329 protein-coding genes, 3 tRNA genes and 1 pseudogene are annotated in these 376,056 nt (G+C 34.3%); 229 read left to right on the top strand and 104 right to left on the bottom strand.

The window, feature by feature from the left end; genetic code table 11:
* The first annotated feature begins 297 nt into the window (after window positions 1-297).
* The 3 genes from QLS97_RS14625 to QLS97_RS14615 are packed head-to-tail and all read left to right on the top strand — an operon-like array spanning window position 298 to window position 7,061.
* On the top strand, window positions 298-4,200 hold the full coding sequence (locus QLS97_RS14625) for a T9SS type B sorting domain-containing protein (protein ID WP_282717659.1): 3,903 nt from the start codon (window positions 298-300) through the stop codon (window positions 4,198-4,200).
* 59 nt (window positions 4,201-4,259) lie between these two features.
* On the top strand, window positions 4,260-5,177 hold the full coding sequence (locus tag QLS97_RS14620) for a PorP/SprF family type IX secretion system membrane protein (protein WP_282717657.1): 918 nt from the start codon (window positions 4,260-4,262) through the stop codon (window positions 5,175-5,177).
* A gap of 18 nt (window positions 5,178-5,195) precedes the next feature.
* Window positions 5,196-7,061 (top strand): OmpA family protein, encoded by a 1,866-nt coding sequence (locus tag QLS97_RS14615; protein WP_282717656.1) that lies wholly within the window; start codon window positions 5,196-5,198, stop codon window positions 7,059-7,061.
* A gap of 76 nt (window positions 7,062-7,137) precedes the next feature.
* Here QLS97_RS14615 and QLS97_RS14610 read toward each other — a convergent pair whose 3' ends face one another.
* Window positions 7,138-7,719: a MiaE family protein gene (locus QLS97_RS14610; RefSeq protein ID WP_282717671.1), complete on the bottom strand. Its 582-nt coding sequence runs from the start codon at window positions 7,717-7,719 to the stop codon at window positions 7,138-7,140.
* Between the two features lie 111 nt (window positions 7,720-7,830).
* Between QLS97_RS14610 and QLS97_RS14605 the strand changes: the two genes are divergently transcribed.
* Window positions 7,831-9,072, top strand: coding sequence for a glycosyltransferase (locus tag QLS97_RS14605; protein WP_282717655.1), 1,242 nt, complete (start codon window positions 7,831-7,833; stop codon window positions 9,070-9,072).
* Window positions 9,073-9,129: 57 nt separating this feature from the next.
* Here QLS97_RS14605 and QLS97_RS14600 read toward each other — a convergent pair whose 3' ends face one another.
* The 5 genes from QLS97_RS14600 to porU form a co-directional block, all read right to left on the bottom strand.
* Window positions 9,130-10,785 (bottom strand): pyruvate dehydrogenase complex dihydrolipoamide acetyltransferase, encoded by a 1,656-nt coding sequence (locus tag QLS97_RS14600; protein ID WP_282717654.1) that lies wholly within the window; start codon window positions 10,783-10,785, stop codon window positions 9,130-9,132.
* A 7-nt stretch (window positions 10,786-10,792) separates the two neighbouring features.
* A complete protein-coding gene (gene pdhA, locus QLS97_RS14595) occupies window positions 10,793-11,791 on the bottom strand; it encodes a pyruvate dehydrogenase (acetyl-transferring) E1 component subunit alpha (protein WP_282717652.1) in 999 nt (332 codons plus the stop codon).
* A gap of 143 nt (window positions 11,792-11,934) precedes the next feature.
* Complete coding sequence (gene cdd, locus QLS97_RS14590) at window positions 11,935-12,417, bottom strand: cytidine deaminase (protein ID WP_282717650.1); 483 nt, start codon at window positions 12,415-12,417, stop codon at window positions 11,935-11,937.
* 74 nt (window positions 12,418-12,491) lie between these two features.
* On the bottom strand, window positions 12,492-13,661 hold the full coding sequence (porV, locus tag QLS97_RS14585; RefSeq protein ID WP_282717649.1) for a type IX secretion system outer membrane channel protein PorV: 1,170 nt from the start codon (window positions 13,659-13,661) through the stop codon (window positions 12,492-12,494).
* A gap of 38 nt (window positions 13,662-13,699) precedes the next feature.
* Complete coding sequence (porU, locus tag QLS97_RS14580) at window positions 13,700-17,536, bottom strand: type IX secretion system sortase PorU (protein ID WP_282717647.1); 3,837 nt, start codon at window positions 17,534-17,536, stop codon at window positions 13,700-13,702.
* A 207-nt stretch (window positions 17,537-17,743) separates the two neighbouring features.
* On the opposite strand from porU, the gene gldJ reads away from it, so the two are divergent.
* Entirely contained in the window at window positions 17,744-19,429 is a 1,686-nt protein-coding gene (gene gldJ / locus QLS97_RS14575) for a gliding motility lipoprotein GldJ (protein ID WP_282717646.1), read from the top strand.
* 64 nt (window positions 19,430-19,493) lie between these two features.
* Complete coding sequence (locus tag QLS97_RS14570) at window positions 19,494-20,777, top strand: UDP-N-acetylmuramoyl-tripeptide--D-alanyl-D-alanine ligase (protein ID WP_282717645.1); 1,284 nt, start codon at window positions 19,494-19,496, stop codon at window positions 20,775-20,777.
* 66 nt (window positions 20,778-20,843) lie between these two features.
* Here QLS97_RS14570 and QLS97_RS14565 read toward each other — a convergent pair whose 3' ends face one another.
* Window positions 20,844-23,714 (bottom strand): triple tyrosine motif-containing protein, encoded by a 2,871-nt coding sequence (locus QLS97_RS14565; RefSeq protein WP_282717643.1) that lies wholly within the window; start codon window positions 23,712-23,714, stop codon window positions 20,844-20,846.
* Window positions 23,715-24,061: 347 nt separating this feature from the next.
* Here QLS97_RS14565 and QLS97_RS14560 point away from each other — a divergent pair, with 347 nt between their 5' ends.
* The 10 genes from QLS97_RS14560 to bglX all read left to right on the top strand — a co-directional run bounded on the left by QLS97_RS14560 (window position 24,062) and on the right by bglX (window position 39,914).
* Window positions 24,062-27,172, top strand: coding sequence for a SusC/RagA family TonB-linked outer membrane protein (locus tag QLS97_RS14560; protein WP_282717642.1), 3,111 nt, complete (start codon window positions 24,062-24,064; stop codon window positions 27,170-27,172).
* A 14-nt stretch (window positions 27,173-27,186) separates the two neighbouring features.
* Window positions 27,187-28,695: a RagB/SusD family nutrient uptake outer membrane protein gene (locus QLS97_RS14555; protein ID WP_282717641.1), complete on the top strand. Its 1,509-nt coding sequence runs from the start codon at window positions 27,187-27,189 to the stop codon at window positions 28,693-28,695.
* Window positions 28,696-28,709: 14 nt separating this feature from the next.
* The gene (locus QLS97_RS14550) at window positions 28,710-29,807 is read left to right on the top strand and encodes a hypothetical protein (RefSeq protein WP_282717639.1); all 1,098 of its coding nucleotides are present in this window, start codon (window positions 28,710-28,712) and stop codon (window positions 29,805-29,807) included.
* 7 nt (window positions 29,808-29,814) lie between these two features.
* Window positions 29,815-30,771: a hypothetical protein gene (locus tag QLS97_RS14545; protein ID WP_282717637.1), complete on the top strand. Its 957-nt coding sequence runs from the start codon at window positions 29,815-29,817 to the stop codon at window positions 30,769-30,771.
* Window positions 30,772-30,851: 80 nt separating this feature from the next.
* Window positions 30,852-31,940, top strand: coding sequence for a family 16 glycosylhydrolase (locus QLS97_RS14540; protein ID WP_282717635.1), 1,089 nt, complete (start codon window positions 30,852-30,854; stop codon window positions 31,938-31,940).
* Window positions 31,941-32,055: 115 nt separating this feature from the next.
* On the top strand, window positions 32,056-32,901 hold the full coding sequence (locus QLS97_RS14535) for an endonuclease/exonuclease/phosphatase family protein (protein WP_282717633.1): 846 nt from the start codon (window positions 32,056-32,058) through the stop codon (window positions 32,899-32,901).
* Window positions 32,902-32,925: 24 nt separating this feature from the next.
* Window positions 32,926-34,362 (top strand): glycoside hydrolase family 30 protein, encoded by a 1,437-nt coding sequence (locus tag QLS97_RS14530; RefSeq protein ID WP_282717632.1) that lies wholly within the window; start codon window positions 32,926-32,928, stop codon window positions 34,360-34,362.
* Between the two features lie 27 nt (window positions 34,363-34,389).
* The gene (locus QLS97_RS14525; protein ID WP_282717631.1) at window positions 34,390-35,847 is read left to right on the top strand and encodes a glycoside hydrolase family 30 protein; all 1,458 of its coding nucleotides are present in this window, start codon (window positions 34,390-34,392) and stop codon (window positions 35,845-35,847) included.
* Between the two features lie 32 nt (window positions 35,848-35,879).
* A complete protein-coding gene (locus QLS97_RS14520) occupies window positions 35,880-37,619 on the top strand; it encodes a cellulase family glycosylhydrolase (RefSeq protein ID WP_282717630.1) in 1,740 nt (579 codons plus the stop codon).
* 69 nt (window positions 37,620-37,688) lie between these two features.
* On the top strand, window positions 37,689-39,914 hold the full coding sequence (bglX, locus tag QLS97_RS14515; RefSeq protein WP_282717629.1) for a beta-glucosidase BglX: 2,226 nt from the start codon (window positions 37,689-37,691) through the stop codon (window positions 39,912-39,914).
* A 217-nt stretch (window positions 39,915-40,131) separates the two neighbouring features.
* Here bglX and QLS97_RS14510 read toward each other — a convergent pair whose 3' ends face one another.
* Window positions 40,132-42,462: a glycoside hydrolase family 3 C-terminal domain-containing protein gene (locus QLS97_RS14510; protein WP_282717627.1), complete on the bottom strand. Its 2,331-nt coding sequence runs from the start codon at window positions 42,460-42,462 to the stop codon at window positions 40,132-40,134.
* Between the two features lie 324 nt (window positions 42,463-42,786).
* On the opposite strand from QLS97_RS14510, the gene QLS97_RS14505 reads away from it, so the two are divergent.
* Window positions 42,787-43,542: an NUDIX hydrolase gene (locus QLS97_RS14505; RefSeq protein ID WP_282717626.1), complete on the top strand. Its 756-nt coding sequence runs from the start codon at window positions 42,787-42,789 to the stop codon at window positions 43,540-43,542.
* 183 nt (window positions 43,543-43,725) lie between these two features.
* Here the strand turns inward: QLS97_RS14505 and QLS97_RS14500 are convergent.
* A tRNA-Val gene (locus tag QLS97_RS14500) sits at window positions 43,726-43,800 on the bottom strand.
* A gap of 85 nt (window positions 43,801-43,885) precedes the next feature.
* Window positions 43,886-45,106 (bottom strand): bifunctional folylpolyglutamate synthase/dihydrofolate synthase, encoded by a 1,221-nt coding sequence (locus QLS97_RS14495; RefSeq protein WP_282717624.1) that lies wholly within the window; start codon window positions 45,104-45,106, stop codon window positions 43,886-43,888.
* 129 nt (window positions 45,107-45,235) lie between these two features.
* On the opposite strand from QLS97_RS14495, the gene QLS97_RS14490 reads away from it, so the two are divergent.
* Window positions 45,236-45,931 (top strand): MotA/TolQ/ExbB proton channel family protein, encoded by a 696-nt coding sequence (locus QLS97_RS14490; protein WP_282717623.1) that lies wholly within the window; start codon window positions 45,236-45,238, stop codon window positions 45,929-45,931.
* A 1-nt stretch (window position 45,932) separates the two neighbouring features.
* Window positions 45,933-46,328 (top strand): ExbD/TolR family protein, encoded by a 396-nt coding sequence (locus QLS97_RS14485; protein WP_282717622.1) that lies wholly within the window; start codon window positions 45,933-45,935, stop codon window positions 46,326-46,328.
* 102 nt (window positions 46,329-46,430) lie between these two features.
* On the opposite strand, the gene QLS97_RS14480 is transcribed toward QLS97_RS14485, so the two are convergent.
* From QLS97_RS14480 to QLS97_RS14470, 3 genes are all read right to left on the bottom strand, one after another.
* Window positions 46,431-47,330: an energy transducer TonB gene (locus QLS97_RS14480; RefSeq protein ID WP_282717621.1), complete on the bottom strand. Its 900-nt coding sequence runs from the start codon at window positions 47,328-47,330 to the stop codon at window positions 46,431-46,433.
* Between the two features lie 194 nt (window positions 47,331-47,524).
* A complete protein-coding gene (locus QLS97_RS14475; RefSeq protein ID WP_099713488.1) occupies window positions 47,525-48,751 on the bottom strand; it encodes a Glu/Leu/Phe/Val dehydrogenase dimerization domain-containing protein in 1,227 nt (408 codons plus the stop codon).
* A 67-nt stretch (window positions 48,752-48,818) separates the two neighbouring features.
* On the bottom strand, window positions 48,819-49,889 hold the full coding sequence (locus tag QLS97_RS14470) for an anhydro-N-acetylmuramic acid kinase (RefSeq protein ID WP_282717619.1): 1,071 nt from the start codon (window positions 49,887-49,889) through the stop codon (window positions 48,819-48,821).
* An 88-nt stretch (window positions 49,890-49,977) separates the two neighbouring features.
* Between QLS97_RS14470 and QLS97_RS14465 the strand changes: the two genes are divergently transcribed.
* The 9 genes from QLS97_RS14465 to QLS97_RS14425 all read left to right on the top strand — a co-directional run bounded on the left by QLS97_RS14465 (window position 49,978) and on the right by QLS97_RS14425 (window position 56,368).
* Window positions 49,978-51,117: an acyl-CoA dehydrogenase family protein gene (locus QLS97_RS14465; RefSeq protein WP_282717617.1), complete on the top strand. Its 1,140-nt coding sequence runs from the start codon at window positions 49,978-49,980 to the stop codon at window positions 51,115-51,117.
* Between the two features lie 138 nt (window positions 51,118-51,255).
* Window positions 51,256-51,933 (top strand): Crp/Fnr family transcriptional regulator, encoded by a 678-nt coding sequence (locus tag QLS97_RS14460; RefSeq protein ID WP_282717615.1) that lies wholly within the window; start codon window positions 51,256-51,258, stop codon window positions 51,931-51,933.
* Between the two features lie 80 nt (window positions 51,934-52,013).
* Window positions 52,014-52,613 (top strand): peroxiredoxin-like family protein, encoded by a 600-nt coding sequence (locus tag QLS97_RS14455; RefSeq protein WP_282717613.1) that lies wholly within the window; start codon window positions 52,014-52,016, stop codon window positions 52,611-52,613.
* Window positions 52,614-52,615: 2 nt separating this feature from the next.
* Window positions 52,616-53,074: a YHS domain-containing (seleno)protein gene (locus tag QLS97_RS14450; RefSeq protein ID WP_282717612.1), complete on the top strand. Its 459-nt coding sequence runs from the start codon at window positions 52,616-52,618 to the stop codon at window positions 53,072-53,074.
* Window positions 53,075-53,088: 14 nt separating this feature from the next.
* Window positions 53,089-53,469: a DoxX family protein gene (locus QLS97_RS14445; RefSeq protein WP_282717611.1), complete on the top strand. Its 381-nt coding sequence runs from the start codon at window positions 53,089-53,091 to the stop codon at window positions 53,467-53,469.
* A 9-nt stretch (window positions 53,470-53,478) separates the two neighbouring features.
* Window positions 53,479-53,967, top strand: coding sequence for a DinB family protein (locus QLS97_RS14440; RefSeq protein WP_282717609.1), 489 nt, complete (start codon window positions 53,479-53,481; stop codon window positions 53,965-53,967).
* On the top strand, window positions 53,955-54,665 hold the full coding sequence (locus tag QLS97_RS14435) for an NRDE family protein (RefSeq protein ID WP_282717608.1): 711 nt from the start codon (window positions 53,955-53,957) through the stop codon (window positions 54,663-54,665). Before QLS97_RS14440 ends, QLS97_RS14435 begins: the two co-directional genes overlap by 13 nt.
* 10 nt (window positions 54,666-54,675) lie before the next feature.
* Window positions 54,676-55,710, top strand: coding sequence for an ATP-grasp domain-containing protein (locus QLS97_RS14430; protein ID WP_282717607.1), 1,035 nt, complete (start codon window positions 54,676-54,678; stop codon window positions 55,708-55,710).
* Window positions 55,711-55,714: 4 nt separating this feature from the next.
* Complete coding sequence (locus QLS97_RS14425) at window positions 55,715-56,368, top strand: hypothetical protein (RefSeq protein WP_282717606.1); 654 nt, start codon at window positions 55,715-55,717, stop codon at window positions 56,366-56,368.
* Between the two features lie 211 nt (window positions 56,369-56,579).
* On the opposite strand, the gene QLS97_RS14420 is transcribed toward QLS97_RS14425, so the two are convergent.
* On the bottom strand, window positions 56,580-57,149 hold the full coding sequence (locus tag QLS97_RS14420) for a GNAT family N-acetyltransferase (RefSeq protein WP_282717605.1): 570 nt from the start codon (window positions 57,147-57,149) through the stop codon (window positions 56,580-56,582).
* A 130-nt stretch (window positions 57,150-57,279) separates the two neighbouring features.
* Between QLS97_RS14420 and QLS97_RS14415 the strand changes: the two genes are divergently transcribed.
* Genes QLS97_RS14415 through QLS97_RS14405 form a run of 3 tightly spaced genes read left to right on the top strand, consistent with a single transcriptional unit; the run spans window position 57,280 to window position 58,971 of the window.
* The gene (locus tag QLS97_RS14415; RefSeq protein ID WP_282717604.1) at window positions 57,280-57,957 is read left to right on the top strand and encodes an SDR family NAD(P)-dependent oxidoreductase; all 678 of its coding nucleotides are present in this window, start codon (window positions 57,280-57,282) and stop codon (window positions 57,955-57,957) included.
* A gap of 23 nt (window positions 57,958-57,980) precedes the next feature.
* A complete protein-coding gene (locus QLS97_RS14410) occupies window positions 57,981-58,334 on the top strand; it encodes a four helix bundle protein (protein ID WP_131995913.1) in 354 nt (117 codons plus the stop codon).
* Window positions 58,335-58,368: 34 nt separating this feature from the next.
* Window positions 58,369-58,971 carry a SprT-like domain-containing protein gene (locus QLS97_RS14405; RefSeq protein WP_282717603.1) on the top strand — a complete coding sequence of 201 codons (603 nt, stop codon included), beginning with the start codon at window positions 58,369-58,371 and terminating at the stop codon, window positions 58,969-58,971.
* A 4-nt stretch (window positions 58,972-58,975) separates the two neighbouring features.
* Here QLS97_RS14405 and QLS97_RS14400 read toward each other — a convergent pair whose 3' ends face one another.
* The 8 genes from QLS97_RS14400 to gcvP all read right to left on the bottom strand — a co-directional run bounded on the left by QLS97_RS14400 (window position 58,976) and on the right by gcvP (window position 69,525).
* Window positions 58,976-59,737, bottom strand: a complete 762-nt coding sequence (locus QLS97_RS14400; protein ID WP_131916971.1) for an ABC transporter ATP-binding protein — start codon at window positions 59,735-59,737, stop codon at window positions 58,976-58,978.
* Window positions 59,734-60,483 (bottom strand): MlaE family ABC transporter permease, encoded by a 750-nt coding sequence (locus tag QLS97_RS14395; protein WP_099713471.1) that lies wholly within the window; start codon window positions 60,481-60,483, stop codon window positions 59,734-59,736. Before QLS97_RS14395 ends, QLS97_RS14400 begins: the two co-directional genes overlap by 4 nt.
* Before the next feature lie 68 nt (window positions 60,484-60,551).
* Complete coding sequence (locus tag QLS97_RS14390; protein ID WP_282717601.1) at window positions 60,552-61,400, bottom strand: glycosyltransferase family 2 protein; 849 nt, start codon at window positions 61,398-61,400, stop codon at window positions 60,552-60,554.
* A 67-nt stretch (window positions 61,401-61,467) separates the two neighbouring features.
* On the bottom strand, window positions 61,468-62,022 hold the full coding sequence (locus QLS97_RS14385) for a class I SAM-dependent methyltransferase (protein ID WP_282717600.1): 555 nt from the start codon (window positions 62,020-62,022) through the stop codon (window positions 61,468-61,470).
* Between the two features lie 235 nt (window positions 62,023-62,257).
* Window positions 62,258-63,316, bottom strand: a complete 1,059-nt coding sequence (locus QLS97_RS14380) for a 3-oxoacyl-ACP synthase III family protein (RefSeq protein WP_282717599.1) — start codon at window positions 63,314-63,316, stop codon at window positions 62,258-62,260.
* Between the two features lie 347 nt (window positions 63,317-63,663).
* The gene (locus QLS97_RS14375) at window positions 63,664-65,211 is read right to left on the bottom strand and encodes a DUF6770 family protein (RefSeq protein WP_282717598.1); all 1,548 of its coding nucleotides are present in this window, start codon (window positions 65,209-65,211) and stop codon (window positions 63,664-63,666) included.
* Window positions 65,212-65,234: 23 nt separating this feature from the next.
* On the bottom strand, window positions 65,235-66,581 hold the full coding sequence (locus tag QLS97_RS14370) for a M48 family metallopeptidase (RefSeq protein ID WP_282717596.1): 1,347 nt from the start codon (window positions 66,579-66,581) through the stop codon (window positions 65,235-65,237).
* A gap of 94 nt (window positions 66,582-66,675) precedes the next feature.
* On the bottom strand, window positions 66,676-69,525 hold the full coding sequence (gcvP, locus tag QLS97_RS14365) for an aminomethyl-transferring glycine dehydrogenase (RefSeq protein WP_282717595.1): 2,850 nt from the start codon (window positions 69,523-69,525) through the stop codon (window positions 66,676-66,678).
* 147 nt (window positions 69,526-69,672) lie between these two features.
* Here gcvP and QLS97_RS14360 point away from each other — a divergent pair, with 147 nt between their 5' ends.
* Window positions 69,673-70,485, top strand: a complete 813-nt coding sequence (locus tag QLS97_RS14360; RefSeq protein WP_282717594.1) for a hypothetical protein — start codon at window positions 69,673-69,675, stop codon at window positions 70,483-70,485.
* On the opposite strand, the gene QLS97_RS14355 is transcribed toward QLS97_RS14360, so the two are convergent.
* Together QLS97_RS14355 and QLS97_RS14350 are read right to left on the bottom strand one after the other, a co-directional pair.
* The gene (locus tag QLS97_RS14355) at window positions 70,465-70,926 is read right to left on the bottom strand and encodes an SRPBCC family protein (protein WP_282717593.1); all 462 of its coding nucleotides are present in this window, start codon (window positions 70,924-70,926) and stop codon (window positions 70,465-70,467) included. The genes QLS97_RS14360 and QLS97_RS14355 overlap by 21 nt on opposite strands.
* Before the next feature lie 250 nt (window positions 70,927-71,176).
* A complete protein-coding gene (locus tag QLS97_RS14350) occupies window positions 71,177-73,204 on the bottom strand; it encodes a M3 family metallopeptidase (protein WP_282717592.1) in 2,028 nt (675 codons plus the stop codon).
* A 226-nt stretch (window positions 73,205-73,430) separates the two neighbouring features.
* On the opposite strand from QLS97_RS14350, the gene QLS97_RS14345 reads away from it, so the two are divergent.
* Complete coding sequence (locus tag QLS97_RS14345; RefSeq protein WP_282717591.1) at window positions 73,431-74,102, top strand: hypothetical protein; 672 nt, start codon at window positions 73,431-73,433, stop codon at window positions 74,100-74,102.
* Window positions 74,103-74,149: 47 nt separating this feature from the next.
* On the opposite strand, the gene purE is transcribed toward QLS97_RS14345, so the two are convergent.
* Window positions 74,150-74,635 (bottom strand): 5-(carboxyamino)imidazole ribonucleotide mutase, encoded by a 486-nt coding sequence (gene purE / locus QLS97_RS14340; RefSeq protein WP_282717589.1) that lies wholly within the window; start codon window positions 74,633-74,635, stop codon window positions 74,150-74,152.
* A gap of 63 nt (window positions 74,636-74,698) precedes the next feature.
* On the bottom strand, window positions 74,699-75,856 hold the full coding sequence (locus QLS97_RS14335) for a 5-(carboxyamino)imidazole ribonucleotide synthase (RefSeq protein WP_282717588.1): 1,158 nt from the start codon (window positions 75,854-75,856) through the stop codon (window positions 74,699-74,701).
* 473 nt (window positions 75,857-76,329) lie between these two features.
* On the opposite strand from QLS97_RS14335, the gene QLS97_RS14330 reads away from it, so the two are divergent.
* The 14 genes from QLS97_RS14330 to QLS97_RS14265 all read left to right on the top strand — a co-directional run bounded on the left by QLS97_RS14330 (window position 76,330) and on the right by QLS97_RS14265 (window position 93,648).
* On the top strand, window positions 76,330-77,388 hold the full coding sequence (locus QLS97_RS14330) for a helix-turn-helix domain-containing protein (RefSeq protein ID WP_282717586.1): 1,059 nt from the start codon (window positions 76,330-76,332) through the stop codon (window positions 77,386-77,388).
* A gap of 125 nt (window positions 77,389-77,513) precedes the next feature.
* On the top strand, window positions 77,514-78,578 hold the full coding sequence (locus QLS97_RS14325; protein WP_282717584.1) for a helix-turn-helix domain-containing protein: 1,065 nt from the start codon (window positions 77,514-77,516) through the stop codon (window positions 78,576-78,578).
* A 577-nt stretch (window positions 78,579-79,155) separates the two neighbouring features.
* On the top strand, window positions 79,156-83,835 hold the full coding sequence (locus tag QLS97_RS14320) for an HYR domain-containing protein (RefSeq protein ID WP_282717583.1): 4,680 nt from the start codon (window positions 79,156-79,158) through the stop codon (window positions 83,833-83,835).
* Entirely contained in the window at window positions 83,825-84,658 is an 834-nt protein-coding gene (locus QLS97_RS14315; RefSeq protein WP_282717582.1) for a hypothetical protein, read from the top strand. The genes QLS97_RS14320 and QLS97_RS14315 overlap by 11 nt, the downstream gene beginning before the upstream one ends.
* 411 nt (window positions 84,659-85,069) lie before the next feature.
* Window positions 85,070-85,600, top strand: a complete 531-nt coding sequence (hpt, locus tag QLS97_RS14310) for a hypoxanthine phosphoribosyltransferase (protein WP_282717580.1) — start codon at window positions 85,070-85,072, stop codon at window positions 85,598-85,600.
* Between the two features lie 12 nt (window positions 85,601-85,612).
* Window positions 85,613-86,185 carry an adenylate kinase gene (locus tag QLS97_RS14305; RefSeq protein ID WP_282717578.1) on the top strand — a complete coding sequence of 191 codons (573 nt, stop codon included), beginning with the start codon at window positions 85,613-85,615 and terminating at the stop codon, window positions 86,183-86,185.
* Window positions 86,186-86,403: 218 nt separating this feature from the next.
* The gene (locus tag QLS97_RS14300; protein WP_282717576.1) at window positions 86,404-87,675 is read left to right on the top strand and encodes a hemolysin family protein; all 1,272 of its coding nucleotides are present in this window, start codon (window positions 86,404-86,406) and stop codon (window positions 87,673-87,675) included.
* Window positions 87,676-87,764: 89 nt separating this feature from the next.
* On the top strand, window positions 87,765-88,766 hold the full coding sequence (obgE, locus tag QLS97_RS14295; protein WP_282717574.1) for a GTPase ObgE: 1,002 nt from the start codon (window positions 87,765-87,767) through the stop codon (window positions 88,764-88,766).
* Between the two features lie 128 nt (window positions 88,767-88,894).
* Window positions 88,895-89,602 carry a tetratricopeptide repeat protein gene (locus tag QLS97_RS14290; RefSeq protein WP_282717573.1) on the top strand — a complete coding sequence of 236 codons (708 nt, stop codon included), beginning with the start codon at window positions 88,895-88,897 and terminating at the stop codon, window positions 89,600-89,602.
* A gap of 38 nt (window positions 89,603-89,640) precedes the next feature.
* On the top strand, window positions 89,641-90,996 hold the full coding sequence (locus tag QLS97_RS14285) for a UDP-N-acetylmuramate--L-alanine ligase (RefSeq protein WP_282717572.1): 1,356 nt from the start codon (window positions 89,641-89,643) through the stop codon (window positions 90,994-90,996).
* Between the two features lie 8 nt (window positions 90,997-91,004).
* Window positions 91,005-91,463, top strand: a complete 459-nt coding sequence (locus tag QLS97_RS14280; protein ID WP_282717570.1) for a GNAT family N-acetyltransferase — start codon at window positions 91,005-91,007, stop codon at window positions 91,461-91,463.
* 12 nt (window positions 91,464-91,475) lie between these two features.
* Window positions 91,476-92,171, top strand: coding sequence for a RadC family protein (gene radC, locus QLS97_RS14275; protein ID WP_282717569.1), 696 nt, complete (start codon window positions 91,476-91,478; stop codon window positions 92,169-92,171).
* A gap of 8 nt (window positions 92,172-92,179) precedes the next feature.
* Entirely contained in the window at window positions 92,180-92,869 is a 690-nt protein-coding gene (locus tag QLS97_RS14270; protein WP_282717568.1) for a YjjG family noncanonical pyrimidine nucleotidase, read from the top strand.
* Between the two features lie 2 nt (window positions 92,870-92,871).
* Window positions 92,872-93,648, top strand: a complete 777-nt coding sequence (locus QLS97_RS14265) for a hypothetical protein (RefSeq protein ID WP_282717566.1) — start codon at window positions 92,872-92,874, stop codon at window positions 93,646-93,648.
* A 75-nt stretch (window positions 93,649-93,723) separates the two neighbouring features.
* Here QLS97_RS14265 and QLS97_RS14260 read toward each other — a convergent pair whose 3' ends face one another.
* Window positions 93,724-95,001, bottom strand: coding sequence for a replication-associated recombination protein A (locus QLS97_RS14260; protein WP_282717564.1), 1,278 nt, complete (start codon window positions 94,999-95,001; stop codon window positions 93,724-93,726).
* A gap of 298 nt (window positions 95,002-95,299) precedes the next feature.
* On the opposite strand from QLS97_RS14260, the gene QLS97_RS14255 reads away from it, so the two are divergent.
* Entirely contained in the window at window positions 95,300-96,088 is a 789-nt protein-coding gene (locus QLS97_RS14255) for a rhomboid family intramembrane serine protease (RefSeq protein WP_282717562.1), read from the top strand.
* 61 nt (window positions 96,089-96,149) lie between these two features.
* Here the strand turns inward: QLS97_RS14255 and rlmB are convergent, their stop codons facing one another.
* The 4 genes from rlmB to QLS97_RS14235 all read right to left on the bottom strand — a co-directional run bounded on the left by rlmB (window position 96,150) and on the right by QLS97_RS14235 (window position 103,385).
* A complete protein-coding gene (gene rlmB / locus QLS97_RS14250; RefSeq protein ID WP_035668140.1) occupies window positions 96,150-96,884 on the bottom strand; it encodes a 23S rRNA (guanosine(2251)-2'-O)-methyltransferase RlmB in 735 nt (244 codons plus the stop codon).
* A gap of 69 nt (window positions 96,885-96,953) precedes the next feature.
* Window positions 96,954-98,405: a SusD/RagB family nutrient-binding outer membrane lipoprotein gene (locus QLS97_RS14245; RefSeq protein ID WP_282717560.1), complete on the bottom strand. Its 1,452-nt coding sequence runs from the start codon at window positions 98,403-98,405 to the stop codon at window positions 96,954-96,956.
* A 3-nt stretch (window positions 98,406-98,408) separates the two neighbouring features.
* Entirely contained in the window at window positions 98,409-101,666 is a 3,258-nt protein-coding gene (locus QLS97_RS14240; RefSeq protein WP_282717558.1) for a SusC/RagA family TonB-linked outer membrane protein, read from the bottom strand.
* 84 nt (window positions 101,667-101,750) lie between these two features.
* A complete protein-coding gene (locus tag QLS97_RS14235; protein WP_282717556.1) occupies window positions 101,751-103,385 on the bottom strand; it encodes a BamA/TamA family outer membrane protein in 1,635 nt (544 codons plus the stop codon).
* A 253-nt stretch (window positions 103,386-103,638) separates the two neighbouring features.
* On the opposite strand from QLS97_RS14235, the gene rpsL reads away from it, so the two are divergent.
* The 33 genes from rpsL to carA all read left to right on the top strand — a co-directional run bounded on the left by rpsL (window position 103,639) and on the right by carA (window position 122,267).
* Window positions 103,639-104,022: a 30S ribosomal protein S12 gene (rpsL, locus tag QLS97_RS14230; protein ID WP_007136570.1), complete on the top strand. Its 384-nt coding sequence runs from the start codon at window positions 103,639-103,641 to the stop codon at window positions 104,020-104,022.
* Window positions 104,023-104,094: 72 nt separating this feature from the next.
* On the top strand, window positions 104,095-104,571 hold the full coding sequence (gene rpsG / locus QLS97_RS14225) for a 30S ribosomal protein S7 (protein WP_035668130.1): 477 nt from the start codon (window positions 104,095-104,097) through the stop codon (window positions 104,569-104,571).
* A 10-nt stretch (window positions 104,572-104,581) separates the two neighbouring features.
* Window positions 104,582-106,738 (top strand): elongation factor G, encoded by a 2,157-nt coding sequence (fusA, locus tag QLS97_RS14220; RefSeq protein ID WP_282717554.1) that lies wholly within the window; start codon window positions 104,582-104,584, stop codon window positions 106,736-106,738.
* An 11-nt stretch (window positions 106,739-106,749) separates the two neighbouring features.
* A complete protein-coding gene (gene rpsJ, locus QLS97_RS14215; RefSeq protein WP_011963470.1) occupies window positions 106,750-107,055 on the top strand; it encodes a 30S ribosomal protein S10 in 306 nt (101 codons plus the stop codon).
* 155 nt (window positions 107,056-107,210) lie between these two features.
* A complete protein-coding gene (gene rplC, locus QLS97_RS14210; RefSeq protein WP_282717552.1) occupies window positions 107,211-107,828 on the top strand; it encodes a 50S ribosomal protein L3 in 618 nt (205 codons plus the stop codon).
* The gene (rplD, locus tag QLS97_RS14205; protein WP_091173690.1) at window positions 107,828-108,457 is read left to right on the top strand and encodes a 50S ribosomal protein L4; all 630 of its coding nucleotides are present in this window, start codon (window positions 107,828-107,830) and stop codon (window positions 108,455-108,457) included. The genes rplC and rplD overlap by 1 nt, the downstream gene beginning before the upstream one ends.
* A gap of 6 nt (window positions 108,458-108,463) precedes the next feature.
* Window positions 108,464-108,754 (top strand): 50S ribosomal protein L23, encoded by a 291-nt coding sequence (gene rplW / locus QLS97_RS14200; RefSeq protein ID WP_035668124.1) that lies wholly within the window; start codon window positions 108,464-108,466, stop codon window positions 108,752-108,754.
* A 6-nt stretch (window positions 108,755-108,760) separates the two neighbouring features.
* Window positions 108,761-109,585 (top strand): 50S ribosomal protein L2, encoded by an 825-nt coding sequence (gene rplB / locus QLS97_RS14195; protein WP_035668122.1) that lies wholly within the window; start codon window positions 108,761-108,763, stop codon window positions 109,583-109,585.
* Window positions 109,586-109,591: 6 nt separating this feature from the next.
* Window positions 109,592-109,870, top strand: a complete 279-nt coding sequence (gene rpsS / locus QLS97_RS14190) for a 30S ribosomal protein S19 (RefSeq protein WP_007136562.1) — start codon at window positions 109,592-109,594, stop codon at window positions 109,868-109,870.
* A 6-nt stretch (window positions 109,871-109,876) separates the two neighbouring features.
* The gene (gene rplV, locus QLS97_RS14185) at window positions 109,877-110,287 is read left to right on the top strand and encodes a 50S ribosomal protein L22 (RefSeq protein ID WP_007136561.1); all 411 of its coding nucleotides are present in this window, start codon (window positions 109,877-109,879) and stop codon (window positions 110,285-110,287) included.
* A 6-nt stretch (window positions 110,288-110,293) separates the two neighbouring features.
* Window positions 110,294-111,052, top strand: a complete 759-nt coding sequence (gene rpsC / locus QLS97_RS14180) for a 30S ribosomal protein S3 (RefSeq protein WP_282717549.1) — start codon at window positions 110,294-110,296, stop codon at window positions 111,050-111,052.
* A gap of 19 nt (window positions 111,053-111,071) precedes the next feature.
* The gene (gene rplP / locus QLS97_RS14175) at window positions 111,072-111,497 is read left to right on the top strand and encodes a 50S ribosomal protein L16 (RefSeq protein WP_007803637.1); all 426 of its coding nucleotides are present in this window, start codon (window positions 111,072-111,074) and stop codon (window positions 111,495-111,497) included.
* Window positions 111,498-111,510: 13 nt separating this feature from the next.
* On the top strand, window positions 111,511-111,702 hold the full coding sequence (rpmC, locus tag QLS97_RS14170) for a 50S ribosomal protein L29 (protein WP_035668115.1): 192 nt from the start codon (window positions 111,511-111,513) through the stop codon (window positions 111,700-111,702).
* 17 nt (window positions 111,703-111,719) lie between these two features.
* Entirely contained in the window at window positions 111,720-111,980 is a 261-nt protein-coding gene (gene rpsQ / locus QLS97_RS14165; protein WP_131917004.1) for a 30S ribosomal protein S17, read from the top strand.
* Between the two features lie 2 nt (window positions 111,981-111,982).
* Window positions 111,983-112,351: a 50S ribosomal protein L14 gene (gene rplN / locus QLS97_RS14160; RefSeq protein WP_026717863.1), complete on the top strand. Its 369-nt coding sequence runs from the start codon at window positions 111,983-111,985 to the stop codon at window positions 112,349-112,351.
* 11 nt (window positions 112,352-112,362) lie between these two features.
* A complete protein-coding gene (gene rplX / locus QLS97_RS14155) occupies window positions 112,363-112,677 on the top strand; it encodes a 50S ribosomal protein L24 (RefSeq protein WP_035668111.1) in 315 nt (104 codons plus the stop codon).
* 2 nt (window positions 112,678-112,679) lie between these two features.
* Window positions 112,680-113,231 (top strand): 50S ribosomal protein L5, encoded by a 552-nt coding sequence (gene rplE / locus QLS97_RS14150; RefSeq protein WP_121366229.1) that lies wholly within the window; start codon window positions 112,680-112,682, stop codon window positions 113,229-113,231.
* Window positions 113,232-113,234: 3 nt separating this feature from the next.
* On the top strand, window positions 113,235-113,504 hold the full coding sequence (gene rpsN / locus QLS97_RS14145; RefSeq protein ID WP_007136553.1) for a 30S ribosomal protein S14: 270 nt from the start codon (window positions 113,235-113,237) through the stop codon (window positions 113,502-113,504).
* Between the two features lie 127 nt (window positions 113,505-113,631).
* Window positions 113,632-114,030 (top strand): 30S ribosomal protein S8, encoded by a 399-nt coding sequence (gene rpsH, locus QLS97_RS14140; protein WP_066081018.1) that lies wholly within the window; start codon window positions 113,632-113,634, stop codon window positions 114,028-114,030.
* Between the two features lie 18 nt (window positions 114,031-114,048).
* Window positions 114,049-114,591: a 50S ribosomal protein L6 gene (gene rplF / locus QLS97_RS14135; protein WP_131995807.1), complete on the top strand. Its 543-nt coding sequence runs from the start codon at window positions 114,049-114,051 to the stop codon at window positions 114,589-114,591.
* A gap of 11 nt (window positions 114,592-114,602) precedes the next feature.
* Window positions 114,603-114,953: a 50S ribosomal protein L18 gene (gene rplR / locus QLS97_RS14130; protein WP_132065674.1), complete on the top strand. Its 351-nt coding sequence runs from the start codon at window positions 114,603-114,605 to the stop codon at window positions 114,951-114,953.
* A 6-nt stretch (window positions 114,954-114,959) separates the two neighbouring features.
* Window positions 114,960-115,487 (top strand): 30S ribosomal protein S5, encoded by a 528-nt coding sequence (gene rpsE, locus QLS97_RS14125; RefSeq protein ID WP_035668102.1) that lies wholly within the window; start codon window positions 114,960-114,962, stop codon window positions 115,485-115,487.
* Between the two features lie 12 nt (window positions 115,488-115,499).
* A complete protein-coding gene (gene rpmD / locus QLS97_RS14120; RefSeq protein ID WP_027310825.1) occupies window positions 115,500-115,682 on the top strand; it encodes a 50S ribosomal protein L30 in 183 nt (60 codons plus the stop codon).
* An 11-nt stretch (window positions 115,683-115,693) separates the two neighbouring features.
* Window positions 115,694-116,146: a 50S ribosomal protein L15 gene (gene rplO, locus QLS97_RS14115; protein ID WP_066081007.1), complete on the top strand. Its 453-nt coding sequence runs from the start codon at window positions 115,694-115,696 to the stop codon at window positions 116,144-116,146.
* Window positions 116,147-116,159: 13 nt separating this feature from the next.
* Complete coding sequence (gene secY, locus QLS97_RS14110; protein WP_282717546.1) at window positions 116,160-117,506, top strand: preprotein translocase subunit SecY; 1,347 nt, start codon at window positions 116,160-116,162, stop codon at window positions 117,504-117,506.
* Between the two features lie 3 nt (window positions 117,507-117,509).
* Complete coding sequence (gene infA / locus QLS97_RS14105; protein ID WP_007136545.1) at window positions 117,510-117,725, top strand: translation initiation factor IF-1; 216 nt, start codon at window positions 117,510-117,512, stop codon at window positions 117,723-117,725.
* 12 nt (window positions 117,726-117,737) lie between these two features.
* A complete protein-coding gene (ykgO, locus tag QLS97_RS14100) occupies window positions 117,738-117,854 on the top strand; it encodes a type B 50S ribosomal protein L36 (RefSeq protein ID WP_008992256.1) in 117 nt (38 codons plus the stop codon).
* Between the two features lie 2 nt (window positions 117,855-117,856).
* Window positions 117,857-118,231: a 30S ribosomal protein S13 gene (rpsM, locus tag QLS97_RS14095; RefSeq protein ID WP_282717544.1), complete on the top strand. Its 375-nt coding sequence runs from the start codon at window positions 117,857-117,859 to the stop codon at window positions 118,229-118,231.
* 8 nt (window positions 118,232-118,239) lie between these two features.
* On the top strand, window positions 118,240-118,623 hold the full coding sequence (rpsK, locus tag QLS97_RS14090; protein ID WP_024981527.1) for a 30S ribosomal protein S11: 384 nt from the start codon (window positions 118,240-118,242) through the stop codon (window positions 118,621-118,623).
* Between the two features lie 90 nt (window positions 118,624-118,713).
* Window positions 118,714-119,319, top strand: a complete 606-nt coding sequence (gene rpsD, locus QLS97_RS14085) for a 30S ribosomal protein S4 (RefSeq protein ID WP_091173719.1) — start codon at window positions 118,714-118,716, stop codon at window positions 119,317-119,319.
* A gap of 21 nt (window positions 119,320-119,340) precedes the next feature.
* Window positions 119,341-120,333, top strand: coding sequence for a DNA-directed RNA polymerase subunit alpha (locus QLS97_RS14080; RefSeq protein WP_039110214.1), 993 nt, complete (start codon window positions 119,341-119,343; stop codon window positions 120,331-120,333).
* A 31-nt stretch (window positions 120,334-120,364) separates the two neighbouring features.
* Window positions 120,365-120,850 (top strand): 50S ribosomal protein L17, encoded by a 486-nt coding sequence (rplQ, locus tag QLS97_RS14075; protein ID WP_131909663.1) that lies wholly within the window; start codon window positions 120,365-120,367, stop codon window positions 120,848-120,850.
* Between the two features lie 316 nt (window positions 120,851-121,166).
* Complete coding sequence (gene carA / locus QLS97_RS14070; RefSeq protein ID WP_282717538.1) at window positions 121,167-122,267, top strand: glutamine-hydrolyzing carbamoyl-phosphate synthase small subunit; 1,101 nt, start codon at window positions 121,167-121,169, stop codon at window positions 122,265-122,267.
* An 83-nt stretch (window positions 122,268-122,350) separates the two neighbouring features.
* Here the strand turns inward: carA and QLS97_RS14065 are convergent, their stop codons facing one another.
* Complete coding sequence (locus tag QLS97_RS14065; RefSeq protein WP_282717536.1) at window positions 122,351-123,688, bottom strand: erythromycin esterase family protein; 1,338 nt, start codon at window positions 123,686-123,688, stop codon at window positions 122,351-122,353.
* Between the two features lie 387 nt (window positions 123,689-124,075).
* On the opposite strand from QLS97_RS14065, the gene eno reads away from it, so the two are divergent.
* The 4 genes from eno to ctlX all read left to right on the top strand — a co-directional run bounded on the left by eno (window position 124,076) and on the right by ctlX (window position 128,788).
* Window positions 124,076-125,368, top strand: coding sequence for a phosphopyruvate hydratase (gene eno / locus QLS97_RS14060; protein ID WP_282717534.1), 1,293 nt, complete (start codon window positions 124,076-124,078; stop codon window positions 125,366-125,368).
* Window positions 125,369-125,523: 155 nt separating this feature from the next.
* On the top strand, window positions 125,524-126,807 hold the full coding sequence (locus QLS97_RS14055) for a citrate synthase (RefSeq protein ID WP_282717532.1): 1,284 nt from the start codon (window positions 125,524-125,526) through the stop codon (window positions 126,805-126,807).
* Window positions 126,808-126,871: 64 nt separating this feature from the next.
* Window positions 126,872-127,786 carry a dimethylarginine dimethylaminohydrolase family protein gene (locus tag QLS97_RS14050; protein WP_282717530.1) on the top strand — a complete coding sequence of 305 codons (915 nt, stop codon included), beginning with the start codon at window positions 126,872-126,874 and terminating at the stop codon, window positions 127,784-127,786.
* Between the two features lie 66 nt (window positions 127,787-127,852).
* The gene (gene ctlX, locus QLS97_RS14045) at window positions 127,853-128,788 is read left to right on the top strand and encodes a citrulline utilization hydrolase CtlX (protein WP_282717528.1); all 936 of its coding nucleotides are present in this window, start codon (window positions 127,853-127,855) and stop codon (window positions 128,786-128,788) included.
* Window positions 128,789-128,838: 50 nt separating this feature from the next.
* Here the strand turns inward: ctlX and QLS97_RS14040 are convergent, their stop codons facing one another.
* Window positions 128,839-129,468 carry a MarC family NAAT transporter gene (locus tag QLS97_RS14040; protein ID WP_282717526.1) on the bottom strand — a complete coding sequence of 210 codons (630 nt, stop codon included), beginning with the start codon at window positions 129,466-129,468 and terminating at the stop codon, window positions 128,839-128,841.
* A gap of 146 nt (window positions 129,469-129,614) precedes the next feature.
* Between QLS97_RS14040 and QLS97_RS14035 the strand changes: the two genes are divergently transcribed.
* Window positions 129,615-129,980, top strand: coding sequence for a CoA-binding protein (locus QLS97_RS14035; RefSeq protein ID WP_282717669.1), 366 nt, complete (start codon window positions 129,615-129,617; stop codon window positions 129,978-129,980).
* Window positions 129,981-130,075: 95 nt separating this feature from the next.
* Here the strand turns inward: QLS97_RS14035 and QLS97_RS14030 are convergent, their stop codons facing one another.
* Window positions 130,076-131,584 (bottom strand): sodium:solute symporter, encoded by a 1,509-nt coding sequence (locus QLS97_RS14030; RefSeq protein WP_282717524.1) that lies wholly within the window; start codon window positions 131,582-131,584, stop codon window positions 130,076-130,078.
* Between the two features lie 99 nt (window positions 131,585-131,683).
* Between QLS97_RS14030 and recR the strand changes: the two genes are divergently transcribed.
* From recR to QLS97_RS13790, 47 genes and pseudogenes are all read left to right on the top strand, one after another.
* Window positions 131,684-132,304: a recombination mediator RecR gene (recR, locus tag QLS97_RS14025; protein WP_282717523.1), complete on the top strand. Its 621-nt coding sequence runs from the start codon at window positions 131,684-131,686 to the stop codon at window positions 132,302-132,304.
* Window positions 132,305-132,375: 71 nt separating this feature from the next.
* Window positions 132,376-133,167 (top strand): polysaccharide biosynthesis/export family protein, encoded by a 792-nt coding sequence (locus QLS97_RS14020; RefSeq protein WP_282717522.1) that lies wholly within the window; start codon window positions 132,376-132,378, stop codon window positions 133,165-133,167.
* 15 nt (window positions 133,168-133,182) lie between these two features.
* Window positions 133,183-135,651 (top strand): polysaccharide biosynthesis tyrosine autokinase, encoded by a 2,469-nt coding sequence (locus QLS97_RS14015; protein ID WP_282717521.1) that lies wholly within the window; start codon window positions 133,183-133,185, stop codon window positions 135,649-135,651.
* Window positions 135,652-135,675: 24 nt separating this feature from the next.
* Window positions 135,676-136,665, top strand: coding sequence for an SDR family oxidoreductase (locus QLS97_RS14010; RefSeq protein ID WP_282717520.1), 990 nt, complete (start codon window positions 135,676-135,678; stop codon window positions 136,663-136,665).
* Between the two features lie 67 nt (window positions 136,666-136,732).
* A complete protein-coding gene (locus QLS97_RS14005) occupies window positions 136,733-138,124 on the top strand; it encodes a UDP-glucose 6-dehydrogenase (protein ID WP_282717518.1) in 1,392 nt (463 codons plus the stop codon).
* Window positions 138,125-138,631: 507 nt separating this feature from the next.
* A complete protein-coding gene (locus QLS97_RS14000) occupies window positions 138,632-139,096 on the top strand; it encodes a UpxY family transcription antiterminator (protein ID WP_282717517.1) in 465 nt (154 codons plus the stop codon).
* 492 nt (window positions 139,097-139,588) lie between these two features.
* Entirely contained in the window at window positions 139,589-140,872 is a 1,284-nt protein-coding gene (locus QLS97_RS13995) for a nucleotide sugar dehydrogenase (RefSeq protein ID WP_282717516.1), read from the top strand.
* A 97-nt stretch (window positions 140,873-140,969) separates the two neighbouring features.
* A pseudogene (locus QLS97_RS16945) lies at window positions 140,970-141,316 on the top strand (four helix bundle protein).
* Window positions 141,317-141,368: 52 nt separating this feature from the next.
* On the top strand, window positions 141,369-142,376 hold the full coding sequence (locus QLS97_RS13980; RefSeq protein WP_282717512.1) for a mannose-1-phosphate guanylyltransferase: 1,008 nt from the start codon (window positions 141,369-141,371) through the stop codon (window positions 142,374-142,376).
* 4 nt (window positions 142,377-142,380) lie between these two features.
* Complete coding sequence (locus QLS97_RS13975) at window positions 142,381-143,313, top strand: GDP-L-fucose synthase family protein (RefSeq protein ID WP_282717510.1); 933 nt, start codon at window positions 142,381-142,383, stop codon at window positions 143,311-143,313.
* Between the two features lie 70 nt (window positions 143,314-143,383).
* The gene (gene gmd / locus QLS97_RS13970; protein ID WP_282717507.1) at window positions 143,384-144,523 is read left to right on the top strand and encodes a GDP-mannose 4,6-dehydratase; all 1,140 of its coding nucleotides are present in this window, start codon (window positions 143,384-143,386) and stop codon (window positions 144,521-144,523) included.
* Window positions 144,524-144,926: 403 nt separating this feature from the next.
* Window positions 144,927-147,359 (top strand): SLBB domain-containing protein, encoded by a 2,433-nt coding sequence (locus QLS97_RS13965; RefSeq protein ID WP_282717505.1) that lies wholly within the window; start codon window positions 144,927-144,929, stop codon window positions 147,357-147,359.
* Between the two features lie 237 nt (window positions 147,360-147,596).
* Window positions 147,597-148,664: a Wzz/FepE/Etk N-terminal domain-containing protein gene (locus tag QLS97_RS13960; RefSeq protein ID WP_282717503.1), complete on the top strand. Its 1,068-nt coding sequence runs from the start codon at window positions 147,597-147,599 to the stop codon at window positions 148,662-148,664.
* A gap of 229 nt (window positions 148,665-148,893) precedes the next feature.
* Entirely contained in the window at window positions 148,894-149,316 is a 423-nt protein-coding gene (locus tag QLS97_RS13955; RefSeq protein WP_282717502.1) for an adenylyltransferase/cytidyltransferase family protein, read from the top strand.
* An 82-nt stretch (window positions 149,317-149,398) separates the two neighbouring features.
* Window positions 149,399-149,803 (top strand): sugar 3,4-ketoisomerase, encoded by a 405-nt coding sequence (locus tag QLS97_RS13950; protein ID WP_282717501.1) that lies wholly within the window; start codon window positions 149,399-149,401, stop codon window positions 149,801-149,803.
* The gene (locus tag QLS97_RS13945; RefSeq protein ID WP_282717499.1) at window positions 149,793-150,224 is read left to right on the top strand and encodes a sugar 3,4-ketoisomerase; all 432 of its coding nucleotides are present in this window, start codon (window positions 149,793-149,795) and stop codon (window positions 150,222-150,224) included. Before QLS97_RS13950 ends, QLS97_RS13945 begins: the two co-directional genes overlap by 11 nt.
* A 73-nt stretch (window positions 150,225-150,297) precedes the next feature.
* On the top strand, window positions 150,298-150,588 hold the full coding sequence (locus tag QLS97_RS13940) for a hypothetical protein (RefSeq protein ID WP_282717497.1): 291 nt from the start codon (window positions 150,298-150,300) through the stop codon (window positions 150,586-150,588).
* Window positions 150,581-151,297 (top strand): SDR family oxidoreductase, encoded by a 717-nt coding sequence (locus QLS97_RS13935; RefSeq protein ID WP_282717495.1) that lies wholly within the window; start codon window positions 150,581-150,583, stop codon window positions 151,295-151,297. Before QLS97_RS13940 ends, QLS97_RS13935 begins: the two co-directional genes overlap by 8 nt.
* Window positions 151,297-151,920: an MBL fold metallo-hydrolase gene (locus QLS97_RS13930; protein WP_282717493.1), complete on the top strand. Its 624-nt coding sequence runs from the start codon at window positions 151,297-151,299 to the stop codon at window positions 151,918-151,920. The genes QLS97_RS13935 and QLS97_RS13930 overlap by 1 nt, the downstream gene beginning before the upstream one ends.
* Entirely contained in the window at window positions 151,920-152,927 is a 1,008-nt protein-coding gene (locus QLS97_RS13925) for a 3-oxoacyl-ACP synthase III family protein (RefSeq protein WP_282717491.1), read from the top strand. Before QLS97_RS13930 ends, QLS97_RS13925 begins: the two co-directional genes overlap by 1 nt.
* Window positions 152,928-152,940: 13 nt before the next feature.
* Window positions 152,941-154,278 (top strand): long-chain fatty acid--CoA ligase, encoded by a 1,338-nt coding sequence (locus QLS97_RS13920; RefSeq protein WP_282717490.1) that lies wholly within the window; start codon window positions 152,941-152,943, stop codon window positions 154,276-154,278.
* Between the two features lie 21 nt (window positions 154,279-154,299).
* Window positions 154,300-154,866: a GNAT family N-acetyltransferase gene (locus tag QLS97_RS13915; RefSeq protein WP_282717489.1), complete on the top strand. Its 567-nt coding sequence runs from the start codon at window positions 154,300-154,302 to the stop codon at window positions 154,864-154,866.
* 14 nt (window positions 154,867-154,880) lie between these two features.
* Window positions 154,881-155,987 (top strand): DegT/DnrJ/EryC1/StrS family aminotransferase, encoded by a 1,107-nt coding sequence (locus QLS97_RS13910; protein ID WP_282717488.1) that lies wholly within the window; start codon window positions 154,881-154,883, stop codon window positions 155,985-155,987.
* Between the two features lie 5 nt (window positions 155,988-155,992).
* Window positions 155,993-157,483, top strand: coding sequence for an O-antigen translocase (locus QLS97_RS13905; protein ID WP_282717487.1), 1,491 nt, complete (start codon window positions 155,993-155,995; stop codon window positions 157,481-157,483).
* 30 nt (window positions 157,484-157,513) lie between these two features.
* A complete protein-coding gene (locus QLS97_RS13900) occupies window positions 157,514-158,746 on the top strand; it encodes a glycosyltransferase (protein ID WP_282717486.1) in 1,233 nt (410 codons plus the stop codon).
* 106 nt (window positions 158,747-158,852) lie between these two features.
* Window positions 158,853-159,974 carry a non-hydrolyzing UDP-N-acetylglucosamine 2-epimerase gene (gene wecB / locus QLS97_RS13895; protein WP_282717484.1) on the top strand — a complete coding sequence of 374 codons (1,122 nt, stop codon included), beginning with the start codon at window positions 158,853-158,855 and terminating at the stop codon, window positions 159,972-159,974.
* Window positions 159,975-161,093: a glycosyltransferase gene (locus QLS97_RS13890; protein ID WP_282717483.1), complete on the top strand. Its 1,119-nt coding sequence runs from the start codon at window positions 159,975-159,977 to the stop codon at window positions 161,091-161,093. It begins immediately after the preceding gene.
* 5 nt (window positions 161,094-161,098) lie between these two features.
* Window positions 161,099-162,229, top strand: coding sequence for an EpsG family protein (locus QLS97_RS13885; protein ID WP_282717482.1), 1,131 nt, complete (start codon window positions 161,099-161,101; stop codon window positions 162,227-162,229).
* A gap of 26 nt (window positions 162,230-162,255) precedes the next feature.
* Window positions 162,256-163,347 (top strand): glycosyltransferase, encoded by a 1,092-nt coding sequence (locus tag QLS97_RS13880; RefSeq protein WP_282717481.1) that lies wholly within the window; start codon window positions 162,256-162,258, stop codon window positions 163,345-163,347.
* Window positions 163,348-163,401: 54 nt separating this feature from the next.
* Entirely contained in the window at window positions 163,402-164,556 is a 1,155-nt protein-coding gene (locus QLS97_RS13875; RefSeq protein WP_282717480.1) for a glycosyltransferase family 4 protein, read from the top strand.
* Window positions 164,549-165,151, top strand: coding sequence for a sugar transferase (locus QLS97_RS13870; protein ID WP_282717478.1), 603 nt, complete (start codon window positions 164,549-164,551; stop codon window positions 165,149-165,151). The genes QLS97_RS13875 and QLS97_RS13870 overlap by 8 nt, the downstream gene beginning before the upstream one ends.
* Before the next feature lies 1 nt (window position 165,152).
* Window positions 165,153-166,157 carry a ketoacyl-ACP synthase III gene (locus QLS97_RS13865; RefSeq protein ID WP_282717477.1) on the top strand — a complete coding sequence of 335 codons (1,005 nt, stop codon included), beginning with the start codon at window positions 165,153-165,155 and terminating at the stop codon, window positions 166,155-166,157.
* A 10-nt stretch (window positions 166,158-166,167) separates the two neighbouring features.
* On the top strand, window positions 166,168-166,398 hold the full coding sequence (locus QLS97_RS13860) for an acyl carrier protein (RefSeq protein WP_282717476.1): 231 nt from the start codon (window positions 166,168-166,170) through the stop codon (window positions 166,396-166,398).
* A gap of 2 nt (window positions 166,399-166,400) precedes the next feature.
* Window positions 166,401-167,456, top strand: coding sequence for a 3-oxoacyl-ACP synthase III family protein (locus QLS97_RS13855; protein WP_282717475.1), 1,056 nt, complete (start codon window positions 166,401-166,403; stop codon window positions 167,454-167,456).
* Window positions 167,457-168,542 (top strand): aromatic ring-hydroxylating oxygenase subunit alpha, encoded by a 1,086-nt coding sequence (locus QLS97_RS13850; protein ID WP_282717474.1) that lies wholly within the window; start codon window positions 167,457-167,459, stop codon window positions 168,540-168,542.
* Entirely contained in the window at window positions 168,532-169,263 is a 732-nt protein-coding gene (locus tag QLS97_RS13845) for an SDR family NAD(P)-dependent oxidoreductase (protein ID WP_282717473.1), read from the top strand. The genes QLS97_RS13850 and QLS97_RS13845 overlap by 11 nt, the downstream gene beginning before the upstream one ends.
* On the top strand, window positions 169,241-169,891 hold the full coding sequence (locus QLS97_RS13840) for a NeuD/PglB/VioB family sugar acetyltransferase (RefSeq protein WP_282717471.1): 651 nt from the start codon (window positions 169,241-169,243) through the stop codon (window positions 169,889-169,891). Before QLS97_RS13845 ends, QLS97_RS13840 begins: the two co-directional genes overlap by 23 nt.
* Before the next feature lie 2 nt (window positions 169,892-169,893).
* Entirely contained in the window at window positions 169,894-171,039 is a 1,146-nt protein-coding gene (locus tag QLS97_RS13835; RefSeq protein WP_282717469.1) for a DegT/DnrJ/EryC1/StrS family aminotransferase, read from the top strand.
* A gap of 51 nt (window positions 171,040-171,090) precedes the next feature.
* The gene (rfbC, locus tag QLS97_RS13830; protein WP_282717467.1) at window positions 171,091-171,639 is read left to right on the top strand and encodes a dTDP-4-dehydrorhamnose 3,5-epimerase; all 549 of its coding nucleotides are present in this window, start codon (window positions 171,091-171,093) and stop codon (window positions 171,637-171,639) included.
* 240 nt (window positions 171,640-171,879) lie between these two features.
* Entirely contained in the window at window positions 171,880-173,076 is a 1,197-nt protein-coding gene (locus QLS97_RS13825; protein ID WP_282717465.1) for an ATP-binding protein, read from the top strand.
* Between the two features lie 352 nt (window positions 173,077-173,428).
* A complete protein-coding gene (gene rfbD / locus QLS97_RS13820) occupies window positions 173,429-174,292 on the top strand; it encodes a dTDP-4-dehydrorhamnose reductase (RefSeq protein ID WP_282717463.1) in 864 nt (287 codons plus the stop codon).
* Between the two features lie 779 nt (window positions 174,293-175,071).
* Complete coding sequence (locus tag QLS97_RS13815) at window positions 175,072-175,464, top strand: endonuclease domain-containing protein (protein WP_282717462.1); 393 nt, start codon at window positions 175,072-175,074, stop codon at window positions 175,462-175,464.
* Between the two features lie 176 nt (window positions 175,465-175,640).
* Window positions 175,641-176,690: a dTDP-glucose 4,6-dehydratase gene (gene rfbB, locus QLS97_RS13810; RefSeq protein WP_282717460.1), complete on the top strand. Its 1,050-nt coding sequence runs from the start codon at window positions 175,641-175,643 to the stop codon at window positions 176,688-176,690.
* 64 nt (window positions 176,691-176,754) lie between these two features.
* Entirely contained in the window at window positions 176,755-177,060 is a 306-nt protein-coding gene (locus QLS97_RS13805) for a GxxExxY protein (RefSeq protein ID WP_282717459.1), read from the top strand.
* Between the two features lie 112 nt (window positions 177,061-177,172).
* Window positions 177,173-178,042: a glucose-1-phosphate thymidylyltransferase RfbA gene (gene rfbA / locus QLS97_RS13800; RefSeq protein WP_282717458.1), complete on the top strand. Its 870-nt coding sequence runs from the start codon at window positions 177,173-177,175 to the stop codon at window positions 178,040-178,042.
* 129 nt (window positions 178,043-178,171) lie between these two features.
* Window positions 178,172-178,321, top strand: a complete 150-nt coding sequence (locus tag QLS97_RS13795; protein WP_282717457.1) for a hypothetical protein — start codon at window positions 178,172-178,174, stop codon at window positions 178,319-178,321.
* Window positions 178,322-178,581: 260 nt separating this feature from the next.
* Complete coding sequence (locus QLS97_RS13790; protein WP_428831794.1) at window positions 178,582-180,486, top strand: polysaccharide biosynthesis protein; 1,905 nt, start codon at window positions 178,582-178,584, stop codon at window positions 180,484-180,486.
* A gap of 76 nt (window positions 180,487-180,562) precedes the next feature.
* On the opposite strand, the gene QLS97_RS13785 is transcribed toward QLS97_RS13790, so the two are convergent.
* Together QLS97_RS13785 and QLS97_RS13780 are read right to left on the bottom strand one after the other, a co-directional pair.
* Window positions 180,563-181,303 (bottom strand): tyrosine-protein phosphatase, encoded by a 741-nt coding sequence (locus tag QLS97_RS13785; protein WP_282717456.1) that lies wholly within the window; start codon window positions 181,301-181,303, stop codon window positions 180,563-180,565.
* Between the two features lie 138 nt (window positions 181,304-181,441).
* Entirely contained in the window at window positions 181,442-182,092 is a 651-nt protein-coding gene (locus tag QLS97_RS13780) for a sugar-binding protein (protein ID WP_282717454.1), read from the bottom strand.
* Window positions 182,093-182,787: 695 nt separating this feature from the next.
* On the opposite strand from QLS97_RS13780, the gene QLS97_RS13775 reads away from it, so the two are divergent.
* The 5 genes from QLS97_RS13775 (at window position 182,788) to QLS97_RS13755 (ending at window position 192,465) form a co-directional block, all read left to right on the top strand.
* Window positions 182,788-185,850 (top strand): SusC/RagA family TonB-linked outer membrane protein, encoded by a 3,063-nt coding sequence (locus QLS97_RS13775; RefSeq protein ID WP_282717453.1) that lies wholly within the window; start codon window positions 182,788-182,790, stop codon window positions 185,848-185,850.
* Between the two features lie 11 nt (window positions 185,851-185,861).
* Window positions 185,862-187,559, top strand: a complete 1,698-nt coding sequence (locus QLS97_RS13770) for a RagB/SusD family nutrient uptake outer membrane protein (RefSeq protein ID WP_282717452.1) — start codon at window positions 185,862-185,864, stop codon at window positions 187,557-187,559.
* A 101-nt stretch (window positions 187,560-187,660) separates the two neighbouring features.
* A complete protein-coding gene (locus QLS97_RS13765) occupies window positions 187,661-189,001 on the top strand; it encodes a DUF3472 domain-containing protein (RefSeq protein WP_282717451.1) in 1,341 nt (446 codons plus the stop codon).
* Between the two features lie 100 nt (window positions 189,002-189,101).
* Window positions 189,102-190,481 carry a Gfo/Idh/MocA family protein gene (locus tag QLS97_RS13760; protein ID WP_282717450.1) on the top strand — a complete coding sequence of 460 codons (1,380 nt, stop codon included), beginning with the start codon at window positions 189,102-189,104 and terminating at the stop codon, window positions 190,479-190,481.
* 346 nt (window positions 190,482-190,827) lie between these two features.
* Complete coding sequence (locus tag QLS97_RS13755) at window positions 190,828-192,465, top strand: beta-N-acetylhexosaminidase (RefSeq protein WP_282717448.1); 1,638 nt, start codon at window positions 190,828-190,830, stop codon at window positions 192,463-192,465.
* A gap of 614 nt (window positions 192,466-193,079) precedes the next feature.
* On the opposite strand, the gene nagB is transcribed toward QLS97_RS13755, so the two are convergent.
* From nagB to QLS97_RS13735, 4 genes are read right to left on the bottom strand one after another with little or no spacing between them, the layout of a single operon-like run.
* Window positions 193,080-195,008 carry a glucosamine-6-phosphate deaminase gene (nagB, locus tag QLS97_RS13750; RefSeq protein WP_282717446.1) on the bottom strand — a complete coding sequence of 643 codons (1,929 nt, stop codon included), beginning with the start codon at window positions 195,006-195,008 and terminating at the stop codon, window positions 193,080-193,082.
* Between the two features lie 43 nt (window positions 195,009-195,051).
* On the bottom strand, window positions 195,052-196,434 hold the full coding sequence (locus QLS97_RS13745; protein WP_282717444.1) for a sugar MFS transporter: 1,383 nt from the start codon (window positions 196,432-196,434) through the stop codon (window positions 195,052-195,054).
* 18 nt (window positions 196,435-196,452) lie between these two features.
* Complete coding sequence (locus tag QLS97_RS13740) at window positions 196,453-197,328, bottom strand: sugar phosphate nucleotidyltransferase (RefSeq protein WP_282717442.1); 876 nt, start codon at window positions 197,326-197,328, stop codon at window positions 196,453-196,455.
* 2 nt (window positions 197,329-197,330) lie between these two features.
* Window positions 197,331-198,431 (bottom strand): mevalonate kinase family protein, encoded by a 1,101-nt coding sequence (locus QLS97_RS13735; protein WP_282717441.1) that lies wholly within the window; start codon window positions 198,429-198,431, stop codon window positions 197,331-197,333.
* 309 nt (window positions 198,432-198,740) lie between these two features.
* On the opposite strand from QLS97_RS13735, the gene QLS97_RS13730 reads away from it, so the two are divergent.
* The 6 genes from QLS97_RS13730 to QLS97_RS13705 all read left to right on the top strand — a co-directional run bounded on the left by QLS97_RS13730 (window position 198,741) and on the right by QLS97_RS13705 (window position 203,982).
* The gene (locus QLS97_RS13730) at window positions 198,741-199,781 is read left to right on the top strand and encodes a LacI family DNA-binding transcriptional regulator (RefSeq protein ID WP_282717439.1); all 1,041 of its coding nucleotides are present in this window, start codon (window positions 198,741-198,743) and stop codon (window positions 199,779-199,781) included.
* A 148-nt stretch (window positions 199,782-199,929) separates the two neighbouring features.
* Entirely contained in the window at window positions 199,930-200,298 is a 369-nt protein-coding gene (locus QLS97_RS13725; RefSeq protein ID WP_282717438.1) for a lipocalin family protein, read from the top strand.
* Between the two features lie 124 nt (window positions 200,299-200,422).
* Window positions 200,423-200,836 (top strand): hypothetical protein, encoded by a 414-nt coding sequence (locus QLS97_RS13720; protein WP_282717437.1) that lies wholly within the window; start codon window positions 200,423-200,425, stop codon window positions 200,834-200,836.
* Between the two features lie 256 nt (window positions 200,837-201,092).
* Complete coding sequence (locus QLS97_RS13715; RefSeq protein ID WP_282717436.1) at window positions 201,093-201,668, top strand: DUF4256 domain-containing protein; 576 nt, start codon at window positions 201,093-201,095, stop codon at window positions 201,666-201,668.
* Between the two features lie 366 nt (window positions 201,669-202,034).
* A complete protein-coding gene (locus QLS97_RS13710; RefSeq protein WP_282717435.1) occupies window positions 202,035-203,201 on the top strand; it encodes an acyl-CoA dehydrogenase family protein in 1,167 nt (388 codons plus the stop codon).
* Between the two features lie 298 nt (window positions 203,202-203,499).
* A complete protein-coding gene (locus QLS97_RS13705) occupies window positions 203,500-203,982 on the top strand; it encodes a hypothetical protein (protein ID WP_282717434.1) in 483 nt (160 codons plus the stop codon).
* 373 nt (window positions 203,983-204,355) lie between these two features.
* Here QLS97_RS13705 and QLS97_RS13700 read toward each other — a convergent pair whose 3' ends face one another.
* Window positions 204,356-204,868 (bottom strand): hypothetical protein, encoded by a 513-nt coding sequence (locus tag QLS97_RS13700; RefSeq protein ID WP_282717433.1) that lies wholly within the window; start codon window positions 204,866-204,868, stop codon window positions 204,356-204,358.
* A gap of 522 nt (window positions 204,869-205,390) precedes the next feature.
* Here QLS97_RS13700 and QLS97_RS13695 point away from each other — a divergent pair.
* The 35 genes from QLS97_RS13695 (at window position 205,391) to QLS97_RS13525 (ending at window position 243,840) form a co-directional block, all read left to right on the top strand.
* On the top strand, window positions 205,391-206,260 hold the full coding sequence (locus QLS97_RS13695; protein WP_282717432.1) for an ABC transporter permease: 870 nt from the start codon (window positions 205,391-205,393) through the stop codon (window positions 206,258-206,260).
* Between the two features lie 86 nt (window positions 206,261-206,346).
* Complete coding sequence (locus QLS97_RS13690) at window positions 206,347-207,231, top strand: FkbM family methyltransferase (RefSeq protein WP_282717431.1); 885 nt, start codon at window positions 206,347-206,349, stop codon at window positions 207,229-207,231.
* A 28-nt stretch (window positions 207,232-207,259) separates the two neighbouring features.
* Window positions 207,260-208,111, top strand: coding sequence for a glycosyltransferase family 2 protein (locus tag QLS97_RS13685; RefSeq protein ID WP_282717430.1), 852 nt, complete (start codon window positions 207,260-207,262; stop codon window positions 208,109-208,111).
* A 137-nt stretch (window positions 208,112-208,248) separates the two neighbouring features.
* Window positions 208,249-209,127, top strand: coding sequence for an FkbM family methyltransferase (locus tag QLS97_RS13680; protein WP_282717429.1), 879 nt, complete (start codon window positions 208,249-208,251; stop codon window positions 209,125-209,127).
* A 109-nt stretch (window positions 209,128-209,236) separates the two neighbouring features.
* Window positions 209,237-210,271 carry a glycosyltransferase family protein gene (locus tag QLS97_RS13675; protein ID WP_282717428.1) on the top strand — a complete coding sequence of 345 codons (1,035 nt, stop codon included), beginning with the start codon at window positions 209,237-209,239 and terminating at the stop codon, window positions 210,269-210,271.
* Window positions 210,272-210,417: 146 nt separating this feature from the next.
* The gene (locus tag QLS97_RS13670) at window positions 210,418-211,707 is read left to right on the top strand and encodes an ABC transporter ATP-binding protein (protein ID WP_282717426.1); all 1,290 of its coding nucleotides are present in this window, start codon (window positions 210,418-210,420) and stop codon (window positions 211,705-211,707) included.
* Between the two features lie 10 nt (window positions 211,708-211,717).
* Window positions 211,718-212,587: an FkbM family methyltransferase gene (locus QLS97_RS13665; RefSeq protein WP_282717425.1), complete on the top strand. Its 870-nt coding sequence runs from the start codon at window positions 211,718-211,720 to the stop codon at window positions 212,585-212,587.
* A 39-nt stretch (window positions 212,588-212,626) separates the two neighbouring features.
* Window positions 212,627-213,409 carry a glycosyltransferase family 2 protein gene (locus tag QLS97_RS13660; protein WP_282717424.1) on the top strand — a complete coding sequence of 261 codons (783 nt, stop codon included), beginning with the start codon at window positions 212,627-212,629 and terminating at the stop codon, window positions 213,407-213,409.
* A gap of 1 nt (window position 213,410) precedes the next feature.
* Window positions 213,411-214,253: a glycosyltransferase family 2 protein gene (locus tag QLS97_RS13655; RefSeq protein WP_282717423.1), complete on the top strand. Its 843-nt coding sequence runs from the start codon at window positions 213,411-213,413 to the stop codon at window positions 214,251-214,253.
* Between the two features lie 42 nt (window positions 214,254-214,295).
* Window positions 214,296-215,198: a glycosyltransferase family 2 protein gene (locus QLS97_RS13650; RefSeq protein WP_282717422.1), complete on the top strand. Its 903-nt coding sequence runs from the start codon at window positions 214,296-214,298 to the stop codon at window positions 215,196-215,198.
* Window positions 215,195-216,106 carry a glycosyltransferase family 2 protein gene (locus QLS97_RS13645; protein WP_282717421.1) on the top strand — a complete coding sequence of 304 codons (912 nt, stop codon included), beginning with the start codon at window positions 215,195-215,197 and terminating at the stop codon, window positions 216,104-216,106. Before QLS97_RS13650 ends, QLS97_RS13645 begins: the two co-directional genes overlap by 4 nt.
* Window positions 216,107-216,119: 13 nt before the next feature.
* Window positions 216,120-217,028 carry a glycosyltransferase family 2 protein gene (locus tag QLS97_RS13640; protein WP_282717419.1) on the top strand — a complete coding sequence of 303 codons (909 nt, stop codon included), beginning with the start codon at window positions 216,120-216,122 and terminating at the stop codon, window positions 217,026-217,028.
* Window positions 217,029-217,030: 2 nt separating this feature from the next.
* A complete protein-coding gene (locus QLS97_RS13635; protein ID WP_282717418.1) occupies window positions 217,031-218,248 on the top strand; it encodes a glycosyltransferase family protein in 1,218 nt (405 codons plus the stop codon).
* 17 nt (window positions 218,249-218,265) lie between these two features.
* Complete coding sequence (locus tag QLS97_RS13630) at window positions 218,266-219,180, top strand: glycosyltransferase family 2 protein (RefSeq protein WP_282717416.1); 915 nt, start codon at window positions 218,266-218,268, stop codon at window positions 219,178-219,180.
* Window positions 219,181-219,233: 53 nt separating this feature from the next.
* The gene (locus QLS97_RS13625; RefSeq protein ID WP_282717414.1) at window positions 219,234-220,247 is read left to right on the top strand and encodes an N-acetylneuraminate synthase family protein; all 1,014 of its coding nucleotides are present in this window, start codon (window positions 219,234-219,236) and stop codon (window positions 220,245-220,247) included.
* A complete protein-coding gene (gene neuC / locus QLS97_RS13620) occupies window positions 220,244-221,404 on the top strand; it encodes a UDP-N-acetylglucosamine 2-epimerase (RefSeq protein WP_282717413.1) in 1,161 nt (386 codons plus the stop codon). Before QLS97_RS13625 ends, neuC begins: the two co-directional genes overlap by 4 nt.
* Window positions 221,404-222,102, top strand: coding sequence for an acylneuraminate cytidylyltransferase family protein (locus tag QLS97_RS13615; RefSeq protein WP_282717411.1), 699 nt, complete (start codon window positions 221,404-221,406; stop codon window positions 222,100-222,102). Before neuC ends, QLS97_RS13615 begins: the two co-directional genes overlap by 1 nt.
* The gene (gene asnB / locus QLS97_RS13610; RefSeq protein ID WP_282717410.1) at window positions 222,102-223,862 is read left to right on the top strand and encodes an asparagine synthase (glutamine-hydrolyzing); all 1,761 of its coding nucleotides are present in this window, start codon (window positions 222,102-222,104) and stop codon (window positions 223,860-223,862) included. The genes QLS97_RS13615 and asnB (QLS97_RS13610) overlap by 1 nt, the downstream gene beginning before the upstream one ends.
* A 64-nt stretch (window positions 223,863-223,926) precedes the next feature.
* Complete coding sequence (locus tag QLS97_RS13605; RefSeq protein WP_282717409.1) at window positions 223,927-225,318, top strand: hypothetical protein; 1,392 nt, start codon at window positions 223,927-223,929, stop codon at window positions 225,316-225,318.
* A complete protein-coding gene (locus QLS97_RS13600; protein ID WP_282717408.1) occupies window positions 225,315-226,385 on the top strand; it encodes a glycosyltransferase family 4 protein in 1,071 nt (356 codons plus the stop codon). The genes QLS97_RS13605 and QLS97_RS13600 overlap by 4 nt, the downstream gene beginning before the upstream one ends.
* A gap of 139 nt (window positions 226,386-226,524) precedes the next feature.
* The gene (locus tag QLS97_RS13595; protein WP_282717407.1) at window positions 226,525-227,958 is read left to right on the top strand and encodes an MBOAT family O-acyltransferase; all 1,434 of its coding nucleotides are present in this window, start codon (window positions 226,525-226,527) and stop codon (window positions 227,956-227,958) included.
* A gap of 63 nt (window positions 227,959-228,021) precedes the next feature.
* Entirely contained in the window at window positions 228,022-228,897 is an 876-nt protein-coding gene (locus QLS97_RS13590; RefSeq protein WP_282717406.1) for a hypothetical protein, read from the top strand.
* 76 nt (window positions 228,898-228,973) lie between these two features.
* The gene (locus tag QLS97_RS13585) at window positions 228,974-230,125 is read left to right on the top strand and encodes a glycosyltransferase family 4 protein (RefSeq protein WP_282717404.1); all 1,152 of its coding nucleotides are present in this window, start codon (window positions 228,974-228,976) and stop codon (window positions 230,123-230,125) included.
* Window positions 230,122-230,931 (top strand): FkbM family methyltransferase, encoded by an 810-nt coding sequence (locus QLS97_RS13580; protein ID WP_282717403.1) that lies wholly within the window; start codon window positions 230,122-230,124, stop codon window positions 230,929-230,931. Before QLS97_RS13585 ends, QLS97_RS13580 begins: the two co-directional genes overlap by 4 nt.
* Before the next feature lie 4 nt (window positions 230,932-230,935).
* Window positions 230,936-232,480 carry a glycosyltransferase family 2 protein gene (locus tag QLS97_RS13575; protein WP_282717402.1) on the top strand — a complete coding sequence of 515 codons (1,545 nt, stop codon included), beginning with the start codon at window positions 230,936-230,938 and terminating at the stop codon, window positions 232,478-232,480.
* Window positions 232,477-233,469: a glycosyltransferase family 2 protein gene (locus QLS97_RS13570; RefSeq protein ID WP_282717401.1), complete on the top strand. Its 993-nt coding sequence runs from the start codon at window positions 232,477-232,479 to the stop codon at window positions 233,467-233,469. Before QLS97_RS13575 ends, QLS97_RS13570 begins: the two co-directional genes overlap by 4 nt.
* 70 nt (window positions 233,470-233,539) lie before the next feature.
* Window positions 233,540-234,901 (top strand): glycosyltransferase family 39 protein, encoded by a 1,362-nt coding sequence (locus tag QLS97_RS13565; RefSeq protein ID WP_282717399.1) that lies wholly within the window; start codon window positions 233,540-233,542, stop codon window positions 234,899-234,901.
* Window positions 234,898-235,857, top strand: a complete 960-nt coding sequence (locus tag QLS97_RS13560) for a glycosyltransferase family 2 protein (RefSeq protein WP_282717397.1) — start codon at window positions 234,898-234,900, stop codon at window positions 235,855-235,857. Before QLS97_RS13565 ends, QLS97_RS13560 begins: the two co-directional genes overlap by 4 nt.
* Window positions 235,858-235,884: 27 nt before the next feature.
* Window positions 235,885-236,616, top strand: coding sequence for a class I SAM-dependent methyltransferase (locus QLS97_RS13555; RefSeq protein WP_282717395.1), 732 nt, complete (start codon window positions 235,885-235,887; stop codon window positions 236,614-236,616).
* A 101-nt stretch (window positions 236,617-236,717) separates the two neighbouring features.
* A complete protein-coding gene (locus tag QLS97_RS13550) occupies window positions 236,718-237,713 on the top strand; it encodes a hypothetical protein (protein WP_282717393.1) in 996 nt (331 codons plus the stop codon).
* Window positions 237,714-237,822: 109 nt separating this feature from the next.
* The gene (locus QLS97_RS13545) at window positions 237,823-238,578 is read left to right on the top strand and encodes an FkbM family methyltransferase (RefSeq protein ID WP_282717392.1); all 756 of its coding nucleotides are present in this window, start codon (window positions 237,823-237,825) and stop codon (window positions 238,576-238,578) included.
* A gap of 35 nt (window positions 238,579-238,613) precedes the next feature.
* A complete protein-coding gene (locus QLS97_RS13540; RefSeq protein WP_282717391.1) occupies window positions 238,614-239,741 on the top strand; it encodes a glycosyltransferase family 4 protein in 1,128 nt (375 codons plus the stop codon).
* 72 nt (window positions 239,742-239,813) lie between these two features.
* Window positions 239,814-240,893, top strand: coding sequence for a glycosyltransferase family 4 protein (locus tag QLS97_RS13535; RefSeq protein ID WP_282717390.1), 1,080 nt, complete (start codon window positions 239,814-239,816; stop codon window positions 240,891-240,893).
* A complete protein-coding gene (locus tag QLS97_RS13530) occupies window positions 240,890-242,233 on the top strand; it encodes an O-antigen ligase family protein (protein WP_282717389.1) in 1,344 nt (447 codons plus the stop codon). The genes QLS97_RS13535 and QLS97_RS13530 overlap by 4 nt, the downstream gene beginning before the upstream one ends.
* A gap of 212 nt (window positions 242,234-242,445) precedes the next feature.
* A complete protein-coding gene (locus tag QLS97_RS13525; RefSeq protein ID WP_282717388.1) occupies window positions 242,446-243,840 on the top strand; it encodes an exopolysaccharide biosynthesis polyprenyl glycosylphosphotransferase in 1,395 nt (464 codons plus the stop codon).
* 37 nt (window positions 243,841-243,877) lie between these two features.
* Here the strand turns inward: QLS97_RS13525 and QLS97_RS13520 are convergent, their stop codons facing one another.
* Both QLS97_RS13520 and QLS97_RS13515 read right to left on the bottom strand, forming a co-directional pair.
* Window positions 243,878-245,014, bottom strand: a complete 1,137-nt coding sequence (locus QLS97_RS13520; protein WP_282717387.1) for a lipoprotein N-acyltransferase Lnb domain-containing protein — start codon at window positions 245,012-245,014, stop codon at window positions 243,878-243,880.
* A 25-nt stretch (window positions 245,015-245,039) separates the two neighbouring features.
* The gene (locus QLS97_RS13515; protein WP_487046837.1) at window positions 245,040-246,110 is read right to left on the bottom strand and encodes a putative type IX sorting system protein PorV2; all 1,071 of its coding nucleotides are present in this window, start codon (window positions 246,108-246,110) and stop codon (window positions 245,040-245,042) included.
* A gap of 193 nt (window positions 246,111-246,303) precedes the next feature.
* Between QLS97_RS13515 and QLS97_RS13510 the strand changes: the two genes are divergently transcribed.
* Complete coding sequence (locus tag QLS97_RS13510) at window positions 246,304-247,020, top strand: CDP-alcohol phosphatidyltransferase family protein (protein ID WP_282717386.1); 717 nt, start codon at window positions 246,304-246,306, stop codon at window positions 247,018-247,020.
* A gap of 10 nt (window positions 247,021-247,030) precedes the next feature.
* Entirely contained in the window at window positions 247,031-247,894 is an 864-nt protein-coding gene (locus tag QLS97_RS13505) for a glycoside hydrolase family 25 protein (protein WP_282717385.1), read from the top strand.
* 60 nt (window positions 247,895-247,954) lie between these two features.
* Here QLS97_RS13505 and lptB read toward each other — a convergent pair whose 3' ends face one another.
* The 4 genes from lptB to QLS97_RS13485 all read right to left on the bottom strand — a co-directional run bounded on the left by lptB (window position 247,955) and on the right by QLS97_RS13485 (window position 250,908).
* On the bottom strand, window positions 247,955-248,695 hold the full coding sequence (lptB, locus tag QLS97_RS13500; protein WP_131915371.1) for an LPS export ABC transporter ATP-binding protein: 741 nt from the start codon (window positions 248,693-248,695) through the stop codon (window positions 247,955-247,957).
* A gap of 86 nt (window positions 248,696-248,781) precedes the next feature.
* The gene (locus tag QLS97_RS13495; RefSeq protein WP_282717384.1) at window positions 248,782-249,135 is read right to left on the bottom strand and encodes a carboxymuconolactone decarboxylase family protein; all 354 of its coding nucleotides are present in this window, start codon (window positions 249,133-249,135) and stop codon (window positions 248,782-248,784) included.
* Window positions 249,128-249,943, bottom strand: a complete 816-nt coding sequence (gene tatC, locus QLS97_RS13490) for a twin-arginine translocase subunit TatC (protein WP_282717383.1) — start codon at window positions 249,941-249,943, stop codon at window positions 249,128-249,130. Before tatC ends, QLS97_RS13495 begins: the two co-directional genes overlap by 8 nt.
* Window positions 249,943-250,908: a KpsF/GutQ family sugar-phosphate isomerase gene (locus QLS97_RS13485; protein ID WP_282717381.1), complete on the bottom strand. Its 966-nt coding sequence runs from the start codon at window positions 250,906-250,908 to the stop codon at window positions 249,943-249,945. Before QLS97_RS13485 ends, tatC begins: the two co-directional genes overlap by 1 nt.
* Before the next feature lie 85 nt (window positions 250,909-250,993).
* Here QLS97_RS13485 and recQ point away from each other — a divergent pair, with 85 nt between their 5' ends.
* Window positions 250,994-253,189, top strand: a complete 2,196-nt coding sequence (gene recQ, locus QLS97_RS13480) for a DNA helicase RecQ (RefSeq protein WP_282717380.1) — start codon at window positions 250,994-250,996, stop codon at window positions 253,187-253,189.
* A 69-nt stretch (window positions 253,190-253,258) separates the two neighbouring features.
* On the opposite strand, the gene QLS97_RS13475 is transcribed toward recQ, so the two are convergent.
* Window positions 253,259-253,501: a hypothetical protein gene (locus QLS97_RS13475; RefSeq protein WP_282717379.1), complete on the bottom strand. Its 243-nt coding sequence runs from the start codon at window positions 253,499-253,501 to the stop codon at window positions 253,259-253,261.
* 199 nt (window positions 253,502-253,700) lie between these two features.
* Between QLS97_RS13475 and QLS97_RS13470 the strand changes: the two genes are divergently transcribed.
* The gene (locus tag QLS97_RS13470; protein WP_282717378.1) at window positions 253,701-255,263 is read left to right on the top strand and encodes an NAD(P)/FAD-dependent oxidoreductase; all 1,563 of its coding nucleotides are present in this window, start codon (window positions 253,701-253,703) and stop codon (window positions 255,261-255,263) included.
* A 79-nt stretch (window positions 255,264-255,342) separates the two neighbouring features.
* On the opposite strand, the gene QLS97_RS13465 is transcribed toward QLS97_RS13470, so the two are convergent.
* The 10 genes from QLS97_RS13465 to QLS97_RS13420 form a co-directional block, all read right to left on the bottom strand.
* Window positions 255,343-255,726, bottom strand: coding sequence for a cupin domain-containing protein (locus QLS97_RS13465; RefSeq protein ID WP_282717376.1), 384 nt, complete (start codon window positions 255,724-255,726; stop codon window positions 255,343-255,345).
* 413 nt (window positions 255,727-256,139) lie between these two features.
* Complete coding sequence (locus tag QLS97_RS13460; RefSeq protein ID WP_282717374.1) at window positions 256,140-256,802, bottom strand: hypothetical protein; 663 nt, start codon at window positions 256,800-256,802, stop codon at window positions 256,140-256,142.
* Between the two features lie 149 nt (window positions 256,803-256,951).
* Window positions 256,952-257,437 carry a nuclear transport factor 2 family protein gene (locus QLS97_RS13455; RefSeq protein WP_282717373.1) on the bottom strand — a complete coding sequence of 162 codons (486 nt, stop codon included), beginning with the start codon at window positions 257,435-257,437 and terminating at the stop codon, window positions 256,952-256,954.
* 66 nt (window positions 257,438-257,503) lie between these two features.
* A complete protein-coding gene (locus QLS97_RS13450) occupies window positions 257,504-258,589 on the bottom strand; it encodes a glycoside hydrolase family 130 protein (RefSeq protein WP_282717371.1) in 1,086 nt (361 codons plus the stop codon).
* An 81-nt stretch (window positions 258,590-258,670) separates the two neighbouring features.
* Window positions 258,671-259,456, bottom strand: coding sequence for a CHAD domain-containing protein (locus QLS97_RS13445; protein WP_282717370.1), 786 nt, complete (start codon window positions 259,454-259,456; stop codon window positions 258,671-258,673).
* 92 nt (window positions 259,457-259,548) lie between these two features.
* Entirely contained in the window at window positions 259,549-259,761 is a 213-nt protein-coding gene (locus tag QLS97_RS13440; RefSeq protein ID WP_282717368.1) for an SHOCT domain-containing protein, read from the bottom strand.
* A 196-nt stretch (window positions 259,762-259,957) separates the two neighbouring features.
* Window positions 259,958-261,271 carry an amidohydrolase gene (locus tag QLS97_RS13435; protein WP_282717663.1) on the bottom strand — a complete coding sequence of 438 codons (1,314 nt, stop codon included), beginning with the start codon at window positions 261,269-261,271 and terminating at the stop codon, window positions 259,958-259,960.
* A 210-nt stretch (window positions 261,272-261,481) separates the two neighbouring features.
* On the bottom strand, window positions 261,482-262,108 hold the full coding sequence (msrA, locus tag QLS97_RS13430) for a peptide-methionine (S)-S-oxide reductase MsrA (RefSeq protein ID WP_282717366.1): 627 nt from the start codon (window positions 262,106-262,108) through the stop codon (window positions 261,482-261,484).
* Window positions 262,109-262,127: 19 nt separating this feature from the next.
* Complete coding sequence (gene msrB, locus QLS97_RS13425; RefSeq protein WP_282717364.1) at window positions 262,128-262,688, bottom strand: peptide-methionine (R)-S-oxide reductase MsrB; 561 nt, start codon at window positions 262,686-262,688, stop codon at window positions 262,128-262,130.
* Window positions 262,689-262,838: 150 nt separating this feature from the next.
* On the bottom strand, window positions 262,839-263,300 hold the full coding sequence (locus tag QLS97_RS13420) for a GNAT family N-acetyltransferase (protein WP_282717363.1): 462 nt from the start codon (window positions 263,298-263,300) through the stop codon (window positions 262,839-262,841).
* A 167-nt stretch (window positions 263,301-263,467) separates the two neighbouring features.
* Here QLS97_RS13420 and idi point away from each other — a divergent pair, with 167 nt between their 5' ends.
* The 7 genes from idi (at window position 263,468) to QLS97_RS13385 (ending at window position 267,138) form a co-directional block, all read left to right on the top strand.
* Window positions 263,468-263,995, top strand: coding sequence for an isopentenyl-diphosphate Delta-isomerase (gene idi, locus QLS97_RS13415; RefSeq protein WP_282717362.1), 528 nt, complete (start codon window positions 263,468-263,470; stop codon window positions 263,993-263,995).
* Window positions 263,996-264,081: 86 nt separating this feature from the next.
* Entirely contained in the window at window positions 264,082-264,492 is a 411-nt protein-coding gene (locus tag QLS97_RS13410; protein ID WP_099713327.1) for a 6-pyruvoyl trahydropterin synthase family protein, read from the top strand.
* Window positions 264,492-264,950, top strand: coding sequence for a peroxiredoxin (locus QLS97_RS13405; RefSeq protein ID WP_282717359.1), 459 nt, complete (start codon window positions 264,492-264,494; stop codon window positions 264,948-264,950). Before QLS97_RS13410 ends, QLS97_RS13405 begins: the two co-directional genes overlap by 1 nt.
* A 145-nt stretch (window positions 264,951-265,095) precedes the next feature.
* On the top strand, window positions 265,096-266,058 hold the full coding sequence (locus QLS97_RS13400; protein ID WP_282717358.1) for a type I phosphomannose isomerase catalytic subunit: 963 nt from the start codon (window positions 265,096-265,098) through the stop codon (window positions 266,056-266,058).
* A gap of 68 nt (window positions 266,059-266,126) precedes the next feature.
* Window positions 266,127-266,393 carry a hypothetical protein gene (locus QLS97_RS13395; RefSeq protein ID WP_099713324.1) on the top strand — a complete coding sequence of 89 codons (267 nt, stop codon included), beginning with the start codon at window positions 266,127-266,129 and terminating at the stop codon, window positions 266,391-266,393.
* 78 nt (window positions 266,394-266,471) lie between these two features.
* A tRNA-Thr gene (locus tag QLS97_RS13390) sits at window positions 266,472-266,545 on the top strand.
* A gap of 128 nt (window positions 266,546-266,673) precedes the next feature.
* Entirely contained in the window at window positions 266,674-267,138 is a 465-nt protein-coding gene (locus tag QLS97_RS13385; protein ID WP_282717356.1) for a hypothetical protein, read from the top strand.
* A 148-nt stretch (window positions 267,139-267,286) separates the two neighbouring features.
* On the opposite strand, the gene QLS97_RS13380 is transcribed toward QLS97_RS13385, so the two are convergent.
* The 9 genes from QLS97_RS13380 to QLS97_RS13340 form a co-directional block, all read right to left on the bottom strand.
* Window positions 267,287-267,997 (bottom strand): DUF4369 domain-containing protein, encoded by a 711-nt coding sequence (locus tag QLS97_RS13380; protein ID WP_282717355.1) that lies wholly within the window; start codon window positions 267,995-267,997, stop codon window positions 267,287-267,289.
* A 212-nt stretch (window positions 267,998-268,209) separates the two neighbouring features.
* The gene (locus tag QLS97_RS13375) at window positions 268,210-270,078 is read right to left on the bottom strand and encodes a M61 family metallopeptidase (protein WP_282717354.1); all 1,869 of its coding nucleotides are present in this window, start codon (window positions 270,076-270,078) and stop codon (window positions 268,210-268,212) included.
* 121 nt (window positions 270,079-270,199) lie between these two features.
* Window positions 270,200-270,541 carry a hypothetical protein gene (locus tag QLS97_RS13370; RefSeq protein ID WP_282717353.1) on the bottom strand — a complete coding sequence of 114 codons (342 nt, stop codon included), beginning with the start codon at window positions 270,539-270,541 and terminating at the stop codon, window positions 270,200-270,202.
* A 65-nt stretch (window positions 270,542-270,606) separates the two neighbouring features.
* A complete protein-coding gene (locus QLS97_RS13365) occupies window positions 270,607-270,885 on the bottom strand; it encodes a DUF2805 domain-containing protein (RefSeq protein WP_282717352.1) in 279 nt (92 codons plus the stop codon).
* Window positions 270,886-271,003: 118 nt separating this feature from the next.
* A complete protein-coding gene (locus QLS97_RS13360; protein ID WP_282717350.1) occupies window positions 271,004-271,831 on the bottom strand; it encodes a sterol desaturase family protein in 828 nt (275 codons plus the stop codon).
* Window positions 271,832-271,876: 45 nt separating this feature from the next.
* Window positions 271,877-272,485, bottom strand: coding sequence for an alpha-ketoglutarate-dependent dioxygenase AlkB family protein (locus QLS97_RS13355; RefSeq protein WP_282717349.1), 609 nt, complete (start codon window positions 272,483-272,485; stop codon window positions 271,877-271,879).
* A gap of 4 nt (window positions 272,486-272,489) precedes the next feature.
* Window positions 272,490-272,843, bottom strand: coding sequence for a DoxX family protein (locus tag QLS97_RS13350; RefSeq protein ID WP_282717348.1), 354 nt, complete (start codon window positions 272,841-272,843; stop codon window positions 272,490-272,492).
* A gap of 68 nt (window positions 272,844-272,911) precedes the next feature.
* Window positions 272,912-273,808 (bottom strand): EamA family transporter, encoded by an 897-nt coding sequence (locus tag QLS97_RS13345; protein WP_282717347.1) that lies wholly within the window; start codon window positions 273,806-273,808, stop codon window positions 272,912-272,914.
* A 158-nt stretch (window positions 273,809-273,966) separates the two neighbouring features.
* Window positions 273,967-274,368 carry a DUF2721 domain-containing protein gene (locus QLS97_RS13340; protein WP_099713315.1) on the bottom strand — a complete coding sequence of 134 codons (402 nt, stop codon included), beginning with the start codon at window positions 274,366-274,368 and terminating at the stop codon, window positions 273,967-273,969.
* Between the two features lie 201 nt (window positions 274,369-274,569).
* On the opposite strand from QLS97_RS13340, the gene QLS97_RS13335 reads away from it, so the two are divergent.
* Window positions 274,570-275,037: a hypothetical protein gene (locus tag QLS97_RS13335; RefSeq protein WP_282717346.1), complete on the top strand. Its 468-nt coding sequence runs from the start codon at window positions 274,570-274,572 to the stop codon at window positions 275,035-275,037.
* A gap of 369 nt (window positions 275,038-275,406) precedes the next feature.
* On the opposite strand, the gene htpG is transcribed toward QLS97_RS13335, so the two are convergent.
* On the bottom strand, window positions 275,407-277,308 hold the full coding sequence (htpG, locus tag QLS97_RS13330) for a molecular chaperone HtpG (RefSeq protein ID WP_282717344.1): 1,902 nt from the start codon (window positions 277,306-277,308) through the stop codon (window positions 275,407-275,409).
* Window positions 277,309-277,488: 180 nt separating this feature from the next.
* On the opposite strand from htpG, the gene QLS97_RS13325 reads away from it, so the two are divergent.
* The 3 genes from QLS97_RS13325 (at window position 277,489) to QLS97_RS13315 (ending at window position 279,727) form a co-directional block, all read left to right on the top strand.
* Window positions 277,489-277,965 (top strand): lipocalin family protein, encoded by a 477-nt coding sequence (locus tag QLS97_RS13325; protein WP_282717342.1) that lies wholly within the window; start codon window positions 277,489-277,491, stop codon window positions 277,963-277,965.
* A gap of 14 nt (window positions 277,966-277,979) precedes the next feature.
* Window positions 277,980-278,675 (top strand): YiaD family glycine zipper/OmpA-like lipoprotein, encoded by a 696-nt coding sequence (locus QLS97_RS13320; protein ID WP_282717340.1) that lies wholly within the window; start codon window positions 277,980-277,982, stop codon window positions 278,673-278,675.
* 104 nt (window positions 278,676-278,779) lie between these two features.
* A complete protein-coding gene (locus tag QLS97_RS13315; protein ID WP_282717338.1) occupies window positions 278,780-279,727 on the top strand; it encodes an ABC transporter ATP-binding protein in 948 nt (315 codons plus the stop codon).
* A gap of 215 nt (window positions 279,728-279,942) precedes the next feature.
* Here the strand turns inward: QLS97_RS13315 and QLS97_RS13310 are convergent, their stop codons facing one another.
* Window positions 279,943-282,354: an alpha/beta hydrolase family protein gene (locus QLS97_RS13310; protein ID WP_282717336.1), complete on the bottom strand. Its 2,412-nt coding sequence runs from the start codon at window positions 282,352-282,354 to the stop codon at window positions 279,943-279,945.
* Window positions 282,355-282,641: 287 nt separating this feature from the next.
* On the opposite strand from QLS97_RS13310, the gene QLS97_RS13305 reads away from it, so the two are divergent.
* The 14 genes from QLS97_RS13305 (at window position 282,642) to QLS97_RS13240 (ending at window position 306,426) form a co-directional block, all read left to right on the top strand.
* On the top strand, window positions 282,642-283,649 hold the full coding sequence (locus tag QLS97_RS13305; protein WP_282717334.1) for a 3-oxoacyl-ACP synthase III family protein: 1,008 nt from the start codon (window positions 282,642-282,644) through the stop codon (window positions 283,647-283,649).
* A 346-nt stretch (window positions 283,650-283,995) separates the two neighbouring features.
* The gene (locus QLS97_RS13300) at window positions 283,996-285,006 is read left to right on the top strand and encodes a LacI family DNA-binding transcriptional regulator (RefSeq protein ID WP_282717332.1); all 1,011 of its coding nucleotides are present in this window, start codon (window positions 283,996-283,998) and stop codon (window positions 285,004-285,006) included.
* A 195-nt stretch (window positions 285,007-285,201) separates the two neighbouring features.
* Entirely contained in the window at window positions 285,202-288,318 is a 3,117-nt protein-coding gene (locus QLS97_RS13295; protein WP_282717330.1) for a SusC/RagA family TonB-linked outer membrane protein, read from the top strand.
* A gap of 20 nt (window positions 288,319-288,338) precedes the next feature.
* Entirely contained in the window at window positions 288,339-290,249 is a 1,911-nt protein-coding gene (locus QLS97_RS13290; RefSeq protein WP_282717328.1) for a SusD/RagB family nutrient-binding outer membrane lipoprotein, read from the top strand.
* A 425-nt stretch (window positions 290,250-290,674) separates the two neighbouring features.
* A complete protein-coding gene (locus QLS97_RS13285; RefSeq protein WP_282717326.1) occupies window positions 290,675-292,672 on the top strand; it encodes a beta-mannosidase in 1,998 nt (665 codons plus the stop codon).
* A 202-nt stretch (window positions 292,673-292,874) separates the two neighbouring features.
* On the top strand, window positions 292,875-295,139 hold the full coding sequence (locus tag QLS97_RS13280) for a GH92 family glycosyl hydrolase (protein WP_282717324.1): 2,265 nt from the start codon (window positions 292,875-292,877) through the stop codon (window positions 295,137-295,139).
* A 70-nt stretch (window positions 295,140-295,209) separates the two neighbouring features.
* Complete coding sequence (locus tag QLS97_RS13275) at window positions 295,210-297,492, top strand: GH92 family glycosyl hydrolase (protein ID WP_282717322.1); 2,283 nt, start codon at window positions 295,210-295,212, stop codon at window positions 297,490-297,492.
* Window positions 297,493-297,496: 4 nt separating this feature from the next.
* Window positions 297,497-298,957, top strand: coding sequence for a glycoside hydrolase family 125 protein (locus QLS97_RS13270; RefSeq protein WP_282717320.1), 1,461 nt, complete (start codon window positions 297,497-297,499; stop codon window positions 298,955-298,957).
* A 62-nt stretch (window positions 298,958-299,019) separates the two neighbouring features.
* Window positions 299,020-300,108 carry a glycoside hydrolase family 18 protein gene (locus QLS97_RS13265; RefSeq protein WP_282717318.1) on the top strand — a complete coding sequence of 363 codons (1,089 nt, stop codon included), beginning with the start codon at window positions 299,020-299,022 and terminating at the stop codon, window positions 300,106-300,108.
* Window positions 300,109-300,229: 121 nt separating this feature from the next.
* Window positions 300,230-301,312, top strand: a complete 1,083-nt coding sequence (locus tag QLS97_RS13260; protein ID WP_282717317.1) for an alkaline phosphatase family protein — start codon at window positions 300,230-300,232, stop codon at window positions 301,310-301,312.
* Between the two features lie 85 nt (window positions 301,313-301,397).
* On the top strand, window positions 301,398-303,719 hold the full coding sequence (locus QLS97_RS13255; protein ID WP_282717316.1) for a glycoside hydrolase family 20 protein: 2,322 nt from the start codon (window positions 301,398-301,400) through the stop codon (window positions 303,717-303,719).
* 82 nt (window positions 303,720-303,801) lie between these two features.
* Window positions 303,802-304,704 carry an ROK family protein gene (locus QLS97_RS13250; protein WP_282717315.1) on the top strand — a complete coding sequence of 301 codons (903 nt, stop codon included), beginning with the start codon at window positions 303,802-303,804 and terminating at the stop codon, window positions 304,702-304,704.
* Window positions 304,705-304,758: 54 nt separating this feature from the next.
* On the top strand, window positions 304,759-305,754 hold the full coding sequence (locus QLS97_RS13245) for an isoaspartyl peptidase/L-asparaginase family protein (RefSeq protein WP_282717313.1): 996 nt from the start codon (window positions 304,759-304,761) through the stop codon (window positions 305,752-305,754).
* A complete protein-coding gene (locus tag QLS97_RS13240; RefSeq protein ID WP_282717312.1) occupies window positions 305,755-306,426 on the top strand; it encodes a copper homeostasis protein CutC in 672 nt (223 codons plus the stop codon).
* A 109-nt stretch (window positions 306,427-306,535) separates the two neighbouring features.
* On the opposite strand, the gene QLS97_RS13235 is transcribed toward QLS97_RS13240, so the two are convergent.
* A complete protein-coding gene (locus QLS97_RS13235) occupies window positions 306,536-308,947 on the bottom strand; it encodes a TonB-dependent receptor (RefSeq protein WP_282717311.1) in 2,412 nt (803 codons plus the stop codon).
* Window positions 308,948-309,240: 293 nt separating this feature from the next.
* On the opposite strand from QLS97_RS13235, the gene argS reads away from it, so the two are divergent.
* The 8 genes from argS (at window position 309,241) to QLS97_RS13195 (ending at window position 317,405) form a co-directional block, all read left to right on the top strand.
* Window positions 309,241-311,019: an arginine--tRNA ligase gene (gene argS / locus QLS97_RS13230; RefSeq protein ID WP_282717661.1), complete on the top strand. Its 1,779-nt coding sequence runs from the start codon at window positions 309,241-309,243 to the stop codon at window positions 311,017-311,019.
* A gap of 140 nt (window positions 311,020-311,159) precedes the next feature.
* A complete protein-coding gene (gene ffh / locus QLS97_RS13225) occupies window positions 311,160-312,521 on the top strand; it encodes a signal recognition particle protein (protein ID WP_282717310.1) in 1,362 nt (453 codons plus the stop codon).
* A gap of 136 nt (window positions 312,522-312,657) precedes the next feature.
* Complete coding sequence (locus QLS97_RS13220; RefSeq protein ID WP_282717309.1) at window positions 312,658-313,539, top strand: bifunctional 5,10-methylenetetrahydrofolate dehydrogenase/5,10-methenyltetrahydrofolate cyclohydrolase; 882 nt, start codon at window positions 312,658-312,660, stop codon at window positions 313,537-313,539.
* 229 nt (window positions 313,540-313,768) lie between these two features.
* Entirely contained in the window at window positions 313,769-314,695 is a 927-nt protein-coding gene (locus QLS97_RS13215) for a magnesium transporter CorA family protein (RefSeq protein ID WP_282717308.1), read from the top strand.
* 88 nt (window positions 314,696-314,783) lie between these two features.
* Window positions 314,784-314,915, top strand: coding sequence for a hypothetical protein (locus QLS97_RS13210; RefSeq protein ID WP_282717307.1), 132 nt, complete (start codon window positions 314,784-314,786; stop codon window positions 314,913-314,915).
* 136 nt (window positions 314,916-315,051) lie between these two features.
* Window positions 315,052-315,666, top strand: coding sequence for a hypothetical protein (locus QLS97_RS13205; RefSeq protein WP_282717306.1), 615 nt, complete (start codon window positions 315,052-315,054; stop codon window positions 315,664-315,666).
* A gap of 2 nt (window positions 315,667-315,668) precedes the next feature.
* Window positions 315,669-315,962 carry a winged helix-turn-helix domain-containing protein gene (locus QLS97_RS13200; protein WP_282717305.1) on the top strand — a complete coding sequence of 98 codons (294 nt, stop codon included), beginning with the start codon at window positions 315,669-315,671 and terminating at the stop codon, window positions 315,960-315,962.
* Window positions 315,963-316,016: 54 nt separating this feature from the next.
* Window positions 316,017-317,405: a DUF4153 domain-containing protein gene (locus QLS97_RS13195; RefSeq protein WP_282717304.1), complete on the top strand. Its 1,389-nt coding sequence runs from the start codon at window positions 316,017-316,019 to the stop codon at window positions 317,403-317,405.
* Between the two features lie 42 nt (window positions 317,406-317,447).
* On the opposite strand, the gene rluF is transcribed toward QLS97_RS13195, so the two are convergent.
* The 4 genes from rluF to QLS97_RS13175 all read right to left on the bottom strand — a co-directional run bounded on the left by rluF (window position 317,448) and on the right by QLS97_RS13175 (window position 321,169).
* Window positions 317,448-318,260 carry a 23S rRNA pseudouridine(2604) synthase RluF gene (gene rluF, locus QLS97_RS13190; RefSeq protein ID WP_282717303.1) on the bottom strand — a complete coding sequence of 271 codons (813 nt, stop codon included), beginning with the start codon at window positions 318,258-318,260 and terminating at the stop codon, window positions 317,448-317,450.
* A 144-nt stretch (window positions 318,261-318,404) separates the two neighbouring features.
* Window positions 318,405-319,253: an alpha/beta fold hydrolase gene (locus tag QLS97_RS13185; protein ID WP_282717302.1), complete on the bottom strand. Its 849-nt coding sequence runs from the start codon at window positions 319,251-319,253 to the stop codon at window positions 318,405-318,407.
* A 38-nt stretch (window positions 319,254-319,291) separates the two neighbouring features.
* Window positions 319,292-320,071 carry a zinc ribbon domain-containing protein gene (locus tag QLS97_RS13180; protein WP_282717301.1) on the bottom strand — a complete coding sequence of 260 codons (780 nt, stop codon included), beginning with the start codon at window positions 320,069-320,071 and terminating at the stop codon, window positions 319,292-319,294.
* A gap of 3 nt (window positions 320,072-320,074) precedes the next feature.
* A complete protein-coding gene (locus QLS97_RS13175) occupies window positions 320,075-321,169 on the bottom strand; it encodes a Nif3-like dinuclear metal center hexameric protein (RefSeq protein ID WP_282717300.1) in 1,095 nt (364 codons plus the stop codon).
* Between the two features lie 97 nt (window positions 321,170-321,266).
* On the opposite strand from QLS97_RS13175, the gene lpxK reads away from it, so the two are divergent.
* The 3 genes from lpxK (at window position 321,267) to QLS97_RS13160 (ending at window position 325,468) form a co-directional block, all read left to right on the top strand.
* Window positions 321,267-322,280 carry a tetraacyldisaccharide 4'-kinase gene (gene lpxK, locus QLS97_RS13170; RefSeq protein ID WP_282717299.1) on the top strand — a complete coding sequence of 338 codons (1,014 nt, stop codon included), beginning with the start codon at window positions 321,267-321,269 and terminating at the stop codon, window positions 322,278-322,280.
* Window positions 322,281-322,583: 303 nt separating this feature from the next.
* A complete protein-coding gene (locus QLS97_RS13165) occupies window positions 322,584-324,476 on the top strand; it encodes an ice-binding family protein (protein ID WP_282717298.1) in 1,893 nt (630 codons plus the stop codon).
* Between the two features lie 179 nt (window positions 324,477-324,655).
* Window positions 324,656-325,468, top strand: coding sequence for a purine-nucleoside phosphorylase (locus QLS97_RS13160; protein WP_282717297.1), 813 nt, complete (start codon window positions 324,656-324,658; stop codon window positions 325,466-325,468).
* A gap of 54 nt (window positions 325,469-325,522) precedes the next feature.
* Here QLS97_RS13160 and QLS97_RS13155 read toward each other — a convergent pair whose 3' ends face one another.
* The 5 genes from QLS97_RS13155 to QLS97_RS13135 all read right to left on the bottom strand — a co-directional run bounded on the left by QLS97_RS13155 (window position 325,523) and on the right by QLS97_RS13135 (window position 334,195).
* The gene (locus QLS97_RS13155; protein ID WP_282717296.1) at window positions 325,523-327,694 is read right to left on the bottom strand and encodes an ATP-binding protein; all 2,172 of its coding nucleotides are present in this window, start codon (window positions 327,692-327,694) and stop codon (window positions 325,523-325,525) included.
* Window positions 327,695-327,723: 29 nt separating this feature from the next.
* Window positions 327,724-328,719 carry a type I glyceraldehyde-3-phosphate dehydrogenase gene (gene gap, locus QLS97_RS13150; protein WP_282717295.1) on the bottom strand — a complete coding sequence of 332 codons (996 nt, stop codon included), beginning with the start codon at window positions 328,717-328,719 and terminating at the stop codon, window positions 327,724-327,726.
* A gap of 67 nt (window positions 328,720-328,786) precedes the next feature.
* Window positions 328,787-329,656 (bottom strand): lipoyl synthase, encoded by an 870-nt coding sequence (gene lipA, locus QLS97_RS13145; protein WP_282717293.1) that lies wholly within the window; start codon window positions 329,654-329,656, stop codon window positions 328,787-328,789.
* Window positions 329,657-329,940: 284 nt separating this feature from the next.
* On the bottom strand, window positions 329,941-330,762 hold the full coding sequence (locus QLS97_RS13140) for an energy transducer TonB (RefSeq protein ID WP_282717292.1): 822 nt from the start codon (window positions 330,760-330,762) through the stop codon (window positions 329,941-329,943).
* 256 nt (window positions 330,763-331,018) lie between these two features.
* Window positions 331,019-334,195 (bottom strand): TonB-dependent receptor, encoded by a 3,177-nt coding sequence (locus QLS97_RS13135; protein ID WP_282717290.1) that lies wholly within the window; start codon window positions 334,193-334,195, stop codon window positions 331,019-331,021.
* Window positions 334,196-334,461: 266 nt separating this feature from the next.
* Here QLS97_RS13135 and QLS97_RS13130 point away from each other — a divergent pair, with 266 nt between their 5' ends.
* Window positions 334,462-335,214, top strand: a complete 753-nt coding sequence (locus QLS97_RS13130; RefSeq protein WP_282717288.1) for a glycerophosphodiester phosphodiesterase — start codon at window positions 334,462-334,464, stop codon at window positions 335,212-335,214.
* 112 nt (window positions 335,215-335,326) lie between these two features.
* On the opposite strand, the gene QLS97_RS13125 is transcribed toward QLS97_RS13130, so the two are convergent.
* The 9 genes from QLS97_RS13125 to recF all read right to left on the bottom strand — a co-directional run bounded on the left by QLS97_RS13125 (window position 335,327) and on the right by recF (window position 344,296).
* Entirely contained in the window at window positions 335,327-335,878 is a 552-nt protein-coding gene (locus tag QLS97_RS13125) for an RNA polymerase sigma factor (protein ID WP_099713290.1), read from the bottom strand.
* Window positions 335,869-336,975, bottom strand: coding sequence for a glycosyltransferase (locus QLS97_RS13120; RefSeq protein ID WP_282717285.1), 1,107 nt, complete (start codon window positions 336,973-336,975; stop codon window positions 335,869-335,871). Before QLS97_RS13120 ends, QLS97_RS13125 begins: the two co-directional genes overlap by 10 nt.
* Window positions 336,976-337,061: 86 nt before the next feature.
* Window positions 337,062-337,676, bottom strand: a complete 615-nt coding sequence (locus QLS97_RS13115) for an FMN-binding negative transcriptional regulator (RefSeq protein ID WP_282717283.1) — start codon at window positions 337,674-337,676, stop codon at window positions 337,062-337,064.
* 89 nt (window positions 337,677-337,765) lie between these two features.
* Complete coding sequence (gene murB, locus QLS97_RS13110; protein ID WP_282717281.1) at window positions 337,766-338,779, bottom strand: UDP-N-acetylmuramate dehydrogenase; 1,014 nt, start codon at window positions 338,777-338,779, stop codon at window positions 337,766-337,768.
* A gap of 48 nt (window positions 338,780-338,827) precedes the next feature.
* Window positions 338,828-340,675, bottom strand: a complete 1,848-nt coding sequence (gene asnB / locus QLS97_RS13105; protein WP_282717279.1) for an asparagine synthase (glutamine-hydrolyzing) — start codon at window positions 340,673-340,675, stop codon at window positions 338,828-338,830.
* 2 nt (window positions 340,676-340,677) lie between these two features.
* On the bottom strand, window positions 340,678-341,745 hold the full coding sequence (locus QLS97_RS13100; protein ID WP_282717278.1) for a glycosyltransferase: 1,068 nt from the start codon (window positions 341,743-341,745) through the stop codon (window positions 340,678-340,680).
* A 15-nt stretch (window positions 341,746-341,760) separates the two neighbouring features.
* Entirely contained in the window at window positions 341,761-342,432 is a 672-nt protein-coding gene (locus QLS97_RS13095; RefSeq protein WP_282717276.1) for a DUF2461 domain-containing protein, read from the bottom strand.
* Window positions 342,433-342,439: 7 nt separating this feature from the next.
* Window positions 342,440-343,138 carry a thioredoxin domain-containing protein gene (locus QLS97_RS13090; RefSeq protein ID WP_282717275.1) on the bottom strand — a complete coding sequence of 233 codons (699 nt, stop codon included), beginning with the start codon at window positions 343,136-343,138 and terminating at the stop codon, window positions 342,440-342,442.
* 78 nt (window positions 343,139-343,216) lie between these two features.
* Window positions 343,217-344,296 carry a DNA replication/repair protein RecF gene (recF, locus tag QLS97_RS13085; protein WP_282717274.1) on the bottom strand — a complete coding sequence of 360 codons (1,080 nt, stop codon included), beginning with the start codon at window positions 344,294-344,296 and terminating at the stop codon, window positions 343,217-343,219.
* A 231-nt stretch (window positions 344,297-344,527) separates the two neighbouring features.
* Here recF and QLS97_RS13080 point away from each other — a divergent pair, with 231 nt between their 5' ends.
* From QLS97_RS13080 to QLS97_RS13055, 6 genes are all read left to right on the top strand, one after another.
* Window positions 344,528-345,301, top strand: coding sequence for a tetratricopeptide repeat protein (locus QLS97_RS13080; RefSeq protein WP_282717273.1), 774 nt, complete (start codon window positions 344,528-344,530; stop codon window positions 345,299-345,301).
* A 106-nt stretch (window positions 345,302-345,407) separates the two neighbouring features.
* A complete protein-coding gene (gene ribH, locus QLS97_RS13075) occupies window positions 345,408-345,983 on the top strand; it encodes a 6,7-dimethyl-8-ribityllumazine synthase (protein ID WP_099713280.1) in 576 nt (191 codons plus the stop codon).
* Between the two features lie 187 nt (window positions 345,984-346,170).
* Window positions 346,171-348,012: a DNA mismatch repair endonuclease MutL gene (mutL, locus tag QLS97_RS13070; RefSeq protein WP_282717272.1), complete on the top strand. Its 1,842-nt coding sequence runs from the start codon at window positions 346,171-346,173 to the stop codon at window positions 348,010-348,012.
* The gene (locus tag QLS97_RS13065) at window positions 348,009-348,755 is read left to right on the top strand and encodes a rhomboid family intramembrane serine protease (RefSeq protein WP_282717270.1); all 747 of its coding nucleotides are present in this window, start codon (window positions 348,009-348,011) and stop codon (window positions 348,753-348,755) included. The genes mutL and QLS97_RS13065 overlap by 4 nt, the downstream gene beginning before the upstream one ends.
* A gap of 60 nt (window positions 348,756-348,815) precedes the next feature.
* Window positions 348,816-349,685 (top strand): rhomboid family intramembrane serine protease, encoded by an 870-nt coding sequence (locus QLS97_RS13060; RefSeq protein ID WP_282717269.1) that lies wholly within the window; start codon window positions 348,816-348,818, stop codon window positions 349,683-349,685.
* Window positions 349,686-349,731: 46 nt separating this feature from the next.
* Complete coding sequence (locus QLS97_RS13055; protein ID WP_282717268.1) at window positions 349,732-350,778, top strand: endonuclease/exonuclease/phosphatase family protein; 1,047 nt, start codon at window positions 349,732-349,734, stop codon at window positions 350,776-350,778.
* Window positions 350,779-350,794: 16 nt separating this feature from the next.
* Here the strand turns inward: QLS97_RS13055 and QLS97_RS13050 are convergent, their stop codons facing one another.
* The 8 genes from QLS97_RS13050 to QLS97_RS13015 all read right to left on the bottom strand — a co-directional run bounded on the left by QLS97_RS13050 (window position 350,795) and on the right by QLS97_RS13015 (window position 356,718).
* Window positions 350,795-351,421 (bottom strand): WbqC family protein, encoded by a 627-nt coding sequence (locus QLS97_RS13050; protein ID WP_282717267.1) that lies wholly within the window; start codon window positions 351,419-351,421, stop codon window positions 350,795-350,797.
* A gap of 90 nt (window positions 351,422-351,511) precedes the next feature.
* Window positions 351,512-353,098 carry a signal peptidase I gene (gene lepB, locus QLS97_RS13045; protein WP_282717266.1) on the bottom strand — a complete coding sequence of 529 codons (1,587 nt, stop codon included), beginning with the start codon at window positions 353,096-353,098 and terminating at the stop codon, window positions 351,512-351,514.
* 99 nt (window positions 353,099-353,197) lie between these two features.
* Window positions 353,198-353,896 (bottom strand): 4-hydroxy-tetrahydrodipicolinate reductase, encoded by a 699-nt coding sequence (gene dapB / locus QLS97_RS13040; RefSeq protein ID WP_282717264.1) that lies wholly within the window; start codon window positions 353,894-353,896, stop codon window positions 353,198-353,200.
* A 4-nt stretch (window positions 353,897-353,900) separates the two neighbouring features.
* Window positions 353,901-354,101, bottom strand: coding sequence for a hypothetical protein (locus tag QLS97_RS13035; protein WP_282717262.1), 201 nt, complete (start codon window positions 354,099-354,101; stop codon window positions 353,901-353,903).
* 36 nt (window positions 354,102-354,137) lie between these two features.
* On the bottom strand, window positions 354,138-354,698 hold the full coding sequence (locus QLS97_RS13030; protein ID WP_282717260.1) for a DUF5683 domain-containing protein: 561 nt from the start codon (window positions 354,696-354,698) through the stop codon (window positions 354,138-354,140).
* Window positions 354,698-355,597 (bottom strand): ParB/RepB/Spo0J family partition protein, encoded by a 900-nt coding sequence (locus QLS97_RS13025; protein WP_282717258.1) that lies wholly within the window; start codon window positions 355,595-355,597, stop codon window positions 354,698-354,700. Before QLS97_RS13025 ends, QLS97_RS13030 begins: the two co-directional genes overlap by 1 nt.
* A gap of 4 nt (window positions 355,598-355,601) precedes the next feature.
* On the bottom strand, window positions 355,602-356,369 hold the full coding sequence (locus QLS97_RS13020; RefSeq protein WP_282717257.1) for a ParA family protein: 768 nt from the start codon (window positions 356,367-356,369) through the stop codon (window positions 355,602-355,604).
* A gap of 91 nt (window positions 356,370-356,460) precedes the next feature.
* Window positions 356,461-356,718 (bottom strand): hypothetical protein, encoded by a 258-nt coding sequence (locus QLS97_RS13015; protein ID WP_282717256.1) that lies wholly within the window; start codon window positions 356,716-356,718, stop codon window positions 356,461-356,463.
* A gap of 324 nt (window positions 356,719-357,042) precedes the next feature.
* On the opposite strand from QLS97_RS13015, the gene QLS97_RS13010 reads away from it, so the two are divergent.
* The gene (locus QLS97_RS13010) at window positions 357,043-357,792 is read left to right on the top strand and encodes a 4-hydroxy-tetrahydrodipicolinate reductase (RefSeq protein WP_282717254.1); all 750 of its coding nucleotides are present in this window, start codon (window positions 357,043-357,045) and stop codon (window positions 357,790-357,792) included.
* 105 nt (window positions 357,793-357,897) lie between these two features.
* On the opposite strand, the gene QLS97_RS13005 is transcribed toward QLS97_RS13010, so the two are convergent.
* Window positions 357,898-357,972: transfer RNA gene (locus QLS97_RS13005), tRNA-Pro, on the bottom strand.
* Window positions 357,973-358,131: 159 nt separating this feature from the next.
* On the opposite strand from QLS97_RS13005, the gene trxB reads away from it, so the two are divergent.
* Entirely contained in the window at window positions 358,132-359,079 is a 948-nt protein-coding gene (gene trxB / locus QLS97_RS13000) for a thioredoxin-disulfide reductase (protein ID WP_282717252.1), read from the top strand.
* A gap of 134 nt (window positions 359,080-359,213) precedes the next feature.
* Here the strand turns inward: trxB and QLS97_RS12995 are convergent, their stop codons facing one another.
* The 5 genes from QLS97_RS12995 to QLS97_RS12975 form a co-directional block, all read right to left on the bottom strand.
* Window positions 359,214-360,047 (bottom strand): GIN domain-containing protein, encoded by an 834-nt coding sequence (locus tag QLS97_RS12995; RefSeq protein WP_282717250.1) that lies wholly within the window; start codon window positions 360,045-360,047, stop codon window positions 359,214-359,216.
* Between the two features lie 84 nt (window positions 360,048-360,131).
* Window positions 360,132-360,872, bottom strand: coding sequence for a head GIN domain-containing protein (locus QLS97_RS12990; RefSeq protein WP_282717248.1), 741 nt, complete (start codon window positions 360,870-360,872; stop codon window positions 360,132-360,134).
* Between the two features lie 4 nt (window positions 360,873-360,876).
* Window positions 360,877-362,637 (bottom strand): PspC domain-containing protein, encoded by a 1,761-nt coding sequence (locus tag QLS97_RS12985; protein ID WP_282717247.1) that lies wholly within the window; start codon window positions 362,635-362,637, stop codon window positions 360,877-360,879.
* Window positions 362,638-362,639: 2 nt separating this feature from the next.
* Window positions 362,640-362,972 (bottom strand): PadR family transcriptional regulator, encoded by a 333-nt coding sequence (locus QLS97_RS12980; protein ID WP_282717246.1) that lies wholly within the window; start codon window positions 362,970-362,972, stop codon window positions 362,640-362,642.
* Window positions 362,973-363,121: 149 nt separating this feature from the next.
* Window positions 363,122-363,577 carry a DUF4870 domain-containing protein gene (locus tag QLS97_RS12975; RefSeq protein WP_282717245.1) on the bottom strand — a complete coding sequence of 152 codons (456 nt, stop codon included), beginning with the start codon at window positions 363,575-363,577 and terminating at the stop codon, window positions 363,122-363,124.
* A 240-nt stretch (window positions 363,578-363,817) separates the two neighbouring features.
* Between QLS97_RS12975 and QLS97_RS12970 the strand changes: the two genes are divergently transcribed.
* Window positions 363,818-364,270, top strand: coding sequence for a DUF4442 domain-containing protein (locus QLS97_RS12970; protein WP_282717244.1), 453 nt, complete (start codon window positions 363,818-363,820; stop codon window positions 364,268-364,270).
* 86 nt (window positions 364,271-364,356) lie between these two features.
* Here QLS97_RS12970 and QLS97_RS12965 read toward each other — a convergent pair whose 3' ends face one another.
* Both QLS97_RS12965 and QLS97_RS12960 read right to left on the bottom strand, forming a co-directional pair.
* On the bottom strand, window positions 364,357-364,590 hold the full coding sequence (locus QLS97_RS12965) for a hypothetical protein (RefSeq protein WP_282717243.1): 234 nt from the start codon (window positions 364,588-364,590) through the stop codon (window positions 364,357-364,359).
* A 146-nt stretch (window positions 364,591-364,736) separates the two neighbouring features.
* Window positions 364,737-375,962, bottom strand: a complete 11,226-nt coding sequence (locus QLS97_RS12960; protein ID WP_282717241.1) for a LamG-like jellyroll fold domain-containing protein — start codon at window positions 375,960-375,962, stop codon at window positions 364,737-364,739.
* Window positions 375,963-376,056: the final 94 nt, after the last annotated feature.

Raw genomic sequence — 376,056 nt, 5'->3', positions numbered from 1 at the left:
TGAGGATTTTTTTGTTTATACGTACTACCTGTGCGGCTAACGCCTCGGCTGGTTGCCTTTCTTTAATCTGTACTTTTTCAGATGCTATTAAAATCTCTATCATGAATTTGATCAGGGTTTTTTTGTATGCGCTAATAACTAGTTGATTATAGAATAATACGCAAACTGCTTGTTTGTTAATTTGTTTGTAATATTGTTAATTATATATTAAAATTTTATTTGCTTTACCAAAATAAAACAATACTTTTATTTAATTAAATATATATCGTCCATTATATTAACAACAAAATTTATTCTATGAAAAATAAATTACTTTTATTTTTATTGTTTTTTTCGTTTTTAGCAAATAAAATTAATGCCAAAAATTTCGAACAAACTTTAAATAATTCTAAAATAAATTTGCAGTTGCCCTTAACGGTTAAATTAACCGATACTATTAAAAAATCTAATAGAACTTCTAAAACTGCGAAATCTACAGCTATTATACCGTCACCGCTGACTACTGCGGGAAGCGCGTGTAAAGAAGAGAGTGATTTGACTGTAAGAGTATTTATGGCTGCCTCCGGAGGTAGTGGAGATGTTATCGAATGGTTTGCGAGCCAGACTTCTACTATAATTTTACATACAGGATCTATATATAGTCCTAGTATAAGTCAAACTACAACCTTTTATGTTCGCACGCACGCTGGAGCTGATTTTAGTGTTAGGGTACCTGTAGTTGCATCCGTTTATTCTGCTCCACCGGCAGTTAATTTGTCCGTTTCACCTACAGACCAAATTATATGTGAAGGAGTTCCACTTGTATTTACTGCAAACGGTGGTGCTGATTTATTTGAATTTTCAATTGACGGAACGGTAGCACAGGCTATGTCAACAAATAGAGAATTCTCAACAACTGCACTAAAAAAAGGTCAAGTAGTTAGTGTTAGAACACGTTATGCAGTTACTTTGGACGGAGCGATGAGTGAAGCTGCTTGGGGAAAAGGTCCGATGGAAGATAATAATCTTTCAGCGGCATTATCGTCAAATGCATCAACCGGCTATATTAATGCTATAAAAATTAGTCCTACAGAAGATAAGATAGTTTTTGGTATTCCAGGAAAATTAGAAAACAATAGAAGTATGCTGTTGTTTCTGGATACAAAGCCTGGAGGTTTTAATTTGGCAAATTATGGAGATGAAGCAAATGTTATTCCCTCTGTAAAGGGATTTAATTATTTTAATAATAACCCAAGTACTTTTGATTCTTATTTTCAAGCAGATTATTGTCTTGCAATTTCGACTGATAACGGTGGAACAAATTATTTCGCGGATATAATCGAATTAAAAACTGGTACTTCTACGAAGCTAAGTATAGGGAATGCGATAATGGGATTCCCTTCTTCTGTGATGGGGGTTAATACTGGCAATTCAGGAATTGCAGATTATAATCTTGGTTTTGAAGTTGAAGTATTGAAATCACTGATAGGCTATGCAATTGGAGATATTAAGTTTTTTGCGTTCACGATGCAAGATGATAGTGAACTTAATTATAATGTTACAAATTCCTTTTTAAGCCCAGAATTAACTAGTTCACTAGATTATGGGATCGGTCCTATTGATTTTAACATAAAAGACCCGAATCCAGTTGTTGTCTCAGCGGATGCTTTAATTCCTTGTTACAAAGAAGATAGTATTTTAGTTAATTTAGATGAAAAGCCAACAGTTGCAACCGTAGGTTCAAATCAATTCAATTGTACATTAACAAGTACTTCACTTGGAGGTAACACTCCTATTGTGGGTTCTGGTGTTTGGTCATTAAAATCAGGGCCAGGTTTAGTAAATTTCAGTGCTGCAAATAATGGGACATCTACAGCTACAGTAAATGTAGAAGGTATATATGTTTTTACATGGACTATCTCAAATGGAATCTGTCCTAGTTCAACTGCAGATATAACAGTAGAATTTCATGTCCCGCCTTTAACTCCAACGGGAGCAAGCCAAACGGTATGTGCTACTTCACCAATTCAAACTTTGACAGCTACAGCTACAGTTGCATCGGGTGAGTCAGTAGTCTGGTATGATGCATTAACCGGAGGAAATGTAGTGCTGGATCCTTCATTAAGTGCATTAGGAAGCATTACGTATTATGCAGAATCGGTAAAAAATGCAACACTATGCATCAGCAACTCCCGAACTGCCGTAACCTTAACTATTAATTCAATACCACTTGTTCCATTAAGTGGCGGAGATCAAACGGTATGTGCTTCATCGCCAATCACACCATTGACAGCCGCTGCTACAGTTCAGCCCGGCGAATCAGTAGTTTGGTATGATGCAGCCACCGGAGGAAATGTGGTGCCGGATCCTTCTTTAGGTGCATTAGGAACTATTACTTATTATGCCGAAGCGGTAAATAGCTTAACGTCTTGTGTAAGCACATCACGTGTGGCAGTTACTTTAACTTTAAATCCAAGGCCAATCGCTCCAATAAGCGGAGGGAATCAAACGGTATGTGCTACTTCACCAATTCAAACTTTGACAGCTACAGCTACAGTTACATCGGGTGAGTCAGTAGTCTGGTATGATGCATTAACCGGAGGAAATGTAGTGCCAGATCCTTCATTAAGTGCGTTAGGAAGCATTACATATTATGCAGAATCGGTAAAAAATGTAACGCTATGTGTCAGCAACTCCCGTACTGCCGTAACCTTAACTATTAATCCAATACCACTTGTTCCGTTAAGCGGAGGAGATCAAACGGTATGTGCTTCATCACCAATCATACCATTGACAGCCGCTGCTACAGTTCAGCCCGGCGAATCAATAGTTTGGTATGATGCACCGACTGGAGGAACTATAGTACCAGATCCTTCTTTAAGTTTAGTAGGAACTATTACTTATTATGCTGAAGCTGTAAGCACAACGTCTTGTGTAAGCACATCACGTGTGGCAGTTACTTTAACTTTAAATCCAAGGCCAGTCGTTCCTGTAAGTGGTGGAGATCAAACAGAATGTACTGATGGAACATTGACACAAATATTAACAGCGACGGCAACAGGTGATTCTGTAACATGGTATACAGCCGCAGTTGGAGGTAGCATAGTGACTACTCCAAGGCAAGTTGGAGTAGGTACAATCACTTATTATGCTGAGTCATCAAACGGAATTTGTCCGAGTCTTACGCGTACTTCTGTTACTTTAACAATTGTTGGAGTGGTGCCAAATCCAGTAGCAACTGACCAGACCGTTTGTTCAAACGGAATAGCTAGTCAAACTATAACTGCAACAGCACTTGGTAATACAATAACTTGGTATACAGATTTAGTGGGTGGAGTTGCAGTGGCTAATCCTACTCAAGTTGGTGTGGGAACAACTACTTATTATGCTGAATCATCAATCGGAAGCTGTTTAAGTGTTTCTAGGACTAGAGTAATATTAACAATAACAGCGATTCCGGCAATACCGACAGCAATAGTTACAAGGCAGCCTACTTGTGCTAATACAACTGGAGAAATAACAATTACATCTCAGTCTGGTGTTGAGTATAGTGTTGGGAATGGATTTCAAGATAGTCCGATTTTTACTTTGCCATCAGGTAACTATACCGTAATTGTGCGTTTTAAAAATAATACTACATGTGAGATTAGTGGAGCTGCGAGAACAATTAATCCAGTTCCTCCAACAATTCAATTTGAAACCATAGGGGATTGTAGCAATAAAGTGTATACTTTAACTGCAAATCCACTGTCAGGATCTTACGACCCAAACAATGTATCGTATGAATGGGAAGATAAAGATGGAAATCCAGTGGGAACAAATTCAAATATCCTAAATGTAACCGATGTGATAGCGTCAACTCCGGGTGCACAAGTAGTATTTCCTGTAGCATATACGCTAACTGTGACTTCTTCAAGTACAGGTTGCACAACAACGGCTAGTTCGACTGTTGAATCCATTTATTGTGATATACAAAAAGGGATTTCACCAGACGGTAACGGATCAAATGACACTTTTGATTTAAGATTAATGGATGTTAAAAACCTGGAGATATTCAATAGATATGGTATTAAAGTCTACAATCAATCCGATTATACAGATCAATGGAATGGTCAATCAAATAAAGGAGATGAACTTCCGAGCGCAACCTATTATTATGTTATAGAATTCAATAATGGACAAACAAAAACAGGTTGGATCTATCTAATCAGAGAAAAATAATAGATTAATGTATTTATGCAGGCCTTCAATCGGTCAGCAGAATAATAAAACAAATAGATATGAATAAAATATTTTTGACTTCTCTTTTAGTTCTTATTGCCTATATAGATGTGAAGGCGCAACAAGATCCTCATTATACACAATACATGTATAATATGAATGTTATAAATCCAGCCTACGCGGGATCCAAAGAAAGTATTTCTTTTGGTCTTTTATTTAGAAAGCAGTGGGTAAATATTGAAGATGCTCCAACCTCTCTTTCTTTTTCCGGACATACTCCGGTGGGAAAGAATGTAGGTGTCGGATTGTCATTAATTTCGGATAAAATTGGTCCGGTTACCGAGCAAAATGTATTTGGAGATTTCTCGTATACATTGAAATTAGGAGGCACACAAAGACTGGCATTTGGTTTGAAAGCAGGAGCGTCTTTTCACAAAGTTGGACTAAGGGATATTCAATCGAGTTTGCCAGATCCTTCAGAAGGTGTTTTTGGGACCGACATTAATGATACTTCTTTGAATTTAGGAACAGGAGTGTTTTATTACACCGATAAATATTACGTGTCTTTTTCAGTTCCCAACATGATAAAATCAGCCCATTTGGATTATAATGGAAGAGAATATGGATCGGATGTATCACACTATTTTTTAACTGCCGGATATGTATTTGATATTAACTATGAATTAAAATTCAAACCGTCCTTTATGTTGAAATCTGCATTTAATGTTTCGCCTTCCGTAGATATTTCCGCTAATTTTTTATATCAGGAAAAATTGGAATTAGGAGCAACTTATCGATTGGAAGACAGTTTTGGAGCAATGGTAAATTTTGCAATTACGCCTGAGTTGCGCATTGGCTATGCTTACGAAGATATAATTTCTGATTTGAAAATAACGTCACCCTCCTCTCATGAACTCATCATTTTATATGATTTATTTGAGTCGAAAAAAGTTTCACGTTCTCCAAGATTTTTCTAATATTAAATTTAATAGTTAATGAAAAAAAATACTCTATTATTGTTTTTTGTGCTGGTTAGTATTTCACTTTCCGCACAAAATAAAGATACTAAGGATGCAGATAAATTATTTGAAAGCTACGATTATGTTGAAGCTGCTAAAGAATATCTGTCATTAGTTGAAAAGGGAAATTCGAATACTTACGTAAGTAAGCAACTTGGTGATAGTTATTATTACATGCGCAATACTATAGAGGCCGAAAAATGGTATGCCAAAGCGGTACAAACCAAGCAAGATCCGGAGACGTATTATAGATATGCCCAGATGTTAAAATCTAATGGAAAATACACCGAAGCCGATTCGCAAATGAAAACATTTGCAGCTTTAGCACCAGACGATCAGAGAGCTAAGCAATTCAATAAAAATCCAGATTATCTTAGTAAATTATTGAAAAGAGATAAGCTTTTTGTTGTTGATAAAATCTCCGTTAATTCAGAAAGGTCTGATTTTGGTGCTATTCTGTATGGAGATATCCTTTATTTTTCAAGTGCAAGAAATGAAAACAACAAAATATACAGTTGGAATAACGAGCCTTTTCTAGATATTTATCAATCTACTTATAGCGGTGGAGGAAACTATTCAGAAGCAGTTCCTGTAACCGAATTAAATAGCAGGTTTCATGAAGGTCCGGTTACAATGACCAAAGATGGCAGTGTTGTTTATTTTTCAAGTGAAAGTTTCAAAGATAAATTATTCGTGAAAGACAAAACGCATAAACTGAAGTTTGGTCAAGTGAATCTTTACAAATCAGTGAAAGAAAATGGTAAATGGGGGGCCAGTACTCCACTGCCTTTCAACAGTAAAAGTTATTCTATGGGGAATCCATCCATAGATGCAGATGGGAAGGTTCTTTATTTTGCTTCCAATATGCCAGGTTCTGTTGGAGGAACTGATATTTGGAAAGTAACAGTGAATAATGATGGAACATATGGTGCGCCAGAAAATTTAGGAAATAAAATTAACACAGCTGGTGACGAGAATTTTCCTTTTGTAACGGATGATGCTGTTTTATATTTTTCTTCAAACGGCTTGACGGGTTTTGGAAGTTTAGACGTTTTTTCTGTAGATTTAAATAAAGATGAGGAACCGTATAATCTTGGAAAACCTGTAAATACGGAAAAAGATGATTTTGCTTTTACATTTAATAAAGAAAAAAATATTGGCTATTTATCTAGTAACCGTAGTGGAGTAGATCATATCTATAGTTCTATTCCGGTATGTAAAGGGCAAATTCTTAGTGTGGTAAAAAATGCCAAAACGGGAGAGCTATTGGCTAATTCCAGAGTTGTTGTTTTAGATGCCACTAACACTGTTTTAGACACTCAAATGTCTAATATGAATGGAGAAGTTCTTTATGACGTAGAATGTCAAAAGCCATATACTATAGAAGTTTTTAAAGATGGTTATATTTCAAAATCTTTTCCAGTAGCTAAAATTAGTCAAGGAAAAGTTACCGTTGATGCAGTAATTGATCCAATTGAAGTGATTGTTACTGAAACAGAAATTATTTTGAATCCTATTTATTTCGAATACAACAAAAGCAATATAACTAAGAAAGGTGCTGCAGAGCTTGATAAATTAGTTTATGTAATGTCTCAAAACGATAAATTGAAAATTTACGTTAAGGCACATACTGATTCCAGAGGCACTGATGAGTTTAACTTAAATCTTTCTGAGAGAAGAGCAAATGCTACTGTAGCTTACATTGTTTCAAAAGGTATTAGTGTAGATAAAATAACCGGAAAAGGGTTTGGAGAATCAGAATTTAAAGTGGATTGTCAGGAAAACTGCACCGAAGAGGAGCATGCCTTAAACAGACGTTCTGAGTTTATGATTGTGAAATAATCTACTTAGATTGCAAATAAAAAAAACAGGATGCTTAACGGTATCCTGTTTTTTTGTTTACTATAAGATTCTTTAATTAACCGTGAATTGTTTCTTGTTTACCATAGTTAGTGATAATCGAAGTTTCAAATTCTATCCATTCCTTCCAGCGTTTGTCTACATCTATATTATCAGCATATTTTCGTGCAAAACCCAAAAAAGTAGTATAATGTCCCGCTTCAGAAATCATGAGGTCTCTGTAAAAAGTAGCCAGTTCAACATCTTTTATATTTTCTGATACAACTTTAAACCGTTCACAACTTCTTGCTTCAATCATTGCTGAAAATAACAATCGATCACAAAGAGCATCTTTTCGGCTGCCATCTTTTTTCATAAATTTAAAAAGTTTATTTACATAATGATCTTTCCTTTCTCGACCTAAAGTCAATCCTTTGCTTTTTATTAAATTATGAACCAATTGCAAATGGTCTAATTCTTCTTTGGCAATAATCAACATCTCAGTTACTAATTCTTCTAATTCAGAGTTGTAAGTAACCAGACTTATTGCATTTGATGCTGCTTTTTGTTCACACCAAGCATGATCTGTCAAGATTTCTTCTATATTCGATTCGACTATATTTACCCAACGCGGGTCTGTAGCTAATTTTAATCCTAACATGGTAATGAAATTTATTTGGTACAAAATTAGTGTTTTATAATCTATTTTTGGTTCAAATGACCGTATTGAAGTCAAAATAGCATTATTTTGCAATTGAAATTTTATAATAATATGAATCAAGTTCAAAAGCTTTTAATTATTGGTTTTGTTTGGCCAGAACCTAATTCGTCTGCAGCGGGAGGAAGGATGATACAGCTGATTTTACTTTTTAAAGCGCAAGGTTTTAGCATTACGTTTGCTAGTCCTGCACAAAACAGTGATTTCATGGTTGATTTACAAGAGTACGAAGTCGAGAAAAAATCAATAGAACTTAATAATTCCAGTTTTGATGTTTTTATAAAAGAACTGAATCCAGACGTGGTTTTGTTTGACCGTTTTATGATGGAAGAACAATTTGGTTGGCGCGTTGCCGAAAATTGTCCTGATGCGTTAAGATTGTTAGATACTGAAGATTTACATTGTCTGCGTTTGTCTCGTCAGAAAGCATTCAAGGAAAATCGTTCTTTTAGTATAGCTGATTTGTTTGTTGAAGAGGTTGCAAAACGAGAAATTGCGAGTATTTTGCGTTGTGATTTGTCTTTGATGATTTCAGAATTTGAAATGGAATTATTAGAATCTGCATTTAAGATAGATAAAGCCTTGTTGCATTATTTGCCTTTTTTATTGGAACCAATTGACGATACTGAAATAAAGAGAATACCTTCTTTCGAAGAACGGAAAGACTTTATTTTCATTGGGAATTTTCTTCATGAGCCCAATTGGAATGCGGTTCAATATTTAAAAGATACAATTTGGCCTTTAATTAAAAAACGTCTGCCAGAAACTGTATTGAATGTGTATGGCGCTTATCCCTCGCAAAAAGTATTGCAATTGCATAATAGTAAAGATGGTTTTTTAATCATGGGACGTGCTAATGATGCGCAAGAAGTAGTGAAGAAAGCGTGTGTTGTTTTGGTACCTTTACGTTTTGGTGCAGGTATTAAAGGTAAATTATTAGAAGCGATGCAATGTGGAACACCAAGCGTAACGACTACTATTGGTTCTGAATCCATGCATGGTGATATGCCTTGGAACGGTTTTATTACGGATGATATAGTTAATTTTGTGGATACGGCAGTACAATTATATCAAGACAAAGAAATTTGGGGTAGAGCCCAACAAAATGGAATTACCATTATTAATCAACGATATTCTAAAGGTTTATTCGAGACTGACTTTAGAACTAAAATAGAATTTTTACGCTCAAATTTGCAGCAACATCGATTGCATAATTTTATGGGAGCTATGTTGCAATATCATACTTTAAAAAGTACCAAATATATGTCGCGCTGGATTGAGGAGAAGAATAAATAAAAAAATCCCGTCAAGTTTTAGAAACAAGACGGGATGACTATTTTAAAATTCGAGTTATTACGCAAGCATCGTAACTGGATTTTCTATAAATTGTTTCAATGTTTGTAAAAATTGAGCTCCAGTTGCGCCATCAATTGTTCTGTGGTCGCAAGCTAAAGATAACATCATTGTGTTTCCTACTACAATCTGACCATTTTTCACTACCGGTTTTTCTACAATTGCTCCTACAGATAGGATAGCAGAGTTTGGTTGGTTAATGATAGAATTGAATTCAGTAATACCAAACATTCCAAGATTAGAAACTGTAAAAGTACTTCCTTCCATTTCTGTAGGTAATAATTTTTTGTTTTTAGCTCTTCCTGCAAGATCTCTAACGTTTCCGCCAATTTGAGATAAACTCATAGCATCTGTAAATCGTAATACAGGAACCACTAATCCGTCTTCAACAGCTACAGCAACTCCAATATTTACATGATGGTTGATAAGAATTGAATCTTCTCTCCATTGAGAATTTATTTTTGGATGTTTTTTCAAAGCCATTGCGCAAGCTTTTATCACCATATCGTTAAAAGATACTTTTGTATCTGGAACGTTGTTGATGATAGCTCTTGATTTCATTGCTTCATCCATAGTTACTTCAATTACTAAGTTGTAATGTGGTGCCGTGAATAAAGATTCTGCTAAACGTTTCGCAATGATTTTTCGCATTTGCGAATTCTTGATTTCTTCTGTGAAAACTTCTCCTGCCGGAACAAATGGTTTTGCAGCAGCTACAGTTTCTGTTTTTGCTGGTGCAGCTGCAGTTGTTTGTGCTGGAGCAGCAGATTTTTGTGGTGTGAAATTTTCGATATCGCTTTTTACAATACGTCCGTTTTCACCAGAACCTTTTACTTGTGTTAATTGAATTCCTTTATCACTTGCAATTTTCTTTGCCAATGGTGATGCTAAAATTCGTTGACCGTCATTTGATGGTTCTTGAACGATTGGTTCTAAAGCTTTTTCTGTTGAAGCAACTTCTTTTTCTTCTGCAACAGCAGGAGCAGCTTGTGGCGCTCCGCCAGTTTTATAGTTTTCAGCAATTCCGCTAATATCCGTTCCTGCAGGTCCAATGATTGCCAAAAGACTATCAACAGGTGCAGTATTGCCTTCTTCGATTCCTACATATAATAAAGTTCCTTCGTTGAAAGATTCGAATTCCATTGTAGCTTTATCGGTTTCGATTTCAGCAAGAATGTCACCCTCAGCAACAGCATCACCTACTTTTTTCAACCAAGTTGCTACAGTTCCTTCAGTCATGGTATCACTTAAACGAGGCATGGTGATCACTACAACTCCTTTTGGTAATGAAGCTGTTGCGGGTGCTGCAGCTTTTGTAACTTCAGGGGTAGTTGCTGTTTCTTCAGTACCTTTTGTTTCTTCTTTAGCTGGAGCTGCATCAGCTGGTTTTCCTGCTAATAATGCCGAAATATCCTCGCCTTCAGTTCCTATAATTGCTAATAAAGAGTCTACCGGTGCAGTTTCACCTGCAGGTATTCCTATATGTAAAAGGGTTCCTTCGTTGAAAGACTCAAATTCCATTGTTGCTTTATCGGTTTCAATTTCTGCAAGGATATCACCTTCGCTTATTTTATCACCTACTTTTTTTAGCCAAGTCGCTACCGTTCCTTCCGTCATCGTATCGCTCAAACGAGGCATTGTAATTATTGTTGCCATAATTGATTTATAGTTTATGAGGTAAAAATGGATAGTTTTCTTGTTCGTATACTACATCGTATAGCTGTTGAATAGGAGGGTATTCAGATTCTTCGGCAAATGTTACACATTCTTCCACTAAATCTTTTACTCTTTGATCAATTGCTTCAATTTCTTCTAGTGTAGCATATTTTTGATCTTTAATTACATCTAAAACTTGAGTAATTGGATCAATTTTTTTGTACTCTTCTACTTCTTCTTTCGAACGGTATAATTGTGCATCCGACATAGAGTGACCTCTATAGCGGTATGTTTTCATTTCCAGGAAAGTTGGTCCGTCTCCACGACGCGCTCTGTCAATTGCTTCAGTCATTGCTTCAGCAACTTTTACAGGGTTCATTCCGTCAACTGGTCCGCAAGGCATTTCGTAGCCTAAACCTAATTTCCAGATATCAGTATGATTGGCTGTTCTTTCTACAGAAGTTCCCATGGCGTAACCATTGTTTTCAACAATAAATACAACTGGAAGTTTCCACAACATAGCCATGTTAAAAGCTTCGTGTAAAGATCCTTGACGTGCCGCACCATCACCAAAATAAGTCATAGTAACACCGCCAGTTTCAAAATATTTGTCTGCAAAAGCTAATCCTGCACCTACAGGAATTTGTCCTCCTACAATTCCGTGACCACCATAAAAACGGTGCTCTTTTGAAAAGATGTGCATAGAACCGCCCATACCTTTTGAAGTTCCGGTAACTTTTCCTAAAAGTTCTGCCATTACGCGTCTAGGATCAACTCCCATACCTATTGGCTGAACGTGATTTCTGTAAGCAGTAATCATTTTGTCTTTTGTCAAGTCCATTGCGTGCAATGCACCAGCTAATACTGCCTCTTGACCATTGTATAAATGTAGAAAACCTCTAACTTTTTGTTGGATGTATAATGCTGCAAGTTTGTCCTCAAACTTTCTCCAAAGCAGCATGTCTTCATACCACTTTAAATATACTTCTTTTGTAACTTCTTTCATCTGAATTTTTCTTTTGCTAAAGTGTTATTGTATTATCAATTTGTACCTATAACGCAAAATAGTTTCCTCCCACAAATTTGCGAAATGCAAAAATAAGACATTCCAAGTAAGAACTAAAATTTAATAGGCAATTTTTGGAATTTTTACAAGAATTTTTTATCGAACATAAATGGAAGCAAGTTTTTCAGGGATTCTGATTTGTAAATTGCACCAATTTCTCCCATAAAATAGATTTCGATAGGGGTCTCTTGTTTGATTTCGTATTCTGCTATAGATTGTCTGCAAGATCCACAAGGAGGAATTGGAGCTGTAGTTTGATTCGAATCCGAAGCAGCTGTAATTGCCATTTTTAAAATTTTGGCTTCTGGATAGACTGCTCCGGCATAAAAAATTGCGACACGTTCCGCACAGAGTCCCGAAGGATAGGCCGCGTTTTCTTGGTTTGAACCTAGTACAGTTTTACCGTTGTCTAAAACAATTGCTACTCCAACTCTAAATTTTGAATAGGGAGCATAAGCATTTTTTCGTACTTCAACGGCTTGCGTCATTAAGTCCTGAATGTCATTTGGTAACTCTTGAAGGGAATCGAATACTTTGAATTGAGTGGTAATTGTTATTTCTTTCATACTTTTTTAAGGAAAAAAAATCCAAACTTCATGGTGTTGAAATTTGGATTATTATTTGTGGATTTTATTTATGTTTAATATTCGTCATATTTATCTCCAAAATTGAAGGTAAGTGAAAAACGAAGGGTGTTTTCTAAAGGGTTTTTTACTTTTGATGCCGAGAATAAATACGAAACATCTACTTTGACAACATTGTATTTGAAACCTGCTCCAAGCGAGAAAAATTGTCGAGCCCCTTTTAAAGGACTTTCGTGAAAATATCCCAAACGCATCGCAAAGGAATCTTGGTACAAATATTCGGCGCCTACAGCATAAGTAACTTCTTTTAATTCCTCGCTAAATCCATCGGGAGCATCACCAAATGATTCGAAAACACCGGAAGTCCAACCAATAGCGCGGTAATTCTGGTTGTTTTGATTGCGTTCTTCAACTGTAACTGTTCCGTCGCCGTTTAAATCTGGGTCTTGTGGTGTTGGAACTAATAATTTATTAAATTCAACATTTACGGCAACCTTATTATAGTCGTCTAAAATAAAATCAAAACCAGTTCCTATTTTTAAATTAGCAGGTATGAAGTTGTTGTTAAAATCATCGTTGTCATAACTGATTTTTGGGCCTAAATTTTGAATATTAAATCCTGCTCTCCATCTTCCGTTGAATTCGTTGTATGCTATTTCTTCAGATTGGTAAAAACCGGCTACATCAACAGCAAACGTACTTGCAGATGAGGCATCGTTATTGTCAGATGCCACTTTTAAATTCGAATTTATAAATCGTCCCGCGATAGCCATAGAGAATTTCTCACTTAACTTCAAAGAATAAGAACCATCAATAGCAAACTCATTTGGAGAAACTATTCTAGGCGATTCGTTAGGATCGCCAGTTTCACGTAATTCAATTTCGCCTAAACCAAAGTAGCGAAGGCTTCCTGCAAATGCACTTCTCTCGTTCAGTTTTTGGTAATAGGTCAATTGTCCTAATGATATATCATTAACCAGGTCAGTAAGGTATGGTGTGTAGCTTATAGAAAATCCTTTTTGGTCAGTTGCAAAAGCATATTTAGCCGGATTCCATTGCTGTGAAAAAGCATCAGCTGATGTTGCAACTCCTACGTCTGCCATACCTGCAGCTCTTGCATCGGCTGCGACTAATAAAAAGGGAACCCCCGGATTTATAACTCTATCTTGTGCTTTTGTAAAAGAAATTACAAATAAAAAGATAAAAAGTAATGTTATTTTTTTCATTATTGTAGGAAGTTATATTAAACAAATATAGTATTTTATTAAAGTATAACAAGTTTTTCAAATTTTTCAGTTTTCTTATTTGTTAAACTTGATTTGACGGTTAGTTTGTAAACATAAACGCCTTTTCCTATTTTATCTCCAAAATCATCTTTGCCATCCCAAGTAATTTCTTTAGATAAAAAACCTTCAGTTGTGATAATTTGATTTTTCGTCCAGACCACTTTTCCGGTTATTGTCATTACTTGAACCTGAACGTCCAATGGTTCAAATGGTCTGTTGTGTGTAAACCAAAATTCAGTATAATTAACGAACGGATTAGGATAATTCAACACATGTGTCAATGTTATCGTTTCGTCACCTACAACAATAAACTGAATCTCGGCGGTTATCGGGTTGTTGTATACATCCCACGCTTTGAGTGTTATAGTGTGTAATCCCGGAGTTAAATTGCGCAACGGAAATCGGAGAGTTCCACTTGTAAAATCGTCTAATGTTGTTTGATAATAATCATTCAGTACAAAGGGATTGCTTACATCTCCATCAAGAATAGCAACAATATCATGACCTATTCCGCTTGCCGTATTTATTCCGTTTTCATCTTCAAGCAGTGCAACAAGAAATGGGGATTCATTAGTTGTTCCGCCAGAAACAAAAGTCTCGTCATTCATATATAACTTAACTCTTGGACTAATATTGTCTACTGTTGCATTTTCATTTATTCCTCCTATTTTTATAGTAGAATCGTACCCGGTTTCGTTCTGTAATAACTGATTTTTTTTGGAATAAAAACTAATTCTTCCGTTTGCCAATGGGACTCTAATGTCTCTGGGCACAACAAAACTAAACTCAAATTGACCATTAGTAACGGATGCATTCCCTCTAAATATTGTTTCGCCTAAAACATTGAAATTAATAGGTGGACTATTGCCATCATTATTATAGGTTGTTCTTGAAACTGTTTTGTCAAAAATAGTTGTGGAAACTTCTCCGTTATAATTCGTCAGCAGGTTGTTGTTCTCATCAGTAACTTCTCCTGTTAGTTTCATTTTTGCCAATGATTTGAAGTCGTCAATGGTTTGGGTGACCGGAATGTCATTTACTTTAGTTAATCTAATTTTGGGTTTTGGTATCGCAAGCATTAATGCGGGATCACCAATGTAAAAAACAACATTGGTAGCTGAGTTTGGGTTACTGTTTTTTGAAATTCTTAGTGCTTCTGCAATTGAAGTATATTGATTTGAATTGTACGATAATAAATTTTTTGTCAGCAGGTCATTGAAATTTTCTGCACTGAATTGCCCAATGGAACGAATGGTAGTTATCATTGCTATTGCTCCGCCTTTTGGGTTCCAATAGGTATATTCTCCAGCAGTTGGTCTTAAAGGATTGTCAAAACGGGAAAATTCACAAGTGATGGTTATAAATAAAGGATACTTATATTGATTACTTAAGTTTTGTCCGTCTGATTTTTCCCAAATTCGTTCGCTTGATAAGCCATCTTCACCGCCATGTCCTAAATAATTAAAGACTAAAGCTCCTTTTTCGAAAGCATTGAAGAAGTCAGTTCTAGCTTTTGGATATCTGGAACCTCCTGCTGATGCTTCTTGAACATAAGAATCTAAAAATATTTTAGTGACATTTAGAAATGGTTTTTCGGAAGCAATAGTATTTGCAAGAATATTTTGCCTGTTTTGTAAACTGGCATCCGATAATATATCTGAATCATCAGAAATTAATGCGAAGTTATTTCTCCAACTTCCATAGGATTTTAGGTCGTGATATTCGATTACTTTATTGACCATTTCGTCGGCCTGTTTGGCATCATTGACTAACATTCTTCCCACTGCAATATCAATTCCTCCAAAATACGATATAATATTTCCTTCTGCAGTATCCATTAATCCGAAAAAATCATCTGAGGCAAAGGATGATTCACCAGTGGTGCTACTGTTTAAGGCGTGATAAATGGGCACGACATTAGTGTTGTTGGTGATTCTATTTTTAAAATCATAAGAGGCATCTCCAAAAAGATTGATAAACTTTACTCTTTTCTCTGGTGCTGAAGCATTTTCGTAGATGTATTTAATGCAATTTCGGATTGCTGCAACATCTTGTTTTCCAGAAGAAAATTCTTGATAGATCAATTCTAAAGGAATCACTTTTACATTTAAATTGGATTGTGTACGATGAAAAGTGGCTAGTTTTTCGGCTTGTGCTACTAAAAAGGCGGGTGTGATAATCATGTAATCAATGTCTTGAAATTGACCTTGTCCGTTTTTAAATAGTGTGCCTTTTAGGTTTTGATTCGTAATTTTTGATTTGGTGCCTTTTAAAGGAGTGTAATAATCCGAAGCATCTAACGCGATATATTTTCTGAGCTCTCCTAAGTTTGCTTTGAAATTTAATGTAGTTTGATTGGAATTTTCGATTTTGGTTACATTATAAAGATCAGTAACATCCCAGACTTGAGGAATAGCAACTGTGTTTGATATGCTGTAATTTACAATCCCAAGATTTGAACTGGATTGGTCGTATTGAAAATGAAACTGTTTTCCGTAGCCTTGCAGTTTTCGCTTGGCGATAAGCCTGATGTTATCAAGAAAACCTTTGGAACCCGGAACACCGTTGTTGTTGTATTTTAGTTTTATTTTTATGTTTTCAGCACCACTGAAATTGGTATTGCTTGGTAAAGAGCCTAAATAAAACTCCGTTTCGGTATTGTTGTTTAAAGCAGGGAAAGAAATAGTTCCGGCTGCGGTTCCGTTTGCAGTCACATTCAAAGAAGTAGGAGTAAATGCAGCTGATGCAGCGGTTAGCAGCAGTTTTACAGGAGTTGCAGAGTCAATATTAGGGAAAGTAAAATCGAATTCCTGTTCGTCTTTGACTTCGAATGATTCACCAAACCATTGACGACCCAATCGTGCTATATTAATAAGGTCTGCTTCGTGGTATTGATGATCATCAAAAGAAGTTACGGTTAATGTAGTGTTTCCGGGAGGTTGAGCCATAGGAGTGATTCTTTTTCCATCGGTACCTTGAACAGTAATGTAATAATAGGATTTTGTATCGTACAAATTAGTAAAGGTCAGACTTTCGAGATTCCAAGTGTCGACTCCTTCGCCATAAAAAAGAATGTAGTCGTCGTTGTTGAAAACTCCGTCAGCTTCGCCATCAATTTGAATGGCGTTTTCAGACAAGTCATTTGGATAAAAAACACTGTTTGATAAAGGAAGCATTCGTCCGCCATTACCATATATTTTTATTTTTCGAGGATCTAATGTGTTTGCGTCTAATCCTAGTTGTTGTAAAAAAGTTTTAGTGATTTTATATACGCCTGATTTTTCAACATAAAATTGATACCAGTTACCTGTTGCTAAAACAGAATTGATGATGCTATTTGTGTTGGCACTTTTGCTGGATTGTGAAATTCTACTAGTGTTATTTTCCACTTCATAAGAAAAAGACGTGATTCGTTTGAATCCGAAGTCGTCCTTAATTATAGGTGACAGCGAAATGAAAGCTTCTTTGGTGTCTCTTGAGATGTTGACTTTCAAGGATGCATTTGCTGTTTTTGGAATGTTTTCAGGAGCTAAATCGCCCAGTTGAGCAGTTGTGATTGTTTCGTAAATCACATTTGTGAGTTTGACTTTTCCTTCGTCAAACGAGACTAGTTCTTTTATTTTTAACGTATAAAGCAATGTTTTTTGGGAAGCGTCATAATGGAAACTTTCCCCTGTAAATTGAGGAATAATAATTTTGAAATCACCATATGCCATTTCTTTTTTGTCTGTCCATTCAATGGTTGTGTCACCTTTAATTTGAGCAAAAGAAACAAAAGGAAGTAGGCTTAAATAAACCAAAAGTATTTTTCTCATCGTTTTTTAACGTGATTAATAGTGAGTTATTATTTATCAGTAAAAATAAATCATTTCATGTGATAGTAAATAATAAATATTATAAATTTGCGTTTTGATATATAATTTATTGTTAAAATTACATTGGCTAAAATTATTGAAAAGTTTGATGTTGATTAATGGTTAATTATTATATTGCGGCACTTAAATTATTACCTACTAAAGAGTATGAAAGCAAACAAAATTATGGGCTTACGATTGTTGATAACAATCATGTTAGTTATTGGTTTTTCCAGTTGCAGTAAAAAGTCGAGCTCCAAAAATACATCAAGAGCAACCGGTTGGAATATGGACAGCAAAAAAGCAGGTTCAAGTAAAAAACAACAAGCAGGGCCAGGTTTGGTTTTTGTTGAAGGGGGTACATTTACTATGGGGAAAGTAGAAGATGACGTTATGCATGATTGGAATAATACTCCAACACAACAACACGTTCAGTCTTTTTACATGGATGAGACTGAAGTTACTAACTCGATGTATTTAGATTACTTAGATTGGTTGAAAAGTGTTTATCCACCCACTGAAGAAAATTATAAAAACATATACGAGGGAGCCTCACCTGATACATTAGTTTGGAGAAATAGATTAGGTTACAATGAAACGATGACTAACAACTATTTAAGACATCCTTCTTACGCAGAATATCCTGTTGTTGGAGTGAATTGGATTCAAGCAGTTGAATTCAGTAACTGGAGAACACAACGTGTAAATGAAGCGCTTTTAGAAAAAAACGGATATCTTAAAAAGAATGCAAAAACTTTAGATGTTACTGCCGATAGTAATTTTGATACAGAAACATATTTGAATTCACCTACTTTGGCTTACGGAGGAAATGAAGAAATTGTATTAAAAGGAAAAAATGGAGGTAAAAAAGCTCCTAAAGCAGGAAAAGACGGTAAAGTTATTGAACCTAAAAATGTTTATGCACAACGCTCTTCAGGTATTCTTCTTCCTGAATACAGACTTCCAACAGAAGCAGAATGGGAATATGCAGCTGCTGCCGATGTAGGACAAAGAGAATACAATATATATAAAGGTCAGAAAAAATACCCTTGGTCTGGTGGTTACACCCGTTCAGGTAAAAGACAAAGTAAAGGAGATCAGTTAGCCAATTTCAAACAAGGTAATGGAGATTACGGTGGAATTGCAGGTTGGTCAGATGATGGTGCAGATATTACAAATGAGGTTAAAAAATATCCTGCAAATGATTTTGGTTTGTATGATATGGCTGGAAATGTTGCCGAATGGGTGCAAGATGTTTACAGACCTATAATCGACAATGAAGCAAATGATTTTAACTATTTTAGAGGAAATCAATACACTAAAAATAAAATTGGTGCAGACGGTAAAGTAGAAATTGTTACTAATGAGAATATGAAATTTGACACTCTAAGTAATGGTAGAATAGTTGCCAGAAGATTCCCGGGTCAAATCGCTCAAGTTCCAGTTGATGAAAAAGAAACATATTTGAGACAGAATTTTGACAAAAGTGATAATACTAATTACAGAGATGGTGATAAACAATCTACAAGATATTATAACTTTGGATCTTCAGAAGCTGACACTGAAAAACAAAAAGATGAGAAAATCATGTACAACTCTCCTAAACACAATGTTACAACAGATAGTTTAGGTAAAATGGTTAGAAAATATGATAAATCAAGCAAGAGAACAACTTTAATAAATGATGAAGTTAGAGTTTATAAAGGTGGTTCTTGGAGAGATAGAGCTTATTGGTTAGATCCTGCACAAAGAAGGTATTTTCCACAGGATATGGCTACTGATTACATCGGTTTTAGATGTGCAATGTCTAGAGTAGGTCCTAAAGCAGACAAGAAAAAATCAGCTAGAAATTAAATTTTTTATAAAATAAAAATAAAAGCCCTTTGATTAGGGCTTTTATTTTTTTAAATCGTTTCAAATGGATATTAATTACATTCATAGTTTATTTTTAAAATGTAAATCGGTTTCGATAGATACCCGCAAGATTGAGTTAAATTCCTTATTTGTTGCCATAAAAGGGGAGCGTTTTGATGCGAATACATTTGCGAAAGAGGCATTAGATAAAGGCGCTTCTTATGTGATAATTGATGACGAATCTTATTTTATTGACCAAAGAACTATCTTAGTCGATGACAGTTTAACGGCACTGCAGAATCTGGCTAAATTTCATCGGGAATATTTGAAACTGCCTATAATAGCGCTTACGGGAAGTAATGGTAAAACAACGACCAAAGAACTGATTCATGTGGTTCTTTCTAAAAAATTCAAAACCAAAGCAACCGTAGGAAACCTAAACAATCACATTGGAGTTCCATTGACATTGCTTTCATTTACTTCGAAAACAGAGATTGGAATAGTTGAGATGGGAGCTAATCACAAAAAAGAAATTGAATTTCTATGTGATTTAGCAAAGCCGGATTATGGCTACATCACTAATTTTGGAAAAGCACACTTAGAAGGTTTTGGTGGTGTTGAGGGAGTGATTGAAGGAAAAAGCGAAATGTATCAGTACCTTTCGGCAAATGATAAACTTGCTTTCATAAACTTAGAAGATCCCATTCAAGTTGAAAAGTCAAGATCGTTAAAGGCCTATTCTTTTGGTGTAAATAAAGCAAATGCGGATGTTAATATAACTTCAGTTAAAGCAAATCCATTTGTAGCGATAGACTATTCTAATTTAACTATTTTAACCCATTTAATAGGCTTGTATAATGCCAATAACATCAATGCGGCTCTGACTATTGGAAAGTATTTTAGAATTGATGATGTTGCAATAAAAGAAGCTTTAGAAAGTTATGTGCCTGAGAATAACAGATCGCAGTTGTTGACAAAAGGAACTAACCAAATTATTCTGGATGCCTATAATGCAAATCCAAGCAGTATGGCTGTAGCTATTGAAAATTTCCTCCAGTTAGAAAGTCAAAATAAGGTAATGATTTTGGGAGATATGTTTGAGTTGGGACAGGAAAGTCAGCAAGAACATAAAGCAATAGTTGACCTGCTTTCGGACGAAGATAAAGTGAAATGTTATTTTATCGGTTCAGCATTTTATGCCAATAAAATGGAAAAAAGCAACTTTTGGTTCTACAATACATTTGAAGAGTTTTCGAATGATTTACCAACGACTGAATTCGATGCTAGTGCTATTTTGATAAAAGGTTCGAGAGGAATGGCATTGGAACGAACTTTAGATTTTCTTTAAACAAGACAAGTTATTTTTATAATAGGAATGCCATCATAATAATCTATGATGGCATTTTTAGTTTTATTAAATGCTCATTAGAAATCCAATCAGATTTTCTTTTTTGTTGAGTCCTAGTTTTTTTCTCAATCGGTAACGTGCAAGTTCTACTCCTCCGTTTGAGATATTCATGATTTCGGCAATCTCTTTCGTTGACATATTCATTAATAAATAGGTCGACAAATCTAATTCTCGGGGAGATATTGTTGGATATTTTTCTTTCAATCTCTTGAGAAAATCAAAATGTACATTCTTAATGTGTTTTTCTAAGTCTTTCCAGCTTTTGTCCGCATTAACTTCTTTGGTGATGCTTTTATTTAATTTTGTAAATTGGAATTTGGTAGAATCATCAAAGGATTCAACATTGATGTCTTTTAATTTATAAATGATGCCATTTAGGATTTTGTTTTTCTTAACTACTTGCAGCGAGTTGTTTACTAGTTCTTTATCCTTTGCTAAAATCTTAATTTGTAGCTTGTCACTTTTTAATTTTTCAATTTCTTTTTCCAGTTCGTATTGTTCCTGTCTTATTTTAGATTCTTTCTCTAAATAAAGCCTTCTTTGTTCAATAGTTTCGTAATATTTGTTTTTTCTGATTTTCATTTTCACTCTGTTTCGAATGAAAAATACTGAGGCAATAACTAGTAGAATATAAAATAAATACGCTAAAAAATGTCTGTACCAAGGTGGCGAAACTGTAAAAGTGGCAACAGCTTCTTCCGATTGAATACCATGACTGTTTCTTACTTTTATCTTCATTTTATAATCACCTTCTCTTAAATTGGTGTATTCTTTAATTGAAATCGAAGACCAAGTACTCCATCTATCATCAAAACCTTCCAGTTGATAAGAGAATTCTACATTTTCCAGATTTTCATAGGTAGGAGACGAGAATGTAAATTTTACTCGATTTGCTGAGTAAGGAATTTTTAGCATCTCAATTTTATTTGGTCCATTTCCTAGGATTATTGTATCTCCTGGATATGAAAAACTTCTTATAAATGCCATTGGTTTTGATGCGGAGTAATTCTGTAGTTTAGAATTATAATGGGCTAAACCATCGGTTAAACCAATTAATATGTTTTCAGGATCAATAGTGTTTACGGATATGTAGTTGTTTACGAGATTACCGGTTAAACTGGAAAAAGGGGCAATTGTATTTTTATAAGCGCCATTTTTCTGCTTCATTAAAACGCCTAATGATTCGCTGAAAATATACCAGATATTGCTATAATTATCTTCGGTTAAAGAATATATTTTTGGAACATCTTTAAATACCGCGCTAATTTTTTTATCTTCAAAAAACAAATCTTGTTCCTGTGAATATTTATAAAAACGATTATCTGTTTGGAAGTATACGTTGTTTTTTATTCGTTGTAAACTCCCTATTCCTTTAACTGAGTTGGATAAATTTTTGTGCGTTTTAATTGATTTAAATCTGTTCAAATCATCTGAGAGCGTCAGTTGGTAAATTAAATTGTCTTTTTTTAGCCATAAATTGTGTTCGTCTATTTCAAATGTATTAGCAGATAGATCAAATCCTCCAACTTGATTTTTATAGGATAATCCGCCGGCTGTTTTTTCAAATATGGTAAATCCATAGTATGTCGATCCTACTAAGTAATTCGGGCGATTAGGAATTGGCTTAAAGCCAAAATGCCCTTTATTATCTAATGTTTTAATAACTTTTCCTCCAGAAATAAGCAATGCGCCTCTATTGTGAGCGCAAATTAGCTGATCGTCTATCACTTGAATATTCCAAGCCTGACCTGTGGTTCCTTCAACAAGTTTAAAAGTGTTTTCTTTAATGCTGTTGCTCCAAGAATGATAAAACAGACCTTGATTAGTAGCTACGTAAAGGTTTCCTTTATAAGCTACAGAAGCATAAACGGTACTTAAATCATAACTGAAACCAAAATAGGTAAATGGAGAATTTTCATTAATAAAGGCAATTCCATTATCTAGTCCCAGCCAAAGATTGTTTTTGTTGTCAATAAATGAAGTCAGTACGGTATTGTTTTGCAATCCCTTTTTATGATTGATGTGCTGAATTATATTTCCGTTTAAGTCGCAGATAATCATCCCGTCTAATACCGAATTCAGAATGATAAATGTATCTTTTATAGTTACGCCTCCAAGGGAGCTATTTTTTTTGATAAAATTATTTGCTTCGGTTTCCCATGGGATAATTTTGTCATTATCATATATAAAAAGTCCTTTGTCTAAAGTTGTAATAAGAATTTTATTTCCCGGCATTGGAAACATTCCCCAGATTTCTGTAGTGTTCAAAACGGCAGTTCCTTTTAACGGGAATAATTTTCCGTTTTTATATTCCAATATTCCTGCAGAAATATCCTGAAAATAGAGTTGGTTTTTTACCTGAAATGAAAACTGAAATCTGTTGGGAGACTCAAGTAGTTTAAGTTTCTGGTTTTTGAAAATATAGGCTCTTGTAAAAGATTGAAATACTACCTCTCCTTTATGAATGTGAATTTTCCAGATAAAGTCAATCGCTTTGATATTCTCATTGTTTATTAGTTTCGAAACTGAAAAATAAACCAGTTTTCCTTTAGAATTGGCTTTGAAATATCCAAATTCATCATATCCTCCCACAAAAATTTTCCCATCGTCATCAATTTTTAAACACCTAATAGCAGATGAATTTGGTAAAGAATACTTTTTCCAAGATGATCCGTCAAATTGAAAAAGACCATTATTGTTAGCAAAATATAAATTACCATTTTTATCTTGATCTATATTCCAGTTCTGGGTGCCTCCTTTATAATCGGTTCTTTTATAATTTCTGATTTCCGGTAAACCAATATTTTTTACCTGACCGATTGTTGTGAAGGATAAGAAAATCAGAAAAATTAGAATATAGGGTTTTGTAAATCTCATAATTGAAGTCTAAGTGTAATGAGTTGATAGTTATTGAAAAAAAGACAATGATTGTATTTATTTAATGATGGATTTTATGTTTTTTTTATAAAAAGCAATAAATAAAAAGCAATATCTCTTTATTTTATAAATGTAGTGGTTTTTATTTAAATTAACATTTAAATAACAATGCAAAAATATATTTAATGTATTTATATATAGTTGTTTGTAATTTTTTTGATGTGTTTTTGTTAAGTATTAAAAAAGTGTTTGATGTGTTTTTGTAGTAAATAATTAAAATGAATATAGAAAAAATAGTGATAATATTGCTTCAAATTACTAATTAATTAACCAAAATTTTTAGAAATATGAAATTTACAAAACTGTTCATTTTTTGTCTTTTATCTATTCTATTTTCAGTTTATGCACAAGCACAAGATGTTACTGTAAGCGGAAAAGTATATGACGAAAACGGGCTGCCTATCCCAGGAGTAAGCGTTTTAATTAAAGGAACTTCCAAAGCTACGGCTACGAATTTTGATGGGAACTATCAAATTAAGGCCGATTCAAAAGGTACTTTAGAGTTTAGCTATTTAGGCTATATCACCTCAAAAGAAGCTATTAATGGAAGAAGCCGAGTTGATGTTAGACTTAAACCTTCAACAGAAAGTTTACAAGAAGTTGTCGTTGTAGGTTACGGAACTCAAAAGAAAAGTGTTGTTACTGGAGCAATATCCAGTGTGAAAGCAAAAGATCTTGAGAAAGTACCGAATGGTCGTATCGAACAAGCTTTACAAGGTAGAGTTTCCGGTGTTACAATTGCTGCCAGTTCTGGTCAGCCGGGTTCTGCATCAACAATTCGTGTCAGAGGGGTAACTACTTTTGGCGATGGCGGTAATAATCCACTTTGGGTTGTTGACGGTGTTGTTGTAGATGGTGGTGGAATAGGATTCCTTAATCAATCAGACATAGAGTCGATTGAGGTACTTAAGGATGCTGCTTCTGCTGCAATTTATGGTACTCGTGCTGCAACAGGAGTAATTTTGGTGACAACCAAAAAAGGAAAATCAGGAAAAATTTCGGTGAACTACAATGGTTTTTCAGGAATTTCATCACCAGAAAAGACTTTAAATTTATTGAACGCCACACAATATGGGGCTTTGTTAAATGAAAAATCAGTTGCTGCCGGCGGACCTGCAATATTCCCTAATTTATCTGCTTTAGGTGTTGGTACAGATTGGCAAAAAGCAATTTTTAACACAAGTGCTTTCCGTTATTCTCATGAATTGAGTATCAGTGGAGGAACTGATGTTTCTAATTTTTATGCGTCTTTTGGACTTCAAGAACAAGAAGGAATAGTTTCAACAGAAATTTCAAATTATAGCAAAAAGAATTTTCGTTTAAACTCGACACATAAAATATCTAAAATATTTACTTTCGGACAGACTTTAGGTTTTTCGAGACAAAAAACAATTGGTATTGGAAATACAAATAGTGAGTTTGGTGGACCGTTAAGTTCAGCAATCAACTTAGATCCAACTACTCCTTTGATAGAAACGGATCCTGTGAAAGCGAATAATGCGCCTTACAGTACTAATCCTGTAATTCGCGATGCAAATGGAAATCCTTATGGAATTTCAAGTTTAGTTGGTCAAGAAATGACGAATCCTTTGGCTTATGCCAAAACAAGATTAGGAAGTTATGGAACTTCAGATGACATTGTTGGTAACGCATACATTGAAGCAGCTGTAACAAGTCATATTAAAGTGAGATCAACTTTTGGTGCAAAATTAGCAACTTGGGGAGGTCAAGGATTTACACCTGTTTTCTATTTAAGCGCCACTTCAAATGTGCTTAAAAATAACTACAATAAATATGAGAATAAAAGTTTTGCGTGGAATATTGAAAACATTTTGACGTACACAAATCAATTTGGAGATCATAACTTAACGGTTTTATTAGGTCAGGGATCTTATGTTGATAATATTGGTGGAGGTCTGGGTGCTACATTATTTGGATTACCAGTTACCAGTTATAAAGATGCTTCTTTTAACTTTGATATCCCACAATCTGACAGAAGCAGCTATACTTACGATTCTACTCATCATAAATTGAATTCTTTATTTTCACGTGTGAATTACGATTATAAAGAGAAATATTTATTTACAGGTATTATTCGTCGTGATGGTTCCTCTCGTTTCGGAGGGAATAATAAATTTGGAATATTTCCATCGTTTAATTTAGGATGGGTTTTAACCAAAGAAGATTTTTGGAAAGAAAGCAAAGTACTTAATACTTTTAAAATAAGAGGTGGATATGGAGTTGTAGGAAATGATGCCATACCAGATTTTAGATATCTTTCTCTAGTTGAAGGAGGTTATAATTATTCTTTTGGAAATTCGGGAGCAATCACTACTGGTTATGCTAACCTTACACTTGATAATCCAGATTTGAGATGGGAGGAAACTTCTCAGGCAAATGTTGGTTTTGAATCGAAACTTTTTAATGATATAAGCCTTACTGTAGATTTATACAAAAAATCAACCAAAGGGATTTTGCGTCCAATAAATATTCCAGGTTATGTAGGTGTTACTGCAAGTCCAATAGGGAATGTAGCCGATATGGATAATAAAGGTATTGAGGTTGAATTAGGGTATAAAAAGACTTTTGGGGACTTTAATTTTTCTGCTAATGGTAACGTTGCTTACTTAGAAAATAAAGTTACTTACGTAGCAACTGATTCCGATTATATTCCTGGAGATGCATCTTTCCAATCTATGGGACAAGTTACAAGAACGCAAGTAGGACAATCCTATAATTCATTTTACGGATTTAGAACAGCAGGTATTTTTCAAAATCAAGCGGAAATTAATGCTTATACGAATTCATCAGGAGGTTTAATTCAGCCAACTGCACGTCCTGGAGATTTCCGTTGGGTTGATACTGACGGTAATGGCTCAATTGGGGATGATGACAAACAATTTTTGGGAAGTAATATTCCAAAATACACTTTTGGTTTGACATTAAATTTAGATTATAAAAACTTCGATTTGATGGCATTTGCTCAGGGAGCAGCAGGAAATAAAATTTTCCAAGGTTTGCGTAGACTGGATGTTGGAAATGCAAACTATCAAACAATTGCTTTGAGCAGATGGACAGGTGAAGGAACTTCAAATAATTATCCTAGACTAACTAATGATGATACTAATGGAAATTTTGGAAAAATGTCAGATTTCTATTTAGAAGACGGAGATTATCTTAGACTGAAATTAGTTCAACTTGGATATTCATTGCCTAGTAGTGTAGTGAGTAAAATTGGAGCCAATAAAGTACGCTTTTATTTAACTGCCGAGAACTTATTGACTATAACTAAATACACAGGTTACGATCCTGAAATCGGGGGAGGTGTATTTGGGATAGACAAAGGGATTTATCCACAAGCAAGAACATTTATGCTTGGAGCTAATTTACAATTTTAATACAATCAAGAATTATGAAAACGATAAAATTTAAATATTTATTTATTGCAGCAGCTGTGGTTTCATTCGGTTCCTGTACTGAAGAATTTGTAGATGTAACACCAAAGGGGTCATTTCTTTCGGATAATTATTATGCGAATCAAGACCAAGCAACTGCAGCTCTGGTAGGAGTTTATGATGCCATTAGAAAGAATACAGGTGGTTTTGAAAATATGGTAGGTATGATGAATGCTGGTTCAGATGACTTCTACGCAGGTGGAGGTGGTTCTACAGATGGAGCAGGAATTCAAGGTTTTTCTACGCATACACTTACAGGTACCATTGTTCCGGGAAGTTTTTGGAATGATCATTACCAAGGAATTTTTAGAGCAAACACTTTGTTGTTGAAATTACCTGGAGTGGCTATGCCAGATAATGTGAAAGCTCGATTTTCCGGAGAATCAAAAGCTTTGAGAGCGATGTATTACTTCAACTTGGTTAGGTTGTTTAAGAATGTTCCATTATTATTGGATCCTTTAACGGCTACTAATATGTATGAAGTTGAGCAAGCAACATCAGAAGTAGTGTATGCTCAAATAGAAAAAGATTTAATTGAAGCAATAGGTACTTTACCAACAACTGTTCCTGCTGATACAGAATCTGGACGTCTTACAAAAGGTGCCGCACAAGCCTTGCTTGGAAAAGTGTATTTACAAGAAGGTAAAAAAACCGAAGCAGCAGCTATTCTAGCTTTGGTAAATGGGACGCCAGGTGGAACAAATCAGTATGGGAATAAATTGTTGACCAATTTTAGTGATTTATGGGTAGTTTCTAATAAGTTTAATACGGAGTCACTTATTGAAGTTTCTCATACCAGTGCCGGTAATTCTGATTGGGGATTCTGGGGTTCAGGTAGAGACGAAGGCAATTCATTGAATGTTATGGTAGGTCCTAGAAGTTATTCAAGACCATCAGGTTCAATAGCACCTGATTTACCATCAGGATGGAGTTTTAATGTTATCACTCAAGATTTATATGACGCCATTAAGTTAGACCCAAGATTTGGTGCTACAATATTGGATTTGAAAGCTTTAAAAGCAGCTGGTAAAGCTGATTATATTGGTGGATATCAAGATACAGGATATTTCTTAAATAAATTCCTTCCTAGAAAAGAAGATGTAAGAACTGGTGGTGGAGCCGCAGAATTGAATTACAGACAAAATTCGTATATCATTAGATTAGCAGATACTTATTTAATGGAAGCCGAAGCATTAGGTTCAGGAGCAAGAGCTCAAGCGTTACTTGATGCAGTTAGATCAAGAGTTGGTTTGCCTTCTGTTCCGGTTACACTTGCAGCCATTAAAAATGAAAGAAGAATGGAACTTGCAGGTGAAGGACACCGATTTTTTGATCTTGTTCGATGGGGTGATGCAGCGTCTAAATTATCAAACAGAGGTTTTGTTGCCGGTAAAGATGAAATTTTTCCTATACCAGTAAGAGAACTTCAAGGTACTAAATTGAAACAAAACCCTGGCTATAATTAATAAAAGATAAAATTATGAAAAAGATAAAATTAATTTTCAGCTTTATACTAGTACTGCTTGTAGCTATAAGTTGTACCGTGGAGGGAATCAACGAAGATACTGCTCTTTTAGGAACAGAATCATCTGCTAATCTCAATAAGATATTTGATATCAGTACTGATAATTCAGGAAAAGTAACAATAACTCCAACAGCTGATGGTGCTGTTTCTTTCAAAGTAGAATATGGTCATGGAACTACATCGTCAGTTACAGTGCAACCCGGAGCCAGTACAACCCATGTTTATCCAGAAGGAAAATATACGGTAAAAATCACTGCGACATCAATTTCTGGAGCGACAACTGAACAAACATTCCCGTTAGATGTTGTGTTTAGAGCACCAGAAAACTTAGCTGTTACTTTAAATAAAAGCATTCACAATTTAAAAGTAAAAGCCAAAGCAGATTATGCAAAATCGTATTTAGTTTATTTTGGTGATGTTCCTAATGAAGTTGGAACGCCATTAGCTACTGATGGGGAAGTTTCTCATGATTATGCAGTTGCCGGAACTTATAATGTAAAAGTTGTTGCTTTAAGCGGTGGTGTAGCCAAAACAGAAAAAACGACAGCAACAATTATTTACAATGCTTACGGGTTGCCAATCACCTATGAATTAGCGACTCAAAATTATGGAATTGGCGGAACTTTTGGCGGAATTTCAACAGCAGTAGTAGCAAATCCTTTTCCAACAGGATTAAACACTAGCGCAACTGTTTGGAAATACACAAAAACGACAGGAGCAGAAACTTGGAGTGGATCCTATTCTCCTTTAGATTCTCCTTTAGATTTTGCTACAGGAAATAAAATCAAATTACTGCTGTATGCAACAGAAGTTGGTAAAAGTCTAAATGTAGAATTAGAATGGGCTGTAGGCGGAACACCTGCTAATGGTGTTGCTGTTTTAAAAGTAGCTAATACAGTAGCCAATTCTTGGCAAGAATTAGTATTTGATTTCAGTACAATTGCAGCAATTCCGGCTAATGCCAAGTTTACTCAACTTGTATTTAGATACGATGATTCAGCAAAAGGATCAGGAGAAGTAATTTATATAGACAATATTAGATTAACTAATTAAAAAAAATATGAAAACAAATATCAAATATATTTTAGGGCTTTTCATAGTAGCACTAACATTTATTAGCTGCAACGAAGAAGAATATAGTTTGGGCGAATTATCGGCACCTGCAAATGTGGTAATAAATACTGTGGTTGTCGGAGTAGATGCAACGCATCCAAACGGTGATGGTTCTGGAAGCGTAAAAATTTCTGTAACAGGTGACAATGCTCTTTCGTATAAGATTGATTACGATGCCAATACTCCATTAGATTTAGTGTATTTACCAACGGGTATGACCACTAAAAAATATACTTCTGTTGGCGTAAACACGTATAGAATAACTGTTGTAGCTTATGGCAAAGGTGGGTCATCTACTAATGTTACTAAAGATGTAACCGTAAGAAGTGATTTTACTGTTGCTCCGGAAATTGTTACTGCATTAACGAATAATGCTTCAAAAAGGTGGGTAGTAGATAAAAGTGTTGCTGGTCATATAGGTGTTGGTCCTTGGAATATAGCCTCTATCAGACCAGAATGGTGGGCTGGTGGTGTTAATGAAAAAGCAGCTTCTGCAAATTGTTTTTACACAGCCACTTTTACTTTTGCTAAAGTTGCAGCTTCGGGAACGTACTCGTTACAAGTAGCTACTCCGGACGGCGCATTTACAAAAACGGGTTCACTAACAACTCTTCCGGGTATTCCGGGTTCAGGAGATGAAGGATGTTATAATTATGGAGGCGGAACTTCTGCTTTTAGTTTTATACCGGCATCATCAGGAGCACCGATAGTAACTACTAATGCTGATAATTCAACTTCTACTCAAACCAGTATTTTATTATCTGGAGTGGATACTTTCATAGGATATGGAGCTGTACAAAAGGAATATGAAATCTTGGTTATTACTTCAACTTACATGTATCTTAGAGTACAAGGAACCGAAACTGGAAATGCTTGGTATCTAAAATTGAAACCGGCACTTTAATAAATCATAAGATATAAGCTCAGAACAATTAAAAGTTCTGAGCTTTATTTTAAGCATTAAACGTAAAAAGCTTTTAAAGGATGAGGAATAATCGGGTACTTCAATTTTCGAAAAATAAGAATTGTATGTTTTTATTGGCTTTGGTTAATTTTTTCCTGTTGTTTTCATGCAGTGTTAGCAATAATAGTGAAGACGGAACAGTAACAGCACCTTCAAATCTTTCGGTTTCAGCGACAGTAGTTGGAACAACGACACAAAATCCAAACGGCGATGGAAGCGGAACAGTAAATTTTAACCTCAGTGCAACTAATGCCACTTCCTATAAAATTTTACTTGGTAATGGAGAAACTAAAGAGTTAACAAATGGAAGTTTTACTTATACCTATACAACAGCGGGTACAAATACCTATGTTATATATGTGTCAGCATATAATTCAGGACAATTTGTTTCTTCCACTATTTCAGTAACGGTTTTCGTAGGTTCTGCTTTAGTTTGGTCAGATGAGTTTAATGTAAATGGTGCTCCCGATAGTTCAAAATGGGGTTATGATTTAGGTGCTGGTGGCTGGGGAAACAATGAATCCCAATATTACACGAACAGACCGGAAAATGTAATTGTTCAGGATGGTTTGTTAAAAATTAAAACGCTGAAAGAAAGTTTCAGCGGAAGCAATTATACTTCGGCTCGAATTCTTTCAAAAGATAAATTTTCGTTCAAATACGGAAGAGTGGAAATTAAGGCAAAACTGGCTTTGGGTGCTGGAACTTGGTCTGCTTTATGGATGTTAGGAAGTAATATAAGCACAACTGCTTGGCCCGCATGTGGAGAAGTTGATATTATGGAACATGTTGGCAACAGCCAAAACAGGGTTCATGGGTCTTTGCATTCTCCCGGACGTTCAGGAAATACTCCTGATACAAGCACGGTTATGGTTCCTAATGCTTCAACAGAGTTTCACATTTATTCTATAGATTGGTCAGCAACATCAATTAAGTTTTACGTTGATAATCAATTGTTTTATACGTTTGCAAACTCGGCTAGTCTTCCTTTTAATCAGAATTTTTTCTTAATCATAAATTGTGCAATGGGAGGGAATTTTGGCGGAGCAATAGATCCTAATTTTACGGCTTCTACTTTTGAGGTCGATTATATTAGGGTTTACAATTAATTATATTTTTGTTTAGTTAGGTCTTCATTGGGAGCTTCTGTTTGTAAGTTGGATAGAAGCTCTAATGAAGTGTTATATTTGATATCAAATATTAATTCATCAAAAAATAGTATACATGAATCAGGTAAAAAAAATAATTGTTTTGGGAGTTTTTCTGCTAATGGGAGCTTTTTCCAATGGGCAAACATTGAAAGTGATGACGTATAATATTCGCTTAGATGTTGCCAGTGACGGAGCCAATGCTTGGAGTCATCGTAAAGATTATTTCATTTCTCAAATTCAATTTTACAATCCTGATATTTTTGGAGTCCAAGAAGCAAGACCCAATCAGGTTGTTGATATTGCTACATCACTTCCGGAATATAATAATGTAGGTATTGGAAGAGACGGAATTGGGCAAGGGGAATCGTCCAATATTTTTTATAAAAAAGACAGATTTACGGTTAAAAAAAGCAATACGTTCTGGCTTTCTGAAACGCCGGATAAAATTTCAAAAGGTTGGGACGCTGCCTACAATAGAGTTTGTACGTATGCGCTGTTCAAGGATTTGAAAACAAAACAACTCTTTTGGGTTTTTAATACACATTTGGATCACATTGGTGAAGAAGCCAGAACCAAAGGAATCCAATTAATTCTTTCGAAAATAAAGGAACTAAATACTAAAAATTATCCTGTAATTCTTATGGGTGATTTAAATTCAGAGCCTAAAGAAGACAGAATGATACTGCTTAAAAAAGCAATGGATGATTGCCGAGAGGTTACACAAGAAAAACCTTTTGGACCTTATGGGACATTCAACAATTTTAAACACAACGAACCTGTAACTAAATTGATAGATTATATTTTTATTTCGAAAAATAGTATTTTGAAAGTAAAAAAATATGCTGTTTTGAGCGATTCAAAAGACTTGAAATATCCATCCGATCATTTGCCGGTTTATGTTGAAATAAACTTTAAATAAAATATGAACACTATAAAAAATACTATGAAATTTTTAGTTGTATTAACCCTCACGCTGCTTATGTCAAAATGTTCTCCGTCTGGAGATCCTGTTGGTCCAGCTCCAACGCCAACTCCGCAGGTAGTCGTAACAAATGAAATGGATTTTTGGTTGACAAAAGGCAATCAAAGTGTGGTGCTTCAAAAGCAAACATCAATTTTAGCATTTGGCGCAACCTATAATACCTATGCTAATATTGAGGTTGACGATTCTAAAACGTTTCAAACCATCGATGGTTTCGGATATACCTTAACGGGAGGAAGCGCTCAGGTTATCAATCAATTAAATACCCAAAAGAGACAAGAATTATTAAAAGAACTGTTTGGTTCCGATGCTAATTCAATTGCCATCAGTTATTTAAGAATCAGTATTGGTGCATCAGATTTGAATGCCGCGCCATTTACGTATGATGATTTAGCAAGCGGGCAAACGGATATGAATCTGGATAATTTTAGTTTGGCACCAGATAAAACGGATTTGATTCCAATGCTGAAAGAAATTGTGGCAATCAATCCAAATATTAAAATAATGGCAACTCCGTGGTCGCCACCAGTTTGGATGAAAGACAATAATGGTTTTATTGGCGGAAGCTTAAAGCCGGAATATTACGCAGTTTATGCAAAATATTTTGTGAAATATATCCAAACAATGAAAGCTGAAGGAATAACCATTGATGCTGTTACGCCTCAAAACGAACCGTTGCATCCGGGCAATAATCCAAGTATGTTGATGATAGCATTGCATCAGGCTGATTTTATAAAAAATCATTTAGGTCCCGCTTTCAAAGCTGCAAATTTGGCAACCAAAATTGTGGCGTATGACCACAATTGCAACAAACCGGAATATCCTATTGCAGTGTTGAATGATCCGGCAGCAAATCCTTATGTTGATGGTTCTGCCTTTCATCTGTACGAAGGAGATATCAGCGCGTTGTCTACAGTTCACAATGCTTTTCCCAATAAAAACATCTATTTCACGGAGCAATACACGTCTTCTACAGGAAGTTTCGATGGTGATTTGAAATGGCATGTAAAAAATGTAATCATCGGTTCTATGCGCAATTGGAGCAAAACAGCATTAGAATGGAACTTAGCGAATAATGCTTCTTTTGGACCAAATACTCCGGGCGGTTGCACTACTTGCAAAGGCGCATTGACGATTAACAGCAGTGATAGTTTTACAAGAAATGTAGGATATTATATCATTGCTCACGCCTCTAAATTTGTTCCTGCAGGTTCGGTGAGAATTTCGAGTAACTTTAGTGGTAATTTGAATAATGTGGCTTTTAAAACGCCTAGTGGAAAAAAAGTTTTAATTGTTGAAAATGATGGAAACACCTCCGAAATTTTTAATATCAAATACAATGGAAATTGGATAACAACTTCACTGGAAGCAGGTTCAGTAGGAACGTATATCTGGTAAAATAACAATAGCATAATAATTTCTATCATGAAAAGAATAACGACAGTAGCCCTTTTAGCAGTGACTTTTTTGGCTTTTTCGCAGCAAAAAAATAAAACAAAACAAGTGTCTTTTTCTACTAAAGAAAAAACGATTACCGTTTATACTACAGCAGAAAACACAAAGTTACGATTGACACAAACCGATAAATTGAGTTTTAGTAGTTCAAAACAACCTTTGGAAACAGAGATTTCTGTTTTTGTGGAGCCTAAAAAAACATTCCAAAATTTCATGGGAATCGGTGGAGCAATCACGGATGCAAGTGCTGAGGTTTTTGCAAAATTGAGCAAAGAGAAACAACAAGAACTTATGAGCGCCTACTATGATAAAGAAAAAGGTATTGGGTATTCGTTATTGAGAACCACCATTCATAGTTCTGATTTTTCGAGCGGAAGCTATACGTACATCAAAGATGGAGACAAGGATTTAAAAACGTTCAATATTGATCACGACAGACAATATCGCATTCCAATGCTTAAAGAAGCCATAAAAACAGCCGGTGGGAAATTATTGCTTTATGTTTCGCCATGGAGTCCTCCCGCTTTTATGAAAAGCAATGGTAACATGCTAAAAGGAGGAACCTTACTTCCGGAATACTATCAATCTTGGGCAAATTATTACACGAAATTCATCAAAGCGTATGAGAAAGAGGGAATGCCAATTTGGGGATTGACCGTTCAAAACGAACCTATGGCAACCCAAACTTGGGAATCATGTGTGTATTCTGCAGAAGCCGAAAGAGATTTCTTGAAGAATTTCCTGGGACCAACAATGAAAAAAGAAGGTTTAGGAAGTAAAAAAATTGTGGTTTGGGATCACAACCGTGATTTGATGAACCAGAGAGCCAATGTTATTTTTTCTGATCCGGAAGCTTCAAAATATGCTTGGGGAATGGGATTTCATTGGTATGAAACTTGGGCAGGAGGTGAACCAATGTTTGATAATGTTCGAAAAATACACGAAGCCTATCCATCTAAAAATTTAATGTTTACCGAAGGTTGCGTCGAAAAATTTGATGCTAAGAAATACCAATTTTGGGCAAACGGAGAACGATATGGAACTTCTATGATTAATGATTTTAATAATGGAACTGTGGGTTGGACGGATTGGAATATTCTTTTGGACCAAAATGGTGGGCCAAATCACGTAGGGAATTTTTGTTTTGCACCCATTCATGCAGATACTAATTCAGGAGAATTAATTTACACACCTTCGTATTATTACATTGGACATTTTTCAAAATTCATTCGACCAGATGCTAAAAGAGTCAGTACAGCAGTAAGCCGAAGCAGTTTGATAAGTACTTCATTCCTGAATAAAGATGGAAAAATGGTTACTGTAGTAATGAATCATAGCGATAAAAGTGTTACGTATAATTTAATTATTGCTACTGAGAAAACGGTTGTTGTAATTCCTGCTCATGGGATTCAAACATTAGTGTATTAAATTTTAAACGGTCTTATTCTAAAACCTACTTTATGAAGAAAATAGTTTTAATGGTCTTTATTTCTTTTTCAATTGCCTCGTTTGGACAGGGATTTTTACATAGAAAAGGACAAGAAATTGTCGATGGAAACGGGAAAAATATTGTGTTGCGCGGTTTGGGATTGGGCGGATGGATGGTTCAAGAAGGATATATGCTTCAAACCGGTTCATTTGCTGGTCCTCAACATGTAATTAAGCAAAAAATAACGGATTTAATTGGTGCCAAAAACACCAAAGAATTTTATGATGCCTATAAAGCAAATGGAATAACAAAGAGAGATATTGATTCATTGGCGGCTTGGGGTTTCAACTCTGTTCGTTTGCCAATGCATTACAATTTATACACATTGCCTCTTGAACAAGAAGCGGTTTCTGGTCAGAATACTTGGCTGGAGGAAGGTTTCAAAATGACCGATGATTTATTAAACTGGTGTGCTGCCAATAAAATATATCTGATTCTGGATTTGCATGCAGCTCCGGGTGGACAAGGAAAAGACGCTAATATCTCTGATTATGATTCTGCAAAACCATCACTTTGGGAAAGTACGGCCAATCAAGATAAAATGGTGGCGCTTTGGGAAAAATTAGCAGAGCGTTACAAAGACAATCCTTGGATAGGAGCTTACGATATTATCAATGAACCCAATTGGAATTTTACCGGGACGAATCAAAATGGTTGTGATGAAACATCGAATGCGCCTTTAAGAGCCTTGCAAGTTAGAGTTACAAATGCCATTCGAGCCATCGATAAAAATCATTTGATTTTCATTGAAGGGAATTGCTGGGGAAATAATTACAACGGATTGTTTCCGCTTTGGGATGAAAATATGGCGTTGAGTTTTCATAAATATTGGAACCAAAATGACACGGCTTCGATACAAAAAATGTTGGATTACAGAACCCAATACAATGTGCCAATTTGGTTGGGAGAAAGTGGTGAAAATTCTAATGTTTGGTTCAAGGAAGCTATCTCTTTAGTAGAGACAAATAATATTGGTTGGGCTTTTTGGCCAATGAAAAAAATTGAAAATTTAGCTGGAGTTACTTCGGTTACAAAAACTCAAGAATACGATCAATTATTGAAATATTGGAATAACGAAAGAGCTAAGCCTACTGTAGATTTTGCCAAAAAAGGATTAATGGATATCGCTGAAAACTTCAAAATGAAAAATCTGACCATCAGATATGATGTGATTGATGCCATGTTCAGACAAGTTCAAACAACCGATACTAAGAAATACAAAAACCATTCTTTGCCAGGGAAAGTATTCGCAACTGAATATGATTTAGGACAAAACGGATACGCTTATTTGGATAAAGATGTCGCTAATTATGACGGTACTAAATTTACTAAATGGAACAAAGGCGGAATGATGCGAAATGATGGAGTTGATATTGAGTCTTGCAATGATACAATGACAAACGGATTTCAGGTTGCTTTTATTGAAGATGGTGAATGGTTGCAATACACCGTTGAGGTGAAAGCGAAAACTACTTTTGATGTTGCTATTCGTTATGCGAGTGAGGCTTCAGGTGGAAAACTTTATTTAGAAGATGAAAACGGGAAAATCTCTGAAACAATAACAATTGCATCTTCAGGCGGAAAAGACAATTGGAAAACGGTGATTTTAAAAAATGTGATTTTAAAACAAGGGACGAATAAAGTTAAAGTACATTTCGAAAAAGGAAATTTCAATTTGAACTTTTTGGAATTTAAAAAAGCAAAAAAATAAAAGCATACAAGACTATAAACTTGTTTCATACTATTCTAAATAGCTAGTGAAACAACAAAGAAATTTGAAATGAAAAAAATAGGAACTACAATTCTTTTATTGGTTTGTTTTCTTGGGTTTTCCCAACAAAAAACAATTGACCAAAAAGTGAATGCTTTGCTAAAGCAAATGACACTCGAAGAAAAAATTGGACAACTCAATCAATATACGGGAAATAATCAGGCCACAGGACCCATAACGATAAATCCAAATAAGGAAGCCGAAATTAAAAAAGGTTTAATTGGTTCGATGTTGAATGTTTTAGGAACTAAATATACCCGTCAGTATCAAGAATTAGCAATGCAATCTCGATTGAAAATCCCATTGTTATTTGGCCAGGATGTGGTGCATGGATACAAGACTACTTTTCCACTTCCTTTGGCGGAAGCTGCAAGTTGGGATTTAGAAGCGATGGAACTTTCAGCAAGAATTGCTGCTGTAGAAGCATCTGCAAGTGGAATTCACTGGACATTTGCGCCCATGGTTGATATTTCTCGTGATCCGCGTTGGGGACGAGTAATGGAAGGTGCTGGAGAAGATACTTATTTAGGTTCAAGAATCGCCTACGCCAGAGTCAAAGGTTTTCAGGGGAATTTAGGTGATGTCAATTCGGTAATGGCTTGCGTGAAACATTTTGCAGCCTATGGAGCAGCTGTTGGCGGGAGAGATTATAACTCAGTAGATATGAGCGAAAGAATGCTTTGGGAAACGTATTTGCCTCCTTTTAAAGCAGCGCTAGATGCAGGAGCCGCCACTTTTATGAATTCTTTTAATGATATTAACGGAATTCCGGCTACAGCAAATAAATACCTGCAAAGAGACATTCTGAAAGGAAAATGGAACTTTCAAGGTTTTATAGTTTCTGATTGGGGTTCGATAGGAGAAATGGTCAATCACGGATATTCAAAAGACAATAAAGAAGCCGCGTTACAAGCCATAACTGCAGGAAGTGATATGGATATGGAAAGCAATGCGTATAGATACCATTTAGCGGAGTTGGTTAAAGAAAATAAAGTACCAATTGCCTTGATTGATGATGCGGTAAAAAGAATTTTACGCAAGAAATTTGAATTAGGACTTTTTGATAATCCTTATAAATACTCGAATCCGGAAAGAGAACAAGCTGCATTGAATAATCCGGAGCACAGAAAAGCAGCAAGGGATATTGCGGCAAAAAGTATCGTGTTATTGAAGAATGAGAAAAATATTTTACCACTTTCCAAAGACACAAAAACAATCGCTTTTATTGGGCCTTTAGTTAAAGAACACAAACAAAATATGGGTTTTTGGGCTGTAGAATTGCCAGAACTGGATTATGACAAACAAGTGGTTTCGCAATGGGAAGGTGTTCAAAATAAAGCAAGTAGTTCAACTAAATTGCTTTACGCCAAAGGGTGTGAAATTGAAGAGGATAACAAAGATGGTTTTGCGGAAGCAATTGCTGTTGCCAATCAAGCCGATGTTGTGATTTTGAGTATTGGTGAAAGAGCAGATATGAGTGGCGAAGCTAAAAGTCGCAGTAATATTCATTTGCCTGGAGTTCAGGAAGAACTGGTAAAAGCGATTCAAGCAACCGGGAAACCTGTCGTGGTTTTGATTAACGCGGGAAGACCTCTTGTTTTTAATTGGACTGCAGATAATGTCCCAGCAATTGCTTACACCTGGTGGTTAGGAAGCGAAGCAGGTAATGCTATTGCTGATGTTTTGTTTGGCGATTACAATCCTTCGGGGAAATTGCCAATGTCTTTTCCAAGGGAAGAAGGACAAATTCCTATTTATTACAATCATTTTAATACAGGAAGACCAGCTCCTAATGAAACGGCTTTCAATTATGTTTCTGCGTATACTGATTTAAAAAATAGTCCTAGATTTCCTTTTGGCTTTGGATTGAGTTATACCACTTTCGAATATTCAGATTTGAAGTTATCCAAAAATAAAATTAAAAATACTGAAAAAATAGAGGTTTCATTAAACGTGAAAAATTCTGGAAAAGTAGCTGGTGAAGAAGTAGTTCAGTTGTATTTGAGAGACAAAGTAGGATCAGTTGTCAGACCAATAATTGAACTGAAAGATTTTCAAAAGATAAAACTGAATGCGGGTGAAACAAAAACCATCAAATTTATCATTGACAAAGAAAAAGTATCTTTTTACAATGCCGCATTACAATGGATTGCTGAGCCAGGAGATTTTGATTTGATGATTGGTTCTTCTTCTTCAGATATTCGTTTGAAAACGACTTTTGAATTAGTAAAATAAAAAAACTCAATCGACAGTATTTCTAAGAATACTGTCGATTGAGTTCTAAAATAAAAAAAAGTATTGACTCTAATCTATTGCCTAACGAACTTGTAGTTATGGTATTTAATTAGGGAAATAGACTTGATGAGAGGGAATTTAATTTAGATGTGCTCTATAGACGATATCCAATTAAATTCTTTTTCAATACTTTTTTAGCAACAATTAATAACAATTTTTAATTTTGGTTGACAGCTTTCAAAATACCATCCAGATTTTCCTCTGTGAATTTTCCTCCTGATAATAAAAGAAATTTATTGATTGGCATATCGGCTAACATTGCTTCTAAAAATGAAGCTGCTTTTTTCTCATCTTCCGTTTCTGGTTTTTTATTGGCACCAGTGAAACTTTGAACCAGTTGTTCGTATATCGCTTGACTGTTTGGAGATTTTTTGAATTCCTTAAATAATGATTCACGTGTGAGCACTATTTTTGCAGCTTTTGTAGATTCAATAGTGATGGTTTGTTTTAAAGGCAAATTACGAGAGGAACTTCCAATAAGAATGTCAAATTTTCCTGATTTTATTGCCCAATCATGAGATTTTGAATTAAAATAAGCAAAGTCACGTGAAGTCAATTGAAATGTAACTGTTTTTTCTTCACCAGCTAGTAATGCTACTTTTTCAAAATGTTTCAATTCATTTTCTGGTCTTGATACTTCGCTTTCTTGTTCATGAACATAAAGTTGAACAACTTCTTTACCTGCAATTTTACCTGTATTTTTTACTTTTACAGAAATGGTGATTGCATCAGAATCTTTGGCTGCTGTAGTATTGGCTTTAATATCAGAATACGAAAAAGAGGTGTAACTCAAGCCGTATCCAAAAGGAAAGTTAGGTTCGATTTTCTTTTTGTCGTAATAACGGTATCCAATAAAAATTCCTTCACCATAATTTGCATTTCCATCTTTTGATGGGAAATCCATTGCAGTTGGAGTGTCTTCCAAACGTGCAGGAAAGGTTTCAGATAATTTTCCGGAAGGGTTTACTCTTCCAGTTAATACGTCAGCAATTGCACCACCACCGGCTTGACCTCCAAGGTAGGCTTCAACGATAGCAGCAACATCATTTTTCCAAGGCATAGATACGGCAGCACCATTCATCAATACCACTACTATGTTTTTGTTAACTTTTGCTACTTCTGAAATCAATTTGTTGTGACCTGCAGGCAAGTCCATGTTGTTTCTGTCAAAACCTTCTGATTCATAACTGTCCGGTAAACCTGCAAAAACAATTACTAATTCTGAATTTTTTGCATTTTGAATTGCTTCAGCAATTTTAGCATCATCTGTTTCTCCAGCAGTATTGTAACCTGTAGAAAAAGAAAATTGAGTTCCTTTTGCCATTTTTTGTAATTCATTCAGCGCGTTTACAATTTGTGTAGGTCGCACTTGTGAACTTCCGGCTCCTTGATAACGTGGGTTTTTTGCAAAATCACCAACAATAGCTATCTTTTTTAAAGCTGATTGCAACGGTAAAATCGCATTGTCGTTTTTCAATAAAACAATACATTCGCCACTTACTTGTCTGGCTAATTCATTGTGTTTTATTTTGTCTACAACGATTCCTTTTTTGTGGCTGTCTTTTGCTTTTAAAGTAATGGCAAGTAAATCTGTTACGATTTCATCCAATCTGGCTTCCGCCAAAGTTCCTTTTTTTACCGCTTCAACAATTTTTTTATCATTGAAACCTCCGCTTGCAGGCATTTCTAAATGCAATCCGGCACCAACACCTAGAGCTCTTTCGTTTACTGCGCCCCAATCAGAAACTACAAAACCTTGTAAGCCCCATTTTCCTTTTAGCATTTGATTCAATAAATAGGAGTTTTCAGAAGCGTATGTTCCATTAAGTTTATTGTATGAACACATTACCGTCCAAGGTTGTGCTTCTTTTACGGCCATTTCAAAGGCTGGAAAATAGATTTCGTTCAAGGTACGTTCGTCAACATTAGAACTATTAGACATACGTTCAGCTTCCTGACTGTTTGCTGCAAAGTGCTTCATGGAAGTTCCCACACCTTGACTTTGAACTCCATTTATAAAACCGATAGCAATTTTTCCGGCTAGAACTGGATCTTCAGAAAAATATTCGAAGTTTCTTCCACCAAGAGGGGAACGCTTCATATTTACTCCTGGGCCTAATAATATTTGAACATCGTTTGCTTGAGATTCGATTCCTAAAGCTTCTCCCATTTTTTGTGCCAAAGCAGGATTCCATGAGGAAGCAAGTGCAGATGCTGTTGGGAAACACGTAGAAGGAACGCTGTTGGTAAAGTCAAAACCTTCCGCTTTACGTAAACCATGTGGCCCGTCAGTCATAAAAATAGAAGGAATTCCTAGTCTGGTTATGGCTTTAGTGGACCAAGCAGTTTCACCGGAACACAAAGAAGCTTTTTCTTCTAAGGTCATTTGTGAAACTAATTTTTTTGCTTTAGCGCGGTAATCTACTGCTTGGGCATACGATTGTGACGACAATGTAAGTCCAATAAGTAGTAAAATGATTTTTTTCATAGTCTTTAATTTGGTTGTTTTTTGGTAACTATTTTAAATAATAATCTTATGTGTTATTTTGACGCAATGTACATCTTTTTTTGATTCACAATGCATTCACTATAAAATTTCACAATTTTTTTTGTAAATGATTTTTTTTTACTATTTTTTTGTGTAAATATGTTTTCTTGTCAAATGGATTTGTTTCTTTGCCGAAATATTTTTTGGGATTAAACTAAAAGCAAGATATGGCGAGTTTTCAAAATTGGGCCTTCTTTTATTTTCTTAAAAAAATGAACTAAATTGCGTCTTTCAAAGGGTGTATTAATTACTAGAATAAATCACATGTTAAAAACCATTTTAGATAACAAGGAAGAATATCAGCCGGGTTTATCAATAGATTGTGTGATTTTCGGATTTCATGACAATCAGCTCAAAGTGTTATTGATAAAAACAAAGTACAGTGATAAATGGGCTTTGCCAGGTGGTTTTGTACCTGTAAATGAAGATATTGATGAGGCCGCTGTCACTGTTTTACATGGTAGAACAGGATTGAAAGGAATTTTTCTGAGGCAGTTTTCTACCTTTGGAGCAGCCAGAAGGTGTAGTGTTGATGTTAGTAATTCTGTTCTGGATTTTTACGGAATACCTTTAGACGAAGGAAAATGGTATGCTAGCCGTTTTGTGACGGTTGGGTATTATGCCTTAGTCGATTTTTTACAAACGGTTCCGCAGCCCGAAGGTAACAATGAAATTGTGGAGTGGATTGACCATAATGCAGTGCCGGAATTGATTTTAGATCACAGACAAATTCTGGACAAAGCATTGGAAACCCTTCGTATGGAATTGAATTTAATGCCGGTAGGATATAATTTACTTCCTGAAAAATTTACTATTCCGGAATTGCAAAAACTATATGAAACTATATTAGGTAGAAAACTCGACCGTAGAAATTTTCTACGTAAAATAACAGCAATCGGTATTTTGACAAAGTTAGACGAGAAGAAAAGTAATGTAGCCCATAAAGCGCCTAATTTATATAGTTTCGATAAAGAAAAATATGAAGAAGTAGTTAAGAACGGATTGACCCAAGGCTGGTAATTTAAAGAAAAGACATAAAAAACTCCATTAGAAATAATGGAGTTTTTTGTGTATCGCTATTTTTTTTCTTGTTCAGTTTATTTAATCTTTTTGTATAACCCCAACTTTTGTACTTAATTCTATTTCAGGACGGGGCAATATTTAGACATAAAAAAACTCCATTATTTCTAATGGAGTTTTTTGTGGGCGATGAGGGGTTCGAACCCCCGACCCCCTCGGTGTAAACGAGGTGCTCTGAACCAGCTGAGCTAATCGCCCTAAACAATTTGGTTACTTTCGTTTCCGTTATTGCGTGTGCAAATATACGCCACTTTTCTAGATTTGCAAGTAAAAAACAAAAAAATTATAAAATTTCTGCAACTACAAAGGTGCTTCCGCCAATGTATATAAAATCGGATTTTACAGCGCTTTCAATTGCTTTTTGATAAGCTTCTGAAACAGAATTATATACTTCGCCTTTTAGGTCGAAGTTAGCCGCTTTTTGTTTTAGAATTAGAACATCCAGCCCGCGAGGAATATTGGGTTTGCAGAAATAATAGATGGCTTTTTTAGGGAATAAAGGCAGGATTTCATCTAAATCTTTGTCATTTACAACTCCTAAAACGATGTGTAAAGTATCAAAATCTTCTTTTTGGATTTGATCCAAAACAATTTCCAGTCCGTTTTTGTTGTGTGCGGTGTCGCAAATCACTTTTGGGAATTCATTTAATTGTTGCCATCTTCCCTGAAGTCCTGTGTTTTTTACCACATTTAGTAAACCGGATTTTGTATTTTCAAGAGTTATTTTAAATTCATTCGGATCATTTAATACTGCAATTGTTTGCAAAACGGTTTTCTTATTATGCAACTGATAATCGCCAATTAAATCAGAAGGATAGGTTTCTGAAATCAAATCAGCAGCAAAATAGATTGCTGAATTACACTCTTTGGCTTTGGCCAAAAAAACAGGTTTTGTTTCGGGAGTGTATTCGCCTATTATTACGGGAATGTAGGGTTTTATGATTCCTGCTTTTTCAAAAGCGACAGCTTCAAGTGTGTTTCCCAAAAATTGCGTGTGATCTAATCCTATATTGGTAATGACCGAAACTAATGGAGTGATAATATTGGTAGCGTCTAATCTTCCGCCCATTCCCACTTCAATAACGGCGATGTCTACTTTTTCTTTTGCAAAATAATCGAAGGCTAATCCAACGGTCATTTCGAAAAAACTCATGTCATTGGATTCGAAAAAATTTTTGTGCTCATTGATGAAATCAGTAACAAATTCTTCTGAGATATCCTTTCCGCTAATTTTTATACGTTCCCGGAAATCCTTTAAATGTGGTGAAGTGTACAATCCAACTTTATAACCAGCCTCTTGAAGTATGGATGCCAACATGTGTGATGTAGAGCCTTTTCCGTTGGTTCCTGCAACATGAATACACTTTATTTTTTCTTGTGGATTATCAAGATGCGCTATAAGTAAATGCGTGTTGGTTAAATCTTTTTTATAGGCGGAAGCACCCTGAAGTTGGTACATCGGGAGTTGGTTAAACATCCAATTTATGGTTTCCTGATAGTTCATTTTTGTAATAAAATAGTAGTTGTTTAAAATATTTTTCGTTTTTTTTAGTTTAATAGTACATCGAAAAGTATCTTTAGTGCAAAATTGAAATAATTTTTAGAATTAATGATTAAAATACAATAATATTATATGTTTAGTTTTATACAATTACAGGCCGACACCATTACCAACGCTGCTTCAAACGTAGTTATTGAAAAAATTGCTCCAAATGCCGAAATATCCACTTTAGGATTTCTTTTAAAAGGTGGTGTGTGGCTTATCCCAATCGGGATTTTATTATTTTACACTTTTTATCGGATTATTGAACGCTATTTGTATATCGGTAAAGCATCAAAAATTGATGCCCTTTTGATGCGTGATGTGCGTGAGAATCTAAATTCAGGAAATCTTGACTTGGCTCGATCTATTGCAGAACGTAACAATACAGCTTCGGGTAATATTGTAAAAGAAGGTATTCTGGTTATTGGAAGACCCATTATTGAGATTGAATCCAATATGGATCGTGCTGCAGATATTGAAATAGGGGAAATGGAAAAGCATTTAGGTCACTTAGGTCTTATTGCCGGAATTGCACCTACATTAGGTTTTGTTGGAACTATTTCTGGAGTAATTAAAATATTTTACAGCATTTCGGTTACTGAAAATATCAGTATTGGTAATATTTCTGGTGGATTGTATGAGAAAATGATCAGTAGCGGTGCTGGATTAATAGTTGGTATTATTGCGTACAGCGGGTATCATATTTTAAATGGCAAGATTGATAATTTTGCGTTAAAAATTCAAAAACAAATATTAGAATTTGTAAATATTATTCAAAGATCCTAACATGTCTATAAAACGAAAAAGAAGATTTCATGCTGAGGTAGCCACTTCGTCATTAAGTGATATTATGTTTTTCCTGTTGTTGTTTTTCTTGATTATATCAACACTGGCGAATCCTAATGTTATCAAAATGACATTGCCAAAAGCTCAGGCGAACGAGAAAACAAACAAGCAATACATCAGTTTATCCGTCACTGAGGATAAGAAATTCTATATCGACAAGCAGCCAGTTTCATTTGAAGAGCTCGAAACGACTTTAATGTCTAAGATGAATTCAGCAAAAGATCAAACTGTTATTGTTCGCATTCCATTCAATTTACAAGTACAAGATTTAGTTGACGTACTACAAATAGGAGTAAAGAACAATCTGAAGTTTGTGATTGCTACGAGTCCAAAGTAAGGCTTTGCTTGTTTTTAAGCAATTGATTAGTTGAGCTGATTTTAAAATAAAAAAATGCCTCGAAATTATCGGGGCATTTTTTTATTTAGCGTTATGTAATTTTTAATTCAAATTGAAATTGTAAACAATCTTACCGACTTGCTTTTCCGGGGCATCGCTGCTGGCGTCCCATTTTGTGTTCATCGCAGCAATTCTTGCTTGATCTAATAAGCATTTTGCGGTATTGGTTGTTCCTTTTACACCGGCAACTGCATTTACAGTCCTTCCGGATCTATCTACTGATACTTCAACAACAACTTTGCCTTGCTCATTACACGTGTATTTTGGTGCTGGTTTAGAAACTGCTTTTCTGTTTCCTAGCGAATATCCAACTCCTCCGCCAGAACCACTTCCGGTTCCGCCACCGCTTCCGGAGCCATAACCGCTACCAGTTCCTATTCCGGTTCCAGTTCCGTTTCCTCCGCCTGTTCCTCCACCGGAACCGCCCGTTCCATAATAACCGTTAGAACTTAAACTTCCGTTGGCTTTTCCTTTGTTTCCGGCTGCTTTGTCATCGCCATCGCCGCCTTTATTAGAACCTTTTAATATGCTGGATAAAGCATCATTTGTATTATTAGAAACTTTAGGTTTTACAACCACTGGTTTTGTTTCTTTTTTTATGACAACTATTGGTTTTTTAGTTTTTTCTTTCGTCGGAATCACAACACTTTCCTCAGTGCTGTTTTCTTGAGATAAAATAGCTTCCTCCGGAGTTGATTTTGCAGGCGTTTGTCTAGTTTGGTTTTTTACTTCCAAAACTTCGTTTTTGTAATTTGCGCCAGAACCGAAATCGCTGTCGCCAAAATTTACAGTAACGCCACCGCCACCGCCACCGCCAGCAAGTTCATCCATGTTTGCAGGTGGCCAAAATCGGATAAAAAATAAAATTAACAACATTGTCGCATACAAAAGAATGGATAGTGCTAAGGATTTCTTTTGATCTGATGAAATGGTGGAACTCATTTGTATTTTAAATTTTAAAAAGTGTATTACTAAAAAACGTTGAAAAGTACTAAAAATTGTCAAGAGTAAAAAGCGACTGCCAGAATATAAATAATATTGCTTTCGCTTAAAACTAGAAATGAGAAAAGGGATTAAATAGATTTTAAAATCTGCTTAATCCCAGTTCCGATAAATAGTAAAAAAACTATTTTATTTTAAGTAAGCTGCTTCAATGCGATTTCAAAAGCAGTGGCACTAATATTTGTTTTACTTGGATTTAAAGCGTGTGCTTTTTCAATTGCTTTTTTGATGATTTCCGAAGTGTCTTGGAAGATCGCTTCATCCGTCATTTGTACTTTCTTTTCCATGAAGTAAGCAAAAACACGCGCCATACCACAATTAGAAATAAAGTCAGGAATTAAACTCACTTTATGATCTACATGTTCCATAATTGGACCAAAAAAGATTGCTGTGTCGGCAAAAGGAACATTCGCACCACACGAAATTACTTCAAGGCCATTGGCAATCAAGCTGTCAATCTGAGATTGAGTTACTAATCTGGAAGCGGCACATGGAGTGAATATTTCAGCGCCAATAGTCCATATTTTTTGATTGATTTCTTCAAAAGGAATCATGTTTTCAGCAACCAGTTTGTTTCCGTCTTTGGCAAGAAATAAAGCTCTTATTTCTTCGAAAGAGAATCCTTCTTCGTTGATTAATCCTCCGTCTCTGTCGATAATACCAATTACTTTAGCGCCCATTTCGGCTAAGTAAAAAGCGGCAGCTGAACCTACATTTCCAAAACCTTGTACGATTGCTTTCTTCCCTTTTACATCTCCACCATAAATAGTGTAGTAATTACGAACGGCTTCGGCAACGCCATAACCGGTAATCATATCGGCAATCGTATATTTTCTGGAAACATCTGGTGAGAATTTTGGATTTTCAATCACTTTCACCACACCTTGACGCAATTGTCCAATTCTGTTGATTTTGTCTGCTTCGGTAGGTTTGAAGTGACCGTTAAAAACGCCTTCTTGCGGATGCCAAACACCACATTCTTCCGTCATAGGGATTACTTCGTGAATTTCATCTACATTTAAATCTCCACCCGTTCCGTAGTAACTTTTCAATAATGGAGAAACTGCTTTATACCAACGTTGTAAAACGCCTTTTTTTCTTGGATCATTCGGATCAAAATTAATTCCAGATTTAGCTCCGCCAATAGCAGGCCCAGAAACCGAAAATTTTACTTCCATGGTTTTTGCCAAAGACAAAACTTCATTCATATCCAACCCTTTTCTCATACGAGTTCCACCACCGGCAGCACCACCACGTAGCGAATTGATGACTGTCCATCCTTCGGCTTCCGTTTCGGCATCTTTCCAATGGAAAACTATTTCAGGTTCTTTATTTTCGAATTTCTTTAATAAATCTTTCATTTGTTGCGATATGTTTAATTTTGGCAAATATAAAAAATAGAATAATGTGAATTATCTATTTTTAATTTTATTTTGGAGAATAAATAACTCCAGAACTGTGATCTGTTTTTGCGCCTGTAACGCTACTCAAAACATTGATTTCTCCGCGTAATTTTAAAACACCGAGTAATGCAAAAATCAGCGCTTCTTTGAATTCCAATATTTTAGCTGACGGAATTATGATTTTTATTTGCGGTAAATGGTACTGAATTCTTTCGATGAGAAAGTCATTGTAAGCGCCACCGCCAGTTATAAAAAGGTTTCCATTTTTATTGGGCAAGGCCAAAGCAATTTGCAACGCCACGTGTTCCGTGAAAGTGTGTAATTTGTCTTCAACGGGAATAGAATGCTTTTCGATAATAGGTAAAACGGTTTCTTTTACAAATTCGAAACCCAACGATTTAGGATGTTTTTTTTGGTAGAAATCCAACGCATTTAATTCATTTAATAAATCTTTGTTGCAGATTCCGGTTCTTGAAATACGGCCTTTGTCATCATAATCCAACCCCAATTGATTAGCATAAAAATTCAAAACAGTGTTTACAGGAGAAATATCAAAAGCGATTCTTTTGTTGTTTTGTTCGAAAGAAACATTAGAAAAACCACCTAAATTCATGCAATACTCATATTCAGAAAATAAAATTTGGTCACCGATAGGAACCAAAGGTGCGCCCTGACCACCAAGTTGTACGTCCTGAACTCTGAAATCACAAACTACAGTTTGGTTGGTTAAAGCCGCGATTTCCGGTAAATTACCAATTTGAAGTGTGAATCCGTTTTGTGGTTGGTGTAAAATAGTATGTCCGTGAGAACAAACGGCGTCAAGATTTTTAATTTCGTATTTTTCGATAAAATCAGAAACAAAAACAGCCAGAAGTTGCGTGTAATCTTGGTTTAATTTTTCGAGAGCAACTTCAGAAAAATCGACTGCTATTTTCAATTTGTTTAACCAATCAATACTATAAGAAACGGTTTCAGATTCAAGAATTTGAAAGCTCCATTTATTGTTTTTGACAGTAAAGACAATATGCGCCAAATCGACTCCGTCGAGAGAAGTGCCTGACATAACACCGATAATTGTATACTTTTCTTTAAACATTGGCTAAATTTACGAAATCGTTTGAAATCTGATTTTTAATAATTACTTTTGTCGACAAATTTAAGAACATTTAATTTACTATAAAAATATGGATTTTAATCTTACTGAAGAGCATTTAATGATTCAACAAGCAGCACGAGATTTTGCAAATGCTGAATTGTTAGCTGGAGTTATAGAAAGAGACGAACATTCAAAGTTTCCTACTGAACAGGTGAAAATGATGGCTGATTTGGGTTTCATGGGAATGATGGTCGATCCTAAATATGGTGGATCCGGTTTAGATAGTATTTCGTATGTTTTGGCTATGACCGAAATTTCAAAAGTTGATGCTTCTGCTGCAGTAATTATGTCTGTGAATAACTCATTAGTTTGTGCGGGTCTTGAAAAATATTGCAATGAAGAGCAAAAAATGAAATATTTGGTTCCGCTTGCAAAAGGAGAAGTGATTGGAGCATTTTGTTTGTCAGAACCAGAAGCGGGTTCAGATGCCACATCTCAAAAAACAACCGCAATAGATAAAGGAGATCATTACTTATTAAATGGTACAAAAAACTGGATAACCAATGGTTCTTCGGCATCTACTTATATTATAATTGCTCAAACGGATATTGAAAAAGGACACAAAGGAATCAATGCTTTTATTGTTGAAAAAGGTTGGGCCGGATTTGATATTGGACCAAAAGAAAAGAAAATGGGAATCCGTGGATCAGATACGCATTCTTTGATGTTCACTGATGTGAAAGTTCCGAAAGAAAACCGAATTGGAGAAGATGGTTTTGGGTTTAATTTTGCTATGGCAGTTTTAAACGGAGGAAGAATAGGGATTGCTTCCCAAGCATTGGGGATAGCAACCGGAGCGTACGAATTGGCATTAAAATATTCACAAGAAAGAAAAGCTTTTGGGAAAGAAATTTTCAAACACCAAGCTATCGCTTTCAAATTAGCTGATATGGCCACTCAAATTATGGCTGCAAAAATGTTAGTTCTTAAAGCAGCTTCTGAAAAAGATGAAGGGAAAGATATTTCACAATCAGGTGCTATGGCTAAGTTATTTGCTTCTCAAACAGCAATGGATACCACAATTGAAGCCGTTCAAATTCACGGTGGAAATGGATACGTAGCCGAATATCATGTGGAACGTATGATGCGTGATGCTAAGATTACTCAAATTTATGAAGGTACTTCTGAAATACAACGAATTGTAATTTCAAGAACTTTGATTTCCTAGTTAATCATTTAGTAAGAATATATTTTCAAACCATTAGGGAATTAAGATAATTAAGGCGTAATCTGTCTTAATGAATCTTAATTTCTTAATGGTTTTTAATTTAAAAAAAATACTACATTTACTAAAAGATTTACTTTTATGTACGAAGATTTAAAATATTGGTATTTGCGCGATCACAAATTGTTTAGAACATTGAGTTTTGGACAAATAAGACAATTGTGCATTATTACCGGTTTTAAAAAAGCAAAGAAAGGCGAAATCATCTATTTTTCTTCTTCGGATTTACCAAGAATTTTTCTGCTTAAAAAAGGAAATATAAAGATTGTTGCGGTTGATGAAGACGGTAATGAAACAATTAAAGATATTATTCAAAAAGGAGATTTATTTGGAGAACTGACTTTGGAAGCTGACAGCCAGTCCAATGAATATGCAAAAGTACTTTCGGATGATGTGGCCATTTGTAGTTTTCTAATGTCGGATTTTGAAGATTTATTGTTGCGAAATCCAAGTCTGGCTTTGTCCTACACAAAGTTCGTAGGTCTAAAAATGAAACGGATTAAGAACAGTTATTCTAATTTGATTTCTAAAGACGCAAAAACCAGATTGTTTCAGTTTCTAAAAGATTGGGCTGAAAAAGAAGGTAAAAAAATAGAAGATAAAGTGGTAATTGAAAATTATTTGACCCAAAACGATATTGCGCAAATTATTTGTACTTCAAGACAAACTGCGACTCAATTACTCAATGAAATGGAAACGAATGGCACCATCATTTACAGTAGGAAAGAAATCATTATAACGGACATCAGTAAATTATAATTATTTTAGTGGAACTGTAACATAGCCGACAAATCTATTCGAAATTGCAAAGTAGTTTTACAACATCAAAATGTAACACTATGAAAAAAATAATTTGTTTGGTTTTATTTGCAATTGGATTATCCGTTCATGCCCAAAATAATTTGCCGAAATTAGCCACAGAAATCGCTCCCTTACTTATTGGAGAAAAAATTCCTAATGTCACTTTAACATCTGTAGAAAATACAGATGTTAATGTAACGGAATTAATCAGTAAGAAAAGAACGGTTTTAGTTTTTTACCGTGGTGGTTGGTGCCCGTATTGTAATGCTCATTTAGCAGCATTAGGGGAAGCCGAAAAAGAATTATTGGATTTGGGATATCAAATTATTGCAATAAGTCCGGATGCTCCTAAAAGCTTGAAAGTTACAGATGATAAAGAAAAATTAAATTATTTGTTATTGTCTGACAGTACAGGCGAATTGTCGAGAGCTGTTGGAATTGCTTTTCAAGCTCCGGAAAATTATAAAGCTATTATCACTAAAGGTTCTGAAGGGGTAAATAGTTCTTTTTTGCCTGTTCCGGCGGTGTTTATTTTAAATACAAATGCTGAAATTGAGTTTGAACACATCACACCTAATTTCAAAAATAGAATTTCAAATGATTTGTTGATTGCCGTTGCAAAATCTTTAAATAAATAATCATGAAAAAGCTACTGTTTCTTCTAATTGTATTGTTTGCTCTTTCTGGCTTTTCGCAAAAGGACAATAAACGACTGACTCATTTTAATCTTGAAAAAAACGTGGCTATTCAAGGATATGATCCTGTGGCTTATTTCAAACAAGGAAAAGCAGTGAAAGGGAAAAAAGAAATAACAGTATCGCATGAAGGTGTGGTTTATTATTTTTCTATGCCAGTAAATAAAGAATATTTTTTGAAAAATCCCTCAAAATTTGAACCACAATATGGAGGTTGGTGTGCTTTTGCGATGGGCGACTCTAATGAAAAAGTGTCTGTAAATCCGGAGACTTTCAAAATAAAGAATGGGAAGTTGTATTTGTTTTACAATGCTTTTTTTAATAATACATTGAAAAGCTGGAACAAGAATGAATCTGGATTGATGATGAAGGCCGATGCAAATTGGAATAAAATAGTTAAATAAAAAAAATAGAAATCATGAAACTATCTCTGTTTTTCTGGTTGCTGAGACTTACTGTAGCAGTAATTTTAGTCCAAACGCTGTACTTTAAATTTACGGCTAGTGAAGAATCGGTTTATATTTTTTCTGCTTTGGGAATAGAACCTTATGGAAGGATTGGTACTGGAATTGCCGAGTTGATTACGGTAATTTTGATTTTAATATCAAGAACTTCGTTGTTTGGTGCTATAATGGGTTGCGGCATCATGGTTGGTGCGATTTTTGCTCATCTGTTTGTGCTCGGGATTGAAGTGAAAAATGATGGTGGTACACTTTTTATTTTGGCACTAATTACCTTTCTTTGTTGTATTACTTTAGTTTTTAAGGATAGAACTAAAGTGATGAATTTGTTGAATTAAAACTTAAATATGCTAATACCTTCTATTAATAATAGTTTAAACGAACTGATTGATTTGCTGAAGCAATTGTCACAAAATGAATATTCAAATTCTTGTGCAGAATTAAGTAATGCAACTATTGGGGAGCATACAAGGCATATTATTGAAATGTTTCAGTGCTTAGAAAATCAATATGATTTAGGCATTGTGAATTATGACAAAAGAGAACGAAATATTCGCATTCAAACGGATACCATTTTTGCTATTGAAAATATTGTGTCGATTCAACAAAATTTAGACAAAAAAAATAAAAACATCAAGTTGTTGCAAATTATTGATGGTGAGGAAATTCGAATTGAAAGCAACTATTTCAGAGAATTACTGTATAATTTAGAGCATTGTATTCACCATCAGGCGCTTATTAAAGTAGCTATTCTACAATGTGAAACAGTTATAATTGACGCTAACTTTGGAGTTGCCCGATCTACAATAGAATATAGGAATCAATGTGCACAGTAAGTTTTGTAGCAACGAATGATAAAATTATCATTACCTCTAATCGGGATGAAAAAACAGTAAGACCGAGTGCAATACCTCCAAGAAATTATACCGTAAACGGAAAAAACCTTATTTTTCCAAAGGATCCAAAAGCAGGAGGAACTTGGTTTGTTGCTAATGCAGATGGAACAATTTTGGTGTTGTTAAACGGTGCCGACGAAAAGCATGAAGTGCAACTTCCGTATCGAAAAAGCCGTGGTTTGATTGTTTTAGATATGATCAGCAGCTTATCGCCAAAGGATTTCTGGAGCGAAATTGATTTGGAAAACATAGAACCTTTTACGTTAGTTTTATTCCAAGACAACGCTCTTTTTCAATTGCGCTGGAACGGAAAAGAAAAAGAAACAACTCCTTTAGATGTTCATCAAAATCATATTTGGTCTTCATCGACTTTGTATTCCTCATCGATTCGTGAAAAACGTGCCGACTGGTTTTATACTTTTATGGATGGAAATCCTGAAATTTCCGAATCAAAAATGCACGATTTTCATCGCTATACCGAAGAAGAAAATGATGAAAATGGGTTGGTTATCAATAGAAATGACGAGATGAAAACGTTGAGCATCACACAATCGGTTATTGAAAAAAATAAAGTAGCTATATTGCATTACGATTTGATTGCGCAACAGGATTTTTCGACCTCATTTATCACCGTTTAAAGAACTTAATTTGAAACTATTTTTTCATAAAATTACGCATTGGGAATATTGGCCTTTCCAGATTGTTTATATTCCAATTTATTTTCTTTGGTCCTATTATTCCATCAAGGCAAAATCTATTTTTTTCTTTAATGCTTCTAATCCAACCATAAAAAATGGCGGTTTTATGATGGAGTCCAAAAAAGAAATCTACAATTTGATTCCACAACACTATTACCCAAAAACGGAATTAATAAAAGAAGGAACTGCTCTTGAAGAAATTTTAAATACTATTCAAGTATCAAAAATAAAATATCCTTTGATTGCAAAACCAGATATTGGACTGCGAGGGTCTGGGGTCAAAAAAATTAACACGGTTCAAGATTTAAAAGAATATGCTGAAAAAGCAAATTTCGATTATGTAGTGCAGGATTTAATTCCGTTTGACAATGAAGTTGGAATTTTTTATGTGCGTTATCCTCATGAAAAAGTGGGCAGAATTACAGGAATAGTTTCCAAAGAATTTCTGATTATTACCGGAAACGGATTCTCTACCGTAGAAGAATTAATCAAAGAAAATCCTCGATACGAACTGCAATTAAAGGTTTTGAAACAGGAATACGGAAGAAAACTACTCGATATTCTTCCAAAAGGAGAAAAATTGAATTTGGTGCCTTATGGGAATCATGCACGAGGTGCAAAATTCATTGATGGAAGTCATTGGATAACACCAAAATTGACGGAAACAATAAACGAAATGTGTCTGCAAATTCCAGGTTTCTATTTTGGCAGATTGGATGTGATGTACCGTACAATTGAAGAATTGGAACAAGGAATACACTTTTCAGTTGTGGAATTGAATGGTGCTGCAAGCGAGCCCACACACATTTATGACCCAAAACATTCTTTGCTTTTTGCATGGAAAGAACTCGCGCGTCACATTACCTATATGTATGAAATAAGTGTGGCAAACCATAAAAATGGTGCTCCGTATTTACTGCATAAAGACGGTATGAAAGAATACAGAATGCATCTGGAACAAAGCAATAGAATTGTAAATTTCTAAAATTATGAAGGCATTAAAGAACATTTTTGTTGGTTTTTTAGTGAGCTTTATCGGTTCGATACCGTTGGGATATTTGAATGTTGTAGGTTTTGAAATCTATTCAAAGCTAGGAATGAACAGCTTGGTATTCTTTTTATTAGGAGTGATTTTCGTGGAGATGTTTGTGATTTATTTCACTTTGATTTTCGCAAAGCAATTAGTCAATAATAAAAAATTAATGAAAATTATTGATTTTTTTGCCGTTTTATTTCTGTTGATTTTAGGGTATTCTTTTTATGCTAATTCCAATCAAACAATGGAAGAACAAGGAATTTTAGAGAAATATGCAATGTATTCTCCTTTCCTTATCGGAGTGTTTTTGAATTGTATCAATTTTCTTCAATTGCCGTTTTGGACCGGTTGGAATCTTTATTTGATGAATGGGAATTATATTTCGATTGTAAAAAAGCTAAAACTGTATTATGTTTCAGGGACTTTGATAGGTACATTTTTTGGGATGTTAACTTTGGTTTTGGTGTTAAACACCTTATCTCAAAACACAACCAGTTTTTCTAAATATGTAATGCCCGTAATAATTCCGTCATTTTTTGTGGTTTTAGCTTTTGTTCAAATGGTTAAAGTCTACAAGAAATATTATCGGAATAAAGCCATATTATAAAAGTTTAGATACCCATTGCTATAAAATATAAACCTCATTTATTATAAAAAAAGCATTTGTATCTTCTTTCTCTGATTTTCTTTAGTTGTCTGCCAACTTCGTCAGTAATTGCTCAAACGACTAGTGATCCACATTTAAAAATTGTTGACGTTGAATATAAAGTGAAAGAAAATGACGTTGCCGACACAAGAAATCATAATGCTTAAATAGTTTAAGAAACTGCCTGATTCATATCGTACGCCAAAATAAAGTACTCGTTATTGTTGAATTGAAAATCTCCAATAATGGTCCATTTTAGTTTTTCGGTATGGGCTTTCGCGGATGGAATATTGATTTTGTTGATGAAAGTCAAACTTAATGGATATTTATGAAGCATGTGTGTTCTCATGAATTCAAACAGTGGCGTTATCAATCCCTTGCCACGATATTCTTTGTGAATGCAAATGGGGCCGTATTGAAAACTATTGTTTGTGGTGATTTCAAAATCTAAAAATGTCAGTTCCGGAAACAATGAACTCATGTAATTGAAAATAGGCCATTGTTTGAAAAAATCCCAACTTCCTGCGAAAATGTAAGCAATGATTTTGTTATTGTCTTTGGCAATAAACAAGTTGTTTTCATGGATAACTTCGGTTAGTTGTGCGACAGTAAATGGTGTAGTAACAAAGCCCGAAGCTTTTTCTTCTTCGGATAAATTAGCTACAAGATACAATTCCTGTAATGCCAATACGCCATCAATGTCATTTATTTTTGCAGTTTCGAATTGTATGCTATCTGTCATTTTTTTTAAATCTGATGTTAATTTGGTTTGCCAAAAATAAGTAAAATTGCTGGAATCTTTAATTTTTATTGTGGCAACAATCCTTTGCGTAAAGCATTATTTTTTTACTGTTTTTGTTTATTTTTGCTATATGAAAAATATCATCATCACAGGAACGAGTAGAGGTATAGGATTTGAATTGGCATTGCAATTTGCCAATGCGGGACACCAAGTGTTAGCCATTTCCAGAAAAATTCCTCAAGCTTTGTTGGGTAACGAAAATATCACGTGTCTTTCAGTTGATTTATCCGCTGAATCTGAATTAGTGAAAGTAAGCGATTTCCTTTCCAAGTCTTGGAAACAAATAGATGCAGTCATTCATAACGCAGGAAGTTTATTGCTAAAACCTTTTTCAGAAACGACTCAGGAAGATTTTGAAAATATCTATAAAGTCAATGTTTTTGGGGTTGCTAATTTGACCCGAATTTGCCTGCCATATTTACAAAAAGGAAGCCACGTAGTAACAATAAGTTCTATGGGCGGAATTCAGGGAAGTTTAAAGTTTGCGGGATTGGCAGCGTATAGTTCGAGTAAAGGAGCTGTTATTACACTATCAGAATTATTAGCAGAAGAATACAAAGAGCGTGGAATTTCTTTCAATGTTTTAGCTTTGGGTTCTGTTCAAACAGAGATGTTGGCAGAGGCTTTTCCTGGCTACCAAGCGCCTATATCAGCAGGGGAAATGGCAAATTATATTTATGATTTCACTTTGACTGGAAATAAATATTTCAACGGCAAAGTGTTGCAAGTTTCTTCTACCAATCCATAACTTAGAGTTATAAATTTTAAATTATGAGTGAAAGTATTGTAAAAACAAAGAGTTTTGAGTTGGCAATTAGAGGTGTGAATTTCTACAAATACTTAGTCGTTGAAAAGAAAGAATATATTATGAGTAAACAATTTTTGCGTTCAGTTACTTCTGTTGGAGCAAATGTCCGTGAAGCAGTAAATGCGCAAAGTAAGCCTGACTTTATTCATAAATTGTCCATAGCTCAGAAAGAATGTGATGAATCTCTTTATTGGTTAGAACTTTTAAAAGAAACCAATTATATTTCTGAGATAGAATTTGAATCGATTTACCAACAGAATAATGAAGTTTTGAAAATTATACGAAGTATTATAATAACCTCTAAGAAAAACTCATAACTCATAATTTATAACTCATAATTCCCAAATTGTTTTGAGCGAAACCTTAGCCAGATACATTCCAGAGCATGCGGTAAAACCCGTTTTCGAACTTATTGTTGCCAATCAAGTGCACCTTAAGATTGTAAACGAGCGTCAGACACGTCATGGTGATTATCGCAAAGGGTTGAATGGAAAGCATGAAATCACGGTAAATTCAAATCTGAATAAATACAAGTTTTTGATTACGTTGATTCATGAGATTTCACATTTGGTTGCTTTCGAAAAATTTGGGAGACATATTAAACCTCATGGAAACGAGTGGAAATATTCTTTTCAACGGTTGATGATTCCTTATATTCGCCCAGAGATTTTCCCGAATCAATTGTTGCCTTTGTTGGCGAGGCATTTCAAAAACCCAACTGCCAGCAGCGATACTGATGCTACTTTGGCTTTGGCACTGAAACAATTTGACCAGCAAAATGATAAAAATTATGTGTTTGAAATTCCTTATGGAAGTGTTTTCCGAATCCAAAATGGAAAGATTTTCAAGAAAATAGCAATAAGAACCAAGCGTTTTGAATGCCTCGAAATGAGTTCCGGAAAGACTTATTTATTCAATCCTAATGCTGAGGTAGAATTGTTGAAATCAAGTTAGCCTTCTATTCTTTCAAATACGCTTCTCGTACTTTTTTGAATAAATTTGAAGAATAAACAAAGGCTACAACAGCCTCATTATCGGTTCTGAAAATTTCTTCTTTGGTTCCTTCCCAAGCTTTTAAACCATCTTTTAAGAATAGAATTTTCTCTCCAATTTCCATCACAGAGTTCATATCATGGGTGTTTATAACCGTTGTGATATTGTATTCTTCGGTAATTTCTTTGATAAGATTATCAATTAAAATAGCTGTATTGGGATCTAAACCAGAGTTTGGTTCATCACAAAATAAGTATTTTGGGTTGTTTACAATAGCTCGTGCAATCGCAACTCTTTTTTGCATTCCTCCTGAAATTTCCGAAGGTAGTTTTTTATGGGCGTCAGTAAGGTTGACTCTTTTTAATACAAAGTCTACACGTTCCTGAATTTTTGAATTATTGTCTTTGGTAAACATTTTTAAAGGGAATCCCACGTTTTCAGCAACTGTCATGGAATCAAACAAGGCACTTCCTTGAAAAACCATTCCTATTTCAGTTCGCAAATCACGTTTTTCATCTGGAGCGAGCTCAGAATATATCCTCCCGTCAAATGAAATAGTTCCAGATTCAGGGGTATGAATTCCTAAAAGACTTTTAAGCATAACTGTTTTCCCGGATCCACTTTGTCCAATAATTAAATTCGTTTTTCCTGTTTCAAAAACAGTGGAAACACCTTTAAGAATTTTGATACCGCCAAATGATTTTTCTATGTTTTTTACTTCTATCATGAGCCAAGTAACAATTGAGTTAATATGTAATTAAAAGTAATTATGGTAACTGATGTCCAAACAAAGGATACCGTACTTGCGCGTCCTACCTCGAGTGCGCCACCTTTCATATAATATCCGTGAAAAGAAGGAATAGTTGCTAATAACATGGCAAAAATCAATGTTTTAAGAAAAGCATAAACGATATGAAATGGAATGAAATCCAATTGCGCACCATTTATAAACTCGTCACTGGAAGTAAAACCGCCATAAACACCAGCCATCCAGCCGCCTAATACTCCTAGAAACATACTGATTCCAATAACAAATGGATAAAGCAGTAAAGCAATTATTTTGGGGAAAACCAAATAGTTTAGCGAGTTAACTCCCATAACTTCCAGAGCGTCAATTTGTTCCGTAACTCGCATGGTTCCAATGCTTGATGTGATAAAAGAGCCCATTTTTCCAGCCATAATCACTGAGATGAACGTAGGCGCAAATTCTAATATTACAGATTGTCTTGTAGCAAACCCAATAAGGTATTTTGGTATTAATGGATTGGTCAAATTTAATGCGGTTTGTATGGCAACAACACCTCCAACAAAGAAAGAAATGAATGCTACAATACCAAGGGAACCAATAATTAAATCGTCTATTTCCTTAAAAATTAGATTTCTCATCACAGACCATTTTGTCTGTTTATTGAAAATTTCTTTTAGCATTAAGAAGTATCTTCCTATCTGCGTTATATATCGAATGAGCATCATAGTTTTGTGATTATGGGCTAAATTACAAAAATAGTTATGAGTTATAAGTTTTGCGTTCGTAGTTTTCGTTAGAAAATTTTTTCTTTCATTTTCTTCAAACGATACTTGCGAATAAATTTAGCTTGTTCCGCGGTTACCAATAATGGTGTTTTAGCTGCTTTAGCTTTCCAAAACCCTTTAATGTAATCTACAAAGAGTAACGGTTTCTTTTTCATCATCGCCAGTTTTGCCGAAGCTATGGAAGTGATTAAAAATCCGTAGCCTAAAGTATAAAACGCTTCTCCTTGTTTATAACGGGCAGTTTTGTTGTAATTAGCTCCAGTTGGTTTCAAATGTTTTACGATCAATGAAGCATCGGTAACGACTTTCCATCCGTAAAATTTTGATAATAATTCATCAACGGTGTCCCAACCCATAGCTGGTTTTAAATTCCCTATTTGTTGGAAACATGCTTTTCTGTAGGCTTTGAATGCACCACGAATATGGTCTTTATCCGTTAGATTTTCCAGGATCCATTCGCCATTTTTTTCAATGTAGGCAAATCCACCAGCCATTCCTATTGTTGCATCTTTTTCGAAAATGTTTAAAATAGTCTCGAAATAATTGTTGGGAAGAATTAAGTCGGCATCCAGTTTTACGATGACATCATATTCTTCGTCCAATATTTCGAATCCTTTATGAAAAGCCTGAATAACTTTACTTCCCGGTAAATGTATCGCGCTGGAAGTTTTGTTTACTAAAGAGATAAACGGATTTTCTTTGGCGTAAGCCGTTACGATTTCAGCAGTTTTATCAGTAGAATTGTCATTGACAATCACTACTTTTTTGGGTAAAACAGTTTGAGAAATCAAAGAATCTAAAGTTAAAGCAATAAAAGCTTCTTCGTTATGAGCCGGAATAACAATATAATAATTCATTTTTCTTGAGGGACTAAGTTTCTAAGATGCTGAGATTCTAAAATTTTAAGTTTAAAAAATTTAGAGTCTAGGCTTCCTTCCCTTCGGGGAGGGTTGGGGTGGGGATTTTTTCAGCGTAAATAATATAATATCTATTGGTAAATTTTCTCAATAAGGGGCGAAGACCAAATTTCTTTACTGGATTTGTCCATTTTTCGCGGTCGATTATTTTCCAACCCGTTTTTTCCAAAAGCCAGTCCAACTGCCAATCTTCAAATTCGTGGTAGTGTCTGTCCCACATATCTGTTTTGCTTCTATAAGCGGGCGAAAACCACAAGCGCATAGGGATAGATATGAAAAGTTTATCCGATTTTATTTCGCTTAAAATCGTGTAAGGATTCAGTAAATGTTCAAAGATTTCGAAAGCGGTTACCACATCTTTTTTTTCTGTTGAAAAGATGGATTGGTCTTTGTCTAGGTCTTCTCCTGTTGTATTTGTAACTGCAAATCCTTCGGATTTCATGATTTTAGAGAAAGGGTTTTCAACGCCTAAATCTAATATGGTCTCTGAAGTTGAGACGTGTTTTTTTAGAAATTCTAAAGTATGTTTGAATCTTTTATTGGGAAACGTTTTTTCGTACATGTTTTTTTGATTTTGCCGCTAGGACACGAAGGCACAAATATAGTAATAAATGTGTTTTTGGGCATTGTTTTTTAGCCCGGATGGGAATGAAAATCCCGGAGCTTCAAAATGTAGTTTTTCAAGGTGCAAAAAGCGACTGAAAGAAGCTTTCTTGCACCTTAGAAAAACAAGTTTTGTAGTGAGGAATTGTAGTGTACAGCCGGATTAGCTCCTTATTGTTATGTCCCTCACAATTTTAATATCTGTAAACAAATGCGTTGATGTTCATTCCTGCTCCAACGGATGCAAAGATTAGAACGTCGCCTTTTTGTATGGATTGGTTTTCTATTTCTCCGCGAATTAACAGGTCAAAAAGAGTAGGGACGGTGGCTACGCTGCTATTTCCCAGTTCATGAATACTCATCGGCATGATGTCTTTTGGAACGGTTCTGTCGTATAGTTTGTAAAAACGTTGAATTATGGCTTCGTCCATTTTTTCATTGGCTTGATGAATAAGAATTTTTTTTACGTCATCAATTCCCAATCCGCTTTTGTCCAAACAACTTTTCATCGCCGCAGGAACTTGGCTTAATGCAAATTCATAAATCTTGCGACCGTACATTTTTATATAACGAATGTCTGGATCTAAATCAGGATTATAGGATTTTCCAAAGAACAAGTAATTAGCTTCATCATTAGCATAAGTGGCACTTTCGTAAGCCAGCATTCCTGTTTCGTCATCAGAAGCTTCAATGATAGAAGCACCGGCGCCATCTGAATAAATCATGGAATCTCTGTCATGCGCATCAACCACTCTGGAAAGTGTTTCAGAACCTATTACCAAACAGCGTTTTGCCATGCCAGATTTGATGAAAGCATTGGCTTGCATAACACCTTCTATCCAGCCCGGGCATCCAAAAAGGATATCGTAGGCCACGCATTTAGGGTTTTTTATTTGTAGTTTGTGTTTGACACGGGTGGCCAAACTAGGAATCATGTCAGATTGATTTGTTCCACATTTTACATCACCAAAATTATGTGCAAAAATGATATAGTCAATTGTTTCCGGATCAATTCGAGCATTTTCTATTGCTTTTTGAGATGCAAAGAAAGCTAAATCAGAAGAGGTGTATTGGTCTTCGGCATAACGTCTGTGTTCTATGCCAGTAATTCCTTTAAATTTATTAATGACTACTTCATTAGGGTAACCAAAAGCTGTTCCGTCTTCATTCAAAAAAACATGTTCACTAAAGTCAGTATTGCTTACTTTTTTCTCAGGAATATAACTTCCTATTCCAGTTATTTTTATTTTCATCGGGTTGTTTTTCCAAAAATTCAGGCTAATTTAATGATAAATAAATTAGTACACTCACAAAGTTTACTATGCATGCATATAATTGTGAAATAATAATTTATTGGCAAAAATATTGATTATTTTATTACGAATAGCAATAAATGATGCGATATTTATTTTCTAATTGTTGCAATTGATAAAATGGATATTTTGAGGATTTGTAATTGAGGATTTGTTTGTGTTTAAATACTATTATGTGATTGTTTCTAAGCTATGACTTTTTTGATAAAAACATTAATTAGAAATTGTAATTAGATTATATGTGTGCAAAAATAAAAAAGAGCCACTAACAAGTGGCTCTTAAGGGACTATTTAATATTTATTTTTTCTAAATGTATATTTATTTCTTTTAATTTTTTATCATATTCCAATAATAAAACATTTCCAACTTTTGCCGGTAAAACTCGAAAATCAGTATTGTTATTATCACTTTTTAAATAGATTTTATCTTCGGATAATTGTCCATTATCACAAATTATAGTTTTAAAAGCACTTTTATTTTTTTCTCCTTTTAATCTTTCATAATCTATGAAACAAGCGTAGAAACGATCATTTGTTTTGTCTAGTTGGGTATATTCATAATCAAATGCTCCATACGCTTTTAATGCGTGTGCGTTTAATTGAGGGCTCCCAAAATCAGATAAACTTGGAGCTCTTGATTTTCCTTTTTCAAATTCTTGAATTCCTGTAAGTTTGAAATCAGAGTTGAACTTAAAGACTACAGAATTTGTAATTGTAAGTTGTGTGACACTTGCGCCACCGCCACCACCGCCTAACAGCGATAATGTTGTTAATGCTATACCTCCAGCACTTGCGGTTCTTTTATAGAATTCTCCAATGGCATAATACTCATTGTTTTTTGTTCTTGCAATATTATGGAAATAGATGTATCCTTTGTCTTCAATGTAATTTCCGCTTACTTTTGCAATTTTAGCAACATCTTCTTTCCAACTAGTAAAGTTTTCTTTTAAAGTTTTCCCAGATAAATCGACAACTTCTGTAAACAGACCTAAACTTTTATCATCTATAATATTATCACCTTCTTTAAAATATTCCCCCATTAAAACAACATTATTGTCTTTATCAAGGAACGCATTATTAATTAATCTGGGTTTACTGTTTTTACTATATTCTTTCTCATACAATAAAACACCTGTATTTACATCAATAATTTTTGTCTTTAAAGTAAGTTTTCTTGATAAAAGACCTGGTTTTGATGTTTCTAGAGCAACAATTACTTTATCATTTACTTCAATAGGATTTATTGCCAACATTTCTTTTGAATCATCGGGAGAGTTATATTCCCATGATTTTCCACCATCAGTTGGATAATATTTTAAAGAGTATCCTATTTTTTTATTGTCTTCAAACTTGTTGAAAATGAATCCTTTATTTTCAACAGGAAATATAATATTAAAATCACCTGTTTGTTGCATGTATTGGATATAACGGATTTCTTTGCTTTCTAAAGGAATGTCAATAGTTGGTAATTGGTTGACTTTTTTATCATAGCTTAATAGGCTGATTTTTTTTTCTTTAAAATTAGCCATTGCAAACATTATTCCTTGATTGTTAAAGCTACTTTTCATCAAAAAAGTATTTTTATTGTCAATGTATGTTTTCTTAGCAACTTCCACTAGATTTTTATCTAAAACTTGAATTGCAAACTCACGGTCACCTTTTTTTAGTTTGTCTAATTCATAGAAAAAATAATAACCATCAACATCTTTCTCTTTGTTTAGGATTGCCCCTGAATTCTTTACTTTAAAAGTATTGACTTCGTTAATTTTTTTTTCTTGTGCAAATGTCAAATTTGCCACAAAGGAGATTAAAAGTAAAGTACTGATTCTTTTCATAATTGGTTTGTATTTGATTTGTATTAATTTTTATTTAAACTCTTGAAAAAAGTATAAGCATCTTGAAATTCAGTATCGTCTTTGGATATCAATTCATTTTTTTGACAAAAATAATAACCAATTTTCCTTAGGTCTTTTAGCTCAAGATTGTTTAAAAATAACCGTATTTCATTGATGTATTTTTCTTCGGAAAAAGAGTTTACCGGACCTACATATTTTCCGAAGACATGTTTTTCTTTTAAAACGTATACTTTTTTTAATAAGTAAGCAACATAACTATTAAAGGCTTTTTTATCCAATTCATTTTTTTTATGAAGAGATAATAATTGGTATAAGGCAAAGTCTAATTTAGAGTCGTCAAAAAAGATTTTAATGCTATTTTCAGATGTTTTTTTTTGGACTAATTCTATTTCGTTTTTAGTTGTATTTGTGGTGGTGATAGTATAATTGTGAATTAGGTTTTCTATACGAAGTGGAATGTTAGGATGTGTTTTTAAGGAATCTTTGTCAAGTTCTAAATCATTTACACTTTCAGTAGTGTCAAACATTTTGTCTTCTTTTTCAATCCATACTTCTTTAAATGGATATTCTTCAAATGTGAAATTTTGTTTTAAATCGGTTAGATTATTAAAAAGTATACCGTCAGTCATATCCAGTTTTTTTAGAATATTTATTGAAGCCTGTTTGTTGTATTTTGTATTATTAAACATAGTGAAACCAAGTGAGTCAGCTCGGGTCTCTGCACTTCTGCTTCGTTTCATGAAATTAAATTTCAAATCCTTTAATAATAAAGTTACAGCTGACCTTCGACCATATTTTTTATTGGAGGCGGTATTTAGTTGTTGTTTGACGTCCTTAGAGTTGAATGTTTCTAGATACTCTTCGAGAGCTTTGTCATTATGTTTTAAGATATAATGTGCTAATTCATGACAGATAATAAAAGCCATTTCATCATTATTTTCAATAAGTGAGAATAGGCCTAAATTAATTGAGAATATTCCGTTCCCATAACATGCAGCATTAGGAATCAGTGATTTGTTAATCAGAAAATAAAAATCTTTCGTGTCAATTTGGGGATTTGAATGGTATACTTCGGTAAGTATTTTTTGAAGAAACCCATTAATGGTTTTGTCAAAAATAAATGTGCTGTCCTCTACATCTTTTAAAAAGGATACTTTTCTCTCTAAAAGTATTTCTTTCGCTTTCTTTCGTTGATTAGTGCCGAACTCGTTTATTTTATTATTCGTTATTTTAGTAAGGTAATTTTCTAGCGAATCAATGCTGTTAGGAGAATAACTAAATTTATAATTTTGGGATTGGCAAGTTCCAAAATACGATAGTAATAGAAATAATAAGAGTTTTGTTTTCAAAATACACTTGTAAGAATTGTTTTGCTAATACAAGTATAATAAAAATGCCCCGATATATCGAGGCATTTTTATTTTTTTTTAAAATATTTAAAAACTAGCTTTCCATATACGCTTCAATTGGCGCGCAAGAACAAACTAAATTTCTGTCGCCATACGCTTCATCTGCTCTACGAACGGTAGGCCAGAATTTATTTTCGGCGATGTATTCTAATGGAAATGCTGCTGCTTCACGAGTGTATGGGAAATTCCAATTATCAGTAGTTACCATCATCAAAGTATGTGGAGCATTTTTCAACACATTATTTGGATTGTCTAAAGTAGCGGCTTCAATTTCTTTTCTAATCGCAATCATGGCATCACAAAAACGATCTAACTCTTCTAAGTTTTCACTTTCAGTAGGTTCAATCATTAAAGTTCCGGCAACTGGGAAAGAAACGGTTGGAGCATGGAAACCATAATCCATCAAACGTTTTGCAATATCAGTTACTTCAATTCCTTTTTCTTTAAATGGACGGCATTCCAAAATCATTTCGTGTGCCGCACGACCCATTTCTCCAGAATACAACGTATCATAGTGACCGTTTAATTTCTCTTTAATATAGTTCGCGTTTAAAATTGCATATTGAGTAGATTGTTTTAAACCTTCAGCGCCAAGCATGCAGATGTAACCATACGATATCAAACAAACTAAAGCAGAACCCCAAGGCGCGGCAGAAATAGCAGTAATAGCGTTTTCTCCACCTGTTGGAATTACTGGATTTGTAGGTAAAAATGGCACTAGTTGTGGTGCAACACAGATTGGTCCTACACCAGGTCCGCCACCTCCGTGAGGAATAGCGAATGTTTTGTGTAAGTTCAAGTGACAAACATCAGCACCAATAGTTGCAGGATTTGTTAATCCAACTTGTGCATTCATATTTGCACCATCCATATATACTTGTCCACCATTATCGTGGATTAATTGTGTGATTTCTTTAATAGCACTTTCAAAAACACCGTGAGTCGATGGGTATGTAACCATCAAACAAGAAAGATTGTCTTTGTGAAGAATTGCTTTTTCACGTAAATCTTCAACGTCAATATTTCCGTTTTCCAATGTTTTAGTAACCACAACTTTCATTCCTGCCATAGCTGCCGAAGCTGGATTTGTTCCGTGCGCTGATGATGGAATTAAAGCAATGTTTCTATGGTGATCTCCTCTTGATTGATGATAGGCACGAATTACCATTAATCCGGCATATTCCCCTTGAGCACCTGAATTAGGTTGTAATGTTGTTCCTGCAAAACCAGTAATAACATTTAACTGTTGTTCTAATTTAGCCAACATTTCCTGGTATCCTTGCGCTTGATCCAATGGTGCAAACGGGTGAATGTTATTCCATTGTGCCATACTTAAAGGCAACATTTCTGAAGCTGCATTTAGTTTCATAGTACAAGAACCCAATGAAATCATGGAGTGATTCAACGCTAAATCTTTTCTTTCCAGCATTTTGATGTAACGCATCAAAGCGGTTTCTGAATGGTGTTTATTGAAAACATCATGTTGTAAGAACGTTGATGTTCTGTTTATCGTTTCTGGGAAATGATTGGTTTCTGATAAACTTTCAATTGTGGTTGCTTGTTTATCATTTGCGGAAGCGAAAATGGTAACAATTTTATTTAAATCAGCAATACTGGTTGTTTCGTTTAAAGAAATTGAAACTGTATTTTCGTCGATGTAATAAAAGTTAACTTCATTTTGTTCGGCAATGGCACGTACTTTTTTGGTGTCAGCTTTAACAACAATTGTATCAAAGAAAGCAGTATTGGTTTGTTGTAACCCTAATTTTTCTAATGCATTTGCCAATGTAGCTGCCGAAGCATGCACTTTATCAGCAATATATTGCAATCCTTTTGGACCATGATAAACGGCATACATTCCTGCCATAACCGACAATAAAACTTGTGCTGTACAAATATTTGAAGTGGCTTTATCACGTTTAATGTGTTGCTCACGTGTTTGTAATGCCATACGCAAGGCACGATTTCCATCAGTATCAACAGTTACACCGATGATTCTTCCCGGCATACTTCTTTTGTATTCATCTTTCGTAGCAAAGTAAGCTGCGTGTGGACCACCGTAACCTAACGGAATTCCGAAACGTTGTGTTGTTCCAAGAACTACAGCAGCACCCATTTCTCCCGGAGGAGTCAATTTTGCCAAACTCAAAATATCAGCAGCAACAGCCACTTTTATTTCGTTTGCGGCTGCTTTAGCGATAAAAGCGGCATAATCATGAACTTGTCCAAATTTTCCTGGATATTGAAGGATTGCTCCAAAATATTCCGATGAAAAATCGAATGTTTCATGGTTCCCTATTACTAATTCAACGCCAATTGGTGTAGAACGTGTTTGTAAAACCGATAAAGTTTGTGGTAATATTTCCTCTGAAACGAAGAATTTATTGATGTTATTTTTCTTTTTGTCGCGAGAACGTACATCAAAAAGTAACGCCATTGCCTCTGCAGCTGCAGTTCCTTCGTCTAATAAAGAGGCATTTGCGATTTCCATTCCGGTCAATTCGATAACCATCGTTTGGAAATTCAAAATTGCTTCTAAACGTCCTTGCGCAATTTCGGCTTGATAGGGTGTGTAAGCTGTGTACCATCCTGGGTTTTCAAATACATTTCGTTGGATTACCGCAGGAATAATGGCTGCATTGTACCCTAAACCAATGTACGATTGAAAAACTTTATTTTTATTCCCTAATTTCTGTATGTGATTTGCAAATTCATATTCAGTCATTGCAGGTTCCAAGTCCAAATCAGATTTTAAACGAATATCACTTGGGATAGTTTCATGGATCAATTGGTCAAGTGTTGCTGCCCCAATTGTCTTCAACATGTGTTCTAAATCATTTTCTCTTGGGCCAATGTGTCTTAATGCAAAAGCGTCTGTTTTCATTATATATAAAATGGGTTGTGTGTTTCTTGTTTTAAAAGGCTGTAAAAATAAATATTAATCTGCTATTAAAAGACTTTTTTAACTTGATTTTCTGTGAATTTTTCAACTAAAAGCCATTCTTGTTAACACTTTGATTAATTTTGTCTAATGGGGTTTTTAAAACTAATATTCAATTTTTACATTAATAGTAGTATTCACGTGGGTTTATCATGTTATGCCTTAGTGAGAATGACGCAACATATGTTCCAAATTTCTGTAGATGAGCCAGTTGCTATCTTTGCTTTTTTTGGAACAATTGTAGGATATAATTTTGTAAAATACGATGCGCTCGCCAGAGTTCAAAGGTTACAAATGCGCAAGGAGTTAAAAACGATTGCTTTATTTAGCTTTTTTGCTCTTTTTTTTGTCGGATATTATTTTTTTCAGCTCCAGAGGATAACTCAAATAGTTGCAGTAGTTTTCTTGAGTATTACATTATTGTACACACTTTCCTTTTTTCCAAATAAGAAGAATGCCAGGAATTGGGCTGGAGTTAAAATTTATATCGTAGCATTGTGTTGGGTAGGAGTGACATTGGCTTTGCCGGTTTTGAATGCCAATATTTCAATTACTTCCGATTTCTATTTAAAATGCATACAGCGCTTTATCTTAATTTTTGTGTTGATTCTTATTTTTGAAATTATTGATTTGGCAAAAGACGATCCGCATTTAAAAACCGTGCCGCAGCAAATAGGAGTGAAGCACACTAAAATATTAGGGTTGTTACTTTTACTTCCGTTTTATTTTTTAGAATTTTTTAAAAGTAATTTTGATAAAAACCAATTGATTATCAACTTGATTTTAGTGATTATCATTTCATTATTTATGCTTTTTGCCAATGAAAAACGGTCTAAATATTACACTTCTTTTTGGGTAGAAAGTGTCCCGATTGTTTGGTGGTTATTGCTTCTCATTTTCTGATAAAGCTTTCAGTGTTTTATTTCTTTCGATAATAAAATTAATCAAATGATTTTTTAAAAATAGTAAATCGAATAATTCTCCAAAAAAACCATAAGGAACTTCGTAATGTAATTTATCCTTCATTATGGTAACTCCGTCTTTTTCATTAAATATATGTTCATGTCGGAATGATTTGAATTTTCCTTCCTCCATTTCATCAACAAAATAATCGTATAAGCTCATTGCTGTGATTCGGCTTTTATGAGTCAAATAAACACCGAAATGTTTGCCTCGCCAAGTGACTGTTTCTTTGTAATTGATTAACCCGGAAGTGATTCCGTCGATTGCAGTTTCTTTTGTGAAATCAGCAGATTGTTGATGTGCATCAACATTTCTGGATAAATCAAAAACAGTTTGTATTGGGGCGTTTATTTTTGTTAAGACCTTAATAGTTGTCATCATATTTAGATTTTTAGTTTGTCTTTAAATGATAATTTTGGAACTGACAGAAAAAGAAGTTGTATTTAAATCCTTATAAAAGCTAATTATTTTTATAGTCTGATTTTAATGTATTTATCATAAAATCAAATAGTTAATTATTCAAAAGTAAATAAAAAAGTATTTTAATTTCAAATTTGCAGACATTTTTTAAAAAAAAACCGAAGCTTTCACTCCGGTTTCTAATTATCTAAAAATCTAATTGTTCAACAATCTAAACCAATCCAGCTCTTCTTAACAAAGCTTCCGGTTTTGGTTCTTGTCCTCTAAAGCGTTTGTACAAAATCATAGGATGTTCTGTTCCGCCTTTAGAAAGTACATTTTCCTTGAATTTGGTTGCCACTTCTTTATTGAAAATCCCTTTTTCCTGGAAATATTCAAAAGCATCTGCATCCAGAACTTCTGCCCATTTATAACTGTAATAACCTGAAGAATAGCCGCCTTGAAAAATATGGGAGAAAGAGGTGCTCATCGCATTTGCTTCCACTTCAGGATACAATTGTGTGGCTGCAAACTGTTCGGTTTCAAAAGCTTTGATGTCTTTGATATAGGAAGGATCTTGCGCATGCCATCCCATATCCAATAATCCAAAACTCAATTGACGCATCGTTGCAATTCCTTCTTGGAAACTGGCGCTTTCTTTAATTTTATGCACTAATTTCATCGGAATCATTTCGCCAGTTTGATAATGATACGCAAACAAAGCCAAAGCTTCCGGCTCGTAACACCAGTTTTCTAAAATCTGGCTTGGTAATTCCACAAAATCCCAATATACACTTGTTCCGGATAAACTTGGGTATGTCGTGTTCGCCAACATTCCGTGTAACGCATGACCAAATTCATGAAACAAAGTCGTTACTTCGTTAAAAGTTAATAATGATGGTTTTGTTTCGGTAGGTTTCGTGAAATTGCAAACAATTGAAATATGCGGTCTTTCGTTGATTTCCTTTTTGATGTATTGCGATTTAAAAGACGTCATCCAGGCTCCGTTTCTTTTGCCTTTTCTTGGAAAGAAATCAGCATAAAAAACAGCAACTAATTGGTCTTCTTCGTCTTTTACTGCGTATGTTTTTACTTCCTCATGGTATTTATCTATTTCGAAAATTTCTTCGAAAGTGATTCCATATAATTTTTGTGCTACAGCAAAAGCACCGTCCAGAACTTTTTCTAATTGAAAATAGGGTTTTAATATTTCATCATCCAAATTGAATAATTGTTGCTTCAGTTTCTCCGAATAATAAGCGCCATCCCATTTTTCCAGTTGTTCAATACCGTCTAGCTCTTTTGCGAAAACAGTCAATTGAGCAAATTCTTTTAAAGCTGCCGGTTTGGCTTTTTCCAACAAATCATTCGAGAATGTTTTCACTTTCTCCGGACTTTCTGCCATTCGTTCTTCAAGTACAAAATGAGCATGAGTTGCATAACCTAAAACTTGTGCTCTGTCAAAACGCAATTTTGCAATTTTAAGCACAATTTCTTGGTTGTCAAATTCATTGTTTTGAAAACCTTTGGCACCAAAAGCAATTGCCATTTTCTTACGTAATTCACGATTGTCAGCATAGGTTACAAACGGAACATAACTGGGGTAATCCAACGTGAAAATCCAACCTTCTTTTTCTTGGCTTTTAGCCAAAGAATGAGCGGCTTCGATAGTTCCTTCCGGTAAGCCGGCTAAATCAGATTCATTTGTAATATGCAATTGATAGGCCTGTGTTTCGGCCAAAACATTTTCGCCAAATTGCAAACTCAATTTCGATAATTCTTTGTCTATTTCTCGCAATTGATTCTTTTTGTCTTCTGGCAAATTAGCTCCGTTTCTGGAGAAGCTTTTGTATTTTTTATCCAAAAGCGTGGTTTGTTCCGGATTTAGATTCAGTTTTTCTCGTTGCTCGTAAACCGTTTTTACTCGGGCGAATAAATCAGGGTTAAGGCGAACATCATTTCCGAATTCAGATAATAAAGGAGAAACTTCCTGAGCTATTTTTTGAATTTCGTCGTTCGTCTCCGCTGAATTCAAATTAAAAAAGATGCTTGAGATTCTATCCAAAACATCGCCGCTGAACGCTAATGCTTCAATCGTATTTTCGAATGTTGGTTGTATAGGATTTCGAACAATAGCATCGATTTCGGCTTTTGCCAATTCGATCCCTTTTTGAAAAGCAGGAAGGAAATCTTCGTTTTTGATTTTCGAAAAAGGTGCAGTGTTATATTTTGTATTGAAATGGTGTGTTAGGATGCTCATTTGTGTTTTTTGATAAAAAAAATTCGATGTTTAAAGATACCAAAGGTACGGATTTAATGAAAAAGATGAAGTTGATAAAGCAATTGATTTACTCCAAAATGGCGCTGTTGATTGTGTTATTTAAATGTTATTTATTTCGTTTCGCAGTAATAAAGCCCTAAATTGTAAAAAAAGATTGGTTTCTGAAGAAACAAATCAAAGTAAGAAATAAATATTCAAAGAAAATATGAACTATCAAATTACAATAAATAGAGCGAATACTGTAGATGAAATTGAAAGCTATTGGACAAATGATGATTACATTAAACTGCTTGAAAAATTTGATTATCCGGATGCTTCAGATGCGGATGCTTCCAGTTTAAGAGAGTTGCTTTTTATGGCAATTTCTGATTTTGAGCCCAAAGAGGCTGCAGTGATCGTATTAGAATATAAATTATCAGAACATTTGAATGAAGGACAAATTCAACAAATTTCTAATGATATGTTCTTGGATAAAGTGTGTGAGGAATATCCTGAGATCGGTTTGCATTCGACTTTATTTCATATCAATCAATTGCTTTTTAAAGCCTATAACGGTAAGTTTCCTAATGCAAAAGCAACAATTGTAACTGCTACAATTGCACCATTAGAAAGTGAAAATGAGATGCAGTTGACAAAAGAGTACGTACTTAAATTATTGAGTAAAGGATTGTCTGACAGTAATCTTATCAAAAGATTGTTTGATCACGCGATGAATGAAAATGCACCTTTTCCAGAAGCAGAGGATGTTTTATGGGATTTAACAACTGCGGATAATCTGAATTATACAATCACTACTTCCGAGTATTGGTTGAATAAAGAAGATATCATTGCTTCGGAATTTGAAGGAGTCTTAGAAATAGTAGTAGATGTTGAATAATTGATTCAAGATTTTAAATAAAAAAAGCTCCATAATGGAGCTTTTTTTTATTTTTTTAAACTTTCTGAAGCGATGTTAACCGCTTCTTTCAATCCTGTTTTATACTTAATTATTTTTTCCATCACACTTTTGTCGTGACTTCCTATGATTTGAGCGGCAAGAATCCCTGCGTTTTTGGAGCCATTTAATGCGACAGTTGCTACGGGAACTCCACCCGGCATTTGAAGAATGGATAAAACGCTGTCCCAGCCATCAATTGAATTGCTTGATTTTACAGGAACCCCAATAACAGGTAATGGTGACATCGAAGCAACCATTCCGGGTAAATGTGCAGCACCGCCAGCGCCGGCAATAATTACCGAAATGCCACGGGTGTGCGCATTTTTGCTGAAATCAAACAATTTTTCGGGTGTTCTGTGTGCCGATACAATATCGACTTCTATTTCTATATCGAATGCTTTTAGGATGTCTATGGCTTCTTGCATTACGGGCATGTCAGAAATGCTTCCCATGATTACGGCTACTTTGCTCATTATGTTTATAGTTTGTAGTTTATTGTTTATAGTTGTAAGCTGCGACTTGATACTGAACACTATTTACTGACCACTGATCACTCTAATGGTGTTTTTTACATCCTCGGCTATTCTTCGAGCTTCGTTGATGTCTTGATTTATTATCGTTACATGTCCCATTTTTCTAAAAGGGCGTGTCTGTTTTTTTCCATAAATGTGAGGTGTAACACCATTCCAACCTAGTATTTTTTCAATATTTTGATACACTACATCTCCGGAATAACCTTCTTCACCCGAGAGATTTACCATAATTCCAGCTACTTTACTATCCGTATTTCCCAAAGGTAAATTAAGAATCGCTCGCAAATGATTTTCAAATTGTGAAGTATAACTGGCTTCAATGGAATAATGACCTGAATTGTGTGGGCGAGGAGCAACTTCGTTTACAAGGATTTCATCATCTTCAGTTTGAAACATTTCAACGGCTAATAAACCAACATGATTGAACTTTTCGGAAACATTCAATGCTATTGCTCTTGCTTTTTCGGCTACTTTATCATCAATACGAGCAGGACAAATCACATATTCCACTTGGTTGGCTTCTGGATGAAATTCCATTTCTACCACAGGATAGGTTTTTATTTCGCCTGATGGATTGCGACAAACGATAACGGCTAATTCATTTTTGAACGGAACCATTTCTTCGGCAATACATTCTACATTGGCTAAGTTGTCTAAATCCGAGATTTGTCGAATGACTTTAACGCCATTTCCGTCATAACCAAATTCCGTACATTTCCATACAAACGGAAGTTTTGTTTTAGAATCCAAGATGTCAACAATTAGACTTTTTAGATTCTCAAATCGCTTGTAATTTGCTGTTGGAATAGCATGTTGAATATAAAAATCTTTCTGAATTCCTTTGTTTTGAATCAATTTCAACGTCTTTGGCGAAGGAAATACTTTTACTCCCTCTTCCTCGAGTTTTAGTAAAGCTTCAAGATTTACCAACTCAATTTCGAAAGTCAAAACATCAACTTTTTTTCCAAAATTGTAAACCGTTTCAAAATCCATTAAATCACCTTTGAAGAATTGATTACAGGCTATTTTACATGGTGCTTCATCACTTGGATCAAGAACATAAGTTTGTATGTCGAATTTTCGGGTGTCAAACAAAAGCATTTTGCCCAGTTGTCCGCCGCCGAGAATTCCCAATTTAAAATCAGAAGAAAAATAATTCATTGTGTAGTAATTTGTGCAAAGATAATTGATAAAAAACAAATGTCAATTTATTGTTTGTTGATTTGAGTTGGTTATGGGTATTTTTCAAATTTGAAGGTAATAATGATATATTCGGATACATTTATGTAATAATGGATAAACAGGTATTTTTACCTGCTTTAGGGTGTTAATTTTTGTTTAGTTTAGCAGTCTGATTTGAGCCAGTTATTGGGTAAAATAAGTCGATTGTTACTTATTGTATTTGTTAAAGCTTGGTTTTAAAACAAATTTAAAATTAGTACCAATTAAAAAAAGAACAGGAAAAGTATTTGTTGCTGCTTTGATCTTGAAAACAGGAAATAAAGACATGTCTAAGGTGGTTTATTTGCTGAATTTTTTGATTTTAGTGTGATTAACCTTTAATGTGTAGGTTTTATATTGATTTCTAATTTTACATTTGATTTGATTTTTAAAATAACTAAAGCGTTATATGCATGACCTTAAATAATTGGCCTAAACACATTCAAAAATATCTATTCCTTCTCAAAGATGGCTTTCTTGAATTACCCTATTTGTCCAATTCTCCTCAAACCATGTTGGATAGTTTAGTGAAATTACCGGTGACCCATCATAAAACTCTACAACAATACATTTATTTGAACAATGCTTTTTGTAAAGGGGTAATGCGTTATCGCGAAATGGAAGACGGTTTTTGGCTTTTGGCAACAGATATAAGTATCAAAGAAAATATCATCGCTAAAGCAGTTTATGATGAAAATCAATTAAGGGATTATTATTTCCTGTCCTTTTCTGTATTTGAATATAAATATCCTTTTAAAAATTCAAATGACATTACACTTCTAAGTACATGTTGGACTTTTTACAAACCTGGAACCGAAGTGGCTACCTATTTTTATAAGGGTACGACAGGTACGTTTTTTAATCTTGCCATTAGTAAAGAATGGGCTGATAAAAATATTTCGTCTAAAAATTTTCCTCAAAAAAAGGCTGTTGAAGATTTTTTCAACACTAAAAAAGGTTTTTATACTTGGTTAGACATCGCTCCAAAAGCGCACGGTTTGGCAAAAAAAATATCAAAAATTTTAGAAACCGAAAGTGAGGATTCGTTTAATACAGTTGATTTAAAAAAACAGTGTATGAAATTGATTGCTGCATTTTTTGATAATTCTTTTGAAGACAACCGTATACTAGATAATGTTTCGCTAAACAATTTAGATTACTATAATGTTGCCAAGGCCGAGAAAATGATTTTGCACCATTTGCATCTTCCGTTCTTAGGTATTGAAAGTATTGCAAAGGATGTGAATACTTCGCCTACAAAATTAAAGTCTGATTTCAAAACGGTCTTTGGGTTTTCTATGTTGCAATATCACAAAGAAAAAAACATGTTGCTGGCGATGCAATTGATCCAAAATTCGGATATTCCAATTCAGGATATAGCAACTGCAACAGGTTATGAAAGTGCCAGTAAATTTACGGCAACATTCAAAGAACGTTTCGGAAAATTGCCATCAGCTTTTAGAAATAATTAAATTGTAAATGCTTTTATCGAATAAAAGATGTTGTAACAGCCTATTTTGTATTTTCATTTAATCTATATTTACATAATAAATTCCTATAATAATTCCTGTTAATTAAAATTTTATACCTATCAAATATGCGTTTAGCAAAGTGGATTAAATTCATAAAAGAGAATATAAATTTTTACAGGGATGGTTTCTTTGAGTTACCTTATTTATCTAATTCTCCTGAAATTTTAATAAAAAGCATTGTCAATTCCCCTTCTTCCCGTCACGTTCGGGATGAACAAGCGGTTTACAGAAACAATCCTTTTTCTAAAGGTGTTATGCGTTATAGAGAGATTGAAGAGGGTTTTTGGATTATTGCAACAAATATTACATTTAAGAAAAATGTGATGCTAAAAGCAATTTATGACGAGGACTTTGTTAGTGATTATTACACACTTACATTTACAGTTTTTGAGAGCGAAGTGAAATTGCAAAACACATTTGCAGATAAGACTCCTTTTTCAAGCAAATATTGGGGTTTCAAAAGACCAGGGACCGAAGTTGGCGCTTATTTTTATAAAGGTTCTGTTTGTGAATTTTACCTCTACGGATTCAGTAAAAAATGGGCAGAAAAAAATTTTTCGTTTGAAACTTTGCCCGAAGACAACCAAATTAAAAGTTTTTTAAATTCAGACCAAGGCTTTATATCTTATCAGGATATTGTGCCTAATGCAGGTGAATTGTCTAAAGAAATTTGGCTGAATTTAAAAACGGTTAAAACCGATCAATTGAATAAATCAATTTTAAAATCTCAAACATTTCATTTAGTTTCCACTTTTTTTAAGAATGCATTTGTCGACCTACGCATCGGTAATTACATACCTGTTAATACAACGGATTATAGGAAAATTGCCAAGGCCGAAAAATTAATTACCGATAATCTAACCGCACCTTTTCAGGGTGTAGATAATATTGCGCAACAGGTGAACTTGTCCCCTACAAAACTAAAATTGACTTTTAAGTCTGTTCATGGGATTTCTATGTTGCAATACCATAAAGAAAAAAACTTGCTTCTCGCTATGCAAATGGTTACAAATACCGATATGCAAATAAAAAATATTGCTTTTGCAACGGGTTATGAAAGCGCGAGTAAATTTACAGCCAATTTTAAAAAACGCTTTGACAAACTCCCGTCAGAAGTACGTTTTTTATAGCCTTGTAAATGGCTTTTGATTGTTTTAACAAATTATTTTATTTTTTTTAGGACTATTTTTCTGATTTTTTTAATTTTATTTCATTTTATATTTTTAATTTAAAAATATAAAATGCTGTTTTTGATTGCTTTAATAAATATATAAGTCGATTTTTTCGATTTAATATTTCAAAAGCAACAACTGGTCTTAATAGGCTATTGATATGTCCTAATGGGCTATTCAATCATTTTTTTTCCTTTTATTTTTGCTTCCAAATAAATCTAAAACAAACTAAAACTATATGAAATTAAAATTACTCTTTTTTATGAGTGTATTGTGTGTGTGTTTTAATACAATATATGCTCAGTCAGAATCCCAAGGGGAGATCATAAAGCAATGTGTTGCTTTACAAGAACTTCAGAAAAAAATCCCAAATGAAATTAAGCAAAGCATGAAAGATATTTTGATCTTAAATAAAAAGGTGAATATTATTTTGGCCTAAATTTTATCTTTTTAACTAACATATACAATTAGTTTCAAAACAATATTTAAAAGTTAGAATTATTAAAATTCTAAAATAAACTTTAATTAATTTTTTATGAAAAAAAAATTACACATTTATTTGACGTTGATTTTCTTGTTAACTTTATCATCTACTGCATTTGCAAGCCATTATAGATCTGGTTCGATAACATGGAGGGAAGTTTCTCCACGAGTTGTTGAATTTACTGTAACTACTTCTTGGAGAAGTGGTGCTGCTGATGTCGTTTATTTAGACTACGGCGCAGCGGTAACAAATGAGCAAGAGACATCAAATCAGATAGTAAGCGACGTAAATGGAGTTGCGACTCGAGTGCAAAAAATTGTTGTAACCTATCCTGATTTAGGACCGTACACCGTTTCATGGAGTAGCTGTTGTAGGATTAATGGTTTGAGTGGTGGAGGTAGTTCTGGAAGTATGGTTTTGTCTACAATTGTTGATCTTACAGGTGGTAATAAGAATAGTCCAGTTTGCTCTTTACCTGCAACTGTTAACCTTCCGATAGGTTTAACCGCAGCAACATTTCAGGTTCCTGCTAACGATTTAGATGGTGATGTATTATCATACCGTCTTGCAACAGTAGCTGAATTAAATGGAAATCAACCTGCAGGTTTTTCTATTGATGCTACAACTGGTTTAGCTACTGTAAATACATCTCTTTCTAATTATATTGCAGGCCAGTTGTATATGGCAGGTATTATTGTATCTGATGGTAAAACATCTGTTTTTGTCGATTTCCTTATCGCTATTACTCAGCCTTCAACTCCTCCAGAATTTCTTTATGGGCCAACACCTGTAAATGCGAGTGTGATAATAGTTTCGCCTGGACAAAATGTAAACTTTCAAGTAAGTGCTCAAGATCTAGATGTTGGAGGGAGCGTATCTAGCTTGTATGCGACTGGAATTCCTGGTGGAGCTAGCTTTACTACTGCTTCAGGTAATCCGGCCATCTCTACTTTTAACTGGACACCGACTTCAAGTGATTTTGGAAGCTATGTTTTGAATTTTGTGGCGCAAGATAATGTAGGTGTTCAAGTGTTTTCTTCTGTTACTATCCAAGTTAGTCTTAAGCCACGTTTTGACGTACCGCCAACGCCGGCTGCTGGAGTTCATAATGTTTACTCACCTGGACAAATAATTTCTTTTCCTGTACAAGTGTCTGATCCAGATCCAGCTGATGTTGTTCGGATTGTAGATGTGAAAGGAAAGGATATGATGGGGCAAGAGATTCCGTTATATTCTACTGCGACTTTTAGTACATTACCTTCGCCAGCAGCTAATCCAACTAATGGTGTTTTTAATTGGGCTACTCAAGGTTCTGATTGGGGACATAAACATATTTATTTTTGGGCTGAGGACAGTTTCGGGGATAGAACGCGTCATGAAGTTAATGTTTTAATAAATACAAACCCATTCTTTATTTCTACTCCACCTACTGCAATAGTTAAAGTAGCTGAGGCCTATAGTTATGATGTAATGGCGAATGATGCTGATATTACATATGGCGACATTTTGGATTTACATGCTATTGGCATGCCTACATGGCTTACCTTTACAGATAACGGTGATGGTTCAGCAAAACTTACTGGTACTCCGACGCTTGCAGATGTTGGTACTTTTACTTTTAAGATAGAGGCTCATGATATTAATCATCATGACAACATTGGTGGTATTCCATTTCAGGTTATTCCAATTACTGTTAGTGCAAATACTCCTCCAACAATATCAATAATTTCTAATCAATCTACTTGTCCTAATACTGCTGTTTCTAACCTTGCTTTTACAATCTCTGATGCGGAAACCGTTGCTGGTAGTTTGACTTTATCGGCTACTTCTTCAAATCAGACTTTATTGCCAGGTGCTAATATTGTTTTTGGAGGTTCAGGAGCAAATAGAACAGTTTCTCTTACCCCAGCTCTAGGCGAAAATGGAACTTCAAGTGTTGTAGTGACGGTTGATGATGGTCAAGGAGGAACGGCAATTTCAACTTTTATATTTACAGTTGAAGACAATATTGCTCCGATATTTACAAGTGTTCCACAAATAAATGTAAATACGGATTTGAACACATGTGGAGCAGTGGTTGAATATCAAACTCCGGCTAACATAACTTTTTCGGAATCATTTGTTCAAAATCAGAGTTCGGCAAGTTGTGGCGCCTGGAATACATTTCAGTCACAATTACTCTCAACCCTTTCCTATAAAAAACTTACTATAAAAGGATCTTTAGGTCTTACGGGTGTTTCAGTAACTGATCCGGCAAAAGTTTTGCAAATTGCAAATGCACTTCGTACAGAAACTTCTGTGTCAATAACTGATGGAGGAAGAACTTGGCTAGTGAGCGAAGGATGTGGTTCAGGAGTTGAGTTAAGTGCTTCTGGAAACTTTTGTGCTTGTGAAACTAATGAATATGTTGTACGCCCATGTATAGGAAATAGTAACTGGGGAGGTGCAGGAACAGCCACTTGTAATGCGGACTCACAAACTATAACCGTTGTATTTGAACTTAACGGAAACGGCGGAGTGTCTGCCACAGATAATTGTGATAACAACCCTACTATTGTTCAAACTGCAGGATTACCAAGTGGAAGCGTTTTTCCTGTGGGGACAACAACAAACACATTTAAAGCGACAGATGCAAGTGGTAACTCTTCAAGTTCTTCATTTGATGTAGTTGTAACGGATAATCAAATCCCGGTAATTACTTCTAACGGCGATAAAAATGTAACTACTGATTTAAATGTTTGCGGAGCAAGCGTAGTTGTTTTGGCAACAGCAGGAGATAATTGTACTGTTGGATTGCCAACTGGCGTTCGTAGTGATGGTTTAGCATTAGATGCGGTTTATCCAGTAGGAACGACAACGATTACTTGGAATGTATCAGATGCTAATAGCAATGACGCTGTAGAAGTAACTCAAACAATAGTTGTAACGGATAATCAACTTCCTGTGATTACTTCCAATGGCAATAAAAATGTAACTACAGATTTGAATGTTTGTGGCGCAACTGTAGTTGTTTCGGCAACAGCAGCAGACAATTGCACTGTTGACGCACCAACTGGAGTAAGAAGCGATGCATTGGCATTGGATGCGGTTTATCCAGTGGGAACGACAACGATTACTTGGAATGTATCAGATGCTAACAGTAATACAGCAGTTGAAGTTGTCCAGACCATTATCGTAACGGATAATCAAATCCCGGTAATTACTTCTAACGGCGATAAAAATGTAAATACAGATTTGAATGTTTGCAGTGCGACAGTAGTTGTTACGGCAACAGCAGTAGATAATTGTACTGTTGGATTGCCAACTGGGGTTCGTAGTGATGGTTTAGTACTAGATGCACTTTACCCGGTGGGGACAACAACAATAGCCTGGAATGCAACAGATGCTAATAACAACAATGCGGTAGCGGTAACTCAAACCATAGTTGTAACTGACATTCAAAAACCAGTAGCTATTACTAAAAACATCACGGTTCAGCTCAATGCTGCAGGAAATGCAACAATATTGGCTGCTGACGTAAATAATGGTTCAACAGATGCTTGTGGAATTGCGACTTTGGTATTAGACAAAACTTCATTTAGTTGTGCGAATTTTGGAGTAAATACAGTGATATTAACCGTTACAGATAATAACGGAAACGTTGCTACTCAAACGGCGATTGTTACAGTTGAAGATAAAGTAGCTCCAGTTGTAATTACTAAAAATAAGACTATTCAATTGAATGCAGTAGGAACAGCTTCGATAGTTGTTGCAGATGTAAACAATGGTTCAACAGATAATTGCGGAATCAGTTTAGTAGAGTTGGATAAAATGGCATTCACATGTGCTAATGTTGGAGCAAACACAGTAACATTGAAAGTTACAGATAATAACGGAAATGTTGCTACTCAAACAGCTGTTATAACTGTTGAAGATAAAATTGCACCGGTAGTATTTACAAAAAACATCACCGTTCAACTTGATGCTTCGTCAAATATATTGATAGCTGCTGCCGATGTTAATAATGGTTCGACTGATAATTGTGGAATCAGTTTATTAGAACTCGATAAAGCATTATTCAGTTGTGCCAATGTAGGTGATAATATCGTTACTCTAAAAGTAACAGATAATAGTGGAAATGTTGCTACTAAAACAGCTATTGTAACAGTTGTAAATACTAGGCCTAATATAATTAGAAAACATTTTGACGATGTTATTTTCTTTGATAACAGTTCTAAAGCCTTCATTGCATACAGCTGGTACAAAAATGGAGTTTTAGTATCTGGTCAAACAGCACAGTATTTCAAAGATAATGGGATTCTCAATGGAAGTTATTACGCTATCGCTAAAAAAACAGACGGTACGTTTGTTACAACATGTCCTTTGACGTTTTCTGTGTCAATAGTAGATGAATATTTAAAGATTGCACCTAATCCGGTTAAGAGTAATGCAAGCTACCAAATCCTTACTAATGTAGATTCAGCTAAGTTGCAAAATGCTCGTATTACAGTTTTTACTATACTTGGAGTACTAGTGAACGATAAAATAGTTGATGGCATAACAACGGATATGATTGCGCCAAATACGGAAGGGATTTATGTGGTAAGGATGACCTTAACAAATGGTAAATACTTTACAAAAAATCTTTTAGTAAAAATTAGAAATCAAATTATTAAGAGTAGGAAATCCTCGTTTAATAGCGACGAGGATGGATTATTCAAATGCAATAAAACAAATAAATATGAAATTTGATGTTAAATATATAGTAGGGTTTGCACTAATTTTATTCTCTCAAGGAATTAAAGCGCAGTTTTATGTAGGCGTACAAACAGGAATAGGGAATATTCAAAGTGATGTAAAAGGGGTGAGGTCAGCCACTGATATTGGCGGAGCATTAAAGGCAGGTTACATATACTCATTGACGGATCACATAGGTATCGGGTCTGGAGTTGAGTTTGCACAATACAAGCAAAAGGTGTTTTTAGAACAACCCTCAGCAACGCTGACTAATTTTGAGGTTGATCAAACTGGCTCGGCATTTTCTTATAGTGTGACTACAGGAAATTACAAAGAATCTCAAATATTACAAGCCATTCAGATTCCGCTTTTTTTACAGTATAAAAAGAATATTAATAAAGGAATTGATTTCAATTTTAGAGCAGGTGTTAAATACTTCTTACCTGTAAATTACAAAATCAAATCATCGGCAACAACAGTTAAAGGAGTTGCTTACTACCCAGATGTTAATTTATTCATTGATAATTTGCCAGAATATGGTTTTGGGAATCAAACAAATTACGCTGCATCAGGAGAGTACAATACAAAAGGCATTTTGATGAGTACGTTTGAGTTAGGTTTTACTTTTGAAATGGGAGAAAAGAGTGCTTTGTACGCCGCTATGTTTCTTGACAGCGGTTATGGAACAATCCTTGATCAAAAACAAAACGAGTCTTATTTAAGCTATAACCCAACATCAAGTACTGACAGAAAAGCAAACGGATTGTACAGTACTGACAAAGATGCGACTATCAAACCCGTTGCATTCGGTTTAACATTGGGTTGGAATTTTGAATAAATTCTGTTGTGGCTAATGTATAATCAAGATGCTATAGGAGACTAAATAGTAAAAAAAAATACACAAATGAACTGAGGGGGTTTTTGCTTTCGTTTTAAAAGTGTTTTAATTTAAAAATAATCAAAGGCTTTCTTTTTTATAAAGGCAGCCTTTTTTTGTTTTTCTGATGATTCAAGTCGACAATAAAGAGAAAGTAAAACAGTAGGCTGAATATTTTTGAATTTCCTCTAAGAACTTTACTGTTGAAAATACTATTTTATTTTTTCGGAATTTATAGTACAAGATTTGTTGTTGTAATTCATTTTTGAGTCGTTTTTTTATGGAATTTACTTAAAATTAGAAATTAATGTCCAAGTGTCAATTGTCAAATCCGAATTCTGTATCTTTGCGCATTATTTTAAACATCAAAAAATGATACAACTTCACGATAAACAATTTGTTCCGTTTATTTCTGCTAAAGAAATTGAATTTGCCATCGCTAAAATGGTGGCGCAAGTTGAAGACGATTTTGCTGATGAAATACCAGTATTTGTTGGGGTATTGAATGGTGCTTTTATGGTGGTTTCTGATTTTATGAAACAATATAAAAAGCCGTGTGAAGTATCTTTCATCAAAATGGCATCATACGAAGGAACTGCTACCACAAACGAAGTAAAACAATTAATAGGTATAAACCAGGATTTAACGGGACGCAGTGTAGTCATAATCGAAGATATAGTTGACACCGGTAATACATTGGTTGAACTGAAAGAATTATTCAAAAAACAAAATGTAAAACATTTTAAAATAGCAACACTTTTTTTTAAACCAGAAGCATACACAAAAGACATCAAAATAGATTACATTGGAATTAGAATTCCAAATAAATTTATTGTGGGGTTTGGCTTAGACTACGATGGATTAGGAAGAAATTTACCTGAAGTATATAAACTAAAAGAATAACGACACAACAACATGACTAACATTGTTTTATTTGGAAAACCAGGAGCTGGTAAAGGAACTCAAGCAGAGTTTTTGAAAGAAAAATACAAATTAACACATATATCAACTGGTGATGTATTTCGTTTTAATTTAAAAAACGATACAGAACTAGGCAAACAAGCAAGAGTATTTATGGATGCTGGAGATTTAGTTCCAGATGAATTGACTACAAAAATGCTTATTGATGAGGTAAATAAACATCCGGATACTAATGGGATATTGTTTGACGGATATCCAAGAACAATTTCACAAGCCGAAGCTTTAGACGCATTTCTTACTTCAATAGGTTCTCAAGTTGCAGCGACAATTGCACTCGAAGCCGATGATGAGATTTTAGTGCAACGCCTATTGGAAAGAGGAAAAACAAGTGGAAGAATTGACGATCAAGATGAAGAAAAAATCAGAAATCGCTACCAGGAATACAATGAAAAAACAGCTCCTTTAATGAATTATTATCAGGAGCAAGGGAAATTTCACGCAGTAAATGGAATAGGTTCTATTGCAGAAATTACAGAAAGAGTAAGTAACGTGATTGATAATTTATAGGAGCAATTCCAGTTGTACATTACAAGTCCTCGTTAAAAAAATCTATCTTTCTAAGTCATAAAAGGAGGTTCCTTTGGTCGCTCTTTTTTGACAAGAAAAATTAGCTTTTTTAACTCCGGGCTTTTCATTACCATCTGGGCTAAAATCCAGATTGCAGATTTCAGAAAGTAAAAATTCAGAAATCAGATTTTTAATAAAAAAACGAATCAACTAAACAATTGGAAATACTAATTATATTCTTTCTAATACTATTAAATGGGGTTTTCTCTATGTCGGAAATTGCATTGATTTCAGCTCGAAAAAACAGATTAGAGACCGCAGCAAAAAAAGGGAATAAAAGTGCTAAAATCGCATTAGATTTGGCCAATTCGCCAAATAAATTTTTATCAACGGTACAAATAGGAATCACACTGATAGGAATTCTTACCGGTATTTATAGTGGTGATAAAATAACTTTAGATGTAGAAACTTTTGTAAGCGGATTTGAATTTATAAAACCCTACGCGCATCCAGTTGCAGTAGGTCTAGTTGTAGTTATTTTGACCTTTTTCTCTTTAGTTCTAGGAGAGTTATTGCCTAAAAGAATTGGATTAAATCATCCGGAAGCAATAGCAAAAGCAGTTGCACTACCCATGAAAATAGTTTCGATAGTTACGGCACCATTTATTTGGTTGTTAACGCATTCAACAGATTTTTTATTGGATATTTTGCAAATAAAACCTACTGCTGATGGTAAAGTAACCGAAGAGGAAATAAAGGCGATTATCAAAGAAGGAACCGAAGGAGGAGAAGTGCAGGAAATAGAACAAGATATTGTAGAACGCGTTTTTCATATTGGAGATAGAAAAATAAACTCATTGATGACGCATAGGAAGTCGGTGGTTTTTTTGCCTTTTCATTCTGATAAAGAACAGGTTAAGGAATTTATGCTTAAGGAATTACATTCTATTTATCCGGTTTACGGTGAAAATTATGATGATATTGTTGGAGTGGTTAACCTAAAAAATATCTTTGCACATTTTGAAAATGAAAACTTCAATTTGGCAGATATAATGACCGAAGCTCCTTTTATGATGGAGCAAACCACGGCATACGTAGCTCTGGAAAATTTTAAAAAATCAGGAATACATTATGCATTTGTCTCTGACGAGTACGGTGTTTTTCAGGGAGTTATTACATTAAATGATATTCTGGAAGCTCTAGTTGGTGATGCTTCTGATTTTTATAAAGATGATTTTCAATTGATTGAAAGAGAAGATGGAACATGGCTTGTTGACGGACATTATTCGTTACATGATTTCTTGACTTACTTTGAATTAGATGAATTGATCAATGATTACGAAGTAACCACGGTGAGTGGTTTAATAATGACGGAACTCTCTCATATTCCTAAACAAGGAGAGAAATTGATTTGGCAAAAATTTGAGTTGGAAGTCATTGATATGGATGGCGTGAAGATTGATAAAGTGATGGTGAAAGCACTTAAATAATTAATAATAAAAATAGAGGACAGGAGACTGATGGCTTTTTGAATTTTTTCAATCTGAAATCCGAAATCTGAAATCTGAAATTTAAAAAAATGACTGAAGGGAATTTTGTAGATTACGTTAAAATATATGTTTCTTCCGGAAAAGGAGGAAAAGGATCTACGCATTTGCATAGAGAAAAATTTATTGAAAAAGGTGGTCCTGATGGTGGTGATGGTGGTCGTGGTGGTCATGTTTTTTTGGTTGGTAACAAAGGTCTTTGGACATTGTTTCATCTCAAATTTGCGCGTCATATTAAAGCGGGTAATGGTGGAGATGGTAGTGGTGACAGAAGCACAGGTGCTGACGGAGACGATAAATTTATTGAAGTTCCATTAGGAACGGTAGTAAAAGATAAAGAAACTGGAGAAATATTATTTGAAATTACTGAAGACGGTGAAAAGCAAATACTTTCTCGTGGTGGAAAAGGTGGTTTAGGAAACTGGCACTTTAGAAGTTCAACCAATCAAACACCTAGATATTCTCAACCAGGTTTGCCAGGTTCAGAAATGGATGTGATTTTAGAACTAAAAGTACTTGCTGATGTAGGTTTGGTAGGTTTTCCTAATGCAGGAAAATCAACTTTATTATCAGTGCTGACTTCAGCTAAGCCAAAAATTGCAGATTATCCTTTTACAACTTTAAAACCAAATCTTGGAATTGTAGCCTACAGAGATTTTCAATCTTTTGTAATTGCAGATATTCCCGGAATTATAGAAGGAGCTGCTGAAGGAAAAGGATTAGGACATTATTTCTTGCGTCATATTGAACGTAATTCAACGTTACTTTTTCTAGTTCCGGTTGATACGCCAGACATTAAAGCCGAATACGATATTTTGGTAAACGAATTGACGAAATACAATCCTGAAATGCTTGATAAAGAGCGTTTATTAGTAATTTCAAAATGCGATATGCTTGATGATGAGCTAAAAGCAGAATTGAAAATAGAATTAGACGTTGCTTTTAAGGATATTCCTTATATGTTTATTTCTTCTGTTGCCCAACAAGGTTTGACTGAGTTGAAAGATAAATTATGGAAAATGTTGAATGACTAATTCTTAATTTTTTAAATAAATTATAAAAACCGCCTCGTATGATATATGAGGCGGTTTTTTTTATAAAAATAGTTAAACCTTTCATATACTTGGAGAATTACAATTATAAATTTCCTTATTTTTGAAGAATGAAACATATTATTTATTTATTTGTATTTCTACCGGTGATAATGTGGGCTCAATCTGATTTTGACAGAGCAGAAAAACTATATAAGGCCAATAAAATGGATCAGGCCGAGTTGGCCTTTGAATCTGTTTTAAAGTCCAGTCCATCGGATTTAAAAACAATTGAATATTTAGGAGATATTGCAGGTCATTATAAATCATGGGATAAAGCGATTGGGTATTATAAAAAACTCAAACAGTTGAAACCTTCTGAAGCCGATTATCATTATAAATATGGTGGAGCTTTAGGCATGAAAGCAAAAGAATCTAATAAATTTAAGGCCCTAGGAATGATTGATGAAGTTAAAGCTTCATTTGAAAAAGCCATAAGCCTCAATCCAAAGCATATTGAATCGCGTTGGGCTTTGATAGAAATATACATTCAGTTGCCAGGAATTGTGGGTGGAAGCGAGTCTAAAGCCATCAAATATTCCAATGAATTATTGCGATTATCACCCATTGACGGTTATTTGTCAAGAGGTCATATTGAGGAATATTTTAAAAGATATAAAGTTGCGGAACAACAGTATAAAAAAGCGATAATTGCAGGAGGTTCTAAAACAAGTTATCAAAAGTTAGCTAGCTTGTACAAGAACAAAATGAGAGAGCCTGAAAAAGCAAAAACGATATTAGAAACCTATAATAGTAAAAAAGTTCAAGATAGATTTTAATCTCTCTGGAATTCAACAACCATAAACCGAAAATTAGAATGCGTACACATTTTATAGCTATCGGAGGAAGTGCTATGCACAATCTGGCTTTAGCACTACACAACAAAGGGTATCAAGTTACTGGAAGTGACGATGCTATTTTTGAACCTTCAAAATCAAGATTAGACAAAAAAGGTATTTTGCCTCCTGAATTGGGATGGTTTCCTGAAAAAATAACGTCAGCAATTGAAGCAGTTATTCTTGGTATGCATGCCAAAGCAGATAATCCGGAATTATTAAAAGCACAAGAATTAGGACTGAAAATATATTCTTATCCTGAATTCCTTTACGAACAATCCAAAAATAAAACACGTGTTGTTATTGGTGGTTCCCATGGAAAAACAACTATAACTTCAATGATTTTGCACGTGATGCATTACCATGATATAGCGGTAGATTATATGGTTGGCGCGCAACTGGAAGGCTTCGATACGATGGTGCATCTTACGGAAGAGAATGATTTTATCGTTTTGGAAGGAGATGAATATTTGTCCTCGCCAATTGACCGAAGACCTAAATTTCATTTGTACCAACCAAATATTGCTCTGATTTCAGGGATTGCGTGGGATCATATTAATGTTTTTCCAACGTATGATAATTACGTAGAACAGTTTGAAATTTTTATTGGTAAAATTACCAATGGAGGGATTTTAGTCTACAATGAAGATGATGCTGAAGTAAAACGAGTTTCCGAAGCCGCTACGAACCCAATTAGAAAACTAGCGTATCATACCCCAAAATATGCCGTAAGTGATGGTGTGACACTGCTGGAAACTCCAGAAGGCGACATGCCAATTGAAGTTTTTGGAGCGCATAATCTTAATAATTTGGCTGGAGCCAAATGGATTTGTCAAAATATGGGAGTCGATGAAGCTGATTTTTATGAAGCTATCGCGAGTTTCAAAGGCGCATCAAAACGATTGGAAAAAATTGCTGAGAGCAAAACAAAAGTTGCCTATAAAGATTTTGCCCATTCACCTAGTAAAGTTGCCGCAACTACAAAAGCGGTCAAAGAACAATATCCAAACAGAACTTTGGTAGCTTGTTTAGAATTGCATACCTATAGTAGTTTGAATGCAGAATTCCTGAAAGAATATGAAGGCGCATTAGAATATGCCGATAAAGCGGTAGTTTTCTATTCGCCCGATGCAGTAAAAATCAAACAGCTTGAAGAAGTGACTTACGACCAAATTGCCAAATCTTTTAATCGTGAAGATTTAATTATTTATACCAATCCAAAAGATTTCAAAGACTATTTATTTAACTTAAATCTTGAAAATTCTGCTTTATTGTTGATGAGTTCCGGTAATTATGGCGGATTAAACTTTGATGAAGTAAAGGAATTAGTAAAATAAATAGTGATATGAAAGATGCTTTAAAAATTTCTAAAACTACAAGTGAAAATCCCGACTTCATTACTCTCATCACAGCATTAGATAAAAGTTTATGGGAGCGTTATCCGGAATTGAAAACAAATTATTGGGGTAATAATATTTTAGAATTAAATCCAAATGTTGTTGTTATTTATTTGGATGACAAACCTGTCGCTTGTGGTTGTTTTAAAAAATACGATAAAAATACAATTGAAATAAAACGTATGTTTGTTTCGCCTGAAGCCAGAGGAATGGGTTTAGCTCAAAATATTTTACGTGAATTAGAACTTTGGGCACATGACTTAGGATATTCATTTTCTGTTTTAGAAACTTTATACAAACAAAAGGAAGCTATTGCTTTGTATCAAAAAACGGGATATAATATTGTTGATAATTACGAGCCTTATGTGGGTTTAGAAAATAGTATTTGCATGCAGAAACAAATTTAAACAACAAGATTAATGGCTGAAAATTCCTTTTTTCCTATAACGAATTGGTCCGAAAATGATAAGCCACGTGAAAAACTTATGCTGAAAGGTAAAAGTGTTTTGAGTGACGCCGAATTAATTGCCATTTTGATTGGATCAGGAAGTAGAAACGAATCTGCAGTTGATTTGAGTAAAAGGATCTTGGCAAGCGTGGAAAATAACTTAAATGCCTTAGGGAAATTATCGTTATCTCAGCTAATGCAATTTAAAGGAATAGGAGAGGCGAAAGCAATTTCGATTATTGCCGCTTTAGAATTAGGAAGACGAAGAAGAGCGGAAGATGCAGTGGAATTAAAGAAAGTTACTTCCAGTAAGATAATTTTCGAAATCATGCAGCCTATTATTGGGGAATTGCCACACGAGGAATTTTGGATCATTTATTTAAATAATTCAAATAAAGTGATTTCGAAATCACAGTTAAGCAAAGGTGGAATAACCGGAACCTTGGTAGATGTTCGAATCGTTTTTAAAACGGCACTCGAAATGGGTGCGACAGGGTTAATCTTGTGTCACAATCATCCTTCGGGAACTTTGATTCCAAGTGATGCGGATAAACAGATTACAAGAAAATTAAAATTAGCAGGCGATAGTTTAGAAATAAAAGTACTAGATCATTTGATTGTTACTGAAAAGAATTATTTTAGTTTTGTTGATGAAGGAATATTTTAAGACAGAAAATGAAACATACTATAATAACTGATGTTTTCTTTGATTTAGATCATACACTTTGGGATTTCGATAAAAATTCAGAGTTGACATTTGAGACTATTTTTAATAAAAATCATCCAGCAATTGAAACCAAGGTCTTTATTGAAAAATATGTTCCGATAAATCAAGAATGTTGGAAGCTTTATCAATATGATAAAATTACGCATGCAGAATTGCGTTACAATAGACTGAAGTATTCTTTTGATGCACTTGATTATTCGATTTCTGATGAAGAAATTGACACTATTGCGAATGATTATATTCGTTTTTTACCCGAAAACAATCATCTTTTTGATGGAACTTTTGAAGTTTTAGAATACTTGAATCAAAAATATAATCTTCATATAATTACAAATGGATTTGCTGACGTTCAATATAAAAAAATAAATAATTCTAATATTGGGAGTTATTTTCAAACTGTCACAAATTCTGAGATGGCAGGAGTGAAAAAACCAAATCCCATTATTTTTGATTATGCTTTAGATTTGGCCAAAGCCAAAAAAGAAAACAGCATCATGATAGGGGATAGCTTAGATGCAGATGTTCAAGGTGCTCTTGACGCTGGATTAGATGCTATTTTTTTTAATGAAAGTAAAATACAAGTAGAGCAGCATATTAAACAAATTAATCATTTATTAGAACTTAAAAAATATTTATAAAGATGAAAAAACAATTTCTATTATTGTTATTATTGGTCGTTAGTTATTCCTACTCCCAATCCCAATCCCAATCTGTGAACGATTACAAAGCTATAATTATTCCTTTAAAATACGATTTCCTTAATGGCGAGAATCAATATCGTTTGAATACATTGACTAAGTTTAATCTTAATAAGTCAGGCTTTGTTTCATTTTATGCAAGTGAAACGATACCTGCTGAATATAATGAAAGATGTAGTTTATTGTATGTTGATGTGGTAAAAGAAAATGGCTTTTTGACGACTAAACTTTTTATAACACTGAAAGATTGTTATGGGAAAATAATTTTCCAATCGATAACTGGAAAAAGTAAAGAAAAGGAGTATCAGGTTGCTTATACCGAAGCGTTGAACGAAGCATTTAAATCTGTTTATGATTTGCAATATAAATACAATGGAAGTTTGGCAGCGAAAGTTGCGTCTGCTATACAACCAGAAGTTGTCAAGGCTACGCAAGCTCCTGTTGCTGTGGTTAAGAATACAGTTAGTGAGCCAGTTGTGGTTAATACTGTACTCGCGAATTCTAATTTGCTGTATGCACAGCCTACAGCTACTGGTTTTCAATTGATAGATAGCACACCAAAGGTTATTATGAAGTTATTTAAAACCTCTCAGCCGAATTCTTTTATCGCAATTAAAGACACGGTTCAAGGGTCATTAATTCTAAAAGACAATCAGTGGTATTTTGAATATTATCAAAACGATAAATTAATGTCTGAAAAAGTAGCCGTTAAGTTTTAGGCTTCAGAAATCTGTTGCCGAAAATAGTTTCATAAAAAAATGTCTTGAGAAATCAAGACATTTTTTTTATGAAATTTAATATCCGTATTTATCTTTCCAACGGTTTTTAAGAAATTCTCGGATACTGTTTTCTCTGGAATTGTTTCCAGGAACATATATTGGAGTTTTGCTTAATGCCTCAGGTAAAAATTCTTGTTCAGCAAAATTATTGGTGTAATCGTGCGAATATTTGTATTCTTCACCATAACCTAATTCTTTCATTAATTTCGTGGGAGCATTACGTAAGTGAATAGGAACCGGTAAATCTCCAGTTTGTTTTACAAGTTGTTGAGCCGTTCCGATGGCTAAATAGGAAGCGTTACTTTTAGGAGAAGTCGCTAGGTAAACGGCGCATTGGCTCAAAATAATTCTGCTTTCAGGATATCCAATTGTAGCAACAGCCTGAAAAGTATTATTAGCCATAATAAAAGCAGTTGGATTAGCATTTCCTATATCTTCACTACTTAAAATGAGCATTCTTCGGGCAATAAATTTTACATCTTCACCGCCTTCAATCATTCGGGCAAGCCAATATACAGCACCATTAGGATCACTTCCTCTAATTGATTTTATAAAAGCAGATACAATGTCATAATGTTGTTCGCCGGTTTTGTCATACAAAACGGTATTTTGTTGCACTAAGGAGAAAACGAGGTCATTTGTGATTAAAATTTCATCTTCATTAGATGCATTTACGACAAGTTCAAATATATTTAATAGTTTGCGTCCGTCTCCACCGGAAAGTCTTAGTAGCGCTTCTGTTTCGCTTAAAATAATATTTTTTGTAGACAAATAGCTGTCTGTTCTCATGGCGCGTTCTAGCAGAGATTCTAAATCTTTTTTGGTAAAAGCATTCAAAATATATACCTGACAACGAGATAGTAATGCAGGAATTACTTCAAAACTCGGGTTTTCTGTAGTGGCGCCAATAAGAGTAATCCAACCTTTTTCTACCGCTGCCAGCAGGGAATCTTGTTGTGATTTGCTAAAACGATGAATCTCATCGATGAATAAAATAGGGTTTTTAGCGGTAAATAAACCACCACTTTGCTTCGCTTTTTCTATCACATCACGTATATCTTTAACACCAGAATTGATAGCGCTTAAAATATAAAAGGGTCGTTTTGATTCTTGTGCAATAATTTGTGCCAAAGTTGTTTTTCCTGTTCCGGGTGGTCCCCAAAAAATTAATGACGGAATAATTCCTTTTGCAATTTGTTGCGTTAATGAGCCATTTGGTCCTACAAGATGGGATTGACTGATGTAGTCTTCTAATTTTTGTGGTCGTATGCGTTCTGCAAGTGGTGCTTCCATTTATTTTTTAAATCTGAAATGCTTCGCCAGTTCGCTGGCGCTCGGGTCTGAATTAGTTAATCTTAAAGCATAAATATAACTCTGGTAAAATTACTATTTTTATTTGGAGCTATTTCCAGCTGTACACTATATCTTTTATATCTCGTTGAAAAAACGAGATATAAAAGGATGCCGTTTCCATCTGGGCTAGGGAGTAGCATTAAAAAATGGTTTTCAGTTTAAATATGACAAAATAGCATTAAATTGCTTTTGGAGAAGTTTTTGAATTATAACAAGAGCATAAAACTTTATAAGATTAATGGAAAAGCATTTTAAATTTACCAATTCAGTTATTGGGTTGCCACTTTTTTTTGTGGTATTCCTGTGGTTTGTTTTTTGGCTCGAAATCCGATTTGATTTTGATTTTGTGCAAAACGGTATTTACCCTAGAACTTTTTCAGGTTTACAAGGTGTTTTGTTTAGTCCATTCATTCATGCTGATATGGAACATCTTTATAATAATTCGATTCCCTTGCTAATTTTATTGGCAGCTTTGCAATTTTTTTATGCGGATCAATCCATAAAAGTTATTGGATACGGAATTTTAATATCGGGATTTATTACTTGGGTTATTGGCAGAGAAAATTATCACATAGGGGCAAGCGGGTTAATTTATGTCCTCTTTAGTTTTGTTTTTTTTAAAGGTATACAAACGAAATATAATCGATTGGTAGCTTTGTCTCTTGCCGTAATAGTTGTGTATGGTGGATTGGTTTGGTATGTTTTTCCTAGCCCTGAGATAACGGGAAATAAATCCATTTCATGGGAAGGTCATTTGGGGGGATTACTTACTGGATTCTTTCTTTCGTTAGTTTATAAAACTCCTGAGTATAAAAAGGTCATTAAGTATGATTGGGAGCACCCAGATTTTGATGCTTCAGAAGATAAATTTATGCAACGTTTCGATGCCAATGGAAATTTTGTAAATATTCCAAAAATTGAAGAAAACGAAGAGCAGCAGGAATTCTCAACGTATTATACTTCCAATTATCCTGTCGGTTATGAGATTGTCTCAAATGAAAAAAATGAATCAAAACCGGAGTCTTGATTCATTTTTCAGTAAAGAGTTTAGAGGTGTAAGATTCTAAAAATCTAAGAAGTCTAACAATCTAAGATCGTTGTCTTACCGCTTCGTATAAAAAAGCACCACAAGCCACTGATACATTCAATGAGCCAATGGTTCCAAACATTGGAAGTTTAGCCTTCTCATCAACAATTTTAAGTACTGATGGGTTTACCCCTCGATCTTCAGATCCCATTATGATTGCTACGGGCTCGTTTAAAGAAATGTCATAAATATTTTGATCTGTTTTCTCGGTAGCTGCTACAGTTTTGATGCCACTGGCTTGCAAAAGAAATATAGCATCCTTAATGTGCTCTACTTTACAAATTGGAATGTTGAAAACTGCTCCAGCTGATGTTTTTACTGTGTCGCCATTAACAGGAGCTGATCCTGCTTTTTGAACAATGATACCATTTACTCCGGTACATTCAGCAGTTCTGATGATAGCACCAAAATTACGCGCATCAGATATTTGATCTAATATTAAAAATAATGGTTTTTTACCATTTTCGATTACTGATTCTATCAAAGATTCTAAGTCAAAAAAGGAAATAGGAGAGATTGTAGCTACGGCGCCTTGATGATTATTAGGTGTCAATCTATTTAACTTCTCAACAGGAACATAAGAGAAGTTAATATTACCGCGCTTCATTACTTTCATTAAGTCTTTCATCAGTTCGCTGCTCGCTTCCTTTTGAATATAGACTTTATCTACAGTTGCACCCGCTTGTATAGCTTCAATTATCGCTCTAATCCCAAATATTTGATGTTCTTTTTCCATGGTGCAAAGATATAAAAAAAAACCACCCCAAAAAATGGGATGGTTTTTAATAATAGAATTAAGTGATAATTAGAATTTATCCCAGAATACTTTTGTTGTTAATAAATCTCCACCACTAATAAGTGCAGATGCAGCAGTAACATTTGTGGCGTTAACTGTTTGCTCTCCAGCAGGGTAAGTGTATCTTGTAGGGACTTTAGTGATGTCGTTGTATGTTGAAGCTGGTGCAACTAAAACTGGGAAGTCTAATCTTCTCCAAGAAATCCATGCTTCAAAACCTCTATTGTACAAACCTATCCAAGCTTGTTCGCCTATACTTTTTTTCCAGTTTGTAGCATTATAGACTACGCTTGGTTGTGCTAAATATGTTGCGATATCTGTAGCATCTACTACACCCCAGCGTTGCATTGATGCAGTAATAGCAGTATTGTAATGTAGAATAGCAGTACCTCCAACAGCTACTCCTCTTGCAGCTGCCTCAGCTAACAAGAATTCTGTCTCTACGAAATCAAATATTGTGCCTGGAAAAGTTGGTTCAACTATAGTTTCATTAATATGAGAAAAATTTGTATAACTGTTAGATGATCCGTAGATACCTCCAATATAGTTAGTAGTTCCTGGAGCAAATGTAAAGTATTTAGCTCTTCTTGGATCTGTAAGTGTGTTTAGTTTGTTTACAAACGTATCAGCAATAACAAAATCGTTTCTACCACTAGCTACAATATCAACATACAATGGATTTGCATTTGGTTCAGCTCCTAAATATACTAGGTTAGCATCGTCAGAGTTGCTAGACATTACACCTGCGCTAACAGCGGCACTAATTTGTGTAGTAGCATAAGCAGCATCTACATCATGCATATTTACTGCAAGTCTTAATCTAAGAGAGTTTGCAAATTTTTTCCATTTTGCAGTATTTCCAGCATAAATTAGGTCAGCAGATCCAAAACTTCCAGCAGAAGCATTCAAAGATGTTGAAGCTACAGTTAATTTGCTGATAAGATCTTTATAGATTGTTTGGGCATCATCATATTTTGGTAAAGGGTTACCTTCAATATCCAAAGCCTCAGAGTAAGGAACATCTCCAAAAGTATCAACTAATACACTGAAAGTATATGCAGACATTATATCAACAATAGCTTTTTTATTGTTTAAGATTGCTGTTTCATCAGTACCTGCTACAACTTGTTTATCTAATGCTGTTTTAGATTCTTTCAAATCTCTTAATACATCTCTGTAAAGAGTTGTAAAATGAGTGTCAGGAATAGGTCTAGTTGTTAAGTTATATTGACTTTCATCTGGATACGTTGTTTCTGCCCAGTATTGAGTAAACAATCTGAAAACATTCCTGTTTACAGACGCATTAACCATCTGATCAACTAAAGTTTTTTGAGCATTTGTAAACAAATACTCTGGCTTTGTGGTAGTTGGGTTTTTTGTATCTGCATTTAATCCTGTAATATCATCAGAACATGATACTGATAGGGTTATAAATGAGATTAATAAAAGTATCTTTTTCATAATTTAAAATTTAAATGTTACGTTACAACCAATATTTCTAGTTGATGGCAATGAACCTATTGAGTATCCTGCTGAATTAGAATTAGCACTTAGTCCACTTTCTGGATCAGCATAAGGAAGGTTTTTGTCGATTATCCATAAATTTGAGCCTACGATACTGAATTTCATATCAGTAAGTTTTAATTTTGAAACGATTGTAGTTGGTAAAGAATAAGTAATGCTTACTTCTCTTAATTTTATAAAAGAAGCGTCATATACAAAAGCTTTGTTTGGTGCTCTTCTGTATCCAGATACGTTTCCGTATTGGTCTGGTGAAGGAGTTCTTACAGTGTTTGCAGAACCATCTGCTTGTACACCAGGAAGGATAACACCACCACCATTTGCGATAGTATTTCTTATAGGATTTCCTAGTTCGTTATTACCTGCAGTTATATCATATAGACCAGTAGCTAAACCGTATGCTTGGTCAAGAGAAAAGATATCTCCTCCTTTTTTCATGTCAATTAAAAAGCCAAATGATAAGTTTTTGTATGTAAATTTATTACGTACTCCACCTAACCAGTCAGGATTAACGTCTCCAATAACATTGTTTGCTGAAGCATTGACAACATATCTTCCGTTTGCTCCAACTACTTTTTCACCATTCAAATAAGTGAAATCAGTACCCCTAAGTACACCATAAGCTTCACCTACAGCAGCGTTAAGAGTTACCCCTTGTCCAAAAGAACTTAATCTAAGGTTATCGATACCATCAATTAATTTGGTAACTTTATTTTTATTGGTTGACCAGTTTACGAAAATATCCCATGCAAAATCTTTTGTTTTTATAGGAGTAGCGTTAAATTGTACTTCAATACCTCTGTTTTCTACAGTTGCTGCATTAATGAATCTTGCGCTGTTACCTGTCGCTGTAGAATAAGGAACTGAAATTGCTTCTCCTTGATTTACATTTTTGTAAGCACTTACTTCAAAACCAACTCTTCTGTTTAAAAATTGCATTTCTAAACCAATTTCTTGGGTGTTAGTTTTTACAGCTTTCAAATCTGGATTATTTTTGGTTGACGCAACAGAATATTGTTGGTTAGTTCCAAATGGATCATTCTTGATATAGGTATCAATTAAAGATTGATTTGGTGTTCCAAGTGGACTTTCAGAATATCCGGCTCTTATTTTACCAAAACTTAACCACGGTTTGTTGATGTGATTTGTGAAAACATAAGATCCAGAAGCTGAATAAGTGTTGATTGCATTTTCATCTTGTGGTAAGCTAGAAAAAGCGTCTCTTCTTATAGTTCCATCTAAGAATAAAAAGTCTTTATATCCAAAAGATGCGGAAGCATAATAACTGTTAACTCCTTGGTTTACTTCTGATTCAATTGGGAAAGGTACTCCTGCAACTGAATTTGATAAACTAAAAAGGTCTGGTACAATAAGTCCTCCTTGAGTTGAGTTTAAAGTAGAAATAATTCTAGTTCTTACAGCTGTTCCTCCGGCTACTCCATTAAAACTAATGTTTTCTGAGATGTCTTTTTTGAAGGTTAAGATGAAATCATAATTTTGTTCAGAGAAAGTTCTGTTATATTTTTGGTATCCTGAAGTTTCTGCTAACCTGTTAATTCCAAAGTCTCCAGCAATAGAACCAAATGCTCTTCTTTCTTCACGTAATTCGCTGTAAGAATCTGTAGATATTTTACCTGAGACTGTTAACCAGTCTGTCAGTTTGTAATCTAATCTACCATAACCTAAGAATCTATTTCTTTCATCAGATTGAAAGTTTTTATTCCTGATAAAGTATGGATTGTCCCAGTAAATTTGAGTTAAGTCTGAAGGATCTGAGTAATTCCAGTTGATGTTTTGCCCGCCTGATCTTTCATAAACTTGTTTCAATTCTTGAACATCAACGTTAGTTTGCCACCATTGACGGAACATAGACATAATGTTTTCATTATATCCAGTTGAGTTTCTACCTACTGTAGATTGCGTGCTAAAATTCGCAAATACACTAGTAGATAATTTATCTGAAAATTGATGATTTATTTTTGCGCTCATGTTATTCTTCTTCATGTCACTATTTGGTAAAATACCAGTTTGTTTAGAATTTGTGAAATTCAAAACAAAATTTGTAGTGTCATTACCGTCTTCTAATGATATAGAGTTGTTAAAAGAAGTAGCTGTGTCGAAAAATGTAGTAGGGTCGTTTTTAGCGGCTACCCAAGGAGTCGCTTTTTGATAGCTATCAGACCACGGTGTGAAAGCATTCCAGTTGTAAACCAGTAAGTTAGGATCAAATGCAGCTCCATAAGAAGCATCTTCAGAAGTTGGTACAACTAAATCTTCAACACCATCTCCATCAATATCTCTTGATAAAAAGTATCCTGATGCGTCTTCGTAATATGGGCCATAACCTGCTCCATATTTATTTTGATACTTAACAAATGTAGATTTGTCTATAGTTCCAGCAACAAATTCACTAGAGATAGTAATTCCTAATCCTTTTTTAGATTTTCCTTTTTTAGTGGTAATCATTACAACGCCATTTCCACCTAAATAACCATATAAAGCTGATGCCGCTGCTCCTTTAAGGATGTTTACACTTTCAATGTCATCAGGGTTGATGTCCATAGCTGCATTACCATAATCGTATGTATTACCTGCTCCTGTATTTTGACTTGCAGTGTTAGAGTTGATGTTGGAGTTGTTGATAGGCATTCCGTCAATAACAATAAGCATTTCATTGTTTCCACTTAAACTTTTGACACCTCTAGATACAATACTTGATGAACCACCAAAGTTATTGTTTCTTTTAATGTTAACACCAGCTACTTTACCAGAAAGTTCGTTGATGAAGTTTCCACTACCAGCACCAGAATTTAAGTCTTCTGCTTTTACTTCTTGAGTAGCGTAACCAAGAGATTTTTTTTCTCTTTTAATTCCCAAAGCTGTTACTACAACACCTTCAAGTTCTAATGCACTACTTGCTAATTTTACATTCACAGTAGATGAACTAGCTGTAACTTCTTGAGTTTTCATCCCAATGTAGCTAAATATCAAGACTTGGCTTGGAGATGCTTTGATAGAGTATTTTCCATCAAAATCAGTTTGTGTTCCAGAATTTGTTCCCTTTACTAATACACTCACGCCTGGTATAGGCAATCCTGCATTATCAGAAACAACACCTGAAACAGATCTTTCTTGCGCAAAAGTTAGTTGCGTCATAAGTACTACTAGTAGTACTAAGATTCCATTGAACTTTAGTTTCATTTTTTAATATTTTGAATTAGTCTCGCAAAAATCTTAATAATTTGTTAACTTTCCTAATTAATGAAACTCTATTTTTTAGTGTAATTAAAATTTAACATTATAACAGATGTGGATGATAGTGTTATAAATTTCAATTTGTTGGTTTTGGCTGCTACCATTTGCTAGGGCAAATTTTAATAAGCCATTTTTTGTTTGTAGTCCAAATCCAAGCCCGATTCCTAGAAGTTTTTCGGTCTTGTCCGTTTGTTGTGTGTCTGATTTGTTCTTGTAAATGCAATAATCTAGTATTGAATGGACGTAGAGATTTGAAGATAGTATGTGTCTGTATTCTGTAAGAATTGAGGTTGTGAAATAAGCTTGTAAGCTATTTTCTGTAAATCCTCTTATGCTGTTTAATCCTCCAAAACGGAAAAGTTCATTTACGATATACCTGTTACTTTGTAAATAATAATTCTGACTATTTATATTTATTGTATTCTTTTTATTTAAGTTAAAGTTGTGTGAGGCTTGAATATTTAAAAAAAACTGATTGCTTTTCGTTGTGTTTTCTAATTGATTGTTGATTTCTCGTTTTCCGGTTCCGGCAGTTATTGAGAAAAATGATTTTATTGGAAAAGTGTAATTAGCTAAGTCTAGTTTTGTGTAATTAAAACTGGATGTTAAAAAAGAATTGCTAAAATCGCTTATTGAAGTGTTGCTTGAATTTTGAATATCACTTGACTCTGTAGTTTGAAATCCTAAATAAAAGCGTTTGTTGTAATTTGAAAAGTAGCTTAAGTCTATTGCTGTTTTTGTGTTTTGAAAAGTGCTGTCTTGTCTGAATAATTGAATTTGTGCTTTTAATCCTATTGGTGTCTTGAGTAAATATGGAAGTTCAATGCTGGCATTAAATGTTTTTTGATCGTTTCCGTCACTTTTCCAGTAAACTGATAATTGTTCTCCAGAGCCTAAAATATTTTCTAGCTTTATGTCTAAGTAGCCATTTAGGGTTATTTTTTTATTTTCATTGTTTGAAAATCCAATAAATCCGTCAAAAGTATTGGATTTTTTTTTCTCAAGATACACATAAACTTTTGTTGTGTCTTTAGTGAATAAAATTTCTGGATATTTTACTTGGCTAATAAATCCAAATTTTTCAAAATCATTGTAAATTTCAGCAACTATTTTTTGATTAAAAATGCTGTTTTTGTATTTTCTGTTGATTTGTGCTAAATGCCCACTAGGAAATTTATTTGATCGGTTGTTTTCTGTGTAATTTATTGTGATGGAGTTTAGTGTTCTTTTCTCGTCTGATTCTAGTTTTAAATCAGCGTAAATTTCAGTATCGACTCTTTTGATATTTATCAGTTTTAGTTTTGCTAATGCAAATCCATTTTGTTCTAATTTTTGAACGGCTTGTTTTAGAAAAGAATCAATTTCTTTGTAAGGTAATACTAAAATGTCCTTTTTTGTATCTTGGTCTGCTGGGTTGTTAAATAGATTATTTGTACCTATATATATATGGATTGATTTTATTTTTTTCCCTAATGCAAAATTCGCTACATAACTTGAGTCCTTTTCAGTGAATTCGAGGTTGGAGTTGTCTATATAGCCTATTTCTGATAATTTTCCTGAAATTCGGTTTATCTCTTCACTTATTGATTTTATGTTTTTGTGTATTGTATTGTATTGTAGGGAGTCTATAGTTTTTGTTTCTAATGAATTACTTCCTGTTATCAATAATCGAAAATTCTGCGCAGAACAGTTAAGGCAAAAATTCAGAAAGAATAGTAAAATAAAAGTGGATTTCAAATGAGTATGTGTTTTTAATAAAAGTAACGCAAATATCTAATGTTTGTGATGAAAATCAAATGATAAAATAATCTTATTGAAAATTAATAGATTAACGTTTGTAGAGTAAAAAATATTTTCTACATTTGCAACCCCGTAAAAAGCGGGAATTTAATATAATAAGAAATTTTTAGTATTAATTATGCCAACAATTCAACAATTAGTAAGAACAGGAAGAACTCAGATAACTAAGAAGAGTAAATCGGTTGCTTTAGATTCTTGTCCTCAAAGAAGAGGGGTTTGTACGCGTGTTTACACTACAACACCAAAAAAACCAAACTCTGCAATGCGTAAAGTAGCGCGTGTACGTTTGACAAATGGTAATGAAGTGAATGCTTACATCCCTGGTGAAGGACACAATTTACAAGAGCACTCGATAGTATTAGTTAGGGGTGGAAGGGTAAAAGATTTACCAGGAGTTAGATATCACATCGTTCGTGGTGCGCTTGATACGTCAGGAGTAGCAGGAAGAACGCAAAGAAGATCTAAGTACGGAGCAAAACGCCCAAAAGAAGCAAAAAAGTAATTTAAAACGTTGCTCTTGTAGGTTGTGATTATTCGCAACGAAGCAAGTGTGGCATTTTATTAAAAAAAAGACATGAGAAAAAGAGCGGCAAAGAAGAGACCACTTTTACCAGATCCAAGGTTTAATGATCAACTGGTAACACGTTTTGTGAACAACTTAATGTGGGATGGAAAAAAATCGACAGCGTTTAAAGTATTTTATGATGCAATTGACATCATTGAGTCTAAAAAACAAGATGCAGAGAAACCATCATTAGAAATTTGGAAAGATGCGTTAACCAATGTTATGCCTCACGTAGAAGTACGTAGTCGTAGAGTAGGTGGAGCTACATTTCAAATTCCAATGCAAATTCGTCCAGATAGAAAAATTTCTATGGCAATGAAGTGGTTGATACTTTATTCTAGAAGAAGAAATGAAAAATCTATGGCTCAAAGGTTGGCTTCAGAATGTTTAGCTGCGGCTAAAGAAGAAGGAGCTGCTGTTAAAAAGAGAATGGATACTCACAAGATGGCAGAAGCTAATAAAGCATTCTCTCACTTTAGATTTTAATTCTTAAGAAATGGCTAGAGAACTTAAATATACAAGAAACATAGGAATTGCTGCTCACATTGATGCTGGTAAAACAACAACAACGGAGCGTATATTATTCTATACTGGAAAATCACATAAAATCGGTGAAGTACACGATGGTGCTGCAACAATGGACTGGATGGCGCAAGAGCAAGAAAGAGGTATTACAATTACTTCTGCTGCTACAACTTGTGAATGGAATTTTCCAACTACTCAGGGTAAAGTTTTACCTGAAACATTACCTTATCACTTTAATATTATCGATACACCGGGACACGTTGACTTTACAGTTGAAGTAAACCGTTCTTTACGTGTGCTTGATGGTTTGGTTTTCTTGTTTAGTGCTGTTGATGGTGTTGAGCCACAATCAGAAACTAACTGGAGATTAGCAGATCAATACAGAGTACCACGTATTGGTTTCGTTAATAAAATGGATAGACAAGGTTCTAACTTTTTGATGGTTTGTCAACAAGTAAGAGATATGTTAAAATCAAATGCAGTTGCGATCACTTTGCCGATTGGTGAAGAAAATGATTTCAAAGGTGTTGTGGATTTAGTAAGAAACCAGGCTATTGTTTGGGATGAAGAAGGTTTGGGAGCAACTTACGAGATTGTGCCTATTCCAGAAGATATGCTTGACGAGGTTAAAGAATACAGATCGATTCTTATTGAGGCAGTTGCTGATTATGATGAGACTTTGCTTGAAAAATTCATGGAAGACGAAAACTCTATTACAGAGGAAGAAATCAACATTGCATTAAGAGCAGCTGTAATGGATATGGCCATCATTCCTATGATTGCGGGTTCTTCTTTTAAAAACAAAGGAGTTCAATTCATGTTAGATGCGGTATGTAAATATTTGCCGTCTCCAATGGATAAAGAAGGTATCGAAGGGATTCATCCTGATGATGCTGAATTATTAGAAGAAGATCAAACTAAAATATTGCGTAAGCCAGATGTTAAAGAGCCTTTTGCTGCTTTAGCGTTTAAAATTGCTACTGACCCATTCGTAGGTCGTTTAGCTTTCTTCCGTGCTTATTCAGGACGCTTGGATGCAGGTTCTTATGTTTTGAACACTCGTTCAGGAAACAAAGAAAGAATTTCTCGTATCTACCAAATGCATGCCAACAAGCAAAACCCAATCGATTATATCGAAGCAGGTGATATTGGAGCGGCGGTTGGATTTAAGGATATTAAAACTGGAGATACATTGTGTGATGAAAAACACCCAATCATTCTTGAGTCAATGAAATTCCCTGCGCCGGTAATTGGTATTGCTATTGAGCCTAAAACTAAGGCTGACGTAGATAAAATGGGTATGGCTTTGGCTAAATTAGCGGAAGAAGATCCTACATTTACTGTTAGAACTGATGAGGCTTCAGGTCAGACTATTATTTCCGGTATGGGTGAGCTTCACTTAGATATCTTGGTTGATAGAATGAAACGTGAGTTTAAAGTTGAAGTAAATCAAGGTGAGCCTCAAGTAGAATATAAAGAAGCTTTTACAAAATCTGCTCAACACAGAGAAACTTACAAGAAACAATCTGGTGGTCGTGGTAAATTCGGTGATATCGTATTTAGACTAGAGCCTGCTGATGAAGTTGATGGTAAAGCTCCTGTAGGATTGCAGTTTGTTAATGCTGTAAAAGGTGGTAACGTTCCTAAAGAATATATCCCATCTGTAGAAAAAGGTTTCAGAGAAGCTATGAAAACTGGTCCTTTAGCAGGATACCAAGTTGATAGTTTGAAAGTAACTTTGTTAGATGGATCTTTTCACCCTGTCGATTCTGATGCGCTTTCTTTTGAGTTAGCAGCTAGAATGGGATACAGAGAAGTGGCTAAAGCTGCTGGAGCTGTAATTCTTGAGCCAATCATGAAAATGGAGGTTATTACACCAGAAGAAAACATGGGGGATATCGTAGGTGATATCAACCGTCGTAGAGGTCAGGTGAATGATATGGGTGACAGAGCTGGTGCAAAAACTATCAAAGCCGATGTGCCATTATCAGAAATGTTTGGTTATGTAACAACGTTGAGAACTTTGTCTTCAGGTCGTGCAACATCAACAATGGAATTTTCACATTACGCTGAAACTCCTTCGAATATTTCGGAAGCAGTTATCAAAAAAGCAAAAGGAAACGCTTAATCTTTAAGAAAATGAGTCAAAAAATCAGAATAAAACTAAAATCTTACGATCACATGTTGGTAGACAAGTCTGCTGAAAAGATTGTAAAAACGGTTAAAAGTACAGGAGCAGTTGTTACAGGACCAATTCCATTACCAACTCACAAAAAACTTTTCACAGTATTACGTTCTCCACACGTTAACAAAAAAGCGAGAGAGCAATTTGAAGTAATGTCATACAAGAGATTAATTGACATTTACTCATCTTCATCAAAAACTATTGATGCCTTGATGAAACTTGAATTGCCTAGCGGTGTTGAAGTAGAGATCAAAGTTTAAATAGCTTACTAGTAAGAAAAGGACGCTGTTTTTAAGCGAAAATTATTTTTTTGGTTTGTGTGTAAATAAGTTATACATTTGCACCCACTAAAAAAATAGGATTCGGTTAAAAGCTGCGTTCTATATTTATATTTAATAATTAATAATTAATAATTATGTCTGGGTTAATTGGTAGAAAAATCGGCATGACTAGCATTTTCGACGAGAACGGGAAGAATATTCCTTGTACAGTAATCGAAGCTGGGCCATGTGTTGTTACCCAAGTCAGAACCAAAGGTGTTGACGGGTATGAAGCGTTGCAACTTGGTTTCGATGACAAAAACGAGAAACATTCCACAAAAGCGGCTTTGGGTCACTTTAAAAAAGCGGGAACTGTAGCTAAGAAAAAAGTCGTTGAATTCCAAGATTTCGCAACTGAACAAAAATTAGGAGATCTTATTGATGTTTCTATTTTTGCTGAAGGAGAATTTGTAGATGTGCAAGGTGTGTCTAAAGGTAAAGGTTTTCAAGGGGTTGTAAAACGTCACGGTTTTGGTGGTGTTGGTCAGGCAACTCACGGTCAACACAACCGTTTAAGAGCGCCGGGTTCTGTAGGAGCTTCTTCTTATCCATCTAGAGTATTCAAAGGAATGCGTATGGCTGGAAGAATGGGAGGAGACAATGTAAAAGTTCAAAACCTTAGAGTTTTAAAAGTAGTGGCTGATAAGAACCTACTTGTTATTAAAGGATGTGTTCCTGGTCATAACAACTCTTATGTAATCATTCAGAAGTAATGGAAGCAAAAGTATTAGATTTCAACGGAAAAGATACTGGAAGAAAAGTTCAACTTTCTGATTCAGTATTTGGTATAGAACCAAACAATCACGCAGTATACCTTGATGTTAAGCAATATCTTGCTAATCAAAGACAAGGAACGCACAAAGCTAAAGAAAGAGCTGAAGTTGCGGGAAGTACACGTAAGATTAAAAAACAAAAAGGAACTGGTACTGCTCGTGCGGGTAGTGCAAAGAATCCATTGTTTAAAGGTGGTGGAACAGTTTTCGGACCAAGACCAAGAAGTTATTCATTCAAATTGAATAAAAGCTTGAAGCGTTTGGCTAGAAAATCTGCTTTCTCAATTAAAGCAAAAGAGTCGAACATTATCGTTCTTGAAGACTTTAATTTTGAAACTCCAAACACTAAAAATTTCATCAACGTTTTGAAAGCTTTAGAGTTAGAGAATAAAAAATCCCTGTTTGTGTTGGGTGATGTAAATAAAAATGTATATTTGTCGTCACGCAATTTAAAAGGCTCTAGTGTAGTAAGTAGCTTAGAATTAAGTACTTACGCTATATTAAACGCTAATAATTTAGTGCTTTTAGAGAGTTCTTTGGAGATAATTGAAGAAAATTTAAGTAAATAATAGGATATGAGCATCATAATTAAGCCTATAGTAACGGAAAAAGTAACCAAAGAAAGTGAAGTTTTAAACCGCTTCGGATTCGTTGTTGATAAAAAAGCAAACAAAGTGCAAATTAAGAAAGCTGTTGAAGCTGCTTACGGAGTAACTATTTTGAGTGTTAACACGATGAACGTAAGGCCGGATAGAACTACTAAATACACTAAAAGTGGTTTAATCAGTGGAAAGACGAATGCAATTAAAAAAGCAATTGTTCAAGTACAAGAAGGAGAAACAATTGATTTTTACAACAATATCTAAGATAAAATGTCAGTAAGAAAATTAAAACCTATTACCCCAGGTCAGCGATTTAGAGTTGTGAATGGTTATGACGCCATTACAACTGATAAGCCGGAACGCTCTTTGATAGCGCCGATAAAAAACTCTGGTGGTAGAAATAGTCAAGGAAAGATGACCATGCGTTATACGGGTGGTGGTCACAAGCAGAGATATCGTATCATTGATTTTAAACGTACAAAAGAAGGAATTCCTGCGACGGTTAAATCAATTGAATATGATCCAAATCGTACTGCATTTATCGCTTTGTTAGCTTACGCTGATGGAGAGAAAACGTATGTTATTGCTCAAAACGGATTGAAAGTTGGTCAGAAATTAGTTTCTGGTCCGGAATCTCAACCTGAAATTGGTAATACTTTACCTTTAAGTAGAGTTCCACTTGGAACTGTAATTTCTTGTATCGAATTGAGACCAGGACAAGGAGCTGTAATTGCTCGTTCTGCTGGAACATTTGCTCAATTAATGGCAAGAGATGGAAAATATGCTACAATTAAAATGCCTTCTGGGGAAACAAGATTAATCTTGTTGACTTGTTCGGCTACAATTGGAGCGGTTTCTAATTCAGACCACCAATTAGTTGTATCTGGTAAAGCAGGTAGAACAAGATGGTTAGGAAGAAGACCTAGAACAAGACCTGTTGCAATGAACCCTGTCGATCACCCAATGGGTGGTGGTGAAGGACGTTCTTCTGGTGGACATCCACGTTCAAGAAATGGAATACCAGCTAAAGGTTATAGAACTCGTTCTAAGAAAAACCCGAGTAACAAGTATATCGTAGAACGTAGAAAGAAATAATAAGATATGGCACGTTCATTAAAAAAAGGACCTTTCGTTCATTATAAGTTAGACAAGAAAGTTCAAGAAAACATCGCAGGTGGAAATAAAGGAGTGGTTAAGACATGGTCTAGAGCTTCTATGATTACTCCAGACTTTGTTGGACAAACTATCGCAGTTCATAACGGTCGTCAATTTGTACCAGTTTACGTAACAGAAAACATGGTAGGTCACAAATTAGGAGAATTTTCACCAACTAGATCTTTTAGAGGTCATGCTGGAGCAAAAAATAAAGGTAAAAAATAAGAAGCAATGGGAGTTCGTAAAAGAGAAACAGCAGATGCGAGAAAAGAGGCTAATAAGTCTATTGCTTTCGCAAAATTGAATAACTGCCCTACTTCACCTAGAAAAATGCGCTTAGTAGCGGACTTGGTAAGAGGTCAGAAGGTAGAAAGAGCACTAAACATCTTAAGATTCAGTTCTAAAGAAGCTTCAAGAAAATTAGAAAAATTGGTTTTATCTGTAATTGCCAACTGGCAAGCAAAAAACCCTGATGCTAATATGGAAGAAGCAGGTTTATTTGTTAAAACGATTACAGTAGATGGTGGAATGATGTTGAAAAGACTTCGTCCAGCTCCACAAGGTCGTGCGCACAGAATAAGAAAACGTTCTAATCACGTAACAATCGTGCTTGGATCTATTAATAACACACAAGCAATTTAATACAAGATGGGACAAAAGACAAATCCAATTGGAAATAGACTTGGTATCATCAGAGGATGGGACTCAAACTGGTATGGTGGAAATGATTACGGTGATAAACTTGCCGAAGATCACAAAATCAGAAAGTATATCCATGCTCGTTTATCAAAAGCTAGTGTATCAAAAGTAATCATCGAGAGAACTTTGAAACTTGTAACCGTTACTATCACTACTGCCAGACCTGGTATTATTATCGGAAAAGGTGGACAAGAGGTAGACAAGTTAAAAGAAGAACTTAAGAAAATTACTGACAAAGAGGTTCAAATCAACATCTTTGAAATAAAAAGACCTGAACTTGACGCGTATCTAGTTGCTACAAGCATCTGTCGTCAAATCGAAAGCAGAATTTCTTACAGACGTGCAATCAAAATGGCTATTGCTGCTTCTATGCGTATGAACGCTGAAGGTATCAAAGTTTTGATTTCTGGTCGTTTGAATGGTGCAGAGATGGCACGTTCAGAAGGTTTCAAAGAAGGTAGAGTTCCTCTATCAACTTTCAGAGCTGATATTGATTATGCTTTGGCTGAAGCGCATACTACTTATGGTAGAATGGGTATCAAAGTGTGGATCATGAAAGGTGAAGTTTATGGAAAGAGAGATCTTTCTCCGCTTGCTGGAATGGACAAAAAACAATCTGGTGCTGGTGGTAAAGGTGGTGATTCTCCTAGAGGAGACAGAAAGCCTTTTAACAAAGGTGGAAAACCAGACGCTCGTAAACGAAAGTAAATTTTTAAACTAAAGAAAAATGTTACAGCCTAAAAGAACAAAATACCGTAAGGTACAAAAAGGTAAAATGAAAGGGAACTCTCAAAGAGGACATGAACTTTCTAATGGAATGTTTGGTATTAAATCTGTACATGAAGATGGAATGTTCTTAACCTCTCGTCAAATTGAAGCTGCACGTATTGCTGCAACTCGTTTTATGAAAAGAGAAGGACAATTATGGATCAAAATATTTCCAGACAAACCTATCACTAAGAAACCTCTTGAGGTACGTATGGGTAAAGGTAAAGGTGCAGTTGAGTATTGGGCTGCCGTTGTTAAACCCGGAAGAATTATGTTTGAAGTTGGAGGAGTACCTTTGTCAGTTGCAAAAGAGGCGTTACGTCTTGCAGCTCAAAAGCTTCCAGTAAAAACTAAATTCGTCGTTGCTAGAGATTTCGAAGCATAATTTATAATATATTATGAAACAATCAGAAATAAAAGATCTTTCTGCAGCGGAGTTGCAAGAAAAACTTAGCCAGACTAAGAAGGCATATGCCGACCTAAAAATGGCTCACGCTATTTCTCCAATTGAGAATCCACTTCAAATTAGAAGTGTAAGAAGAACAGTTGCAAGATTAGCCACGGAACTTACTAAAAGAGAGTTGCAATAATTGTAATCTGCTGAAAGATGGAAGAAAAAAGAAATTTAAGAAAAGAAAGAGTTGGTGTTGTTACTTCAGACAAGATGGATAAATCTATTGTTGTTGCTGAAGTGCGTAAAGTAAAACACCCATTATACGGTAAGTTCGTGTTGAAGACTAAAAAGTATCATGCACACGACGAAAATAACGACTGTAACATTGGAGATACTGTAAAGATTAGCGAAACTCGCCCTTTAAGTAAAACAAAATGTTGGAGATTAGTTGAAATCTTAGAAAGAGCTAAATAATTATGGTACAACAAGAATCAAGACTAAAAGTAGCAGATAACACGGGAGCAAAAGAAGTTTTAACTATCCGTGTTTTAGGAGGTACCAAAAGAAGGTATGCCTCTGTTGGAGACAAGATTGTAGTTTCTATTAAAGATACAGCACCTAACGGAAGCGTTAAAAAAGGAGCTGTTTCAACTGCAGTTGTTGTACGTACCAAAAAAGAAGTAAGAAGAGCCGATGGTTCATACATTAGATTTGATGACAACGCATGTGTGTTATTGAATGCTGCTGGTGAAATGAGAGGAACTCGTGTTTTTGGTCCGGTAGCAAGAGAACTTCGTGAAAAACAATTCATGAAAATTGTATCATTAGCACCAGAAGTGCTTTAATTCGTTTTAAGATGATAAAGCTAAAAATAAAATCAGGTGACATTGTAAGAGTAATTGCTGGAGACCATAAAGGTGCTGAAGGTAAAGTTTTACGTGTGTACCGTGAGAAAAACAAAGCGATTGTTGAAGGTGTAAACATGGTTTCAAAACATACGAAACCTAGTGCAAAAAGCCCTCAAGGTGGTATCGTAAAGAAAGAAGCTTCTATACAAATATCTAATATTTCTTTAATTGATCCTAAAACTAAGGAAACAACTAGAGTTGGTATTAGAGTAGAAGGAGATAAGAAAGTAAGATTTTCAAAAAAATCTAATCAAGTACTATAGTAATGGCGTATATACCTAGACTAAAAGAAGAATATAAGAGCAGAGTAATCGCTGCTCTTAAAGAGGAATTCGGATACGTAAACGTAATGCAAGTTCCAAAATTGGAAAAAATCGTTTTAAGTAAAGGAGTTGGTGCAGCTGTATCTGATAAAAAACTAATTGACTATGCAGTTGATGAGTTAACAAAGATCACTGGACAGAAAGCAGTATCTACTATTTCAAAGAAAGACGTTGCGTCATTCAAATTGAGAAAAGGGATGCCTATTGGAGCAAAAGTTACTTTGCGTGGAGAAAGAATGTATGAGTTTTTAGATAGACTTATTACTTCAGCTTTGCCACGTGTAAGAGATTTCAGTGGTATTAAAGCTACTGGATTTGATGGAAGAGGAAATTACAACCTTGGAGTTTTGGAACAAATCATTTTCCCAGAAATTGATATTGATAAAGTAAACAAAATTTCAGGAATGGATATCTCTTTTGTAACTACTGCAAAAACAGATAAAGAAGCAAAGTCTCTATTGACAGAATTAGGATTACCTTTTAAAAAGAATTAAGACATGGCTAAAGAATCAATGAAAGCCCGCGAGGTTAAGAGAGAAAAAACAGTAGCTAAGTATGCTGAGAAAAGAAAAGCTTTGTTAGAAGCTGGAGATTTCGTAGGTTTGCAAAAGTTACCAAAAAATGCTTCACCAGTTCGTTTGCACAATCGTTGTAAATTAACAGGTAGACCAAGAGGGTATATGCGTCAATTCGGTCTTTCACGTGTTACATTTCGTGAAATGGCTAATAATGGATTGATCCCTGGTGTTAAAAAAGCATCTTGGTAAGACGTAATTTATTACGTCTCTGATACAGACGCAACGTAAGAAGTTTCGTCTGTATCATAAACATTTATAAATTGGTTTCAGGTTCGGCAAATAGTTTGTCGAAAACCAAAACCGCAAATTAATACATATGTATACAGATCCTATTGCCGATTATTTGACAAGAGTTCGTAACGCTGTGGCTGCAAACCACAAAGTTGTTGAAATTCCTGCATCTAATCTAAAAAAAGAAATAACAAAGATCTTATTTGATCAAGGTTATATCTTGAGTTACAAATTTGAAGACAACGCTGTTCAGGGTTCAATCAAAATTGCTTTGAAGTATGATAAAGATACGAAAGAGTCCGTAATTAAAGATATCCAAAGAATTAGTAAACCAGGTTTACGTAAATATTCAAGTTCTTCTACCATTCCTAGAATCCTTAACGGATTAGGAATTGCTATTGTTTCTACTTCTAAAGGTTTAATGACTGGAAAGAAAGCTAAACAATTGAATGTTGGTGGCGAAGTAATTTGTTACGTATACTAATTTTAAAGACTATATAAGATGTCAAGAATAGGTAAAAGCCCAGTAACAATACCAGCTGGAGTGACTGTTTCAGTTGCTGATGGTATTATTACGGTAAAAGGAAAAAATGGTCAACTAACTCAGGAGTTTTCGGACGTAACTGTAACAGTTGAAGGGGATCTAGTTCAAGTAGAAAGATCTTCTGATCACAAAGACCAAAGAGCAAAACACGGTTTGTACCGATCTTTAATCAATAACATGATTATCGGTGTAACAGATGGTTTTACTAAGTCATTAGAATTGGTAGGAGTTGGTTATAGAGCTTCAAATCAAGGGCAAAAATTAGATTTAGCACTTGGTTACTCTCACAATATAGTTTTAGAAATTGCTTCAGAAGTAACTTTAGAAACTATATCTGAAAAAGGTAAAAACCCTATCGTTAAATTAACGTCATTTGACAAACAACTTTTAGGTCAGGTAGCTGCGAAAATCAGAGGTTTCCGTAAGCCTGAGCCGTACAAAGGAAAAGGTGTTAAATTTGTAGGTGAAGTATTAAGAAGAAAAGCAGGTAAATCAGCTTAAAAAATAAGATTATGTCATTAACAAAACCTGAAAGAAGACAACGAATTAGATTCAGAATTAGAAAATCAATTAGTGGTACTGCTACTAATCCAAGACTATCTGTATTTAGAAGTAACAAAGAAATTTACGCTCAACTTATTGATGACGTAAACGGAGTTACTTTATTGGCGGCTTCTTCAAGAGAAAAAGAAATAGGTAACGGTACGAACATTGAAGTTGCTACAGCAGTTGGAAAACTAGTTGCTGAAAAAGCTTTAAAAGCTGGGATAGACGTAGTAACTTTCGATAGAGGAGGTTATTTATATCACGGACGTATTAAATCATTAGCGGAAGGCGCAAGAGCGGCTGGACTTAAATTCTAATATAGTATGTCTAATAGTAAATACAAGAATGTAGAGTTAGTAAAACCAAGTGGTCTTGAATTAAAAGATCGTTTGGTAAGTGTAAATCGTGTTACTAAGGTTACAAAGGGTGGTAGAGCTTTTGGTTTTTCTGCTATTGTAGTTGTAGGTGATGAAAACGGAGTGGTTGGACACGGATTAGGAAAATCTAAAGACGTTTCTGAAGCAATTGCGAAAGCAGTAGAAGATGCTAAGAAAAATCTAGTAAAAATTCCTTTGAATGGTCAATCAGTTCCTCACGAACAAAAAGGTAAATTTGGTGGTGCACGTGTATTCTTAATTCCTGCCTCTCACGGTACAGGAGTTATTGCTGGTGGAGCTGTTCGTTCAGTTCTTGAATCAGTAGGAATTCATGATGTATTATCTAAATCTCAAGGATCTTCAAATCCTCACAACGTGGTAAAAGCAACTTTTGATGCTTTATTACAAATGAGAAGCGCTTATACTGTTGCAAAACAAAGAGGTGTTTCTTTAGAAAAAGTTTTTAAAGGTTAATTCAAGGAAATTATGGCTAAATTATTAGTAAAACAAGTTAGAAGCAAAATCAACTGTCCTCTTACTCAAAAGAGAGGATTAGAAGCTTTAGGTCTACGTAAAATGGGACAAGTTGTAGAGCATGATTCAAACCCTACAATCCTTGGGATGATAAATAAAGTTAAACACTTAGTTTCTGTTGAAGAAGCTAAATAACAAATACTGTTATGAATTTAAGTAACTTACAACCTGCTGAAGGTTCTACACACAATCAAAATAAAAGATTAGGTAGAGGAGAAGGTTCTGGAAAAGGTGGTACTTCTGCAAGAGGTCACAAAGGAGCAAAATCTCGTTCTGGTTATTCTAAAAAGATTGGTTTTGAAGGAGGGCAAATGCCACTTCAAAGACGTGTGCCTAAGTTTGGTTTTACAAACATCAATCGTAAAGATTACGAAGGTGTAAATCTTGATACACTTCAACTTTTAGTTGATAATGGTGTTATTAAAGATACTGTTGATATGACAGTTTATGTTGCTAATCGTTTGGCTACTAAAAATGAAATCGTTAAGATTTTAGGTAGAGGTGAATTGACAGCAAAATTAAAAGTAACCGCTCACAAATTTACTGCTACTGCAAAAGCTGCTATTGAAGCTGCTGGTGGAGAAGCTGTAACAATGTAATTTTTCAATTAATATGAAGAAATTTATTGAATCAATAAGTAATGTTTGGAAAATCGAGGAACTGAAAAATAGAATCCTAATAACATTGGGTTTGCTTTTAGTTTATCGTTTTGGGGCTCAAGTAACCCTGCCAGGTATTGATGCTACGCAGTTAGGTAATTTAGCTGGGCAAACTAAAGAAGGAATTGGTTCAATTCTTGACATGTTTACTGGAGGTGCATTTTCTCAAGCTTCTGTTTTTGCTTTGGGGATTATGCCTTATATTTCTGCTTCTATTGTTGTTCAGTTAATGGGAATTGCGATTCCATATTTGCAAAAACTTCAAAGTGATGGAGAAAGCGGTAGAAAAAAGATTAATCAAATTACTCGTTGGTTGACAATAGGAATTACTTTAGTTCAAGGTCCGACTTACATCTATAATTTATATAGAACATTACCTAGTAATGCATTTTTATTGGGATTCAATTCATTTGAATTCTTATTTTCTTCAGTTATTATTTTAGTTACAGGGACAATTTTTGCCATGTGGTTAGGAGAAAAAATTACTGATAAAGGAATTGGAAATGGTATTTCTTTGTTAATCATGGTTGGAATTTTGGCTAGATTACCTCAGGCTTTTATTCAAGAATTTACAACAAGAGTTACCAATAATAATGGTGGGCCGATGTTGTTGGTTATTGAAATTATCATTTGGTTATTAGTTATCATTTGTTGTGTGCTATTGGTTATGGCGATCAGGAAGATTCCTGTTCAATACGCCCGTCGTACGACATCAGGTGATTTTGAACAAGACATGTTGGGTGGAAACAGACAATGGATTCCTTTGAAGCTTAATGCTTCAGGGGTTATGCCAATAATCTTTGCGCAAGCAATTATGTTTATTCCAGCAGCCTTAGCAGGTTTGTCTAAATCAGATGCATCACAATCAATCGTTGGCGCTTTTAGTAATATGTTCGGATTTTGGTATAATTTTGTATTTGCAACTTTAATAATTGTATTTACTTTCTTTTATACTGCAATCACAGTTCCTACTAATAAAATGTCTGATGATTTAAAGAGAAGTGGTGGTTTTATTCCTGGTATCAGACCAGGGGTTGAAACTTCTGATTATCTTGACAAAGTGATGTCCTTGATAACTTTTCCAGGATCTTTATTTCTTGCTTTGATAGCTGTGTTCCCAGCAATTGTTGTGAGTCTTATGGATGTTCAACAATCTTGGGCAATGTTTTTTGGAGGTACTTCATTAATAATTATGGTTGGAGTTGCCATAGACACGATGCAGCAAATCAATTCATACTTGTTGAATAAGCATTATGATGGTTTGATGAAAAGTGGTAAAAATAGAAAAGCAGTAGCTTAATTTATGGCAAAACAATCAGCAATAGAACAAGACGGATCTATCATTGAAGCATTATCAAATGCTATGTTCCGTGTAGAGTTAGAAAATGGACATATTGTAATCGCCCATATATCTGGAAAAATGCGTATGCATTACATCAAATTATTACCTGGTGATAAAGTGAAACTAGAAATGAGCCCTTACGATTTGTCAAAAGCAAGAATTACTTATAGATATTAAAGGATATTCAAAATGAAAGTTAGAGCTTCAGTAAAAAAGAGAAGTCCCGAGTGCAAAATTGTGCGAAGAAAAGGGAGATTGTACGTAATAAACAAAAAGAATCCTAGATTTAAACAAAGACAAGGATAATTATGGCAAGAATAGCAGGGGTAGATATCCCAAAAAATAAGAGAGGTGTTATAGCACTTACCTATATCTTCGGATTAGGAAAAAGTAGAGCTGTTGAGATTTTAGAGAAAGCTCAAGTTAGCCAAGATAAAAAAGTTCAAGATTGGAATGATGACGAGATCGGAGCAATTCGTGAGGCGGTATCAGCTTTTAAAATTGAAGGAGAATTACGTTCTGAAGTTTCTTTAAACATCAAACGTTTAATGGATATTGGATGTTATAGGGGTATCCGTCATAGAACTGGTCTTCCTTTAAGAGGACAAAGAACTAAAAACAACTCTAGAACAAGAAAAGGTAAGAGAAAAACTGTTGCCAACAAGAAAAAAGCAACTAAATAATAAGTAATATGGCTAAAGCAACTGCAAAAAAACGTAAAGTTATCGTTGAATCAACGGGAGAAGCTCATATTTCTGCTACTTTTAACAATATCATCATTTCTTTGACTAACAAAAAAGGTGAAGTTATTTCTTGGTCTTCAGCTGGAAAAATGGGTTTTAGAGGTTCTAAAAAGAACACTCCATACGCAGCCCAAATGGCAGCAGAAGATTGTAGTAAAGTAGCTCTTGAAGCTGGACTTAAAAAAGTAAAGGTTTATGTAAAAGGACCAGGAAACGGACGTGAGTCTGCTATCCGTTCTTTGCATAACGGTGGAATTGAAGTGACTGAGATTATCGATGTTACTCCAATGCCTCACAATGGATGTCGTCCTCCTAAAAGACGTAGAGTTTAATTATATATTTAAGTATAACTAGGTAGAATATACGATTATCGAAGGATATGACCTGAATTCATAATCTCTACCTTAATTTAATTTTTAGAAATGGCAAGATATACTGGTCCAAAAACTAGAATTGCTCGTAAATTTGGCGAAGCAATCTTCGGAGATGACAAATCTTTCGAAAAAAGAAATTACCCACCTGGACAACACGGGATGGCTAAAAAAAGAGGTAAAAAATCTGAATATGCAATCCAGTTAATGGAAAAGCAAAAAGCTAAATATTCTTACGGAATTTTAGAAAAACAATTCAGAGGTTTATTCAAAAAAGCATCAGCTACTAAAGGTGTTACTGGTGAAGTTCTTTTACAATTGTGTGAAGCAAGATTAGATAACGTAGTTTTTAGAATGGGTATTGCTCCTTCTAGAAGAGGTGCTAGACAATTAGTTTCTCACAGACACGTTACCGTTAACGGTGATGTAGTAAATATTGCTTCTTACCACCTTAAACCTGGTGATAAAGTTGCTGTTCGTGAAAAATCTAAATCATTAGAAGCTATCGAACGTTCTTTATCTAATTCAAGTCATGTTTATGAATGGATTACTTGGAATAATGATATCAAAGAAGGTACTTTCGTTTCTGTACCTGCGAGACTTCAAATCCCAGAAAACATTAAAGAACAATTAATCGTAGAGTTGTACAACAAATAATAATTGACTTAGTCGAAATTTATGGCAATATTTAATTTTCAGAAGCCCGATAAAGTTATCATGATCGATTCAACCGATTTTGAAGGTAAATTTGAGTTTAGACCTTTAGAACCTGGATACGGATTGACCGTTGGTAATGCACTTAGAAGAGTTTTGCTTTCAGCATTAGAAGGTTATGCAATTACATCTGTTCGCATTGAAGGTGTAGATCATGAATTTTCTACTATCTCAGGAGTTGTTGAAGATGTTACCGAAATTATTCTTAATCTAAAACAAGTGCGTTTCAAACGTCAAATTGAAGATATAGATAATGAATCAGTTACTATTTCTGTTTCAGGTAAAGATCAATTAACTGCTGGTGATTTTCAAAAATTTATTTCAGGTTTCCAAGTTTTGAATCCAGAACTTGTTATCTGTAATTTAGACAGTAAAATCAAACTGAATTTCGATTTAACTATCGAAAAAGGTAGAGGATATGTTCCTGCTGAAGAGAACAAAAAACAGAATGCTGCAATTGGAACTATTTTTACTGACTCAATTTTTACTCCGGTAAAAAATGTGAAGTATGCAATTGAAAACTTCCGTGTAGAGCAAAAAACAGATTATGAAAAATTAGTTTTTGAAATAAAAACGGATGGTTCTATTAATCCAAAAGACGCTCTTACTGAAGCTGCCAAAGTTCTTATTCACCATTTCATGTTGTTTTCTGACGAAAGAATTACACTTGAGGCTGACGAAATTGCACAAACAGAATCGTATGATGAAGAGTCATTACATATGAGACAATTGCTTAAAACTAAGCTTGTTGATATGGATTTATCTGTAAGAGCATTAAATTGTTTGAAAGCGGCTGAAGTTGATACACTTGGTGATTTAGTATCGTTCAATAAAAATGACCTAATGAAATTCCGTAATTTTGGTAAAAAATCTTTAACTGAGCTTGATGAACTTGTTGCAGTTAAAAATTTAAACTTCGGAATGGATTTGGCAAAATACAAACTAGATAAAGAATAATCTAAGCCGCAAGGTTTAAATTTACATAGCAATGAGACACGGAAAAAAATTCAATCACTTAAGCAGACAGACTGCACATAGAAAATCTATGTTAGCTAATATGGCTTGTTCTCTTATCGAGCACAAACGTATTAACACTACTGTCGCTAAAGCAAAAGCGCTTAAACAATTCGTTGAGCCGCTTATAACAAAATCTAAAGCTGATACGACTCACAATCGTCGTATCGTTTTTGCTTACTTACGTAGCAAATATGCCGTAACTGACTTGTTCAGAGACGTAGCTGCTAAAGTAGGAGACCGTCCAGGTGGATACACTCGTATCATTAAAGTTGGAAATCGTTTAGGAGATAATGCTGATATGGCAATGATCGAATTAGTAGATTTCAATGAACTTTACAATGGTGGTAAAAAAGAAGTTAAAAAAGCAAAAAGCCGTCGTGGTGGTAAAGCTAAGAAAGATGAAGCTACTGAAGCTCCAGCTGCCGAAACTGAAACAACTACAGAGACTGCTGAGTAATTATGAAAATAATCATTCAATAAAAATCAAGGATAAGCTATTTATAGTTTATCCTTTTTTTTTGATTTTTTCGGAGCAAAAACCTTGGGATTTAATGGCGTATTGTCCTGCTGTTCACCGTATTTTTTGCTTTAAAAGAAAAAGCAAAAGGATGCCGTTTCCATCAAGGCTAGATTAGAATGTTTTTATTTTACAATAAATTTCAAAAACTTGCATCCATTGCTTTAATGAATTAAATTTGCACAATATTTAACTACAAATGAAACGAGCTTTGCGAGTTCCATGAGACTATTAAAAAAATAATAGAAATCAACGAATGAAATATACAACACGACAAAAAGCAATTCTTCTATTAAGTGACGGAACCATATTCCATGGTAAATCTATTGGAATCAGTGGAACTACTTTTGGAGAAGTTTGTTTTAACACAGGAATGACAGGTTACCAAGAAATATTTACTGACCCTTCTTATTTTGGTCAATTAATGGTAGCTACAAATGCCCATATTGGAAATTATGGGGTGAATGAGAAAGAAATTGAATCAGATAGCATTAAAATTGCTGGATTGGTTTGTAAAAATTTTAGCTTCAATTATTCTCGTGAAGACGCTTCAGGGAGTTTAGAAGACTATTTTATTAAACAAAACCTGATCTGCATATCTGACGTAGATACGCGTGCTCTGGTAAGTTACATTCGTGATAACGGAGCGATGAATGCTGTAATTTGTACGGATGAAACTTCAATTGAAGATCTAAAAATTGCATTGGCAAAAGTTCCAGACATGAATGGGTTAGAATTAGCTTCTAAAGTATCAACTAAGGAACCTTATTTCTTTGGTGACGAGAATGCAACCTATAAGATTTCCGCTCTAGATTTGGGAATAAAAATGAATATCCTTCGTAATCTTGCCAAAAGAGATTGCTATATCAAAGTATTTCCTTTTGATTCTTCTTACCAAGATTTAGCTGGTTTTAACCCGGATGGATATTTTTTATCCAATGGACCTGGTGATCCAGAGCCGCTTTCTGGAGCTATTCAAGTTGCAAAAGAAATTCTTGAAAATGACAAGCCTTTATTCGGAATCTGCCTTGGACATCAAGTAATTGGTTTGGCAAACGGAATTTCGACTTATAAAATGTTTAATGGGCACAGAGGAATCAATCATCCTGTAAAAAACATCATTACCGGAAAAGGAGAAATTACTTCTCAAAATCATGGTTTTGCCGTTAACAAAGAAGAATTGGATAATCATCCTGATTTAGAAATTACACATCTTCATCTAAATGATGGAACGGTTGCAGGGATGCGTATGAAAAACAAAAATTGTTTCTCAGTTCAATACCATCCGGAAGCAAGCCCAGGACCACATGATTCTTCTTATTTATTTGATCAATTTATAGAGAACATAAAGGGTTAAAATTGGAGTAACCTCCAAGATTAGATATTTAAAAAAGGGTTTGGCTTAATTTAAAGTCAAACCCTTTTTTTTATAAAGTATACTTACATCCCAAAGGGATAGGTTTCGGGAATTTGGTTTCCATCCGGTTTGATGTGTATGGGGTGTAATGCACTTGTTTCATCTAGAAAAATAAAGGCATCATATCTTTTGGGTAATATTGTTGGGACGTAATTTCCGAATCTTTCATGTTCTGGATTATAAACAACCCCTATTGCACGATGCCCTATGTAGGAAGAAAGGCATTTTTCGTCCTTTACTTTAGTCATTAATAACAATTTATTTTTTCCATTGCTTGCAAGATGAAAAGCATGTTCCCAGCTTCCTTCCACGGCTTCAGGAACTTTTATTTTTCGCATGGAATCTCCCCATTCTCTACCGGCAACTACACTTCCTTTGTAAGAGCCAAATCCTACCGCAACAACTCCTTCGCTTGAATATTGCTCTCTTATTAGTTGTCCTACATTTACCATTCCTTCCGAGGCCATTTCTGTTGCACGTGCGTCACCAATGTGAGTGTTGTGTTCCCAAACTATGATTTTTGCATCCTTTCCATGAAATTTCATAAGACGTTGTATGGTGGAAACCATGTGTTCATCTCTAATATTCCAAGAGGCCGAACCTCTTTTTATCATGGCGCGATAATACTTTTCGGCATTTCTGGTAATGAATGCGTTTTGTTCTGTGCTCAAAACATTTTCAGCATCATGATTGTAATTGGGAACATTTTTTATGATTTCCGTAAGCATGTGCAAGATTTCTTTTTCGCATAATTCCGGAATGTATGAAGAGGCTCTGGCATAAGATTGCCCTTCGTCTTTATTGTAGGGCTCAAAACATTTCATGGCTGTTTTTGCAATAGCGAGTGCTTTTGGATCGTTTTTTTCTAAATATTGAATGATTGAATTCATAGATTCTCTGAAACTGTACACATCTAATCCGTAAAATCCTATTCTTTTATCTGCCGTAAAATTTTCGTTGAAAACCTTCAGCCAATCTATGAATGCTGCTGTTTCCCAATTTGCCCACATCCAAGTAGGCCATCTTTTAAACTCATTCATCACGCTAAAGATGTCTTTCCCGGAATCTAAATATCCTTTTGCATACCGATTTAAACGATAAGAATCAGGCCAATCTCCCTCGACTCCTACAAACGAAAATCCTTTTTCCTGAATGAGCCGTTGTGTTATTTTAGCTCTCCAGGTATAATATTCATGCGTGCCGTGAGAGGCTTCACCTAAAAGAACATATTTTGCATCTCCTATATAGTCAATTAGTGGGTTTAAATCTTCTGTATTTTCCAATGCAGAAGCCGTTTTATTCAATAAAGCTACAATTTCACTAGAATTGATTAAATTGTTAAGGTTTTTTAAAGCATCCATCACATTTTTATTTTTTAATTTAGAAATTGAATTATCAAAATTACTAATAGAGAAAAATATAATATAAAGTGGTTTTTTTGGTTTTTAAAAAGCCATATAAATTTAATTTATATAATTGATAATGAGGTGTTTTTAGATTATTTATTGATCTAATTTAAGATAAAATTAGGATGATTCAGATTTTGTTAATGTAGTATGTATTTCTTGAATTAGATTTTAATGGAATTGAAAAAAATAACCGATAATGTAAAAATAAATTCTTAAAATAGCTTTAATGTTTTGTTTGTCAAAAAATTATAACGTTTTCGTTAATAACATTCATTATTTTCATAAAATCATTCCAAAAGATAGAATATATTTGTATTTTAAAATTTAAATTTTAGTATTATGAGTATAATTATCAAAATTCACGCAAGACAAATTTTCGATTCAAGAGGAAATCCTACAATAGAAGTAGATGTAATTACAGACAATGGTGTTTTAGGTAGAGCGGCAGTACCATCTGGAGCTTCAACTGGAGAACATGAAGCAGTTGAATTACGTGATGGAGGGAAAGCATTTCTTGGAAAAGGGGTTTTGAATGCAGTGAAAAATGTGAATACTATTATTTCTGAAGAACTTTTAGGTGTTTCTGTTTTCGAACAAAATCTAATTGATCAAATGATGATTGATTTAGATGGTACTCCAAATAAATCAAACTTAGGAGCAAATGCAATTTTAGGTGTTTCATTGGCTGTTGCAAAAGCAGCTGCTAATGAATTAGGATTGCCTTTATACAGATACGTAGGCGGTGTTTCTGCAAACACGTTGCCAGTGCCAATGATGAATATCATCAACGGAGGTTCGCATTCTGATGCGCCTATCGCATTTCAAGAATTTATGATTTTCCCTGTGAAAGCAACTTCTTTTTCACATGCAATGCAAATGGGAACTGAAATTTTTCACAGTTTGAAAAAAGTGTTACATGATAGAGGGCTTTCTACAGCAGTAGGTGATGAAGGTGGTTTTGCGCCAAATCTGGCTGGAGGAACTGAAGATGCTTTAGATACTATCAAAAAAGCTGTTGAAACTGCTGGATATACTTTTGGAGATGAAATCATGATAGCTTTAGATTGTGCTTCTGCAGAGTTTTATGTAGATGGAAAATACGATTATTCTAAATTTGAAGGCGAAACAGGTAAGATTAGATCTTCTGCTGAACAAGTAGATTATTTAGCTGAATTAGTAGCGAAATACCCTATTATTTCTATTGAAGATGGAATGGATGAAAATGACTGGGACGGATGGAAATTGCTTACTGAGAAAATTGGAGATAAAGTACAATTAGTAGGTGATGATTTATTTGTTACTAATGTAACACGTTTGTCTACTGGTATCGAAAAAGGAATTGCTAATTCAATCCTTATTAAAGTAAACCAAATAGGTACTTTGACAGAAACTATTGCAGCTGTTAATATGGCTAAAAATGCAGGGTATACTTCAGTAATGTCACACCGTTCAGGAGAGACTGAAGATAATACAATTGCAGATTTAGCAGTAGCTTTAAACTGTGGTCAAATTAAAACAGGTTCAGCTTCTCGTTCGGATCGTATGGCTAAATACAATCAATTATTGAGAATTGAGGAAGAATTAGGGAATTCAGCATATTTCCCTGGTAAGGCCGCTTTTAAAATAAAATAAATTCTTACGATATTTTATCAGAAGCCATTCACCTTGTGTGAGTGGCTTTTTTGTATAATATTTAACAATTTCATTGTGTTATTCTCTTTTTAATTAGTGTTTAATTCCTTAGATTTGAGAAATTATTATTTTAAAAGTTTATTTTCAAATATATTATGTCAAAAACAGCAACATTAGAAATTGATGGGAAGAAAATTGAACTGCCTATAATTGTAGGAAGTGAAAATGAAGTTGCCATCGATATTAACAAATTACGTGATTTATCCGGTATAATTACACTAGATCCAGGCTATAAAAATTCAGGTTCTTGTAAAAGTGATATCACTTTTTTAGATGGGGAATTAGGAATTCTTCGTTACAGAGGATATTCGATTGAGGATTTAGCAGAAAAAGCTGATTTTCTTGAAGTATCTTACCTTTTGATTTTTGGAGAATTGCCAACTACTAAGCAGTTAGCGCAATTTGAAACGGATATCAGAAAATACACTTTGGTCAATGAAGAAATGAAAAACATCATTGATGGTTTTCCTAAAACAGCCCATCCAATGGGGGTTTTAGCCGCTTTGACAAGTGCATTAACAGCATTTAACCCTAAATCGGTGAATGTTGAGAATGAGAAAGAAATGTATGAGGCTGTGTGTAAAACTATGGGTAAATTCCTAGTTATAGCAACTTGGACGTATAGAAAAAGCATGGGCTATCCTTTGAATTATTATGATAATACTAAAGGATATGTAGAAAACTTCATGCGTTTAATGTTTGAATTGCCTACAGAGCCTTACACTGCAAATCCTGTAGTTATAGATGCATTGGATAAATTGTTTATTCTTCATGGAGATCATGAGCAAAACTGTTCTACATCTACAGTGAGAATGGTAGGTTCTTCTCATGCAGGATTATTTGCATCGATTTCTGCTGGAGTTTCTGCACTTTGGGGCCCATTACACGGAGGAGCTAATCAGGCAGTTCTTGAAATGTTAGAGGAAATCCATAGAAATGGTGGAGACGCTGATAAATATATGGCTAAAGCCAAAGATAAAAATGATCCTTTCCGATTAATGGGTTTTGGCCATAGAGTCTACAAGAATTTTGATCCAAGAGCGAAAATTATCAAAAAAGCAGCTAACGAAGTTTTAGCAACTTTAGGAGTTGAAGATCCAATTCTTGCAATTGCTAAGAAACTAGAAGAAGCAGCTTTAGAAGATGAGTATTTCAAATCAAGAAATTTATATCCTAATGTAGATTTCTATTCTGGAATTATTTACAGAGCTTTAGGAATTCCTACAGATATGTTTACGGTAATGTTTGCAATAGGTCGTTTACCGGGTTGGATCGCACAATGGAAAGAAATGCGTGAAAATAAGGAGCCTATCGGAAGGCCAAGACAAGTTTATACGGGGCACCCTTTGAGGGATTTTGTACCAACAGATAAAAGATAAAATCAGTTTAAAAAGCTTCACTAATTAGTGAAGCTTTTTTTATATTTGCCAAAAGCTAAAATACATGTTAGAGTTAAATATAAAGAATGAAACTTCAAGGCTTAGAGCAGTTGTTCTAGGGTCAGCGGTCAATAATGGATCTACGCCAAAGGTTGAAGATGCCTACGATCCAAAATCATTAGAGCATATTTTAGCAGGCACATATCCGCAGGAGAAAGACATGGTAAATGAAATGGAAGCATTTAATACTGTACTGAAAAAATATGATGTGACCGTTTATCGTCCGGAAATGATTGAAAATTACAATCAGATATTTACAAGAGATATTGGTTTTGTTATTAATGACGTTTTTGTTAAATCAAATATTTTGCCGGATAGAGAGCGAGAATTAGATGCCATTCAATATATAATTGACCAAATTGATCCTAAAAAAGTAGTTCGCCCTCCAGAGGAAGTTCACATAGAAGGTGGTGATGTTATGTTGTGGAACGATTATATTTTCATTGGAACTTATAAAGGGAGTGACTACAAAGATTATATTACCGCAAGAACGAATGTGCAAGGAGTGCAATACATTAAAGACTTATTCCCAAATAAAATTGTTAAAGAATTTGATTTGGTAAAATCTAAAATTGAAGCTCGTGACAACGCATTGCATTTAGATTGTTGTTTTCAACCGGTAGGGAACGATAAAGGGATTATCTATAAAAATGGATTCCGTGAAGAAGCAGATTATTTATTTCTGGTGAATCTTTTTGGAAAAGAAAATCTATTTCATATTACCAGAGAAGAAATGTATAATATGAATTCCAATGTTTTTTCTATCGATACTAATGTTGTCGTTTCTGAAAGAAATTTTACGAGACTTAACAATTGGTTGCGTGGAAACGGTTTTGTGGTTGAAGAAATTCCATACGCAGAAATTGCAAAACAAGAAGGATTATTGCGATGTTCTACCTTACCTTTAATAAGAGATTAATCTTGATATAGAGAGGCACTGCAGCCTCTCTTCGGTGCGTCTCTACAATAATAAAAAAATAAAATCATGAAACAAACAACAAATTCCATATTGATGATTCGCCCAGTTGCGTTTAGAATGAACGAACAAACGGCAGTAAATAATTATTATCAAAAAGTAGTAGACGGACTTTTGCCTGCAACCGTAAATGCCAAAGCGCAACAAGAATTTGATGCTTTTGTCGAAAAACTAACAGCAGTTGGTGTTGATGTTACAGTTGTTGATGATACATTGAATCCAGATACACCGGACAGTATTTTTCCGAACAACTGGATTTCTTTTCACGAGAATGGTGATGTAGCTTTATATCCAATGTTTGCTGAAAATCGCCGTCACGAACGTCGTGAAGATATTTTGGATATTTTGGAAGATAAAGGTTTTGTGATTAACAATATCGTTGATTATACATCGGCTGAAGAAGATGGTTTTTTCTTGGAAGGAACAGGAAGTTTGCTTTTGGACAGAGCCAACGCAAAAGCGTATTGCGCATTATCTCCTAGAGCTGATGAAGAATTATTTATAGAATTTTGCGAGGATTTTGATTATGCGCCAGTTATTTTTGAAGCTTTTCAAACTGTTGATTCCGAACGAAAACTGATTTACCACACGAATGTGATGATGTGCTTGGGAGAAACTTTTGCAGTTATTTGCGCAGATTGTATCGATGATAAAAAAGAACGCAAAATGGTTCTGGAGAATCTAAAAGAAAACGGAAAAGAAATCATTTTAATTACCGAGGCCCAAATGAACAATTTTGCGGGGAATATGCTTGAAGTTCGTGGAGCAAATGATAAAAGATATTTAGTTATGAGTGCAGCGGCACATCAAAGCTTGACTCCAAAACAAATAGAACAATTAGAAAAACATGCTGAAATTTTGAGCTCAAGTTTAGATACTATCGAAGCTTGTGGCGGAGGAAGCGCCAGATGTATGATGGCAGAAATTTTCTTGCCTAAAAATTAAAAAAACCGGATAAGATTCTGAATCTTATCCGGCTTTTTTCTTGCTTTAATTTAGGAGAGATTTCCTTTTATAATATTGATAATTGCACTTACGATATATTGTATTCCTATCGCAATTACAATGAAACCTACAATTCTTGATATTGCAACAATTCCAGAAGCTCCAAGTATTTTTGCCAAATAATGAGCGCTTTTAAGAATGATGAAAATGGCTACTGCAATGGCAAGAATAGCAATTGAAGATATAATGATCTCCATAGTTGTATTGTGTTCCTGATAAAATGCAATAAGTAAAGAAATAGATCCAGGACCCGCAAGCATTGGGATTGCAAGCGGAGTCAAAGCGATGTCATTTCTTTGTTGCGCGTCAGTTTCTGCTTTTTTATTAATACCTCTCTTCTTAGTGAATTTTCCGGAAAGTAAAGAAAAACCTGAACTCACAATAATAATCCCTCCCGCTATTCGGAGAGCATCAATACTAATTCCAAAAAAAAGTAATACATATTGTCCAATAAAAAACGAGACGATAAGAATAATAAATACATTTATCGCCGTCCATAAAGAAATTCTGGAACGTTCTTTTTTAGTGTCATTTTGTGTAAGTCCCACAAAAATAGGAACGGTACCAATAGGATTCAATACCGAAAAAAGTGCGACAAACAGATAAATAAATAAATCCATATTTTGTTTTTAAGACTGTAAAAATACTCTTTTTTTACTTTTTAATGTTAGGGTAATGTTTTTTCTTACTTTTATAACTAAACCTAATAATTACTAAACTGATGGACCTTTTTCATTACTTTTGCAAAATATAATTACAGAAAATGATAAAAAATAAAAAAACGCTTGTTCTTGGAGCTTCAACAAAACCAGCCAGATATTCTTTTATGGCGATTGAAAAACTGGTTGAAAAAGGGCATTCTGTTCTTGCGATTGGTCAAAACGCAGGAGAAGTAGCCGGAATAAAAATCCAGACTAAAGCTATTCCATTAAAAAATATCGACACGGTCACTCTTTACCTAAATCCTTTGCGTCAGCGTGATTACTATAATTATATCGTTGAGGCACAGCCAAAACGTGTTATTTTCAATCCAGGAACTGAGAATCCGGAGTTCTATCAATTGTTGAAATTAAATGACATCAAAGTCGAGATAGCGTGTACGCTAGTTATGTTGGCAACAAATCAATATTAGTTTTTTTGTAGCTTCTTCCAGCTGTATGCTATATCTTTTCTTGTTCCGTTAAAAAACGGAACAAGAAAAGGATGCCGCTGCCATCTGGGCTAAAACTAAAATCGTGTTCCAGATGTGGCATTTTTGCTAATCAATAATAATCCAAGAAAAGTGATTAGCCCGTTTACGATAATCAATTCGTTATCGAAAACATATCCAAAAAATAATGCTTTAGAATTTTCGCTGATAAAGTAAGTTACAGCCGGAGATAATAAGCATATAATCGGAACAAATTTGTCTTTGACTGTTTTTGATTTTACAAACAATCCAAAACAATACAATCCCAAAAGCGGACCATACGTATAGGATGCAACCCTAAAAATCATTCCTACCACAGAACTGTCATTGATGGCATTAAAGAAAATAATCACTAGAAACATTAGAAACGAAAAGGTAATATGAACAAAATGTCTGGTTCGTACTACATTTGGTTTGTTTAGATTTTCTGCTTTATCCATTCCTAAAAAATCTATACAAAATGAAGTGGTAAGTGCGGTTAAAGCTGAATCGGTTGTAGCAAATGTAGCTGCCGTTAATCCCAACAAGAAAATAATTGATGGAATTAGTGTCAAATGGTTAAAGGCAATTTCAGGGAATAGTAAATCGGTTCTGGGTTTCCCAGTAACTAAATCAGTTGGAACTTCAATTCCGTTTTTAGTGGCATAGATATAAAGTAAAGCACCCACGCTGAGGAAAAAAATATTGATACCTACAAATATTCCGGTGAACGTGAACATGTTTTTTTGGGCTTCGCCAATGTTTTTGCAACTCAGGTTTTTCTGCATTAAATCCTGATCCAAACCTACCATTGCAATGGTTACAAAAATTCCACCCAGAATTTGTTTTACAAAATGAAACTTACTCGATATGAAATCTTCAAAGAAAAATACTTTAGAATAATTGCTGTTTTTCACTTCTTCAAAAGCTTCAAAAGCATTTAAGTTTAAACTTCTGCAAATAAAGAAAATTGTCAAGAAAACCGAAGTGACCAAGAAAAAGGTTTGTAAAGTATCCGTAATAATAATGGTTTTTAATCCGCCTCGATACGTATACGCAAATATCAAAGCCAGCGAAATTAAAACCGTAACGGCAAATGGGATTCCATAATAGTCAAAAACAAAACGTTGTAAAACAATCACAACAAGATACAATCTGAATGCAGATCCAATTGTTCTGCTAATTAAGAAAATAGTTGCGGCAGTTTTATAAGAGTAAATCCCTAATCGATGTTCGATATAACTATAAATCGAAGTCAGATTCATTCGATAATACAGCGGCAGCAGTACTTTTGCAATAATGACGAAACCAATGGCATTGCCTAAGACAAACTGAAAATATTTGAATTGTTCTCCATTTGGTGAGCCTACTTCTCCCGGGACTGAAATAAAAGTCACCCCAGAAAGCGCCGTTCCAATCATTCCAAAAGCAACCAAGTACCATTTGGAATTTTTATTGGCTTTAAAAAAAGCATCATTTCCGCTGTCTTTTTTGCTTACAGCATGAGATATGTAAAATAAAATTCCAAAATAAACGATTATAAGTATTAGAATGGTGCTGGGAGTCATTTTGTATGAATATTGTTTGGACCAAATTACATAAATAATCTTCAAATTTTCAAATTATCTATCCCGAACGTTCGGGACAAATTAACTACTTTTGCTGTTATGGAATTTTCTTCAAAACTTATAGAAAAAGCAGTTAATGAAATGTCTCAGTTGCCAGGAATTGGTAAACGAACGGCACTGCGATTGGTGTTACATTTGTTAAAACAGCCCAAAGAACAAACGGGTTTTTTATCACAAGCCTTGGTTGCTATGCGTGAGGATATTAAGTATTGCAATAACTGTCATAATATTTCGGATAGTGTGCTGTGTGAAATTTGTGCTAATCAGAGCAGAAACCACCAAATCATTTGTATTGTCGAGGATATTCGCGATGTCATGGCAATTGAAAATACGGGTCAGTTCAGAGGGATTTATCATGTCCTTGGAGGTAAAATTTCTCCTATCGACGGGGTTGGTCCCAGTCAGTTGAATATTACGACTTTAGTCGAAAAAGTAAAATCAGGTAGTGTCAACGAAATAATTTTTGCTTTAAGCTCCACAATGGAAGGCGATACCACTAATTTTTATATCTATAAACAAATCGCTGATTGTGAAATAATCATATCAACAATTGCAAGAGGGATTTCCGTAGGTGATGAGCTGGAATATGCTGATGAAGTCACCTTGGGAAGGAGTATTTTACAAAGAGTTCCTTTTGAAAAGTCGTTTAAAAATAATTAATCCATTTAATGAATAGTGATGTTTTTTAAATAGTAAATGAAAAGCTATATTTGTCGTTAAAAATATTGAAAATGAGCAAGTCCGTACTCTATTTGTTGTTGTTTATTAGTGTGTTATTTTCTTCTTGCATTCCAACTCAAGATTTAATTTACCTTCAGAAAAAGAACAATTCAGATGCTGAAACTATTATTGCTGCTGTAGAATCAAAACCATACCGATTGCAAACTAACGACGTTTTGAGTATCACGATAAAAGCTATCGACCCAAAATTGGTCGCTATTTTTAGTCCTTCCAGTGAAGGTGCTGCAGCAGGTAAATCTGAGTCAGGATTGTATTTTGACGGTTTTACAGTGGATGATCATGGAAATATAAGAATTCCGGTTTTGGGGGAATTGAATGTTATTGGATACACGCTGGACGAAATCAGAGTTAGAGTTGAAAAGCAATTGTTAGCAGAGTATTTTAATAAGGAAGCTAATATTTTTGTGACGGTGAAACTAGCAGGTTTTAGATATGTTATTAATGGAGAAATTGGGAATACAGGAACTAAAACTTTATTTCAAGAGCAGGTAACGATTATGGAAGCTATTGCTAATGCTGGAGATATTACTATTACTGGAGATAGAAAAGCGGTTACTATTATGCGGAAAACTCCAACTGGAGTTCAAATGCACGATTTAGATCTCACGGATATAAATGTGATGCAATCACCTTATTTTTATTTACAGCCAAATGATTATATTTATATAAAACCACTTAAGCAAAAAACTTGGGGAACCGGAAAAACTGGAATAGAATCTTTGGGGACAATCATTACATTGTTGTCTTTAGCTACAACCACTTTTTTACTATTAAAAAATTAAAACAGCGCTCAAAAAATGTTAGATATAAAAGATTTTTCGATTTTTGAAGACCAAGTAAGCTTTGACTTCAAGGGTTTCTTAATAAAAATCGGAAGTTATTGGAAGTGGTTTTTGATAAGTTTATTAATCACTTTCACGATTGCTTATCAGGTGAATATTCGTAAAGAAAAAATTTACGGTATGGAAACACTTATTTCGGTAAAAGAAGAAAGTAATCCTCTTTTTACGTCAAATACTAGTTTAGTCTTTAATTGGGGAGGCACTTCAGATCAAGTTCAGACTATATCAACGACTTTGCAGTCCAGATCTCATAATGAACTGGTTGTGGATAAATTACAATATTATATTAATTACCTAGTACAAGGGGAGTATAATTTGGTAGACGCTTATGGGTCAGTTCCTTTTTATGTTAATATTGATAAGTCAAAAGGACAACTAGCAGGAACTTTAATAGGGATTAAGTTTGTAAGTGAAGATACGTATGAAATTAGAATTCCTTTTGAGAGCCAAAATGTTTCTATAATTACCTATTCTGATAATTCATACAGTAATACAGCAGTAGCAACAGGAGATTTTGTAAAAAGATATAAAGTTGGCGAAAAAGTTTCTTTGCCTTTTTTAAATTGGAAGTTGCAAATAAATGAAAACCCAGGCTTCTATAAAGGAAACGAATATTTTGTACAGTTTAGCGATTTTAATGGAACGGTATCAGGATACAAAGGGATAAACGTAAGGTCAGATGATAAAGGAGGTTCTATAATTACCTTAGGTATGCAAGGAACTAATAAAGCAAGAATGGTTGAATATTTGAATGCAACTGTTAAAATGCTTATCAAGAGGCAATTGGATAGTAAAAACCAGTTTGCGACCAATACAATTGCTTTTATAGACAGCACATTGGTTACGATGGAAGCTCAATTGAAAGAGACAGGAAATGAGTTGAAGTCATTTAGAAAAGATAAAAATATCTATGATATAGAAGAAGGCGGAGCCAAGTTTTCAGATAAGATTTTAGAATTTGATGTCAAAAAAGACGAGGTTAATCGTAAAATGGCGTATTATAATTCATTAAAATCATACTTGAAAAACAGTGTAAACTACGCTAAACTTCCCGCACCTTCAGTTGCAGGAATAGAAGATCCAAATATTGTAGTAAATGTTTCGAAGTTAATAGCATTGTCTACTCAAAGATCTGAAATGGCTTATGCTGTAAAAAGTGATAAAATATTTAAAGATTTTGACAATCAAATGGAGGCTGTTAAAAATGTTTTGTTAGAAAATATAGCAACAGCCAAAGCTTCTCTTCAGTATGATTTGGCTATGGTGAGCAGCAAAATAAGTGAGACTGAAAGTACTATAAAGCAACTGCCAGAGGATCAACAGGAGCTCATTAAAATTAAAAGAAAATACGATTTAAGTGATAATATTTATAGCACCTTTCTTCAAAAAAGAAGCGAAGCTGATATTGTTAAAGCAGCAAACTTATCAGATGTTCATTTTATAGATCCTGCTAAGGATGTTGGCGGAGGGCTTATAGGGCCAAAAACATCAGTTAATTATATTTTAGCTTTGTTTTTGGGAATACTTTTCCCGTTGGTTTTTGTATTTGCGGTTTTCTTTATCAATAACTCGATTCAGAACACAGAGGATATTAGTAAAATGACAAAAATCCCTTTAATAGGTGTTGTAGGGGTTAATAAAGAGAATACGAATTTAGCGGTTTATGACAAACCTAAATCGGCTTTATCTGAATCCTTTAGAGCCATTCGTTCTTCGCTTCAGTTCCTTTATAAACAACAAAATTTAGACGGAGCAAAGACACTTATGATTACATCTTCTGTCAGTGGTGAGGGAAAAACATTTTGTTCTATAAACATCGCTACGGTATTTGCACTTAGCGAGAAAAAAACAGTAGTTATTGGTCTGGATTTAAGAAAGCCAAAGTTATCTACGGAATTTAATTTGTCGAACGAAGTTGGGGTAGTAAATTATCTGATAAAACAAAAAACGATTGACGAAATCATCAATCATACCCATATTCCTTTTCTAGACGTTATTTTGTCAGGACCAATTCCGCCAAATCCTGCTGAAATGATAATGAGTGAAGGAATGGGAGAACTAATAGGAGAGCTAAAGAAAAAATACGATTATATTATTCTGGATACGCCGCCGGTAGGGTTAGTATCAGATGCTTTGGAGTTAGTACAATATTGCGATGTTACCTTATATATAGTAAGACAGAATTTTACTAAAAAAGACATGATTACGCTGTTAAATAACAGAGTGAAACGCGGAGAGTTGAAGAATGCCAGTATTGTTTTAAATGGTTTAGAGAATAAGGCAAAATATGGTACTGGTTACGGGTATGGTTATGGATACGGGTATGGTTATGGCACGTATGCAAATGGATACTATGAAGAGAATAAACCTAAGAGTATTTACCAAAGAATAGCGCAGAAGATTTTGAAAAAACAAACTAAATAATTGATTGTTTTAAAATAAATACAGATGAAAATAGAAACAAAAAGTTCCGTTTTAATAACGGGTGGCGCAGGATTTATAGGTTCTAATCTTTGTGAATATTTTTTATCTAAAGATTATAAGGTTGTTTGTTTTGATAATTTTGCAACTGGATATAGACATAATTTAAAAGACTTTATAAATCATCCGGATTTTCATTTGATAGAAGGCGATATCCGTAATGCCGCGGAATGTCAAAATGCTGTGCAAGGAGTAGATTATGTTTTACATCAAGCAGCTTTAGGTTCTGTGCCAAGATCTATAAATGATCCTGTCACTACTAATGATGTCAATGTTTCTGGTTTTTTGAACATGTTAGTCGCTTCAAGGGATGCAAAAGTTAAACGGTTTATCTATGCGGCAAGTTCTTCGACGTATGGAGATTCAGAAGCTTTGCCTAAAGTTGAAGCTGTCATTGGAAAGCCACTGTCACCCTATGCAATAACAAAATATGTAAATGAACTATATGCTGAAATATTTAGCAGAACCTATGGTTTAGAGACCATTGGGTTGCGTTATTTTAATGTTTTTGGTCGAAAGCAAGATCCTAACGGAGCATATGCAGCGGTCATTCCCAAATTTGTAATGCAATTGATGCAATTGGAAAGTCCAAAAATAAATGGTGATGGTAATTATTCCCGGGATTTTACCTACATCGATAATGTAATTCAAATGAATGAGTTGGCCATGTTAGCAAAAAATCCTGCAGCGATAAATACAGTTTATAATACCGCTTATGGTGATCGGAATACGTTGAATGATTTAGTTGATTATTTAAAAGAATTCTTAAGTGTTTACGATGAAAGAATTGCTGCTGTCGAGGTAGAATATGGGCCTAACAGATCCGGTGATATCCCACATTCTTTGGCAAGTATTGAGAAGGCTAAATTGTTGTTGGGATATGCTCCAAAATATTCGATGCAAGAAGGATTGAAAGAAGCAGTGGAATGGTATTGGGAAAACTTGCGTGAGAAGTGAATGGTGAATAGTTAGAAGTGAGTAGTTAGAAGTGAATAGTGAGGAGATAATGGAAAATAATAAAAGAATGAAGATCACAAAAATTTGTTGCATTGGCGCAGGATATGTAGGAGGGCCGACGATGGCTGTTATTGCTCAAAAATGCCCCCAAATACAAATTACAGTTGTAGACTTGAATGAAGAGCGAATTACTGCATGGAATGATGAGAATGTAGATAATATCCCAATTTATGAACCAGGTTTAAGCGAAATTGTTGCCGAAGCCAGAGGGAGAAATTTGTTTTTCTCTACCAATGTAGAAAAAGCAATAGACGAAGCTCAAATTATATTTATCTCTGTTAATACGCCTACAAAAACTTATGGAAAAGGAAAAGGTATGGCGGCTGATTTGAAATACATTGAGTTGTGTGCCAGACAAATTGCCAGAGTAGCCAAAGACAATAAAATTGTAGTTGAAAAATCGACGCTTCCTGTTAGAACAGCTGAAGCGATTAAAAGCATTTTGGATAATACCGGTAATGGGGTGCAGTTTCAAATTCTTTCTAATCCAGAGTTTCTCGCTGAAGGAACTGCGGTTCAAGATCTATTGCATCCTGACCGAATATTAATAGGTGGGGATTCTTCTGAAGAAGGACAGAAAGCGATTCAGGCTCTTGTTGCTGTGTACTCCAATTGGGTAGCTGCTGACAGAATATTAACGACTAATGTGTGGTCGTCAGAGTTGTCTAAACTGACAGCCAATGCATTTTTGGCACAACGGATTTCATCCATAAATGCGATGTCAGAGCTATGTGAAAAAACAGGTGCAGATGTAAATGAAGTTGCTAAAGCCATAGGAATGGACAGTAGGATAGGATCAAAATTCTTGAAAGCTTCGGTTGGATTTGGAGGTTCTTGTTTTCAAAAAGATATTTTAAATTTGGTTTACATCGCAAAATCGTATGGTTTAAACGAAGTAGCCGATTATTGGGAACAAGTAATTATCATGAATGACCACCAAAAAAGACGTTTTTCTAACAATATAGTTCAAACGCTTTATAATACTGTTGCCGATAAAAAAATTGCATTCTTGGGTTGGGCTTTTAAGAAAGATACTAATGATACCAGAGAGTCGGCTGCTATTTATGTTGCAGATGATTTAATAAATGAACATGCAAAAATTGCTGTTTACGATCCTAAAGTATCTCATAAAAAAATCCTAGCTGATTTAAATTATTTAGAGACCAGAGCTGCTTCAAATAATGCTACTAGTGTTAGTTTATTTGATTCTCCTTATGAAGCCTGTCAGAATGCACATGCTATAGCTGTGCTTACGGAATGGGATGAATTTATAAATTACGATTGGCAAAAAATATATGACTCCATGCAAAAACCTGCTTTTGTTTTTGATGGGAGAAACTTGCTAAATGCATCGGAATTAAAAGCTATTGGGTTTGTATATCAAGCGATAGGATCTTGATGATGATTAGTGAGTGGTTATGAGTTTTTTAGAGTCATGAGTCAATAGGCGAGGTTTGAGAAATTATGAGTTGTGAGTTTTGGTGTCGTATATCGGATAGACAGTGTGTCGTTTTTTTGAAGGGTGCCTTTACTTTTTTAGCTCACTTAACTTTTATTATAAGTGGTGTTCGCTGAATCTTTGATTTGTCTTGATCAAAAAAGTAACAAAAAGATCAAGCCTGAAAATTCAAAACTTAAAAACTACCTCAAAACTCTGTTTCGCAGCCCGAGCCGTTCGCCTTTCAGGCTCAACTCGCGGACTGCTGCCACTCCGTTTTCTCGTTGTTTTTTGGCGTTTTTAATTTAAGGGCGGGGTTAGGAGTGGTGCAGATGAATGTTCAGTATTCAGTGTTGAGGAATGGGTTGTGAGTTTTGGTGTCTTGTATCGAACATTGTAATTACAACTGGTTATACGTAAAATTATTATTTAGTAAAATCTATTTTTACTTCAATACAAAAGAAGGAGATGAATTGGTATGTAGTTTATACAAAGCCCAAGTGGGAGAAGAAAGTTGCGGAACAATTAAAAAATAGAGGAATAGCGTGCTATTGTCCTTTGATTACACAAGTACGACAATGGTCTGACAGGAAGAAAAAAGTAGAAGTGCCGCTTTTTAATTCCTATGTTTTTGTTCAATTAGCAGATTCTGAAAGGAATGCAGTGTTTCAATCAGTAGGCGTGGTACGGTATTTATTTTGGTTGGGAAAACCGGCTATTGTTCGTGATGAAGAGATCAGTGTTATAAAAAAATGGTTGGATCTTTCTGATGGTACTGATATTTCAGTGGCGTCAGTTCAAGTTGGGGATGCCATACAATTAGATTCCGGCCCATTTTCAAATCAAAAAGCAATTGTTCAAGAGGTTACTAATACCCATTATGTATTGGTTTTGGAGTCGTTGGGTTGTGTCTTGAAAATGAAGCTTAAATAGGCTGTCGTTGTGCACAATTATATTGTCCTCTGACAATAGTAGATGCGGTTCATTAAAGAGATTTACTTGAAAAATTCAGCTCTTTCCAAACTTTTAATTTTAGAATTCATAAATGGCCCCTTTTTATTTATTTCAAGAAAATAAAATGTAATTTTCTGTAGCTAATGTCGGATGGTTTTGTGAAAATTCGTTGGGAACAGCAGTTAAAAATTCCTCTTTTTTAGTAGTTTTGGCATCACTAAATTAGGTGATTTTTAAAAAAAAGGACATTGTTGTTTTTCTTTATTATAATTGTTTGTCAGTTAGTTGTCTGTTTTTTGTGCTTTTTACCCATATTTTGTGCTTTTGAATGAATTAAAATTTAAAAAAGTGTGGTTTATAGTGCTTATATTTGCACACTTAAATTATCCCGATTTAGACTCATTATTTGTGAGTTTGAATCGCGAAGCGGTGGATTGAAATTAACATTAGTTAATTAAAATGAGTTTAAAAATGGGTTCATCTATAAAAATAGCAGTTATTGGTTTGGGTTATGTGGGTTTGCCATTGGCGCGGTTATTTGCAACCAAATATGCTGTTGTAGGATTTGATATCAATCATTCTAGGGTTAGCTCCTTAAAATCGGGTACTGATACTACATTTGAAATAGATGATGTTACGCTGCAAAAAGTGCTGTTGGAGCAGCCAAGTAATGCTGTTGGTTTATACTGTACTACCGATGTTGCGGCTATTGCGGATTGTAACTACTATATTGTAACGGTTCCAACTCCGGTTGATAAGAATAATCGCCCAGATTTGACTCCATTATACAAATCCAGCGAAACGGTAGGTGCTGTCTTGAAAAAAGGAGATGTCGTTATTTATGAATCTACGGTATATCCTGGGGTAACCGAGGAAGAATGTGTTCCTGTTTTAGAGCGCGTTTCCGGATTAAAATTTAACGTTGATTTTTTCGCGGGCTACTCTCCTGAACGGATTAATCCAGGAGACAAAGAACATACCGTAGAAAAAATTTTAAAAATCACTTCGGGTTCCACTCCTGAAATTGGGCATAAAGTAAATGAATTATATAAGTCTGTTATTACTGCTGGGACACACTTAGCACCCTCTATAAAGGTCGCAGAAGCTGCTAAAGTAATTGAAAACTCTCAGCGGGACATTAATATTGCTTTTGTAAATGAGTTGGCTAAAATATTCAATTTAATGAATATCGATACGCAAGCCGTTTTAGAAGCTGCGAGAACCAAATGGAATTTTCTGCCTTTTAAACCCGGTTTAGTTGGAGGTCATTGTATAGGGGTTGATCCTTATTATTTAGCTCAACGCGCCCAAGAGTTTGGTTATCATCCTGAAATTATTTTGGCAGGAAGACGATTGAATGACAGTATGGGTGACTATGTGGCTTCCCAAGTGGTTAAGGGGATGATCAAAAAAGGAATTTCTGTTAATGGTGCTATGCTATTGATGCTAGGAATCACTTTCAAAGAAAACTGTCCAGATGTTCGGAATACAAAAATTGTTGATGTCATTGCCGCTTTGACGGATTATGGAATTACAGTAACGATATATGATCCCTTGGCTAATCCAGCTGAGGTTGAAAAAGAATACGGTTTAATAACCACCAATATGTTACCCAGTCAAAAATTTGACGCGGTAGTCTTAGGTGTGGCACACAGCCAATTTCTCACTATCGACATCACAAAATTGCAGAATGAAATCAGTTTATTGTACGATGTAAAAGGAATTTTGGGAGATGTAGTTGATGGCAGATTGTAAAGATCGGATTTAGTCTATCGTCCATCGTTTTTCGAAGAATGAACATTGAACAACGACCATCAAATCTCGAAAATGACCATCGAATAACGAGTAAAATATGGAATCAAATTTAGAAGTTTGGAAATTAGCCCATCAATTAACGATAGATGTCTATAGAATTACTCAAGGCTTTCCAAAGGCTGAACAATTTGGTCTCACTAGTCAAGTTAGAAGAAGTATAAGTAGCGTTCCTACAAATATAATTGAAGGTCAGGCTAGACAATATAAAAAAGAATTTATACAGTTTTATACATAGCAAAAGGATCATTAGAAGAAACAAATTATCATTTGTATTTGTCTAAAGATTTAGGATATATTACAGAGACTGACTATGTTTTTTTATTCGAATTGTGTACAAGAATAAAAATGATGTTATATAAATTAATTAAATCATTAACTGCATAACGTTTGTCGTTTTTCCAACAAAGAACAACGAACAAAGAACAACGAATAAAGCATGGAAAATATGCCTTTAATTACACATGTGATTCTTACCGGTGGAGTAGGCAGCCGATTGTGGCCCTTATCACGAAAAAGTCAACCCAAACAGTATCTTAATTTATTTGAAGGTAAGTCGTTGTTTGAGATGACCGTGGAACGCAATCGTACTATTGCAGACAAAATCATGGTAGTTGGTAATATTGATAATTGTCACCTTAGTAGACAAGTGATGGAGAAATCAAGTACTCCTTATTTAGATATAATTGAATCAACCCCTCGAAATACAGCTGCCGCCATTGCTTTTGCTGCTTTTGCTTCTCAACCGGATGACATTTTAATTGTCACGCCATCGGATCATATTATAGATGGAATAGAACCATACGAGACAGCCATTCATGAAGCTGTTGAAAAAGCATCAAAAGGGTTTATTGTTACGTTTGGAATTATTCCAACCAAACCAGAAACCGGATATGGGTATATTGAACGTAAAGGAGATGATGTCATTTCTTTTCGGGAGAAGCCTAACAAAGTAACGGCTACTGATTTTATAGCCAAAGGAAATTTTTTATGGAATAGTGGTATGTTTTGTTTCAAAGCTTCCGTTTTATTGGAAGAATTAAAGAAATTCTATCCAGAAGTCTATGAAAAATCCAAAATTGCCTGGGACAGTAACATTAATGGAAATTTGGATTTAGATTTGTCTTTGGAAATACCTTCTATCAGTATTGATTATGCTGTTATGGAACGCAGTAAAAAAATTAAAGTGGTTTCTTCAACCTTCACTTGGTCCGATTTAGGATCGTTTGAGTCTGTTTATGATTATCTGGTTTCTAAAGGTCATCCTGTTGACCTAAATGGGAATATGGTCATTGGAACCGAGAATTATACTGCTTTTGTTGGATTGAAAAATACTATTTTTGTTTATACGGATACCGCTAATTTGATTTTGCAAAAAGAAAGGTCTCAAGATGTTAAGAATATATACAGTGAATTGGAGCGGCAACATTCAGATTTGTTGAATTGAGTAGATGAATAAAGACACTAAAATTTATATAGCCGGACATAATGGTATGGTTGGGAGTGCGATTTGGCGCGCCTTGTCTGCTCAGGGATATACTGATTTATTAGGTGTTTCCAGAACGGTATTGGATTTGAGAAATCAACAAGATGTTAAGGACTTCATAGCTGCCGAAAACCCGGAAGTTATTATTGACGCTGCTGCAAAAGTGGGAGGTATCTTGGCCAATATAAATTCTCCATATCAATTTATTATGGAAAATATGCAAATCCAGAATAATCTAATGGATTCGGCATTACAGTTTGGGGTTGAGAAGTTTATTTTTCTTGGAAGTTCTTGTATTTATCCAAAATTGGCACCTCAACCTTTAAAAGAAGAGTATTTGCTTACCGGTACTTTGGAACCAACAAACGAATGGTATGCTATTGCAAAAATTGCTGGTGTAAAGGCTTGTGAAGCTATTCGAAAACAATTTGGAAAAGATTATGTAAGTTTAATGCCAACTAATTTATACGGTACACATGATAATTTCGATTTAAATACATCTCATGTTCTCTCTGCGATGATACGAAAATTTCATGAAGCAAAAGAACAGCATCATGCTCCTGTAACGCTTTGGGGAAGTGGAAGTCCAATGAGAGAATTTTTATTTGTAGATGACATGGCCCAAGCAGTAGTTTTCGCTTTAGAAAATAAATTACCGGATTGTTTATATAATGTAGGAACTGGATCTGATTTGAGCCTAAAAGATTTGGCCCTAACGATTCAAACAATTATAGGACATAAAGGCACTATTATTTGGGATCCAACAAAACCAGACGGTACTCCAAGAAAATTAATGGATGCTTCAAAAATGAATGCTTTAGGGTGGAAACATCAAATAGGTCTTCACGAGGGGATTCAAATAACCTATAAATGGTTTTTGGAAAATATAAGTAGCTAAATTGTTTTTGTAGAACGAAAATATAAAAGCGAAGAACGAAGTGAAGAATGATAAACTAAGCAAGAATACTATGAAAACAGCTTTAATAACAGGTATAACTGGGCAAGACGGATCTTATTTAGCTGAATTTTTATTAGACAAAGGATACATGGTTCATGGTATTAAAAGAAGATCCTCATCGTTTAATACCAGTCGTATTGATCATTTATATCAGGATCCGCATGAAAAAAATCAAAAGTTGCAGCTCCATTATGGGGATTTAATAGATTCGATGAATCTAACGCGAATTATACAGGAAACGCAACCAGATGAGATTTATAATCTGGCGGCTATGAGTCATGTAAAAGTGAGTTTTGATATTCCCGAATATACGGCTAATGTTGATGGGATAGGCGCTTTGCGTATTTTAGAAGCAGTTCGTCTTTTAGGTTTGGAAAAGAAAACTAAGGTTTATCAGGCGAGTACTTCAGAGTTATACGGACAGGTTCAAGCTGTACCACAGTCTGAAAAGACACCTTTTTATCCCCGTTCTCCTTATGCAGTAGCTAAACTGTATGCTTATTGGATTACAATAAACTACCGAGAAGCTTATAATATGTTTGCTTGTAACGGTATCTTGTTCAATCATGAATCACCATTGCGTGGAGAGACTTTTGTAACGAGAAAAATTACTCGCGGTGTCGCAAAAATTGCTCTGGGAATGCAAGATGTTATTTATATGGGTAATCTGGATGCCAAAAGAGATTGGGGACATGCGAAAGATTATGTAGAGGCTATGTGGCGGATTTTGCAACAGGACAAACCGGAGGATTATGTCATTGCTACCGGAGTAACTACAAAAGTACGTAATTTTATTCAAATGGCTTTTGCAGAAGTCGGTTTCAATTTGAGGTTTGAAGGAGAAGGCGTAACTGAGGTAGGGATTTTAGATAGTTTTAATAGTGTCATTGTCGATGTTGTTTTGAATGGTTATAAAAGCAAGATTCAAATTGGGGATGTTTTGGTTCGAATTGATCCAAGGTATTTTAGACCAACCGAAGTTGATTTACTCATAGGGGATGCTACTAAGGCAAAAACTAAATTGGGATGGAAACCGAAATACAATTTAGCTGGTATTGTTAAAGAAATGATAGCTTCAGATGTGGCTTTATTCAAAAAAGATTTAGAGCTGTTGACTGCCGGTCATAAAATTTACCAACAGAAAGAATAGCTAATTTACTATTACGGCGATGTCTTAGATACTATCCGTTTAAAATTCACAAAATATAATTAGTTTCCGTTGGGTATATTTAGTTCTTGATGCTATTTTTTCGTTAGTTCGAGTACTTTTTGATAGAAAATCGTATCGAGAAATGTTATTTAAAAAATCGATAGAAAAGATATTTTGAATTTAAACAGATTTAAAATTTCAAAAACTATTAGATTATGAGTACTTTACTCCGTAATTAAGTTTTACTTTTGCGCGAATTTAGAAAAAAAGTAATTTTAGATATGTTAACATCATTAGCGAAGTCATATAAAATTTAGCAAACTTCTTTAATTTAAGTGTAATACACAAAAACAGAATAAAAATAACCAATTGTAAATCAGGAAAATAAAAATTCAGATTAAATATGAAAAAAATAATTGCTACCCTTTTATTGTTGTTTGCTCTTTTTCAGACTTCCAATACATTTGCACAGGACTTGTTAAAAAGCACTGATTTAAGTACGTTAAAAGTGGATTATTTATCAGACAGTGATATTGTAAAAATTAAAACGCAGTTGCAGACTAATAATGTAACCATTGAACAAGCGGAACCGATGGCTTTGGCAAAAGGAATGTCTGCAGCCGAGTTTGCTAAATTGAAAGAACGTTTAGCAATGCCAGTGACAAAAACGGAATTGGTTAAAAAGGATAACAAAGAAGACGATGATGATGAGAAAGCAGATGCGTTTGGAAAAAAACAGGAAAAGATTGTCAATACTAAAGTTAAGGATTCGATTAATGCTTTAATTTTTGGTTCGGAGCTTTTCGATAATCCTACGTTGAATTTTGAACCCAATTTAAAATTGGCTACGCCTGTAAATTATGTCTTGGGACCTGGCGATGAATTGCAAGTTAGTGTGTATGGAGTACAAGAATTTAATGCGAGCATTCCTGTATCTACAGAGGGTAAAGTAACCATTCCATATGTAGGCCAGATTCCGGTTACGGGAATGACAATTGAAGCCGCTACCCAAAAAATAAAAGGAGCCATTGCCAGGGTGTATAGTACGGTAGGATCCGGACAATCTCAAGTTGCAGTGAGTTTGAGCCGTATCAGAACCATTAGAGTGACAATAATAGGCAGTAAGCAACCGGGTAATTATTCGATTTCTTCTTTGGCAACCGTTTATAATGCCTTGTTTTTAGGTGGAGGCCCAGGTAAGAATGGCAGTTATAGAAATATAGAATTGTTGCGAGATAATAAAGTATACAGAAATATTGATATTTATCGTTTCCTTGTGAATGGAAACCAGTCGGATAATGTGGGTTTAAAGGATAATGATGTCATTCGAATTCCTGCTTACAATCAAAGAGTCACTGTCGAAGGACAGGTAAAACGTCCCGGGATTTTTGAAATGAAAAAAGGAGAAACATTTTCGGACTTATTATCTTTTGCTTCAGGATTTAATGAATTTGCATATACCGCTTCGGTAAATGTTTTGCAAAAAACGGATAAAGAATTTAAAGTAATAGACATTAATGCGTCCGAATTTAGTAGCTATAAACCGCTTTCTGGGGATGTGTTTCGAGTGACTAAAATTTTAAATCGATTTGAAAACCGGATTAAAATCGATGGAGCCGTTTTTAGACCAGATACCTATTCTTTTTATGAAGGGATGCGCATTTCAGATCTAATTGCAAAAGCGGATGGGTTAAAAGAAGATGCCTATAGCAATAGAGCCAGAATTATACGATTGAAACCGGATTTGACCACGGAAATCGTTAATGTGAATTTAGCTAAAGCCTTAGAGGGGGATTTAGAATCTGATATTGCTTTGAAGAAAGAAGATGTGGTAACGGTTTATTCTATTTTAGACTTTGTGGAAGAATTTAAAATAACCATTGACGGAGAAATCAAAAAACCCGGAATTTATGATTATTATGAAAATTTGACCTTAAATGATTTGTTGGTGGAAGCAGGCGGCCTGACCGGTTCGGCCTCTAAAAGAGTGGAGATCGCGAGAATGATTCAATCTGAAGCCATTGATGATGTGAATCCAAATAAAGCGGAATTGTTTAACATCGAAATTTCGGCCACCAATAATGAGCAGGCCAAAAACTTTGCGTTGCGTCCTTTTGATGTGGTGAATATCCGTAAGATGGCGGTGTATGAAAAGCCCGAGATGGTTACCGTAAGCGGAGCCGTGCATTATGCCGGTAAATATGTATTGGCAGGTAAAAAAGACCGTGTGTATGATGTGATTCAAAGAACTGGCGGATTGACTTCGGTTGCCAATGTAGAAGGGGTGCGCATCAAAAGACCTATCCAAGCCAAACAAATTGAAGATTTGGAAAATGTGAATCTAAACCTAGGTAAAAAAGACAGTATTCAAAATAAATTAGAGAAAAAATTAAAAGAAGATTTAAAATTTGCCACAATACCAGTGGATTGGAAAGCCATTGTTAAAAATCCGGAGAGTAACACCAATGTAACTTTGTTTCCCGGTGATGAAATTGAAGTGGCAGCTTACAATGAAGGCGTAAAGGTGACTGGTAATGTATTGTTAACTTCTGAGATTCCTTATACTAAAGGTAAAGGATTTAATTATTACTTAAATGCTGTTGGTGGTATTGATGCCAAGGGCTGGAAGAAAAAGGCGTATGTTATTTATCCAAATGGTAAAGCGGATGTAGCCGGTTCATTCTTATTCATAAGAACGTATCCTAAAGTAATTCCAGGTTCTCAAATTATAGTGCCAGAAAAACCTGAAGTTAAAAAAATGAGTGCTGGGGAATGGGTAGGGATAGGAAGTGTGATATCAAGTATGGCGTTACTGATTTTGACTGCGTTTAAGTAGTAATGAGGGGTGAATGGTGAAAAGTGAATGGGTGTTCTACGGCAAGCTCAAGATGGTGGTGAGTAGTTAGGAGTGAATAGTGATCAATTTTAGGTTCAGATGGCAGATAGTGGATTTCATTTGTTTTACCCCAACCCTAAAGGGAGACAAATGAAAACAGATAACAGGCTTTTATCGACACCGTTTAAAATGCACATTTTAATAATAAATAATATGCAAGCGTAAAATCTTGATACAATGAACGAACAAAATACTAACGACGAAATATCGTTAAAAGAACTTATTGAAAAAGGAAGGGAATGGTTTTCTTATTTGCTTTCGCAATGGAAGATTATTGTTTTGGCGGGGATTATAGGCGCTGGATTGGGTCTTGCCTATTCTTTTAGTAAAAAACCAGTGTACACGGCCAGCTTGTCTTTTGCTTTGGAAGACGAAAAAGGTGGTGGTGGATTGGGAGGTGCTCTTGGATTGGCCAGTTCGCTTGGTTTAGATCTTGGCGGCGGCGGCGGGAGTATTTTTACTGGCTCTAATTTGACCGAATTGTTCAAGTCCCGTGCGATGGTGGAACAAACGTTGTTGAGTCCCGTTGTGGTTGATGGAAAGACTATTTCTTTGGCAGAGATGTATATTAAGAATAATGGATGGAGAGATAAATGGGATGACAAACCTAAATTTGCAGCCATTCAGTTTTTGCCCGATACTAAGAGAAAGTACTTTACCAGAGTGCATGACAGTATTTTAGGGGTTGTGTATCAAGATTTGTCTAAAACCGGATTGGTTGTAGGGCAAAAAGATAAAAAAATAGCGATTATTACTATAGATGTCAGTTCTACGAATGAATTGTTCTCTAAGTATTTTACGGAAGCTTTAGTTAAAGAAGTGTCTGATTTTTATGTTACAACCAAAAGCAAGAAGGCACGGATGAACATGGATATACTAGAACGACAAACTGATTCTATTCGTAGGGAGTTGAATGGTGCGATTACCGGTGTGGCTGTTGCTAATGATAATACTTTTGGATTGAATCCCGCCATGAATGTACGACGTGCCCCTTCTGCCCGCAGACAGGTCGATGTACAAGCGAATACTGCGATACTAACTGAATTGGTCAAACAAACGGAACTAGCTAAAGTAACTTTACGTAAGGAAACGCCATTAATCCAAGTAATTGACCGACCTATTTTGCCTTTGAAGAAAGAAAAATTTGGGAAAGAAAAAGGCTTGGTGTTGGGTGGGTTTTTAGCTGGATTCTTGACTGTGTTGGGATTGATTGTAAGGAGGCTGTTGAGAGAACTGCAGGTTTGAATTGTTTAAAATTTAAAGTTTGAAATGGTTCAACCGCAAAGTTCGCAAAAATGGCGCAATGAACGTAGAGAATATTTAAGTCCAAAAGAGTATAATTGCAAGTAATAGTACTAATAGTGAAGAATCTGAAGATTTAGATGGTTTTATTCGCAATGTTGGCACAAAGAATGCTAAGTATTAATAAATTATTGGATAATGGGCAAGTGATTGCTTCGTTCCTCGCAATGACATGAAAATAGGAATAACTTTTAGAGCTTTTGATTTATTTCACGCAGGACATGTTAAAATGCTCGAAGAAGCCAAGCGTCATTGTGATTATTTAATAGTAGGTTTGCAAACCGATCCTACGTTGGATCGCCCAGAGAAAAATCATCCCGCACAAACGGTAGTTGAACGATACATACAATTGAAGGGCTGTAAATTTGTAGATGAAATTGTGCCATATGCTACCGAACAAGATTTAGAAGATATTTTGCGTTCTTTTAAAATCGATGTTCGTATAGTAGGTGATGAATATCGTGAACAAGATTTTACAGGGAGAATATATTGTGAAGCCAAAGGTATCGAATTGTATTTTAATACTAGAGATCATCGGTTTTCGAGTTCAGGATTGAGGAGAGAGGTACATCAAAAGGAAATGTTGAAGAAGTGATTATTTCTAACAATAGAAAAAAAATAATTGTGAAAAGAAATCGTATAGTTGTTTTTTAACATAAGATTTAATTAGTAAATAAATGAAACCAAAAATTATAAATTTTCCTAAGATACAAGATCCAAGAGGGAATTTAACTTTTGTGCAGTATCCAAATCAGATCCCTTTTGAGATTCAAAGAACATTTTGGACTTATGATGTTCCTGGCGGTGGAATTAGAGGAGGTCATGCTTATTTTAAACAGGAAGAAATTATTGTCGCCTTGAGTGGAAGCTTTGATGTTATAATTACTAATGCTGATGGAAGTACTGAAAAATTTTCTTTAAATAGAAGTTATTATGGTCTCTACCTACCAGCCAAAACATGGAGGCATGTAGAGAATTTTTCCACAAATGCGTTATCATTACATATTTCTAGTGAGACTTTCTCAAAGGAAGATTATATCAGAGATTTTGAAGATTTTAAAAACTTATTAGATGAACGTTAAAAACAGTGTTTTTGAATGTAATCTTTTGCATTTGAACCAAATTGGAGATAGAAACGGTCATATAACGGCTATTAATAACAATCTAGAAATTCCTTTTGCTGTGAAAAGAATTTTTTACTTGTATGATATTCCTGGTGGTGAATCTAGGGGTGCACATGCTCATAAAGAATGTCATCAGTTTTTGGTCGCTGCAAGCGGTAGTTTTGAAGTTTTACTGGATGATGGTTTAACTAAAAGACAAGTGTTAGTAAATAGACCCGATTTAGGCTTGCATATCCCACCAGGGATTTGGGCTTCTGAAATTAATTTTTCTAGTGGTTCTATTTGTTTAGTACTAGCTTCACACGAATATAATGAGAATGATTATTTGAGAGAGTATGAAGATTATTTAAAGTATATAAAGATTGAATCTAATAAATAGGTATAATATAAAGTTGCGTTAGGTCGAAAAAATGAATTTTGTAATTATTGAATTAAAAATAAATTAGTTTAAAATGATAGATAAAAATGTAATTGTAGAAATTATCTTCCAATGTATAGAAGATATTAATAATGAAAATGGTATTGATATAGCTAAAGATCTTAATACTAAGTTGTTTGGGTCCGATAGTGAATTAGACTCTATATTATTAGTTAATCTAATAGTTGCAGTCGAAGAAAATATTGAAGAGCTTTCAGGTAAATATATTCCTATAGCAGACGAAAGAGCTTTTTCTTTAGAGGATAGCCCTTTCAAAAGCATTGAAACATTAGCAGATTATATAAAAGTATTGCTTAATGAATAATACTAATCAACTTACACCTATTATGCTTATAACTGGTTCTAGTAGAGGTATTGGTAATTATTTAGTGAATTATTATTTGGACAAGGGTTTTTTTGTAGTTGGTTGTAGTAGAAATGAATGTGATATTAAGCACGAAAATTACAATCATATTATAGCTGACTTGTCAAATGAAGAAGAGATTCTCAATGTTTTTAAGATTATTAGAAAAGAATATAAGCGTTTAGATATATTGATTAATAATGCGGCAATAAATCCTGCGATTTTAAATGTTACATTTTTACCTTATAAGACGATTCAAAATATATACGCTGTTAATGTTTTTGCACCAATTATGTTTTGTAGAGAAGCTGTTAAACTGATGATGCGTAATAAATTCGGTAGAATTATTAATCTTGGTTCGATGGCAACAAGGCATGAGGTTCCTGGAGAGGCTTTATATACTTCAACAAAGGCATCGATGAATGCTTTTACAAGGGTTTTATCTAAAGAAGTTGCAAGTTATGGAATTACAGTAAATATTGTGGCACCTTCAGTAATAGATACGGAATTAGCTAAAGCTATTAATCAGATTGCTTTACAAGAGGTTTTAGATAGGAATGCAATTAAAAAGTATGGTGACTTAGTAGATGTTTCTAATACAATTGATTATCTAATCAAAGAAGAAAGTAAAGCAGTTACGGGGCAAATTATTTATTTAGGAGGTGTTTAATGGAGATTATAAGCAAAAAGGTAACAGTTGGGAAGTGGAAAGTGAATTGTTATTTGATTTCCTGTGAGGACGAAGCTTGGATTGTTGATCCAGGCGATGATGTAGAAACGATAATTAGTAGTCTTGATTTAGATAATTACAAGTTAAAGGGGATTATAAATACACATGGTCATTTTGATCATATTGGTGCAGTAGCTGAAATCAAAGAAAGATATAACATTCCTTTTCTCTTACATTCTAAAGATAAGAGATTAGCAACACAAGGAAATCTTTATAGAAGAATGGTTGGAGATTTAAAACTTTGTAAAACACCAATTATTGATGAGTATTTAGATGATTTGCCATCTCTAGAATTAAAAAGACATAAAATAGTAATTCATCACACACCTGGTCATACAAATGGGGGGGTTTGTTTAGAGATAAACAATAATTTATTTGTGGGAGATATGCTTTTAAAAGGTAATAGTTCCATTTCTAATTTGCCTGGGTCAAACAAGGAACTGATGGTTTTGTCACTCAACTATCTTTTTGATAATTTCAAAGGATTTATAATAAACCCAGGACATGGGAAATCATTTATTTTAGATAATGATTCAATTAATAAATTTAAAATAATGATTTAATGGGAGTTGTTATCAAACATATAGAGTATTATTTACCTGAAAAGGTAATAACGAATATTGACTTAGCAAAAAATAATCCGGAGTGGAATATCGAAAAAATAGAAGAAAAGTCAGGAGTCAAAAAAAGACATATTGCTGAACCAAATGAAACGGCTTTAGATTTGGCAATAAAAGCAGTGGAGAAAATTTTTAGTTCCAGTGTTATCTCAAAAGATGACATTGATGCGGTAATATTTTGTACACAAAGTCATGATTATGTCATGCCAGCTAATTCTTTTTTAATTCATAAGCATTTTAATTTTAAGCAAAGTGTATGGACATTTGATTATAATCTTGCTTGTTCAGGGTATATTTTTGGTTTAGCTATTACAAGAGGGATTCTTGAAACAGGTTTAGCTAAAAATGTTTTGTTGATTAATTCAGAAACGTACTCAAAGTATATAAATCTAAAGGACCGTTCTACTAGTATCTTATTTGGAGATGGGGCTGCGGTTAGTGTTATTTCTATGGAAGATTTTGGTGGAATAGTTGATGTTATTTTGTCTTCAAGTGGAGAGAAATTTGACTCTTTTTATATACCAGCAGGAGGTATGAGAACCCCAAAAAGTGATGATACAAAAAAAACGATTATTGACGATAGTGGAAATGTAAAGTGTTTGGAGAATATCCATATGAACGGTTTTGCTGTTTGGCAGTTTATTTCTAAAAATGTTTCAGAACAAATTAGTACTTTGTTAGAAAGGAATCATTTAAATGTAGATGATATTGATTTGTATGTGTTTCATCAAGCTAGTAAATTAACCCTAGATTCACTGGTTAAAAGTTTGAAACTGGATAGGGACAAAGTATTTTTGAATTTAGAAAATGTTGGAAATACAGTTTCTGCATCTGTTCCTATTGCGCTTAAAGATGCGGAGTTAAATGGTAAATTAAAAAGAGGTGACTTAGTTTTGTTGTCGGGCTTTGGAGTTGGGTTGTCATGGGGAAGTATTATAATGAGATATTAAAAAAACAGTTTTTATGAACGCATTAATTGAAAAATTAAAAGAATACGCTGAACTTCCTGCTATTATATGGAATGATAGATTTTATAGTTACAATGAATTATTTGTAAAGTGTAATGAGGCTTTAGAATTTATTCAACAGAATGGAGTTAATGAAGGTGAAGTAGTTTCGCTTATTGGAGATTTTACGCCAAATACCATTGCATTAATGTTTGCTTTGATTCAAAACAATAATATAATTGTTCCTTTTAATTCTACAATAAAACATAGTGAACAAGTTAAATTAGACATTGCTTGTGTTCAGAAAACTTTATTGGTTGATGTTACTAATGATAATTATAGTATAGAGGGAAGAGATAATCTAGGAGAACATTTACTTTACGACACCATAAGAGAACGAAAAAAAGCGGGTCTTGTTTTGTTTACTTCAGGGACATCAGGAAATCCTAAGGGAGCCGTTCATGATTTTTCTAGGTTATTAGCAAAATTTAATATTGCTCGTAAATCGATGAGTACAGTTAATTTTTTACTATTTGATCATTGGGGTGGATTAAACACAATGTTTCATACATTATCTAATGGAGGTACCGTTCTAACATTAAGAGATAGAAAGCCAGATTCTATATGTGCTTTTATTGAAAAGCATAAAATTGAATTGTTGCCAGCATCACCGACTTTTTTGAATTTGATGCTAATGAGTGAAGCTAATAAAAGTTATGATTTGTCTAGTTTGAAATTAATTACTTATGGAACAGAGCCAATGCCTTTGTCAACACTTGAAAGGTTGAAAAAAGCATTTCCAGAAGTAAAACTCCAACAGACTTATGGTTTAATTGAGTTAGGGGTAATGAGGTCTAAGTCTGAAAGCGATAATTCTCTTTGGGTAAAAGTTGGAGGAGAAGGCTTTGATACAAGAGTTGTAGATAGCTTATTAGAAATTAAGGCAGATTCGGCTATGCTTGGTTATTTAAATGCTCCGTCTCCGTTTACTGAGGACGGTTGGTTTATGACGGGTGATGAAGTCGAAGTAAAGGGCGAGTATATTAGAATTCTTGGACGCAAATCCGAGATTATTAATGTTGGTGGAGAAAAAGTATATCCTCAAGAGGTTGAAAATATAATTCAAGAATTGGATAATATTGCAGAAGTGACAGTTTTTGGACAAAAAAATCCTATTATGGGAAATATTGTATGTGCTAAAATCAGACTTGCATCGGATGAAGAGAAGAAAGTGTTTGTTACACGTTTGAAAATACATTGTAAGGAAAAATTACAATCTTTTAAAATACCAGTAAAAATAATTATTGAGGACGAACCTCAATTTAGTGAGCGATATAAAAAGAAGAGACAATAGTAGTTTATTAATCTATTTATTATGATTTTAAAAGGGCAGTTTGCAAAATTGCGTCCAATAAACGCAGCAGATGCAGCAATAACTCTAAAATGGAGGCTTAGTGATAGAGCTAAATTTATGCAGTCAGGTGCTAAAACGGTATTAGAGCAAGGAAATTGGATTAGCAATTCACTTAAAAAAGAGAATGAAATAACTTTTATTATTGAATTCAATGATGTTCCTGTTGGTATGTTTGCTGTTTGCAATATCAATAAGACTTATAGACATTGTAGTATAGAAAGACTTCTAATCGGAGAAAAAAAACTAGTAGGGAATTTTCCTATAGCTTTTGAAAGTGAATTACTCCTATGTGATTACATTTTTAATGAGTTGAATATGCACAAGATTAATGGTGATATAATGGAAGATAATAAGGATATGATTAAATTTCGAAAGTATCTAGGTTATAGTTTTGACGGTGTGCTTAGAGATCAATATATCATTAATGGAGAATTTAAAAGTACATTATTAGTCTCTGTGTTCGAAAGTGAATATTTAAATAAATGTAGAAATAGATTATCGGGGTTGATTAGGCTCAGTCAACTATAATTTAAAAATAAAAAATGATTAAATTTTTAGACTTACAAAAAATAAACGCTCAATATGCAACCGAGTTAAAAAAAGTAGCTGCGGAGGTGATAGATAGTGGTTGGTTTCTATTAGGCGAGCAGGTAAAACAGTTCGAGGCCAATTTGGTCGCTTTTCAAGAAGGCGGAAATGCCGTAGCTGTTGCTAATGGATTGGATGCCTTGCGTCTTATTTTTAAGGCATATATTGAATTAGGAGTGATGGAGGAAGGGGATGAAGTTATTGTTCCTGCCAATACTTACATTGCTTCTGTATTAGCCATTACGGATAATAAATTAGTACCTGTTTTGGTTGAGCCCGATTTTGACACTTACAATTTAGATTTAAATTTGATTGAAAGCAAGATTACTTCAAAGACTAAAGCTATTATGGTGGTTCACTTGTATGGTAGCGTTTGTTGGAGTGAAGAATTAGAAATATTGGCGAAAAAGTATAATTTGCAACTAATTGAAGATAATGCACAAGCCATAGGGGCTCGTTGGAAAGGTATTCGAACTGGTGATTTAGGTGATGCAGCAGGTTTTAGTTTTTACCCGGGAAAGAATTTAGGTGCGTTGGGGGATTCAGGAGCGGTAACTACAAAAGATCCTGAATTAGCAAAAGCGATCCGTACTTTGGCTAATTATGGTTCATCCCAAAAATATGTGAACCAATACCAAGGTTTAAATAGCCGTATGGATGAAATGCAAGCCGCTTTTTTGAATGTTAAATTGCGTTATGTTGATGTTGAAACTATGCGTCGTCAGGAAATTGCAAAGTATTATATTGCCCATATTAAGAATGATAAAATACTATTACCAAGTGAAGGGAAGGTTGGAGAACATGTTTGGCATCTTTTTGTTATTCGGAGTACCAACCGTGATGAGCTACAGGCTTACCTGCAGGAAAATCAGATACAAACGTTGATTCATTATCCTATTCCTTTGCATAAACAAGAATGTTATATAAGTATGTCTGATATTTCTTTACCGATTACAGAATTAATTCATGAGGAAGTATTGAGTTTGCCAATAAGTCCTGTGATGACTCAAGAAGACGTAGAGAAAGTGGTTGAAGTTTTGAATAGCTATACTGCGGTATAAGGATTATGAGTGAAAACCAGTCGTCTTACAGAAACATAATGAAAGCCACTTCCATATTTGGGGGGGTGCAGGTTTTTATTATTTTAATTTCTATTATAAGATCAAAATTTATTGCATTATTTCTAGGCTCTGCAGGTATGGGAGTTATAGGTTTGCTGAGTTCTACTATAGGTTTAATAGGTGGAATTAGTAATTTTGGACTTGGTATTAGTGCTGTAAGAGACGTGTCGGCTGCTAATAGTAGTGGAGACGATTCTCGTGTCGGATTGGTTGTAGGAGTTTTAAAGAGATGGGTTTGGGTTACTGGGATTTTAGGAGTATTGATAGTTTTTTTGTTATCACCTTGGTTGAGTGAACTAACTTTTGGGAATAGCGACTATATACTGTCATTCGCTTTAATTTCGATAACATTATTGTTCAATCAGCTCAATATTGGGCAATTGGTTATTCTGCAAGGAATGCAAAAAATACAATATCTGGCAAAAGCAAGTCTTATAGGTAGCGTTATAGGTTTAATAGTAACGGTTCCTTTGTATTACTTTTGTGGTGTCGCAGGGATTGTTCCCGCTCTGATTGTTGCATCAGTTGTTTCGTTTGTTATTTCGTGGTATTTTGCTAAAAAAGTTAAAATCCAAGATTTTAAATTATCAAGGACATTAATTTTTTCTGAAGGGAAAAACATGTTGAGAATGGGTTTTATGATTAGTCTTAGCGGTTTATTTGTAATTGCAACTACTTATATCGTTCAATTGTATATTAGTGACAGAGACGGCGTTGAGCAGGTTGGGTTATTTACCGCAGGATTTGCGCTTATCAATACTTATGTAGGGCTAGTTTTTACAGCTATGGCTACGGATTATTTTCCTAGACTTTCGGCGGTAGCAGAATCAAATAATTTATGTAAAAAAACAATTAACCAGCAGGCTGAAATTTCTATTTTGATTTTAGGACCTATCATTGTAATGTTTATGGTTTTTATCAAATTGGTGATTATTATTTTATACTCTAATAAATTTGTAGGTATAGAGAATATGGTTTTATGGTTAGCTTTGTCAACTTTTTTTAAAGCAGGGTCTTGGTCGATTGCTTTTGTGTTTTTGGCAAAAGGGAAATCAAAGTTGTTCTTTTGGAATGAACTTCTTGCAAATTCTTACGTACTTGTATTTGATTTAGTAGGTTATTATTTTTGGGGATTAACAGGCTTAGGGATTTCTTGTTGTGCTGCTTATCTAATTTATTTTTCTCAAGTTTTCTTCTTAACTAAAATAAAGTATGAATTTTCATTCGGAATTTCTTTTATAAGAATTTTCGTTATTCAGTTTTTTCTTGCTGTAAGTTGTTTTCTAGTTGTGAAGTTTATAGTGAATCCATATTCCTATTTCTTTGGAACATTTTTCATAATGATTTCAGTTTGGCACTCTTATGTTGAATTGGATAGACGTTTAGGCTTAAGAAATATTTTGAACAGTTTTATTATTCAGAGATTAAAAAAATAAAATTTATTATTAATGCTTTATCTATTATAGATGTCCAAAAAAATTAAAGTTGCCTTTGTAACGCCAAAAATGATTATTGGAGGAGCAGAATCTTATATAATAAATAAAAGTAATTGGCTTATAAATAATGGTTTTGATGTTATTATTGTTTCTCAAGGGGGCGAGAATGTTTCTAACTTACCCAATGGTGTTAATCATATATTTTTTGATAAAATCAGTTCATCACCTCTTGAATTTAGTTATAAAGATTATTCGGATTTTATAGAAAAATTATCTGATATTTTACTTAGAAATGATGTTGATGTAATAGAAGCTCATAATTCATATCCAGCCGTTCATGTTGCTTCATCTTATAAATATACAAAAATTCCTTTTTTTATAAATATACTCAATGAAGTCGCTTATTATCGTAATCCACTGTTGACAATTTTAACTAAGAAACTTAGTTGTTTTGGTTTGTTCTATGTGTTAAGTTATGAGATGAATCGGTATATTGAGAAAAGAATAAATTTTAAACTGAATCCTAAAATTATTCCTATTCCAGTGAAAGCGATTTCTCGAGATAATCTTAGTCTTGAGAATAAGTATATTTTATCTGTTAGTAGATTATCAGAAGACAAGGATTATGTGAGATATTTGATTAAGGATTTTTATGAATTGTATAAAATAAATGATAAATTATCAGAATATAAATTAGTTATCGTGGGTGATGGCTCTCTTTTTGAAAGTATAAATGTTTTAGCAAATAGTTTAAATAAGGAAGCTAATCGTAATATTATTCAACTGAGAGGAACACTGGTTGGAGATGATTTTGAAACGGTCTATAAAAATTGTTCTATTTTTGTTGGAATGGCCACTACCCTTTTGTTAGCGGCATCTTGCGGAAAACCATCGGTAATTGCTGGTTCTACCCCCGAAACGAATAAATTTTCTTGGGGACTTTGGGGAGAAAATGATTTGGATGCAAACTTAATTGGGATTTGTTCTGGAAAAGATAGAACATCTACTAGTTTTCAAACAATATTGGAAAGCCTAGTAGAATGTGAGGGCCGCCTTATTAGCTCTGGTAATGCAGCATATAAGATGTTTAAAGAAAATTATGACTTTGGTTCAATAATGACAGTTTGGGGGAATGAATATCATTTAGTAATAGATACTTTTCTAACAAACGGAGTCGAAATTGAAAAAGAACTTAATTTTCTTCATTTATGGAGGCTGTTTTATAGAGAAATTCGTCGTGTTATAAAGTTTTTAAGACTTTAATTTTTGTATTTTTTATAATGATTTAGATAAATATGTCTCTCTTATTGTTATAAAAAAATACTTGTATTATAAAAAACAGATTAAAAATAATTTTAAAAATGCTATAATGAAAAAAAATTTAATTGTTTTTGGAACGAGACCTGAGGCCATTAAAATGGCACCTTTGGTGCAAGAGTTCAAAAAACATTCTGATATTTTTGATACCAGAGTTTGTGTAACGGCACAACACCGAGAAATGTTAGATCAAGTTTTAGATTTCTTTAATATTCAACCCGAATATGATTTGAATTTAATGAAGGCTAATCAGAATCTATATTCGTTAACAGCAGATATTATAGTTGGATTAAAAAATGTTTTAGAAGATTTTAATCCAGATTACGTATATGTTCATGGTGATACAACAACAACAATGGCAGCAAGTTTAGCCACGTTTTATTCTGGAGCTCAAATATGTCATGTAGAAGCAGGTCTGCGTACAGATATTAAACGAACCCCTTTTCCCGAAGAAATGAACAGACAAGTAACAGGGAGAATTGCAGATTATCATTTTGCGCCTACAGTTGCCTCTAAAGAAAATTTATTAAAAGAGAACATACATTCTAAATCAATACTTGTAACAGGTAATACAGTTATAGATGCATTGATGGTTAGCTCAAAAAGAGTTGAAAATATTCATAATGATGAAATCGAAAATTTAAAGAAAATAATTAATCCAAGTGCTAAAATTATTCTTGTTACTGGGCATCGTAGAGAAAATCATGGAGATGGATTTATCCGAATTTGTGAGGCATTAAGAGAAATCGCTCTTACAAATAATGATGTCGAAGTAATATACCCGGTACATTTAAATCCAAATGTAAAGGTGCCTGTTTATGAAATTTTATCAGGAATAGATAATATTAAATTAATTGATCCATTAGCTTATCCCGCTTTTGTTTGGTTAATGGATAAAGCGTATATTATTATAACAGACAGCGGAGGAGTTCAAGAAGAGGCACCAAGTTTAGGGAAACCAGTTTTAGTGATGCGTGAAACAACCGAAAGGCCGGAAGCTGTCGAAGCAGGAACCGTAATATTGGTAGGGACTGATAAAGATTTAATTGTTAAGGAAACGAATAGTTTACTCCAAGATAAAGAAAGATATAAAAAAATGAGTGTTTTGCATAATCCGTATGGAGATGGAAAAGCATGTGAAAGAATTGTAAGTTTTATATCAAATTTAGATTAAATGAGCCATATTTTAATTTATAATCACGATATACAAAAATATCCACCAATACTCACAGCAATTAAAGTACTATTGGCATTAAAGGAAAAAGTTGTAATTGTGGGGTATTGTAGTGACATAAATACAATTGTTGATTTTGAATTACAAGGTGTAATTTATTACGAGACAATAATTAATCATACTAAAGAAAATAAAATAATCAAATTATTTAAGTTATATTCCTATAAGAAAAAAGTTAAAAAAATTGTAAGAGAAGAATTTAAAACTGATTCGATATTATGGATATATGGAAACGAAAACATCTGGCTCCTTTATAAATTAATTACTCAGTTTAAAACGATATTGTATTTATTTGAAACCCCACAATTAAAAGTGGGTTCTAGATATAAAATGATTAGTCCTTTTCTCAATTACGCTAAAACAATGCAGAGTGCTTGGAAAGTTGTGTGTTGTGAGTATAATAGAGCACATATTACAAAATCTTTTTTTAATTTAAAAGAATTACCATTAATTATTCCAAATAAACCTCTTTTTGATCTTTCTAAATTGAGTCAGACATTAGATGATGAATTAGAAGAATTGTTTAAAACGAAAAAAGTAATTTTATATCAAGGAATTTTTAATTATCCTGAAAGAAGATTGGATGAATTATGTGAGTCAGTTAAATATTTGCCAGAAGAGTATATAATTTGTTTAATGGGTAGTGAAGATCGTAATAAATTTAGACTAAAAGAAAAATATGAGTCAGATAGGGTTGTTTTTTTACCATATGTGTCTTCTCCAAAACATTTGGAATTTACAAGAAAGGCATATGTAGGATTTCTGACATATTTTTCGGAAGAATCGTTAATAGAAAATACAATTAATACACTTTTTTGTGCACCAAATAAGATTTTTGAATATTCTTGTTTCGGGATTCCAATGCTCGCAAATGATGTCCCTGGTATTTCAGTTTTATTTGAAAAATATGAGGCAGGTATGGTTTCAGAATTTGAACCAATTAAATTGGCAACAAAAATTTTAGATATAGATAAAAATTATAATGAATATAGTAAAGGTTCTTTTAATTTATATAATTCTGTAGATATCAAATCTTTGTTTGAACAATTAATTAATTAGAATTTATGGATTTCTATAGTCTGCCATATATAATTCTACTATTAGTTTATTTATTGCTTTATTTTGTTGAGAAAACTTCACATACTATTTTTAACAGGAAAATTATACGTTTTTTTTGTGCTTTTCTATTTGTTTTTTTCTTTGGATTTAGAGGATTTATAGGAAGTGACTGGTATAATTATCAAGAGTATTATTCTGAAGCTACATTAAGTACCTGGACTATATATGATTTTGAAATTGGATTTTCTTTTTTTGTTAAATTGTTCAATGATTTAGGGTTTAGTTATGAGTTTTTTGTTTTTTTTATAACATCACTACAGGTTTTTTTATTTGATAGGTTTGTAAAAAATGAAGGTCGTAATGTGGCATTGGCATACATTTGTCTGATAAGCTTGTTTCCCTTATTGATTATTGATCTTCTACGAAATTTTACTTCAATTTTAATTGCGATTCAGTCAATTTATTATATAAATAAAAGCAAAAAGATTAGAGCTTTACTGTTAATTCTGATATCAATTACTTTTCATACTACAGGGGTGTTTTTTCTTTTCTTTTTTTTATGGAGTAAAAATTATTTCAAAAAAAAGACACTATATATTTTACTTTTTATTGGTCTTGGCATTTATCTATCTCAATTTCGTTTTGTAGATTCAATTGTCTCGGTAATTGGAAGTTTGTTTGGTGGTAGATTAGAATATTTAGCGGGGAGCATTACGGAGTCTGAACAAGCTTACGGTATTAAGATAGGAATTTTAGAGAAGCTTTTTGTTCTAATGGCTGTTTTAGTTAATTATGATTATATTGTAAAAAATAAATTAATTTCACCCATATCATTTAACTTGTTCTTTTGCTACTGCTTTATTCAGCTTTATTTTAGTACTTCAGATTCAATAATTAATCGGTTTGGTCTTTTGTTTTTCTGGGCATATTTACTTTTTTTAACAGATTTGAAAATTATGATAAAAAATTCGGTAGCTAAAAAATATATTTCAGTAATCATAATACTGCTTTTTTTTATCAAAGGATATGTTACATTTGATAAAATTATATATAGATATTCGAATAATATTTTCGAGAAAGACGACCACTATATTAGATCAGTTAACAGGGATGAATTTTATATTAAGGCAGAGTAATTTTTTTATAAACGATAGTAAATTTTATGAAAATTCTACATGTCATAAATAATCTCGCAACAGGCGGAGCAGAGAAATTGATTTTAGAAACGATTCCTTTATTAAAGCAAAGAGAAATTGAAGTTGATTTGTTGGTTTTGAATGGGATTGATTACCCTTACATGAAACAACTTAAAGAACTAAATTGTTGTGCAATTTATTCTTTAGGAAATGGTTCGCTCTCTAATCCATTACTTATTTTTAAAATTATACCTTATCTGAAAAAATATGATTTGATACACGTTCATTTATTCCCAACCCAATATTGGGTTGTCTTTGCTAAGTTGCTAAGTTTTTCAAAAACAAAACTTGTTTTCACAGAGCATAGCACATCAAACCGACGCATTCAAAATAAGTGGTTTAAATATATAGATCGATTTGTATACTCGTTTTATAGCAAAATCATTTGTATTACTGATGAAGTAGAAGAGGTACTCAAACGACATACTTCATTAGATAAATACAGATTCAAAGTAATAGAGAACGGCGTGAATTTGAAAGCAATTGAAGGGGCTTTTGCTTTGGATAAAAAAAATTTACAGTATTCTATACAAGAAAGTGATAAATTAGTCATTCAAGTTGCGGGATTTAGAATAGAGAAAGACCAAAAAACTGTTATCAGAGCAATGCAATATTTAGATAAAAATGTGAAATTACTTTTGGTTGGGGATGGGGCATTATTAAGTGAATCTGAAAAATTGGTAAATGAACTTGGTTTGCAGGAACGTATTTTTTTTCTTGGTGTGCGCAATGATGTTCCGAGTTTGTTGAAAACTGCTGATATTTTAGTGGTTAGCTCGCATTGGGAAGGTTTTGGCTTAGCCGCAGTAGAAGGAATGGCAGTTTCAAAGCCTATAATAGCAACTAATGTTGCAGGGCTGTCAAACGTAGTAAAAGGGGCAGGTATTTTGTTTGAAAGGGGAAATGAAAAGGAACTTGCCAATATAGTTAAGGAATTATTTTCGGATGTAGAATATTATAGTAAGGTAGGGAATGCAGGTTTTGAAAGAGCAAAGAAATATGATATTAATTTTATGGTTGAGAAACTGATTTATTTATATAAAGAGGTTTTAAAATAAATGCAGAATAAGGAAAAAAAGTTTTCAGATATTTAAAAGAAAATTTATAAGTCAATGAAGTCTATACTTTTTAGAACGGCAACAGTTTCTATCTCTTTAAATGTACTATTAAAAGGGCAATTAAATTTTTTAAATCGTTATTATGATCTTACAGCAATATCAGGCAATGATGACTTTCTTCTAGAATTAAAACATAGAGAAGCAGTTAAAGTATTTGATATAGAAATGCAACGGCAGATAGCTCCATTTGAGGATTTGAAATCTTTGTGGAAGTTATATAAATACTTTACAAAAGAAAAACCCTTAATTGTGCATTCAATAACTCCTAAAGCAGGACTTTTAACGATGATAGCGGGTAAGATGGCAGGAGTTCCTATTCGGATGCACACTTTTACGGGATTGATTTTTCCCTCAAAGTCAGGTTTGCTCAAGAAAACACTCATTCTGATGGATAAATTATTATGTTATTGTGCGACGAATATTTATCCTGAAGGTAAAGGGGTTAGAGATGATTTAATAAATTATAAAATTACCAAGAAACCTTTAAAAGTAATTGGGAATGGGAATGTCAATGGAATAGATAAAGAATATTTTAATCCTGAATTGTATAGCTCAGAAGACAAAATGGAGCTAAGGAAGAATCTAGGAATTTTAGAAAATGATTTTGTTTTTATTTTTGTAGGTCGTTTGGTTAGAGATAAAGGTATTAACGAACTTATTATAGCTTTTTTAAAATTACAATCTAATAGTAAAAAGATAAAGTTACTATTAGTTGGACCTTTCGAAAGTGATTTAGACCCTCTAAATAGTGAAACTATAAAAGCAATTCAAGAATGCAATACTATTATTACTGTCGGTTTTCAACCAGATGTGCATCCTTATTTTGCAATTAGTGATGCTTTAGTTTTTCCGAGCTATCGCGAAGGTTTTCCTAATGTAGTATTGCAGGCAGGAGCAATGGGGCTTCCGTGCATTGTGACTAATATTAATGGTTGTAATGAGATAATAATTGAGGGGCAGAACGGAACTATTATCCCTGTAAAAGACGAGTTAGCTGTTTTTAATGCAATGATTAAATTGTCATCAGATAAGGAGTATTATTCAGTTTTAAAAACAAACGCTCGCAAGATGATTACTTCACGTTATGAACAGCAAATTATATGGGATGCACTTTTAGCAGAATATAAAAGCCTTGAGAGAAATGTATAAATTTTTTTTAAAAAGAATAATCGATTTTATTATAGCCTTATTGGGTTTGTGCTTATTAAGCCTTTTGTTAGTAATGTTTACCATTGGATTATATTTTGCTAATCAAGGCAAACCTTTTTTCTTTCAACTGCGCCCTGGTTTAAATGGTACTGTTTTTAAGATTATTAAGTTTAAAACGATGAATGATAAAAAAGATGCTACTGGTAACTTATTATCTGATGCTGAACGTCTTACCGAAATAGGCGCTTTTGTACGCAAAACCTCATTAGACGAAATTCCGCAATTGCTAAATGTACTAAAGGGCGATATGAGTTTGATAGGGCCAAGGCCGTTATTGCCGGAATACTTGCCTTTGTATAATGAATTTCAAAGTAAAAGACATGATGTAAAGCCTGGAATTACGGGTTGGGCACAAGTTAATGGACGTAATGCCATATCTTGGGATAAAAAATTTGAATATGATGTGTGGTATGTAGAACATATAAGTTTTATTTTAGATGTGAAAATATTTTTTTTAACAATAAAAAAAGTTTTCGTTAGTGAAGGTATAAATATGCAAGGTCAGGTAACAACTGAAGCATTTAAAGGGAATTAAAATGGGAGCTATTATAAAAGCTATTGAGTACATATATCCGAATAATAAAATTACTAATACAGATTTATCTAATCAATTTCCTGATTATGATTTTACTAAATTTGAAGAAAAAGTTGGTATAAAAAATAGGTATTGGGTAGATGAAAACGAAACCGCATTGGACTTAGCAATTAAAGCTTGCGAAAAACTTTTTTTAAGATTTAGTAAGGATGCTATAGATTATGTGCTTTATTGTACGCAAAGTCCAGAGTATGTATTACCTACTACGGCATGTATTCTTCAAGATAAATTAGGATTGTCAAAAAATATAGGAGCTTTAGATTTTAATTTGGGCTGTTCAGGTTATACTTATGGGATAAGTCTGGCTAAAGCTTTGATTAATTCAAACCAAGCAAAAAATATTTTATTAGTTACTTCAGAAACGTATTCAAAATATCTACATCCTCTTGATCGATCTAATCGTGCTATTTTTGGTGATGCTGCTACTGCCACTTTGATTTCATTTGATAAAAAAGAGGGTGTTGGAGAATTTCTGTTTGGTACAGATGGCTCTGGTTATGATAAATTGATTGTTAAAAATGGAGGAAGTAAATTTTCATATAACCCCAATGCCGAAGAAATTAGTTATGGAACTAATAATATCTATACTGACAACCATTTGTATATGGATGGTCCTGAAGTATTCAATTTTACCAACGAAGTAATTCCAAATTTCACTAAAGAAGTTTTGCATAAAAATAATTTGAATGTTGAAGACATAAGTCAGTTCGTTTTTCATCAAGCCAATGCCTTTATGCTTAATTTTATGAGAAAGAGATTAAAAGCATCGAAAGAAAACTTTTTTGTAGATTTAGAAGACGGTGGAAATACGGTTTCCTGTACAATACCAATAGCTTTAAAAAAATATAGTCAATCAATCCTTGATGAGTCTTCAGTAATTATCGTAGGATTTGGAGTTGGTTTATCATGGTCAGGAGGATTAATAAAAATAAATAATAAATTATAAATATTGCATTATGAAAAAAGATGATTTTATCAGCGGTTTACAAGAAGAACTAGAAATAGAAACGACTTTAGAAACGACTACAAATCTTAAAGATTTAGAGGAGTGGGATTCTATGGCAGCTATGTTATTGATTGGTTACGTTTCAAATGAATTTGCTGTTACACTAAATGCAGACAGTATTAAAAACATTACAACAGTTGAATCTTTAATTGAAATGATTGGACTAGATAAATTTAACTAAATATGTATCAAAAATTTTCAGGTGTTAAAATATCGGCTATTGCTAGTTGCGTTCCAAAAAATGTAATTGAAAATGATTTTTTTGGAGAAATCCTTTCTGGAAAAGAATTAAGACTTTTTGAAAAAACAGTTGGTATAAAAGAAAGAAGATGGGTGAGCAAAGATGTAACGGCTTCCGATTTGGGTTACAAAGCTGCTGTTGATTTGCTAGAAAATTATGACTTAGATAAGTCAGAAATAAGATGTCTTATTTTTTTAAGCCAAACACCTGATTATAAAATACCTTTTACATCAAATATTTTACAAGATCGATTGAAATTAAACAAAGAGATTTTATGTTTAGATATTAATGCGGGTTGTGCTGGTTTTATTCAGGGACTTAGTACTTCTTTTGCATTAGCGAAATCCTTAAAAAAAGGAGGTAAAGTATTGTTTATAATTGCAGAAACTTTATCTAAAATACTTTCCAAAAAAGATCGAAGTACTACAATGCTATTTGGTGATGGTGCGGCGGCTGTGCTTATAGAAAATAATGAAGATAGCAAAGTTGAATCTTTTTTTAATTTTTTCTCAGATGGTCAAAACGCAGATGCTATTGAAATTCCAGATGGAGGATATAGAAATATACTAACTCAAAATAGTTTTGAAGTTACAGTAGATGATAAAGGCAATGAGAAGAATAAGTTAAATTTAAAAATGGATGGCCCAAGGGTTTTTGATTTTACACTTAGAGAAATTGCACCTAGTATTGAATTATTGCTTGAACAGTCTAGAATCAAAAAGAGCGATATAGATTTTTTTTTATTACACCAATCCAATCGATTTATAATTAGGCAGATAGCAAATAAACTAGAAGTTGGTTCTGAAAAAATGCTAATAAATATTAATGAATTTGGAAATACTAGTGGTGTTTCAATTCCGTTACTAATAACATCCAATTCAGATAAGCTAAAAGATCATTCTAATGTGCTTATGAGCGGATATGGTTCTGGCCTTAATTGGGGGAATTGTGTATTAAATCTTTCGGAAACAAAAATATTTTCATTAAAAATATATTAAATGAAGGCACTTATCAAACCTTTTGAATACAACTCAGAAGAAGTATATTTAAAAGAAAACGAATTGTTATTTTCAAAAGAATGGAACTTTGTTGGTTTTTTGACTGACTTTGAAAATGTAAATGATTTTGTGACCATTACCATTGCTAGTATCCCAGTTGTCATTCAAAATTTAAAAGGACATTTAAGGGCTTTCAAAAATGTTTGCTCTCACAGACATTCGATTATACAAAACGAAGATAAAGGCAATAGACCGTTAATGTGTCCTTATCACGGATGGGCTTACAATGAAAAAGGTATTCCTGCGGGAATTCCTAAAAAACCTCTTTTTAGTTTTACAAAAGAAGAGGTCGTTTGTCTTAAACTAGAGGAGTATAAAATAGAAATTTGTGGAAATTTAGTTTTTGCAAATTTAAATAAAGACTCGCATTCCTTACAAGATTTTTTAGGAGATTTTTACCATGAGGTTGCTACAATTTCAAATAATTTTGGAAAACAAATTGATTTAAATGAAATTGATATTGTTGCAAACTGGAAGATTGTTGTAGAGAATACTCTTGAAAGTTATCATGTGGCATTAATTCATGCCGACACTTTATATAAGATGGGGCCTGAAGGGTTAGATTTTGAGTTTAAAGGCAAACATTCTAGTTGGGATGCAACCTTAAACAAATTAGAAAACGAAGGAAGACAAGCTAAAATCCATAGGCCATATCAAGATAGAGCGTATAAAATTAATGGATATAAGCACATTTTAATTTATCCTAACCTGTTGATTTCATCTACGTATGGTGTATCTTTTAATTTGTCTCTGATAACTCCAACAGATCATAACAATACAAATTTCAAGAGTTTTGTATTTATTTCTAAAAATAAAAATGATGGAAATAGTAAAGATTTAGAATCTATTTTTGAAAAATCATTAATTGATTTTAATAGACAGGTTTTTGATGAAGATAAAGTGATTTGCCAACAAGTTCATATAGGTGCTAAATTTGCTCATCATGATGGAGAATTGAGTGATGAAGAAAAAAGAGTAGAACATTTTCAGGCTGTATATAAATCATACATGATTAATGATAAGTAAAAAAAAAATTTTAGTTACCGGGGCTACATCAGGAATAGGCTTAGCTTTATGTGAGTATTTGTTAGCGAATGCTTGCGAAGTAATAGCTATCGGCAGAGATAGTAATAAAGTGGAACATCTAATAAAAAATAAGCTGTTTGTTTTTGTAGCACTAGATTTGAATAAATTTGAAGACTATGGAAATTTATTTGATACAAATTTAAATCAAGAAAAATTTGACGGATTTGTTCATTGTGCAGGGATGGAAGAAACAGTGCCAATAAGCTTATATGTACCTGAAAAAATAGAGAATATATTTAAGATTAATGTCTTCTCTGGAATTGAATTATTGCGTTATTTTTCTAAAAAGAAATATAGTAATGAATCAGCAAGTGTAGTTTTTATTTCATCCGTAATGGGTGAATTAGGTCAACCAGGAAAAATAGGCTACTGTGGAACTAAGGCAGCTATTTTGGGTGTTGTTAAATCTGCTGCATTAGAATTGGCAAAACGTAAAATTAGGGTTAATTCAATTGCTCCAGGTGTTGTTAATACTCCAATGACAAAAAAACTGTTTGAACTGATAGATGAAGACAATATAGACAGAATAAAGAATATGCATCCTCTGGGAATAGGAGAGGTTAGTGATGTAATACCAATATTAGTTTTTCTTTTGTCAGATAATAGTAAGTGGATAACAGGTCAAAATATAAAAATAGATGGAGGATACTCAATTCAATAATTTAGAAGTTATTATTATTGGTGCTGGAGGGCTTGCTCGTGAAATTGTGAGTTGGCATAATACTTCAAAACAGAAGTTAAACACAAAAATCATAGGTTTTTTAGATGACAATTTGAACGCTTTAGACAGTTATGAAACTGATTTTAGAATTTTAGGTAAAGTAGATTTGGATTTGGTTAAGAATAGTCAATCTGTAATTTTTGCTATTTCAAACGTCGAAACAAAGAAAAATCTTTTGGAAAAAGCTATTAATTCAAATGTCCAAATTTCAAATTATATACACGAGTCTACTTTTATTGGTGAAAGAACAAGTTTTGGTAAAGGATTAGTAATGCTTCCTTATTCCATTTTGTCTTGTGACTCAATAATTGGAGATTTGGTTTTTATTAATAATGGATCACAAATTGGACATGATGTTCATATTGGTGATTTCACAAGTATTATGGCTAATGTCGATATTGGTGGTGGAGCAATAATTGGTAAAAATGTTTTTATTGGGTCTAATGCTGTAATACTTCCTGGCGTTAAAATTCCAGATAACACAAGAATTGGAGCTGGCTCTGTGGTTTTAAAATCAATAAAACAAGAGGGTACTTATTTTGGTAACCCTGCTAAAAAAATATTTTAAAAATGAATAATCCAAAAATATGGCTATCCTCACCGCACATGGGAGGAACTGAACAAAAATTTGTACAAGAAGCATTTGACGCCAACTGGGTGGCACCATTGGGACCTAATGTAAATGGTTTGGAACAGGATTTAGAGCATTATTTAGGAAATGAAGCTCATGTAGGCGCTTTAAGTTCTGGGACAGCGGCCATTCATTTAGGACTGATTCTATTAGGAGTTCAGGCTGGAGATGAAGTGCTTTGCCAGAGTATGACTTTTTCGGCTTCGGCCAATCCGATATTATATCTTGGAGCAATTCCTGTATTTATTGACAGTGAAATGGACACCTGGAATTTATGTCCACTTGCTTTAGAAGAAGCTATATTAGACCGCATTGCTACAGGAAAAATGCCTAAAGCGATTATTGCGGTGCATTTGTATGGAGTACCGTATAGAATTGATGAAATTAGGACTATAGCCGATAAATATGGCATTCCAATACTGGAAGACAGTGCGGAGGCTTTGGGGAGTTCTTATAAAGGGCAACAATGTGGTACTTTCGGCGATATTGGGGTTTTATCCTTTAATGGGAATAAAATTATCACCACTTCCGGAGGAGGTGCTATTGTTACTCGAACGAAGGCGTTGAAAGACAGAGCGGTATTTTTTGCGACCCAATCGAGAGATGATGCTCCGCATTACCAGCACAGTGAAATAGGATACAACTACAGAATGAGTAATATTTGTGCAGGGATTGGTCGCGGACAAATGGAAGTATTAGATGACCATGTTGTCTTACGCAGAAAGATGCATTCTTTTTATGTAGATTTATTTTCAGCTATTGATTTGGTAACTGTTTTTACAGCTCCAAATGATGATTATTTTGCTAATTATTGGCTGAGTGCTATTGTGGTGGAACCTAATGCACTGAAAGGAATTAGTAGAGAAACTTTGCGATTGGCTTTTGAAGTCGCTAATATTGAATGTCGTCCTTTGTGGAAACCGATGCATTTGCAGCCTGTTTTTGAGAAGTACCCCTACTACGGAGGTATTGTATCTGAAACCTTATTTGAAAGAGGGTTATGTCTTCCCTCCGGCTCTAATCTTACGGATGAAGAAAGAGACAGGATTTCGGCAGTGATACGTGAGTTTTTTACTACAGCATAAAATAATTTTAATTGTATTTATTATGGTTATTGTATCTCATTTATTAATACTATGAATATAGAACAAACTTTTATAAAAGATTTAGTACTGATTTCCCCTAGCGTTTTTGAAGATGCGAGGGGTTATTTTTTTGAGGCTTATAACAAAAGCAAATTTAGCGATTTAGGGATTAGTATTGATTTTGTTCAAGACAATCAGTCTTTTTCGAAAAAAGGTACTTTGCGAGGCTTGCATTACCAAAATCCGCCTTTTGCACAAACGAAACTCGTACGTGTACTGCAAGGAGAAATTATAGATATAACGGTTGATTTGCGAAAGGATTCGCCAACTTATGGGAAACACTTTTCCGTTCTTCTATCCGCCGAGAATAAAAAACAATTGTTGGTTCCTCACGGGTTTGCCCATGGCTTCTCCGTTATTAGTGAAACTGCTGTGGTGTTGTATAAATGCGACCAGTATTATAATAAGCAAAGTGAAGGCGGTATTCGATTTGATGATGCCCAATTGAATATAGACTGGGGAATGGATTTGAAAGATGCGATTGTATCTGATAAAGATCTTATTTTGCCTGATTTTGCCAGTTGTAATAGTACGTTTTAAGGTAGAGTTATCTGTTATGGTTTTTGGTTGCTTTTTGTATTGTAGACATGCAAAAAATAAATAATTTTATACTGTGTAGTGAACAAAAACAAGTACTTTTTGAGTTTTGGACAGAACAGATACAATTAGTAGCACGCAGTAGGTTGTATGGTTTTGTTTAGAGTACTATGCGAAATATCTTGATTTTTGCGCAGTGTGTTATGCAAAATATGATTATTTTTGTATAGTTAACTATACATTATGGAAGATTTATTTAGAAAATATAGCAAGAAACTACAGCGAGTTGAAACTAATTTTGTTAGGAGCTTTATTGATGATGTCAATTGGAATGCTCGTTTAATAGGGATTAAAGGTGCTAGAGGGGTTGGGAAAACAACGCTACTTCTGCAGTATATGAAGCTTAATTTTAGTGATAAATTAGAGGAGTCGTTGTATGTTAGTTTAGATACTTTTGGTTTTAAAGATAGGACTTTGGTTGGTTTGGCAGATGATTTTGTGAGAAATGGGGGTAAGTACCTGTTTTTAGATGAAGTTCATAAGTACGGGAATTGGGCTCAGGAACTAAAAAATATTTATGACGACCACGCTGAGTTGAAAGTGGTGTTTACGGGTTCTTCATTGTTGGAAATATTGAATGCTCGGGCTGATTTGAGTCGCAGGGCAATTGTTTATTATATGCAAGGTCTGTCTTTTAGGGAGTATCTTGAAATGGAAACTGGGCAAAAGTTCGATAAAGTATCGTTGGAAGCTATTTTGAAAAATCACTCAAAGATTGCGACATCGATAAATGGTAGGGTAAAGCCATTTCAGTATTTTGAAAGTTATTTGAAGTATGGATATTATCCATTTTATAAAGAAGAGCCTGATTTGTATGAGCAACGATTAGAAGAGGTAATTAATATGATGCTTGAAATTGAGTTGCCTTTATTGCGAGGTGTTGATTTGGGCTTTGTTCCAAAAATCAAACAATTGTTGGCTATAATCTCTGAATCGGTTCCTTTTATACCTAATGTGAGTAATTTAAGTGATAAAATTGGTATAAATAGAACTACTTTAATGACTTACCTACATTATTTAGAAGAAGTAGGTTTGACCATTAACTTGCGAAAAGAAGCTAAAGGAAGTGTGAAATTGCAAAAACCAGCTAAGATTTATTTAGAAAACACCAATTTAATGTTTACACTTTCCCCGTCAAAAGCTAATGTTGGGAACGCTAGAGAGAACTTTTTTGCAAATCAATTGGGGTATAAAAATAAGTTGAGTCATCACGAAAAAATTGATTTTTTTGTAAATGATTTATACTCTTTTGAAATTGGAGGAAAGGATAAGTCGGTGAAACAAATTGAAGGTATTGAAAACGCCTTCATCGCAGCCGACGATATTGAGTATGGTTTTCAGAACAAAATCCCATTATGGCTGTTTGGATTTTTATATTAATTCGTGAATGGTGAGAAGTTAGAGGTGAGGAGTGTCCTTCGATAAGCTCAGGATGACAGTGAGGAGTGGTCAGTACTAAGGAAATAGTGAGTAGGCGTAAAATTTTCGTTTAGCCCCGTCCCTAAAGGGAGCCGAAAACTTAGTGCGTAATTTTAAATAAAGTCTGTTGATATTGTAAATTGGATTTTGTGTTTCTTTTGTGCTTCGATTAAGGTAGAAGAGGTAAACAAAAAAAAACTTCTGTATTTTCATTTTGCCTCAGTTTTAAAGTGAATTGTGAGTGATAATGCATACGGAGTGGCAGGATTTGAGAGAAAGTTAGGCCTTAAAAATTGAAAAGATTAAAAATTAAATGAAGAAAATATTAGTTACAGGTGCCAAAGGGCAATTGGGTTCTGAACTGATGGTATTGTCTAAAAACTACCCTCATTTTGAATGGATTTTTGCGGATAGAACGCAAGTATCTTTGGATAATTTAGCTGTATTGAAAGTACAATTAGAAAGCATTCAGCCTACTATTATATTGAATTGTGGTGCTTATACTGCAGTGGATAGAGCAGAAATGGAGCAGGAATTGGCTGATGTTGTTAATCATCAATCGGTTAAGATAATTGCTCAATATGCATTTGACAATCAAATTAAACTAATTCATATTTCTACCGATTATGTTTTTGCCGGTACTTCGGCTGTTGCATTGACAGAGGAGGCTATAACACAACCTATAAATGTGTATGGAGCAACAAAAAGAGCAGGGGAATTGGCTTGTTTGCAAGCGAATCCGGATGCGATTATCATCCGAACTTCTTGGGTGTACAGCACTTTTGGAAATAATTTTGTAAAAACCATGCAACGATTGTTGAAGGAACGCGATACTATTAGTGTTGTCAACGATCAAATCGGATCTCCAACGTATGCAGCCGATTTAGCTCAGGTAATGATGGACATCGTAACCGCACAAGAGTGGATTTCTGGAATATACAATTATTCGAATGAAGGTGAAATCAGTTGGTTTGAATTTGTTTTGGCTATCCAAGAAATTGGAGGTTATACTTGTGAAGTGAATGGTATTCCTTCATCGGCTTATCCTACACCTGCAAAGCGTCCCGCTTTTTCTTTATTGGATAAAAGTAAAATTAAAAAAATCTATGGGGTTACTATTCCTGATTATAAAGAAAGTTTGAGAAGGTGTATGAAGTTGTTGAGAAGTGAGAGGTGAGAAGTGAGGATGAATGAATAGTGAGAAGTGGCTTGCAATTTTCGTCTGCCCCAGCCCTAATGGGAGCCGAAATTTCAGAGCATGATGTTGTTTCGAGACTATATAGAGACTTTAAGTAGTACTACCAATATCTTTTTATTGAAAGTAAAAAATTAGGCTTTACTAATTTTCTTTTTTGCTTGATCAAAAAAGAAACAAAAAAATCAAGCCTGAAAATAAAAAGCTTAAAAACTACCTCAAAGTGCCGTTCCGCAGCCCGAGCCGTTCGTCCTTCGTCCTCAACTCGCGGACTGCTGCCACTTTACTTTTTCATTGTTTTTTATGCTTTTTATTTAAGGGCGAGGTAAAGAGTATTGAGAAGTGAGAGGTGAGAGGTGGCTTGCAATTTTCGTCTGCCCCAGCCCTAAAGGGAGCCGAAAATCCAGAACGTGATTTTGTCTGTACTCTAAATGGAGACGGAAATTCAGAACGTAATTTTAAATAAAGTCTGTTAATTTTAAATCGGATTTTGTGTTTCTTTTTTGCTCCCTTTAGGGCGGGGGCAACAAAAAAGAAACTGACTAAGTTTTATTTTTTTATTAGTTTTGTTATGAGAATAATAAAAAAAGCATGTAAGATTTTCGTTTTGCCCCGTCCCTAAAGGAAGCTGAAAATCCAGAACTTATATTTTAATTGAGATTATCTAATGTGAATTGTATTAAGTGTTCATTTTTTTTCCCCGCCGCAGGGGGCAGGGGCAAACAAAAAGAAACTCTCAATATTTTTTTTTAAACATTCAAATGAAAAGAAACCCATTCCGCCCTGATAATATGTGGAAAGATGCCGCACCAGAGATTTTTTCGAATGCTAAAAAACTAAGGGAGAATGTTACCAAAGCGGAAGAAATATTGTGGTTAGAGTTGAGAAATAATCAATTGGAGGGGTGTAAATTTAGAAGGCAGCATCCGCTACTTAATTATATAGCAGATTTTTATTGTCATCAATTAAAATTAGTTATTGAGATAGATGGCGGCTACCATCAAATGCCTGAGCAAATTAAATTAGATGCTGAAAGAACTGAAAATATTGAATTTCAAGGTTTGAAAGTTATCCGATTTACCAATGAAGAGGTTATTTCAAATATCTCGGATGTTTTAAATAAAATTAAAGAATTTGTAAAATTAAAAGGATAATGATTTCATAAAATTTTCGTTTACCCCGTCCCTAAAGGGAGCCGAAAATCCAGAACTTAATTTTATATAAGATAAGCGTATGCTGTAATTTATTTTTTGCCCCCTTAAGGGTTTTGGGGCAAAAAAAAATGAATTTCGGGAAGTTTGTTAAACCTAATTAAACCTAAAATCTAAAAATGAAAAAAATATTAATTACCGGAGGTGCCGGTTTTATTGGATCTCATGTAGTACGTCTTTTTGTAAAGAAGTATCCACAGTATCAAATTTTTAATTTGGATGCGCTGACGTATGCCGGGAATCTTGAAAATATTGTTGATATTGAAAAAGCGCCTAATTATACTTTTATAAAGGGAGATATCGTTGATGCGGTATTTATTGATCAATTGTTTGCGGAACATCAATTTGATGGAGTTTTGCATTTAGCTGCCGAATCACATGTGGATCGTTCCATAACGGATCCGTTATCCTTTGTGAAAACAAATGTTATTGGAACGATGAATCTGTTAAATGCGGCTAAGGCTACTTGGCAAGGAAATTATGAAGGGAAACGTTTTTACCACATCAGTACCGATGAGGTTTACGGTAGTTTGGGTGCTGAAGGATTATTCACCGAGACTACTGCTTATGACCCAAATTCTCCTTATTCCGCTTCAAAAGCCAGTTCGGATCATTTTGTTCGGGCTTATGGAGAAACGTATGGTTTGCCTTATGTGTTGACCAATTGTTCCAATAATTATGGGCCTTTTCATTTTCCTGAAAAATTGATTCCGTTATTCATCAATAATATCATTCAAAACAAACCCTTACCCGTTTATGGCGATGGAAAATACACGCGCGATTGGCTTTTTGTAGAAGATCATGCGGTAGCTATTGATTTAGTTTTTCATGAAGGTGAAAACCACGACACCTATAATATTGGTGGATTTAATGAATGGCAAAATATTGATTTGGTTAAATTGCTTTGCAAAATAATGGACGAAAAATTAGGTCGTGCAGCAGGTACATCGGAACAATTGATATCGTACGTGAAAGATCGTCCAGGACATGATTTGCGCTATGCTATTGATGCCACTAAAATAAGTAAGGAGTTAGGATGGAAGCCGTCTGTTACTTTTGAACAAGGATTGGAAAGAACCGTGAATTGGTATTTAGAAAATCAAACATGGCTCAATAATATTACCTCAGGGGAATATGCTTCGTATTACGAGAAACAGTACTCGAATTAAAACGAATTAAAACGAATTAAAACGAATTAAAACGAATTAAAACGAATTAAAACGAATTTCACGAATGGATGCTACCCATAAAATACTTTATAAAGAAGAAAGCTTTGCTATAATTGGTGCTTGTATGAAAGTGCATCGGACATTAGGAGCAGGATTCTTGGAGGCGGTTTATGAGGAAGCATTGGAAAAAGAATTTCACATTCAGAAAATTCCCTTTAAGAGGCAAGTAAAGTTGTCATTGTATTACGATAATCAGCTTATGAAAAAACAATATCGAGCAGATTTTGTTTGCTATGATGCTGTTATTATCGAAATAAAAGCAGTGTCGCTAATACCGGTCGCATTTTATTCGCAGTTGACCAATTTTTAAAATGTACAAATCTGGAATTGGGTATGTTGATTAATTTTGGCACGCCTTCCTTAACTTATAAAAGAATAATTAATTTGAAAAATTCAAATTAATTCGTAAACTTAGTACAATTATGAAAGGAATTATATTAGCAGGGGGGTCTGGAACCCGTTTGCATCCGTTAACGCTTGCTATGAGCAAACAAATGATGCCGGTTTATGACAAACCCATGATTTATTATCCGTTGTCTACTTTGATGATGGCTGGAATTAATGAAATATTGATTATTTCCACTCCACATGATTTACCTAATTTCAAGAAATTATTAGGAGATGGAGCGTCGATAGGCTGTCAATTCAGTTATGCGGAGCAAGCGATTCCTAACGGTCTAGCGCAAGCTTTTGTTATTGGAGAAGAATTTATAGGAAAAGACAGTGTCGCTTTGGTTTTAGGGGATAATATTTTCTTTGGAGCCAATATGCATGAATTGTTGCAATCCAATACCAATCCTGAAGGAGGTGTTGTGTTTGCGTACCACGTTTCGGATCCGGAACGCTATGGTGTGGTGGAGTTTGATAAAAATTTTAAAGCTCTTTCGATTGAAGAAAAACCGTTGGAGCCCAAATCAAATTATGCGGTACCTGGTTTGTATTTTTATGATAATTCAGTGGTGGAAATTGCCAAAAATATCAAGCCAAGTGCTAGAGGGGAATATGAAATCACTGATGTGAACAAAGTATATCTCGAAAAAGGAGCTTTGAAAGTAGGTATTCTAAGCAGAGGAACCGCTTGGTTGGACACCGGAACTTTTAATAGCTTAATGCAGGCGGGACAATTTGTTCAGGTTATTGAAGAGCGTCAAGGATTAAAAGTAGGTTGTATCGAAGAAATTGCCTGGAGACAAGGATTTATTACGGAACAACAACTGAAAGAACTGGCAGAACCTTTGAAAAAATCGGGTTATGGAGAGTATCTTTTGGGATTGCTGAAGCATAAGTTGTAAGTGAGTAGTGAGTAGTGAGTAGTGAGTAGTGAGTAGTGAGTAGTGAGAAGTGGTCAGTGTTTAGCGTACAGTGATCAGGGATTAGTTCTTATTTATTATTTAGATAACAGCATAGACATCGTTTAAAACATGACATATATCGCATTAATTATTTTATTAGTTGGTATTGAACTTATTTATTTTAAAATAGCGGATACCTACAATATCATTGATAAACCCAATAGTAGATCATCACATACTTATATTGCTTTAAGAGGGGCGGCATTATTTTTTCTATAATAATTAGTTTTAAATCTTTTATAATGGAACTATTTAGAAAATAGAAAGTAACTAATTAGTAAATAAAACTGTTACGTTGTAGTTTTCCTTTTTTTGACAAATCAATTTTAAAATTGAATTGATTTGTTTTCTTTTTTCCATTTATTAATCGTTATTTTTGCTTTAGTAAAACAAGTAATGTTAAAAATTTATTTATTTTGAGTACTACTAAAAACACGGGCTCAACATCAGCAAACCCAAAATTTTTTTCAAGAGAAAACTTGAAATTCAGCATTCATAATTTGAGCTATCTGCCCAGATGGATTATTATTCTGATGGATTTTTCAGTTTTGGTATTGTCCTTTTTTTTTACCATTCTTATCTTTAAGGGAACTGGGTTAGACTATGTCATTACACCACATAGCTTTAGGTTTATAACCGCCTTGTTTGGTGTAAATATTTTCTTTTTTTGGTTGTTTAGAACCTATTCCGGTATCATCAGACACTCTTCCTATATTGATGCCGTTAAGCTTTTGTTTTCACAAATGGCAGTTTTAGTGCTGTTTCTTTTTTTTAATTTTGCTTACGAGTTGTTGCATGGAGAGAAAGCATTTTTAAATACCGCTTTTTTCATAAACATAGTACTTTCCTTTTGTGGATTATTTTTATATCGGGTGATCATCAAACAAACTTTTGAGATCTATTTTTCTGAACAAGGAACAAATAAATTAATCAGAACCATTATTTATGGCACAGATGCCAATGCCATATCGGTCGCCAATGCTTTAAAATTTGAAACACCTTCCCGATTTAAAATTGTAGGGTTTGTGGATAAAAATAATCAAAATGCAACAAAACGTATGTTGGATTTACCAATTTTGGTTAAAAAGAAAAAATTACCGCCATTAATGCGTTCTGTTAATGCTCAGGCAGTTATTATAGCGGATAAAAGTTTATCAAAAGAAGAACAATTAATCATCGTAGATCAATGTTTAGAATTTAATTATAGTGTGTTTACGGTGCCATTAATTTCCGACTGGGAAAATCAAAAAGAGATTTCCCAAAAAGTAAAAAATATTCAAATTGAAGATTTACTGGAAAGAAAGCCTATTGTATTAGATAACAAATCGATATCAAAACAGCTAAAAGAGAAAACCGTTTTAATTACCGGTGCAGCTGGATCTATTGGAAGCGAAATTGTGCGTCAGGTTTTGAGTTTTAATCCTAAAACAATAATTATTTTAGACCAAGCGGAAACACCATTGCATCACATGTGCTTAGAAATGAAAGGTTTAGTTTCCAGTTCAATGATGTATACCGTAATTGCTGATGTAAGGAATAAAGAGGCTATGAACAGGGTCTTTAAAAAGTATCAGCCCCAAGTGGTTTTTCATGCAGCTGCTTATAAGCATGTCCCTTTGATGGAAGAAAATCCTTCTCAAGCCATTCTTACCAATATAGAAGGAACTAAAATTCTTGCCGATTTGTCCTGCTTTTACAAAGTCAAAAAATTTGTGATGGTATCAACAGACAAAGCAGTGAATCCAAGCAATGTAATGGGAGCCAGTAAAAGAATAGCTGAAAAGTATGTGCAATCCTTACAATTAAAAAATAATAATGAGGGGGAAAAGAATGCTACAAAATTCATTACTACTCGTTTTGGAAATGTTTTAGGATCTAATGGTTCTGTAGTTCCATTGTTTACCAAACAAATTGCAAATGGTGGACCTATTACGATTACACATCCAGATATCATTAGGTATTTTATGACCATACCAGAAGCCTGTCAACTCGTTTTAGAAGCAGGTGCTATGGGTAATGGAGGAGAGATTTATATTTTTGATATGGGTAAACCCGTTAAAATTATCGATTTGGCCAATAAGATGATCAAGTTAGCCGGTTTCATTCCTGATAAGGATATAAAAATACAAATTGTGGGATTAAGGCCTGGAGAGAAATTGTATGAAGAATTATTGAATGATACCTCAAAAACACTTCCTACTTATCATGAAAAAATTATGATTTCTGAAGAGATTCTAGACGATTTTGAAGTTTTGAATACCGATATTGAAGAACTTATAAGCATAGCGAATCATTTTGACAATGACCAAATTGTACTGAAAATGAAAAAAATTGTACCTGAATTCAAAAGTATGAATTCAACTTTTGAATTATTGGACAAGTAGGAAAAGCATTTAACGTATAAAAAAAGGCCCCAAAGATACTCTCTTTGGGGCCTTTTTTATTTATAAAAGAATTTTGTCAGCTCAATTTAAAAAACTGATTATTAGCTATTGCTTCTTTAAGAGGTGTTACATCTTTAAGATTTACTTTATGTTCAAATGCGGCTATATGATTGTCATGGTGTACATCAGAACCTACATAGGTGTACATTCCTTTTTGTAGTAATTGGTCTGCTATTTTAGTGATTGCAGCACCATAATATCCAACTACTGACAATAAATTCAGTTGAAACAGACAACCTGCTCTTTTTAGTTTAAGGTATTCACTAAAATTATTATGATAAAATAAGTACCGTTCCGGATGTGCCAATACTGGGATGTATCCCGCTACCTGTAAATCAAATAGTATAGAATACAACTGAATTGGGGGATTGATATATGACATTTCTACCAAAACGTAGTTATCTTTTAATGTCAATAAATCATGTGATTCAAAAAGTCTTACAAACTGATCGTCCATGAGGTATTCAGCAGCGGCACTAAAGGGAACAGTAATGTTGTTCTTTTCCAGCTCTAAAACAGTCGTCGCTTTTTTATCCTGAATTTGTTCCCGTGTGTTGTCCCAAACATATTGAATGATGTGCGGAGTCGTTATAAACTCTGAAATTCCAATGTTTTGAAGTGCTTGTGTTAATCGTAGCGTATCTTCAAAAGTTCTTGCACCATCATCAATACCCGGTAACAAATGAGAGTGGATGTCAATATGGTGCTCTGGAATTAAATCTTTAAGCTTGGGCTTTGGTTTGAAGAATGTAAACATACTGCAAAGTTAATGAAAAGTGTTAGGTTTTGAGCATTTAGAGCTCAGTGCTTGGTCGTTAGTTTTAAGTAATCTTTGTTGAGAAAATTGATATTGTAATTTCGGAATATGTGCTGTATTATATCTAATTGTACAATTCTATTCTCTTAAAATAAAAACCCCGAAGGAAGATGCAATATGAAAATTAGGGGTTTCGGTATTTGGGTTTACCCAAGTAATCCAGTTTGGTTCAAAACATTCATTTTGGGTCTTTATGTACTTAGCTCGAAAAACACCGGTTTCTATCCTGTTGTTTTTTATTAGATTAAAACTTTTCAAAGATTCGATACTAATTGATCCCTCAACGATAAAAGAATTAGTTTTTACAGATGATTTAACTACTAAATCATTCTTGGGCCAGTTCCAATTGAAATCAAAATTCTTATTGGGATACGCTATAAAATCCATTACTCGTCCAGAAGTGTCTATCTCTAAGCAATAATAGGGATTCAGTGCATCATCAGTTCTAAAAAAAAGTTCAACTCTATCGGAGTTTCCAATACTCTCAAAACTGTCATCCTTTTTTTCTATGTGGATTTCAGTATCTAAAACGGTAAAATTAAAGAATAATTTTTCTCGATCCCAAAGTGCCTTAAATGTAATTTCCGTTCCTTTTTTGTTACTCCATGGGGAACAAAAATCAGTCAAAATTCGGGCATTATCCCATACTATATCATCTCCATTTCCGGAGATAGTCAGTTGTTTGTTTTCGATTAAATGGACTTCATATTCTTTCATTTCTGGAATCATTTTATGCGGTATTTAGTATTTCTATAAAACTGTGTTTGAACAATTTTTTTCGAAATATAGTTAAAAGAAACTTCAATGAATCTCTCTGTCAATTTTTTTCTTTTCTCCTAACCTAATTAGAAGACTTAAATGCATCTTTTTTGTGTTGGATTCAAAACTAAATAGCAGAAAATTAAGATAAAATGCACATTCCATAACACAGAACTACTGTTGAATTTTTAACTTTTAGATTTAAAAATTCCGAATTTCTTATTATTTAATTGCTATGTCCTGTTTTACTTAAAAAAAAAGAGGTGAAATCCGGGCCACTTCCATTATTAAAAAACTAGAATTTTATTACTAAAAAAACGTTTCGTACAATATTTATGTGCTCGAGAACATAAATATTGTGTGTTCGAGCACATTTTTTGTGTTTTTCCTTGTTTAATAAAAATATAATCTATAGTTTCGTCACGTATTAAAAAATAATATCTCTTTTATTAGATCAAAATTTGATGTTTTTGAAGATTATATAAGAGGTTGAATTTAGAAAAGTGCATAAAAAAAAGATGACGGATTTAGACAAAAATTAGCTCCGTTAAGAAATTATAAACCAAATTTTTCAGCGTTCATTTTTTTTCATTAAAAAACATACATACAACACATAATACAGAATAAACCAACAAACAATTATTAACTAAAACCATTTCAAGAGTATGAAATTATTAACCCAAAAAAAACCAAGGGATTTAGTGATTAACAATCTGTCCCACAAAGAAATCAAACTAACGCTTCTTTCTTTGTTAGCTTTAACTTTTCAAGTTTCCACAGCTTCGACAATAAAAACGGTTGCATCATACGATATTAATTTATCACTAGTTCAGAAAGTTGTAAAAGGACAAGTAACCGATGAAAGTGGCGCGCCTCTTCCTGGGGCTAATGTACTTATCAAAGGAACTACGATAGGAGTTCAGACAGATGCTGATGGTAATTTTTCTATCGAAGTATTAGGAAATAACAACACTTTGGTCGTTTCGTTTATTGGAATGGAAGAGCAAGAAGTTACCATTGGTGTTGGCCCATTAAAAATTGTTTTAAAAGAAACAGGTCAAAAATTAAATGAAGTAGTTATTGTAGGGTACAGTACGATTAAAAAAGAGAGTCTTACCGGTTCATTACAAACAATTAATAACAAGAAGCTTACAGATGCGACAACTCCTTCTGTTGAAAATTTATTAGCAGGAAAAGCTACAGGAGTTTATGTAAACTCTGGATCTGGACAACCAGGTGAAGCCGGAAAAATAATTATTAGAGGAAAAACAACTGTAAACGGAAGCACTGATCCTTTATGGGTAGTTGATGGAGTTATAGTAGGAAGTAGTGCCGGTAGCATTAATCCTTCGGATATTGAAACTATGACGATACTTAAAGACGCAGCTTCAACTGCTGTATATGGTTCGCAAGGTGCAAACGGGGTTATTGTTGTTACCACAAAAAGTGGAAAATCAGGTAAAGCAACCATCAATTTCTCCACTAAAATGGCTGCAACAACTTTAAATACCGGTAATTTCAACTTGATGAATGGAGCCGAATTATATGACTTGTATGATTCTTTTTCGAATAAACAGGACTTTTCAAATGCATGGTGGTGGACTCCTGAATTAAGAAATAAAAATTTTGATTGGTGGGATAATGCTACTAGAACAGGTTTAGCTACTGATCATAATCTTTCTATAAGTGGTGGTAATGAAAGTTTAAAAAGCTACATTTCTCTTGGTGTTTATGATGAAACAGCTGCTATAAGAGGATATGATTACACGCGTTATAATGCCCTTTTGAAATTTAGTTACAAAGTAAATAATTGGTTGACAGTCCGTCCACAAATTAATGCTACACGCAGAGACGTGTTAGACAGACAACATTCCGTTGGCGCAATGTATGGTAATATGCCTTGGGATAACCCTTATTTAGCAGAAGGTACTTTGGTGGGGAATCAACCAAATCCTACTTGGGTAAATACAACCGGATCTAACTATTTGTATGATTTACAATGGGACTACAGCGAATCTGAAGCATATGATGTTAGAAGTAATTTTGATTTTGATATAAAACTTACGGATTGGTTAACATTTACGTCAGTAAACAACTATATTTTTTCAAATTCAAATTCTATGGCTTATTCAGATCCACGATCTTCCAGCGGATTAGCAGTAAAAGGTAGAATTGAGGATTACATGAGTTCTTATAATAGAGTGTATACTAATCAATTATTTAAATTCAATAAATCATACGGAAAGCATGACTTTAATGCCATTGCCGGATATGAATGGAATGAGTTTAACTCAAAAAGTACGGTAGGAATTGCTACTGGATTTGCTCCGGGATTTATAGTGGGTGATGTAGCTTCGATTCCTGAAAAAGTAAAAGGAAGCAGAGCACAATGGGCTGTACAATCTTTACTGTCGAATGTGAATTATACCTATGATAATAAATACTTAGCGCAAGTTTCGCTTAGACGTGATGGAGCTTCAAATTTTGGGGTTAATTCACAATATGGAAATTTTTTCTCCGTAAGTGGTGGATGGAACATTCATAAAGAAGACTTTTTTAAAGCAGATTATATTACAAACTTAAAACTTAGAGCCAGTTACGGATCAGTAGGAAACAGACCAAACAGTCTTTATCCACATTATGCCTTGTATTCTTTAACGACAGGTTATAATGAAAATCCAGGAGCCCTAATTTCTCAAATTGCAAATCCTGATTTAAGTTGGGAAAAAACATATACAGCCGGAGTTGGTTTAGACATTAGTTTTTTAAAACGATTCAACCTTACTTTAGATTATTATGATAAAGACACTTCTGGTTTATTGTATCAAGTTCCTTTGCCAGGAGTTATTGGAGTTACCAGCATTTGGAAAAACGTTGGGGCAGTAAGCAACAAAGGTTTTGAAGCTGCACTTAATGTTGAAATCGTTAAAAACGAAGATTGGAGATGGGCTGTTGATGCTAATATTGGCGTGAATAAAAACAAAGTAACCAGTCTTTATGGTGAAAGAAAGCAAATCATCGTGGGCGATGGTTCTGGAATTGCCGGTTCAGCTTCTAAATTATTGACTCCAGGAAAAGATGTTGATACGTGGTACCTTACCGAATGGGCTGGTGTAGATTCAGAGACCGGAAGACCTCAATGGTTTGAAACCAATGCAAACGGGGAACGCGTAAAAACGTTTAGTTATAGTAATGCTTCAAAAACACCAATTGCTATGGGAGCCTATACTCCTTCTTTTTTTGGTGGATTTTCAACAAATTTAGATTATAAGAGTTTTGATTTATCAGCCATATTTACCTATTCTGTAGGAGGTGAAATTTATAATTATGCCAGAGCAGAATTTGATTCAGATGGAGCATATACGGATCGTAACCAAATGAATCTTCACAGCGGATGGAGCCGATGGGAAAAACCGGGAGATATTGCGACTCATCCTCAAGCGAGTTATAACAATCAAAGTAACTCAAATAAAGCTTCGTCCCGTTTCTTAGAAACTGGAACCTATCTAAAAATGAGAAGCCTTTCTTTAGGATATAACTTAAATGTGGAGCGTTTGAATATTTCTAATCTTAGATTATTTGTAGCTGCAGAAAACTTATTTACCATTTCTCACTTCTCTGGAGTTGATCCTGAGATACCACCTAGTAATGGTCAAATAACAGGAGTTGCAACATCAGTATATCCTCAGACACGCAAATTTGTATTAGGTCTTAATCTTACTCTTTAAAAAAATAAATCATGAAAAAGATATTTATATTATTCATTACAATTAGTTTCTTATACTCTTGTGAGCTAGAGAGAGAACCCTTTAATTCGTACACCGAGGATAAAATTCTTGCTGATAAAGAAGCGGCAGTCGAAGTGCTTTTGAATGGTTGCTACGCACAACTTAAAGGATGGTCTGACGTTATGCACAGAGTAGGAGAATATCCGGGTGATAATATTATGATACGTGGAACATCTACGGATTCATTCTATTCCTTTATTTCGTACCAACACATACCGGATAACGGGAGATTATCTGTTTTTTGGAACAACAGTTATAAAATTATTTCACAATCAAGTGACTTAATAAAAATTATTTCAGAAGGTGAAAATGCGCAAATTGACCAACAATTGGGTGAGGCTTATTATTTAAGAGGAATGATTTACTTTTATTTATCTCGTACTTACGGCAGACCTTATTCGCAATCCCCTGAATCTAATTTGGGAGTACCTATTGTCAACGGAATGCCTGCTGATATCGATAATTTACATCTTCCAGACAGATCCACAATTAAAGACAGTTACCAACAAGCTATAAATGATTTGAAAAAAGCAGAAACGCTGATGACCGTAAAACGCAGTGCAACTTATGCAACCAAAGAAGCTGCACAAGCAATGCTATCCAGAGTATATTTGTATATGAGTGGAACGTACCAAAATCCAAATCAAGAATATGCTTCTCTAGCTATAGAATATGCTACTAAAGTAATTGCAAGCGGGAATTACAATTTGCTTAGCAGAGCTGATTTTATGAAATACAACACGTTTGCTCCTGATGCTGCCGGACAAACGGAAACTATTTTTGCCGTAAAACGTGTGGCTTCAGAGTTCTCTGGTTTTGATCATTATTATGGTATTGGCGGGATGTATGCTAATATACAAGGTCAAGGTTGGGGCGAAATGTATGCTAGTGCTAAATATTTAGATTTACTACGTAAGTCAGGTAAGAAAAATGATGCTCGTTGGGCATTTATTGAACCTCAATATTCAGTTGATGCGTCAAATAATAAAACAGAAGCATTCCGTTTTGTACATGATTCTTACAATGCCAGCGGAGTACAAACGGGTTATAACTATCTGCAACAACCATTGAAACGTAATGCTGATGGTACATTCTATATCAATATTGGAACAGATAAATACGATCTGACAGAAGTTGATGCTGCTGAGAATAGTTATTCTATTGTTTATAAAGGAAAAACGTATGTTGGTGAAAAAGATTTTATGATGTTATTGAACCGCGTATATCCAATGTACTATATCACTAAATGTTCTTTACAGGATAATGATTCGCATCTTCATTCTCCAATCATTTCAAGATTATCTGAAATGTATTTGAATATGGCAGAAGCATATGCGAAAAAAGGAGATTATCAAAATGCTCGCATCAATCTGAATATAGTAAGAGAAAGATCAATTCCTGGTGCTGGATATACTTCATTAACTAGTGCTAATGCTATTCAACTTATTGATGAAGAGCGTCAATTAGAATTAGCTTTCGAAGCACATAGAGGCTACGATGTATATAGAAACGGACAAACAATGACGCGTCATTATCCAGGACCTCACCGTGCGATGGAAGATATTCCTGCATCAAGTTTACGCGTGATACAATACATTCCTCAATCAGAAATAAATGCTTATCCCGGAACGCTAACCCAAAATCAATAATAGAAGGTTAGAATGATGTTGTTAAAACGTCCATTTGGTTAAGAATAAAAGGTGTCAGAAAAGGTAAATTCCTGAATAGAAATAAGTATAAAAAATTAGAGATGAAAAAAAGATTCTTTACAAAACTATTAGCAATCGTATTATTGATTCCATTTACTTCTTGTAGCGGTAGTGAAAGAACTGGTGCTATTGGTGAGGACGATTCTAAAATGATAACTGAATTTTCGTTGCCTCTTGGTGGAAATGCTTTTAGTTCAACTCCCTTTGCGGAAGTTGAAACCATTACAAAAAATGGAATCGAGTATTGGACCAATTCTGAAGAATATTTTACTGCTTATTTTCGAATTTCTGAACCAGGAGTTTTCCAATTCTCCATAAATAAGGAGTCATTGGTAGTTCTTGGGAAATCAACTTTAGAATTCACCATTAACAATGAATCTAAGAGAGTAGAATTCAACGAAACCAAAAAAGATTCTTACCAAATAGGACGTTGGGAAATTACTGAACCGGGTTATGTTGCTTTAAAAATAAAAGGAATCAGCAAGAATAAAAGTAATTTTCCTTCTATTTCAAGAGTAACAATTAACAGCTCGATTGCTAAAGACAAAATTGCATTTGTTCAAAATGACGAAGGTAGTTTTTATCATTGGGGAAGAAGAGGGCCTTCCGTACACTTAAATTATCAAGTACCAACAGATGCAACTATCGAATGGTATTACAACGAAGTTACGGTGCCAAAAGGCCAGGATATTATAGGTTCTTATTATATGGCAAATGGTTTCGCAGAAGGCTATTTTGGTATTCAAGTTAATTCGGATACAGAGCGCAGAGTATTATTCTCTGTTTGGAGCCCATTTGTAACGGATGATCCGGCAACTATTCCAGATTCTAAAAAAATTAAACTTCTTAAAAAAGGAGCAGGAGTAACAACAGGAGAATTTGGCAATGAAGGTTCCGGCGGACAAAGTTATTTGAAGTACAATTGGATTGCTGGAAACACGTATCAGTTTTTACTCCGTGGAATTCCTCAAAACGATAATTCAACAACCTATACCGCTTACTTTTTTGCACCCGAATTAAACCAATGGCAATTAATAGCCAGTTTCAACCGTCCTGAAACCAATACTTATTTAAAACGATTTCATTCGTTCTTAGAAAATTTTTCTCCAGAACAAGGGAATAAATCTCGCGAAGTATTATTCAATAATCAATGGTATTGTGACGCTAACGGAAATTGGACAGAGATTAACTCCGCAAAATTCACAACAGATAACACCGGTACTATTGGATATCGTATGGATTATTCCGGTGGCCTGCTAAATAACGAATCATTCTATTTGAAAAACGGAGGCTTTTTTAATAATTTTACCAAAGCACAAAGCGTTTTTACAAGACCGTTACATCAGAAAAGACCTGATATTGATTTTAATGCATTACCGTAAAGAGTACTCACGGTTTAAGCTAAAAAAAATAATAAAGTATTGCAGAATGGGTAATCTACAGCTTGATTATCTACCTTTTTTTAAATAAATAAATAAAATTATGAAAACTAGTATTTTTAAATTGCTACTTATTTCCTTTCTTTTTTTAGGATGGGCAAATGTATCGGCTCAAATGATTAAAACCCCGGCTCCAAAACGTGCTAAAGGACAAACGGATGTTTTGCGTCTTGCTACAGCTCCCATTCCTACGGTTCGTATTGCGTTCATCGGTTTAGGAATGCGTGGTCCAGGTGCGGTAGAACGTATGACACATATTCCGGGAGTGGAGATTGTTGCATTGTGCGATATGCTAGAAACCAACACCAAATCGGCAAACGAAATTCTTACTAAAGCGGGACTTCCTAAAGCAAAAGAATTTTTTGGGGATGAAAATGCTTGGAGAAAAGTGACGGCACTTCCTAATGTAGATCTTGTATATGTAGCAACAGATTGGAAAAACCATGCAAAAATTGGTGTTCAAGCCATGAAAGATGGTAAAAATGTAGCCATTGAAGTTCCTGGTGCCATGACAATGGAAGAAATTTGGGACTTAATTAATACCTCCGAAAAAACGCGTAAGCACTGTATGCAATTGGAAAATTGTGTGTATGACTTCTTCGAATTGACGACATTAAATATGGCTCAACAAGGATTGTTTGGAGAAATTATGCATGCTGAAGGGGCTTATATCCACGGACTTCAACCGTTCTGGGGCGAGTATTGGAATAACTGGCGTATGGATTATAACAAAAAACACCGTGGCGATATTTATGCAACGCATGGAATGGGACCTGCTTGTCAAGCATTGAACATTCACCGTGGAGACAAAATGAACTATTTGGTTTCTATGGATACTAAAGCCGTTGGTAACCCTGCTTACATTAAAGAAAAATCAGGAATAGAAGTAAAAGATTTTAGAAACGGGGATCACACAATGACCATGATTCGTACCGAAAAAGGAAAAACAATCCAAATTCAACATGATGTGACTTCACCACGTCCTTACAGTCGTATGTATCAACTTAGCGGAACAAAAGGGTTTGCCAATAAATATCCTTTAGAGGGTTATGCCTTGGATTCTAAATCTGTAGGTTCAGATATTACACCCAATCATGAAAAATTGAATGCCCACAGTTTTGTCCCTGCTGATGTGAAAAAAGCTTTGATGGAAAAGTACAAACACCCGATTGTGGTGGGAATAGAAGAAAAAGCCAAAAAAGTTGGCGGTCATGGTGGTATGGATTTTATAATGGATTACCGTTTGATTTATTGTTTACAAAACGGACTTCCATTGGATATGGATGTGTATGATTTGGCAGAATGGTCTTGTCTAGCTCCTCTTACAGAAATTTCTTTGGATAACAATTCTGCACCAGTTGAAATTCCTGATTTCACTCGTGGAGGTTGGCAAAAATTAAAAGGATTAGAGTTTTCTAAATAAAAATGAATACCAATTAGCTAAAAAAAAGAGGGTGATACACTATGTATTACCCTTTTTTGTACGTTGAATAAATACTTTTCTATCCGTTTGAATATTTCAAATTTAGCGATAGATACCTTTAAAAAAGTTAGAGGGAGTTTAAGATAAATATATTACCGTTTTAAAACTGAAATTGGACAAACCTATAGCATTGTATAATTGTATAATGAACAGAGAGGGTTGAAATAAAAAATACTCATCTAGTTTTTTGCTATTTAGGCAGTAAAAAGCTAATTTAGAAATTAGTTCTTAAACAGATGGGGACTGTGTGAAATTTAAAATAATACTATTAATAAAAAACGTAAATATGGTACGATCATTTTTCTTTTCGCTTCTTTTATGTAGCACATTCTCATTTGCTCAAGAAGTAAAAATCATTCCTCAGCCAGCCGAAGTTATTACGAATACGGGTAGTTTTGTTATTAGCCCTAAAACTAGCTTGGTGGTTGCTAACAAAGGAGATAAAGCTACGGCAACTTTCTTCAATACTTATTTATTAGAGTATTATGGATTTGAATTAGCAGTGGTTCAAAAAGCCTCTAAAAACAGTATTGTCTTGAAAAGCCTTCAAAATATTGATGGGCTTAAGGGAGAAGGTTATAGTTTAAAATCGGATAAGGACGGCGTATTGATTGAAGGAAATTCAAATCAAGGAACTTTTTATGGCATGCAAACACTAATTCAACTGCTTCCTACAGAGAAAAGCAATAGTCTAAAGATTGCTTTGGTACAGGTAAAAGATGCACCACGTTTTGCTTATAGAGGTTCGATGTTGGATGTAAGCCGTCATTTTTTCCCGGTTTCATTCGTTAAAAAATATATTGATTACTTGGCCTTGCATAAAATGAATTATTTCCATTGGCACCTAACCGAAGATCAGGGTTGGAGAATTGAAATAAAAAAATATCCTAGATTGACTGAAATAGGTTCTAAAAGAAATGGATCTATCATAGGAAGGTATCCGGGTAAAGGAAGTGATAATACTCCTGAAGAAGGTTTTTATACCCAAGAGGAGGTAAAAGATATTGTGAAGTATGCTTCTGACCGATTTGTTACGGTAGTACCAGAAATTGAAATGCCGGGTCATAGCAGTGCCGCTATTGCCGCTTATCCGATGTTGAGTTGTTTCCCGAATGAAAAAACAGTTATACCGGCTACCATGATTTCTGAGAAAAGCAAACAGGAATTGGCTGAAGGAAGAGTAAAACTGGTTCAGGAAACTTGGGGTGTTTTTACAGATGTGTATGCACCAACCGAATATACTTTCAACTTTCTTGAAGATGTTCTTGATGAGGTAATGGCTTTGTTTCCTTCAAAATATATCCATGTTGGTGGTGATGAATCTCCTAAAGACGCTTGGAAAAGAAGCGAATTTTGTCAGCAGCTGATAAAAGAAAAAGGCTTGAAGGATGAACATGAACTTCAAAGTTATTTTATTCAACGCATGGAAAAATACATTAATAAAAACGGAAGAACCTTAATAGGTTGGGACGAAATATTAGAAGGTGGACTGGCTCCAAATGCAATTGTTATGAGTTGGAGAGGTGAAGCTGGCGGAATAGCGGCAGCCAAAGAAAACCATCAGGTGATTATGACTCCTGGAAGCCACGTTTATCTGGATCATTCCCAAACAAAAAATGAAAAAGAAGTTACTATTGGAGGTTTTACCTCATTGGAAAAAATATACAGTTATGAGCCTATTCCTAAAGAATTGAATGAGCAACAGGCTAAATATGTACTGGGTGCCCAAGGAAATGTGTGGACAGAATATATGGAAAATCCTGCCAAAGTAGAATACATGATATTTCCACGTTTGAGTGCCCTTAGTGAAGTATTATGGTCGCCAAAGGAAAATAAAAACTGGCCTGCTTTTCAAACTAAAATTGAGACGATGAAAAAAAGATATGGTATGTGGGGCACTAATTATTTTAAAGAAAAAGAATAATAATTAGACCGTTGGGTGTAATTAGTTTTTAATGATACTTTTTCGTCAGTTCGAGTGGTTTTCGATAGAAAATCGTATCGAGAACAAGGAAAATTTCATTAAAAACGGTTCTCGATATATTTTTTGTTTCGTTTTACTACACAAAAAACACTCGAACTGACGTTTTTAATAATTAGTCTAAATATGTTACATAAAAAGAGGCTGTCCGAAAAGGCAGCCTCTTTTTATACATCTAAATTTTATTCATCGCCAGTTTCTGTACTATTGAAAAAGGACTAAAAAAGCAACTCCGAAGCAGGAAAATTTCATTAAAAACGGTTCTCGATACATTTTTTGTTTCGTTTTACTACACAAAAAACACTCGAACTGACGGTTTTAATAATTAGTCTAAATATGTTACATAAAAAGAGGCTGTCCGAAAAGGCAGCCTCTTTTTATACATCTAAATTTTATTCATCGCCAGTTTCTGTACTATTGAAAAAGGATTAAAAAAGCGACTCCGAAGCAGGATGATTTCATTTGGTTGTGTTTAAAGTATTCATTTTTCCCTTTTAAATTTGTTGTTCTTTGGAGGGTTTCAAAATTTTGCGAGAATAGCAGTGATTGGTCTGTTTTTAATAATGCCATCTGACAAAAGCCTCCATTGCAGCATAATTAGACAATCCTAATTGTACATATAATTCTGTAGTTTCTCTATTTCTGTCTTCTGCTCTTTGCCAAAATTCTCTAGCATCAGACCCTTGAAATACGACACCGTCTTTTTGAGATTGGTGCTTGAAAATCCCGTGTCTTTTATCTAATACCTGATCCGGACTCATGGGCACCGCCATTTCAACTTCGTCGATTCCCCATTCCTGCCAAGCACCTCTGTACAACCAAACCCAGCAATCCTTCATGAAATCTTTTGATTTCAATCGTTTTACGGCTTCAAAAATGGCATCCAAACATACTTTATGCGTTCCATGCGGATCAGCCAAATCACCCGCAGCATATATTTGATGTGGTTGTATCTTTTCGATAAGATCCATTGTCAACTGGATGTCTATAGCTGCTAAAGGCTTTTTCTCAATCGTTCCTGTTTCGTAGAAAGGCAATTCCATAAAGTGAATTTGTTCATCCGGCAAACCAACGAAATTACTGGTGGATCGCGCTTCTCCTTTTCGAATTAATCCTTTCAAATAGCGCACTTCAGAAATGTCTATTTCGCTTGCTTTTTTGTTTTTAAGAAAAGCTATCGATTTTTTATAAATATCCTCTGCTTCACTACTTTTTATTCCAAATTTTTCATTGTAGTCACATACAAATCTGGCAAATCGTAGGGCCTCATCATCAGCAACAGCAATATTTCCAGAGGTTTGGTACGCCACGTGCACTTCATGCCCTTGTTGTTGCAATCGCATAAAAGTGCCTCCCATACTGATAATATCATCATCCGGATGCGGACTAAAAATCAACACTCTTTTTCTAGCCGGTTCCGCTCTTTCAGGTCTATTGGAATCCTCCGCATTTGGTTTTCCTCCGGGCCATCCGGTGATTGTATTTTGTAATTTATTGAATATTTTGATGTTGATGTCGTATGCTGGTCCTGAATCAGCCAGTAAATCGCTCATTCCGTTCTCAATATAATCCGCATCGGTAAGCATCAAAATAGGTTTTTTTAAATCAAGCGCTAATCCTAATACCGCTTTTCTAGTCAATCGATCCGTCCAAACAATTTTCTCCACTAACCAAGGTGTATTAATACGCGTTAGTTTTGAAGAAGCTTCTTTATCTAAAACAAAAACAGCATTATTGTGCTCTTGCAAAAAGGACGCAGGAATTTGATTGGTTACCGTTCCTTCAACAGAAGCTTTAATGATGTTCGATTTTCCTTCGCCCCAAGCCATTAAAATCACTTGTTTGGCTTCCATTATTTTTTTTACTCCCAGTGTAATTGCGGTTCTGGGCGTATTGCTCAATCCAGAAAAATCGCCACTTGCCGCGACTCTGGTGATGTGATCTAATGCTACTAATCTTGTTTTGGAATTCTGTAAAGAACCGGATTCATTGAACCCAATATGACCGTTTCCGCCAATTCCTAATATCTGCAAATCAATACCTCCCAAAGCTTCTATCTTAGCTTCATAATCAGTACAATAATTCGCAATTTCTTCTTTGGATAACGTTCCATCCGGAATATGATAATTCTCTGGAAGGATATCGACTTGATCCAACAGTAATTCTTTCATAAACCGCACGTAGCTGTTTATAGAATCTGGTTCCATTGGGTAATATTCGTCTAAGTTGAATGTGATTACATTTTTGAAACTCAGTCCTTCTTCTTTATGCAGGCGCACTAATTCGGCATATAATCCTTTGGGCGAAGACCCTGTTGCCAAGCCTAATATGCAGAATTCTTGACTTTCTTGTTTTGACTTGATAAGTGTTGCTATTTGTTGTGCAACGGCTTTGGATGCTTCGGTTGAATTTTCAAAAACTACGGTACCTATATTCTCGAATCTTTTTTCAAAACCTGTCGCCTTATCTATTTTACTTTTTAACATTGTCAGTTATTTTTAAAAAATTTATTGTCTCACTTAATTCGTATTATTTTCTGGACCAGCTTCGGTATTTGTGTCCTTTAAAAGCATAAAACAGAATCATCAAATAAGAAGGCACTACAATTAAATACGCAATTTGATTCCCACTTTTTGCTGTTTCTGTAACACCATTGGCTTCATTAGCCAAGTTGATGGTTTCCACCAAATAACCATAAAGCAATGGGAAAATTGCACCTCCAATAATCCCCATAATCAATATGGCACTGGCTATTTTAGTATATCCGCCCAAATCCTGAAGCGCCATCGGCCATATTGCAGGCCAACAAAGTGCATTGGCAAGTCCCAATAATGCGACTAAAATAATGACTACCGGTACAATTGGAATACCGGGCAATTGAACCGTTATAGTTGGGGATATTAACACAATCAAAATCACTAACAGTAATCCAAGAATCCCGGAAGCTTTTAGTGCCGTCACCTGCGAAATGTATTTTGGGATTAATGTAATTCCTAAAATGTATCCGACAACCATTGCAGTCATGGTAAATGAAGTTAGTTTTAAATAAAAATTACCATCTTCACCATAAACGCCCAATTGTTTTCCAAAACCACCAATTGAATCTCCGGCTAAAACCTCGGCAGCCATGTACAGCAGCAAGGTCAATACCCCTAAAACCAATTGAGGGTATTTAAAAGCAGTTACAATTTGTTTAAAAACACTTAGATTTAAAACATTTCCATCTTCATCCAGATCAATTTCCGGCAACGGAAATAGTTTTACTAATGCCGCTAAAACAAGAATAATACCTCCCATGTATAAATACGGAGTCTGTAATTGCAGTGCAAGCGAATCTAATACGGCCGATTTAGCGGCGAAATCCAGTACGGCAATTTTATCGGCAGTGTATTCCTGCATGTTTGACAGCACTAAAGCGGTCAATACTAGTGGTGCAATAAATCCCGCTAATTTATTGGCAATCCCTAACACACTAATTCGTGCTGCCGCACTTTCTCTGGGTCCAATGACAACTACATAGGGATTTGCCGCCGTTTGTAAAATAGCCAAACCAGTCCCCATGATAAATAAAGCCACCAGAAATAGGAAGAAAGTACGCGCTTCGGCTGCAGGATAAAACATAAATGCTCCAAAAGCAATTACAACCAGTCCTACCGAAACGCCATTTTTATAACCTACTTTTTCTATGACCCAAGAGGAGGGAATCGCCATTACGAAATACGCAATGTAAAAGGCAAAAGCCACAAAATAGGCCTGAGATTGAGTTAACTCACACGCTAATTCAAAAAATGGAATCAGCGGGCCATTCAACCAAGTTACGAATCCTAAAATGAAAAATAAAGAGGTCAAAATAACCATAGGAATTATGGTATTCCCCGGAGTATTATTTATGGTGCTTTTACTTTGTGACATGTTGTTTGTTTATAGGTTTTACAATTCCCAGTTGAGTACTGGATAGTGTTTTTTTAAATAGGCTTTTACCTCTGCGATGTCTTCTTTTGCTGTTAAATCTGGAACATGTTCTGAGAACGGAATTCCTAATGTGGTATCAGGATGCTCTTTTAGTGCGTTCAAAAGTACCGTTGGTAATTCTTTTTCATCTCTTTCGGGGTGAACTGGACAGTTTTTTAGATACGGATATAAAAGCGCTCCGTTAAATTTAAAAGCGTTCATGCTCACTCTTAATTTTCCTTCGGCATCTTTATAGCTTTCTAAAACTTCGGCAGTTGGTTTTTCAAGAATGTCTAATAATTGGTTGTTTTTACTGAGTTTCGCTATGGCAAAACGAGAAATTCGCTCTGACGGAAACTCCAATGCATCCCGGTTATAACTGATAAATGCATTTGGACTAGTGGTTTCCCTAAGTGCATATAGGGCTTCGGTAGAATATAAATTATCGCTATTGCAAACCGTATACTCTTGAGTATTCAATTCCGGATATTGCTCCACTGCTTGAAATAAAGCATCAGCGGTACCAAAAGGTTTTGTTCTACCTTCGGGAATGTATTGCGTTGCAAAAGAAATCGTCAAGCCGTTAAAGTTATTATTGCTGTTATCGCTTCCATAAAACTCTTTAAATAAATCGCCTTGTTCCCCAATAATGATGTAGCAGTTTTTATACCCTGCTTTTTTAGCATTTAATAAAAGGTAATCCAATAATGGTCTTCCGTTTGGTCCAACACCAATTAATCCTTTACTTCTTTCATTCGCTTGTGCAATTTCTTCTTCGCTCAGGTTAGCCACTGCAACTTGTTTTTTCATTCTGGAAGAAGCGCCACCGGCCAAAATAATTAGATTGTCATGCATACTTAATTCTTTAAAATTTTATTATTTTCTATTATTCTCACGCCAGGATCAACAGTTACGGTATAGGCTTCTATTGCGCCTGCTGCCAGTATTGCTGCCACAACCGGAGCTTCATTTCCCGGTTCAGCCAGTACAACAATACTACCACCACCACCTGAACCCACTATTTTGGCGCCATAAGCCCCAGCTTTCAAGGCGGCATTGATCATCGCGTCAATTTTAGGGACTGTTATTTTTAATAAATCTCTTAAAACAGCGTGATGTTGATTCATTAAAGCACCAATCTTCTTTAAGTCAGGAGTTGGTTTTTCAAATTCTTTTAAAGCCTCTTTTGTATAATGGTAGTTCTTGATGGCTGCTTCAAAGTAAGGAATCAATCGGTCCGGTAAATAATTATGGTATTTATCTAAATCTTCTATTTCGGATGTATTTAAATCAAAATCTTTAAAATTTTGTTTAATAATGTCAATTGCCAATAAAGCATTTCCTTTTAATTCTCCAATCAAGCCAATGGTTTCTTTGGGGACTCCGGAAACCCCTGTTATCAGCCCTTTTAGCTCTGTTCCAACAACGGTATACGTAAAGGGTTCTTTAGTATTAATGTGTACAATATTACCCACTCCAATGCTGTAATGATCCATCATTCCGCCGGGTTCTCCGTGCTCTAAAACTTCAGAAGCATACCCCATTTTAGCAATAAATTCGGGTGTAACTTCGGCATCAACTCCAAAAGCAGTAATCAAAAAGTTAATCCAAGCCAATAGTAAAGCCGATGAACTTGAGGTTCCTGAATTGATTGGAATATCTCCTTTTATGGTGATGTCGTATCCTATACTTGGGATGCAACCCTGTCTTCTCAATACTCGTAGTGAAGATGCAAAATAATCACGAGGCGCTAATTCCGAAAAAGTAGCATGAATATCAATGATCCTGACTTCATTAATATCATCCATATTTAATCTGAAAACTGCAGTGTCATTTTGCACTGCCGTTAATTTTATATTTCGATTAATCGCACAGGCAATCACCGGTAAACCTAAATAATCTTGATGATCTCCAAAGAGGCACGTTCGTCCGGGAGCTAATGATATAATTTCTTTCACTTTTTATAGGTGTTAAAAGGCTGTTATTCTGAATTTTACAACTCATTTTATTTGTAATGCTAACTCTTTAATTCGTTTTGACTTTACGAAACTATAGATTAAATTCTAATAAAACAAGTAAAAAACAATAAATGTGCTCGAACACACTTTGTTTGTGTTGTCGAGCACATTTTTAAATTATATAAAAATGCGATACTTGAAAATAGATTGGGATTCAAAACAAAAGGATGTTACTTCTCAACTAAATTCTCTTTTGTTAATTAAGTCTTACAAAAAAAATAAACCAAAGTTTTTATATATTTGCTCATTATGGATAAAAAATATACAATAAAGGATATTGCTAAATTAGCCGGCGTTTCGAAAGGGACTGTTGACAGAGTCTTGCATAAAAGAGGAAAAGTGTCACCAGCAGCTTTGGATAAAGTTAATGAAGTTTTAAAAGTAATTGACTACGAACCAAATCTTATTGCCAGGAATTTAAAGAACAATAAAATTTATCGTATTTGTATTCTGCTTCCAGATCCCGAAATTGATCCGTATTGGCGTCCTTGCCTGAATGGTATTGATGATGCGGTGAAAGAATTCAAAGCCTATAATTTGGTTATTGAAACCTTTTATTTTAATCCGGAAAAAAAGAAATCCTTTTTAAAAACGAATGAAGCCGTATTAAAATTATCTCCCGATGCCGTTTTGCTAGCGCCTTTATTCCATAAAGAAACTGTAGATGTTATTGAAAAATACCATTCCTTGAACATTATTGTGAATACTTTTAATAACCAAGTCGAATCCAGTTTTGTGAAAAGTTTCGTTGGTCAGGATTTATTCCGAAGTGGGCGAGTGGCAGCAAAATTAATAGATTCGATTACCGGTAATGGTCAAATTGCTATTGTTCATATTGATGAAACCTACAAAAATGCAATTCACATGCAGGAAAAAGAACGGGGTTTTAGAACTTATTTTGATGAGAAAGAAAATTCAGCATATACTATTACCACTTTAAAATTAAAAAATCCAAATGTTGAAATTAGTTTCAATACTTTCCTGAATGAAAACCCGGAGGTCACAGGAATTTTTGTTACTACCTCTAAAGCGTATCAAATCGCTAAAATAATTAGTGATTTTAAAAGTAAAAAAATTAGAGTTGTCGGGTATGATTTAATAGATGAAAATGTTACTTATTTGAATCAAGGCGTAATTGATTTTATGATTCATCAAAATCAGAAAAGACAAGCGTATCTGGGAATAACTTCTTTGGTGGAACATTTTCTCTTTCAGAAAGAAATTCCAGAAATGATTCTTTTACCGATTGATATTGTGAACGCAGAAAATGCGGAGTATTATATGGTATAGTTTTACTTCTTTACATTCAATCCTCAAAACAATGCTATAAAATTAGGGGTTTCTATGCTAGCGCTAGCAGTAATAAAGTAAACCCCAAAAATAATTTACGATTGTATCATTTATAGGTTGAATAGTATTTAACATTAAATCAAAAGGCATGCTTAAATTAATTACATTATTTTTCTTTATTGGATTTTACACAACTTCAAATGCGCAAAATTCTAAACTATTAGAAGGAAAATGGATTTTCAAAGAAGCGTTGAATAAAGGTATAGACGACCTTGGCAGAAAAACCTTGAAATCAGATATAATTAATAAAATGACCTTTGAGTTTAGACCCAATGGTGACTTCGTTGCTTTTGCTTTTGGAGAAAATATGAATGGAAATTGGTTGCTTTCCACTAATTCAAAATCGATAGTTTTAAACACAGGAAAAGAAAAATACGAGTTTATCATTCTTGAATTAACAGGGAACCGTTTATTATTAAAAATGGGTTTAGGTGAGTTTTTAATGAAAAAGCTATAAAAAGTAGTGTTGATAGTTGTTACAAATGATTTGGAGCACGGTGATGTTATAGGCAACCAAGTCGTACGATTGACAAGAAATGAACTATAGAGTACATCAAACTTAATAACTAAAAAAAATGAGTATGAATCCAATCATTAAAAACATTTTAGCGATCCTTGTCGGAATTATCATTGGCAGTTTAGTGAATATGGGAATTATCCTGATTAGTGGTTCCATCATAGCTCCGCCAGATGGTGCTGATGTTACCACTACAGAAGGTTTGAAAGCATCCATGCATTTATTCCAATCCAAGCATTTTATTTTTCCGTTTTTAGCTCATGCACTAGGGACTTTTGTGGGAGCATTTCTGGCAGCTTTACTAGCTGGAACCCATAAAATGAAACTTGCGCTCAGCATTGGTGTCTTTTTCCTGTTGGGAGGTATAGCCAGTGTTTTCATGCTTCCTTCACCCAATTGGTTTACTGTTGTTGACCTAGTGGGAGCTTATATTCCGATGGCTTATTTTGCCGGTAGCTTAGTTGTGAAGAGAAATTAAATTCAAAAACAATATGATACTGATATTTCGGAATTATCGCTTCGACAATCTTTGCTGTAGCCTTTAGTCTGATACTGGTTTTTTGGATTCTAGATCCAATTTTTTTCTATCTTTCCGCTCCGAAAGAATTTTACTCCTGTTGTCAAGCTGCCGTTCTAGCGGAGATATTGACAACGAGATTAAAAAATAGGGCAGCGCGAAATGGAAAATCAATTACACGATTATTGTACGTCAATTAAAATAACACATTATCACAATGGGAAATAAAAAAGAGTTGTCGACAGAACAACGTTCCGCATTACTCAACGTATTAGAAAGCCGTTTTGAGAAAAACAGGAACCGCCACGAAGGTATTGAATGGGCTAAAGTACAAGCAAAGCTAGATGCCTCCCAAAACTTCGGGACTGAAAGATTGTGGTCGCTCCATGAAATGGAAAGAACCGGAGGTGAACCTGATGTTGTGGGTTATGATAAAGAGACGGATCAGTATGTTTTTTATGATTGTTCAGCAGAAAGTCCTAAAAGTCGCAGAAGTATTTGTTACGATCCCGAAGCGCTGGAGTCAAGAAAAGAACATAAACCTTCAACGAGCGCTACTGGTATGGCTGATGCCATGGGCATCGAACTTTTAACTGCAGCGCAGTATCGAGAGTTACAGCAACTTGGAAATTTTGATACTAAAACATCGAGCTGGGTCAAAACACCTTCTGAGATTAGAAAACTAGGCGGCGCACTCTTTTGCGATTACCGCTATGGCACTGTATTCGTGTATCATAACGGTGCAGAATCCTACTATGCAGCCAGAGCATTTCGTGGCTCGCTAAGGGTTTAACTATTGTACATGCACTACATTTAAATTTGAGAACGAAATCACGGTTGTAAAGAATGAATAATCAAATGCCCAGCTGGTATCAACTGTTGCAAATGATTTGTGCCATTGATCTTATTTGAAATGGGATTGTTCTTGAACTGCGCTGTTACTCGCTTTTTACTCACTCACGGGCATAATTTTCTATAAGGAGTTATTTCAGAACAAAACACAACTTGTGATTTATTTTTTGAAGCATTTTTGAAAACAAAAAATATGTAACTTTAGAAAACAAAAATTGTTCGCAAGATTGCTGTATATTACTATCCCCTTGAGTTTTTCCAATGACGGAATCAGTACAAGCATTCTCTAATCTAAAAATGATAAAAAATGCTACAAAACGTATTAATGGAACGAAAGATTTATGCCACTGAAGAGCATAAGATGATGCAAGAGATGATTCAAGAATTCATTTCAAATGATATTATGGAGCATTTAGATGAATGGGAGAAAAACGGTATGGTATCCCGTGAAATATGGAAACGAGCGGGGGAATTAGGATTATTGTGTTTGGATATGCCAGAAATTTATGGAGGCGGAGGATTGGATTTTACTTTTAATGCCTTGCTAATTGAAGCGTTTGCCAAAAAAGGAATAACCGGTCCCGGGTTTTCGTTGCATTCTGATATTGTAGCGCCTTATTTATTGTATTATGGAACTGAAGCACAAAAGCAAAAGTATTTACCGCTAATGGCCAAAGGAGAAATCATTACTGCTATAGGAATGACAGAGCCTAATTGCGGGAGTGATTTGAAAGCACTTCGGACAACGGCCGAAGATAAAGGGGATCATTATCTGGTAAATGGTCAAAAGACTTTTATAACTAATGGTTTTATGTGTGATATGGCTATAGTGGCGGTAAAAACCAATCACAATACGGATGAAGAAGGCGTAACCCTACTTATTTTAGAATCAACAATGGAAGGGTTTCATAAAGGGGTTCCCTTCAAAAAAATAGGAATGAAATCTCAAGATACTGCAGAATTGTTTTTCGATAATGTAAAAGTTCCAAAGGAGAACAGACTTGGAGACGAAAAAGCAGGCTTTAAAATTATGATGCAGGAATTGGCTCGGGAACGATTGACAGTTGGGATTATGGCGGTTGCTACTGCTGAAGGCGCCATCGAAAACACCATCGCTTATACAAAGCAACGAACCGCTTTTGAGACTCCTATTTCAGGATTTCAAAATACCCAATTTAAACTTGTGGAATGTACTACTCAAATGCAAATACATCAGGCTTTTTTAGATCGATGTATCGAATTATTAGTTGATCATACATTAACCACTGAAAGTGCTTCGATGATTAAATATTCGGCAACCGACATGTGCGGACACGTCGTTGATGAATGTTTGCAATTATTTGGTGGTTATGGTTATATGTGGGACTATCCAATTGCACGTATGTACGCCGATAACCGTGTGGCACGTATTTATGCCGGAACGAATGAAATTATGAAAATAGTCATTGCACGTGGATTGTTTAAAGATTTTTGACCTTTGTTGAGAATTTTAAACAGATCAGTATTATTGTTCTTGCAGCGTATGAAGAAACCAAAAAAGAAATAACTATTGTGTTAGAATAGTATTGTTTAACCCGTTGGGTGTCATTATGTTTTAATTATAATTTTCTTCCCGAGGCTTCAAGAGAAAATTACTCGAACTGACGTTATGTATAATTATATTTAAAGGGTTTTTGTAATTTAAATAGCACTAAAGCTGTGCTACGATACACTATTTATGCGTAAATTAGCAATAGTTATTATTTGAATCATTAAACTAAATATTTACTATTATGAAAAATCTATGTTTTTTTTGTTTGCTGTTTGCTTGTGTAGGATTTCTAAGCTGTAAAAAAAATGAAGACCCAAAAGTCGGTAAAGCTAACCAAGTCCAGACTGAAAAACCAATAAGTGTCCAATGCTATAAAGCGCTGTATGAACAAGATACTATTGATTTAAAAATGAATACTTTAAAAAACGGAAAAATAAGCGGCGATATGGTGATGAAATTTTTTAATATGCCAAAAAAGGTGGGGAAAATAGCCGGAGAATTCCATGGAGATACATTATTTGCCAGCTACACCTTTATTCAGGGCGCTAATGAAAAAATAACATATAAAAATCCAATGGCATTTCTAAAGCGAGGGAACGAACTTATTTTAGGGAATGGAAAAATACAAACCACTATGGGTGCTTCTTATTTTGTTAAAGGCTCACCTATAGATTTTGAACGTGTAAAATTTAAATTTATAACTGTTGACTGCGAGGCTAAATGATGAATAAATAAAGGAAAAAGGCATTACTCTTTTTAACTGTTTTGTAGATGAAGAGCCTTTTTTTCTTTTGTCTTGACTACTCACCAGTTCATAATTTATTGGAGTTCGTGAATCTTCGATTTCAAAAGAAACAAAAAAATAGTTATGGGTTATTATTGTTTTTTGGTATCCATGAATCTTCGATTTCAAGCCTGAATGTTTTTTTATAAATTATTAAGATGAATTTTCATGTTACTCCCAAGCCGTGCGTGTTATACAATCGGCTGTGGCAGTACTTTTTTATTGACAGTTACTGAATGCTTTTCTGCGCCATCGGGTTGCTTTACGAACATAATGATTAAAAAGGATAGCTAAGCCTGTTAGGAGCAGTCAATTACTTTTTCTTTTCTTCGTCAACAATTAGTTTTAAAGAATTAATATAATCAGTATCAAATTCTATAACTCTTATTTTGTTTTGCTTAAAACTCATTTCGCCCTCAAATTTACCTTCGGTTCCTAAAAAATCTATTACCACTTCTTTCTCGTTTAGGTCTATTAGTTTACCGAGATAAACCGCTTTATCTGACTTTTTTGCAATCTGAAAAATCTCATATTTAGTTGCTATAAAATTCATAATTGAGTACAAATCTTTTAGAGGAATTATTTCCTCTGCGCTTGTTTTTAAACCTTTAAGTTTGATTACTCTTTCTGTGAATTCATGATCCTTGTCTTGAATAATTGACTTTACATTTTTATTTTTTAATATCGTGTAGCCATCAATTATAAAATCTACAGGATTGTTTTTCAATAAAATCCAATCTTCAGTCCAATCAATAAGAAAACCACTAAAGACATCCTTTTTGTCGTCAAATTCTATTGAAATTAATTGTCGTAAGTATTTTTCCATTATATATTTTAAGTTTCGATAGCAGTTTGCGGCTAACGTTAGTTCTCCCGAAGTGTCGGAATGATAGCTTCAAACAAACTTTATTTTAGTTTAATTGTTAAGTAAATATATTGGATTTAAACTACAATTAAAATTCTTTCTGTGAAAAGTTGCTTTAATGGCTCTCTGCTTTAGCAATTGGATGGTGAAATTTATACAACCCAACTGTGAGGCTAAGAACTCCATTTTTTACAATTAATATTGAGTATGACAGCGAGTTTATCTAATTGATTATGGTACATACGTTAGGCTGTTTGTGTTTATAGTTTTATAGCGAACACTAATAGGTTACTTATCCATAAAAATGATAAAAAAATTAATCTGACCCGCAATTTTTAATGTAATACCTAGTGCAAATTTTTTATATTTGCTTCGTAATGATACTCTTTAGTTAATAAAATAAAATATCTCTCGTTTCTCGACTGCGCTCGAGATGACACGCTCGAGATGATCAAATTAACATCAGTGTTTTAACATCAATCCATGAACCAAACCGAACATACAAATACCACATGGCTGTTTGAAATAACGCCCAAAAATAAATTCTTCTCACTTAATCTAAAGGAAGTTTGGCAATACCGTGATTTGCTGCTGCTTTTTGTAAAGAGAGATGTGGTTACTGTATATAAACAAACGGTTTTAGGGCCGCTTTGGTACTTGATTCAGCCGTTGTTTACCTCGATTACTTTTACTATTATTTTTAATACTGTGGCTGGGATTGATACCGGGACGGTACCTCCTTTTTTGTTTAATTTAGCTGGGATTACTATTTGGAATTACTTTACAGCCTGTCTTAATGGCACTTCTGATACGTTTAGAAGTAATGCAGGGATTTTTGGTAAAGTATATTTTCCACGGATTATTGTACCGCTATCTATCGTGGTTTCTAATTTGTTAAAATTTGGGATTCAGTTTTTTATATTCATTTGTTTTTATATTTATTATTATATTCAAGGTGCGTCAATTGAAATGAATGTTACTGCTTTGTTTTTCCCATTATTGATTGTTATGATGGGTATTTTAGGATTGGGATTGGGCATGCTAATCTCATCCTTGGTTACAAAGTACCGAGATTTCAGTAACCTGATTGGCTTTGGCGTGCAACTGTTGATGTATTTGTCAGCCGTAATGTATCCTATGGCTTTAATCAAAGATAAACTGCCTACTTATGGATGGTTAGTAGAGTACAATCCCTTGGCCTATGTTATAGAAACGACTCGTTATATGTTGTTGAATGTAGGACACATTTCCTTTTGGGGATTGTGTTATACATTTTTGGTAACCATAGTAGTATTTTTTGTAGGAGTGCTCATATTTAATAAGACAGAGAAGAGTTTTATAGACACGGTTTAGTAGTCAGTGTGACCGTTTGTTTTAAAGTTATATTAGGTTTTTAAATAGATTTTAAATTATAAAGTAAAGATTTAATAAATAGATTAATGAAAGAATATACTCATAAATTATTAAAAAAACTGGGTTACAAAATTTCAAACATATCCCAAAAAGAACAATATTTAAAAAACTTAGTAGCAGGTTTTGGTGTTCAAAATGACAGGAATGATTTAGTTTTAATATCGGCTTCTTATTTGTTTGAAATTAAAAAATATTTCCCAGAGATTCATCTGGAGCGTCATAAAGAAGGAGTTTTAGCCCATTTTAATAGTTTACAATTATATGTCGAATCTTCTGAAGAATTTTTTATAATTAAGGAAGTTTTTATTGAAAAAGATTATAATTTATTATCTAATGAAAGCTTTGTGGTCTTTGATATAGGAATGAATATTGGTATTAGTTCCTTGTTTTTTGCTTTAAACAAAAATGTGGATAAAATATATTCCTTTGAACCTGTATTAACCACTTACAATCAAGCATCCTATAATTTGGAATTAAATCAAACTTATTCTAATAAAATCGAAGCCTTTAATTATGGTTTAGGCGGTTCTACCCGAGTGGAGAAAGTGCTGTACAATTCACAAGCAAAAGGCAATTGTGGTATACGATTGGAGTCAAGTCTTGTCATAGACAAGAAAGATGCAATAGAAATTGAAATTGCCATCAAGAATATAAGTGAGGTACTTCCTGATTTGTTAGCAAAGCATCCATTGCAGAAAAAGGTATTGAAAATAGATTGTGAAGGGGCAGAATATGAAATAATTCAAGAATTGAGTGATACAAATTTACTGGCAGACATTGATATATTGTTAATTGAATGGCATGATAAAGGGTCTAAAATGCTGGAGGATATATTAATAGCTAATAATTTTAGGATTATCTCCAGACATTTGACTTCTATTACCGGGATGATTTATGCCTTCAAAAAATAAAAACAAGAAGTTGTAACTGTATATGCCAATGCCTAAAGTATCCATCATAGTTCCCTGCTACAACCAAGCTCAATACCTGGACGAAGCGTTGCAATCGTTGTTTGACCAAACCCATACTAATTGGGAATGTACTATAATTAATGATGGCAGTCCTGATAACACGGAGGAAGTGGCCCGAAAATGGGAAGCCAAGGACTCTCGTTTTGCTTATGTTTACAAAGAAAATAGCGGCGTGAGCAGTGCCAGGAATTTAGGAATTAAAGCTGCAAAAGGAGAATTTATTCTTACTCTGGATGCTGATGACAAGTACGAAGCCACTTTTCTTGAAAAAGCGTTGGTAGTGTTAGGCAATAATCCGGAAATGGGAATAGTGAGCAGTTGGGGCAGGTATTTTACAGCCGAAAAACAATTGCGTGTGTTCCAATCAACGGCGAAGTCAGTAACTGATTTTTTGTTTCATAATGGGGTAAATAATGGTTCATCACTCTTCAGGAAAGCTTGTTGGGAGCAAGTGGGCGGATACGATGAAAACCCGGAAAACGGCTATGAAGATTGGGAATTTTATCTAAGAGTTTGCGGCTTAGGATGGAAAGTACATATCATTGAAGAAGTCCTGTTTTTTTACAGGCAGAGCAATGTTTCCAGAAGTGCCGGAATGAACCGAAAACACAACGAAACCAAGAAATACATTTACATCAAGAACAAGGAAATTTATTGCACGTATTATGAAGCCTTGATAGACCAGTTTTTAAAGACTTCTGATTTGGAAAAAGAGGAAATCAATAAATTCAGAAACACGATAGATTACAAATTAGGGGCTGCAATTTTGAAACCTTTGCGAAGCGTAAAATGGTTTTTTTTGAATCTTTTTAAAAAATAAAACAAATGGATTTAATAAAAAAATATAAAACTTTTAGTTAATTTAATAGCTTTGTTAAATTTGGCTGTGAATGAAGAGAATTGGATACCCAAAGTTGTAGTTGGTTTTGAACTTGAATATTTGTAATTAAACTAATAATGAAAAAAATAATATACGACCTAATAAATAAGTTGGGTTATAGAATTGAAAATAAGAGAAAAATTGAACAAGCTGAAATGATTTTCTTAAATAAATTCAATATAAAGGGGAATCTTGATTTATTTTTTAACTGTAGAAAATATATTTTAAAATTAAACGAAAAATTTAAAAACTTAACTTTGGTAGCCCACAAAGATGGTTTTTTTGTGAGTTTTTTAGACTTGGTGATTTATGTTGAAAGCGCAGATGAGTTTTTTATATTAACTGAAGTTTTTGTTGAAAACGAGTATAATTTTATTACGAATTCAAAATCTATTGTAATAGATATTGGGGCCAATATTGGTGTAAGTTCTCTTTTTTTTTCAAAGTTAAATTACGTTGAAAAAATTTATGCTTTTGAACCCGTTAAGGGTACTTTTGAACAAGCACAATATAATCTTTCACTAAATAATAAAATTCATAAAGTTGAATGGATAAAAAATATAGGGTTGGGAAAAGAAGATTATAGAGACACATTTAAATACAATAAAGATTCAAAAGGAAAAGTTGGGGTTCGAAGTAAATTAAGTTCAAATAGTGAAAAGGCTGTTGAAACAGAAGTTCAAATATGTGATGCTTCAATAGAGATAAGTAAAATTTTGAATGATATAAAAGACAAGAAAATAATTCTTAAAATAGATTGTGAAGGGGCAGAATATGAAATATTTGATAATATTTATAAATCGGGAGTGATTAACCAGGTTGATGTAATACTACTTGAATGGCATGATAGAGGATCTCAATTAATTGAAAAAATATTGTTGGATTCTGGATTTGAAATTATCTCTAAAAATATTTGTCCCATTTCTGGAATTGTATATGCCTTTAAAAAGCCATAATAAGTAAACTTAATTATTTGATGGTGGATTTTGATAATATTTCCTTCTACAATAATGTTAATAGATATAGGAAATCAAGGTGTATTAATGAGCTAAAGTTGATTGAAAAATGAATATATTAATAAAATCATATAACAGGCCCTATTTATTACATTTTACTTTAAAAAGCATTTATAAAAATATTGTTGGAGATTATAATGTAACTATAGTTGATGATGGAACACCAGATGTGTATCTGAAAAAACTATATGATGAGTTTCCCACTGTTAAAATAATAAAAACAATTTATTATGAAGAAAAATCAGCTATTATAAGAAATTATGAAAATAGTAAACCTGATAGTAGTTATGTTAAACTACCTCATTCTGATTGGAATAAAGTTGTAAATAGTTTTGCATTTGATTATTTCTTGATTTTGGAAGATGACCAATTTGTTGTTAAAAAAATTGATTTAGATAATCTTCAAAAAATCATTGATAATTACAATTTGCAATTTTTGCAATTCAATATATTAAATAAAAAAAAATTTAGTTTTCCTTTTAAAGAGCATATGGAGGGTGTTTATATTTATGATTCAAAATCTTTTCTACGCAAAATCAAAAAATTCAATTTCCTTTTTCAGCCTTCTGATTTTTATAAACTAATTATTAAAATTTTCAAGAAACTTAAATTTAAATACTTCAAATTAAATTTCAATAATGACATTTTGGATCTATATAATGTTTATATAATATCTGGGGTTATTTATAAATTAAAGTACTGGAATATTTGTGTTGGTAGTGCTAAGGACGAGTTAAATGAAAATCAGCAACTTTCCTGTGCGGTAAACTATAATTTAAAAAATAATGGAGAACTTTATTTTGGTATTACTAAAGAGCCACATGTTAAGACTACTTTTAATAATACTTCACTTGGTGATAATAGAGGCGTAAATTTTGACACCACGTTATTTAATATTCTTATGAATAAATTATGGTTTAAAAATGATTTAAGTTATTTTGACGAAACGGATTATGAATTAAATGTAAATTGTGTCGTTAATTATTTAAAAAATGAAAACAACCCTAATTGTAATTATGATGAATGGTTGAAATATACCCAATTGTTTGAAAATTGTTATAAAGATCAGGGGTATGATTTATAATATTTGGATTATATCCAATTAGGCCTTTAACTATTTATCCAAAATAAAAGGATTCCATTTCAGCTAAATATGTTTCTATATGAAAAAATAAAATAACTTTGTGCCTTAGCCTTCGTAGTAAAATGGTTTAACTCAATAACCCTCCTTTGAAAGACATTATCCTTAAAGCCGAAAACATCTCCAAGCAATACCGCCTAGGTAAGGTAGGTACGGGCACGCTGAGTCATGACCTGAACCGCTGGTGGCACGAAATACGAGGCAAGGAAAATCCTTATCTCAAAATTGGTGATACCAACGACCGAAGGATCAAAGGAACCAGTGATTATGTTTGGGCATTGCAAGACATTAACTTTGAAGTGGAACGTGGAGAAGTTTTAGGGATTATTGGTAAAAACGGTGCAGGAAAATCTACTTTATTAAAAATATTATCCCGCGTTACTGCACCCACTACAGGAAACATTAAGTTTGGAGGTCGTGTGGCTTCTTTATTAGAAGTAGGTACTGGTTTTAACGGCGAAATGACAGGACGCGAAAACATCTTTTTGAACGGAGCCATTCTGGGAATGACCAAAAAAGAAATCGCCTCCAAGATTGCCGAAATTATCGATTTTTCGGGCTGTGAGCGGTATATAGACACCCCCGTAAAGCGCTACAGCAGCGGAATGACGGTACGTTTGGCTTTTGCTGTGGCAGCTTTCCTCGAACCAGAGATTTTGGTGATTGATGAGGTATTAGCAGTTGGTGATGCCGAATTCCAGAAAAAAGCCATTGGCAAGATGCAGGATATTTCGCGTAGCGGGGGCAAAACGGTTTTGTTTGTGAGTCATAATATGGCGGCGGTGAAGAGTTTGTGTACTAGATTACTTGTTTTGCAAAATGGTACTGTTTTCTATGAAGGATCTGTTGATGAGGGGATTGCATTTTATTTAAATTCGGAGAATGACAATTATGATGACAATGCAATAAATGAATTTATACAAAATCAAACTGATGATTTTTTTGTTTTAAAAAGTGTTTCTGTACATCAAGATTTTTCATCAGAAAATAATTTTTATACAAATAAAGAGATTTTCATTAGTATGGAATATAACGTTATCAAGGACGTTCTAGGTTTAAGAATTGGTTTTGATTTGATTGATTTAACCTCAGGCGTAGTGATTTTTAGATCATTTCATGATGATGTAGAAAATATAATTGAAAATGTAAAAAAAGGTAACTACGCCATTAGAACTGCCATACCAGAAAATTTTTTAAAAAACGGTTCATTCGGAATAAAATTAGCAATTGGTATCCACAATATTAGGTGGATTGTTTTTGATGATAATTTGATGATCAAATTTAATATTACTAATGTTAATGGACTAAACAGTGCTTTTACTGATTCAAGACCTGGATTTATAATGCCTCAATTGGATTGGCACTATTTTGATAATTAATATAATAAAAATGAATAAGAATTTTTTTAAAAGGCCTTTTTACAATATTGCAGGTAAAATCTCTAAAATAATGAGAGATTTTCAAAGAATACAAGATGATAAAGTTACTAAAATAGTAAATGAATCTTGGGATAAATTATTCAAAGGGAATGATTTTTTTGAATTTAAATTAAATAATGACGTCAAAATAAATTTATACAGAGATAGTGTTCTATCTAGATTAATATATGATGGTTTTGAGAAAGTAGAAACGGATTATTTATCTTCTGTTTTAGCAAAAGGAGATGTATTCATTGATATAGGAGCTAATGTTGGATTATTTGGATTGTTAGCATCTCCAATAGTTGGTGCTGATGGGCTAGTAGTTTGTTTTGAACCTTCTCCTTTAACTTTTAAACGTTTAGAGGAAAATGTTGAATTAAATAAATTTGAAAATATTGACATTAGAAATATTGGACTGTCTAATTCTTCTGGAAACCTATCGTTTTTTGTCTCACAAAATGGATATGATGCATGGAATTCCTTTGCGCCAAGCCAAGATAATAAATTAGAAAGTTCGATTCGAGTTCCTGTTTCAACCTTGGATATTGAGTTGAAAGATATTGATAAATCCAAAATAAAATTAGTGAAGATAGATGTTGAGGGTTGGGAAAAATTTGTTTTATATGGAGGAAAAGATTTTCTTGTAAAATACAATCCAATTGTAATGGTTGAATTTACTGAAGAAAATGCCTTCAATGCAGGTTATGCAGTACACGAGATTTATGATTTAATGCAAGTTTTTGGATATGTGTGGTATACTATTAAAAACGGAGAATTAATAGCAGAAACAAAAAAATTATATTACCCTTATAATAATTTGATAGCGATAAAAAATTAAAAGCAGTTTAATAGATTTATCAAAATAGTAAAACCTAAGATGCCTAAAAAAATCACCATCATCACCATCAACTATAACAATCTCGAAGGGCTGAAAAGAACCGTAGAGAGCATAGTGAATCAAACTTGGCAAGAGTTTGAATATGTTATTATTGATGGCGGCTCTACCGATGGCAGTGCGGCTTATATTGAAAGTAAAAGCGAAAATATTGATTATTGGGTTAGTGAGTCTGATAAAGGCATTTACAATGCCATGAACAAAGGCATTGTTAAAGCTACCGGAGAGTATTTGTTATTTTTAAATAGTGGGGATCATTTATTTGAGGATAAGGTGCTGGAACAAAACCATTCTTTTTTGGGATTGGAAGATATTATCTATTTTAATCTTAATGTGGTCAACAACAAAAAAAAATTCGTAAAAATGTACCCAGAAGAATTGTTGTTTTCTTATTTTGTAAATGATACTTTGCCTCATCCTGCAACTTTTATCAAAGCTTCGTTATTTGATAAAGTTGGTTTATATGATGAAAATTTGAGAATTGTTTCTGATTGGAAATTTTTTATCGAAAGTATTTGTAAATTTAATTCTTCTTACAAAAAGATTAATGAGATCGTATCAACTTTTTATTTGGACGGATTGAGTTCGGAATTCCAAAATAAAAACTTGATTGTAGAGGAAAAACATAAGGTTTTAAATTCAGAGTTTCGGGCTTATGTTAATGATGTCATTAGTTTATTTGAATTAAAAAAGACGGTTTCAAACTTAAAAAAATCAAGAAAAATAAAGGTGATGGTTAAATTAGGCTTGTTAAATAAGTTTTAAAATGAATAACCCCTTAGTCTCCATCATAGTTCCCTGTTACAACCAAGCCCAATATTTGGGCGAGGCTTTACAGTCTGTATTAGATCAAACTTATACGAATTGGGAATGTATTGTTGTGAATGATGGAAGTCCAGATGAAACGGAAATTATTGCCAAGCAATGGGCAGAAAAAGACTTTCGTTTTAAATATGTGTTTAAAGAAAATGGTGGATTAAGTAGTGCCAGGAATGCGGGGATAGCGATTGCAAAAGGAGAATTTATTCTTCCATTGGATGCTGATGATAAGATTGGAAATGTATACACTTCATTGGCCATGAAAGCTTTTCAAGAAGATCCCAACTTACAATTGGTGTACTGCAAAGCTGAAAAATTTGGTAGAGAAATAGGAAGTTGGATTTTACCGGATTTTTCTCTTTATGAACTGGCTAGACAAAATATGATTTTTTGTTCTACTTTTTTTAGAAAACATGAATGGGAAAGAGTTGGAGGCTATGATATCAATATGATTTATGGGTGGGAAGATTGGGAATTTTGGATTTCTATGTTGAAAAACAGGGGATTAGTTAAATGTCTAGATGAAGTTGGTTTTTACTACAGAGTCAAAAAAGTCTCTATGATAAAAATGATTGAAGAAAAAAATCAACAAAAGATTTTGGAATATGTAGGCATTAAACACGCTGATTTTTTTATTAAACAGTTTGGTTCATTTTGGTTCATGGATGATCAATTAAACATGTTAAAAAGAGAGAATGAAGCAAATTTAAAAAGTGAAAAATTTGTAATTGATTTGTTTTGTGAAACTTTTTTTAGTTTTTCTTTTTTTGGTATTTATAAAAAGAAATAATCATAATACAAGTAATGTTGTTTTCAAAAAATAAAAGATCAAATGCTAGCCATCATCATTCCTTATTACAAGCTTGTTTATTTCGAAGAGACCTTGCAGTCGTTAGCGAGTCAAATCGATAAACGATTTAAAGTCTATATTGGCGATGATGCCAGTCCAGAACCTCCACTAGCTTTGTTGGAAAAGTATAAAGGTCAATTTGATTTTGTGTACCATCGATTTGAAGCTAATTTGGGAGGTACTTCATTGACACAACAATGGGAGCGTTGTATCACACTTTCAGCCAACCAAGAATGGCTCATGATTTTGGGCGATGATGATTACTTAGATATTGAAGTTGTAGCATCGTGGCATAAAAATTATGATACGTTTAATACAAAATCAAGTGTAGTCCGTTTTGCAACCAAAATTGTAAATCAAAAATCCGGAAAAATATCGGAAGCTTATTTGCAACCCAAAAGGGAAAAAGCAACTGATTCCTATTTTAGAAAATTAAAAGGATTAACAAGAAGTTCATTATCGGAATATGTATTTTCAAAAGAATCTTTTTTGTCAAAAGGATTTAGCAATTATCCCTTGGCTTGGCACAGCGACGATAAAGCTTGGATAGATTTTTCAGAGAACAAGCCGATTTATTCCATAAATGAAGCTATTGTGTTTGTCAGGATTTCGAGTAGCAGTATAACAGGGAAACTAGATAATGAAGATGTAAAGAATGGAGTTTCCATCCAATTTTTAAAAGATTTAATTTTAAAAAAATCAAAAGCATTTGAAAAAGCACAACTTATCGAATTGTTGTTGGAATATGAAAGAGCAATAAAAAAAAGCAGAAAATTAAATTTAAAAGAATGGTTGTTTTTGATGCCATTCTATTTAAAGTATTTTAAACTAACTTCGTTTCTGAAATATTGTAGGCGATTTTTAATCAGTATTTTTAATTTATGAACCCATTAGTTTCCATCATAGTTCCCTGTTACAACCAAGCCCAATTTTTGGATGCCACATTGCAATCGGTATTAGACCAAACCTATGAAAATTGGGAATGTATGATTATCAATGATGGCAGTTCAGACGATACAGACTATATCGCCCAAAAATGGGTAGCAAAAGATAGTCGATTCGTTTATTTGCATAAAGAAAATGGAGGAGTCAGCAATTCTAGAAATTTAGCAATAGAAAAAGCAAAAGGCGATTATATACAGTTTCTTGATTCGGATGATGTTTTGGATGAAAAAAAATTGGAATTGTCGTTGAATCGGATTCATGCAGATGATGGCATAAAAATTGTAATTTCAAATTTCAGAATGTTTGTTGATAATCCTTTTGAGGCTTCAATTCCATACTGTAATTTGAATCCACAATTGTTCAATTTTGAAGGCTTGCTTTATCAATGGGGAGCATCATTTACAATTCCAATCCATTGTGGTTTTTTTGAAGCTTCACTATTTGAAAGTATTCGATTTCCAGAAGACATGACTGCCCAAGAAGATTGGATTGTTTGGGTTTCTGTTTTCAAAAAGGCTCGTAAGGCTATTTTTTTAGACAAACCATTGGCTTTTTACAGACAAAATCCAAAGAGTAGAACTAGGACCAAAAGTTTGTATGAAGACCAGCTTAAAGCCTATGCCTATTTTAAAATTTTTTTGTCAGAAGAAGAATTTCATCAACTTTCTTTGGTTCTAATTTCGAGATATTATAAATCAAATGAAGATTTAAAAAGCAGATTGCGAGCGATTAAAGAATCGAATACCCATCAATCGGGTTTGATGATTAAAAAAGTTTTGAAATCAGCGGGAGTTTTAAAGTTGTTTAAGCGGTTTCTTCCCGCTATTTTAAAATTAAAATCTAAATAACTCTTTTTTGTATATGGTCGCCATCGTAATTCCTTATTATAAAATTACTTTTTTCGAAGAAACCTTACAGTCGTTGGCGAATCAAACGGATAAGCGATTTAAAGTTTATATTGGAAATGATGCTAGTCCAGAAACCCCAACGGATTTATTAGAAAAATATAAAGGTCAATTTGATTTTGTATACCATCGATTCGAAACTAATTTGGGAAGTACTTCTTTGGTGCAACAATGGCATCGTTGTATTTCGCTTATGCAAAATGAAGAATGGTTGTTGGTTTTAGGTGATGATGATGTTTTGCAGGATAATTTTGTATCTGCATTTTATGAAAACAGGAACAAAATAGAGGCGCTGAAAATTAATGTAATCCGATATGCAACAGCGGTTATCAACGACAAAGGAGAAGTAATTTCAAAGCTGTATATTCATCCAAAGCTAGAAAAATCCACTGACTTTTTAATGCGAAAATTGAAAGGAGGAACAAGAAGTTCTTTGAGCGAATTTATTTTTAGAAGGGCAGATTTTGATAAAGTGAAATTTAAAGATTTACCATTGGCTTGGTATAGTGATTATCTTGCCGTTTTAGAGGTTTCCAATTTTTCGTTTTTGTATACTATAAACAATTCTCAGGTTTATTTTAGACATAGTAGTTTGAATATTACTTCAAAGAGGGATAATTTAAAGGCAAAAAATATTGCCACTTTTGGATTTTATCATTATCTATTATATGATAAAAAACATTTTTTTGATTCCGAACAACTTGCTGTTTTGAGGACTAGGCTAGAAAAAACATTCCTAGATAATAAAAAGAATGTCTATTTTTGGATGCAGTTTATTAAATTGTATGTTACTAGTTTTTACTTTAAACAGTATTTGATATTTATGTTTAATGTGATTCAAGCCATTTTAAAAAAAAATAAATAACAATGAAGTTTTTAATAATCGCGCAAGATTTAAGAGCTTGGGGAACCAGTGAAGGTATTGTATCTAGGTCTTTCTTGGCAAAACTAAGAATTGCTTATCCTCAATCTATTATTGATGTGGTTTATTTAAAACAGGAGGACAGTGATGACCAGTTGGAATTATTGCCGGTTGATTCTATAAACGAATGTGTACTTGATTTAAAAATTCCTTTTTTTACTAAATGGGTCAATAAAATTTATTGGAGATTGTTCTATATTTCATTGATAAGAACTCACATTCATAGATTATATGGCTCGTATATTGCAAAAATTGACCATCTCGAATACGATCATATTTTTATTCGAAGTGCAGGAACAGGTCATGAAACGATTTTAGGGTCCAAAGATTTACCCATTCTTAAAAAGGCCATTGTTAATTTTCACGATCCTTATCCCTTATTTTGGTATCCTGGTTCAGAAACGCCATTGACTAATTTGGAGCTTTTTAAACTAAAAGAGATGTTTGAAGTAATAAGTCAGTCGAAAACCTGTATGAGTTCTGCAAGTTTAATGTCAGAAGATTTACAGTCTTTATATGGGTGCAGAAAGAAATTTTACAACTTGCCACATCAATACGATGCAAGTGTTTTTGATTTGTCCGATGTAAGTACTGTATTGAAAAAAAATAAAAAAATATTGATTTCCTATCACGGTGCGATCCAGTTTGGTAGAGATGTCAATGTCATTTTAGATGCTTACAAAGAATTGGTCGATAATAATCATCTGTATAAAGAAAATACCGAGTTTGTTTTGCGATTGAAAGGAATAGATATAAAGGAATTAGAGACTAAATATGCAAAAATTCCCAATATTATAATTTTGAATATGTCAAGCTTTTCTAATTCCTGTAACGAGCAAATGCATGAAGCCGATATTAATATCATCTTGGAAAACGGTCCAATTTGTTGCAATATTCTGGTAGGAAAAGCCCCTTTCTTGGCAGCAGTAGAAAAACCTATTCTGTCCATTTCTCCTGAAAGAAGTGAAATGAGAAGGATAATTACAGACAATCAATATATTGCCAGTTGTACAGATAAGGAAGAAATCAAGCAAAAACTGGAAAACTTCATTGTAAACAGGATGAATTCTGATGAGGCGGTTTATCCATTCGGGGATTATTTTTCGGATGAAAATTTCAAAAAAATGTTGGATAAAATATTGTTTGAATCAAATAAGCAATAATGTAATCCCCACATAAAATGGCAGAAACGCAATACTCTTTTTCCATCCTCATCACCACCAAAAATCGCCTAACCGATTTGGCTTTTACCTTGAATAAAATCAAATATTTCTTAACGGAGGATAGTGTGGAATGTGTTGTTTTTGATGACGGTTCCACCGATGGCACTTATGAGTATGTAAAAGAGAACTTTCCGAAGGTTAAACTCCACAGGAATGCGATTTCCAAAGGTTATATCTTTTGCAGGAACAAGATGCTGAACGAAACCAAGACAGATTATGCCATTTCATTGGATGATGACGCCCATTTTGTTACTGAAAAGCCATTGGAAACCATTCAAAAGTATTTTGAGGAAAATGCCAATTGTGGCTTAGTTGCCTTGCGCATTTTTTGGGGACTCGAAGAACCGGTTACTGTTTTAACCCGCGAAAACCCAAATCAAGTACAAGGATTTGTAGGCTGTGCCCATGTCTGGCGCATGAAAGCCTGGCGGGACATTCCCCATTATCCGGAGTGGTTTGTTTTTTATGGCGAAGAGAGTTTTGCATCTTATCAATTATTCAAAAAAAACTGGGAAGTTCACTATTTGCCTGAAGTCTTGGTGAATCATAGAGTGAATGTGAAATCTCGAAGAAACAATTCAGATTATGGAATCAGGTTACGCAGATCTTTGCGTTCAGGCTGGTATTTGTATTTTTTGTTTTATCCGATTATTTTAATTCCCAAAAAAATGGGTTATTCGATTTGGATTCAATTAAAGTTAAAAGTTTTTAAGGGTGATTTCATAGCTTTGAAAGCCATTATTTTAGCAATTTTTGATTTAGTCTGGGCTATTCCCAAAATTATAAGAGACAGTAACAGACTAAGTTCGCAAGAGTACGAAGCTTATCATAAAATTCCGAATACAAAAATATACTGGCAGCCAGAAAATTAAGTATTTTTACTATCAATGCATTTTAATTTAGAAAATAGATTTATAAAAATTACATGTTACAAAAATCATCCCCTTATATCATTGCCGAAATTGGTCAGGCTCATGAAGGCAGTTTAGGAATATTATATTCTTATATCGATGCTATTGCACAAACTGGAGTTGATGCGGTTAAGTTTCAAATGCACATCGCCGAAGCTGAAAGTAGTGAATACGAACCTTTTCGGATTCAATTCTCTCTGGAAGATAAAACTAGATTTGATTATTGGAAGCGCATGAGTTTTTCCTTAGAGCAATGGAGAGCAATCAAACAGTATTGTGAGCGTTTGAGTCTTGATTTTATTTGTTCCCCTTTCAGTAATTTAGCGGTTGATTGGTTGGAGGAAATAGGTATAAAACAATATAAAATTGGTTCGGGTGAAGTCAACAACTTTTTGATTTTAGAAAAAATTGCCCAAACTGGGAAGCCTGTAATTTTGTCTTCGGGAATGAGTTCTTATGAAGAATTGGACAATGCTGTATCTTTTCTAAAAGAAAGAAATGTCAGTTTTTCTGTTTTACAATGCACGACCTCTTATCCTACACAGCCCGAACAATATGGGTTGAACGTGATTCAAGAATTGAAAAGTAGGTATGGTGTGGCAGTTGGTTTTTCAGATCATTCGGCCAGAACAGCAACGTGTATTGCAGCAACAGTTTTGGGAGCCAGTATATTGGAATTTCATGTGGTTTTTGATCGGCAGCTTTTTGGGCCTGATGCAAAAGCTTCATTAACGATACCAGAAGTAAAAGATTTAGTGCAAGCTGTTCGTTCTATAGCCACATCATTGGCTCATCCAATTGATAAAAACGATATTAGTTATTTAGCCCCATTAAAGCAAATTTTTGAAAAATCATTGGCAGTAAACAAGGATTTGCCTAAAAATCATATTCTTACTTTCGAGGATTTGGAAGCTAAAAAACCAAAAGGATTTGGTATTTTAGCCAGTAAATACAATGAAGTTATTGGTAGAACACTTACGTCCGATATGAAGCAATGGAATTTTTTAAATGAAGATGATTTAGTATGAATCAAAAACGAAAAATAGCTGTAGTTGTAACAGCACGTCCTTCTTACAGCCGTGTTAAAACGGTTTTGTCTGCCATTCAACAACATCCAGATTTGGATTTGCAATTGGTAGTTGCCGCCTCTGCCTTACTAGATCGATATGGTTCGGCTATTAATTATATTGAAAAAGATGGTTTTGCCATCGCTGCCAAAGTATTTAATGTGTTAGAAGGAGAGAATTTGACTGCCGCAGCAAAAACTACTGGAATAGGTATTTTGGAATTGTCCACTGTTTTTGATAATTTAAAACCTGACATAGTAGTCACTGTTGCCGATCGATTTGAAACAATGGCCACTGCTATTGCAGCGTCTTATATGAACATTCCATTAGCACATATCCAAGGAGGTGAAGTGACCGGAAATATTGATGAAAAAGTGCGTCACGCTATTACCAAATTAGCTGATTATCATTTTGTAGCCTCTGAAAATGCAAAAGAACGCGTCATTAAATTAGGAGAAGAGCCTAATGTAGTTTTCAATACTGGATGCCCCTCCATTGATTTAGCAACAACCGTATTGCAAAGTACCTCGCTTCCTTTTGATCCTTATGAGAAGTATGGTGGCGTGGGTGCAAAACCAGATTTGTCTGAAGGGTATTTAGTTGTCATGCAGCATCCGGTTACCACAGAATATCAAGACTCCCGTAAGCATATTGAAGCCACACTTGAAGCGATTCATTCCTTAAAAAAACCTACGTTGTGGTTTTGGCCTAATGTTGACGCTGGAGCAGATGGTACTTCAACTGGAATTCGTGCTTTTAGAGAACAACATCAGTTACCCAATGTTCATTTTTTTAAAAATATGGAAGGAAAAGATTTCTTGCAGTTGCTCCAGCACAGCTCTTGTTTGATTGGGAATTCCAGCGTTGGGATTCGTGAATGTGCTTTCTTGGGCATCCCTGTTGTCAATATCGGTTCCCGACAAAATAGAAGAGACAGAGGTGGTAACAGTATTGATGTTGATTATTCTCAGGAGAAAATTGAAGCGGCAATTTTATTTGCTATAACAAAAGGGAAGTCCCTTTCGTCTCCTATTTATGGAAACGGGAATGCAGGGGTGTATATTGCTGATTTATTATTGCAATTACCGTTGCAGTTTCATAAAACGATTACCTACTAATGCGAATTTTAGGCTTAATACCAGCTCGTGGCGGCTCGAAAGGAGTACCAGGAAAAAATATTAAAAACCTAGCAGGTAAGCCATTATTGACCTATACTTCAGAAGTAGCCTTGCAATCGCATTATCTTTCAGAAGTCATATTGTCCAGTGATAATCCACAAATTATAACAGTAGCCAAGGAATTGGGAGTTGCAGTTCCATTCATTAGACCCAGCGTATTGGCATTAGATACAACTCCTACTATTGATGTTATTATTCATGCTTTGGAATGGTATCAAGCTCAAAATATTTTCTTTGATGCGGTGTGCCTGCTTCAGGTGACAAGTCCATTTAGGACTGTTAGTTTCCTTGATGCCGCCATTGAAAAATTCATGGCAAGTGGTTGTGATTCTTTGGTTTCGGTACAACAGGTACCCCCTGAATACAACCCTCATTGGACGTTTGAAGTGGATTCTAGAGGAAATTTAAAAATAGCTACAGGTGAAGAACAGATTATCAGTAGGCGGCAGGAACTTCCAATTGTTTATCATAGGGATGGCAGTATTTATATTACTAAAACGGAAGTGCTTTTAAGAGACCGTTCTTTGTATGGTAAATCGACTGCTTTTATTGAATCGGACCCCGAATTGTATGTCAATATTGATACATTGGCGGATTGGGATAAAGCGGAGGAAATGATTAAAAAACAACAAAAATAATGTGCGGTATTGCAGGGATAATAGGCGATTACAAAAGTGTTCAGTTGGATGCGATGTTGACTAGTCAGTATCATCGTGGTCCAGATAGTACGGGACGTTTTTTTGATGAAGGTTTTGCAGCTTTAGGGCACAACCGATTGGCCATTATTGATTTGTCTCCTCAGTCCAACCAGCCTTTTTTAGATTCTTCAGGACGGTATAGTTTGGTTTTTAATGGAGAAATTTATAATTACATAGAGCTGAAAGCCCAGTTGCAGGAACAGTATACTTTTAAAACGGAATCGGATACCGAGGTTTTATTAGCTGCTTATCTTGTTTATGGTGCAGCCTGTTTGCAAAAATGCAATGGTATGTTTGCTTTTGCGATTTGGGATGCTCAAGAAAAAAAACTATTTGCGGCCAGAGACCGATTTGGTGTAAAACCCTTTTTTTACGCTTTAAAAGACAATTCTCTTTATTTTTCCTCTGAAATAAAAGCCATTCATGCGGCTGGAATTTCAAAAATCCCCAATGAGAACGTATGGGCTTCTTATTTTGCCTATGGTTCCTATGGCAATCCCGAGGAAACTTTTTGGGAAGGTATTTCACAATTGTCTGGCGGGCATTTTTTAGAATACGAAAATCAAGAGTTACATATAAAAAAATGGTATTCCTTTGAAGAAGAGGTTGCGAAACAACCCCAAAACTTAACTTTCGAGCAAGCCAAAGCACACTATGTTGCTCTTTTAAAAGACAGCATTAATTTGCGTTTTCGGGCAGATGTCCCAGTCGGATTTACTATTAGTGGTGGATTAGATAGTTCTGTATTGTTAGCCTTAGTCAATTTACAAAAGGAAGGTAGTGGCAATATCAATGCTACTATAAAAAGCCGAAAATCGGCAACTGTTACTCAGCAATCAAGAATCAATGCCTATACTTTCTATTCTGATAATCCAGATTATGACGAATTACCTTGGGTGGAACAAATGATAGCCAAAACTAATAACCCGTTGACTACAGTGCTTCTTCAAGCCGATGAGGTTCCTGATTTATCCGAAAAAATGGCGTGGCAACAAGATGAGCCTTATGGAGGAATTCCTACTTTGGCATACGCTAAAATTTTCGAACAAGCCCGAAAAGACAAGGTATTAGTTCTGCTCGATGGTCAAGGTATGGACGAGCAATGGGCGGGTTATGATTATTATACCCAAGAAAATGATATAATCATTCAAGGGATTACGGATTCACCATTCAAAACGAATATACTTGCCAATTCTTTTTTGAATAAAGCACAAAAACCAGTTTATCCAAAACCTTTTGAGGATGTGATTTTAAATAAACAATACCGAGATTTGTTCTACACAAAAATCCCACGAGCCTTGCGGTTTAATGATCGAATTTCAATGCTATATTCTACAGAATTGCGAGAGCCTTTTTTGGATTATAGATTGGTGGAGTTTGCCTTTTCGTTACCATTAGACTTTAAAATAAAAAGTGGTATCACTAAATTTATGTTGCGAGAAATAGCTTCCGAATATTTGGATGATAACTTGGTTTTTGCACCCAAACGCCCTTTGCAAACTCCACAAAGAGAATGGTTAGCGGAAGATTTGAAAGAGTGGGTTACGCATTGTTTTGCTACAATCAAAACCTCTTCGTTTTCTGCTTGGTTTGATTTAAAGGAATTGCGAACGGAGTTGGATCTTTATTTTGAGGGGAACCAAAATTCGAGTTTTCATCTTTGGCAGTGTATTAGTTTATATTGGATGATTCAAAAATAGATTGAATTAAAGGCAAATAAAAATAGATAATTGAAGAATAATAGCTGATTTAGCAGGATATATAATGAAAAAAATAGGAATAGTTATTACTGACGGTGTAGGCTATCGCAATTTTGTATTAAGCGATTTTATGACTGAAGCAAAGCTACAATTTGATTCTGTTGTTCTTTTTTCCTGTTTGCCAAAAAACGTTTATGACTCTTTAGATTTGAATTGTACTATTGTAGAACTAGAGGTTTTTAACGAACATTTTTTTACTTGGTTTTTTCGAAAAGCCAAAGAGGTTTCCCATTTGCAATTGCATACTAAAGGAAATTTTGGGATAAACGATAATTTAAAAACCTCAAAAACCAAAGCAAGAAATCCAAGAGGATTTGCGATACGTTTTATCCATGTTTGGTCAAGAATCATTCATTCCGAAAAATGGATACAAAGGTATAATCACTATCAGCAAAAGACATTTAGTTCTCATGAGATAACAAAAAAATATACTGCCCTTCTACAAGAACACGGTGTTTCTAATTTGTTTTTCACTCATCAACGTCCTCCTTTCATAGCCCCTCTTATTTATGCAGCTGCTCAATTGCAAATCAAGACCGGTTCTTTTATTTTTAGTTGGGATAATTTGGCCTCCAAAGGAAGAATGGCTGGTGATTTTGACTATTATTTAGTTTGGAGTGAATTAATGAAAAAAGAGCTGTTGCAATTTTATTCGGCAATACAGGCTGAAAATGTAGTAGTGGTAGGTACTCCGCAATTTGAACCTTATGTTTTAGATCGATATGCTTCTGACAAAGAGCGATTTTATGCTACATTTAATTTAGATATTCGTAAGAAAATAATTTGCTTTAGTTGTGGTGATATTGCTACCAGTAAAAATGATGAATTGTATATTGAAACGATATGCAAGGCTATACTAGAAAAAAAGATTCCAGATGTTAACCTGATAGTTCGTACTTCTCCTGCAGAAGACCCTATTCGTTTTAAAAGCATAGTCGAGAAATATCCCTTCATAAAATGGAATTATCCTAAGTGGATCCAAAGCAGGGAGAATCATCAGGAAGCTTGGTCTCAGCGAATTCCAACAATAGCTGATATTAAGGATTTGAGGAGTTTATTGGAATTTGCAGATATTAATATCAATATGTTGTCTACGATGAGTTTGGATTTCATGCAGTTTGACAAACCCGTTATTAATCCTGTTTTTGGGAATCGTCAGAACGGTTTGTATGATGATCAACGTTTTTTGTATTATGCACATATTGTGAATGTAGTAAAGAGTGGTGCGACGAGAATTGCAAAAAATGAACAAGCACTTATTGATGCTATTAATTTGTACTATTTGTATCCGGAAACGGATCAATTAAACAGAGAAAAATTAATGCAACTTCAGGTAAGTAAACCTCTTGAGGGTACCAGTAAAAGAATTGTAACTGCCTTATTCGAATGGACATGAATCCAATAAAAATAGCCCTTATCTGTAATTATGAACTGCTACCCGAAAGAGTAGGCGGGATGGATTATTTTTTCTGGATGTTTGATGCAAAATGTAAAAAAAATGGGATTCAGGTTGATTGGTTTTTTCCTAATCAATCCCAACATGGAGACTATTCTAAGCTCACTATTTTTAATAGTAACTATCAAAACGTAGAGAATTATTTTCTTGATTTTTGTATTCAAAACCAAACCCCTTATTCTTTTATTATTACGCATTTTATAGAATTGTGTACTCCTTTTTTTAAAAAAATAAAACAAGTCAGTAAAGCTAAAGTGATTGCAATAGATCATAATCCTCGCCCTTTAGGTGGATATCCCATAAAGAAAAGGATAGAAAAGCGAGTCAAAGGAGCTCTTTTTTCACGCTTTATAGATATTTTTGTAGGGGTTTCTGATTCAACAAAAAATGAATTGATATTAGATTTTGGAATTCAAATAAAAAATAAAACAAGCGTTATTTTAAATGGAATAGATGTTTTGAAATTCAAAAGGAAAAACGATTATAGTTCCCATAATAAATTTATAGTAGCTTCACACCTAAGAAAAGAAAAGGGAATCCAAGATTTAATTTTAGCTGTTAAGGATTTAAAATCCTATAACTTTACAATCGATATATATGGTAAAGGATATTATGAAATAGAATTAAGAAAAATGATTCAGAATTTTGAACTTGAAAAAATAATTACTTTAAAAGGAAGTGTTTCTAATCTAAATGAAATATATTCGGATTACGATTATTTAATTCATCCATCACATGGTGAAACATTTTGCTATTCAGTAGTAGAAAGTCTATTGAGTGGCGTCCCAGTTGTAACAACCAAGAACCAAGGAAATGTATTGGGTTTGGTTGTTGAAAATAAAAATGGGTTTTTATTTGAAGAGTCTAATATATTAGCATTAAAAGAGATTTTAGAAAATATTTTAAGTGGTAAATATTTATTAGAAGATTATTCAGAAATAAGTAGAGGCTTGCATGATTTATCCTTAAATAATATGATTGAAAATCATTTTAAGCTTATTGAGTAGTAGAGAATAAAGATAAAACTCATTCCCTAAAATTAAAACTGTTGTTTTTTATATTTCTAACTTTCCATTTGAATTTTACAATTTTCTTTGCATATACTAGTTTTTAACTACTTTTGAGTCGTATAATCTTATTGTATTTATGTTTTTTAATTCGTTCTCCTTTGCTCTTTTTCTGCCTATCGTATTCTTACTGTATTGGTTTGTTTTTAACAAAAATAAAAGTACCCAAAACGCAGTCTTAATTATAGCGAGTTATTATTTCTATTCCTGTTGGGATTGGCGTTTTTTGTTCTTATTGGTTTTCTCTACTTTTTTGGACTATTATACCGGTATTCGAATCGAAAAAGCTAAGACTGAAACTGGTCGTAAAATATGGTTTTGGTTGAGCATCAGTATCAATCTGGGCTTTTTAGGCGTCTTTAAATATTATAATTTTTTTGCCAGTTCTTTCTCTGAAATGTTGAATGGTGTTGGCTTACAAACCAGTCCGCTTTTGCTGGATGTAGTACTTCCTGTAGGGATCTCTTTTTATACTTTTCATGGTTTGTCGTATGTAATTGATATTTATTTAAAAAGAATTAAGGCAGAATATAACTTTGTAGACTATTCTTTGTTTGTCAGTTATTTTCCTTTATTGGTAGCAGGTCCTATTGAAAGAGCGACACATTTATTGCCACAAGTTAAAGTAAAACGCAGCTTTGATTTTGAGAAAGCCAAAGAAGGGATTTACCAATTTATCTGGGGTTTGGTTAAAAAAGTTGTCATTGCGGATACTTGCGCTACCTATGCGAATGCGATTTTTGATAATTATGAATCGATGAATTCTCTGTCATTATTATTGGGTGCGGTTTATTTTGCATTTCAGATTTATGGTGATTTTTCAGGTTATTCGGATATGGCTCTTGGTATGTCTAAATTGTTTGGTATTGATTTGTTGCGCAATTTTAATTATCCGTATTTTTCCCGCGATATAGCCGAGTTCTGGCGTCGTTGGCATATTTCCCTTTCCTCTTGGTTTCGAGACTATTTATACATTCCTTTGGGGGGTAGCAGTGGTGGAATGACCATGAAAGTTCGGAATACTTTTATTATTTTTCTAGTGAGTGGGTTTTGGCATGGAGCCAATTGGACTTTTATAGCTTGGGGATTTATTAATGCGCTTTATTTTTTACCTTTATTGCTTTTAAATAAGAACCGATCCAATATGGAAACGGTATCCTTGTATTGGGATTTTGCTTCCTTTAAAGTTTTTTTTAGTATCATCAGTACGTTTGCATTAACCTGCTTGGCGTGGATTTTCTTTAGGGCAAAATCAATTGAAGTTGCTGTTGATTATATTGGACGTATTGTTACCAATCGAAATTTTGCATCACAATACTTAGAAAACGAACGCTATAATTATGAAATTCTGCTTTTGGTTTTCGCTTTTGTTATAACAGAATGGAACAGTCGCACGCAAATAGAGCCTATTTCGGGCAAGTATAGTATGGTAAAATTAGCGCTATGTCTATTTGCTATTATCGCTTTGGGCACGTATTCAGATTATAAAGAATTTATCTACTTCCAATTTTAGAGAATATGGTTTCGACAGTATGTTAGACCTAAAAAATGATTAGCATAAGAACATAAATAAAGCATGAAAAAATTTTTAATTTTTACAATCAGAATACTTCTATTAACAGTCTTATTGTTGATAATTTTAGATTTTATATATACCAGTATTTATTCCCATTCTTCGAAAAGAAGTAAAGTAGAGCAGGTCTATACTTCTAAAAATAAGGATTATGATGTCATTATTTTGGGTTCCTCTCGTGCTAATAATCATTTTGTAACCCCTTTGTTTGAACAAAAAGGTTTGAAAGCTTTCAATTACGGGATGAGCGGAGGACATTTGTTTGAAGCTTCTTTGTTACTCAAGTTGATGGTGGAGCGGAATTATAAAATAAAGACTGTTCTGCTGGAGGCTGACTTGAATTTATCTAATGAAGAAAGAGCGGAAGGTGTTTCAGCGCGATTTTTACCTTATATCCATCAATCCAAAACCATTCGCGATCATTTTTCGAAAGAGAACGATTTTAGAGCCTTGTATTATATTCCTTTTTACCGCTATATTGTATTTGATACCCGTATTGGGTTTCGAGAGGCGTATAAAACCGCTATAGCAGCAACCACAAATAGTTTGGACCATTTAGGTTATTATCCATTAGGAAATAAAAAAGGCAATATGAAAAATAATATCGCTAATTTAAAGCCTTTACATAACAAGTATTACGAAGAAATTAAGCAAATTTGTAAAACTAACCGGATTAATCTGATTGTGGTTACAACCCCAATGTGCAGTACTGTATTAGGTATGGATTATTTTGAAAAAGTCATTAAAATGTATCCTGAAATTCATAATTATGAAGGTGTAGTGCAGGGTGATACATACTTTTCTTCTTGCGGCCATCTGAATGATGCCGGTGCCAAGAAATTTACCAGTATCATTATCAGTGATTTTTTTACTAAATAAATCAGTTGTATTACTTTAGACGAAAATTTTAGTAGCGCCTTATTTCTGGAAAAATAACAATCATTAAAAATAATTTATGAAAATAGCTTTCCTGACTCCTGAATATCCACATTTAAAGACCGGGAGCTCCGGAGGGATTGGTACCAGTATCAGGAATTTAGCTATCGGTCTTCTGGCGGAAGGTTGTTCCATTCGGGTTTTGGTTTACGGCCAAAAAGAAGAGGCTGTTTTTGAGGATAATGGTATCGTAGTTCAGCAAATACGAAATGTTAAGTTGAAAGGATTGTCGTGGTATCTCACTCGAAAAAAACTTCAGAAAATAATTGATGGTTTGTATGAGAGCAAAGAAATTGATGTCGTAGAAGCACCAGATTGGACCGGAATTACCTCTTTTATAAGTCCTAAAAAATGCCCTATAGCCATTCGATTGAACGGTTCGGATACTTATTTCTGTCATTTGGACCAACGACCCGTAAAATGGAAGAATAAATTTCATGAAAGACGCGCTTTACTGCAAGCGGATGGTTTGCTCTCTGTGAGTCAGTTTACAGCCGATTTGACTAATCAAGTATTTGGTTTCAATAAGAAATTTACCATTATTCCAAATAGTGTTAATTGTACTACTTTTGAAGTTGAACATCAAAAAACGACTCTTTTGCCTATTGTTCTTTATTTTGGGACCTTAATTCGAAAAAAAGGATTGTTAGAATTGCCTTTGATTTTTAACGAAGTGATTAAAAAAAATCCAAATGCAAAATTAGTATTGGTCGGGAGGGATGCCTCAGATGTTATTTCTGGAGCTCCATCAACTTGGCAGATGATGCAAAAATTATTTTCATTAGAAGCCATTCCTAATGTAACCTATTTAGGAAGTGTTCCCTATAGTCAAATAAAAAAGGAAATAGAACAAGCAAGTGTTTGTGTGTTTCCTACATTTGCAGAAGCTTTACCTGTTTCATGGCTTGAAGCGATGGCCCTTCAAAAACCTATTGTAGCCTCTACTATTGGTTGGGCAAGAGAGGTTCTTGATGATGGGATTAATGGTTTTTTGGAACATCCGACCCATCATAAGGCGTATGCGAATAAAATTATTGCCTTGCTTGAAAATCTAAATTTGCAAAGTGAATTTGGGATACAAGCCCGTAAAAAAGTAGAAGAGACATTTAGTATATCAATCGTTGCCAAACAGAGTTTGTTGTTTTATAAAAATGTTATCGCATCAAAATGAAGAAAAAGATAAAAAAAATTATTAGTGCCATTTTTCCTAATGGGGGTATAAAAGAGAAAATCAAATTGGGTTATTACAGCATCAATAAACCGAAAGATACTTTTTATGAATTAGTACCAGGAGCCGGCACTTCGGTTGCTTATAAGACTACTTTTCAGGATTTAGCGATGGTAACCCATGAAGCTTTATATTATATAGCACCAGATTTTAATTATTACCAGCATTTTTATAAAGTTAAAGAAAATGATGTTGTTCTTGATGCCGGAGCCAATTGTGGGCATTTGTCGATTTTATTTTCTAAGTTGATCGGTAAAGGAGGGGTTGTTTATGCTTTTGAACCAGATATTTATAATGTTGAGAGGATTGACCGTAATATAGGTTTAAACAATGATCTTCCGGGGAATATTAAAATCGAAAATTTGTTGCTTTGGGATGAAAATAAGTGGATTGATTTTTATGAAGCAGGTACCGTAGGGTCTTCTGCCATTTGGATTCCAGATAGTGATAAATGTGTTAAAAAAGAAGCCGTACGAATTGATGATTGGGTTGCAAATAATAACATTAAGAAATTAGATTTCATAAAAATGGATATTGAAGGGGCCGAAATAGAAGCTCTGGCCGGTTGTGAAGAAACGATACGAAATCTAAAGCCTAATTTTGCCATAGCATCTTATCATATCGTTGATGGAGCAGCTACTTATATTAAAGTGGAGGCCTTTTTCGAAAAAATGAATTATCCTTATCAAACGGTCCGATTCAGAAAAAATGAAATCATAACGTTTGCAGGGCCTTCCTTGAAAAATTAGTGCTATGATAATTATTTATCATAATGAAACTAAAGTTGTCGCGCTAAGGAATGCTGATTCTTTTGAAATTGAGAAGAATGGCCATTTACCGATAGCCGCGTTTATGGCTTTATTGGCAAATGACTTTCCAGATGAGATTTTAGTTTGGTGTCATTTGAGTCTAAAAGAGCAATTGAATATTTCTGAAATTGAAAAATTATTCCACCATAAAAAACTTTTGTTTTCCTATAATCCTTTTTGCAGTTCTTATTTAGATACCAATATTGGTTACATAGATGAATCTCCTTTTGCGAGGGTAAATAGTACTGTAACTTTTCCAACATGGCAAATGAGCAGTTGGGTTGGAGGCATTCATTCGGCTGTTTTTTTAGCTTTAAAAAATGAAATTCCCTGCGAGAAAAATTTTGACTATTTTTTGTGCTCTTTAGCAAAACTATCTATGCCAAAAGGGTTGTTGTGTTATTCAGAACCTAACCTTTTAAAACAACATCCCGCGACTGTCAACCCCGCTAAAAAGAATACGTTTATTCTTTTTCGTTTTGTAAAACAGCACTATAAAACACGATGGGTGTTTTTATTGCTGTTAAACTTTCTGTTGTACGAAAGAAAATTCCCTGTATTTCCAATGATTATTTCTCTTTTATATAAGAATAGAAATACCAATACAATAAACTTAGATGGGATTATTGTTCAGTCCTCAAGCGCGGTTATTGCTTCAGGAACTATTGATGTCATTATTCCAACCATTGGAAGAAGCAACTATTTATATGATGTATTAAAAGATTTTGCTGAACAAGTCAAATTGCCTCGTAAAATCATTATCGTAGAACAAAACCCATCAGAAGCGAGCGAGACTGAATTGGATTATGTTACCAAAGAAAAATGGCCTTTCGATATTCAGCATATTTTTACTCATCAATCCGGTGCTTGCAATGCAAGAAATTTAGCTTTGAATCAAACCCAAAGTGAATGGGTATTTTTAGCGGATGATGATAATCGTTTTACCCCTAATTTATTGGTTGACATTTTTAAACTAATACAACAATTTGGAAGCCCAGTTGTGACGGTTTCTTATCCTCAAAAGAATGAAATAAAGAGGTATACTAAAGTAATTCAATGGCCTACTTTTGGTGCTGGTAATAGTATCGTGAGAAGAGACCTTTTGGAAAAAGTCAAATTTAATATGGCATTAGAATTTGGTTACGGAGAGGATGGTGATTTTGGGATGCAATTGCGAAATACCGGCACTGATGTTTTGTATCTACCGGAGCCTGAAATATTACATTTAAAAGCTCCTGTTGGCGGTTTTAGAACAAATCCTGTTTTACAATGGCAAAATGATGTTATTCAACCCAAACCTTCCCCTACAATCATGTTGTATAAAATTTTGCATACTACAGTTGAACAGCGATTGGGTTATAAAACTATTTTATTCTTCAAGTATTATCAACATCAGAAAATTAAAAATCCATTCCGCTATTATGACCAGTTTCAAAAACAATGGAAGCAAAGCATTTTTTGGGCTAATAAATTAAAAAAAGAAGCATGAAGTGTTCTCTAATTATTTGTACTTATATGCGCCCTCAATCTCTATTACAGCTTTTGCAGTCGGTAGAAGGTCAGACGGTGTATCCGGATGAAATCCTAATTATTGATGGATCAACTAACCGGGAAACCGAACAGTTGTTGCAGGAAAATCAGTTTAAAAATAGTTGCTATTTTTTAGTTCCAGAAAACTTTCGCGGTTTAACTAAACAAAGAAATTACGGATTGGACAGAGTAGCTTCTACAAGTGATGTGATTGCTTTTCTCGATGATGATACGGAATTATTGCCTGACTATTTTCAGGAATTGATTGAGACATTTGCTTCTGACGAAGCTATTGCCGGAGTAGGTGGTGTAGCTGTAAATGAGAATAATTGGAGTTTAATAAAACCTAGCATAACGTATCATAGACATAAGTATGTTCAATTTGAAGGGTATGTGTACAAAGAAGGGCAACGCAATGTAGTTCGTAATTATTTGGGTTTACAATCTAATCTCGGTGCTGGAAAAATGCCGGACTATTCCCATGGCAAAAATTGTGGTTTTCCTTTAAATGGCAAAAGCTACGAAGTCGATTTACTGATAGGCATGTCCTTTGCTTTTCGAAAAAAAGTATTTGACTCTTTACGATTCTCAACCTATTTTGAAGGATATGGTTTGTATGAAGATGCTGATTTTTGCATTAGAGCTCTGCAGTTTGGTAAAAATGTGGTTAATACAAAAGTGCAGTTAAATCACTTTCATCACCCATCTGGCAGACCCAATCCCTATAAATATGGAAAAATGGTTGTTCGAAACGGATGGTATGTTTGGCGCACTAAAAATCCTAATCCGTCTTTAGAAGCAAAAATAAAATGGCATTCCATAACGATACTTTTGACATTGATTCGATTTAGCAATACATTTACAACTAGTAAACGAAAGGAAGCGTTGACCGAGGCTATTGGCAGAACAGTAGGTTGGTGGAGTCTGTTTCTCCATAAGCCTCAATAAATATTTTTACAAACTAATTGAATCAACTTTTCTTGATTTTTTTGAAACTTGATATTAAAAAATAATAGGTATGCATAAAATGGATTTTTCAACTAAAAGGATTAATGCGATTATTGTGTTGCTTTCATCGTTCATGATGGTTCTAGTTTTGAATCTTCCTTTTAAAGCGAAGCCTTTTGGGGATATTACTTTTCATGAAGAATCTAAAAATTTAGCTCTATTTATTAAAGGAGCGGTTGCATATGATAAGGTTGTAATTACGAGAGCTCCGGGACCCATACTCTTTTATACACCCGTTTATACATTAGCACCTGTTGATGCGACAGATGATCAGCTTTGGGTATATGCGGTTGTATTTACTTCAATCATTATTACTATTAGTTTACTACTGATATTTAGAATAGGAAGTTCTCTTTTTTCTAAAGAAGTAGGTTTTTTAAGTGTGCTGCTTTTTTTTCTTTTTCCTATACACTGTTATTATTCTTTAGGGATATTAGCTGAAGCGCCTGCTTTTTTCTCGTTGACGTTAGCTATTTATGGCTGGTCAATTGCCTTTCATCAACCGAACAAGAAATTAGGCTGGATTTTTTTAATACTCGGTATGTGGTTTTTGATTTTGAACAGACCTAATACATTATTGCTTTTAGGGCTTGGTTTTTTAGTTGTTTTGTATGCTTTTTTTAAGAATAAATCATTCTTTTTAAGCTATGGAAAAAAAATGATGGTTTCTTTTTTTTGTGTTGGATTATTAGGTTTTGGTGTTTTGCAACTTGCAAAAATAATAACAGGAAATAAATCAGGAGGAAGCCAAGAAGGCTTGCTTTATTATGTTGCACACCAAGGAAGATTTCAATTTAGGGAAGAGCCAACTGATTTTCGTTTTTGGGAAAGTGATATTCGACCAGATAGCAAAGATTATCAGAACTGGAATAAAAGTGGTGCTGCACTTTCAGTTATTATAGATCAAACGCATCAATCGTATGCTGATGTTTATAAAAAATTCCTAATTGATGATGCATTGGAGCATCCGGGTTTCTTTATCAGACAGTTTTTTGTGAAATGTTTTTACGGTCACGTTTATTTTATTAATAGTGTTCAACCTGATAAATTTGATTTAGGGCCATTAAAAGGACCTATTGGTTATTGGATTTTTATTTTGCTTATCAATTCTATTAATTTAATTATTGTTGCGGGTGCTTTATTATTTTTATTCCTTGAGAAAAATTTAATTCAATACTGGCTTTTTTGGGGTATAATTGTTTCTTTACTTATCTTTCATGGATTAACCTATATGGAACCAAGATATATTTTTCCTTCCAGAGTTGCTTTGTATCTTATGAGTGCTGCCGGATTGTATAGGATATCTTGGATTCAAAAAATAATTCAAAAAATAACTATTTATATTTTTCCAATTTCTAACATCAAATCATGAAGAATGTTATTATTAAACCTATCATAGGAATAGTTTCTCCCTGTTATAATGAAGAACAGGTCTTAGAGGAGACTGAAAAACAACTCCGCACTTTGATCCTTGATTTAGTTGAGAGAGAGCTGATTTCAGAAAAAAGTTTTATTGCTTTTATCGATGATGGAAGCAGAGACGGAACTTGGGAGATTATTCAAAAAAAAGCAAATCAAAGCGTTGTAGTAAAAGGATTGAAATTGGCTGGAAATGTTGGTCATCAGAATGCGTTGTTAGCGGGTTTGCTTACTTATAATACAGGTGCGGACGCATTAATTTCAATTGACGCTGATTTACAAGATGATGTTCAAATTATTGAAGCAATGATTCAAAAATATAAGTCGGGAATTGATGTGGTTTATGGTGTTAGAAAAGAACGCATGACAGATACTTTTTTTAAAAAGAATTCTGCTTTGCTGTTTTATTTTTTGATGAAGAAAATGAAATCTAATATGATTCCCAATCACGCGGATTATAGATTATGCAGCAACCGAGTTATTAATGCTCTTTCTGATTTTAATGAGGTTAATCTATTTCTTAGAGGTATCATTCCGTTAATAGGGTTTAATAAAGAAATCATTTATTATGATCGATTAGAACGCTTAGCCGGAAATTCTAAATTTCCGTTTCGCAAAATGCTCTCCTTTGCCTGGAATGGTATCACTTCTTTCAGTAATTTTCCTTTGAAATTAGTTTCGGCATTAGGGTTTATTATTTTTATCATTTGTTTGCTTATGAGTGGCTACGCTTTTACTGCTCTTTTTACCGGAGATACTGTTCCGGGTTGGTTATCAACTGTTTTACCGATGTACTTTTTAGGAGGGATTCAATTGTTTTCCATTGGTATTATAGGAGAATATATTGGTAAAATATATGCTGAGGTCAAACAAAGACCGCGTTACATTATAGATGAAAGAATAGATTAGAAGCCTAAACAAATTATATTATTTGAAATGGAAATAGATTTCGAAAAAAAGTATCATGAAGTTGAAATAGAAAATTGGTGGTTTAAATCCAGAAGAAGATACTTGCTAGACTTATTGCGAAACGTACCGAAAGACAGTAAGATATTAGACATTGGGTGTTCTTCCGGTATTTTTTTAAAAGATCTGGAACTTTTGGGATTTAAAACAGAACATCTTTTTGGAATTGACATCAGTGAAAATGCCATAGCGAATTGTAAAGCTAATGGGATTCAAAACGCATTTGTAATGGATGCCCAAAATATTCTACTGGAAGATGAGTTTGATATTATTGTTGCTTCAGATTGTCTTGAACATTTGGAAGATGACAGGAAGGCAATTCGAAATTGGTACAGCTTGTTAAAAACAGGAGGAGAAATGTATGTTTTTGTTCCCGCTTTTCAATCTTTGTGGAGTCATCATGATGTAGTTAATATGCATTTCAGAAGGTATACCAATCAAGAATTAAAAGCCAAACTGATCCATGAAAACCTGACTATTTCTAAATCAAGTTATTGGAATTTTTCTTTATTTGTACCTGTTTATATTTTTAGAAAATTAAGTGTTTTTTTGTCTGAAAATAAAAAGGAAAAGGGGCAGATTGTAGGTAATACAACCGTAAATTATATATTATTGAAGTTGTTGTTATTAGAGAACAGCCTGCTGAAGCATATTAGTTTTCCTTTTGGAATCAGTACATTTTGTATTGCAAAAAAAATATGATTTAAAAATTAAGTATGAGATGTATCTTATCTAAAATTTGATTTTAATAAGTATTAGTACTATCTTAAATATTTCTTTTATGAAGTTTAATTTAATTATTTATGACATTAATAATACGGTATTGGAATCCACATTGTAATATGCTTATTTTTTCATATTTATATTATTGTGAAATAAATAAGATTGAGTTCAAAATTAATTTTGATCCTGCTATTTCACCAAATGGTGCCCTTATATATGACGATAATCAAACTATTTTCTTTGATTATTCAGATAATTATCTTTTTATTGATTTACCAACTAAATATACTTATTACTTTAAAAGATCTTTGAAACAAGAAGATAAAAAAGATAATATTTATCCTTTAAATTTTCAAGTAAATTATTCCTATAAAGCGTTTGTTTTTTTAACTAAATTAAGTTTTAAGGAATTGATTAAAATGGATAATCGAATTGAGATAATAAGGGCTTTAGATTATTTTAATTCAGTAACTAATTCATCACATAATGCAATGGATATTAGGGGATTCCCTAAAGGTATTCAGGATAATGGAGGTAGAGTGCTTTTTCATGCTAGATTGTGGAACCCAGATAATCATCAAGATTCAGATGAAAAGGAGCGAAGAATTTTGCAGAATGAGTTTCGTATAGAAGCCTGCAGGGTTATAAAAAGGAATTTTAAAAATGCTTCAGTTGGACTGTTTCCAGATACGTTGTCCGCTAAAATGGCTTCGGATCTTTTGCTTGATTTAAAAATGACCTCAAAAAAAGAATATTTTAAGTCCTTGAGATACTGTGATATTGGAATTGCTGATGATGGTTTAAAGGATACTCCAGGATGGAAAATTGGAGAGTATTTGTTATTTGGTAAAGCTGTCATTACGACTCCTTTAAATATTTCTTTAGATAATTTTAAAGAAGGGAAAAATTACCAAGTACTATCTACTCGATCTGCCTATTTTGAACTTCCTGAAAAAATTCATTATTTATTGAAAGAGAAGAAGTATTTAGAGTTTGGTAATGCAAATAGAGAGTGGAGTAATCACTACATTCATCCCCAAAACTATATAGAAAGAATACTGTCCGTTGTAAAATAGAATTTTATTAAAGTATGACCCTTTTAAAAGGATTGTAAAGAAAGGGGATAAAACTTTAAGTATGTTGATTGAAATTTATATAATTTCTGCAAAATTTAGATTATAATTTATGATTAATAAAGTAATAAATCAATTCAAATTAGGATATAGGTATTTTTTTATAAACCTACTAATGGCATTGGGGATTAATAAAATTCATTTACTAAAATTAGGTTTTCCAATATATCTAAGGCCTAGATCAAGTGATTTGTTAACTTTTCATCAGATATTTACTTTCAAAGAGTATGATGTTAATTTTGGGTTTATTCCAAGATTTATTATAGATGCAGGGGCCAATATAGGACTGGCTTCGGTTTTCTTTACAAATAAATTTCCTGAAGTAAAAATTGTTGCAATAGAACCTGAAAATTCTAACTTTCAAATGTTACAAAAAAATACTAAAGATTATAAAAATATTTTATTGAATAAAAGGGCCTTGTCAAATCAATCTAACCTTATTTTTGATGTAGTAGATAAAGGATTTGGGAATTGGGGATTTGTTACTGAAATACATGATTTAAATGTTATCCATAAAATTGTTGATACTGTTAGAAGTATTACAATTGATGAAATTTTGATTGAACATAATTTAGAATACCTTGATTTGTTAAAAATTGATATCGAAGGTGGTGAAAAAGAACTCTTTGAAAGTAATTATGAAAACTGGTTGCCAAGAACAAAATGTATCATTATTGAATTGCACGATGGTATTACTAAAGGAAGTTCAAAGAGTTTTTTTAATGCTATAAGTAAATATGATTTTTCGTACTTTAATAGGGGTGAAAATCTATTATTAATTAACAATAGTATTTCTAGGGATTTGTAGTCTGGACATATAAAAGTGTAATCTAAAAAAGTAAGATGAAATTTGCTATCATCACCCATGTTCCTCATATAGTAACAGAAGACCGTTACTACGCTTATGCTCCTTATGTTCGTGAAATGAATGTCTGGTCCAAGTATGTATCTGAATTAATTATTGTAGCTCCTCAAGTTTCGGAATTAATTTCGTCGATAGATGATTCGTATGAACATGATCGCATTCAATTTATACCGATTGATTCTTTTGATGTATTGGATTTAAAAAATATATTTCTTTCTGTTTTAAAAATACCAAGTATATCTTGGCGTATTTTTTTAGCGATGCGAAACGCTGATCACATTCATTTACGATGCCCAGGTAATGTGGGGTTATTGGGATGTTTTATTCAGATTTTGTTTCCTAATACTCCTAAAACAGCCAAATATGCCGGAAATTGGGATTCAAAATCCAAACAACCTTGGACCTACCAATTGCAGCGATGGATTTTGAGTACTGCTTTTTTAACCCGAAAGATGCAGGTTTTGGTCTATGGAGAATGGGAAGATAGTTCTGAAAATATAAAACCTTTTTTTACAGCTACGTATACTGAATCAGATAAAGTTCCCTTGTTGCGTTTGGATAGTTTTAATACCATTCATTTTGTGTTTGCCGGAGCTTTGGTTTTGGGTAAAAATCCCTTGTATGCCATTCAGCTAGTAGAGCGTTTGTGTCAACGAGGAGTTGCCGTTAGTTTGCATTTGTACGGCGAAGGGAGTGAGAAATTAGTCTTGGAGACTTATATTAAAAACAATCAATTGGAATCGTATGTTCATTTGAAAGGAAATCAGCCTCTCGAAACGGTTAAAACAGCGTATCAAAATAGTCATTTTGTAGTTCTGCCTTCTGCAAGTGAAGGTTGGCCCAAAGTGGTGGCTGAAGGGATGTTTTGGGGATGTATTCCAGTAGCTACTGCTGTTTCTTGTGTTCCATTTATGTTGGATTATGGACAACGCGGGGTTTTGTTGACATTGAATTTGGAGGAGGATGTTGCCCAAATATTGACTGTTATCAGGAGTGAAGCTGGTTTTGAGAGTATGCGAACAAAAGCTTCTGATTGGTCCAGACTGTATACTTTGGATGTTTTTGAGGAAGGAATAGAGAAGTTGTTGTTTTTAGATGTAAGATGAGAGGTGCAGGAAGCAAAATGTAAGATTACTGGTTTAAAGAATAACAAATTAAGAAGAAAATAAAAGTAAAAAATGCGGATCATTCAAATTATAGATTCTCTTGAGGCGGGTGGAGCAGAACGTATGGCTGTAAGCTATGCTAATGCTTTGACTGCTAAGATTTCTTTTTCAGGACTGGTAGCTACTCGAAAAGAGGGTAGTTTGAAAGGGCAATTGAAGGATGAAGTTTCTTATTTGTTTTTAAACAAGAAGCACTCATTGGATTTTAAAGCTGTCTTTCGATTGCGAAGTTATGTAGTACAGCATAAAGTTACTGTTGTTCATGCGCACAGCACTTCTTTTTTTCTGGTTTTCCTTTTGAAATTAATATGCCCTTCCCTTCGCTTAATCTGGCATGATCATTATGGTGACAGTGAATTTTTATCAAACAGACCTATTCGTGCTTTGCAAATGACCCTTCCTTTTTTTAGTGGTATTATTGTCGTCAATCAAAAACTAAAACTATGGGCAGAACAACAATTGGGATTTAAAAAAGTGCTTTATCTTCCTAATTTTCCATCTGAAGGCACTATGGTTTTAGAGCAAACTGTTTTGCATGGAATCGATGGGAAACGTATTGTGTGTTTAGCTAATTTGAGAGTACAAAAAGATCATTTTTTATTATTAGAAATAGCTAGAAAACTACAAAAATCACATCCTGATTGGACTTTTCATTTGGTTGGAAAAGATTTTCAGGATGGATATTCCCAACAAATTAAGGATTTGATTGTAACATATCATTTAGAAAAAAATGTGTTTCTTTACGGCAGCAAAGAAGATGTGAAAAATATATTGCATCAATCGACAATTGCCGTTTTAACTTCCCAATCGGAAGGTTTACCTGTGGCACTGTTAGAATATGGCTGGAATAAAAAACCTGTTGTAGTGACCCATGTGGGTGAAATAGCTTCTTTGGTTCAAAACGGTAAAAATGGTTTTCTTGTTCCCTCTAAACAAAAAAAAATGTTTTATGAAGCATTAGTTTTGTTAATAGAAAACGATATGCTACAGACGGAGTTTGGCATTGCTCTTTATAGGAAAATACAGGGTGCTAATTCAGAAGAAGTCGTTATTAAACAGTATTTAAATTGGTTGCAAAATAGTCACAAATGAAAAAAGAGGATCAATTTTATCTCTATTTAATTCTTCTCCATGTTGTCATTGGTGCATTGGGATTCTTTTTGCCATTCACTACTAAAATTTTTGGGTATTCTATTTTTATTTTTGGTGTTTATTACATTATTAAAACTCAAAATAGAAATAACGAAGCTCTTGTAGTTGCTGCTTATGTGGTAGGGAGTGAAGTTTTTTTGCGGATGACCGGAGGAAATCCTTTGTATGAGATTTCGAAGTATGGTGTCATGGTCTTTATTCTGTTAGGAATGTATTACAGCGGTTTTTCTAAAGGAGCCGTCCCCTATTGGATTTTTTTACTTTTATTGGTGCCCAGTGTCGTTATTTCGACTTTTGCATTGAATTTTGATACTGATATTCGAAAAGCGATCGCTTTCAATATTTCGGGGCCGGTTTGTTTGGGGTTGGCCTCTTTGTATACTTTCAGGCGTAAGATTTCATTAACAGAAATGAATCAAATCTTGTTCAGTATGGGGTTGCCTATTCTAAGTTGTATGGTATATTTAACCTTGTATACGCCAAATGTACGTGATGTTGTTACGAGTACACAATCTAATTTTGCAACATCGGGAGGTTATGGCCCTAATCAAGTGGCTACAGTTTTAGGATTGGGCATGTTTATTTTTTTCTCCAGAGTCATATTGGATTCTAGAACAAAATTTCAAATTGCTATTAATCTTATTATTGCTTTGAATATTACGTATCGCGGGATGCTTACTTTTTCTAGAGGCGGAATGATTACCGGGTTTTTGATGATTGTCTTATTGTTGGTTTTTTTATATTTTAAATCCAATTTTGGCGGGAGGGTGAAATTGAATTATATTATAGTATTGTTGGTATTGGCTATTTTTGCCACATGGACTTATACTTCGTTTCAGACGAGAGGTCTTATTGATAAAAGATATGCCAATCAAGATGCTGCAGGGAGAGTCAAAGAAAGTCAATTTACAGGGAGAGAGGACGTGGCTAAAGATGAGATTAATACCTTCCTGAAGAATCCGATTTTTGGAGTAGGTGTTGGTAAAGGAGCTGAAATTAGAGAAGATGAAACTGGAATCAAAGTTTTATCCCACGATGAGATTACCAGAATGCTTGCGGAACATGGATTTTTAGGAATATTGGCTTTGCTAATTCTGTTTTTTACACCCTTGGTTTTGTATTTGGAAAACAAGTTCAATATGTTTTTATTGTGTTTTGTAGCTTTTTGGTTTTTAACCATTAATCATGCTGCCATGCGTACTGCGGCACCAGCCTTTGTGTACTCTTTGTCTTTGTTGAATATTCAATTGGGGGCACCCAAAAAAAAGAAGGAGGTTTGATTTGTTAGTTGTTAATGAAGTAAATTTCTTGTTTTTTTTAATCTGTTTTAGTATTTCAAAAAATACACAATGCACTTTGTTTAGGAGTCTTATTTGAAATAGTGTTGTATTAAATTGTTATTTATTAAATTTTTGTTAAAAAAAACTAACATTTCTTAAATTTACTTCGAAGTAAAAGTATTAAATTGCACTCCTAAACATAAATACCACACATGTTTTCAGTTGACAAAATGCATTTTGAAATATCAGAACGAAAGATGATTCTTCGTGTTTTTGATGTGTTTTTTGTTTTTGGTTCTTTATTTTTTGTAGGAAATATATTTGATTTTGACTATTTTATTATGTCAACTAATAATGTATATTGGATGATTATTCTAGGCGTTTATATCAATTTTTTCGGAACTATTTTCGAAATGTATAATCTTCAGGTTGCCAGCAATCAATTTCAGGTGCTAAAAAGTTCCATTCTTACCGTTTCAATGACTGTTTTAGTGTACCTGTTAACTCCGTTTTATTCTCCTGTACTTCCTTCGAAAAGGATTCAGATTTTATTGTTTTATCTAATTGTCTTCCTGGCTTTGTTTTTATGGAGAATGTTTTATGTCGCGTTTTTAGCCTCTAATCGATTTTTGCAAAATGCCCTTTTAATCTGTGATAATGAGCAAGTAGAGGAGTTGATCTCCGGATTAGAGCATATCGATCCCCATTATAAAATAATTGCATTTGTAAATGCAGATGCTGCCGAAGATGAAATAGTCGAATATCCCTATGTTAAAAATATAAAGCAGGATGCCTTGTTTACTTTTGTTAAGCAAAACTCTATATCCGAAATTGTAATTGCTTCCCAAAAAACAGATGGAATTACAGCTGAGTTGTATCAGCAATTACTTCATTTGCTGGAGTCCGGAGCAATAATTCGAGAGTACACACAGGTGTATGAAAGTAAAACGCAACGTATTCCGGTGCATTATATGTCCAGAGATTTTTATCGATTTTTTCCTTTTAGCAGAAGCAATCACAATAAGTTGTATTTGATTGGAGCCCGGATTTTTGAAATTAGCGCTTCGGTGCTTGGATTGTCCATTGGTCTGGTGCTATTTCCATTGATACTGATAGGAAATGCAATAGGAAACAGAGGAAAGTTGTTTTATAGCCAAGAGCGTGTTGGTAAAGATGGTGTAGTATTTGAAATTTTAAAATTCAGGACTATGGTCAGTAATGCCGAATCTAACGGAGCTGTTTTTACCACTACAAATGATTCTCGAGTGACTGTATTCGGTAAATTTTTAAGAAAAACCAGGATTGATGAATTTCCGCAATTTATTAATATTTTAAAAGGTGATATGGCTGTTATTGGTCCTCGTCCTGAACGTCCTTTTTTTGTAAAGGAAATTGCCGAAGTTATGCCTTTCTATGAAACAAGACATATTATAAAACCCGGTCTTACGGGATGGGCGCAAGTGAACTACGCTTATGGAGCCACTATTGATGACAGTTTGATAAAACTTCAATATGACTTGTATTATATCAAACACAGAAGTATTTTTCTGGATTTAAATATTGCTTTTAAAACAATTACCACCGTTTTGTTTTATAGAGGGCAATAGTATTATTATTATTATTATTATTATTATTTAAAAAAAATTAAATGATAATTGGGATGCGTTTTTTATTCTGTATTGCCAGTCTTACTAAAACAATTCCGTTAGTAATTATTAATGGCAGTACCAGTAAAAAATGGACTTTGTTGATTACTACAAAGAAATAGATTACTAACGTCAGGATATTGAATAGCGCCAGATTGTAGATTCCTTTTTTGTTTTTTGTCCAATAAAAATAAATCAACCCTGCTAAAGTTGGATTAAACAGTAAAATATTATAGTTGTATCCTAATTCCAGATGTGACGAATAAAACCCGACAAACGTAAAGAATATGCCTATAACGGCTATCAGGATGAGGTAAAATAAATCGATACTTTTCTTATTTATAAGCACAATAAACCCAAGGAAAAGGATATAGGTGTACCTATTATTCCACCAAGAGCCAGGAACTTTATTCTCGAATTCTAGTATTGTTTTGTTTTCCTGCGCTAGCGGGTGGTTCTGAAAAGAAACATTCTTCAGACTTTTTTGCAGTTCAAATGGTAAAAATAGTTGTGTCCCTAAACCATCTACTTTTTTACCAAAGATGATGCTCGTCCCTAATTTTTCGTAAAAGTGATTGTCAAAATAAGGATAAAGGATTGTTCTGTAGGTAATGTCGGTATCCGTGTTTTTTACAATTGCAGTAGTGTCTAATGTTTTATTGATGATGTCAACAACCATCGATGTACAGTTTTTATCAATAAACTTGTATGTGTAATGACTATCGCCTGAGGCTAATGAAGTGTTCAGATTGTCGAACAGTTTTTGTTTCAAAGAGGATGGAATGTTTAATTCCTGCTCATAAACGGATCTTTTTTCATATTGATATTGATTAATGAAATCAGGATAGGAGTGTGCTACGGCAAAATATTGCAAGTCTCCTTTTATGAATTTCATGACAAAATTAGGGGTGTTAAAATCAAAAGCACCATAATTGTATACCACATCAATTGCGTTAACTGTATCTCGTACTCGAATTGCAGTGTGTCCAAAAAGAGAATAGGATTCGTTACCCGTTCCGCAAGTTAGTACGCTGACTTGTGTATCTTTTGATAATTCGATGCTTTGGCTAAAGCTATGCAGGAATGAAAATAGTAATGCAAAAAGAACTATTTTTTTTAAAGAAGCTATATTCATTTGTTGTGGTATTGTTATTTTTAAATTAATTTCTAAACATTCCCAAATCTACTTTAACCGAAAAAATATTGGAATATAAAGCTGTACTTTGGTCGCCCAAATCAGTCAGTGCATAATCAATCTGGATGCCTTTGTATTTGAAACCCAAACCGATATTAGGCTGGAAGCCCACTTTTTCGGAGTTGTCCAGTTGTTGTACATTTTGAAAATTACCCACGCCAGCCCGTACAAAGACTAAATCGGTATAACCAAATTCAAGACCCATCGCCGGATCGATGCTGACAAAATCGGTCGAGATAAGATCATTCGTTTTGGCAAATCGCATATTCATATTGGCAGCAGCCAAAATACTGTAATCGTATCGAATGATGAACTTTTTAGCGATTCCTAATTGTGCTTTTGGAGCCGTTATTTCAGTACTTTCCGGTAATTCCTGATTTTCTCCGGGTATGGAATTGGCAATTTTCTGATATTCGTCTTCATCAATATTCCATACGTTATACGTGGTAGTTATGTCCCGAAGCATTAATCCAAATTTCCAGTTGTTCTTTTCGAATTGTAAACCAACATCAAAACCAAAACCCCAGGAATTGGCAAATTTACCAATGATTCGTCGGATAACTTTTGCGTTTACGCCATATTGAAACCCGGGTACAGGAAGTTTTCGAGCATAAGAAAAAGTAAAACCATAATCTGCCGTCGAGAAAAGACTGATTCTGTTGTAGTCAATATTACCTTGGCTGTCGATTAGCTCTGTAGTATTTAGAATGTCATCGACACCAAAACGAATTAATGAAATTCCCCAAGCGCTCCGGTCATCTATAGGACTTGCATAGGCCAAGTAATCGTATTGGGCAATATTAGCAAAATAATTAGCATGCATTATTGACACCTGATGGTCTTCCAGATGCATGAGTCCTGCAGGATTCCAATAGCCAGAATTAACATCACTCGTTGCAGCCACAACAGTATTTGCCATACCTAATGCAGCAGCATCCACGCCGATATTCATAAACTCATTCGAGTATTTTCTGACGGCTTGACTGTAATTTAGCGTACTAACCAAAACCGCTGCTAATAGGAAGCTTTTTTTCAATGGGGTCATTTTTACAAACGAAAAGTCTGTTTAATTTTTATCAAAAATATAATTTTTTACTGAGCTTATTTCTTCCTTTGGGTAAATATATCCAAACAAGAAATCACTGTTGAAAAAACTCTATTAAAAAACGTACTTCTCCTTGACTTATTATGCTAAATTTGCCAACTGTGGTTCACTAAATTTTATAACTATGACTATTAAAAAGCATATCCCGAATATCATTACTTTACTAAATCTTTTTTGCGGTTGTATCGCTTTGGTTTTTGCTTTTAACCAAGATTTCGAAATGGCATTTTATTTTGTTTGTTTAGGTATATTCTTGGACTTTTTTGATGGTTTTTTTGCCCGATTGTTCAACGTATCGAGTCCGCTTGGATTGCAGTTGGATTCTTTGGCAGATATGGTTACCAGCGGAGTTGTGCCGGGTTTAGTGATGTCTCAAATGATGATCGACCATTCATCAACTGCGGCGGTTGGTCATTTACAACTTTTTCCTTATTTAGGATTTTTGATTGCCTTAGGATCTTGTTACCGATTGGCAAATTTTAATATTGATACCCGTCAAACAGATTCTTTTATTGGTTTGCCAACGCCTGCCAACGCCCTGTTTATTTTAAGTTTGCCTTTGGTTTTAAAATACACGGATTCTTTATTTGTTATTGAAATATTGACTAATCAATGGGTTTTATTGGCAATAACAGCAGTAAGCGCGTACATCTTAAACGCTGAAATTCCATTGTTCTCCTTAAAAATAAAAAAGTTCAATTTTAAAGATAACACGCTTCAAATTGTGTTTTTGATTTGTTCTCTTTTGTTATTGATTTTTCTTCAATATTTAGGAATTCCTTTAGTGATTCTTTTTTATGTTTTGCTTTCAGTGATCAATAATAAAGTGCTAAAAAAGTAATTTTTTTTGGATGAGAAGAAAAACGGTCAGAAGAAAAACTACGGTAGTTCGTAAGCCCAAAAAGAAAGCTACTGTTTTCTCCGGAAAGGTTTTACGCTATTCGATTGTTACTCTTTTAGTGATACTGATGGCTGCAGTTGGGTATCATTATAGAGATGGCTTAGCGTATTATTTTAGTTTTAAATCGGATAAAATCCTAAGAGAAGAAACCGAAGCCAAGCGCATTTCTGATGTTCGAAATTATCAGGTTTTAGAAAAACACGAGGGTAAAAGCATTGGTCTGGATGTTTCGGAATATCAAGGCAAAATCCGATGGACTTATGTAGATACTTTAGAAAATAAATATCCGCTGTATTTTGTGTTTATTCGCGCTACAGTTGGAAAAGACAGGAAAGACCGTCAGTTTAATAGGAATTGGCTTGGCGCCAAAGAAAATAAAATGATTCGTGGGGCCTATCATTACTATCGTCCTAATGAAAATTCATTGGAGCAAGCCGAACTTTTTATAAAAACAGTAAGGCTTCAAAAAGGAGATTTACCACCCGTTTTAGACATTGAAAAACTGCCTAAAAACCAATCGATTGAAAATCTTAAATTAGGATTGAAAAGGTGGTTGAATGCTGTAGAATCCCATTATGGTGTGAAACCTATTATCTACACCGGCGAGCGGTATTATGATGATTTTTTGAAAGAAGAATTCAGCGATTATCTTTTTTGGATTGCCAATTATAATTTCTACAGGGAAGAAATAGCCGAAGATTGGTTGTTTTGGCAATTCACCGAAAAGGCATCAGTTCCTGGCATTAAAGGTAATGTAGACATAAATATATACAATGGAGATTTACAGCAGTTGCGGTATATTACAGTGGAGTAGTGATCAGTTATCTTGATTTATATAAAAAATCCATTCGTTTTGCGAATGGATTTCACTTTTCTAAAACTCCAATTTTTTCTTTCTCAATTCGAAATTTTGTCCAAGATAGACGCGACGAACCATCTCATCTTCTACTAATTCTTCCGGCATTCCCGCTTTTAGAATTCCACCTTCAAACATAAGATAGGTTTTATCCGTAATAGCCAAGGTTTCCTGTACGTTGTGATCGGTAATAAGAATACCGATGTTTTTATTTTTTAACTGTGCGACAATTCTCTGAATGTCTTCAACGGCAACAGGATCTACACCGGCAAATGGCTCATCCAATAAAATGAATTTTGGATCGGTGGCCAAACAACGTGCAATTTCGGTACGACGACGTTCTCCACCGGAAAGTAAATCGCCACGGTTGGTACGAATGTGTTCTAAGCTGAATTCTTCGATTAAACTTTCCATTTTGGCCTCTTGTTCGGCTTTGGTAAGTTTTGTTAATTGCAGTACACTTAATATGTTATCTTCAATGCTTAATTTTCTAAAAACGGATGCTTCCTGTGCTAAATAACCAATTCCCTGCTGTGCTCTTTTGTACATAGGATAATCGGTAATGTTCAAATCGTCCAGAAATATATTGCCTGAATTTGGTTTAACCAATCCCACAATCATATAAAAAGAAGTTGTTTTTCCGGCACCGTTAGGCCCCAAAAGCCCTACGATTTCGCCTTGATTTACTTCTACCGAAATGCCTTTTACAACACTTCGCCCTTTGTAGGTTTTGATTAGATTTTCGGCTCTTAATTTCATTTTTTTTAGTTTAATCGTTGGATTGTTTAACTGTTTAATCGTTCAAATAAACGAATAAACAATTAAACGATTTTGCTTCTTAACAATTATTTCACAACGGTTTCTTCCAGTGCTTCCCAGAATTCGTATGCTCTTCTTAAATGTGGTACTACAATAGTTCCGCCAACAAGCGTTGCAATTCCCATTGCTTCCATCATTTCCTCTTTGGTTACACCTTCTTTAAAGCTGGTTTCCAAATGATATTTTACACAATCATCACAACGTAAAACGGCCGAAGCTACCAATCCGAGAAGTTCTTTGGTTTTCACATCTAATGCTCCTGCAGCATAGGCATTGGTGTCTAAATTAAAAATTCGTTTTACAATTTTATTATTGTCTGCCAATAATTTTTCGTTCATTTTAGAACGGTACTCGTTGAATTCTTCTATTATATCAGCCATTTAATTTTTTTTTATTTTTAACTACTATTTTTGAAATTAAGATGCTTGCTTCATAAATTAACAACATCGGAATGGTTACAATTATTTGACTTACCACATCCGGAGGTGTTACAATTGCTGCAACTATAAGAATAATGATTACGGCATATTTCCAGTATTTCCTTAAGAAAACAGGCGTTACCAGTCCTAACTTCGTCAGAAAATAAATGATTATAGGCAATTCAAAAAACAATCCACAAGCAATAACACTTGTTTTTACTAACCCAATGTACGAATCAATACTAAACTGGTTCTTCACTACTTCACTAATAGTAAAAGTGGCAAAAAAGTTTACGGACATGGGTACAATTACAAAGTAGCCAAACAATACGCCCAGAAAGAAAAGCAATGAGGATGAAACGATAAAAAGTCTCGCGTGTTTTTTCTCCGTATCGTATAAAGCTGGACTGATGAATTTCCAAACTTCCCATAGAATGAATGGAAAACCAAGAATAAATCCGGCTGTTATACACGTCCAAATCAAAACGTTGATTTGTCCTTCCATGTTTGTGTTTTGGATGATGAAAGGCATTTCGGTTACGCAAATACTTTCAGCAAAGCCCAATTGATTTGACAGATCGCAAAAAAAGCGGTAGGTTACAAAATTAGCATTTGTGGGACCAAAAATGATGACATCAAAAATATAATCACTGATAAAAAAAGTGACTGTAGCCAAAATTAATATTGCAACTGTGCTTCGAACCAATAACCATCTTAATTCTTCAAGATGATCTAAAAACGACATTTCGTTTAAGTTTTTTTTTGCCATTATACTATTCCTTCTTTTAAAATATCGTGTAAATGTAATACTCCTTTGTACTCTCCATTATCAACAACAACTAATTGTGTGATGGAGAAGTCTTCCAGGATGTTCAAGGCATCTACAACCATAGCAGTAGATGAAATTAATTTTGGGTTTTTTGTCATAATATCTTTGGCAGTCAAATTAGCAAAAGAATCTCGGTCGTTTAACATTCTTCGAATATCACCGTCGGTAATAATACCGATAACTTTATCTTGATCGACAACTGCAGTTACGCCAAGACGTTTTTCAGAAATTTCGAAAATGACCTTTTTTATCGATGCATCAGGAGATACCATAGGTTTCAAGGTGTGTTCCAACATGTCTTTTACTCGCAACAATAATTTCTTGCCCAATGCGCCTCCAGGATGGTAAACGGCAAAGTCTTCCGGTTTGAAACCGCGCATTTCCATAAGACAAATGGCAATCGCATCACCCATAACTAATTGTGCGGTTGTACTGTTTGTTGGAGCAAGGTTATTAGGACAAGCTTCAGCATCTACGGTGGTGTTCAAAACAAAATCAGAACCTTTAGCAAGAAAAGAAGTTGTATTTCCGGTTATCGCAATCAAAGGATTACCAAAACGTTTCAAGAGCGGTACTAAAACTTTTATCTCAGGACTGTTGCCACTTTTTGAAATGCAAATGATACTATCTTCATTTTGTATCATTCCTAAATCTCCATGAATAGCCTCTGAGGCATGAAGAAACAGCGATGGTGTTCCGGTAGAATTAAAAGTTGCTACCATTTTTTGGGCAATAATAGCACTTTTTCCTATTCCGGTAACCACTAGTCTTCCTTTGGAATTATAGATATTTTGTGTCGCTTCAATGAAGTTTTCATCAAGAAAATCAGTTAGTTTGGCAATAGATTGGCTTTCCGATAAAATAGTTTTTTTGGCGCTAGCCAATATATTTTCTTTAGATATCAAAACAGAATAATTAAAATTTGTATGTGTAAAAGAAATTTGTACCTTTAGGTGTTGCAAATTTATACAAAATACCACATAATAAAGAATGAATTCAAACGAAATTGACATCCACAAAGAATTAAAGAAATATTTTGGCTTCAGCCAATTTAAGGGGTTGCAGGAACAAGTCATAAAAAGTATTCTAAACCAAGAGAATACATTTGTGATAATGCCCACAGGAGGAGGAAAATCACTTTGTTATCAATTACCCGCTTTGGTTCAAGAGGGAACTGCTATCGTAGTTTCGCCCCTTATTGCTTTAATGAAAAATCAAGTGGATGCCATCAGAAGTTTGTCTTCTGAAAATGGTGTTGCCCATGTTTTAAACTCCTCTCTTACTAAAACTGAAATTACCCAGGTAAAAAAAGATATTACTTCAGGATTGACCAAGTTGCTGTATGTAGCACCTGAATCTTTGACTAAGGAAGAGTATGTGAGCTTTCTGAAAAATGTCACCATATCTTTTGTGGCTATCGATGAAGCACATTGTATTTCGGAGTGGGGACATGATTTTAGACCGGAATATAGGAATTTGAAACACATTATCAAGCAACTGGGCGATGTTCCTATTATTGGGCTTACCGCAACCGCTACACCAAAAGTTCAGGAAGATATCCTGAAAAACTTAGATATGTCTGATGCAACTACTTTTAAAGCATCATTTAACAGACCTAATCTATATTACGAAGTACGTACTAAAACTAAAAACATAGAATCGGATATTATCCGTTTCATCAAACAGCATAAAGGAAAATCAGGAATTATTTATTGCTTAAGCCGCAAAAAAGTGGAAGCTATTGCCGAAGTTTTGCAGGTAAACGGAATAAGTGCCGTTCCGTATCATGCGGGATTAGATGCTAAAACCCGTGCCAAACACCAAGATATGTTCCTGATGGAAGATGTAGACGTGGTGGTGGCAACCATCGCTTTTGGAATGGGAATTGACAAGCCGGATGTGCGTTTTGTGATTCATCATGATATTCCAAAATCATTAGAAAGTTACTATCAGGAAACGGGTCGTGCCGGTCGTGATGGTGGTGAAGGACACTGTTTGGCGTACTACTCCTATAAAGATGTCGAGAAATTAGAAAAATTTATGTCGGGGAAACCCGTTGCGGAACAGGAAATTGGATTTGCTTTGTTGCAGGAAGTTGTGGCTTACGCCGAAACGTCTATGTCAAGAAGGAGATTTCTGCTTCATTACTTCGGAGAAGAATTTGATGATGTTAATGGTGATGGCGCTGATATGGATGACAATATTCGAAATCCAAAAACAAAAGTTGAAGCCATAGATCAAGTGGTGCAACTATTGGAAGTAGTTCGCGATACGAAGCATTTATACAAATCAAAAGAAGTTGTTTTTACCTTGATAGGCCGTGTCAATGCGGTTATCAAAGCACATAGAACAGATACGCAGTCTTTTTTCGGATGTGGTTCAGATCATGATGAAAAATACTGGATGGCCTTATTGCGACAAGTTCTTGTTGCAGGGTTTTTATCGAAAGATATTGAAACCTATGGTATTGTAAAAATCACCGAAAAGGGATTGGATTTTATTAAAAACCGAGAATCCTTTATGATGTCCGAAGATCATGAATACAACGAATCTGAAGATGAAGCTATTGTAACCGCTTCCAAATCTACCGGAACTGCCGATGAATTATTGATGGGTATGCTGCGTGATTTGCGTAAAAAAGTCGCTAAGAAATTAGGTGTTCCTCCATTTGTGGTTTTTCAAGATCCATCATTAGAAGATATGGCTTTGAAATATCCTGTTTCTCAGGAAGAATTGATTAATATTCATGGTGTTGGGGAAGGAAAAGCTAAAAAATACGGAAAGGAATTCTTAGAATTAATCAGCCGATATGTACAAGATAACGATATCATCCGTCCTGAGGATTTAGTGGTGAAATCAACAGGAGTAAACTCTGTAAATAAACTTTATATTATCCAAAATATCGACAGGAAATTATCCCTCGCTGATATTGCTTCTGCCAAAGGCATCAATATGGATGCTTTGATTAAAGAAATGGAGCAAATTGTGTATTCCGGAACTAAACTGAATATAAAATATTGGATTGATGATATGCTTGACGATGATCAGCAGGAAGAAATTCACGATTATTTTATGGAATCCGAATCCGATAATATAGAAAATGCACTCAAAGAATTTGATGGCGATTATGATATTGATGAATTGCGCTTGATGCGAATTAAATTCATCAGCGAGGTTGCTAATTAGTCATGAAGTTGGAAAGTCGAAAGTCTTAAAGTTCTAATGTTTGTGTTCAAGCTTTCGACTTTAAGACTTTTAACTTTCGACATACAGCTCTCCACGATGCGGTTTCAAAGCATCTCGAACCTGAATCATGTTTTCATCCGTTACTACCATAAAAGCAATGGCTTGCATTTCGCCTTGAATCTCGAATCCAGTGATATTCAACGGTAGTTTTTCAATAGTGATGTATTCTTTTAGATGAATTTCATGGTGTTCCGCTGTTTTTGCGGAAGCTGGTCCACGGAAATCCCATATTAGTTTTATTTTTCTTGACATTTTTTATGAGGAACAAAGGTTCTTAGATTTAAAGTGCCAAAGTTACAAAGTCTAATTTGAAAATGAGCCAATTTGAAAATTTGAAAATGGATTCTTCTTTCAATAACAAGAAGTCAGTACAAAATACTACTTTTGTACCTTGATTATTTTAGACATTTTTTAAAAGTCAAATAATCTAAAAATCGAATAATCTAAAAAAATGCCTCAAGAACTCTTATTACAAGTCTCTCCAGAAATTGCAGCAAATGATTTGTTGCTGAAAAATCATTTATCGAAACAAATTACCGTTTCCGTAAATGAAATTCAGCATGTTTCTATTTTAAAAAGATCCATTGATGCCCGTCAAAAAGCTATAAAAATAAATCTTAAGGTTGTAATCTATTTAAAAGGAGAACCTTTTCAAGAGCAAAAAATACAACTTCCAGAGTATGGGAATGTAGCTACAGCTCAAGAAGTAATTGTTGTTGGCGCTGGACCTGCCGGACTTTTTGCAGCCTTGCAGTTGATAGAATTGGGTTTGAAGCCCGTAGTTATCGAGCGTGGAAAAGACGTTAGAGGCAGAAGAAGAGATTTGAAAGCCATCAATGTAGATCATCTTGTAAATGAAGATTCTAATTATTGTTTTGGCGAAGGCGGAGCAGGAACCTATTCAGACGGGAAGTTGTACACACGTTCTAAAAAAAGAGGTGATGTAACACGCGTTTTGGAATTATTTGTTGCTTTTGGAGCTTCAGCTGATATTCTGATTGAAGCGCATCCGCATATTGGAACCAATAAATTGCCTCAAATCATTCAGGACATTCGGGAGAAAATTATCGAATGTGGCGGACAAGTTTTGTTTGAAACTCGACTGACTGATATTTTAATAAAAAATAATGAAGTCCAAGGTATTGTTACTCAAAAAGGAGATACGATTCTTGCCAATAAACTCATTTTGGCCACAGGACATTCTGCCCGTGATATTTTCGAATTATTGGATAGAAAAAAGATTTTTATCGAGGCTAAACCTTTTGCCTTGGGCGTACGGGCAGAGCATCCTCAATCTTTGATAGACAGTATTCAGTACAGTTGTGATTATCGTGGGGAATTCTTACCTCCCGCTCCGTATTCTGTCGTGAAGCAAGTAGGAGGAAGGGGAATGTATTCCTTTTGTATGTGTCCTGGCGGTGTGATTGCACCTTGTGCGACAAGTCCCGGCGAAGTGGTTACAAATGGTTGGTCGCCATCCAAAAGGGATCAGGCTACCGCCAATTCAGGAATTGTAATTGAATTGCAACTGGAAGATTTTAAGCCTTTTGCTAAATATGGTGCTTTGGCCGGAATGGAATTCCAAAAAAGTATCGAGCAACGCGCCTGGCATTTGGCTGGTGAAAGCCAAAAAGTTCCCGCACAGCGTATGATTGATTTTACTCAAAACAGAGTTTCCTCAGATATTCCTAAAACGTCTTATGTTCCCGGAACGACTTCAGTAGAAATGGGACAGGTTTTTCCTGGATTTTTAACGCAAATATTACGAGAAGGATTCACTGAATTTGGAAAATCCATGCGTGGTTATTTGACAAACGAAGCGATACTTCATGCACCAGAATCCAGAACGTCTTCGCCGGTGCGTATTCCAAGAGATCCACTGACCTATGAACATCTTCAAATAAAAGGGTTGTACCCTTGTGGAGAAGGAGCCGGTTATGCCGGCGGAATTATATCTGCCGCTATTGATGGTGAGAAATGTGCGTTAATGATAAAAGAGAGTATTAGGAAATAATTTTTTAAGCGATAGAAGTATTATTTTTAAAGAAAGCAGCCTCATAAGGGCTGCTTTTTAGTGTTTTAATAGGATTGGATTATTTTTTCTTGGCAGGTTTTATTTCTGTCACAACAATCTTGAATGTTGTAGTTCCTGTGTTTTTTGCCATGTGGGTTACGGGAGGAAAATACAATACGTCTCCTGCTTTGATATCTGCATTAGTTGCTGGCTTACCTTTTTCTGTGATTTGAATTTTACCACCGGTCAAAGCATACACGGTGTGATGCGGATGGCTATGCCATGGCATTGTTGCACCTGGCGCGAATTCTGCCGACATGACTCTCACTTTATCATTTTCAAGGAGGATTTTTTTATACACTTTCTGACCCGCTTTCATAGGATCTTGTGCGTACACATTTGAGCTCATTATTAGGAATAATCCAATGAGCAACGACATGGAAATCATTTTAATTGCTTTCATTTTATTTCATTTTTATTGATTAAACACAATGGGACACTATATTCGTGTCCATTAAAAAAAAACATTTCAGTTTCATTCTTGATGGATATTGACTTCTGCCAAAGCACCATTCTTGATTTATTTTCAGGTTATTGTATAGTACAGCTCTATTAAAAAGGAAATGTCAATTCTTCTGGACGGTGCAAACTTTTGCTTAGCAATTCATTTGGACTGTCGAAACGCGATAAATGGTTTTGGGGAACACTAATTTACAAAAAATACAGATAAAATATGAAATAAATAGTCTTTATTTATGTTTAAACAATTGATGGTTAGTATTTTATGTTTATTTGAGGAGGTTAACAATATAAAAAAATCCGTTTCTAAATTTTAGAAACGGATTTTGTATATTAATTAAAGCAGGTGTGATTTTTTTACTTTGTTCCAGATGCAGTAGGAATTGCTTTGGTTTGATCGCATTGCATATTGTAAAATTCAACTACTTCCTCAATATCATTTTTTGTATAGGTTTTGTTTTGTATTTTTTCAACGAGTACAGGGCAATCTTTAAAGAAATCAGAAGCTGCATTTTTGAAATTTTTGCTAATATTGCCAAATGAAGTTATTTTGAAAACTTCACTTTCTCCTTCATGATTGATGTAATAACTGGTTACATTTCCACCGCCACCATAGGACATACCACCAAAACCTCCCGCAGTATTCATTGCGCCTGGAGCAAAATAAATTCCTGACACATCACTTTTATATAAATTTACTCTTCCTTCAATGATTACTTTTAACCATTGCTCAAAGTTGTTTTTTAATTTTTTGTATTTGTATGTTTCATTGCTTCCTTTTTCATTCATCTCGATTCTGTCAATCAATCCAGCTTCATAAATTGTACTTTCACTGTCGCTATTTAATTTAAACTTGATATTTCCGTCGGTTTTAATTTTACCTAGTCCAGTTATTGAGGTATTGCCTTTCAGGTAAATAGTGCATCTTTGGTTTTGTGAAAATCCTATTGAAAAAACCAATAAAAAGGATACTATAATTGCCTTTTTTAAATTGAAAACCAGACTGCAGTTATTGTTCATGTATTTTTAATTTAATGCGATTTAGGGTTGTTGTTTTTTAATGAAAAGATATACTTTCTACTTTTTTTTGGATTGCAAAGAAAGAAAATAAAAGAATGAAATCACCTTTTTGTTACAGTAAAAAGTAAGACAAAATTTGTGATTTAGATTTAATGATCATAACTGATTACTCTTGATATTTTCCATTGATTGTCTTTTTTCTGCCAAATCATAAGAAATTTAAAGGTTCCAATTTCTTCTTTTCCGTTTTCCATATGTCGAAATTCATGTACCCCAATTTCAATTGCTCCATAGTCTTTGATAGGATGGACTTCCAGAGTTCCTTTGACCAGTTTTCGGGTTAGTTTATTTTCATTGTTAAACATATTCGAAAAATTGGTGAAAACGGTTTCATACGAAAGCAATCCACCATTGTCTTGAAACCATTCTAAATCTTCAGTAAATAAAGATTTGAATTTTTCAAATTCTTTCTTGTTGAACGCTTCGAACATAATCTCGTCCATTTGTTCTATTTCCTTATATAATTCTGTTGGTGTTGGCGCTACTTTTTTTTCTTGTGCCGTCGCAGTATTGAAAAAAGCTAAAGCAAGAATTAGATTGAAAATGAAATGAAATTTGAATCTGTTTTGTCTCATAAAAATTATATTAAATTGGAGATTTTCTACTTGGTTTTGGTCGAATAGCAAATGCTTATTTTATCTTTATTTTTTAACTGCTACAGCAATTTTTGAATCGGCAGTTCCATAATATAAAAACCATTGTTTTTTAAAATAAACCAATCCTTCTACAAAGCAAACTTCGTTTACCTCGCCTGTTTTTTCATAAGGTTTGTCCGGATGAATGAAATAATCTTCCATTCGGTCTATTAATTTATAGGGCTTTTCTTTGTCAAATAATGCTTGACTTGCTGCGTATGTGAATTTAGGTAAACTCGAATCATTATAATTGGCTGCATTGCTTCCGTTGTAAATTAGTACAATACCTTCTTTTTGGAGTAAAGCAAAAGGACCGGGTTCAACTAAACGACTATCAAAATAACCCATTCGAGGATGTAAAACGGTAATCATTTTTTTGCTTTCTTCGTTTTCGGCTACTTTCCAATGGATAAGATCTTCAGAGGTTGCTAGATACAAATCAGTATCCCCAAAATACATCCAATATTTGCCTTTGATTTTTGTAGCTTTGATTTTATCTCCGTCTAATTTACAAACGATAGCTCCGGATTTTGACCACAAATCTTTGTGTTTTTCCTCATTTAAAACCAAACCGTGTTTTGTCCACGTTTTTAAATCTTTTGAGCTGGCTAAACAAAGGCGGGCTGTTTTACCATCATAGGAAGTATAGGTCATGATGTAAGTTCCATTCTCACTTTCTATGATTCTTGGGTCCTCAACACCACCTTTCCATTCGTATTGTTTCATCGTGTCGTTGTCTGGGTAGAATATTGGAGCCGGTTGTTTTTTAAAGTGCAGTCCGTCTTCGCTGATGGCCAGTCCCAATCTTGACGTCATGTCTTTGTCCTGTGCTCTATAGATGAGATATACTTTTCCGTCTTTGACAATAGCAGATGGATTAAGGACATTTCGTTCTTCCCAATGTACTTGCTTGTTGCTTATTGGAGATTGAAAAACTTGATTTAATTGAGGTTCTAAAATAGGGTTAAGGCTGTCTACTTTTACAAAGTTCAGCATCGCCCAATCTTTGCTTTTAGTTTCGGATTTATAAGTGGAATTACTGCCACAACCGATTAGAGTAAATAAGAATAATAGTGTAATGGTTTGTTTCATAATGTTCATAATGTTTTAGAAGGAACACCATATTCCTACAGTTATTTAGTATGATTTTTGGTTTTTATTTGTCTCAAATATTTACAAAAGAGTCTGATAGGGTAAAGTTGCATTTATTTTATTGAATAACAATTCTCTTTTTGAAGTTAATATTGCTTTCGTTACTTGAAGTTGTTTCGTTTCGCTTGGAATTGTCTTATTGGACTTAATGCCTTTTTTTAAATGATCGATGACAACTTCATAATCATGCCATTCTCCAAGCAAATCAGATAAAATATTTTTGTTCTGCAAGGTTTGGTTTTGGGATTCACAAATCAGGATTTTTTCGTTGTATAGATATGTTTTTAAGCGTTTGCGAAAAGTGTGCATTTGCATTTTTTTAAACTTGGTTTTGCACATTAATTTTGTAATTGCTCGTCTCTTTTTATCTATATACTGATCAACCCTTTTTCCACTAGCTTTAGTAACCAAAGGAATAATTTTGTTATACCTTTTTTTTAATTTTCGAATGAAGCTTTTATTCACAATTGCGAAGAAACGTTTCAGTTTTTTGGTTTCGAGTTTTTTTAAATGACTGTAGTATGCTTGCAGCAAATGAGAATTAGGCTGTTCAGCAAGTAAGGATTGTTCTATTTGAAGTTCTCTGATTCTTCCAGCCTGTTTAAAAATAAGTTTAAAAGGGGAGTAGTTTTTTTTACGTTTAAATTTTTTAGAGCAATAGTTTAATAAATCAAATAAAGCATTCATTTTCTTGATTTCTACTCGAAGGCTATGGAAGGTTTCTGGAGTAAAGGACTTTGGAGATTTTTCTAAAATAAGGTTTATGGCACTTTTTCGTTTTTCTAAATATGTTCTAAGTGCTTTCATCTTTTATAAAATGTTATTTTAGAATAAAAAAAGAATGATACTTGCAACAACGGATGCGCTTAACAAGGCATAAAGAAGTTTGTTTTTTTTCTTTAATTTTCTTCCAGAAATTTCTTTTTTTCTTCAAATTCTTCTTTTGTAATTTCTCCTTTAGCAAATCTTTTTTTCAGAATATCCAATGAAGTCTCCTTTTTTGTTCGCTGACCAAGAAAGTTATAAGGAGTTGCAAATACCCAAATCAGGAGGACAATCCAAAAAATCCACCAGAAAAAATGCATTCCACCAAAATGATGTCCGTTATACATGGCGCAGTATTTAAGTTGTTGAAAATCAATATAAATATATGAATTACAGCGCAGTAAATCAATTTATTACATTAGATTTTTCATGTAGATAGCTAAAAAAAACGCCTCATTGTAGTGAGACGTTTTTTGTACTTTTGTTATTGTGGAATTGATTATCAATTGGCAATACCTCGTTAGTGGATTAGTTTTTATATAGTTACTTATTTTTTTTAGTATTCATTTCCATATAATCTATAGTTAGGTCTGACATTGCTTTCATTCCTAACACAAAACCGCTTTCATCAATATAAAAATCAGGAGTATGATGTGGAGCAGTTTCTGATATTGGTTTGCCTTTAGGAGCGCCTCCCAAAAAGAAATAAAGACCCGGTATTTTTTCCTGATAAAACGAAAAATCTTCGGCACCTGTAACAGCAGGAGTCAGTAGCACATTCTCTTTTCCTGCAACAGCTTCTAATGTTGGGATCATTTTTTCGGTCAATGATGGGTCGTTATAGGTAATAGCAGTTTTGTTGGTTATAGTCACATCGGCAGTGGCTCCGGCACTTTCGGCTATTGCCGTTGCAATCTGTTTTATTCTGGAATGAACCATCTGCTGGACTTTGCTGTCCAGAGAACGAATGGTTCCATTCATTGTAAGTTCCTCCGGAATGACATTGCTTCGTACCCCTGCATTTATTTGTCCAACACTTACAACTGCAGCGGATTCTGTTATATTTACATTTCGGCTAACAATGGTTTGCAATCCCATTACAATCTGAGAAGCGGTAACAATTGGGTCAATACCAAGCCATGGATAAGCACCATGTGTTTGTTTGCCCATTATTTTTATTTTAAACCAATCTGATGCTGCCATTGTACCTTTTGGACGGTACTTTATTGTGCCAACTTCTGTCTGGGCATTAATATGTAATCCAAAAATAACATCTACTTTGGGATTATTAAGGACACCTTCTTTTATCATCAATTCTGCTCCTCCTTCTTCACCTTCAGGCGGTCCTTCTTCGGCAGGTTGAAAAATGAATTTAACGGTTCCTTTTAAGTCGTCTTTTACAGATGCTAGAATTTCGGCAGTTCCCATTAAAATTGCAATATGCGTATCGTGCCCACAAGCGTGCATGATAGGAACTATGTTGCCATTGTATTCGCCTTCTGCTTTGGAAGCAAAAGGAATGTCTACTCGTTCTTTTACAGGTAATGCATCAATATCTGCTCTTAGGGCGACAACCGGGCCTGGTTTTCCTCCTCTTAGAATGCCAACAACTCCAGTTTTTCCTACTCCGGTTTGTACCTCAATTCCAAGAGAACGCAGGTGTGCTGCTATTTTTTCGGCAGTTTTGAATTCTCTGTTTCCTAATTCCGGGTTTTGGTGAAAGTCTCTACGCCACGTAATAACTTTGGATTCTAAAGAAGCTGCCTTTTGAGCAATCTTAGATTTTAGTGCTGCATTTTGCGCAGAAGTAAAAAGGGAAAAAATGAATAATCCTGCAAAAAGAATAATTTTTTTCATTGGTTGTGGTGTAAAATTTGGTTCCATAACAGCAATTATTTCAAATGAAATTCAGGCTATTTTGAGGGTAAATAGGGTCAGTTAAAAACAAATATAGCAAAAATATTTTGCCTTGCAGCAATTTTTAAGAGTAGTGCAAAGTATCTTGTTTTTTAGTGTGATATAAAAAAAAACGCCTTGTTTGTAGTAACAAGGCGTCAGTTTAATAATTTATTTTTTCTTCTTTAATCGGCTTTTAAAAAGCTTTTCGAATTTTTCCATTTTGGGTTGGATTACCATTTGGCAATACGGTTGGCTTTTATTGTTTGCATAGTAATTCTGGTGGTAGTCTTCAGCTTTATAAAATTTAGTCAACGGCTCCAATGTCGTGATTATTGGACTGTCATAAATTCCAGCTTTTTTCATTGCAGCGATAATTGTTTGTGCTGCCTTTTTTTGTGCTTCATTTTTATAAAAAATAGCAGAACGATATTGTGTTCCTACATCGGCACCTTGTCGGTTTAGCGTAGTTGGATCATGGACTGTAAAGAAAACTTTGAAAATCTCATCCAGATTTGTTACGTTTTTGTCGTAGGTAATCTGAACCACTTCGGCATAACCGGATCTTCCGGTAGAAACATCCTCATAAGTAGGATTGGCAACTTTTCCGCCTGCGTATCCTGATACCGCCGATTTTACTCCAATCAGATTTTCATAAACGGCTTCAACACACCAGTAACAACCACCGGCCAATGTAATGGTTTCGAAATTGGATTGTTTTTTGGCTTTATCAATTGAGCTGTTTTGTCCAAACATGCCAAATGAAGCCAATAGAACTATTAAAAATATATTTTTCATGCGTAGGTAGTATTTGTTTTTATTTTGAATCAGGAATAAAGTCAAGTGCGATAGAATTCATACAGTATCTTTTTCCGGTTGGCGCAGGTCCATCATCAAAAAGATGTCCTAAATGACCGTTACATCTTCCGCAAAGGGCTTCAATTCGCTCCATTCCAAGTGAATTGTCAGTTTTATAAATAACACTGTTTTTGTTGTCTTGTTCAAAAAAGCTTGGCCAACCACAGTTGCTTGAAAATTTGGCACCGGAACGAAATAGTTTATTACCACAGGCGGCACAATAATAGGTTCCTTTTTCATCTGTGTCCCAATATTTTCCTGTAAAAGGTCTCTCCGTATCTGCATTACGGGTTACTTCGTAAACGTCTTCGGGTAAAACCTTTTTCCATTCGGCATCACTAACCTTAAGTTTTGTAGTGTCTGTATTAGAATAATACGGATTTCCAGGTTTGTTGATAGAATTTTCCATTGTTATAGATTTTTTTGTAGTGTCTTTTTTGTTTGTCGTTTGTCCACAGGCAGTGAACATAAATAAAGGAAGCAAAAATAAGATGCTTAAAAAACGGGTTGTTGTTCTCATAATTTTCTTTTTTATAGTACAAATGTAAAGCGCTTTTGAATCAAAAAATGTCGCCTACTTTGCAAATTAATAGTTATTTAAGTAAGTTTTAACTATCGTTATTTACGGGTAAAAGACAGTTCTGGATTTAGAATTAACAAAACCTTATTATTATAAAACCATTCGCATGTTGATAAGGTGTTTTTTGAACCCTGATTTCTTATACGCTTTAATTGCCGAAGTATTGTCATTGTATACATCCAGTCGAAGTTCAAATACATCCTGCAGGTTACACCATTCTTTGAGCGCTTCAATGATTTTGGCATTTATTCCTTTTCCTCTGTGATTGGCATCCGTGTACATAAATCCTAAATAAGCATAGTTCGGATGATTCAAATAATGCTTTGCAGTCTCTATTCGCGCATATCCTGAGCCAACAAGTTCTGAGCCAATTTCGGCTACCAATACTTCAATATCTGGAGCTGAAATCATTTTTTCGATATCATAATAATTTATTTTTTCTGCTTTTAAAGTAGGGTCAAAAGGACGTTCGGCAGCAATAATTCCCTGTTCAAATTCAAGGAGTTTTTCTAAATCGTTATGATGTGCTTTTCGGATAGTAATCGTGTTCATGATACTGTTTATAATTTGTTATAAAAATACAAAAGAATCGGTGAAAGTATAGTGTCAATTTTATTTGGACGGCCTTAAAATAATTCGGCTTCAACAAATCGAAACAGAACGTTAAAGCCCCCGTCCCTAATTATCTTTTTTGTATTTTTGACCAGTAATAGATTTATATGTTAGAAGAAAACGTAATATTAGTTAATGAAAATGATGAGCAGATAGGATTGATGCCTAAGCTTGAAGCACATGAAAAAGCGGTTTTGCATCGTGCTTTTTCAGTTTTTGTTTTAAACGGCAAAAATGAAATCATGTTGCAGCAACGGGCCCATCAAAAATACCATTCCCCTTTGCTTTGGACCAATACCTGTTGCAGTCATCAGCGCGAGGGCGAAACAAATATTCAAGCGGGAAGCAGAAGGTTATTTGAAGAAATGGGTTTTAAAACAGAACTCAAAGAGCTTTTCCATTTTATATACAAAGCTCCTTTTGACAATGGCTTGACGGAACACGAACTAGATCATGTCATGATAGGTTATTATGATGATGCACCGGAAATAAACGTAGAGGAAGTAGAAGACTGGAAGTGGATGAAAATTGAGGATGTAAAAAAGGACATGGAAGTTCATCCGGAGTTGTATACGGTTTGGTTTAAGATTATCTTCGATGAGTTTTATCATTTTCTTGAGGATCATAAAATATAGAATTGCAAATAGCGGTTCAAAAATATATTAACATAAAGGCTTTAGATTTCGCAACATGAGAAATCTGAAATCTGAAATCTGAAATTATGAAAGTTACCATTTCACGGAAAGCCCATTTTAATGCGGCACACAGATTATACAGGAAAGATTGGACTTTCGAACAAAACGATGCTATTTTCGGGAAGTGTAATAATCCTAATTTTCACGGGCATAACTATGAATTGATAGTGAGCGTAACCGGTGAAATTGATCCGGAAACGGGTTATGTTATGGATGTGAAATTCTTGAGTGATATCATTAAAGAGGATGTTGAGGATCAGTTTGACCACAAAAATCTGAATATTGACGTACCTGAATTTCAGGATTTGAATCCAACTGCCGAAAATATTGTTGTCGTAATTTGGAATAAAATCAGAAAAAGAATCAAGCCTGAGTTTGAATTAGAAGTTGTCCTTTATGAAACACCACGAAATTTTGTAACCTATAAAGGTCAATAATGGGACTAAAAGTAGGCGATACCATACCCAATTTTAAAGCGAAAGATGCAAACGGCAATGATTTTGACAGTCAAAACATTGTGGGGAAAAAGCCTCTCGTTATTTATTTTTATCCAAAAGATAATACTCCAGGCTGCACTGCTGAGGCATGCAGTTTTAGAGATCAATATGAAGATTTCAAAGATTTAGGCGCTGAGGTGATAGGAATCAGTAGTGATAGCGTCAGTTCGCATCAACAGTTCAGTGAACAGTATAAACTGCCTTTTATTCTTTTGTCAGACAACGATAAAAAAATCAAAACCCTTTTTGGAGTTCCTTCTGGATTGTTTGGATTACTTCCTGGACGAGTTACGTATGTAACGGATAAAAATGGAGTCATTCAAATGATATTCGATAGTATGTTAGCTACCAAACACATTCCGAAAGCGCTTCAAGCCATCCAGAAATTAGTATCATAGATTTTGTATTATACATTTGTTTTATCTTAATTTGCATTCAGTTGCTGTTTTATGGTCATAAATCTTCTCAAAAGATTAAACAGTAACGTAGTTTGGCAAAAAAATATTGATTTTATACATTTGCAATTCAAAAACACACACTTAAATGAAATTTTATCCATTACAATTTGAACCCATTTTAAAAGAGAGAATTTGGGGAGGTGAAAAACTTAAAACAGTACTTAATAAGCCAATTACGTCAACAATTACAGGAGAAAGTTGGGAGTTATCTACAGTTGAAGGTGATATAAGTGTTGTTATAAATGGAGAATGGAAAGGGAGATCATTGGCTGATATTATAAATGATTCTCCGGATGAAATATTAGGAACAGAAGTTCATGCCAGATTTGGAAAACAATTTCCGTTGCTTTTCAAATATTTAGATGCTCGTGAAGATTTGTCCATACAAGTGCATCCTAATGATGAGTTGGCTAAAAAACGTCATAATTCTTTTGGTAAAACCGAAATGTGGTACATTATGCAAGCTGATGATGATGCCAGAATTATTGTAGGTTTCAAAGAAAAATCGAATGCCAGTGAGTATTTAGAAAATCTAGCAAACAAAACCTTACTTTCTATTCTGGATGATGTAAAAGTAAAATCAGGTGATGTTTTCTTTTTAGAAACAGGAACGGTTCACGCTATTGGTGCGGGATTAGTGGTTGCTGAGATTCAACAAACTTCGGATATTACCTATCGTCTCTATGATTTTGACAGGGTAGATGGCAATGGTAATACTAGAGAATTGCATATTGATTTGGCTTTGGATGCTATTAATTACAATAAAGTAGAAACTAAGAAAGAATATACTAAGAACATAAACGATTCAAACGAAATTGTTGACTGTCCTTATTTTACGACGAATTTTATTCCGTTAGACGGAGAAATTTTGGTTTCTAAATCTGGAAAAACCTTTACGGTTTATATGTGTATAGAAGGAACATTTGAACTGGAATACAACAATTCAAAATTGCAATATAAAAAAGGAGATACTGTTTTAATTCCTGCGGCAATGAATGCATTCATTCTCAATGGAAAAGCTTCAATTTTAGAAATTTACATTTCATAGTCGGTAATAGAAAGATTATGTGTACTTTTGCAGACGCAAATTAAAATTCAAATTTTAAAAAAATAAAAATGGCAAACGTTAAGAATTTAAAAAAAGACATCAACTACGTTTTAGGAGATATTATTGAAGCAGTTTACTTGTTCGAAATTTCTACAACAGGAAAACCAACAACTGAAACTAATGATTTAATTGATGAGGCTATCGCTGCTTTTGACGCTTTAATCACTAAAGTGAATGCTAAAAAGGTAGAAAATAAAAAAGCACATTTCAAACAAATCAATGTTGAATTGGAACAAACTGCTAATCAATTGATTGCTAAAATCAACGAATTGTAGTCAAAAAAAAAGCGAAAAAAGTTTGAATTTGTTTTGGAAAATAGAAATTCAGACTTATATTTGCACCCGTAATGAGTCGCCAGCGTAGCTCAGTTGGCTAGAGCAGCTGATTTGTAATCAGCAGGTCGTGGGTTCGAGTCCCTCCGCCGGCTCTTTAATAAAACCATCCCGTCATAATCGGGATGGTTTTTTGTTTTTGGCAAAATCAGAATTGAATTCCGTTTTTATTGAATGTCATAATTTTTTTGTTAAATTTGGTATCTAACCTAAATATTAAATTATGGAAGAGTATTCAGTTATTGAAAATTTTGAAATGAAACTAAATGAGTCTGCGAAAGACTTTTTGAAAGAAACGGCAAAATGGGCTTATTTTTTATCAATTCTTGGTTACATAGGAATTGGTTTTATAGTTTTTGCAGCTTTATTTGCCGGTACATTATTCTCTGCTATGGGGAAAATGAATCCTGCAATGGGAATGATGGGTTCTTCTTTTGGAATGGTGATGGCTGTCGTTTATTTACTTATTGCGGCACTTTATTTCTTTCCGGTGTATTACTTGAATAAATTTGCATCTAATGCCAAAGCAGCGTTTAATAACAACGATTCTGAAACACTGACTACTTCTTTAAGATATCTAAAATCACACTACAAATTCATTGGAATTATGACACTGGTAATTTTCTCTCTGTATCTTTTAATGTTTGTAGGGATGATTGTTGGCGGAATGGCTTTTAATAACGCTTAAACAGCTTTTAGATCTTGTAATGATGAGGTTTTGTTTAGTCAAGCTTCCGGAACTATATTTCTTTACAAAACAAAAAAAATCATCTTGTTATACAGCAAGATGATTTTTTTATTCTCATTATGGAATAGCATGTTGTCTTTAGAACTCTTTATTTTTGGTTCTTGATGCTGGCAACATATTCCGTTAGTTTTTTACCATAAAGCGATTGTGCTACTTTTGGTGACATTGATTTTTGAATGGTATCTAAATATTTGATATTGATATCATAGATTTCTGATAAGGCGATATAAGGTGCCACTTCGAATTTTCTGTTGTTTAATGCAAAATTAGTGGCAAACAAATACTTTCTTTTTATGTTTGAATCTTGTTTTACGATTATACTATCTACTTTTTGTGTGTTTTGACTTTTGATAGCATTAAATTTTTGTTCAATCAAAGTAAGATTTTCATCTGTGAAACGGGAGTTGATCTTTTTGTACTCTTCAAATATTTCCTGATTTTTTGACCCTTTAATTTTGGCGTCAGACAAATAATGATCTAAACTGGTTTCAATAGTTATGGCTCCCGGTTCAGCAAAGAATGGTAAATTATTGTCTAAGGAATTGCTCACGCCTCTGTCTAAGAACAAATAAAGCATTTCAGGTGATTTTAGGTCCAGATCACTTTCGAATGTAGAACTTCCATCGATATTGATTGTGTCAATAGCTACCAATGTGGTATCAACAATTCGCTGGATATACAAAGTCCCTTTTTTTAATCCTTTAATATTTCCGGTAATATGTAAATTAGTTTTTGATTCATTCTTGTCACAAGATGCCAACAGGATAAGTGTAACGAATGCAATAATAGATTTTTTCATGTGAAGTTAAAATTTGTTTTTTGGAAAATGGTTTCGCTATTTTTTATGATTTGTTCCGAAACTTCGGGATTGAATCATGGCGATTTCATTGTTGTTTATATTTTGGCGCAAAATAAAGAAAATTGTTGGAATGATTTTGCTAACGCATTCAAATTTCACAAAAAAAATCCCAATCTATTTCTAAATTGGGATTTTCTGAATTATTTTTGAGATTATGATTTCAACCAAGCTTCTTTTAAAGCAACTTTGGTTGCATCAGTAGACTTAAGACCTTCTTTCTCTTCATAAGGAAATTGTACCTTTCCTTTGATTATTTGTTCCTTAGCGTCACGTTTTATTTTTACGGTAATAGAGTCGTTTTCTTTCCAGTTTTGACTCTCCGTAATCATATCATAAATGTTATCCAATGAATATGGTTTTTCATTGATAGATACCAAAACATCTCCTCCTTTAAGTCCTAAATTTGTATAAAAAACGTTCAATTCCATGTTTGGAATCACAATTATTTCTTTAGTTTGCTGATTTACAGTGATGTATGGCGATTGTCCTTTTAAGAACACATTTCCGGGTACTTTTTCTATGGATTTAGTAACACCAACTTTAGCCAAATAAGTTTCATAAGGAATTGGAGTTGCACCAGATACATAAGTAGTCAAAAAAGCTCCTACTTCAGGATAAGTAAATGAAGTTATTTTGGCAAAAAGCTCCGTATCATTAAATGGTTTTGAAGCTCCATATTCGTTAGATAATTTTTGCATTAAATCAAGAATTCCTCTTTCTCCATTGCTTTTTTCTCTTATTATAATATCCAAGCACATTCCAATAAGTGCTCCTTTTTCATATACGTTTAAGTATTGGGCTTTGTATGGTTCTGTCAACACATTAGCGCTCATTGTTGTGAAAGGCATCGTGTCATTCATGGCATTTGCATGCTCAATTTTTTCTGCCATACGTGTATAAAAATCCTCTTCAGTAATTAACCCTTGGTTGATCTGAAAAAGATTTGCAAAGTATTCCGTCACCCCTTCATACATCCATAAATGTTCTGACATTTTAGGCGTGTTGTAATCAAAATAGTGAATCTCTTTAGAATGAATAGTCAGCGGAGTTACAATATGGAAAAATTCATGTGAAACCACATCTTTCATTGATTTAACCAATTCTTCTTTTGGCATCATTTCAGGTAAAACAACAGTGGTCGCAGTAGGGTGTTCTAGTGCTCCAAATCCTTTAGCGTCAGTAGGCGTCATACTTGATAAGTACAACAATACGCTGTATTTTTTTGTAGCATTGATTTTTCCTAAAAATGTTTTTTGGGCGGTCATCATGGTTTTCATCTCAGGAGTAATGCTTTCGGCAGTCACTTTTCCAGTAGGAGAATAAACACCAATCAGTATTTCCATACCGTCTACTGTAAAAGTGGTATAGTCCGGTTTAGCATACATGATAGGGTTTTCAACCAATTCAGCATAACGAGGTGTTGTAAATACATCATTCGTTGTGCTTGCATCTTGATCCGTCATTGAAGTGGCTCCCCAAAGTGTTTCTGGGTGTGCAATGCTAACAGTATAGGGAAGGTCTTTTTTGTCTTGAAAATAGCCTACAAAACCATGCATGTTCAACATAAAGTTTTTTCCTGCATCTATGTTTGTTCCCGCTGGCGAAAAAATGTCGTTTTTACCAAAACCGCCACCTTTTTCGGTGTCAAATGTGTCGTTTACTAAATAGGTTATTTTTACTAATGTTTTTGCATTTTTAATATTCCAGGTGTTGTCATCTGTTTTAGTAACTGGCAGTATGTTTCCTTTACTGTCAAATGCTTTAAAATCCTCGATATATTTACCGTAATCATCTACAGAATAGGTTCCAGGAACAATTTTAGGAATGCTGTATGTTACTTCATCCATTCTGATTTTTGGAGAAGTAATCGTGACAAGTACTTTGTCCTCTTTTACATCATTCAAATTAATAGCAACTTTTACTATATCAGTAACAGATTTCGAGTCATTAGTTGAAGTACTGGCAGTTTTACAGCTCAAAAGAACCGATGCAAATGCGAGTGTAAAAAATATTCTTTTCATTTTGTGTTATTTTATTTTAGTTGTTAGTCTTTCAAATTGTTGAATTGTTACAATTTATAAGGACTAGAAACTATTTTTAAATTTTTTATTTTTTAAAACGGATTTGAGAATAAAAGAAATTTTATTTAGTGTTTAATTGATTCATTACTACTTCTGGATTTTCAACTTCAATGATGAGTTTTTTGTAATAATGATTTTCTAATGCTACAATTATGGCTTTCTTTTTATTCATTACATCCCAGAAATTCCTCCCTTTTTTATAAAATGTTCCAGCAGCTATAAAACCAGGAATTTCAGTGCCTGGCATTCTAAAGCCTTTCCAAAAAGTAAACTCTTCTTTGTCCTGATAGGCTTCAATAATTTTTTCTTTCGGAATCGTAATTTTACTTTCTAGAGCCCAGATTTTGTGCCAACCTTTTATTTCAAAAATAAAAGTATTGTCTTTTGATGTTACTGAAACCATTATTGCGTTTGTGAAAAGTTAGTTGGCATAAAAACAAAAACTCCCGAATATCAGGAGTTTTATTTTTAGTCTAATTTGTTTTTTATATAATATTTTCCATCCAAATCTTCATCAAAATTATCAATCTTAACGGGTTTTGGTTTTGGTTTGTTTGCAGTCGCTTTCTTTTTCCACATTTCAAATTTCTCTGCCGGCATCTTCTTTTTCATGATTTCAAGAATCTCTTTTTCTGCCAGACCAAATTCTTTTTTGATTATTTCAAAAGGATTTTTTTCTTCTAAAGCCATTGTAACAAGTTTTTCTGTTTGCTCCCAGTTCAATTCTTTACGGTTACTCTTTTTCATCACGTGAAAATTAATTCAAATAAGTTGTTAATGATTAATAAATTGCATTTTTAATTACATCCAATATTAAGAAAAAAAATAATTACTTTTTCTCAAAAGGTCATTTTTTTTATACTTTTTAACTATTTTCCTTTAAAGGTTGTTTTTGGAAGGGTATTTTTAATAAATTTTTTAATTCATTGTGCTCTTCAGGCTTCGGATGCGTGTCGATTCCATAAATGATTTCTTCTTTTGGAAGCGTCATGAAGGTTCCGAAAATCCGGTCCCAAATTGAAAATATATTGCCATAATTACTATCCGTATAAGGCAAAACATAGTGATGGTGAACTTTATGCATATCAGGAGAAACGATAAAATAACTCAAAATAGTATCTACTTTTTTTGGAAGCGAAATATTAGCATGATTAAATTGTGTTGCCACAACGGATAATGTTTGGTAAAGGAAAACCATCCACATGGGACTTCCGATAATTAAAACACCCATAGCCGTAAATGTAAAACGGATTACACTTTCTCCCGGATGATGTCTGTTTGCTGTTGTAGTATCAATCCAAGTATCGGTATGATGAATCAAATGGAAACGCCATAAAAATTTAGTTTTATGTTCTACTAAATGTACCAGATAAGCGCCAATTAAATCCAATAAAAGCAATCCGACTAATGCGTAAAGCCATAAAGGCATTTCGGGCAGCCATTGTAAAATTCCAAAATTATTGGCAATAGTCCAATCGGCTGATTTTAATAAAATAAACGCCAAACAAAAGTTGACTACAATAGTGGTAAACGTCATGAAGATATTAATACCCGCATGATGCCATTTTTTATACGTGAAGTTAAAAAGCGGAAAAGCATTTTCTATTAACCAAAAAAAAGTGATTCCGCCCACAAGAATTAAGCTTCGGTGAGACGATGGGATGGTAGAAAAATAAGCAATAATATCATTCATAATTGGAGTATTTATTTCAAATTTAATAATTTTTATTGAAAATAATTATTTGATTATCCGAAAGGTACCATTTATTCTGGGACCAATGGGTTTTGCTGTTTTTGGAATTTGATGTTTCCAGAAATGCTGCGTTGTTCCTTTCATTATTAATAAACTTCCGTGTTGCAGAACGATACTTTTTTTCAGGTCTTTATCTAGGTTATGTTTTAGCTGAAACGTACGTTCCACACCAAAACTCAACGAAGCAATCACAGGATTTATTCCTAATTCTTTTTCGTTATCGGCATGCCAGCCGTTACTGTCTTTTCCGTCGCGATAGTAATTGAGTAAAACGGTTGTGAAATTTGTATCAGTAACTTTTTCGATTTCTGTTTTTAGCTTTTGCAAAAGCAAATTCCAAGCATGCGGCTGCATGGTTATATTTGAATACGAATAAGGTTTTCCTTCGTTTCCAAACAAAGCCGTCAAACGTGGTTGCGGATGAATTTTTCCGTACACCCGAATTTCATCTTGTTGCCAAGGAATTTCTTTTACTAATTCGGCAAAAATAATATCGGCTTGCTCTTTGTCAAAAAACTGAGGATAATAGATAATTTCAGCATCTGGCAAGTCAAGGAATATAGGTTCGGATGTGGATTCGAAAAGTGATTTCAATGACTTAGATGTATTGGTAAGCCCAGAAAATGAGAACTAATTGTAATGGCATTCGCAAAAGCAAAACCCATTTTGGCAAACCCATTCTTGCTTTTTCATCGAAATACATATACAAATGTGTTGGGAAAATAGCCATCAATAAGGCAATAACTCCCCAAGCAGCATAGTTTGAAAGTAGCGGAATACAGAGTGCGATTCCCAAAAATATTTCTCCTAAACCGCTGATGTGGTTTAATAATTTTGGATTCGGAAAATAAGGAGGAATGATTTTTAGGTACAGTCTCGGGTTTCTGAAATGGTTTAATCCTGCGATAAAGTAAAGAAAAGCCATCACATATAAATGCCAAGGTAAATTCATAATAAAGTTATTTATCACGAATTTATAAAAATTTTAATGAAATGAGTACAAATGTCTTTAAATAGAAATTAAGTCGTTTTCTTGAAGTTGACATTCATAATCACAATTGCCAGAATGATTAAAATAATTCCAATCCATTGGATTAGAGTCACGTTTTCACTCAAAAGAAAATACGCCATTAATACTGATATAGGGAGTTCTAACGCAGAGACAATGCTTCCTAGTCCTATTCCTGTGAGTGGGAAACCGGCATTGAACAATAAAGGCGGAATTATAGTTCCAAAAAGAGCCAGAATTATTCCCCATTTCATGAAAATTTCGAAATTGAAAGGAGCTGTTTGGGTTGCAATCGCAAATCCGGTTACAATAAGAGCACCGCCAAGCAACATGAACAAACTGCGTTGCGCTGAGGAAATATGAGTCGCTATATGATTAGCGGTAAACATGGTTGTGGTAAAGGAAGTTGCCGCCAAAAGCCCTAAAACGATACCGCGCCAGTCTAATGCTACTTTGCTTTGAATAAGATTTGTGGCAAGTGCCGTACCGATTAATACAATAACTACAGAAACTATTTTTTGAGTAGAAGGTCTTTTCTTTTCTAATATCATTTCGAATAAAACGCCCATCCAAACGGTTTGCATCAGTAAAACGATAGCAATAGAAACTGGAATGTATTTTACCGCCAAATAATAAAAAATACTCGTCATCCCCAGAGAAGTTCCGGCTAGCATTAATTGGGTAATGTTTTTCTTGGATGCTTTTACGACGTCATTTCCTTTTTTAGCTTTTTGGAAAATATTAATAAGCAGCATTCCCGTGATTCCATATACAAATTGTGCAATGGTAACTTCGGGTGTGGTGAAACCTTCGCCGTAGGCTATTTTTACAAAAGTAGCCAGCATTCCATAACTTGTTGCACCAAGACCTACTAAGAAAACTCCTTTTAATACACTATTCTTTATCATTTTTTCAATTTTAAAAAGCGGGCAAAGATAGGGTTTAGTTCCTAGTTATGAGATATAAATTAGGACTTAATATTTTAGACTTTTATTCTGGTTTGATTTCGCTTCGCAATGAGGTGATTAAAGATAAATCTACAGGATTGGTTAGTCTAACACTAATTTCATTTCACTTCTTTGTCGACTAAATCGCTCAAATGCAATCGCAACGCATTTACGGAAATACTGATTTCCCAAAATGACAATCCCAATGAAATCAATAGGCCTAATAAACTCAGTCCAAAAAGATAAATCCCGGCCGTTTGTTGCTCTAAAAATAACAGCAACATGGCAAAAACGGATAAAAACAGACTCATTACGCCAGCCATTTGCATATTGCGAATTAGCGTTAAGCGCAAATTAAGATTTTTGATTTCCAATAAAATCATATCGTTTTGCTTTTCCTTGTAGGTTTTTTTTAATCCTCTTACGATTGTGGCAATAGTCAAAAAGCGATTGGTATACGCCAATAAAATCAACGAAGTTGCGCCAAAAAGTAATGCCGGAGTTTCTATTTGTAAAATCATAATTGTGTTTGTGTTTTTATAATGAAAAATCTAAAGTACGCAATTCGATTCTTTTTTAAATAAAAAAATGGCAAGTGTGAACTTGTAGTTTCTTAGTACGTTTTTAAAATAATACTATTCTTAGGTAGGGTAAAGTGTTTTACAGTTGTCTTACTATTGAAGTTAGTCAAACGATAGTAACTGTAATTAAAATTTATAATTATGAAAACGATGAAATTCCTACTAGTCCTATTTTTTTTGGGAGCAATAACAACAGTAAATGCACAAGAAGCCAGTGTAGAAAGTGAAACAAGCATAAATACCAATGTAGATAAAATCACTTATTATCAACAAAGAGGTAGTGAAGATGCCAATTATGAGTTAACATTTAAGGCTAAAACGAAAACCGAAGAGAAAGCCTTTTGGAAAGAGCAAAAAGAGTACGAAAAGGATTTGAAAAAAAAGAATAGAAAAGCGTATCGGACTTATATTGCCAGCAAGCAAGATGTTTATACAATGCATCATTCTCATTGCGATACCCGTTGTCACCACAGCGATTCCTTTTATGGACACGCGGGATTTTATTATTATGAATATGATCAAAGAAATTATCAAAGAGCACCAAGGAATACTCCGGTAAATACACAAATAGGCGTGCGCGCTCCCAGCGTACGATTAGGTCTTTTTTAATATATTGAAGTTTGCAAAAAGCCGTTTTTTCTTGTTTAGAAAAAACGGCTTTACTTATTTTACAGCAGGTATTTTACATTATTTTCTGTTACAATAAATCCTATTGGGACAAAAAGTAAACTCATTCCTCTCGATTATTTAGTTTAGTTGCTTCCTGTTGTGGGCACAGTTTGCAAAACTGCGCTATCAGTGTACGAGTTGATTTTTGTATATCCGCGAATTGGGTTAGAATCAAATATTATTCTAAATCCATTATTCAAAGATTGTAGCGCATAGCGGGACGAAAGTGATTCTGGAAAACAATCGTTCTGCTTCAAAAAAAAAGCTGCCCAATTTGGACAGCCTTAATATTGTTGCGTTTTGCCGAAATTATTTAATCATCTCAAAACTTCTTTTCACGAAAGCCGTTAATGCTTCTCCTTTCAAAAGGTTTTGTGACAATTTAGCTAAGTCTAAGGCTTGTTTTACCAAACTTTCTTGAGCGGTTTTGTCTTTGTTGTTTAGAATGCTTGTCGCTAATTCAGAATTAGTGTTTACCACTAAATTGTACATTTCCGGCATATTTCCCATACCGAACATTCCACCGCCGCCTGATTGACTCATTTCTTTCATTCTACGCATAAATTCTGGTTGCGTTATGATAAATGGTGAAGCATTACTGTCTAAAGCTTCCAGTTGTACTGAATACGTTTGTTTAGGAACAATAGCTTCTAAAACGGTTTTCAAGTTAGTTTGTTCTTCTTCCGATAATTTAGAAATAGTAGTTTCCTCTTTCTTGATTAAATTATCAATATGATCCGAATCGACACGTACAAAAGTCATGTTGCTGTTATCGCCTTCAATTTTTTGAATTAAATGCGAGATAATCGGAGAATCCAGTAACAATACTTCATATCCTTTGTCTTTTGCAATTTCGATATAAGAGTGTTGCGCTTCTTTATTCCCAGCGTATAAAACCACTAATTTTCCGTCTTTGTCTGTTTGGTTCGCAGCAAGATTTTCTTTTAATTCTTCTAATGTGTAATATTTACCGTCAACTGTTGGATACAAAACAAACGCACCTGCTTTTTCGTAGAATTTATCTTCAGAAAGCATTCCGTATTCTAAAACGATTTTGATGTCGTTCCATTTTTGTTCAAAATCTTCACGGTTTTCAGTGAATAACGATTTTAATTTATCGGCAACTTTACGCGTGATATAATTGGATATTTTTTTCACCGCAGCATCAGCTTGCAATCCAGAACGAGAAACGTTCAATGGAATGTCCGGTGAATCAACAACACCTTTTAGCATCATTAAAAATTCAGGAACAATTCCTTCTACATTATCCGTTACGTACACTTGATTTTGGTACAATTGGATTTTATCTTTCTGAATTTGTAAATCAGAACCTAATTTTGGGAAATACAAAATACCGGTTAAGTTAAACGGATAATCTACATTTAAATGAATGTGGAATAATGGTTCTTCAAATTGCATTGGATACAATTCATGGTAGAAATTCTTGTAATCCTCTGCAGATAATTCCGTTGGTTGTTTGGTCCAAGCTGGATTTGGGTTGTTGATGATATTGTCTACTTCAACTTCTGTAAAAGTTTTGTCTTTATCTTCTTCAGCAACTTCTTCACCCTTTTTTTGCTCTATTTTCTCTGTTTTTGTTCCAAATTTAATTGGAATAGGCATGAACTTATTGTACTTGTTCAACAGCTCTTTGATTTTGTATTCTTCCAAGAATTCCAAAGAATCTTCGGCGATATGCAAAATGATTTCTGTTCCACGAGAAGTTTTGTCAGCTGGTTCTAATGTGAATTCTGGGCTTCCGTCGCATGTCCAGTGTGCCGCTGGTTCATCTTTGAACGATTTAGTGATAATTTCCACTTTTTCGGCAACCATAAAAGCAGAATAAAATCCAAGACCAAAATGTCCAATAATTCCAGAATCTTTAGCAGAATCTTTGTATTTGTCAAGAAATTCCTCAGCTCCAGAAAACGCCACTTGGTTGATGTATTTCTCCACTTCATCAGCCGTCATTCCTAAACCTTGATCGATGATGTGTAGTTTTTTACCTTCTTTGTCGATTTTCACTTCGATAATTGGGTTGCCGTATTCTACTTTGGCTTCGCCAATGCTTGTTAAATGTTTTAATTTAAGTGTTGCATCCGTTCCGTTAGAAATTAATTCTCGCAAGAAAATTTCGTGATCGCTGTATAAGAATTTCTTGATTAAGGGAAAGATGTTCTCTACCGAAACATTAATTTTACCTGTTGTCATATTTTGAATTTTTAAGTTTATTTTGATGGATATGTTTCTTTCAAATAGAATACCAATTATAATAGAAGTGACAAATTGTCGTAAGCGTTAATTATGATATAAAATACTTTAATTTTGAAACAATTTTCTTTTCATTGCATTGTATCTTTGTGTAAGTATTAATTCATTAAATTTAGAAAAATGAGAAAAGTAATTTTAGTATGCACGTTAGCTGTTTTGATGTTCGCATGTAAGTCAACATCAGTGACAAGTACGAATACAGATAGAAAAGCTCAAGTTGCAATGAAAGGAAATTGGGAAATCAGTTCTGTAACGTATCCAGGTTCGCAATATATCAAAGTGAATAGTTTTCAACTTGCGGATTCGGAATGTTTTGTAGGAAGTACATGGAAATTTGTTTCCAATAACAATAAAGGAAATATGGCTTTGACAAAAGCAAATTGTGTATCATTTAGCTCGCCAATTACTTGGTTTGTGAATAATGATGGTCAGTTTGTCCTAAAAATTCTTGATGCAGGTGAAAAAGCACGAAAAGTTAGAGATGGATATATTTTATACGTAGCCAATCAAACAGAGTCTTCTTTTCAATTGATTGATAAAATCGATGTTGGAGGAAAAATGACTAACGTAGTGTACCAATTTCAAAAAGTTAACTAATAAAAAATTCAGATATGAAAAAGATTTCAATAGTTGCAATGGCAACAATAATGATTATAGGTTCAATGTTTACGAGCTGTGAAGCAGTAAAAAATACGAATAAAACACAAAGAGGAGCAGGAATAGGTGCTGTTGCCGGAGCTGTATTAGGAGGTGTTCTTGGGAACAATCTTGGTAAAGGTGGTAAAGGAGCAATGGGAGCTGTGTTAGGTGGTGTTATTGGTGGAGTTGCCGGTGGAGTTATTGGTAACAAAATGGACAAACAAGCAAGAGAAATCGATGCTGCACTTCCAGGAGCTGAAGTAGTTCGTGTAGGAGAAGGGATTAAATTAGTTTTGAATGAAAATGCTGTGCGTTTTGATACTAATAAATCTTCTTTGACCGCTGCTGCAAAAGCTAACTTAGATAAATTGGTTCCTGTTTTTGGAGAATATCCAGATACTAACATTACGATTTACGGATATACAGACAGTACTGGTCCAGCTGATTATAACTTAAAGCTTTCAGGAGAAAGAGCAGCCTCAGTTAGAAATTATTTGAATAGCAAAGGTGTTTCTTCAAGTAGGTTTCAAGTTACTGGTTTAGGAATTGCTGATCCAATTGCTTCAAATGAAACAGTTGAAGGTAGAAGCCAAAACCGTCGTGTTGAATTTGCTATTACTGCAAACGAGAAAATGATTAAAGATGCCGAAGCTGAAGTGAAAAACTAAGCAAAAAATACTATATAAACAAAGGCTGTTTCGTCAAGAAGCAGCCTTTTTTTGTGCCTAAATTTGAATTAAACATTGTAAATTTGCACTCTTAAATACAGATGATGCTCGAGATAAAAGATATTTCCTTCACTTACATTGACAAACCCGTTATTGAAAATGTTAGTTTCACAATTGCCAAAGGTCAAAATACTGCTATTATTGGCGAAAGCGGTTGCGGTAAAAGTACATTGCTAAAACTTATTTACGGATTATATGACTTGGATAGCGGAGCAATTACCTATAATGACAAACCCATTTTGGGTCCTAAATACAATCTTGTTCCGGGAGAAGATTATATTAAATATTTAGCACAGGATTTCGATTTAATGCCCTACATAACTGTCGAAGAAAATGTAGGCAAGTTCTTGTCGAATATGTATCCTGAGCAAAAGAAAGCCCGTGTTCAAGAATTATTAGATATGGTCGAAATGACCACTTTCGCAAAAGTAAAAGCAAAATTCCTAAGTGGCGGACAGCAACAAAGAGTGGCTTTGGCTAGAGTTTTAGCTTTGGAACCGGAAATTATTTTGCTCGACGAACCTTTTAGCCAAATTGATTCTTTTAGAAAGAATTCTTTGCGCCGCAATTTATTCCGTTACTTAAAAGACAAAGGAGTTACCTGTATTATTGCCACGCATGACAGTACTGATGCGTTGTCTTTCTCTGATGAAACAATTGTGGTTCAAAACGGAAAAGTAGTTGCAAAAGGGAATTCTAAATCCTTGTATGAAAACCCAGCTAATAAATACATTGCGTCTCTTTTTGGAGAAGTAAATGAGTTGAAATTGTCTCAATTAATAGCTCTTGAGGATGACGAAGATACAGCACTTTTATTGTACCCGCATCAATTGAAAGTGGTCGATAACGGCGTGATGAAAGCGGTTGTGAAGCAATGTTATTTTAAAGGAAGTCATTATTTGATTAAAGCGGCTTTTGAAAGAAGAGCGATTTTCTTTGAACATGATTCGGAATTAGAATTTAATCAGGAAGTATACTTGATGTTATCCTGAGAACAAGTGTTCGGTAATCAGTTCTCAGTATTCAGTGATTTCCACTTCTGATAACTATCGGAAGTCGAAGCCGTTTTCAACTTTTATAACAGTATAGTAAAAAACAAAACCCCAAAATTTATAAAATTTTGGGGTTTTGTTTTATGTTCATTTTTCATTTTCTACTTTCTGATCACTGACCACTAGTTACTGATCACTGCCTTCTGTAGTTTGAATTAATTCTTCAAATACTTTTCTAAAAACTGATCTTGTTCCCAAAGCAAATGTAAAATATTCTCTTTGGCGACATAACCGTGTGCTTCTTTTGGGAGAATTACCATTCTTGCCGGAGCGCCTAAACCTTTCAACGCTTGGAAATAACGTTCGGTTTGCAAAGTGAACGTTCCCGGATTATTATCGGCTTCACCGTGTACTAAAAGCATTGGTGTTTTCATTTTATCAGCATTCATGAATGGCGACATTGTATTGTACACTTCAGGAGTTTCCCAGTAGTTGCGTTGTTCCGTTTGGAAACCAAAAGGAGTCAACGTTCTGTTATACGCACCACTTCGAGCTATTCCACAAGCAAAAAGATTTGAATGCGTCAATAAATTAGCCGTCATAAAAGCACCATACGAGTGACCGCCAACGGCTACTTTTTTTCTGTTGATGTATCCCAAAGCATCCACAGCATTGATGGCCGCTTCAGCATTGTCAACTAATTGCGTCATGAAATTATCATTTGGTTCTGTTGTTCCTTCACCTATAATTGGAAAAGCAGCGTCATCAAGAACTACATAGCCTTTGGTTACCCAGTATACGAAAGAACCATAACTAGGAAACGTGAATTCATTCGGGTTTTGTGTACTTTGTCCCGCTGAATTTTTGTCTTTGTATTCTGCTGGATAGGCCCAAATCAACAATGGCATTTTCTCTTTTTTTACTTTGTCATAACCTACCGGCAAATATAACGTTCCAGATAATTCAACACCATCTTTACGCTTGTATTTAATGACTTCTTTACTCACGTTTTTAATACTCTCAAAAGGATTTTTGAATGCTGTGATTGGTGTCAGTTTGTTTTTTTGTTTAATGTTTCTAAGGTAATAATTCGGATATTCATTTTTAGACTGGATTTGTACTAAAACAGTTCCTTTCTTGAAGTCTTCAATCTCCAATATATCCTCTTTTTTATCTTTATAAGCTGAAGTGTACAGCCGTTTTGCTTGTAATGTTTTCAAATTAAATTCACTGATAAATGGGAATTGCCCGTTTTTAGTAAATCCATTCCCTATAAGAAATGCATTGTCATTTTCGATAGCCAAAACATACCTGTTGTATTGGTTTTTTCTGGTTTCAAAATTCCCTGGATCGGAATATACATCCTGTGAGTTTCTGTCGAAAATTACTTTCGGAGCTTGACCTGGATTCGATGGATTGATTACATACGTTTTGGTATTACGCGTGTCATACCATTCATCTGAAATTATGGCAACGTTGTCATTCCCCCAAATCATTCGGTCGTAACGCTGTGGTGTTTTTACCAATGAAGTGGCTGTTGCATCAAATGGTGCATTCCAAAGAAAAACTTCGTCTCTGAATTCCACTTTATTTGCAGGGTCTCCTGCGTCTAAAGCTTCTGCGTAAACTAATGTTGCCGGTTTATCTGCTCTCCAGCTCATGTTTCTTTTTCCTTTGCGAACGGCCATGAAACCTTTAGGGATAATTTCAGTCAGTGGCACTTCATTCACAACTTTTACTTCGTTTCCAGCTTTGTCGTAGATTGCTGATTTTGAAGGAAAACGGTTCAAGGGAACGATATACGAAAATGGTTTTTGAATGGTAGTCAGCATGATATAATTTCCATCAGGAGAGAAAATTTCTCCGGCATACATATCGGATTTTTTGAATAAAGTTGCTGTTCCGTTCAAGTTTACTTTGTATAATTCAGAAGTAATGATGTTCTCAAAATTGATTTCATCATTCTTGTTTTTCAACATGTCCGGATAGGTTCTGTTTTGAGATTTAGCACCATCAGCATTCGAAATTATCGGACCGGTTGGCAAATCTTTTTTGGCATCCAAAAGGGCTGCTCTGTTTTTTGGTAACATTTTCACCAAAATAGTTTCGTTGTCATTCATCCAGCTGAATGGATTACCAAGATTAGCATTTACAGTAGCCTCTGTTAATTTGGTGGCTTTCGCCGAAATTACATCGATGAACCAAAGCTCAACTCCAGTAGCCGTAGTGTGGGAAAATGAGATTTTTTTATCATTTGGAGACCAAGCGATATTACTGATACGAGGATTTTTTGGCAAACCTAAAACCTGTATTTCTTCTTTTTCTTTTATTTTACGTAATTTAAGATTGTTGATATACGTAACTGTACTCGAAATATTAGTTACTGGATTTATTCTCAATCCTCCTAAACGCAATTCGTCCTGATTTAAATCGTCTAAAGTTTTATAAGTATTTCTATAGCTTAAGAGCATGTATTCTTTTTTGGTATCCATTGATACCGAAGGTGCTCTTTCGTAATCAGCTAAATCTGCGATTGATTTGGAAGGTTTTTGATAGGTTAAATTTTCTTGCGCAAAAGTGGTTAAGCTTAGTCCAAGAAATAAAAAAAATGGAATTTTTAATTTCATAATTTGAATGATTTTAAATTAGTGTTGGCAGTGTCAATAATTGGTCTAAAATAATTCAATGTTGTTACATTTGGAAATAAATATCTCTTTTTAACTTTTAAGTCAGATTAGGATTAGGTCTAAATGGTATTGTTTGGATCCTTTCAGTGGATTGTAGTAGTAAGGATAACAGGAAATTACTCCAAATATCATAAAACTTGTAAATTGACAAAAAAGTAGTAATTTGTGGGCTCATATTTTTAAGTATGTTTAAATTTGCAACTTTATTTTAATAAAATAACAATAGTATGTATCATTCAAAAATAGCAGGATTAGGTTATTATGTTCCCGAAAACGTGGTGACTAATGATGATTTATCGAAAATCATTGACACCAATGACGAATGGATTCAGGAACGAACAGGAATTCAAGAACGTAGACACATTATAAAAGGAGAAGATACAACAACTTCTATGGGCGTGAAAGCGGCTAAAATTGCGATTGAGCGTTCTGGTGTTGCTAAGGAAGATATCGATTTTATAGTTTTTGCCACATTAAGTCCTGATTATTACTTTCCTGGACCAGGAGTTTTAGTACAGCGTGATTTAGGTTTGGGGACTGTTGGCGCATTAGATGTAAGAAATCAATGTTCTGGATTTATTTACGGTTTATCTGTTGCGGACCAATATATAAAGTCTGGAATGTATAAAAATGTATTAGTTATAGGTTCTGAGGTGCATTCTACAGGATTAGATATGACGTCTCGTGGACGTGGCGTTTCGGTAATTTTTGGAGATGGGGCAGGGGCAGCTGTTTTGAGCAGAGAAGAAGACTTAACCAAAGGAATTCTTTCCACACACTTACACTCTGAAGGGCAATATGCCGAAGAATTAATTGTAAAAGCTCCAGGGATGGGAGGTCGTTGGGTAACTGATATCTTGGCTGACAATAATCCAGATGACGAAAGTTATTTCCCATACATGAATGGACAATTTGTATTTAAAAATGCAGTAGTTCGTTTTAGTGAGGTAATTAATGAAGGTTTACAAGCCAATAATTTGCAGGTTTCGGATATTGATATGTTGATTCCGCATCAGGCAAATTTGAGAATTTCACAGTTTATTCAAAAGAAATTCAACTTAACAGACGATCAGGTGTATAATAATATTCAAAAATACGGAAATACCACTGCAGCTTCTATTCCAATTGCTTTAACTGAAGCTTGGGAAAAAGGAAAAATAAAATCAGGTGATACTGTTGTTTTGGCAGCTTTTGGAAGTGGTTTTACTTGGGGAAGCGCTATTATTAAATGGTAATTATTCTTATTTAGATACCGGATTTATCTATTGTTTTATATACTAAACCCCGAAGTAATTCAACTTCGGGGTTTAGTTTTTGTGGTCTAACTTCTCAGAATTATTTGTTTAAAATTAAAGTGTTTTTCAGACCTTTTTAGGTGTTATTGATGCTGTTTTAGTCAAATTCCGGATATTTTTATTATAAGAATATCTTCGTGTATATCCTATAATGCTATGTTTTTAGCTGTTTGTTAGCATAAAAAAAGCGATTCTTTTAAAAAAATATTTACTAAAACGATTTTGTAACTATTTTTATATATATTTGTCGCGTAAATATTAAATTTTTCTTAAAGTTAGTTTCCTAATGAAAAAAATTACCATTAAAGACATAGCTATAGAGTCTGGAGTCTCAATCTCTACGGTGTCTTTTGTCCTTAATGGAAAAGGAGAGAAAATGGGAATCAGCAAAGCGGTTATTGTAAAAGTGCAAGATGTAGCTGAGAAGTTGCATTACAAACCGAATATGATTGCCAGCAGTCTTCGTACAGGAAAAACCAGATCCATCGGGCTTATTGTTGAAGATATTTCGAATCAGTTCTTTTCGGATTTAGCCAGAGTAATAGAAGATGAAGCTAAGAAGTTAGGATATAGAGTTTTTTATTGTAGCACAGGCGATGATAATGAAAGATCGGCGGAATTAATTCAAAGTTTGCTTCAGGCAAATGTGGATGGTTTTATTATAACTCCAACAGAAAAATTAGAGAAAAGCATTGATCATCTTTTAAAATTAAAAATGCCTGTAGTGCTAATTGACAGGTACTTTCCAAATCAAAATGTGAGTCATGTTGTGATGGATAATTATAATGGTGCTTATGTGGCAACAGAATTTTTCATAAAAAAGGGATGTAAAAATATCGCTGTGGTTAATAATACTTCAGAAATGATTCAGATGAAATTGCGTGAGAAAGGATATTCTGATGCAATGAAAGAGGCAGGTATATATGACGAGACACTTACTCTACATTTAGATTATCGCAGTAACGAAGAAAGTAAAATTGACGCTATAATTGATTTTTTCAAAAAGAAACCGGGTATAGATGCAGTGCTTTTTTTAGCGAATTATATGGGATTAGCCGGTTTGCAAGCTTTCAAAAGAATGGGTTTGAGGATTCCTGAGGATATTTCGATCATTAGTTATGACGACCATTATAGTTTTAAATTGCACTCTCCGTCTATTTCAGTTATTGAACAGCCTATTGATGGTATTGCTGTAAAAGCAGTTCAATTACTGATGGATCAAATGACAAATGGAAACGATTTTATGATAGAAAAAGTACTTGAAAAAGGGAAACTGATTATTAGAGAATCGGTATAATATAAAATAAGATTAATCATTTTAAAGTTTTTTAAAATGGATAATCTGTTTTTTTTATTAATTTACTAAATCGATTTAGTAAAATATTTTAATTAAAAAATTGTGTGATACTTTAGATCATGCATTGAAATTGAGTTCTTATTTTTTTATTAATATTTTAAAACAAAACCAAAAAACAAACTAAAACAATTGCTTATGAAACGAATTTTAGCAGTGTTAGGATTGGTAATGCTCAGCAGCTTTGGCGCAATAGCACAAAACCGATCCATAACAGGCGTAGTCGCAGATGCAGGAAACAAGGGTATTGTTTCTGCAACCATAAAGGTAAAAGGGAAAACCATTAGTACAATAACAGATTCCGACGGAAACTTTGCAGTCATGGTTCCTTCAGGTAAAGTAACGCTGACTGTATCATCTATCGGGTTTACTTCAAAATCAGTAGATGTTGCTGAAAGTGAAAATAATATTACTGTTGTGTTAGCCGAAAACACACAAGAGTTAGGAGAAGTAGTGGTAACTGCTCTCGGGATTAAGAAACAAAAAAAATCATTGGGTTACGCTGTTCAGGAAATAAAAGGACAAAGTCTTGTGGAAGCCAGAGAGCCAAATTTAGCGAATGCATTAGTAGGTAAAGTAGCGGGTTTACAGGTTGTACGTTCTAGTGCCGGTCCTGGAGGATCTTCAAAATTAGTTTTGAGAGGTTTTAATTCCTTGACTGGTGATAACCAACCTTTGATTGTTGTTGATGGAGTTCCTATGGACAACTTTACAGGGGCTACGAATAATGATTATTGGGTTCCAAGTCTTGATATGGGAAATGGTATTTCGGATTTAAATTCGGAAGATATTGAAAGCCTTTCCGTATTAAAAGGACCATCAGCTGCCGCTCTTTATGGATCAAGAGCTGGTAATGGAGTAATTTTGATTACAACCAAAACAGGTAGAAAACAAAAAGGATTAGGGATTACGTTTACTTCTTCTGTAGGGTTTGAAACTATTTTTACAAGACCTAAACAACAAAACGACTTTGGGCAAGGTGCAGCAGGTTCATTCGATAGACTTTCTGGTTCGAGTTGGGGACCTAAAATTGAAGGACAAACTGTTATAAATTGGGATGATAAAAGTGAGACTTTAGCTTCTCATGACAATGTAGGTAACTATTTTAGCGGCACCGGAATAACTAAAAATAATAGTGTTTCGTTCCAACAATCGATTCAAAAAACATCTATTTATACCTCTTTCAATCGTATGGAGGATCAGAGCATGATTCCTGGTGCTAAACTTGGCAGAACAAACTTACTGGCAAGAGCAGTTTCTAAATTTGGTGAAGGAGAGCGTTGGACTGTAGATACTAAAGTTCAATATACCAATGCAAAAGCAAACAACAGACCCATTGGAGGACCTAATGGTTCTAATCCATTTTTCTTGTTGAATAATTTTCCAAGATCACTCGATATTACACAATTCAAAGAAGCTACTAATGCGGATGGGAATATGATTTGGTTAGGAAGCGGAAGCGGAATTAATCCTTATTGGGGCAGAAAATATAATCTTAATGAAGATGTAAGAGATCGTTTTATGATGAACGCTTCGTTAAAATATGATATTGCAAGTTGGTTGAATGCCGAAATCAAAGCAGGAGCCGATACGTATTCCAATAGCTCAAATACAAAAACGTACGCTGGTAGTCCTCTAGCTCCTACAGGTAGTTATAGTGTTGGGAAAAGCACCTTTACCGAAACGAATTACCAAGCTTTATTGATTGCTAAAAAAGATGATCTTTTTGGGAAATTTGGTGGTATGGCTACACTTGGAGGTAACTTGATGTCACGTAAATCATCGTCTATAGGAGCTAACGCAAGCCAATTGGAAGTGCCTAATTTATTTTCGATAAATAACGCGATTGGTAATCCATCTGTAAGTGAGGGGTTTAGCGAGAAGTCAATCAATTCAGTTTTTGGATCGGCACAACTTAATTATGATGGCTATTTATATTTAGACGCAACTTTTAGAAACGACTGGTCTTCTGCATTAAGCAAAGCAAACCGTTCATTCTTTTACCCGTCAGTAAGTCTTTCGTATGTGTTTACGGATATGTTTGCAGCGATGAATAAAAGCCTTCCAGACTGGTTTAGTTATGGTAAGTTAAGAGCGAGTTATGCGTCAGTGGGTAATGACCTTGATCCATACAGGTTAGTGAATGTTTATAAAATAGGAAAAGATCCTAATAGTAATACAACTGCTTCAAGAAATGACATTTTGTTAGATCCGAATGTGAAAAGTGAGTTGATTAAATCAACTGAATTTGGAGCCGAATTACGTTTTTTCAAAGGTAGATTTGGTCTTGATGTGTCGGTTTACAAATCCAATGCAACCAATCAGCTGATAGATCTTCCTATGGATCCGTTAAGTGGTTATAAATATAAGAAAATCAATGCGGGTAATATTCAAAACAAAGGTGTTGAGTTAGTCGTTGATGGAAAAATATTGACTAATCCAAGTTCATTATTATGGAATGTTACGGCTAATTTTTCTACAAATAAAAGTAAGATTGTGTCACTGTTTGACGATGTATCAGTTTATACGTTAAGAGGATTTGATAATGTTTCTGTGGTTGCAGAAGTAGGAAAAGCTTATGGAGAAATCTATGGAAGTAAATTTTTAAGAGTTACGGATGAAACGAGTCCGGAATTTGGACAGTTATTACTTGATGCTACAGGATTGCCTCAAGAGACTCCAGGTGGGCCAGTAAGTTTAGGGAATCAGCAAGCAAAAGCAATGATTGGTTTTACTAACACCTTTGCTTATAAAGGAGTGTCTTTGTCATTTTTAATTGATGCCAGAATCGGGGGTGAAATATTCTCAGGAACATTAGCGGATATGCAGGCAAGCGGAACTTCATCTGTAACAGTTGTAAATGGATTAAGAGAAGATATCGTAGTAAACGGAGTTATTGCAAGTGGTACAACTTATGTGAAAAATACAATGGGAGTTACTCCTGAAACGTATTGGGGTAGAGTAGCAGGCTCAGGAAACTTAGGTATAACGGAGGCTAATATATATGATGCAAGTAATGTTCGTCTAAGAAATGTACAGTTGAATTATGATTTCCCTGCTAAGTTCCTAACAAAAACTGCGCTACAAAAAGTTAGTCTAGGACTTTCTTGCAATAATGTTTGGATGATTAAAAGTCATATGAATGGACTTGATCCAGAATCTGTTTTTGCGACTGGTTCTAATGCGACTGGTTTTGAAAATGGTGCAGCACCAACGACTCGTACCTTTTTGGTAAATCTTGCATTGAGCTTTTAATCAATTATAAAATTTATATCATGAAAAATATAGTGAAAAAATCAAGTTTAGCTTTAGCAATTGTGGCGATGCTAACTTCTTGTGATAATTTCGATGAGATTAATACAGATCCTACAGCTGCTAACGCAGATCAGGTTCAAGTGGAATATTTTATAAATAGCTCTATAATTGGAGCGCAAATGAATCCAGATGTTGCTGAGAGGTCTTTTGTGCTTTATTGGAAAACAGCTGGGCATCAAATGTTAAGTACTGGAATATCTGGCGGTAGTTATGATGATGGCTGGTCTACAGCTTATTACAATAGTTCTGCTGGCTGGTTAAACTCCATAAACACAGCTATTCAGGTTGCTGAAGAAAAAGAAGCTAAAGGCATTGTAAAACCGTATTCCGGTAATCTAAAACAAGTGGCTCGTATATGGAGAGCATATTTGATGAGTGAACTTGCTGATAATTTTGGTCCTATTGCGATTGACGCATTTCAGGGTAAAAACCCGGAATTTACGGACTTAAAAACGGTTTACTATTTCTTATTGGCGGAACTTAAAGATGCCTCTGAGAAATTAGACGTTTCGGTTTCGAATATCAGTAATCCAAAATTAAAGAATGAAGATCCAGCTTACGGTTATGATTATGTAAAGTGGAAAAAGTATGCTAATTCTATGCGTCTTCGTTTAGCAATGCGTTTGTCTGAAGTAGATCCTGCTAAGGCAAAATCTGAATTTGAAGCTGCGGCAAGCAGTAGTTTGTTAACAGACGCTTCTGATAATTTTCAAGTGCAAGAAAAACCAGGATGGGATGATTTGACTGGTGTAATGAGTCGTGAATGGAATGCACAGATTATATCAGTGACATTGAACAATCTTTATATTGGTTTAGGTGGTGTAAAATCAACAGATTTATTAGCACCTTCTTTTCATGCCAGTGTTAAACCAGCGGATTATATTGGGTTAAAATTTGAAAATCATTTTACAATGAAAACAAATGAGCCTGCAGCCGGTTATTGGTTAGATGGTTTGCCAAATGCAATAGATCCACGTGCCTATAAAGCATTTAATATTCCAGGAGATTTTACAAATTCTAATTTTTCAGGATATCCTTCTTGGGACAATAGTGCAGAGACTACATCGGCAAATTTGTTTGATGCCAGTGGTGCAGTAGTTAAAACAATTGAGGCAAAAAATACATGGAATGCCTTTGCTGTAGGTAATTGGGGAGCATTAGGAAGTAGAAATGGAGTAAGAGCATTTAATGGTACTATGCCACGTTTGTCTCAAGTATTTAGAGGAAGTACAAGCAAGCGTATCTTTTTTGCTTCATGGGAAACTTACTTTTTGTTGGCTGAAGCTGCTGTTAAAGGTTGGGCTGTCCCAATGAGTGGTAAGGATGCTTATGAAGCTGGTATCAAAGCGAATTTTGACTATTGGGGAGTTTCGTCTCATCTGAGCGCTTACCTTACTTCTAATGATTATAACAGAGCGGGAACTTCTGTAAATTGGTCTCATACAACAGAACCGCCTACGAGCCACGCAATGAATTATGTTGATGGTTATACAAATGCAGCGGGTGTAGCTACCATTTTATATCCTAAAAATAATTTGTATAAAAATGGTGCCGTAAAAAATGATTTGTTGACAAAAATTATAACACAAAAATTCATAGCACAAACTCCTTGGTTGCCATTGGAAGGATGGAATGATCATAGAAGATTAGGCTTGCCTTTCTTTGAAAATCCGGCTGTAGAATTACCTTTAGTTAATTTACCAACTTTAAATTCTTCTAACTTCATGACCAATCAGGTTAGTTTCTTTCCACAACGATTGAAATATACTTCAGGTTTGAAAAATTCAAATGTAAAAGGGTATGAACAAGCGGTAGGATTCTTAGGTGGTGCTGATGATATATTTACCCCGCTTTGGTGGGCTAAGCACTAATAGTTTAGATTTAAAAAGTATAAAGCAGGTCGGGTAGGTTTTACCTCCCGACTTGTTTTATTATTTATCATCTTGATATTTCTAATAAAAAAAGGTAAAAAAACAGATGTTATTTAATAGGGTTTAGTTGTTTTTATCACCTCTTTTTTCGCAATGCACAACGTTTTATTCTTTGCTGTCTGCTGAAAAAAATGGAGTTACTTTCAATAATCTGCGGAATAGAATAGCATTGTTTACCCATGTTTTCACAATAGAAATAAAGCTGCTTTAGGCAGTTGTAACAATGATAAATTGATTAGATTTTTATACTTTTAAAATAGTAAACCAATAAATTATAATGCAATAAGGTGTTGCCAAAGGATAAAACACTTTTGTCCATTAGAATAGAAATTATACACAAATAATGATTTTAATACTCCCTTACAATGAAATCTAAAAAAGCCTTTTTTTGGTTTGGAATCCTTTGTTTTATAAACCTGTTTTTTGTGGCGAATGCTCAAAATAGTTCAGTAGTTCTCAAAAACGGCTGGCAATTTCGTCAGGAGAAAACGGTAAAATGGAATGCTGCAACAGTACCGGGAGAAGTGCATACTGATTTATTGAATAACAAACTTATTCCAGATCCGTTTTTTCGTGACAATGATAAAAAATTGCAATGGATTGAGAAGAAAAACTGGGAGTATAAAACTTCTTTTCAAGTGACTCCAGAAGCATTAAAGAAAAAAAATGCAGCACTGGTTTTTGATGGATTGGATACCTATGCAACGGTTTATTTGAATGGGAAATTAATATTAAAAGCGAATAACATGTTTCGTCAATGGCGTGTTGATGTGAAAAAGTATTTGCATCCCGGTACGAATAAATTAGTGGTTGTCTTTGTATCGGCGCAAAATGTAGTGGATTTACTTGCCAAGAGAGATTTACCTTTTGTAATTCCGGATAATCCTCGTTTGTATGTTCGGAAAGCACAGTATCATTTTGGTTGGGATTGGGGACCTAAATTTACGACCTGCGGCATTTGGAAAGAAGTAAGATTGGAGACTTTCGACGAAAAAACACCAGAGAAGCCATATGTTTTAAATCGGAAGATTGAATTGGTACAACAACTGGACAGTCTTGGAAAATCATTTTATTTTAAAATCGACGACAAGCCGGTATATATGAAAGGGGCAAATTATATTCCATCGGATGCTTTCCTTTCGAGAGTTACTAAAAAAGAATACGAAAAGATAGTTTTGTCTGCTAAAGATGCTAATATGAACATGCTTCGTGTTTGGGGTGGCGGTGTTTATGAAGACGATTATTTCTATGATTTATGTGATAAATACGGAATCAATGTTTGGCAGGATTTCATGTTTGCCGGAACGATGGTTCCCGGTGATAAAGCGTTTTTTGACAATGTAAAAGAAGAAGTGCAGTACCAAGTAAAGCGTTTGCGTCATCATCCGAGCATTGTTTTGTGGTGCGGGAATAACGAATCTGACGAAGCATTTAAAAACTGGGGCTGGCAAAAATCGATGAATATGTCAAAGCAGGATTCGACTCGTTTGTGGAAAGATTATGTTCGCTTGTTTCAGGACAGTATTCCAAAATGGGTAAAAGAAGTGGATGATAAAAGACCATATATTAGCAGCTCACCATTATTTGGTTGGGGTAGGAAACAAAGTATTACAGAAGGTGATAGTCATTATTGGGGAACTTGGTGGGGATTAGAAGATATTGAAGTGGTTAAAAATAAAACAGGACGTTTTGTTAGTGAATACGGAATGCAAGCGATGCCGAATTATTCTTCGATAGAAAAATTTACGTTGCCTGAAGACCGTCATTTATTTTCGGATGTATTAAAAGCACATCAAAAAGCAGGAAATGGTTTTACGAAGTTAAACTCCTATTTGAATCGTTATTTTATTGATTCCACCAAAGTAAAAAACATGAAAGTAGAGGATTATACCTATCTCACGCAGTGTTTACAGTATTATTCGCTAAAGAATATTATTGGGATTCATCGTTCCAAAGCGCCTTATAATATGGGAACTTTAGTTTGGCAATTGAATGATTGTTGGCCTGTGGCGAGCTGGAGTGTTACGGATTATTATAACCGACAACCCAAAGCGGCTTGGTACGCCATGCGGGAAGCGTATCGGGATGATAAAATTCCTGAGATTGATCTGACGCGTCCTATAGATTTAAAATTGGAAAATCCTAAAATCAGTTGGAGCATTAAAGGAAATGAAATAATCATTAAAGCCCTGAAACCAGCCAAATATGTCTATGTTGAAATTAAAGGATACCAAGGGAAATTAAGTACGAATTATATGGATTTATCTGCCGGAGAAGAAATGAAAATTTCGTTCGAAGGGAAAATAACAAAGCCAATTATCACGGTTATGTCATTGTATGATGTAATTAATCGATACAAGTAAAATTAAGGTTCTAAGCAGCTAAGAAACTAAGGTTTTTGTCTTAGAATGAATTTAGGATATTAAAGAATATCATATCCAAATAGGGCTAACTGTTGTTTTTTGACCCAATTAATTATAAATGTTAAATCCGCGTCATCTGTGTTCTATTTCTTCAGAGAGATTTATTTTTACAGTACGCAAGTCATATTTAAAACAAAACAAAATGATTTCAAAATATAAACACCTTGTTTTCTTAATAATTATTTTAGGTATTTTACCGGTTACTTCACAGGTGAAAACCAAAAAACAAAACAGTTTAGATTACACTCAATATGTGGATCCTCTGATTGGTTCTGCTGGTCACGGCCATGTTTTTGTGGGTGCCAATGTGCCTTTTGGAGCGGTTCAGCTAGGTCCGGTAAATGTTTTTGAGGGTTGGGATTGGTGCAGTGGCTATAATTACGCGAGTAATACGATATTAGGATTTACGCACACCCATTTGAGCGGAACTGGAATTGGAGATTTGAATGATATTCTTTTGTTGCCGGTATCAGGAAAAGTACCGCTTACCAAAGGAACAAAGGAAGATATGGTTACCGGTTATGGCTCTTATTTTTTGCATGAAAATGAAATTACTAAGCCCGGTTATTACAGCGTTTTATTGGATAAATACAAAATAAAGGCTGAATTAACGGCAACCGAAAGAGTTGGATTCCATAAATACACTTTTAATTCTGTTGATGATTCCCATATTTTACTTGATTTAGCAGATGGTGTGGGTTGGGATAAACCAATGAAAACATTCATAAAAAAAACTGGAGCTAAGACGATTGTTGGTTACCGTCATTCGAAAGGTTGGGCTGATGACCAAAGAGTCTATTTTGCAATGGAATTTTCGGAATCTATTTCGAATATTTCCTTGTATGACAATGTTTCAGTGGTGTTAGGAAATCAAGGAGAAGGTGTCCGAATGAAAGCTGTTATTGATTTTGCAACTTTAAAAAATAAACAGGTTTTAGTCAAAGTTGGTCTTTCGCCAGTGAGTTATGAGAATGCTTCCGCAAATATAAAAGCGGAGATTCCAACTTGGGATTTTGCAAAAACGGTGAAACAAGCCAATTCAAAATGGAATACCGAATTAAATAAAATTCAGATTAAGGCCGATGAAAAAACGATGAAAGTTTTTTACACTTCGTTGTATCATACGGTTTTTGCACCTTCTATTTTTAATGATGCCAATGGCGATTATAGAGGAACAGATAAAAAAGTATATGAAAAAGCAAATTTCACAAATTATACCACTTTTTCGCTTTGGGATACGTACCGCGCTTTGCATCCTTTGTACACGATTACGCAACCCGATAAAATTAATGATATTGTCAAATCATTCTTGGCAATCTATCAGCAACAAGGAAGATTACCGGTTTGGCATTTGATGGGTAATGAAACCAATACCATGAATGGGAATCATTCGATTGCTGTTATTGTAGATGCGTATCTAAAAGGCTACCGCGATTACGATACGGCACTTGCGTATGAAGCTATAAAGAAAACGGGAATGCAAACCCGCGACGGAATGGATTATGTTCAAAAATTGGAATATATTCCTGCCAATACGATGTTAGAAACTGTTGGAAATGCATTGGAATATGCTATAGACGATTGGTGTGTAGCCCAAATGGCAAAAGCCTTGAACAAGACCGAGGATTATACTTATTTTTCAAAAAGAGCTAATCTGTATAAACTTTATTTTGATAAAGAAACTACTTTTATGAGAGGGAAATTAGCCAATGGAAATTGGAGGACGCCTTTTAATCCGCTTTCATCTGCTCATCGCAAAGACGATTATGTAGAGGGAAATGCGTGGCAATACACTTGGTTGGTTCCTCAAGATCCTTATGGTTTAATTGATTTATTTGGAAGTGAAGATAAATTTATAGCCAAGTTAGATGCTCTGTTTTTAATAACTGACAAAGTGGAAGGCGAAGAAGCTTCTCCGGATATTAGTGGTTTGATTGGACAATATGCACAAGGAAACGAACCCAATCATCATATTCCTTATTTGTATGCATACGCTGGACAACCTTGGAAAACGGCAAAACTGATTCGGGAAATTGACGATAAATTCTATTCTACAAAACCGGATGGATTATGCGGTAACGAAGATTTGGGACAAATGTCGGCTTGGTATGTTTTCTCCGCGATGGGTTTTTATTCGGTTAATCCAGCGAACGGAATTTATATTTTAGGAAGCCCATTGGTAAATAATGCAACCGTAAAAAACAAAAATGGTATTTCATTTACATTGAAAGCAATAGATAACAGCAGCACTAATATTTACATTCAGAAAGCGGAATATAATGGGAAACCCTATACAAAATCCTATATCACTCACGATATGATTGTAAAAGGAGGCGAATTGAAATTATATATGGGACGCAAACCTTCGGGAACTTGGGGTGTAAAAAAAGAGGATAGACCTTTGTAACAGTATTCAGTGCTCAGTCGCAGTTTAGAGAATCTGGAGAGGATTTTAGGAATTATATTATATTAAAATTATGAAGATAAAAAGTTTGATTTTTGGTTTAACGTTACTTTGTGTAGTTGCAAATGCACAGACCAAAGTTTTAGATCCAGTGGAATATGTAAATCCTTTGATGGGTACACAATCGGTGCATAGTCTTTCTAATGGGAATACGTATCCGGCGATTGCAAGACCTTGGGGAATGAATTTTTGGACACCGCAAACCGGTAAAATGGGAGACGGATGGATTTATACGTATACCGCTGAAAAAATTAGAGGGTTCAAACAAACGCATCAGCCTTCACCATGGATGAATGATTACGGACAGTTCTCCATTATGCCAGTTACAGGAAAATTAGTTTTTAAAGAAGACGAAAGAGCCAGTTGGTTCAGTCATAAATCTGAAACAGTGAAACCGTATTATTACAGTGTTTATCTTGCCGATTATGATGTGACTACCGAATTAACCACTACTGAAAGAGCGGCACATTTTCAATTTACATTTCCTGAAAATGAGCAATCTTCAATTGTGATCGATGCTTTTGACAAAGGGTCTTATGTTAAGATAATTCCATCTGAAAATAAAATTATAGGATACACGACTCGAAATAGTGGCGGAGTTCCTGCTAATTTCAAGAATTATTTTGTGCTAGTATTCGACAAGTCTTTTTCATCAAGTTATACTTGGAAAGACACTATTTTGGAAAAAGATAAATTGGAAAGTTTAGCCAATCATGCAGGTGCTGTAGTGAGTTTTAAAACTAAAAAAGGAGAGAGAATCAATGTTAGAGTCGCTTCTTCATTTATAAGTATCGAGCAAGCCGAGTTGAATTTGAAAACGGAATTAGGGAATGCTTCTTTTGAAAAAACTGTTGCGGAATCAAAAGAAGAGTGGAATAAAGTTTTAGGGAAAGTAAAAGCGGAAGGTGGCAGTGACGAACAATTCAGAACTTTTTATTCTTGTTTGTACCGTACCGCTTGTTTTCCTCAAAAGCATTATGAAATAGATGCCGCAGGGAAAATTATGCATTACAGCCCTTATAATGGCAAGGTTTTACCAGGTTATATGTATGCCGGTACCGGTTTTTGGGACACTTTCCGCGCCTTGTATCCATTATTGAATTTAGTGTATCCTTCCATAAATAAAGAAATGCAGGAAGGTTTGATTAACGATTATAAAGAAGGCGGATTCTTGCCAGAATGGTCCAGCCCAGGATTTAGAAATGTGATGGTAGGGAATAATTCGGCATCCGTAGTTTCTGATGCTTATATGAAAGGATTGCGGGATTATGATATCAATACATTGTATGAAGCCTTGTTGCATGGAGCCAATAATGAAGGACCAATGGATGCGGTAGGTAGAAAAGGCGCTGCGTATTACAATACGTTAGGGTATGTTCCTTACGATGTAAAAATCAATGAGAATGCAGCACGAACATTGGAATATGCGTATGATGATTTTGCTATTTGGAAATTGGCGAAAGCCTTAAACCGTCCCAAAAAAGAAATCAATTTGTTTGAAAAGCGAATGATGAATTATAAAAATGTTTTTAATCCTTCGTTCAAATTGATGAGCGGAAGAAATAAAGACGGAAGTTTTCCTGCGGATTTTAATCCTTTCAAATGGGGAGATGCCTTTACCGAAGGCAACAGTTGGCATTACAGCTGGAGTGTTTTTCATGATGTGCAAGGCTTGGTTGATTTAATGGGAGGCGAAAAAGCATTCACTACTAAGTTGGACGCTGTTTTTAGCATGCCTCCAGTTTTTGACGAAAGTTATTATGGCTCCGTTATTCATGAAATTCGGGAAATGCAAATCATGAATATGGGGCAATATGCGCACGGCAACCAGCCTATTCAGCACATGATTTATTTGTATAATTACGCTGGTCAGCCTTGGAAAACACAATACTGGTCCAGAGAAGTAATGAACCGATTGTATAAACCTACAGCAGACGGATATTGTGGTGATGAAGATAACGGACAAACGTCGGCCTGGTATGTTTTTTCGGCGATGGGCTTTTATCCTGTTTGTCCAGCTACAGAAGAGTATGTTCTAGGAGCGCCTTTGTTTAAGAAAGTAACGTTGCAATTAGAAAATGGAAAAGAAGTAATCATAAATGCTCCGGGTAATTCGGAAGATAATAAATATGTTCAGGAATTAAAATGGAATAATAAAACATACTCTAAGAACTATATCAATCATTTTGATTTGCTCAAAGGAACGGTATTGGATTTTGACATGAACAATATTCCTAATAATCAAAGAGGAACTTCGTCGAGTAGTTATCCATATTCTTATTCAACTTCAAAATAATACGATGCAAACACGTAGAAAATTTATAAAAAATACAGGTATTTTATCCGCAGGATTGTTGGCAATTCAGTCGGAAGTTTTTGCTTCTGAGTCCAATATTTTTAATTTTTCAATAAAGGATTTTGTCAGTAAACGTCCACCATTAGCCGAAAGAAAATTTACCAGTGAAGCTATTGAAGCAGCTATTGTACGCATCAAAAAACAAATTGCAAATCCGGAACTGGCTTGGTTGTTCGAAAACTGTTTCCCGAATACATTGGACACGACAGTCGATTTTGAAATCATCGATGGCAAACCGGACACCTATGTAATTACCGGAGATATTGACGCGATGTGGTTGCGGGACAGTACAGCCCAAATTTGGCCGTACATTCCGTTTGTAAAGGAAGATCCAAAACTTGGTGAACTGGTAAAAGGAGTGATAAACCGCCAGACCAAATGCATTTTGCTTGATCCGTATGCCAATGCTTTTTATAAAGATTTCAATCAAGTAAGCGAATGGAAAAATGATATTACCAAAATGCAACCGGGAATTCATGAGCGCAAATGGGAGATTGACAGTTTGTGTTATCCCATCCGATTGGCGCATGGTTATTGGAAAGAAACGGGTGATATAAGCTTGTTTGACAAACAATGGAAAGAAGCCATGCTTTTGGTATTGCAAACGTTCAAAGAGCAACAACGTATGGATAATAAAGGACCGTACACTTTTCAGCGAACGACTGCTTGGGCTACTGATGGTGTTCCATTGAGTGGTTACGGTTATCCGGTAAAACCTTGCGGGCTGATTGTTTCTACCTTTAGACCAAGTGATGACAGTACCTTGTTTGGGTATTTGATTCCAAGTAATATGTTTGCCATTGAAGTACTTGGTTATTTAATGGAGATTTTCTCTCTGCCGGAAATTAAGGATGCTGATTTGGTTGCCAAAGCCAAAGAATTACAAGAACAAGTGCAAAAAGGATTAAAAGAAAACGGAATTATCAAACACCCAAAATTTGGAAAAATAATCGCTTTTGAAGTAAATGGATACGGAAGTTTTCACATGATGGATGATGCTAATGTACCATCTTTATTATCATTGCCTTATTTAGGAGCGATCCAACCGGATAGTAGTTTGTATCTTAATACCCGAAAAGTAGTCCTTTCAGAAAACAATCCATTTTTTTATAAAGGAAAAGCGGGTGAAGGTGTTGGAGGACCGCATACTGGCGCTGATACCATCTGGCCGATGAGTATTATTTTAAGAGCGATTACCAGTGTTGATGAAAACGAAATAAGAAAGTGTATCAGCAATTTGATAAAAACACATGCCGATACTGGTTTTATGCACGAGTCCTTTCATAAGGATGACGCAACAAAATTTACCCGAAAATGGTTTGCATGGGCAAATACACTTTTTGGGGAATTGATAGTTCATACGAGTAACAAGTACCCTCAAATTTTAAGCGATAAGAATATTTAGGCAATATCAATATCAATGTGAAAATCAACAATGTGTGTTCGAAATCAATAAATAATGTAAAAATGAAGAGTATAAAATTCCTTTTTTTATTACTTCTTGTCACTAATGGTATAGCAGCTCAGAGCAATAAAAATCTAGCTGTAATTGCATATTACACGGGTGATGATAAACTAATAAATGAGTTTGAGATAAATAAACTGACGCATATTATTTATAGTTTTTGTCATTTGAAAGAGGGTAAATTAAATGTTGACACGGCTAAAGATTCCCTTGCCATTAAACATTTAGTATCATTAAAAGCTAAAAATCCTCAGTTAAAAATCATGTTGTCATTAGGTGGTTGGGGTGGTTGTGCTCCTTGTTCCGATGTTTTTTCTACTGAAAAAGGAAGAGCGATTTTTGCAAAATCGGTACAAGAAGTCAATACTTATTTTAAGTGCGACGGAATAGATTTAGACTGGGAATATCCCACTATAGAAGGAGTTCCAGGGCATTTGTACCAAAAAGCTGACAAAAATAATTTTACGGAACTTATAAAAATTCTTCGCCAAACCTTAGGGAATAAGAATGAACTGAGTTTTGCGGCTGGAGGATTCCAGAAATATTTAGACGAATCTGTCGAATGGGAAAAAATAATGCCATTGGTGGATCGCGTTAATATTATGAGTTACGATTTGGTAAACGGTTATTCAAAAGTAACGGGACATCATACGCCACTGTTTAGCACCAAAAAAGACGAAGAATCTACTGATAAAGCGGTAAACTATTTATTAAAATTGGGAATACCTGCCAATAAACTAGTTATTGGAGCTGCCTTTTATACCCGAGTTTGGAAAGAAGTATCCAATATTAATAACGGTTTATATCAATCGGGTGAACCAACCGGTGGTGTGAATTTTAAAGAATACACCACTTCATTTACAGCAGTTAAGGGTTGGGAATATTTTTGGGATAAAAAAGCAAAGGCACCTTACTGGTATAATGAAGAATTAAAATTATTTGCTACTGGTGATGACATTGCTTCTGTTAAAGCAAAAACGAGCTATGCAATACAAAAGAAACTAGGCGGTATTATGTTTTGGGAACTGGTTTTAGACAGTCCGCGCAATGGGATGCTGGATGCGATAGATCAAATAAAAACAGCTAAATAATTCAATTTGGATATTTTATAATCAGTATTAATCCAATTAAAAGCAACAAATTAATTGATTTTGTAAGCATTTATCAAAAACAACGAAAAAGTATATTATTTATAACTTGATAAAAAATAAAATGAAGAAAATTGCAGTACTATTGTTGGTTTTTACAAGTGTTATTTCTAATGCACAACAAGCAGAAAATATCATTATCATCACTACAGACGGGTTGAGATGGCAGGAACTTTTCAAAGGGATGGATTCCTCCATCGCTAATAATCGAAAATTTAATCAGGGTGACAGCACTTATATTTTTAAAAAATATTGGAGTGATGATGTTAAAGAAAGAAGGGAAAAGCTGATGCCTTTTATGTGGTCACTTGTTGCCTCAAAAGGACAAATATATGGCAATAGAAATTATAACAATAAGGTAAATAATGCCAATCCTCATTGGTTTAGTTATCCAGGGTATAGCGAAATTATGACTGGTTATGCTGATCCTGCAATCAATTCAAATGAGTATAAGCCGAATCCTCATGTTACGGTATTGGAGTTTTTAAACCAGCAACCAAAGTTTAAGGGTAAAGTAGCTGCTTTTGGTGCTTGGGAAGCATTCGATAGAATCTTAAATGAAAAGCGAAGTGGTATCCCTGTAGCTTCTGCCTATGATAAAATTGGAGGAAATAAACCAACTGCCCAACAAAAGCTGATTAATGATATGTTGGCTGATTCCTATAAGCCTTGGCATACAGATGAGTGTTTAGATGTTTTTACGCATTATGAAGCTTTGGAGGAATTAAAAACGAACAAGCCAAAAGTATTGTATATCGCCTACGGAGAAACAGATGAATGGGCACATGGCGGACAATATCGTTCCTATTTAGATGCCGCTCATCAAGTAGATGCATGGATTAAGCAAATATGGGATTTTGTGCAAAATGATCCACAGTATAAAAACAAAACTGCTTTAGTCTTTACAACGGATCATGGCCGTGGGGATAAAATTAAAGCAGAATGGACGAGTCATGGAAGTGCTATACAAGATGCATCCGAAATATGGTTTGCAGCAATGGGAACGGGAATTACTGCCAAAGGAGAAATAAAAACGGAAGGACAATTCTATCAGGAACAATTTGCCCAGACTATTGCTAAATTACTGGGGTATACTTTCAAGGCCAATCATCCGATAGCTAAAGAAATAACAGAAGTATTGAAATAGAAACCTGTTTTGAGTAGTCGAAATCAGTTAAAATAGTAAGGATGTGAATTACATCTTTTTAGAGTATCAAAATAAATTATAATCTATGAATAGTATAATAAAACAAACAGTTACGGCACTTAGAAGTTCAGTCCTATTATTTCTTTTATTAGCTTCAATGGTAGTAAATGCGCAACAACAGCCTTCTATTATTCCAAAACCCGTTGATCTTAAAATGGGGAATGGTAACTTTACAATTGATGGAAATACGGCAATCCAATACAAAAAATCACAAAAAGAGTTAAAAGCAACTGCTGATTTTTTGGCATCCTATATTAAAAATATTTCAAGATTTTCTTTAAAATCAAATAAAGCTGCAGCGAAAAAAGTGGAGTTTGTAATTGAAAAAAGCATTCAAGATGAAGGATATCAGTTAACTGTATCTCCAACTGCTATTGTGATTAAAGCGAGCAGCCCAAAAGGTATTTTTTACGGCATACAATCGATATTGCAAACCTTACCGGCTATACGTACTAATGCAGCTTTGGAAGTGCCGGTTATGCAAGTGAATGATTATCCTCGTTTTAAATGGAGAGGAATGCACCTTGATGTAAGCCGTCATTTCTTTGGTCCCGATATGATAAAAGAATACATTGACTTGATGGCGTCCTACAAAATTAATGTGTTTCACTGGCACCTTGTGGACGATCAAGGATGGAGAATTGAAATAAAAAAATATCCAAAGCTTACAGAAATTGGAGCTTGGCGTGTAGATTATACAAATCTAAATTGGAGAGAAAGACCACAAGCTAAAGAGGGAGAAAAGCCAACTTACGGAGGTTTTTATACACAAGAACAAATTAAAGAAATTGTGAAATATGCTTCAGAGAGAAATATAACCATTGTGCCTGAGATTGAAATGCCGGGCCATGTAGCTTCTGCGATTGCTTCTTATCCACAATTAAGTTGTACGCAACAACCGCAATTGCCTTTAACAGGAGGGAATTATATTAATATGGCATCTAATTATTGCGCTGGAAATGAAGCAGTTTTCTCTTTTTTACAGGATGTACTTAGTGAAGTTTTGATGCTTTTTCCTTCTACTTATATTCATTTAGGAGGGGATGAGGTAGACAAAGCACCTTGGAAAAAATGTTCTCGTTGTCAGGAAAGAATGAAATCGGAAGGGCTGAAAGATGAAGAGGAGTTGCAGAGTTATTTCATGAAAAGAATGGAGAAATTTATCATCAGCAACAATAGAAAAATGATTGGTTGGGATGAAATTTTAGAAGGAGGACTTGCTCCGGAAGCTGCTGTTATGAGTTGGCGAGGTGAAGCCGGTGGAATCGAAGCGGCAAAAATGAAGCATAATGTGGTAATGACTCCAGGTTCTCCGTGTTACTTTGACCATTATCAGGCAGGGCCAGAGGGAGAGCCTTTTGCCATTGGAGGTTTCAATACCGTAAAAAGAGTATATGATTACGAACCTATTCCTAAAGAATTAAAGACGGAGGACGCAAAGTATGTTTTAGGTGCTCAGGGTAATGTTTGGACTGAATTTATAACAACAACGGAACATCTGGAATATATGGTGCTTCCTCGTATGGTAGCGTTAGCAGAAGTTTTATGGTCTCCAAAAGAGAATAAAAACTGGGATAACTTTAATGAAAGATTGCAGTATCACTTTAAAGGATATGCACAAAAAGGCTTGCATTATTCTCCGGGTAATTTCACGGTAAATATCAAGCCCTCTTCTCAAAACGGACAATTGATGGTAAGTCTTTATTCTGAAGCATTGAATGGACAGATTCGCTATACAAAGGATGGTACGGAACCTACTTTGCAAAGCGAAAAATACGAAAAACCTATAGCTATCAAATCATCTCTTGTATTAAAAGCATCCACGGTTGTAGACGGACAAATAAAAGGACTGCAGGCTGCAAAACAAAATTTTGTGATGCATAAAGCCGTTGGAAGCTCTGTGCAATACATTAATCCAGTAAGCCAATATTACTTGGCCGATGGTCCAAACTCTTTAACGGATGGTGTTCGAGGCACAAATGCAGTGGGTAAATACTGGCATGGATTCAGTGGGAAAGATATGATTGCAACAATAGATTTAGGGCAAGCTAAGACAATTGAAAATATTTCACTGGGTTGTTTACAAAATTATAGCGATTGGATTTTTTTACCGCAATCTGTGAAATTTGAGGTTTCAACAGATGGAAAAGTTTTTAAGGAAATTAAAACAGTAAACAATCCTGTTGATATCAATCAGAAATCGGCAGTACATAATTTTAGTGCAACATTTACACAGGAAAAAGTAAGATATATTAGAGTAACGGCCAAAAATAATCTTTGTCCTCTAGGTCATAGCGGAGCTGGAAAACCAGGATGGTTATTTGCGGATGAAATTATAGTAGAGTAATATACCGATCATATAAGGTGCAGTTTTTCAAAAATTATCGTGTCACTTTTTAAGCAAATAGTAAATACAAGAAAAAGAATAAATGAATAAAGAATATGCATTAGGGTTTGATGTTGGAGGAACTCACATTACTGTGGCAGTTATAGATATTAATAAGATGAAAGTTCTTAATTTTTCGCTGCATAAAGAGTCTTTTGATTCTAATTTACCGGTAGCTGAGGTGATGGATATTTGGGAAAAAGCGATTCGGATTTCATGGAAGAATTCCGGGATAGAAAAGTTGAAAGGATTAGCGATATGTATGCCGGGTCCATTTGATTATAAAAGTGGTATTTGTTGGATAAAAGATCAAGCTAAATATGAACATTTTTATAGTTTAAATATTCGAAAATTAATTCAAGAAAGACTTAATTTGTTTAATGATTTACCCATTTTTTTTGATAATGACGCCAATTGTTTTGGTAAAGGAGAATTTTTTAAAAATGCTGAAAATAGTTCCAAAAAAGTAATGGCAGTTACGCTTGGTACTGGTCTTGGAGCTTCTTTTATAGATAACGGTAAAGCGATAGATTCAGGAACTCAAGTGCCAACAGATGGCGAGTTATATAACATTCCATTTAAAGAGGGAATTGCTGAAGATTATGTGTCAGCTCGAGGGCTTTTATCTCGTTATGAAGCTGTAAGTGGTATAAAAATTAGCAATGGTCTTGAACTTTTTAATCGTGCAAACGATGGAGATGTTTTGGCTATAAAAGTATTCGAGGAAGTAGGAGCCGATTTAGCCGAAATTGTACTTCCTTGGTTAAGGAATTTTAAAGCGGATAGCTTTATAATTGGAGGTAAAATTGCAAATGCCAGTGACTATTTCTTGCCAGCTTTTCAACAAAAAATAAAGGATTCCGGGAGTAAAGTCACTATCTTAGTATCCACTGATAATGAAATTGCGGCTTTACTGGGCGCTACAAGTTTACTGTGTGAAATGTAGTATTTAATTATAATTATTTTTAAACCAAAGTTGGATTAATATAAAATCGAAAATATGAATAACCGTAGAAATTTTATAAAAACAGCGGCGATTGCTTCTGCAGCTGTGGCGTTAAATTCATTCAAAGGAAAACCAGAAGAAGAAATTGATTTTTCATCTAAAAAAGGAAAGAAACCCATTGTACTTTCTACATGGAATTTTGGGATACAAGCCAATGCAGCCGCTTGGGAAATATTAAAAAATAATGGAAGAGCTTTAGATGCTGTAGAAGCAGGAGTGAAAGTTCCCGAAGGTGATCCAAAAGAACGAAGCGTGGGGTATGGCGGAAGACCGGATAGAGACGGTCGGGTTACACTTGATGCTTGTATTATGGATGAAAATGCAAATATTGGATCAGTAGGATGTTTAGAATTTATAAAGCATCCTATTGCTGTGGCACGAGCAGTGATGGAAAAAACGCCACACGTAATGTTAGTAGGTGATGGAGCGCTACAGTTTGCAATTTCTCAAGGTTTTGTAAAAGAAAATTTATTGGTCGAAGATTCTGAAAAAGAATGGAAAGAATGGTTGAAAACCAGTCAATATAAACCGATTGCTAATATCGAAAATCACGATACCATCGGGATGATTGCTTTGGATGCTGACGGGAATCTTTCCGGGGCATGTACGACAAGTGGAATGGCTTTCAAGATGCATGGGCGTTTAGGAGATTCACCAATCATAGGAGCAGGTTTGTATGTTGATAATGAAATTGGTGCAGCCACAGCAACGGGTCACGGAGAAGAAGTAATTCGTATTTCGGGTTGTCACTTGGTTGTCGAATTGATGCGCCAAGGGAAATCACCACAAAAAGCCTGTGAAGAAGCTGTTGCCAGAATTGTAAAATTAACAAAGAATAGAAATAAAGACCTAAAAGACATTCAAGTTGGTTTTATCGCCTTAAATAAAAAAGGGGAATATGGTTCGTATTGCATTCAAGGAGGTTTTAACTACGCCGTTAATGATGCAACAGGAAACCGATTAATTGATGCCGATTATTTTTTAAAATAAATGAAAAAAGGGAAACTGGAGATAGCCTGTTTTAATCTTGAATCGGCAATTATTGCACAAGATAATGGTGCTGATAGAGTAGAATTGTGTGCCAATATGAAAGAGGGCGGAACAACACCCGATTTTGAAATAACTAAAGCTGTCCGCAACACTCTGTCTATCGATTTGAATGTGATGATTCGGCCTCGTGGTGGAAATTTTGTTTATTCTGATTTTGAATTCGAACAAATGAAATCAGAAATTTCAACATTCAAAAAACTGGAAGTAGATGGTTTTGTTTTTGGAATTTTAAACGAAGACGGCAGTCTTAATGAACTACAAAATGCGGAATTAGTAGCTTTGGCAAATCCGCTTCCGTGTACGTTTCACCGTGCTTTTGATGGAATGATAAACAAGTTTCAAGCGCTTGAATCTCTAATCGAATGTGGTTTTAAAACCATTTTGACTTCAGGGGAAGAAACAAATGTAGTAGACGGTATTGATGTATTGGCAACATTAGTAGAAAAGGCAAATAATAGGATTACCATTATGCCTGGTGGTGGATTGCGTTCCACGAATGTTAGATTATTAAAAGAAAAAACGAAAGCTGTTTTCTATCATTCCTCCGCTATAACTGATTCAGGCGAAATAGCAAATCAACAGGAAATCCAGTCTATAAAAGCAAATTTGTAAGAGATATAAAATTATTTAAATCGAAAAACCCGGAGTGGCATACTCCGGGTTTTTCTTTTGGCAACAAATTATTAAAACTAATTTTTTATAGAAGCATTTTGTTTTTCGTTTAAAACAATCCGCCTCCATCTTGTTTGGTGTTGTTATCTCTTTGTTTGCGTTGCAAGCTTTTGTTTTTTCCTGCGCCAAAGATGTAGTTGAAACCAAGATAAACAGATTGGCTTTCCCAAGTAAATTGACCTACTTGCGGATATGGATTTTGCCCATCAAAACCGGCTTTCATGGTGTCGAAAACATCATTAAAACGAACACTTAAGGTCGCTTTGTCTTTTAGGAATGAATAACGTCCGCCAGCATCAATTTTATACATTTCTTTACCGTTGAATTGTACACCATCAACCCCAGATCTATAGAATCCGAACAAAAGGAAACGAAGGCTTTTAGTTGCTTTGAAATTACTATTAAAACGAGCGTTGAAAGCTGATGCAGTAACTTCTTTGGAAACCAAATCAAATGAATTGCTGCTTGGGTTAAGTACTGAAACTAATCCTTTTTGGTTAATACTAGAAAAATCTATTGCTGGTTGTATATCCCACCAACTATTGATTTTGTAATTTAAAGAGACTTCAAAACCATAGGCTGTATTATTGTCGAAGTTATCAAAACTCATAATTTGTTGATCCTGATTTTGTGGATCTGGGTATAGAATTCTGTTAATTTCGTTATGGATACTTCGTACAAAAAGACCTGTGGTGAATGATCCTTTAGCAATTGTTTTCGTATAATTTAATTCAATAGAATTGGTAAATTGTGGATCTAATTCAGGATTTCCAATAGAGGTTACTCTAGGTGTGCTGAATTCTCTAATAGGTTTGGTTTGGTCTAAACCAGGTCTGTCTACACGGCGGCTGAAACTGATTTGAAACTGATTTTTGTCGGTAGGAGAATAAGTCATCGAAGCCGAAGGATATACCGTGAAGTAATCGTCCTTATAAGCAGTAGCGCCGTTTAACATTGCGTTTACCTTGTAGCTTTCAAAACGGGCACCCAATTGGTATCCTATTTTTTTGAATTTCTGTCCAAAAGTAGCATAAGCCGAATAAATATCTAAATCATAGGTATAATCAGAATTTGATAAAGAACTGTTGTTGGTGTTGTAATTGTTGTCGGTTCGTACAATTCTGCTTTCAGCACCCAATTCTAGCTTAGTCTTGTCATTTAGTGGATTTACATAATCTAAATTGACGGTGGAGTTTTTTCTTTTCTCACCAAGATTATCGGTATAAGAACTGCTGGGAATATTTGGGTTATTGAAAGTAGTTAGGAAACTAGCATCCTGATCTTCAGAATAGATGCTGTGATTTATTTCTAAATCCAGCGTTTCTCCCTCTTTTTGAGTTAAATGTTTGAAAGCTAAATTGTAAGTACCGTCCGTATTATCTGAAAAGTATTTAGAATTCAGTAGCAAATTTTCTGATGCATCAGGATTTACAATGTTCACATCCACGATACCATCTCCAACAAATATGTTTTGATTAGTATAGGCAGAAATAGTGTTTTTGTCATTGATGTAATAATCCATTCCAATTTTGAACAAATGAGATTTGTTGTCATTCACAATATCAAACATTTGATTGGAGTTGTCGTCAAGCCTTGAAATTTGCCCTTCATTGAATCTTTTACCAAAATTATTTCCATAAGTGGAGAAAAAATTCACTTTACCGGTTCTATAATTCATGTTGATCGAGTTGCTAATCTTTGGTGTTTGTGCAAAAGTTAGACCCGTATTAACGCTGGCATTAAATCCGTCATTAGCATTTTTATGTAAAACGATATTGATAATTCCTGACATTCCTTCAGGATTGTATTTGGCACTTGGATTAGTGATTAATTCAATTTTTTTAATAGAAGTGGATGGAATTTGTTTCAACAGTTGCGAAGCTTCAATATTGCTCGGACGTCCATCTACCAAAACACGTACGTTTTCGTTCCCGCGCAAGGATAATTTTCCATCTTGATCTACATTTACTGAAGGAATATTATTCATGATTTCGGATGCGGTTGCGCCTGCGGTAGTCAAATCTTTTCCTACATTGATTACTTTTCTGTCAATTTTTTGTTCAATAGTAGAGCGTTCAGCAATTATATCTACGCCTTTTAATTGAATGGCATCTTCTTCGATAGAAATCGTGTTCAGATTTGCGTTTTTTTCTTCGTTTGTCAGTGAAATTGATTTCGTAATGGTTTTATAACCTATAAATTGGATTTCAACAACGTAATCTTTTAAGGCTAAATTTTTTATTTGAAAAGTTCCTTTGTCAGATGTGATGTCACCAGTAATGACTTTGTTGTTTTCCTTTACCACAATATTTACATACGCCAAGGGTTCGTTAGTCTTTTTGTCAGTAATTTTTCCGGAGATAATTCCGGAGTTTTCCAGAATTGATGGTTTGACCGAAGTTTGAGCCTGCATCGAAAACAATGTTCCAATAAAGCAGATTAAAAGTAATTTAAGTTTCATGATTAAGTTTGATTTAATTGATTGATAATGCAAATATATTATTTTATATAATACTATGTTAAGCACAATACCTTTTTTAATAATATTTAACATTTTTTAACAAATACGAAATAGTAAAATTTACTTAATAGACTTCTGAACATGGATTTTGTTACATCGATTTTTGAAAAAAATATGGATTTCTACCTTAAACAAGGTTAAACGCTTCATTTTTAGGTGTAAATTATCTTGTTTTCCAATTTTCAAATTACTGCAATATGACTATCTTTGCAGCCTTAAAACCAATACACGAAATGACATTACCACAAATTCTTACGCCCTCTATTGAAAAAGCTGTAAAAGTCTTGTTCGACGTTACGATTGATAAAGTTGAATTTCAAACTACACGCAAGGAATTTGAAGGGGATATTACAATGGTTATTTTTCCCTTGTTGAAAGTTGTTAAAAGTAATCCAGTAGAATTGGGAAATAAAATAGGAAACTATTTAGTTGAAAATGTAGCTGAGGTAAGTCGGTTTAATGTAGTTTCCGGATTTTTGAATATTGTTATTTCAGATGACTATTATTTGGATTTCTTCGGAGAAATAAAAGACGATGTTAAATTTGGTTTCGTTACTCCAAACCCAGAAGACAAAGCGGTAATGGTTGAATATTCTTCGCCAAATACCAATAAACCCTTGCATTTAGGTCACGTACGTAATAATCTTTTGGGATATTCAGTGGCGGAAATCATCAAAGCTTCTGGTAAGAAAGTGTATAAAACTCAAATCATTAATGATAGAGGAATCCATATTTGCAAATCGATGTTGGCTTGGCAAAAATTCGGAAACGGACAAACGCCGGAATCAACAGGTTTAAAAGGAGATAAATTAGTTGGAAATTATTATGTTGCTTTTGATAAAGCATACAAAGAAGAAATAGCGCAATTAATGAGCGCTGGTAAAACAGAAGAAGAAGCCAAAAAACAAGCACCAATCATCTTGGAAGCGCAGGAAATGTTGCTAAAATGGGAAGCTGGAGATGATGTGGTAATCACGCTTTGGAAAACCATGAATCAATGGGTTTATGATGGTTTTGCCATTACCTATAAAAATTTAGGTGTTGATTTCGATTGTTATTACTACGAAAGTAACACGTATTTATTAGGTAAAGATGTGGTTCAGATTGGTTTGGACAGAGGAGTTTTTGAAAAAGATCCTGACGGTTCTGTTTGGATTGATTTAACGGACGAAGGTTTAGACCGTAAAATTGTTTTGCGTTCAGATGGAACTGCGGTTTACATGACACAAGATATTGGAACTGCAATTCAGCGTGTGAAGGATTATCCGGATGTAGGCGGAATGGTTTATACCGTAGGAAATGAGCAAGATTATCACTTTAAAGTCTTGTTTCTTATCTTGAAAAAATTAGGTTTTGACTGGTCTAAAAATCTATTTCATTTGTCTTATGGAATGGTGGATTTGCCTTCCGGGAAAATGAAAAGCCGTGAAGGAACTGTTGTTGATGCCGATGATTTGATGCAGGAAATGACAGATACCGCGCAAAAAATTGCAGAAGATTTAGGAAAATTAGACTCTTATTCTCCAGAAGAAAAAGCGAAATTATACAACACGATTGGTTTAGGCGCTTTGAAATATTATATTTTAAAAGTAGATCCTAAAAAACGAATCCTTTTTAATCCGGAAGAATCAGTAGATTTTGCTGGAAATACTGGGCCGTTTATTCAATATACATACGCAAGAATTCAATCGATTATTCGTAAAGCAAATTTTGACTTTTCGAATAAATCAAAAATGATACAACTTCATGAAAAAGAGAAAGAACTCGTGAAACAATTAGAGTTATTTCCTGAAGTTATCCAAAATGCAGCACAGCATCACAGTCCTGCTTTGCTTGCAAATTTTACTTATGATTTGGTTCGTGAATACAATTCGTTCTATCAAGCTGTTCCTATTCTTGGCGAAGAAGATTTAGAGAAGAAAATTTTCAGAGTTCAATTATCTAAAAAAGTGGCAGATACTATTGCAGCATCTTTTAACCTGCTTGGGATAAGTGTCCCAGAAAGAATGTAAAATAAGATAAAAAAACGACTTCGAAATGAGGTCGTTTTTTTTGTTAAAATAAACCTCAAAATGAGATGTCAATATTCTAATTATCTAATTGTCTAATTATCTAATTAGTTTATCTTTGCATTTCAAAATAAATCAATACTATGTTCGATAATTTAAGCGATAAACTAGATAAAGCCTTTCATATACTTAAAGGTCACGGAAAAATCACCGAAGTAAATGTAGCAGAAACGCTGAAAGAAGTTCGTAGAGCCTTGCTTGACGCCGATGTCAATTTTAAAATTGCCAAAGATTTTACCACTAAAGTAAAAGAAAAAGCAATTGGTCAGGATGTATTGACAACACTTCAACCAGGACAATTATTGGTGAAGTTAGTGAAAGATGAATTGACAGAATTAATGGGTGGTGATGTTGCCGGAATCAATCTTTCCGGGAATCCATCGATTATTTTAATGTCAGGTTTGCAAGGTTCAGGGAAAACTACTTTCTCAGGAAAATTGGCAAATTATCTTTTAACAAAAAAGAATAAAAAACCATTATTAGTAGCGTGTGATATTTACCGTCCTGCGGCGATTCAACAATTATATGTTGTTGGAGATTCAATAGGAGTAGAGGTTTATTCAGAGCCAGAAAATAAAAATCCAGTAGAAATTGCTCAAAATGCAATTAAGCATGCTAAAGCAAATGGATTCAATGTAGTGATTGTCGATACGGCTGGTCGTTTAGCAGTCGATGAGGAAATGATGAACGAAATTGAACGCGTTCATAAAGCGATTCAACCTAATGAAACCTTGTTTGTTGTTGATGCAATGACAGGTCAAGATGCTGTAAATACGGCAAAAGCCTTCAATGAAAGATTAAATTTTGATGGTGTTATCTTAACCAAATTAGATGGTGATACGCGTGGTGGAGCAGCAATTTCGATTAAATCGGTTGTTAATAAACCAATTAAGTTTGTAGGTACTGGGGAAAAGATGGATGCAATTGATGTGTTCTATCCAATTCGTATGGCCGAAAGAATATTGGGGATGGGAGACGTTGTGTCTTTGGTAGAAAGAGCCCAAGAGCAATTTGACGAAGAAGAAGCAAGAAAAATCCAAAAGAAAATTGCCAAAAACGAATTCGGTTTTGATGATTTCCTTTCTCAAATTCAGCAAGTAAAGAAAATGGGTAATATGAAAGATTTGGTTGGAATGATACCAGGTGCTTCAAAAGCCATGAAAGATGTTGAAATTGAAGACGATGCTTTCAAACATATTGAAGCTATTATTCATTCGATGACTCCAATTGAAAGAAGTAAGCCGGCTTTGATTGATGTAAAAAGAAAAGCCCGAATTGCTAAAGGTTCCGGAACCAAAATCGAACAGGTTAATCAATTGATGAAACAGTTCGAACAAATGAGCAAGATGATGAAAATGATGCAAGGCCCAGGAGGAAAAAACCTCATGAAGATGATGGGCGGCATGAAAGGTGGAATGCCAGGTGGTATGCCCGGAATGAGATAATTTATTTTTGTAAGGTTTAAAAATTCAATTCGTTGCGTTTTTAAACCTTACTCTTTTATACAAATTACATAACTACTAAGCCTTTAATTCTCAAGCTTTCAAAGCTTCATAATTAAAATTTAAACAATTTTTAAAAATGCAATTACTAGACGGAAAAAAAACAGCGGAAGATATTAAGAGTGAAATCGCTGCAGAAGTACAAAAAATGAAAGACAATGGGGAGAAAGTACCTCATTTAGCAGCCTTGATTGTTGGTAACGATGGAGCTAGTTTAACTTATGTAGGAAGTAAAGTAAAAGCCTGTGAAAGAGTAGGTTTTGAGTCTACTTTAGTGAAAATGCCAAGTACAACTACTGAAGTTGAATTGTTGAAAAAGATTAAGGAATTGAATGAGAATGATGCTATTGATGGATTTATCGTTCAATTGCCGCTTCCGGAACAAATCGATGAGCAAAAAGTGTTGATGGCGGTTGATCCAAGTAAAGATGTTGATGGATTTCATCCAGAGAATTTTGGAAAAATGGCTTTAGACATGACTACTTTTATTCCGGCAACACCTTTTGGAATTTTAGAATTGTTAGAAAGATACGGAGTAGAAACCCAAGGAAAACATACTGTAGTTATTGGGCGTAGTCATATTGTGGGAAGACCCATGAGTATTTTGATGGGAAGAAAAGGTTTTCCTGGGAATTCAACGGTAACTCTAACGCACAGTTACACTAAAAATATTGAAGAAATTACCATTCAGGCGGATATCATTATTACTGCTCTTGGTGTACCAAATTACTTAAAAGCAAATATGGTGAAAGAGGGAGTTGTGGTTATTGATGTGGGTATTACTCGTGTTCCTGATGAAACAAACGAAAAAGGATATGTAATCACTGGTGATGTTGATTTTGAGCAAGTAAGTAAAAAATCATCGTTTATTACTCCAGTTCCGGGAGGAGTAGGGCCTATGACCATTGCAATGTTGTTGAAAAACACGCTTTTGGCAAGAGAAATGAAAAGAAATAAATAAAGAGAATATAGTTTTGATTGAAAGCCTTAAACATACGTTTAAGGCTTTTTTTTATTTAAAAATGTATAAAATTCTGATAATTGATGCTAAAACGGAATTTAAAGAATACTTTTGCACCACTTAAAAAAAAGACCTTTAAAATGGACGATTATTATTCGGAAATGTTGAACTAATATAGCACTTGAACTGTTTTCAAGAGGCTATAAATAAACCTATAGAATTTTTTGAAATGAGAGCTTTTTACAAAAACAATAACGGATTAATTGCCATTACTGAATGGATTCCAAACTGCTGGATAAATATTGAATGCCCTACCGAAGCAGAAAAAAAATATTTACTCGAAGACTTACAAATTCCTGAAGCATTTTATAACGATATTGAAGATATTGACGAAAGACCAAGGATAGAAATTGAAAATGGTTGGACTTTGATCATCATGCGAATTCCTGTGAAGAGTAACGATGTGAAGTTGCCTTTTCATACCATTCCTGTTGGGGTTGTTTTTAAAGGAGAAGTTTGCATCACCATTAGTTTCCATAAAACGGAAATGCTTACTGATTTTGTAACTTATACTAAACGTAAGAATATCAACATTAAAGATAACTTCGATTTAGTACTGAAACTATTGCTGTCCTCCAGTGTTTGGTTTTTGAAATACTTAAAGCAAGTCAATCAAAAAATAAAATTAGCCGAGGACAATTTAGAAAAGTCAATTAAGAATGAAGAATTGCAGGCGTTACTTCAAATAGAAAAATGTTTGGTATTCTTTATGACATCCTTGAAGGGGAACGATATTTTGTTGCACCGAATCAAGAATATAAAATCCCAAAAAGAGCATTTTGACTTGGATTTGTTGGAAGATGTTGAAATTGAATTGCGTCAGGCACAAGAAACTACTAATATTTACAGTGACATCTTAACGGGAACTATGGATGCCTACGCTTCTGTGATTTCTAATAATATGAATACGATTATGAAGCAGATGACTTCGATTTCGATAATTCTGATGATTCCAACATTGATTGCCAGTTTGTATGGAATGAACGTACCTAATGATTTAGAAGATAATCGCTATGGAATATGGATTGTTATTTCCGTATCTGTTTTGTTATCTGCTTTTGGTGTGTTTTTGTTCAAAAGAAAAAGATGGTTTTAAGTCGTAAATAGTATATATAATCTTACTTTTTTTGCTTTTTGATTCAATTAATTTTATATATTTAAACAAATAATTAAATACTATAAAAATGAAAATTTCAAACAGAGACATAAAAATATTTTTCTTAGGATTTGCTACCCTTTTTATCATACAAACAATTTACGACTGGGATTCTACTATTGGCGAGATTCAAAGAGGTTGGGAAGCAGGCTCTAAATAGAATCTGAGAAAACGAATCTTTTTCTTTTAATAGAAGATATTTAATTTTGATAAATAATTTTTTATCAAAATTAAATCCGTTTCTGTTTTGAAATCTAAAAATAATAAATAACTTTGTAATTCAAAGTACTTTATTTATGAGTCAAAAACATCAAGAAGATTTATCGCACATTCGTTCCATGATGGAGCGCTCTTCAAGATTTATTTCGTTAAGTGGCCTTTCAGGAGTATTTGCTGGGTTATTTGCGTTAGCGGGGTCAATTTATGCGTATCTATTGTTTGAAAATAATGGTATTGAATATTTTGATGGTAGGCAAAAGATGTATAGCTATGATTTAATAATCGAATTAGTTTTTATTGCTTTGGCAATTTTGGTCTTAGCATTGGGATCGGGTATATTCTTTACTTTGAGAAAAAGTAAAAAGTTTGATTTACCGGTTTGGACTAATACTACTAAAAAAATGTTACTGAATCTAGCGATTCCTTTATTGGTTGGAGGCGTGTTTTGCATGGCACTTTTGTACCACCAGTTATTTGCTCTTATTGCTCCTGTCACTTTATTGTTTTATGGTTTAGCACTTATTAATGCGGGTAAATATACTTTTTCGGACATTAGATATTTAGGTGCATGTGAGATTATTTTAGGTTGTATTTCCCTTTTTTATCTTGGGTTCGGACTAGTTTTTTGGGCAATTGGATTTGGAATTTTGCACATCCTGTACGGAATAATTGTGTTCAAAAAATACAAATAGAAATGAGTATCATTGATAAGTTAAATAAAGATTTCGAAAGTCGAGTCAGATTAGGCATTATGTCTGTTCTGATGGTAAACGACTGGATTGATTTTACCGAAATGAAATCTTTATTGAATATTACTGATGGTAACTTAGCAAGTCATTCTTCCGCATTAGAAAAATCTGGATACATAGAAGTTAAAAAAGAGTTTGTTGGTAAAAAACCGAGAACTTCGTATCGAGTTACCAATATTGGTAGAGCTGCTTTTGTTTCCCACTTGAATAGTCTTGAAAAATTGATCAAATCTAAATAACACCTTTTTTTAATTTTTAACTTTGAAATGCAAAGTACTTTTAAATTTTTTATTATGAAAAAACTACATTTTATTTTAGCTAGCAGTTTGGTTTTTACACTGCTTTTTTACAACGAGGATTTAGGTCTCAATTGGGCTATTTTCGGGATGGTGCAAACCGCCTTAATATGTTATTTCTTTCAAGAGAAATTTACCAGTAGGTTGCATTTGATTTTAGTGGTTGCATCGGTTCTGTCTTGTTTTGCGTTTGCCTGGTACGGAGATTTTTCATCATTTTTTGCCATGGCTTTGTCGATTATATTTTTACAATTCAAAACCCAGGAACCAAAACTTAAATTGGTGCAGGCTCTTCCTTTGGTGTTTATCAATGGAATCGCTTCGTTAGGGCGCATATTTATGTTCAGTCAATATCTTCCTAAACGAAAAGTCAATAACGGTTTTGCTAAAAAACTGATTGCTTATTTTGTTATTCCATTCCTATTTCTTGGATTGTTTTTAATTGTATATTCTTTTGGAAGTGATCATTTTTCTTCTTTGTTTACCGGTTATTATTTAGATATTGATGCTTGGCAAGCATTTGTACTTACCGCTTTAGGATTTTTTATTTCGTTCACTTTCTGGAATTATTGGATTCCTGAGGTTTGTTCTGAAAAGAATGATTTATTGGACAATGATTTTAAGGAAGAAGCCAAAACGCAAAATCAAAATTCATTTTCATTTCTGGATATTGATTTTGAAAGAAGAAGTGGCGAGATTACTTTGTTTCTTTTAAATGTGCTTCTTTTGGTTTTCATTGCGACTTATAATTACGAACAATTTTTTGAAGTGGTCAAAAAATCTAACTTAAGTTCTGATACACACGAAAGAGTAAATGCCGTTATTTTTTCAATCATAATGGCAGTTGGTGTTATTTTATTCTATTTTAAAGGAGGGTTTAATTTTGATGGAAATGCTAAAAATCTTAAAAAATTAGCTAAGATTTGGATTCTTTTAAACGGAATTTTAATACTATGTGCGATCATCAAAAACTCAGAATATGTTTCGTTTTTCGGATTGACTTATAAAAGGTTAGGTGTTTATGCTTTCTTGATTCTTGCTCTAATTGGATTGGTTATTTCTTTTATAAAAATCACCAAGCAAAAAACAAATGCTTTTCTTTTCAATCAAATGATTTGGTATTTCTACGGAACAATCTTGCTATGCAGTTTTGTCAACTGGGGAAATCTGATTACCAATTATAATATTTCGGTAAACAAAGGTGTTGAGCAACGTTTTCTGAGAAGTTTGAATTTTAATCATAAAGGGTATTATGATTATTTTAAACTCCATCCTGAAGATGTGGAAGATAAATACGATTATAAAGAGGGTAATGTAGCGCGTGTTCAAAATGAAACGATTTTGTCGAGATCGCTCTATTTTGAATTTTTAGATACTAATAAATAAAAAAAAATCCCATCGGCTGTTGCTGATGGGATTTTTGTATGTTTAATAATCTCCTCGTCCTTTAAACCTGGGATCATCTCTTTTGATGAATTCGGTTCTTCTTTTTGGTACTTCCGTTTTGGGTAAACTGGCTTCTTCGGTTTTGCTTGAAGGCTCGATGAGCTCGTTTAATTCTTTGATTTCGGCATCTGTCAAATCACGGTAACGGCCAACAGGGATATCCAGCGAAATATTGATAATTCGGATGCGTTTAAGCGCCGTAACATCATATCCTAAATATTCGGTCATTCTACGAATTTGACGGTTTAAACCTTGCGTCAAGATAATTTTGAAAGTGAATTTACTAATTTGTTCCACCTTACATTTTCGGGTAACGGTGTCCAAAATTGGAATTCCATTTCCCATTCTTTCGATAAAACGATCGGTGATGGGTTTGTTTACGGTTACTGTATATTCTTTTTCGTGATTGTTTCGGGCACGTAATATTTTATTGACGATATCGCCGTCATTAGTCATAAAAATCAAGCCTTCACTGGCTTTGTCCAATCGTCCTATAGGAAAAATACGTTTCGGATAATTGATGTAATCTACAATATTATTGCGAACATCAAGGTTTGTGGTACATTCGATTCCTACAGGTTTATAGAAAGCAAGATAAACGGGTTTCTCATTTTTCTCACGGATTAGTTTACCGTCAATACGCACTTCGTCATTCGGTGAAACTTTTGTGCCTAATTCCGGAACGACACCATTGATGGTTACTCGACCTTCTTCAATGATTTTATCGGCTTCGCGGCGGGAGCAATACCCCGTTTCTCCTATGAATTTATTGAGGCGTTTTAGATTTTCTTCCATACTGCAAAAGTAGTCATTTTGGGAATGTGAAAATAATACTGGAACTAAAAAATACTAGCTCTTAGCCCAGATTGAAGTGGCATCCCACGCTTTTGTGCGTGGATATAACGGAAAGCTGGAAACAATAATGGCAAATAAGTTAGTTTATTCCGCTTCAAATAAGAAACGGGAGACTTTTTCATATAATTCGGCGTCATGCATACTATGTCCTAAGCCTTTGGTTTCAATGAAAATAGCATTTTCCCACGCTCCGGCAATTTTCTTCCCTTCTTCGAATAAAACTACACTGTCGTCTATATCATGGGCGATTAGTCCTTTGATGTTCAGTTTTGAGGCGAATAATTTTCCGGAAAATTGTTCTAAATTGAGTTTGAAATGATTCAAATAATGATCTTCTAAGGATTTTGAAATCTTCGAATTTAAACTCAATAACGTAATGTAATTGTTTAATATAATATTGAAATCACTTGGAGAACCCAGAATCACCATTTTTTTTAGCGCATCATTTTGATAAACAGATTGGTAATACAAACAGGTTTTTCCGCCTATAGAATGACCGATAAGATATTGAGGTTTGAATTTTTCGACTGCGATATGAATAAATTCGGCATATTTAGGAATGCTAAATTCTTTGCCGCTAGATAATCCATGAGCCGGCCCGTCAATTGCAATGATGGTGCTTCCTGATTTTTTTAAATACGGCAGTACCTTTTCCCATCGAGAAGCATTACTTTCCCAGCCGTGAACTAATAATATTACGGTGTCATTTCCTTTCCAAGTATAAGTATGAAAGGAATGTTCTTCGTTTTGGAACGTTTCAGATTTTGCTTCTTGTAGAATTTCTGGAAGACTGGTTTTGGATAATTTTCCTTCTCGAGGTTCACTAAAAAAGGCATACGCAAGTTGCGAAGCTTTTTTTGGAAATACAAAACTCAAAAGGTTAATGTATAATCCAATGGATTTAGTGAATATAAAAAATGCTATTTTTTTCATAAAAAAAAGTCCCGATGTGTATCGGGACTTAAATGTAATTAGAATTTAGAAAACAACTGTTCCATTTTCTCTTTTTCTTCGTCAGCTAATACACTGTCGACTAATATTCTTCCTGAATGTTCATCAGTAATGATTTTTTTTCTTGAAGCAATTTCTACTTGTGTCTGTGGTGGAATAGTAAAGAATGAACCTGCTGATGCTCCTCTTTCAATAGAAACAACAGCTAAACCATTACGAACGCTAGTTCTGATTCTAGTGTAAGCTTTTAATAATCTTTCTTCGATTAAAGCTTGGTATTCAGCTGATTTTTCAGATAGGAAAGCTTCTTCTTTAGCAGTTTCAGCCATGATAGCGTCTAACTCTGATTTTTTATGCTTTAAATGATTTGATTTTGCTTCTAATCTTTCTTTAGAACTTGAAATTACTTCTTTCTTGTGTTCGATAGAAGCTTTCATTTCTTTAATTTGTTTTTCAGACAATTGAATTTCTAATTCTTGAAATTCAACCTCTTTAGTCAACGAATTAAATTCTCTGTTGTTACGAACCGTTTCTTGTTGTTTCGTATATTTTTTGATAGCCTCTTTGTGGTCATCAATTGCATTCTTTTTTGATTTGATTAGATCCTCGATAACTTCAAGTTCACTTTTCAATTTTTCTGAACGGGTGCTTAAACCTGCAACTTCATCTTCTAAATCTTCTACTTCTAAAGGAAGTTCTCCTCTTACGTTTCTGATTTCGTCAATTCTAGAGTCAATAAGTTGTAAATCGTAAATTGCTCTTAACTTGTCCTCAACACTTAATTCTTTCGTATTCGCCATATTCTATAAGTACTTAACTGGATTTGAATTTTCTTCTGATAAAATAACTGCAAAATTAAGGATTTTTTTCCGAAGATACTCTACAATATAATTTTTTGTATAGCGTTCGCTTTCAAAATGTCCAATATCGGCCAATAAAAGTTTATTTTCGGCTTCATAAAACTGATGGTATTTTAAATCAGCAGTTAAATAAGCATCAGCTCCGGCTTGAATGGCGTTTTTTATAGCAAAACTTCCTGCTCCGCCAAGAACCGCAACTTTTTTAATTGTTGTACCAATAAAGTTTGAATGTCGAATTCCGCCGCAGTCCATTTTTTCTTTTGCAAAAAGCAGAAACTCTTTTTCATTCATGGAATTTTTTAATTCGCCAATCATTCCCAAACCAATATTTTGATGGTTATTTTGCAACTCATAAATTTCGTACGCCACTTCTTCATAAGTGTGGCTTTTGAATAATGCTTTCAGGATTTTATTTTCCAAATGTTTTTCGAAAGTGACTTCGATTTTAATTTCGTCGCCTTGTACGAATTCAAATCGTTCACCAACTTGTGGATTGCTATGCTCATTTCCCATATAGGTTCCAATTCCTTTCGAATTAAAACTGCAATTTTCATAATTCCCGATCGTTCCCGCTCCGGCTTCAAATAGTGCGTTTCGTACTTCTTCCGCATTTTCAGGAATAGTATAGGTTACTAATTTACGAATAAAATTTTCCTTCGGAATCAGGATTTTAGTATTTACCAATCCTAATGCGTCACTGAATATTTTATTCACGCCTTCTTGATGATTGTCCAAAGCGGTGTGAACGGCATAAATGGCAATGTCATTTTTTATGGCTTTAATAACGGCACGTTCGACGTAGTTTTTTCCCGTTATTTTTTTTAAACCTGAAAATAATATGGGATGAAAACAAACCACCACATTGCAATTTTTTGTAATCGCTTCGTCAATTATATTTTCTAGTGCATCATGACAAACCAAAATTCCTGTAGCTTCCACATCTTGGTCTCCAACCAATAATCCCACATTGTCAAAATCTTCAGCATAGGCGAGTGGCGCCATTTCTTCAAGTACGGAAATGATTTCTTTGATTTTCATAACATCAGATTTTTGATTGTTTAATTCTGGATTTTCGAATAAACAAATTAACGAATAAACAAATCAACTTTAAAATAAAATATTCTACTTTCGTAAAATGAATCTACTACGAAAATTGCTGTTTCCGTTTGCCATCTTATATGGTCTGATAACGAGTATTCGGAATTTTCTTTTCGACAAAGGGATTTTAAAATCGTACTCCTTTGATTTGCCTGTTATTGCTGTCGGAAATCTTAGCGTTGGCGGAACCGGGAAAACACCACAAATCGAATATTTGATTCGGTTGCTTTCGGATAAATATAAAATTGCCACATTAAGTAGAGGATATAAAAGACAATCTAAAGGTTTTATTTTGGCGCAAGCCAATTCAAATGCTGCCATTCTTGGAGACGAGCCTTTTCAGTTTTATAAAAAATTTGCAGCCATCCAAGTTGCTGTTGATGCCGACAGGAAAAATGGAATAGAACAATTGCTTTCTCTTCCAGAAAAACCAGAGGTGATTCTGCTTGATGACGCTTTTCAACATCGAAAAGTAAAAGCGGGATTTTATATTTTACTGACTTCTTATGGTGATTTGTATTCGGATGATTTTATGTTGCCAACCGGGAATTTACGCGAAAGCCGAAGCGGAGCAGAAAGAGCAAATGTGATTATTGTAACCAAATGTCCTTTTAATCTTTCGCTTGACAAACAGAATGCTATCAAAAATAGATTAAAAGTTGCTGAAAATCAGGAATTGTATTTTACTTTTATAGCATACGAAGAATTTATTTATGGAGAAAACCGAAAGATAAATGTAAATGAAATTCAATCTGCTGCTAAATTACTGGTGGCAGGAATTGCAAAACCGGAACCGTTTTTTGCCTATTTACAAGATACGAATGATGTCTGTTTGTCTTTTCCGGACCATCATAATTTTACCGATAAAGATATTTTGGAAATTAAAAATTTAGCTCAAAATAACATTATTATCACTACCGAAAAAGATTATGTGCGATTGAAAGGAAGTTTGCCAAGCGAACAACTTTTCTATTTACCTATACAAAGTTCTTTCGTTTCGGGAAGTGAAAATTTTGATAGCGTAATCTTAAACTATATTTTAAATAATTAAATCTTAAATAAAATTCTCGGCAGTTTTAAATTTGTAAAATAATCTAGCTTGTGAATTTAATTTCTCAATTTATTGAAATAAAGGTGTTTTAGCAGTTGTATTAGGTTGTTTATAGATATTAAGTATCAATTGCCAATTTATAGGTTAGGTTTGGCATAGTAATCAGCTTTAACAATTGTTTACTTCTTAATCAATTATAATGGAAAATTGATTTTAGAAATTACTTCACAAAAATGCACTATAAAGGATTCTCCTTAAAGCATTAATAAAAACAACAAACCAATACCATTTTATTTAATTCTGATGAAAAAAAAAGAATTATATAGTATAATAGCTATCGCTCTATTTTTATTTCCAAATGTAAATTTCGCTCAAGTTTTAAATTTAGGAACCCTTTCAAATTTTGAAGCTTATTCTGGAACTGGAGCAGTTTCTAATATTGGTACATCACAATTTACTGGTGATGTTGGTACAAGTGTTGGAGCAATAAGTGGATTTAATTCGCCAACAACTTTTAATGGCTTTCCACAAAATGCAAATGCCATTACTACTCAAGCCAAAATTGATTTGCTTAGAGTTTACATTCACCTGAGTGATCTTTTTGTTACAAATACAAGTCATGCTGCTGCTTTTGGAAATGGTGAAACTATTACCTCTGGGGTTTATTCCATTGCTGGTGCAGGATCTTTGGCAGGAAGTATTACTCTTGATGGTCAAGGAAATCCAAATGCGGCATTTATAATTAAGTTTGAAGGCGGATTTTCCGCTGGAGCTAGTTCAACTATAGTATTGAGTAATGGAACTCGAGCTTGTAATGTTTTTTGGATTGCTGAAGGAGCAATTTCTATTGGAGCTTCAAGCATTACAAAAGGAACGCTAATTGCCCATCCCGGTGCAATAACCGTAGGCGCTAATGGAAATCTAGAAGGAAGAATGCTTTCTTCTGAAGGCGCAATAACTTTTGGACCTGGTTTGGCATATCCTCCGGCAGGTCCTATTACAATTCCTATAAGTTGTGTAAATACTTGTAATAATACTATTTTAGGAACTGTTGCTAATTTTGCTCTTTTTGCAAGTAATGGTGCTGTGGCAAATGCTGCTACATCTGGAATAGTTGGTGATATTGGTTCAAATGCCGGCGATGTAAGTGGTTTTACAAGCTCAACCGTAGCAGGATCTTTTTATAATGCTGACGCAACAACAGCTCAAGCTAAAATTGATTTGGAATCTGCGTATGTTCAACTTTATAATACACCAAATACAAACATGTCTCATACGCCAGCTTTTGGTAGTGGAGAAACTTTAAATGCTGGAGTTTACTCGGTTTTAGGAGCAGGTTCTTTAGCAGGAACAATAACTCTGGATGGTCAAGGAAATCCTGATGCACTTTTCATCTTTAAGTTTGATGGAGCATTTACAACTGCTGCACAGTCGAAAGTGATTTTGGCAAATGGAACTCGAAGATGTAATGTTTTTTGGATAGCTGAAGGTGCCGTTTCTATGGGAACTTTTACTTTTATGAAAGGAACTCTTATTGCTCATAACGGAGCAAATACTATGGGTGCAAATGGTAATCTTGAAGGAAGAATGCTTTCAACTACTGGTGCAATAGGTTTTAGTACTGGAGTTATTTATACCAATACGTTGTGTTTTGAGGATGTTGTACAGATTATTTCTGCTGTAGATGATTCTGCCACAATTATCAACTCATCTTCTAACTCAATAGGATTTGCAAATGTTTTAGCTAATGATACGCTTAATGGAAATAGTGTTTTACCATCAGATGTTAGTACTACATTTATAAACTCTAGCAATGCGGGTATTTCTTTATCTGGAGTAGATGTTATAGTCTCGGAAGAAACTCTTGCAGGAAATTATACGCTTACATATCAAATTTGTCAAATGTCTAATTTAAATAATTGTAGCCAAGCTGTAGTTTCATTAACCGTATTATGTCAGCCAGTTGCGGTTCCAACAATAACAATCCAACAGCCATCAGTAGCTGAAAACATAGCAAAGATAACAGTAAATTCACCTATTGGACTTGGGTATACTTATAGTATCAATGATGTAGATTTTCAAATCAACGCTGTTTTTACAAATGTTGCTTCAAGACAAAACTACAATGTAACGGTAAAAAAAGATAATTGTTTTTCGACAACAGTCGTTACTGTTCATCCTCAGCCATCAAATTAAAAGTGGTAACTATCTTATGGTTAAAATAATAAAATAATTATTTTTTTGATTTTTAAAAGATTCTTTTTCACCTAAATCATACTTGATATTTTTAACTATATTTGATTATAAATTACTTCTAATGATAGTGTTTTAGACTATTTGTTATGAAGTTTTTTCAAAATAAATTAGATTAAATTATGTGGGAACAAGTACAAGAAACAGTAAGTCAGATTAAAGGAAAAATCAATTTTACACCAGAATATGGCGTGATTTTAGGTTCAGGATTAGGGAGTTTTACGGACGAAATGAAAGTAGAATATACGTTGCCGTACAGCGAAATTCTGAATTTTCCTGTTTCGACAGTTCAAGGTCATAAAGGGGCATTAGTTTTTGGAACAATAGGAGATAAGAAAGTCGTTGCCATGCAGGGAAGATTTCATTTCTACGAAGGCTATTCGATGACAGAAGTGACTTTTCCAGTTCGAGTGATGAAGTTTTTGGGCGTTGAAAAATTAATAGTTTCAAATGCTTCCGGAGGTGTAAACCCAAGTTACAAAGTGGGTTCTATTGTCATGATTACAGATCATATCAATATGACACCAGAACATCCTTTGCGTGGAAAAAACGACGAACGTTTTGGGCCTCGTTTTGTAAATATGAGTGAACCGTATTCGAGAAAAATGATAGCTAAAGCTACTAAACTGGCTCAAGAATTAAACATCGAGGTTCATGAAGGAATTTATCTGGGTTTACAAGGTCCAACTTTTGAAACCTTGGCCGAATACAAAATGGTGAAAATTCTGGGTGCTGATTGTGTAGGAATGTCAACCGTTCCCGAAGTGATTGTGGCACGTCATATGGATTTGGAAACATTTGGTATTTCAGTAATTACCGATATGGGAGACGAGGAAAGTATTGGAACGATTTCCCACGATGAAGTATTAGAAGCGGCAAAAAATGCAGAACCAAAAGTAAGAAGTCTTATTAAAGAATTGATTTTAAACTATTAGGAGCGAGTTGGGTGTAATTAGTTTTTAATAATTGTACCCAACAGGTTATTGAGTCTATATATATTCAGCGATTACACTGTAAAATTCCTCTGGCACAAATGGTTTAGTGATTACTTCATTCATTCCAAACGATAAAAGCATTTCACGGTTTTCATGTAATGAGATTGCAGTTAGAGCAATGATAGGAGTAGTACTGTCAAATGTTCGTATTGTTTCTGTTGCAATTGTTCCGTTTATGCCAGGTAAGTGGACGTCCATAAGGACTAAATCGAATGTGTTAGTTTTTAATAAATCGATAGCATCCTCACCGTTATCAATTATTTCGCAGATAATTCCTTTATTATCCAACATTTTCTTGGTAATCATTTGATTGATTTTATTATCCTCAACCAATAGTATTTTCTTGTTTATTAATTTAGTAGCATCGTATTTTATCATAGGTTTTTTCTCCATTTGAGATTCCTGCAGTGGACTTATTTGGAATTCTAAGTTAAATGAAAATGAAGAGCCTTCGCCTACCACACTTTTAAGCTTGATATGTCCGCCAAGGATTTTAATTAATTTTTTTACGATAGTCAATCCTAAACCGGTGCCACCATATTTGCGATTCACTTCTATGGAACCTTGGGAAAAACTATCAAAAACGCTTGCTAATTTATCTTCGGGTATTCCTATTCCAGTATCTGTTATTTCAAAATACAAAGTAGCTTTTTTATCTTCTAATGTACTAAGATTGGTTATAACGGTAACGTTTCCATTTTTTGTGAATTTTAGTGCGTTGTTGATCAAATTCAGTATTATCTGTGATAATTTTGTAGGATCGCCAATCAAATAGTCGGGAATTGCAGCATCAACTTCAAGATTAAAATTATTGTTATTCACCACAGCCAATTCTTTCAAAGAATGTTTGATGTCCTCTAATAATTTTTTCAGATTAAAACTGGTGTATTCGATTTCTGATTTGTTAGAATCAATTTTATTAATTTCTAAAATTTCATTGATGAATTTTGTTAAATAGTCCCCCGAAAATTTTAAGGAAGACAAATAGTCCATTTGATTTTTCTTTGGGTTTTCTTCCAATAATAAATGAGTGATACCATTGATGGCATTTAAGGGAGTTCGGAGCTCATGGCTCACAGTTGATAAAAATTCGGATCTCGCTTTTGATGCTTTTTCTGCTTTATCTTTTGCAATCTCTAATTCTTTATTTTTTTCTTGCAATAATAAATTAGACTGATTTCTAATGATATTATTTTTGTACAAGGATAGACTTAATAACGATAAGATCGAAATTAATGCAATTGCAAAAATACTGATTAGTTTAGAAAATTTATTAGCCTTTTCTTGCTCCTTATTTTCATAATTAGCTTGTGCGATTTCTTTTAATCTTTCAGATTCTTTAAACTTTTGGTAATCATCTATGCCAAGTCTTTCATTGTTTAAAATTGTGATGCTCTCTTTTAAATTGAGATGCTGTTTTAGATAGAAATACGCATTATTTTTATCTAACATTTTTTCATAAACATCACTTAAAGCAAGTAAAATATTTGATTTCTGTTCTAGATTTTCAGATTTACCGTTTAATTCTAATGCTTTGTTTAGATAGTTTAAAGCTAAGTTATTCCTATTTCGGCCGGCTTCAATTTGTCCTATTTGATAAAAAGCTTCTGCTTTAGTGTTTATCAAAACGGCATTGTCAGGTTTTGCAATTATAATTTTAAAAGATGATAATGCTAACTCTAATTTATTCTTTGATTTGTAAATTAGCCCTTTTTGAAGGTTTAATAACTCAGCAACGTCAGGAATTCTTAATTTATCATTAATAGATCTGGCTCTCTCAAAGTATATGGAAGCTCTGTCATAATCTTGCTTTTGCATATAGCATAAGCCAATATGATAGTACGTTGCAGAACGCTCTGAACTTGGTTCGAAATTCGAAAATAATGCAGCACTTTTCAGTAATGTTTCTATTGCATCATCGTATTTTTTTAAATCAAAATAAATTTTCCCAAGATTGAAGGTTTGCTGCGCTTGGTCTTTAATGTTCTTGCTTTTTTCAGCATAACGTATTGCTTTTTGAGTATACAGTAATGCCTCTTTATAATTATTAGTCTGAATATTGGAATTGCTCAAACTGCTGTAATATGCTGTGCTGTCTACTTCCTCATAGGTCTGAGAGTACATTGAGGAGTAAAAAAAAACAATAAAAGCAAAAAAACACTTCATTTACAGCTGAATTTTTTCTTGGGGTTATTTTATTTTTTTGTTAGAAGAATTAAATCAATAATTCTAGACGAATAGCCTATTTCATTATCATACCATCCTACTACTTTTACCATTTTATCAATAACAGAAGTTAGTTGAGCATCAAATATACATGAATTTTTATTGCCAATCACATCAACAGAAACAATAGGGTCTTCGGTATAATCCAAAATTCCTTTTAAATTTGTTTGTGCGGCAATTTTGAAAGCTGCGTTAATCTCATCTATAGTCACCGCGCGTTTTACATTGAAAGTAATATCAGTCAAAGAACCATCAGGAACGGGTACTCGTATACCACAACCGCCAATTTTACCTTCAAACTCAGGGAATATTTTTGTCAATGCTTTTGCCGCTCCAGTTGTTGTGGGTACTATAGACTGACTTGCCCCGCGAGCGCGACGTAAATCTTTATGGGGTTGATCGTGTAAACTTTGGTCTGTCGTGTAGGAGTGAATGGTAGTGATGTACGCCTGTTCTATACCGCAAAGTTCATTGATTACTTTAATCATCGGTGCAGCATTATTCGTCGTGCAACTAGCATTCGAAATTATGGTTTCAGTTCCGTCAAGAATAAAATCATTTACACCGAGCACTACCGTTTTTATAGTATCAACTTCCGAAGGTGCAGAAAGAATCACTTTTTTGGCACCAGCTATAATATGGGAATTCAATTCTTCAAAAGTCTTGTACTTACCTGTCGATTCTACAACGTAATCAATGTCTAAACTTTTCCAATCTAGATTTGAAATACTTTTTTCATGAAAAAATAAGAAATGATTTCCATCTACCAGAATTCCTTTTTCATCATCGCTGACCGGAAATGGTAACACACCGTGAATACTGTCGTATTTCACTAAATGTGCCATTGTTTTTTTGTCAGCAATATCGTTTATGGCAACAACTTCTATTGTGGGATGGTTTAAAAGTAATCGGAATAAATTCCTGCCGATTCTTCCAAAACCATTTATGGCAATTCTTGTTTTCAAATGGATTCGTTTATTCGTTTATTCGTTTATTTGGTTAACCGATTAAACAAATAAACGAATAAACTATTTATAAAATATGCTTTTGTGCTTTGTAAGAGGAACGAACCAATGGTCCGCTTTCTACGTGACGGAAACCTAATTCCAAACCAAATTGCTCGTATTTTGCAAATTGCTCCGGCGTTATAAATTCCTTTACTGGCAAGTGTTTTTTACTCGGTTGCAAGTATTGACCTATCGTAACAATATCAACATTGGCTTCACGCAAATCTCGCATCGTTTGATATACTTCATCTTCTTGTTCGCCAAGACCCAACATAATTCCCGACTTTGTTCTATTGATTCCTTTGTCTTTTAAGTAGCGCAATACTTCAAGACTTCGGTCGTATTTTGCCTGAATTCTTACTTCACGAGTCAATCGACGTACCGTTTCTACATTGTGCGAAACCACTTCAGGATTTGCGTCTACGATTCTATCAATGTTTCTTTCGATGCCTTGAAAATCTGGAATCAGAGTTTCCAGCGTTGTGTTTGGGTTCATTCTGCGAATGGCTTTCACGGTTTCTATCCAAATAATTGATCCGCCATCTTTCAAATCATCTCTGTCAACACTTGTAATTACGGCATGTTTTATGTTCATAATTTTGATAGAACGCGCCACTTTTTCCGGCTCATCCCAATCTACAGTTTCTGGTCTTCCGGTTTTTACCCCACAAAAACCACAAGAACGCGTACACACATTCCCTAAAATCATAAATGTTGCAGTTCCTTCGCCCCAGCATTCACCCATGTTTGGGCAACTTCCCGAAGTACAAATCGTGTTCAAACTATATTTATCAACTAAGCCGCGAAGCTCCGTATATTTTTGGCCTATTGGGAGTTTTACCTTCAACCATTTTGGTTTTCCTACAGGTAAAGTATTTTCTAAAACAGTTTCCATATATCAATTTTCAGAGCACAAAGATAAGGAATGTAGTTTATTTGTGGATTCCTTTATTTGTTTATTTGAAGAAAGAGAAGCCGATGCTTTTGGAGCACAATATTTTCTTGTTTTTAGTGAATAGTCGTCCTGCTTTTCGTTATATCCATGCAAAAAAATGCATGGGATATCACTGCAATCAGGGTTAGATTAGGACTTTTTGTTGTTTTAGGATAAAATGTAAAAAAAATAAAAAGATATTAAAAAGAAAAGCTTCAAAATTAATTGAAGCTTTTCTTTTATATTTAATTCATCTGTACCGTAATGGGAAGGTTATAAGCGGTTCGCACTGCTTTTCCGTTAATCATTCCCGGAGACCATTTTGTTTTCAAGGATTTCAATACTCGAACGGCTTCTCTGCCCAAGCCATAGCCAGGGTCTCTTTTTACCTGAATGTCAGTCATGCTTCCGTCTCTTTCAATTACAAAAGAAACATATACGCGAATCGAACCGTTACCGTCTATTTCTTGTTTTTCAAAATTATTACCCACATAATTATAAAACTTATTAATTCCACCGGGGAATTCAGGAAGTTTATCCAGCGAAACGCTATTGACAATAGTATTTCCCAGATCAACAGGTGTTACGGTTTCAGTTCCAGTTCCTGAAGAAGAAGTTGTATTTATACCTACAGTTCCAGTTCCCTCTGAAGTTGTATTTGTTATGGTAGTATTGTCGGTGTTTTTTGCAATGTCTTGATTTGCTTGTGAAGCCTGAACAATTACAGGATTAACAAGTTGGGCACTTTTAACGGGGACTTCTACACTTTTAGTTTTTATCTGAGGAAGTGTCTTTTTTTCTTCAAGCTGATTCGGAATTATGTCAGTAAGTTGGACCACGGTATTTGTAAGTTCAGGAATACCTATCGTGATTCCTTTATTGGGATTCAAATAGGTAATGATTACGGGAATACTTAAAGCCCCCGATAAAAATAATACACCCATAAAAAGTGCCGTTAATGATGTTTTAGTACTTTCCTGACGCAATTGATACGCTCCATATTCTTTGTTTCGGTCTTGGAAAACAAGGTTAATCCAACCGGTCTCGTAAATGCTTAGTTTTGACATAATTTATGGATTTAGTGGTTAAGTAGTAATTAAATCATAAGCAGAGATGTTTTTATTTTATAACGTGTAAAATAAGAATTTTAGTATATAAATTTAATAATTATTTTTGATTTATTTGGCTTTATGTTTATTTATTTAACGATAACGTTGGTTAATTTTGGCAGTTAGTTCTTAAATTTAAATGAATTCATAAAAAAAGCGCATTCAAATCAATGAATGCGCCTTGCTCTGGTATTAAATTATTTTCTAGTAGGATTTAAAAAGCATATTTAAATCCAATTTGTATTTGAAATGGATTTCCTGAAAGCGAAGGAAGTCCAGCATTGTTGACTCTGTAATTAAATTGTTGTCTAGTACTGTCAAATCCGGGAACTGCGGCTGTTGTTCCTGATGCTGGTGTCCCTAAAGCATACAATGATTGACTACTAAGGGATTTGTTTACACCCCATTCTTTATTTAATAAATTGGCAACATTAAATATATCAGCTGTAAATTCTAGGAATTGTTTTTTGCCTAACGTAATTTTTTTGCTAATTCTTACATCAACAAGACCATAGAACTCATTTATTCCTCCGTTTCTTTCGGCTAATTTACCGGAGTATTTATTAATGTAATCTTTCAAACTTTGACTTGCTGCTGGGTTGTTAAGTATGGTTTGTAATCCTGTTTTTATATTTTGGGGAACCGCTGGATTATTGATGTCAAAAATATAGGCCAAATCATTAGAAGCAGAGACAAAATCGGCGTTTGTATTTCCTCCTGAAAGTAAGCTGTAGCGTGTACCACCGATTCCAGAATAACGAACACCAACACTGATACCATAAAAAGTAGGCAATGTTCCATAAAACACCACTTTATGACGGAAATGATTGTCAGAATAACTCATTTTGCTCAAGTCTCTTGGGTCATCTTCTACCGGTAAAACTAAAGTTGCTGTGTTAGCAACGTTTCCATTAAATGAAGTATTGTCTTTTGTGTCATTCAAGGTATAGCTGGCCGATATTTCACCATCTTTAAAATAACGATACGTAGCATCTACGACCATTGCAAATTGATTTACTTTACCCTCGCTGTTTAATTCTAATACACGTCCTAATTTATTGCTGATGCGTCCTTGCATCCAGTCTCCGGCTCCATTTGCAGGCATTGAACTTGCTGGAACATATACGCCACGATCTCCTTCATTGGCCAAAGTAAAAAATGGATTTGCAACCATATTTCGGTCTACATAAACATAGTTGTTGCGTCCTAGAGTTGCATAACCTGCAATTCCTGCTTTCAATTTATCAGTGAAGAAATGGGAATAGGATATATTGGCTTTATACACTACTGGTACTTTTGCATCTGTTCCTGTGAAATTAATAGTTGGTAATTGAAACGCATCCAAAGTGGGTATGCTGGCATAATTATTTCGGTAATCAATGAAATTTGGCATAGGAACATTTGGTGATCGTACATCTACTGTAGCGGTATGATTTCCATCAAAATATAAATTATTGATAACCGCATAGTTATTCAAATCGGATGCAAAAATTCCAGCTCCTAAACGAATATAATCTTTGTGGTTTTCATTTACATCCCAAGATAATTGTACTCTCGGTTGAAGGATAGCCGACTGAAGTTTATTGTCTGTACGAATGCCTAATTCATCAAAAACTAATTGATTGAATGTTGCTGTCGGATATTTAGCATAATCAAATCGCAACCCCAAAGTCAGGTCTAATCCCAATGCAATTTTGGTTTGTAACTGGCCATAAATTCCAGCATTTAGTATATTTGAAGTTACGGTAGGATCCGCTACTAAAGGTACTTCTCTGTAATAACGATAAGGTGTTAAGTTGTCAAAATTAGCAACACTATTGAAATGGAAACGACCATTTACTTCGCTTCCATATAAAGATTCTGAATTGGTTTGCATTAAATCAAAACCAAAAGTATATTTAACTTTATCCGTGTTGAAGTATAAATTATCTACAATTTGAAAAACATTATTGGTAAATTTTTCCTGCGCAAATCGATGTCCTCCAATTTGGATATTCGTAGTTCTTACTGCTCCATTAATAGTTGAAGCTACATTTTCTACAATAGCCCTTGGGATATTGTATGAAGGCAACTGGTCTCCTGGATTACTGTCCTGAAAAGTATACAAATGCTGTACTTTCAATTCATTTGTAACTCTTGCATTTACTTTTGTTCGTAAAGAAGCTAAAATACTGTTGTCAATATTTAAATCATCACCAAACGATTCATATAAATTGATGGTCGTATTATCTTGTAGCCCTAGTTTATTATTGTCATAAGTGAAATTGTTGCGTACAGTCAATAAGTTATTACTGTTAATTTGCCAGTCTATACGAGCGAAAGCGGCATCCGAATTACGTTTTTTGTCAAAAGTTCCATATTGTGGCGCATTAGAAACGCCATATTTATTTCGGGCAATAGTAACAAAATTGTCTAATGTAGCTCTTGTAACATTAAAACGTAATTCGTCTTCTGCAGATTGAACGTCAGCTATGATTAATGGACGCGAATCTTGTTGGTGATCCCAAGCTACAAAAAAATGCAATTTATCTTTAATGATTGGTCCACCAAGAGTGAAACCATATTGTGACGTAGAAAAATCATTTTGACGTCTGTTTCCTCTAATGTCATACGGGCTAGACAGCCAATCTGCACGATTATAGGCAAACATGCTTCCTGTAAAATCATTTGTCCCTGATTTTGTCACAGCGCTCACCGTTCCGCCACCACTTCGACCATAGCCTACGTCATATTGATTCGTCACCACTTTGAATTCTCTTACGGCTTCAATCGATATGGAGTACGGAGCACCGCTTCGACTTGTTGTTGATCCTGCCGAAGTTGGGTTTTTGGCATTCATTCCGTCCAGCGTGTAATTAGTAGACGAGGCTAATTGTCCTGAAATATTTCCGCCTCTGCTCAAAGGCGATAAATCCATTAAGCTGGTAAAATTTCTTCCGTTTACCGGTAGCGCATTAATCAGCTTTGCGGTTACTGCCGTAGCTGCTCCTAAGTTTCCTGTTTTGTTTTTTAAACCTCGTCCTACAACTTCGACCACTTCTAAATTTTGAATGTCGTCCTGCATTAATATTTCAATATTTATTAAATCACCTTGATTTAAAGTGTAGCCGGAGCGCTGTTGTTCTCCATAACCTAAAGTTGTAATGCTAATCGTGTAAGGTCCGCCTAATGGGAGTTCCTTGAAAGTAAAAACACCTTTGAAGTTAGACAAAGAGTTGGTTTTAAATCCAGTTGATTCATTTTTAATTTGAACCATCGCATCTTTAATAGGTTCTGAATTACTGCCTAAAACAATACCTGATATGGATGCTTGAGTAGTTTGAGCAAAGTTTTTATTGCCGACAAATACTGTCAGCACAATTGTAAATAAAAATAATTTGAGTTGTTTCATGAATACTTTTTTTTGTTTTTTAGTGCCGACAAAGGAATTGACTAATTGAAAAATGGCTGTTATTTTAACAATAACACTAGAATACTTTTGTGTTAATGAAAACCTAAAAAGTAAGGCTGAAACATGGATTTTTTTAAGATACTGTTAACGAATTCATCACTAAAATCACCTTATTTAGATAGGTAAAATGTTCTTAATTTAATCCTTTCTTAATATTTGAGCCTGCCGTAAAAGCTATTTTTACCTCAAAAACTTAAATGAAAATTATGAAATTCACTACACTATTACTGGCTTCATCAATAGCCTTGTTATTTTCAAATTGTACTTCAAATAAATTTGTGGTTTGTGGGCACAGAGGTGCAATGGGTCATGCTACAGAAAACACTTTGGCATCTATAGAAAAAGGAATCGAATTAAAAGCTGATATGTTAGAAATAGATGTCTTCAAAATTAAAACGGGTGAAATGGTTGTTTTTCACGATGATGATTTGGATCGAATCACAAACGCAAAAGGAAAGATTGAAGAATATACTTTCGAAGAATTGAGAAAAGTTTTGGTTGCCGGGAAACATCAAATCCCAACTTTGCAAGAAGTTATTGAGACTATTGATAAAAAAGTAGTGCTTAATATTGAATTGAAAGGGACAAACACTGCAACGGATACGCACAGAATAATAGAAGAATACAAGAAAAAAGGTTGGAGAAATAAAGATTTCTTTATTTCCAGTTTTCGAGTAGGGGAATTGCAAAAAATGAGGTCTTTGAGTAATGAAATAACTATTGGGTTGCTTACCTATAAAGATCCTATTGAGACTATTATTAAAACAGGAAAAGAGCTTAAAGCTCAGGCAATAAATCCGTATTATAAAACCTTAACAGCTGAAAATGTTGCGGTAATGAAAGCTAATGATTTTAAAATCTATCCTTGGACTGTGAATGAACCCGTAGATATTAAGAATTTACAAGGACTTAAAGTGAGCGGAATTATTACTGATTATCCGGAAAGAATTATAAGATAATTTTTTTAGAAATCTATAATTGTTTTGATTAAACGAAGTGGTCTAAAATTAATTTAGATCACTTTTTGTTTTTTAGACAATTAAGAATGTATGCTGATTTGCTAAAATAAAGCTACCTTTTATTCTGAATGATTTCTGCCAGAAGTTTTTTGGCGCGAAGCAATTTAATCTTAACATTGCTCAAAGGTTCATCAATTTTATTGGCAATTTCCTGGTAACTCATTTCCTGAAAATAGCGTAACTGAATAACTTCTTGATAATGTGGTTTCAATTCTTTGATGAATTGCAGTAATCTAGAAAGATTTTGTTCGGTAATCAATTCATCTTCTGCAGATGGAGTAGTGTCAGCAATATTGTAGGCTTGCTGGTCTTGTTCATCGGTAATTTCGACAAAAAGACTCGATTTCTTTTTTCGTAATAAATCGATGTGTACGTTTTTTGCAATAGCAATAAGCCAAGTGTTGAACTGGAATTCCGAGTTGTAAGTGGCTATTTTATCAAAAGCTTTCGAGAACGTTTCGATGGTAATATCCTCGGCATTGGTTTCGTTTTCGGTGCGTTTTAGCATAAAACCATACACTTCATTCCAATAATAATCCAATAGAAAAGTAAAGGCAACTTGGTCACCTTGTTTTGCTTTTTCTATTTGTTTGTTTATTTCCAATGTACCGGTTTTGAGAATATATTAGTTATAAAGATATTGATTTGTGTGAAGATAAGTACTATCTCAACGATAGGGAACCAGAATTTAATATCATGTTCTTTAAGTTTACCTGCCGAAAATCCTACCACAATCCATGCCACAAGATAGCGCAATGTTATTAAACTTAAAACTAATATCCATTGAAATTGGAAGGCTAATAATATAATAGGCAATAAAATGAACAATAATTGCGAACAATAGAACGCTCCTAATTGTAATTTATCTAGAGGTTTGTAATAATTTGCCGTGGCAATATGTCTTCTTTTTTGGATCAGCCAGTCTTTGTATGTAGTTTTTGGTTTAGAAAGCGTAAAACTTTCCGGTGTGTAGGCGATAGTTGTATTTTTAGCTTTTGCAGCTTGGTTTATAAATAAATCATCATCGCCAGAACGAATTTGCATGTGTTCTATAAAACCATTTACATTGAAAAATTCTTCTTTTTTATACGCTAAATTTCTTCCAACGCCCATATATGGATGTCCAATTTTGGCCCATGAAAAATATTGAATTGCCGTCAATAAAGTTTCAAAACGAATTATTTTATTCAGGAACGAATTAGGAATTTTTTCATATTTACCATAGCCTAAAACAATAGTTTTTTGCATGGTAAATTGAGAACTCATAGCCGTAATCCATTCTTTTGAAGTTGGGTAGCAATCAGCATCAGTGAATAATAAATGCTCTTTTTTGGCGGCTTTTATTCCTAAAGTTAATGCGTATTTTTTGTTTCCCCAAAAGGCTTCGTTGTTTTCTACTTTTACCAAACGAACATTAGGATATTGCTTTTCAAAACCTTCAAAAATATCCAAAGTAGCGTCACTTGATGCATCATCAATCAGAACTATTTCAAAATCTGGATAGTTTTGTTCCGCAAGCAGAGGAATAAAATTAGTGACATTTTCCTCTTCGTTTTTGGCACAAACAATCACCGAAATCGGGATTTTTTTTGGTGTTATTTTCTGCGCTTTAGCAAAAGCAAATTTTCCAAAAACACCTAGATAATACGAAATTTGAACAACAATGATAAAAATAAAAAAGTAAAGAATTAGTATAAGCATCTGAGTTTAATGAGTTTTTAAATCGAGTGCAAAGGTATGAATAGAATTGTGAATTGTTAAATACAATCTGTGAATTTCGAAAGAATTTATATTGGGCATTTCTTCATCTCATTCGCAATAGCGATGGACTGATTTGTATTGGCTTTTTCTAACTCTGAAATGATGTTTTGGTGATTTTTTTCGTCTCTGTTTTGAGACAATTTTCTCGTGGCTTGGATTTCAGTTATTTCAATTTCAAACGCTACAATACCACGAGTTTGCATCATGGTTTTTTTCGATAAATCTTCTACACGAACCGGATTTTCAGAATTTTGTTCGTACTTATCAACTAGCTTTTTTAAGGATTCGATGACGGCTTCTCCTTCGATAATTTTGATTTTTCCATACACATGAACGGCAATGTAGTTCCATGTTGGTACATTTTCATGATCGTACCAAGAAGAAGAAATATAACTGTGAGGTCCTGAAAATACTGCTAAAATTTCGTCATTGTCTATAAAACCATTCCATTGTGGGTTTTCTTTAGAAACGTGCCCGCATAAAATATCCTTGCCTTCTTTATTGGTATCCAGTTCCAAAGGAATATGTGTTGCACACAATTTTCCATTGGTTTGATTGATTAGAATACCAAAACTATTCTCTTGCAGAAACTTTTTGATTTCTTCTTGATTCTCGTTTTTATAGATTTCTGGAGTGTACATGGTTTGATAACTTAGGTTTTTTGATATTAAAATAAAATAAATCAATTTGTTATCTAATAATCGAAGGAGTATAACAATCTATTTTTTTGTTAAATCACATTTACTTCGGCTTCAATATAAATACCAAACGTTTTAAAAATTGTCTCTTGAATATTTTTTGAAACATTCAAAATTTCCTGACCTGTCGCATTGCCATAATTCACTAAAACCAAAGCTTGGTTTTTGTGGATTCCAGCATCACCAAAACGTTTTCCTTTAAAACCAGCCTGTTCAATTAGCCAACCAGCGGGAACTTTTACTTCGGTTTCAGAAATGTCAAAATATTTCATTTCAGGAAATTGCTGATGTATTTTTTCGAAATCTGATTTCAATAGAATTGGATTTTTAAAAAAACTACCACTGTTTCCCAGTTCTTTTGGATCGGGTAATTTGCTTTGTCGAATGGCAATTACGGCATTACTGACGTCCTTTAAAGTAGGATTTGTGATGTTGTTTTTTTCTAATTCAGATGAAATATCTCCGTAAGAAGTGTTGATTTTATGATTGATTTTTGTTAATTTAAAAACAACCGATGTAATGATGTATTGATTTTTCACTTCGTTTTTGAAAACGCTTTCTCGATATCCAAAATGACATTCTTCCTTTGTGAACGTTTTTATTTCCTGACTTTCTATCGTCATTGCTTCACAGGAAACAAAAGTGTCTTTTATTTCGGTTCCGTAAGCTCCGATATTTTGGACCGGTGTAGTTCCAACGTTTCCCGGAATAAGAGACATATTTTCTAAACCACCAAAATTTTGGTCAATAGTCCAAAGCACAAATTCATGCCAATTTTCACCAGCCTGACTTTCGACCCAAACAAAATCATCATTTTCTTCAATAATTTTCTTGCCTTTCAAATCGATGTGAATAACTAAGGCGTCAATGTCTTTTGTCAAAAGCATATTGCTTCCACCTCCCAAAATAAATTTTTTCTGTGCTTTATTTTCTTGTAAAATAGTTTTCAAATCTTGTACAGAATGAACGGCAACGAATTGTTTTGCTTTGGCTTCAATGCCAAAAGTATTGTGTTTTTTTAAAGAGAAATTAGGTACTATTTCCATAAAAGAAAGTGCTTTTTGAATTGTTTTATTCCGCACCAAAAGTAAGGATTAAAATTTAGTTGCATACGTTTTCATCCAGATATGCATCATAAACAATGGCATAATATAAGGAGTCATCGTAATATCTCCTTTTTGTAAATTCTGAACTAGTTTTTTAATGTTTATATGTTCAAAATAAGGTATTTGAAATAAATCACTTTTCGAAAAAGATTCTAATTCGTCTTTAAAAGCAGGACTTTTTGTGATGTAATCACCCCAGGGCGCACTCAAACCTACTTTTCTGAATTTTAGAATTTCATCTGGTAAACGTTCTTCCATTGCCTTTTTTAGAATGAATTTCCATTTTTTTCCTGTAAAAAGCCATTTGTCTTCCAATGATCCTAATCCAACAATTAATCTTGGGTCCAGAAATGGTTCCCTGCATTCAATTGATGCGCCCATTGTACAACGATCGTTTCTGTCCAGAAGTGAACATAAATAAGTATGTTGGTCAAAATAAAGTGCTTGTCGGCGTAAATTATCTGGATACAATGATTTGGCTTCTCTGTAGATTTTTTTTCTGTATTCGTTGTTTGGAGGTGTGTTAATTCCAAAAGTTCCCGCAATATCATTTGGATAAATATTCGAGCCATTGTAAATAACCAAATCAGATTTTTTATTGATTTGAGCGTAACGCGTTAACTTTTCATATCGCGGTTGTTTTGTAAAAACATCCAAATTTCCAATTGTGGCAATAGAATTCAATAATGATGGATATTGTAAGGCTTTATAGCGCACATAACCACCCATCAATTCATCGGCACCTTCACCCGAAAGTAATACTTTTACGGAAGGTTTTGCCATTTGTGAAACTGCCAGAAGGTGCGGTTCGCTTAAATGCATGATCGGTTCGTCCTGAAAATAAGTAGAACTTATTAACTGATCGTAAAGGTTTTTATCCTCTAATTGCATCGTTTGAAAACCATAATCGAACTTCTCTGCCATCATTTTTGCCAAATGTGCTTCGTTATGTTCTTTCTCTTTAAAACCAATATTAAAAGTTTTTATGTCTTTGTATTTTTGATGGTGTAATGAAGCTAATACTGAAGAAGAATCTAGTCCGCCACTTAACATAACGCCTACGGGAACGTCGCTCACCATTCGCATTTTTATAGAATCATCGAAAGTTTCCCGAAACCATTCTACCGGATTTTTTATTTCGGGTTGGTTTTGAATTTCCTTTTTTAAATTCCACCATTTTTCGACAGTGGTTTTTCCGCTTTCATAAATGGTCATGATATGCCCGGGCAATACCTTTTTTACGTTTTGATATAAGGTGTTTTCACCGGCAACAAATCGGTTAAAAATATATTCTTCCAGTCCGTCTTGTGCCATTTTGAGAGGAACTCCAGCCGTGAAAAGTGCTTTTTGTTCGGATGCAAAATAAAAAGTCTCATTGTACAAGGAATAATACAGCGGTTTAACACCCATTCTATCCCGAACAAGAGTTAGCTTTTTTTCCATTTTATCCCAAATAGCAAACGCAAACATTCCATTGAGACGATGGAGCATTTTTAAGCCATGCAATTGAAATAATTTCATCAAAACCTCGGTATCCGAAGCAGTTCTGATGTCAAATCCATTGCTTTTTAACTCTGAATAAAATTCTTTGAAGTTGTAGATTTCACCATTATAAACCAGCACATATCTTCCATCTTCTGATAGGAATGGCTGGTGTCCGGCTAAGGAAATATCCAAAATTGAAAGTCTTCGATGCCCAAAACCAATATTGTTTTCTATAAACAATCCTTTGTCATCAGGTCCGCGATGTTCCAGCGAATCTCGCATCTTAATAAGAATACGTTCGTCAACTTTTTTTTGAGATTGTAAATGCAAGATTCCATTAATTCCACACATAGTTAATTGGGGCTATTTGTGTTAATTAATTCGTGGTATTTATTGGCAATGATTTTCATATTTATGTTGTAATCTGCATTTTTTTCTAGAAATATTCTGTTTTTTAAAACGGCTTCGTTCCTGTGTTTATTGTTTTCAAATGCCCAGATTAATTCTTTTGCCAGCATTTCGGAATCATCAATAGTAACTAATTGTCCATTTTCTCTATGTTTAATCCAACTTTGATTTCCCGGAATATCGGTTACAATTGGATAACAATTAGTAGCCATCGCTTCAAATAATGAAGCCGAAACGCCTTCAGTTATTGGCATGCTAATGTAAATATTAGATTGCTGTAATAGTTTTGGTAATGCTGTATTTGGAATTCTTCCGGTAAAGTTGATTTTATTTTCGATGCCTAAATCTTTTGCTAAATTTTTTAATTTCGAAAGTTGAGATCCATCTCCTATAATGGTAAGTACGAAATCTATTCCTTTTTGGTTTAAAAGGGCAAATGATTTTAAGATAATATCATGACGGTATTCCGGCAACAAAGAACGAGTGACGATAGCACAAATTTTTTCTGGATTGGCGTTGTTTTGATTTCCAAATTTAGTCAAATCAATTCCCTTTGGTAAAACCAAAACTTTATTCATATCTACATTGGCTTCCAGCATAGAAATAGTCATCACTGGGCCCCAAGCATGAATTAAATCCGCTTTTTTGAAAGCGTAATTCTGAATGAGTTTTTTTAACGGTAGTGAAATTGATTTTTCAGGCCATAAATCCGTTCTGCCTTGTTGTGCAATTGCAACAGGTTTTACACCGGATAATGCGGCAAGAAAACCATAACTTGTAGTTCTCTCTGCAATTACCATATCCGGCTTTTGGTTTTTTATTATTTTCCTGATTTTAAAAATAGCCAATTCAAATTCGAAAATCCTCAAAATTCGGTTGTGAATACAGTTACTGGGCGTTTTTAATTCCCAAGTAATAATTTCAAAATTACCAAATTCTTTTAAGCCGTTCATCCAAGTGATGGCATCAGCTCTATAGGATTCTCCCAGAAATAGAATTTTCTTTTTTTGCATCAGTGTAAATTATAATTACTCAGAAGTTAAAGCGCGATTTATAAAGTCATTCAATGGTTTGAGGGTAATTAATTTTTTACTCATTGTAGCAACAAAATCTTTTTTTGTTACTTCTGAAAAATCAATTCTTTGAGAACATTCAAAACTTTTCAATTTTAAAAATTCAATAGCCGGATGTTCTTTTTCGTATCCTCGTGGCGGATTCTTTAGTGTATCCTTTTCATTTCTATCAAAATCTTTAAATTCCCTTTTGAAATCTTTTTCGTTAAGAATAGCTTCTAAATCATCATGGAAATAGGCAATTTCTTTGCGCATTTTTTTCAAATCTTGCGCTTCGGGGCAATACAATCCACCGGCAATAAAACTGGCTCCTTTTTCTAAATGAAGGTAATAACCAGAGCGATTCATACCTTTTGCTCCCGAAGAAAGCCAAACGCCTAAGTGCGATTTATAAGGAGTTTTGTCCTTAGAAAACCGAATGTCACGATTGATTCTAAAAGTGCAGTTTTTTACTTCCAGCATTTCCAGCGATGGATCGAGCGGTTTCATGACATCAAGAAAATCACCAACTAATTGCTGATACTCTTTTTTGACCGCTTCGTAGCGTTTTTTATTTTCCAAAAACCAGTCCCTATTGTTGTTGGCTTTTAAATCATCCAGAAATTGTAGTGTATCTTTTGAAAGCATCTTGAAGCTATTGTAGTTGTTTTTTTAAATCATTTTCACTTATAAAACCCGAATGTTTCCATTTTACCACTGCATTGTCATATAATAATACCGTAGGAAGTTCGCTGATTTTCATTTCAGAAATTAAGGTTTTATTTTTATCGGCATCCAATCGAATGATAACCACTTTGTCTCCTAAATCTTTTTGCATTTGCAAAATATAAGGAGCCATTTTTTTGCAGGGCGCACACCATTCAGCATAAAAATTGATCAGTACTTTTTTATCTGAATTTAATAGTTTGTTGTATTCCGGAACGGATAATCCTATGATTTTATCAGTTGGTTTATTGAATCCGGCAGCATCCCATTTAAGCATTCCTCCGTCTAATTGATAGATGGTTTTAAAGCCTAATTCATTTAGTTTTTCAGCCGCTTTCTGACTTCTTCCGCCACTTTTGCAATACACAAAAACGGGTTGTGATTTGTCTAGTTTTTCTACATCGGAAACAAAAGTAGTTCCAAGCCAGTTTATATTTTTGGCATTGTCAATATGATCAGAAGTAAATTCTTCAGGAGTTCTTACATCTAGAATTTGTGGATTTGGTGTTGCTGCCATCTTTTCGGCAAAAGCTTTTGAATCAATAGTTTTGATTTCTTTGGAATTTTGTCCGTTGCAGGATAAAACAACAAAGCATATGATTGCCAAGAATATTGAATGAAATTTCATTGTAATCGAGTTTAAAATTGAATACGCTAAAATAGGTAATTTTTCAATTTTCGAACCGTATAAATTACTAAATAAAAGTTATAAGTTGAAAATTTTATACGTCTGATGTGTCGATTTTACAATGGCTTCAGTGCGTTCCGGATGTGTATCTGAAATAAAAAGTTGACCAAAAGTATCACTGTTGACCATTTCTATGATTTTTGCTACGCGACTTTCGTCTAATTTATCAAAGATGTCATCAAAAAGTAAAATGGGTTTTACGCCGCTTTGCTTTTTTAGAAACTCAAATTGAGCCAGTTTTAAAGCGATTAGAAATGATTTTTGCTGTCCTTGAGAGCCAAATTTCTTAATTGGATGTTGGTCTATTTCAAATGCTAAATCGTCTTTGTGAATTCCTACACTTGTGTAATGTAAAGCTCTGTCTTTGTTGATGTTTTCCTGTAATAAAGCCAATAAGTCTTTTTCGAATAAATGACTTTCATATACCAGTTGAACCGTTTCTTGTGAACCGGTTATGGCTTGATGATGTGTGTTGAAAATAGGAATAAATTGGTCAATGAATTCTTTTCTTTTTTCGAAAATATAATCTCCAAAACCATTAAGTTGCTCATTATATATAGAGAGCGTATCGGTATCAAAAACATGATTCAATGCAAAATATTTCAACAAAGCATTTCGCTGACTCATTACTTTTTGATATTGAATGAGTTGTTGTAAATAATGAGAATCCAATTGCGAAATCACGCTGTCCATGAATTTTCTTCTGGTTTCGCTGCCTTCCACAATTAAATCCCTGTCGGCAGGAGAAATGATGACCAAAGGAATAAAACCAATGTGATCCGAGAATTTGTCGTAGGCTTTTCCGTTGCGTTTCAATATCTTTTTTTGTCCTTTTTTTAGGCTGCAAAGAATTTGTTCATTTCTTTCGTTTTTTTCAAATTCAGCATCAATCACAAAGAATTCTTCTCCGTGTTTAATATTCTGAACCGCTAATGGATTGAAATAGCTTTTTCCGTACGATAAATGGTAGATTGCATCAAGCACATTTGTCTTTCCAATACCATTCTTGCCTACAAAACAATTTATTTTGCTGTCAAAATCGAAATTTGCTTCCGAAAAATTCTTATAATTGAATAATGAAATCTTTTTTAAATACATCTGTAAGGCTTGCTGGTATTGAGAACTTTGATGTTTTTAAACGGGTTTTTCAAAGTGGGTGCAAATTATTGAAAAATATCGATAAAAATGGCTTTTAGATTTTTTCTATGGAAATTATTTTTCCTTTGGAAAGAAAGAACCGCCTATAATATTTTTTTGAATATAAAAGCATATTTTTTATGTCGGTTTGAATAAAAATTTTATTTTTGCGACTCACTAAATTAAAAATAAATGGCTACTTACAATAAAAGAGGATATAAAGCACCAAAAGAAAAAGAAGTAAAAGACGGAGTTGAAGCGGTAATCATTGACGAAAAAGACAGCACAACTGCTGAGGTTTTTTCTAAATTAGATGAGACTGCTACAATAACTGAGGATTGGGTAGCTAAAAATCAAAAAGTTATTATTGGTTTAGTTGCCGCTGCTGCTATTTTTACAATTGGTTATTTAGGATACCAAAGATTCGTTGCCGCACCACAACAAGATGAAGCAGCGAATGAAATGTTTGTAGCACAACAAAATTTCCAAAAAGCAACTGATGGAGTAGCAAGTGACTCATTATATAAATTATCTTTGAATGGTTCAGAAGGTAAATTTGGATTCTTAAAAATTGCGGATGAATATTCTGGAACTGATGCAGGAAATTTAGCTAATTATTATGCTGGAATTGCTTATTTGAATACAGGAAAATATACTGAAGCGATTGATTATTTAAGTAAATTTAAATCAGATGATATTGTTTTAGGAGCTTTGGCAAAAGGAGCAATTGGAGATGCTTATTCTCAAAAGAATCAACCGAAAGAAGCTTTAGAAAACTACATAAAAGCTGCTGAATCAAATAAAAATGATTTCACTACACCACGTTTCTTATTGAAAGCTGGGAAAACAGCTTTAGTATTAGGAAATAAAGCAGATGCTTTGAAATATTTTACAGATATTAAAGACAATTTTGAAGGAACTCCAGAGGCTGCTTCAGTTGACGTTTTGATAGGATTAGCACAATAGTAAAAAATGATATAAGATTGGTGATTTAAGATTGTAGAATTTTGATTTCAAAATGCTATCTTTAATATCTGAAATCGAAATTTTAAAATCAAAATTCTAAAATCAAATGGCTACCGTAAATAAAAACTTATCCGAGTACGATAAAAATTCAATCCCAAACGCGAAAGATTTTCGCTTTGGGATTGTTGTTTCAGAATGGAATGATGCTATAACTGAAGGACTTTATAGAGGTGCTATTGAAGCCCTTTTAGAAAACCAAGTTCCAGCTCAGCATATTATTCGCTGGAATGTTCCTGGAAGCTTTGAACTTATATATGGTTCAAAGAAAATGTTGCAAACACAAAATGTTGATGCTGTCATAGCTATTGGATGTGTAATTCAAGGGCAAACCAAGCATTTTGATTTTGTGTGTGAAGGAGTAACTCAAGGAATTAAAGACCTGAATGTTCAAACGGATATTCCGGTTATTTTTTGTGTTTTGACTGATAATACCATGCAACAATCTATTGATAGAAGTGGAGGAATTCACGGTAACAAAGGTACTGAAGCAGCTATTGCGGCTATCAAAATGGCCTATATTCGTCAACAGGCTTCGTTGTCACATCAAATCGATAATCAACATTTATTGTCTGCCGGAGCTATTCAATTAGAAGAAGGGACACCTTTAGAGTTGAAGGAATAAATAATAAAAACACTAATTATTAAACCTATACTGTCTCATAAATAGTATAGGTTTTTTGTTTTTTTTATGATTAAATAAGCTACCATTCCCAATAGAAATTCATTAAATTTGTACATCTTGGTTTTATAATAAACTATTGTCACCCTGAGCGCAGTCGAAGGGCTAAACTTTAAACTTAAATTTTTTAATGTCGAGTATAATTCAATTACTTCCTGATCATGTTGCCAATCAAATTGCTGCTGGAGAAGTCGTTCAAAGACCAGCTTCAGTTGTCAAAGAGTTGCTTGAAAATGCGGTAGATGCCAGAGCAACAGATATCAAATTAATTCTTAAAGATGCAGGGAAAGCATTAGTACAAGTGATTGATAATGGTTTAGGAATGAGCGTTACCGATGCGCGTTTGTGTTTTGAACGTCACGCCACTTCCAAAATTCGTCAAGCTGAAGATTTATTTTCTTTGCATACCAAAGGGTTTCGTGGAGAAGCATTAGCATCTATTGCGGCGATTGCCCATGTAGAAATGAAAACCAAGCAAGATCAAGAAGAACTTGGAACACACATTATCATTGAAGGCAGTAAGTTTGTATCGCAAGAGGTTGCTGTTTTGCCAAAAGGCACTTCATTTGCTGTCAAAAATTTATTTTTTAATATTCCGGCGCGACGCAATTTCCTGAAATCGGATACGGTGGAATACCGTCATATTATTGATGAGTTTCAACGTGTGGCTTTGGCTCACCCAAAAATACATTTTACGTTTTATCACAATGGCAGCGAAATGTTTAATTTGCCGCCCTCTACTTTACGCCAACGAATTGTGAATGTTTTCTCGGGTAAAACCAATGAAAAATTAGTTCCGGTTCAGGAAGAAACAGAAATAGTGACGATTCAAGGATTTGTGAGCAAACCAGAATTTGCCAAAAAAAATCGTGGAGAACAGTTTTTCTTTGTCAATGATCGTTTTATAAAAAGCGGTTATTTGCATCATGCGGTTATGGCCGCCTATGACGGAATCTTGAAAGATGGTGCGCAACCCAGTTATTTTCTATATTTATCGGTGCCGCCAAACACTATTGATATCAATATTCATCCCACTAAAACGGAGATTAAGTTTGATGACGAACATGCGTTATATGCTATTTTAAGGGCTTCCATAAAACATAGTTTGGGTCAGTTTAATGTAGCGCCAGTTTTAGATTTTGATAGGGATTCTAATTTAGATACACCGTATCATTACAAAGATTTAGAAGGTGCTACGCCGACGATTCAGGTTGATGGCAACTTTAATCCTTTCTCTGAAGAAAAACCCAGCAAGCAATTTTCCAGTTATAGAAAACTGGAGCCAACAGCTAATTGGGAAAGTTTATACGTAGGTTTAAAACAAGATACGGATGAAATAGGGCAGATGACTTTCGAAAATGAAGAAGTGACTTCCTCTTTATTTAATGATGAAGAAGTAGAGCATTCTGTTCATAAAACCTATCAAATTCATAAAAAATACATTGTTTCGTCAATCAAATCTGGAATGGTGATTGTCGATCAGCAACGCGCACATCAACGTGTTTTGTATGAGCAGTTTTTAGTAAATATGACAGTGAATCAGGCATCAAGCCAGCAGTTATTATTTCCTTTGAACTTGTTTTTTTCGTCAAGCGAAATGAATCTTATCGCTGAGTTACAACTTTCGTTGATGAATACCGGATTTGTTTTCGAAGAAAATAACACCGATCATATTGTTATTTCGGGAATACCAGTAAATGTAACGGAGAGCGAAGTTTCATTGGTTTTAGAACAATTATTAAGTGATTTGCAGGACGGAATTCCAGAAAGCAGTTTCAGTCAGAATGATACGATTGCCAAATCTATGGCCAAAAGTTTAGCGGTGAAAACTGGAACGCACCTTACAGAAAAAGAGCAGGAAAATTTGGTAAACGGACTTTTTGCCTGTAAAGACCCAAATGTTTCCCCATTTCATAAACCCACTTTCATCACGATGCGTGTGGAAGATTTAGATAAAAAATTTGCATTATGAGAAACGTAACTGAGACAGTAAAACAATTAATAATTATAAATGTATTGTTTTTTGTAGGTACTCTGGTAATAGGTGATGCTGCCTATAAAATATTGGCTTTGTATTTTCCAGAAAACCCAAGTTTTCAATTGTGGCAACCGGTGACGCACATGTTCATGCATGGAGGTTTTATGCATATTTTTTTCAATATGTTTGCGTTGTATTCTTTTGGATCTGCTTTAGAGCAAATGTGGGGAAGTAAGAAATTCTTATTTTTCTATATTTCCTGTGGACTAGGCGCTGCGTTGTTGCATACTGGAGTTAATTATTACTATTTTCAAGAGAGTTTGAATACGCTTATAGCTAACGGATTTCCTAAACAAGAAATTTTGCAACTTTTAAATGAGGGTAAAATCGATACAAGATGGCAACAATTTATATCCGTTTCTGATTTTCAAAATTTCACAAGCGCTTATGTGGGTACTGCAGTGGGCGCCTCAGGAGCTATTTATGGAACTATAGTAGCATTTGCCTTTATGTTTCCTAATGCTGAATTGGCTTTGATGTTTATTCCTGTTCCCATAAAAGCAAAATATTTTGTGCCAGGTTTAGTATTGGTCGATTTGTATTTAGGTATTTCTGGAAAATCAATTTTTGGTGGTGGTGGAATTGCTCATTTTGCACACGTTGGAGGTGCTTTATTTGGTTTTATTATTATGTGGTATTGGAAGAAAAATCAGTTCAATAAAAACCGTTGGAATTAAAAACGCAACACTTTTAAAGTAGTACGACCTAAATATCAGCTCTTAAATCCCAATTAAATTATGAATATTATTGACGACCTGAAATTACAATACAAAATGGGAGGAATAGTGACTCAGCTAATCTTTTGGAATGCAGCTTTGTTTGTTTTTCCGTGGTTGTTTTTTGCACTTTTATCCTTGTTCGGTGTCAATATTGATTACATTCATTATGTGAGTTTGTCCTCTAATCCGACACATTTGCTTTGGAAACCATGGTCGTTGCTTTCGTATGCTTTTTTTCACAGCGGAATCATGCATATTATTTTTAATATGATTGTTTTGAACTTTGCAGGCAGATTATTTATGACGTATTTTACGTCTAAGCAATTGCTGGGCTTGTACATATTGAGCGCCATTTTTGCTGGAATTTGTTATATTCTGGTGTTTTACGTTTTAAATATTAACGCTCCAATTGTAGGTGCCTCTGCTGCTATTATGGCTATTTTAGTCGCAACTACTACATATCATCCTTTAATGGATCTTCGTTTATTGATTATTGGTAATGTCAAGTTGTGGCATATAACTGCCGTAATTATTATTGTTGATTTAATGCAACTGCGTTCAGAAAATATGGGTGGACATATTTCTCATCTTTCTGGAGCTTTTTTTGGTTTTATTTTTATTAAATTGCTTCAAAATGGAACCGATTTAAGTACTGTTGTTATTCGTATTATAGATTTTTTTGCAAATTTGTTCAAAAAAAATACGACAACACCATTCAAAAAAGTTCATAAAAATTACAGTAAGCCTTTGGTAAAAAGCGTTTCGAAAATAGTTGCAAAAGATAAATCTCAGCAACAGATAGATGAAATTTTAGACAAAATCAGTCAGTCAGGTTATGATAGTTTGACAAAAGAAGAAAAAGAATTCTTGTTCAAAGTTGGGAAATAAGTATCAAATGAGATTTTAGATATTGTCTTACTAAAAAATATAGAAAATGAAAAATCTTTCGTGGTTTAATAAAGGAATGTTTTTTTTGAATATAGTCCTTACAATTGTAACTTTTATTGCCTATGTTCTGCCTTTTTTGGCGCCTAAATCTTTTCCCCTTTTGTCTGTTTTGACACTTTTCATGCCGCTTTTTTTTATCTTAAATGGTTTATTTTTTGTTTATTGGGCCTTGCAATTCAAAAAACAATTGATAGTTTCGGGTTTGGTTTTATTGATAGGAATTACTTTTATAAATAAATTTTATAAATTTTCTTCGCCAGAGTTTCCTAAAGAAGAAAAAGATTTTACCGTAATGAGTTACAATGTTCGTCTGTTTAATGTTTTTAAATGGATTGACAGAGACGATGTTCCTTCAGATATTCTCACGTTCATTAATGATAAAAATCCTGATATATTGTGTATTCAGGAATACTCTTCCTCTGCTGATATTGATTTGAAAGTGTATCCGCACAGATATATTTTTACCGATGGAAACCAAATTAAAACGGGACAAGCTATTTTTTCTAAATTCCCGATTATTGACCAAGGAAATATTATTTTTCCAAATTCAAGTAATAACGTTGTTTTTGCAGATGTAAAAAAAGGAAAAGATATTATAAGAGTGTATAATATGCACATTCAATCCATCAAAATTTCTCCTGATGTCAATGAAATTGATGAAAATATCGATGCGATTAATCAGCAGAAATCACAAATGTTATTTATTAGAATCAGTAAAGCGTTCAAGCAACAACAACAGCAAGCGGAGATTTTTAAGGAGCATAAAATGAAATGTACGTATCCAATTATCATTTGTGGAGACATGAACAACAGCGCTTTTTCTTACGTGTACCGAAGCATCAAAGGAAAGTTGAAAGATAGCTTTGAAGAAGCAGGGAAAGGTTTTGGAGAGACGTATAAATTCAGGTATTATCCAGCCAGAATTGATTATATTTTCGCTGACGAGAAAATGAAAGTAAAGAAATTTGAAAATTTTCCGAAATTTATAAACTCAGATCATTTTCCTATTATGGCAAGATTGTCTTTGGAATAAAATTTAATCAGGAATTTTATTTCAGAATCAGTTCTTGTTTTTTTAAATAATCCATTGCATATTTCCCTTCATTAAACAGCAAATCCAGAACGCTAAGATTGTTGATAAAACCATGTTTGTCATCAAAAACCTGTGTGTAACTTTCGAATAAAGAAAGGTCTTTTTTCCCGTTTACCAAAGCCCTAAAATCTGTGATTGTAGCTGTATTAACATCATGAAAGTATTCCGTTGTTGTCGTGTAATCTAATTTCAGGCGAAAACATTTTGATAGAATGGCTAAAACCTCAAAATTTAAATCCAATAAAAAAGTGTATTTCTTTTCGAAAATTGGTCTGATATCATCTTCGAAAAATTCAAAAAAAGGAGAACTTCGGTATCCAGCTTCTAATGATTTGAAGTGTTGTTTTTGCCAGTCAAAATCAGTTTCAATTTTGATGTCTTTTGTTTTTTGATGACTTTCTTTCGAATGTTTTACAGGGATGTTCAATAACTGAATCCCGTTTGGACTATAAATATAAGTGCGGTTGCGGTTGGTTTGTTTCTGAAAATTATCTTCTACTTCAAAGGTAATATTTTCCGATTGTACCATGGCTGCAAAATGGCTAATCGATGGGAAATAGGTTGGATGGATGAGAATGTTCATATTTGTCTAAAGTTTTTAAAGTTATAAAGTCAAAAGTCATAAAGCTAAATTAAATAGAAGCTTTATGACTTTTTACTTTGAAACTTTTGACTAATTTTTTCCCTCTTTTCTTTTTTTCCAAAAATAATCTCCAATGAAAAATGCCGCTAAAGCGATTAGGAAATATTTAAAATAAGATTGAGGTTGGCCTTCACCGCTAACAGTTGTAAAAACTCTGTCCCAACGTATTTTATTCAAACCTTTACCGTTTGTATCCCAACTTAACCAGATGAAAATAGGTTTCCCTACAATGTGATTTTCAGGAACAAATCCCCAAAAACGACTGTCTTCAGAGTTATGACGGTTGTCACCCATCATCCAGTAATAATTTTGTTGGAAAGTGTAATCTTTAACTACTTTTCCGTTTAGTCTTATTTCGTTTCCTGTTACTTTAAGGTCGTTTTTTTCTCCATTTTCATTTGTTTCATAATCAGTAATTATGGTTTTATAAAATGGCAATGATTCTGTTGTTAAAGCAACAGTTTTTCCTTTTTCTGGGACATAGATTGGACCGAAGTTATCAGCGTTCCATTTATTTATGTGTGGGAAAACACCTTTTCCATTATTAGATTGATCAACAACTTTAGATATTTGTCTTGTTACTCCAGTTACACCGGGTACATTTTTCAATCTTTCCGCTCCGGCAGCTGTTAATGCACTAAAGAATAATGTATCTCTTCTCGTTTCATCAGTAACAAGTACAGGGTCAGTTACGTCCATCTCTTTAAGTAAATGTTCAAAATCGATTGGCGTTTTACCGTCTAATGCTACTTTATAAGAGAATTGTGGTTTTGCTCTTTCGGGCATTTCCAATAGTTTGCCATCAATATAAATCATGCCGTCTTTTATAGACAAGTTGTCTCCAGGGATTCCAACACATCTTTTAACGTAATTCGATTTCTTGTCTACTGGTTTGAATGCGCGTCTTTTTGAAGTGTCAAAAAATCTATAAACGGTATCAACCGGCCAGTTAAATACAACGATATCCGTTCTGTTTATGTTTTGAATTCCCGGTAATCTTAAATAAGGTAACTGTGGCCAAGTTAAGTATGATTTTTTTTGAACTAAAGGTATCGAATCGTGAACCATTGGCAATGCCACAGTTGTCATTGGAATTCGGGCACCATAATTCATCTTGCTTACAAATAAAAAGTCACCTACCAATAAGGATTTTTCCAAGGAAGAGGTAGGAATTGTATACGGTTGAATTAAATAGGTGTGAACCAAAGTTGCTACGATAACTGCAAAAAGTAAAGAGCTAACGGTATCAGCTGCTTTGTTTTCTGGGCTTAAACTTCTGTCAGCTATATAATTTAATTTTTGAGTGTAATTGACATAATAGATGTAAAATCCAAGAGTTATAAGCCCTAAAAAAGTGTCTAATCCAGATCGTTTTCCAAAACTTCTCAATGTTTCTACCCAGATTACAGGAAACATAATCAAATTAATAATTGGGATAAAAAGTAAAATGGTCCACCAAGTAGGGCGGCCTATTATTTTCATCAAAACAATAGCGTTGTATACTGGAATAGCTGCTTCCCAACGTTTCCTTCCTGCGCTTTCATATAATTTCCATGTTCCTAAAAAGTGAACTATTTGTACAAGTAGAAAAAATATAAACCATTGATATACTGACATAATATGTTTATTTGGTTAACCGGTTATTTGTTTATTCGAAAATCAGAAAGTTTTATGATTTCTAAAAATCGAACTATCTAAAAGTCTATTTGTCTAATTCTAAAATTCTAATACATCCTTCATTGTGAAAATCCCTTGTTTTCCCACAATCCATTCGGCTGCTATTACAGCACCAAGAGCAAAACCTTCACGATTGTGTGCGGTATGTTTTATTTCGATAGCATCAACAACAGAATTATAAGTTACGGTGTGCGTTCCCGGAACAGTTCCTATTCTTTTTGCTTCGATATGAATTTGCTTCGCTTCAGGTTTTTCTAATGTCCAGTTGGTATACGAACTGTTTTCAATTACTCCTTTGGCTAATGAAATCGCTGTGCCACTTGGTGCGTCTAGTTTTTGGGTATGATGAATTTCTTCCATATCAACCGAGTAACTGTCAAATTTTGACATTATTTTTGCCAAATATTCATTGAGTTCAAAGAAAATATTCACGCCTAAACTAAAGTTAGAACTGGAGATAAAACCACCGTTCTTAGCTGTGCAAAGTGCCGCCATTTCATCATAATGTTCTAGCCAGCCTGTTGTTCCTGAAATTACAGGGACATTAGCATGGAAACAACTGGAAATGTTAGAGACTGCAGCAGTTGGAACACTGAAATCTATAGCCACATCAGCATTTGAAAGACCGTCAAAAGTATTATTTTCATCTTTTTTCAAAACGATTTCATGACCTCTTTCCAGTGCAATTCTTTCAATTACCTGACCCATTTTTCCGTATCCTAAAAGCGCAATTTTCATTTGTTTATTTTTTAAATTTTGAATAATTTACGATTCCCGCAAACAAGAGACTTATTAAAAATCCAGCGATAAATCCAGAAAAGAAATTATTCATTCGAATAGTCTCAAGCTCTTTAATTTCTGAATAATTTATTAAAGTGATTAATAACAAAACTGTAGTAATAATAAAAAAATATTTCTTCCCTATTTTATTAATTAATGACATAATGAGCTATTTTTTCTTTATTTAAGCTTTTGGCTTCTAAAAATTATAATTAAATGTTAGTCCTACATTAGTCTTAAATGTTACATCATTCTGATAAAGAACTGGTCTCATCGATAAGTTTTCATCCACATTAAATTGCAATAGGTGCGCATTAACATTAGCATCAATAATATTTAAGGCATAAAAAGCCACAACAAATAATGCTGATAAATCACGATTTCGCTGATAAAATTTTTGTCCGGCGATTAATCGATTATTATCTAAGAAAGCTAAATCGTCGGTAACATATCCTTCCAATCGACTTTTATAAGCGTCTCTATATTGATGGTATTTTTTATTGCTATCGATATAAAAATAGAGACTGGTTCCAATGGCTCCATAAACGAGCGGTATTTTCCAGTATTTTTTATTGTAAGCCTGACCTAAACCCGGCAAAATTGCTGAAAAGAAAGCTGCTTTTGCAGGAGTCAATGGATCAATGTCATTTGATTTCAAAGTATCTTTTGCGACAAGCACTGCTTCTGTTTCCGTTTGGGCAAAAACAGTAGTGTTTCCTGCAATAAAAAGGAATAGACCTATGAAAATAATTTTATGCACTACTCGTTTATTAATTTAATAATTCTGTTGAAGTCTTCTTCAGAATGAAATGGAATAGTGATTTTTCCTTTGCCGTTTCCTGCTACTTTCACATCGACTTTGGTTCCAAAATAATTTGTAAAAGTACTTTTATGGGCATCTGCAATTTCAAATGAAGCTGCTTTTGGTTTACCGGCAGGTTTAGGTTTTAAACTTTCCTGATAGTTTTTTACCAAAGCTTCAGTATCGCGAACGGATAGATTTTGACTGACGATTTTTTGATAAATATCAGTTTGGATATCTTGGTCTTCAATATTGATTATCGCACGACCATGACCCATGCTGATGAAACCATCACGAATTCCGGTTTGGATTATCGGATCTAATTTTAAAAGTCTCAAATAATTAGCGATTGTAGAACGTTTTTTTCCCACACGCTCACTCATTTGTTCCTGGGTTAATTGAATTTCGTCAATCAAACGTTGGTACGAAAGTGCAATCTCAATTGGATCTAAATCATGGCGCTGGATGTTTTCCACCAAAGCCATAACCAATGATTCGTTGTCATTTGCAATACGAATGTAAGCAGGAACTGTTTTCAATCCCACAAGAGTCGACGCACGAAGACGACGCTCACCCGAAATCAATTGGTATTTATTGAAGTCTAATTTACGTACGGTGATAGGCTGAATAACACCTAATTCTTTAATAGAAGTCGCTAATTCTCTCAATGATTCCTCATTGAAATTACTTCTTGGCTGAAACGGATTTATTTCAATTGCTTCAATTTCAAGCTCAATAATATTTCCTACAACTTTATCGGCATTTTTATCGGCAACGGATTTTATATCATTTTCCGGATCTTTCAATAACGCAGATAATCCTCTTCCTAAGGCTTGTTTTTTTATTGCTTTTGCCATAAAACTATTTACTGTTTTTCTTTATAACTTCTTGAGCCAGATGTAAGTAATTAGTTGCTCCTTTGCTTGTTGCATCGTAGTTTATTATACTTTCTCCAAAGCTTGGTGCTTCGCTCAGTTTTACATTTCTTTGAATAATGGTGTCAAAAACCATGTCATTGAAATGTTTTTGAACCTCTTCAACTACTTGGTTTGATAAACGCAATCTCGAGTCAAACATGGTCAATAATAACCCTTCGATGTCTAAATCCGGATTGTGAATTTTTTGGATGCTTTTTATCGTATTCAATAATTTTCCTAAACCTTCCAGTGCAAAATACTCACATTGAATAGGAATAATCACAGAGTCAGCAGCAGTCAAAGCATTCAACGTAAGCAATCCAAGAGATGGAGCGCAATCGATGATGATATAATCGTACTCGTCTTTGACACTTTCCAATGCTTTTTTAAGCATATATTCCCTGTTTTCTTTATCGACTAATTCGATTTCAATAGCAACAAGGTCAATATGCGATGGAATTACGTCCACATTTGGAGCAGAACATTGTATGATGGCCTCTTTTGGCGTATGACTATGTTCCAGAATTTGGTACGTACCTATCTCAACAGATTCAACATCAATACCTAATCCTGAAGACGCATTTGCCTGTGGATCAGCGTCAATAAGTAACACTTTTTTTTCTAAAACACCCAGTGAAGCAGCTAGATTTACAGACGTTGTAGTCTTTCCAACTCCACCTTTTTGATTAGCAATCGCGATGATTTTGCCCATTTATTTTTCTAAATTTTGAACCGTAAAAATACAATTATTTATGGTTTCTAAAAATCTATTTTGTTAACATTTGTTAAAGCTTGATTAGTTGCTATTTGATAATTCCCATTTTCAAAACAGATTTCATTTTGTAGGAGCTATTCCAGCTGTGCGTTACAAGTTCTTGAGCTGCTCCCAGTTTTTTCTTAAGCCATAAAAGGAGCTTCCTTTGGTCGCTCTTTTCTGTCAAGAAAAAATCGAGAGCAGCTCGTCGAAGCTTTTCACTGCCATCTGGGCTAAAGAAAATGAAGTTTTGATAGTGAGTTTTCTTTTCTGAAAAAGGAATAAAAGCAAGAAATGGAATAGGCATAATAAAAGGATATTCTGAAGTTGTTAACCAGATTGAAATGTCTATGTTTACATTACGTATAGTTTATATTTTTCAATAGTTATAATGTCTTGATTTATTCTCTTTTAATCGTAAGGTTGGCTTTTGAACCATTTATCATTTTTTATTTGAGATTAGATTTTTATAAAAAAGTAGTTATTCTATTTCAAGAAAAATAATTTTAAAACAAATGCCATTAAAAATAAAAGAAGATGTGCTGCTTATTTCAGAGGTGATTTAATTATTAAAAGATTTTTAGATTAATATGTTGCTTAATTTATTACAATAAAAATAACAAACAATAATATGAAAATTGGATTAATAGGATTTGGAAAAACTGGTAAAGCCGTAGCCTCGGTAATTCTTCAAAACGAAGGGTTTTGTTTGGAATGGGTGTTAAGGCAAAGTATCCTTTTAGAACACAGGTCTGTTCCTGAATTCTTAGGTGTACATTCTGATGAATCAGGATTGATATATTCAAGTGCTACTATTTCAATGCAAGAGCTTTTAGATAAACACCCAGTGGATATTATCATCGATTTTTCTTCAGACCAAGGAATTTATACTTATGGATCAATAGCTGCCGAGCGTGAAATTAAAATTATTTCAGCTATATCGCATTATAAAGAAAGTGAAATGAAATTACTGAAAGAGTTAGCCTTGCAAACCACTGTGTTTTGGTCTCCAAACATTACTTTAGGGGTTAATTATTTGTTGTTTGCAGCTAAATTTTTAAAAAAAATTGCACCTTGGGTAGATATTGAAATCAATGAAGAACATTTTAAATTAAAAGAAGGAACTTCAGGCACTGCAATTAAAATTGCGGAGGCATTGAATGTTGAAAAAGAAAATATAAATTCAGTTAGAGCCGGTGGTATTGTAGGAAAACATGAAGTAATTTTTGGATTTCCATTCCAAACGGTCCGACTAATTCACGAATCCATTTCAAGAGAAGCATTTGGCAGCGGTGTTATTTTTGTTGCTGAAAATTTAAAAAATAAAAGTAAAGGATTGTATAATTTTGAAGATATTTTGGAACCTTACTTTACAGCTTAGTTTATTGTATTATGGGTAATTAGAACTTTTGCCTTCACGGTTTTTCTGACGCGATAAGGGAGATTTTATTATACAAAAAAGTCGAACATTTCTGCTCGACTTTTGTCGGGGTGGCAGGATTCGAACCTGCGGCCTCCTGCTCCCAAAGCAGGCGCGATAACCGAGCTACGCTACACCCCGTAATTCTGGTGCAAAGATAGAAATATTTTTTATTTGAGCAAATCAAAAGCGTAAATAGGAGAATATTATTTTGGCATAGGTAAAAATGATGCTTTTATAACTGTATTTTTTTATTAAAAAACTACATTTGCAACTTCAAAAATGTAACAAAAAAGTACTATGTCAGATACAATCGAAAAAATTAAATGTCTTATTATAGGTTCTGGTCCAGCGGGTTATACCGCAGCAATATATGCCGCCAGAGCTAACATGAATCCAGTTTTATACCAAGGAATGCAACCTGGTGGGCAGCTAACAACTACTAATGAAGTAGAAAATTGGCCTGGTAATCCTGAAGGAATTACTGGTCCGGAAATGATGGTGGGATTGCAAGCACAAGCACAACGTTTTGGTACTGATGTGCGTGATGGTTGGGCAACTAAAGTAGATTTTTCAGGAGATGTCCATAAAGTTTGGATCAATGATACTATAGAATTGCATTGCGAAACAGTAATTATTTCTACTGGAGCATCAGCTAAATATTTAGGGATGCCATCAGAACAACACTATTTAAAAATGGGTGGTGGAGTTTCGGCTTGTGCTGTTTGTGACGGTTTTTTCTATAGAAATCAAGAAGTAGTGATTGTTGGAGCAGGAGATTCAGCTTGTGAAGAAGCACATTATTTGTCAAAACTTTGTAAAAAAGTAACCATGTTGGTGCGTAGCGAAAAATTTAGAGCTTCAAAAATCATGGAAGAACGTGTTCGCAAAACAGAGAACATTACGATATTAATGAATCACGATACTGTTGAAGTATTAGGAGATGAGCAAGTAGTTACTGGGGTAAAGGCTTTAAATAAAACTACAAATGAAGTTTTTGATATTCCTGCAACTGGTTTCTTCGTAGCTATTGGTCACAAACCAAATACAGATATTTTTAAAGATTATATCACATTAGACGAAACAGGATATATTATCAATACTCCAGGAACTTCAAAAACAAATGTTGATGGCGTTTTCGTAGCAGGTGATGCTGCGGATCATGTATATCGTCAAGCGATAACAGCAGCCGGAACAGGTTGTATGGCCGCACTTGATGCTGAAAGATATTTGGCTTCTAAAGAATAATCCTAGTAAGAAAATTTTAATATAAAAAAAGTCCCATTTGCCTTTGCAAGTGGGACTTTTTGTTAGTTAGAAGATATATTAATCAATCGAGTTTTTACTCCCTCTGTTTTGGAGCGGGTTGGGGAGAGGATTTTCTATTTCAACTTTTTTATCAATTTTGCTTCATCGGCAAATTTTCTGATTTCAATTTTTGGAGCGCCCACAAGTTGGATTTCTGATTTATTAGCGGCGTCTATAATAACGGTTGTTACAGCATTTACACTACAATTAGAATAACTTTCGGTGGTTACATCAACATTTTTTATAGTTAATTTATTTCCTGTCAAGCTCGAGTTATTATCCAACCGAATAATGGCATTAGTTGCATCTCCTTCAATAGTTGCATCTGATTTTTGGTACATATCCACTTTCAAATCAGTTGTGGTGACTAAGGCTTTTAGAGATGCATTTTTACTTAATTCGATGGTAGTATTTTCTGATTTTAAATTGAGTTCGGTTTTTGATTTATCATCAGATTGTAATACGAAGTTTTTGGCATTCACATTCAGAAATAGTTTGGATGCATCATGTGCTTTCAGTGTGAAATCATTCAATAAAATTTCCTGAATTGCATTTACAGTAGTTTCATTTTTTGAAGTAACCAGATTTAAATCATTCGTATAGGTTACTCTAACAATCATTTTTTTATAATTGGTGGCTTGTTTTGTAGTATAAATGCGCAATATATTATCACTTAAATCCAAAGAAATAATATCGTGTAAGTTTTCATCGGCTTCAATTTTTAGTTCAGTTTTTTCGCCTCTTTCCAAGTATACTTCGAGATTGTCTTCAACAGTAAGCGACTCGAAATTACCCACTTTCCTTTGTTCTACAGTTACTGTTTTTGAGCCTTTTATTTTTTCCTTTTTCTGTGCAAATGTCAATGTAGTTGATAAAAGGAGCAGGAGTATAGCAGCGTATTTTTTCATAGTCATTTGAATTAGAGTCTACACAAATATAAAAAAATCATCCACTTGTGATGGATGATTTTTTGATTTTAGTAAAATGATTTGTTATTCTTGATGAATACTTCCTCCGGAATTGGTTTCTTTTCGAATTGATTTTGGAACTTTATTGTAGTTTATGCTTCCTCCGCTAGAGGCTTCGGCATCCAGACTCACAATAGGGTGAACACTTATGGTAGCTCCACTGGAAGCTTCGGCATTAACTTCATTTGCTAATAAGTTTTTGGCGTCAATTTCGCTTCCACTTGATGCATTTGCTTTCATTTTTAATCCCATTCCATTAATGGTGATGCTGCTACCGCTACTGGAATCACAAGTGATATCATCTGCTTCTATATTCAGGTCAATAGTTCCTGCACTAGAAGTATTTAGTGTGATATTTTCTCCTTTTATAGTGTTTCTGCTAGTTATTGACGCACTGCTATTGGCTTCTAATTGCTCAATAACAGGCATTTTTACAGTTACTTTTTTAGATTTCGTATTGATAAAAGAATTTTTATCACAAGAAATAACGAGTGTACCATTTTCAACTTTGGTAATGATATGTTTCTGCAAATTATCATCAGCCTCAACTACTATTTCAGTTACGTCTGATTGTTCAATGACAAGATCGATAGCATTGCTGACTTCTATGCTTTTGAAATCACCCTCCACATTTCTTCTTTCGGTGGTGACATTCCCGCTTCCTTCAATTGATTTCAAATTAATGGAATGGTTACACGATGCGAATAGTAAGGCAGTTAACGCAACCAGAATAAATTTTGTAATTAATGTGATGATTTTTAACATAGCTTTAATTTTTAATGATTACACCGTTTTTGCTTACTGATAAGCCTTTTTTGGTTCCAGCTTCATTCACTGTTACCGTTTCGCCGTTTACTTTTACAGTAGTAGTTGTAATACTGTCATTTTCGGTTACTTTTCCAGTAATGTTTACTTCTACATTATCACCGTTTTCATTTACATCAACATCATTATATTCATTTTCATCAGCAGGACAATTTAAACATTTTATTTGAGAATTTTCTACTTTGTAAATGTAATTGTCTGAACTGTAGTGTAAGTTGAAAAATGAATCATCAGATCTGTCGTAATTTTGTACTGAAGTATCTGGTTTCAACAGAATCCCTTCTGGGAGGTATAAAAATATTTCTACTTCCTGGTCACGGAATTTATTAGCTACTTCTGTCAATAAATAATTGTCTAGAATCAACTGATTTCCTTCAATTTTGATAGCGTATTTTATTTTTTCAGCTCTTCGTTTTGCATCTTGAAATGATTTACCTCTAGCAATTTTTTCAATTTGAATGAAAGGTAATTTTTCGTCTGTGCGTAAAATTTCTAGACTCACATTATTGGAATAAATCAATTGGGTGTTAGCTGAATCCTGAACAAACTTGAAGCTTTCTCTGTCGTCAATGTCTTTTGTGTAATACTCATTGTATCTAAATTTTACAAACAAAGTATCATTTGGCAATACATTAATCGTTTCCTTCTGAACTGTTTTTCCTTCATAAGCCACTTCTGATGCTTGTTTTATTCCTATCGAAATTAATATCGCTATTGCAATTATCCAAAGTGCCAATAATGTGTATTTAGCTATGTTTCCAATTGATTTCATGGTTGGAGACAATAATTTGAAACCTAAAAGTGTCAAGAAAAAGAACGGAATTCCAACAGCAAAGAACATTAACAATCCAAAAGACCATATTGGGTAATCCGTGAAATTTCCTGCTTCAATGAAACTCTGCCATGGCACATCAATAAAATCTGAAGAACCTAAAGTGAAAACAGCAATTAGTAAAGAAACTAATGTTGCAATTCCTGTGATGATTAAAATTACACCCAAAAACTTTGCAAAAATCTTGAAAACTGTCATGATAAAATCACCAAAAGAGCTTCCTATTTTCCCGGCACCCGTTTTTATTTGATTGCCATATTTATCGTAATCCACATTTTTTATTTTACCAGAAACGCTTTCAAACTCTTCACGTACTTTTTTTTCGATATTCGAAATATTTACGGGTTCTCCAGTCATTTCAAGTTTTTCTGATGTGGTAACGGCTTCAGGAGTAACAATCCAAAGAATGATATACGCTAAAATTCCAGTTCCAAATCCAGCAAAAACTAATAGTATTAGAACGATTCTGATCCATACGGAATCAATTCCAAAATAATGTCCTAATCCAGATGCAACACCACCAATCATACCTTTTTCTTTATCGCGGTATAATTTTTTTGTTCTTCTGTTTGAACTGTCACTAAAGTTTTGAGAACCTTTCAACTCATCTTCAATAATGTAATCTTCTGGTTGTCCCATTACGGCAATAACCTCATCTACATCTTTTAAACCCACAACATGTTTGTCGCTTATTTGTTTCTCATTCAATAATTCTGAAACACGCATTTCGATATCTTTTATGATTTCATCATGCCCTGATGAATTTGATAAAGAACGTTTTATGGCATCAAAATATCGAGTTAATTTTTGGTATGCATCTTCATCTATATGAAAGAACATTCCGCCTAGATTTATATTTACAGTTTTGTTCATGACTATTGTTTTTGGTTGGTTATAAGGTTTACGGCATCTGATAATTCAGTCCAGGTGCTACTAAGTTCTTTTAAAAATGTTTGTCCTATTTCAGTTAGACCGTAATATTTTCTTGGTGGTCCTGATGTTGATTCTTCCCAACGATAGTTGAGTAATCCATCATTTTTTAATCGGGTTAGCAGCGGGTAAATGGTTCCCTCCACGACTAATAATTTTGCGTTTTTTAATGTGTCCAATATTTCCGATGTGTATGCATCTTTTTCTTTTAATACGGATAAGATGCAAAACTCGAGAACACCTTTACGCATCTGGGCTTTTGTGTTTTCAATGTTCATAATTTCTTTTTTTTGATTTTGTGTTGATTAAACGATTCATTTTTTGATTGATGATTGATTTGTGGTTGCGTGGAGTGAAGCAATCGCTCCTTACTATTTGGGTCACTTTATTTATTACGTCTATTCTCTTTTAATCGATTTTATTTTTCCTACTTAATAAAAGGAATCGTTATTGGATATTTATATTTTTCTCCATTTGATGTTTTGATTGAAGCATAAATGATTAAAAAGAATTCAGCCACTTTCAAAAGACCAAAAACTAAAACAGCAACTAATCCTACTGTTAACATTCCAATGTTTCCTTCAAAGTTAAAATTTCTAAAAACAAAATCGTGATCATTTACTACAGCTTCGAAAGGAACATTTTTAAACAGTGTAATTAAAAATGTTGGAACTGCAATTAGTATCAGCACTAAAGAATACAATAATAAACTTAACTGAAAATTAAGTACTTGTTTTCCGTGGTGATCCACAAATTCTGAACTTTCCTTTTTTGAAGTCCAAAGTATTATTGGAAAAATATAATTTCCAAAAGGAATAAAATATTGAGTCAATGCACTCAAATGAGTAAATGTTGCGGTGTTTTTTTCGGTAGTTGTTTCCATGATTAAAAGTATATAGTAATTTCTTATGCAAATATATATCTAAAAGACAGTATCTTGTTTCGCATAGTACCAAATATTAACATAAAATTAACAAATTAATTTAATATGTACGCATAGTATTTTTTTGTATTTTAGCAAAAAACCTAGCGATAATGAACTCGCCATGATTCAAAATCACAAAAAAATAAAGAAGAATGGCGATACCATATTTCTAAAAAACAAAACAAAAAGTAGCTACATATGAAACTTACAGCGTCAAAACTTAATAAATTTCTCTTATTTAAATTACCGTCGGCATTTATCTGTGGAGTACGTGTAAAAGAGATCGATGAAAACAAATGTGTGGTATCAGTAAAACACCGTTGGATTAATCAAAATCCCTTTAATTCCATGTATTTTGCAGTGCAAGCGATGGCTGCCGAGCTTTCTACAGGAGCTTTGGTGATGTTTCAAATCCAAAAAAGCGGCAGAAAAATATCAATGCTTGTTGCAAACAATAAAGGAAATTTTACCAAAAAAGCAACGGGTAGAATCACTTTTACCTGTACCGATGGTCATTTAATTGAAGAAGCAATTGAAAAAACAATTGCTACTGGAGAAGGAGAAACCTTCTGGATGAAGTCTATTGGAACGGATGAAAAAGGAGTTCAAGTTTCTGAAATGGATTTTGAATGGAGTGTAAGAGTTAAATAAAAATACGTAGTTGTTTATGAAAATAGAAAAACGCCTCTAAATCTAGAGGCGTTTTTTATAGGAAATTAAAATTTATATTGTTTAGATTAACATTTTTTTCCACTTGCTTTTGCTGATGATGCATCACACTTTTTTCCTTCGGCCTTGCATTTTGCTTGACATTTTTCTATTTCGTCAGCACTCATCGCTTTTGATTTTGAATCTTTTTTAGCGCAACAGGATTCTTTTTTAGCTTTTTCTTTTGTGGCAGTTTTACTTTCTTGCGCACTAAGATTTACAGTCAGAAATGCAATTGCTATACATGCTATTATCTTTTTCATTTTTATAAATTTAAATAGTTTTTCTTTTTTCTTTGGATATAAATCCAAAATTATAATTCAAATATAAATAATAATTTAAATCAATTATTAAAATTCAGATTAATATTTACTTAATCGAATCTGATTAACTACTGGAAACATACATTTTATTTGATAATAATTTTTTTGCTATACGCTCCTTTTGAAGTTTTTAGTTTTACGATGTATACTCCTGAACTTAAATTTTTGATTGGAATTTGAATTTTGGTTTGATTTTCATTTTTTACATCCCAATTTGCCACAGCTTGCCCTAATATATTGAAGAGACGCACCTCATTCACGGTTGAATCAAGAGCTTTATTTTGAATAATTAAGACTTTATAATTGTTAGAGTATAAAACTATAAGTCCGTCATTCAAATTATTCTCATCAACATCAAGTGTTTTGTTTGTGAATTGAATAGAGAAACGGTCTCGGTATTCGCCAACGGCCAATGAAATTGTAAAATCACTATTGCGAATGTCATGATAAATACCCGTTACGTTATCATGGAGGTAAATCTCAGTTGTATTAGATATGTTTTCGAGAGCATCAATTTTTATTTTGACTTTACCTTCGTTTCCTACAGTAAGTCCTAAAGGGATTATTTGATTGTCATTAAAATCAGTAACAGCTTGAATCACATATTCAATATTGTTTATTTCCCAAAACATATCATCGATACTCAAATCAAACATTGGGGCATCATAACCAATGTCAAACATTGATGTAGTGCTACTATCGGCTCCAAGTAATAGTTGTCGGTGAACACCAAGTGAAGAGTCAAAACCGAGTCTTATTTTTGATCTCGTTTCGGTTTCTGCATCTGAATCTTTTGCACTTGATTTAGTTGCTCCAGCTGTTTTCATAAAGAGCGAGTTCCCTCCACTTTCTTTTACAAATACTCGTTGGCTATTTTTAAAAGTTAGTGTACCACCATTAACTAAAGTTGGAATTTCAACTCCTGTTAATCCAGAGTCTAGATAAGCATCAACAAAAAATCCTTGTGCTACAGGGATGTATCGTTCTGGTACTTTTGTACCTGCTCCAGTAGCAGTTAAAGAACTGTCAGCAATACCAGCAACTCCTCCCATTAACGTATAGGTTGCATAACCACCTTCATATTCAGCTAAATAATGATTGTTGGATAAGCCAAAATGATCCCAAAAATACAGAGCTCCATTAAAGACATTGTCTGTGTTAGTACATCCTGAACAATCTTTTAAGTTATCTCTTATGAATTTATAGGCGTCAAGCGCAGATGGGTAAGGATTTCCTACTAAGTACGTTTGGTCATAAGGTAATGATAATGTAATAGTTCCTGAATTAGGTTTTCCTGTAAAGACATAGTTTTGCAATGCTGTGATTGCAGCAATACCACCAGTACCTTTCATAGTATGCCCTTCACCTGTTTTTATCAGACCGGTACTGCCAACATATTTCCATTGATAATAATCATTTAAGTCCGTATTTGAATTTAGTGTTTGTGAATTGTAAGACCATAACCAGCGGTTACTGATTTTTATAGGATTTGAAACTACATCTGCATAAAAGGCACCATCATTGAAATCGATAGTATTTGGACTCAATGAATTCGTTCCATCTTTTAAAATATTTGCAATTGCATATGGCGAATTATTTAAACCTCCTTGAATACTTACTGGTGATGACCAATAATTATAATTGTAACTGTTTCGTTGGCCTTGTTGGTCTCGTTCAATATATCCGGAACTGACTTCATCTAATATACTGTCATCGTATTGGGTTGCTGTATATCTCTTTTGTACCAGTTGTGATTGACCTACGAGATCAATATTTCCATTCAATAATAGATATAGAGTAATCCATAAGCCTTGACCATCATTATTTTCAATTGGATTAGTTACAACAGGATCAGCCATTGTTAATTTTCCAGCAGTTGAAAGTAAACCTAATACTGTAATGTCTTTATTTCCTGAATTAATATTGTGTGATATTTGTACAATATTCCAATCAATTGGAGTACTATTATCAACTCCTAAGCTGTTTGGCGCATCCCAAACATTAAAATGTGTCCAAGTAGTATCCGTACCCCAATCTTGACCATTAACTCTTGAAGTGTATGGTATTGGAGCAGTTTGTTCTTGTGCGCTGGTAATATTTCTTAATTTACCTACCGCAGTTCCTTTTGTTGGATTGAGATAACCACAACTGATGGAACTCATTTGGTAATAGCCCAATAAATCCGTTGTCCATGACAATCCGTTGACATCTACAGGAACAATTACTCCTGTAACGGCAGTTCCGTTGCTTGAAATTTCTTGATTCATAATTTGGTGCAATTGTTCTGGAGTTAATGCTTTATTCCAAATTTTGACTTCATCCATCCAACCATTAAAATAGCTCACAGGTTGACTTCCAAATCTATTCATTGCTCCTAGAATACAATCAAAATCATTACTAGTCGGTAATGTACCCGATACATTTTTTACTTCGATACCATCAATATACAAGCGATACGTTGTACCACTGAAAGTAACTGCAATATGATACCATCTATTTGTGCTAATGGCATTATTAGAGATAACTGTTCCTGCTCCATTCCAATTAAATGAGATTTTGTCTCCTGTTAATTTCAAATCATAACCAGTAGCCAGATTATTGGAATCGCGTTTAGAAAAGATGGTTTGTGTCCCAGTTACAGAATTTGGTTTTACCCAAACTTCAATACTAAATGGCGTTGTCAAATCATAATTGTCTTTAAAGGTTATATTGTCATTTGTACCGTCGAAATTGATTGTAGAACAATCAGTTAAAACAACAGTAACATCATCTGAACACCCAGCCGCAGTCCAGCTTAATACATAAGTTCCAGCATCACCGGTAAACGTAGCATTAGGATCGGTATCATTTGGAAAAAAGGTTGCTATATTACAAGGACTTATTGCGGTACTGGATTTAATGGTCCATTTTCCAGTCGCACCTGTACCTATAGCGGTATCTGTTATATAATTATTGTCCCAAGCACCTTTTGCTATATTTTGCGCTGCAGTAAGCCTATTGTCATAAGCATTAAGAGTTACCGTATTATTACCACAGTCAGCAGCTACAATTGCAAGATCTTTTCCTGCATAAGCAAAGTTTACATTAACGGTAACAAATTCAGTTCCGTCTATTCCTGAACTTCTGCATCCATTAATTAAAGTTGTGACACCATAAACTTGAACTCCTGGTGAAACAGGTGTTATATTCACCGTATTTATTGTTGAAATTATATTTCCGTCTTCATCAGTCCATTCTATTGTTTGATTTGGCGGTGCATCAGGGAATTTAAAATTATCTAAAGCCCAGGCACTGTTTGTATTCGCTCCTATAAAAGTAAATTTTACTCTTAATTGTGTTTGGCCTATATAATTTTGTAAATCGAATGAAGTATTGTCATTCGCAAAAGTATTAAAGAGGGCTGATTGAGCTGGTCCGGTAATATCTTGTAAAGTAACGGTATAACTTGCGCCTCCGTTCAACGAAAGTTCAATGAGTATGCGGTCTCCAGTCAATAATTTATAGGCCTGATCAAATCCAAATGAAAAGGTCGTTAAGCCTAATGAATTAAATATAGGCGTTTGTAAGGTTGTTGTTAACGGACCATTAGCAATTGCGAATTTTGGATCACCTGAATCATAAATTATTCCGCCTGGAAAAGGATGTGGGTTTGTACCTGCCCAATGGTTAGAACTTGTATTATTGGCAGATGCGGTATAACCTCCAGGAGAACCATCGACCAACCAGCCTCTAGGGTCTTGCGTATTCAATTGCCCTGTTTGAAAATCACCGCCTTGCAAAAATTGTCCAGTACCATAACTACTTTGGGACGTAAATAAAGAAGAGCTTCCCAAGCATAAAGTTGATGGTGATGCCGATACAGGATCTGGTTTAATATTTGGCGGAATAACATTTACAATTGCTATGGCTGAATAGGCAAGACCACAAGCCCCACTTTCAATTACTGCTCTGTATAATGTTGTTTGGCTGATATTCGTAAAATTATTTACAGTACTTGTATTTGCAATAGGAACCCAAGTTACGCCACCATTAGTAGTGTATTCCCATCGCAAAATATTTCCAACAGTACTATTTAAATTAAGTGTACCACTACCTAAATGACAGGCAGTAATTATATTACTTATTACTGTTGGAGTAGCACTAAAAAAACCAGTTATTGAACCGCCAATGGTTACAGGATGAATTGTTAATGATTGGGAATGGGTAACTGCTATACAACCACCTGATGCTGCTATAGTATTGACAACTGTATATGTTCCTGCTGTGCTCGTCGCCAAATTGATTGCTCCTGTTGAGGAATTAATAGACAATCCTGCAGGTGTCGAGCTAAATATTCCTGCAACTCCACCTCCAGTAAAAGTTAACAATGGATTCGCAGCACTCTTACAAAAAGTAGTGGAACCATAATTGAATGTAGCAACAGGAAGCGGATTTATAGTAACCGATGTTGTTACTGAAGTGATGCCACAACCTCCAGAGGCTGGAATCGTATAGGTTACGATATAAGTACCTGCAGTGCTTGAACTTGGTGAAATTGCTCCAGTAGTTGCGTTAATTGTTAATCCACTTGGAGCAGAATAGGTTCCTCCTGTATAGGCATTTGTCCCGCTTAAATTTACTGCTTGATCTGTAGGTGTTGAATTACAAAATGGTGTTCCCGTGTAACTAATAGTTGCTGTTGGAATTTGAGTTATCGTAACGGTTGTTGTTGCTGTTACAGGCATACAAATTCCAGTTACAGGAGTTGTATACGTTATGGTATAAGTTCCTGCGTTGCTTGTACTAGGAGTTATTGCTCCAGTGGAAGTATCTAAACTTAATGTTGGTCCGCCTGAAACAATTGAGTAGGAATAAAAACCTCCTGTAAATGCATTTGTTCCTGTTCTTGTTACAGGTTGAGCCGTTGTAATATTTTCACAAAATGGATTTCCAGCATAACTAATTATTACTGTCGGAATTTGTGTAACCATTAATGTTGCTATAGCAGACTGAACGGATGAACAGGTATAACCAGCAGGACCTGAAATTACAACATCATAATTTGCAGCATCTCCAGATACAATAGAATTTATTGTTAAAGTTGAAGCTGTTTGGCCAGTAATATTAGAACCATTTTTTCTCCATTGATAGGATAAAGGATCTCCGTTTGCGTCAGCAACTACAGTAAATGTAACATTAGAGCCATTGCATAGTGATTGTGAAACAGGTTGAGAAGATATTATAATTGCTTGGTCTACATTCAATGTTCTTTGTGCAGAAGTGACTGTAGCACAAGGTGATGCTCCGCTAATGACTACGTAATAAATACCATCATCGCTTAAGTTTGCTTGGTTAAAATTAAGATTAGCAGATTGTGCACCCAAAATATTAGTAGAATTAACTAATGCAGTACCAGAAGGAGCAGCTCCTTTATACCATTGATACGTTAAGCCGTCACCAACGGCAACAACGCTTAGACTAGTAGGGAAACTGGCACATATACTTGTGTTTGAAGGTTGATTAGTAATTGCGACAGCTTTTTTTATAGTTAGAATCATATTTGCATTTAAAGCTCCACATGGACCAATTGGATCATTAGTCGTATACGTTAAAGTAACACTACCTGAACTGATATCAGCTGCACTTGGACTGTAGATTGCGGTTGGTGTATTGTTATTAAATGTACCACTTCCATTTGTGCTCCAAGTAGCTGAGGAAGCACCGCCTCCAAATGAACCCGCCATTGTAGCTGTAGTATTTGAGCAGATAATTTGATTTATTCCAGCACTAACTGTTGAAGCTTCATTCACAGTAATAGTTCTAGTAGCACTTATGGCAGAACATGCCGTTAGTGCATTTGTTGTAAGAGTCAAGGTAACGGTTCCACTGAAATTTGCAGCAGGAGTGTAAGTAATGGTTGCAGGTGTTGCCGTTTGAGCTGTACTGCTCAATGATCCTCCGCCTAAAGTAATAGCCCATGCTGCGGTTGTAGCTCCACCACCTATACTTGCACCAGAAAGTGTAATCACAGACGGTATTGTTGATTGACAAACAGTTACAGTTCCTCCGGCATTTATAGTTGGAGCAGCATTTACAGTAATGGTTTTTATAGCACTTATGACTGAACAGCCACTTAGAGCATTTGTAGTAAGAGTAAGAGTGACAGTTCCACTGAAATTTGCCGCGGGAGTATAAGTAACAGTCGCAGGAGTAGTAGTTTGGGCTGTATCGCTCAATGACCCACCTCCCGAAGTAATAGACCATGCTCCAGTTGTAGCTCCGCCACCAATACTCGCACCCGATAATGTAATCGCAGACGGTGTTGGAGATTGACAAACAATATCAGGACTTCCAGCATTTACCGTTGGAGCGGTATTTATAGTGATGGTTCTGGTTGCACTTATTACAGAACACCCAGTTGGAGCATTTGTAGTAAGAGTCAACGTGACTGTACCGCTGAAATTTGCAGCAGGAGTGTAAGTAACAGTCGCAGGAGTCGCAGTTTGGGCTGTACTACTTAATAATCCACCTCCCGAAGTGATAGACCATGCTCCGGTTGTAGCTCCACCACCAACGGTTGCACCAATTAGTGTAATTGCCGATGGTGTTCCCGATTGGCAAACAGTATTAGGACCTCCAGCGTTCACAGTTGGCGTAGCATTGACAGTTATAGTTCTAGTTGTACTTATAGCAGAACATGCAGTAAGTGCATTTGTGGTAAGAGTCAAGGTAACGGTTCCGCTAAAATTTGCAGCAGGAGTATAGGTCACGGTTGCAGGATTTGCAGTTTGTGCTATGTCGCTTAAGGTTCCTCCGCCAGAAGTGATAGACCATGCTCCTGTTGTAGCTCCGCCACCAACACTTGCCCCAGATAATGTAATTGCATTCGGTGTTGGAGATTGACAGATAATTTCAGTTCCTCCAGCATTTACAGTAGGAGCCGCATTTATAGTGATGGTTCTAGTTGTACTTGCTGGAGAGCATGCCGTTGGTGTATTTGTGGTAAGAGTCAACGTGACGGTTCCGCTGAAATTTGCAGCAGGAGTATACGTAACGGTTGCAGGAGATGCAGTTTGTAATGTGTTGCTTAAGGTTCCGCCACCAGAAGTTATAGACCACGCTCCAGTTGTGGCCCCGCCACCAACTGTTGCTCCAGATAATGTGATAGCTGAAGGAGAAGCCGATTGACAAACAGTATTGGGACCTCCAGCATTTACCGTTGGAGTTACATTCACGGTAATAGTTCTTGTTGCGCTTACTGGAGAACATGCCGTTGGTGCATTTGTGGTAAGAGTTAATGTAACTGTTCCGCTGAAATTTGCAGCAGGAGTATAGGTAACGGTTGCGGGAGTTGCGGTTTGTGCTGTACTACTTAATAATCCTCCACCTGAGGTTATAGACCATGCGCCAGTTGTGGCTCCTCCGCCAAGAGTTGCTCCGGATAATGTAATGGGTGAAGGAGAAGGTGATTGACAAACCACATCAGTCCCACCAGCATTTACGGTTGGAGCTGTATTTACAGTGACAGTTGCAGTTCCTGAAACAGTTTGGATACATGTTGGAGTTGAAGAATATGAAACACTTGTTAATGTATAGATTGTGTTTGAAGTCAATGCCGCTGTTGTCAATGAAGCTGTTCCACTTGCTCCAATATTTATTGTTGATGAACCGGCAACACCCGAAACGGTATAAGTTAGAGTTGTATTAGGAGTTGCAGTGAATGTTATATTAGATGTAGATCCATTACAAATTGGATTTGCTCCAGTTACACTAATGTTGGCTGTAGGATTAGGAAGAACTGTGATAATCATTTCATCTGATACTTCCGGGCAATCAACAGTTGTTTGATTACTGACAATTTTTATTGTAATGCTTCCAGAAGTGAAGCCTGGAGGAAGAGTATAGCTACTTGACAATGAGTTAGGCGAATTAATAGTACCGGTAGTAACTACCCAATCCCATTCATTTTGGTTATTAATTACACCACTAATTGCACCTTCTAAAGTTATTGAAGGTGTTCCTGAACAAACTATTCGGTCAATTCCTGCAGATACTCCTCCATTACTATTGACATCTACTTGCAATGTACTTGGAGGGCTATTTCCACAAACATTGGTAGCAATTACTGAGACAAAACCGCTTGATGCATTATTTGGTACTTGTACTATTATTGAAGTCGTTCCTTGACCGCTTGTTATAGACCAATTTGTTGGTACAGTCCAAATATAATTGCTGGTATTTGAAACAGCCGCTATTGAGTATGTTAGTGTTTTAGTTGGACAAATTACGGTTACTCCATTAATAAGTCCTGGTGTAGCCGGGATTGCAGTATTTACAGAAACTGCAAAAGTTTGAGCACCACTTGTTCCGCATGAATTATTAGCGGTTACAGTAATATTTCCAGCAACTGCAGTTCCTGATGTTGAAACAGTAATTGTATTTGTATTTATACCAGCTGTTATACTCCATCCTAACGGTAAAGTCCATGTATACGATGAAGCATTTGCAACAGCGGATATACTATAAACAAGCCCTGTTCTGCTTATACATTGTTCTACAGAACCACTTATTGCTCCCGGCATTGCTGGTGCTGCTGGACTTACGGTTACAGCCAAAGTTCTTGCTAAACTCGTTCCGCAGCTATTTGTTGCAGTAACACTAATAGTTCCATTTTGGCCTGTACTACCTGATGTTACAGTTATTGAATTTGTTCCCACACCTGCAGTAATTGACCATCCAGTTGGTACTATCCAAGTATAAGTTGTAGCATTAGGGACTAAAGCGATGCTATATGTTAACCCTATAATTGCTGGACATACAGTCGATGTTCCTGAGATTACTCCTGGTAGTGTTGGTGTAGCTGGGCTTACTGTTACGGAGAGAGCACTGGCAGTACTCGTTCCACAACTATTTGTGGCAGTTACACTAATTGTTCCATTTTGACCCGCTGTACCAGATGTTACAGTAATAGAACTGGTTCCTGCACCTCCGGTTATTGTCCATCCAGTTGGTACTGTCCAAGTATACGATGAAGCATTTGCAACAGCAGCAATACTATATGTTTGTCCTGTTAATGCAGGACATTGTGTAACAGTTCCTGATATTGCTCCTGGCGTTGCGGGTGTCGCCGGACTTACCGTTACAGCCAAAGTTCTTGCAGAACTTGTTCCACAACTATTTGTTGCAGTAACGCTAATAGTCCCATTTTGACCTGCTGTTCCAGATGTAACTGTTATTGAATTTGTTCCTGCACCACCAGTTAATGACCATCCAATTGGAACTGTCCAATTATAAGTTGTAGCATTAGGGACTACAGCGATGCTATATGATAATCCAGTAATCGATGGACATACAGTCGGTGTTCCAGCAATTACTCCTGGTGTTACCGGTGTCGCCGGACTTACGGTTACGGCGAGAGTGCTAGCTGTACTCGTTCCGCAGCTATTTGTGGCTGTAACACTAATAGTTCCATTTTGACTGGCTGTACCAGATGTTACAGTAATAGAATTTGTTCCTGCACCACCAGTTATTGACCATCCTGTTGGAACTGTCCAGTTATAGTTTGATGCATTTGCTACTGCAGTTATGCTGTATGTTTGTCCTGTTAATGCTGGACATTGTGTAACAATTCCTGTTATTGTTCCCGGAGTTGCTGGTGTAGCTGGACTTACAGATACAGCCAAACTTCTTGCTGAACTTGTTCCACAGCTATTTGTGGCTGTAACACTAATAGTTCCATTTTGGCCTGGATTACCAGATGTTACAGTGATAGAATTTGTTCCTGTACCTCCTGTAATTGACCATCCTGTTGGGACTGTCCAGTTATAGGTTGAAGCATTTGTTACTGCAGTTATGCTGTATGTTTGTCCTGTTAATGCTGGACATTGTGTATTAGCTCCTGATATTGCTCCGGGTGTTGCGGGTGTTGCGGGGCTTACGTTAACTGCTAAAGAGTTAGATGCACTAGTGCCGCAACTATTTCCAGCGGTAACACTTATGTTTCCATTCTGTCCTGCGCTTCCAGATGTCACGGTAATAGAATTTGTTCCTGCGCCTGCAGTTATTAACCATCCAGTTGGAATTGACCAAGTATAACTTGTTGCGTTGGTTACTGCAACAACGCTATACGTTAATCCTGAAATGCCAGGACATACCGTTGATGTTCCTGAGATTACTCCAGGAGTTGCGGGTGTTGCCGGATTAACTGTAATTGGAATACTGTTGCTGATATCAGTTATTGGCGATACGCAAATAGCATTAGATGTTAGTCTAACAGTTACTATATCTCCATCAGCAAGTGATGAAGTAGAAAAACTTGGACTATTTGTGCCAGTATTAATACTATTTATCATCCATTGATAAGAAGGAGTTGTCCCTCCGTTTGTTGCTAAAGCAGAAAAAACTATCGAGTTACCAGGGCAAATTGTTGTAGAAGAAGCTGATATACTAACTGATGGCACGACAACATCATTCACAGTCATTGTAATTAAATTACTGGTAACAGGAGAAGTACAAGCAGTGCTTGAAGTTAAAACAACGGTCACTTTATCTGTATTCATAAATGATGTAGAAGTAAATGTTGAAATATTGGTTCCAACGTTTATACCATTTACTTTCCATTGATAGGAAGGAGTTGCTCCACCATTAACAGGAGTTGCTGTAAAAGTGACTGAGGTACCTGCGCAGATGTTATTTCCTGGATTGACCGCAATTGACACAGTTGGTAACGGATTAACAATTACCGTGTATGTTGCAGTTTGAGTTTGTGGCGTACAAGCATTATTGCTGGTTACAGTCATTGTTAGAGTAACAGAAGTTCCAGCATCGGCAGCAGTTGGTGTATACGTTGGAGTTAGCGTTGTAGCCCCTGCAGTTATATTTCCTGCTCCGTTTTCAGTCCATAGGAATGTTCCGTTTGTAGCGGAAGCTCCACTTACGGTTGCGGTTGCATTTGAACAAATGGTTTGTGTTCCACCGGCAGTTGCAGTTGGTAACGGATTAACAATTACCGTGTATGTTGCAGTTTGAGTTTGTGGCGCACAAGCATTATCACTGGTTACGGTCATTGTTAAAGTAACAGAAGTTCCAGCATCGGCAGCTGTTGGTGTATAAGTTGGCGTAAGTGTTGTAGCTCCTGCAGTTATATTTCCTGCTCCGTTTTCAGTCCATAGGATTGTTCCATTAGTAGCGGAAGCTCCACTTACGGTTGCGGTTGCATTTGAACAAATGGTTTGTGTTCCACCGGCAGTTGCAGTTGGTAACGGATTAACAATTACTGTATAGGTTGCAGTTTCAGTTTGCGGTGCACATGCATTATCACTGGTTACGGTCATTGTTAAAGTAACAGAAGTTCCAGCATCGGCAGCTGTTGGTGTATAAGTTGGCGTAAGTGTTGTAGCTCCTGCAGTTATATTTCCTGCTCCGTTT

This window comes from Flavobacterium yafengii (assembly GCF_030010375.1).
Classification (GTDB): domain Bacteria; phylum Bacteroidota; class Bacteroidia; order Flavobacteriales; family Flavobacteriaceae; genus Flavobacterium; species Flavobacterium yafengii.
Note: the sequence above shows the minus strand (reverse complement) of the source record. Positions and strands in the feature narration are given on the sequence as shown.

What these genes read in the sequence shown, in the direction of transcription:
- QLS97_RS14625 (WP_282717659.1), top strand. Translation starts at nt 298, where the DNA reads ATGAAAAATAAATTACTTTTATTTTTATTGTTTTTTTCGTTTTTAGCA.
- QLS97_RS14620 (WP_282717657.1), top strand. Translation starts at nt 4,260, where the DNA reads ATGAATAAAATATTTTTGACTTCTCTTTTAGTTCTTATTGCCTATATA.
- QLS97_RS14615 (WP_282717656.1), top strand. Translation starts at nt 5,196, where the DNA reads ATGAAAAAAAATACTCTATTATTGTTTTTTGTGCTGGTTAGTATTTCA.
- QLS97_RS14610 (WP_282717671.1), bottom strand. Translation starts at nt 7,719, where the DNA reads ATGTTAGGATTAAAATTAGCTACAGACCCGCGTTGGGTAAATATAGTC.
- QLS97_RS14605 (WP_282717655.1), top strand. Translation starts at nt 7,831, where the DNA reads ATGAATCAAGTTCAAAAGCTTTTAATTATTGGTTTTGTTTGGCCAGAA.
- QLS97_RS14600 (WP_282717654.1), bottom strand. Translation starts at nt 10,785, where the DNA reads ATGGCAACAATAATTACAATGCCTCGTTTGAGCGATACGATGACGGAA.
- pdhA (WP_282717652.1), bottom strand. Translation starts at nt 11,791, where the DNA reads ATGAAAGAAGTTACAAAAGAAGTATATTTAAAGTGGTATGAAGACATG.
- cdd (WP_282717650.1), bottom strand. Translation starts at nt 12,417, where the DNA reads ATGAAAGAAATAACAATTACCACTCAATTCAAAGTATTCGATTCCCTT.
- porV (WP_282717649.1), bottom strand. Translation starts at nt 13,661, where the DNA reads ATGAAAAAAATAACATTACTTTTTATCTTTTTATTTGTAATTTCTTTT.
- porU (WP_282717647.1), bottom strand. Translation starts at nt 17,536, where the DNA reads ATGAGAAAAATACTTTTGGTTTATTTAAGCCTACTTCCTTTTGTTTCT.
- gldJ (WP_282717646.1), top strand. Translation starts at nt 17,744, where the DNA reads ATGAAAGCAAACAAAATTATGGGCTTACGATTGTTGATAACAATCATG.
- QLS97_RS14570 (WP_282717645.1), top strand. Translation starts at nt 19,494, where the DNA reads ATGGATATTAATTACATTCATAGTTTATTTTTAAAATGTAAATCGGTT.
- QLS97_RS14565 (WP_282717643.1), bottom strand. Translation starts at nt 23,714, where the DNA reads ATGAGATTTACAAAACCCTATATTCTAATTTTTCTGATTTTCTTATCC.
- QLS97_RS14560 (WP_282717642.1), top strand. Translation starts at nt 24,062, where the DNA reads ATGAAATTTACAAAACTGTTCATTTTTTGTCTTTTATCTATTCTATTT.
- QLS97_RS14555 (WP_282717641.1), top strand. Translation starts at nt 27,187, where the DNA reads ATGAAAACGATAAAATTTAAATATTTATTTATTGCAGCAGCTGTGGTT.
- QLS97_RS14550 (WP_282717639.1), top strand. Translation starts at nt 28,710, where the DNA reads ATGAAAAAGATAAAATTAATTTTCAGCTTTATACTAGTACTGCTTGTA.
- QLS97_RS14545 (WP_282717637.1), top strand. Translation starts at nt 29,815, where the DNA reads ATGAAAACAAATATCAAATATATTTTAGGGCTTTTCATAGTAGCACTA.
- QLS97_RS14540 (WP_282717635.1), top strand. Translation starts at nt 30,852, where the DNA reads ATGAGGAATAATCGGGTACTTCAATTTTCGAAAAATAAGAATTGTATG.
- QLS97_RS14535 (WP_282717633.1), top strand. Translation starts at nt 32,056, where the DNA reads ATGAATCAGGTAAAAAAAATAATTGTTTTGGGAGTTTTTCTGCTAATG.
- QLS97_RS14530 (WP_282717632.1), top strand. Translation starts at nt 32,926, where the DNA reads ATGAAATTTTTAGTTGTATTAACCCTCACGCTGCTTATGTCAAAATGT.
- QLS97_RS14525 (WP_282717631.1), top strand. Translation starts at nt 34,390, where the DNA reads ATGAAAAGAATAACGACAGTAGCCCTTTTAGCAGTGACTTTTTTGGCT.
- QLS97_RS14520 (WP_282717630.1), top strand. Translation starts at nt 35,880, where the DNA reads ATGAAGAAAATAGTTTTAATGGTCTTTATTTCTTTTTCAATTGCCTCG.
- bglX (WP_282717629.1), top strand. Translation starts at nt 37,689, where the DNA reads ATGAAAAAAATAGGAACTACAATTCTTTTATTGGTTTGTTTTCTTGGG.
- QLS97_RS14510 (WP_282717627.1), bottom strand. Translation starts at nt 42,462, where the DNA reads ATGAAAAAAATCATTTTACTACTTATTGGACTTACATTGTCGTCACAA.
- QLS97_RS14505 (WP_282717626.1), top strand. Translation starts at nt 42,787, where the DNA reads ATGTTAAAAACCATTTTAGATAACAAGGAAGAATATCAGCCGGGTTTA.
- QLS97_RS14495 (WP_282717624.1), bottom strand. Translation starts at nt 45,106, where the DNA reads ATGAACTATCAGGAAACCATAAATTGGATGTTTAACCAACTCCCGATG.
- QLS97_RS14490 (WP_282717623.1), top strand. Translation starts at nt 45,236, where the DNA reads ATGTTTAGTTTTATACAATTACAGGCCGACACCATTACCAACGCTGCT.
- QLS97_RS14485 (WP_282717622.1), top strand. Translation starts at nt 45,933, where the DNA reads ATGTCTATAAAACGAAAAAGAAGATTTCATGCTGAGGTAGCCACTTCG.
- QLS97_RS14480 (WP_282717621.1), bottom strand. Translation starts at nt 47,330, where the DNA reads ATGAGTTCCACCATTTCATCAGATCAAAAGAAATCCTTAGCACTATCC.
- QLS97_RS14475 (WP_099713488.1), bottom strand. Translation starts at nt 48,751, where the DNA reads ATGAAAGATTTATTAAAGAAATTCGAAAATAAAGAACCTGAAATAGTT.
- QLS97_RS14470 (WP_282717619.1), bottom strand. Translation starts at nt 49,889, where the DNA reads ATGTTTAAAGAAAAGTATACAATTATCGGTGTTATGTCAGGCACTTCT.
- QLS97_RS14465 (WP_282717617.1), top strand. Translation starts at nt 49,978, where the DNA reads ATGGATTTTAATCTTACTGAAGAGCATTTAATGATTCAACAAGCAGCA.
- QLS97_RS14460 (WP_282717615.1), top strand. Translation starts at nt 51,256, where the DNA reads ATGTACGAAGATTTAAAATATTGGTATTTGCGCGATCACAAATTGTTT.
- QLS97_RS14455 (WP_282717613.1), top strand. Translation starts at nt 52,014, where the DNA reads ATGAAAAAAATAATTTGTTTGGTTTTATTTGCAATTGGATTATCCGTT.
- QLS97_RS14450 (WP_282717612.1), top strand. Translation starts at nt 52,616, where the DNA reads ATGAAAAAGCTACTGTTTCTTCTAATTGTATTGTTTGCTCTTTCTGGC.
- QLS97_RS14445 (WP_282717611.1), top strand. Translation starts at nt 53,089, where the DNA reads ATGAAACTATCTCTGTTTTTCTGGTTGCTGAGACTTACTGTAGCAGTA.
- QLS97_RS14440 (WP_282717609.1), top strand. Translation starts at nt 53,479, where the DNA reads ATGCTAATACCTTCTATTAATAATAGTTTAAACGAACTGATTGATTTG.
- QLS97_RS14435 (WP_282717608.1), top strand. Translation starts at nt 53,955, where the DNA reads ATGTGCACAGTAAGTTTTGTAGCAACGAATGATAAAATTATCATTACC.
- QLS97_RS14425 (WP_282717606.1), top strand. Translation starts at nt 55,715, where the DNA reads ATGAAGGCATTAAAGAACATTTTTGTTGGTTTTTTAGTGAGCTTTATC.
- QLS97_RS14420 (WP_282717605.1), bottom strand. Translation starts at nt 57,149, where the DNA reads ATGACAGATAGCATACAATTCGAAACTGCAAAAATAAATGACATTGAT.
- QLS97_RS14415 (WP_282717604.1), top strand. Translation starts at nt 57,280, where the DNA reads ATGAAAAATATCATCATCACAGGAACGAGTAGAGGTATAGGATTTGAA.
- QLS97_RS14410 (WP_131995913.1), top strand. Translation starts at nt 57,981, where the DNA reads ATGAGTGAAAGTATTGTAAAAACAAAGAGTTTTGAGTTGGCAATTAGA.
- QLS97_RS14400 (WP_131916971.1), bottom strand. Translation starts at nt 59,737, where the DNA reads ATGATAGAAGTAAAAAACATAGAAAAATCATTTGGCGGTATCAAAATT.
- QLS97_RS14395 (WP_099713471.1), bottom strand. Translation starts at nt 60,483, where the DNA reads ATGATGCTCATTCGATATATAACGCAGATAGGAAGATACTTCTTAATG.
- QLS97_RS14390 (WP_282717601.1), bottom strand. Translation starts at nt 61,400, where the DNA reads ATGAATTATTATATTGTTATTCCGGCTCATAACGAAGAAGCTTTTATT.
- QLS97_RS14385 (WP_282717600.1), bottom strand. Translation starts at nt 62,022, where the DNA reads ATGTACGAAAAAACGTTTCCCAATAAAAGATTCAAACATACTTTAGAA.
- QLS97_RS14380 (WP_282717599.1), bottom strand. Translation starts at nt 63,316, where the DNA reads ATGAAAATAAAAATAACTGGAATAGGAAGTTATATTCCTGAGAAAAAA.
- QLS97_RS14375 (WP_282717598.1), bottom strand. Translation starts at nt 65,211, where the DNA reads ATGAAAAGAATCAGTACTTTACTTTTAATCTCCTTTGTGGCAAATTTG.
- gcvP (WP_282717595.1), bottom strand. Translation starts at nt 69,525, where the DNA reads ATGAAAACAGACGCTTTTGCATTAAGACACATTGGCCCAAGAGAAAAT.
- QLS97_RS14360 (WP_282717594.1), top strand. Translation starts at nt 69,673, where the DNA reads ATGGGGTTTTTAAAACTAATATTCAATTTTTACATTAATAGTAGTATT.
- QLS97_RS14355 (WP_282717593.1), bottom strand. Translation starts at nt 70,926, where the DNA reads ATGATGACAACTATTAAGGTCTTAACAAAAATAAACGCCCCAATACAA.
- QLS97_RS14350 (WP_282717592.1), bottom strand. Translation starts at nt 73,204, where the DNA reads ATGAGCATCCTAACACACCATTTCAATACAAAATATAACACTGCACCT.
- QLS97_RS14345 (WP_282717591.1), top strand. Translation starts at nt 73,431, where the DNA reads ATGAACTATCAAATTACAATAAATAGAGCGAATACTGTAGATGAAATT.
- purE (WP_282717589.1), bottom strand. Translation starts at nt 74,635, where the DNA reads ATGAGCAAAGTAGCCGTAATCATGGGAAGCATTTCTGACATGCCCGTA.
- QLS97_RS14335 (WP_282717588.1), bottom strand. Translation starts at nt 75,856, where the DNA reads ATGAATTATTTTTCTTCTGATTTTAAATTGGGAATTCTCGGCGGCGGA.
- QLS97_RS14330 (WP_282717586.1), top strand. Translation starts at nt 76,330, where the DNA reads ATGACCTTAAATAATTGGCCTAAACACATTCAAAAATATCTATTCCTT.
- QLS97_RS14325 (WP_282717584.1), top strand. Translation starts at nt 77,514, where the DNA reads ATGCGTTTAGCAAAGTGGATTAAATTCATAAAAGAGAATATAAATTTT.
- QLS97_RS14320 (WP_282717583.1), top strand. Translation starts at nt 79,156, where the DNA reads ATGAAAAAAAAATTACACATTTATTTGACGTTGATTTTCTTGTTAACT.
- QLS97_RS14315 (WP_282717582.1), top strand. Translation starts at nt 83,825, where the DNA reads ATGAAATTTGATGTTAAATATATAGTAGGGTTTGCACTAATTTTATTC.
- hpt (WP_282717580.1), top strand. Translation starts at nt 85,070, where the DNA reads ATGATACAACTTCACGATAAACAATTTGTTCCGTTTATTTCTGCTAAA.
- QLS97_RS14305 (WP_282717578.1), top strand. Translation starts at nt 85,613, where the DNA reads ATGACTAACATTGTTTTATTTGGAAAACCAGGAGCTGGTAAAGGAACT.
- obgE (WP_282717574.1), top strand. Translation starts at nt 87,765, where the DNA reads ATGACTGAAGGGAATTTTGTAGATTACGTTAAAATATATGTTTCTTCC.
- QLS97_RS14290 (WP_282717573.1), top strand. Translation starts at nt 88,895, where the DNA reads ATGAAACATATTATTTATTTATTTGTATTTCTACCGGTGATAATGTGG.
- QLS97_RS14285 (WP_282717572.1), top strand. Translation starts at nt 89,641, where the DNA reads ATGCGTACACATTTTATAGCTATCGGAGGAAGTGCTATGCACAATCTG.
- QLS97_RS14280 (WP_282717570.1), top strand. Translation starts at nt 91,005, where the DNA reads ATGAAAGATGCTTTAAAAATTTCTAAAACTACAAGTGAAAATCCCGAC.
- radC (WP_282717569.1), top strand. Translation starts at nt 91,476, where the DNA reads ATGGCTGAAAATTCCTTTTTTCCTATAACGAATTGGTCCGAAAATGAT.
- QLS97_RS14270 (WP_282717568.1), top strand. Translation starts at nt 92,180, where the DNA reads ATGAAACATACTATAATAACTGATGTTTTCTTTGATTTAGATCATACA.
- QLS97_RS14265 (WP_282717566.1), top strand. Translation starts at nt 92,872, where the DNA reads ATGAAAAAACAATTTCTATTATTGTTATTATTGGTCGTTAGTTATTCC.
- QLS97_RS14260 (WP_282717564.1), bottom strand. Translation starts at nt 95,001, where the DNA reads ATGGAAGCACCACTTGCAGAACGCATACGACCACAAAAATTAGAAGAC.
- QLS97_RS14255 (WP_282717562.1), top strand. Translation starts at nt 95,300, where the DNA reads ATGGAAAAGCATTTTAAATTTACCAATTCAGTTATTGGGTTGCCACTT.
- rlmB (WP_035668140.1), bottom strand. Translation starts at nt 96,884, where the DNA reads ATGGAAAAAGAACATCAAATATTTGGGATTAGAGCGATAATTGAAGCT.
- QLS97_RS14245 (WP_282717560.1), bottom strand. Translation starts at nt 98,405, where the DNA reads ATGAAAAAGATACTTTTATTAATCTCATTTATAACCCTATCAGTATCA.
- QLS97_RS14240 (WP_282717558.1), bottom strand. Translation starts at nt 101,666, where the DNA reads ATGAAACTAAAGTTCAATGGAATCTTAGTACTACTAGTAGTACTTATG.
- rpsL (WP_007136570.1), top strand. Translation starts at nt 103,639, where the DNA reads ATGCCAACAATTCAACAATTAGTAAGAACAGGAAGAACTCAGATAACT.
- rpsG (WP_035668130.1), top strand. Translation starts at nt 104,095, where the DNA reads ATGAGAAAAAGAGCGGCAAAGAAGAGACCACTTTTACCAGATCCAAGG.
- fusA (WP_282717554.1), top strand. Translation starts at nt 104,582, where the DNA reads ATGGCTAGAGAACTTAAATATACAAGAAACATAGGAATTGCTGCTCAC.
- rpsJ (WP_011963470.1), top strand. Translation starts at nt 106,750, where the DNA reads ATGAGTCAAAAAATCAGAATAAAACTAAAATCTTACGATCACATGTTG.
- rplC (WP_282717552.1), top strand. Translation starts at nt 107,211, where the DNA reads ATGTCTGGGTTAATTGGTAGAAAAATCGGCATGACTAGCATTTTCGAC.
- rplD (WP_091173690.1), top strand. Translation starts at nt 107,828, where the DNA reads ATGGAAGCAAAAGTATTAGATTTCAACGGAAAAGATACTGGAAGAAAA.
- rplW (WP_035668124.1), top strand. Translation starts at nt 108,464, where the DNA reads ATGAGCATCATAATTAAGCCTATAGTAACGGAAAAAGTAACCAAAGAA.
- rplB (WP_035668122.1), top strand. Translation starts at nt 108,761, where the DNA reads ATGTCAGTAAGAAAATTAAAACCTATTACCCCAGGTCAGCGATTTAGA.
- rpsS (WP_007136562.1), top strand. Translation starts at nt 109,592, where the DNA reads ATGGCACGTTCATTAAAAAAAGGACCTTTCGTTCATTATAAGTTAGAC.
- rplV (WP_007136561.1), top strand. Translation starts at nt 109,877, where the DNA reads ATGGGAGTTCGTAAAAGAGAAACAGCAGATGCGAGAAAAGAGGCTAAT.
- rpsC (WP_282717549.1), top strand. Translation starts at nt 110,294, where the DNA reads ATGGGACAAAAGACAAATCCAATTGGAAATAGACTTGGTATCATCAGA.
- rplP (WP_007803637.1), top strand. Translation starts at nt 111,072, where the DNA reads ATGTTACAGCCTAAAAGAACAAAATACCGTAAGGTACAAAAAGGTAAA.
- rpmC (WP_035668115.1), top strand. Translation starts at nt 111,511, where the DNA reads ATGAAACAATCAGAAATAAAAGATCTTTCTGCAGCGGAGTTGCAAGAA.
- rpsQ (WP_131917004.1), top strand. Translation starts at nt 111,720, where the DNA reads ATGGAAGAAAAAAGAAATTTAAGAAAAGAAAGAGTTGGTGTTGTTACT.
- rplN (WP_026717863.1), top strand. Translation starts at nt 111,983, where the DNA reads ATGGTACAACAAGAATCAAGACTAAAAGTAGCAGATAACACGGGAGCA.
- rplX (WP_035668111.1), top strand. Translation starts at nt 112,363, where the DNA reads ATGATAAAGCTAAAAATAAAATCAGGTGACATTGTAAGAGTAATTGCT.
- rplE (WP_121366229.1), top strand. Translation starts at nt 112,680, where the DNA reads ATGGCGTATATACCTAGACTAAAAGAAGAATATAAGAGCAGAGTAATC.
- rpsN (WP_007136553.1), top strand. Translation starts at nt 113,235, where the DNA reads ATGGCTAAAGAATCAATGAAAGCCCGCGAGGTTAAGAGAGAAAAAACA.
- rpsH (WP_066081018.1), top strand. Translation starts at nt 113,632, where the DNA reads ATGTATACAGATCCTATTGCCGATTATTTGACAAGAGTTCGTAACGCT.
- rplF (WP_131995807.1), top strand. Translation starts at nt 114,049, where the DNA reads ATGTCAAGAATAGGTAAAAGCCCAGTAACAATACCAGCTGGAGTGACT.
- rplR (WP_132065674.1), top strand. Translation starts at nt 114,603, where the DNA reads ATGTCATTAACAAAACCTGAAAGAAGACAACGAATTAGATTCAGAATT.
- rpsE (WP_035668102.1), top strand. Translation starts at nt 114,960, where the DNA reads ATGTCTAATAGTAAATACAAGAATGTAGAGTTAGTAAAACCAAGTGGT.
- rpmD (WP_027310825.1), top strand. Translation starts at nt 115,500, where the DNA reads ATGGCTAAATTATTAGTAAAACAAGTTAGAAGCAAAATCAACTGTCCT.
- rplO (WP_066081007.1), top strand. Translation starts at nt 115,694, where the DNA reads ATGAATTTAAGTAACTTACAACCTGCTGAAGGTTCTACACACAATCAA.
- secY (WP_282717546.1), top strand. Translation starts at nt 116,160, where the DNA reads ATGAAGAAATTTATTGAATCAATAAGTAATGTTTGGAAAATCGAGGAA.
- infA (WP_007136545.1), top strand. Translation starts at nt 117,510, where the DNA reads ATGGCAAAACAATCAGCAATAGAACAAGACGGATCTATCATTGAAGCA.
- ykgO (WP_008992256.1), top strand. Translation starts at nt 117,738, where the DNA reads ATGAAAGTTAGAGCTTCAGTAAAAAAGAGAAGTCCCGAGTGCAAAATT.
- rpsM (WP_282717544.1), top strand. Translation starts at nt 117,857, where the DNA reads ATGGCAAGAATAGCAGGGGTAGATATCCCAAAAAATAAGAGAGGTGTT.
- rpsK (WP_024981527.1), top strand. Translation starts at nt 118,240, where the DNA reads ATGGCTAAAGCAACTGCAAAAAAACGTAAAGTTATCGTTGAATCAACG.
- rpsD (WP_091173719.1), top strand. Translation starts at nt 118,714, where the DNA reads ATGGCAAGATATACTGGTCCAAAAACTAGAATTGCTCGTAAATTTGGC.
- QLS97_RS14080 (WP_039110214.1), top strand. Translation starts at nt 119,341, where the DNA reads ATGGCAATATTTAATTTTCAGAAGCCCGATAAAGTTATCATGATCGAT.
- rplQ (WP_131909663.1), top strand. Translation starts at nt 120,365, where the DNA reads ATGAGACACGGAAAAAAATTCAATCACTTAAGCAGACAGACTGCACAT.
- carA (WP_282717538.1), top strand. Translation starts at nt 121,167, where the DNA reads ATGAAATATACAACACGACAAAAAGCAATTCTTCTATTAAGTGACGGA.
- QLS97_RS14065 (WP_282717536.1), bottom strand. Translation starts at nt 123,688, where the DNA reads ATGGATGCTTTAAAAAACCTTAACAATTTAATCAATTCTAGTGAAATT.
- eno (WP_282717534.1), top strand. Translation starts at nt 124,076, where the DNA reads ATGAGTATAATTATCAAAATTCACGCAAGACAAATTTTCGATTCAAGA.
- QLS97_RS14055 (WP_282717532.1), top strand. Translation starts at nt 125,524, where the DNA reads ATGTCAAAAACAGCAACATTAGAAATTGATGGGAAGAAAATTGAACTG.
- QLS97_RS14050 (WP_282717530.1), top strand. Translation starts at nt 126,872, where the DNA reads ATGTTAGAGTTAAATATAAAGAATGAAACTTCAAGGCTTAGAGCAGTT.
- ctlX (WP_282717528.1), top strand. Translation starts at nt 127,853, where the DNA reads ATGAAACAAACAACAAATTCCATATTGATGATTCGCCCAGTTGCGTTT.
- QLS97_RS14040 (WP_282717526.1), bottom strand. Translation starts at nt 129,468, where the DNA reads ATGGATTTATTTATTTATCTGTTTGTCGCACTTTTTTCGGTATTGAAT.
- QLS97_RS14030 (WP_282717524.1), bottom strand. Translation starts at nt 131,584, where the DNA reads ATGACTCCCAGCACCATTCTAATACTTATAATCGTTTATTTTGGAATT.
- recR (WP_282717523.1), top strand. Translation starts at nt 131,684, where the DNA reads ATGGAATTTTCTTCAAAACTTATAGAAAAAGCAGTTAATGAAATGTCT.
- QLS97_RS14020 (WP_282717522.1), top strand. Translation starts at nt 132,376, where the DNA reads ATGAGCAAGTCCGTACTCTATTTGTTGTTGTTTATTAGTGTGTTATTT.
- QLS97_RS14015 (WP_282717521.1), top strand. Translation starts at nt 133,183, where the DNA reads ATGTTAGATATAAAAGATTTTTCGATTTTTGAAGACCAAGTAAGCTTT.
- QLS97_RS14010 (WP_282717520.1), top strand. Translation starts at nt 135,676, where the DNA reads ATGAAAATAGAAACAAAAAGTTCCGTTTTAATAACGGGTGGCGCAGGA.
- QLS97_RS14005 (WP_282717518.1), top strand. Translation starts at nt 136,733, where the DNA reads ATGAAGATCACAAAAATTTGTTGCATTGGCGCAGGATATGTAGGAGGG.
- QLS97_RS14000 (WP_282717517.1), top strand. Translation starts at nt 138,632, where the DNA reads ATGAATTGGTATGTAGTTTATACAAAGCCCAAGTGGGAGAAGAAAGTT.
- QLS97_RS13995 (WP_282717516.1), top strand. Translation starts at nt 139,589, where the DNA reads ATGGGTTCATCTATAAAAATAGCAGTTATTGGTTTGGGTTATGTGGGT.
- QLS97_RS13980 (WP_282717512.1), top strand. Translation starts at nt 141,369, where the DNA reads ATGGAAAATATGCCTTTAATTACACATGTGATTCTTACCGGTGGAGTA.
- QLS97_RS13975 (WP_282717510.1), top strand. Translation starts at nt 142,381, where the DNA reads ATGAATAAAGACACTAAAATTTATATAGCCGGACATAATGGTATGGTT.
- gmd (WP_282717507.1), top strand. Translation starts at nt 143,384, where the DNA reads ATGAAAACAGCTTTAATAACAGGTATAACTGGGCAAGACGGATCTTAT.
- QLS97_RS13965 (WP_282717505.1), top strand. Translation starts at nt 144,927, where the DNA reads ATGAAAAAAATAATTGCTACCCTTTTATTGTTGTTTGCTCTTTTTCAG.
- QLS97_RS13960 (WP_282717503.1), top strand. Translation starts at nt 147,597, where the DNA reads ATGAACGAACAAAATACTAACGACGAAATATCGTTAAAAGAACTTATT.
- QLS97_RS13955 (WP_282717502.1), top strand. Translation starts at nt 148,894, where the DNA reads ATGAAAATAGGAATAACTTTTAGAGCTTTTGATTTATTTCACGCAGGA.
- QLS97_RS13950 (WP_282717501.1), top strand. Translation starts at nt 149,399, where the DNA reads ATGAAACCAAAAATTATAAATTTTCCTAAGATACAAGATCCAAGAGGG.
- QLS97_RS13945 (WP_282717499.1), top strand. Translation starts at nt 149,793, where the DNA reads ATGAACGTTAAAAACAGTGTTTTTGAATGTAATCTTTTGCATTTGAAC.
- QLS97_RS13940 (WP_282717497.1), top strand. Translation starts at nt 150,298, where the DNA reads ATGATAGATAAAAATGTAATTGTAGAAATTATCTTCCAATGTATAGAA.
- QLS97_RS13935 (WP_282717495.1), top strand. Translation starts at nt 150,581, where the DNA reads ATGAATAATACTAATCAACTTACACCTATTATGCTTATAACTGGTTCT.
- QLS97_RS13930 (WP_282717493.1), top strand. Translation starts at nt 151,297, where the DNA reads ATGGAGATTATAAGCAAAAAGGTAACAGTTGGGAAGTGGAAAGTGAAT.
- QLS97_RS13925 (WP_282717491.1), top strand. Translation starts at nt 151,920, where the DNA reads ATGGGAGTTGTTATCAAACATATAGAGTATTATTTACCTGAAAAGGTA.
- QLS97_RS13920 (WP_282717490.1), top strand. Translation starts at nt 152,941, where the DNA reads ATGAACGCATTAATTGAAAAATTAAAAGAATACGCTGAACTTCCTGCT.
- QLS97_RS13915 (WP_282717489.1), top strand. Translation starts at nt 154,300, where the DNA reads ATGATTTTAAAAGGGCAGTTTGCAAAATTGCGTCCAATAAACGCAGCA.
- QLS97_RS13910 (WP_282717488.1), top strand. Translation starts at nt 154,881, where the DNA reads ATGATTAAATTTTTAGACTTACAAAAAATAAACGCTCAATATGCAACC.
- QLS97_RS13905 (WP_282717487.1), top strand. Translation starts at nt 155,993, where the DNA reads ATGAGTGAAAACCAGTCGTCTTACAGAAACATAATGAAAGCCACTTCC.
- QLS97_RS13900 (WP_282717486.1), top strand. Translation starts at nt 157,514, where the DNA reads ATGTCCAAAAAAATTAAAGTTGCCTTTGTAACGCCAAAAATGATTATT.
- wecB (WP_282717484.1), top strand. Translation starts at nt 158,853, where the DNA reads ATGAAAAAAAATTTAATTGTTTTTGGAACGAGACCTGAGGCCATTAAA.
- QLS97_RS13890 (WP_282717483.1), top strand. Translation starts at nt 159,975, where the DNA reads ATGAGCCATATTTTAATTTATAATCACGATATACAAAAATATCCACCA.
- QLS97_RS13885 (WP_282717482.1), top strand. Translation starts at nt 161,099, where the DNA reads ATGGATTTCTATAGTCTGCCATATATAATTCTACTATTAGTTTATTTA.
- QLS97_RS13880 (WP_282717481.1), top strand. Translation starts at nt 162,256, where the DNA reads ATGAAAATTCTACATGTCATAAATAATCTCGCAACAGGCGGAGCAGAG.
- QLS97_RS13875 (WP_282717480.1), top strand. Translation starts at nt 163,402, where the DNA reads ATGAAGTCTATACTTTTTAGAACGGCAACAGTTTCTATCTCTTTAAAT.
- QLS97_RS13870 (WP_282717478.1), top strand. Translation starts at nt 164,549, where the DNA reads ATGTATAAATTTTTTTTAAAAAGAATAATCGATTTTATTATAGCCTTA.
- QLS97_RS13865 (WP_282717477.1), top strand. Translation starts at nt 165,153, where the DNA reads ATGGGAGCTATTATAAAAGCTATTGAGTACATATATCCGAATAATAAA.
- QLS97_RS13860 (WP_282717476.1), top strand. Translation starts at nt 166,168, where the DNA reads ATGAAAAAAGATGATTTTATCAGCGGTTTACAAGAAGAACTAGAAATA.
- QLS97_RS13855 (WP_282717475.1), top strand. Translation starts at nt 166,401, where the DNA reads ATGTATCAAAAATTTTCAGGTGTTAAAATATCGGCTATTGCTAGTTGC.
- QLS97_RS13850 (WP_282717474.1), top strand. Translation starts at nt 167,457, where the DNA reads ATGAAGGCACTTATCAAACCTTTTGAATACAACTCAGAAGAAGTATAT.
- QLS97_RS13845 (WP_282717473.1), top strand. Translation starts at nt 168,532, where the DNA reads ATGATAAGTAAAAAAAAAATTTTAGTTACCGGGGCTACATCAGGAATA.
- QLS97_RS13840 (WP_282717471.1), top strand. Translation starts at nt 169,241, where the DNA reads ATGGAGGATACTCAATTCAATAATTTAGAAGTTATTATTATTGGTGCT.
- QLS97_RS13835 (WP_282717469.1), top strand. Translation starts at nt 169,894, where the DNA reads ATGAATAATCCAAAAATATGGCTATCCTCACCGCACATGGGAGGAACT.
- rfbC (WP_282717467.1), top strand. Translation starts at nt 171,091, where the DNA reads ATGAATATAGAACAAACTTTTATAAAAGATTTAGTACTGATTTCCCCT.
- QLS97_RS13825 (WP_282717465.1), top strand. Translation starts at nt 171,880, where the DNA reads ATGGAAGATTTATTTAGAAAATATAGCAAGAAACTACAGCGAGTTGAA.
- rfbD (WP_282717463.1), top strand. Translation starts at nt 173,429, where the DNA reads ATGAAGAAAATATTAGTTACAGGTGCCAAAGGGCAATTGGGTTCTGAA.
- QLS97_RS13815 (WP_282717462.1), top strand. Translation starts at nt 175,072, where the DNA reads ATGAAAAGAAACCCATTCCGCCCTGATAATATGTGGAAAGATGCCGCA.
- rfbB (WP_282717460.1), top strand. Translation starts at nt 175,641, where the DNA reads ATGAAAAAAATATTAATTACCGGAGGTGCCGGTTTTATTGGATCTCAT.
- QLS97_RS13805 (WP_282717459.1), top strand. Translation starts at nt 176,755, where the DNA reads ATGGATGCTACCCATAAAATACTTTATAAAGAAGAAAGCTTTGCTATA.
- rfbA (WP_282717458.1), top strand. Translation starts at nt 177,173, where the DNA reads ATGAAAGGAATTATATTAGCAGGGGGGTCTGGAACCCGTTTGCATCCG.
- QLS97_RS13795 (WP_282717457.1), top strand. Translation starts at nt 178,172, where the DNA reads ATGACATATATCGCATTAATTATTTTATTAGTTGGTATTGAACTTATT.
- QLS97_RS13785 (WP_282717456.1), bottom strand. Translation starts at nt 181,303, where the DNA reads ATGTTTACATTCTTCAAACCAAAGCCCAAGCTTAAAGATTTAATTCCA.
- QLS97_RS13780 (WP_282717454.1), bottom strand. Translation starts at nt 182,092, where the DNA reads ATGATTCCAGAAATGAAAGAATATGAAGTCCATTTAATCGAAAACAAA.
- QLS97_RS13775 (WP_282717453.1), top strand. Translation starts at nt 182,788, where the DNA reads ATGAAATTATTAACCCAAAAAAAACCAAGGGATTTAGTGATTAACAAT.
- QLS97_RS13770 (WP_282717452.1), top strand. Translation starts at nt 185,862, where the DNA reads ATGAAAAAGATATTTATATTATTCATTACAATTAGTTTCTTATACTCT.
- QLS97_RS13765 (WP_282717451.1), top strand. Translation starts at nt 187,661, where the DNA reads ATGAAAAAAAGATTCTTTACAAAACTATTAGCAATCGTATTATTGATT.
- QLS97_RS13760 (WP_282717450.1), top strand. Translation starts at nt 189,102, where the DNA reads ATGAAAACTAGTATTTTTAAATTGCTACTTATTTCCTTTCTTTTTTTA.
- QLS97_RS13755 (WP_282717448.1), top strand. Translation starts at nt 190,828, where the DNA reads ATGGTACGATCATTTTTCTTTTCGCTTCTTTTATGTAGCACATTCTCA.
- nagB (WP_282717446.1), bottom strand. Translation starts at nt 195,008, where the DNA reads ATGTTAAAAAGTAAAATAGATAAGGCGACAGGTTTTGAAAAAAGATTC.
- QLS97_RS13745 (WP_282717444.1), bottom strand. Translation starts at nt 196,434, where the DNA reads ATGTCACAAAGTAAAAGCACCATAAATAATACTCCGGGGAATACCATA.
- QLS97_RS13740 (WP_282717442.1), bottom strand. Translation starts at nt 197,328, where the DNA reads ATGCATGACAATCTAATTATTTTGGCCGGTGGCGCTTCTTCCAGAATG.
- QLS97_RS13730 (WP_282717439.1), top strand. Translation starts at nt 198,741, where the DNA reads ATGGATAAAAAATATACAATAAAGGATATTGCTAAATTAGCCGGCGTT.
- QLS97_RS13725 (WP_282717438.1), top strand. Translation starts at nt 199,930, where the DNA reads ATGCTTAAATTAATTACATTATTTTTCTTTATTGGATTTTACACAACT.
- QLS97_RS13720 (WP_282717437.1), top strand. Translation starts at nt 200,423, where the DNA reads ATGAATCCAATCATTAAAAACATTTTAGCGATCCTTGTCGGAATTATC.
- QLS97_RS13715 (WP_282717436.1), top strand. Translation starts at nt 201,093, where the DNA reads ATGGGAAATAAAAAAGAGTTGTCGACAGAACAACGTTCCGCATTACTC.
- QLS97_RS13710 (WP_282717435.1), top strand. Translation starts at nt 202,035, where the DNA reads ATGCTACAAAACGTATTAATGGAACGAAAGATTTATGCCACTGAAGAG.
- QLS97_RS13705 (WP_282717434.1), top strand. Translation starts at nt 203,500, where the DNA reads ATGAAAAATCTATGTTTTTTTTGTTTGCTGTTTGCTTGTGTAGGATTT.
- QLS97_RS13700 (WP_282717433.1), bottom strand. Translation starts at nt 204,868, where the DNA reads ATGGAAAAATACTTACGACAATTAATTTCAATAGAATTTGACGACAAA.
- QLS97_RS13695 (WP_282717432.1), top strand. Translation starts at nt 205,391, where the DNA reads ATGAACCAAACCGAACATACAAATACCACATGGCTGTTTGAAATAACG.
- QLS97_RS13690 (WP_282717431.1), top strand. Translation starts at nt 206,347, where the DNA reads ATGAAAGAATATACTCATAAATTATTAAAAAAACTGGGTTACAAAATT.
- QLS97_RS13685 (WP_282717430.1), top strand. Translation starts at nt 207,260, where the DNA reads ATGCCTAAAGTATCCATCATAGTTCCCTGCTACAACCAAGCTCAATAC.
- QLS97_RS13680 (WP_282717429.1), top strand. Translation starts at nt 208,249, where the DNA reads ATGAAAAAAATAATATACGACCTAATAAATAAGTTGGGTTATAGAATT.
- QLS97_RS13675 (WP_282717428.1), top strand. Translation starts at nt 209,237, where the DNA reads ATGAATATATTAATAAAATCATATAACAGGCCCTATTTATTACATTTT.
- QLS97_RS13665 (WP_282717425.1), top strand. Translation starts at nt 211,718, where the DNA reads ATGAATAAGAATTTTTTTAAAAGGCCTTTTTACAATATTGCAGGTAAA.
- QLS97_RS13660 (WP_282717424.1), top strand. Translation starts at nt 212,627, where the DNA reads ATGCCTAAAAAAATCACCATCATCACCATCAACTATAACAATCTCGAA.
- QLS97_RS13655 (WP_282717423.1), top strand. Translation starts at nt 213,411, where the DNA reads ATGAATAACCCCTTAGTCTCCATCATAGTTCCCTGTTACAACCAAGCC.
- QLS97_RS13650 (WP_282717422.1), top strand. Translation starts at nt 214,296, where the DNA reads ATGCTAGCCATCATCATTCCTTATTACAAGCTTGTTTATTTCGAAGAG.
- QLS97_RS13645 (WP_282717421.1), top strand. Translation starts at nt 215,195, where the DNA reads ATGAACCCATTAGTTTCCATCATAGTTCCCTGTTACAACCAAGCCCAA.
- QLS97_RS13640 (WP_282717419.1), top strand. Translation starts at nt 216,120, where the DNA reads ATGGTCGCCATCGTAATTCCTTATTATAAAATTACTTTTTTCGAAGAA.
- QLS97_RS13635 (WP_282717418.1), top strand. Translation starts at nt 217,031, where the DNA reads ATGAAGTTTTTAATAATCGCGCAAGATTTAAGAGCTTGGGGAACCAGT.
- QLS97_RS13630 (WP_282717416.1), top strand. Translation starts at nt 218,266, where the DNA reads ATGGCAGAAACGCAATACTCTTTTTCCATCCTCATCACCACCAAAAAT.
- QLS97_RS13625 (WP_282717414.1), top strand. Translation starts at nt 219,234, where the DNA reads ATGTTACAAAAATCATCCCCTTATATCATTGCCGAAATTGGTCAGGCT.
- neuC (WP_282717413.1), top strand. Translation starts at nt 220,244, where the DNA reads ATGAATCAAAAACGAAAAATAGCTGTAGTTGTAACAGCACGTCCTTCT.
- QLS97_RS13615 (WP_282717411.1), top strand. Translation starts at nt 221,404, where the DNA reads ATGCGAATTTTAGGCTTAATACCAGCTCGTGGCGGCTCGAAAGGAGTA.
- asnB (WP_282717410.1), top strand. Translation starts at nt 222,102, where the DNA reads ATGTGCGGTATTGCAGGGATAATAGGCGATTACAAAAGTGTTCAGTTG.
- QLS97_RS13605 (WP_282717409.1), top strand. Translation starts at nt 223,927, where the DNA reads ATGAAAAAAATAGGAATAGTTATTACTGACGGTGTAGGCTATCGCAAT.
- QLS97_RS13600 (WP_282717408.1), top strand. Translation starts at nt 225,315, where the DNA reads ATGAATCCAATAAAAATAGCCCTTATCTGTAATTATGAACTGCTACCC.
- QLS97_RS13595 (WP_282717407.1), top strand. Translation starts at nt 226,525, where the DNA reads ATGTTTTTTAATTCGTTCTCCTTTGCTCTTTTTCTGCCTATCGTATTC.
- QLS97_RS13590 (WP_282717406.1), top strand. Translation starts at nt 228,022, where the DNA reads ATGAAAAAATTTTTAATTTTTACAATCAGAATACTTCTATTAACAGTC.
- QLS97_RS13585 (WP_282717404.1), top strand. Translation starts at nt 228,974, where the DNA reads ATGAAAATAGCTTTCCTGACTCCTGAATATCCACATTTAAAGACCGGG.
- QLS97_RS13580 (WP_282717403.1), top strand. Translation starts at nt 230,122, where the DNA reads ATGAAGAAAAAGATAAAAAAAATTATTAGTGCCATTTTTCCTAATGGG.
- QLS97_RS13575 (WP_282717402.1), top strand. Translation starts at nt 230,936, where the DNA reads ATGATAATTATTTATCATAATGAAACTAAAGTTGTCGCGCTAAGGAAT.
- QLS97_RS13570 (WP_282717401.1), top strand. Translation starts at nt 232,477, where the DNA reads ATGAAGTGTTCTCTAATTATTTGTACTTATATGCGCCCTCAATCTCTA.
- QLS97_RS13565 (WP_282717399.1), top strand. Translation starts at nt 233,540, where the DNA reads ATGCATAAAATGGATTTTTCAACTAAAAGGATTAATGCGATTATTGTG.
- QLS97_RS13560 (WP_282717397.1), top strand. Translation starts at nt 234,898, where the DNA reads ATGAAGAATGTTATTATTAAACCTATCATAGGAATAGTTTCTCCCTGT.
- QLS97_RS13555 (WP_282717395.1), top strand. Translation starts at nt 235,885, where the DNA reads ATGGAAATAGATTTCGAAAAAAAGTATCATGAAGTTGAAATAGAAAAT.
- QLS97_RS13550 (WP_282717393.1), top strand. Translation starts at nt 236,718, where the DNA reads ATGACATTAATAATACGGTATTGGAATCCACATTGTAATATGCTTATT.
- QLS97_RS13545 (WP_282717392.1), top strand. Translation starts at nt 237,823, where the DNA reads ATGATTAATAAAGTAATAAATCAATTCAAATTAGGATATAGGTATTTT.
- QLS97_RS13540 (WP_282717391.1), top strand. Translation starts at nt 238,614, where the DNA reads ATGAAATTTGCTATCATCACCCATGTTCCTCATATAGTAACAGAAGAC.
- QLS97_RS13535 (WP_282717390.1), top strand. Translation starts at nt 239,814, where the DNA reads ATGCGGATCATTCAAATTATAGATTCTCTTGAGGCGGGTGGAGCAGAA.
- QLS97_RS13530 (WP_282717389.1), top strand. Translation starts at nt 240,890, where the DNA reads ATGAAAAAAGAGGATCAATTTTATCTCTATTTAATTCTTCTCCATGTT.
- QLS97_RS13525 (WP_282717388.1), top strand. Translation starts at nt 242,446, where the DNA reads ATGTTTTCAGTTGACAAAATGCATTTTGAAATATCAGAACGAAAGATG.
- QLS97_RS13520 (WP_282717387.1), bottom strand. Translation starts at nt 245,014, where the DNA reads ATGAATATAGCTTCTTTAAAAAAAATAGTTCTTTTTGCATTACTATTT.
- QLS97_RS13510 (WP_282717386.1), top strand. Translation starts at nt 246,304, where the DNA reads ATGACTATTAAAAAGCATATCCCGAATATCATTACTTTACTAAATCTT.
- QLS97_RS13505 (WP_282717385.1), top strand. Translation starts at nt 247,031, where the DNA reads ATGAGAAGAAAAACGGTCAGAAGAAAAACTACGGTAGTTCGTAAGCCC.
- lptB (WP_131915371.1), bottom strand. Translation starts at nt 248,695, where the DNA reads ATGAAATTAAGAGCCGAAAATCTAATCAAAACCTACAAAGGGCGAAGT.
- QLS97_RS13495 (WP_282717384.1), bottom strand. Translation starts at nt 249,135, where the DNA reads ATGGCTGATATAATAGAAGAATTCAACGAGTACCGTTCTAAAATGAAC.
- tatC (WP_282717383.1), bottom strand. Translation starts at nt 249,943, where the DNA reads ATGGCAAAAAAAAACTTAAACGAAATGTCGTTTTTAGATCATCTTGAA.
- recQ (WP_282717380.1), top strand. Translation starts at nt 250,994, where the DNA reads ATGAATTCAAACGAAATTGACATCCACAAAGAATTAAAGAAATATTTT.
- QLS97_RS13475 (WP_282717379.1), bottom strand. Translation starts at nt 253,501, where the DNA reads ATGTCAAGAAAAATAAAACTAATATGGGATTTCCGTGGACCAGCTTCC.
- QLS97_RS13470 (WP_282717378.1), top strand. Translation starts at nt 253,701, where the DNA reads ATGCCTCAAGAACTCTTATTACAAGTCTCTCCAGAAATTGCAGCAAAT.
- QLS97_RS13465 (WP_282717376.1), bottom strand. Translation starts at nt 255,726, where the DNA reads ATGAAAGCAATTAAAATGATTTCCATGTCGTTGCTCATTGGATTATTC.
- QLS97_RS13460 (WP_282717374.1), bottom strand. Translation starts at nt 256,802, where the DNA reads ATGAACAATAACTGCAGTCTGGTTTTCAATTTAAAAAAGGCAATTATA.
- QLS97_RS13455 (WP_282717373.1), bottom strand. Translation starts at nt 257,437, where the DNA reads ATGAGACAAAACAGATTCAAATTTCATTTCATTTTCAATCTAATTCTT.
- QLS97_RS13450 (WP_282717371.1), bottom strand. Translation starts at nt 258,589, where the DNA reads ATGAAACAAACCATTACACTATTATTCTTATTTACTCTAATCGGTTGT.
- QLS97_RS13445 (WP_282717370.1), bottom strand. Translation starts at nt 259,456, where the DNA reads ATGAAAGCACTTAGAACATATTTAGAAAAACGAAAAAGTGCCATAAAC.
- QLS97_RS13440 (WP_282717368.1), bottom strand. Translation starts at nt 259,761, where the DNA reads ATGTATAACGGACATCATTTTGGTGGAATGCATTTTTTCTGGTGGATT.
- QLS97_RS13435 (WP_282717663.1), bottom strand. Translation starts at nt 261,271, where the DNA reads ATGAAAAAAATTATTCTTTTTGCAGGATTATTCATTTTTTCCCTTTTT.
- msrA (WP_282717366.1), bottom strand. Translation starts at nt 262,108, where the DNA reads ATGAAAAATATATTTTTAATAGTTCTATTGGCTTCATTTGGCATGTTT.
- msrB (WP_282717364.1), bottom strand. Translation starts at nt 262,688, where the DNA reads ATGAGAACAACAACCCGTTTTTTAAGCATCTTATTTTTGCTTCCTTTA.
- QLS97_RS13420 (WP_282717363.1), bottom strand. Translation starts at nt 263,300, where the DNA reads ATGAACACGATTACTATCCGAAAAGCACATCATAACGATTTAGAAAAA.
- idi (WP_282717362.1), top strand. Translation starts at nt 263,468, where the DNA reads ATGTTAGAAGAAAACGTAATATTAGTTAATGAAAATGATGAGCAGATA.
- QLS97_RS13410 (WP_099713327.1), top strand. Translation starts at nt 264,082, where the DNA reads ATGAAAGTTACCATTTCACGGAAAGCCCATTTTAATGCGGCACACAGA.
- QLS97_RS13405 (WP_282717359.1), top strand. Translation starts at nt 264,492, where the DNA reads ATGGGACTAAAAGTAGGCGATACCATACCCAATTTTAAAGCGAAAGAT.
- QLS97_RS13400 (WP_282717358.1), top strand. Translation starts at nt 265,096, where the DNA reads ATGAAATTTTATCCATTACAATTTGAACCCATTTTAAAAGAGAGAATT.
- QLS97_RS13395 (WP_099713324.1), top strand. Translation starts at nt 266,127, where the DNA reads ATGGCAAACGTTAAGAATTTAAAAAAAGACATCAACTACGTTTTAGGA.
- QLS97_RS13385 (WP_282717356.1), top strand. Translation starts at nt 266,674, where the DNA reads ATGGAAGAGTATTCAGTTATTGAAAATTTTGAAATGAAACTAAATGAG.
- QLS97_RS13380 (WP_282717355.1), bottom strand. Translation starts at nt 267,997, where the DNA reads ATGAAAAAATCTATTATTGCATTCGTTACACTTATCCTGTTGGCATCT.
- QLS97_RS13375 (WP_282717354.1), bottom strand. Translation starts at nt 270,078, where the DNA reads ATGAAAAGAATATTTTTTACACTCGCATTTGCATCGGTTCTTTTGAGC.
- QLS97_RS13370 (WP_282717353.1), bottom strand. Translation starts at nt 270,541, where the DNA reads ATGGTTTCAGTAACATCAAAAGACAATACTTTTATTTTTGAAATAAAA.
- QLS97_RS13365 (WP_282717352.1), bottom strand. Translation starts at nt 270,885, where the DNA reads ATGAAAAAGAGTAACCGTAAAGAATTGAACTGGGAGCAAACAGAAAAA.
- QLS97_RS13360 (WP_282717350.1), bottom strand. Translation starts at nt 271,831, where the DNA reads ATGAATGATATTATTGCTTATTTTTCTACCATCCCATCGTCTCACCGA.
- QLS97_RS13350 (WP_282717348.1), bottom strand. Translation starts at nt 272,843, where the DNA reads ATGAATTTACCTTGGCATTTATATGTGATGGCTTTTCTTTACTTTATC.
- QLS97_RS13345 (WP_282717347.1), bottom strand. Translation starts at nt 273,808, where the DNA reads ATGATAAAGAATAGTGTATTAAAAGGAGTTTTCTTAGTAGGTCTTGGT.
- QLS97_RS13340 (WP_099713315.1), bottom strand. Translation starts at nt 274,368, where the DNA reads ATGATTTTACAAATAGAAACTCCGGCATTACTTTTTGGCGCAACTTCG.
- QLS97_RS13335 (WP_282717346.1), top strand. Translation starts at nt 274,570, where the DNA reads ATGAAAACGATGAAATTCCTACTAGTCCTATTTTTTTTGGGAGCAATA.
- htpG (WP_282717344.1), bottom strand. Translation starts at nt 277,308, where the DNA reads ATGACAACAGGTAAAATTAATGTTTCGGTAGAGAACATCTTTCCCTTA.
- QLS97_RS13325 (WP_282717342.1), top strand. Translation starts at nt 277,489, where the DNA reads ATGAGAAAAGTAATTTTAGTATGCACGTTAGCTGTTTTGATGTTCGCA.
- QLS97_RS13320 (WP_282717340.1), top strand. Translation starts at nt 277,980, where the DNA reads ATGAAAAAGATTTCAATAGTTGCAATGGCAACAATAATGATTATAGGT.
- QLS97_RS13315 (WP_282717338.1), top strand. Translation starts at nt 278,780, where the DNA reads ATGCTCGAGATAAAAGATATTTCCTTCACTTACATTGACAAACCCGTT.
- QLS97_RS13310 (WP_282717336.1), bottom strand. Translation starts at nt 282,354, where the DNA reads ATGAAATTAAAAATTCCATTTTTTTTATTTCTTGGACTAAGCTTAACC.
- QLS97_RS13305 (WP_282717334.1), top strand. Translation starts at nt 282,642, where the DNA reads ATGTATCATTCAAAAATAGCAGGATTAGGTTATTATGTTCCCGAAAAC.
- QLS97_RS13300 (WP_282717332.1), top strand. Translation starts at nt 283,996, where the DNA reads ATGAAAAAAATTACCATTAAAGACATAGCTATAGAGTCTGGAGTCTCA.
- QLS97_RS13295 (WP_282717330.1), top strand. Translation starts at nt 285,202, where the DNA reads ATGAAACGAATTTTAGCAGTGTTAGGATTGGTAATGCTCAGCAGCTTT.
- QLS97_RS13290 (WP_282717328.1), top strand. Translation starts at nt 288,339, where the DNA reads ATGAAAAATATAGTGAAAAAATCAAGTTTAGCTTTAGCAATTGTGGCG.
- QLS97_RS13285 (WP_282717326.1), top strand. Translation starts at nt 290,675, where the DNA reads ATGAAATCTAAAAAAGCCTTTTTTTGGTTTGGAATCCTTTGTTTTATA.
- QLS97_RS13280 (WP_282717324.1), top strand. Translation starts at nt 292,875, where the DNA reads ATGATTTCAAAATATAAACACCTTGTTTTCTTAATAATTATTTTAGGT.
- QLS97_RS13275 (WP_282717322.1), top strand. Translation starts at nt 295,210, where the DNA reads ATGAAGATAAAAAGTTTGATTTTTGGTTTAACGTTACTTTGTGTAGTT.
- QLS97_RS13270 (WP_282717320.1), top strand. Translation starts at nt 297,497, where the DNA reads ATGCAAACACGTAGAAAATTTATAAAAAATACAGGTATTTTATCCGCA.
- QLS97_RS13265 (WP_282717318.1), top strand. Translation starts at nt 299,020, where the DNA reads ATGAAGAGTATAAAATTCCTTTTTTTATTACTTCTTGTCACTAATGGT.
- QLS97_RS13260 (WP_282717317.1), top strand. Translation starts at nt 300,230, where the DNA reads ATGAAGAAAATTGCAGTACTATTGTTGGTTTTTACAAGTGTTATTTCT.
- QLS97_RS13255 (WP_282717316.1), top strand. Translation starts at nt 301,398, where the DNA reads ATGAATAGTATAATAAAACAAACAGTTACGGCACTTAGAAGTTCAGTC.
- QLS97_RS13250 (WP_282717315.1), top strand. Translation starts at nt 303,802, where the DNA reads ATGAATAAAGAATATGCATTAGGGTTTGATGTTGGAGGAACTCACATT.
- QLS97_RS13245 (WP_282717313.1), top strand. Translation starts at nt 304,759, where the DNA reads ATGAATAACCGTAGAAATTTTATAAAAACAGCGGCGATTGCTTCTGCA.
- QLS97_RS13240 (WP_282717312.1), top strand. Translation starts at nt 305,755, where the DNA reads ATGAAAAAAGGGAAACTGGAGATAGCCTGTTTTAATCTTGAATCGGCA.
- QLS97_RS13235 (WP_282717311.1), bottom strand. Translation starts at nt 308,947, where the DNA reads ATGAAACTTAAATTACTTTTAATCTGCTTTATTGGAACATTGTTTTCG.
- argS (WP_282717661.1), top strand. Translation starts at nt 309,241, where the DNA reads ATGACATTACCACAAATTCTTACGCCCTCTATTGAAAAAGCTGTAAAA.
- ffh (WP_282717310.1), top strand. Translation starts at nt 311,160, where the DNA reads ATGTTCGATAATTTAAGCGATAAACTAGATAAAGCCTTTCATATACTT.
- QLS97_RS13220 (WP_282717309.1), top strand. Translation starts at nt 312,658, where the DNA reads ATGCAATTACTAGACGGAAAAAAAACAGCGGAAGATATTAAGAGTGAA.
- QLS97_RS13215 (WP_282717308.1), top strand. Translation starts at nt 313,769, where the DNA reads ATGAGAGCTTTTTACAAAAACAATAACGGATTAATTGCCATTACTGAA.
- QLS97_RS13210 (WP_282717307.1), top strand. Translation starts at nt 314,784, where the DNA reads ATGAAAATTTCAAACAGAGACATAAAAATATTTTTCTTAGGATTTGCT.
- QLS97_RS13205 (WP_282717306.1), top strand. Translation starts at nt 315,052, where the DNA reads ATGAGTCAAAAACATCAAGAAGATTTATCGCACATTCGTTCCATGATG.
- QLS97_RS13200 (WP_282717305.1), top strand. Translation starts at nt 315,669, where the DNA reads ATGAGTATCATTGATAAGTTAAATAAAGATTTCGAAAGTCGAGTCAGA.
- QLS97_RS13195 (WP_282717304.1), top strand. Translation starts at nt 316,017, where the DNA reads ATGAAAAAACTACATTTTATTTTAGCTAGCAGTTTGGTTTTTACACTG.
- rluF (WP_282717303.1), bottom strand. Translation starts at nt 318,260, where the DNA reads ATGGAAGAAAATCTAAAACGCCTCAATAAATTCATAGGAGAAACGGGG.
- QLS97_RS13185 (WP_282717302.1), bottom strand. Translation starts at nt 319,253, where the DNA reads ATGAAAAAAATAGCATTTTTTATATTCACTAAATCCATTGGATTATAC.
- QLS97_RS13180 (WP_282717301.1), bottom strand. Translation starts at nt 320,071, where the DNA reads ATGGCGAATACGAAAGAATTAAGTGTTGAGGACAAGTTAAGAGCAATT.
- QLS97_RS13175 (WP_282717300.1), bottom strand. Translation starts at nt 321,169, where the DNA reads ATGAAAATCAAAGAAATCATTTCCGTACTTGAAGAAATGGCGCCACTC.
- lpxK (WP_282717299.1), top strand. Translation starts at nt 321,267, where the DNA reads ATGAATCTACTACGAAAATTGCTGTTTCCGTTTGCCATCTTATATGGT.
- QLS97_RS13165 (WP_282717298.1), top strand. Translation starts at nt 322,584, where the DNA reads ATGAAAAAAAAAGAATTATATAGTATAATAGCTATCGCTCTATTTTTA.
- QLS97_RS13160 (WP_282717297.1), top strand. Translation starts at nt 324,656, where the DNA reads ATGTGGGAACAAGTACAAGAAACAGTAAGTCAGATTAAAGGAAAAATC.
- QLS97_RS13155 (WP_282717296.1), bottom strand. Translation starts at nt 327,694, where the DNA reads ATGAAGTGTTTTTTTGCTTTTATTGTTTTTTTTTACTCCTCAATGTAC.
- lipA (WP_282717293.1), bottom strand. Translation starts at nt 329,656, where the DNA reads ATGGAAACTGTTTTAGAAAATACTTTACCTGTAGGAAAACCAAAATGG.
- QLS97_RS13140 (WP_282717292.1), bottom strand. Translation starts at nt 330,762, where the DNA reads ATGTCAAAACTAAGCATTTACGAGACCGGTTGGATTAACCTTGTTTTC.
- QLS97_RS13135 (WP_282717290.1), bottom strand. Translation starts at nt 334,195, where the DNA reads ATGAAACAACTCAAATTATTTTTATTTACAATTGTGCTGACAGTATTT.
- QLS97_RS13130 (WP_282717288.1), top strand. Translation starts at nt 334,462, where the DNA reads ATGAAATTCACTACACTATTACTGGCTTCATCAATAGCCTTGTTATTT.
- QLS97_RS13120 (WP_282717285.1), bottom strand. Translation starts at nt 336,975, where the DNA reads ATGCTTATACTAATTCTTTACTTTTTTATTTTTATCATTGTTGTTCAA.
- QLS97_RS13115 (WP_282717283.1), bottom strand. Translation starts at nt 337,676, where the DNA reads ATGTACACTCCAGAAATCTATAAAAACGAGAATCAAGAAGAAATCAAA.
- murB (WP_282717281.1), bottom strand. Translation starts at nt 338,779, where the DNA reads ATGGAAATAGTACCTAATTTCTCTTTAAAAAAACACAATACTTTTGGC.
- asnB (WP_282717279.1), bottom strand. Translation starts at nt 340,675, where the DNA reads ATGTGTGGAATTAATGGAATCTTGCATTTACAATCTCAAAAAAAAGTT.
- QLS97_RS13100 (WP_282717278.1), bottom strand. Translation starts at nt 341,745, where the DNA reads ATGCAAAAAAAGAAAATTCTATTTCTGGGAGAATCCTATAGAGCTGAT.
- QLS97_RS13095 (WP_282717276.1), bottom strand. Translation starts at nt 342,432, where the DNA reads ATGCTTTCAAAAGATACACTACAATTTCTGGATGATTTAAAAGCCAAC.
- QLS97_RS13090 (WP_282717275.1), bottom strand. Translation starts at nt 343,138, where the DNA reads ATGAAATTTCATTCAATATTCTTGGCAATCATATGCTTTGTTGTTTTA.
- recF (WP_282717274.1), bottom strand. Translation starts at nt 344,296, where the DNA reads ATGTATTTAAAAAAGATTTCATTATTCAATTATAAGAATTTTTCGGAA.
- QLS97_RS13080 (WP_282717273.1), top strand. Translation starts at nt 344,528, where the DNA reads ATGGCTACTTACAATAAAAGAGGATATAAAGCACCAAAAGAAAAAGAA.
- ribH (WP_099713280.1), top strand. Translation starts at nt 345,408, where the DNA reads ATGGCTACCGTAAATAAAAACTTATCCGAGTACGATAAAAATTCAATC.
- mutL (WP_282717272.1), top strand. Translation starts at nt 346,171, where the DNA reads ATGTCGAGTATAATTCAATTACTTCCTGATCATGTTGCCAATCAAATT.
- QLS97_RS13065 (WP_282717270.1), top strand. Translation starts at nt 348,009, where the DNA reads ATGAGAAACGTAACTGAGACAGTAAAACAATTAATAATTATAAATGTA.
- QLS97_RS13060 (WP_282717269.1), top strand. Translation starts at nt 348,816, where the DNA reads ATGAATATTATTGACGACCTGAAATTACAATACAAAATGGGAGGAATA.
- QLS97_RS13055 (WP_282717268.1), top strand. Translation starts at nt 349,732, where the DNA reads ATGAAAAATCTTTCGTGGTTTAATAAAGGAATGTTTTTTTTGAATATA.
- QLS97_RS13050 (WP_282717267.1), bottom strand. Translation starts at nt 351,421, where the DNA reads ATGAACATTCTCATCCATCCAACCTATTTCCCATCGATTAGCCATTTT.
- lepB (WP_282717266.1), bottom strand. Translation starts at nt 353,098, where the DNA reads ATGTCAGTATATCAATGGTTTATATTTTTTCTACTTGTACAAATAGTT.
- dapB (WP_282717264.1), bottom strand. Translation starts at nt 353,896, where the DNA reads ATGAAAATTGCGCTTTTAGGATACGGAAAAATGGGTCAGGTAATTGAA.
- QLS97_RS13035 (WP_282717262.1), bottom strand. Translation starts at nt 354,101, where the DNA reads ATGTCATTAATTAATAAAATAGGGAAGAAATATTTTTTTATTATTACT.
- QLS97_RS13025 (WP_282717258.1), bottom strand. Translation starts at nt 355,597, where the DNA reads ATGGCAAAAGCAATAAAAAAACAAGCCTTAGGAAGAGGATTATCTGCG.
- QLS97_RS13020 (WP_282717257.1), bottom strand. Translation starts at nt 356,369, where the DNA reads ATGGGCAAAATCATCGCGATTGCTAATCAAAAAGGTGGAGTTGGAAAG.
- QLS97_RS13015 (WP_282717256.1), bottom strand. Translation starts at nt 356,718, where the DNA reads ATGCCTATTCCATTTCTTGCTTTTATTCCTTTTTCAGAAAAGAAAACT.
- QLS97_RS13010 (WP_282717254.1), top strand. Translation starts at nt 357,043, where the DNA reads ATGAAAATTGGATTAATAGGATTTGGAAAAACTGGTAAAGCCGTAGCC.
- trxB (WP_282717252.1), top strand. Translation starts at nt 358,132, where the DNA reads ATGTCAGATACAATCGAAAAAATTAAATGTCTTATTATAGGTTCTGGT.
- QLS97_RS12995 (WP_282717250.1), bottom strand. Translation starts at nt 360,047, where the DNA reads ATGAAAAAATACGCTGCTATACTCCTGCTCCTTTTATCAACTACATTG.
- QLS97_RS12990 (WP_282717248.1), bottom strand. Translation starts at nt 360,872, where the DNA reads ATGTTAAAAATCATCACATTAATTACAAAATTTATTCTGGTTGCGTTA.
- QLS97_RS12985 (WP_282717247.1), bottom strand. Translation starts at nt 362,637, where the DNA reads ATGAACAAAACTGTAAATATAAATCTAGGCGGAATGTTCTTTCATATA.
- QLS97_RS12980 (WP_282717246.1), bottom strand. Translation starts at nt 362,972, where the DNA reads ATGAACATTGAAAACACAAAAGCCCAGATGCGTAAAGGTGTTCTCGAG.
- QLS97_RS12975 (WP_282717245.1), bottom strand. Translation starts at nt 363,577, where the DNA reads ATGGAAACAACTACCGAAAAAAACACCGCAACATTTACTCATTTGAGT.
- QLS97_RS12970 (WP_282717244.1), top strand. Translation starts at nt 363,818, where the DNA reads ATGAAACTTACAGCGTCAAAACTTAATAAATTTCTCTTATTTAAATTA.
- QLS97_RS12965 (WP_282717243.1), bottom strand. Translation starts at nt 364,590, where the DNA reads ATGAAAAAGATAATAGCATGTATAGCAATTGCATTTCTGACTGTAAAT.
- QLS97_RS12960 (WP_282717241.1), bottom strand. Translation starts at nt 375,962, where the DNA reads ATGACCGTAACCAGTGATAATGCATGTGCACCGCAAACTGAAACTGCA.